The 452212-nt window shown below is 60.9% G+C and carries 422 protein-coding genes, 2 tRNA genes and 1 pseudogene (2 of these 425 cut by a window edge); 180 read left to right on the forward strand and 245 right to left on the reverse strand.

The window, feature by feature from the left end:
* Positions 1-189: the end of a TonB-dependent receptor gene (locus AC1Q9F_RS06670; RefSeq protein ID WP_492619712.1), read on the forward strand. 2370 nt of this gene lie to the left of the window's left edge; 189 of the gene's 2559 nt are visible here — the last part of the coding sequence; its start codon lies off the left edge, out of view; its stop codon occupies positions 187-189.
* A gap of 48 nt (positions 190-237) precedes the next feature.
* Here AC1Q9F_RS06670 and AC1Q9F_RS06675 read toward each other — a convergent pair whose 3' ends face one another.
* Complete coding sequence (locus AC1Q9F_RS06675) at positions 238-819, reverse strand: DJ-1/PfpI family protein (RefSeq protein WP_492619711.1); 582 nt, start codon at positions 817-819, stop codon at positions 238-240.
* Positions 820-988: 169 nt separating this feature from the next.
* Here AC1Q9F_RS06675 and AC1Q9F_RS06680 point away from each other — a divergent pair, with 169 nt between their 5' ends.
* Positions 989-1903 (forward strand): DMT family transporter, encoded by a 915-nt coding sequence (locus AC1Q9F_RS06680; RefSeq protein ID WP_221535289.1) that lies wholly within the window; start codon positions 989-991, stop codon positions 1901-1903.
* On the opposite strand, the gene AC1Q9F_RS06685 is transcribed toward AC1Q9F_RS06680, so the two are convergent.
* From AC1Q9F_RS06685 to AC1Q9F_RS06700, 4 genes are all read right to left on the reverse strand, one after another.
* Positions 1893-3125 (reverse strand): class I SAM-dependent methyltransferase, encoded by a 1233-nt coding sequence (locus AC1Q9F_RS06685; protein WP_207985273.1) that lies wholly within the window; start codon positions 3123-3125, stop codon positions 1893-1895. The genes AC1Q9F_RS06680 and AC1Q9F_RS06685 overlap by 11 nt on opposite strands.
* A gap of 90 nt (positions 3126-3215) precedes the next feature.
* Positions 3216-3833: a TPM domain-containing protein gene (locus AC1Q9F_RS06690; protein ID WP_492619710.1), complete on the reverse strand. Its 618-nt coding sequence runs from the start codon at positions 3831-3833 to the stop codon at positions 3216-3218.
* Positions 3834-3861: 28 nt separating this feature from the next.
* Entirely contained in the window at positions 3862-4614 is a 753-nt protein-coding gene (locus tag AC1Q9F_RS06695; RefSeq protein ID WP_492619709.1) for a TPM domain-containing protein, read from the reverse strand.
* Positions 4615-4627: 13 nt separating this feature from the next.
* Entirely contained in the window at positions 4628-5236 is a 609-nt protein-coding gene (locus AC1Q9F_RS06700; RefSeq protein WP_007957897.1) for a LemA family protein, read from the reverse strand.
* Positions 5237-5496: 260 nt separating this feature from the next.
* Here AC1Q9F_RS06700 and bglX point away from each other — a divergent pair, with 260 nt between their 5' ends.
* Complete coding sequence (gene bglX, locus AC1Q9F_RS06705; RefSeq protein WP_492619708.1) at positions 5497-7788, forward strand: beta-glucosidase BglX; 2292 nt, start codon at positions 5497-5499, stop codon at positions 7786-7788.
* A gap of 163 nt (positions 7789-7951) precedes the next feature.
* Here bglX and AC1Q9F_RS06710 read toward each other — a convergent pair whose 3' ends face one another.
* The 9 genes from AC1Q9F_RS06710 to AC1Q9F_RS06750 form a co-directional block, all read right to left on the reverse strand.
* Positions 7952-9109 (reverse strand): phospholipase D-like domain-containing protein, encoded by a 1158-nt coding sequence (locus AC1Q9F_RS06710; protein WP_007957893.1) that lies wholly within the window; start codon positions 9107-9109, stop codon positions 7952-7954.
* Position 9110: 1 nt separating this feature from the next.
* A complete protein-coding gene (locus AC1Q9F_RS06715; RefSeq protein WP_085605441.1) occupies positions 9111-9701 on the reverse strand; it encodes a YceI family protein in 591 nt (196 codons plus the stop codon).
* A gap of 81 nt (positions 9702-9782) precedes the next feature.
* Positions 9783-10553: an IclR family transcriptional regulator gene (locus AC1Q9F_RS06720; RefSeq protein WP_207985270.1), complete on the reverse strand. Its 771-nt coding sequence runs from the start codon at positions 10551-10553 to the stop codon at positions 9783-9785.
* A gap of 59 nt (positions 10554-10612) precedes the next feature.
* Positions 10613-12070: an amidase gene (locus AC1Q9F_RS06725; RefSeq protein WP_492619707.1), complete on the reverse strand. Its 1458-nt coding sequence runs from the start codon at positions 12068-12070 to the stop codon at positions 10613-10615.
* On the reverse strand, positions 12067-13377 hold the full coding sequence (locus AC1Q9F_RS06730) for a citrate-proton symporter (RefSeq protein ID WP_492619706.1): 1311 nt from the start codon (positions 13375-13377) through the stop codon (positions 12067-12069). The genes AC1Q9F_RS06725 and AC1Q9F_RS06730 overlap by 4 nt, the downstream gene beginning before the upstream one ends.
* Positions 13378-13456: 79 nt before the next feature.
* The gene (locus AC1Q9F_RS06735) at positions 13457-14632 is read right to left on the reverse strand and encodes a M20 aminoacylase family protein (RefSeq protein ID WP_492619705.1); all 1176 of its coding nucleotides are present in this window, start codon (positions 14630-14632) and stop codon (positions 13457-13459) included.
* A 143-nt stretch (positions 14633-14775) separates the two neighbouring features.
* Entirely contained in the window at positions 14776-15078 is a 303-nt protein-coding gene (locus tag AC1Q9F_RS06740; protein ID WP_492619704.1) for an amidase, read from the reverse strand.
* Positions 15075-16154, reverse strand: coding sequence for a serine hydrolase domain-containing protein (locus AC1Q9F_RS06745; RefSeq protein WP_492619703.1), 1080 nt, complete (start codon positions 16152-16154; stop codon positions 15075-15077). The genes AC1Q9F_RS06740 and AC1Q9F_RS06745 overlap by 4 nt, the downstream gene beginning before the upstream one ends.
* A gap of 31 nt (positions 16155-16185) precedes the next feature.
* Complete coding sequence (locus tag AC1Q9F_RS06750) at positions 16186-17091, reverse strand: acyl-CoA dehydrogenase middle domain-containing protein (protein WP_492619702.1); 906 nt, start codon at positions 17089-17091, stop codon at positions 16186-16188.
* Between the two features lie 153 nt (positions 17092-17244).
* Here AC1Q9F_RS06750 and olsB point away from each other — a divergent pair, with 153 nt between their 5' ends.
* Positions 17245-18000: an L-ornithine N(alpha)-acyltransferase gene (gene olsB, locus AC1Q9F_RS06755; RefSeq protein WP_007957877.1), complete on the forward strand. Its 756-nt coding sequence runs from the start codon at positions 17245-17247 to the stop codon at positions 17998-18000.
* Positions 18000-18794, forward strand: coding sequence for a lysophospholipid acyltransferase family protein (locus AC1Q9F_RS06760; RefSeq protein ID WP_492619701.1), 795 nt, complete (start codon positions 18000-18002; stop codon positions 18792-18794). The genes olsB and AC1Q9F_RS06760 overlap by 1 nt, the downstream gene beginning before the upstream one ends.
* A gap of 14 nt (positions 18795-18808) precedes the next feature.
* On the opposite strand, the gene AC1Q9F_RS06765 is transcribed toward AC1Q9F_RS06760, so the two are convergent.
* Complete coding sequence (locus AC1Q9F_RS06765) at positions 18809-19381, reverse strand: acyl carrier protein phosphodiesterase (RefSeq protein ID WP_486965429.1); 573 nt, start codon at positions 19379-19381, stop codon at positions 18809-18811.
* 171 nt (positions 19382-19552) lie between these two features.
* Here AC1Q9F_RS06765 and AC1Q9F_RS06770 point away from each other — a divergent pair, with 171 nt between their 5' ends.
* From AC1Q9F_RS06770 to AC1Q9F_RS06780, 3 genes are read left to right on the forward strand one after another with little or no spacing between them, the layout of a single operon-like run.
* Entirely contained in the window at positions 19553-19855 is a 303-nt protein-coding gene (locus tag AC1Q9F_RS06770) for an ArsR/SmtB family transcription factor (protein ID WP_007957866.1), read from the forward strand.
* Positions 19856-19888: 33 nt separating this feature from the next.
* The gene (locus tag AC1Q9F_RS06775; protein WP_007957864.1) at positions 19889-21052 is read left to right on the forward strand and encodes an MFS transporter; all 1164 of its coding nucleotides are present in this window, start codon (positions 19889-19891) and stop codon (positions 21050-21052) included.
* Between the two features lie 32 nt (positions 21053-21084).
* The gene (locus tag AC1Q9F_RS06780) at positions 21085-22134 is read left to right on the forward strand and encodes an alkene reductase (protein ID WP_492619700.1); all 1050 of its coding nucleotides are present in this window, start codon (positions 21085-21087) and stop codon (positions 22132-22134) included.
* 250 nt (positions 22135-22384) lie between these two features.
* Here the strand turns inward: AC1Q9F_RS06780 and emhR are convergent, their stop codons facing one another.
* Positions 22385-23017, reverse strand: coding sequence for an efflux system transcriptional repressor EmhR (emhR, locus tag AC1Q9F_RS06785; RefSeq protein WP_007957850.1), 633 nt, complete (start codon positions 23015-23017; stop codon positions 22385-22387).
* A gap of 266 nt (positions 23018-23283) precedes the next feature.
* Here emhR and emhA point away from each other — a divergent pair, with 266 nt between their 5' ends.
* From emhA to AC1Q9F_RS06810, 5 genes are all read left to right on the forward strand, one after another.
* Positions 23284-24441 carry an efflux RND transporter periplasmic adaptor subunit EmhA gene (emhA, locus tag AC1Q9F_RS06790; RefSeq protein WP_492619699.1) on the forward strand — a complete coding sequence of 386 codons (1158 nt, stop codon included), beginning with the start codon at positions 23284-23286 and terminating at the stop codon, positions 24439-24441.
* A 3-nt stretch (positions 24442-24444) separates the two neighbouring features.
* On the forward strand, positions 24445-27609 hold the full coding sequence (emhB, locus tag AC1Q9F_RS06795; RefSeq protein WP_207985259.1) for an efflux RND transporter permease subunit EmhB: 3165 nt from the start codon (positions 24445-24447) through the stop codon (positions 27607-27609).
* A complete protein-coding gene (gene emhC, locus AC1Q9F_RS06800) occupies positions 27606-29066 on the forward strand; it encodes an efflux RND transporter outer membrane subunit EmhC (protein WP_207985258.1) in 1461 nt (486 codons plus the stop codon). Before emhB ends, emhC begins: the two co-directional genes overlap by 4 nt.
* A 288-nt stretch (positions 29067-29354) precedes the next feature.
* The gene (locus AC1Q9F_RS06805) at positions 29355-30614 is read left to right on the forward strand and encodes an OprD family porin (RefSeq protein WP_492619698.1); all 1260 of its coding nucleotides are present in this window, start codon (positions 29355-29357) and stop codon (positions 30612-30614) included.
* A 175-nt stretch (positions 30615-30789) separates the two neighbouring features.
* Positions 30790-31605, forward strand: coding sequence for a methyltransferase domain-containing protein (locus tag AC1Q9F_RS06810; RefSeq protein ID WP_492619697.1), 816 nt, complete (start codon positions 30790-30792; stop codon positions 31603-31605).
* Between the two features lie 51 nt (positions 31606-31656).
* On the opposite strand, the gene pcaC is transcribed toward AC1Q9F_RS06810, so the two are convergent.
* The 11 genes from pcaC to pcaR all read right to left on the reverse strand — a co-directional run bounded on the left by pcaC (position 31657) and on the right by pcaR (position 42596).
* The gene (pcaC, locus tag AC1Q9F_RS06815) at positions 31657-32049 is read right to left on the reverse strand and encodes a 4-carboxymuconolactone decarboxylase (protein ID WP_011332825.1); all 393 of its coding nucleotides are present in this window, start codon (positions 32047-32049) and stop codon (positions 31657-31659) included.
* 10 nt (positions 32050-32059) lie between these two features.
* A complete protein-coding gene (pcaD, locus tag AC1Q9F_RS06820; RefSeq protein WP_492619696.1) occupies positions 32060-32851 on the reverse strand; it encodes a 3-oxoadipate enol-lactonase in 792 nt (263 codons plus the stop codon).
* Positions 32852-32863: 12 nt separating this feature from the next.
* A complete protein-coding gene (locus AC1Q9F_RS06825; protein ID WP_492619695.1) occupies positions 32864-34228 on the reverse strand; it encodes a 3-carboxy-cis,cis-muconate cycloisomerase in 1365 nt (454 codons plus the stop codon).
* Positions 34229-34275: 47 nt separating this feature from the next.
* Positions 34276-35571, reverse strand: coding sequence for an MFS family transporter (locus AC1Q9F_RS06830; protein ID WP_492619694.1), 1296 nt, complete (start codon positions 35569-35571; stop codon positions 34276-34278).
* A gap of 198 nt (positions 35572-35769) precedes the next feature.
* Positions 35770-36336 (reverse strand): protocatechuate 3,4-dioxygenase subunit alpha, encoded by a 567-nt coding sequence (gene pcaG, locus AC1Q9F_RS06835; RefSeq protein WP_492619693.1) that lies wholly within the window; start codon positions 36334-36336, stop codon positions 35770-35772.
* Position 36337: 1 nt separating this feature from the next.
* The gene (pcaH, locus tag AC1Q9F_RS06840; protein WP_007957831.1) at positions 36338-37042 is read right to left on the reverse strand and encodes a protocatechuate 3,4-dioxygenase subunit beta; all 705 of its coding nucleotides are present in this window, start codon (positions 37040-37042) and stop codon (positions 36338-36340) included.
* 36 nt (positions 37043-37078) lie between these two features.
* Positions 37079-38284, reverse strand: a complete 1206-nt coding sequence (gene pcaF / locus AC1Q9F_RS06845; protein ID WP_178082629.1) for a 3-oxoadipyl-CoA thiolase — start codon at positions 38282-38284, stop codon at positions 37079-37081.
* A complete protein-coding gene (locus tag AC1Q9F_RS06850) occupies positions 38281-39060 on the reverse strand; it encodes a CoA-transferase subunit beta (protein ID WP_007957829.1) in 780 nt (259 codons plus the stop codon). The genes pcaF and AC1Q9F_RS06850 overlap by 4 nt, the downstream gene beginning before the upstream one ends.
* Positions 39060-39917: a CoA transferase subunit A gene (locus tag AC1Q9F_RS06855; RefSeq protein ID WP_003222404.1), complete on the reverse strand. Its 858-nt coding sequence runs from the start codon at positions 39915-39917 to the stop codon at positions 39060-39062. Before AC1Q9F_RS06855 ends, AC1Q9F_RS06850 begins: the two co-directional genes overlap by 1 nt.
* Positions 39918-40111: 194 nt before the next feature.
* On the reverse strand, positions 40112-41458 hold the full coding sequence (gene pcaK, locus AC1Q9F_RS06860) for a 4-hydroxybenzoate transporter PcaK (protein ID WP_007957828.1): 1347 nt from the start codon (positions 41456-41458) through the stop codon (positions 40112-40114).
* 295 nt (positions 41459-41753) lie between these two features.
* Entirely contained in the window at positions 41754-42596 is an 843-nt protein-coding gene (pcaR, locus tag AC1Q9F_RS06865) for a pca regulon transcriptional regulator PcaR (RefSeq protein ID WP_007917109.1), read from the reverse strand.
* A gap of 643 nt (positions 42597-43239) precedes the next feature.
* On the opposite strand from pcaR, the gene AC1Q9F_RS06870 reads away from it, so the two are divergent.
* Positions 43240-43440 carry a hypothetical protein gene (locus AC1Q9F_RS06870; protein WP_007957826.1) on the forward strand — a complete coding sequence of 67 codons (201 nt, stop codon included), beginning with the start codon at positions 43240-43242 and terminating at the stop codon, positions 43438-43440.
* Positions 43441-43815: 375 nt separating this feature from the next.
* Positions 43816-45291 (forward strand): inorganic phosphate transporter, encoded by a 1476-nt coding sequence (locus AC1Q9F_RS06875; protein ID WP_007957824.1) that lies wholly within the window; start codon positions 43816-43818, stop codon positions 45289-45291.
* A gap of 564 nt (positions 45292-45855) precedes the next feature.
* On the opposite strand, the gene ccoM is transcribed toward AC1Q9F_RS06875, so the two are convergent.
* Both ccoM and AC1Q9F_RS06885 read right to left on the reverse strand, forming a co-directional pair.
* Positions 45856-45972, reverse strand: coding sequence for a cytochrome c oxidase subunit CcoM (gene ccoM, locus AC1Q9F_RS06880; protein ID WP_007959205.1), 117 nt, complete (start codon positions 45970-45972; stop codon positions 45856-45858).
* Positions 45973-46117: 145 nt separating this feature from the next.
* On the reverse strand, positions 46118-46279 hold the full coding sequence (locus tag AC1Q9F_RS06885) for a hypothetical protein (protein ID WP_007959203.1): 162 nt from the start codon (positions 46277-46279) through the stop codon (positions 46118-46120).
* A gap of 185 nt (positions 46280-46464) precedes the next feature.
* Here AC1Q9F_RS06885 and AC1Q9F_RS06890 point away from each other — a divergent pair, with 185 nt between their 5' ends.
* The 3 genes from AC1Q9F_RS06890 to AC1Q9F_RS06900 all read left to right on the forward strand — a co-directional run bounded on the left by AC1Q9F_RS06890 (position 46465) and on the right by AC1Q9F_RS06900 (position 49098).
* Complete coding sequence (locus tag AC1Q9F_RS06890; RefSeq protein WP_492619692.1) at positions 46465-47331, forward strand: LysR substrate-binding domain-containing protein; 867 nt, start codon at positions 46465-46467, stop codon at positions 47329-47331.
* Positions 47332-47419: 88 nt separating this feature from the next.
* Entirely contained in the window at positions 47420-47890 is a 471-nt protein-coding gene (locus tag AC1Q9F_RS06895; RefSeq protein WP_492619691.1) for a RidA family protein, read from the forward strand.
* The gene (locus tag AC1Q9F_RS06900) at positions 47887-49098 is read left to right on the forward strand and encodes an aminotransferase class V-fold PLP-dependent enzyme (RefSeq protein WP_492619690.1); all 1212 of its coding nucleotides are present in this window, start codon (positions 47887-47889) and stop codon (positions 49096-49098) included. The genes AC1Q9F_RS06895 and AC1Q9F_RS06900 overlap by 4 nt, the downstream gene beginning before the upstream one ends.
* Here the strand turns inward: AC1Q9F_RS06900 and AC1Q9F_RS06905 are convergent.
* On the reverse strand, positions 49068-49409 hold the full coding sequence (locus AC1Q9F_RS06905; protein ID WP_007959194.1) for a hypothetical protein: 342 nt from the start codon (positions 49407-49409) through the stop codon (positions 49068-49070). The genes AC1Q9F_RS06900 and AC1Q9F_RS06905 overlap by 31 nt on opposite strands.
* 243 nt (positions 49410-49652) lie before the next feature.
* Between AC1Q9F_RS06905 and rapA the strand changes: the two genes are divergently transcribed.
* The gene (rapA, locus tag AC1Q9F_RS06910) at positions 49653-52499 is read left to right on the forward strand and encodes an RNA polymerase-associated protein RapA (protein WP_492619689.1); all 2847 of its coding nucleotides are present in this window, start codon (positions 49653-49655) and stop codon (positions 52497-52499) included.
* A gap of 69 nt (positions 52500-52568) precedes the next feature.
* Here the strand turns inward: rapA and AC1Q9F_RS06915 are convergent, their stop codons facing one another.
* Positions 52569-53918, reverse strand: a complete 1350-nt coding sequence (locus AC1Q9F_RS06915; RefSeq protein WP_492619688.1) for a spinster family MFS transporter — start codon at positions 53916-53918, stop codon at positions 52569-52571.
* 303 nt (positions 53919-54221) lie between these two features.
* Here AC1Q9F_RS06915 and AC1Q9F_RS06920 point away from each other — a divergent pair, with 303 nt between their 5' ends.
* Both AC1Q9F_RS06920 and AC1Q9F_RS06925 read left to right on the forward strand, forming a co-directional pair.
* Positions 54222-54575, forward strand: a complete 354-nt coding sequence (locus tag AC1Q9F_RS06920) for a YkgJ family cysteine cluster protein (RefSeq protein ID WP_007959180.1) — start codon at positions 54222-54224, stop codon at positions 54573-54575.
* A gap of 163 nt (positions 54576-54738) precedes the next feature.
* Positions 54739-57021 carry a putative bifunctional diguanylate cyclase/phosphodiesterase gene (locus tag AC1Q9F_RS06925; protein ID WP_492619687.1) on the forward strand — a complete coding sequence of 761 codons (2283 nt, stop codon included), beginning with the start codon at positions 54739-54741 and terminating at the stop codon, positions 57019-57021.
* On the opposite strand, the gene AC1Q9F_RS06930 is transcribed toward AC1Q9F_RS06925, so the two are convergent.
* Positions 56912-57808, reverse strand: a complete 897-nt coding sequence (locus AC1Q9F_RS06930) for an NAD(P)-dependent oxidoreductase (RefSeq protein WP_492619686.1) — start codon at positions 57806-57808, stop codon at positions 56912-56914. The two genes, AC1Q9F_RS06925 and AC1Q9F_RS06930, sit on opposite strands and share 110 nt — an antisense overlap.
* Before the next feature lie 196 nt (positions 57809-58004).
* Between AC1Q9F_RS06930 and AC1Q9F_RS06935 the strand changes: the two genes are divergently transcribed.
* Positions 58005-60206, forward strand: coding sequence for a hypothetical protein (locus AC1Q9F_RS06935; RefSeq protein WP_207985242.1), 2202 nt, complete (start codon positions 58005-58007; stop codon positions 60204-60206).
* Between the two features lie 301 nt (positions 60207-60507).
* Here AC1Q9F_RS06935 and AC1Q9F_RS06940 read toward each other — a convergent pair whose 3' ends face one another.
* Positions 60508-60813 (reverse strand): DUF2288 domain-containing protein, encoded by a 306-nt coding sequence (locus AC1Q9F_RS06940; RefSeq protein ID WP_007959169.1) that lies wholly within the window; start codon positions 60811-60813, stop codon positions 60508-60510.
* Between the two features lie 352 nt (positions 60814-61165).
* On the opposite strand from AC1Q9F_RS06940, the gene AC1Q9F_RS06945 reads away from it, so the two are divergent.
* From AC1Q9F_RS06945 to AC1Q9F_RS06985, 9 genes are all read left to right on the forward strand, one after another.
* Complete coding sequence (locus tag AC1Q9F_RS06945) at positions 61166-62293, forward strand: branched-chain amino acid ABC transporter substrate-binding protein (RefSeq protein WP_007959167.1); 1128 nt, start codon at positions 61166-61168, stop codon at positions 62291-62293.
* A gap of 231 nt (positions 62294-62524) precedes the next feature.
* Entirely contained in the window at positions 62525-63448 is a 924-nt protein-coding gene (gene livH, locus AC1Q9F_RS06950; protein ID WP_007959165.1) for a high-affinity branched-chain amino acid ABC transporter permease LivH, read from the forward strand.
* Positions 63445-64701, forward strand: a complete 1257-nt coding sequence (locus tag AC1Q9F_RS06955) for a high-affinity branched-chain amino acid ABC transporter permease LivM (protein ID WP_007959162.1) — start codon at positions 63445-63447, stop codon at positions 64699-64701. Before livH ends, AC1Q9F_RS06955 begins: the two co-directional genes overlap by 4 nt.
* Positions 64698-65465, forward strand: coding sequence for a high-affinity branched-chain amino acid ABC transporter ATP-binding protein LivG (gene livG, locus AC1Q9F_RS06960; RefSeq protein WP_007959160.1), 768 nt, complete (start codon positions 64698-64700; stop codon positions 65463-65465). Before AC1Q9F_RS06955 ends, livG begins: the two co-directional genes overlap by 4 nt.
* Complete coding sequence (locus tag AC1Q9F_RS06965; protein ID WP_003222380.1) at positions 65466-66167, forward strand: ABC transporter ATP-binding protein; 702 nt, start codon at positions 65466-65468, stop codon at positions 66165-66167. It begins immediately after the preceding gene.
* 158 nt (positions 66168-66325) lie between these two features.
* Positions 66326-66631 carry a BufA1 family periplasmic bufferin-type metallophore gene (locus tag AC1Q9F_RS06970; protein WP_007959157.1) on the forward strand — a complete coding sequence of 102 codons (306 nt, stop codon included), beginning with the start codon at positions 66326-66328 and terminating at the stop codon, positions 66629-66631.
* A gap of 25 nt (positions 66632-66656) precedes the next feature.
* On the forward strand, positions 66657-67544 hold the full coding sequence (gene bufB / locus AC1Q9F_RS06975; protein ID WP_492619685.1) for an MNIO family bufferin maturase: 888 nt from the start codon (positions 66657-66659) through the stop codon (positions 67542-67544).
* Positions 67541-68299, forward strand: a complete 759-nt coding sequence (locus AC1Q9F_RS06980; protein ID WP_492619684.1) for an HvfC/BufC N-terminal domain-containing protein — start codon at positions 67541-67543, stop codon at positions 68297-68299. The genes bufB and AC1Q9F_RS06980 overlap by 4 nt, the downstream gene beginning before the upstream one ends.
* On the forward strand, positions 68296-68811 hold the full coding sequence (locus AC1Q9F_RS06985; protein WP_492619683.1) for a DoxX family protein: 516 nt from the start codon (positions 68296-68298) through the stop codon (positions 68809-68811). Before AC1Q9F_RS06980 ends, AC1Q9F_RS06985 begins: the two co-directional genes overlap by 4 nt.
* Here the strand turns inward: AC1Q9F_RS06985 and AC1Q9F_RS06990 are convergent.
* Positions 68760-69668 (reverse strand): LysR family transcriptional regulator, encoded by a 909-nt coding sequence (locus tag AC1Q9F_RS06990; RefSeq protein ID WP_492619682.1) that lies wholly within the window; start codon positions 69666-69668, stop codon positions 68760-68762. The genes AC1Q9F_RS06985 and AC1Q9F_RS06990 overlap by 52 nt on opposite strands.
* A 103-nt stretch (positions 69669-69771) precedes the next feature.
* Here AC1Q9F_RS06990 and AC1Q9F_RS06995 point away from each other — a divergent pair, with 103 nt between their 5' ends.
* From AC1Q9F_RS06995 to AC1Q9F_RS07005, 3 genes are all read left to right on the forward strand, one after another.
* Positions 69772-70371: a short chain dehydrogenase gene (locus tag AC1Q9F_RS06995; protein ID WP_230735864.1), complete on the forward strand. Its 600-nt coding sequence runs from the start codon at positions 69772-69774 to the stop codon at positions 70369-70371.
* Positions 70372-70430: 59 nt separating this feature from the next.
* The gene (locus tag AC1Q9F_RS07000; RefSeq protein WP_179692436.1) at positions 70431-71084 is read left to right on the forward strand and encodes a COG3650 family protein; all 654 of its coding nucleotides are present in this window, start codon (positions 70431-70433) and stop codon (positions 71082-71084) included.
* Between the two features lie 95 nt (positions 71085-71179).
* On the forward strand, positions 71180-72793 hold the full coding sequence (locus AC1Q9F_RS07005) for an NAD(P)/FAD-dependent oxidoreductase (protein WP_179692437.1): 1614 nt from the start codon (positions 71180-71182) through the stop codon (positions 72791-72793).
* A 66-nt stretch (positions 72794-72859) separates the two neighbouring features.
* On the opposite strand, the gene AC1Q9F_RS07010 is transcribed toward AC1Q9F_RS07005, so the two are convergent.
* The gene (locus tag AC1Q9F_RS07010) at positions 72860-73954 is read right to left on the reverse strand and encodes a PLP-dependent cysteine synthase family protein (RefSeq protein WP_207985234.1); all 1095 of its coding nucleotides are present in this window, start codon (positions 73952-73954) and stop codon (positions 72860-72862) included.
* A gap of 246 nt (positions 73955-74200) precedes the next feature.
* On the opposite strand from AC1Q9F_RS07010, the gene nhaA reads away from it, so the two are divergent.
* Positions 74201-75388 carry a Na+/H+ antiporter NhaA gene (gene nhaA / locus AC1Q9F_RS07015; protein ID WP_492619681.1) on the forward strand — a complete coding sequence of 396 codons (1188 nt, stop codon included), beginning with the start codon at positions 74201-74203 and terminating at the stop codon, positions 75386-75388.
* Positions 75389-75537: 149 nt separating this feature from the next.
* Here nhaA and AC1Q9F_RS07020 read toward each other — a convergent pair whose 3' ends face one another.
* The gene (locus tag AC1Q9F_RS07020; protein ID WP_007918566.1) at positions 75538-76002 is read right to left on the reverse strand and encodes an outer membrane lipoprotein; all 465 of its coding nucleotides are present in this window, start codon (positions 76000-76002) and stop codon (positions 75538-75540) included.
* 166 nt (positions 76003-76168) lie between these two features.
* Between AC1Q9F_RS07020 and AC1Q9F_RS07025 the strand changes: the two genes are divergently transcribed.
* A complete protein-coding gene (locus AC1Q9F_RS07025; RefSeq protein ID WP_007959143.1) occupies positions 76169-76405 on the forward strand; it encodes a hypothetical protein in 237 nt (78 codons plus the stop codon).
* 5 nt (positions 76406-76410) lie between these two features.
* On the opposite strand, the gene pdxH is transcribed toward AC1Q9F_RS07025, so the two are convergent.
* The 5 genes from pdxH to dinG form a co-directional block, all read right to left on the reverse strand.
* Entirely contained in the window at positions 76411-77058 is a 648-nt protein-coding gene (gene pdxH, locus AC1Q9F_RS07030; RefSeq protein WP_007959142.1) for a pyridoxamine 5'-phosphate oxidase, read from the reverse strand.
* Positions 77059-77082: 24 nt separating this feature from the next.
* The gene (locus AC1Q9F_RS07035; protein ID WP_492619680.1) at positions 77083-78174 is read right to left on the reverse strand and encodes an OmpA family protein; all 1092 of its coding nucleotides are present in this window, start codon (positions 78172-78174) and stop codon (positions 77083-77085) included.
* A gap of 113 nt (positions 78175-78287) precedes the next feature.
* Complete coding sequence (locus AC1Q9F_RS07040; RefSeq protein WP_492619679.1) at positions 78288-79433, reverse strand: serine hydrolase domain-containing protein; 1146 nt, start codon at positions 79431-79433, stop codon at positions 78288-78290.
* A 106-nt stretch (positions 79434-79539) separates the two neighbouring features.
* A complete protein-coding gene (locus AC1Q9F_RS07045) occupies positions 79540-82020 on the reverse strand; it encodes a beta-agarase (RefSeq protein WP_492619678.1) in 2481 nt (826 codons plus the stop codon).
* Positions 82021-82115: 95 nt separating this feature from the next.
* Positions 82116-84260 carry an ATP-dependent DNA helicase DinG gene (gene dinG / locus AC1Q9F_RS07050; protein WP_007952008.1) on the reverse strand — a complete coding sequence of 715 codons (2145 nt, stop codon included), beginning with the start codon at positions 84258-84260 and terminating at the stop codon, positions 82116-82118.
* Positions 84261-84359: 99 nt separating this feature from the next.
* Between dinG and AC1Q9F_RS07055 the strand changes: the two genes are divergently transcribed.
* Positions 84360-84824 (forward strand): CopD family protein, encoded by a 465-nt coding sequence (locus AC1Q9F_RS07055; RefSeq protein WP_064382929.1) that lies wholly within the window; start codon positions 84360-84362, stop codon positions 84822-84824.
* Positions 84825-84956: 132 nt separating this feature from the next.
* Here the strand turns inward: AC1Q9F_RS07055 and AC1Q9F_RS07060 are convergent, their stop codons facing one another.
* The 4 genes from AC1Q9F_RS07060 to AC1Q9F_RS07075 form a co-directional block, all read right to left on the reverse strand.
* On the reverse strand, positions 84957-85715 hold the full coding sequence (locus AC1Q9F_RS07060) for a collagen-like protein (protein WP_492619677.1): 759 nt from the start codon (positions 85713-85715) through the stop codon (positions 84957-84959).
* Positions 85708-85986, reverse strand: a complete 279-nt coding sequence (locus AC1Q9F_RS07065) for a DUF1145 domain-containing protein (protein WP_085612355.1) — start codon at positions 85984-85986, stop codon at positions 85708-85710. The genes AC1Q9F_RS07060 and AC1Q9F_RS07065 overlap by 8 nt, the downstream gene beginning before the upstream one ends.
* A gap of 162 nt (positions 85987-86148) precedes the next feature.
* On the reverse strand, positions 86149-86871 hold the full coding sequence (locus AC1Q9F_RS07070) for a PA1041 family peptidoglycan-binding anchor lipoprotein (protein ID WP_492619676.1): 723 nt from the start codon (positions 86869-86871) through the stop codon (positions 86149-86151).
* Between the two features lie 89 nt (positions 86872-86960).
* The gene (locus AC1Q9F_RS07075) at positions 86961-87656 is read right to left on the reverse strand and encodes a PA1041 family peptidoglycan-binding anchor lipoprotein (RefSeq protein ID WP_007951999.1); all 696 of its coding nucleotides are present in this window, start codon (positions 87654-87656) and stop codon (positions 86961-86963) included.
* 199 nt (positions 87657-87855) lie between these two features.
* Here AC1Q9F_RS07075 and AC1Q9F_RS07080 point away from each other — a divergent pair, with 199 nt between their 5' ends.
* From AC1Q9F_RS07080 to AC1Q9F_RS07090, 3 genes are read left to right on the forward strand one after another with little or no spacing between them, the layout of a single operon-like run.
* On the forward strand, positions 87856-88353 hold the full coding sequence (locus tag AC1Q9F_RS07080; RefSeq protein WP_492619675.1) for a DUF6231 family protein: 498 nt from the start codon (positions 87856-87858) through the stop codon (positions 88351-88353).
* 4 nt (positions 88354-88357) lie between these two features.
* Positions 88358-88834, forward strand: coding sequence for a YchJ family protein (locus tag AC1Q9F_RS07085; protein ID WP_007955017.1), 477 nt, complete (start codon positions 88358-88360; stop codon positions 88832-88834).
* A gap of 31 nt (positions 88835-88865) precedes the next feature.
* Entirely contained in the window at positions 88866-89348 is a 483-nt protein-coding gene (locus AC1Q9F_RS07090) for an LEA/WHy family protein (RefSeq protein ID WP_207985226.1), read from the forward strand.
* A gap of 33 nt (positions 89349-89381) precedes the next feature.
* Here AC1Q9F_RS07090 and AC1Q9F_RS07095 read toward each other — a convergent pair whose 3' ends face one another.
* A complete protein-coding gene (locus AC1Q9F_RS07095) occupies positions 89382-92126 on the reverse strand; it encodes an NACHT domain-containing protein (RefSeq protein WP_492619674.1) in 2745 nt (914 codons plus the stop codon).
* A gap of 233 nt (positions 92127-92359) precedes the next feature.
* On the opposite strand from AC1Q9F_RS07095, the gene AC1Q9F_RS07100 reads away from it, so the two are divergent.
* Entirely contained in the window at positions 92360-92566 is a 207-nt protein-coding gene (locus AC1Q9F_RS07100; protein WP_007955014.1) for an SEC-C metal-binding domain-containing protein, read from the forward strand.
* Between the two features lie 146 nt (positions 92567-92712).
* On the opposite strand, the gene AC1Q9F_RS07105 is transcribed toward AC1Q9F_RS07100, so the two are convergent.
* Entirely contained in the window at positions 92713-93270 is a 558-nt protein-coding gene (locus AC1Q9F_RS07105) for a cysteine hydrolase family protein (RefSeq protein WP_492619792.1), read from the reverse strand.
* 147 nt (positions 93271-93417) lie between these two features.
* Here AC1Q9F_RS07105 and AC1Q9F_RS07110 point away from each other — a divergent pair, with 147 nt between their 5' ends.
* The 11 genes from AC1Q9F_RS07110 (at position 93418) to pdeM (ending at position 107286) form a co-directional block, all read left to right on the forward strand.
* Positions 93418-94062: a glutathione binding-like protein gene (locus AC1Q9F_RS07110; RefSeq protein WP_039771345.1), complete on the forward strand. Its 645-nt coding sequence runs from the start codon at positions 93418-93420 to the stop codon at positions 94060-94062.
* A gap of 247 nt (positions 94063-94309) precedes the next feature.
* A complete protein-coding gene (locus AC1Q9F_RS07115; protein WP_492619673.1) occupies positions 94310-96760 on the forward strand; it encodes a penicillin acylase family protein in 2451 nt (816 codons plus the stop codon).
* A 192-nt stretch (positions 96761-96952) separates the two neighbouring features.
* Entirely contained in the window at positions 96953-97987 is a 1035-nt protein-coding gene (locus tag AC1Q9F_RS07120) for a ligase-associated DNA damage response exonuclease (protein WP_492619672.1), read from the forward strand.
* Positions 97984-99672 carry an ATP-dependent DNA ligase gene (locus AC1Q9F_RS07125; protein ID WP_492619671.1) on the forward strand — a complete coding sequence of 563 codons (1689 nt, stop codon included), beginning with the start codon at positions 97984-97986 and terminating at the stop codon, positions 99670-99672. The genes AC1Q9F_RS07120 and AC1Q9F_RS07125 overlap by 4 nt, the downstream gene beginning before the upstream one ends.
* 228 nt (positions 99673-99900) lie before the next feature.
* Entirely contained in the window at positions 99901-100683 is a 783-nt protein-coding gene (locus AC1Q9F_RS07130) for a transporter substrate-binding domain-containing protein (RefSeq protein ID WP_007955002.1), read from the forward strand.
* Between the two features lie 56 nt (positions 100684-100739).
* Complete coding sequence (locus AC1Q9F_RS07135; protein ID WP_492619670.1) at positions 100740-101468, forward strand: ABC transporter permease; 729 nt, start codon at positions 100740-100742, stop codon at positions 101466-101468.
* Entirely contained in the window at positions 101465-102175 is a 711-nt protein-coding gene (locus AC1Q9F_RS07140; protein WP_007954996.1) for an ABC transporter permease, read from the forward strand. The genes AC1Q9F_RS07135 and AC1Q9F_RS07140 overlap by 4 nt, the downstream gene beginning before the upstream one ends.
* Positions 102176-102187: 12 nt before the next feature.
* The gene (locus tag AC1Q9F_RS07145) at positions 102188-103306 is read left to right on the forward strand and encodes a succinylglutamate desuccinylase/aspartoacylase family protein (protein WP_085605335.1); all 1119 of its coding nucleotides are present in this window, start codon (positions 102188-102190) and stop codon (positions 103304-103306) included.
* A gap of 13 nt (positions 103307-103319) precedes the next feature.
* Positions 103320-104084 (forward strand): ABC transporter ATP-binding protein, encoded by a 765-nt coding sequence (locus AC1Q9F_RS07150; protein WP_007954993.1) that lies wholly within the window; start codon positions 103320-103322, stop codon positions 104082-104084.
* Positions 104085-104143: 59 nt separating this feature from the next.
* On the forward strand, positions 104144-106630 hold the full coding sequence (locus AC1Q9F_RS07155) for a ligase-associated DNA damage response DEXH box helicase (protein ID WP_492619669.1): 2487 nt from the start codon (positions 104144-104146) through the stop codon (positions 106628-106630).
* The gene (gene pdeM, locus AC1Q9F_RS07160; RefSeq protein ID WP_492619668.1) at positions 106630-107286 is read left to right on the forward strand and encodes a ligase-associated DNA damage response endonuclease PdeM; all 657 of its coding nucleotides are present in this window, start codon (positions 106630-106632) and stop codon (positions 107284-107286) included. The genes AC1Q9F_RS07155 and pdeM overlap by 1 nt, the downstream gene beginning before the upstream one ends.
* A gap of 39 nt (positions 107287-107325) precedes the next feature.
* Here pdeM and AC1Q9F_RS07165 read toward each other — a convergent pair whose 3' ends face one another.
* A complete protein-coding gene (locus tag AC1Q9F_RS07165; RefSeq protein ID WP_085605329.1) occupies positions 107326-107535 on the reverse strand; it encodes a hypothetical protein in 210 nt (69 codons plus the stop codon).
* Between the two features lie 106 nt (positions 107536-107641).
* Positions 107642-108208, reverse strand: a complete 567-nt coding sequence (dcd, locus tag AC1Q9F_RS07170) for a dCTP deaminase (protein WP_007954988.1) — start codon at positions 108206-108208, stop codon at positions 107642-107644.
* 353 nt (positions 108209-108561) lie between these two features.
* Between dcd and AC1Q9F_RS07175 the strand changes: the two genes are divergently transcribed.
* The gene (locus tag AC1Q9F_RS07175; protein WP_002554837.1) at positions 108562-108771 is read left to right on the forward strand and encodes a cold-shock protein; all 210 of its coding nucleotides are present in this window, start codon (positions 108562-108564) and stop codon (positions 108769-108771) included.
* Positions 108772-108890: 119 nt separating this feature from the next.
* Here AC1Q9F_RS07175 and AC1Q9F_RS07180 read toward each other — a convergent pair whose 3' ends face one another.
* Positions 108891-109898, reverse strand: coding sequence for a DUF481 domain-containing protein (locus AC1Q9F_RS07180; protein ID WP_492619667.1), 1008 nt, complete (start codon positions 109896-109898; stop codon positions 108891-108893).
* Between the two features lie 177 nt (positions 109899-110075).
* On the opposite strand from AC1Q9F_RS07180, the gene AC1Q9F_RS07185 reads away from it, so the two are divergent.
* The 4 genes from AC1Q9F_RS07185 (at position 110076) to AC1Q9F_RS07200 (ending at position 114822) form a co-directional block, all read left to right on the forward strand.
* Complete coding sequence (locus tag AC1Q9F_RS07185; protein ID WP_492619791.1) at positions 110076-110417, forward strand: MGMT family protein; 342 nt, start codon at positions 110076-110078, stop codon at positions 110415-110417.
* A 43-nt stretch (positions 110418-110460) separates the two neighbouring features.
* Complete coding sequence (locus AC1Q9F_RS07190) at positions 110461-112020, forward strand: AmpG family muropeptide MFS transporter (RefSeq protein WP_492619666.1); 1560 nt, start codon at positions 110461-110463, stop codon at positions 112018-112020.
* 115 nt (positions 112021-112135) lie between these two features.
* On the forward strand, positions 112136-113851 hold the full coding sequence (locus AC1Q9F_RS07195) for a proline--tRNA ligase (RefSeq protein ID WP_207985215.1): 1716 nt from the start codon (positions 112136-112138) through the stop codon (positions 113849-113851).
* A 17-nt stretch (positions 113852-113868) separates the two neighbouring features.
* On the forward strand, positions 113869-114822 hold the full coding sequence (locus AC1Q9F_RS07200) for a hypothetical protein (RefSeq protein ID WP_492619665.1): 954 nt from the start codon (positions 113869-113871) through the stop codon (positions 114820-114822).
* Between the two features lie 48 nt (positions 114823-114870).
* On the opposite strand, the gene dinB is transcribed toward AC1Q9F_RS07200, so the two are convergent.
* Positions 114871-115932 carry a DNA polymerase IV gene (dinB, locus tag AC1Q9F_RS07205; RefSeq protein WP_207985213.1) on the reverse strand — a complete coding sequence of 354 codons (1062 nt, stop codon included), beginning with the start codon at positions 115930-115932 and terminating at the stop codon, positions 114871-114873.
* Between the two features lie 280 nt (positions 115933-116212).
* Between dinB and AC1Q9F_RS07210 the strand changes: the two genes are divergently transcribed.
* The 4 genes from AC1Q9F_RS07210 to AC1Q9F_RS07225 all read left to right on the forward strand — a co-directional run bounded on the left by AC1Q9F_RS07210 (position 116213) and on the right by AC1Q9F_RS07225 (position 120796).
* A tRNA-Met gene (locus tag AC1Q9F_RS07210) sits at positions 116213-116292 on the forward strand.
* A gap of 212 nt (positions 116293-116504) precedes the next feature.
* Positions 116505-116581 (forward strand) — tRNA-Met (locus AC1Q9F_RS07215).
* A gap of 280 nt (positions 116582-116861) precedes the next feature.
* Positions 116862-119501 carry a bifunctional lysylphosphatidylglycerol flippase/synthetase MprF gene (gene mprF, locus AC1Q9F_RS07220; protein WP_492619664.1) on the forward strand — a complete coding sequence of 880 codons (2640 nt, stop codon included), beginning with the start codon at positions 116862-116864 and terminating at the stop codon, positions 119499-119501.
* Positions 119501-120796: a virulence factor family protein gene (locus AC1Q9F_RS07225; protein WP_492619663.1), complete on the forward strand. Its 1296-nt coding sequence runs from the start codon at positions 119501-119503 to the stop codon at positions 120794-120796. Before mprF ends, AC1Q9F_RS07225 begins: the two co-directional genes overlap by 1 nt.
* Positions 120797-121191: 395 nt before the next feature.
* Here AC1Q9F_RS07225 and AC1Q9F_RS07230 read toward each other — a convergent pair whose 3' ends face one another.
* Positions 121192-123033 (reverse strand): potassium transporter Kup, encoded by a 1842-nt coding sequence (locus AC1Q9F_RS07230; RefSeq protein WP_430736788.1) that lies wholly within the window; start codon positions 123031-123033, stop codon positions 121192-121194.
* 348 nt (positions 123034-123381) lie between these two features.
* On the opposite strand from AC1Q9F_RS07230, the gene rimO reads away from it, so the two are divergent.
* The 6 genes from rimO to tsaA all read left to right on the forward strand — a co-directional run bounded on the left by rimO (position 123382) and on the right by tsaA (position 128393).
* Positions 123382-124719, forward strand: coding sequence for a 30S ribosomal protein S12 methylthiotransferase RimO (gene rimO, locus AC1Q9F_RS07235; RefSeq protein ID WP_007954955.1), 1338 nt, complete (start codon positions 123382-123384; stop codon positions 124717-124719).
* A gap of 111 nt (positions 124720-124830) precedes the next feature.
* The gene (locus AC1Q9F_RS07240; protein WP_041475157.1) at positions 124831-125304 is read left to right on the forward strand and encodes a GNAT family N-acetyltransferase; all 474 of its coding nucleotides are present in this window, start codon (positions 124831-124833) and stop codon (positions 125302-125304) included.
* 83 nt (positions 125305-125387) lie between these two features.
* Positions 125388-126098 carry an rRNA pseudouridine synthase gene (locus tag AC1Q9F_RS07245; protein WP_011332751.1) on the forward strand — a complete coding sequence of 237 codons (711 nt, stop codon included), beginning with the start codon at positions 125388-125390 and terminating at the stop codon, positions 126096-126098.
* 73 nt (positions 126099-126171) lie between these two features.
* On the forward strand, positions 126172-126639 hold the full coding sequence (locus AC1Q9F_RS07250; RefSeq protein ID WP_007954948.1) for a YehS family protein: 468 nt from the start codon (positions 126172-126174) through the stop codon (positions 126637-126639).
* 127 nt (positions 126640-126766) lie between these two features.
* Positions 126767-127537, forward strand: a complete 771-nt coding sequence (locus AC1Q9F_RS07255; RefSeq protein WP_007954945.1) for an SDR family oxidoreductase — start codon at positions 126767-126769, stop codon at positions 127535-127537.
* Positions 127538-127694: 157 nt separating this feature from the next.
* Positions 127695-128393, forward strand: a complete 699-nt coding sequence (tsaA, locus tag AC1Q9F_RS07260) for a tRNA (N6-threonylcarbamoyladenosine(37)-N6)-methyltransferase TrmO (protein ID WP_492619662.1) — start codon at positions 127695-127697, stop codon at positions 128391-128393.
* A 157-nt stretch (positions 128394-128550) separates the two neighbouring features.
* Here tsaA and fpr read toward each other — a convergent pair whose 3' ends face one another.
* Positions 128551-129330, reverse strand: a complete 780-nt coding sequence (fpr, locus tag AC1Q9F_RS07265) for a ferredoxin-NADP reductase (RefSeq protein ID WP_007908723.1) — start codon at positions 129328-129330, stop codon at positions 128551-128553.
* Positions 129331-129474: 144 nt separating this feature from the next.
* On the opposite strand from fpr, the gene AC1Q9F_RS07270 reads away from it, so the two are divergent.
* A complete protein-coding gene (locus AC1Q9F_RS07270) occupies positions 129475-130401 on the forward strand; it encodes a LysR family transcriptional regulator (protein ID WP_007954941.1) in 927 nt (308 codons plus the stop codon).
* Here the strand turns inward: AC1Q9F_RS07270 and AC1Q9F_RS07275 are convergent.
* The 3 genes from AC1Q9F_RS07275 to AC1Q9F_RS07285 all read right to left on the reverse strand — a co-directional run bounded on the left by AC1Q9F_RS07275 (position 130398) and on the right by AC1Q9F_RS07285 (position 132454).
* Positions 130398-130760: a diacylglycerol kinase gene (locus AC1Q9F_RS07275; protein WP_003222276.1), complete on the reverse strand. Its 363-nt coding sequence runs from the start codon at positions 130758-130760 to the stop codon at positions 130398-130400. The two genes, AC1Q9F_RS07270 and AC1Q9F_RS07275, sit on opposite strands and share 4 nt — an antisense overlap.
* A gap of 75 nt (positions 130761-130835) precedes the next feature.
* On the reverse strand, positions 130836-131486 hold the full coding sequence (erdR, locus tag AC1Q9F_RS07280) for a response regulator transcription factor ErdR (RefSeq protein ID WP_007954938.1): 651 nt from the start codon (positions 131484-131486) through the stop codon (positions 130836-130838).
* Between the two features lie 224 nt (positions 131487-131710).
* Positions 131711-132454 carry a tRNA-uridine aminocarboxypropyltransferase gene (locus AC1Q9F_RS07285; protein WP_492619661.1) on the reverse strand — a complete coding sequence of 248 codons (744 nt, stop codon included), beginning with the start codon at positions 132452-132454 and terminating at the stop codon, positions 131711-131713.
* Between the two features lie 189 nt (positions 132455-132643).
* Here AC1Q9F_RS07285 and AC1Q9F_RS07290 point away from each other — a divergent pair, with 189 nt between their 5' ends.
* Positions 132644-133069: a PA3611 family quorum-sensing-regulated virulence factor gene (locus AC1Q9F_RS07290; RefSeq protein ID WP_492619660.1), complete on the forward strand. Its 426-nt coding sequence runs from the start codon at positions 132644-132646 to the stop codon at positions 133067-133069.
* Here AC1Q9F_RS07290 and AC1Q9F_RS07295 read toward each other — a convergent pair whose 3' ends face one another.
* On the reverse strand, positions 133070-133264 hold the full coding sequence (locus tag AC1Q9F_RS07295; RefSeq protein ID WP_007954932.1) for a hypothetical protein: 195 nt from the start codon (positions 133262-133264) through the stop codon (positions 133070-133072).
* Between the two features lie 353 nt (positions 133265-133617).
* On the opposite strand from AC1Q9F_RS07295, the gene AC1Q9F_RS07300 reads away from it, so the two are divergent.
* Complete coding sequence (locus AC1Q9F_RS07300) at positions 133618-134736, forward strand: LOG family protein (protein ID WP_115076770.1); 1119 nt, start codon at positions 133618-133620, stop codon at positions 134734-134736.
* Positions 134737-134800: 64 nt separating this feature from the next.
* Here the strand turns inward: AC1Q9F_RS07300 and recX are convergent, their stop codons facing one another.
* From recX to AC1Q9F_RS07495, 39 genes are all read right to left on the reverse strand, one after another.
* Complete coding sequence (recX, locus tag AC1Q9F_RS07305; protein WP_039771298.1) at positions 134801-135271, reverse strand: recombination regulator RecX; 471 nt, start codon at positions 135269-135271, stop codon at positions 134801-134803.
* Between the two features lie 8 nt (positions 135272-135279).
* Complete coding sequence (gene recA / locus AC1Q9F_RS07310; protein ID WP_003222269.1) at positions 135280-136338, reverse strand: recombinase RecA; 1059 nt, start codon at positions 136336-136338, stop codon at positions 135280-135282.
* Between the two features lie 83 nt (positions 136339-136421).
* The gene (locus tag AC1Q9F_RS07315) at positions 136422-136922 is read right to left on the reverse strand and encodes a CinA family protein (RefSeq protein WP_273896429.1); all 501 of its coding nucleotides are present in this window, start codon (positions 136920-136922) and stop codon (positions 136422-136424) included.
* 68 nt (positions 136923-136990) lie between these two features.
* A complete protein-coding gene (locus AC1Q9F_RS07320) occupies positions 136991-137521 on the reverse strand; it encodes a lysis system i-spanin subunit Rz (protein WP_492619659.1) in 531 nt (176 codons plus the stop codon).
* The gene (locus AC1Q9F_RS07325) at positions 137503-138066 is read right to left on the reverse strand and encodes a glycoside hydrolase family 19 protein (RefSeq protein WP_492619658.1); all 564 of its coding nucleotides are present in this window, start codon (positions 138064-138066) and stop codon (positions 137503-137505) included. Before AC1Q9F_RS07325 ends, AC1Q9F_RS07320 begins: the two co-directional genes overlap by 19 nt.
* A 137-nt stretch (positions 138067-138203) precedes the next feature.
* Positions 138204-139364, reverse strand: a complete 1161-nt coding sequence (locus AC1Q9F_RS07330) for a phage tail protein (protein ID WP_207985200.1) — start codon at positions 139362-139364, stop codon at positions 138204-138206.
* A gap of 10 nt (positions 139365-139374) precedes the next feature.
* A complete protein-coding gene (locus tag AC1Q9F_RS07335; RefSeq protein ID WP_207985199.1) occupies positions 139375-139974 on the reverse strand; it encodes a YmfQ family protein in 600 nt (199 codons plus the stop codon).
* Entirely contained in the window at positions 139962-141005 is a 1044-nt protein-coding gene (locus AC1Q9F_RS07340) for a baseplate J/gp47 family protein (RefSeq protein WP_492619657.1), read from the reverse strand. Before AC1Q9F_RS07340 ends, AC1Q9F_RS07335 begins: the two co-directional genes overlap by 13 nt.
* Positions 140995-141393 carry a phage GP46 family protein gene (locus AC1Q9F_RS07345; RefSeq protein WP_179692472.1) on the reverse strand — a complete coding sequence of 133 codons (399 nt, stop codon included), beginning with the start codon at positions 141391-141393 and terminating at the stop codon, positions 140995-140997. Before AC1Q9F_RS07345 ends, AC1Q9F_RS07340 begins: the two co-directional genes overlap by 11 nt.
* Complete coding sequence (locus tag AC1Q9F_RS07350; RefSeq protein WP_492619656.1) at positions 141393-141902, reverse strand: phage baseplate assembly protein V; 510 nt, start codon at positions 141900-141902, stop codon at positions 141393-141395. The genes AC1Q9F_RS07345 and AC1Q9F_RS07350 overlap by 1 nt, the downstream gene beginning before the upstream one ends.
* A 28-nt stretch (positions 141903-141930) precedes the next feature.
* Positions 141931-142974 (reverse strand): phage baseplate assembly protein, encoded by a 1044-nt coding sequence (locus AC1Q9F_RS07355; protein ID WP_492619655.1) that lies wholly within the window; start codon positions 142972-142974, stop codon positions 141931-141933.
* 3 nt (positions 142975-142977) lie between these two features.
* On the reverse strand, positions 142978-144213 hold the full coding sequence (locus tag AC1Q9F_RS07360; RefSeq protein ID WP_207985195.1) for a DNA circularization protein: 1236 nt from the start codon (positions 144211-144213) through the stop codon (positions 142978-142980).
* Positions 144200-146071 (reverse strand): hypothetical protein, encoded by a 1872-nt coding sequence (locus AC1Q9F_RS07365; protein ID WP_492619654.1) that lies wholly within the window; start codon positions 146069-146071, stop codon positions 144200-144202. The genes AC1Q9F_RS07360 and AC1Q9F_RS07365 overlap by 14 nt, the downstream gene beginning before the upstream one ends.
* Positions 146072-146201: 130 nt before the next feature.
* On the reverse strand, positions 146202-146498 hold the full coding sequence (locus AC1Q9F_RS07370) for a phage tail assembly protein (protein WP_085748142.1): 297 nt from the start codon (positions 146496-146498) through the stop codon (positions 146202-146204).
* On the reverse strand, positions 146495-146842 hold the full coding sequence (locus AC1Q9F_RS07375; protein ID WP_085697365.1) for a phage tail tube protein: 348 nt from the start codon (positions 146840-146842) through the stop codon (positions 146495-146497). Before AC1Q9F_RS07375 ends, AC1Q9F_RS07370 begins: the two co-directional genes overlap by 4 nt.
* Positions 146843-146909: 67 nt before the next feature.
* Positions 146910-148406 (reverse strand): phage tail sheath subtilisin-like domain-containing protein, encoded by a 1497-nt coding sequence (locus tag AC1Q9F_RS07380; protein WP_085748141.1) that lies wholly within the window; start codon positions 148404-148406, stop codon positions 146910-146912.
* Positions 148406-148585: a DUF2635 domain-containing protein gene (locus AC1Q9F_RS07385; RefSeq protein ID WP_492619653.1), complete on the reverse strand. Its 180-nt coding sequence runs from the start codon at positions 148583-148585 to the stop codon at positions 148406-148408. Before AC1Q9F_RS07385 ends, AC1Q9F_RS07380 begins: the two co-directional genes overlap by 1 nt.
* Positions 148582-149166, reverse strand: a complete 585-nt coding sequence (locus AC1Q9F_RS07390; RefSeq protein WP_492619652.1) for a phage tail terminator protein — start codon at positions 149164-149166, stop codon at positions 148582-148584. Before AC1Q9F_RS07390 ends, AC1Q9F_RS07385 begins: the two co-directional genes overlap by 4 nt.
* 62 nt (positions 149167-149228) lie before the next feature.
* Positions 149229-150257 carry a phage late control D family protein gene (locus AC1Q9F_RS07395; protein ID WP_492619651.1) on the reverse strand — a complete coding sequence of 343 codons (1029 nt, stop codon included), beginning with the start codon at positions 150255-150257 and terminating at the stop codon, positions 149229-149231.
* Between the two features lie 9 nt (positions 150258-150266).
* Complete coding sequence (locus AC1Q9F_RS07400) at positions 150267-150479, reverse strand: tail protein X (protein ID WP_085605268.1); 213 nt, start codon at positions 150477-150479, stop codon at positions 150267-150269.
* Positions 150472-150855 carry a phage tail protein gene (locus tag AC1Q9F_RS07405; protein ID WP_179692481.1) on the reverse strand — a complete coding sequence of 128 codons (384 nt, stop codon included), beginning with the start codon at positions 150853-150855 and terminating at the stop codon, positions 150472-150474. Before AC1Q9F_RS07405 ends, AC1Q9F_RS07400 begins: the two co-directional genes overlap by 8 nt.
* Complete coding sequence (locus AC1Q9F_RS07410; protein ID WP_492619650.1) at positions 150852-152855, reverse strand: phage tail tape measure protein; 2004 nt, start codon at positions 152853-152855, stop codon at positions 150852-150854. The genes AC1Q9F_RS07405 and AC1Q9F_RS07410 overlap by 4 nt, the downstream gene beginning before the upstream one ends.
* Positions 152856-153178: 323 nt before the next feature.
* The gene (locus AC1Q9F_RS07415) at positions 153179-153760 is read right to left on the reverse strand and encodes a phage tail assembly protein (protein WP_492619649.1); all 582 of its coding nucleotides are present in this window, start codon (positions 153758-153760) and stop codon (positions 153179-153181) included.
* A gap of 80 nt (positions 153761-153840) precedes the next feature.
* Positions 153841-154347 (reverse strand): phage major tail tube protein, encoded by a 507-nt coding sequence (locus AC1Q9F_RS07420; RefSeq protein WP_492619648.1) that lies wholly within the window; start codon positions 154345-154347, stop codon positions 153841-153843.
* The gene (locus AC1Q9F_RS07425; protein WP_207985187.1) at positions 154347-155513 is read right to left on the reverse strand and encodes a phage tail sheath protein; all 1167 of its coding nucleotides are present in this window, start codon (positions 155511-155513) and stop codon (positions 154347-154349) included. Before AC1Q9F_RS07425 ends, AC1Q9F_RS07420 begins: the two co-directional genes overlap by 1 nt.
* 2 nt (positions 155514-155515) lie before the next feature.
* A complete protein-coding gene (locus AC1Q9F_RS07430; RefSeq protein WP_207985186.1) occupies positions 155516-155701 on the reverse strand; it encodes a hypothetical protein in 186 nt (61 codons plus the stop codon).
* A 98-nt stretch (positions 155702-155799) separates the two neighbouring features.
* Positions 155800-156222, reverse strand: a complete 423-nt coding sequence (locus tag AC1Q9F_RS07435; protein WP_207985185.1) for a phage tail protein — start codon at positions 156220-156222, stop codon at positions 155800-155802.
* A gap of 86 nt (positions 156223-156308) precedes the next feature.
* A complete protein-coding gene (locus AC1Q9F_RS07440; RefSeq protein WP_207985184.1) occupies positions 156309-156857 on the reverse strand; it encodes a DUF4376 domain-containing protein in 549 nt (182 codons plus the stop codon).
* A gap of 24 nt (positions 156858-156881) precedes the next feature.
* On the reverse strand, positions 156882-159806 hold the full coding sequence (locus AC1Q9F_RS07445) for a tail fiber protein (protein WP_492619647.1): 2925 nt from the start codon (positions 159804-159806) through the stop codon (positions 156882-156884).
* A complete protein-coding gene (locus AC1Q9F_RS07450; RefSeq protein ID WP_492619646.1) occupies positions 159807-160442 on the reverse strand; it encodes a phage tail protein I in 636 nt (211 codons plus the stop codon).
* Positions 160439-161434, reverse strand: coding sequence for a baseplate J/gp47 family protein (locus AC1Q9F_RS07455; protein ID WP_492619645.1), 996 nt, complete (start codon positions 161432-161434; stop codon positions 160439-160441). Before AC1Q9F_RS07455 ends, AC1Q9F_RS07450 begins: the two co-directional genes overlap by 4 nt.
* On the reverse strand, positions 161431-161763 hold the full coding sequence (locus tag AC1Q9F_RS07460; RefSeq protein WP_179692488.1) for a phage baseplate protein: 333 nt from the start codon (positions 161761-161763) through the stop codon (positions 161431-161433). The genes AC1Q9F_RS07455 and AC1Q9F_RS07460 overlap by 4 nt, the downstream gene beginning before the upstream one ends.
* 14 nt (positions 161764-161777) lie before the next feature.
* Positions 161778-162386: a phage baseplate assembly protein V gene (locus tag AC1Q9F_RS07465; protein ID WP_492619644.1), complete on the reverse strand. Its 609-nt coding sequence runs from the start codon at positions 162384-162386 to the stop codon at positions 161778-161780.
* A gap of 3 nt (positions 162387-162389) precedes the next feature.
* Positions 162390-162911: a hypothetical protein gene (locus tag AC1Q9F_RS07470; RefSeq protein ID WP_492619643.1), complete on the reverse strand. Its 522-nt coding sequence runs from the start codon at positions 162909-162911 to the stop codon at positions 162390-162392.
* Between the two features lie 73 nt (positions 162912-162984).
* The gene (locus tag AC1Q9F_RS07475; RefSeq protein ID WP_007954843.1) at positions 162985-163323 is read right to left on the reverse strand and encodes a phage holin family protein; all 339 of its coding nucleotides are present in this window, start codon (positions 163321-163323) and stop codon (positions 162985-162987) included.
* A 111-nt stretch (positions 163324-163434) separates the two neighbouring features.
* The gene (locus tag AC1Q9F_RS07480) at positions 163435-164013 is read right to left on the reverse strand and encodes a DUF642 domain-containing protein (RefSeq protein ID WP_207985179.1); all 579 of its coding nucleotides are present in this window, start codon (positions 164011-164013) and stop codon (positions 163435-163437) included.
* Between the two features lie 4 nt (positions 164014-164017).
* Positions 164018-164209, reverse strand: coding sequence for a Com family DNA-binding transcriptional regulator (locus tag AC1Q9F_RS07485; RefSeq protein ID WP_081493567.1), 192 nt, complete (start codon positions 164207-164209; stop codon positions 164018-164020).
* Positions 164210-164353: 144 nt separating this feature from the next.
* Entirely contained in the window at positions 164354-164782 is a 429-nt protein-coding gene (locus AC1Q9F_RS07490) for a tail fiber assembly protein (RefSeq protein WP_007954841.1), read from the reverse strand.
* A 512-nt stretch (positions 164783-165294) separates the two neighbouring features.
* A complete protein-coding gene (locus tag AC1Q9F_RS07495) occupies positions 165295-166029 on the reverse strand; it encodes a LexA family transcriptional regulator (protein ID WP_207986179.1) in 735 nt (244 codons plus the stop codon).
* Between the two features lie 406 nt (positions 166030-166435).
* Here AC1Q9F_RS07495 and AC1Q9F_RS07500 point away from each other — a divergent pair, with 406 nt between their 5' ends.
* From AC1Q9F_RS07500 to fdxA, 5 genes are all read left to right on the forward strand, one after another.
* Positions 166436-167641: a hypothetical protein gene (locus AC1Q9F_RS07500; RefSeq protein ID WP_492619642.1), complete on the forward strand. Its 1206-nt coding sequence runs from the start codon at positions 166436-166438 to the stop codon at positions 167639-167641.
* A 41-nt stretch (positions 167642-167682) separates the two neighbouring features.
* Complete coding sequence (locus AC1Q9F_RS07505; protein ID WP_207985176.1) at positions 167683-168693, forward strand: glycosyltransferase family 2 protein; 1011 nt, start codon at positions 167683-167685, stop codon at positions 168691-168693.
* Between the two features lie 9 nt (positions 168694-168702).
* Positions 168703-169098 (forward strand): GtrA family protein, encoded by a 396-nt coding sequence (locus AC1Q9F_RS07510; protein WP_492619641.1) that lies wholly within the window; start codon positions 168703-168705, stop codon positions 169096-169098.
* A gap of 278 nt (positions 169099-169376) precedes the next feature.
* On the forward strand, positions 169377-171947 hold the full coding sequence (gene mutS, locus AC1Q9F_RS07515; RefSeq protein WP_207986178.1) for a DNA mismatch repair protein MutS: 2571 nt from the start codon (positions 169377-169379) through the stop codon (positions 171945-171947).
* Positions 171948-172110: 163 nt separating this feature from the next.
* Positions 172111-172434, forward strand: coding sequence for a ferredoxin FdxA (gene fdxA / locus AC1Q9F_RS07520; RefSeq protein WP_007908827.1), 324 nt, complete (start codon positions 172111-172113; stop codon positions 172432-172434).
* A 488-nt stretch (positions 172435-172922) separates the two neighbouring features.
* Here the strand turns inward: fdxA and rpoS are convergent, their stop codons facing one another.
* The 8 genes from rpoS to AC1Q9F_RS07560 all read right to left on the reverse strand — a co-directional run bounded on the left by rpoS (position 172923) and on the right by AC1Q9F_RS07560 (position 180129).
* The gene (rpoS, locus tag AC1Q9F_RS07525) at positions 172923-173930 is read right to left on the reverse strand and encodes an RNA polymerase sigma factor RpoS (protein ID WP_007954831.1); all 1008 of its coding nucleotides are present in this window, start codon (positions 173928-173930) and stop codon (positions 172923-172925) included.
* 106 nt (positions 173931-174036) lie between these two features.
* Positions 174037-174918 (reverse strand): peptidoglycan DD-metalloendopeptidase family protein, encoded by an 882-nt coding sequence (locus AC1Q9F_RS07530; protein WP_011332705.1) that lies wholly within the window; start codon positions 174916-174918, stop codon positions 174037-174039.
* A 211-nt stretch (positions 174919-175129) separates the two neighbouring features.
* The gene (locus AC1Q9F_RS07535) at positions 175130-175765 is read right to left on the reverse strand and encodes a protein-L-isoaspartate(D-aspartate) O-methyltransferase (RefSeq protein ID WP_170844894.1); all 636 of its coding nucleotides are present in this window, start codon (positions 175763-175765) and stop codon (positions 175130-175132) included.
* Positions 175766-175806: 41 nt separating this feature from the next.
* Entirely contained in the window at positions 175807-176556 is a 750-nt protein-coding gene (surE, locus tag AC1Q9F_RS07540; RefSeq protein WP_492619640.1) for a 5'/3'-nucleotidase SurE, read from the reverse strand.
* Complete coding sequence (gene truD / locus AC1Q9F_RS07545; RefSeq protein WP_492619639.1) at positions 176544-177602, reverse strand: tRNA pseudouridine(13) synthase TruD; 1059 nt, start codon at positions 177600-177602, stop codon at positions 176544-176546. Before truD ends, surE begins: the two co-directional genes overlap by 13 nt.
* Positions 177599-178072 carry a 2-C-methyl-D-erythritol 2,4-cyclodiphosphate synthase gene (gene ispF, locus AC1Q9F_RS07550; RefSeq protein WP_492619638.1) on the reverse strand — a complete coding sequence of 158 codons (474 nt, stop codon included), beginning with the start codon at positions 178070-178072 and terminating at the stop codon, positions 177599-177601. The genes truD and ispF overlap by 4 nt, the downstream gene beginning before the upstream one ends.
* A 43-nt stretch (positions 178073-178115) precedes the next feature.
* Complete coding sequence (gene fghA / locus AC1Q9F_RS07555) at positions 178116-178961, reverse strand: S-formylglutathione hydrolase (protein ID WP_085605227.1); 846 nt, start codon at positions 178959-178961, stop codon at positions 178116-178118.
* A 55-nt stretch (positions 178962-179016) separates the two neighbouring features.
* Positions 179017-180129: an S-(hydroxymethyl)glutathione dehydrogenase/class III alcohol dehydrogenase gene (locus AC1Q9F_RS07560; RefSeq protein ID WP_007954819.1), complete on the reverse strand. Its 1113-nt coding sequence runs from the start codon at positions 180127-180129 to the stop codon at positions 179017-179019.
* Between the two features lie 116 nt (positions 180130-180245).
* Here AC1Q9F_RS07560 and AC1Q9F_RS07565 point away from each other — a divergent pair, with 116 nt between their 5' ends.
* The gene (locus AC1Q9F_RS07565) at positions 180246-181142 is read left to right on the forward strand and encodes a LysR substrate-binding domain-containing protein (RefSeq protein WP_492619637.1); all 897 of its coding nucleotides are present in this window, start codon (positions 180246-180248) and stop codon (positions 181140-181142) included.
* Here the strand turns inward: AC1Q9F_RS07565 and ispD are convergent.
* The 23 genes from ispD to rpsB form a co-directional block, all read right to left on the reverse strand.
* Positions 181139-181846, reverse strand: coding sequence for a 2-C-methyl-D-erythritol 4-phosphate cytidylyltransferase (ispD, locus tag AC1Q9F_RS07570; RefSeq protein ID WP_492619636.1), 708 nt, complete (start codon positions 181844-181846; stop codon positions 181139-181141). The genes AC1Q9F_RS07565 and ispD overlap by 4 nt on opposite strands.
* Entirely contained in the window at positions 181843-182121 is a 279-nt protein-coding gene (gene ftsB / locus AC1Q9F_RS07575; protein WP_003222158.1) for a cell division protein FtsB, read from the reverse strand. Before ftsB ends, ispD begins: the two co-directional genes overlap by 4 nt.
* A 171-nt stretch (positions 182122-182292) precedes the next feature.
* Complete coding sequence (gene eno, locus AC1Q9F_RS07580) at positions 182293-183582, reverse strand: phosphopyruvate hydratase (RefSeq protein ID WP_025110873.1); 1290 nt, start codon at positions 183580-183582, stop codon at positions 182293-182295.
* A 156-nt stretch (positions 183583-183738) separates the two neighbouring features.
* Complete coding sequence (gene kdsA, locus AC1Q9F_RS07585; RefSeq protein WP_007954807.1) at positions 183739-184584, reverse strand: 3-deoxy-8-phosphooctulonate synthase; 846 nt, start codon at positions 184582-184584, stop codon at positions 183739-183741.
* Between the two features lie 5 nt (positions 184585-184589).
* Positions 184590-186221, reverse strand: coding sequence for a CTP synthase (gene pyrG / locus AC1Q9F_RS07590; RefSeq protein ID WP_007954805.1), 1632 nt, complete (start codon positions 186219-186221; stop codon positions 184590-184592).
* Between the two features lie 274 nt (positions 186222-186495).
* Positions 186496-187824 (reverse strand): tRNA lysidine(34) synthetase TilS, encoded by a 1329-nt coding sequence (gene tilS, locus AC1Q9F_RS07595; RefSeq protein ID WP_492619635.1) that lies wholly within the window; start codon positions 187822-187824, stop codon positions 186496-186498.
* A gap of 147 nt (positions 187825-187971) precedes the next feature.
* Positions 187972-188919, reverse strand: a complete 948-nt coding sequence (locus AC1Q9F_RS07600; RefSeq protein ID WP_007954801.1) for an acetyl-CoA carboxylase carboxyltransferase subunit alpha — start codon at positions 188917-188919, stop codon at positions 187972-187974.
* A 139-nt stretch (positions 188920-189058) separates the two neighbouring features.
* The gene (gene dnaE, locus AC1Q9F_RS07605; protein ID WP_207985170.1) at positions 189059-192580 is read right to left on the reverse strand and encodes a DNA polymerase III subunit alpha; all 3522 of its coding nucleotides are present in this window, start codon (positions 192578-192580) and stop codon (positions 189059-189061) included.
* A gap of 76 nt (positions 192581-192656) precedes the next feature.
* On the reverse strand, positions 192657-193283 hold the full coding sequence (gene rnhB / locus AC1Q9F_RS07610) for a ribonuclease HII (protein WP_179695695.1): 627 nt from the start codon (positions 193281-193283) through the stop codon (positions 192657-192659).
* Between the two features lie 11 nt (positions 193284-193294).
* A complete protein-coding gene (gene lpxB, locus AC1Q9F_RS07615; RefSeq protein WP_492619634.1) occupies positions 193295-194425 on the reverse strand; it encodes a lipid-A-disaccharide synthase in 1131 nt (376 codons plus the stop codon).
* Positions 194426-194427: 2 nt separating this feature from the next.
* Positions 194428-195204: an acyl-ACP--UDP-N-acetylglucosamine O-acyltransferase gene (gene lpxA / locus AC1Q9F_RS07620; protein ID WP_179692499.1), complete on the reverse strand. Its 777-nt coding sequence runs from the start codon at positions 195202-195204 to the stop codon at positions 194428-194430.
* On the reverse strand, positions 195201-195641 hold the full coding sequence (gene fabZ / locus AC1Q9F_RS07625) for a 3-hydroxyacyl-ACP dehydratase FabZ (protein ID WP_003222142.1): 441 nt from the start codon (positions 195639-195641) through the stop codon (positions 195201-195203). The genes lpxA and fabZ overlap by 4 nt, the downstream gene beginning before the upstream one ends.
* A 106-nt stretch (positions 195642-195747) precedes the next feature.
* Positions 195748-196803, reverse strand: a complete 1056-nt coding sequence (gene lpxD, locus AC1Q9F_RS07630) for a UDP-3-O-(3-hydroxymyristoyl)glucosamine N-acyltransferase (protein ID WP_492619633.1) — start codon at positions 196801-196803, stop codon at positions 195748-195750.
* Between the two features lie 3 nt (positions 196804-196806).
* Complete coding sequence (locus AC1Q9F_RS07635) at positions 196807-197310, reverse strand: OmpH/Skp family outer membrane protein (RefSeq protein ID WP_003222140.1); 504 nt, start codon at positions 197308-197310, stop codon at positions 196807-196809.
* A gap of 45 nt (positions 197311-197355) precedes the next feature.
* Positions 197356-199731 (reverse strand): outer membrane protein assembly factor BamA, encoded by a 2376-nt coding sequence (bamA, locus tag AC1Q9F_RS07640; RefSeq protein ID WP_207985167.1) that lies wholly within the window; start codon positions 199729-199731, stop codon positions 197356-197358.
* Between the two features lie 74 nt (positions 199732-199805).
* Positions 199806-201158: a sigma E protease regulator RseP gene (gene rseP / locus AC1Q9F_RS07645; RefSeq protein WP_207985166.1), complete on the reverse strand. Its 1353-nt coding sequence runs from the start codon at positions 201156-201158 to the stop codon at positions 199806-199808.
* A 53-nt stretch (positions 201159-201211) separates the two neighbouring features.
* Positions 201212-202402: a 1-deoxy-D-xylulose-5-phosphate reductoisomerase gene (gene ispC / locus AC1Q9F_RS07650; protein ID WP_492619632.1), complete on the reverse strand. Its 1191-nt coding sequence runs from the start codon at positions 202400-202402 to the stop codon at positions 201212-201214.
* Entirely contained in the window at positions 202399-203205 is an 807-nt protein-coding gene (locus tag AC1Q9F_RS07655) for a phosphatidate cytidylyltransferase (RefSeq protein ID WP_492619631.1), read from the reverse strand. The genes ispC and AC1Q9F_RS07655 overlap by 4 nt, the downstream gene beginning before the upstream one ends.
* On the reverse strand, positions 203205-203960 hold the full coding sequence (uppS, locus tag AC1Q9F_RS07660; protein WP_085697328.1) for a polyprenyl diphosphate synthase: 756 nt from the start codon (positions 203958-203960) through the stop codon (positions 203205-203207). The genes AC1Q9F_RS07655 and uppS overlap by 1 nt, the downstream gene beginning before the upstream one ends.
* Positions 203961-203974: 14 nt before the next feature.
* Positions 203975-204532 carry a ribosome recycling factor gene (gene frr, locus AC1Q9F_RS07665; RefSeq protein WP_007954771.1) on the reverse strand — a complete coding sequence of 186 codons (558 nt, stop codon included), beginning with the start codon at positions 204530-204532 and terminating at the stop codon, positions 203975-203977.
* Positions 204529-205272, reverse strand: a complete 744-nt coding sequence (gene pyrH / locus AC1Q9F_RS07670; RefSeq protein ID WP_003222124.1) for a UMP kinase — start codon at positions 205270-205272, stop codon at positions 204529-204531. Before pyrH ends, frr begins: the two co-directional genes overlap by 4 nt.
* Positions 205273-205484: 212 nt before the next feature.
* A complete protein-coding gene (gene tsf / locus AC1Q9F_RS07675) occupies positions 205485-206348 on the reverse strand; it encodes a translation elongation factor Ts (RefSeq protein ID WP_011332682.1) in 864 nt (287 codons plus the stop codon).
* Between the two features lie 190 nt (positions 206349-206538).
* The gene (rpsB, locus tag AC1Q9F_RS07680; protein ID WP_008052780.1) at positions 206539-207276 is read right to left on the reverse strand and encodes a 30S ribosomal protein S2; all 738 of its coding nucleotides are present in this window, start codon (positions 207274-207276) and stop codon (positions 206539-206541) included.
* A gap of 374 nt (positions 207277-207650) precedes the next feature.
* On the opposite strand from rpsB, the gene map reads away from it, so the two are divergent.
* The 4 genes from map to AC1Q9F_RS07700 all read left to right on the forward strand — a co-directional run bounded on the left by map (position 207651) and on the right by AC1Q9F_RS07700 (position 213315).
* Complete coding sequence (gene map / locus AC1Q9F_RS07685) at positions 207651-208433, forward strand: type I methionyl aminopeptidase (protein ID WP_039769663.1); 783 nt, start codon at positions 207651-207653, stop codon at positions 208431-208433.
* 40 nt (positions 208434-208473) lie between these two features.
* Entirely contained in the window at positions 208474-211176 is a 2703-nt protein-coding gene (locus AC1Q9F_RS07690; protein ID WP_007954768.1) for a [protein-PII] uridylyltransferase, read from the forward strand.
* 43 nt (positions 211177-211219) lie between these two features.
* Positions 211220-212419, forward strand: a complete 1200-nt coding sequence (gene dapC, locus AC1Q9F_RS07695) for a succinyldiaminopimelate transaminase (protein ID WP_492619630.1) — start codon at positions 211220-211222, stop codon at positions 212417-212419.
* A 167-nt stretch (positions 212420-212586) separates the two neighbouring features.
* Positions 212587-213315: a M12 family metallopeptidase gene (locus AC1Q9F_RS07700; protein WP_492619629.1), complete on the forward strand. Its 729-nt coding sequence runs from the start codon at positions 212587-212589 to the stop codon at positions 213313-213315.
* An 8-nt stretch (positions 213316-213323) separates the two neighbouring features.
* On the opposite strand, the gene AC1Q9F_RS07705 is transcribed toward AC1Q9F_RS07700, so the two are convergent.
* On the reverse strand, positions 213324-214955 hold the full coding sequence (locus tag AC1Q9F_RS07705; RefSeq protein WP_007954765.1) for a Na+/H+ antiporter: 1632 nt from the start codon (positions 214953-214955) through the stop codon (positions 213324-213326).
* 182 nt (positions 214956-215137) lie between these two features.
* Between AC1Q9F_RS07705 and AC1Q9F_RS07710 the strand changes: the two genes are divergently transcribed.
* The 4 genes from AC1Q9F_RS07710 (at position 215138) to AC1Q9F_RS07725 (ending at position 218319) form a co-directional block, all read left to right on the forward strand.
* A complete protein-coding gene (locus AC1Q9F_RS07710; protein ID WP_003222107.1) occupies positions 215138-215500 on the forward strand; it encodes an ArsC family reductase in 363 nt (120 codons plus the stop codon).
* A 31-nt stretch (positions 215501-215531) separates the two neighbouring features.
* Positions 215532-216566: a 2,3,4,5-tetrahydropyridine-2,6-dicarboxylate N-succinyltransferase gene (gene dapD, locus AC1Q9F_RS07715; RefSeq protein WP_047601307.1), complete on the forward strand. Its 1035-nt coding sequence runs from the start codon at positions 215532-215534 to the stop codon at positions 216564-216566.
* A gap of 146 nt (positions 216567-216712) precedes the next feature.
* Positions 216713-217918, forward strand: coding sequence for an aminotransferase class V-fold PLP-dependent enzyme (locus tag AC1Q9F_RS07720; RefSeq protein ID WP_207985162.1), 1206 nt, complete (start codon positions 216713-216715; stop codon positions 217916-217918).
* The gene (locus AC1Q9F_RS07725) at positions 217915-218319 is read left to right on the forward strand and encodes a SufE family protein (protein WP_207985161.1); all 405 of its coding nucleotides are present in this window, start codon (positions 217915-217917) and stop codon (positions 218317-218319) included. Before AC1Q9F_RS07720 ends, AC1Q9F_RS07725 begins: the two co-directional genes overlap by 4 nt.
* 25 nt (positions 218320-218344) lie before the next feature.
* On the opposite strand, the gene tcdA is transcribed toward AC1Q9F_RS07725, so the two are convergent.
* Entirely contained in the window at positions 218345-219163 is an 819-nt protein-coding gene (gene tcdA, locus AC1Q9F_RS07730) for a tRNA cyclic N6-threonylcarbamoyladenosine(37) synthase TcdA (protein ID WP_492619628.1), read from the reverse strand.
* Between the two features lie 274 nt (positions 219164-219437).
* On the opposite strand from tcdA, the gene AC1Q9F_RS07735 reads away from it, so the two are divergent.
* From AC1Q9F_RS07735 to AC1Q9F_RS07750, 4 genes are all read left to right on the forward strand, one after another.
* Positions 219438-222029 (forward strand): glycosyltransferase, encoded by a 2592-nt coding sequence (locus AC1Q9F_RS07735; RefSeq protein WP_492619627.1) that lies wholly within the window; start codon positions 219438-219440, stop codon positions 222027-222029.
* Between the two features lie 98 nt (positions 222030-222127).
* Positions 222128-223279, forward strand: a complete 1152-nt coding sequence (gene dapE, locus AC1Q9F_RS07740; RefSeq protein ID WP_007954755.1) for a succinyl-diaminopimelate desuccinylase — start codon at positions 222128-222130, stop codon at positions 223277-223279.
* A complete protein-coding gene (locus AC1Q9F_RS07745) occupies positions 223279-224088 on the forward strand; it encodes a putative RNA methyltransferase (protein ID WP_492619626.1) in 810 nt (269 codons plus the stop codon). Before dapE ends, AC1Q9F_RS07745 begins: the two co-directional genes overlap by 1 nt.
* A gap of 75 nt (positions 224089-224163) precedes the next feature.
* The gene (locus tag AC1Q9F_RS07750; protein WP_085605197.1) at positions 224164-224541 is read left to right on the forward strand and encodes a hypothetical protein; all 378 of its coding nucleotides are present in this window, start codon (positions 224164-224166) and stop codon (positions 224539-224541) included.
* Between the two features lie 135 nt (positions 224542-224676).
* Here AC1Q9F_RS07750 and AC1Q9F_RS07755 read toward each other — a convergent pair whose 3' ends face one another.
* Positions 224677-224886 carry a cold shock domain-containing protein gene (locus tag AC1Q9F_RS07755; protein WP_007954750.1) on the reverse strand — a complete coding sequence of 70 codons (210 nt, stop codon included), beginning with the start codon at positions 224884-224886 and terminating at the stop codon, positions 224677-224679.
* Between the two features lie 504 nt (positions 224887-225390).
* On the opposite strand from AC1Q9F_RS07755, the gene plsB reads away from it, so the two are divergent.
* From plsB to AC1Q9F_RS07770, 3 genes are read left to right on the forward strand one after another with little or no spacing between them, the layout of a single operon-like run.
* Complete coding sequence (gene plsB / locus AC1Q9F_RS07760) at positions 225391-227895, forward strand: glycerol-3-phosphate 1-O-acyltransferase PlsB (protein ID WP_492619625.1); 2505 nt, start codon at positions 225391-225393, stop codon at positions 227893-227895.
* Between the two features lie 51 nt (positions 227896-227946).
* Positions 227947-228345, forward strand: coding sequence for a YbaY family lipoprotein (locus tag AC1Q9F_RS07765; protein WP_085605193.1), 399 nt, complete (start codon positions 227947-227949; stop codon positions 228343-228345).
* A gap of 24 nt (positions 228346-228369) precedes the next feature.
* Positions 228370-229059 carry a DUF4197 domain-containing protein gene (locus tag AC1Q9F_RS07770; RefSeq protein ID WP_492619624.1) on the forward strand — a complete coding sequence of 230 codons (690 nt, stop codon included), beginning with the start codon at positions 228370-228372 and terminating at the stop codon, positions 229057-229059.
* On the opposite strand, the gene AC1Q9F_RS07775 is transcribed toward AC1Q9F_RS07770, so the two are convergent.
* The 3 genes from AC1Q9F_RS07775 to AC1Q9F_RS07785 form a co-directional block, all read right to left on the reverse strand.
* Positions 229056-230450: a Fic family protein gene (locus AC1Q9F_RS07775; RefSeq protein WP_492619623.1), complete on the reverse strand. Its 1395-nt coding sequence runs from the start codon at positions 230448-230450 to the stop codon at positions 229056-229058. The two genes, AC1Q9F_RS07770 and AC1Q9F_RS07775, sit on opposite strands and share 4 nt — an antisense overlap.
* 639 nt (positions 230451-231089) lie before the next feature.
* Positions 231090-234158 carry an efflux RND transporter permease subunit gene (locus tag AC1Q9F_RS07780; protein WP_192563684.1) on the reverse strand — a complete coding sequence of 1023 codons (3069 nt, stop codon included), beginning with the start codon at positions 234156-234158 and terminating at the stop codon, positions 231090-231092.
* A gap of 6 nt (positions 234159-234164) precedes the next feature.
* Positions 234165-235265, reverse strand: a complete 1101-nt coding sequence (locus tag AC1Q9F_RS07785; RefSeq protein ID WP_492619622.1) for an efflux RND transporter periplasmic adaptor subunit — start codon at positions 235263-235265, stop codon at positions 234165-234167.
* A gap of 94 nt (positions 235266-235359) precedes the next feature.
* On the opposite strand from AC1Q9F_RS07785, the gene AC1Q9F_RS07790 reads away from it, so the two are divergent.
* A complete protein-coding gene (locus AC1Q9F_RS07790) occupies positions 235360-235995 on the forward strand; it encodes a TetR/AcrR family transcriptional regulator (protein ID WP_492619621.1) in 636 nt (211 codons plus the stop codon).
* A 45-nt stretch (positions 235996-236040) separates the two neighbouring features.
* Here the strand turns inward: AC1Q9F_RS07790 and AC1Q9F_RS07795 are convergent, their stop codons facing one another.
* A complete protein-coding gene (locus AC1Q9F_RS07795; RefSeq protein ID WP_007954738.1) occupies positions 236041-236823 on the reverse strand; it encodes a class I SAM-dependent methyltransferase in 783 nt (260 codons plus the stop codon).
* A gap of 93 nt (positions 236824-236916) precedes the next feature.
* Here AC1Q9F_RS07795 and AC1Q9F_RS07800 point away from each other — a divergent pair, with 93 nt between their 5' ends.
* Positions 236917-237531 (forward strand): hypothetical protein, encoded by a 615-nt coding sequence (locus tag AC1Q9F_RS07800; protein ID WP_007954734.1) that lies wholly within the window; start codon positions 236917-236919, stop codon positions 237529-237531.
* A 4-nt stretch (positions 237532-237535) separates the two neighbouring features.
* Here AC1Q9F_RS07800 and AC1Q9F_RS07805 read toward each other — a convergent pair whose 3' ends face one another.
* The 7 genes from AC1Q9F_RS07805 to ppc form a co-directional block, all read right to left on the reverse strand.
* Positions 237536-238216 carry an extensin-like domain-containing protein gene (locus tag AC1Q9F_RS07805; protein ID WP_492619790.1) on the reverse strand — a complete coding sequence of 227 codons (681 nt, stop codon included), beginning with the start codon at positions 238214-238216 and terminating at the stop codon, positions 237536-237538.
* Positions 238217-238230: 14 nt separating this feature from the next.
* On the reverse strand, positions 238231-239067 hold the full coding sequence (locus AC1Q9F_RS07810) for an isocitrate lyase/PEP mutase family protein (RefSeq protein WP_492619620.1): 837 nt from the start codon (positions 239065-239067) through the stop codon (positions 238231-238233).
* A 32-nt stretch (positions 239068-239099) separates the two neighbouring features.
* A complete protein-coding gene (locus AC1Q9F_RS07815) occupies positions 239100-239960 on the reverse strand; it encodes a DUF72 domain-containing protein (protein WP_492619619.1) in 861 nt (286 codons plus the stop codon).
* Positions 239960-240268: a hypothetical protein gene (locus AC1Q9F_RS07820; RefSeq protein ID WP_007954720.1), complete on the reverse strand. Its 309-nt coding sequence runs from the start codon at positions 240266-240268 to the stop codon at positions 239960-239962. Before AC1Q9F_RS07820 ends, AC1Q9F_RS07815 begins: the two co-directional genes overlap by 1 nt.
* 172 nt (positions 240269-240440) lie before the next feature.
* Positions 240441-241115, reverse strand: coding sequence for a tRNA (adenosine(37)-N6)-threonylcarbamoyltransferase complex dimerization subunit type 1 TsaB (gene tsaB / locus AC1Q9F_RS07825; protein WP_492619618.1), 675 nt, complete (start codon positions 241113-241115; stop codon positions 240441-240443).
* A gap of 94 nt (positions 241116-241209) precedes the next feature.
* A complete protein-coding gene (adk, locus tag AC1Q9F_RS07830; RefSeq protein ID WP_492619617.1) occupies positions 241210-241860 on the reverse strand; it encodes an adenylate kinase in 651 nt (216 codons plus the stop codon).
* A 288-nt stretch (positions 241861-242148) separates the two neighbouring features.
* The gene (ppc, locus tag AC1Q9F_RS07835) at positions 242149-244779 is read right to left on the reverse strand and encodes a phosphoenolpyruvate carboxylase (RefSeq protein ID WP_492619616.1); all 2631 of its coding nucleotides are present in this window, start codon (positions 244777-244779) and stop codon (positions 242149-242151) included.
* Between the two features lie 214 nt (positions 244780-244993).
* Between ppc and AC1Q9F_RS07840 the strand changes: the two genes are divergently transcribed.
* The 3 genes from AC1Q9F_RS07840 (at position 244994) to lptF (AC1Q9F_RS07850) (ending at position 246959) form a co-directional block, all read left to right on the forward strand.
* Positions 244994-245338 carry a pilin assembly protein gene (locus AC1Q9F_RS07840; RefSeq protein WP_492619615.1) on the forward strand — a complete coding sequence of 115 codons (345 nt, stop codon included), beginning with the start codon at positions 244994-244996 and terminating at the stop codon, positions 245336-245338.
* A 366-nt stretch (positions 245339-245704) separates the two neighbouring features.
* Positions 245705-246109: a DUF4398 domain-containing protein gene (locus tag AC1Q9F_RS07845; protein ID WP_007954708.1), complete on the forward strand. Its 405-nt coding sequence runs from the start codon at positions 245705-245707 to the stop codon at positions 246107-246109.
* Between the two features lie 55 nt (positions 246110-246164).
* Complete coding sequence (gene lptF / locus AC1Q9F_RS07850; RefSeq protein ID WP_007954705.1) at positions 246165-246959, forward strand: lipotoxin F family OmpA-related lipoprotein LptF; 795 nt, start codon at positions 246165-246167, stop codon at positions 246957-246959.
* A gap of 66 nt (positions 246960-247025) precedes the next feature.
* Here lptF (AC1Q9F_RS07850) and AC1Q9F_RS07855 read toward each other — a convergent pair whose 3' ends face one another.
* The 15 genes from AC1Q9F_RS07855 to AC1Q9F_RS07925 all read right to left on the reverse strand — a co-directional run bounded on the left by AC1Q9F_RS07855 (position 247026) and on the right by AC1Q9F_RS07925 (position 263425).
* Positions 247026-247355 (reverse strand): PA3694 family proteiin, encoded by a 330-nt coding sequence (locus AC1Q9F_RS07855; protein WP_085609172.1) that lies wholly within the window; start codon positions 247353-247355, stop codon positions 247026-247028.
* Entirely contained in the window at positions 247352-248266 is a 915-nt protein-coding gene (locus AC1Q9F_RS07860) for an alpha/beta hydrolase (RefSeq protein ID WP_492619614.1), read from the reverse strand. Before AC1Q9F_RS07860 ends, AC1Q9F_RS07855 begins: the two co-directional genes overlap by 4 nt.
* 161 nt (positions 248267-248427) lie before the next feature.
* Positions 248428-249705: a flavohemoglobin expression-modulating QEGLA motif protein gene (locus AC1Q9F_RS07865; protein WP_007954701.1), complete on the reverse strand. Its 1278-nt coding sequence runs from the start codon at positions 249703-249705 to the stop codon at positions 248428-248430.
* Positions 249706-249738: 33 nt separating this feature from the next.
* Positions 249739-250293 (reverse strand): hypothetical protein, encoded by a 555-nt coding sequence (locus AC1Q9F_RS07870; RefSeq protein ID WP_492619613.1) that lies wholly within the window; start codon positions 250291-250293, stop codon positions 249739-249741.
* Positions 250294-250338: 45 nt separating this feature from the next.
* Positions 250339-251043: a TetR/AcrR family transcriptional regulator gene (locus AC1Q9F_RS07875; RefSeq protein WP_011332647.1), complete on the reverse strand. Its 705-nt coding sequence runs from the start codon at positions 251041-251043 to the stop codon at positions 250339-250341.
* Positions 251044-251161: 118 nt separating this feature from the next.
* Entirely contained in the window at positions 251162-252664 is a 1503-nt protein-coding gene (gene lysS, locus AC1Q9F_RS07880; RefSeq protein WP_492619612.1) for a lysine--tRNA ligase, read from the reverse strand.
* Between the two features lie 69 nt (positions 252665-252733).
* A protein-coding gene (gene prfB / locus AC1Q9F_RS07885) for a peptide chain release factor 2 (RefSeq protein WP_102621447.1) occupies positions 252734-253829 on the reverse strand; the annotation gives its coding sequence in 2 pieces (ribosomal slippage) (positions 252734-253756 and positions 253758-253829; 1095 coding nt in all).
* Positions 253830-253935: 106 nt separating this feature from the next.
* Positions 253936-254937 (reverse strand): response regulator, encoded by a 1002-nt coding sequence (locus AC1Q9F_RS07890; protein WP_039769610.1) that lies wholly within the window; start codon positions 254935-254937, stop codon positions 253936-253938.
* Positions 254938-254985: 48 nt separating this feature from the next.
* Positions 254986-255996: a chemotaxis response regulator protein-glutamate methylesterase gene (locus tag AC1Q9F_RS07895; protein ID WP_007954689.1), complete on the reverse strand. Its 1011-nt coding sequence runs from the start codon at positions 255994-255996 to the stop codon at positions 254986-254988.
* Positions 255993-258287: a hybrid sensor histidine kinase/response regulator gene (locus AC1Q9F_RS07900; RefSeq protein ID WP_492634780.1), complete on the reverse strand. Its 2295-nt coding sequence runs from the start codon at positions 258285-258287 to the stop codon at positions 255993-255995. The genes AC1Q9F_RS07895 and AC1Q9F_RS07900 overlap by 4 nt, the downstream gene beginning before the upstream one ends.
* Positions 258284-258967, reverse strand: coding sequence for a chemotaxis protein CheW (locus AC1Q9F_RS07905; RefSeq protein ID WP_007954679.1), 684 nt, complete (start codon positions 258965-258967; stop codon positions 258284-258286). The genes AC1Q9F_RS07900 and AC1Q9F_RS07905 overlap by 4 nt, the downstream gene beginning before the upstream one ends.
* Entirely contained in the window at positions 258964-260241 is a 1278-nt protein-coding gene (locus AC1Q9F_RS07910) for a CheR family methyltransferase (protein WP_007954677.1), read from the reverse strand. The genes AC1Q9F_RS07905 and AC1Q9F_RS07910 overlap by 4 nt, the downstream gene beginning before the upstream one ends.
* A complete protein-coding gene (locus AC1Q9F_RS07915; RefSeq protein WP_273896352.1) occupies positions 260238-260774 on the reverse strand; it encodes a chemotaxis protein CheW in 537 nt (178 codons plus the stop codon). The genes AC1Q9F_RS07910 and AC1Q9F_RS07915 overlap by 4 nt, the downstream gene beginning before the upstream one ends.
* Positions 260774-262396 (reverse strand): methyl-accepting chemotaxis protein, encoded by a 1623-nt coding sequence (locus tag AC1Q9F_RS07920; protein ID WP_492619610.1) that lies wholly within the window; start codon positions 262394-262396, stop codon positions 260774-260776. Before AC1Q9F_RS07920 ends, AC1Q9F_RS07915 begins: the two co-directional genes overlap by 1 nt.
* A gap of 306 nt (positions 262397-262702) precedes the next feature.
* Positions 262703-263425, reverse strand: coding sequence for a tellurite resistance TerB family protein (locus AC1Q9F_RS07925; RefSeq protein WP_492619609.1), 723 nt, complete (start codon positions 263423-263425; stop codon positions 262703-262705).
* A gap of 176 nt (positions 263426-263601) precedes the next feature.
* On the opposite strand from AC1Q9F_RS07925, the gene AC1Q9F_RS07930 reads away from it, so the two are divergent.
* The 8 genes from AC1Q9F_RS07930 to AC1Q9F_RS07965 all read left to right on the forward strand — a co-directional run bounded on the left by AC1Q9F_RS07930 (position 263602) and on the right by AC1Q9F_RS07965 (position 273433).
* Complete coding sequence (locus tag AC1Q9F_RS07930) at positions 263602-264516, forward strand: LysR family transcriptional regulator (protein WP_007954670.1); 915 nt, start codon at positions 263602-263604, stop codon at positions 264514-264516.
* 99 nt (positions 264517-264615) lie between these two features.
* A complete protein-coding gene (locus AC1Q9F_RS07935) occupies positions 264616-266103 on the forward strand; it encodes a gamma-aminobutyraldehyde dehydrogenase (protein ID WP_492619608.1) in 1488 nt (495 codons plus the stop codon).
* A gap of 82 nt (positions 266104-266185) precedes the next feature.
* Complete coding sequence (gene ydcS, locus AC1Q9F_RS07940) at positions 266186-267337, forward strand: putative ABC transporter substrate-binding protein YdcS (RefSeq protein WP_085609162.1); 1152 nt, start codon at positions 266186-266188, stop codon at positions 267335-267337.
* Between the two features lie 216 nt (positions 267338-267553).
* The gene (locus tag AC1Q9F_RS07945) at positions 267554-268591 is read left to right on the forward strand and encodes an ABC transporter ATP-binding protein (RefSeq protein ID WP_492619607.1); all 1038 of its coding nucleotides are present in this window, start codon (positions 267554-267556) and stop codon (positions 268589-268591) included.
* Between the two features lies 1 nt (position 268592).
* Positions 268593-269528 carry an ABC transporter permease gene (locus tag AC1Q9F_RS07950; RefSeq protein WP_007954664.1) on the forward strand — a complete coding sequence of 312 codons (936 nt, stop codon included), beginning with the start codon at positions 268593-268595 and terminating at the stop codon, positions 269526-269528.
* Positions 269518-270327: an ABC transporter permease gene (locus tag AC1Q9F_RS07955; RefSeq protein ID WP_134825601.1), complete on the forward strand. Its 810-nt coding sequence runs from the start codon at positions 269518-269520 to the stop codon at positions 270325-270327. Before AC1Q9F_RS07950 ends, AC1Q9F_RS07955 begins: the two co-directional genes overlap by 11 nt.
* A gap of 50 nt (positions 270328-270377) precedes the next feature.
* Positions 270378-271802 carry a gamma-aminobutyraldehyde dehydrogenase gene (locus AC1Q9F_RS07960; protein ID WP_492619606.1) on the forward strand — a complete coding sequence of 475 codons (1425 nt, stop codon included), beginning with the start codon at positions 270378-270380 and terminating at the stop codon, positions 271800-271802.
* A 146-nt stretch (positions 271803-271948) separates the two neighbouring features.
* Complete coding sequence (locus AC1Q9F_RS07965; RefSeq protein WP_492619605.1) at positions 271949-273433, forward strand: APC family permease; 1485 nt, start codon at positions 271949-271951, stop codon at positions 273431-273433.
* A 44-nt stretch (positions 273434-273477) separates the two neighbouring features.
* On the opposite strand, the gene AC1Q9F_RS07970 is transcribed toward AC1Q9F_RS07965, so the two are convergent.
* The 3 genes from AC1Q9F_RS07970 to AC1Q9F_RS07980 all read right to left on the reverse strand — a co-directional run bounded on the left by AC1Q9F_RS07970 (position 273478) and on the right by AC1Q9F_RS07980 (position 276025).
* Positions 273478-274104, reverse strand: a complete 627-nt coding sequence (locus AC1Q9F_RS07970; RefSeq protein WP_492619604.1) for an RloB family protein — start codon at positions 274102-274104, stop codon at positions 273478-273480.
* 2 nt (positions 274105-274106) lie between these two features.
* On the reverse strand, positions 274107-275360 hold the full coding sequence (locus tag AC1Q9F_RS07975) for an AAA family ATPase (RefSeq protein ID WP_492619603.1): 1254 nt from the start codon (positions 275358-275360) through the stop codon (positions 274107-274109).
* Between the two features lie 479 nt (positions 275361-275839).
* On the reverse strand, positions 275840-276025 hold the full coding sequence (locus AC1Q9F_RS07980; protein WP_007954656.1) for a hypothetical protein: 186 nt from the start codon (positions 276023-276025) through the stop codon (positions 275840-275842).
* A 403-nt stretch (positions 276026-276428) separates the two neighbouring features.
* Here AC1Q9F_RS07980 and AC1Q9F_RS07985 point away from each other — a divergent pair, with 403 nt between their 5' ends.
* Complete coding sequence (locus AC1Q9F_RS07985) at positions 276429-278057, forward strand: glucan biosynthesis protein D (RefSeq protein WP_007954654.1); 1629 nt, start codon at positions 276429-276431, stop codon at positions 278055-278057.
* Positions 278058-278069: 12 nt separating this feature from the next.
* On the opposite strand, the gene AC1Q9F_RS07990 is transcribed toward AC1Q9F_RS07985, so the two are convergent.
* From AC1Q9F_RS07990 to AC1Q9F_RS08005, 4 genes are all read right to left on the reverse strand, one after another.
* On the reverse strand, positions 278070-278603 hold the full coding sequence (locus tag AC1Q9F_RS07990) for a GNAT family N-acetyltransferase (RefSeq protein ID WP_492619602.1): 534 nt from the start codon (positions 278601-278603) through the stop codon (positions 278070-278072).
* Between the two features lie 91 nt (positions 278604-278694).
* Complete coding sequence (locus AC1Q9F_RS07995; RefSeq protein WP_085609151.1) at positions 278695-279801, reverse strand: NADH:flavin oxidoreductase/NADH oxidase; 1107 nt, start codon at positions 279799-279801, stop codon at positions 278695-278697.
* Between the two features lie 232 nt (positions 279802-280033).
* The gene (gene recJ, locus AC1Q9F_RS08000) at positions 280034-281743 is read right to left on the reverse strand and encodes a single-stranded-DNA-specific exonuclease RecJ (RefSeq protein ID WP_492619601.1); all 1710 of its coding nucleotides are present in this window, start codon (positions 281741-281743) and stop codon (positions 280034-280036) included.
* Positions 281744-281797: 54 nt separating this feature from the next.
* Positions 281798-282340, reverse strand: coding sequence for a YaeQ family protein (locus AC1Q9F_RS08005; RefSeq protein WP_007954646.1), 543 nt, complete (start codon positions 282338-282340; stop codon positions 281798-281800).
* Between the two features lie 146 nt (positions 282341-282486).
* On the opposite strand from AC1Q9F_RS08005, the gene AC1Q9F_RS08010 reads away from it, so the two are divergent.
* Positions 282487-283686, forward strand: a complete 1200-nt coding sequence (locus AC1Q9F_RS08010) for a CaiB/BaiF CoA transferase family protein (RefSeq protein WP_207985137.1) — start codon at positions 282487-282489, stop codon at positions 283684-283686.
* 13 nt (positions 283687-283699) lie between these two features.
* Positions 283700-284593, forward strand: coding sequence for a TIGR02285 family protein (locus AC1Q9F_RS08015; RefSeq protein WP_240321673.1), 894 nt, complete (start codon positions 283700-283702; stop codon positions 284591-284593).
* Positions 284594-284767: 174 nt separating this feature from the next.
* Here the strand turns inward: AC1Q9F_RS08015 and AC1Q9F_RS08020 are convergent, their stop codons facing one another.
* The 7 genes from AC1Q9F_RS08020 to xerD all read right to left on the reverse strand — a co-directional run bounded on the left by AC1Q9F_RS08020 (position 284768) and on the right by xerD (position 291915).
* Positions 284768-285049 carry a DUF3509 domain-containing protein gene (locus AC1Q9F_RS08020; protein WP_207985136.1) on the reverse strand — a complete coding sequence of 94 codons (282 nt, stop codon included), beginning with the start codon at positions 285047-285049 and terminating at the stop codon, positions 284768-284770.
* Between the two features lie 164 nt (positions 285050-285213).
* Positions 285214-285621, reverse strand: a complete 408-nt coding sequence (locus tag AC1Q9F_RS08025; protein WP_207985135.1) for a response regulator — start codon at positions 285619-285621, stop codon at positions 285214-285216.
* A 118-nt stretch (positions 285622-285739) separates the two neighbouring features.
* Positions 285740-287110: a transporter substrate-binding domain-containing protein gene (locus AC1Q9F_RS08030; RefSeq protein ID WP_492619789.1), complete on the reverse strand. Its 1371-nt coding sequence runs from the start codon at positions 287108-287110 to the stop codon at positions 285740-285742.
* A 119-nt stretch (positions 287111-287229) separates the two neighbouring features.
* Positions 287230-288639 carry a threonine synthase gene (thrC, locus tag AC1Q9F_RS08035; protein ID WP_007954636.1) on the reverse strand — a complete coding sequence of 470 codons (1410 nt, stop codon included), beginning with the start codon at positions 288637-288639 and terminating at the stop codon, positions 287230-287232.
* Between the two features lie 67 nt (positions 288640-288706).
* The gene (locus AC1Q9F_RS08040; protein WP_492619600.1) at positions 288707-290011 is read right to left on the reverse strand and encodes a homoserine dehydrogenase; all 1305 of its coding nucleotides are present in this window, start codon (positions 290009-290011) and stop codon (positions 288707-288709) included.
* 132 nt (positions 290012-290143) lie between these two features.
* Positions 290144-290875 (reverse strand): bifunctional protein-disulfide isomerase/oxidoreductase DsbC, encoded by a 732-nt coding sequence (gene dsbC, locus AC1Q9F_RS08045; protein ID WP_007954633.1) that lies wholly within the window; start codon positions 290873-290875, stop codon positions 290144-290146.
* Between the two features lie 143 nt (positions 290876-291018).
* A complete protein-coding gene (gene xerD / locus AC1Q9F_RS08050) occupies positions 291019-291915 on the reverse strand; it encodes a site-specific tyrosine recombinase XerD (protein ID WP_085609146.1) in 897 nt (298 codons plus the stop codon).
* A gap of 107 nt (positions 291916-292022) precedes the next feature.
* Here xerD and AC1Q9F_RS08055 point away from each other — a divergent pair, with 107 nt between their 5' ends.
* On the forward strand, positions 292023-293831 hold the full coding sequence (locus tag AC1Q9F_RS08055; RefSeq protein ID WP_492619599.1) for a cation:proton antiporter: 1809 nt from the start codon (positions 292023-292025) through the stop codon (positions 293829-293831).
* Between the two features lie 117 nt (positions 293832-293948).
* Here AC1Q9F_RS08055 and AC1Q9F_RS08060 read toward each other — a convergent pair whose 3' ends face one another.
* From AC1Q9F_RS08060 to ffh, 6 genes are all read right to left on the reverse strand, one after another.
* Positions 293949-294362, reverse strand: a complete 414-nt coding sequence (locus AC1Q9F_RS08060; RefSeq protein ID WP_492619598.1) for an acyl-CoA thioesterase — start codon at positions 294360-294362, stop codon at positions 293949-293951.
* Between the two features lie 90 nt (positions 294363-294452).
* Positions 294453-294803, reverse strand: a complete 351-nt coding sequence (rplS, locus tag AC1Q9F_RS08065) for a 50S ribosomal protein L19 (protein ID WP_003175895.1) — start codon at positions 294801-294803, stop codon at positions 294453-294455.
* Positions 294804-294848: 45 nt separating this feature from the next.
* Positions 294849-295601, reverse strand: a complete 753-nt coding sequence (trmD, locus tag AC1Q9F_RS08070; RefSeq protein ID WP_007954629.1) for a tRNA (guanosine(37)-N1)-methyltransferase TrmD — start codon at positions 295599-295601, stop codon at positions 294849-294851.
* Between the two features lie 3 nt (positions 295602-295604).
* Positions 295605-296141, reverse strand: a complete 537-nt coding sequence (gene rimM, locus AC1Q9F_RS08075; RefSeq protein WP_007954628.1) for a ribosome maturation factor RimM — start codon at positions 296139-296141, stop codon at positions 295605-295607.
* Positions 296142-296146: 5 nt separating this feature from the next.
* Complete coding sequence (rpsP, locus tag AC1Q9F_RS08080; RefSeq protein WP_003198088.1) at positions 296147-296398, reverse strand: 30S ribosomal protein S16; 252 nt, start codon at positions 296396-296398, stop codon at positions 296147-296149.
* Between the two features lie 251 nt (positions 296399-296649).
* Positions 296650-298026 (reverse strand): signal recognition particle protein, encoded by a 1377-nt coding sequence (gene ffh, locus AC1Q9F_RS08085; protein ID WP_007954627.1) that lies wholly within the window; start codon positions 298024-298026, stop codon positions 296650-296652.
* 209 nt (positions 298027-298235) lie between these two features.
* On the opposite strand from ffh, the gene AC1Q9F_RS08090 reads away from it, so the two are divergent.
* From AC1Q9F_RS08090 to AC1Q9F_RS08100, 3 genes are all read left to right on the forward strand, one after another.
* The gene (locus tag AC1Q9F_RS08090) at positions 298236-299048 is read left to right on the forward strand and encodes a cytochrome C assembly family protein (protein ID WP_492619597.1); all 813 of its coding nucleotides are present in this window, start codon (positions 298236-298238) and stop codon (positions 299046-299048) included.
* A gap of 12 nt (positions 299049-299060) precedes the next feature.
* Positions 299061-300302, forward strand: a complete 1242-nt coding sequence (locus tag AC1Q9F_RS08095) for a transporter associated domain-containing protein (RefSeq protein ID WP_492619596.1) — start codon at positions 299061-299063, stop codon at positions 300300-300302.
* A gap of 236 nt (positions 300303-300538) precedes the next feature.
* Positions 300539-301855, forward strand: coding sequence for an MFS transporter (locus AC1Q9F_RS08100; protein WP_127797013.1), 1317 nt, complete (start codon positions 300539-300541; stop codon positions 301853-301855).
* Between the two features lie 47 nt (positions 301856-301902).
* On the opposite strand, the gene purT is transcribed toward AC1Q9F_RS08100, so the two are convergent.
* The 5 genes from purT to AC1Q9F_RS08125 form a co-directional block, all read right to left on the reverse strand.
* Positions 301903-303084: a formate-dependent phosphoribosylglycinamide formyltransferase gene (gene purT / locus AC1Q9F_RS08105; RefSeq protein WP_039769540.1), complete on the reverse strand. Its 1182-nt coding sequence runs from the start codon at positions 303082-303084 to the stop codon at positions 301903-301905.
* A gap of 100 nt (positions 303085-303184) precedes the next feature.
* Positions 303185-303652: a preQ0 transporter gene (locus tag AC1Q9F_RS08110; RefSeq protein WP_207985128.1), complete on the reverse strand. Its 468-nt coding sequence runs from the start codon at positions 303650-303652 to the stop codon at positions 303185-303187.
* A gap of 64 nt (positions 303653-303716) precedes the next feature.
* On the reverse strand, positions 303717-303932 hold the full coding sequence (locus AC1Q9F_RS08115) for a DUF1289 domain-containing protein (protein WP_064382419.1): 216 nt from the start codon (positions 303930-303932) through the stop codon (positions 303717-303719).
* On the reverse strand, positions 303929-304453 hold the full coding sequence (locus tag AC1Q9F_RS08120; protein WP_007944857.1) for a gamma carbonic anhydrase family protein: 525 nt from the start codon (positions 304451-304453) through the stop codon (positions 303929-303931). Before AC1Q9F_RS08120 ends, AC1Q9F_RS08115 begins: the two co-directional genes overlap by 4 nt.
* 47 nt (positions 304454-304500) lie before the next feature.
* Positions 304501-305100, reverse strand: coding sequence for a CoA pyrophosphatase (locus AC1Q9F_RS08125; protein WP_064382420.1), 600 nt, complete (start codon positions 305098-305100; stop codon positions 304501-304503).
* A 147-nt stretch (positions 305101-305247) separates the two neighbouring features.
* On the opposite strand from AC1Q9F_RS08125, the gene AC1Q9F_RS08130 reads away from it, so the two are divergent.
* From AC1Q9F_RS08130 to nagE, 7 genes are all read left to right on the forward strand, one after another.
* Positions 305248-305799 carry an NUDIX hydrolase gene (locus tag AC1Q9F_RS08130; protein WP_207985126.1) on the forward strand — a complete coding sequence of 184 codons (552 nt, stop codon included), beginning with the start codon at positions 305248-305250 and terminating at the stop codon, positions 305797-305799.
* Between the two features lie 102 nt (positions 305800-305901).
* Positions 305902-306417 carry a L,D-transpeptidase family protein gene (locus tag AC1Q9F_RS08135; RefSeq protein WP_007954614.1) on the forward strand — a complete coding sequence of 172 codons (516 nt, stop codon included), beginning with the start codon at positions 305902-305904 and terminating at the stop codon, positions 306415-306417.
* Between the two features lie 331 nt (positions 306418-306748).
* Complete coding sequence (locus AC1Q9F_RS08140) at positions 306749-307480, forward strand: GntR family transcriptional regulator (RefSeq protein WP_007954613.1); 732 nt, start codon at positions 306749-306751, stop codon at positions 307478-307480.
* A gap of 30 nt (positions 307481-307510) precedes the next feature.
* Positions 307511-308617: an N-acetylglucosamine-6-phosphate deacetylase gene (gene nagA, locus AC1Q9F_RS08145; RefSeq protein ID WP_492619595.1), complete on the forward strand. Its 1107-nt coding sequence runs from the start codon at positions 307511-307513 to the stop codon at positions 308615-308617.
* Entirely contained in the window at positions 308598-309620 is a 1023-nt protein-coding gene (locus AC1Q9F_RS08150) for an SIS domain-containing protein (protein WP_492619594.1), read from the forward strand. The genes nagA and AC1Q9F_RS08150 overlap by 20 nt, the downstream gene beginning before the upstream one ends.
* 35 nt (positions 309621-309655) lie before the next feature.
* Positions 309656-312169 carry a phosphoenolpyruvate--protein phosphotransferase gene (ptsP, locus tag AC1Q9F_RS08155; protein ID WP_492619593.1) on the forward strand — a complete coding sequence of 838 codons (2514 nt, stop codon included), beginning with the start codon at positions 309656-309658 and terminating at the stop codon, positions 312167-312169.
* A gap of 23 nt (positions 312170-312192) precedes the next feature.
* Positions 312193-313908: an N-acetylglucosamine-specific PTS transporter subunit IIBC gene (gene nagE / locus AC1Q9F_RS08160; protein WP_492619592.1), complete on the forward strand. Its 1716-nt coding sequence runs from the start codon at positions 312193-312195 to the stop codon at positions 313906-313908.
* A gap of 723 nt (positions 313909-314631) precedes the next feature.
* On the opposite strand, the gene AC1Q9F_RS08165 is transcribed toward nagE, so the two are convergent.
* Together AC1Q9F_RS08165 and purL are read right to left on the reverse strand one after the other, a co-directional pair.
* Positions 314632-314943 carry an NGG1p interacting factor NIF3 gene (locus AC1Q9F_RS08165; protein WP_492619591.1) on the reverse strand — a complete coding sequence of 104 codons (312 nt, stop codon included), beginning with the start codon at positions 314941-314943 and terminating at the stop codon, positions 314632-314634.
* Positions 314944-314948: 5 nt separating this feature from the next.
* Positions 314949-318845, reverse strand: coding sequence for a phosphoribosylformylglycinamidine synthase (purL, locus tag AC1Q9F_RS08170; RefSeq protein ID WP_492619590.1), 3897 nt, complete (start codon positions 318843-318845; stop codon positions 314949-314951).
* Between the two features lie 285 nt (positions 318846-319130).
* On the opposite strand from purL, the gene mltF reads away from it, so the two are divergent.
* The gene (gene mltF, locus AC1Q9F_RS08175; protein ID WP_011332593.1) at positions 319131-320591 is read left to right on the forward strand and encodes a membrane-bound lytic murein transglycosylase MltF; all 1461 of its coding nucleotides are present in this window, start codon (positions 319131-319133) and stop codon (positions 320589-320591) included.
* A gap of 53 nt (positions 320592-320644) precedes the next feature.
* Here the strand turns inward: mltF and pdxJ are convergent, their stop codons facing one another.
* From pdxJ to lptF (AC1Q9F_RS08215), 8 genes are all read right to left on the reverse strand, one after another.
* Positions 320645-321388: a pyridoxine 5'-phosphate synthase gene (pdxJ, locus tag AC1Q9F_RS08180; RefSeq protein ID WP_492619589.1), complete on the reverse strand. Its 744-nt coding sequence runs from the start codon at positions 321386-321388 to the stop codon at positions 320645-320647.
* Between the two features lie 46 nt (positions 321389-321434).
* On the reverse strand, positions 321435-322121 hold the full coding sequence (recO, locus tag AC1Q9F_RS08185; protein ID WP_492619588.1) for a DNA repair protein RecO: 687 nt from the start codon (positions 322119-322121) through the stop codon (positions 321435-321437).
* 155 nt (positions 322122-322276) lie between these two features.
* The gene (era, locus tag AC1Q9F_RS08190; protein WP_039769512.1) at positions 322277-323179 is read right to left on the reverse strand and encodes a GTPase Era; all 903 of its coding nucleotides are present in this window, start codon (positions 323177-323179) and stop codon (positions 322277-322279) included.
* Complete coding sequence (gene rnc / locus AC1Q9F_RS08195; RefSeq protein ID WP_011332589.1) at positions 323172-323861, reverse strand: ribonuclease III; 690 nt, start codon at positions 323859-323861, stop codon at positions 323172-323174. The genes era and rnc overlap by 8 nt, the downstream gene beginning before the upstream one ends.
* 182 nt (positions 323862-324043) lie before the next feature.
* The gene (lepB, locus tag AC1Q9F_RS08200) at positions 324044-324898 is read right to left on the reverse strand and encodes a signal peptidase I (RefSeq protein WP_007957367.1); all 855 of its coding nucleotides are present in this window, start codon (positions 324896-324898) and stop codon (positions 324044-324046) included.
* Between the two features lie 9 nt (positions 324899-324907).
* Positions 324908-326704 (reverse strand): translation elongation factor 4, encoded by a 1797-nt coding sequence (gene lepA / locus AC1Q9F_RS08205; RefSeq protein ID WP_085608162.1) that lies wholly within the window; start codon positions 326702-326704, stop codon positions 324908-324910.
* 172 nt (positions 326705-326876) lie between these two features.
* Positions 326877-327938 (reverse strand): LPS export ABC transporter permease LptG, encoded by a 1062-nt coding sequence (lptG, locus tag AC1Q9F_RS08210; protein WP_492619587.1) that lies wholly within the window; start codon positions 327936-327938, stop codon positions 326877-326879.
* The gene (gene lptF, locus AC1Q9F_RS08215; protein ID WP_207985119.1) at positions 327931-329052 is read right to left on the reverse strand and encodes an LPS export ABC transporter permease LptF; all 1122 of its coding nucleotides are present in this window, start codon (positions 329050-329052) and stop codon (positions 327931-327933) included. Before lptF (AC1Q9F_RS08215) ends, lptG begins: the two co-directional genes overlap by 8 nt.
* 307 nt (positions 329053-329359) lie before the next feature.
* On the opposite strand from lptF (AC1Q9F_RS08215), the gene AC1Q9F_RS08220 reads away from it, so the two are divergent.
* The 5 genes from AC1Q9F_RS08220 to rlmF all read left to right on the forward strand — a co-directional run bounded on the left by AC1Q9F_RS08220 (position 329360) and on the right by rlmF (position 335877).
* Positions 329360-330850: a leucyl aminopeptidase gene (locus AC1Q9F_RS08220; protein WP_492619586.1), complete on the forward strand. Its 1491-nt coding sequence runs from the start codon at positions 329360-329362 to the stop codon at positions 330848-330850.
* A gap of 60 nt (positions 330851-330910) precedes the next feature.
* Complete coding sequence (locus tag AC1Q9F_RS08225; RefSeq protein WP_207985117.1) at positions 330911-331339, forward strand: DNA polymerase III subunit chi; 429 nt, start codon at positions 330911-330913, stop codon at positions 331337-331339.
* An 8-nt stretch (positions 331340-331347) separates the two neighbouring features.
* Positions 331348-331740: a DNA polymerase III subunit chi gene (locus tag AC1Q9F_RS08230; RefSeq protein WP_492619585.1), complete on the forward strand. Its 393-nt coding sequence runs from the start codon at positions 331348-331350 to the stop codon at positions 331738-331740.
* Positions 331741-331874: 134 nt separating this feature from the next.
* Positions 331875-334721 carry a valine--tRNA ligase gene (locus tag AC1Q9F_RS08235; RefSeq protein WP_492619584.1) on the forward strand — a complete coding sequence of 949 codons (2847 nt, stop codon included), beginning with the start codon at positions 331875-331877 and terminating at the stop codon, positions 334719-334721.
* A 133-nt stretch (positions 334722-334854) separates the two neighbouring features.
* The gene (rlmF, locus tag AC1Q9F_RS08240) at positions 334855-335877 is read left to right on the forward strand and encodes a 23S rRNA (adenine(1618)-N(6))-methyltransferase RlmF (protein WP_007957358.1); all 1023 of its coding nucleotides are present in this window, start codon (positions 334855-334857) and stop codon (positions 335875-335877) included.
* Positions 335878-335999: 122 nt separating this feature from the next.
* Here the strand turns inward: rlmF and AC1Q9F_RS08245 are convergent, their stop codons facing one another.
* On the reverse strand, positions 336000-336281 hold the full coding sequence (locus tag AC1Q9F_RS08245) for an HU family DNA-binding protein (RefSeq protein ID WP_007957357.1): 282 nt from the start codon (positions 336279-336281) through the stop codon (positions 336000-336002).
* 396 nt (positions 336282-336677) lie between these two features.
* Between AC1Q9F_RS08245 and yejK the strand changes: the two genes are divergently transcribed.
* Both yejK and AC1Q9F_RS08255 read left to right on the forward strand, forming a co-directional pair.
* Positions 336678-337682: a nucleoid-associated protein YejK gene (gene yejK / locus AC1Q9F_RS08250; protein WP_007957356.1), complete on the forward strand. Its 1005-nt coding sequence runs from the start codon at positions 336678-336680 to the stop codon at positions 337680-337682.
* Positions 337682-338032 (forward strand): glutaredoxin family protein, encoded by a 351-nt coding sequence (locus AC1Q9F_RS08255; RefSeq protein ID WP_262158474.1) that lies wholly within the window; start codon positions 337682-337684, stop codon positions 338030-338032. Before yejK ends, AC1Q9F_RS08255 begins: the two co-directional genes overlap by 1 nt.
* A 37-nt stretch (positions 338033-338069) precedes the next feature.
* On the opposite strand, the gene AC1Q9F_RS08260 is transcribed toward AC1Q9F_RS08255, so the two are convergent.
* The 5 genes from AC1Q9F_RS08260 to AC1Q9F_RS08280 form a co-directional block, all read right to left on the reverse strand.
* The gene (locus tag AC1Q9F_RS08260) at positions 338070-338999 is read right to left on the reverse strand and encodes a glutathione S-transferase family protein (protein ID WP_492619583.1); all 930 of its coding nucleotides are present in this window, start codon (positions 338997-338999) and stop codon (positions 338070-338072) included.
* Between the two features lie 725 nt (positions 339000-339724).
* Positions 339725-340027, reverse strand: a complete 303-nt coding sequence (locus tag AC1Q9F_RS08265) for a GIY-YIG nuclease family protein (RefSeq protein WP_207985111.1) — start codon at positions 340025-340027, stop codon at positions 339725-339727.
* 39 nt (positions 340028-340066) lie between these two features.
* Complete coding sequence (locus AC1Q9F_RS08270) at positions 340067-340540, reverse strand: nuclear transport factor 2 family protein (RefSeq protein ID WP_207985110.1); 474 nt, start codon at positions 340538-340540, stop codon at positions 340067-340069.
* A 100-nt stretch (positions 340541-340640) separates the two neighbouring features.
* Positions 340641-341945 carry a CynX/NimT family MFS transporter gene (locus AC1Q9F_RS08275; RefSeq protein ID WP_492619582.1) on the reverse strand — a complete coding sequence of 435 codons (1305 nt, stop codon included), beginning with the start codon at positions 341943-341945 and terminating at the stop codon, positions 340641-340643.
* Positions 341935-342594: a FadR/GntR family transcriptional regulator gene (locus tag AC1Q9F_RS08280; RefSeq protein WP_007957343.1), complete on the reverse strand. Its 660-nt coding sequence runs from the start codon at positions 342592-342594 to the stop codon at positions 341935-341937. Before AC1Q9F_RS08280 ends, AC1Q9F_RS08275 begins: the two co-directional genes overlap by 11 nt.
* Before the next feature lie 166 nt (positions 342595-342760).
* Here AC1Q9F_RS08280 and AC1Q9F_RS08285 point away from each other — a divergent pair, with 166 nt between their 5' ends.
* Together AC1Q9F_RS08285 and AC1Q9F_RS08290 are read left to right on the forward strand one after the other, a co-directional pair.
* Positions 342761-343072 (forward strand): type II toxin-antitoxin system MqsR family toxin, encoded by a 312-nt coding sequence (locus AC1Q9F_RS08285; protein WP_207985108.1) that lies wholly within the window; start codon positions 342761-342763, stop codon positions 343070-343072.
* A complete protein-coding gene (locus AC1Q9F_RS08290; RefSeq protein WP_085608151.1) occupies positions 343069-343560 on the forward strand; it encodes a type II TA system antitoxin MqsA family protein in 492 nt (163 codons plus the stop codon). The genes AC1Q9F_RS08285 and AC1Q9F_RS08290 overlap by 4 nt, the downstream gene beginning before the upstream one ends.
* A gap of 52 nt (positions 343561-343612) precedes the next feature.
* Here AC1Q9F_RS08290 and AC1Q9F_RS08295 read toward each other — a convergent pair whose 3' ends face one another.
* The 4 genes from AC1Q9F_RS08295 to AC1Q9F_RS08310 all read right to left on the reverse strand — a co-directional run bounded on the left by AC1Q9F_RS08295 (position 343613) and on the right by AC1Q9F_RS08310 (position 347775).
* Entirely contained in the window at positions 343613-344377 is a 765-nt protein-coding gene (locus AC1Q9F_RS08295; protein ID WP_007957337.1) for an amino acid ABC transporter ATP-binding protein, read from the reverse strand.
* 11 nt (positions 344378-344388) lie between these two features.
* On the reverse strand, positions 344389-345486 hold the full coding sequence (locus AC1Q9F_RS08300; RefSeq protein ID WP_007957335.1) for an amino acid ABC transporter permease: 1098 nt from the start codon (positions 345484-345486) through the stop codon (positions 344389-344391).
* 10 nt (positions 345487-345496) lie between these two features.
* Positions 345497-346678, reverse strand: a complete 1182-nt coding sequence (locus AC1Q9F_RS08305; RefSeq protein WP_207985106.1) for an amino acid ABC transporter permease — start codon at positions 346676-346678, stop codon at positions 345497-345499.
* A 65-nt stretch (positions 346679-346743) separates the two neighbouring features.
* Positions 346744-347775 (reverse strand): amino acid ABC transporter substrate-binding protein, encoded by a 1032-nt coding sequence (locus AC1Q9F_RS08310; RefSeq protein WP_007957332.1) that lies wholly within the window; start codon positions 347773-347775, stop codon positions 346744-346746.
* Between the two features lie 467 nt (positions 347776-348242).
* Between AC1Q9F_RS08310 and AC1Q9F_RS08315 the strand changes: the two genes are divergently transcribed.
* The 5 genes from AC1Q9F_RS08315 (at position 348243) to AC1Q9F_RS08335 (ending at position 353420) form a co-directional block, all read left to right on the forward strand.
* A complete protein-coding gene (locus AC1Q9F_RS08315) occupies positions 348243-348899 on the forward strand; it encodes an alpha/beta hydrolase (protein WP_492619581.1) in 657 nt (218 codons plus the stop codon).
* 96 nt (positions 348900-348995) lie between these two features.
* The gene (rhlB, locus tag AC1Q9F_RS08320) at positions 348996-350474 is read left to right on the forward strand and encodes an ATP-dependent RNA helicase RhlB (RefSeq protein WP_492619580.1); all 1479 of its coding nucleotides are present in this window, start codon (positions 348996-348998) and stop codon (positions 350472-350474) included.
* Between the two features lie 124 nt (positions 350475-350598).
* Positions 350599-351543, forward strand: coding sequence for an ornithine cyclodeaminase family protein (locus AC1Q9F_RS08325; RefSeq protein ID WP_492619579.1), 945 nt, complete (start codon positions 350599-350601; stop codon positions 351541-351543).
* 14 nt (positions 351544-351557) lie between these two features.
* Complete coding sequence (locus AC1Q9F_RS08330; RefSeq protein ID WP_492619578.1) at positions 351558-352685, forward strand: NAD(P)/FAD-dependent oxidoreductase; 1128 nt, start codon at positions 351558-351560, stop codon at positions 352683-352685.
* Between the two features lie 93 nt (positions 352686-352778).
* A complete protein-coding gene (locus AC1Q9F_RS08335) occupies positions 352779-353420 on the forward strand; it encodes a helix-turn-helix transcriptional regulator (RefSeq protein ID WP_207985100.1) in 642 nt (213 codons plus the stop codon).
* Positions 353421-353529: 109 nt separating this feature from the next.
* On the opposite strand, the gene AC1Q9F_RS08340 is transcribed toward AC1Q9F_RS08335, so the two are convergent.
* From AC1Q9F_RS08340 to AC1Q9F_RS08365, 6 genes are all read right to left on the reverse strand, one after another.
* Positions 353530-354306: an ABC transporter substrate-binding protein gene (locus AC1Q9F_RS08340; RefSeq protein ID WP_492619577.1), complete on the reverse strand. Its 777-nt coding sequence runs from the start codon at positions 354304-354306 to the stop codon at positions 353530-353532.
* 278 nt (positions 354307-354584) lie between these two features.
* The gene (gene moaE / locus AC1Q9F_RS08345; protein WP_085608144.1) at positions 354585-355037 is read right to left on the reverse strand and encodes a molybdopterin synthase catalytic subunit MoaE; all 453 of its coding nucleotides are present in this window, start codon (positions 355035-355037) and stop codon (positions 354585-354587) included.
* Between the two features lie 3 nt (positions 355038-355040).
* Positions 355041-355283, reverse strand: coding sequence for a MoaD/ThiS family protein (locus tag AC1Q9F_RS08350; protein ID WP_207985099.1), 243 nt, complete (start codon positions 355281-355283; stop codon positions 355041-355043).
* Positions 355280-355753 carry a cyclic pyranopterin monophosphate synthase MoaC gene (gene moaC / locus AC1Q9F_RS08355; RefSeq protein WP_007957321.1) on the reverse strand — a complete coding sequence of 158 codons (474 nt, stop codon included), beginning with the start codon at positions 355751-355753 and terminating at the stop codon, positions 355280-355282. The genes AC1Q9F_RS08350 and moaC overlap by 4 nt, the downstream gene beginning before the upstream one ends.
* 101 nt (positions 355754-355854) lie before the next feature.
* Positions 355855-357249: a PhoH family protein gene (locus AC1Q9F_RS08360; protein ID WP_007957320.1), complete on the reverse strand. Its 1395-nt coding sequence runs from the start codon at positions 357247-357249 to the stop codon at positions 355855-355857.
* Positions 357250-357598: 349 nt separating this feature from the next.
* A complete protein-coding gene (locus AC1Q9F_RS08365) occupies positions 357599-358723 on the reverse strand; it encodes a polysaccharide deacetylase family protein (protein WP_492619576.1) in 1125 nt (374 codons plus the stop codon).
* A gap of 138 nt (positions 358724-358861) precedes the next feature.
* Between AC1Q9F_RS08365 and yaaA the strand changes: the two genes are divergently transcribed.
* From yaaA to AC1Q9F_RS08440, 15 genes are all read left to right on the forward strand, one after another.
* Positions 358862-359641: a peroxide stress protein YaaA gene (gene yaaA / locus AC1Q9F_RS08370; protein ID WP_492619575.1), complete on the forward strand. Its 780-nt coding sequence runs from the start codon at positions 358862-358864 to the stop codon at positions 359639-359641.
* Between the two features lie 811 nt (positions 359642-360452).
* Positions 360453-361769, forward strand: a complete 1317-nt coding sequence (locus AC1Q9F_RS08375) for a nucleotide sugar dehydrogenase (protein ID WP_007957313.1) — start codon at positions 360453-360455, stop codon at positions 361767-361769.
* An 82-nt stretch (positions 361770-361851) separates the two neighbouring features.
* Entirely contained in the window at positions 361852-363333 is a 1482-nt protein-coding gene (gene alg8 / locus AC1Q9F_RS08380) for a mannuronan synthase (protein ID WP_007957312.1), read from the forward strand.
* 36 nt (positions 363334-363369) lie between these two features.
* Positions 363370-364539 (forward strand): alginate biosynthesis protein Alg44, encoded by a 1170-nt coding sequence (locus tag AC1Q9F_RS08385; RefSeq protein WP_007957311.1) that lies wholly within the window; start codon positions 363370-363372, stop codon positions 364537-364539.
* Between the two features lie 9 nt (positions 364540-364548).
* The gene (algK, locus tag AC1Q9F_RS08390) at positions 364549-365955 is read left to right on the forward strand and encodes an alginate biosynthesis TPR repeat lipoprotein AlgK (RefSeq protein WP_207985095.1); all 1407 of its coding nucleotides are present in this window, start codon (positions 364549-364551) and stop codon (positions 365953-365955) included.
* Positions 365952-367439, forward strand: a complete 1488-nt coding sequence (locus AC1Q9F_RS08395) for an alginate export family protein (RefSeq protein WP_085608137.1) — start codon at positions 365952-365954, stop codon at positions 367437-367439. Before algK ends, AC1Q9F_RS08395 begins: the two co-directional genes overlap by 4 nt.
* 26 nt (positions 367440-367465) lie before the next feature.
* Positions 367466-369037, forward strand: a complete 1572-nt coding sequence (gene algG, locus AC1Q9F_RS08400; RefSeq protein WP_085608181.1) for a mannuronan 5-epimerase AlgG — start codon at positions 367466-367468, stop codon at positions 369035-369037.
* Between the two features lie 10 nt (positions 369038-369047).
* On the forward strand, positions 369048-370499 hold the full coding sequence (locus AC1Q9F_RS08405) for an alginate O-acetyltransferase (RefSeq protein ID WP_492619574.1): 1452 nt from the start codon (positions 369048-369050) through the stop codon (positions 370497-370499).
* A gap of 8 nt (positions 370500-370507) precedes the next feature.
* A complete protein-coding gene (locus tag AC1Q9F_RS08410) occupies positions 370508-371632 on the forward strand; it encodes a mannuronate-specific alginate lyase (protein WP_492619573.1) in 1125 nt (374 codons plus the stop codon).
* A gap of 145 nt (positions 371633-371777) precedes the next feature.
* Positions 371778-373343, forward strand: a complete 1566-nt coding sequence (locus AC1Q9F_RS08415; RefSeq protein WP_492619572.1) for an MBOAT family O-acyltransferase — start codon at positions 371778-371780, stop codon at positions 373341-373343.
* Positions 373344-373353: 10 nt separating this feature from the next.
* Complete coding sequence (locus AC1Q9F_RS08420; RefSeq protein ID WP_492619571.1) at positions 373354-374529, forward strand: alginate O-acetyltransferase; 1176 nt, start codon at positions 373354-373356, stop codon at positions 374527-374529.
* 14 nt (positions 374530-374543) lie between these two features.
* On the forward strand, positions 374544-375200 hold the full coding sequence (locus AC1Q9F_RS08425) for an alginate O-acetyltransferase AlgF (RefSeq protein ID WP_127796978.1): 657 nt from the start codon (positions 374544-374546) through the stop codon (positions 375198-375200).
* Between the two features lie 156 nt (positions 375201-375356).
* Positions 375357-376808: a mannose-1-phosphate guanylyltransferase/mannose-6-phosphate isomerase gene (locus AC1Q9F_RS08430; protein WP_492619570.1), complete on the forward strand. Its 1452-nt coding sequence runs from the start codon at positions 375357-375359 to the stop codon at positions 376806-376808.
* A gap of 136 nt (positions 376809-376944) precedes the next feature.
* Positions 376945-377409: a hypothetical protein gene (locus tag AC1Q9F_RS08435; protein WP_007957299.1), complete on the forward strand. Its 465-nt coding sequence runs from the start codon at positions 376945-376947 to the stop codon at positions 377407-377409.
* A gap of 35 nt (positions 377410-377444) precedes the next feature.
* Complete coding sequence (locus AC1Q9F_RS08440; protein WP_492619569.1) at positions 377445-378269, forward strand: SDR family oxidoreductase; 825 nt, start codon at positions 377445-377447, stop codon at positions 378267-378269.
* A 7-nt stretch (positions 378270-378276) separates the two neighbouring features.
* On the opposite strand, the gene AC1Q9F_RS08445 is transcribed toward AC1Q9F_RS08440, so the two are convergent.
* On the reverse strand, positions 378277-379158 hold the full coding sequence (locus AC1Q9F_RS08445) for a LysR family transcriptional regulator (RefSeq protein WP_492619568.1): 882 nt from the start codon (positions 379156-379158) through the stop codon (positions 378277-378279).
* Between the two features lie 109 nt (positions 379159-379267).
* On the opposite strand from AC1Q9F_RS08445, the gene AC1Q9F_RS08450 reads away from it, so the two are divergent.
* Both AC1Q9F_RS08450 and AC1Q9F_RS08455 read left to right on the forward strand, forming a co-directional pair.
* A complete protein-coding gene (locus tag AC1Q9F_RS08450) occupies positions 379268-380638 on the forward strand; it encodes an MFS transporter (protein ID WP_492619567.1) in 1371 nt (456 codons plus the stop codon).
* Positions 380635-381033: a DUF4440 domain-containing protein gene (locus AC1Q9F_RS08455; protein ID WP_492619566.1), complete on the forward strand. Its 399-nt coding sequence runs from the start codon at positions 380635-380637 to the stop codon at positions 381031-381033. Before AC1Q9F_RS08450 ends, AC1Q9F_RS08455 begins: the two co-directional genes overlap by 4 nt.
* Before the next feature lie 130 nt (positions 381034-381163).
* Here the strand turns inward: AC1Q9F_RS08455 and AC1Q9F_RS08460 are convergent, their stop codons facing one another.
* Genes AC1Q9F_RS08460 through AC1Q9F_RS08475 form a run of 4 tightly spaced genes read right to left on the reverse strand, consistent with a single transcriptional unit; the run spans position 381164 to position 385945 of the window.
* Positions 381164-382030 carry an efflux RND transporter periplasmic adaptor subunit gene (locus AC1Q9F_RS08460; protein ID WP_085608130.1) on the reverse strand — a complete coding sequence of 289 codons (867 nt, stop codon included), beginning with the start codon at positions 382028-382030 and terminating at the stop codon, positions 381164-381166.
* A 10-nt stretch (positions 382031-382040) separates the two neighbouring features.
* Positions 382041-382241: a DUF1656 domain-containing protein gene (locus AC1Q9F_RS08465; protein ID WP_003221811.1), complete on the reverse strand. Its 201-nt coding sequence runs from the start codon at positions 382239-382241 to the stop codon at positions 382041-382043.
* Positions 382231-384423 carry an FUSC family protein gene (locus AC1Q9F_RS08470; protein ID WP_492619565.1) on the reverse strand — a complete coding sequence of 731 codons (2193 nt, stop codon included), beginning with the start codon at positions 384421-384423 and terminating at the stop codon, positions 382231-382233. Before AC1Q9F_RS08470 ends, AC1Q9F_RS08465 begins: the two co-directional genes overlap by 11 nt.
* Positions 384424-384433: 10 nt before the next feature.
* Complete coding sequence (locus AC1Q9F_RS08475; protein ID WP_492619564.1) at positions 384434-385945, reverse strand: efflux transporter outer membrane subunit; 1512 nt, start codon at positions 385943-385945, stop codon at positions 384434-384436.
* A 182-nt stretch (positions 385946-386127) separates the two neighbouring features.
* Between AC1Q9F_RS08475 and AC1Q9F_RS08480 the strand changes: the two genes are divergently transcribed.
* The 3 genes from AC1Q9F_RS08480 (at position 386128) to AC1Q9F_RS08490 (ending at position 389340) form a co-directional block, all read left to right on the forward strand.
* Complete coding sequence (locus AC1Q9F_RS08480) at positions 386128-387096, forward strand: LysR family transcriptional regulator (RefSeq protein ID WP_085729683.1); 969 nt, start codon at positions 386128-386130, stop codon at positions 387094-387096.
* Positions 387097-387717: 621 nt separating this feature from the next.
* Entirely contained in the window at positions 387718-388692 is a 975-nt protein-coding gene (locus tag AC1Q9F_RS08485) for a 2-hydroxyacid dehydrogenase (RefSeq protein WP_492619563.1), read from the forward strand.
* Positions 388693-388830: 138 nt separating this feature from the next.
* Positions 388831-389340 carry a DUF2165 family protein gene (locus tag AC1Q9F_RS08490; protein WP_492619562.1) on the forward strand — a complete coding sequence of 170 codons (510 nt, stop codon included), beginning with the start codon at positions 388831-388833 and terminating at the stop codon, positions 389338-389340.
* 20 nt (positions 389341-389360) lie between these two features.
* Here the strand turns inward: AC1Q9F_RS08490 and AC1Q9F_RS08495 are convergent, their stop codons facing one another.
* Positions 389361-390263 (reverse strand): DMT family transporter, encoded by a 903-nt coding sequence (locus AC1Q9F_RS08495; protein ID WP_179692586.1) that lies wholly within the window; start codon positions 390261-390263, stop codon positions 389361-389363.
* A 139-nt stretch (positions 390264-390402) separates the two neighbouring features.
* Here AC1Q9F_RS08495 and AC1Q9F_RS08500 point away from each other — a divergent pair, with 139 nt between their 5' ends.
* Positions 390403-391278 (forward strand): AraC family transcriptional regulator, encoded by an 876-nt coding sequence (locus tag AC1Q9F_RS08500; RefSeq protein ID WP_127796967.1) that lies wholly within the window; start codon positions 390403-390405, stop codon positions 391276-391278.
* Here the strand turns inward: AC1Q9F_RS08500 and AC1Q9F_RS08505 are convergent, their stop codons facing one another.
* From AC1Q9F_RS08505 to AC1Q9F_RS08530, 6 genes are all read right to left on the reverse strand, one after another.
* Positions 391279-393708, reverse strand: coding sequence for a TonB-dependent siderophore receptor (locus AC1Q9F_RS08505; protein WP_492619561.1), 2430 nt, complete (start codon positions 393706-393708; stop codon positions 391279-391281).
* A gap of 200 nt (positions 393709-393908) precedes the next feature.
* A complete protein-coding gene (locus AC1Q9F_RS08510) occupies positions 393909-394898 on the reverse strand; it encodes a FecR family protein (protein ID WP_492619560.1) in 990 nt (329 codons plus the stop codon).
* Positions 394895-395461 (reverse strand): RNA polymerase sigma factor, encoded by a 567-nt coding sequence (locus AC1Q9F_RS08515; RefSeq protein ID WP_085698518.1) that lies wholly within the window; start codon positions 395459-395461, stop codon positions 394895-394897. Before AC1Q9F_RS08515 ends, AC1Q9F_RS08510 begins: the two co-directional genes overlap by 4 nt.
* Before the next feature lies 1 nt (position 395462).
* A complete protein-coding gene (locus AC1Q9F_RS08520; RefSeq protein WP_492619559.1) occupies positions 395463-395789 on the reverse strand; it encodes a DUF3325 domain-containing protein in 327 nt (108 codons plus the stop codon).
* Positions 395790-397379 carry a PepSY-associated TM helix domain-containing protein gene (locus tag AC1Q9F_RS08525; RefSeq protein ID WP_492619558.1) on the reverse strand — a complete coding sequence of 530 codons (1590 nt, stop codon included), beginning with the start codon at positions 397377-397379 and terminating at the stop codon, positions 395790-395792.
* Complete coding sequence (locus tag AC1Q9F_RS08530; protein ID WP_007957267.1) at positions 397376-397681, reverse strand: DUF3649 domain-containing protein; 306 nt, start codon at positions 397679-397681, stop codon at positions 397376-397378. Before AC1Q9F_RS08530 ends, AC1Q9F_RS08525 begins: the two co-directional genes overlap by 4 nt.
* Before the next feature lie 175 nt (positions 397682-397856).
* Between AC1Q9F_RS08530 and AC1Q9F_RS08535 the strand changes: the two genes are divergently transcribed.
* The 3 genes from AC1Q9F_RS08535 (at position 397857) to fecA (ending at position 401739) form a co-directional block, all read left to right on the forward strand.
* A complete protein-coding gene (locus tag AC1Q9F_RS08535) occupies positions 397857-398345 on the forward strand; it encodes a sigma-70 family RNA polymerase sigma factor (protein ID WP_007957265.1) in 489 nt (162 codons plus the stop codon).
* Positions 398342-399271, forward strand: coding sequence for a DUF4880 domain-containing protein (locus tag AC1Q9F_RS08540; protein WP_492619557.1), 930 nt, complete (start codon positions 398342-398344; stop codon positions 399269-399271). The genes AC1Q9F_RS08535 and AC1Q9F_RS08540 overlap by 4 nt, the downstream gene beginning before the upstream one ends.
* Before the next feature lie 134 nt (positions 399272-399405).
* Entirely contained in the window at positions 399406-401739 is a 2334-nt protein-coding gene (gene fecA, locus AC1Q9F_RS08545) for a TonB-dependent Fe(3+) dicitrate receptor FecA (protein ID WP_492619556.1), read from the forward strand.
* A gap of 71 nt (positions 401740-401810) precedes the next feature.
* Here the strand turns inward: fecA and AC1Q9F_RS08550 are convergent, their stop codons facing one another.
* Both AC1Q9F_RS08550 and AC1Q9F_RS08555 read right to left on the reverse strand, forming a co-directional pair.
* Positions 401811-402218, reverse strand: a complete 408-nt coding sequence (locus AC1Q9F_RS08550) for an HPF/RaiA family ribosome-associated protein (protein ID WP_007957262.1) — start codon at positions 402216-402218, stop codon at positions 401811-401813.
* 200 nt (positions 402219-402418) lie between these two features.
* Complete coding sequence (locus AC1Q9F_RS08555) at positions 402419-403366, reverse strand: LysR substrate-binding domain-containing protein (protein WP_011332523.1); 948 nt, start codon at positions 403364-403366, stop codon at positions 402419-402421.
* 135 nt (positions 403367-403501) lie between these two features.
* Here AC1Q9F_RS08555 and AC1Q9F_RS08560 point away from each other — a divergent pair, with 135 nt between their 5' ends.
* From AC1Q9F_RS08560 to AC1Q9F_RS08570, 3 genes are all read left to right on the forward strand, one after another.
* Positions 403502-404878 (forward strand): L-serine ammonia-lyase, encoded by a 1377-nt coding sequence (locus tag AC1Q9F_RS08560; protein WP_492619555.1) that lies wholly within the window; start codon positions 403502-403504, stop codon positions 404876-404878.
* A gap of 63 nt (positions 404879-404941) precedes the next feature.
* Complete coding sequence (locus AC1Q9F_RS08565; protein ID WP_492619554.1) at positions 404942-406243, forward strand: HAAAP family serine/threonine permease; 1302 nt, start codon at positions 404942-404944, stop codon at positions 406241-406243.
* Between the two features lie 199 nt (positions 406244-406442).
* On the forward strand, positions 406443-406760 hold the full coding sequence (locus tag AC1Q9F_RS08570; protein ID WP_474733644.1) for a DUF3509 domain-containing protein: 318 nt from the start codon (positions 406443-406445) through the stop codon (positions 406758-406760).
* Here the strand turns inward: AC1Q9F_RS08570 and AC1Q9F_RS08575 are convergent.
* A complete protein-coding gene (locus AC1Q9F_RS08575; protein WP_007957255.1) occupies positions 406757-407257 on the reverse strand; it encodes a phosphate-starvation-inducible protein PsiE in 501 nt (166 codons plus the stop codon). The genes AC1Q9F_RS08570 and AC1Q9F_RS08575 overlap by 4 nt on opposite strands.
* 293 nt (positions 407258-407550) lie before the next feature.
* On the opposite strand from AC1Q9F_RS08575, the pseudogene AC1Q9F_RS08580 reads away from it, so the two are divergent.
* A pseudogene (locus tag AC1Q9F_RS08580) lies at positions 407551-407808 on the forward strand (YebG family protein); the annotation flags it as partial.
* 153 nt (positions 407809-407961) lie between these two features.
* Here AC1Q9F_RS08580 and AC1Q9F_RS08585 read toward each other — a convergent pair.
* The gene (locus AC1Q9F_RS08585) at positions 407962-408981 is read right to left on the reverse strand and encodes a Glu/Leu/Phe/Val dehydrogenase family protein (RefSeq protein WP_085608113.1); all 1020 of its coding nucleotides are present in this window, start codon (positions 408979-408981) and stop codon (positions 407962-407964) included.
* A gap of 183 nt (positions 408982-409164) precedes the next feature.
* Between AC1Q9F_RS08585 and AC1Q9F_RS08590 the strand changes: the two genes are divergently transcribed.
* The gene (locus AC1Q9F_RS08590; RefSeq protein ID WP_492619553.1) at positions 409165-409968 is read left to right on the forward strand and encodes a SirB1 family protein; all 804 of its coding nucleotides are present in this window, start codon (positions 409165-409167) and stop codon (positions 409966-409968) included.
* On the opposite strand, the gene AC1Q9F_RS08595 is transcribed toward AC1Q9F_RS08590, so the two are convergent.
* From AC1Q9F_RS08595 to hmgA, 4 genes are all read right to left on the reverse strand, one after another.
* Positions 409892-411289, reverse strand: coding sequence for an MFS transporter (locus AC1Q9F_RS08595; RefSeq protein ID WP_492619552.1), 1398 nt, complete (start codon positions 411287-411289; stop codon positions 409892-409894). The two genes, AC1Q9F_RS08590 and AC1Q9F_RS08595, sit on opposite strands and share 77 nt — an antisense overlap.
* Before the next feature lie 145 nt (positions 411290-411434).
* The gene (gene maiA / locus AC1Q9F_RS08600; protein WP_492619551.1) at positions 411435-412070 is read right to left on the reverse strand and encodes a maleylacetoacetate isomerase; all 636 of its coding nucleotides are present in this window, start codon (positions 412068-412070) and stop codon (positions 411435-411437) included.
* 12 nt (positions 412071-412082) lie between these two features.
* Positions 412083-413387, reverse strand: a complete 1305-nt coding sequence (gene fahA, locus AC1Q9F_RS08605) for a fumarylacetoacetase (protein WP_492619550.1) — start codon at positions 413385-413387, stop codon at positions 412083-412085.
* Between the two features lie 3 nt (positions 413388-413390).
* Complete coding sequence (gene hmgA, locus AC1Q9F_RS08610; protein WP_085746961.1) at positions 413391-414686, reverse strand: homogentisate 1,2-dioxygenase; 1296 nt, start codon at positions 414684-414686, stop codon at positions 413391-413393.
* A gap of 163 nt (positions 414687-414849) precedes the next feature.
* On the opposite strand from hmgA, the gene AC1Q9F_RS08615 reads away from it, so the two are divergent.
* Complete coding sequence (locus tag AC1Q9F_RS08615) at positions 414850-415632, forward strand: IclR family transcriptional regulator (protein WP_492619549.1); 783 nt, start codon at positions 414850-414852, stop codon at positions 415630-415632.
* 18 nt (positions 415633-415650) lie between these two features.
* Here the strand turns inward: AC1Q9F_RS08615 and AC1Q9F_RS08620 are convergent, their stop codons facing one another.
* The 4 genes from AC1Q9F_RS08620 to AC1Q9F_RS08635 all read right to left on the reverse strand — a co-directional run bounded on the left by AC1Q9F_RS08620 (position 415651) and on the right by AC1Q9F_RS08635 (position 424091).
* Positions 415651-418044, reverse strand: a complete 2394-nt coding sequence (locus AC1Q9F_RS08620; RefSeq protein WP_492619548.1) for a dermonecrotic toxin domain-containing protein — start codon at positions 418042-418044, stop codon at positions 415651-415653.
* A 179-nt stretch (positions 418045-418223) separates the two neighbouring features.
* Complete coding sequence (locus AC1Q9F_RS08625; protein WP_492619547.1) at positions 418224-420767, reverse strand: LuxR C-terminal-related transcriptional regulator; 2544 nt, start codon at positions 420765-420767, stop codon at positions 418224-418226.
* Positions 420768-420906: 139 nt separating this feature from the next.
* The gene (locus AC1Q9F_RS08630; protein ID WP_492619546.1) at positions 420907-422274 is read right to left on the reverse strand and encodes a DUF1329 domain-containing protein; all 1368 of its coding nucleotides are present in this window, start codon (positions 422272-422274) and stop codon (positions 420907-420909) included.
* Between the two features lie 23 nt (positions 422275-422297).
* A complete protein-coding gene (locus AC1Q9F_RS08635) occupies positions 422298-424091 on the reverse strand; it encodes a DUF1302 domain-containing protein (protein WP_207985062.1) in 1794 nt (597 codons plus the stop codon).
* A gap of 869 nt (positions 424092-424960) precedes the next feature.
* Here AC1Q9F_RS08635 and AC1Q9F_RS08640 point away from each other — a divergent pair.
* Positions 424961-426871, forward strand: a complete 1911-nt coding sequence (locus tag AC1Q9F_RS08640) for an S-type pyocin domain-containing protein (protein ID WP_492619545.1) — start codon at positions 424961-424963, stop codon at positions 426869-426871.
* Positions 426868-427128: a hypothetical protein gene (locus AC1Q9F_RS08645; RefSeq protein WP_179692609.1), complete on the forward strand. Its 261-nt coding sequence runs from the start codon at positions 426868-426870 to the stop codon at positions 427126-427128. The genes AC1Q9F_RS08640 and AC1Q9F_RS08645 overlap by 4 nt, the downstream gene beginning before the upstream one ends.
* A gap of 44 nt (positions 427129-427172) precedes the next feature.
* Here AC1Q9F_RS08645 and AC1Q9F_RS08650 read toward each other — a convergent pair whose 3' ends face one another.
* The 5 genes from AC1Q9F_RS08650 to AC1Q9F_RS08670 form a co-directional block, all read right to left on the reverse strand.
* Positions 427173-428084, reverse strand: coding sequence for an SDR family oxidoreductase (locus AC1Q9F_RS08650; RefSeq protein WP_492619544.1), 912 nt, complete (start codon positions 428082-428084; stop codon positions 427173-427175).
* A gap of 152 nt (positions 428085-428236) precedes the next feature.
* Positions 428237-429139, reverse strand: a complete 903-nt coding sequence (locus AC1Q9F_RS08655; RefSeq protein WP_273902577.1) for an alpha/beta fold hydrolase — start codon at positions 429137-429139, stop codon at positions 428237-428239.
* Positions 429139-429921 (reverse strand): class II aldolase/adducin family protein, encoded by a 783-nt coding sequence (locus tag AC1Q9F_RS08660; protein ID WP_007957227.1) that lies wholly within the window; start codon positions 429919-429921, stop codon positions 429139-429141. The genes AC1Q9F_RS08655 and AC1Q9F_RS08660 overlap by 1 nt, the downstream gene beginning before the upstream one ends.
* 132 nt (positions 429922-430053) lie before the next feature.
* Complete coding sequence (locus AC1Q9F_RS08665; RefSeq protein ID WP_375745500.1) at positions 430054-430740, reverse strand: LrgB family protein; 687 nt, start codon at positions 430738-430740, stop codon at positions 430054-430056.
* Positions 430730-431116: a CidA/LrgA family protein gene (locus AC1Q9F_RS08670; protein ID WP_492619543.1), complete on the reverse strand. Its 387-nt coding sequence runs from the start codon at positions 431114-431116 to the stop codon at positions 430730-430732. The genes AC1Q9F_RS08665 and AC1Q9F_RS08670 overlap by 11 nt, the downstream gene beginning before the upstream one ends.
* A gap of 95 nt (positions 431117-431211) precedes the next feature.
* Between AC1Q9F_RS08670 and AC1Q9F_RS08675 the strand changes: the two genes are divergently transcribed.
* Positions 431212-432099, forward strand: a complete 888-nt coding sequence (locus AC1Q9F_RS08675) for a LysR family transcriptional regulator (RefSeq protein ID WP_179692612.1) — start codon at positions 431212-431214, stop codon at positions 432097-432099.
* On the opposite strand, the gene AC1Q9F_RS08680 is transcribed toward AC1Q9F_RS08675, so the two are convergent.
* Positions 432089-432544 (reverse strand): flavodoxin, encoded by a 456-nt coding sequence (locus AC1Q9F_RS08680; protein WP_492619542.1) that lies wholly within the window; start codon positions 432542-432544, stop codon positions 432089-432091. The genes AC1Q9F_RS08675 and AC1Q9F_RS08680 overlap by 11 nt on opposite strands.
* 153 nt (positions 432545-432697) lie before the next feature.
* Here AC1Q9F_RS08680 and AC1Q9F_RS08685 point away from each other — a divergent pair, with 153 nt between their 5' ends.
* Complete coding sequence (locus tag AC1Q9F_RS08685; protein ID WP_207985057.1) at positions 432698-433174, forward strand: PAS domain-containing protein; 477 nt, start codon at positions 432698-432700, stop codon at positions 433172-433174.
* 54 nt (positions 433175-433228) lie between these two features.
* Entirely contained in the window at positions 433229-433834 is a 606-nt protein-coding gene (locus tag AC1Q9F_RS08690) for a hypothetical protein (protein WP_192563555.1), read from the forward strand.
* 3 nt (positions 433835-433837) lie between these two features.
* Here the strand turns inward: AC1Q9F_RS08690 and AC1Q9F_RS08695 are convergent, their stop codons facing one another.
* The gene (locus AC1Q9F_RS08695; protein WP_492619788.1) at positions 433838-434797 is read right to left on the reverse strand and encodes a MerR family transcriptional regulator; all 960 of its coding nucleotides are present in this window, start codon (positions 434795-434797) and stop codon (positions 433838-433840) included.
* Between the two features lie 212 nt (positions 434798-435009).
* Here AC1Q9F_RS08695 and AC1Q9F_RS08700 point away from each other — a divergent pair, with 212 nt between their 5' ends.
* From AC1Q9F_RS08700 to AC1Q9F_RS08725, 6 genes are all read left to right on the forward strand, one after another.
* On the forward strand, positions 435010-435579 hold the full coding sequence (locus tag AC1Q9F_RS08700; protein ID WP_007957213.1) for an antibiotic biosynthesis monooxygenase: 570 nt from the start codon (positions 435010-435012) through the stop codon (positions 435577-435579).
* 56 nt (positions 435580-435635) lie between these two features.
* A complete protein-coding gene (gene folM, locus AC1Q9F_RS08705; RefSeq protein ID WP_492619541.1) occupies positions 435636-436346 on the forward strand; it encodes a dihydromonapterin reductase in 711 nt (236 codons plus the stop codon).
* Positions 436347-436368: 22 nt separating this feature from the next.
* Positions 436369-436929 carry a GTP cyclohydrolase I FolE gene (gene folE / locus AC1Q9F_RS08710; RefSeq protein WP_007957209.1) on the forward strand — a complete coding sequence of 187 codons (561 nt, stop codon included), beginning with the start codon at positions 436369-436371 and terminating at the stop codon, positions 436927-436929.
* Entirely contained in the window at positions 436930-437301 is a 372-nt protein-coding gene (gene folX, locus AC1Q9F_RS08715; RefSeq protein ID WP_096819038.1) for a dihydroneopterin triphosphate 2'-epimerase, read from the forward strand.
* A 68-nt stretch (positions 437302-437369) separates the two neighbouring features.
* A complete protein-coding gene (locus AC1Q9F_RS08720; protein WP_492619540.1) occupies positions 437370-437666 on the forward strand; it encodes a DUF1244 domain-containing protein in 297 nt (98 codons plus the stop codon).
* On the forward strand, positions 437659-437997 hold the full coding sequence (locus AC1Q9F_RS08725) for a HopJ type III effector protein (protein WP_492619539.1): 339 nt from the start codon (positions 437659-437661) through the stop codon (positions 437995-437997). The genes AC1Q9F_RS08720 and AC1Q9F_RS08725 overlap by 8 nt, the downstream gene beginning before the upstream one ends.
* 63 nt (positions 437998-438060) lie before the next feature.
* On the opposite strand, the gene trxB is transcribed toward AC1Q9F_RS08725, so the two are convergent.
* Positions 438061-439023 carry a thioredoxin-disulfide reductase gene (gene trxB / locus AC1Q9F_RS08730; protein ID WP_007957204.1) on the reverse strand — a complete coding sequence of 321 codons (963 nt, stop codon included), beginning with the start codon at positions 439021-439023 and terminating at the stop codon, positions 438061-438063.
* A gap of 310 nt (positions 439024-439333) precedes the next feature.
* Between trxB and cysZ the strand changes: the two genes are divergently transcribed.
* Both cysZ and AC1Q9F_RS08740 read left to right on the forward strand, forming a co-directional pair.
* Complete coding sequence (cysZ, locus tag AC1Q9F_RS08735) at positions 439334-440086, forward strand: sulfate transporter CysZ (RefSeq protein WP_394598855.1); 753 nt, start codon at positions 439334-439336, stop codon at positions 440084-440086.
* Positions 440087-440128: 42 nt separating this feature from the next.
* Positions 440129-441349 carry a glycosyltransferase family 4 protein gene (locus AC1Q9F_RS08740; RefSeq protein WP_492619538.1) on the forward strand — a complete coding sequence of 407 codons (1221 nt, stop codon included), beginning with the start codon at positions 440129-440131 and terminating at the stop codon, positions 441347-441349.
* On the opposite strand, the gene AC1Q9F_RS08745 is transcribed toward AC1Q9F_RS08740, so the two are convergent.
* The 3 genes from AC1Q9F_RS08745 to AC1Q9F_RS08755 form a co-directional block, all read right to left on the reverse strand.
* On the reverse strand, positions 441318-442421 hold the full coding sequence (locus AC1Q9F_RS08745) for an NADH:flavin oxidoreductase (protein WP_492619537.1): 1104 nt from the start codon (positions 442419-442421) through the stop codon (positions 441318-441320). The genes AC1Q9F_RS08740 and AC1Q9F_RS08745 overlap by 32 nt on opposite strands.
* A gap of 157 nt (positions 442422-442578) precedes the next feature.
* On the reverse strand, positions 442579-443061 hold the full coding sequence (locus AC1Q9F_RS08750; RefSeq protein WP_007959082.1) for a glutathione peroxidase: 483 nt from the start codon (positions 443059-443061) through the stop codon (positions 442579-442581).
* 122 nt (positions 443062-443183) lie between these two features.
* Positions 443184-443669 carry an FKBP-type peptidyl-prolyl cis-trans isomerase gene (locus AC1Q9F_RS08755; protein WP_007959084.1) on the reverse strand — a complete coding sequence of 162 codons (486 nt, stop codon included), beginning with the start codon at positions 443667-443669 and terminating at the stop codon, positions 443184-443186.
* Between AC1Q9F_RS08755 and AC1Q9F_RS08760 the strand changes: the two genes are divergently transcribed.
* The 3 genes from AC1Q9F_RS08760 to yihG are packed head-to-tail and all read left to right on the forward strand — an operon-like array spanning position 443668 to position 447046.
* Entirely contained in the window at positions 443668-443976 is a 309-nt protein-coding gene (locus tag AC1Q9F_RS08760; protein WP_492619787.1) for a DUF3565 domain-containing protein, read from the forward strand. The genes AC1Q9F_RS08755 and AC1Q9F_RS08760 overlap by 2 nt on opposite strands.
* A 60-nt stretch (positions 443977-444036) precedes the next feature.
* Entirely contained in the window at positions 444037-446136 is a 2100-nt protein-coding gene (pta, locus tag AC1Q9F_RS08765; RefSeq protein WP_492619536.1) for a phosphate acetyltransferase, read from the forward strand.
* A 4-nt stretch (positions 446137-446140) separates the two neighbouring features.
* A complete protein-coding gene (gene yihG / locus AC1Q9F_RS08770) occupies positions 446141-447046 on the forward strand; it encodes a 1-acylglycerol-3-phosphate O-acyltransferase, YihG family (RefSeq protein WP_492619535.1) in 906 nt (301 codons plus the stop codon).
* A 484-nt stretch (positions 447047-447530) separates the two neighbouring features.
* On the opposite strand, the gene cysN is transcribed toward yihG, so the two are convergent.
* From cysN to AC1Q9F_RS08785, 3 genes are all read right to left on the reverse strand, one after another.
* Positions 447531-449429, reverse strand: a complete 1899-nt coding sequence (cysN, locus tag AC1Q9F_RS08775) for a sulfate adenylyltransferase subunit CysN (RefSeq protein ID WP_492619534.1) — start codon at positions 449427-449429, stop codon at positions 447531-447533.
* Between the two features lie 9 nt (positions 449430-449438).
* Entirely contained in the window at positions 449439-450356 is a 918-nt protein-coding gene (gene cysD, locus AC1Q9F_RS08780; protein ID WP_007953546.1) for a sulfate adenylyltransferase subunit CysD, read from the reverse strand.
* A gap of 148 nt (positions 450357-450504) precedes the next feature.
* Entirely contained in the window at positions 450505-451263 is a 759-nt protein-coding gene (locus AC1Q9F_RS08785) for a Nif3-like dinuclear metal center hexameric protein (protein WP_207985047.1), read from the reverse strand.
* A 103-nt stretch (positions 451264-451366) separates the two neighbouring features.
* On the opposite strand from AC1Q9F_RS08785, the gene algW reads away from it, so the two are divergent.
* Positions 451367-452212, forward strand: partial view of a Do family serine endopeptidase AlgW gene (gene algW, locus AC1Q9F_RS08790; protein WP_492619533.1) — the 5' portion only. 312 nt of this gene lie beyond the right edge of the window; only the first 846 of its 1158 coding nucleotides appear in the window; its start codon is at positions 451367-451369; its stop codon lies beyond the right edge, outside the window.

A 452212-nucleotide genomic window follows, 5' to 3' on the forward strand; every position in this document is an offset into this window, starting at 1 on the left:
GCCAACGACCGCTACAACGTGCAGGGTCTGTTCGCCAAATGGAAACCGCAGCAGCCGTACCTCAAGGGCACCGAGGTCAACCTCACCGTCGACAACCTGTTCAACGAGGATTATCGCCCGGCGCTGAGCGGTGATCGGGCTTACAGTCAGGGACGCAATGCCAAGGTCAGCGTGACACGGTTCTTCTGATCCGTCCGGGCTTGCCCATCGCGAACACGCTCGCGATGGGCCTCACGCTCACAGGGTGATTTTGGTTCCGAGCAACCCGAGGAAACCGGCCAGCCATTTCGGATGCGCCGGCCAGGCCGGGGCGGTGGCCAGATTGCCCTGGACGTGACCCTCGGTCACCGGAATATCAATGTAGGTGCCACCGGCCAGCCGCACTTCCGGGGCGCAGGCCGGATACGCGCTGCACTCGCGACCTTCGAGAATCCCCGCCGCCGCCAGCAGTTGCGCGCCGTGACAGACAGCGGCAATCGGCTTGCCGGCCTTGTCGAAAGCTCGCACCAGTTCCAGCACTTTTTCGTTCAGCCGCAGGTATTCCGGCGCACGGCCGCCGGGCACCAGCAGTGCGTCGTAATCCTTGGCATCGACCTTGGAAAAATCGAAGTTCAGGGCGAACTGGTGACCGGGTTTTTCGCTGTAGGTCTGGTCGCCTTCAAAGTCATGGATCGCGGTGCGCACGGTCTTGCCGGCAGCTTTATCCGGGCACACGGCATGCACGGTGTGACCGACCATTTGCAGGGCCTGGAACGGCACCATCACTTCGTAGTCTTCGACGTAATCGCCGACCAGCATCAGAATTTTTTTCGCGGCCATGGACAGGACTCCTCTGGTGAATGCGCAGGAATATTCACAGTAGCCCAAGGACCGCGATGGCGTTCGCAAACTGTATGGATAACTCTGCGCTCAGCTGTAACAGCCCGACTGCCGTGGTTTGTGGCTAGATGAAGGCACCTTCCTGTCACCTTCAAATCTGGTTGCCCTCATGTCTTCGCGCGAAAACACCGGCATGGCCCTCGGCCTGCTCGGCGTGGTGATTTTCAGCCTTACCCTGCCCTTCACTCGCATCGTGGTGCAGGAACTGCACCCGCTGCTCAACGGCCTGGGCCGTGCGTTGTTCGCGGCGATTCCGGCAGCGGCGCTGCTGTTGTGGCGACGGGAAAAGTGGCCGACCTGGAAGCAAGTCAAAGGCCTGAGCCTGGTGATCGCCGGGGTGATTCTCGGTTTCCCGGTGCTGTCGGCGTGGGCCATGCAGACCTTGCCGGCGTCCCACGGTGCGCTGGTCAACGGTTTGCAGCCGCTGTGCGTAGCGCTGTACGCCGCGTGGTTGTCCCATGAGCGTCCGTCGAAAGCCTTCTGGGCCTGCGCCGCGTTGGGCAGTGCGCTGGTGCTGGGTTATGCGTTGTACACCGGTGCCGGCAGCATTCAGGCCGGGGATTTGTTGATGCTGGGTGCGATTGCGGTAGGCGGTCTGGGTTACGCCGAGGGCGGGCGGCTGGCCCGGGAGATGGGCGGCTGGCAAGTGATCTGCTGGGCGCTGGTGTTGTCGACGCCGCTGCTGATCGGCCCGGTGCTGTATCTGGCGTTTCAGCATCAAGGCGCGGTGTCGGCGAAAACCTGGTGGGCGTTTGGTTACGTCGCGCTGTTTTCGCAGTTTCTGGGCTTCTTCGCCTGGTACGCCGGGCTGGCCATGGGTGGCATTGCCCGAGTCAGTCAGATCCAGTTGTTGCAGATCTTCTTCACCATCGCGTTTTCCGCGCTGTTCTTTGGGGAACACGTGGAGCCGATCACCTGGCTGTTCGCCTGCGGGGTGATCGCGACGGTGATGCTCGGGCGCAAGACCGCGGTGCGCCCGGCTCAACCGGGCACGTTACCGGCCGGGGTTCAGCTCAAGCCTTGAGCTTCAGCAGGCCGTCAGCGAGCAGCAGGGTTTCGAGGCAGTGCTCGCTGATCTGGTAGAACGCCTTCAATTCCTGAATCTTCACCAGCAGCTGAGTCGGGTCCACCGGCTCGGCGCGCTTCACGGCGAGGATCATCTTGTTCTTGTTGGTGTGGTCCAGGGAGATGAACTCGAACACCTTGGTCTCGTAACCGCAGGCTTCGAGGAACAGCGCACGCAGGCTGTCGGTGACCATTTCCGCCTGCTGGCCCAGGTGCAAACCGTATTGCAGCATCGGCTTGAGCAGCGCCGGGCTCTGGATCTGCAAGCGGATCTGTTTGTGGCAGCACGGCGAGCACATGATGATCGATGCGCCGGAGCGGATGCCGGTGTGGATCGCGTAGTCGGTGGCGATGTCGCAGGCATGCAGGGCGATCATCACGTCCAGCTCGCTCGGCGCCACGCTGCGCACATCACCACATTTGAACACCAGCCCCGGGTGTTCCAGCTTCGCGGCGGCGGTGTTGCACAGATTGACCATCTCTTCACGCAGCTCGACGCCGGTGACTTCGCCTTCGGCCTTGAGGGTGTTGCGCAGATAGTCATGAATGGCGAACGTCAGGTAACCCTTGCCCGAACCGAAATCCGCCACCCGAACCGGTTTGTCCAGGGCCAGCGGCGAAGAGGTCAGCGCGTGGCTGAACACTTCGATGAACTTGTTGATCTGCTTCCACTTGCGCGACATCGCCGGGATCAGCTCGTGCTGGACGTTGGTCACGCCCAGGTCCTTGAGGAACGGCCGGTTCAGATCGAGGAAGCGGTTTTTCTCGCGGTTATGCTCGGCGGATGGCACTTCGCGCAATTGCTGGGGTTTGCTCATGAACAGCGAACTCTTGCCCTTTTTGCTGTATTCGAGCTGGGCTTCGTCGGTCAGCGCCAGCAAATGCGCATTTTTGAACGCCGCCGGCAGCAATCCGGCAATCGTCGTGACCGCTTCGTCCAGCGGCAGGTTCTTGGTGATGTCGCGGGTCTTGTAGCGATAGACGAACGACAGGCACGGCTGCGCCTTGACCGTTACCGGTTTGATAATGATCCGCTGCAAGTCCGCTTCTTCGCCGACGTACTTGGCCAGCACCAGTTTGATGAAGCCGTTCTGTTCGAGGCTGGTTTGCAGCAGCTCGATGAACCGTGCGTGGTGATCGGGCGCCGGTTTGGCGGATGCGGAAGGAGCGGTAACGGACATGGGAAAAAGCGGCCTCGGACGGGCAAATCGGGAATGGCCGCTAGTTTAGGGGGGATGGCGTTCGAGGGCACGGCTAATTTCCCGAACGGCTTATCCCAACACCACCAACCGATTCGGCAACTCATTCCTCACCTGCGTCACCGGCACATGCACCTTGAGCAACTCCCCGCACGCCTCGATACAAGTGACAAACCCCTGCAACGTCTGCCCCTGCCTTACCTGCTCGGTAAACGCCGCAACAATCGAATCCCAGCTCTTGTTATCCAGTTTTCTGGAGATCCCTTCATCCACCAGGATCTCCACGTACCGCTCTGCTTCGCAGACAAAAATCAACATGCCGGTGCTGCCCACCGTGTGATGCAGGTTCTGTTCGAGAAACTGCCGCCGCGCCAGGTTCGAGGCGCGCCAGTGCCGGACGTGACGCGGAATCAGATGAGTGGTGACCCTGGGCAGGCGAAACACCAGGCACAGCACGACAAAACTGACCCACTGCACCAGCAACAGGCTGTGCATCGTCAGCCAGCCCGTCAGGTAATGCACGATCCCCGGCACGACCAGCGCCAGCAGGCTGGCCCACAGCAGCGGGATGTACGCGTAGTCGTCGGCGCGGGCCGCGAGCACCGTCACCAGTTCGGCGTCGGTGTCGCGCTCGACCCGGGCGATGGCCTCGGCGACCTTGCGTTGTTCGTGTTCAGTCAGTAATGCCATGTCGTGAAGTGCCTGCTCATTATTGTTATCACCAGCCGCCGGAGGACCCGCCCCCGCCGAAACTGCCACCGCCGCCGCTGAAGCCCCCGCCTCCACCGCCGCCGCCAAAACCTCCGCCGCCAAAGCCGCCCCCTCCTCCGGAGCCGCCCCGGCCGGCGGGAAGGATACCGAGCATCTGGCAGACAAAAACAGTCAGGATGAACAACATCACCAGAAATACGAACAACGCCGGGTGCCGCGAGACGAAATCATCAGACGGATCGCCGGCCGATTCGTACACGGTGGACGGTTCGTCCAGTGGATTACCGCCCAGCACCACCAGCATCGCCGCCACACCGTCGCTGATGCCCTTGCTGAAATTTCCGGCCTTGAACGACGGCGTGATCACCTGATGGATGATCACCGAACTCTGGGCATCGGTGAGGCGATCCTCCAGCCCGTAGCCGACTTCGATGCGCAATTTGCGCTCGTCCCGGGCGACGATCAACAGGGCGCCGTTGTTCTTGTCCTTCTGGCCGATGCCCCAGTGCCGGCCGAGTTCGACGCCGTAGTCCTCAATGGTAGAGCCTTGCAGATTCGGCAAGGTCACGACCACCAACTGCTCGCCGGTCGCCTGTTCGTGGGCCTGCAACTGCTGGCTCAGTTGCGCACGCACCGACGGCTCGACCATCTGCGCGTCGTCCACCACCCGTCCGGTCAGCGCCGGGAAGGTCAACTCGGCCCGGGCGCTGACGGCGAACAGCCACAACATCAGCACCAGGCCCATCTTCAACACACGCATGGGCATCCCCGGCTCAGAACTTCACTTCCGGGGCCTTGTCCGCGCCGGGGCTGGTGGCTTCGAAGGTCTCGCGGATCGGCAGATCGCTGTACATCACGCTGTGCCACAGGCGACCGGGAAAGGTGCGGATCTCGGTGTTGTACTTCTGCACTGCCAGAATGAAATCCCGTCGGGCCACGGCGATGCGGTTTTCCGTGCCCTCGAGTTGCGATTGCAGGGCGAGGAAGTTCTGGTTGGCCTTCAGGTCCGGATAACGCTCGGAGACCACCATCAAGCGGCTCAAGGCGCCGGTCAGTTGATCCTGGGCCTGCTGGAATTGCTTGAGTTTTTCCGGGTTGTCGAGGGTGCTGGCATCGACCTGGATCGACGTCGCCTTGGCCCGGGCCTCGATCACGGCGGTCAGGGTTTCTTCCTCGTGCTTGGCGTAACCTTTCACGGTTTCCACCAGATTGGGGATCAGGTCGGCGCGCCGTTGGTACTGGTTCTGCACCTGGCCCCAGGCGGCCTTGGCCTGTTCGTCGAGGGTCGGGATGTTGTTGATGCCACAGGCAGTCAACAACGTGGCCAGCACCAGCAGGGTGGCGACCTGCAAACGCGAGCGGTAGACAGGACTGACATTCATCGGACGGGTGCTCCCTTGCACATTTCATGAATAATGAATCGCGAAACATTCTCAGCCGGCGGTTGGGGCATAATCGCCCGCGCCACTGGATTGCAGCGGGCCGATGGGCTAAAAAGAGGCCCTGCGCGATCACGTCGCCGAAACTTTCGACGTACATTCGGCTGTCGTTTTCTGAATCAGCACCCGAACAACAATAGTCGCTCCCTAAATTTTGGCTGGCCGGCAATGCAACGCCGTTTAGGCCCTTGAGAAAACTATTCATGAAGAAGCTGTGTTTGCTGGGCCTGTTCGTCAGCCTGGCCAGTCATCAAGTACTGGCCGCCACGACCCCGGTACCCCTGGAAAACAAGGACGCGTTCATCAGTAACCTGATGAAGCAAATGACCCTCGACGAGAAGATCGGCCAGTTGCGCCTGATCAGCATCGGCCCGGAAATGCCCCGCGAGCTGATCCGCAAAGAGATCGCCGCCGGCAACATCGGCGGCACCTTCAACTCGATCACCCGCCCGGAAAACCGTCCGATGCAGGACGCTGCCATGCGCAGCCGCCTGAAGATCCCGATGTTTTTCGCGTACGACGTGATCCACGGTCACCGTACGATTTTCCCGATTCCGCTGGCTCTGGCATCGAGCTGGGACATGGACGCCATTGGCCAGTCCGGGCGCGTTGCCGCCAAAGAGGCCGCCGCCGACAGCCTCGACATCACTTTCGCGCCGATGGTCGACATCTCCCGCGACCCGCGCTGGGGCCGCAGCTCCGAAGGTTTCGGTGAAGACACCTACCTGACTTCGCGCATCGCCAAAGTCATGGTCAAGGCCTATCAGGGCGAGACCCCGAGCGCAGCCGACAGCATCATGGCCAGCGTCAAGCACTTCGCCCTGTACGGCGCTGTCGAGGGCGGTCGCGACTACAACACCGTCGACATGAGCCCGGTGAAGATGTACCAGGACTACCTGCCACCGTACCGCGCGGCCATCGACGCCGGCGCCGGCGGCGTGATGGTGGCGTTGAACTCGATCAACGGCATTCCGGCCACCGCCAATACCTGGCTGATGAACGACCTGCTGCGCAAGGACTGGGGCTTCAAGGGCCTGGCGGTCAGCGACCACGGCGCGATCTTCGAACTGATCAAGCACGGCGTGGCCCGCGACGGTCGTGAAGCGGCGAAGCTGGCGATCAAGGCCGGCATCGACATGAGCATGAACGACACCCTGTACGGCAAAGAGCTGCCGGGGCTGCTCAAGTCCGGCGAGATCGAACAGAAAGACATCGACAACGCGGTGCGTGAAGTCCTCGCCGCCAAGTACGACATGGGCCTGTTCAAGGACCCGTACCTGCGCATCGGCAAGGCTGAAGACGATCCGGCCGACACCTACGCCGACAGCCGCCTGCACCGCGCCGACGCCCGTGAAGTGGCACGTCGCAGCCTGGTGCTGCTGAAGAACCAGAACGAAACCCTGCCGCTGAAGAAAACCGCCAAAGTCGCACTGGTCGGCCCGCTGGCCAAGGCCCCGATCGACATGATGGGCAGTTGGGCTGCCGCCGGTCGTCCGGCGCAATCGGTGACCCTGTTCGACGGCATGAGCAATGTGATCGGCGACAAGGCGAACCTGATCTACGCCCGTGGCGCCAACATCACCAGCGACAAGAAGGTTCTCGACTACCTGAACTTCCTCAACTTCGACGCCCCGGAAGTGGTCGATGACCCGCGTCCGGCCAACGTGTTGATCGACGAAGCGGTGAAAGCCGCCAAGGATGCAGACGTAGTGGTTGCAGCCGTGGGTGAATCCCGTGGCATGTCCCACGAATCGTCGAGCCGCACCGACCTGAACATCCCGGAAAACCAGCGCGAGCTGATCCGTGCCCTGAAAGCCACCGGCAAGCCATTGGTGCTGGTGCTGATGAACGGTCGTCCGCTGACCATCCTCGAAGAGAAAGAACAGGCTGACGCGATTCTGGAAACCTGGTTCAGCGGCACCGAGGGCGGCAACGCCATCGCCGACGTGCTGTTCGGCGACTACAACCCGTCGGGCAAACTGCCGGTGACCTTCCCGCGCTCCGTGGGCCAGATCCCGACCTACTACAACCACCTGAGCATTGGCCGGCCGTTCACGCCGGGCAAACCGGGCAACTACACCTCGCAGTATTTCGATGACACCACCGGGCCTCTGTTCCCGTTCGGTTACGGCCTGAGCTACACCGACTTCAGCCTGAGCGACATGGCGCTGTCCTCGACCACCCTGAACGCCACCGGCAAGCTCGACGCCAGTGTCATGGTCAAGAACACCGGCAAGCGTGACGGCGAAACCGTGGTGCAGCTGTACATCCAGGACGTCACCGGTTCGATGATCCGTCCGGTCAAAGAGCTGAAGAACTTCCAGAAAATCATGCTCAAGGCCGGCGAGCAGAAGGTCGTGCACTTCACCATCACCGAAGATGACCTGAAGTTCTACAACGCCCAGCTCAAGTACGCGGCCGAGCCTGGCAAGTTCAACGTGCAGATCGGCCTGGATTCCCAGGATGTGACGCAGCAGAGCTTTGAGTTGCTGTAATCCCTGCACCCTGATCGTTCGGATCTGATCGTTCCCACGCTCTGCGTGGGAATGCAGCCCGGGACGCTCTGCGTCCCAAAGCGGACGCAGAGCGTCCATTGAGGCATTCCCACGCAGAGCGTGGGAACGATCAACGGTTTGAGGTGGGGACGATCAACTGCGACTAGCCGCGTCTATCCAGCAAGTTGACCACCACCCGATCCACCCAGCCCCAGATCCGTTGCTTCACCCGCCGCCACAACGGCCGGCGCTGCCATTCCTCCAGACTCACCTGCTGACTCAGGCCGAAGTCCTTCTCGAAACTTGCCGCCACCGCTGCCGTCAATGACGGGTCCAGCGCTTCCAGATTCGCTTCAAGATTGAAGCGCAGATTCCAGTGATCGAAATTGCACGAACCGATGCTCACCCAATCGTCCACCAGCACCATTTTCAGGTGCAGGAAACACGGCTGGTATTCGTAGATTTTCACCCCGGCCTTGAGCAGGCGCGGGTAGTAGCGATGCCCCGCGTAACGCACCGACGGATGATCGGTACGCGGCCCGGTCAGCAGCAGGCGCACGTCGAGGCCACGGGCGGCGGCCTTGCGCAGGGAGCGGCGGATTTTCCAGGTCGGCAGGAAGTACGGCGTCGCCAGCCAGATGCGTTTCTGGCCGCTGTTCAGCGCGCGAAACAGCGATTGCAGAATGTCCCGGTGCTGGCGGGCGTCGGCGTAGGCCACGCGGCCCATGCCCTCGCCCGTGTCCGGCACGCGGGGCAGCCTTGGCAGGCCGAAATGCGCGTTGGGCCGCCAGGCCCGGCGATGGCGGTTGGCGATCCATTGGCGGTCGAACAGCAATTGCCAGTCGAGCACCAGCGGGCCGGTGATCTCCACCATGACCTCGTGCCATTCGCTGGTGTCGTGGCCCGGCGTCCAGAATTCGTCGGTGACCCCGGTGCCGCCGACCACCGCCAGACGCTGGTCGACCAGCAACAGCTTGCGGTGATCGCGATAGAAATTGCCGACCCAGCGCCGCCAGTTCAGCCGGTTGTAAAAACGCAGCTCGACCCCGGCGCCGGTCAGCCGCCGACGTAGCGTGAGTGTGAAGGCGAGGCTGCCGTAATCGTCGAACAGGCAACGCACCCGCACGCCCCGCTCCGCCGCCAGCACCAGCGCCTGCACGATGGTTTCGGCACAGGCGCCGGCTTCCACCAGATACAGCTCCAGTTCGATCTGCTCGCGGGCGCGGGCAATCTCGTCGAGCATGCGCGGGAAGAATTGCGGGCCGTCGATCAACAGCTCGAAGCGGTTGCCATCACGCCACGGAAACACCGCGCCACGCATGTCAGCGCGCCGTGAAGATCAGCACCGCACCCACCGGCACCGACAGACTGATGGCCGACAGGCCGGCCATGTTGCGCAGGCTTTCCAGGCCCGGCAGCAGATCGAAATCCTCGGCGCTGATTACCAGCGGCTCCAGCGTCACCACTTGAAAGCGTCGGTCATCAAGGCGCGTGGCGAGCAGCTCGGCGGGGTACTCATGCTGTTTGCCGTGCAGGTTGACGGTCAGCGGCAGGCGCAATTCAAGCTGCGCGCCGGGGGCCAGATCGTTGATCGGGCGCAGGTCGATTTGCGTGGTGATGGTCGCCTCGGGGAATTGCTCGATCTGGAACAACTCCTTGCGCATGCGCTCGTCGCGCAGCGGGATGCCGCTGTTGATCGAGTCCAGCTCGACTTCGACCACGGCGCGGCCATCGGGATCGACCTTGCCGTGCAGCACCAGAAAGCGCTGCACTTCGGACACGTTGGCGTTTTTCGTGCTGACGAACGACAGCCGCGACGACTCGCCGTCCAGATACCAGTTGGCCTGGGCCGGCAGCGCAGCGGCGCCCAGCAGCAGGCCGGCGAAGGCGTTGCACAGAGAACGGTTGAACATTGAAGACTCGTGGGGCCGATAAACCTGCACGAACCTTAACTGGCCGTGGCGTTATTGCAAACTGTCAGTCTCTGCTAAGGCTCAGGCCAATGCCTGCTGCACTTCGCCAATGGTCGACGCGAGGCTGTTGAGGTGCAGGCTCAGCACCCGCTCCACCGGCGCCTGATCCATCGGCCAGTGCAGCGCCATGCTGCCGACCAGCCGCCCTTGGGCACGGATTGGCAAGGCTACCGCGCGGATCAGGAACGGCAGGCGCACCGGGTATTCCCAGTAACCTTCGGTACGCTGGCCGAAGCCCTGATGCAAGGCTTGCTCGGTGGCCTGCAATACACCGTCATCCGCCAGTTGTTCGCGCTCGGCCAGACGCATCACGTCCTGGCTGTCGAGCTCTCCCAGACAGGCCCGGCCCATCGCCGAATGAAACAGGCTCGCGTGATGGCCGACGATCTGGCAGTTGGTCGGATAGCGTTTGCGCAGCACTTGCGGGATCGCGCTTTCCATCACTTCGACCCGTTCGCCGTCAAAGCACGACAGATCCGCCACCAGCCCGGTGCGCTCGCTCAACTCCAACAACATCGGCGCAGCGCTTTCCACCAGATGGCGTTTGAAGCGTTGCTGGCGATCACCGAACAGGCGCTTGGCGCACAACCGGTAGCGGCGGTCGCTGAGGCCGCGATAGATCCAGCCCTGCTCCTGCAAGGTCGCGAGCATTCGCGACACCGTGGCTTTGGGCAGGGTCGTCAGGTAGTGCAATTCCTCCAGCCCCAACGCCTGATGCTCGCCGAGCAACTCGACGATGGCCAGCGCCCGTTCGACCGAGCGCACGCTGCCGGTGTCTGCCTTGCTGCCCATGTGTTCGACCTCCATGGATGTGGATGAAAGATCACTTCGTGCAGCAAGATGCGGGCCGCTCAGGCCGATTGCAGGCATGCCGGCGGTCGCCGTTCGACCCAGCGGGTCAGCTGTTCATGGGCGTAGGCCAGTTGCAGGACAGCCCGATCCGCCTGGGCCGGGCCGATGATTTGCAGGCCCATCGGCAGCCCGGCCGGGTTGAAACCCACAGGCACGCTGATGCTCGGCAACCCCGCCAGGGTCGGGCCGATCACCACTTCCATCCAGCGGTGATAGGTGTCCATGGTTTGCCCGCCGACGACTCGCGGCCACGGTTGCTGTGCATCAAAAGGGAACACCTGGGCGGTGGGCAGCAGCAGGAAATCGTAACGCTCGAACAACTCGCTCAACGCGCGATACCACTCGCTGCGCGCCACCGACGCCTGATAGACCTCGGCTGCCGTCAGACGCAGACCGCCCTCGATTTCCCATTGTGCTTCGGGCTTGAGCAGCGCCCGTTTTTGCGGATCGGCATAGGCGGCGCCGAGGCTGCCCTGCACCAGAAAATGCCGGTGCGTCAGCCAGGTCTGCCACAGGCGCTCCATGGAAAAGTCCGGCTGACAGGCCTCGACCTGACAACCCAAGGCACTGAAATCCGCCAGCGCCGATTCGCACAGGCTCAACACGCCGTCGTCCATCGGCAGATAGCCGTTGTAATCGCCGAGCCAGCCGAGACGCAGACCGCTGCAGTCCTGTTGCAGATCCAGCCCGAAATCCCGTGGCTCATCAGCCAGCGACAGCGGCACGCGCGGATCGTAGCCGGCCTGAGTCGAGAGCAACCGCGCGACGTCGGTGACCGTGCGGCCCATCGGCCCTTCGGTGGCCAGTTGCTGGACGAACACTTCCGGCATCGGGCCATGGGGCACGCGACCTTGAGACGGGCGGAAGCCGAACACGTTGTTGAACGCCGCCGGATTGCGCAGCGAGCCCATCATGTCGCTGCCGTCGGCCACCGGCAGCAGGCGCAGGGCCAGCGCCACCGCTGCCCCGCCGCTGCTGCCGCCGGCGATCAGGGCCGGATCGTAGGCGTTGGTGGTGGTGCCAAACACGCTGTTGTAGGTTTGCGAGCCGAGGCCGAATTCCGGGACGTTGCTCTTGCCGATGATGATCGCGCCGCAGTCGCGAACCCGCGCCACGCTGATCGCATCGTGCTGCGGCACTTGTTCGGCGAACAGTGGCGAGCCGAGGGTCGTGCGCAATCCGGCGGTAGCCGCCAGGTCTTTGATCGCCTGGGGCATACCGTGCATCCAGCCCCGGGATTCGCCGCGATCCAGTTGCCGATCACACTCATCGGCCTCGCTTAACAACACATTCTGCGGGCGCAGCGAGACCAGCGCGTTGACCGCCGGATTGAAGCGGTCGATGTGCGTCAGATACGCCTGCATCACCTCGCGGCACGACACCTTGCGCGCATGGATCGCCCGGGACAGCGCATCGGCGTCGAGGGCGACAATCGGATCAATGGCTAACGGACTCACGGTTTCACTCCCAGGTTGAGCGCAACGGATTTCTTTGCACGCGGGGCCTCCTGCAAACAGTAAGTACCGAGCAGGGTCAGCAGGCAAGCGAACAAGACATAGAACGACGGCGCCACCGGGGTGTTCAGAACTTTGCTCAGCCAGGTGACGATCAGCGGCGCGAAACCACCGAACACCATCACCGCCACGTTGTAGGCCACCGACACGCCAGTGGAGCGCACTTCAATCGGAAACTGTTCGGCCAGTGCGGTCGGGGCCGGGCCGAAGAACCCGCCAATCGCCGTGCACAGCAGCAGTTGCATCACCAGCAAACGCTCGATCGACGGCACCGCCGCGACCCAAACATAGAGCGGATAGACCATGACGAAAAACGCCAGAGTGAAGGCCATCAGCACCGGCCGCCGACCGAGGCGATCCGACAGTGCGCCGGAGAACGGAATCACCACGGTCATCAACCCCACCGCGAGCATCTGCACCAGCAACACCTGATCCAGCGGCAGGCCGAGGTTCTTGTGGGCGAAGGTCGGCATGTTCACCAGCACCACGTAAAACGACACCGTCGCCCCGCACGCCAGGCCCATCGACACCAGCAGGCTGCGGCGATGTTCGCGCAGCACCTGCAACAGGCCTGGCGCGGCGCCTTTGGCTTTCTTGCGCGCCTCGAGAAACTCTTCCGGCTCTTCCATGTGCTTGCGAATCCACAAGCCCACCGGGCCGATCAACAGGCCGATCACGAACGGAATCCGCCAGCCCCAACTGTCCAGTGCCTCGGGGGAAAACAGGTGCGTGACCAGCGCCACCATCGCCGCGCCGCTGAACACCGCCAGGCATTGCCCGACCAGTTGCCACGAACCGTACAAACCCTTGCGATGGGCCGGCGCGCTCTCCACCAGAAACGCCGTGGCGCTGGCGTATTCACCGCCCGTGGCAAAGCCCTGGAGCATCCGCGCCACCACGATCAGCAGCGGCGCGCCCATGCCGATGGCGGCGTAGTTCGGCGCGAACGCGATCAGGGCGATGGACACGGTCATCAGGCGGATGATCATCTGCATCGCGGCTTTGCGACCTTTGCGGTCGGAGTAGATGCCGAGCAGGATGCCGCCCACCGGGCGCATGAAAAAGCCGACGCCGAAGGTCGCCAGCGCCATCAGCAGCGAGGCGTAATCGTCGTCGGACGGGAAAAATTGCCGGGCGATGATGCTCGCCAGAAAGCCGTAAACGATGAAGTCGTACCATTCCAGGGCGTTGCCGATGACGGCGGCGACCACTTGCCGGGTGCGCGAAACGCCTGCGTTCGAACTCTGCATGGGGATTCTCCAGAAGCTGTTGGTTGACCACGCAGGCACGTGCGCACCTGCGTTCCAGCGGCAGCAAAAAGTGAAGAAATCAGGCCGGCTTGAGCCAACTCTCGGTGAGCGCGCCCCAATACGCCGCGCCGGTCAGCAGAATGTCATCGTTAAAATCGTAGGCCGGGTTATGCACCATCGGCCGCGCCACGCCGTTGCCGATGAACAGGTAGGCGCCGGGGCAGCGCTGGAGCACCCAGGCGAAGTCCTCGCTGCCCATCAGTTTGGGTGTGTTGCCATCGACGGCATCGGCGCCGACCAGTTCGACACCGACCTGACGGGCAAACTCGGTTTCGGCGGCGTGGTTGACCAGCACCGGATAGGCCGGGCGGTGCTCGATGGTCGAGGTGCAGCCGAAGCTTTCGGCCTGGGCTTCGATGATCGAGCGCACGCGGTTCAGGGTCTGTTCGCGGACCTCGGCGTTCAGCGCCCGCAGGCTCAGGCGCAGGATCGCCTGTTGCGGAATCACGTTAGCCGCCTCGCCGGCCTGCAATGCGCCGACCGTCACCACCGCCGCCTGCTGCGCATCGATGTTGCGCGCGACGACGGTTTGCAAAGCCATCACCACACTGGCTGCGGCGACCAGCGGATCCACCGCCAGATGCGGCATCGAGCCGTGGCCGCCGACGCCTTCAATCGTCACCGTGAGCAGATCTTGCGAAGCCATCATCGGCCCTTCGCGAAAGCCCAGATGCCCCGCCGGCAGACCCGGCATGTTGTGCATGCCGAACAGCGCATCGCACGGGAAACGCTCGAGCAGGCCATCGGCAAGCATCGCTTCCGCCCCGCCCTGCCCCTCTTCGGCGGGCTGGAAAATCAGCGTCAGGGTGCCGTCGAACTGGCGGGTTGCGGCCAGATAACGCGCCGCACCGAGGAGCATCGCGGTGTGCCCGTCATGCCCGCAGGCGTGCATGCAGCCTTGATGGCGGCTGCTGTAGGCGACGCCGGTGTTCTCGATGATCGGCAGCGCATCCATGTCGGCCCGCAGCCCGAGTTTGCGCGTGCTGCTGCCGTTGCGCAGCACGCCGACCACGCCGGTCTTGCCGACGCCGGTGTGGACTTCATAGCCCCAGTCTTCGAGCGACCGGGCGACCAGCGCCGAGGTGCGGCTTTCTTCGAAACCGAGTTCAGGGTGGGCGTGAATGTCCTGGCGGGTGGCGTGCAGGTCGCTGGCTACATCGTTGAGCCAGGCCAGAATGTGCTGATGTCGGGGCATGACGGTTCTCCTCGCGCGGGTGTTCCCGGTCTTGTTGTTCGGTGTTGTTTCACGACACGTGAACGGCAGGTCGTGCTCACCGTCAGATAACCGCGAGACACGCGAGAGGACAATCGAATGTGGTTCCACAGGGTGGAACCGGATCAGGGTTGCAGGCGACAGCCCTGGCGTTCGCCTTGCCACTGGGCGCTGTTTCTGCGTCCCAGGCCGCTGGCGGTGACGATTTTTTGCGTGCGGTCATCGGTCAGTTCGCTGGGCAGCCATTGCTTCACGTAGCCCCGGCAATATTCGGTGTCGTTATTCATGACGTAGCGGCACGAACAATATTCCTTGGCGGTGTAGGCGCTGATGATGTCCGGGAAGGCCCACAGGTTTTCGCGCTCGTGCCAGCCCCAGCCCAGCAGCACGACCAATAGCACCAGCAGGATTCGTCTGAACAGTTTCATGGCCGCACCGCCCCGAGCACGCGCTTGAGCAATTCGTTGTGGCGATAGCTGCCGTCGCGGTCATCGGCGTAGCGCACGATCACCAGTTTTTCGCTCGGGATCACGTACAGCGCCTGCCCCCAGTGGCCGAGGCCGGCGAAGGTGTCGGGCGGTGCGTCGGGCCATGGTGGGGGCGCGCCGTCTGCCGGGCGATTGAGCCACCACTGGCCGCCGGGCACGGCTTCGTCCTGATGAGCCTTGTAGCCGGCGAAGGGTTGGCGGTTGAAGGCGACCCAATCCTTGGGCAGCAATTGCCGGTCGTTCCAGCGTCCGTCCCGCTCCATCAACAGACCGATTCGCGCCAGATCCCGGGCAGTCAAATAGGCATATGAAGAGGCGACGAAGGTGCCCGTGGCGTCGGTTTCCCACGTGGCATGGCGGATGCCCAGGGGATCGAAAAGTGCTGTCCACGGATAGTCCGGATAACGCTGCGGGCCGACGATGGTTTTCAGCGCCGCCGCCAACAGATTGCTGTCACCGCTGGAATAACGGAACGCCTGGCCCGCTGGCGCGTAGCTGTCGTGATCGGCGGTGAAGGCGGCCATGTCGCGATGGCCACGGGTGTAGAGCATCGCCACCACCGAGGATTTCAGCGGAGCGTATTCGTAGTCTTCCTGCCAGTCGATGCCCGAGGCCCAGTGCAGCAGATCCTTGAGGGTGATGGCCGTATGTTTTTCCAGCGCCGGGTAGAACGTTGCTGCCGGGTCATCGAGCTTGAACAGGCCTTCGCCGTACGCCACACCGAACACCGTGGCCATCAGGCTTTTGCTGATCGACCAGGTCAGGTGCGGAGTGTCGGCGGTGGTCGCGGCGGCGTAGCGTTCGTAGATGACCTGACCGTCGCGGATCACCAGCAAGGCGTCGGTGCGGATGCCTTTTCGGGTGCTGTCATCGCGGGGCGGGAAGGCGTAGGCCTCCAAAACCTCGACGGCCGGGCCGGCAATCTTCGGGCCGATCGGCCATTGCTCGCCCGGCCATTGTTCGGCCTGAACCGTGAAGCTGATCAGCAGCAGAAACAGGGACAGGCCTTTGAACATGGTGAGGGCTCTGGGGATGAACCTGAGAAGACTAGCCGGCGTTCATGACAGATGTGTTTTGGTTTGCCGCCAACGCCTTGGCCAGTCGTTTGGCCCGCGCACCTGCGGCCAGTTGCATGACCGACTGATCGCGCTGCCACATCGTCGCCCACTCGGGATTGCCGTCGCGCAGTGCCTGATCGACTTCCGCTTTAAGCCCGTCGAACTGCGCGAACAAGCCACCAAGCAACACATGCCCCGCCGGATTGTTCGGCGGCTGCCGACTGACTTCCGCACATCCGGCCAACAGCGCCAGCAAACGCAATTGCAGCGTCTGCGGCCAGCCACTGTCCTGACCGACGCCGTACAGCCACGCGGTCATCGCGCTCAGCACGTAAACGTCCTCAAGGGTGCGGAACGGTTTGACGTAGGCATCCCAACCATCCCCGGCGAGCAGCTCGCACAACGCATCGTCGAGATGCAGCCGGCCATGGCTGATGTCCGGCATCAACGGCAGCGCCGGGAGTTTTTCCACCCGCACGCCGGGTTCGCCGGGATACACCACCGCCAGACTCAGGCGCGGTGATTCGCCGGGTTGTTCACTGCGCGCGGCGATCAGCAACCAGTCCGCCGCATCGCCGGCGGTGACGAAATCCTTTTGCCCGGTGAGGCGCAGATCCGTGAGCCGGGTCTGCATGTCCGCCGGGCGCAGGCTGCGCTGCTCGGTCGCACACAACGCGCCGAGGCTCGGCGGCGCACTCGGCCAGAGCATCCGCAACGCCGCCTGATACCCCACCAGAAACGCCAGCCCCGGCGTCGCCATTCGCCGCCCGCCTGCTACCGCCAGTTCGAACGGCGTCACGCTGCCCAGTTGATGCAGCAACGTGGCGAAGCCCTCCGCCAGGTCGGCAACAGCGGGCAGGCGTTCGCGGCATTCAAGCAGGGTCGACCAGGTCATCAGAGGCTCCTCGTGGGCTGTCATATAAGCATCACCAAACATTCATGGCGATGACACCGGGGCTACATAGCCTGACTTTGCACAACACGGCTGCATAAAGAAAGTCGATCGGCTGCAACCCATGACGGGTTCAAGGCCCGTACGGAGATTCACATGACTCAGATCGCCCGCATCAGCGACACCGGCAATGAACGCCGCCTGCAAGCCGAACGCCTGATCGGCGCCGAGGCCTTGCAGCAAGCCCAGGCCTTGCGCTTCAACGTGTTCAGCGGCGAGTTCAACGCCAAGCTGAACGGCGCGGAGCTGGGTCTGGACATGGATGACTATGATGTTCACTGCAGCCACATCGGCGTGCGTGACCTGAACACCGGTCGCCTGGTGGCGACCACCCGTTTGCTCGATCACACCGCCGCCAGCAGCCTGGGCAAGTTCTACAGCGAAGAAGAATTCAGCCTGCACGGCCTCGCCGGTCTGCAAGGCCCGATCCTGGAAATCGGCCGCACCTGCGTCGACCCGGCCTACCGCAACGGCGGCACCATCGCCGTACTTTGGGGCGAACTGGCCGAAGTCCTCAATCAGGGCGGATACAGCTATCTGATGGGTTGCGCGAGCATCCCGATGCAGGACGGCGGCGTGCAGGCCCACGCGATCATGCAGCGCCTGCGCGAACGCTATCTGTGCACCGAACACCTGCGCGCCGAGCCGAAAAATCCGCTGCCGAGCCTCGACATTCCGTCGAACGTGATCGCCGAAATGCCGCCGCTGCTCAAGGCCTACATGCGCCTGGGCGCGAAGATCTGCGGCGAGCCGTGCTGGGACGAAGATTTCCAGGTCGCCGACGTGTTCATCCTGCTCAAGCGCGACGAACTCTGCCCGCGCTACGCCAAGCACTTCAAGGCGGCCGTGTAATGAGCCGGCTGCGGGTGTACGCGCGGATCGCGCGAGTGCTGCTGGTGGTGACACTGGGCCTGAGCATGGCCAGTGTCTTCGGAGTATTCGAACGTCTGGGTCTGGCCCATTCGATGGAGCGTCGGCAGCGCTGGTCGCGGTTTTTCATGGCGCGTCTGAGCAATGCCCTGCCCTTTCGCGTGACCGTTCACGGCGAGCTGCCGAAGCAGCCGATGCTGTGGGTCAGCAACCATGTGTCGTGGACCGACATTCCCCTGCTCGGCATGCTCACGCCGCTTTCATTTCTGTCCAAGGCCGAAGTGCGCACCTGGCCGGTAGCCGGTTGGCTGGCAGCGAAGGCCGGCAGCCTGTTCATCCGTCGCGGCTCGGGCGACAGCCAGTTGATCCGCAAGCAGATGACCCGTCACCTGCAAACCGATCATCCGCTGCTGATGTTCCCGGAAGGCACCACCACCGACGGCCGTTCGCTGCGCACCTTTCACGGGCGCCTGCTGTCGGCGGCGATTGATTCCGAAGTGAAGCTGCAACCGGTGGCGATCCGTTACCTGCGCGATGGCAAGATCGATTCGCTGGCGCCGTTCATTGGTGACGATGATCTGCTGTCGCACCTGATGCGCCTGTTCAGCAACGACTGCGGCGATGTGGAAGTTCATCTGCTCAAGCCGATTGCCTGTCAGGGCCGGGAACGCGCGGCACTGGCGTTCGAGGCGCAGCAGGCGGTGCAGAAAGCCTTGTTCGGCGATGTGGTCAAACCGGTCGAAGCGCAACACGCCCGCGATCTGATCGCAGCCTGATCAGCGACATCTATCTACAGCTGCCGGCCGGCAAAGTCCTGCAGCTGTGGGTAGAACAAACGAAAGTCCTCGCTCAACGGTTCATACAACCGGCGCAATTCCTCCATCGCCCCCGCCAGTTCTTCAGGTCGGGTCAGGCGCCGGGAGATCCCGCGCAACACCTGCTCCAGCACTTCGAATTCCTGATACGAACCCAGCCAGTCATTGGCCACCATGTGCGGGGCGATCTTCGCCAGGCGCTCGGGCAATTGCTGCTCGCTGGACAGCACGCGGTAAACGTCGGTGGTGAATTGGCCGAGCGGCCGGTCGGCGTATTGTGTCCAGTCCCGCGCCAGACAATGGTCGAAAAACACGTCGAGAACGATGCCCGCGTAACGGCGGCGAGTCGTGGAAAACCGCGCCAGTGAAGCGTCCACCAATGGATGGCGATCAGTGAACACGTCGATCTGTCGATGCAGGGCAATCGCCGCTTCGATCTCCGGGTCGAACTGCCCTTGCAGCCGCCCTTTGACGAAATCGCCATACAGACTGCCGAGCAGTTGACCGGGGCGCTGGCCACCGAGGTGTAAATGTGCGAGATAGTTCATGGGCGCAGCTTAGCACCGCGCCCGCAATTGTTTACACCTCACATATCGTTATAACCCGATATACCGATTTATGCGGTCATCAGATCAAATTCATATTGGTATATCGCGAAGTACCGATTTAAAGTTCGCTTCATCGCGATATAGCGCTACACACATCACGAGCACCCAGCCATGAACATTGACCTCGACGAAATAATAAAAGCCCTGGCACACCCAGTACGGCGAGACATCCTCAACTGGCTGAAAGACCCGAAAGCCCAGTTTCCGGAACAGATCCACAACCACGAGTACGGCATCTGCGCCGGGCAGATCGATCAACGCTGCGGCCTGTCGCAATCGACCGTTTCCGCCCACCTGGCCACCCTGCAACGGGCCGGGCTGATCAGCAGCCAGAAAGCCGGCCAGTGGCACTTTTTCAAACGCAACGAGGACGTGATCCAGGCGTTCCTCAGCACCCTCAGCAAAGAGCTCTGACCCTTAACGTCAGCCAGCCAAAAGGATTAAACGATGCCCCTCTCGCTACTCATACTCGCCTTGAGCGCCTTCGCCATCGGCACCACCGAGTTCGTCATCATGGGCCTGCTGCCCAATGTCGCGGCCGACCTCGGTGTGTCGATCCCCGGCGCCGGCTGGCTGGTGACCGGTTACGCCCTGGGCGTGGCGATTGGTGCACCGTTCATGGCAATGGCCACTGCGAAACTGCCGCGCAAGGCTGCACTGGTAACGCTGATGGGCATCTTCATTATCGGCAACCTGCTTTGCGCCATCGCCACTGACTACGAGGTGCTGATGTTCGCCCGGGTCGTCACCGCCCTCTGCCACGGTGCGTTCTTCGGCATCGGTTCGGTGGTCGCGGCCAACCTGGTGGCGCCGAACAAACGCGCCTCGGCGGTGGCCCTGATGTTTACCGGCCTGACCCTGGCCAACGTGCTGGGCGTCCCGCTGGGCACCGCGCTTGGTCAGGAAGCCGGCTGGCGCTCGACCTTCTGGGCAGTGACCGTGATCGGTGTGATCGCGCTGATCGGCCTGATCCGCTTCCTGCCGGCCAAGCGTGACGAAGAAAAACTCGACATGCGCGCCGAACTGGCCGCGCTCAAGGGCGCCGGTATCTGGCTGTCGCTGAGCATGACTGCGCTGTTCGCTGCGTCGGTATTCACCCTGTTCACTTACGTCGCACCGCTGCTGGGCGATGTCACCGGTGTCTCGCCCCGTGGCGTGACCTGGACCCTGATGCTCATCGGCCTGGGCCTGACCGTCGGCAACATCATCGGCGGCAAACTGGCCGACAAGGGCCTGGCCGCGACGCTGATCGGCGTGTTCATCGCCATGGCCGTGACCTCCACCGTCCTGACCTGGACCAGCATCGCGCTGATCCCGACCGAAATCACCCTGTTCCTCTGGGCTACCGCGTGTTTCGCCGCCGTGCCGGCCCTGCAAGTGAACGTCGTGACCTACGGCCAGGCCGCACCGAACCTGGTGTCGACCCTGAACATCGGCGCCTTCAACGTCGGCAACGCCCTCGGCGCCTGGGTCGGCGGCAGCGTCATCGCCCACGGCTACGGCTTGACCAGCGTCCCTCTCGCCGCGGCAGCGCTGGCGGTCCTGGCACTGCTGGTGACCCTGATCACATTCCGCCAGAACGGCAATCCCGAGCTGGCCACCGCTAACTGATTCACTCACTTACCTCACGAGGGTTGTATCTCATGGCAACAATTTTCGATCCGATCAAACTGGGCGACCTCGAGCTGTCCAACCGCATCATCATGGCGCCGCTGACCCGCTGCCGCGCCGACGAAGGCCGCGTACCGAACGCGCTGATGGCCGAGTACTACGTACAACGCGCCTCGGCCGGCCTGATCCTCAGCGAAGCCACCTCGGTCACCCCGATGGGCGTCGGCTACCCGGACACCCCGGGCATCTGGTCCAATGATCAAGTGCGCGGCTGGACCAACGTGACCAAGGCCGTTCACGCGGCCGGCGGCAAGATCGTCCTGCAACTGTGGCACGTCGGCCGGGTTTCCCACCCGTCGTACCTGAACGGCGAAGCGCCGGTGGCACCGAGCGCCATCCAGCCTAAAGGCCACGTCAGCCTGGTTCGTCCACTGGCCGACTATCCAACCCCGCGCGCGCTGGAAACCGCTGAAATCGCCGACATCGTCGACGCCTACCGCGTCGGCGCGGAAAACGCCAAGGCGGCCGGTTTCGACGGCGTGGAAATCCACGGCGCCAACGGTTACCTGCTCGACCAGTTCCTGCAAAGCAGCACCAACCAGCGCACCGACCACTACGGCGGTTCCCTGGAAAACCGTGCCCGTCTGCTGCTGGAAGTGACCGACGCCGCGATCGAAGTCTGGGGTGCCGGCCGTGTCGGCGTGCACCTGGCTCCGCGCGCCGACTCCCATGACATGGGCGACGACAACCTGGCCGAGACCTTCACCTACGTCGCTCGCGAGCTGGGCAAGCGTGGCATTGCCTTCATCTGCTCCCGCGAGAAAGAAGGCGCCGACAGCCTCGGCCCACAACTGAAAGAAGCCTTCGGCGGCGCGTACATCGCCAACGAGCGCTTCACCAAGGACAGCGCCAACGCGTGGCTGGCCGAGGGCAAGGCTGACGCGGTGGCATTCGGCATTCCGTTCATTGCCAACCCGGACCTGCCGGCGCGTTTGAAGGCCGATGCGCCGCTGAACGAACCGCACCCGGAAACCTTCTACGGCAAAGGCGCAGTCGGCTACCTCGACTACCCGACGCTGTAAGCCACACCGCAGAAACACAAAAGCCCCCGACTCGTGAGAGTCGGGGGCTTTTTATTTGGTCGCCGGGTGGGTCAGGCGCTCACATTCGTTCACAGGCTCGACACAAAATCCCTACAAAATACGTAGCTCGCTACATATCAACCCGCGCCACAGAGGTATATAAAAGCATCCCATTGCAGCGGGGCGAGTGAACAGGGATCTTCACCTTCCTCCGTCATTGACACAAACTGATCCAATAACGAATTTTGTTTCATTTGCGCAGGCTGGGGCTCAGGCGCAGCATGTCCAGCCCCGTATCGACCCAGCGCTCGGCCTCGGCGTACAGTTCAAAGCTGTCCGGCGCCAGTAGCCATCCATAAAGGAGGCCGTCGATATAGGCGTGAATGCTGATGGCTGCCCGGGCAGTGTCGAGGTCTGCCGGCAACTGCCCACGATTGACTGCATTACTCAATGTCAGCGCGATCCGCACATTGCAATCGAGGCTGGCGGTCCGGCGCTGTTGGCGCAGATCGCACATTTCATCGGTGAACTCGCACTTATGAAACAGAATTTCGTTGATACGCCGGGTCTTCGGGTCCAGTGCAACTTGATGAAACAAATGAATCAGCAATTTGCGCATGCAGCCCAGCGGATCGGGTTCGTCCTCGCTTTCGCTGGCCTTGGCCAGTTCATCCAGCGGCTCATGCAGGGTATCGAGCATGGCTTGCAACAGATCGGCCTTGTTGCTGAAGTGCCAGTAGATGGCACCGCGCGTCACCCCGGCCAGGGTGGCGATATCCGACAAGGTCGTGCGGGCCACGCCCCGCTCATAGAAGGCCTTCTCGGCCGCTTCGAGAATCTGGCTGCGCGTTTCCTGAGCTTCCTCTTTGGTACGACGGACCATGGCAGTAAAACCTCAAACAGGATGTTTCAGGGATGGCTGAATATCCGCTGAATAAAAAAGGGTTGATCTCTCGCGGATCGGCTCCCCGGCCTACAATTTCAGACCTTGCGACGACTTTTGTAACAGGGTGGATACGACGCCAAGGTGTTTACAAACAACCATGAACGTAAGTATATTCCTTAGCAAGCTACTTATCCACCCGGTAACCCTTTTTTACCCTTCCACACTTCTTGTGCGCTTTTCGCGCGCCTGACCCGAGGATCTTCATGCAATTCAAGCCAGCTGTTACCGCTCTGGTCACTGCCGTCGCCCTGGCATCGCTGCTCAGCGGATGTAAAAAGGAAGAGGCGGCTCCCGCCGCACCACCTCCTCAGGTCGGCGTCGTCACCCTGCAACCACAAGCCTTTACTCTGACTTCCGAATTGCCGGGCCGCACCAGCGCCTTCCGCATCGCCGAAGTTCGTCCGCAGGTCAACGGCATCATTCTCAAGCGTCTGTTCAAGGAAGGCGGCGATGTCAAAGCCGGCCAGCAGCTGTATCAGATCGATCCGTCGGTCTATGAAGCGACCCTGAAAAGCGCTGAAGCCAACCTGCGTTCGACCAAGTCGATCTCCGACCGCTACAAGCAATTGGTCGACGAGCAGGCCGTCAGCCGTCAGGAATACGACACTGCCGTGGCCAACCGCCTGCAGTCGGAAGCGTCGTTGCAGACCGCACAGATCAACGTGCGCTACACCAAGGTCTACGCCCCGATCTCCGGTCGTATCGGCCGCTCTTCGGTGACCGAAGGCGCGCTGGTCAGCAGCGGCCAGACCGACGCGATGGCCGTGATCCAGCAACTGGACCCGATCTACGTCGACGTCACCCAGTCTTCGGTCGAGTTGCTGGAACTGCGCCGTGAACTGGAAAGCGGTCGTCTGCAAAAAGCCGGCGACAACGCCGCTGCGGTCAAGCTGACCCTGGAAGACGGCAGCCAGTACAAGCTCGACGGTAAGCTGGAATTCTCCGAAGTGTCGGTCGATCAGACCACCGGTTCCGTGACCCTGCGCGCCGTGTTCCCGAACCCGGATCACACCCTGCTGCCGGGCATGTTCGTCCACGCGCAGTTGCAGGCCGGTGTGAACAGCGCCGCGATCCTCGCACCGCAACAAGGCGTGACTCGCGACCTCAAAGGCACCCCGACCGCGCTGGTCGTCGGCCCGGACAACAAGGTCGAACTGCGTCAGCTCAAGGCCAGCCGCACCGTCGGCAGCCAGTGGCTGATCGAAGACGGCCTGAAGGCAGGCGATCGTCTGATCACCGAAGGGCTGCAATTCGTCAAGCCTGGCATCGAAGTCAAGCCAAGCGAAGCCACCAACGTCGGCAACAAGAACCCGGCCCCCGCTCAGGCAGCTGACAAAGCCGCCGGCGGCAAAGGGGAGTAATCCATGTCAAAATTTTTCATCGACCGTCCGATTTTCGCCTGGGTAATTGCCCTGGTGATCATGCTGGTCGGGGCACTTTCGATCCTGAAACTGCCGATCAACCAGTACCCGAGCATTGCGCCACCGGCCATTGCGATCTCCGTGACCTACCCGGGTGCTTCGGCACAGACGGTTCAGGACACCGTGGTGCAAGTGATCGAGCAGCAGCTCAACGGTATCGACAACCTGCGTTATGTGTCCTCGGAAAGTAACTCCGACGGCAGCATGACCATCACCGCAACCTTCGAGCAAGGCACCAACTCCGACACCGCGCAGGTCCAGGTCCAGAACAAGCTGAACCTGGCCACCCCGCTGCTGCCGCAGGAAGTGCAGCAACAGGGTATCCGCGTGACCAAGGCAGTGAAGAACTTCCTGCTGGTGATCGGCGTGGTGTCGCGTGACGGCAGCATGACCAAGGACGACCTGTCCAACTACATCGTGTCGAACATGCAGGACCCGATCTCGCGGACCGCCGGTGTCGGTGACTTCCAGGTCTTCGGTGCCCAGTACGCGATGCGTATCTGGCTCGACCCGGCCAAGTTGAACAACTTCAACCTGACCCCGGTCGACGTGAAAACCGCGATTGCGGCGCAGAACGTCCAAGTGTCGTCCGGTCAGCTCGGCGGCTTGCCTGCCGTGCAGGGCCAGCAACTGAACGCCACGATCATCGGCAAGACCCGTCTGCAGACCGCCGAGCAGTTCAAAGAGATTCTGCTCAAGGTCAACAAGGACGGCTCGCAGGTTCGCTTGAAAGACGTCGCCGACGTCGGCCTCGGTGGCGAGAACTATGCGATCAGCGCCCAGTTCAACGGCAGCCCGGCTTCCGGTCTGGCGGTGAAACTGGCCAACGGCGCCAACGCCCTCGACACTGCAAAAGCACTGCGCAACACCATCGACAGCCTCAAGCCGTTCTTCCCGCAAGGGATGGAAGTGGTGTTCCCGTACGACACCACTCCGGTGGTGACCGAGTCGATCAAAGGCGTGGTTCACACCTTGGTCGAAGCGATTGCGCTGGTGTTCCTGGTGATGTTCCTGTTCCTGCAGAACTTCCGCGCCACCGTCATCACCACGATGACCGTGCCGGTGGTACTGCTCGGTACGTTCGGCATCCTCGCGGCGGCCGGTTTCAGCATCAACACCCTGACCATGTTCGGCATGGTGCTGGCCATCGGCTTGCTGGTGGACGACGCCATCGTCGTGGTGGAAAACGTCGAGCGGGTGATGAGCGAAGAAGGCTTGTCACCGAAGGAAGCGACCAAGAAATCCATGGGCCAGATCCAGGGCGCCCTGGTCGGTATCGCCCTCGTTCTGTCGGCGGTATTGCTGCCGATGGCGTTCTTCAGCGGCTCCACCGGTGTGATCTACAAGCAGTTCTCGATCACCATCGTGTCGGCCATGGCCTTGTCGGTACTGGTCGCGCTGATCTTCACCCCGGCGCTGTGCGCCACCATGCTCAAGGCGATTCCGCACGGTGAGCACGGCGCGCCGAAAAAAGGTTTCTTCGGCTGGTTCAACCGCAACTTCGACCGGGGCGTCAACAGCTACGAGCGCGGTGTCGGCAACATGCTGTCGCGCAAAGCGCCGTATCTGTTGGCCTACCTGCTGATCGTGGTCGGCATGATCTGGCTGTTCACCCGCATTCCGACCGCGTTCCTGCCGGAAGAAGACCAGGGCGTTCTGTTCGCCCAGGTGCAGACGCCAGCCGGTTCCAGTGCCCAGCGCACTCAGGTGGTGGTGGATGAAATGCGTGAATTCCTGCTGCGTCCGACCAAGGACGGCGGTGAAGGCGACGCAGTAGCCTCGGTGTTCACCGTGACCGGCTTCAACTTCGCCGGCCGTGGCCAGAGCTCGGGTATGGCGTTCATCATGCTCAAGCCGTGGGACGAACGTAACGCCGACAACAGCGTGTTCAAACTCGCCGCCCGCGCCCAGCAGCACTTCTTCAGCTTCCGCGATGCGATGGTGTTCGCCTTCGCCCCGCCGGCCGTACTGGAGCTGGGTAACGCCACCGGTTTCGACGTGTTCCTGCAGGACCGCGCCGGTATCGGTCACGAGAAGTTGATGGCTGCACGCAACCAGTTCCTCGGCATGGCCGCGCAGAGCAAGGTGCTCACGCAGGTGCGTCCGAACGGTCTGAACGACGAGCCGCAATTCCAGCTGGAAATCGATGACGAGAAGGCCAGTGCCCTGGGCATTACCATCGCCGACATCAACAACACCCTGTCGATTGCGCTGGGCAGTAGTTACGTCAACGACTTCATCGACCGCGGTCGAGTGAAGAAGGTTTACGTGCAGGGCCGGCCAGACTCGCGCATGAGCCCGGAAGACCTGAAGAAGTGGTACGTGCGCAACGCAACCGGCACCATGGTTCCGTTCTCTGCGTTCGCCAAGGGCGAGTGGATCTACGGTTCGCCGAAGCTGGCGCGTTACAACGGCGTTGAAGCGGTCGAGATCCTCGGTGCCCCGGCGCCGGGTTATTCCACCGGTGAAGCGATGGCCGAAGTCGAGGCGATTGCCAAGAAACTGCCGGCTGGCGTGGGTATCTCGTGGACCGGTCTGTCGTACGAAGAACGACTGTCCGGCTCGCAGGCTCCGGCGCTGTACGCCCTGTCGCTGCTGATGGTGTTCCTGTGTCTGGCGGCGCTGTATGAAAGCTGGTCGATTCCGATCGCGGTCATGCTCGTGGTACCGCTGGGGATCATCGGTGCGCTGATGGCCACCAGCCTGCGCGGTCTGTCGAACGACGTGTACTTCCAGGTGGGTCTGTTGACGACCATCGGTCTGGCGGCTAAAAACGCCATTCTGATCGTCGAATTCGCCAAGGAATTGCACGAGCAGGGGCGCAGTCTGCGCGATGCGGCCATCGAAGCCTGCCGCATGCGTCTGCGACCGATCATCATGACGTCGCTGGCCTTCGTCCTCGGTGTTGTACCGTTGGCTATCTCCACCGGCGCAGGCTCGGGCAGTCAACACGCGATCGGTACCGGCGTGATTGGCGGTATGCTCACCGCAACGATCCTGGCGATTTTCTGGGTTCCACTGTTCTTCGTCACTGTGTCGTCCATGGGTCAGCGCAAAAACGCCGGCAAGGATGACACCATAGAAACTCCTAAAGAGGCTGGCCAATGAGCAAGTCGCTACTCTCCATCGCAGTCGCCGCCTTCGTGCTGAGCGGTTGCTCGCTGATACCGGATTATCAGCAGCCTGAAGCACCGGTGGCCGCGCAATTCCCGCAGGGCCCGGCGTACTCGCCGGCCCAGGCACCGGCGCAGGCTGCTGCCGAGCAGGGCTGGAAGCAGTTTTTCCACGACCCTGCCCTGCAACAGCTGATCCAGGTCGCCCTGGAAAACAACCGCGACCTGCGTGTCGCGGCGCTGAATATCGACGCCTATGCGGCTCAATACCGCATCCAGCGCGCCGACCTGTTCCCGGCCGTGTCGGCCAATGCCAGCGGCAGCCGTCAGCGGGTTCCGGCCCGGACATCGCAGACCGGTGAATCGAGCATCACCAGTTCCTACTCCGCCACCGTCGGCATCAGCGCCTACGAACTCGACCTGTTCGGTCGGGTTCGCAGCCTGAGCGAGCAAGCGCTGCAACAATACTTCGCCACCGAAGAAGCGCGCCGCAGCACCCAGATCAGTCTGGTGGCCAGCGTGGCCAATGCCTACCTGACCTGGCAGGCCGACAAGGAACTGCTGAAGCTGACTCAGGACACCCTCGGTGCCTTCGAGGAAAGCTACAAGCTGACCAGCCGCAGCAACGAAGTCGGTGTGGCCTCGGCGCTGGACCTGGCGCAGTCGCGTACTTCGGTTGAAAACGCCCGTGCACAACTGGCGCGCTACACCCGCCAGGTCGCTCAGGACGAAAACAGCCTGACCCTGCTGCTCGGCACCGGCGTGCCGGCCAACCTGCAAGCGGCCAAACCGCTGTCGGATGACCTGCTCAGCGATGTGCCGGCCGGTCTGCCGTCGGATCTGCTGCAACGTCGTCCGGACATCCTTCAGGCCGAGTACAACCTGAAGGCCGCCAACGCCAACATCGGCGCGGCCCGTGCAGCGTTCTTCCCGAGCATCAGCCTGACCGCCAACGCGGGCAGCCTGAGCCCGGACCTGTCCGGCCTGTTCAAGGGTGGTTCGGGGACGTGGCTGTTCCAGCCGCAGATCAACCTGCCGATCTTCAACGCCGGCAGCCTGCGCGCCAGCCTCGACTACGCCAAGATCCAGAAGGACATTGGCGTGGCGAACTACGAGAAGTCCATTCAAACGGCCTTCCAGGAAGTCGCCGATGGCCTGGCCGCCCGCCAGACCTACACCGAGCAGTTGCAGGCCCAGCGTGATTTCGTCGCCGCCAACCAGGATTACTACCGCCTGGCCGAGCGTCGCTATCGCATTGGCGTCGACAGCAACCTGACCTTCCTCGATGCCCAGCGTCAGCTGTTCAGCGCGCAACAATCGCTGATCACCGACCGCCTCGCGCAGCTGACCAGTGCGGTCAACCTGTACAAGGCACTGGGCGGTGGCTGGAATGCGCAGACCGCGCAGAACGAGCCGCTCAAAGAAGAAGCGCCGAAGATGAAGCTGTTCTGATCATCCGCTGAACACAAAAAGCCCGCCGATTGGCGGGCTTTTTGTTGCCTGCCAATCTTGCGTTCGATAATCGCCCGAATTCCACTTTCGCCGATTGAATCGCCTCGCCCGCGCCCCGCACCATTCGAGCCACAAAACCAATAACAACAGGTTCGACACCATGCTCCCGCGCCCTGCTCCATCCGGCTGATCGCCGCCGCTTCGCCCCCTGATTCCTTTGAATTCCTGCGCCTCAGAAACGGCCGCAGCGCCCCCGTTCGCCCAAAAAAACAAGAGAGACCCGAGCCCATGACAACGTCCCCTGCGCCCTACGCACTTCCCGGCCTGATCGCCCTCGCCCTGGCCGGCGTCGCGCTGCCCGCTGCGGCTGAAGAAGCCGGTTTCATCGAAGGGGCCAAGGTCAACCTGAACCTGCGCAACTTCTACATCAACCGCAACTTCACCAACCCGACCAAGGCTCAGGGCAAGGCTGAAGAGTGGACGCAGAACTTCATCCTCGACGCCAAGTCCGGTTTCACCCAGGGCACCGTCGGGTTCGGCATGGATGTGCTGGGGTTGTATTCGGTGAAACTCGATGGCGGCAAAGGCACCGGCGGCACCCAGGCGTTGCCGCTGGATCATGACGGGCGCCCGGCGGACACCTTCGGCCGCACCAACGTGGCGTTCAAGGCCAGGCTGTCGCAGACCGAAGTGAAGGTCGGCGAATGGATGCCGGTGCTGCCGATCCTGCGCTCGGACGACGGCCGCTCGCTGCCGCAGACCTTTCGCGGCGGCCAGATCACCTCGAAGGAAATCGACGGCCTGACCCTCTACGGCGGCCAGTTCCGCGCCAACAGCCCGCGTGACGACAGCAGCATGAGCGACATGTCGATGTTCGGCAAAGCCGCGTTCACCTCGGATCGCTTCAACTTCCAGGGCGGCGAATACGTGTTCAACGACAAGCGCACCCAGATCGGCCTGTGGAACGCCGAACTCAAGGACATCTACAGCCAGCAATACGTCAACCTGATCCACAGCCAGCCAATCGGCGACTGGACCTTGGGCGCCAACCTCGGTTTCTTCTACGGCAAGGACGACGGCAGTGCCCGCGCCGGCGACCTCGACAACAAGACCTGGTCGGGGATGTTCTCCGCCCGATACGGCGGCAACACCTTCTACGTCGGCCTGCAAAAACTCACCGGCGACAGCGCCTGGATGAGGGTCAACGGCACCAGCGGCGGCACGCTCGCCAACGACAGCTACAACTCAAGCTACGACAACGCGCAGGAACGTTCCTGGCAACTGCGCCACGACTACAACTTCGCTGCCCTCGGCGTTCCGGGCCTGACCCTGATGAACCGCTACATCAGCGGCGACAACGTACACACCGGCACCATCACCGACGGCAAGGAATGGGGCCGCGAATCGGAACTGGGCTACACCGTGCAAAGCGGTGCGCTCAAGGATCTGAACGTCAGGTGGCGCAACTCGACCATGCGTCGTGACTTCAGCAACAACGAGTTCGACGAGAACCGTCTGATCGTCAGCTATCCGATCAGCCTGCTCTAGGACTCTGCACCATCCGTCAGGATTAATGGCACGGCGCCAGCCGACGCGTAGAGTGGATTCACCTGAAGGACTCAGGTGCTCCACCCTCTTCGCTTCCGTTATCTGTTGATGTCGGTCCCCAAGACTTGGCCAGGTTGTCATCGGAAGACCCTGCTGATCACCGGAGGACCACCTCATGATCACCCGACTCAAACCGGCTCCCGTCGACAAAGACTGGGACGCCCGGGCGTACCAGCAGTTTTCCCGTCTCAGGCAACAACCGGTCGATGAACTGCTCCGTCGCGTCGACCTGCACAATCCTCAACGCATTTACGATTTGGGCTGCGGCACCGGCATCGCCACGAAGGTTCTGGCAGATCGCTGGCCGCTGGCAGATATCAAGGGCATCGACAGTTCAAAAGACATGCTCCAGGTCGCCCGTTGCCTGCCGATCAAGGCGCGCTGGCAACACGCCGAGCTGCAACACTGGAAACCCCGCAAGCCGGCCGACCTGTTGTTCGCCGCAGCCGTGCTGCACTTCATCGATGACCATCAAACGCTGTTGCCGGGATTGCTCCGCCACCTCAATCCTGGCGGTTGTCTGGCCGCGCATATGCCGGACTGGCGCGATGCGCTGTGGTATCGGCTGATGCTCGACACCCTCGACGATGCCGGACCCTGCGGTCGACCCATCGGCACTGCGCAATTGCGCCAGCGCATGGCGGCGCGGCGGTTGTTGTCGCTGGAGGATTACTACCGATTGCTCGCGCCGCTGACCCGGTCGCTGGATATCTGGGAAACCGAACAGTTACAGGTCGTGCGCGGAAGCTCACCGATTTATGACTGGGTGAAGGTGTCGGCGCTACGGCCGGTGATGCAGGGACTGACGCCAGAGGAACAGGCGCGCTTCATTTATCACTACCTGATGCGGGTGCACGCGCATTATCCGCAGGAGGAAAACGGCCATACGCTGTTTGCGTTCAAGCGGATTTTCATTGTTGCCAAGGTGTGAAGTTCCAAGGATCGCAGCCTTCAACTGGCTGCGATCCTTCGAATTCAACGATTACTCGCGTGATTCGGTACCCAGCTCATCCCACACCGATTCAGCCAGATGAAACGTCGCATTCGCCGCCGGAATCCCGCAATAGATCGCGCTCTGCATGATCACTTCCTTGATCTCGCCGCGGCTCACGCCATTGTTGGCCGCCGCCCGCAGGTGCAACTTGAGTTCACCTTCGCGGTTCATGCCGATCAGCATGGCGATGGTGATCAGGCTGCGGGTGTGACGTGGCAGGCCCGGACGGGTCCAGATATCGCCCCAGGCGTGACGGGTAATCATCTCCTGGAATTCCGAGTTGAACTCGGTCAGCGTGGTCAGGCTGCGATCGACGTGAGCATCACCGAGCACCGCGCGGCGCACTTGCATGCCGTCGTCGTAACGTTGTTTCTCGTCCACGGAAATCCCCTCAATCGGCCAGCAAAAAGGTCAGCACGCGGTCGCTGAATGCATCACCGGCCTGAACGTTGGAAAGGTGCGCCGCATAGAACTCGGCGTACTCGGCGCCGCGCACATGCTCCTGAATGAAATGCCCGCCGGACGGTGGCGTCACCGCATCTTCCGAACCGGCGATCACCAGCAGCGGCGCCTTGATCGACGACAACTGCTCACGGAAATCCGCATCACGCACCGCCGCGCAGTTGGCGGCGTAACCTTCAGGATTGGTCGCGGCCAGCATGTCGGTGATCTGCTTCGCGGCTGCCGGATTGGCCGCCGAAAAATCCGGGGTAAACCAGCGGGCAATCGACGCATCACGCAACGCGACCATCGCCGCCGGGCCGTCGCGCAGCACGGTTTCGATGCGCGGATTCCACACCGACGGATCGCCGATTTTTGCCGCCGTGTTGCAGACGATCAGTTTGTTCAGACGCTGACAGGCGTTGATCCCCAGCCACTGGCCGATCAGGCCGCCCATCGACAGACCGCAGAAATGCGCACGTTCGATGTGCAGCGCATCCAGCAGCGCCAGCACGTCGCGGCCCAGTTGCTCGATGCTGTAAGGGCCCAGTGTCACCAGCGACTGGCCGTGCCCGCGCGTATCAAAACGCAGCACGCGAAAGTGTTCGGTGAAGGCCGGCATCTGCACGTCCCACATGTGCAGGTCGGTGCCCAGCGAGTTCGACAGCACCAGCACCGGCGCATCGACCGGGCCTTCCAATGTGTAATGCAGTTCGCCATCGGCGAGTTGAACGAAAGCCACAGCCCTCTCCTTTCAGTCAGACAATGCGTTGTGTTCGGCCACCGCACGCTCGACCCAGACCTGTGCCTGACCGAGGTAATGGGCGGGATCGAGCAGATGATCCAGTTCGGTTGCGCTCAGTTCGGCGGTCACCTGCGGCTCGTCACCAAGTACCGCCCGCAGATGACGCTGTTCGGCTACCGCTCGTTTGCAGCATCGCTCGAGCAGATGATGCGCGGTGTCGCGGCCGACCCGTTGCGCAAGGACGATACTTACCGCTTCGGCCAGCACCAGGCCTTGAGTCAATTCGAGGTTGCGGGCCATGCGCGCGGCATCGACTTCCAGACCGTCGGCCAGCAGTCGTGCCTGTTGCAGCGCACCGGACACCAGGCAGCAGATCTCCGGCAGGGTTTCCCATTCGGCGTGCCACAAACCGAGGCTGCGTTCGTGTTCCTGGGGCATGGCGCTGAACAGCGTCGAGACCAGTCCCGGCACGCGGGTCGCCGCGCCGATCAGCACCGCCGCGCCCACCGGGTTGCGCTTGTGCGGCATGGTCGAGGAACCGCCCTTGCCCGGCGCCGACGGTTCGAACACTTCCGCCGCTTCGGTCTGCATCAACAGGCTGATGTCACGGCCGAATTTGCCGAGGCTACCGGCGATCAGGCCGAGCACCGCGCCGAATTCAACGATGCGATCACGCTGGGTGTGCCACGGTTGTTCCGGCAGGGTCAGATTCAGTTCTTCGGCCAGCGCCTGGGCAATCGGCAATGCCTGTTCACCGAGCGCCGCGAGGGTGCCGGACGCGCCGCCGAATTGCAGCACCAACAATCGAGGCTTGAGCTCGCGCAGACGCTGACGGCTGCGCGTCACGGCGCCTAGCCAACCGGCGATCTTCATGCCGAGCGTCACCGGCGTCGCGTGTTGCAACCAGGTGCGCCCGGCCAGCGGCGTCGCGGCGTGGCGCTGCGCCTGAATGGCGAGGGCGTCGGCCAGTTGCGCCAGCTCCCCTTCAATCAACGCCAGCGCCTGACGCAATTGCAGCACCAGCCCGGAATCCATCACGTCCTGACTGGTGGCGCCCAGATGCACGTAGCGCTCGGCTTCGGCATCGGTCGCAGCAATCTGTTTGCCCAACGCCTTGACCAGCGGAATCGCCGAATTGCCGGCCGTGGCAATCGCCTCGCCCAATGCTGCGAAATCAAACAGCCCGGCGCGACAGGCGTTTTCGATCGACGCGACAGCACCCGCCGGAATCAACCCGACCCGCGCTTCGGCCCGGGCCAGCGCCGCTTCGAAGTCGAGCATCGCCTGCACCCGGCCCTGATCGCAGAAAACGTCGCGCATATCGCGGGCAGTAAAGTAGGCATCGAACAATTGATTGCCCGGTCGCTGAGTCATAAACAGTCCTTGCCGGCGCGGGCCTGTGTGGCCCGCGCGCATCGGTTTTAAAGGTCGTGGTGCAAATACTTCGCTTCTTTGGGCAGGCGCAGGCTGAACAGGAACGCCACGGCCATCATGATCGTGACATACCAGTAGAACGCGTTTTCCATCCCGCCGGCCTTGAGGCTCAGGGCGACGTATTCGGCCGAACCACCGAAGATCGCGTTGGCCACCGCGTAGGCCAGACCAACGCCGAGGGCGCGGACTTCCGGCGGGAACATTTCGGCTTTCACCAGGCCGCTGATCGAGGTGTAGAAACTGACGATCGCCAGCGCCACGGTAATCAGCACAAAGGCCAGGAACGGGCTGCCGACACTTTTCAGGCTGAGCAGGATCGGCACCGTGAACAACGTGCCGAGGCCACCGAACCAGAGCATCGAGTTACGCCGGCCGATCTTGTCGGCGAGCATGCCGAACAGCGGCTGCATGCACATGTACAGGAACAGCGCGCCGGTCATGATGTAGCTGGCGGTCTTGGCGTGCATGCCGGCGGTGTTCACCAGGTACTTCTGCATATACGTGGTGAAGGTGTAGAAAATCAGCGAGCCGCCGGCGGTGTAGCCGAGCACGGTGATGAACGCGGCCTTGTGGTCGCGAAACAGCGCACTGATGCTGCCGGCGTCCTTGTGCTCACGCGTTTCCTTGTTGGTGGTTTCTTTCAGCGTACGCCGCAGGAACAGCGAAATCAGCGCCGCCACCGCCCCGACCACGAACGGAATCCGCCAGCCGTAGGCACGCAATTCTTCTTCGGTGAGGAACTGTTGCAGGATCACCACCAGCAGCACCGCCAGCAGTTGCCCGCCGATCAGCGTCACGTACTGGAACGAGGCGAAGAACCCGCGCTGGCCCTTGAGCGCGACTTCGCTCATGTAGGTCGCGGTGGTGCCGTATTCACCGCCCACCGACAGGCCTTGCAACAGACGCGCGAACAACAGCAGCAGCGGCGCCCAGACGCCGATGTCCTTGTAGGTCGGCAGACAGGCGATCAGCAACGAGCCGAAGCACATCATCAGGATCGAGATCAGCATCGAGTTCTTGCGCCCGTGCTTGTCCGCGACCCGGCCGAAAATCCAGCCGCCGATCGGTCGCATCAGGAACCCGGCGGCGAAGACGCCTGCCGTGTTGACCAGCTGCACCGTGGGATTGTCGGAGGGGAAAAACGCCGGGGCGAAATAGATCGCGCAGAAGGCGTAGACGTAGAAGTCGAACCATTCGACGAGGTTGCCGGACGACGCGCCGACAATGGCGAAGATGCGCTTGCTGCGCTCTTCACCGGTGTAATGGGAGGTGAGGGTTGTCATTGTTTTTCACTCGATAGGGACAGTGAGAGTCTAGACACACTTTGCAACAGTCCCGTTCCACATTGGATCAGCAACACGGACCTCAGATCGTTCCCACGCTCCGCGTGGGAATGCCGCCATGGACGCTCTGCGTCCACTGTGACGCGGAGCGTCACGGTATGCATTCCCACGCGGAGCGTGGGAACGATCGGTGTTCTTTCAATAATCGAAGAACACGGTTTCCGCATCAGTGCCCTGCAGGATCACATTCCACTGATAAACCCCCGCCGCATCCGGCTTCGCCAGCAACGTGGTGCGGCGCTCGGCCGGGACGCATTCGAGCAGCGGATCATTGACGTTCGCCGGATCGCCTTCGAAGTAGATCCGCGTCAGCAAGTGCTTCACCAGGCCGCGCGCGAACACCAGCACCACCAGGTGCGGCGCCTGGGTCGAGCCCTTCAGGCCTTCGACCGTGCCCGGCTTGATGGTGGTGAAACGGAAGCACCCTTCCGCGTCCACGGGCACCCGGCCGAAGCCTTCGAAATTCGGATCGAGCGGTTTGGCCTGCTCGTCTTCCGGGTGATCGTATTTGCCGGCGGCGTTGGCCTGCCAGACTTCGAGCATGGCGTCGTTGACGACATCGCCGTTGCCATCCACCACTTGCCCGCTGATCGCCACGCGCTGGCCGAGGGTCAGTTCATTGGCGAGGTTTTCGCGGTTCAGCCAGGTCAGGCCGATGTGGTAATACGGCCCGACGGTGTGGGACGTGGTCGCAGTCAGGGTCATCTCATTTCTCCATCGGCGTGGCTTCACGGCCGCGCAGCACGATGTCCCAGCGATAAGCGAGGGCGTAGGACGGAATGGTTTTTTCCAGATCGAAAGCGGCGATCAGGCGTTCCTTGGCCGAGGTGTCCGGCACGCAGTTGTAGATCGGGTCGTACGGCAGCAGCGGATCACCCGGGAAATACATCTGCGTAACCAGACGCGTCAGGATGCTCGGCCCGAACAGCGAGAAATGCACGTGCGCCGGGCGCCAGGCGTTGTGGTGGTTGCCCCACGGATAGGCACCGGGCTTGATGGTCTGGAACTGATACCAGCCGTCGGCGTCGGTCACGGTGCGGCCGGTGCCGGTGAAGTTCGGGTCCAGCGGTGCGTCGTGCAGGTCGCGGGCGTGGTTGTAGCGACCGGCGGCGTTGGCCTGCCAGATCTCCACCAGAATCCCCGGCACCGGCAGACCGTCCTCGTCGAGCACACGCCCGTGAATGATGATCCGCTCGCCGAGCGGTTCACCCTGATGCTGGGCGGTCAGATCGTTATCGGTGTCGGCCACACGCTCGGCGCCGATGGTCGGGCCGGTGATTTCCGACAGCGAGTGCGGCAGGAACACCAACGGCTTGGACGGCGAGCGCAGATTGGTGGATTGATAATTCGGGTGCAGGTACGGCGGCTGGGTGCCTTCCTGCGGGCGGCGGTAACCAGGCTTGTCAGTCATTTCGCTTTCCTCTGTTCTTGTTCGTCACGGCTTGCGTCAGACGCGTTCGATGGCCAGGGCCAGACCCTGGCCAACACCGACGCACATGGTCGCCAGACCTTTCTTGCCACCGGTCTTTTCCAGCTGATGCAGCGCGGTCAGCACCAGACGTGCGCCGCTCATGCCCAACGGGTGACCCAAGGCAATCGCACCGCCGTTCGGGTTGACCTGGGCCGCGTCGTCCGCCAGCCCCAGCTCACGCAGCACCGCCAGACCCTGGCTGGCAAACGCTTCGTTGAGTTCGATCACATCGAAATCGCTGACCGCTACACCGAGACGTTCGGTGAGTTTGCGTACTGCCGGCACCGGGCCGATGCCCATCACCCGTGGCGCGACCCCGGCACTGGCCATCCCGAGCACTTTGGCGCGGGCGGTCAGACCGTGTTTTTTCACCGCTTCCGCCGAGGCCAGAATCAGCGCGGCGGCACCGTCGTTGACGCCCGAAGCGTTGCCGGCGGTGACAGTCTTGTCCGGGCCGTTGACCGGTTTCAGTTTGGTCAGGGCTTCAAGCGTGGTGTCGGCGCGAGGGTGTTCGTCCTGGCTGACCACGGTTTCGCCCTTCTTGTGGGCGATCCGCACTTCGACGATTTCCTCGGCGAAGTAGCCGGCAGCCTGGGCAGCGGCAGTACGTTGCTGACTGCGCAGGGCGAAAGCGTCCTGATCCTCGCGGGAAATTTCGTAATCGTCGGCAACATTGTCGGCGGTCTGCGGCATCGCATCGACGCCGTACTGCGCCTTCATCAACGGGTTGATGAAACGCCAGCCGATGGTGGTGTCTTCCAGTTTCATGTTGCGCGAGAACGCCGCATCAGCCTTGCCCATCACGAACGGCGCGCGGGACATCGACTCGACGCCGCCGGCAATCGCCAGCTCCATTTCGCCGCTGGCAATGGCGCGGAACGCCGTGCCGATGGCGTCCATGCCCGACGCGCAAAGGCGATTGAGGGTGACGCCCGGAACGCTCTCCGGCAGACCTGCAAGCAACAGCGCCATGCGCGCGACGTTGCGGTTGTCTTCGCCGGCCTGGTTGGCGCAGCCGAGGAATACTTCGTCGATGGCGCTCCAGTCCACCGACGGATTGCGTTCCATCAGAGCCTTGATCGGTACGGCGGCCAGATCATCGGCGCGAACCGCCGCCAGACCGCCACCAAAACGACCGATGGGGGTACGGATCGCATCGCAGATATAAACGTCGCGCATCATGCTTCTCCCGGTGCCTGGCCGTGGGCCGCCGCGGTGCGGGCTTCAAGATCGCGCAGGGCGGTCAGCTCGACTTCGGTCGGTTCGGCGGTGGTGGCCACACTGTCGGCAAAACGGATCGCCCAACCGGTGGCGGCGACCACTTGCTCGCGGGTCACGCCCGGGTGCAACGCGGTGACCACGAATTCGTGGGTGCCCTCCTCCGGCTCCATGATGCACAGGTCGGTGATGATCCCGACCGGCCCGGCGCCCGGCAGGCCCAGACGTTTGCGCGAATCGCCGCCCTCGCCATGGCCGACCGAGGTGATGAAATCGAGCTTGTCGACAAACGAACGTGCCGACTGTTTAAGGATGATCAGCACGCTTTTCGCGGAGCCGGCGATCTCCGGCGCACCGCCGGCACCCGGCAAGCGCACTTTCGGCTGGTGATAATCGCCGACCACGGTGGTGTTGATGTTGCCGAAACGGTCGACCTGGGCTGCGCCGAGGAAACCGACGTCGATGCGTCCGCCCTGCAGCCAGTAGCGAAAAATCTCACCGGTCGGCACGACGGTGTCAGCGGTTTCCGCCAGTTCGCCGTCACCGATGGACAGTGGCAACACACTGGGTTTGGCGCCGATAGGGCCCGACTCGTAGATCAGCACCACGTCCGGCGACGAGGTCAGGCGCGCCAGGTTGGCGGCTTTCGACGGCAGGCCGATGCCGACGAAGCACACCGAGCCGTTCTTCAGGCGACGGGCCGCGGCGACGGTCATCATTTCATTGGTGGTGTAAGTCATTACTTGGCCTCCGAAGCAGCGGCCAACTTGGCCTGGAACTCGCTGAAGTCAGCGCAGCCATGGATGTATTCGTTGATCCACGCGGTAAACGTCTCACGGTCGCGTGCGATCGGATCCCACGCCTGATAGAAACGGTTGTCACGCTCGGTGTAACCGTGGGCGTAGGACGGATGCGCGCCACCGGGGACGTGGCAGACCGCACTCAAGGCCCAGGTCGGCAGTACGCAGGCGTTCATCGGGGCGTTGAGGTTGTCGACGATTTCTTCGACGGTAACGATGCAGCGCTTGGCGGCCAGTGCAGCTTCTTTCTGCACGCCGAGGATGCCCCACAGCAGCACATTGCCCTGACGGTCGGCCTTCTGGGCGTGGATCACCGTCACGTCCGGACGCACCGACGGCACCGCCGCCAGCACTTCACCGGTGAACGGGCAAGTCACGGATTTGATCAGCGGGTTGACCTTCGGCAGGTCAGAACCGGCGTAGGCCCGCAGCACCGCGAATGGCAGGCCGGAGGCGCCGGCGACGTAGGCATTGGCCAGGTCGGCATGGCTGTGTTCTTCGATTTCCAGCGCATGCGGCCATTGTTTCTCGACCGCGTCGCGCAGACGGTGCAGCGAACCTACGCCAGGGTTGCCGCCCCAGGAGAAGATCAGCTTGCGTGCACAGCCGGCGCCGATCAGTTGGTCGTAGATCAGGTCAGGCGTCATCCGCACCAGGGTCAGATCTTTCTTGCCCTGACGAATGATTTCATGACCCGCCGCCGTAGGGATCAGGTGAGTGAAGCCTTCGAGCGCGACGGTGTCGCCGTCGTTGACGAATTGCTTCACCGCGTCGTGCAGCGAAAGGATCTCAGCCATGGAGCGGGCTCCTGTTTTTGTAATGAATCGCCAGTGATAAAAAGGCGCGAGGTTCTGCGCCGGAGTCACTGAAGATTAAGCCGCTGATTTTCGCCAAACAATCCGATAATCGACTGAGTGTTCGTTTATCGAACAGATTGTTATCTGCCTAATGATCACTCCCGCACCGCGTGCGGGAGTGATGGACGTGGATATCAGGTCGCGTCCGCGTGACTGACCAGGCCCTTGATCACCACCGCTGCCGTCGCCAGCCCGGCCGGGATCACCAACGCTGTCAGTACCTGTTCGAAATTCCAGCCCAGGCCCAATAGGGTCGCGCCCATCCACGCCCCGAGAATCGCGCCGAACCGGCCGATCCCGAGCATCCACGACACACCGGTCGCCCGACCTTGAGTCGGATAAAACCGCGCTGCCAGCGACGGCATCGCCGATTGCGCGCCGTTGACGCACATGCCCGCCACCAGCACCAGCGTCGCCAGCAGCGTGATGTTGCCCAGGCTCTGCCCCACGGCGTAGGCAAACACCCCGGCCAGCAGGTAGAAAATGCCGATCACCTTGTGCGGATTGAAGCGGTCCATGGCCCAGCCTACGCCGACCGCGCTCAACACCCCGCCGAACTGGAACAGCGCGCCGATGAACGCCGCCTGCTCCATGCTCGCGCCACTGTCGCGCATCAGGGTCGGCAGCCAACTGGTCAGCAGGTAAACGATCACCAGGCCCATGAAGTACGTCAGCCACAGCAGCAACGTGCCGACGCTGTAGGTACCGGAGAAAATCACCGCGAAGACATTGCGCGCTTTTACGGTTTTCTGTTCCGGCACGCTGAAGCTCGCGGCCTGAGCGACGGTGGCCGGGTCAATGGGCGCGAGGGTCTTGCGCACTTTGTCGGTGCCGCGATTGCGCACCACCAGATAACGCGCCGATTCCGGCAGCCAGAGCAGCAACACCACGGTGAGGATCAGCGGCAGGATCCCGCCGATCAGCAACAGGCTGTGCCAGCCGAATGCCGGAATCAGCTTGGCCGAGATGAATCCGCCGCCGGCCATACCAAGGTTGAAACCGCAGAACATGCTGGTCACCAACAGGGACTTCTTGCGCTCCGGGGTGTATTCCGACAGCAGCGTGGTGGCGTTCGGCATGCCGGCGCCCAGCCCCAGACCGGTGAGGAAACGCAGCACCAGCAGTTGATCGACGTTGGTGGCGTAGGCCGAAGCCAGGCTGAAAGCACCGAACAGAAAAACCGCGCCGACCAGTACGACTTTTCGCCCGAAGCGGTCAGCCAGCGGACCGGAGCCCAGCGCACCGAAGACCATGCCGATCAGCGCGGCACTCATCACCGGTCCGAGGCTGGCGCGGTCGATGCCCCAGTCCTGGGAAAGCGCTGGAGCAATAAAACCCATGGCAGCAGTGTCGAGGCCATCGAGGAACACAATCAGGAAACACAGAATCACCACTCGCCACTGATAGCGCGAGATCGGTTGGGCGTTGATGAAGGACTGCACGTCGAGGCAGTGACCTACAGCGGACTGAGGCTGGTTCATTATTTTTATTCCACGCAAGAAAACGCAGTCGAACGGCGGCCGGCCAGAGAGCGGCACGGTCACAACTATATAAGGAAGGAATCAGGCGTTGCGCTAATACCGGCAACAGGAACGGGAGCGGCGACAGTCGGGGAACGTGCGCATGGGAAGTTGCCTCTTGTCATTATTATGGGAGTCGACAATCCGGCGGGCTCATTCACATTCGCGCCGGATGACGCTGCCGCGACATTAATGATCCGGGGGTTTTAGCGTCAATTCGATAAACGCAACTCTGTGCGTTTATCGAACAGCTTCATCAGGCAAACAATTGCGCACTGAGGTCGCGACTGGCGCTCAACAGTCCCGGCAGAAAGCGTTGCTCCAGCTCTGTGCGGCTGACGCGACCGGCGTGGGTGCTGACGTTGAGCGCGGCCACTACCTGGCCGGAAGCATCGTAGACCGGCACGGCAATCGAACGCAGGCCCTGCTCCAGTTCCTGATCGACGATGCACCAGCCCTGCTGCCGCACTTCTTGCAGACATTCGAGCAAGGCGTCGGGGGTGTGAATCGTGCGGCTGGTCTTGGCTACCAGTTCCGCATGGTCGAGGTATTCGCGCAGCGAGGTGTCGTCCAGCGCTGCCAGCAGGATCCGCCCCATGGACGTGCAGTACGCCGGCAAACGCCCGCCCACCGAGAGGTCCACCGAAATCAGACGCTGAGTGGTGGCCGATCGGGCGATGTAGAGAATGTCGTCGCCTTCCAGCGTGGCCATGTTGCAGGCCTCGTGCAGTTGCTCGCTCATGCGGTCGAGGTACGGCTGGGCGGAGACCGCCAGCGGCGTCGAAGACAGATAGGCGTGACCGAGGGTCAGCACTTTGGGCAGAAGCGAATAAGTGCGCCCGTCGGTGGTGGCGTAGCCGAGTTTGATCAGCGTGTGCAGGCAACGGCGCACGGCGGCGCGGGGAATTTCCGTGCGATGGCTGATCTGGGCGATGGTCAGGTGGCGCTTGCGCTCCTGAAACGCCTGCACCACTGCCAGGCCACGGGCCAGGGAGGTCATGAAATCCGGATCACCGGTCAGGGCCTGGATACGCTTGGCCGGCGAAGCGACGATCGGCGGCGCTACCGAGGTGAAGGAATTGCGCATTTGATCGTTCATGTCAGGTCCTTTTTTTCTTGTTCGGATCAACGGCTATACAAGCGGCTCGCCGGCGGATACACAAGCGACAGACCGCCAACACCGGGCGATTATCGAACCGTCGACCGATAATCGCAATCGCCCTCACCTCCTCGGCCGGGCTGTGCAGAGCGGATTTGAACTTGGAACGCCGGTGCGGTTTAAGCGCCTTAGTTGTTCGACTAAATGGCGCCAGAAACCAAACACTGCGCAACAACGATGCAACTATTGATGAAAGTTGCACGTCACAAAACAATCACACATCCGGAACCGTTTTTAACTTGGCAAAGATAGTCAATCCCGATTCGGCCGCTATAATGCACCTCAGTGACACCGCGCTTTTATTTGCCGACGGTGCCACCCGCTGGCGCGATGTCCATCGTTGCCGGCCCCGGCCAGCGCCTGATGCTCATTACTCATGCACCGCCAGCGCGCTCGCTGAAACAGGAAACTGATGCTGCGTCAGTTTTAATCTGGTGCCGTAGCCGCCTGCAACATGGAAGTCCTGACCGTCTTCCCGACAACACCGCTGCCTGTCCGGGCGAGCGCTTGTTGGTGAACCGGTTAAATGATTCGTTGCAGTGCGTTTCACCAGACATTTATCTCAACTCATACAGGTAGCACTGTGACGAAAGACGAACTGCGCGCGGAACTTGAGCGCCAGGAACAACGTTACAAGGAAGTTTACGGCGGGGAAGTCACCACCTACGCCGCCCAGCCCGAACCGGAACGCAAAGCCTGGCGTAAACGCCCTACCGTTCAGGATCAGGTCTTCCAGCAAGAACTGAAAAAAATGGAAGAGGAACTCAAAGCCGAAGAGCCTTGATGCCTTCCTTTGAGACTTTCGAGGGTAAGCGTACTCACCGGGTTACAAGCACGGTGGACTGACGATGCCTTGCGCGCCCGCTACCCGCGGGCAGCGGCCAACTCCCCTGTATTGCACAGGTCTGGAGCATGTCAGACGCGTTTCTCAGATATTTCATACAAGTTTCACCCCCCTCCCGACAACCGGCCAATCCGCCGGTGCATCGCATTTTTCCTAATTGAATCAACGCCTTGCAAAACCCTGTAAAAAGCTTGGGTAATGCACCTTGATACAAATTAATTTGGCGAAGACGCTTACCGATGAGCAGGTAGGGGATCGATTTCCAGTCTTTTCTGGCATAATCGCGCCCCCTTATGACCGGGTCAGAAAACCTTCATGATCGATTTATTCAGCGGACTGGATGCCTGGGTGCTTGTGAGCCTCCTGCTCGCCCTGACATTTGTCCTCGCCTTCGAGTTCATCAATGGATTTCATGACACCGCTAACGCGGTAGCCACTGTTATCTACACCAAAGCGATGCCGCCACACCTGGCGGTGTTCTTCTCGGGCGTGTTCAACTTCCTCGGCGTACTGCTGGGCGGCGTTGGCGTGGCGTATGCCATCGTGCACCTGCTGCCGGTAGAACTGTTGATCAACGTGAACACCGGCCATGGTCTGGCAATGGTGTTCTCGCTGCTCGCCGCCGCGATCGCCTGGAACCTGGGCACCTGGTACTTCGGTATCCCGGCCTCCAGTTCGCACACGCTGATCGGTTCGATCCTCGGCGTCGGCCTGGCCAACGCCCTGATCAACGAAATTCCACTGGCCGACGGCGTCAACTGGCAGAAAGCGATCGATATCGGCGCCTCGCTGGTGTTCTCGCCGATGGCCGGTTTCCTGATCGCCGCGCTGGTGCTGATCGGCCTGAAATGGTGGCGCCCGCTGTCGAAGATGCACAAGACGCCGGAACAGCGCCGCAAGATCGACGACAAGAAGCACCCACCGTTCTGGAACCGCCTGGTCCTGGTGATCTCGGCCATGGCCGTGAGCTTCGTGCACGGCTCCAACGACGGCCAGAAAGGTATCGGCCTGATCATGCTGGTACTGATCGGTATCGTGCCTGCGCAGTTCGTACTCGACCTGAACAGCACCACCTACCAGATCGAACGTACTCGCGACGCGACCCTGCACCTGAGCCAGTTCTACAAGCGCAACGCCGACACCCTGGGCGAATTCCTGGCCCTGGGCAAAAGCGTGGAAGGCGACCTGCCGGAGAAATTCCGTTGCAACCCGCAACAGACCGAACCGACCATCGCCGCCCTGCTCGACACCCTCAAGGGTGTAGCCGACTACCACTCGCTGTCCTCGGAAAGCCGCATCGAAGTGCGTCGCTACCTGCTCTGCCTGGACGACACCGCGAAGAAAGTCAGCAAACTGCCAGGCCTGGCCCCTCGTGAGAAGGCTGACCTGGACAAACTGCGCAAAGACCTGACCACCACCACCGAATACGCACCGTTCTGGGTGATTCTGGCGGTCGCACTGGCCTTGGGCCTGGGCACCATGGTCGGCTGGAAACGTGTGGTACTGACCATCGGCGAGAAGATTGGCAAGCAAGGCATGACCTACTCACAAGGCATGTCGGCCCAGATCACCACCGCCAGCCTGATCGGCATGGCCAACATCTTCAGCCTGCCGGTGTCCACCACCCACGTCCTCTCCTCGGGCGTGGCCGGCACCATGGTCGCCAACAAAAGCGGCCTGCAAGGCGGCACGGTGAAAACCATCCTGCTGGCCTGGGTCCTGACCCTGCCAGCCACCGTGGCCCTGTCGGCCGGCCTATTCTGGCTGGCGTCGAAGGCGCTGGGTAGCTGATAGATCGCTGAAATGAAAAAGGCGTGATTCGAAAGGATCACGCCTTTTTTGTTGCCTTCAGAAATGGGACGCGGAGCGTCCCGGGCTGCATTCCCACGCGGAGCGTGGGAACGATCAAAGCAAAAGCAGTCCGCCCTCCGCTCCTCACCACTCAACACGATGAGCGTTAGCTCGAGTAAAGCTTTTGACGTGCCGGCCCCATCGGCAGGCTGAGTGGAGGGATTTATCCGGGGGTGGGCGCGTAGCGCCGTTTGGCGGAGCCAAACACATCGAGAGGAGGTGCAGCGAAGCAAACCGTAGGCGATGCCCCCGGATGAATCCCGGAACGAAGGAACGCCGAGCCTCAGCGAGGCGCCGAACGCCGGGGCCCAGCCTTTTGGTTACTTTGGGGCGTTTGCCAAAGTGACCCGCCGTAAGGGCGGAACCATAAGCCGCAACACCCGCAAAAACGGATATACACCCAAAACCCCAAGAGCATGGTCGGCCCAAAGGCCGCCAATACACAAAAAAAAGGGCAACCGAAGTTGCCCAAAATGCCTTGCGTGCTCATCAAACCCGGAAGAATCAAGGCTTCTTGCGCTTGTTCGCATCCTTCCAGATAAAAAATCCAAACCCTGCAAAAAACAGAACCATCAGCCCCACAGTCAGGACCCCGGCAAACACCACGTTATCGAAAAACATGACTGGCCTCCTGGCCCCTGCTCTGCTGCGATGGAACTAAGTTAACCAATCAGGCAGGCACAGGAATTGACCGGGATCAATGCCGGTCACCATGGGGAGGAAAGGAAGGGAAATAACTGACCTGCATCAACGGATGCAGGGTAGATCAACGCTTTTTCGGTTTGTTTTTCGGCTTTTTCTTCGGTTTACCCAAAGGCATGGCCTGCTCGAAAGCCTGACGTACTTCATTCAGGCGCTTCTCGTTGAGGTCATGAACCCGCTTGGCGCGTTCGGTGTTGAGGTCAATCAGCTTGTCGTCTTGGCTCATGGCGTTCGGTGCATCGCTTGGACTGAATCACAACTGCCGGATCACCGACAGGGCTGCGCCAATAATGCGGCCTGACGCAAGCGCTGACCAGCCACTCACCTAAACGCTCTACAACAATTCATGTACTGCCCACCGGATTTGCCCGCACAATCGGCGCCTCGCCCTGAACCCGAAGGATCTGCGCCGTGCCCCTGCATCAGGATCTGCCACCGCTGATGGCCTTGCGCGCCTTTGAGGCCGTGGCCCGCCATTTGAGTTTCATCAAGGCTGCCGATGAGCTGTCGGTGACCCAAAGCGCGATCAGCCATCAGGTGCACAAACTCGAAGAATTCCTCGATCAGCGACTGTTCGTACGTCGCACCCGGGCGATCGATCTGACGCCCGCCGGCGAACATTACTACCGGCAAATCCAACCGGCCCTCGCCGCGATTGCCGCCGCCACCCACGACCTGCGCGGCGAGCGCCCCACCACCCTGCGCATCGGTCTGCTCGCCTCCTTCGCCACCTTGTGGCTGGCGCCGCGTCTGGCGGATTTCAACGCGAAATACCCGAACATCCATGTCGAGCTGCTGCCCGCCGTGCAACTGGCCGATGTCGACGCGGGCGAGGTGGATCTGGCGATCCGCTACGGCAAGGGCGGCTGGCCGAAAGTCGAGGCCCGTCGGTTCATGGCTGAAACCCTGACGCCGGTGTGCAGCCCCGCCTTCAAGGCCAAAGGCGTAACCAACGGACCGTTGCTGATGGCCAAGTCGCACCAGCCGTTTGAGTGGATCGACTGGCAGCAACACAGCGGCATCGATCTGGCTCATGTGCCCGGCGTCATGCTGCACGACTACAACATTGTCGTCGAAGCGGCCGTCGCCGGTCAGGGCATTGCCATGGGTCGCCAGCGAATGATCGAACGCCGAATCAAGGAAGGCGCGCTGGTGCCGGCCTTCGACACGCCGCCAATGCTCGGCGAGATTGGTTATTGGCTGGTCACCCCGCAACGCCCACAAACTCCGGCGGCGCAGAGTTTCTGCGAATGGCTGGAGGCAACCGCGAACGCATGAGTTTTTTGGATGCGTCGGATTAAATCTATCCGTTTGTCGCCCTTCGCTCTCACCAACATGCTGAAGCCCTCACTCAGGAGGACTTTCCATGACCGATTCCCTCAGCCAACGCGCTCAACAACTCGGCCTGCGCCTGCCCGAACCGAGCCAGCCGATCGCCAATTACGTCAACCATGTGGGCAGCCAGAACCATCTGTTCATCTCCGGGCAGATTCCATTGCTCGACGGCAAACCTGCGTTCATCGGGCGACTGGGCGAAGCGATCTCCGACGAAGAAGGAGTTAAAGCCGCCGAACTGGCCGCTCTGGGCCTGCTCGCCCAGTTGAGCCATGCACTGGGCGATGACCTGTCGAAACTGGTGCGCATCCTGCGCCTCGGGGTTTTCGTGGCCGCCACACCGGACTTCAAGGCTCAGGGCCTCGTCGCCAACGGCGCCTCGAACCTGCTGGTCAACGCCCTCGGCGACAAAGGCCGGCACGTACGCACCGCGGTGGGCGTGTCGAGCCTGCCGGCCGGCGTTGCGGTGGAAATCGACGCGATCTTCGAGCTCAAGCCGTGAACATCGACGACATCTTGCGCCTGCGCGCCGCCACACCCGGCTGCGCTCAGGTGATCCACTTCAACCACGCCGGCGCATCATTGCCGAGTCAGACGACCCTCGACGCGGTGATCGAACAGTTGCAACGCGAAGCACTCGGCGGGCCGATGGAAGCGGCGGACAACCGGGTACAGGAACGCGCGCGCAACGCGGCCTCCGCCCTGCTCAACGCCCAACCCGAAGACATCGCCTTTGCCAGCAGCGGCTCGGCGGCCTGGAACCAGGCGTTCAACGCGCTGGGGCCGTGGCAGCCCGGCGAGCGGATTCTGGTGGGACGCCATGAGTGGGCCGGCAACCTGGCGTGCATGGCCGAAGCGGTGAAGGCCGGCGCACGGCTCGAAGTGATTCCTTGTGACGCCCACGGCGCGGTCGACCCGCAAGCCCTGGCGCAGATGATCGACGGCCAGGTGCGGCTGATCGCCCTGACGTGGCTGCCGGCCAACGGCGGCCTGATCAACCCCGCCGCGCAGATCGGCAGTGTGGTGCGGCGCCACGGCATCCCCTATTTCATCGACGCCGGTCAGGCGCTGGGGCAGTTGCCTTGCGATGTTCAAGACTTGCAGTGCGACGTGCTCAAGGGTGCGGGTCGCAAGTTCCTGCGCGGACCGCGCGGCACCGCACTGATGTACATCCGACCGCAATTCCTGCAACGGCTGCTCCCCGTGCAACGCGATGTATTGTCGGCGCCGTGGGACGGCAAGCGCTTTACCCTGCGCGACGACGCGCGCCGCTTTGAAACCAGTGAAATGTCACTGGCACTGCTGGCCGGCCTGGCCAATGCGCTGGAGGAGTACAACCGCCTCGGCGCGATCCCCGTCCGCCGGCGCATCGAACAACTGAGCAGTGGATTGCGCCAACGCCTGAAGGCGATTCCCGGCCTGACGCTACGGGATCTCGGAGCGGTCAATCAACAATCCGGGCTGATCGCCTTCACGCTCGAAGGCTGGGACAGCGTGGCACTGAAGCAGACTTTGGCCGAGCGGCGAATCAACATCGGCGCCAATGGCGTGGCCTACACGCCGCTGGACATGCAGGCGCGCGGGCTGACGAATATTGCGCGGGTGGCAGTGAGCTACTTGAACACGGAAGAAGAGATCGACGTGCTGCTGGAAAACCTGATGGAACTGGCTACCCGGCCTCAGATTTCGATATCGACCCAAAGCCCCTGACGCGGCTGATCTTCCATCAACGGCGCCACCGGCACGGTGTTATCGGCGTTCAGTTCGGTGCCGGGCACGGCGAGGTGCGCTTCGGGGTCGTCGTCGGCTTCGCGGCGACGGCGATCGCGTTCCTGCTGGCGGCGCTGCTCTTCGCGCAGCAGATAGCCGTCCTCTTCCGGATCGCGTTTTTGCAGGTCGATGGTGCTTTCGTTGGAGCTTTCCTGCACCGGCACCACAGGGGGAATATCCGGTCGCTGGCGGATCGGATCCTGCTGGGAGGTGATCGGCACGGCGCTCAGGGGGAGCATCGGTGGCAGCATATGAAGGGTCTCCTGTCAGCAGGTTATCGGCGGCGCCAGGGGTGCCTTGAGCCATCGGTCGCAAACTTGTGACCGGTTTGGCACTCAAGGGTGCCGCAACATCCCGTAAAACCGATGCATGACCTAATCTTCCCTGCAATTGGCCGATTGCGGTTAAAAGCCGGGCCGAGGCTCCTTATCCTTTGGCCTCGGGCCCTCATTCCGTTAAGATAGCCCGCTTTTTCAAGGTGGGAGTCAGGCAGCATGGCGCAGCAGTATCAACCGGGGCAACGCTGGATCAGTGACAGCGAAGCAGAGCTTGGTTTAGGCACCGTTCTGGCACAGGACGGCCGCTTGTTGACCGTGCTTTACCCGGCCACTGGCGAGACTCGCCAGTACGCGCTACGGAATGCGCCCCTCACCCGCGTGCGGTTCTCGCCGGGCGATTCGATCACCCACTTCGAAGGCTGGAAGATGACTGTCCAGCAAGTCGACGACGTCGACGGCCTGATGGTCTATCACGGCCTCAACGCGCAGAACGAAGCGGTCACCCTGCCGGAAACCCAGCTGTCGAACTTCATTCAGTTCCGCCTGGCCAGCGACCGTCTGTTCGCCGGCCAGATCGACCCGCTGTCGTGGTTCTCCCTGCGTTATCACACCCTGGAACACACCAGCCGCCAGTTGCAGTCCGCGCTCTGGGGCCTGGGCGGCGTGCGCGCACAACCGATCGCCCACCAGTTGCACATTGCCCGCGAAGTCGCCGACCGCATCGCGCCGCGCGTATTGCTGGCGGACGAAGTGGGTCTGGGCAAGACCATCGAAGCCGGCCTGGTGATCCATCGCCAGCTGCTATCGGGCCGCGCCAACCGGGTGTTGATCCTGGTTCCGGAAAACCTCCAGCATCAATGGCTGGTGGAAATGCGCCGCCGTTTCAACCTGCAGGTCGCGCTGTTCGACGAAGAACGCTTCATCGAAAGCGATGCCACCAACCCGTTCGAAGACACCCAGCTGGCCCTCGTGGCGCTGGAGTGGCTGGTCGACGACGAAAAGGCGCAGGACGCGCTGTTCGCTGCCGGCTGGGACCTGATGGTGGTCGACGAAGCCCACCACCTGGTGTGGCACGAAGAGAAAGTCAGCCCGGAATACTCGCTGGTTGAACAGCTGGCCGAAGTCATTCCCGGCGTGCTGCTGCTCACCGCAACCCCGGAACAACTCGGTCAGGACAGCCACTTCGCCCGTCTGCGCCTGCTCGACCCGAACCGTTTCCATGACCTGGCCGCCTTCCGCGCCGAGAGCGAAAACTATCGCCCGGTGGCCGAAGCCGTTCAGGAGCTGCTGGACAAGGGTCGCCTGTCGCCGGCCGCGCACAAGACCATCCACGGTTTCCTCGGCAACGAAGGTGAAGCCCTGCTCACCGCCGTCAACGATGGCGACACCGAAGCCAGCGCCCGCCTCGTGCGTGAACTGCTCGACCGCCACGGCACCGGCCGCGTGCTGTTCCGTAACACCCGCGCCGCCGTGCAGGGGTTCCCGGAGCGCAAACTGCACCCGTACCCGCTGCCGTGCCCGGACGAATACCTCGAACTGCCGCTGGGCGAACACGCCGAGCTGTACCCGGAAGTCAGCTTCCAGGCCCAGCCGGACGCCAGCGAAGAAGAGCGCTGGTGGAAATTCGACCCGCGCGTCGAGTGGCTGATCGACCAGCTGAAAATGCTCAAGCGCACCAAAGTGCTGGTGATCTGCGCCCACGCCGAAACCGCGATGGACCTGGAAGACGCCCTGCGCGTGCGCTCCGGCATCCCGGCCACGGTGTTCCACGAAGGCATGAACATCCTCGAGCGTGACCGCGCCGCCGCCTACTTCGCCGACGAAGAGTTCGGCGCGCAGGTGCTGATCTGCTCGGAAATCGGCAGTGAAGGTCGCAACTTCCAGTTCGCCCACCACCTGGTGCTGTTCGATCTGCCGTCGCACCCGGACCTGCTGGAGCAGCGGATCGGTCGTCTGGACCGGATCGGCCAGAAGCACATCATCGAACTGCACGTACCGTATCTGGAAACCAGCCCGCAAGAGCGCCTGTTCCAGTGGTACCACGAAGCCCTGAACGCGTTCCTCAACACCTGCCCGACCGGCAACGCTTTGCAGCACCAGTTCGGCCCGCGCCTGCTGCCGCTGCTCGAAGAAGCCGACGACGGCGAGTGGCAAGCGCTGATCGACGAGGCGCGCACCGAGCGCGAGCGTCTGGAAGCCGAGCTGCACACCGGTCGCGACCGTCTGCTGGAGCTCAACTCCGGCGGCGCCGGCGAAGGTGAAGCACTGGTCGAGGACATCCTCGAACAGGACGATCAGTTCGCCCTGCCGATCTACATGGAAACCCTGTTCGACGCGTTCGGCATCGACAGCGAAGACCATTCGGAAAACGCCCTGATCCTCAAGCCGAGCGAGAAGATGCTCGACGCCAGCTTCCCGCTGGGCGACGACGAAGGCGTGACCATCACCTACGACCGCAACCAGGCGCTGTCGCGCGAAGACATGCAGTTCATCACCTGGGAACACCCGATGGTGCAGGGCGGCATGGATCTGGTGCTGTCCGGGTCGATGGGCAACACCGCCGTCGCGCTGATCAAGAACAAGGCGCTCAAGCCGGGCACGGTGCTGCTGGAATTGCTCTACGTCAGCGAAGTGGTTGCTCCGCGTTCGCTGCAACTGGGCCGTTACCTGCCGCCGGCCGCCCTGCGCTGCCTGCTCGATGCCAACGGCAACGACCTGTCGTCGCGCGTGGCGTTCGAAACCCTCAACGATCAACTGGAAAGCGTGCCGCGCGCCAGCGCCAACAAGTTCATCCAGGCCCAGCGCGATCAGCTGACGCCACGGATCAACGCCGGTGAAGACAAGGTCACCCCGCGCCACGCCGAGCGCGTCGCCGAGGCTCGCCGCCGTCTGGCCGCCGATACCGAAGAAGAACTGGCACGCCTGACCGCGTTGCAGGCGGTCAACCCGACCGTGCGCGACAGCGAACTGGACGCCCTGCGCAAGCAGCGTGAACAAGGTCTGGCGATGCTCGACAAGGCAGCGCTGCGACTGGAAGCGATCCGGGTGCTGGTGGCGGGCTAAACCGCCCTGCTCCATCGCCACAAATGAAAAGGCCCGCAGCGATGCGGGCCTTTTTGTTTGCCTGTCCGATCAAGCAGTAACGGCCTGACTCTGCGGCTCAACCACAGCCACCAGCCCCTCCTTCATCCGCTTCGCATCCCGCACAAAACAGCGCGAGGCGAGGAACAGGAACACCATGGTCAGGAACAGCGCCACCGGAATCAGGTACATCGCATCATGCAGCCCGACAGCCTTGAACGCTTCGGTCATCTGCTCGGCGCCCGCCGCGACCATCGCCGACTTGGCAAAGTGATCCGACAAACCGCCGACCACAACCGGCCCCAGACCGCCACCGAGCAAATACAACCCGGCAAAGAACAGCGCCATCGCCGTGGCCCGCAGGCGTGGCTCGACCACGTCCTGAATCGCCGTGTACACGCAGGTGTAGAAGTTATAAGCGAACAGCCAGCCAACGCTGAACACTGCGACAAACACCCCGATCTCGATGCGCCCGGCATGCAGCGCCCACGCCGTGCACAGGGTCGAGATGATCAGGCTGAACGCGGCAAACAGCAGTCGCCCGTTGGCCACTCGCTGGTGAATCTTGTCGGCGATCCAGCCGCCGAGAGTCAGGCCGATCAAACCGGTCACACCGACGATCACCCCGGTCGCCACCGCCGCTTCCTGCAACGGCATCAGGAAATAGCGCTGCAGCATCGGCACCAGAAACGAGTTGCAGGCATAGGTCGCAAAGTTGAAGCACAGCCCGGCCATCACCAGCCACAGGAAGGTCGGCACGGCGAGAACCCGGCGAATCGGCCTGTCGACTTTCTCTTGGGACACCTGCACGGTTTCAGCCGCGCCGCGCTTGGGTTCCTTGATGAAGAACATGAACACCGCCAGCACCAGCCCCGGCACGGCGGCGATGAAGAACGGCGCGCGCCAGCTGTCGAACGCCTTGACCATCCAGCCGATGGTGAAGAAGGCCAGCAACAGCCCCAACGGCAGGCCGAGCATGAAAATGCCCATGGCCCGGGCCCGGCGGTGAGCGGGGAACAGGTCGCCGATCAGCGAGTTGGCGGCGGGCGCGTAACTGGCTTCACCGATGCCGATGCCCATGCGCACCAGCAGGAAACTCCAGAAACTGCCGACCAGACCGTTCACGGCAGTGAGCGCGCTCCAGGTCGCCAGGCCCCAGCCCATCAGTTTGCTGCGCGAACCGGTGTCGGCCATACGGCCCAGTGGTAAGCCGGCAATCGCGTAGACCAGAGTGAACGCAGTGCCGACGATCCCCAACTGAAAGTCGCTGAGGTGCCATTCCATGCGGATCGGTTCGATGATGATCGCCGGGATGGTGCGGTCGAAGAAGTTGAACAGGTTGGCGAGGAACAGCAGGAACAGAATGCGCCAGGCATTCGCCGCTTGGGTCGAGTTCTGCATGGGTCCGTCTCTTTATTGTTATTGGGGCTTCACTGCCAACGCATCCGAGCCCGGAACCTGCAATCTAGTCACGCTCGTCGGGGCTGTCTGTGATCATTCGTCAGCCTGATGACGGGCCATGGCCGTGTAACGAAACGTAAGCCCTTGAAATGCTTCGAATCCCCCTAAAACCGGGGGGTTTGCGGAAAAATCCGGCAATGAAAAAATACTTTCTCGCCCCCCTTCCCAACGCCGTGGCAAAGCCTAGAATGGCCGCCGGATCCGTCCGGATCCTGCCGATCAATCCCTTTGATACCCCCGCCCATGTCCGAAGTCAGTCCGTGTCTGAATTGCGGTGCCTGCTGTTCCCATTTTCGTGTTTCTTTTTTCTGGGGTGAATGCGCATCCTCCGGCGGGACCGTGCCCGATGAACTGGTCACCCAGATCACGCCCAGCCGGGTCGCGATGATCGGCACCGACCGCAAGGCGCCGCGTTGCACTGCGCTGGAGGGCGAAGTCGGAAAGTCGGTGGCCTGCACTATCTACGACAAGCGTTCCAGCCCCTGCCGCGAGTTCGAAGCGTCGTGGGAAAACGGCGAACAGAACACCGACTGCGACAAGGCGCGAGCCCGTTTTGGCCTGCCGCCGCTGCAACCGCACTGGAACGAAGTCGCCTGAGTTCAGGCGTTTCAACGCTTAGCGCCAAACGCTATGACGCTCATGCCAAAATCATTAGCGCCAATGTGCCACTACCGCTTGCACGGCAAAAACCGCCTCTATACTGCAAACATTCGCCTGCGTTGATGACGCAGTAAGGACGCACTCAGAGACGGGGCATGCTATGGAGTGGCTTGGTTTGCAGTTTGTTGCCGAGCAGCCGGAGAGCGGGCAGGTCATCCTCAATTGCACACACAATCCCCTGTTGGTACTGGTGGCCTATCTGGTTGCCTGCGCCGCGAGTTTCGCTACCCTCGACATGGCCGAACGGGTCGCCCACGCTGAAGAGCCCGGTTCGCAGCGACTGTGGCGCTGGATCGGCGCAACATGCCTGGCCGGCGGTATCTGGGCCATGCATTTCATCAGCATGCTGGCATTCCAGGCGCCGATCGACATTCAGTACGACTTGCCCGTGACCCTGTTTTCCCTGGTGATCGCGTTACTGGCGTCCTGGCTGGCCATGCACACCCTCAGCCATCCGCAGCCGAGTCTGCTGCAATACCTCAAGACCGCCATCGTCATCGGTCTGGGCATCGCCGGCATGCATTACGTCGGCATGGCCGCCATCGAATCCGCCGCCACGGCTTACTACGAGCCCACCCTGTTCATCTCATCGATCATGATCGCCATCGGCGCCAGCTTTGCCGCACTGTGGGTGGCCGGTTATCTGCGCGAAGGCAGCGGTCTGCACATCCAGATGCTCAAATACGTGGCTGCGCTGATTCTCGGCGCCGGTATCCTCAGCATGCATTTCACCGGCATGGCGGCGCTGCAACTGGTGCTACCCGAAGGGCAACTGCCGACATTGGCGTCGCAAACCGGTCACTTGCAGTTGGGCCTGACCGTCGCGCTGATCACGCTGCTGATTCTCGGCAGCGCCATCAGCGCCGCATTGGCCGACAAGAAGCTGCAGAACAAGGAACACGATCTGCGCCGGGTCAACGCCCTGCTCAGCCAGCTCGATCAGGCGCGCATGTCACTGCAACACGTGGCCAACTACGACGCCCTGACCAACCTGATCAACCGGCGCGGCTTCAATCAGATCTTCGCCGAAAAGCTCAGCCAGAAATCCAGCGAAGGCGGGATGCTGGCGGTGATGTTTCTCGACATCGACCACTTCAAACGCATCAACGACAGCCTCGGCCATGACGCCGGCGACGAACTGCTCAAGGTCATCGCCCAGCACATCAAGGGTTCGGTGCGCAGCCATGAAGACGTGGTCGCGAGGTTCGGCGGCGACGAGTTCTGCATCCTCATCGGCCTGCGCGACCGCGAAGAAGCGCGCAATCTGGCCCAGCGCATCATGCTCAAGATGAAAGAGCCGATCGAACTGGCGGGACGGCGCATGGTGATGACCACCAGCATAGGCATCAGCCTGTTTCCCGAGGACGGCTCCACCTGCGATGAACTGCTCAAGCACGCGGATCTGGCGCTATACCAGTCCAAGGGCGCCGGGCGCAACGGCGTGCACTTTTTCGATTCCAACCTGAAGAACCGCGCCAGCCTCGAACTGCAGCTGGAGGAAGAGCTGCGCCACGCCCTGCGTGAAGAGAACGGCCTGTTGCTGTATTACCAGCCGATCTTCGAACTCAAGACCGGCAAGGTCACCAAGCTCGAAGCGCTGATCCGCTGGCAGCACCCGGTGCACGGTCTGCTTCCTCCGGATCGTTTTATCGCCATCGCCGAAAACAACGGCCTGATTGCCGAGCTCGACAACTGGGTCCTGCGCAAGGCCTGTGAAGACCTCGGCGAGCTGTCGCGCCATGGTTGCGAAGACTTGAAGATCGCCTGGAACTGCTCACCGCTGAATCTGGCCCGGGAAGAACTGGCCAATGAAATCGAGCACGCCTTGCGCAGCGCCGGGGTCGCCCCGGAACGGCTGGAACTGGAAGTCACCGAAAACGCCTTGATGGGCAACATCGCCAACACCCTGGTGTTGCTGCGGCAGATCCGCGCCCTCGGCGTGTCACTGTCGATCGATGACTTCGGCACCGGTTATTCGTCGCTGGCCTATCTCAAGCGCCTGCCGCTCAACACCCTGAAGGTCGATCGCTCGTTCATTCTTGATATTCCCAAGGCCACCGCCGACATGGAAATTGTCCAGGCGATCATCGTCATGGCGCACACCCTGCACTTGCAGGTGGTCACCGAAGGCGTCGAAAGCCTGGAGCAATACGAGTTTCTTGAGCGTTCAGGCTGCGACTTCATTCAGGGCTACCTGCTCAGCCGCCCGGTGCCACTGGCGGAACTGCGCCCGGTGCTGGAAGAAATCAACCAGCGCAAACACGCGCACACGGTCAATCCGCTGAGTCTGGCGCGCGGTACATTTGCACCAGTGTCGCTGGATCCTTCTGCAAAAAGCCCTGCGCCCCATGCAGGCGCATCAGTTGTGCGGCCAATCCGCTGATCGGCGTGGCCGAGCCGGTTTCCCGGGAAAACTTCACCGCGGTATCCAGATCCTTGAGCAGCGTGCGCACGTGCCACTTCACCGGCTCGAAACGGCTTTCGGCCATTTGCGGCGCGAGGATCTGCAACGGTTTCGAATCGGCAAAACCACCGGCCAGCGCCTCGGCGATCAGACTGGCATCGACCCCGGCCTGCTCGGCCAGCGCCACCACTTCGGCGATCACCAAGGCGTTGCAGGCAACGATCATCTGATTGCAGGCCTTGGTCACCTGACCGGCGCCGACGCCGCCCATGTGCGTGACGCGTTGCCCGAGTTCGAGCAATACCGGTCGCACGCGATCAAGATCCGCTGCATCACCACCGACCATGATCGCCAGACTGCCGGCTTCGGCCCCGACCACCCCGCCGGACACCGGCGAATCGAGCCAGGACATGCCTGTCTTGCCGGCCAGTTCGGCTGCCATCTCACGGGTAGCAGTCGGTTCGAGGCTGGAAAAATCCACCAGCAACTGACCGGGTTTCGCTCCTTCGGCCACGCCGGCCGGGCCGAACACCACCTCGCGCACCACCGCCGTGTCTGCCAGGCATAGCATCACCACGTCAGCCTGTGCACAGAGTTCAGCGGGGGTCGCCACCTGCCGGGCGCCGGCCTCGACCAGCGGCACGCACTTGGCCGGGTTGCGGTTCCACACGGTCAGCGGATAACCGGCGGCCAGCAGACGGCGGCACATCGGCAGGCCCATCAGGCCGATTCCGGCAAACCCCAACGAAGGTCGCGTTGACATCATTTAGCCTCCTTTTGATTAAAGATCGCCGAATAATGGCCGATCCATCATCAATCAGGAAAGGATTCCCCCGCGCGGCACTCAGGCAAAGTCCCTGACGCACGGGCAAGACACGCGCAGAAAAAAGACGCGAGATTCCCATTCCGTGAGGCTCGACGACAGCGGTCGCCGACCAACCAGTCCAGGTATATGGCGCACAATGACTTCTAAAAACAATCCGGCCACTGCGGTATCCGATCTGACTCTGAGCCCTGCGGCAAACAGCCCTGCCCCGATGAAGCCATTGCCTCCTTCGCGCCCGCTGGGCACCCAGCAATACCTGTACTTCACCGAAACCAATACCGACCGCATCCTCGACAACCTCGATGGCCTGCGTGACCTGGTGTTCCCGCGCCCGCCGCACCTGGAAGGCGACAACGAACAGCACAACGATCAGGAATTCCCGTCGGTGTGCCTGATCGGCCTCGGTCGCTGCGGCTCCAACATCGCCCTCGATGTGGCGGAACTGGTGTACAACGCGCGCAAGTTCTACCTCAACGAATTCAACAACGAAGACCGCGCGGCTGACCGCCGCCTGGCCTCCGACAAAGGCTACAGCCCGGCCCAGTGGATCAAGCAGAACCTGCGGATCGGCCCGAACAAGTCGACCAAACCGGTGTTCCTGGTGGAACCGCTGGTGATGCTCGGTGACCTCGACAAGGACATTGCCGGGCGCATCCGCTTCTCGCGCAAGGGCGAAAAAAGCGGTTTCCTGCGCGACTACAGCAAGATGAAGATCATGGACTTGTCCGAAGTCCACGCCGGTGGCGCCGGTAACGCGCCGATCCTCGGCCAGTACCTGGCGAAGATCATCCTCAACAAGGACACCCAGCGCTTCTCCAGCCCTGACTGGAAAATGATCCACTCGTACCTGATCGACAGCTGCGGCATCAAGGCCAACCAGTCGCGCCTGTATTTCTCGATCTTCAGTGCCGGCGGCGGTACCGGTTCGGGCATGGCCTCGGAATTCGGCCTGGCCCAGCAGCACTCGTACATGAACAAGACGTTCGACACCAAGCCGATGGACGAGCATGACGGCAAGAGCGGTCATTCGTTCGTGTTCGAGCCGATTTTCACCAGCGGCATCTGCGTGCTGCCGAACATTTCCGACCACCGCAGCGAAATGTCCGAGGCGCTGCACATCAACGCCGGTCGCCTGCTGTGCAAATACCTCTCGGAAGAATGGGATTTCTCGTACAACTTCGCCAACGAAGACAGCAGCGAAGCCAGCGTCATGGGCCGTATCCGCCCGTGGAACGCGATGATGCTGATCTCCAACGACATCATGCGTTACGCCGAAGAGAGCGATGACGGCAACATCCAGAACATTGATGTCAATGCGATGGAGAAGCACGCCAACCAGTACATCTCGCAGCAGATCTTCAACATTCTGACGGCCCAGGCGGTCACGACCGACTACGACCAGAACTATTTCCGTCGCGCCGGCATCGACATCGGCGAGACCATTCGCCTGGATGCCAACGACCTGTTCATGAGTCTGGCCGGCCCGGTGGCGATTGCCTACGCTGAGTCCGTGGTGCCGGAAACCCCGCCGCCGAGCAGCGACAAGTTCAAGGTGTTCGACAAAGAGCCGCAGCGCCTGAACATCGACGACCTGTTCTTCCGCTCGATCGATCTGCCGCACTTCAACAAGGTGACCCAGGCCATCGAAGGCATCAGCCTGCTGCCGATCGAGTCCAAGCGCTATCGCGCGTCGCTGGAGCAATACAAGAACTCTGGCTACGACGCCGCCGCGCTGCATGACCTGCACTTCTTCAAGAACTGCTCGTCGGTGGTCTCGATCGTTTCGCTGCCGAAAGACTACAAGCTGTCGTACATGGACCTGAACCGGTTGAAGACCCACCTCAACAGCCTGTTCCCGAACACTACGCTCAAGCGCTACGCGCTGGTGATCGGTGCCTCGGCCAACCTGTCGCTGACCACCCTGATCGCCAAGAGCCCGTGCCTGTCGGACGACTTCCTGACGCTGATCGTGGCATTCATCAAGCGTTGCTTCGCCAAGACCCCGTACCGTTTCGACGAGACTCTGGACAACTCGATCCTCGATTTCATCATCAACGAAGAATTCGACGAAGACCGCATCGACGACCTGCTCAACGAATTCGAGAACCCGGCGAAGATCCTCGATACCAACTGGTACGCGATCAAGCCGATGTACGAGAAGAAGTATCGCGAGCTGATCAACGACAAAGAGAAGTTTGTCTCGATCAACGACATTCGCCTGTCGCGCGATTGCGTGAAGAAGTCGATCAAGTACCTGCGCGAGATCTACCGTCACCGGATCGGCAAGACCAAGGTTATTTCCCTCAATAACCATACTGGCAAGTCTTACTCGGTCTGATCCAGGACCGGGTCGCCGCCCTTCGCGAGCAAGCTCGCTCCCACAGGTTTTGTGCTCGACACGGATACTGTGGGAGCGAGTTTGCTCGCGAAGAGGCCCGGCAAAGCACCCAACTCCCGAACTTTCCAACATCCCGAAACAATTAAGCAGCCGTTAGGCTGCTTACTAAACTGTGCCCGTTACGTTTACGTCACCGTTATGCCACCCACGCTTGTGGCATTTCTCTACGGCAATCGGCCATCACGCTACTACGCTACACACTTTTTACCGGCCAGCACCCGCACCAACAAGGTGCAACCCGTCAGGCCGCTGCCCTTTCCTGGACCAGGATCCACGGCCGGACCACCACCGCCCACATCTCGGGGTCGCGCTCGAAAATATCCAGCGCCCGCGTTTCAGACAGCTTGGCGACCTTGTCTTCGGCCAGCCAGGCAGCGACTTTCTCGCCCTGATCCGACGCCACGGCCTCGGCGACCGCGATCAGATCCAGGCTGGCGTCGACCCACAATAGGGCACCCTGGGCGTAGAAGCGCTCCAGCTCTTTCCAGGTAATAGATGCGGTTTCACCAAGCAGCTTGGCATAGAGGGTGCTAGGTTCTTGATTCATGGGACTGTCCGGAAAAGAAATCGGCGCGAATGATAACGTCGGTGGTCCGGCAGAAAAACCCGGTTGCAAAAGACCGTACCGAACGAAAAGAGCAGGAACGCCAAGGAATGCTGATGATTGGGGTATAAGCCCTCTGAACGTCCCGCCGCAATTCTGTCTTTTTCTTTCATTTAAGCGACACCCTCAGGTTTTGCCCCCTGGCGCCAGCTTCCCAGGCCAACAACCGGCGCTCTACACTGTACCGGTACAGTTGCCGGGGGCTTTTCCGGAGGGTATCGCCTAGATATCTGTCCCGGTTCTGCTGCTACGGCGTCAGGACTCTAAAAAAATACAACAGTAAGAGTGGAGCACTATGACTAAGGCTACTAAGCAGATTTCCAAACTGTTTGCCGCTATGGTTCTGGCCGGGGTTGCCAGCCATTCGTTCGCAGCTGACACCATCAAGATCGGTATCGCCGGCCCTAAAACCGGTCCAGTAGCCCAGTACGGCGACATGCAGTTCAGTGGCGCGAAAATGGCCATCGAACAGATCAACGCCAAAGGCGGCGTCGACGGCAAGAAGCTCGAAGCCGTTGAATACGATGACGCTTGCGATCCGAAACAAGCGGTAGCGGTTGCGAACAAGGTCGTCAACGACGGCGTCAAGTTTGTGGTCGGTCACCTGTGCTCCAGCTCCACCCAGCCTGCTTCGGACATCTACGAAGACGAAGGCGTGATCATGATCACCCCGGCTGCCACCAGCCCGGACATCACCAACCGTGGTTACAAAATGGTCTTCCGCACCATCGGTCTGGACAGCGCCCAGGGCCCTGCCGCCGGTAACTACATTGCCGATCACGTGAAACCGAAAATCGTCGGCGTGCTGCACGACAAGCAGCAGTACGGTGAAGGCATCGCCACCGCCGTCAAATCCACCCTCGAGAAGAAAGGCACCAAGGTTGCCGTGTTCGAAGGCATCAACGCCGGCGACAAGGACTTCTCCGCGATCATCGCCAAGCTCAAGCAAGCCAACGTCGACTTCGTCTACTACGGCGGCTACCACCCGGAGCTGGGTCTGATCCTGCGTCAAGCCCAGGAAAAAGGCCTCAAAGCCAAGTTCATGGGTCCGGAAGGCGTGGGTAACGACTCGATCACCCAGATCGCCAAGGACGCGTCCGAAGGCCTGCTGGTGACCCTGCCGAAATCCTTCGACCAGGATCCGGCCAACGTGGCCCTGGCCGATGCGTTCAAGGCCAAGAAAGAAGACCCGAGCGGTCCGTTTGTGTTCCCGGCCTACTCGGCGGTTGAACTGATTGCCCAAGGTATCACCGCAGCCAAGTCCGAAGATCCTGCCAAGGTGGCTGAAGCCATCCACGCCGGCACCTTCAAGACCCCGACCGGCGACCTGAGCTACGACGCCAAGGGCGACCTGAAGGACTTCAAATTCGTGGTTTACGAGTGGCACAACGGCAAACCTAAAACCGAAGTGTCGCCTCAGTAAGGCCCTGCCTGACTGACTGCCAATAAAGCCCACGGCGTGCCGTGGGCTTTGTTTTACGAATGTATTGGGCCGCGCTGGCGTGATCCGCCAGTCTCCCCACCTGAAAATCTCAAAACCGTCATCAGCGGTTCGCTGGCAAAACCCGGATTCGAAGTGGATAAAGATCCACGGGACCGGGCGGAAAAATGACTCCACCAGTGAAATGCGTATCAGGTTTTTAGGAGCGCTGTAATGCCTGACATCTATCACTTCTTCCAACAGCTGGTTAACGGCTTGAACGTTGGCAGCATGTATGCCCTGATCGCCATCGGCTACACGATGGTTTACGGCATCATTGGAATGATCAACTTCGCCCACGGCGAGGTGTACATGATCGGTTCCTACGTGGCGTTCATCGCCATCGCCGGGCTGACCATGATGGGACTCGAAAGCGTCCCGCTGTTGATGACCGTGGCGTTCATCGCCAGCATCGTCGTCACCAGTTCCTACGGATACAGCATCGAACGCATTGCCTACCGCCCGTTGCGCGGCAGCAACCGTCTGATCCCGCTGATTTCCGCGATCGGTATGTCGATCTTCCTGCAGAACACGGTTCTGCTGGCGCAAGACTCCAAGGACAAAGCAATCCCCAACCTGATTCCGGGCAACTTCGCTTTCGGCCCAGGTGGCGCACATGAAGTGCTGATTTCCTACATGCAAATCGTGGTGTTCGTGGTGACCCTGATCGCCATGCTCGGCCTCACGCTGTTCATCTCCCGCTCTCGCCTGGGCCGCGCCTGCCGCGCCTGCGCCGAAGACATCAAGATGGCCAACCTGCTGGGCATCAACACCAACAACATCATCGCCCTGACCTTCGTCATCGGTGCTGCGCTGGCGGCCGTCGCGGCCGTGCTGCTGAGCATGCAATACGGCGTGATCAACCCGAACGCCGGTTTCCTCGTCGGCCTCAAGGCCTTCACCGCCGCGGTACTGGGCGGGATCGGCAGCATCCCCGGCGCCATGCTCGGCGGGCTGGTGCTCGGGGTGGCGGAAGCCTTTGGCGCCGATATCTTCGGCGACCAGTACAAGGACGTCGTGGCTTTCGGCTTGTTGGTTCTGGTGCTGTTGTTCCGTCCGACCGGCATTCTGGGCCGTCCGGAGGTTGAGAAAGTATGACTAGGAATCTTAAACAGGCGCTGTTCAGTGCCTTGCTGGTCTGGGCCGTGGCCTATCCGGTACTGGGTCTGAAACTGACCATCGTGGGTGTCAACCTGGAAGTGCATAACACCAGCCCGGCCATTCTGGCGACCATCGCCATCTGCTCGGTGCTGATGTTCCTGCGGGTGCTGTTCAACCAGCAGATCAGCAAGGCGTGGCGCTCGTCGCCAGGCATGCCGCTGATTCCGGCCAAGGCCAGCAACTTCCTGACCCTGCCGACCACCCAACGCTACTTCATCATCGCGCTGATCATCGGTGCGCTGGTGTGGCCGTTCTTCGGCTCCCGTGGCGCGGTGGACATCGCGACGCTGATCCTGATCTACGTGATGCTCGGCCTCGGTCTGAACATCGTGGTCGGTCTGGCCGGTCTGCTCGACCTGGGTTACGTCGGCTTCTACGCCGTCGGCGCCTACAGCTACGCGCTGCTGTCGCACTACTACGGACTGAGCTTCTGGATCTGCCTGCCGATTGCCGGCCTGATGGCGGCGACGTTCGGCTTCCTGCTCGGCTTCCCGGTGTTGCGTCTGCGCGGCGACTACCTGGCGATCGTGACCCTCGGCTTCGGGGAAATCATCCGCCTGTTCCTGCGTAACCTGACCGACATCACGGGCGGCCCGAACGGCATCAGCAACATCGAGAAACCGACGTTCTTCGGCCTGACCTTCGAACGTAAAGCCGCAGAAGGGATGCAAACCTTCCACGAGTATTTCGGCCTGCAGTACAACTCGATCAACAAGGTGATCTTCCTGTACCTGGTTGCTCTGTTGCTGGCACTGGCGGCGCTGTTCGTGATCAACCGCCTGCTGCGCATGCCGATCGGCCGTGCGTGGGAAGCGCTGCGTGAGGACGAAATCGCCTGCCGTGCGTTGGGTCTCAACCCGACCGTGATCAAGCTCTCGGCGTTCACCCTCGGCGCGGCATTTGCCGGTTTCGCCGGCAGCTTCTTCGCCGCCCGTCAGGGTCTGGTGACGCCGGAATCGTTCACCTTCATCGAGTCGGCGATCATCCTCGCCATCGTGGTGCTGGGCGGCATGGGCTCGCAGCTGGGCGTGATTCTCGCGGCCGTGGTGATGATCCTGCTGCCGGAAATGATGCGTGAGTTCAGTGAGTACCGCATGTTGATGTTTGGCGCCCTGATGGTGCTGATGATGATCTGGCGACCTCAAGGTCTGCTGCCCATGCAACGTCCTCACATGGAGCTGCGCAAATGAGCCGCGAGATCCTGAAAGTCGAAAATCTGAGCATGCGCTTCGGCGGCTTGCTGGCGGTCAACGGCGTGGCCCTGACCGTGAAAGAGAAACAGGTGGTTGCGCTGATCGGGCCGAACGGCGCCGGCAAGACCACCGTGTTCAACTGCCTGACCGGTTTCTACCAGCCATCGGGCGGCAGCATCCTGCTGGACGGCGAGCCGATTCACGGCCTGCCGGGCCACAAGATCGCCCTCAAAGGCGTGGTGCGCACCTTCCAGAACGTGCGGTTGTTCAAGGACATGACGGCGGTCGAGAACCTGTTGATCGCCCAGCACCGTCACCTGAACACCAACTTCCTGTCCGGCCTGTTCAAGACCCCGGCGTTTCGCAAGAGCGAGCGCGAGGCCATGGAGTTCGCCGAATACTGGCTGGAAAAGGTCAACCTGAAAGAGTTCGCCAACCGCCCCGCCGGCACCCTGGCCTACGGTCAGCAGCGTCGTCTTGAAATCGCCCGCTGCATGATGACCCGTCCGCGGATCCTCATGCTCGACGAACCGGCCGCCGGCCTGAACCCGAAGGAAACCGAAGACCTCAAGGCGCTGATCAGCGTGCTGCGTGAAGAGCACAACGTGACCGTGCTGCTGATCGAACACGACATGAAACTGGTCATGAGCATTTCCGACCATATCGTCGTGATCAACCAGGGCACGCCTCTGGCCGACGGCACGCCGGAACAGATCCGCGACAATCCTGAAGTGATCAAAGCCTACCTGGGGGAAGCGTAAATGCTGCAGTTCGAAAACGTTTCCACCTTCTACGGCAAGATCCAGGCCCTGCACAGCGTCAACGTCGAAGTCCGCCAGGGCGAGATCGTGACTCTGATCGGCGCCAACGGTGCCGGCAAGTCCACGCTGCTGATGACGCTCTGCGGTTCGCCGCAGGCCCACAGCGGCAGCATCCGCTACATGGGTGAGGAACTGGTCGGCCAGGACTCGTCGCAGATCATGCGCAAGAGCATTGCCGTGGTGCCGGAAGGTCGTCGGGTGTTTGCCCGTCTGACCGTAGAAGAAAACCTGTCCATGGGCGGATTCTTCACCGACAAGGGCGACTATCAGGAACAGATGGACAAGGTTCTCGGACTTTTCCCACGCCTGAAAGAACGCTTCAACCAGCGCGGCGGCACCATGTCCGGCGGCGAACAGCAAATGCTCGCCATCGGCCGCGCGCTGATGAGCAAGCCGAAACTGCTGCTGCTCGACGAGCCGTCGCTGGGCCTGGCACCGATCATCATCCAGCAGATCTTCGACATCATCGAACAGCTGCGCAAGGACGGTGTGACGGTGTTCCTGGTCGAGCAGAACGCCAACCAGGCGCTGAAAATCGCTGACCGCGCGTACGTTCTGGAAAACGGCCGGGTAGTGATGCAAGGCACCGGCGAAGCGCTGCTGACCGACCCGAAAGTGCGCGAGGCGTACCTCGGCGGTTGATCGATCGCTTCAAACGGAAAACGGCCTTCGGGCCGTTTTTTTTGTGCCCGGCAAAAAAACTTTTACCGATCGCTGTAACGCATCGCCGAGTCGTTTCTCTAGTGGGGCAAGCAAGCGCAATCGCTTGTTCAAACCCAAGTTCAAACCGGAGAAACATCATGACTGCTACCACCCGCACCCTGTCCGCCACCGCCCTGGTTCTGGCTCTCGGTTCTGCTCTGAGCATCGCTGCCGTCTCCACCGCCCACGCCGCTGACGACAACATGGAAAAATGCTTCGGCGTGGCCATGAAAGGCAAGAACGACTGCGCCGCAGGTGCGGGCACCACCTGTGCCGGCACCGCGAAAATGGATCATCAGGCCAACGCCTGGAAACTGGTTCCAAAAGGCACCTGCGCCACCACCGAAAGCAAAACCTCGCCGACCGGTTTCGGTCAGCTCGAAGCGTTCAAAGCCAAGTCCTGATCCGGGAGCCGCCCGAGTGTCGATCATGATCACATCCTGCGACCATGCCTTGCGCCGCACTCGGGCAGCCCTCACCGGGCTCCCGTCCCGTGCCGGGCTGGGGCTCAAAAGCGAGCACTTCAGCGAAGTGCTCGATTCACGACCGGACATCGGTTTCTTCGAAGTCCACGCCGAAAACTACATGGTGGCCGGCGGCCCGTTTCATCATTTTCTGGGCTTGATCCGCGAGGCGTATCCGCTGTCGCTGCATGGCGTCGGGCTGTCCATCGGTGCCGAAGGCCCGCTGGATGTCCAGCACCTCAAACGCTTGGCGGCGCTGATCGAGCGCTATCAACCCCACTCCTTTTCCGAACACCTGGCCTGGTCGAGCCATGGCCCGGTGTTCCTTAATGATCTGCTGCCCCTGGCTTACGATACGTCGACGCTGAACCGCGTCTGCGAACACATCGATCAGGTGCAAAACACCCTCAAACGTCCGATGCTGCTGGAAAACCCGGCGACCTATCTGGCATTTGAGCGCTCGACGATCGACGAAGCGGACTTCATCCGCGAAGTCATCCGGCGCACTGGCTGCGGCCTTTTGCTGGACGTGAACAATGTCTTCGTCTCGTGCATCAACCATCAGCGCGATCCCCTGGCCTATCTCGATGCACTGCCGCTGCACGCGGTGGGCGAGATTCATCTGGCCGGATTTGCTGAAGATTCCGACAGCCTCGGTGATCGCTTGCTCATCGACGATCACGGCGCGCCAATCGATCAAGCGGTCTGGTCGTTGTACCGGCAAGCGCTGGAACGCGTCGGCCCGGTAGCAACGTTGATCGAACGGGACAATCAGGTGCCGGCCTTCAACGTTTTGTTGGCGGAAGCGCAGCAGGCCGATGAGCTGTTGCTGTGCGCGGGAGGTCGGCCGTGAGCACTCAAGCTGCGTTCAGCGCCGCGTTGCTCGATATCGACCTGCCCTGCCCCGACGGTTTGTGCAGCGCCAACGGCGCCGATCCGGCCAGCCGTTTCGCGGTGTACCGCAACAACGTGCAGGGTTCGCTGATCAACGCATTGGCCGACAGTTATCCCGTGGTGATGCAGTTGGTGGGTGACGAATTCTTTAGGGCCATGGCCGGAGTTTTCGTACAAAGCCATCCACCACACAGTCCGTTGATGAGCGACTACGGCAGTGAGCTGGCGGATTTCATCAGCGGCTTCGAACCTGTCGCGAGCGTCCCCTATCTGACCGATGTCGCGCGGCTGGAGCGCTTGCGCACGCAGGCTTATCACGCTGCCGATGCGTTGCCCCTGAGTCAGGAGCGGATCGCTGCTGTATTCGCCGATGCCGATGCGCTCTACGAACTGCGTATCGGCCTGCACCCTTCGCTGCATCTGCTCGATTCAAACTTCGCCGTAGTGGACATCTGGGCGGCGCATCAGCACGACGCGACGCTGGCCGGGATCGATCTGCGTCACGCCCAGCACGCGCTGATCCTGCGCAATGGACTGGAAGTCGAGGTGTTCGCCGTGGATCGCGGCGCCAGCCAGTTTATTCGCCAGCTCAAGGCGGGTCAGTCACTCACTCAAGCGCTGGAATCCGCCGAGGCCTTCGATCTTAGCCAGACCCTCGCCCTGCTGATCAGTCGTCAAGTCATCACTCATTTCCACCCAAAGGTGTCGTCATGAACAGTCTCATTGCCCGCGCCATCGCGCTGCTGGAAAAAATCCCACACAGCCTGATCGCCTTCATCGCGCGTTTTTCCATCGCGGCGGTGTTCTGGAAATCCGGGCAGACCAAGGTCGAAGGGCTGGCCGTCGACCTGATCGACGGAACATTCCAGATTGGCTGGCCACATTTGGCGGACTCGACGATTCCGCTGTTCCAGAGCGAATACCACGTGCCACTGCTGTCGCCGGAAATCGCCGCGCATCTGGCGGCGTTTGCCGAGCACTTCTTCCCGATTCTGATCCTCGTCGGCTTCGCCACACGTTTTTCGGCGCTGGCATTGCTCGGCATGACCCTGACCATTCAGCTGTTCGTGTACCCGGATGCCTACCCGACCCACGGCACTTGGATGGCGGTGTTGCTGTACTTGATGGCAACCGGGCCGGGCAAACTGTCGATCGATCACCTGATCGCCAAGCACTACAACCGGTCCAGCGCTTCGCCGCTGAGCTTGAACCAGCCGATCAGATAATCCGCCAGCACCTGGGTGCGTTTCGGTAACCCGCCCTGATACGGGTGCACCAGGTACATCGGCATGCGCCGGGTCTGAAAATCGCGAAGGAGCCAGCGCAATCGGCCGTCAGCCAATTCCGCCTGCAACAGGTAGGACGGCAGGCGAGCGATCCCGGCGCCGGCCAATGCGGCTTTCTTCAACAGGTTGTAGTGATTGCTGGCGAACGGCCCCGACACCCGCACCCGCAGCAGTTCGTGCTGCTGGTGATAGAGCCATTCCTCGCGACCGCTGTAATGGCTGTTGAGCAGGCAACGGTGTTCGGCCAGCGCCTGTGGCATCAGCGGCTCGCCAAAGCGCTCCAGATATTCAGGGCTGGCGCAGGTCATTTCCTGCCAGGCCAGCAGCGGTTTGGCCACCAGTCGCTCGTCATTGGCGACTTCGGTGCGGATCGCCAGATCGAAGCCGTCGCGGGACAGGTCGCGGTAGCTGTTATTCAGCTCCAGTTCGATCTGCACCTCGGGGTATTTCTGCGAGAAATCCAGCAGCAGACCGTCGAAAAACGTTTCCCCCAGCGAAACCGGAACCGTCATACGCACCGGGCCGGCCATGTCGTCCTTCAATCGCGCCAATGCCTGACGGGCTCGCTCCACCTGGACTACAAGCGCCTGAGCCTGCGGCAACAACGCCGCACCGGCCGCCGTCAGGCTCAGCCGACGCGTGGTGCGTTGCAGCAACACCACGGAAAACCGCGCTTCCAGCTGACTGATGCGCTTGGACAATTGCCCCTTGCTGCAGCCCAATTGCTGCGCCGCCAGGGTAAAGCTGCCGGCTTCGATCAACACCGCGAACGCCGCCAGATCATCCATCTCGCTCATAGATTGTTTCCATTTGAAAACCAAAGGTTGCCCATTAGTGCGCTTATCCGCAGAAAAAACCACTCTAGACTGAAACTTCGTTCAATCACTTGAGGCAATCACGATGAAAATTCTGTTGATCGGCGCGGGCGGCACCATCGGTTCGGCCGTGGACAAAGAGCTGTCGCAGCGTCATGAAGTCATTCGTATCGGCCGCAGCAGCGGCGATTTGCAGGTGGATATCAGCGACAGCGCATCGATCCGCAAGCTATTCGAACAGACCGGCAAGTTCGACGCACTGGTCTGCGCCGCCGGCAACGTGACCTTCGCCCCGCTGGGTGAAATGACCGAAGACAGTTTCGCCCTCGGCCTGAAAGACAAGTTGATGGGCCAGGTCAATCTGCTGCTGATCGGCCGTGAATTCGCCAACGACGGCGCATCGTTTACCTTCACCACCGGCGTGCTCAGCCACGATCCGATTCGCAGCGGTGCATCGGCTGCACTGGTCAACGGCGCGCTGGACAGCTTCGTCCGCGCCGCTGCCATCGAGCTGCCACGCGGTCTGCGCGTGAACTCGATCAGCCCGACCGTGCTGGTGGAAGCCATGGGCAGCTACGCCCCGTACTTCCGTGGCTACAAGCCGGTTCCTGCGGCGGATGTGGCATTGGCCTACGCCAAAAGTGTCGAAGGCTTGCAGACAGGTCAGACATTTCACGTGGGCTAAACCCTTGTGATGAACGGTCAGCCTGCGTAACGTGGCGGCACTTGTCTGGAGAGCCAAAGATGCGTGTTGCCCGTTCCCTGATCGTTGTTGCCCTGCTCCCGTTGTTTGCCGCGTGCCAGTTGTTCGAGGGTGCGCGGGAAAGCGCCTCCCACGTCGGCCAGACGCGGATGCAGGGGCAACTGACCGCTGCCGACGGCAAACTGGTGTTCCAGGCCTGCGGCGAGCAGCGCCAGTACGTGGTCAATGACATCGGCGGCACCAGCGTCCTGCAAGAGGCCGCCACACTGGCCGATCAACAGGGCAAGCTGTTCGCCGACGTGCGTGGAAAGATTGCCGGTGACCGTCTCGACCTGACCCAGCTCTATCGCGTCGAACGTTCCGGCACCGCTTGCGATGATCCGAACTTCAAACAGCTGATCCTGCGCGCCGCCGGCCATGGCCCGGAATGGAACGTAAAAGTCAGCGGCAAAGGCCTGGTCATCGATCGCGAAGGCCAGCCACCGCTCGCTGTGCCCTACGTCGAAGAGCAACTGGGCGACGGTCGTTTCAACCTCAGCAGCGAAGCCAACAACCAGCGCATCGAGCTGTGGGTGGCGCCGCAGCGCTGCGTCGACAGCAGCACCGGCAGCGTGCAGCACATGAGCGCCGAGCTGCGTATCGACGGCAAGGTGCAGCGTGGTTGCGGGTATTTCGGCGGTTCGCGTAACGACTGATCGTTTTACCCTCACGGGATCCGGCCGTTGCGGCTTATAATCGCCGCCTTCAAACGCCCTGGCGCAGTTGTGCGCCCCGCGAACCGGATCCTGTCATGTTACGAATCACTGAACTCAAGCTGCCGATCGACCATCCCGACGAAGACCTGCGCGCTGCCATCGTGCAACGCCTGGGCATTGCCAGCGATGACCTGCTCGATTTCACCTTGTTCAAGCGCAGCTACGATGCGCGCAAAAAGTCCTCCGAACTGTGCTTCATCTACACCATCGACCTCGAAGTGCGCGACGAGGCCAAAGTGCTGGGCAAGTTCGCCGACGACCGTAACGTCAACGTGGCGCCGGATGTCAGCTACAAATTCGTCGGCCAGGCGCCAAGCGACCTGAGCCAGCGCCCGATCGTGGTCGGTTTCGGCCCGTGCGGGATCTTCGCCGGCCTGTTGCTGGCGCAGATGGGCTTCAAGCCGATCATCCTCGAGCGCGGCACCGAAGTGCGCCAGCGCACCAAGGACACTTGGGGTCTGTGGCGCAAAAGCGTGCTCAACCCCGAGTCCAACGTGCAGTTCGGCGAAGGCGGCGCGGGCACGTTCTCCGACGGCAAGCTGTACAGCCAGATCAAGGATCCGAAATTCCTCGGCCGCAAGGTGCTGCACGAGTTCGTCAAGGCCGGCGCGCCGGAAGAAATCCTTTACGTCAGCAAGCCGCACATTGGTACGTTCCGTCTGACCGGCATGGTCGAGACCATGCGTGAAGAGATCCGCGCCCTCGGCGGCGAAGTACGCTTCCAGGAACGCGTCACCGACGTGCTGATCGAAGACGGCCAACTGGTCGGCGTCGAACTGGCCAGCGGCGAAACCCTGCATTCGAAACACGTGGTCCTGGCCCTCGGCCACAGTGCCCGCGACACCTTCCGCATGCTCCACAGCCGTGGCGTGTTCATGGAAGCCAAGCCTTTCTCGGTGGGTTTCCGCATCGAGCACCCGCAATCGCTGATCGACCGCGCGCGTCTGGGCAAGTACGCCGGCCACCCCAAGTTGGGCGCCGCCGACTACAAACTGGTGCACCACGCCAAGAACGGCCGTTCGGTCTACAGCTTCTGCATGTGCCCGGGCGGCACCGTGGTGGCGGCGACCTCCGAGCCGAACCGCGTGGTCACCAACGGCATGAGCCAGTACTCGCGTAACGAGCGCAACGCCAACTCCGGTATCGTCGTCGGCATCACCCCGGAAGTCGATTATCCGGGCGGTCCGCTGGCCGGGATCGAGTTGCAGGAACGTCTGGAGTCCCACGCCTTCATCCTCGGCGGCAGCGACTACAAGGCGCCGGCGCAACTGGTTGGCGACTTCATCAATGACATTCCTTCGACCGAACTGGGCGAAGTCGAGCCGTCGTACAAACCGGGCGTGGCACTGGGCGATCTGGCCCTGGCCTTGCCGGACTTCGCCATCGAAGCGATCCGCGAAGCCCTGCCGGCGTTCGAGAAGCAGATTCGCGGTTATTCGCTGCACGATGCGGTGCTGACCGGGATCGAGACCCGGACATCGTCGCCGCTGCGCATCACGCGTAACGAGACACTGCAGAGCATGAACGTCAAAGGTCTGTTCCCGGCCGGTGAAGGCGCGGGTTATGCGGGCGGGATTCTGTCGGCGGGTGTTGACGGGATTCGGATTGCGGAAGCGGTGGCGCGTGACATTCTCGGTCTGAAAGACTGATCTGCACGACCTGAAACACTGCAAAAAACTGTGGGAGCGAATTCGCTCCCACAGTCGTTTTCGGCGTCAGATATTGGCGCGCAGAACCGAGGCCGGCAGCGCCTCCCCCCGTTCGGCACTCGCCGCCACGGCCGCCATCAATCCATCCAGCTCATAGCCCTGCGCCTTGAGCCACGCCTGATCGTAATAGGTGTCCGCATAGCGCTCGCCGCCATCGCACAGGATCGCCACGATCGACCCCGACTCCCCCGCCGCTTTCATCTGCTGCGCCGCCATCAGCGCGCCGATCAGGTTGGTGCCGCTCGAACCGCCCACATGCCGGCCCAGACGCTGCGCCAGGTAATGCATGGCCGCCAGCGACAAGGCATCCGGCACCTTGACCATCGCATCGATCACCTTGGGCAGGAACGACGCCTCCACCCGTGGCCGGCCGATGCCTTCGATCCGAGAACCGTGGTCCAGACGCAAACTGGCGTCGCCGGTCTGGTAAAAGTCGAAGAACACCGAACGCTCGGCATCGGCGCACAGCACGCGGGTGCAGTGCTGGCGATAGCGCACGTAACGACCGAGGGTCGCGGTGGTGCCGCCAGTGCCGGGGCTGGAAATCAGCCAGGCCGGGCACGGGTGCTGCTCGTAGCGCATCTGCTGGAAGATCGACTCGGCGATGTTGTTGTTCGCCCGCCAGTCGGTGGCGCGTTCGGCATAGGTGAACTGGTCGATGAAATGACCGTCGTGCTCGCGGGCCAGGCGTTCGGACTCGGCATAGATCTGGGTCGGATCGTCGACCAGATGACTCTGGCCACCGTAGAACGCAATTTGCGCAATCTTCTCCTTGGATGTGGTCGCCGGCATCACCGCAATGAACGGCAGGCCGAGCATCCGCGCAAAATACGCTTCGGAAATCGCCGTCGAACCACTGGACGCCTCGATCACCGGCGCGCCGGGTTTGAGCCAGCCGTTACACAAGGCGTAGAGAAACAGCGAACGGGCCAGCCGATGCTTGAGGCTGCCGGTCGGGTGGCTGGACTCGTCCTTGAAATACAACTCGATGCCCGGGAACCCCGGCAGTGGCAAGGGGATCAGGTGGGTGTCGGCGCTGCGCTGGAAGTCCGCTTCGATGATCCGGATGGCTTCGCGGGCCCACTGTCGGTTGTCGCTCATGGCTGTCGTTCTCGTTGAATCGGGCAGAAGTGCCTTTACAGGCTCAGCCCCCAAGCTTAGGAAAAATCCCACGGCACCGACAGATACAGCTGAGCGTCAATCCCTCGGGCAACTGCTAGGCTCTGCTGCACGTCGACCTGGCGCTCTGTAACCGCATATAACAAAAAAGAATATAACTTTTGTTTTAACAACTAACGGTACGGGTTAGGGTGTGCCACCTTTTGACTTTATCGATGGAGAGCGACCTTGCCTCTGCGTAGCACTTTCACGCGTTTCTTTCAGTTGGAAGCTGCCAGCGGTCTGTTACTGATCGCCGCGGCCATCCTGGCTCTAATCATCAACAACTCGCCGCTGTCGTGGTTGTACAGCGGCCTGCTCGACACCCCGGTGGTGACGCAGATCGGCGCGTTGAAGATCGCCAAGCCCCTGCTGCTGTGGATCAACGACGGCCTGATGGCGCTGTTCTTCCTGCTGATCGGCCTGGAAGTGAAGCGCGAAGTCCTCGACGGTCAGCTGTCGAAACCGTCGCAGATCGTCCTGCCCGGCGCGGCGGCCATCGGCGGCATGCTGGTGCCGGCGCTGATCTACTGGTTCCTCAACCGCGACAATCCCGCCGCCCTCGACGGCTGGGCGATTCCGACCGCCACCGACATCGCCTTCGCCCTCGGCGTACTGGCCTTGCTCGGCAAGCGTGTGCCGGTGTCGCTGAAACTGTTCCTGATGACCCTGGCGATCATCGATGACCTTGGCGCCATCGTGATCATTGCGATCTTCTATTCCGGTGAACTGTCGACCCTGTCGTTGGGCCTGGCGGCCGCGTGCATCGCGGCGCTGGTGGCGATGAACCGGCTCGGGGTGGTCAAGCTCGGGCCGTACATGATCATCGGTCTGATCCTCTGGGTCTGCGTGCTCAAGAGCGGTGTCCACGCGACGCTGGCCGGCGTGACCCTGGCGTTCTGCATCCCGCTGCGCACCAAGAATGCCGAGCCTTCGCCACTGCTGACCCTGGAACATGCACTGCACCCGTGGGTGGCCTACGGCATCCTGCCGCTGTTCGCCTTCGCCAACGCCGGCCTGTCGCTGACCGGCGTAACCGCCGAAAGCTTCACCCACCACGTGCCGATGGGCATCGCCGTCGGCCTGCTGCTGGGCAAGACCATCGGCGTGTTCGGCCTGACCTGGCTCGCCGTGAAAACCGGCATCGCCGCCCTGCCCCAGGGCGCCAATTGGGGCCAGGTGCTGGGCGTGGCGATCCTCTGCGGGATCGGCTTCACCATGAGCCTGTTTGTCGGCTCGCTGGCCTTTGTGCCGGGCGCCAGTGAATACGCCGGGATGGACCGGATGGGCATTCTCACAGGTTCAGTGTTTGCGGCATTGATCGGTTATGCAGTGACGTTGGCGGCGAGCAGAAAGAACAGCGCGCTGCCTTCCTGATGCGCGATGGATCGCCGTAGCGAACAATCCCCACGTATTCAGAGACGCGTCCTGCAGCCACGATTTTCCTGCTTCGTTAATGCCGCAAGCCAACAAAAAAACCCCGACCAGTCACCTGATCGGGGTTTTCTTTTACCGCTCGTTTGCGCTTAGTGCGAAACGCGGCTGGTTCCGCCAACAGTCGAAATCCGCACCCGCTCACCCACGCGGAACACTTCATTCTCCTGCACTTGCTGCACATAGGCGCGCATGCTGCCGTCGTCTTCGCGCACGGTGATTTCAACGCCTTGGGTGCGGGTCAGGCCTTCTTCAGTGGCCGAACCGATCAGGCCGCCGGCCACGGCGCCGATAACGGCTGCAACGATGCTGCCTTTGCCGCCGCCGATGGCGCTGCCGCCGACACCGCCCACGGCTGCACCGGCGAGGCCGCCGATCGGGGTTTTGGTGCCTTCGATTTTCACCGGACGCAGGGATTCGATGGTGCCCATGCGAATCGTCTGCACGCGACGCGCTTCGTCACGGGAGTAGGAGTCACCGGTCAGGCTCGACTGGCAGCCGGTCAGCAACATCGCCATCGTGGAAAAGGAAGCAACCAGCAGAACAGACTTACGCATAGCATCAACTCCAAAGGACAGGTATTCATTAAACTCCGCAGCTTGACGCCTGTCACGGCGTCGCCCGGATAAAGTTGCTTTCATTCAGGCCCGGTACAGGCACCCGCGAACTCACCCAACAGTAGCGCCAAAATCCGTTTCCTGCGCCGCCGACCCAAGGATTTCCATGGATTACTTCATCATTGTCGTCACCACCGCCGCCGGTCTGTACTTCCACTGGTGGCTGTATGTGCGGATCAAACGCTGGATGGATCGCGACCTGGCCCTGTCACTGGCCGGCAAGGATGAAGGCAAACGCGCCTTCATGCTCGAACGGCTGAAGCAGGCTCAGGCGCAGAAGATCAAGCGCCGGGACCTGCCGAAGTGGCTCGAGGCCGCTGCGGCAGGCTATCCCGCTCGGTAGACTGCTTACGGTGCCAGACGTTCAAGAATCCAGTCGGCGCCCTGCACACGGTAGTTGAGGCGATCGTGCAGACGACTCGCGCGGCCCTGCCAGAACTCGATGCGCTCGGGGAGCAAACGGTAACCGCCCCAGTGTTCCGGGCAATCGGGCTGGGTGTCGGTGAAGCGCTGTTCGGTCGCCTTGAGCAAGTCTTCCAGTTCACCCCGGCCGTTGATCACCCGGCTCTGCGGTGAGGCCCAGGCGCCGAGTCGGCTGCCAAGCGGCCGCACCTGATAGTAAGCGTCGGACTCTTCAGGCGAGACCTTCACCACCCGCCCTTCGATCCGCACCTGGCGCTCCAGGGTCGGCCAGAAGAACGTCATGGCGGCGAACGGGTTCGCCGCCAGATGCTGGCCCTTGGCACTTTCGTAGTTGGTGAAGAAGGTGAAGCCCTGCTCGTCCAGCCCCTTGAGCAGCAGAATGCGGCAATGCGGACGGCCGTCCGCATCCACCGTGGCCAGGGTCATCGCGTTGGCTTCCACTGGCGCCTGTTCGGTTTTCACCGCTTCGGCAAACCACTGGTGAAACAACGCAAAGGGCTCGGCCGGGGCTTGTGCCTCGGTCAGGCCGTCCCGGGTGTAATCACGACGCATATCTGCCAGAGACTGGGTCACGGCGCATTCCTTTTCGTTAGCGGATCACTTTTTGGTGGTATCGGTCGCAGCGACTTTCTTGTCGGTTGCGGCAGCTTTGGCGGGCGCGGTCTTTTTCGCCGGAGCCTTGGCCGGGGCCTTCTTCGCTGGAGCCTTGGCAGCGGCTTTCTTGGCCGGAGCCTTTTTGGTGGCCGGTACAGCGGCTTTCTTCGCAGCCGGCGCCGGAGTTACCGGTTTGGCGGCAGGCTTGACGTCCTGGGCAGCAACCATGGTCACTGGCTTCGGTGCTGGCATGTTGTACTTGCTCAGCAGCGCGACCATGGTGTTTTGCGGCGTCACCAGCAGTTCGACACGACGGTTCAGTGCACGGCCTTCAACGCTGTCGTTGGCGGCACGCGGCGCTTCGGAACCCATGCCGCGCAGCATCAGACGATCACGCTGCAGACCGCTCAGACGGAAGATCGCCGCCACGGCCTGGGCGCGTTCCTGGCTCAACTTGACGTTGGCCGGAGCGGCGCCGGTGGTGTCACTGTGACCGAGCACCAGCACGGCGGTTTTCGGGTCGGCTTCGAGGATTTTCGCCACGCGGGTGAACGGGCCGAGTGTCACTGGCAGCAGCATCGCCGGGCGGTCCGGGTTGAACGAGCCTTCCACCGGCGCAGTCACGACCAGCACGTTTTCACGGCGCTCGAGTTGCAGGTTGCTGTCCTTGATCGCGGTGCGCAGGCGCGGTTCGTAATCATCCAGCCAGGCCTGAGTCACTTTTGGATCGGGCATCGGCACGACTTTGGCCGTGTCCTGCTCCTTACCGCCAAACGGCCACCACCATTTGCCGCCCTTGTCGGCCTCAACCTTGGCGGCTTCGACCGGTTTGGCTTCAGCCTTCGCTTCAGGCTTGGCCGCCGAGTCGTCCGAGCCAAACGGCCAGTACCACGGGCTGCTGCTCTCGGCCTTGGCCACGGGCGCGGTGGCGGCCGGTTTCAAAGGCGCAGGCGCCGGAGCCGGCTCCTTGGCTGCGACTTTGTCGGAAGAACCGAACGGCCACCAGCTGCCGCCATCGGCGTCGTTCTTCGGAGTCTGTGCACAACCGGTAATTGCGAAACACAGGGCCAGGGCGAGAGTTTGTTTGGACGACATTGGAAACCCACAAAAAGAAGTAGTGAACAATCAGAGGACTTTCGCCCGGATAAACAGACGCTTTGAAACGAAATTCGCCATGAGGTTCCGGCCCTGGAACCTCGGACGACGCTTTACAGACAAGTGGCTAGTACCCGCGCCAGCTTCTGCGCGCGCGGATCCATCAAGACGTACGGCCCCAGGGTATTTGTCACAAATCCGAAGGCCACATCGTGCTCCGGATCAGCAAAACCGATGGAACCGCCTGCGCCCGGATGGCCGAATGCCCGCGGGCCGAGGCCGTAAGTGGCGTTCGGCACCTCGGGTTGATCGAGCATGCAACCGAGACCGAAACGAGTGCGGGTCAGCAAGGTCTTGTCCTCGCCGAGGCTGTGTTCTCGGGTCAGTTCTTCGAGCATTTCGCTTTCCAGCAGGCTGCCGTCGAGCAGACCCGCGTAGAACCCGGCCAGGCTGCGCGCATTGCCGTGGCCGTTGGCTGCCGGTTGCTGCATACGGCGCCATTCCGGTTTGTTGGTGCTGGTGAGCACCGACGGCGGATTGGTGAAGGCACGGGTGGTCATGGCCGTCGGCTCGCGCATGGTCACTTGCAGCAGGCGCTGGGCAGCGGCGTCGCCGGTGTTGCCCTTGCCCCGGGCGATGTGCGCCACGCGATGGAATTCTTCGTCGGCCAGACCGACATGGAAATCCAGCCCCAGCGGTTTGGCGACCCGCGCGACGATCGATTCCCCCGGCCCGCGACCGTCGGCGCGCCGCAGCAATTCGCCGATCAGCCAGCCGTAGGTGATCGCGGCATAGCCGTGACCGGTGCCCGGCGTCCACCACGGTGCTTCGGCCGCGAGGGCGTCGACCATGGTTTGCCAGTCATACAGTGCTTCCGGCGCCAGCAACTCGCGCAGGGCCGGCAGACCGGCTTGATGGCAAAGCAGTTGGCGCAGGGTGACGGATTCCTTGCCGGCGGCGGCGAATTCCGGCCAGTAACGGGCGACCGGCGCATCGAGCTGCAACTTGCCTTCGGCAACCAGTTGCAGCGCGGTGACGGCGGTGAAGGTCTTGGTGCAGGAGAACAGGTTGGCGATGGTGTCGCTGTGCCAGGCCTCGGCTCCGTCCTTGTCGGCGGTGCCGGACCAGAGGTCAAGAACGGTTTCCCCGCCGACCCGGATGCACAACGCGGCGCCGCGTTCCTGGGGATCGTCGAACAGTGCGGCAAAGGCTTCTCGCACCGCTTCGAATTGAAGCTCGTAATGTCCCTGAATCTGCACCCGCAACTCCCCCGCGAAAACGCTCTACAAAGTGGCCCGCATTGTTCCAGCCCGTGAGGGTTTTGGGAACCGCTGCGGGCCGGGCGGTCTTCAGGTTTCGTAACGATCAGTGACCGTTGCCGGAATGCCCGCCTGTGTGGCCAGCCCCCTGCCCCGGGCCTTTGCCGGCGTCTGCCTTGCGGCCGCCTTCGGCTTCGTGGCCGGCCTTGTCCGCTGCGGCAGCCGCTTTCTGCGCCTCTTTGTTCAACTGATCGACGGTCGCCAGGTTGCTCTTGCGCACGGCTTCAACAAAACCCTGGAACGGCAGATCGGTGACACCAACCAGACCAAAGTGACCGTTCTCGCCATCGAGCAGGCGCCCGGTCACCGGTTGATCCAGATACTGGAACCAGTGCACGCCGACAATCGACGGCTCGCTCAGCGCCTGCTTGAGGAAGTTGGCGTAGGCCGGGCCACGGTCTTCTTCCTTGCTCAACGGCGTCACGCCGCCCCAGAACGGGCCACGGTCGGTGGAGCCGAAGTTGAATTCGGTGATCAGCACCGGTTTGTCGAGGCTGCGCAGCGCGGCGAAGTCATAACCGTCCTGCGGTTGCAGGGTGTACATGTTGAAACTCAGCACGTCGCAATACTGGGCGCAGGACGCCACGGCTTCCGGGGTGCTGGTGGCGAAACGGCCGCCGAGCAGCAACTGGTTCGGCGCGTGCCATTTCAGCGAGTCGGAAATGGTCTTGAAGTAGGTGTCGGCGAACACCTTCTGGAAGTATTTGAAGTCGGCCTCGATTTCCGGATGCTCCGGATTCGGCAGCGGCGCTTCGAAACCCGGGTCTTCCATCAATTCCCACGCCGGCAGATCAATCCCCCAGGCCTTCGACAGCCCCGCCTGATTGCGGTACTTGTCGCGCAACTGCTTGAGAAACGCACGTTTGGCCGGAACGTCGGTGGTCATTTTCAAGGTGCCGTAAGCCAGCGCGTAACGGGATTTCGGATCATCACCGGGGCCGGCCCAGGCCAGTTCGTTGTCGGCGAAGTAGCCGATCAGCCACGGATCATCGCGATGATCGCGGGCGGCAATCGCCACGGCGCGCTCGGTGGCCATGGCGAAGCGCGGATCGAACGGGTCAGGCATGCCGCCCCACCAGTCGGTGCCGGTGCTGATGCTGGTGTAATCACCAACGATCGACAGCGGCAAGGTGTACGGCATGCGCTCGGCGTCACCGAGGACGGGCGCGCTCCAGTTACCGACTGTGTTGAAGCCCCAGGCTTGCAGGCGATCGAGGGTGTGGCTGGCCCATTTTTGCTCGTCGACCGTATTTTTGCACGGCGCCGCAACGCTTTGCCCGCTGGTGGCTGCCGACTCGGCGACCCCGGCTTTCGGCTGTTCGGAAGCGGCGACCGGTGCACTGGCGTTGGTCGCGGCTTCTTCGGCAGCCCCGGCCTTGGCGGCTTCGGCCACTCCGGCCTTGTTGCCGCTGTCCGGGGTGCATGGCTCGCCATACAGACGCTGAAGGTTGGCGCCGTAGAAGTCGTACCAGCGACCGAAGTTGTAGCCACGGCCCTGATCGACACCGTTGCCGCCACGGTTGTCGCCTTCGCCGAAATGGCTGGCCAGCGGCTCATCCGTTTTTGGCAGGGATTCGAACATGTACTCGCGGCCCGCCACGTAGGTCTGGTTGACCTCCGGGCTGACGGTGTTCACGCCCAGGGAATAGAACGGATGGCCTTCGGGCGTCACCAGATACCAGCGGCCGTCACGTTTTTCGGTGCGGAAGAAACCGCTGGCCTTGAACGCCGGGCCTTTGCTCCAGCCACCGAACTTGTCCAGCGACGACTTTTCGCGCTCGGCCAGCCAGGTGTTCAGTTGTTGCTGTTCTTTGGCGGCGGCGGATTTCAGTTGTTCGTCATTGGCGACTTTTTCCGGCCATTTGCCGCGAGTCGACTGGCCATAGGCATCCACCAGATTGCCGTAGGCGGATTTGATCACTTCGCCCTCGTCCTGCACGCCAAAGCGCTCAAGCAGCAGACTTTGCGCGGCTTTCGGCTGATCCATCGACAGGCTGACCGACACCACCTGGCTGCGATCCAGCTCACCGCTGCTGCTCGCCAGCAGGATGCGCTGTCCATCAATCGTCATCGGCATCACCGGCCCGGCTTTCATGCCCTGGCTGAGTGGCGAGGTCGCGGTCAACGGCACCAGCAAGGTCTGCGCCGGGCCGGCCGGCAGATCGACGCGGCTGACCAGGGTCTTGCCGTCGTTGCTCTGGATTTGTACGTAGACGGTCACCGCCCAGTTCATCGCGCTCTGGATACGCAGGCTCATCATGCCGGACTGCGACCAGTCCCAGGCACCGGTCTGCGGGGACAGACGCAAGGTCGGGCGGGCCGTCGGATTGAACGTCACCCGGCGCAGCACTTCGCCTTCGGGGGTCTGCTCGGCGTTGGCTTGCGGCAAGTCGGCGTTTTCGGTCGCCACTTTCACCACATCGGCGGGGCGGACAAAGTTGAACAGGGTCTGCTGGCCGGCAGGTGCCGCCAGCAAGGGGCCAGCGAAAACCAGGGCAAAAAAGGCAGGCAACGAACGACGAATCATGAGAACGGATTTCTCCCTAACGACCCACGAGGGCCAATGGAAAAGCAGTAGCAGAGAGATAGACAGCGCGGCGGGCAAAACTGCCCACCGATGTCTCAGGATATTTCACGACGGAAAGGAGGCAACGCATTGAGGATCGCTTTGCCGTAGCGCTGGGTGACCAGCCGCCGATCCAGCAAGGTGATGGTGCCGCGGTCTTCTTCGGTACGCAGCAGACGGCCGCAGGCCTGGACCAGCTTCAGCGAGGCGTCGGGCACCGAGATTTCCATGAACGGATTGCCGCCCCGGGCTTCGATCCATTCCGACAGTGCGGCTTCGACCGGATCGTCCGGCACCGAGAACGGGATCTTGGCGATCACCACGTGCTCGCAATAGGCGCCCGGCAAGTCCACGCCTTCGGCAAAACTGGCGAGACCGAACAGCACGCTGGAATCACCGCCATCGACCCGCGCCTTGTGCTTGTTCAGGGTTTCCTGTTTCGACAGGTTGCCTTGAATGAACACTTGCTTGCGCCAATCGCGGTCGAGACCGTCAAACACGTCCTGCATCTGTTTGCGCGACGAGAACAGCACCAGACTGCCGCGCGAGCCTTCGACCAGTTCCGGCAGATCGCGGATGATCGCGGCGGTGTGGGCGGCGGCATCGCGCGGGTCGGCTTTCAGGTCCGGCACCCGCAACACACCGGCGTCGGCGTGATGGAACGGGCTCGGCACCACGGCGGTGACGGCTTTTTTCGGTAGACCGGCGCGCATGCGGAAGCGGTCGAACGTGCCGAGGGCGGTCAAGGTCGCGGAGGTCACCAGGCAGCCGTAGGCCACGTTCCACAGGCTGCGGCGCAGGGTTTCGGCGGCGAGGATCGGGCTGGCGTTGACCTCGATATCGAACAGCGAACCGCTTTCGGCCAGGGTCAGCCAACGGGCCATCGGCGGGTTGTCTTCCGGGTCTTCGGCGGTGAACGCGGTCCACAGCTCCCAGTTGCCGGAAGCACGGGACAACAGGCTGCCGAACAGTGGATACCATTCTTCGGCCTGATTGCTGGCGATGCCGATGTTGACCTCGCCATCCATGCCTTCCTTGAGCAGATCCGTCAGGCGGGTGAACAGGTCGTTGAGGCGGGCGAAGCCTTTTTTCAGCTCGATGCCCATCTCGCGCATGTGCTCGGGAATCACCCCGCCGATGAAGCGATGACGCGGGCGCTCGCGGCCTTCGACGTCTTCGCCGGGCTTGAAATCGGCGATCTGTTCGCAGGCGGTGAACATGAACTGCTGCTGGGTCTTGATCTCCCGCGCCAGCTCCGGCACCTGCTCGATCAGCTTGCCGAGGTCGCCCGGCAGCGGGTGCTGGGCCAGCAGCTTGGTGAGGTTCTTGGCGGTGGTTTCCAGCCAGTCGGCGGTGGAGCGCAGACGCGTGTAGTGGGCGAAGTGGCCGATGGCCTTGTCCGGCAGGTGGTGGCCTTCGTCGAACACATAAATGGTGTCGCGCGGGTCCGGCAGAACCGCCCCGCCGCCCAGCGCCAGGTCGGCCAGCACCATGTCGTGGTTGGTGACGATCACGTCGACCTTGCCCATGCCTTCGCGGGCCTTGTAGAAGGCGCACTGGCCGAAGTTCGGGCAATGACGGTTGGTGCACTGGCTGTGATCGGTGGTCAGGCGCGCCCAGTCGGCGTCTTCCAGCGCGTTGGGCCAGCTGTCGCGGTCGCCGTCCCATTTATTGCCGGCGAGTTTTTCGATCATGCTGGTGAACAGCTTCTGGCTGGCCTCATCGACCTCGATCTTGAAGCCTTCTTCTTCGAACAGCTGTGCGGTGGCGGTCTGCGCATGGCCTTCCTGCAACAGCATGTCGAGCTTGGACAGGCACATGTAGCGGCCACGGCCCTTGGCCAGGGCAAAGCTGAAGTTCAGCCCGCTGTTGCGCATCAGGTCGGGCAAATCCTTGTAGACGATCTGCTCTTGCAGGGCGACGGTCGCGGTGGCGATCACCAGGCGTTTGCCGGCCAGTTTGGCCGTCGGGATCGCCGCCAGGCTGTAGGCCACGGTCTTGCCGGTACCGGTGCCGGCTTCCACCGCGACAATCGCGGGGTCGCCACTGCGCCGGCCTTCGTCGTCGGTGTCGATATCCCCGAGGACCTTGGCGACTTCAGCGATCATCAGGCGCTGGCCGTAACGCGGCTTGAGGCTCTTGGCCTCTAGAAAACGCGAGTAGGCGCCCTGGATCGTGGTTTTGAGTTCAGTGCTGATCATTGAGTGTCGGGCGCAAAAAACGCTGGATAAATTTTCAGTGGTTCGGATCGGCCGCTATCATACCCCGCTAATCAATCCTGCGCAGATCGGAGTACCCCAATGACACCTTTTAGCCTCGTTTACCCCATCCATGTACTGGCCGCGCTGGTGTGGGTCGGCGGCATGTTTTTCGCCTGGATGGTGCTGCGCCCTGCGGCGATGAAGGCGCTGGACGGTCCCGGACGCCTGACGCTCTGGGTGGAAGTGTTTCAAGGTTTTTTTCGTTGGGTGTGGGGGGCGGTGATTCTGCTGCCGGTCACCGGGGTGGGCATGCTGCATCTGCAACACATCGCCTTCGACAACGCGCCGCGTTATGTGCAGGTGATGATGGGGCTGTATGTGGTGATGACCGCGCTGTTCATCCGGATTCAGGCATTGATGCTGCCGGAATTGCGCACGGCGGTGCAGGCGAAGGACTGGCCGGCGGGTGCGGCAGTGCTGGGGCGGATTCGCAAGGTGGTGGGGTTCAATCTGCTGGTCGGGGTGGTGCTGGTGGCGGTGGCTGCTGCGCGACCCTCGTTCTGACGAGCGCGTTTTGCCTGATCGTTCCCACGCTCTGCGTGAGAATGCAGCCCGTGACGCTCCGCGTCACTGGACGCGGAGCGTCCCTTGAGGCATTCCCACGCGGAGCGTGGGAACGATCAAAAAGGTGACAGGTTACAAGCGCTGTACGGTGACAGACCCCGCCGCACCCGCAGGCCCCGGCTGACCGTCAGCCCCCGGTTTGCCGCTCTTGCCGCCATCGGCGCGATAGACCAGGCAGCCCTTGGACTTGCCACCCGCCCCCGGCTTGCCGCCAGGACCGGCCGGGCCACCGGCACCGCCGGCGACTTCGACCTTGATCAGTTCGGCCGGAAACTCGCGCGGCACTTCAAGACGCACCAGAGCGCCCGGTGCACCCGGCTGACCGTCGCTGCCGTTGCTGCCATCAAAACCGTGTCCCGCCTGACCCCAGGTGCAGCCCGGCTCCTGACCGTTGGCGCCATCGAGCCCGACAAAACCCGGTGCACCGGTGCCGCCACGGGCATCGACCACCAGTTTCGGCGCATTCAACGCCTTGAATTGCAGGTTCAGATTGCGCCCGGCGCGGGCGGCTTTTTCGTAGGTGCCCGGGGCGCCGCGAGCGGTGATCTGGCTGCCCTCGGCAAGTTGAGCGCGGATGACTTTCATATCCAGCGCCTGTTCGCTCGGCACGATGGCGATGCGCGCTTCGTGGCCCAGCTGCAATTCGCCGACACTCAGCTCGGTCACGTTCGAAGGAATCAGCAAAGTGCCGTAGTCGGCGACCACCAGTTTTTCCAGCTGCAGAGTGCTGGCGGTGTTCGGCAGACGCATCAGGGAGTTGGTTTCGACGCTGACCACCTGGGCGCAGGCCAGGGGACTGATGAATACAGCGAGCAGGCAGAGTTTACGCATGGGAAGCCTCCGGAGCGGCCGGGGCCGGGATGGTTTGCAGGTGGAATACGCCGAACAACAGGATGCGGCCACGATCACGCCACGGGTGCGGACGGCCCTTGAGGCTGCGGTTGCACAGCAGCACTTCGAGCACGTGGATCGCCAGCAGCAGAGCGCCGGCCAGATTGACCAGCAGGTGCAGCGGATGAACAAACGGCACCAGCTGATTGGCCAGTACCACGCAGCAGAACAGCAGGGTCAACAATCGCCCCAGCCCACAGAACACCTTCATACGCTCCCCCGTGTTGCGAATTATTCTTTGGACGCACAGTAACGGCTTCTGCAGGGGATAAGCCAGAGGGGAAAATGAAAAAAACCGCACCGCCGCCGGACGGCTGCCGGTTCGATGACGTTCATCGACCGACAGCTCTAGCCTGCGGACTACAGACGCATCTCAACGATTGATGTGCAGTTCCACCCTACGGTTCTGCGCACGCCCTTCGTCCGTATTGTTATCGGCGACCGGTTCACTCTCGCCGCGCCCTTCACTGGTGAGTTTGTTCGGCGCCAGGCCCTGACTCAGCAAATACTCCGCCACGCTGCTGGCGCGACGTTCCGAAAGTGCCTGGTTGTAGGCATCCGAACCTTTACTGTCGGTGTGGCCAATGACCTTGATGCTCACCACATCGGCATTGCGCAGTTTGTCCATCAACGTGTCCAGCTGGCTTTTCGCGGCCGGTTTCAGATCGGACTTGTCGAAGTCGAACAGCACGTTGCCGGCGTCGTTAAGGGTGATGACTTCAGTTTGCGGGGCCGGTTCGGCGGGTTTCTCGGTGGCCGGGTATTGCGGCAGCGGACAGCCACGGTGGTCGACCGGGGTGTTGGCCGGGGTATCGGGGCAACGGTCGCGGCGGTCGAACACGCCGTCGTCGTCTTTATCGCCATCCTGGGCATAGCAGATCAATCCGCCGGTGAGGATCCCCAGCGCAGCGCCACCGCCGGCCCAGCCGCCACTTTCGAGCGCGCCGAGACCGCCGCCGACCAGTCCGCCAATAAGGCTGCAGATCGGCCAGGTACGTTGATTGAGGGGAGCGGTGCCATCGCTGTGGGTGGCGCAACCGGTCAACAGGCTGCCCAGCAGCAGAACCGGCAAGACGGACCTTGTAAGAACACTCATCGTTAAAGCTCCTGTGTCACCGGCCCATACCGGTTACACAGGAGTAAAGACCCGCATCCGCGACTGCACAAGCCGCGGATGCGAGGGTGCTAGCGGTTGATTTTGATTTCGGTACGACGGTTCAGCGCGCGACCGTCGGCAGTTTTGTTGTCTGCCACCGGCTGGCTTTCACCGGCACCGGTCACCGACACGAAGCTGCTTTGCGGTACACCGCTTTCGACCAGGTACTTGACCACCGAGTGCGCGCGGCGATCCGACAGTTTCTGGTTGTAGGCATCGCTGCCGACGCTGTCGGTGTGGCCGGTCACGGTCAGTTGAGCGGTGCTGGTTTCCTGTTTCAGGCGCGTGGCGACTTTATCCAGGACCAGTTTGTCGGCCGGGGTCAGCGTGGCCTTGTCGAACTGGAAGTGAACATCGCGGATGACAATGGTTTCTTCCTTGACCACTACAGCTTCTTCGACCACTGGCGCAGGGGCTGGTGGAGGGCAGCCGTCAGCATCGACCTGTACGCCTTTAGGCGTGCCCGGGCACTTGTCGCGACTGTCCGGCACACCATCGCCGTCTTCATCGCCATCACCGTGAACCCAGCAATAGGCTGCTGCCGTACCGCCGACGAGTAACGCGCCATACCCCGCCCATGCGGAGCTTTCGGTCGCACCGAGACCCGCACCGACGACACCACCGACTGCCGCACAGGTCGGCCAGTCGGTTTTCTGCAAACCTGCGCAACCAGTCAACACACTGGTTAGCAGAACCAAGGGTAATGCTGTCCGAACTATGCTCATCTAGTTTTCTCCTGAGGGATCGGCTTAGAACCGATTCAGGGAGTAAAGACCGGAGTTTTAATCTCCGCCAGCAATAGGCCATTGCTGTTTGTGCGCCTGTTCACGGGACTTCGACGAATTTGCCGCAAACCCGCAGAACAGAGATCTAGGCCTTGGCGTCCGGGCAGGCTAGTCTTGGCGCTCTGATTGAGGAGCTTCGATGAACGTCGCCATTTCTTCCCGCACGCCGCAGCAGGCATTGGCCGCCCTGCTCGACCGCTACGCTCCGGCACGTCTGCTGCTGATCGGCGCCAGCGAGTTCCCGGCGCTGGCTGCCTTTAAGGAAGCGCACCCGGACACCTGCGTCGCGCACGCCGCGCCCGGTGCGTTGCCAGCGGAACTGGCGGCCCGCCGTTTCGACCTGGCGCTGGTGGTCGATTGCCTGGAACATTTGCCCAAGCGCGACGGCCTGAACCTGTTGGGCGGGATCCGCAACCTCAACGCCAGCCGCATCGCGGTGCTGGCGGATCTGCCGGCCAGCGGCTGGCAGGAAACCGATTTTTATTCCCTGGCCCTGCAAGCCCGCGAACGCTTCGCCCGGGATGAACAGGTGCTGACCCTGTTCACCTACGATCTGCTTGACTACAAACAAGTCCCCGACTGGCTCAACTCGCGGTTCTGGGCCAATCCGGAAAACTTCGGGAAATACTGGTGGTAATGCAATGAGTACAGCCATTTGCCCTTGCGGCAGCGGCAACCTGCTGGATGCCTGCTGCGGTCACTATCACGCCGGCCACCCGGCCCCGTGCGCCGAAGCCCTGATGCGCTCGCGCTACAGCGCCTACGTACTGGGCCTGATCGATTATCTGGTGGCGACCACCCTGCCCGCCCAGCAAGCGGGGCTGGATCGCCAGTCGATCAGCGACTGGAGCGCCCAGAGCACCTGGCTCGGTCTGGACGTGGAAAGTTCGGAAGTGCTCGGCGGCCAGCCGGAACACGCGTTCGTCACGTTCACCGCGCGCTGGCATGACGGTCAGGGCGAGCACAGCCACCGCGAGCGCTCGTCGTTCGTACAGAACACCGGGCGCTGGTACTTCATCGACCCGACCGTGCAACTGAAGCTGGGCCGCAACGACGCCTGCCCGTGCGCCAGCGGCCAGAAGTTCAAGAAATGCTGCGCGGGGTATTTCGGCAGCTGAAGCTAGACTGGGCAGCAAAGGGAGTTAAACCATGCTCGGTCATTGGCGCACATTCCAGGTCTTTTCACTGCTCGTGTTTCTGGGGCTCGGCGGCTGTGCGTCGTGGTTCAGCGACGATTCCCTCGACCCCGCCGTGCACCTGGTGAAAGTCGAAGTGGTGCGCGCCAAGTTGCTGGAACAGAAATTCATCCTGCACTTTCGCATCGACAACCCCAACGACAGCGACCTGACCGTGCGCGGCCTGGAATACCGCATACACCTGGCCGACATGTTGCTGGCCGAAGGCGAGCACGAACACTGGATCACGGTGAACCCCAAAAGCAGTGCGTTTTACAACGTGCCGATCCGTACCAACCTGTGGCCGAAGGTGAAAGAGGTGGTGAAAATGCTGAAAAACCCGCATCAGCAGATTCCCTACCGACTGGAGGGCGAGATGGAAACCGGTTTATTCATCGCTCACTACGTGCACCTGGCGCGCAATGGCGTAATCGAACAACCGGTCAACCGTCAGTAATATTTTTACAATAAAAAGTACAACATAAAAACTTTAACTATCCGAAATCTGCGTCGGTATATTCAAGCCTAAACAATTTATCGGGAATACAGAGTACTGCCCACCCGCTTTGAGCACAATATCTTGCGCAGTAGACTTCCCAAAAATATTTATAATCTCTGTCAAGCCAGAAACTGAATGGGTAGAATTATCGGCAGATACAAGTACCGCAACCCACAGCCTAGACTTCTGCAAAATAATCGTAGAAGCATACATATAATACCAAAGAAAAATAAAACCTGTGGAACTCAAAATAAAACTTAGAGCCCCTTTCCAACTGAAGCCAACCTCATTCGTATTATCAATTTTTAGCGAAAGCCCTAGCAGCGAACGCCCAAATTCAGTTGAGGCGAGAAATGTCAACGCCACAGCTGCGCCCATAACCCCCAAGGAGCAACGCCTAAAGTACCGATTATGCAATAACGCAATTATAATTAATTTAAAGCGCCTGAAAAACAAAACTGGACGACGCACTCCAACTATTATATCAAATGCAGGAAGAGCCACGCCTGAAGCCCCATGAAGCTGACGGAGATGAAAAACTATAAACTCCGAGAGAAAGTTAAGCATTTCAGGTGTCTTTGTGCTTACTGACTCCACCTCCCCATCCATCGCATGCTTGATGGACCGATAGAACATGGGCTCTCTATCTAAAAGACTGTAAGCCTGGGCCTTTGCAGCAAGCATCTCATAAAATGATTTATGCGCAAACCTAAACGCCCCCCGCTGCCCTAGATCATTAACTAAAATGCCGTGAGTTCTTACATCTGCAAGTACAGCTTCAATTGTATTATCATCCTCTGGAAATCTTACCCGCAGAGGAGGACGATCCGTTTCCCCCATTATGAGCTCAGATATATGAGCCCTCTCTGGATAGGATTTATACAGCCGTTCAATTGCGGCCCTAAGATCTGGAGCTGTAACTTGATTGGTCGACCCTTTAGACGCCATATAAACTGCGACACCCTCATGAAAGTATCGCCGTTCTGTCTTCGTTAGCCTCATGAATCCAAGCTCGGATTCCTTCGCCTCTTGCCGTGCATAGCTATGCATGACAAACCTATCGATTACTTGTGCTGAGGCCACGCCATCTTGCTTTAGTAGGGCACGCATCTCCTCCCACAAGGACGCCACAATATAAAGAAGAGCAGGGCGGGAAACGATGTCAAAAATCTGCGGATTGGAATGTGCAGCTTCGACAATTTCCTCTGCATCAATTGAAGGCAACCAGCGTAAACTTAAATTTATTTTCTCACTATCAAATGGGCACAAATGCAAAATTTCGCACAGAGGACCTGACGCACGTTCTGCCGTTCCTCGAAAAACCACATGCAACTCAGAATCTTCGAAGAACAAATTTCTCCTACCCGTAAAAACAATCTTACTTTTTGGATAAGAAAATCGCCACAGAGATCTAAAATGGGCCATGCGTATCTCAGAACTGGCAATGTTAGCCATTTCATCAAAACCTTCAAATATAACTATCAACCGCCCCGCAATAAGCAGCTTCATTAGAGCAGATGCCTGCAATTGATACTGTTGCCCCCAAGCCCCTAATAGCTCCGCTGGTGATAAATTAGCAGGACTTTTTCCTCTTAGCTCGATCAATACAGGAATACGTCCACCGGAGCTTTCAAAGTTAGAATTAAACGCATCATAAACGTACATTAACGCACCAGTACTCTTCCCCTGGCCATACTCACCCATTACTGCGATCTGTTTACCGGCCGGACGCTTTGCCCACTCAGATAGATATCCTCCAAAGTCGGTGGAGACAACCTTAGACCCATTAGCCTCACAAGAAAGACTCGAGGGCGTATAGATATCCTTAATAACCCTATCACTATCAGCAAATGTATCTTTTTCAACCCGCCTAAATACATCTCTACAATAGTCTGAAAAATCTACAATTCGCTCAAACAAGAACTCTTCAGAAACCCATGTCACCTCTCCCTGAACCGCATAACCGTCCAATAGCTGCAAACCAATGGGATACTGCTTAACAATTACATAAAGCAGCGCACTCTCACTGGTAACACTGCGCACATAGGCCTTGAACGCATCAATTCTTTTTGAGTCAAAATGGACATCATCACACAATAGAAAAACTTCTTTTTTTGTAGCTCTATCCCTCCCATGCCAACATTTTTCACGTTGATTCCAAGCAACAGGAGAATCTCTATTGAAGATCGATGTTGGCATCCAAAGCTCAAACAGCTCTCTCGACTGATCATGCCAAACAAGATTGGGCTCATTCGGAATCGCGACGGGATCAACCCTTTTATCTACCACATAAACTTTTCTCTCGGGCTTTCGTTGAACCAACCGAGAAATCTCATCTGCTGCTTGGAAAAATAGCCCCGTAGACCGCTTCATTCTTCTACGTTCTTCTTCATCAACAGAAATTTTCCCCTCCCAACTTTCGTGAGAGGCCCAAACAAACACAACGACAACTAGAAAAACTATAAATAGCAGTATATGCTCACTAATCGGAACGGGGGGCGCATCGGGAATAGGGCTCCCTACTAGCCTAGCTCCAAGCGCCAGCATTTGATCCATAATGCTTTGCTTAGACGAAATAGTTGTAATACAAAGAGCAGCCAGAGTTACTATCGCCCCTAAACACTTGAACGCATACTGTTCTCGAGTATTCTCTTCTGACTTTGATGCAGAAAAATACAAATACCCTAATAAAGCCAATGATGCGAATAGCAAAACTGCAAGTATTGTTGCTAGCATAAGCGTCCTTGATTTATTTAATTCCTGAATTCAAATGCTAATCCAGACGACATCATTACGCCAGCATTCAGTTATGATTTTATGAGCGGATCGAGAACCCAAGCAGACTCTTTGCTCATCGCCCCATAGCTAACAGAACAAAGCAATGAACGCTCGAGTTTTGGGTTTTGGGGTTGGTTTACCTGAGGAAACTGCTTGATAATCCCCGCCGATTTGATTACGGAGTGACCCCGATGACCCAGCAACCTCATGTCCATGGCCCAGACTGCAACCACGATCATGACCATCACCACCATGATCACGACCATGGCCATGTCCACGGCCCGAACTGCGGCCACGCCCACCAGGAACCGGTGCGCAACGCCCTGAAAGACGTTGGCCGCAACGACCCTTGCCCATGCGGCAACGGCAAGAAATTCAAGAAGTGCCACGGCGCTTGATGTTTCGGGCGAAAACCTACTTCGCCTGACATACCGCTTTCGCGAGCAAGCTCGCTCCCACAGGGATCGCGCTCCATCAGGAGTAACTCGGTCGAATGTGGGAGCTGGCTTGCCAGCGATGAGGCCGGCGCATTCCCCGATCAGTATCAGGCTGCCCCGAGAATCTCGGCACTGCCGACCACCGTCGCATACTCCCCGTGCAAGTTCCCCAGCGACATGGCATGCACCTCTTCAGCCGAACGCAACGTGCCGAAATAGTCGGCCTTGTCGAAGGTAAAGCACGCATCCTCCGCCACCCACGCGTCAAACCCCAGATTGCCCGCCGTGCGTGCCGTGGACTCCACGGAGTTGTTCGTCGCCACGCCGACAATGATCAACTGCCCGATCCCCGCCTCACGCAACTTCGCCTCAAGCCCCGTCGCACAAAACGCGTCCGGCACTTGCTTCTGGATCAGCCACTCGCCGTCCTGCGGCAAAAACCTTTCCTGAAACTCCACGCCTGACTGCTCGGGCCAGAACACCGAATCCGGTGAGCGCGACAGGTGCTGCACATGGATCACCGGCCGACCGCTGCGCCGCCAGAAGCCCAGCAAATCAAGAATCCGCTCTTCGGCCGACGGATTGTTCCGCCGCCCCAGACGCGGTTCCAGAATGCCTTTTTGCTGATCGATGATGATCAGTGCAGCGTTGGCCTTGAGCTCCATGGCGATTTTTCTCACGCGGGGTCATTGAATTTCCCGTACTTGAGCATCACCTCCTGTGACTAAGCAAGCTATCGAACGCACACAGGACAACCTGAAGCCGGCGTTTGCTGTCCGCACGTAAGCCATTTTCCTGATTTGGAGCTTTCCATGATCGACCTGTATTACTGGACCACGCCCAACGGCCACAAGATTTCCCTGTTCCTCGAAGAAGCGGGCCTGCGCTACGACGTGCACCCGATCAATATCAGCCAGGGCGAGCAGTTCCAGCCGCACTTTCTGAAAATCGCCCCGAACAACCGCATCCCGGCGATCGTCGACCATGAGCCGGCCGATGGCGGCGAACCGTTGTCGCTGTTCGAGTCCGGGGCGATCCTGCTGTACCTCGCGGAAAAGACCGGCAAGTTCCTGCCTAAGGATCTGCGTGGCCGCCAAGTGGCGCTGCAATGGCTGTTCTGGCAAATGGGCGGGCTGGGGCCGATGGCCGGGCAGAATCATCATTTCAGCCAGTTCGCGCCGGAAAAAATCCCCTACGCGATCAAGCGCTACATCGATGAAACCGCGCGTCTGTACGGGGTGCTGGACAAGCAACTGGCCAACAACGAGTTCGTGGCCGGCAGCGAATACAGCATCGCCGACATGGCGATCTACCCGTGGATCGTCTCCCACAAGTGGCAGAGCCAGAACCTGGAAGACTTCCCGAACGTGCAACGCTGGTTCAACCACATCAAAGATCGCCCGGCGACCGTGAAGGCCTACGCGCTGGTGCAGAAGATCAATCCGCCGAAGTCCTGACCTGCCTTGATCGTTCCCATGTAGAGGCGTCGAACCGTCCGCGTGGGAATGCCTCGACGCGCGCTCCGCGTTCGGCTTTGAGAAGGGCCGCGGAGCGACCCGGGCTGCATTCCCACGCGGAGCGTGGGAACGATCTGCGTGAGCGGTAAGAAATAACCGCTCGCCCCGCTTGCGCGGCCCCCTCCTGCTCACTAACGTAGCGGCTTTATTGCGCCCCCAGCCTCTACACCCCCGCAGGAGCTTTGCCATGGCCTCGCCAGCCCTTTCACATTTTCTTCCCCGGTTCGGCGTTGCCGCAGCAGTGGCCGGTGTTCTGAGCCTGACCGGTTGTCAGACCTGGAACGCCCAGGACACCCTCCCGCCGACCTCCGGTGTGCAGCCGCTCAAGGGCCTGGCGCAGAACGTTTCGGTACGCCGCAATGCCATGGGCATGCCGCTGATCGAAAGCAACAGCTTCCACGACGCACTGTTCGCACTCGGTTACGTGCACGCCAGCGACCGGATCAATCAGATGGTCACTCTGCGCCTGCTGGCTCAGGGCCGCCTGGCGGAAATGTCCGGTTCTTCGATGCTCGACGCCGACCGCTACATGCGCGCCGTCAACCTGAAGAAAAGCGCCGGCGAGCTGTACAAGGCTTCGTCGCCACGGCTCAAGCGCTTCTTCGAAGTCTATGCCCGGGGCGTCAACGCCTACCTGTTCCGGTATGCCGACAAGTTGCCGGGGGATCTGGCTTCCAGCGGCTACAAACCTGAATACTGGAAACCGGAAGATTCGGCGCTGATCTTCTGCCTGCTGAACTTCAGCCAGTCGGCCAACCTGCCGGAAGAAATCGCTTCGCTGGTGCTGGCGCAGACTGTGACCAACGACAAACTGGCGTGGCTGACCCCGTCCGCTCCCGACGAAAACCTGCCGCTTGCCGAGGCCGACAAGCTGCAAGGCATCAAGCTCAACGGGCAGATTCCGGGGCTGACGGAGCTGAGCAACGCCAGCGAACAACTGGCCGCCATCAACCTGCTGGGCACTCAGTCGTCGAACAACTGGGCCATCGCCCCGCAACGCAGCCGCAGCGGCAAGAGCCTGCTGGCCAGCGACAGCCATGGCCCGCTGGCCGCGCCGTCGTTGTGGAGTTTCGTGCAGATCCGCGCTCCGAAATACCAGGCCGCTGGCGTGACCGTGGCCGGTCTGCCGATGGTGCTCGGCGGTTTCAACGGCAAGGTGGCGTGGAGCCTGACCAGCGTGCTCGGCGATAACCAGGACCTGTTCCTGGAAAAGATCCGTCGTCAGGGCAGCACGTTGTCCTACGAGGTCAACGGCAAGTGGCAACCGGTTGCGGTGCGCAACGAAACCTACTTCGTCAAAGGCCAGCGGCCGATTCGCGAAGCGGTGTACGAAACCCGCCATGGCGCGCTGCTCAACAGCACCCAGGCTGTCGCTCAGGGCGCAGGTTTTGGCCTGGCCTTGCAGACGCCGAACTTCACCGACGACAAATCCCTCGATGCATTTTTCGATCTGAGCCGCGCGCAGAACGTTGAACGCGCCTCGGACGCCAGCCGGGAAATCCGCGCCATCGCGCTGAATCTGGTGTTTGCCGACGCCAGCAATATCGGCTGGCAAGTCACCGGGCGTTTCCCGAACCGCCGTGAAGGCGAAGGCCTGCTGCCGTCGCCAGGCTGGGAAGGTCGCTACGACTGGGACGGTTACGCCGACCCGATGCTGCACCCCTACGATCAGGATCCGGCCCAGGGCTGGCTCGGCACCGCCAACCAGCGGGTCATTCCTCACGGCTATGGCATGCAACTGTCCAATTCCTGGGCGGCGCCGGAACGCGGCGAGCGCCTGGCCGAACTGGCCGGCAGCGGTAAACACGACGGTCGCAGCGTGATCGCCATGCAGTACGACCAGACCACCACCTTCGCCGCCAAACTGAAGAAAATGTTCGAGGCACCGGGCATGGCGCAGCCGCTGAAACAGGCGATCGACGGGCTGCCGGAAGCCGAGCGTAGCAAGGCCCGCGAAGCCTATACCCGCTTGATGGCCTTCGACGGCAAGCTCAGCCCGACTTCCGCCGACGCGGCGATCTACGAGCTGTTCCTGCAGGAGAGCATGAAGCAGATCTTCCTCGACGAGCTCGGCCCGCAAGGCAGCCCGGCGTGGAAAGCGTTTATCGCCAATGGCGATCTGTCCTACGCCGCCCAGGCCGATCATTTGCTGGGCCGCGAAGACAGTCCGTTCTGGGACGACGCCCGCACCCCGCAAAAAGAAGACAAACCGGCGATCCTCGCCCGCAGTCTGGCGGCAGCGATCAGCGCCGGCGACAGCCAGTTGGGCGGCGACCGCCGGGCCTGGCAGTGGGGCAAACTGCACCGTTACGAGTGGAAGAATGCCAGCGGCCAGACCGTTCGCGGCCCGATCGCGGCGGGCGGCGACCACACCACGCTCAATACGGCGGCCTTTGCCTGGGGTCAGGACTTCAACACCACGCGTGCGCCGTCGATGCGCTTTATCGTCGACTTCGGTCAGAGCGAGCCGTTGATGGGGCAGAACGGGACGGGGCAGTCCGGGAATCCGGTGAGCCCGAACTACCTGAACGGCATCGATCCGTGGCTCAAGGGCCAGTACATCGGCCTGCCGATGCAGCCGCAGAACTTTGACCGGGTGTATGGCAAGACGCGGTTGACGCTTACCCCCGGCAAGTAACCCCCCATGATCGTTCCCACGCTCTGCGTGGGAATGCAGCCCGTGACGCTCCGCGTCACTGGACGCAGAGCGTCCCTTGAGGCATTCCCACGCAGAGCGTGGGAACGATCATGCGACAGTTCAGAAAATCAATAGAACTTCTGACTTCGCGCCAACCTCATAGCTAACAAGTCCCTCCATTCCGGTAACGCCATGGACCTTGTTATCGCCCGCCCCGAAGGCCTCTACTGCCCCGCCGGGGATTTCTACATTGACCCGTGGCGGCCCGTCGAGCGCTCGGTGATCACCCATGCCCACGGCGATCATGCCCGTGGCGGCAACCAGCATTACCTGGCCGCCAGCGCCGGCGAAGGGATTTTGCGCGCGCGTCTGGGCCAGGACATCAACCTGCAAACCCTCGACTACGGCCAGCGCCTGACCCATCACGGTGTCACCCTGAGTTTTCATCCCGCCGGCCATGTGCTCGGCTCGGCCCAGGTGCGGCTGGAATACGGCGGCGAAGTCTGGGTCGCGTCCGGCGACTACAAGATCGAACCCGACGGCACCTGTGCGCCGTTCGAACCGGTGCGTTGCCACACCTTCATCACCGAATCGACCTTCGGCCTGCCGATCTACCGCTGGCAGCCGCAGGCGCAGGTGTTCGCCGAGATCAATCAGTGGTGGCAGGCCAACATCGAAGCCGGTAAGGCCAGCGTGCTGTTCTGTTATTCGTTCGGCAAGGCCCAGCGGATTTTGCACGGCATCGACGAAACCCTCGGGCCGATCCTCAGCCACGGAGCGGTCGAGCCACTGAACCGCGTGTACCGCGAAGCCGGCGTTTACCTGCCGCCAACCATCTACGCCAGCGACGTGAAAAAGAACGATCCGATGATGCGCCAGGCGCTGGTCATCGCCCCGCCGTCGGCCGGCGGCAGCAGCTGGATGCGCCGTTTCGGCGATTACAGCGACAGCTTCGCCAGTGGCTGGATGCGCCTGCGCGGCACCCGTCGGCGGCGCGGGGTCGATCGCGGTTTCGTGCTTTCGGATCACGCCGACTGGCCCGGCCTGTTGTGGGCCATCGAACAGACCGGCGCCGAGCGAGTGATGGTCACCCACGGCTCGATTGGCGTACTGGTGCGGCATTTGCGCGAGCAGGGACTGGACGCACAAGGTTTCAACACCGAATACGGTGACGATGAAGAAGAGCTTTCCACCGCCACGCCCGCCGTTGCCGAGGTGCAACCATGAAAGACTTTGCCGGGTTGTACGCCGAACTCGACGCCACCACCTCCAGCAACGCCAAACTGGCGGCCATGCAGACTTATTTCGCCCAGGCGCAACCGCAAGATGCCGCGTGGGCGGTGTACTTTTTGTCCGGTGGCCGGCCTCGGCAGCTGGTGCCGGTGCGGATCCTGCGAGAACTCGCGGTCGAGATGTCCGGGCTTTCGCCATGGCTGTTCGAGGAGAGCTATCAGGCGGTGGGCGATCTGGCGGAAACCATCTCGCTGGTGCTGCCGGAACACCCGCACACTTCCGAGGCCGGCCTAGCCGAGTGGATCGAAGACAAACTGCTGCCCCTGCGCGGTGAAACCCCGGAATACCTCGCTCACCAGTTACCCGCACTGTGGGCGCAAATGGATCGGCCGAGCCTGATGCTGTGCATCAAACTGATCACCGGCAGCTTCCGGGTCGGCGTGTCCAAACTGCTGGTGACCCGCGCCCTGGCTTCGATGGCCGGGCTCGACAGCAAACGCGTGGCGCAACGATTGGTGGGTTATACCGACCTGTCCAACCGGCCGAACGCCGCCAGTTACCTGAAACTGATCGCCCCCGAATCCAGCGACGAACACGCCCAGCGCGGCGGCCAGCCTTACCCGTTCTTCCTCGCCCACGCGTTGGCGCAACCGGTGGAAACCTTCGACGCACTGCTCGGGCCGGCCAGCAACTGGCAGGTGGAATGGAAGTGGGATGGCATCCGCGCGCAAGTGGTCAAGCGTGACGGAAAACTCTGGATCTGGTCCCGGGGCGAAGAACTGGTGACCGAGCGCTTTCCCGAACTCGACACGCTGGTGCACGGTTTGCCCGACGGTACGGTGATCGATGGCGAGATCGTGGTATGGAAAAACCAGCGCCCTGTCACCGAAGACGCCTTCGATCCGCGGTCGACAGAAGCCCCGGCGGTGCAACCGTTCGCGCTGTTGCAACAACGGATCGGCCGCAAGTCGCTGGACCGGAAAATCCTTGAAGACGCGCCGGTGGTGGTACTCGCCTACGACCTGCTCGAATGGCAGGGCGAAGACTGGCGCAACCAGCCCCAGGCCAGGCGTCGTGAGCAACTGGAACAGGTCATCGCCCGCTGCAACAACCCGGTGCTGCTGCCTTCGCCGATCCTGACGGGTGACGACTGGTTCGACCTCGCGCGCCAGCGCGAGGCCTCCAGGCGCCTGGGGGTCGAGGGCATGATGCTCAAGGCCCGGGACGCGATGTACGGCGTCGGCCGGACCAAGGACATGGGCGTGTGGTGGAAATGGAAGGTCGACCCGTTCAGCGTCGACGCGGTGCTGATCTACGCCCAGCGCGGGCATGGTCGTCGCGCCAGTCTCTACAGTGATTACACCTTTGCGGTGTGGGACGGCCCGCCCGGTTCCAGTGCGCGGGCGCTGGTGCCGTTCGCCAAGGCCTATTCCGGGCTGACGGACGCGGAAATGCGCGAAGTCGACAGCATCGTGCGCAAGACCACCGTCGAAAAGTTCGGCCCGGTCAGCAGCGTGAAACCGAGTCTGGTATTCGAACTGGGCTTCGAAGGCATCGCCCTCTCCCGCCGGCACAAGAGCGGCATCGCCGTGCGCTTCCCGCGCATGCTGCGCTGGCGCCAGGACAAGACCGTGGACGAGGCCGACAGCCTGGCGACCTTGCAAAACCTTTTGATCTGATTCCCTTCCCCTGACGCCCGGAAATCCCTGCACCGAACCAACCTGGTGCAGCATTTCCGGCGCGCCCGTTTTCGTGCACTGACCGGCCCCGGCATGCACTTCCTACACCTTTTAAAACACTTGTTCGGGACTCTGGTTCGGAAATTGCTACTTTCTATAAGTCGTAAGCGCTCCAGTAACAATCATTCCGCGCCACAAGCGCTCATATTGGTTTTTAGGGATTGAATAATGAAAAAAGCATTGCTGACCCTTTCTGCACTGGCGTTGTGCATGGCCGCCGGCTCCGCGCTGGCCAAGGAATACAAAGAACTGCGGTTTGGCGTTGACCCTTCCTACGCACCGTTCGAGTCGAAAGCGGCAGACGGCAGCCTGGTTGGCTTCGACATCGATCTGGGCAACGCGATCTGCGCCGAGCTGAAGGTCAAGTGCAAATGGGTCGAAAGTGACTTCGACGGTATGATTCCGGGCCTCAAGGCCAATAAATTCGACGGTGTGATCTCGTCGATGACCGTTACCGAAGCCCGCGAAAAAGTCATCGACTTCTCCAGCGAGCTGTTCTCCGGCCCGACTGCATACGTGTCGAAAAAAGGCTCGGGCATCACCGACGACGTCGCCTCCCTGAAAGGCAAAACCGTCGGTTACGAGCAAGGCACCATCCAGGAAGCCTATGCCAAAGCCGTGCTGGACAAGGCTGGCGTGAAAACCCAGGCCTATCAGAACCAGGACCAGGTGTATTCCGACCTGACTTCCGGCCGTCTCGATGCGGGCATTCAGGACATGTTGCAGGCCGAACTGGGCTTTCTGAAGTCGCCGCAGGGCGCCGACTATGCGGTCAGCGAGCCGGTCGACAACCACTTGCTGCCAGCCAAGACCGCTGTCGGTATTAAGAAAGGTAACACCGAGCTGAAAGCGCTTTTGGATAAAGGTATCAAAGCGTTACACGATGATGGCAAATACGCCGAGATTCAAAAGAAACACTTTGGCGATCTGAATCTGTACAGCGGCAAATAATGCCCCGGCGCCCATCCTCGATGGGCGCCTTTTTCATTCAGTCAGGTTGCTGATTTATGTTCGAAAACCTCTTACAAAATCTGGGGCTCTCCGCCTTCAGCCTCAAGGGTTTTGGCCCTTTGCTGTTGGAAGGCACCTGGATGACCATCAAATTGTCGGCGTTGTCGCTGCTGGTGGCCGTGTTGCTCGGCCTGCTCGGCGCCAGTGCCAAGCTGTCAAAAGTCAAACTGCTGCGCCTGCCCGCCCAGCTCTACACCACGCTGATTCGCGGGGTGCCGGACCTGGTGCTGATGCTGCTGATCTTCTACAGCCTGCAAACCTGGCTGACGACGCTCACCGATTACATGGAATGGGAATACATCGAGATCGACCCGTTCAGCGCCGGGGTCCTGACCCTGGGCTTCATTTATGGCGCGTATTTCACTGAAACCTTTCGCGGGGCGATTCTCGCCGTGCCGCGCGGTCAGGTCGAAGCCGCCACCGCCTATGGCCTCAAACGTGGCCAGCGCTTTCGTTTCGTGGTGTTCCCGCAAATGATGCGCTTCGCCCTGCCGGGCATCGGCAACAACTGGATGGTGATGCTCAAGGCCACCGCGCTGGTGTCGATCATCGGCCTGGCCGATCTGGTCAAGGCCGCGCAGGACGCCGGTAAAAGCACCTATCAACTGTTTTACTTCCTGGTCCTCGCCGCGTTGATCTACCTGCTGATCACCAGTGCTTCGAACATCATCCTGCGCTGGCTCGAACGTCGATACGCCGCCGGTACCCGGGAGGCCGTACGATGATCGAACTCCTGCAGGAATACTGGAAAGCCTTCCTTTATACCGACGGCCAAAACATCACTGGCCTTGCGATGACGATGTGGCTGCTCAGCGCCTCGATCTTCTTCGGTTTCCTCGTGTCGATTCCGCTGTCGATCGCCCGCGTCTCACCGCACTTCTACATTCGCTGGCCGGTGCAGTTCTACACCTACCTGTTCCGTGGCACGCCGCTCTATATCCAGTTGTTGATCTGCTACACCGGGATCTACAGCCTGGCCGCCGTGCGCGCACAACCGGTGCTCGACAGTTTCTTCCGCGATGCGATGAACTGCACGATCCTGGCCTTCGCCCTCAACACCTGCGCCTACACCACGGAGATTTTCGCCGGGGCGATCCGCAGCATGAACCACGGCGAAGTCGAAGCGGCCAAGGCCTACGGCCTGACCGGCTGGAAGCTGTATGCCTACGTGATCATGCCGTCGGCGCTGCGCCGTTCGTTGCCGTACTACAGCAACGAAGTGATCCTGATGCTGCACTCGACCACCGTGGCTTTCACCGCGACCATCCCCGATATCCTGAAAGTCGCGCGGGACGCCAACTCGGCGACCTTCCTGACCTTCCAGTCGTTCGGCATCGCCGCGCTGATCTACCTGACCATCACCTTTGCGCTGGTCGGCCTGTTCCGCCTTGCCGAACGCCGATGGCTGGCCTTCCTCGGCCCGACCCACTAGGACCCTTTTGAGATGCGCCACCAGATACACGACCTGCTGGCCCCGCTGCCGGGGACCGCACGACAGATCCACAGCTTTCACTTCGGCCCGGACAAGGCCCAGGGCAAGATTTACATCCAGTCCTCGCTGCACGCCGACGAACTGCCCGGCATGCTCGTGGCTTGGCACCTCAAACAGCGTCTGGCGGAGCTGGAAGCCGCCGGCCGCCTGCGCAGCGAAATCGTGCTGGTGCCGGTGGCCAACCCGGTCGGCCTCGAACAGGTGCTGATGGATGTGCCGCTGGGCCGCTACGAGCTGGAGAGCGGGCAGAATTTCAACCGCTGGTTCGTCGACCTCAGCGAAGAAATCGGCAACGAAATCGAAGCACAACTAAGCGATGACCCGCAGCGCAACCTCGAACTGATCCGGTCCAGCCTGCGCAACGCCCTCGCCCGCCACACCGCCACGACTCAGCTGCAATCCCAGCGCCTGACCCTGCAACGGCTGGCCTGCGATGCGGACATGGTGCTCGACCTGCATTGCGATTTCGAATCCGTGGTTCACCTGTACACCACGCCCGAGGCCTGGCCGCAGGTCGAGCCGCTGGCGCGTTATATCGAATCCCAGGCGAGCCTGTTGGCCACCGACTCCGGCGGCCAGTCGTTCGACGAGTGCTTCACCCTGCTTTGGTGGCAATTGAAGGAGCGCTTCGGCGAACACTTCGAGATTCCACTGGGCAGTTTCTCGGTCACCGTCGAGTTGCGCGGCCAGGGGGATGTCACCCATCCGCTGGCCAGTCGCGATTGCCAGGCGCTGATCGATTACCTGATCCATTTCGGCGCCATCGTCGGCGAACCCAAAGCCTTGCCGGCGCTGCCACATCCCGCCACACCGCTGGCCGGCGTGGAACCGGTGGCCACTCCCGTCGGCGGGCTGCTGGTGTACAGCGCCACGCCCGGCCAATGGCTGGAAGCCGGGCAGAAAATCGCCGAAATCATCGACCCGATCAGCGACCGGGTCACGCCAGTCCATTGCACCGCTTCCGGTCTGCTCTATGCCCGCTCGCTGCGGCGCATGGCCACGGCCGGGATGGTGATCGCCCACGTCGCGGGCGCCGAAGCCTATCGCAGCGGCTATCTACTTTCGCCTTGAGGATGCCTGTCCCATGTACAAATTGACCGTTGAAGGCCTGCACAAAAGCTATGGCGACCATCAGGTGCTCAAAGGCGTCTCGCTCAAGGCCAAGACCGGCGACGTGATCAGCCTGATCGGCGCCAGCGGCTCGGGCAAAAGCACCTTTTTGCGCTGCATCAACTTTCTCGAACAACCCAACGACGGCGCGATGAGCCTCGATGGCCAGGCGATCCGCATGGTCACCGACCGCCACGGCATGCACGTCGCCGACGCCGATGAACTGCAACGCTTGCGCACCCGGCTGGCGATGGTGTTCCAGCACTTCAACCTGTGGAGCCACATGACCGTGCTGGAAAACATCACCATGGCCCCGCGCCGGGTGCTCGGTTGCAGCAAACAGGAAGCCGACGACCGCGCCCGGCGCTATCTGGAAAAGGTCGGATTGCCGGCGCGGGTGGCGGATCAATACCCGGCGTTCCTCTCCGGCGGCCAGCAACAGCGGGTGGCGATTGCCCGGGCCCTGGCCATGGAGCCGGAAGTCATGCTGTTCGACGAACCGACTTCGGCACTCGACCCGGAACTGGTCGGCGAAGTGCTCAAAGTGATTCAGGGCCTGGCCGAAGAAGGCCGGACCATGATTATGGTCACCCACGAAATGAGCTTTGCGCGCAAGGTCTCGAGCCAGGTGCTGTTCCTGCATCAGGGGCTGGTAGAAGAAGAAGGCGCGCCCGAAGAAGTGCTGGGCAATCCGAAAAGCGAACGCCTGAAGCAATTCCTCAGCGGCAATCTCAAGTAAAACTATTGCCCGGCCGGCGCGGTCACTGAAGGAACACCTTCAGAGCAAACGTCGCCGGCATGGGCACTTCCACCGACTTCGCCAAACACTGGTTCAGCGCCCGCGACTGGAAGCCGTTCGCCTTTCAGAAACAAGTGTGGGCGGCGGTCAAACGGGGCGAATCCGGCCTACTGCACGCCAGCACCGGTGCCGGTAAAACCTACGCGGTGTGGTTTGCTGCGCTCAATCGTTTTGCCCGCTCCGGGCCCGTGGCTGCAACCACCCGCAAACGCCCACCACCCGCCGAACCGCTGACTGTCTTGTGGATCACACCGATGCGGGCGCTGGCCGCCGACACTGCGCGCGCCCTGCAAACGCCGCTGGACGATCTGCAGATTCCCTGGAGCGTCGGCCTGCGCACCGGCGACACCGGCAGCAGCGAGCGCGCCCGGCAGAACCGGCGCCTGCCGACCACGCTGATCACCACCCCGGAAAGCCTTACCCTGATGCTCGCCCGCGCCGACGCGCAAACGGCGCTGTCGACGTTGCGCATGGTTGTGGTGGACGAGTGGCACGAATTGCTCGGCAACAAGCGCGGCGTGCAATTGCAGCTGGCCCTCGCCCGGTTGCGCCGCTGGCACCCGGGGCTGATCGTCTGGGGCGTTTCCGCGACGCTCGGCAATCAGTCCCACGCCGAACAGGTGCTGATCCCACAGGGCAGTGGCGTCAGTATTCAGGGGCAAAGCGAAAAGTCGCTCAAGGTCGACACCCTGCTCCCACCAGCGATCGAACGTTTTCCCTGGGCCGGGCACATCGGTCTGAAAATGTTGCCGCAAGTGGTCGCCGAACTGGACGTCTGCGCCAGCAGCCTGGTGTTCACCAATACCCGGGCGCAATCGGAAATCTGGTATCAGGCCTTGCTGGAAGCGCGGCCGGACTGGGCCGGCTTGATCGCCCTGCACCACAGTTCGCTGTCCCGTGACACCCGCGACTGGGTCGAGCAAGCGCTGAAGAACGGCCAACTCAAAGCCGTGGTCTGCACTTCAAGTCTCGATCTGGGGGTGGATTTCCTGCCGGTGGAGCGAGTGCTGCAGATTGGCTCGGCCAAAGGCGTCGCGCGGCTGATGCAGCGTGCGGGGCGTTCGGGGCATGCGCCCGGCAGAACGTCGCGGGTGACCCTGGTGCCGACCCACAGTCTGGAACTGATCGAAGCCGCGGCCGCCCGCGATGCCGTGGCGCAGCGGCGGATCGAACCTCGATTGTCACCGCATAAACCGCTGGATGTACTGGTGCAGCATCTGGTCAGCATGGCCCTGGGCGGTGGCTTTATTCCCGATGAGCTGTACGAAGAAGTCCGTGGCGCCTGGGCCTATCGTGACCTGACGCTCGCGGACTGGGCCTGGGCGCTGGCGTTCGTACGCCACGGCGGGATGTCGCTGACGGCGTACCCGGATTACCGCCGGGTCGAGCCGGATGAGCACGGGATCTGGCGCGTCCCCGATGCCCGTTTGGCGCGCCGCCATCGCATGAGCATCGGCACCATCGTCAGCGATGCCGCGATCCATTTGAAGTTCTGGAGCAAGGGCGGGGGCGGCAAACAACTGGGCAGCGTTGAAGAAGGCTTCATCGCCCGCCTCAAACCGGGCGACGGCTTCCTGTTCGCCGGGCGCTTGCTGGAGTTGGTGCGGGTGGAAAACATGACCGCCTACGTCAAACGCAGCACCGCGAAAAAAGCCGCCGTACCGCGCTGGAATGGCGGGCGCATGCCGCTCTCCAATGAATTGGCCGAAGCAGTGGTCACCCGATTCAGCGTGGCGGCGCAAGGCGAGTTTGCCGGCCCGGAAATGCAGGCCTTGCGACCGTTGCTGGAAACGCAGATGCGCTGGTCGGGCCTGCCGACGGTCAATAATCTGCTGGCCGAAGTGCTGAAATCCCGCGAAGGCTGGCACCTTTTCCTATACCCGTTTGCGGGACGTCAGGTGCATCTGGGGCTGGCCAGCCTGCTGGCGTGGCGGGTCAGTCAGCGTCTGCCTGTGACCTTCTCGATTGCGGTCAACGATTACGGACTGGAATTGCTCAGCGCCACCCCCGTTGACTGGTCTGTGCAACTGGATGATGCCCTGCTCAGTCCCGAGGACTTATTGAGGGATGTGCTGGCCAGCCTCAACGCAGGGGAGCTGGCGCTGCGCAGGTTTCGGGAAATCGCGCGGATTGCCGGACTGGTGTTCGCCGGTTACCCCGGCGCGCCGAAAAGTACGCGTCAGGTGCAGGCCTCCAGCGGGCTGTTCTTCGAAGTGTTCAAACAATACGACGCCGACAACCTGCTATTGGCGCAGGCCGGGGAAGAAGTCCTGCGGGAAGAACTGGATATTCGTCGACTGGAACAGACACTGGAGCGAATCAACCAGATGAAACTGGACATGCATTTGATCAAACGTCCTACACCGCTCGGCTTTCCGTTGCTGGTGGAACGCATGCGCGAAAGCATGAGTTCGGAAAAACTCGCCGACCGCATCCGCCGAATGGTCGGCGATCTGGAGAAAACCGCCGACAAGGGCCAATCCTGATGAACGCGCCCTACCCGGTGCGTCTGGCAGGCGAAGACCTCTGGTTGCTGCCGGAAAAGGCGTTGTACTGGCCGGCGCAACAGGCGCTGCTGATTGCCGATGTGCATTTCGGCAAGGCTGCCGCTTACCGGCGCCTGGGGCAGCCGGTGCCGCAGGGCACGACGGCGAGCAACATCGCCGTGATCGAGCAGTTGCTGGCGAAACTGCCGTGTCGGCAACTGATCTTTCTTGGGGATTTTCTGCACGGACCCGGCTCCCATGCCTCGGGCACTTTGAGTGCATTGGCTGAGTGGCGCTCACGCCACGTCGATCTGCCGATAACACTGATTCGCGGCAATCACGATAAACGCGCCGGTGATCCGCCAGCGACGCTGAACATTCGGGTGGTGCCGGAGCCGTTGCTGCTCGGGCCCTTCGCGTTGCAGCACGAACCCGATCCGCACCCTGAGCGTCACGTCCTCGCAGGCCACGTTCATCCGGTTTATCGGTTGAACGGCAAGGGGCGTCAGCGTTTGCGGCTGGCGTGTTTCAGGCTGGGAGAACGCATCAGCCTGCTGCCGGCCTTCGGTGCGTTCACCGGCGGTTATCCGGTGGAGAAGGAAGACAGCTGTCGGATCTTTGTCATTGGCGACAACGAAATATGGCCCGTCGGCTGAAGTCCTGTTCAGGATTCAGCCGACGGGCCATGCATTCAATCAAGCGACGGGCGCAGGTGGTGGTTTGTCCGGCAACGTAGGCTCGCCGGGCTCGGTCGGTTCTTCGTTGGGGGTATCGGGATCGGGCTGGTGAGGAATTCCGCCAGCCATGGCGATGGGCGGGTGTGCCAACAAGGACCAGGCCAATACGCCAATCTGATTGGGCTCGAGCCTTGCCAGTTCGGCAGTGATTTGCGGATCGATCTTCATGGAGCACTCCTCGGCGAAGGCCCGTCCCGCTGTTCGCGAAACGGGCAGTACACCCCATAGAGTGTCTACCCGCCGAAGAATTCCCGGTAACTGCCGGATGGACGGATCAGGTGCGAGGCAGGGTCACGCCACGCTGGCCCTGGTACTTGCCCGCTCGGTCCTTATAGGAGACTTCGCATTCCTCGTCGGATTCGAGGAACAGCATCTGCGCCACGCCTTCGTTGGCGTAGATTTTCGCCGGCAGGTTGGTGGTGTTCGAGAACTCGAGGGTCACCTGGCCTTCCCACTCGGGCTCGAGCGGGGTGACGTTGACGATGATGCCGCAGCGAGCGTAGGTGCTTTTGCCCAGGCAGATGGTCAGGACGTTGCGTGGAATACGGAAGTATTCAACGGTCGTGGCCAGGGCGAAGGAGTTCGGCGGAATGATGCAGACGTCGCTGTGGACATCGACGAAGCTGCCGGCGTCGAAGTTTTTCGGATCGACGATGGCCGAATTGATGTTAGTGAACACCTTGAAATGATTGGTGCAACGCACATCGTAGCCATAGCTCGACACACCGTAGGAGATCACACGGCTGTCGTCGCTGCCGCGAACCTGGCGCTCGACGAACGGCTCGATCATGCCGTGTTCCTGCGCCATGCGGCGAATCCACTTGTCCGATTTGATGCTCATGGCGGGTGTCCTGAATAGCGAGGTGGAAAAAATCTGTCCGGCATCTTACCGGGCGCGCCGCCGGGTTCAAAGTCCGGGCTGCAATTCTCGCCGAACGTGCAGGAATTACGCGGCCTGGCGACGAACCGTCACACCGCCGATCCTTAAAACAGAGAAACCTTCGCAAGAAGCATTGGCACGTTCCGGAAAAAGGGTTAAGGTGGCGCCACTGTGCTGCTTGTGTCACTGAGAATCTCTACACGATATGTTGAATTTCGATCCAACCATCTACAAGAATTTTTCCTGCTCTTTGCACTCAGTCTCGGCCAGGGTTCTTCCTGAGTCGCAGTTATCTTTGTCCAAGGAGTTACACCATGTCTAATCGCCAAACCGGTACCGTTAAGTGGTTCAACGATGAAAAAGGCTTCGGCTTCATCACTCCACAATCCGGTGACGACCTGTTCGTTCACTTCAAAGCTATCCAATCCGACGGCTTCAAAAGCCTGAAAGAAGGCCAACAGGTTTCTTTCATCGCTACCCGCGGTCAGAAAGGCATGCAAGCTGAAGAAGTACAAGTTATCTAACTTGTAGCTTCTTTAGTAAAAGGCCCCGCCCTCAAAAGCGGGGCTTTTTTGTGGGCGTCTGTTTTTCCGGGCGCAAAAAAAAGATCGCAGCCTGCGAAGGCTGCGATCTTTTTTGTTGTTTACCAGGCGACGCCGAAACCGGCGGTGTAGCGGGTCTTGCTCAGATCCGCGTCCTCGGTGCCGCTGATGATGTCGCGTTCAGCCTTGAGGTTGAGCGACGCCCAGTCGGTGACCTTGTAGCGCAGACCCATTTCCGCATCCAGCGCATAATCGGCCACGCCGGACAGCGGCTTTCCGACTTCGCCACTGGTGAAGAACTCGACCTTCTTGCCGATCAGGTAGCGGTTGTAGTCCCACTTGACGGCGACCGAATAGAAATTGTCCTTGCTGCCATCGCGATACTGGTAGTCGGTACGGTTGAGCAGCGAGCCCAGGGAGAACGCCCCCAGCTCGTCATCCCAGAACTGGTAACCCGGACCGGTACCGACCACGCGCTGGCGCGCCAGCTCTTCGATGTGGTCGCGCTTATAGTTCAAGCGCCCCTGCCAGAACCACTTGTCCGTCAGGAAGCGGTCGAGTGCGTATTCGGCGCGCCAGTTGTCGGTGGTGGTTACGTCGTCCTGCACTTCGCGGTTGTACTCGCCCTCGGCGGTGTGCCGCCAACGGCCGTGGCGAGCGGACGTCTTGAAGCCGATGTCGTAATCGTCGGTGTCCTTTTCCGCACGCTGATAATCCAGTGCCAGGTCGACGTTGCCTTTCCACACCAGATCCTCGACCACCGGTTTGGGCTTGAGAATCTGCTGAATGCTCGCCAGCTCCACAGTTTTTGGCGCTTCGCCATTGGCCAGGGTGACCTTGCCGTCTTCGGCGGCGCTCAGCGACTTGGCCTTCTCGCCGTTGTAGGCATCCTGCTTGACCAGCAACTCCTGATCGCTCTCCAGGGTCTTGACCTGCTTCCAGTCGATGGTCACGGCACCCGCATACTGGGTCTGGACCAGCAACTTGCCACCGTCGAACAGCGTGATTTTGCCGCTCAGCTTGTCACCGTTCTTCAACCAGACGGTGTCGGCAAGCAGGGGGGTGGACGCACTGAAGACAGCAAGGCACAGCAGGGTTCTGGACAACATAAGCGAATCGGGGACTCAAGATTGCGAAAAAGGGGTCGGCATTATCCGTAGGAATAATTCCCTGACAAGGAGTGACCCGGCTATTTCTGTTGAGTTCATTTCTCAATTGCCCATCCACCGATTACGCTTAGAGACATAACGCGATCTAGTTCAGGAACCGCGCACGTGACAGACCCGATGCATGCCTGCGAAAACGATCCGCAAATCCGACGCACGGCACTCTATTCCACCCTCGCCCAAGTGCCTGAGGGCAAAGTCGTCAGCTATGGTCAGTTGGCCGAACTGGCGGGGTTGGGGCGCGCCGCCCGCTGGGTCGGCCGGACCCTGAGTCAATTGCCCGGCGACACCAAGCTGCCCTGGCACCGCGTACTCGGCGCCGGCGGTCGGATCAGCCTGCCGGCGGGCAGCTCGTCAGGGGACGAACAGCGGGCCCGATTGCGCATGGAAGGCATCACCGTCCTGAACAATCGTGTGGATATTCGGCGCCATGGCTGGCGTCCGGTAGAGCACAGCGGTTAGAGTGCGCGCTTTGTTTTCGCAATCTTGAGGCAGACTTCAGCCCATGCCCCGTAAAACCTGGCGCGCCGCGCTCGCCGCCTATGCCAGTCCTTCGACGCTCGTGCTGTTGTTGCTGGGTTTCGCCGCCGGCCTGCCGTACATGCTGGTGTTCTCGACACTTTCGGTCTGGCTGCGTGAAGCCGGTGTGGCCCGCGAGACGATCGGCTACGCCAGCCTGATCGGTCTGGCCTACGCCTTCAAATGGGTCTGGTCGCCCCTGCTCGACCAATGGCGCCTGCCGCTGCTGGGCAAGTTGGGGCGTCGCCGCTCGTGGCTGGTGCTTTCACAGACGCTGGTGATCCTTGGTCTGATCGGCATGGGCTTTTGCGACCCGCAGAAGCACCTGTCCTGGCTGATCGCTATCGCGGTGGTTGTCGCCTTCGCTTCCGCCACCCAGGATATCGCCGTCGACGCCTATCGCCTGGAAATCGCCGAGGACAACCGTCAGGCCGCATTGGCCGCCAGTTACATGTCCGGTTATCGGGTTGCCGCGCTTCTGGCGACCGCCGGTGCACTGTTCTTCGCCGAGGGCTTCGGCTCCACCGGCTTCAACTACCAGCACTCCGCCTGGACCGGCACCTACGTGCTGTTCGGCGCCCTGATGGTCCCCGCCCTGCTCACCACCCTGCTGATGCGCGAGCCGCCGGTGCCGTTGCGCACCCAGTTGCAGGCCGGGCGATATACCTTCATGCATCAGTTGATGTCGGTGTTTGTGCTGATCATTTTGCTGGTGTCTGTGCCGGCGATGTTCACCCAGCTCTACAACACCGATTTCGCCAGCGTACTGTTTGGTGACATGAGCCCGCTGGACCTGCTGCTGGAAGACCGGGCGTTCCTTCGCGCGATTCTCTACACCACCCTGACCTGCCTGTGCCTCTCGACCATGGGTCGTCGCGGTCTGGCGCCGGTGCTGACGCCGGTCAACGACTTCATCCTGCGTTACCGCTGGCAGGCACTGTTGCTGCTCGGTCTGATCGCCACCTATCGGATGTCCGACACGGTGATGGGCGTGATGGCCAACGTGTTCTACATCGATCAGGGCTTCACCAAGGATCAGATCGCCAGCGTCAGCAAGATCTTCGGCCTGATCATGACCCTCGTCGGCGCCGGCATGGGCGGCCTGCTGATCGTGCGTTTCGGCATCCTGCCGATTCTGCTCATCGGCGGCGCTGCATCGGCGGCCACCAACCTGCTGTTCCTGATGCTGGCCGACATGGGCCCGAACCTGCAGATGCTGGTGGTGACGATATCCCTCGACAACTTCAGTTCTGGCCTGGCCACCTCGGCGTTCGTCGCCTACCTGTCGAGCCTGACCAACCTGAAGTTCTCCGCCACCCAGTACGCCCTGCTCAGCTCGATCATGCTCCTGCTGCCACGTCTGATCGGCGGCTACTCCGGGGTGATGGTGGAGAAATTCGGTTACCACAACTTCTTCCTGATCACCGCGCTGCTCGGCGTTCCGACCCTGGTGCTGATCGCCCTGCACTGGTTCCAGGAAAGCCGCCGTGAAGGACCGACGCCGACGCCGGAACCTGCACCGACCTCCGTCGTGGAAGAATCGTAAGACATCTCGCACCCGGCGAGAGGGGTTGCGCCGGGGCTGCACTTCTGTACGTCGGCGGATCTCGCCGTTACACTGCTCCGTCATTTCCAGTCATAGCAACCGACAACGGCCAACCATGCGCACCAGTCAATTTTTGCTCGCCACACAGAAAGAAACGCCTTCCGACGCGGTCGTGATCAGCCACCAGCTGATGCTGCGCGCCGGCATGATCCGCAAACTCGCCTCGGGCCTGTACACCTGGCTGCCGATGGGCTTGCGAGTGATGCGCAAGGTGGAAGCCATCGTTCGCCAAGAAATGGACGCCGCCGGCTCTCTGGAAGTGTTGATGCCGAGCACCCAACCGGCCGAGCTGTGGCAGGAATCGGGGCGCTGGGAAGAATACGGCCCTGAGCTGCTGCGCATCAAAGACCGCCACGGTCGTGATTTCTGCGCGGGCCCGACTCACGAAGAAGTGATCACCGATCTGATGCGCAACGAGTTGAGCAGCTACAAACAGCTGCCGATCAACCTGTACCAGATTCAGACCAAATTCCGTGACGAAATCCGTCCACGCTTCGGCCTGATGCGCGGTCGCGAATTCATCATGAAGGACTCGTACTCCTTCCATGCGGATCAGGCGTCGCTGCAGATCACCTATGACCGCATGCACGAAGCGTACTGCAACATCTTCACCCGCCTGGGCCTGAAGTTCCGTCCGGTGGAAGCCGACAACGGTTCGATCGGCGGCGCCGGCTCCCATGAGTTCCACGTGCTGGCCGAGTCCGGCGAAGACGACATCGTCTTCAGCAACGGTTCCGACTACGCGGCGAACATCGAGAAGGCCGAAGCCGTGCCGCGTGAAACCTCGCGCGCCGCACCAAGCGAAGAGTTGCGCCTGGTCGACACGCCAGACACCAAGACCATCGCGGCCTTGGTGGAGAAATTCAATCTGCCGATTGAAAAGACCATCAAGACCCTGATCGTGCACGCCGAAGAAGAAGGCAAGCTGATTGCGCTGATCATCCGTGGCGACCACGAGCTGAACGAAATCAAGGCTGCCAACCAGCCAGGCGTTGCCAGCCCGCTGGTCATGGCCTCCGATGCCGAACTGCGTGACGCCATCGGCGCCGGCGCCGGTTCCCTCGGCCCGCTGAACCTGCCGCTGCCAATCATCATCGACCGTTCGGTCGAGCTGATGAGCGACTTCGGCATCGGTGCCAACATCGACGACAAGCACTACTTCGGCGTGAACTGGGAGCGTGATCTGCCGGTTCCGACCGTGGCCGACCTGCGCAACGTCGTGGCCGGCGACCCGAGCCCGGACGGCAAGGGCACCCTGGAAATCAAGCGCGGCATCGAAGTCGGGCACATCTTCCAGCTGGGGAACAAGTACAGCAAGGCGATGAAGTGCGAAGTGCTGGGCGAGAACGGCAAGCCGGTAACCCTGGAAATGGGTTGCTACGGCATCGGTGTTTCCCGCGTGGTGGCTGCCGCCATCGAGCAGAACAACGACGAGAACGGCATCATCTGGAGCGACACCCTGGCGCCGTTCCAGATCGCCCTGGTGCCGCTGCGCTATGAAACCGAGCTGGTGCGCGAAGCCACCGACAAGCTGTACGCGGAACTGACCGCGGCCGGCTTCGAAGTGCTGCTGGACGACCGCGACAAGAAAACCAGCCCGGGCATCAAGTTCGCGGACATGGAACTGATCGGCATTCCGCACCGGATCGTGGTCAGCGACCGCGGCCTCGCCGAAGGCAACCTGGAATACAAGAGCCGTACCGAAGGCCAGGCGCAAGCGCTGCCGGTTGCCGACGTGCTGTCCTTCCTTCAGGCCCGTATCCGCCGCTGAAACCAGATAGAGACGTCATGTTCAAGCGAAACACCTTAGGCCTCGGTGGTGCCGCCCTGTGCGGCACCCTGCTGGTCAGCGGCTGTGCCAATCACATGTCACAACGCAGCGAGCACGAGGAACGTGTCGAGCGCAAACTGTTCGATCACAGCCTGCAGATCGATGTCGGCGAGCCCAAGGTGCTTGAGCTGCCGCAACGGCGCGTGAAGATCAACGAACAGAAGACCTTCGAAGTCACCGAGTTCGAGGTCACGCGCCATTACGACCGTTACACGCCTTACCAGCCTTGGCGGGAGATCTACGAGATTCCGCTGGGCGCGGTGGCGGTGGTCGGCGGCGTCGGCGCAAACGTGGTCAACGTGTTTGCCCTCGGCAATCTGCCCGACAGCGTGACACGGGACTGGCTCAGCTACGGTTTCGCCGGGCTCAACCCGTTCATGAACGTGCAATCCAACGGTCGTGCGCAGCAGAACCTGGCCGGCATCGACGAAGTCCAGCGCGACAAGCGCACGGAATATTCGAGCCTGCCGTGGAGCGAGCGGCCGGTTCAGGTCAAGGCTGGCAAGCAGACCTTCGACATGACCACCGATCGCAACGGCGTGCTGCGTCTGAACCTGCTCGACAGCCCGTTCGCCGAAAACGACCTCAATCATGTAGGCAAACTGCAGATCAGCGTCGAAGACAGCAACGATGACGTGCATTCCGACTCGTCCCTGGCGATCAGCACTCACCTGCGCGGCAAGCTGCTGGAAGCTCACGGGCTGATCTACGACGATCTGGAAGACGACGAAGTGAGCCAGTGGGTGCACCGGGTCAAGCGCCTGTCGGAACTGGGTCTGGAAGAAGAAGCCAGTGAACTGGAACAAAGCCTGATCGAACTGACCCGCAACGATCCTGAGTTGCAGGCCGAATTCCTCAAGTCCCTGACCCGGGATGCGGGGCGTCTGGTGGCGGATCCGGGGCCGAACTGAAAACCCCTGAAAAATGCCCGAACCTGTTTCGGGCATTTTTTTGTCCGCTTATCGCTCGAACAACTCCATTTGTTCGAACCCGCCGCGTAAATCCTCCAACCGCACACCCACTCCTAATAGCCGCACCGGCTTGCCACCTCGGTTGAACGCCTGCGTCAGCATCAACTGGTAACTACCCAGATCCCGCCCTGCCCCGGCCTGCTCCAGTGTGGTCTGGGTGAAATCGTGAAACTTCACTTTGACGAACGGCTTGCCCGGCCGGTAGCTGCTGTCGATTCGCGCCATGCGGGTTTTCAGGGTTTCCAGCAGTTCTGGAAGCTTGTCGAGGCAACTGCGCAGATCCGGTAGATCGACGTCGTAGGTGTTTTCCACACTGATCGACTGACGGCGACTGTCGTTGTGCACTAATCGCTCATCGATCCCACGGGCCAGACTCCACAAGCGCTCGCCGAAACTGCCGAATTCCCGCACCAGCGCCAGCTTGTCCCACTCGCGCAATTGCAGACAGTCACTGATGCCGAGCTTGCTCAACTTGTCTGCCGTGACCTTGCCTACCCCGTGCAACTTGCTCACCGGCAGGCCACTGACAAAGTCTTCGACCTGATCCGGGGTGATCACGAACAAGCCGTTGGGCTTTTTCCAGTCGCTGGCGATCTTGGCCAGAAACTTGTTCGGCGCCACGCCGGCGGAGACGGTGATGTGCAACTGGTTGGAAACCCGGCGGCGAATGTCCTGGGCGATCCGCGTGGCGCTGCCGCCGAAATGCGCGCTGTCCGAGACATCGAGGTACGCCTCGTCCAGGGAAAGCGGCTCGATGAGGTCGGTGTAATCGCTGAAGATCGTGTGAATTTCCTTCGACGCCTCGCGATAGGCGTCCATTCGCGGCTTGACGATGGTCAGGTCCGGGCACAGTTTCAAGGCGTGTCCGGAGGACATCGCCGAGCGAACGCCGTAAGCCCGCGCCTCATAGTTGCAGGTGGCGATCACCCCGCGCCTGTCCGCCGAGCCACCCACCGCCAACGGCTTGCCGGCGAGGCTCGGGTCATCCCGCATCTCGATGGCGGCGTAGAAACAGTCACAGTCGACGTGGATGATTTTTCGCTGAGTCATGACAGAAAAGGAAACATGGCGAGCCGGACCGGCAGTATCTCACTGACACCTGTATATAGCACCAGTGGTATGAATGTTCTTTTCAGTTTGTAGGAAACGGACTTTGAATTTATTTTCTCAATCGAAAACCAGCCTCCAATAGAGCTGGAACCCTTGCTGCGCCTGACCTGCAGCCTCTGAAAAGACCGTCCGTCAGCGCTAACCGATTGAAGCTGAAGAGGTTTTATCCAAATTGAAGGTTGACACCCCGGCGTTCCTCTGTAGAATGCCGCCACACAGACGCGGGAGGATGGAGCAGTCTGGTAGCTCGTCGGGCTCATAACCCGAAGGTCGTCGGTTCAAATCCGGCTCCCGCAACCAAACATCAGAAAAGGCCAATCGAAAGATTGGCCTTTTTTGTGCGCGTCTGTTTTTCACGACGATGCACGGCGCTCTGCAAACAGGAATCCGTTTCAATTCCGAAACTTAAGCAGCCACCTGCGACCGTTTGCCGCGATTGCACACTTATTTGACCCTTCTCGGGATTATCGGTTGACACCCCGCCGTTCGCCTGTAGAATGCCGCCACACAGACGCGGGATGGAGCAGTCTGGTAGCTCGTCGGGCTCATAACCCGAAGGTCGTCGGTTCAAATCCGGCTCCCGCAACCAAACATCAAAAAAGGCTACTCGAAAGAGTGGCCTTTTTTGTATCTGTGGAAAAAGTCCTTTCGCAACAATGATCTGTCACTGTGCAGTGAACCGTTCAGGATCTTCAGACCCGCCGAGTTGCGACTATGCTTGAAGTCGCAGGCAAGGCGTCTGCAATCCAGGAGCTGCCCTCGCCGATACCCGGTGAGAGGCGTAGTATTTTGTGATTATTTTTTTCTACAGGGATTGGTAACTTGGCTGGATACCTCCATCCTGTCGCGCACAATCCAAGAGGTGATTGATGCGCGCCAACTCGTCTGATTCACAAGACACCGTCACAGCGAATCCACCGATCAAGCCTGAGCGCCTGCGCCTGCTGGATCGGATCAGCAAATACCGGCAACCGATCGGTCTGGCGGTCACTTTGCTGCTGTTCGCCATCGCGCTGATTGCCTGTCGCCATCTGCTCAGCGAACTCGATCTCGACGCACTGCACGACTCGATTCTCGACGTGCCGAAACCGGCCCTGCTCGGCGCCCTCGGTGCGACGGTCGTCGGCTTCATCATTCTGCTCGGCTACGAATGGTCAGCCAGTCGTTATGCCCGCGTGACGCTGACTCCGAAAACCCTGGCCCTCGGTGGTTTCACCGCGTTTGCCATCGGCAATGCCATTGGCCTGTCGATGCTGTCCGGTGGCTCCGTGCGTTACCGTCTATATGCACGGCATGGACTGGGCGCGTCCGAAGTCGCGCACATGACCCTGTTCGCCAGTTTGTCGCTGGGCTGCGCCCTGCCGCCGCTGGCTGCGCTTGCGACCCTGAGCAACCTGCCCGCTGCGTCGCAGGCACTGGGCTTGTCCGAGACCTTGTTAGGTACGATTGCCGGCGTGGTGCTGCTACTCGGCGCGATCCTGGCCATCGGTATCTATCGCCGTCGCCTGCCGGAACAACCTTATCCGGACAACCTGCTGGTCCGGGCCGGTCGTCGCACCCTGCGCCTGCCGGGTCGCCGTCTGACGTTCCTGCAACTGGTCATCACCGCCCTCGACGTCGCCGCCGCTGCAACCGTCCTTTATCTGTTGCTGCCGGAAGCGCCACCCTTCGGTGCCTTCCTGCTGGTGTATCTGCTGGCGCTGGCCGCCGGTGTACTCAGTCACGTTCCGGGTGGCGTGGGCGTCTTCGAAGCCATTCTGCTCGCGGCGTTCGCCGACAAGCTCGGCGCCGCTCCACTGGCGGCCGCCCTGCTCCTGTATCGCCTGATCTATGTGGTGCTGCCGTTGCTGGTGGCCTGCGTGCTGTTGCTGATCAACGAAGGCCAGCGCCTGTTTCAGTCGCAGACCATGCGTGCGGCTTCCGGTCTGGCAGCACCGATTCTTGCGGTGCTGGTGTTCCTGTCCGGCGTGGTGCTGCTGTTTTCCGGCGCGACGCCAGAGATCGACACCCGACTGGAACACATCGGTTTTCTGATTCCACATCGTCTGGTAGATGCTTCGCACTTTGGCGCCAGCCTGATCGGCGTGCTGTGCCTGATGCTCGCCCAGGGCCTGCGTCGCCGGTTGTCGGCGGCGTGGATGCTGACCACCATTCTGTTGCTGGTGGGCGCCCTGCTCTCGCTACTCAAGGGTTTCGACTGGGAAGAAGCGACCCTGATGACCCTTACCGCCGCGCTGCTGGGGGTGTTCCGTCGCTCGTTCTACCGCCCGAGCCGCCTGACCGAACTGCCGTTCTCGCCGCTGTATCTGGTGGCCAGCCTGTGCGTACTCGGCGCTTCGACCTGGCTTTTGCTGTTCGCTTATCAGGACGTTCCGTACAGCCATCAACTGTGGTGGCAGTTCACCCTCGACGCCGACGCCCCGCGCGGCCTGCGCTCGCTGCTCGGCGCCGCCGTGTTGCTGCTGGTGATCGCCCTGACCTGGCTGCTGCGCACCGCTCGCCCGGTGATCCATCTGCCGACACCCGATGAGCTGGAGCGCGCCTCGAAGATTCTGATGGCCTCCTCGCAACCGGACGGCGGCCTGGCCCTGACCGGCGACAAGGCGCTGCTGTTTCATCCCAACGACGAAGCCTTCCTGATGTACGCCCGTCGCGGCCGCAGTCTGGTGGCCCTGTACGACCCGATCGGCCCCGGCCAGCAACGCGCCGAGATGATCTGGCAGTTCCGCGACCTTTGCGACATCCATCACGCCCGCCCCGTGTTCTATCAGGTGCGCGCCGAGAACCTGCCGTACTACATGGACATCGGCCTGACTGCGATCAAGCTGGGCGAGGAAGCCCGGGTCGATCTGCATCGCTTTGACCTGGAAGCCAAGGGCAAGGAGATGAAGGACCTGCGCTACACCTGGAACCGTGGCACCCGCGACGGCCTGTCGCTGGAAATCCATGAGCCGGGCCAGGCGCCGATGGATGAGCTCAAGGTGATTTCCGATGCCTGGCTGACCGGCAAGAACGTGCGCGAGAAAGGCTTCTCCCTCGGCCGTTTCAGCGATGATTACCTGAAGCATTTCCGCATCGCGGTGATTCGCTTCGAAGGTCGCCCGGTGGCGTTCGCCAACCTGCTCGAGACCTACAGCCATGACCTGGCCAGTCTCGACCTGATGCGCGCGCACCCGGACGCCCCCAAGCTGACCATGGAATTCATGATGGTCGGTCTGATTCAACACTATAAGAGTCACGGATACGCGCGCTTCAGCCTGGGCATGGTGCCGCTGTCGGGGTTGCAACCCCGGCGCGGGGCACCGCTGACCCAACGTCTGGGCTCGATGGTTTTCCGCCGTGGTGAGCAGCTGTACAACTTCCAAGGCTTGCGCCGCTTCAAAGACAAGTTCCAGCCTGACTGGGAACCCCGTTATATGGCCGTGCCCGCCGGACTCGATCCGCTGGTGGCGCTGGCCGACACTGCTGCCCTGATCGCGGGCGGCTTGACTGGATTGGTGAAACGCTGATGATTCAACGCTCCCTGAAGTACATCCTGGTCGCACTGCTGGTGCTGGCCGCGATTGCCGGTGGCGGTTTCTGGTACCTCAAACGCCCGGCACCGGAACCGACCCTCGAACAGCTCACCCCGGCCGATGGCGCCGCCATGACCCGGGTCATCCCCGGTACCAAGCCCAAGGCGCAGGTGCTGGTGGCGGTCAACGACGACCAGAAACTCAGCGACAAGCAACTGAGCACCCTGAGCCGCAGCGCCTCGGCGCAGATCGTTCAGGTAATTCTGCCCAAGGACTGCCTGCTGCAAAGCCGTGCCCTGCAAGCCGGCCTGCGCGAACTGAACGGCCCGGCGACGCTGGTCAGCGGTATCGGCCCTGGCGCCGTGCTGGCGTGGCGCTGGTTGTCCGAGCAGAAGGACGACAAGGCTCAGGCCGTCTCGGTCGACCTGGCCCTGGAAAAACCCGGCTGCACTCACCTGCTGCCAAAATCCGCCGCCCACGGCCACTGGCTGGTGGCGTGGAACGACAACCCGGACGACACCAGCGCCGGTTTCGTGCGCGATCAACCGAACGCCGAAACCAGCATCAGCGACTACGACATCAACCTGCCGCAAGTGCTGAACAACGAACTGCGCAAGATCCTCGTCGGTGGCGACAAGGCCAACGGTGGTCTGCAGATTCCAGTGGTGGAAGTCCCGGCCGGCCAGGCCAAGGACACCGTGACCCTGTTCCTGTCCGGTGACGGCGGCTGGCGCGATCTGGACCGCGATGTGGCCGGTGAAATGGCCAAGATCGGCTACCCGGTCGTCGGCATCGACACCCTGCGCTACTACTGGCAGCACAAAAGCCCGGAACAGAGCGCCCTCGACTTGACCGAACTGATGCAGCACTACCGCCAGAAATGGGGCACCAAGCGCTTCATCCTGACCGGTTACTCGTTCGGCGCCGATGTCCTGCCGGCCATCTACAACCGCCTGCCGGACACCGAGCAGCAACGCGTTGACGCAATCATCCTTCTGGCTTTCGCCCGCACCGGCAGCTTCGAAATCGAAGTCGAAGGCTGGCTCGGCAACGCCGGCAAAGAAGCCGCCACCGGCCCGGAAATGGCCAAGCTGCCACCGGCCAAGGTCGTGTGCATCTACGGTGAAGAAGAAACCGACGAAAGCGGTTGCACCGACAAGACCGCGGTGGGCGAAGCAGTGAAACTGCCAGGCGGTCACCACTTCGACGAGAACTACCCGGCGCTGGCCAAGCGTCTTGTGGATCTGATCGAAAAGCGTCAGAACACGGCGCAGGTGGCGGAAGAGTGATCTGAAGCGCCATACCAAAAAGCCCCCGCAACCTTATGGTTGCGGGGGCTTTTTCATTCCGAGGACTCCCACGGTAAGCACAGGACTCAGTTAGATGTCAGCGCTTCCTGGCCATACCTCGCCCGCATGTCGTCGTGACTGATCGCTTGAGCCGGATCGAAATTACTCAATCGCGCCTCGACTGCCGCTTGAACCCGAAGACTCTCAAGTTCATCCAGCCTTTCTTGCTCCGGTAACTCCGTCATGCAAATCGTCCTCGCGCACCGTAATGACTCCATGAGAAGCAGCCTACCAGCTACCAGAGAGGATGGGCACCTGGAACACGTTTGGACACGGATACAAAAAAGCCCCCGCCAGTCGCAAAACTGACGGGGGCTTTTCAGTTGTTGCGGAACCTACATCTCCACCTGCGTCCCCAACTCAATCACCCTATTCAGCGGCAGATTGAAGAATCGCAGGTTCCCGTTGGCATTCTTCAACATGAACGCAAACAGCGCTTCACGCCAACGCGCCATGCCTTCGAGTTTCGAGGCGATCACCGTTTCGCGGCTGAGGAAGTAGGTGGTGCGCATCGGGCTGAAGTCGAGGTCGTCCAGATGGCACAGCTTCAGCGCCTGCGGCACGTCCGGCTCGTCAGTGAAGCCGAAGTGCAGGATCACCCGGAAGAAGCCTTCGCCATGGGCTTCGACTTCGAAGCGTCGGGATGGCGGAACGCGTGGGATGTCTTCGTAGACCACCGTCAGCAACACCACTTGCTCATGCAGAACCTGGTTGTGCAGCAGGTTGTGCAACAGCGCATGCGGCACCGCGTCGGAGCGGGCGGTGAGGAACACGGCGGTGCCCTGCACGCGGTGCGGCGGCTGGACGCGGATACTGCTGATGAAGATCGGCAGGGGCAGCGCGCCTTCGTCGAGGCGCTCGACCAGCAACTGCTTGCCGCGTTTCCAGGTAGTCATCAGCACGAACAGCGCGATACCGGCGATCACCGGGAAGGCACCGCCCTGCACGATCTTCGGCACGTTGGCGGCGAAGTACAGGCCGTCCACCAGCAGGAAGCCGAGCAGCACCGGCACCGCCAGAATCGGTGGCCATTTCCACAGCAGCAGCATGACCGCGGACACCAGAATCGTGGTCATCAGCATCGTGCCGGTCACCGCCACACCGTAGGCCGAAGCCAGCGCGCCGGAGGATTCGAAGCCGATCACCAGCAACACGACGCCGACCATCAGCGACCAGTTCACGGCCCCGATGTAGATCTGGCCCTGCTCGTCGCTGGAGGTGTGCTGGATGTACATGCGCGGGATGTAACCGAGCTGGATCGCCTGACGGGTCAGGGAGAACGCACCGGAAATCACCGCCTGGGAGGCGATCACCGTGGCCAGGGTCGACAGACCGACCAGCGGAATCAGCGCCCAGCTCGGGGCCAGCAGGTAGAACGGGTTGCGCGCCGCTTCCGGGTTGTCCAGCAGCAAGGCGCCCTGACCGAAGTAGTTGAGCACCAGCGCCGGCAGCACCAGCAGGAACCATGCACGGGCAATCGGCTTGCGTCCGAAGTGGCCCATGTCGGCGTACAGCGCTTCGGCACCGGTCAGCGCCAGCACCACGGCACCGAGGATCGCCACGCCCATGCCCGGATGAACGGTAAAGAACCGCACCGCCCACGCCGGATTCATCGCATGCAGCACTTCCGGGGTATGGCTGATGCCGTACACGCCGAGGGCGCCGAGGACCAGGAACCAGGTGACCATGATCGGCCCGAACAGGATGCCGATCCGCGCCGTACCGTGTTTCTGGATCAGAAACAGCCCGACCAGCACCACCAGCGACAGCGGCACCACCCAGTGGTCGATGCCGTCAAAGGCCAGGCCCAAACCTTCGATGGCCGAGAGCACCGAAATCGCCGGAGTGATCATGCTGTCGCCATAGAACAGCGCCGCACCGATCAGTCCGCAGACCACCAGCAACGTACGCAACCGCTTGCGCCCCGCCGCTGCCCGACGGGCCAGCGCGGTGAGCGCCATGATCCCGCCTTCGCCCTGGTTGTCGGCGCGCAGGACGAACATCATGTACTTGATTGAAACGACCCAGATCAGCGACCAGAAAATCAGCGACAGAATGCCGAGCACTCCGTCGTGATTGACGGGCACACCGTAAGCGCCGGAAAACACTTCTTTGAGGGTGTACAACGGGCTCGTGCCGATGTCGCCGTAAACTACCCCGACCGCCGCGACCAGCATGCTCAGCGGCTTGGTGGCCGAACCTTCGGCGCCCGCCGCGTGACTACTTGCCTGACCCATCCAACACTCCTGATTCCCAGACCGGCTTCTTATATGAAGCACTATGCTTTGTGTGCAGCATGCGCGTTTTTACGCCCTGTAACAGACGTTTTCTTGACTGTAAAAATTCAGTAAAGCGCAACGGCGCGAAGCATAGCGCAGCACTCGTCGTATTTCCCTGCATAAAGCTGGTCAAGTGCGCTGCTCGTCGCTAGAATTGCGCACTTTTTGATCAGAGGCGCACTTCAAGCGCCCGTCCGTCGGCTTCTGCCATCAGGCAAGCGACGTCACAAAACACCGAGGTTAGACATGTCCACCACTCCTGCGCCGGCCAATCCAAAGGTTGGCTTCGTTTCTCTGGGTTGCCCGAAAGCACTGGTCGACTCCGAGCGCATCCTGACCCAGCTGCGCATGGAAGGCTATGACGTGGTGTCCACCTATCAGGACGCCGACGTGGTCGTGGTCAACACCTGCGGCTTCATCGACTCGGCCAAGGCCGAATCGCTGGAAGTCATCGGCGAAGCGATCAAGGAAAACGGCAAGGTCATCGTGACCGGCTGCATGGGCGTGGAAGAAGGCAACATCCGTGACGTGCACCCGAGCGTGCTGGCCGTCACCGGTCCGCAGCAGTACGAGCAAGTGGTCAACGCCGTGCACGAAGTCGTGCCGCCGAAGCAGGATCACAACCCGCTGATCGACCTGGTGCCGCCGCAAGGCATCAAGCTGACCCCGCGCCACTACGCGTACCTGAAGATTTCCGAAGGCTGCAACCACAGCTGCAGCTTCTGCATCATCCCGTCGATGCGCGGCAAACTGGTCAGCCGTCCGGTTGGCGACGTGCTCGACGAAGCCCAGCGTCTGGTCAAGTCCGGCGTGAAGGAACTGCTGGTGATTTCCCAGGACACCAGCGCCTATGGCGTTGACGTCAAATACCGCACCGGTTTCTGGAACGGCGCGCCGGTGAAAACCCGTATGACCGAACTGTGCGAAGCGCTGAGCACCCTCGGCGTCTGGGTCCGTCTGCACTACGTTTACCCGTACCCGCACGTCGACGAGCTGATCCCGCTGATGGCCGCCGGCAAGATCCTGCCGTACCTGGACATCCCGTTCCAGCACGCCAGCCCGAAAGTCCTGAAGTCGATGAAACGCCCGGCATTCGAAGACAAGACCCTGGCGCGGATCAAGAACTGGCGCGAAATCTGCCCGGACCTGATCATCCGTTCGACCTTCATCGTCGGCTTCCCCGGCGAAACCGAAGAAGACTTCCAGTACCTGCTGGACTGGCTGACCGAAGCCCAGCTCGACCGCGTCGGCTGCTTCCAGTACTCGCCGGTCGAAGGTGCACCGGCCAATGACCTGAACCTCGACATCGTTCCGGACGACGTCAAGCAGGATCGCTGGGAGCGTTTCATGGCGCACCAGCAGGCCATCAGCTCGGCGCGCCTGCAAATGCGCATCGGCCGTGAAATCGAAGTGCTGGTGGACGAAGTCGACGAGCAAGGCGCGGTCGGCCGCTGCTTCTTCGATGCCCCGGAAATCGACGGCAACGTGTTCATCGACAACGGCAGCAACCTCAAGCCGGGCGATAAGGTCTGGTGCAAGGTGACCGACGCCGACGAATACGACCTCTGGGCCGAACAGATCTAAGCGCGAAAAATACAGAAAGCCCCGCTCTCTTTTACGAGATGCGGGGCTTTTTTACGGCTATCGTTTGGGGTGGGAAGGACTCCCTCATCCATGACAAAGAGGCTATCGGGCATGCGTCACCACTCGGTCATCCACACGCCGAAACTCAGCGATTATCAGGAACTGACCCGGGTCTGGGAGGCCTCGGTCCGCGCGACTCATGATTTCCTGCCGGAATCCTACATCGAGCTGTTGAAGAATCTGGTGCTGACCCGTTACCTCGATGCGGTGATGCTGATCTGTACCCGGGACAGCCATCAGCGCATCACCGGGTTTGCCGGGGTCGCGGCGGGCAAGATCGAAATGCTGTTCATCGACCCGGCCCATCGTGGCCAGGGCCTTGGCAAGAAACTGCTGAAGTACGCGATGGAACACCTGAACGCCGACGAACTGGACGTCAACGAACAGAACCCGCAGGCCCTGGGGTTTTACTTCAAGCAAGGGTTCGAGGTGATCGGCCGCTCGGAAGTCGATGGCATGGGCCAGCCGTATCCGCTGTTGCACATGCGTCTGAAACAACCGGAGCAGCGTGCGGTACGCGGCTAAAAGCCACACGGCGCAAATGCAATCGGGCTTAACCGGCCCCAGGCAGGTACAATGCCCACCCCTTTTTTGTTACGGCCCCTGTCATGACTGACCCGATTCGCCTCTCCAAACGCCTCATCGAGCTGGTCGGTTGCTCCCGCCGGGAGGCCGAGCTGTTCATCGAGGGCGGCTGGGTCACCGTGGACGGCGAAGTCATCGACGAGCCGCAATTCAAGGTCGGCGACCAGAAAGTCGAGCTCGACAAGGACGCCAAGGCCACCGCGCCGGAGCCGGTGACCATCCTGCTCAACGTGCCGGCGGGCATGGATGTCGACAGCGCCATGCAGTCGCTGAACGCCGAAACCCTCAGCGAAGAACACCGCTACGGCAAGCGTCCGCTGCGCGGGCACTTCCTGCGCCTGACCGCCAGCGCCGACCTGCAACCCAAGGCCAGCGGCCTGCTGGTGTTCACCCAGGACTGGAAGGTGTTGCGCAAGCTCACCGCCGACGCGGCCAAGATCGAGCAGGAATACGTGGTCGAAGTCGAAGGCGACATGGTTGCCCACGGCCTCAACCGTCTGCAGCACGGCCTCACCCACAAGGGCAAGGAGCTGCCGCCGGTCAAGGCCAGCTGGCAGAACGAGAACCGTCTGCGCTTCGCCATGAAAAACCCGCAGCCGGGGATCATCGCCCAGTTCTGCGAAGCGGTCGGCCTGAAGGTGATCGGCATTCGCCGCATCCGCATCGGCGGCGTGTCCATCGGCAAGGTGCCGGTCGGCCAGTGGCGCTACCTGTCCGGCAAAGAGAAATTCTAAGGCTCGCAAGCCACCCTACATTTCCGGCATCGCGCCCGCGCGATGCCCACAGCGAACAATCAGGATTGCACACATGGTTCACAACGACGTTCTGCGCAGCGTGCGCTACATGCTCGACATCAGCGACAAGAAAGTGGTCGAGATCATCAAACTCGGCGGCCTGGACGTCACGCTTGCTGATGTCGTGACGTACCTCGACAAGAAGGAAGAAGACGAAGAAGGTTTCGTGCGCTGCCCGGACGAAGTCATCGCGCACTTCCTCGACGGTCTGGTGATCTTCAAGCGCGGCAAAGACGAAAGCCGTCCGCCGCTGCCGATCGAACTCCCGGTGACCAACAACATCATCCTGAAAAAGCTGCGCGTGGCCTTCGAACTGAAGGAAGACGACATGCACGCGATCCTCAAGGCTGCCGAGTTCCCGGTCTCCAAGCCTGAGCTGAGCGCATTGTTCCGCAAGGTCGGCCACACCAACTACCGTCCGTGCGGTGATCAGTTGCTGCGCAATTTCCTCAAGGGCCTGACCCTTCGCGTTCGCGGTTGATCCACTTGAACACGGCGACTTCGGTCGCCGTTTTCATGCATGCCCCTCCATTCCTTCCAAAAATAGTGGCTCCGCTTTTCGCGGCCGGCGTCTAGGGTGTACTGAACCCTAGCCCTCAGGATTCGCCATGCACCCGTATTTCTCCCTGCAAGGCCGCACCGCCCTGGTGACCGGCGGCACCCGTGGTATCGGCAAAATGATCGCCAAGGCCTTTGTCGAGGCCGGCGCCCGCGTGTACGTCTGTTCCCGCGACGCTGAAGCCTGTCATCAAACCGCTGAAGAACTCAGTGCTCTGGGCACGTGTCATGGCGTGGCGGCGAATCTGGCGACGGAAGAAGGCGTAAAAGAGCTGGCCGCGCGACTGGGCGAGCAGATCACTCATCTGGACATTCTGGTGAACAACGCCGGCACCACCTGGGGCGCGCCGCTGGAGAGCTACCCGGTCAAGGGCTGGGAGAAAGTCATGCAGCTCAACGTGACTTCGGTGTTCAGTTGCATCCAGCAGTTTCTGCCGTTGCTGCGCCAATCCGGGTCAGCGGCCAATCCGGCGCGGATCATCAACATCGGCTCGGTGGCGGGGATTTCCTCCTTCGGTGAACAGGCCTACGCCTACGGGCCAAGCAAGGCGGCTCTGCATCAGCTGTCGCGGATTCTCGCCCGGGAACTGGTGAGCCAGCACATCAACGTCAATGTCATCGCGCCGGGGCGTTTCCCGAGCAAGATGACCCAGCACATCGGCAGCGACCAGCAGGCGCTGGCCGAAGACACTGCGCTGATCCCCATGAAACGCTGGGGCCGCGAGGAGGAGATGGCAGCGCTGGCGATCAGCCTGGCGAGTACCGCCGGGGCGTACATGACCGGGAATATCATTCCGCTGGATGGCGGGTTCAGTCTTTAGGTCGGCGACGTGGCCTTCGCGAGCAAGCTCGCTCCCACATTTGGAATGCGTTTCCCTGTGGGAGCGAGCTTGCTCGCGAAGAGGCCAGGCCTGACACCACCAGTCTTGAAGCCTGCCGGGTTATCATGCCCGCCCTGCTCCGCTTCGAATGCACACCATGACTTACAGCGTTTCCCCCATCGGCTTCGTCCGCTCCTGCTTCAAGGAGAAGTTCGCCATCCCGCGCCAGCCGCAACTGGCTCCCGCCGCCCGTGGTGTGCTGGAACTGGTGGCGCCGTTCGATCAGGGCGACGCGGTGCAAGGATTGGAGCAGGTCAGCCATGTCTGGCTGCTGTTCCTGTTCCATCAGGCGCTGGAAGACAAACCGCGCCTCAAAGTCCGACCTCCGCGCCTCGGAGGCAACAAGTCCATGGGCGTGTTCGCCACCCGCGCCACGCACCGGCCGAACGGCATCGGCCAGTCAGTGGTGAAGCTGGACAAGGTCGAGGGCAATCGCCTGTTCATCTCCGGCATCGACCTGCTGGACGGCACGCCGATTCTCGACATCAAACCCTACGTGCCGTACGCCGACATCATTGCTGACGCCTCCAACAGCATCGCCAGTGCCGCGCCACAACTGATCGACGTGCAATGGGCGGACGCGGCGTTGCAACAGGCGCACACGCACGCTCAGCGCCTGGCCGAGCCGCTGGTCGAGCTGATAGAGCAGTGCCTGGCTCAGGATCCGCGTCCGGCGTATCAGACGCCCGCGCCAGAGCGCGAATACGGCGCGCAGTTCTGGGATCTGGATGTGCGCTGGCATTACCCGACGCAAGAACAAATCCGCGTCCTGGAAGTCATCCCCGCCGCTGACTGAATCGCGAAAACGAAAAAGCCCGCGCTGCCTTCTCAGGCAACGCGGGCTTCTTTGTGTGGGAGCGAGCTTGCTCGCGAAGGCGGCGTGTCAGTCAACATAACTGCTGAATGTTCCACCTTATTCGCGAGCAAGCTCGCTCCCACAGATTTGAATGTGCTTATTTCTCGACGAATGCGCGCTCGATCAGGTAATCACCCGGCTCGCGCATCCGCGCCGAGATCTTCAGGCCGAAGCTGTCGAGCACTTCGCTGGTCTCGTCGAGCATGCTCGGGCTGCCGCAGATCATCGCGCGGTCGTCCTGCGGGTTGATCGGTGGCAGGCCGATGTCGCTGAACAGCTTGCCGCTGCGCATCAGGTCGGTCAGACGGCCCTGATTCTCGAACGGTTCGCGGGTCACGGTCGGGTAGTAGATCAGCTTGTCACGCAGCGCCTCGCCGAAGAATTCGTTCTGCGGCAGGTGCTCGGTGATGAATTCGCGGTAGGCGACTTCGTTGACGTAACGAACACCGTGAACCAGGATCACTTTCTCGAAGCGCTCGTAGGTTTCCGGGTCCTGGATCACGCTCATGAACGGCGCCAGACCGGTGCCGGTGCTCAGCAGGTACAGGTGCTTGCCCGGGTTCAGGTCGTCCAGCACCAGGGTGCCGGTCGGTTTTTTCGAGATGATGATCTCGTCGCCTTCCTTCAGGTGCTGCAGCTGGGAGGTCAGCGGACCGTCCTGCACCTTGATGCTGAAGAACTCGAGATGCTCTTCCCAGTTCGGGCTGGCGATCGAGTAAGCGCGCATAAGCGGGCGGCCGTTTGGCTGTTGCAGGCCGATCATCACGAACTGACCGTTCTCGAAGCGCAGGCCCGGATCGCGGGTGCACTTGAAGCTGAACAGAGTGTCGTTCCAGTGATGAACACTGAGGACACGCTCGTGGTTCATGTTGCTCATGTACGTGGGACTCCTGGAGATTGATCTGCGCCTGCCCGGCTCGTGTTGAAGAATGCCGACGGTGCGCAATTGCATCGCATTCTAATAGCGCCGACAATATCTGTTAACTGGATTATTAAGATAAGGGTTATCGGTTATATCGATATGCGATTTACTCTTCGTCAACTGCAAGTCTTCGTCGCTGTCGCCCAGCAGGAAAGCGTGTCCCGTGCTGCGGGTCTGCTCAACCTGTCGCAATCGGCCGCCAGCACTTCCATCACCGAACTGGAGCGCCAGTCCAGCTGCCAGCTGTTCGACCGCGCCGGCAAACGCCTGAGCCTCAACGCCCTCGGCAAACAGTTGTTGCCGCAAGCGGTGGCCATGCTCGATCAGGCCAAGGAAATCGAAGACCTGCTCAACGGCAAATCGGGTTTCGGCTCGCTGTCGGTGGGCGCGACCCTGACCATCGGCAATTACCTGGCGACGCTGCTGATCGGCGGTTTCATGCAGCGCCACCCCGAAAGCCAGGTGAAGCTGCATGTGCAGAACACTGCCAATATCGTGCAACAGGTTGCTCACTACGAAATTGATCTGGGTCTAATCGAAGGCGATTGCAGCCACCCGGACATCGAAGTACAGAGCTGGGTCGAGGATGAACTGGTGGTGTTCTGCGCCCCGCAGCATCCGTTGGCCAAGCGCGGCAGCGCGACCATGGAAGAATTGACGCACGAAGCGTGGATTTTGCGGGAACAGGGTTCGGGGACGCGTCTGACCTTCGATCAGGCGATGCGGCATCACCGTAGTGCGCTGAACATCCGGCTGGAGCTGGAACACACCGAAGCGATCAAACGCGCGGTGGAATCAGGTCTGGGGATCGGCTGCATTTCGCGTCTGGCGCTGCGTGACGCCTTCCGCCGCGGCAGCCTGGTGCCGGTGGAGACGCCGGATCTGGATCTGGCGCGGCAGTTCTACTTCATCTGGCACAAACAGAAGTACCAGACCTCCGCCATGCGCGAATTCCTCGATCTGTGCCGCGCCTTCACCGCCGGGGTGCAGCGCAGCGACGAGATCGTTCTGCCGAGCATCGCTTAAAGCAGAATCACCGCCCACACCAGGGCGATCATGCTCAGTGCCACGAATTGCGCGGCGCTGCCCATGTCCTTGGCGTTCTTGGACAGCGGGTGCAACTCCAGCGAGATGCGGTCAATGGCCGCCTCCACCGCCGAATTCAACAGCTCGACGATCAGCGCCAGCAGGCACACGGCGATCAGCAGCGCCTGCTCGACCCGGCTGACATTGAGGAAAAACGTCAGCGGAATCAGCACTACGTTGAGCAGCACCAGTTGGCGGAAAGCCGCTTCGCCGGTGAAGGCGGCGCGCAAGCCGTCCAGCGAGTAACCGGAAGCGTTGAGGATGCGTTTCAGGCCCGTCTGGCCCTTGAAAGGTGACATAAAGTAGATAACCGACCGAAAGGAAGTGGGGAAGCTAGATCAACCAAAGTCAAAAAAGCGTGAAGACGCCAGTGCTTACTGGCTCGGAATTGACTCAAGTTGTTGCAGCAGTAAAGCTGCCTGGGTCCGGGTCCGCACGTTCAGCTTGCGAAAAATCGCCGTGACGTGGGCCTTGATGGTCGCTTCGGACACGCTCAGCTCGTAGGCAATCTGCTTGTTCAGCAAACCTTCGCAGACCATGGTCAACACCCGGAACTGCTGCGGCGTCAGGCTCGCAAGACCATCGCTGGCGGCTTTGGCTTCATCCGAAACGCTGACCGCTTCGAACGCCTGGGGCGGCCAGAACACGTCGCCATCCAGCACTTTGCGCACCGCTTCCTGAATCACGCTCAGGTCGCTGGATTTGGGAATGAAGCCACTGGCGCCGAATTCCCGGGACTTGACCATCACCGAGGCTTCTTCCTGGGCCGAAACCATCACCACCGGAATCTGCGGGTACTGGCCGCGCAGCATCACCAGCCCGGAAAACCCGAAAGCGCCCGGCATGTTCAGGTCCAGCAGCACCAGATCCCAGTCAGCCTTTTCAGTCAGGCGGGTTTCCAGCTCGGCGATGCTCGCCACCTCCACCATGCGTACGTCCGGGCCAAGGCCCATCGTCACCGCTTGATGCAGTGCGCTACGAAAAAGAGGGTGATCATCGGCAATCAGGATGTCGTATGTGGCCATTTTTCAAATGATCCTGTTTTTGATGGCAGGCCCGCGCATTCGAGCCATGCCAAAGCAAATCCAGACACCGCCCGGCAGCGGCATCCACAGGGGCACGTTCAACGCCAATCACGAACAAAAACGGCGTTTCAAACCTTGGCCGCACCCCAATCGGCGCCAAGCATGACCAGCGAAGCCGGGGTGGTCAAGCCGCACGGCCACTGCTTTAGCAGTATGGGCCAGGATCAGGCCGGTACTGGCGCCGCGTTTCGGATATAGGGCAGCAATTCGGCGTGGGCCGGCGTCGACACATTGACGTCCAGTTGCTGCTTGGCCCCCAGGTAATGCTGGCTGAACACATCGAAATAGGCATCCAGCGCCGACGCCGCGTCCGAATCACCGGCCAGTTCCAGGCACAGCGCCGCCACTTCGGCGGTGCACAGGTGCTCGCTGCGGGTCGAGCGGCGCAGGCGATAGCGCGAGAGTTTGTCGGGCAACAGGCTGAGGATCGGCAAGCGGTCGAAATACGGGCTCTTGCGGAAAATCTTCCGGGCTTCGGTCCACGTCGCGTCCAGCAGGATGAACAGCGGACGCTTGCTGCTATCGAGATCCACGGTGTTGGTCACCCGCGAAGGTTCGACGTACTCGCCAGGGAACACCAGATACGGCTGCCATTGCGGGTCGTTCAGCAGTGTCAGCAATTGCTCGTCGGGCTCGGTCCGCGACCAGATGAAGGCATGGTTGTCGCGCACGATGTCGGCGATCAGCCAGCCGGTATTGCTGGGCTTGAACACTTCCTTGCCGGTCATGATCAGGCAAACACCCGAACGCGCATCGACGGTGGGCCGCCAGGCGCACAGGCAATGGCTGATGATCACCCGGCAATCACGGCAACGCGGGGAGCGAAAACCACGGGCCTGGATCGGCTTGATGCCTTCGTCCTCGCGCTGATCGCGCAGGCGGGCCACGGCGTTGGGGGCATGATTCATCGCAGGCGGCACCGGCAGACAGGGAAACTCGACACGAACGACACTCGGCAGGGCAATAAAGGGCGGCAGTTTACCAGAGCGACGGGCACAAGCCTGTACCCTCCCGACCGGCTCCCCTATAATTCGCCGCCACTGAACGCACAGTCACGTGGCTGGTCGAACCACCAGTCACTGAACCAGGAGAGTTTCATGCTGCGCCTTATCGTTCCCACCGCTGCCATTCTGCTGGCCTCGTCCTTCAGCGCTCAGGCTGCATCCCTGAGTGAGCAGAATCTGAACCGAGAGCTGCGCAATGTCGCCGCACAAAGCAGCGTCGGCACGCCACGGGCGATCAACGAAGACATTCTTGATCAGGGCTACACCGTCGAAGGCACCACGCTGGTCAATCACCTGAGCGTGCAAAAGAGCCACGCCGACAAAATGCGTGCTGACCCCAAAGCCGTGTATTTCCAGCTGGGCGCCTCGGTCTGCAACAACCCGTCGTACCGCAAGCTGATGGCCAAGGGCGCCGTGATGCGTTACGACTTCACCGAAGTGAAAAGCAACAAGGCGATCGGCTCCGCCAGCTACCAGGAATCGGATTGCCCGAAAGCGGCTCCTGCGAAGAAGAAGTAATCATCGCGACGTGGCGCGCCGCTGTTCATCCTCGGCGCGCAGTTCGGCCAGCAAGGCCTGCAAGTAACGCGAGCGGCGATCGCCTCCCGCCAGGCGTCGGCAGCACTCCTCTTCGAGACTCACATGGTTGGTCTCGGCCGATGCTTTCAACAACCGATACAGCTGCGTATCGATCTCCAGAATGACTCTCGTCATGTGTCCCGCCTCCTTGCCACCTGCAAATCCTTGAATAGCGTGCACCTTGCGTTCGGTCGTTGACGCAAAGTTGTCGTACGGCGCCTTTAACTTAGTAAATCAGAGCATTCAGCCCTCGACGTGGCATCGGACGAGCGGTGAAAACACTTCGCAAAGCAGCAATAAGCAGTTGCCAGGAAAGACTTTGCGGCGTAATGCTCAATGAGCGAAAAATGCATTGAGGGTCTAGATTCAACGTATTCCCGATCATTTCATTAACGGCAGGAAAGGAGCTGCCGGCTGTTTGTTTTCTTGCAGCGCGGCACTGACGCCGCACGTCAGGGCCGAAAGCTCTGTGCAGAAGGAGAAGTTGCATGCCTTACCAACCGAATGACCTGCTCAGCCGTCATTTTCAGGAAAGCGGCCACGACCTCATCAGCAAGGTCGAAGAACAGCTCAACCTGGTATCACCCAACAGCCCGAATTCCCCCATCTACCGCGACATGATCCTGACCGTGCTGCGCATGGCCCAGGAAGACCACAACCGCTGGAACGCCAAGATCACCCTGCAAGCCCTGCGCGAACTGGAGCAGGCCTTTCGCACCCTTGAACAGTTCAAGGGGCGACGCAAGGTCACAGTGTTCGGCTCGGCCCGCACACCTGTCGAACATCCCCTTTACGCCATGGCTCGCGAACTCGGAGCCTCGCTGGCCCGCTCGAACATGATGGTCATTACCGGTGCCGGCGGCGGAATCATGGCCGCCGCCCATGAAGGTGCCGGCCGCGATCACAGCCTGGGGTTCAACATCACCCTGCCCTTCGAACAACATGCCAACCCCACCGTGGACGGCACCAATAACCTGCTGCCGTTCCATTTCTTCTTCACCCGCAAGCTGTTCTTCGTCAAGGAAGCCGATGCGCTGGTACTGTGCCCCGGCGGGTTTGGCACGCTGGACGAAGCACTCGAAGTGCTGACATTGATCCAGACCGGCAAAAGCCCTCTGGTGCCGGTGGTGCTGTTGGACGCACCGGGCGGGACGTTCTGGCAAGGCGCGCTGGACTTCATCCGTCAGCAACTGGAGGAAAACCGCTACATCCTGCCGACCGACCTGAAGCTGATGCGCCTGGTCTACAACGTTGAAGAGGCAGTGGAGCAGATCAACCAGTTCTACGGCAACTTCCACTCCAGCCGCTGGCTCAAGCGCCAGTTTGTCATTCGCATGAACCACAAACTGAGCGATCAGGCCCTCGACCATATGCAGGAAGCGTTTGCCGATCTGTGCCTGAGCGACCAGTTCCATCAACACGCCTACGCTGGCGAAGAACATGACGAAGCTCAGTTCAGCCACCTCACGCGTCTGGCATTCGCCTTCAATGCCCGGGATCACGGGCGTTTGCGGGAGCTGGTGGACTACATCAACCTGCCGGAAAACTGGGCCCAGTCAAAACCCCAGACCGCGCAACGCACCCGCGAACCGTCGAAGGTAACGTGAAGGCAAAAAAAAACGGCCCGCTATCGAAATAGCGGGCCGTTTTTTTAGTTGAAGCTGAGGCGATTTAATCGTCCATTCCTCTGCCGCTGAACAAGCGGTTGATCATCTCCATCGAGAATCCCCTGTACGCCAGGAATCGACCTTGCCTGGCGCGTTCCTTGGCATCGCCGGGAAGCTGTCCGGAGAACTTCCGTTGCCACGTGTCCGTTAGCTGCTCCTGCCAGTTGATACCGCTCTCGCGCAAGGCGAGTTCGATATCGGCGCGTTGCAAACCGCGCTGGCTCAGTTCTTCGCGAATCCGCAGTGGGCCGTAACCGGAGCGGGCGCGATAGGAAACAAAGCTTTCAAGATAACGGGCTTCGGAAAGCAGCCCTTCTTCCGTCAAACGGTCGAGGGCTGTTTCGATCATCTCGGGGGGAGCGCCACGCTGACGCAGTTTGCGCGTCAGCTCAACTCGACCATGCTCGCGGCGTGCGAGCAGGTCCATGGCGGTTCGCCGCACCGCGACGAGGGTATCGAGTACGGCGGTTGTCATCGGTGCAATCAGATATCAGCGTCAGCCAGGTCGTCTTCGGTCTCTTTGACCGCAGAAGCCTTGGAGTCAGCGATCACTGCTGGCGACAGCAGTTTGTCACGCAGTTGCTTCTCGAGCTTGGCCGCGACTTCCGGGTTGTCCGCCAGGAACTTGGCCGAGTTGGCCTTGCCCTGACCGATCTTGGTGCCTTCGTAGGCATACCAGGCGCCGGACTTCTCGACGAAACCGTGCAGCACGCCCAGGTCGATCATCTCGCCGTTCAGGTAAATACCCTTGCCGTAGAGAATCTGGAACTCGGCCTGACGGAACGGCGAAGCCACCTTGTTCTTCACAACCTTGACGCGGGTTTCGCTACCCACCACTTCGTCGCCTTCCTTCACCGCGCCAGTACGGCGGATGTCGAGACGAACCGAGGCGTAGAACTTCAGCGCGTTACCACCGGTGGTGGTTTCCGGGCTGCCGAACATCACGCCGATCTTCATGCGGATCTGGTTGATGAAGATCACCAGGCAGTTGGCGTTCTTGATGTTACCGGTGATTTTACGCAGCGCCTGGGACATCAGACGGGCTTGCAGGCCCACGTGCATGTCACCCATTTCGCCTTCGATTTCAGCCTTCGGTACCAGAGCGGCCACGGAGTCGACGATGATCACGTCAACGGCGTTGGAGCGCACCAGCATGTCGGTGATTTCCAGGGCCTGCTCGCCGGTGTCCGGCTGGGAAACCAGCAGGTCGTCGACGTTGACGCCCAGTTTGCCGGCGTACTCAGGGTCGAGGGCGTGTTCGGCGTCGACGAAGGCGCAGGTCGCACCGGCTTTTTGAGCCTGGGCGATCACGGACAGCGTCAGTGTGGTTTTACCGGAAGATTCAGGACCGTAGATTTCAACGATACGGCCTTTTGGCAGGCCGCCGATGCCGAGTGCGATGTCCAGACCCAGAGAGCCGGTGGAAATGGCCGGGATCGCCTGACGGTCCTGATCGCCCATACGCATTACGGCACCCTTGCCGAATTGACGTTCGATCTGACCCAGGGCCGCAGCCAAGGCTTTCTTCTTGTTGTCGTCCATTAAAGTCCTCACGTAATCAATAAGGCCTGACGGCCAACACCTGTATAAGTAGCCAGTATTATTCCACAGCGTTCACGGATCGCCTACCCCTGATTTTCGATTTCTCGTGCCGCTAGTCGCAGCAAGCCCTCTAGCGCGGCCTTCACCGTTTGTCGGCGGACTTCGTCGCGGTTGCCGGGGAAGTGCTGGACCTCGCTGGAAACCTGGTCGCCCACGCCCCACGCCAGCCAGACAGTGCCCACCGGTTTGTTCGGCGAACCGCCGTCCGGCCCCGCCACGCCGCTGACCGCCACGGCGAACCGCGCCAGGCTTTTGTCCTGGGCGCCGCGCACCATGGCCTCGACCACTTCGCGACTGACCGCACCCACGGTGCCGAACAGCTCCGTCGGTACATTCAGCTGCTGGGTTTTCTGGCGGTTGGAGTAGGTCACGTAACCCGCCTCGAACCACGCCGAACTCCCCGGAATGCGGGTAATCGCTTCGGCAATCCCGCCGCCGGTGCAGGACTCGGCCGTCGTGACGTGGGCATTGAGCAATTGCAGACGTCGGCCAAGTTCGGCAGCCAATTGGGTGATTTCTTTCACGGCGCGCTCCGGATCGGATGGAATGGGTACCACCGTACACGAGCCGGTTGCGCTTTCAATACACAAGCTTATTCAAAATGTGCAGGCGCCAGCGCTCTGATATAGGCCTGACAGGCCTGCAAGGCGATCAGTCCGCGGTCGCCTTCGCCGGTGATGGCGACAATTCGTCGAGCATGCGCCGGGTCAAGTCGGGCGCGTACGGCTGCATGATCCACGCCGCTGGCGCCGGAGGCGGCTGGCACACCGCAGCCTTGGGCAGCGTCGCCTGCGTCGATGAGGACTGACAGGCGCAGATCAGCAGTGGCAAGGCGATCGCGCAGGCGATCCTGATCACGTTGGGCATCGTTCAGTGCTCGGTAATGGGTTTGTTCGCTGGCCGCGAGCCGTTGCTCCAGGGCCAGGCGTTTGTCCTGCTCGGCCTGCTGCGCGGTAGCGGCGGCCGAAGTCAGTTGATTGAGGGTTTCGGCGTGCAACCGCGCCTGTTCGGCCATTTGGCGGCCGTAGCGCCAGTCCTGAAACTGCCACGCCAGCGCCGCCGCCCCTGCGGCGAGCAGCATCAGACCGATCAGCCGCCAGACGCTCAGACCGAAGGCAGGCATAACACCGCCCTCGCCCGCCCCCAAAGCTCCAGTCGATCCTGCAAACCGTTCAACCCGCCGTTGATCCGCCGGGTGATGCTGTTGAACTGATCCTGATCCGCCAGTTCGTTCAAGCCATTCTTCTCCCAGAACCACGCCGCGGACTCTGCCGCCCATTGCGGCTGTTCGAGCAGCTCAGGCAAGGCCAGCAGGCGCTCGTCACCGAAAAGTCCGAGACTGCACTGGCGATAATTGCTGCGCCCGGTGATCTGGATCAGCCCGCGCCCGCGATACTTCTGCCCGTCGCCATCGGCTTCCGGGGTGTTGCCCAGACGCAAGGCCAGCGTACCGGTGTCGTATTTGCTCAGATACTGGTTGTTGCCCAGTTCACGCACGTACTGCAATTGCCCGGACTCGTGTCCGATCTGGGCGAGAAACGCAGCGATGCGTTTCGGTGTATCGATACGATGGCGGGCCATGGCCGTGTTGAGCGCCGAAACAAAAACGCCCGCTTGGGAGCGGGCGTTGGGCATGATGGTTAAAAGGTTGTTTTCAGTTATTTGCATAATGCGTGATCCTCCCTGGATGCTCCGATTGAACCATGGCTGCAGGCTGAAGCCTGCCAGCCATTTTTTGCCAGAATTTTCAGGGGTGCTGTCGGGGACTGTTCGCCGAAGCGATCAGTAGTCCCCGATGGTAGACATCAGAACTTGATGACATACAACAGAGCCGTGTTCATCGGACGCGCCTCGTTGCCACCCGACGCAGCGACAGACATCGTGTGCGTGTGTTGACCCGCGGCATCCACACCCACGTTGTGCGCATGGTTACCGTCCGCCACGATGCCGTGGGAGTGCGCCGGAGCGTTGGTAGTAAAGTTGCGGTTGACGAAGGGGGCCGAACTGGAGCCCATGATCGACCCCGCCGTGTTCCCGCCGTTGATGACACCCTGCCCGCCCATGACGACATCAATGTTGAACGCGCCACCGCCGACTACAGCACCACCGTGTGCGTGGACGCCGGCAGCATCCGTGCGCGCCGTGTGAGCGTGGTTGCCCGCAGCGGCCGCCGAAACATCGTGAATGTGCGAGGCGTTCTGTCCTGCCTGTTTGCTGCCCAGTACACGACCGGGATCGACGCCGCGACCATCGTCCAGACCTCGAACGAACTCGCCACGCAGATCCGGCACATTGAAGGTGTTGGTACCATCCCCGGCACCAAACCGGGTACCGATCGCGGCAAACAGATTGGCGTACTGAGTCCGCGATACAGGCTGTCCGCTGCACTTGAGCCAGCCGCTTGGAGCGTCGACGGTAGCGACCGTTTTCACGTCGCCGACGTCGGCTCCCAGTTGCCGCGCCACACCGGTACTCGCAATCAGAATCCAGGCTCCGCTTCCCACAGAACTGTTCCATTGCACCCATGCATCGCCCGTCGCGACGATTTCACCGGAGCGAAGCGGGGAATGATCGACGCCGACAATAGGTTTGGCGATTGATCCCGCCACGGAAAAGGTACTGGCGCCGGTGTTGGTATTAAGTGCCTTGAAACGCAGCACCATACCGTCGACCAGAGTAGTTGGTGCCGGCGAGTAGGTGGCGGCATAGGCATTGACCGCGCCGGTGTCGAGGGCGAAATCGATGAGACCCGCCTGATTGATCTTGCGGATGGCCACGAGCAATTGACCGACGTTGGCTTCGTCAGGAACCAGCGCACCGGCCTTGATGACGCCGAGCAACTCTTCGGTGACGGAATTGCCCCAAACCGCCGGGATCAGCGATCCAGGAGTACCGGCCACCGGGTTTTCATCGACAAACTTGCCATTGACCAGCCCAACGCTGGGCACACTCTTTGGATAATCCATTATTCATTCCTTAGTCATAGTTGATGTACACCTGGGTATGAGCCGGTGTGCTGCGGTGAATGAGGCATTCCAGAGCCGAGCCTGGATTCATGCCGAAACGCTCCCCCCAGTAACTGGCACCAAAACGGCGCCCGCTGGACAGGCGTCCGCCGGTATTGAGGATCCACATGAATTGCGCTCTCCAGGTGCCGAAATGCGCCTGGCCAAATCGCGAGCGCCCCATGCGCGGAACCCGGAGTTCGGAGACCGTTGCCTGTGGATACCCCTGGCTTCGTGCGACCTCGACGAAATAGGATGCCGTCTGGCTGCCTACCGCCAGCAGGCGCCGGCGTACGGCCAGTCGCCGATCGTCAAAGAGCGGTGTGGCGCCCAGGCACGGATCCGGCAGGTTCATCACTGCCTCCCAATCCGGCACCAACTCGCTGACAGTGACCGGATCCATCTCGTTGAGGACGTCGATCGCACGGGCGTCAAGCCGCGCCAGTTCCTGGGCGATGCCCTCAAGCACCTGGTCGAGCTCCGGAACTCGCCCCGGCTCCCAGGCCGGGCCACTGGGCAACAGGTTGCGCAACTGATCGCGGTATTGCGTGGCACTTCTCAAGACAGCCATTCGCACCCCCCAAAAGCCAGGAGCTGGTTACTGGCGGCCGTGACATTGGCCGAGGGTAATGAGAGGGAGTGATCCGTCTCACCCGTTGCACTGCTGATGGCTTCATTGATGTGACTGAGCAACAGCGTCTCGCCCAGACCCGCCTCACGGTTATGCAAATCGCGCAGCTGACTTTCGATAGCGGCACGCACGGCACTGGTGTCAGGCGTGATGCGCAGCTTGTAAGGCACTAACACTTTCACTGGCGCCATCACGCTCACATCCGCCGTCACCGGCCGCAACTGTTCGATATAGGCCTGTACTTCAGCGAGCTGCTCGTCATTGGGAATGGGCTGGGCATCGTCGTCCCGCATGACGAATACGCCGACCGTGCCCGGACCGAGGAAGTTGCCGCGACACCATGCCCGGGTAATCCCGGGGCACTCCAGCGCCCATGTCTCATAGTCCTGAGCGGAACCGCCGTGAGGAATGAGGCGGTAGGAGCGGATCACCCGCGAACGCAGGGACTCCAGACTTTCCCGGGCGATGCCGCCCGTCAGCCCGGGTGCCAGGACGGCAAAGCTGTTGCCGGTAATGCCCAGAATCGGTTGCACCGGCACCAGCGTCAGACCGGCGTCGGCATTGCCCTGGCTACCGGGGTCCAGGGCCGCAATGGTCGTGCTGTTGATGCCGTTGCTGGTGGTGCGTGCGGCAGTGACCCGGTAAGTCCGGCCGTCATTCGATTGCAGCAACGTATCGACATCCAGCACCGCCCCGGCGCTGGCACTGAAGCTGACGCTGCCGGTGGCAACCTGCGCGGATTTGCGCGGCTGGTTCAGGCGCAGGGCGGCGATCCGTTCGAGGGTCGACTCATCGGCCGTGTCGGGCAGGATCTGCTCGGCGATCCAATCGAGATAGCCATACAGTCCATAGACCGCACCACCGAGGGTGCGGGCCAGGACTTGCGCATCGGACTGGCGCAGCGAATCGCCGGCCAGGTCGCTTTGGGTGCGTTTGATCAGCACCGGCAGCGAAGGGGTTTCAAACGGCATAGATCACCTGCCAACTGTTTTCGGGATTGATGTCCAGGCGCTCGCCGTCGGCCAGGGTCAGGACCGTGCGCAGGTTCAGGCGCTGGGCGTCGAGGCGTTCGCTGATGATGTCGATGGCGCTGCAGTGACCGTCATCAATCAGCCATTGCAAGGCTTCACGGGCGTAGAACTCGGCGTCCATCTGGGTCTGGCGGGTCAGCTTGACCCGCCGCAGCAGCCACAGCCGTGAACCGATGCGGTCATTGGCCACGGTGGGAAAAGTGTCGCCCCACCAGCCGTAACGTTCCTCGTCGTCGAGGGCGTCGTCGTCGGCGGCGCGGCGCCAGGTGTATAAGCTGATCAACACCGCGCGAGTCAGCGCGGCGTGCAGGTTTTGACTGATAAACATCACTGGCCTCCCGCCGGCGCGCCGGTCTGGCCGCTGCCGGCCTGCACGCCGACGTGCACGTGCTTGATCTGGCTGATGCCGCCAGCCACCTGATCGCCGGTGGACACGATCTTGCCGGTCTGGTTGATCACCGGCGTGTCGAAGTTCACGGCACTGCTGGCGCGGATATTGAGCGTGGCGGTTTCGATGTCGATGATCCGCCCGCGCTTGAAGTGGATTTTGTCGCCCTCGTCGGTGTAGATCGCCACCTCGCCGGCCGCCAGCGACTGCAGGCGATAGCGACGGTCGGCGACCACCAGAGCGATGGCATGAGAGCGGTCACCGCCGAGAAACGTGACGACGCCTTCGGCACCGGCCAGCGGATGGCTGGTGAAGCCGTAGGGTTCGAAGTGCTCCATGTCGTCGTTTACTTCACCGGCGGTGAGGCGCATTTGCAGCGATTGCAGCTTGGAGGCCGAACTGGCGAGCACGACAGTGCCGCGCGCCAGCAGGCGTGTCAGTAGGCTCATAGGGTTTCCTTGGAGGGCGGTGTCGGGCTCAGGTTTGTTTCGGCGGCGAAGGATTGGCGTCGAAGGTATGCGGCGGCGCCACTTGCAGGGTGGTCACCGAGCCTTGCGCCGACAGCGAGTACGTCACCTTGGAGATCAGCATGTCTTCATCGAAGCCGAGCACCGGATCCTTGACCTTCACCAGCGTGTTGTGGCGCCACAGATCGCCGTTGGACTGGCGCCAGCCCTGCACCTGATAAGTGGTGGTCAGCGCACGGCCCATGCGCGTGGCGCTTTCCCACTGGGCCCGTTGCTGGGCCAATTCGAACGTCAGTTGCGAGCCTTCGTTGATGATCGTGGTGCGCCGACGCTTGAAGCTCAGGTCGGTCGCGCTGGATTCAACCTCGCTGACCGCCGCCCCGCTCTTCTTGTCGTTGCCCTTTTGCTGGCCGATCACCCGGTATTCGGAGAACACCTGGCTGTAATCCATCGGCGCATTGGCCGAGAGAATGTTCTTGCCCAGCTCCAGCGCATCGCTGGCGCGGCCACCGCTGCCTGGCCTTGCCAGCACCAACCGGCCTTCCGCGTCATCGGTGGAAAACACCCGGTACAGCGAGAGCAGACGGTCGATCGACTGAAACACCGTTTCACCCGGAACGATGGTGTGTTTGCTCAGGCGTGCGGTCTCCGGAATTTCGTTGACCACCATCAACGCGTACTCCATGGCCAGGGCCTGGACGATGTTCAACAGCGATTGATCCTGCCATTGGCCGGGGTTGTTTCGCGCCGCACAATCCACCAGATCCTGGGTCTTGGAACTACCTTCGATACTCAGGCTGATCTGCCGCCCGTCATAGCTGATCGGGGCTTTGAAGACGTACCCGGTGAGAACCAGATCCTTGCCGATCCTCACCTCGCACGGGTCCCCGGCATTGATCCTCTGATCGGCGGTCTGGCCCGGCCATTGCCAGGTGATATCGAGTTTGAAGGTACGGAACTGGCGCTCCAGATCGGCGCTGATTTCCACGCTTTTCCAGCCGCCATATTCCATGTTGCCGACCGTCAGCGTGACGTGGTTGTCCATCTCGTCCATGGCTCACTCCCTGGAGACTTTCACATCGTTGGGTGAGAACACCGGATGAGAGATGCCGTTGCGCTGGGTCACTTCCGTGACCCGGGTCGCATCGGCAAATTGCTTGTAGGCCACGACCAGCGCCGGCAGGCTCTCCTGAAACGACTTGCTGACCAGTCGCACACCGGACGACGCCACAGCCTTGAGGTGCGCGATCAGCGCTTCCTTCACATCGCTGATGGCTTGATAGTGCGCGGGATCGGCCTTGTTCTGCGCCAGCTGGAGCGCCTCGATCAGCTCTTTTTGCAGCAGTTGCAGATCGTCGGTGACCGGTACTTCCTGGCGGGTAACCGGCTGGATCGCCTGCTGGGCCACGGTGGGCGTCGACGTCAGTTTCACCGGTGTCGAAGCCACCGGCATCGAGGCAACCCACTGCGCCACTTTGACGATCAGCGTGTCCTGCACCAGGTCGGCCATGGCCTGCGCCGCTGCCGTGGTGTCCTTGCCGGTGGTGATTTTCGGCGCATCGGCCTTGCGGATGGCTTCGATCTGTCCGGACACGTCGGCAATCACGCCACGGTAACCTTCCTTCGCGAATTCCTTCAGTGACTTGATGTCGCCCAGCAAGCCCTTGAACTCCGCCGCCACTTCCTTGGGCAACTCCTTGACGGCCTTGACCAGCTCGGTGATCTCTTTGTACTGCTCGATCAATGGCTTGAGCTGTTCCTTGATCACGTCAAAGACCCCGGTCAGGCTGTTGCGAAGATTATTGATGCCGATTCGCGCAGCCTGAATACGGATCATGACTTCTTCGAAACGCCCGACCGCCGACCCCAGCAAGGTATCAGCCTTGGCCAGCAGCACCTTCTGCGTGCTGACGGTGGCGGTCGGAAACGGCAGGGGGCGGTCGGGATAGAACTTCAGTGCGAAAGTCACCAGCCCGCCATCCTGGCGGGTGTGGGTCATGTCGCACTCACCGACCTTGACCTGCAGGCGTCCCAGCCAAGGATGCACCAGTTCGCCGCTGCCCTGCTCCAGCGCCTTGAGCAGCTTGTCGCGCTGTTCAAGGCAATCGGGGCCGACGATGAAAGCCGTCAGGTCGTGGGTCTTGGCCTGTTGGCCGAGATCCTCGAAAAACGGCAGGTCGCGTTGCGGATATTCGTGCAACTGCCCGTTGCGGCCGACCGGGGTTTTCGCCTGGTCGACCCAAAAACCGACCCCACGAAAGGACGCCGGCACCAAACGGTCACGCCAGTTCATTGGAACCTCCCATGGACAGCGAGCGATAGCCGATGCGCGAAGACAGCGCCAGGCCCGGCTGATTGGTTTGCGGTTGATCGGTACGCAGCCCGGCCGGCGCATTTTCGAAGCGCACCGTCAGGCCGCCTTCGAGTTGCGTGCGGCTGTTGGCGGCACTTTGCTGGATCAGGGCGCTGGAGGACTGTGTCAACGGACTGTTCAACCCGGCCGCACCCGCAGGTGTCGTAGCGCTGCCGGTTACGGTTTCGAAGAATCCGGAGAAATGGCCACCCAACAGTTCCTTGACCTGTCCGAAGAGGCTCTGCAGCTTCGTCCACATATCACTTAACCAGACAATGACGGGCTCCCACTTCTGTTTGATCGAGTCCAGCGGAGACTGGCCGAAAAGGTCACCGAACACGCCCTTCACCGATTGCGCATCCGTGGTCAACGATGCCCACAAACCGGAAAAGTACCCTGTCACGCCACCCCATGCCGCCGTTGCGGACTCCACAGGCAAGACGTCGAACACGCGGCGCAAGCTGTCCTGCAACGAGGCCATGGAAGCCCCGACGACATCCCGCAGCGCCGAGAACACATCAGTGACCGGCTGCCAGGCTTCGTTGATCGTCTGGATCGGCGACCAACTGAACCGCGCCTTGAGCGATTCCACACCCGCCCCTGCGCTGGCTACCACGCCGTTGTAAAAATCACCGACCACGCCACTGGCAGTGGCCAGTGCCTGGCTCAACACTTCACGGGGTGAAAACGAGAACGTGGCCTTGAGTTTTTCGATGCCAGTCGTTGCATTGGCGACCGCACTGGCCCAGAAATCACTGACGACCGTACTGGCGGTTTTCAGCGCCTTGTCCATCACCTCGCGAGGCGAGAAAGAGAACTTCGCACTGAGTGCTTCGATACCCGCCTTCGCACTGGCGATCGTACTGTCAAAGAAATCGCTGATGACCGTACCGGTGGTTGCCAGCGCCTTGTCCATCACCTCACGCGGCGAGAAAGAGAACTTCGCACTGAGTGCTTCGATACCCGCCGTCGCACTCGCCACGGTCTCGTCGAAGAACTTCGTGACGCTGTCGACGCCCGCAGAGAACAGCTCACCTGTCTCATCCCACGTTTTGCCGATCGAGGCGCCCATCGAAGCCAGCCCCTCCGTCACGGATGTGACTCCGCTATCGAAGGCTTCACGGGTGAAAGCCCACACCTTGTTGAAGACCCCGGAAATCGAAGACCAGTGTTTGGTGATCAGGCGCGCGCCAATCACGATCAGCGCCACAGCCCCGGCGATGATCGCAGCAGCAATGCCGATCGGTGAAGCCAGGATACCCAGCACCGAGACGAGGCCCATTGCACCGACCGTCACCACCGTGAACGCCACCGCCGCGGCTGCCAGTCCCTCGACGAGGTACGGATTGTTCGCGAGGAACTGGCCAATCGAGGTGATCACCGGCGTGATAGCGGTGACGATACTGTTGACTGCCGGCAACAGCGCCTGACCGATCTTCAGCGAAACCTTGTCCAGTGCCTTGTTGAACTTCTCAAGGTTGGCCGAGGTTTCTCCGTGGACAACCTTGGGCACTTTCAGTCCCTTGTTCGCCCGGACTTTTTTCGCCAGTGCATCCTGCGCTTCAATGGCCTTCTTGATGCCGTCCTGAAACGGCTTGAGCAGGCCACCTTCGGAGATGAACCCGGCGACATCCAGCGGCTCGAGGCCGCTGTCTTCCATACTTTTCTTGAATGCTGCGACCTTGCCGCGCAGCCCCTTCATCCCGGTCTCCACTTTCTCGGTGCCCTTGAGCACCGCGAGCATGTCAGCCGAGACAGGAAGTTTCTGCGCGCTCTGGCTCGTATTTTTTTTAGCCATCACTGCACCTGCTGCATCGCATTGATCCGTTGCGCGTGCTCCAGCGATTCGCGAAGCACATCCAGTGGCCTGGCCATCATCTGTTCGGGGTCAACCTTCCAGAACCAGGCCAGGTCATAGGCGACCGAAATCAGGTCGGTGATGGTTCCGACGCCGCACTCATGAAAAAACCTGCAACGGCCCAGCTCAGCGCGTTGAGGTCAGCCAGATCCAGCTGGTTGACCGACGACGGCGGAATGCCGGCGCACACCGCGATGTATTTGGCCGCCACGTCCATGTCGAGGCTGACCTCTTCGCTCTTGTCGATCTTGTACGGCAGCGCCTTGATCGCTCGCACTTCCTGCACCGTAGGACGGCGCAGGACGAGTTCGGTCAGGGGCTCGCCGTGAGCTTCGATCGCAACTTGAAGCTTCACGGCGCCGCTCATTGCCAGGTCCCCTTGATGCCTTCGAATTTCAGTTCGATGGTGGCGTCATCGCCTTTGGAGACTGGCTCTTCGACCAGGTATGCACCGGCCAGTACGTAGACTTTGCCGTTGCTGAATTCGCAGGTGACGGTGATGTCGGTGCCTTCGATCAGCTTCTTCAGCGGGAAGTCGGCGGTGTGCAGCGCGGTCACCTTGAACGACGGCGCGACGTCGGTTTCCTTGTAGAAACCCGGCACGACGGTTTCGCGTTTGACGGCCATCAGCGGGGCTTCGCAGCCGCCGTTGATAGTCAGTTGTGCACCGTCGACCTTGACGTAGCAGGTGCCTGCAATCAGTTGACCCATGGTGTTACTCCCTTCAAATAAAAAGCCCACGCAAGGTGGGCTGAAATCACAGTGTCAAACGGGCCGATCAGGCGACGTCGTCGTACTGCAGACGGAACTGGTTGAGCAGTGCGAACACGCGCAGACCGTTGATGTAATCCGGCGGGAACAGCACGTTCACACGGCTCGGGTCCTGCACGTCGCGCTCGACGATCAGGTGCTCGGCGAACAGCTCGGCGTTTTCCACGTGGCCTTCGAGTTCGAGCTTGGCGTACTGGGCGATCAGCTCACCGCGAATGGTCGCCGGGGTGACGATCGGCTGGCCGGCGCCGAAGCGGGTGCCATCCGAGGCCAGTTTGTGGCGACCGTATTTGCTGGTGATCACGCTTTGCAGACGACGCACGATGAACGCCGACTGGTGCATGGTTTCGCTGTCCAGGTACGAGTTGTCGGCCTGGCCGTAGGCGTTCTTCTGGTAGGTGGTGATCGAGCGCTGGATGCGCACGTAACCGCCTTCGTAGTACGCGGTGGCGATGCCGTAGTTGAGCAGCGACTGACGCTCGGTCAGGGTGAAGCGCTCACTGGCCGGGGCCGGATCGACACCCGGCAGGCTGCCGCTCTGGGTCGGACGGCTGGCGTCGGCGGAAATGAACACGGCGGTGCGCGCAGTCAATGCGGCGGCTTGCACCCAGACCGGTTGCGGAACGCCCTGCTCCAGTGCCTGAATGGTCACGTGCTGGTCGTTGCGCGCCTGACCGGCTGCCACCAGAGTGCCGACGGTGCCGCGCTTGGCGCTGTACACATGACCGAACAGTTGCTTGGCCCACGACCAGCGACCGGTGCTGTCATCCATCACCGCTTGCCAGGTGTTGAGGGTGGCCAGGTCGGACCATGGTAGCGCGATGAATTCGAACGGCTCGTCACCCAGCGCAGCAACCGCTGCCACCTGATCCGGCACGCCGACACCACCGATCATCGGCGTGATCGCGGTGACCAGGCCGGCCGGCGTTTCTTCGCCGTTGCTCTTGCCCAGGCGATTGAATTGCAGACTGATGTCATTACCGCTGTCGCCAGTCCATTTGGCGTTGAGCGTTACGACACCCTCTGCGACGGTCGCGCTCACCGGCAGATCGGCGGTGGCATTGACTTTCTGCGCCAGCGAAGTGGCCGCTTGCGCAGCGGTGGCACCGTTGGCGATGGTGGCCTGTACGCGAACACCGCCGACATACAGGTTGAGCACGCCAGCCTGGGTCGCGGTGCCGGTCAGGGTCACTACGCCTTTGGCGATGGCGCCGGTAGCGTTGTGCAGCGGCAGGCACCAGATCTCGCCGATCGGGTCAGCCTTGCGGAAGGTTTCGTACATGGACGCGAGCATCGAGCCTTGGCCGCCAATGCTCTTGGCCAGCGCCACGCTGGAAACCAGCACCAGTTTGCCGACTTCGCCCGGAGCGATGTCGTCGTTGACCTGCGCCACGATCAGGCGACGCATGGACGAGGTCGCGCTATTGGCGGCCGAGTTGTCCATTTCGGCATAGAACAGCGGTACACGAATGTCCGCAGGGATGTTGCTGAATCCGATCGCCATTATTTGGCTCCCTTTTGTTTAGCTGTTGCGGTTTTGAGGGTGATATCGCCGTCGGCCAGACGCCGGCGCCACCAGGCGCTGTCCAGCACTTCACGGCCTTCCAGTGGCAGCAGGTCGCCTGCTTCCGGGTCCGGCACGGCACGGCCGGCGCCCGGCACTACGGTGATGCGGTTGCTCATGGGGTTACGTCTCCAGAGAAAGTCAGTTCCACGCGCCCGTCAGGGCCCGGGTGTTTCAGGTTGGGGTCGGCCGGGTCGATCGCATCGACCTGCACGGTGACCCCGGTAAAGGACGACAAACCGTCCAGTTCGCGTTCGTGCCAACTCTCCGCAGGCTGACTTGGCAGATTGCGGCCCAGCTGGAACTCGGCAAAAAAGCGCAGCCGGTAGAACGCGCGGCTGCTGTTGATCGAGACCATTTCGCCGCCGTCATAAACGATGGCGCTGTAGCTGGAATCGGGCTTGAACCCCACCAGTGCACGCCACAGTTCGGCGCGCAGGTCGTGCAACAGATCCAGCGCTTTTGTAGCGTCCGTGGCATCAAGCACCAGGACGATTTCGAAGCGGTCGCGGATCGGCTGGCGGGCGGCGTTCTGAGCGGTGCTGGCGCTGGCTTCATCAGCCAGCGGTAAAACATGGGCCGAGGGCATCGGCAGGTTCGGGTCGCCTTGCAGGAGCGCCAGGTCGACACCTGTCGCGATATGGCCGGCAAGGCTTGGGCATTGCGCACGCAGCTGCGTGAGGATCGGGGAGATCTTCATTGGGAGCGTTCCAGGATGTGTGAGTGGCCACAGTGATGCGTGTGGCGGTGAGATCGGGGGGATCAGTCCCTGGCTTTTGCCTCGGGATCCTGGCCGGTCGCTTCGATCAGGCAGCGATAGCTTTCTTCGCGCTTGCCACTGGCGGTGACTTTTTCAATCGACCAGCGACCGCGCATGAAGTCGGGCCAGGTGTCATCGAGCACCAGCAGACCTTCGGCCACCAACAGCGGGTCGCCCGGGCAGGTGACCTTCAGCTTGTATTTCTCGCGCAGCATCTTGCGCACTTCGGCTTCGCCGATGGTTTTGGCTTCTTCTTCGCTGGCCAGTCTCTGGCGAATGACCTTGTAGGGCTCGGAACCGGTAATCACCTCCCGCAGCTTGCCAAGAGCACTGTCCCAAAAGCTGGTCTTGCAACCCTGATTCTGGGTGCGGGCGGTCTCTTCCAGCGTGGCGCTGATGAAGGCGTGTTCGCCCGGCCGATTGTTGTGGGTCACCGACAGCCTGACGTCCGGTATCACCTGGCCCGACAGGTTTTTGAGTTGCGCCGGTTTCGCCAGTACGTAGAGGTCGTTGAACGGCTTGGCCACCGCGTCGTACTTTTTCGCCAGCCGCGTGATGAAGCTCATGTCGGTTTCGTTCGACTGGTCGACATGAGCGATCCTGATCAGCGCCAGTTCGGGATCGACCCGCGGCGAGAAACCGTGCGACTCAACCAGTTGGCTAAACAGCCCGCCAAGTGTTGTGGGGCCATGACTGGCCGTGCGCCGTTCCTTGAATCCGGTTTCGTCCTTGCCGCTGAAAGGGGCTGCGGTTGCGACCAGCGTCAGGCGCAGCGGGAACAGCGTGGGTGTCAGTCGAGTGACCTTGAACTGGCCCTTGTCGACCAGCCTGGATTCCAGATAACCGACCCGCAAACCAATTTTTCCGCCCAGGGTCGGCAAGCCTTCAAGGCCTTCCAGATCGAGCACCAACGTCAGTTGGTCGGATTCCATGCCGGCGGCATCGATGTGCTCCCAACTGATCAGGCGCTGGTTCAGCAAGTCTTTGTTGGCGCCGTAGATTTCGATCGCCGGCGTAAATCCCTGTGCCATGCAGCCTCCTTAATCCCAGGCCAGAACCGGTTTGATTGCAGCCGGTCTGCTGTCGAGCTCCGGCAGCGTCACCCAGACACCTGCCGGCAGGATCGGGCCGTGCTCGGCCAGGGTCGGGTTGAGTGTCCAGAGGGCTTCTTCGGCGCTGTCATCGCTGCGACCGGTTTCGCGGTACAGCAGAAGATTCACCGAATCACCGGCCACGCTTCGTACCTTACGCATTGTTGAACTCCGTCAATACGATCACCCACTTGATCACCATCGCGGTGCCGTCATCGATGACCTCGCTCTGGTTTTCGTCGATGCTGGTGATCCGCCACAAACCCCAGTTGCGGCCAATGCCGTCAATCAACGGCAGCGGCGCTCTCAACGCTTGCAGCGCCCGCAGCTCATCGAGCCGGTCCATCGCCACGGCGTACATCGAGGTGCCGCCGATGGTCAGGGTTTCGGGCTTCTGCCCTATCTGATGGGCTTTGGGCTTGCTGTTGAGGATCTGCAGCTCGGTCCAGCCGCCATCGGACTTTCGCGCCAGCGTGCTGTACGCAAAATTCCGGGACAGGCCAAAGATGAAACTGCCCAGTGCCATTTGTTGTTTCATGTACCGGCTCCGTCAGTCAGGGCTGCATCACGACGCGTCCCGAGTGGGTTAGCGCCCATCAGCAGCGGCATGAATTGGCCATGGAATTGACCGGAAATCTGTTGCTCGATGATCGACTGAATCTGTTGGGCAGTGTCGGGGGCAGGACAATTGACCTGGATCGTCGGAGAGAAGGAAACCTGCTGGTTTTGCGTCTGTGCGCCAGCCAGGTCTTTGGCGACTTCGGCCGGCGGGGCGAGTTTGTCCGGTGCGCTGGACATCAGTTTCTCACCTAAAAACTCCCCTCCTTCAGCGCCCAGCCATCCCCCGACCAGTCCACCAATCAGACCGCCAAGTGCAATGCCCGGCGCCAGCCCCACACTTCCTATGGAGGCGCCGATCGAGCTGCCGGCGACCGCACCGGCCCAGGCGCCACCAGCGGCACCGAGACCTTGCGCGATCTGCTGTTTGTCACCGCTGGCAATACCTGCGGCAACAGCCGAAGCCCCCATCGCCGCCTTCGCCTGCCAAGGCATCCAGCGCGAGGCCGGCTGTACCGATGCGAGCATAGGCTCCAGCCGCGGAGCAGCAACCCTTGCAGTCTGTTCGAGTATTTTCAGACCGTTGCCAGCGCTGGCACTGCGACTGGCCAGAGCCAGGCCCTGAGTTTCAGCCACGGCCGTCGCAGAGGTTGCTGCAGACAAGCCGAGCTTTGAACGACCGGGAAGGTAACTGGCAGCTTTATCAACGATCCATTTGCCTCCCCGGTCTTTCAGCTCACCGACCACCGCATCGGTCACGGCGTCGAACACCGGTTTGATCCAGGCCGTCGCCGTCAGAACAGCACCCGTGGTTTTCGGGTAGGTTTCGGCCAGATCGCTCAGCGTGTCTATCGAATGGCTCTCACCGGGTTTTTCGATATCCGGCGCCAGTGCATTGCCTTTGGCGACCGACAAACGCTCCTCGCGGGCATTCTTGATGTTCCACTGCCCCTGCTGAGTGTTGGCAAGTGCCAGTGCAGACTCTTTCACCGAGCTTTTATCACCCAGCTTCGATGTCGCGTATCGGCTTTTGTCGCTCACCAGGTAAAAGGCTTCGTTCACCTTGCCCAGGTCCTGGGACAGCGACAACGCGGCGTCTCCACTGTCAGCGAACAATGTCCGGGCCAATGTCGAACGCTGCTCCGCCGGTTTGGCATTCAGCGCTGCAAGTACCGATAGAACGGCGCCTTGGGCATTCTGTTTGTCAGGATCCCGCATGGCTTCGGCCACGGCCTTGGGATCCAGGCCCAATTGCTTCCATGCACCCTTCTCGGCAATGGATGCTTGATCGCCCTTGCCCAATGCATTGGAAATGTTCTTCAAAGCATTCCCGGCATCGTCTTTTTTCGCGCCGCTGTTCAGCAGCGCTGCCGACAACGCCGCTGCCTGTTCAGGCTGCAAGCCTGCGCTGACCGCCGCCTCGCCCGACTGTTGCAGAACAGAACCGATATCAGCGGCCTGGACATCTCCGGGCATTTTGCCGAGATGATTGGCCGCATCCGCCAGATCAAGGGCTTGATCGCGCGAGAGTTTCATCGAGGTGCGCCAGACCTTCAACATTTCACCGGCGTCCAGCCCGGTCACCTTGAATGCCGATGCAGTAATGGCAGCATCGCTGGCAAAAGTGAGCAATTCGCGCTTCTTGCCCTCGGCGTTTACCGCTTCGCTACCGATTCCCGCCTTGGCTGCCAGGGTTTCAATCCTGACCAGTTCGACCCCGGTAGTGCCCCCAGCAGCCACCAGCGTGGCACTGGCCATTTTCAGGCTGGTGAGGGCCATTTCTTTCCCGTCATCGCGGGAAAGCTGCGCCACGCTTGCAAGAGTGGCCGCTGCCGAATCCATGGCCATCGCGGCCTTGCGCACCTCGGGGAGGTCAGCGCCTCCCGACAATTTTTCCGGCGTTTTCTGTCCGCCGGAGGACTCACTCTTCGCTCCGGCACTCGCAGCCTGTGGCAACGCACGCAAGGCGGACAGGGTCACGCTCAATGCATCGATTGCCGAAGTCAGCAGCACGATTTTTCCGCTGGCCGTCAGCAGTGCCTGACGCAGGTCGCTGGTCTGATCAACAGCAAATTGCCCGGCACCTGCGAGTGCAGCAGTGCTCAGAGCGATACTGCCGAACCCTGCGCCGGCGCTGTCACCGGCATTCATGAGCGAAATCTTGCTCTCTGCCATGCCGCTCTACTCCTGTTTAACGCCAAGGCGAGTGATCGCTATGTCGTAGCGGCGCAACGCCTTTTCGGCGTCCCACTCCAGAATCTCCGCCTCACTTACCGGGTAAATGAGCGGCACGATATCGAGGATTACTTCGATGTCGCGTTCTGAAAGAAGGCCGCCGGCTGGTTTAAAAAATCGTCGATGCGCACCTGCAGTTGCGTCCAGTCCGGGACGGTCATCAGGGCCAGATCGGGGATCATCAGGCCGGTGCAATGGGCGGTGATGAACTCGGCGCGTTCCTTGGCCGTTTTCAGTTTCTTCATCACTTTGGTAGCACGCAGCGCCGGCATTTCCAGGCTCAGCGAGGTCACGGTGCGGCCGGTGACGGCGAGCGGTTGCAGCAGTTGCATCTGGTCGGGATCGTCGGACTGTTCCGCGTCTTCGACCTGGTCGAGAAAGTACGACGCCGGGCGGGTCGACATCTCGTGCACGTACTGCGCAATGGTCACGTAGTCCGGTCGCTTGAGCTGGTCGAGTTCCTTGACCGACAGCCCGGTGGCCAGCAGCGCCAGTTCGAAGAACTGATCGTCTTCATCGTCGCCGGCGCGTTCCAGCGCTTCTTTCTGGGCGGCGTAGAGCAGCGGCTTGAGCTGGATCGATTCGATCTGCGAGCCGTCGTCACCGGCAATCGGCGACAGCAGGTCATGCTTGGGTGGCATCCACGACATGAAAGGAATTCCTTGGGTGTTCTTGAAGATTCCTGTGGGCAGGAACGCCCACAGGTTTTGTGCCTGATCTGCCGATTGGCTTACGGCATCAGCACCGCACGACGGGCATCACCGAGGATGTCGACGCCGTTGAGCACGAACTTCTGGGTGCGCACGTCGATGTCGATCACCGGAATGCCGTTTTCCAGCCGGTTGTAGGTGCGGCAGGAGAAGTCCAGCGTCGTCACGGCTTTGCCACCCATCTTGATTGCGTCTTCACCCATGGTTTTGAGCTTGCCGCCGATGGTGTGATAGGTGAACCAGGTATTGCCGTCCTGATCCTGACCGGCTTCACGCACGTTCAGCAGAATGTCGTCGCCCAGTTTCACACCCATGGCGAGCAACACCTCTGCGCCCGTGCCCTGCAGTTTGATCTGAGCATTCAGCGGCTTGGCACTCTTGGCCATTTCCTCGACGATGAAGCGCCCGCCCGTCATGTTTTCCATGTCGAAATCGATCTTCGGCGGAGTGAACTCTTCCACGGTCGCCGACAGCGGCAAACCTTGCAGAGTGGCCGCGATGGCCTGTCTTACGCGGTTGGTAAACATTAGAGAACGTCCTCCAGGAACTGCTCGATGATTTCATCGCGGGCGTTGAGTTGATAAACCATATGTTCGTTCGGCGCGTAGCGGCCGTAGTCGATGACCACGTACCAAGTGCCGTTCTTGTACTTCTCGACGCTGTTGAGTTCCGGGTGCAGGTACACGCTGCCGCCGGGAATGGTTTCGTCGGCGACCAGGGTTTGCAGCCAGTCGTTGATGCGTTTGACTTCCTGATCCATGAACGACTTGGTCAGGTTTTTCGCCATGGCTTTCTGGCCGGCCTTCACCAGCTTGCGGCTGATGGCGTCCTCAAGACCGACGTAACTGATGAACTTGCCGGTGATCGAGCGGTTGCCCAGCAGCGAGAAGCCGCCAAGGATGGTGCGAGCGTAGTAGCTGACGCCGTAGCGGTTGAGCAGATCGCCTTCGGTGGAGGTGTCGAGGATGTTGTATTCAACGACGCGGGACACGTCCTCGGCGTAGGTGACCTGGTTGCCCGGGCTTTCCCATTGCTTGACCTTGGCCAGCGCGGCAATCGCCAGACTGGATGGCGCGAGGAACACGTTTTTCTTCGCGGCTTTCGAGTACACGGCCGGCATGTTGTGCACCACCAGGCAACGGTCGAAACCGAGGTCGGCACCGCCCAGTTCCTGGCTGTACAGCACCTGATCGGCGACCGAGACGTCCTTGCCGTCCAGCACCACCCGGGCCTTGATGCGCTTGCCGAACGAGGCGAACTCGCTGGCCACCGCTTTGGTGCCGGTGAAGCCCGGCGCGCCGATGATGGTCAGGTCTTCCGGGACGCTGCCCAGTGCCGCCAGACCGAGCTTGCGGCCGGTGGCTGGCTCGACGCCGCCGATCACTGCGTTGACGGTGTCGGTCGGGGTTGCGCCCGCTTCGACGATCACCACGTATACCGGCACCTTGACCACTTTGAGGATCTGGTAAACGGCGTGGTACAGGGTGCCCTCTTCCGAGCCGGTCGGATCGAGCAGCGCGTGGGTGGTGAAGCTGTTGATGCGAAACGGTGCGTTGCGCGGAATCAGCGGATCGGCCTTCGGCGCGGTGCCGACCAGACCGATGACGTTGTCGCCCAGGCCACCCATGGCCTCGGGGGATTCGGTGGCATTGACGGTAATGCCGTTGTGCTCGAAGTTCAGAACCTCAGCCATAGTCAGTCAGCCTTCTTGGCAGCGGCCTTCACGGCCTTGGTGGTAGGTGTTTTCAGCTCCAGTCGACCGGCGCTGTGCAGGGCACTGGCCTCGACATCGAGCAGATCGAGTTCCTGGCCGACGCTCGACCAGTGCCCACCGCCGGTGGGGAATGGAACGAGCACGGTGTAGGTTTGGCGGATTGCCATTTTTCGTTTCTCCATAAACGGGAAAGCCCCTCGGTTTAAGAGAGGGGCTCTATTGCTGATCGGCGGACAAGAAAACGCCCCGACGGTGCGGGGCGTTTTTATTGAGGCAGGCTGGCGAGCCACGACGGTGCTGGCGGCCGGTGTTCGCTCAGGGGCAACTCACCGCCCACTGGCCAGATACGCAGCGTGCGACGATAGGTTTGCAGCTCGAGGTATTGCGCCGGAGTCAGCAGAGTAGGCCAGCGCTCCACCTCGTCACGGTACTGGTCAACGACCCGATCAGTGACTGTAAGCTGCTGGGTGCGCCACACACGTTCATAATACTCGAGCTCCTCAGGGGTCGGTCCCGGCCGGTCAGCCAGCACCGGATAGCCTTGATCGTTCATGACAATAATCTTGCCCATGGACAGTCCATTCAAGAGCTCCGTCCGGTACTCACTTGAGATCTCAACGACATCGCCGGGCATTTCCGTGTTAATGGAAGGATCGTAAAAACCGCCAGTGGAGGGTGAATAAAACATAAGGTTCTTCCTTGTTTGATGGACAACGACTTTCAACCCACCCTCTTGGATGGGTTGATATGAAAACGCCCCGTTGAGCGGGGCGTTTATTGAAGGGTTGGGTCTGATGTGCCTGGCGGGGAATCCGGCCAGCCATCCTTGAGCATTTCATCGGTGTAGGTGCCGGCCTCAAGTGCTTCCAGCAGGATCAGTTCACGGTCGAAGCAAGCCTGCACATGAGCCCGGACAGCCTTGGCAATGGCGAGAATCTGTTCGGCGCCTACTTCGATAAAACCGTTAAGGGTTTTAAAGTTGCAACGGTACTGCGGGTCTAGAAGCGCGGAGAGACCTGTGCTTGCGATCAAGGCCTGACTCTCACGAGTGGTTTCGATGCGCAATCCTTCTACGGCAATACCTGATGCTTCCCGGGTGAAACGCTCAGCCGCAAACAGGGCCGCATAATCGGGTTCGATGTGAGGGAAAGGTAACTTGACCACGTCACCGTCAACCAACTTCCAGACACCGTCCCTCTCTGTTCTGGTCGCCAGAAACACCGCGTCACTGAGTTCAATTGCCTGCTCAGGAATAACGCTATGAATATCGGAGTCATACCGACCGGTCAGGTCTCCGTGCTCATCAAATGTTGCGAATTTCATATATAGCCTCGTCACTCCGTTGTATTAGCGACCCACTGCAAAGTAGTAAAACTGTGCAGATGCCTGACCCAGGTTACGAATGGTCACGTTCGCTTTACTGATCCCTTTGATTTGCCCGATGTAGGTCGATCCGACGGGAGCGTCTACGGCCGTATTGGGATAAGTGATGAAAACCGATGGGTTGACCAGCGGGTAGGCAACCGGAAAGGCTTGTAAGTAGTTGGCTCCGGATGCGATGGCGTTCGTCATGCCCCACTGGAGGATCAAGCCCCCGAGCCAGGTTGGGAATACGACATAGCTGCCGCTCATGTCGCCGGAAACACTGATGGAGAAACCCCATCGCATTTTTTTCGGGCTCACGAAGGTTTTGTCGTCAGCACCTGCATCGGCCTGTGCCTGGGTCGCCACCTTCGCGGTGCCTTGGTTGAGTTCGGTAGCCTGCTGCGCCAGGTCGGACAACGCGGCGACATCAATACTTCCCTGATTGACCGGGGCGTTCCAGGCTTTGATGCACCACATGACGGCGAGGTTGCGAGGACGAGTGACCCCTAAAGCACCAGCACTTACAGGACCCGCGCCCGTCGTGAAAACAGCGTTACTTACGGAATAGTCCGACGTCGAATGAACATCGAGACCATGGGCCTGAGCGATACCTGCGTTAGACGCCGTGTTATGCCACAAGCCGGAAACGGCGAGGCTATCGTTAGAAGGGTCAAAGGATTGCAAACTGCCTTTTTGCCAACTTCCCATCGCCCGTCCAGCATCTACCCCACGCCCATGGTCCCAGCCACGCAGAAACTCGCCGCGCGACTCAGGCAAGCGGAAATTACCCGCTCCCTCATCGCCTTTGTTATAGGTGGTCCCAAGATAAGCGGCCAGATCCGGATAGGTCGCAATGCTCTGCAGACTGCCGTCCAGCTCCAGATAACCGACAGGAACGACACCCGTTGGAAACGACAGAACAGCGCCGACCGGAACGGAGGATTTGAGCTGTGCGACTTCATTGGCAAGTGCGGCGACGTCGATGTTTCCCTGATTGATCGGCGCGTTCCAAGCCTTGATGCACCACATGACTGCAATGCTGCGCGGACGGGTTTCCGAACCGCCAGTGGCAGTCGTCTGTGGTGTTCCGTTGCTGTCGGAGCGGTTGCCACGAGCGACCTTGTCCTGGCCAAATCCGCTCGGATTGGCAGGCGCGTCAACTTGGTGAACGTGAGACTTCAGCTCATCAGGTGCCCAACTGCCAATCGCCCGACCCGGGTCTACACCACGACCATGATCCCAGCCCCGCAGGAACTCGCCGCGAGACTCCGGCAAGCGGAAATTGCCGGTGCCCTCATCACCCTTGTTGAATTTCGTACCGAGATACGCCGCCAGATCCGGGTAGGTCGACATGCTTTGCATGCTGCCATCCAGCTCAAGAAAGCCGGGAGGCACGATTCCCGTTGGAAACGCCATGACGGCACCCACCGGAACGGCAGATCCCAGTCGGGAAACCTCCTTGACCAGTGCCGCTACGTCGATGTTTCCCTGATTGATCGGAGCGTTCCAGGCTTTGATGCACCACATGACGGCGATGTTGCGGGGACGGGTTTCAGAGCCACCGACAAACCCGGTCACATTACCGCCATCGGTCACTGCATATTGCCCTGAACCCGCTACAGTCCCGACCGCAATATTCGAAATGCCCTTTGAGTTGTCGGGAATATGGGTATGGCTGTGGGAGCCGAAGAGGTCACTCTGCAAGGTGCCTATCGCCCGGCCCGGGTCAACTCCGCGGCCATGATCCCAACCCCGCAAGAATTCCCCACGCGCCTCCGGCAAACGGAAATTCCCGACGCCCTCATCCCCCTTGTTGAACTTGCCACCCAGATAGGCGCTCAAGTCCGGGTAGGTCGCGCTGCTCTTGACGCTGTTGTCCAGCTCCAGGAAACCCGGCGGTGGCGAGTCAACCGGGAACGCAACAATCGACCCCACCGGCAACGCCGATGCCTTGGCAATCAGCGCCTCGACTTCAGCCTTGGTGTACGAATCCTTGATGCCAAACCCGGACAACGTGTCGGGATTCGACCCGGCCGTCGCACGGCCATATTCGTCGACGCTCAGACTCTTGTAAGTACCGGCAGCAATCCCGGTACGCCCTGCCAGCATCTTGAATGTCAGCGCAGTGGTGCCGAGGGTGATCGGCGCATTGGTGGTCAGGTGCCACAGCGAATCACCGTTGAGCGTGCCCTCCTCCACCATCACCGTCAGGCCCGGTGTGACCTTGGCGCTGACGTTGGCATCGTTGGCCCGAACCCAGTCACCATTAGCGACGATCCAAAGACCGTTGTCCTTGGCCAGGGTCTGGTTCGGCAGCAGCACGCGATCACCGGAAATCACGGCAACGCCGTCAATCTGCTGCGCTCCGTTCAACACCAAGTTGGCGGTGGCGGCGACGCGAACCGATTGTTTGCCGTCGAGTTTGCCGAGTTCTTCGGCGAGGTAGCTCATGACCCAGGCGCGAGTGGCCTTGACCACCGTGTCATCGATCAGCAGCGTCACCAGCGAGGCATTGCTGGTCTCGAAAATCGAGCGGATGTAGAACTCTTTGCCCGAGCCGGACGTGGCCAGCACCGGCTTGAACGACTCCGGGTATTTGACGATGGCGTAGAGAATCCCGGTGTCGGTCCACAGTCCGGCTTCACGCACATACCAGCCGCCGACGTCCGGCGGGATGGTGACTTCGGCGAGCAGCCAGCTCGGGTTTTTCTCGTCCTGGAACAACGCGTTGAGCGGACCACGCCAGACTTCGCGCTTCAGCGCGGTAGCCGTCGCGGCCGGGTTGTAAACCGAGCCATTGCCATCGCCGACGGAAATCTGCGTCAGCTTGATCGGCACGCCCGCCGCCTTGCAGGCGGTTTCGTAGGCAATCCCTGCGTTGGTGAGCAGGGTGTAGTAGTCAGCCATTCAGGCCCCCTGAGGATAAATAATGGATGTTTCGACGGTGTACAGCGCCGCCGCCATGAAGGCCTCGCCGGATGTCTCGAGCCCTTCGAGGAACACCGGATAAACCGTGGTCAGCTCACCGCAAAAGGTCGCGGCGCCGATGACGTGACTGCCGAAGGCGCTGAGGCCGACCGACACCGACAGCACGTCCCGTTCGCTCTTGGCATCGGCCAGGCGTCGGTCGAGACGGGCGTCAATGGCTTCGCTGTAGGGTTGTTCGGTGAAGGCCCGCACGGAAAAACTGTAGGGCGCGCCGGGCGGTGTCTGTTCATACCAGGCGCGGATTTCCGGCCTGAGTTGCAAACCCTTGGCGGCGTTCTCCAGTGCCTTGCGAGTGCCGGCCTGGCGCGCGGTGGGCCAGGCCAGTTCGACGGTCAGGCGCTTTTCCGCTTCCGGTGCGTCGGTGCTCCATTCGGCCACCCCGCGATCCGCTGCGAGATACGGCAGGAACGCGACGGGTGTGGAGGCCGGATTCATCAGTTCGGGAAACGGCGGTGCGATGCGGTCAAGCAACGCGCCAAAGCCGATGTCGAGTGCCCGTTCCAGCGCCGAGCTGTTGGCCGGCAGCAGAGTCGGACGCGGTGTCTGATCCGTCATAGTGTCTGCACCTCGACTTTAACTTCGGTGCAGTACGGTGCTTGAAATGCGCTGCAGACGATCGGCGTCAGCGGTTCAAGAATCTGCAATTGCACGGCGCCGGCGCTGTGCAGCGTGTAGTCGATCCAGCTCGGGTCGACCCGGCCTTCCAGGCGATGGCAGCTGTCGGCGTAGGCCTGCAAATGCTGTTGCGCGGCGACTTTGGTCAGGCCCGAATCGGGGCCGGAATTGATCTTTGCCACGACGCGGATTCTGTAGCGCTGAATCTCGGCGCCTTTGACCGTGACCTTGTCGGTTTCCGGACAGACGTCGGGCCGGGAAAAGTGTTGGCGCACGCCTTCAAGCAAGGTCGGGGACGGCGTACCGTCGCCCTCGCGGGCAAGCACGGTGACTTGCACTTCGCCAGGCGCCGTGCGGCGACCGTTGCCGTCCTTGACCTGCGCGGCGAGACCGTCCCGGGCGAAGGAATAAGTGACGTTCACGACACCGGCATCGGTGGATTCGACTTTCACCACCGGCCGTTCGCCGAGGGTGAACACCTCGCGGCGATACTGCATCCGCGAACCCGCTGCCGGTGCATGGGGTGCCAGGTAATAGCGCAGCCGGGCGTCATCGTCGCTTTCGTAAATTGCTGACACCGGCGGGAATGCCGCCGGATCGCCCGGATCGAGCAACTGCCGCTCCAGGCCCATGTCCGCCAGCCGCGCATCAAGGTTGCTGCCCGTGGCCCACCACGCCAGCATCTGCTTGATCCGGGCGTTGTATTTGCGTTCATGGGTTTGCAACCGAACGCAGAAAGCCTCAAGCGCCAGGGTCAGCAGTTCGCTTTCGTTTTCCAGGCTGGCCTTGAGTTTGGCCGCACTCTGCGGCGAGCGCGCGCCAACGTACTCGACCACGAACGTCTTGAACTCGGCGAGCAAGTCTTCGAAAACGTCGACGGTGATCAGCGACGGTTCGGCCAACTGGTTCTGGCCAGGGATCAACATGCTCATGTCACGACCTCGAAAGTCTGTTGGCGGTTTTTCCAGGTGCCGGCAAATCGCAGCAGCAAACCCGCGCCCTGTCGGGTGGCGACGATCACGCCGGGCTGAAAATCGCTGATGCCGTTTTGCGGGTTGTAGAACGCCTGGGCTGCGTGACTCTGGGCAAGCAACAGGACGTCGTCGCCCAGGTTTTGCCCCAGCAGCGTGGGGATCAACGAACCATAAAGGGGCCTTTTTTGCCGGGTGCCCAGCGGCGTGGTCAGGGCCCGTGTCGCGCGCTGCACGAACTGCAGCCAGTCGTCGACCGTGGCCCCGCTGTCTCTATCGATTCCGATCATGGAAGGCTCTTGATTCAGGGGCTGATGACGCGACCCTGGTGATCCACCAACGGGCCGCTGAAGTGCACGCCCGAGGCGTCGATGGTCAGGCCGACGGCGCCCAGTTGCAGGTTGATCAACTGGGGCGTCATCGCCAGCCGCGCCGGGCCGATGCTCAGTTCAAGCGACTCGCGAGAACCGTTGAAGGCGGCCGGCCCGTTCTGCCAGTGCAGGGTGTGCGTGGCGTCGTCGTAGCCGCTTTCACTGCCGTCCTGATGAACCCGTCGCGTCAGCGTCGGCACGGTGGAGGTCGGAGGAAAACGGTCACTGTTCAGACCGAACAGCGCCACGCTTTGCGCGCCGCTTTCGCCACTGCCGTAGTTGAACAGCAGACACTGCTCGCCCACCGTCGGGATCCGCGATTCGCTCTGTGCACCGGCGCTGGGGTTGAAGAACTTGATGGCCGGCGTCAGCAGACCACCGTGGCTGACTCGGCAAGTATTGCTGCCCGCATCAACCTCCTGACAGATGCCGATGCGGCAATAACTCTCGCCGCGCCGATGCAAGTCTTCGATCTCCGCTTCCATCTCCGCCAGGCGTTCGATGATCGGGCCCAAGTGCATTCGCAGTAATGCGTCGAACATCGATCAGGCCTCCAGCGCGGTGTATTGGTCGGGATCGTCGATGTCGACGACTTCCCAGGTGCGGGCGAATTTCGGTGTACCGAGCGGGTCATCCAGCAGGGTCGGGCCCAGGTAGAGGGTCTGGTTGAACGACAGGGTCCAGGCTTTGCTCGGCTGATCGGCGCGGATGAGCACTGACGGCAATCCATCAATGTTCATCGGCAGATCGCATTGCTCGCCGGGCAAACCCCAGCGGTTGTCGGTGACCAGATTCTTCAGGGCGGCAATGAGATCGCACGCGGCAAACGCCGTAGCGGAAACCGCTGGAATGACCTGCAGCGACAACGTCAGTACATGAGCGATGCGCCCGTTGGCGGCACGCTCTCCCGGTGCATTGCGTTCGATGTCGATCAACACCCAGGCCTTGTCGCCGGGTGCAGTGAAGTCATCGTGTCTGCCAACCTGCACATTCAGGTCGGCGTTATTGCGCAAAGCGGTCGCCATTGCCGTGAACAGCTGCGACGGCTGCAAGACCAGTGCAGGCATGCATGACCTCCTTTTCGAATGTCCACGCGCAGTCCCGCCACACGGCGTGCAGCGAGACAGGAAAGTGAAAGGGTTATTGCGGGTCGCGCGGCGGAACTTCGCAGACGCCGATGCGCTTGGCAGCCCAGCGTTCGTAAAGGCCGATGGCGACGTCGGCACCGGCCATTGCAGTGAGGCAACCAAATGCCCCGGCGGCCCAGATCGACATGCCGGCGGCGTACAGCAGCATGATTGCCGACACGCCGCAGATCATGCAGGCACCGGAGCGCAAGGCAAGCCGCCGCAGCAGCGGCCAGCCGCGGGCGCCCTCCTTGTCGGCGCGCCACATTTCGCCGGACACCCCGCCCGCCACGGCAAGGAGGATGACCAGCCAGATTGGCATGTCCAGCAACGCTTGTTGCTCGTTTGTCATGTCACGCCTCCTGAAAGCGTTGATGAATGAAGAGAAAGTGAAGAGGCGACACCGGACGGGTATCGCCTCTGACGCGGGGAAGAACAGCGACAGATTCCGCGCATTCAGCAGTTACAGGCGCTCGACAATGACGTTGTCGATGAAGGCGTAGTTGGCGTATGGGTTCTGCTCGTTGGAAAACGCCAGAGTCGTCTGCGCGGTAATCGCGGTGAACTCGTAAGTGACGGTGCTCCACTCGACCGCGACGCCTTTGGCTGTCGGTGTGTTGAACGTAGCGGTCTGCCCGGCCACTTTCACCTGAATGACACCGTCGCCGGAGCGGCTGGCGTAACGCGAGTTGCCCGCGCTGAAGGTCAATCGGTATCGGGCGCCCGGGGTGGTGGCGAAATTTTGCTGAATCCCGCCACCATTGCCGTAAACGTAGTTGGCCAGGTCAACGATCATCACGCCATCTGCTGCTACCGAACCGCCGATGGCATTGGGCATGTTGAAGTATTCGGCACCGGACAGGAACGTCGTCCAGCCTGTAATGGCATTGGTTTTTGCCGGAGTGTCCAGAATGCAGCCACCACCGCATGTCGATTGTTCAAAGCTGCCGTTCACCAGGAGGTTGGCGGCAATTGCGCTGCCGCCATTGCCCAGCAGTGCAACAGCGAGAAACGGAGCTACGTATTTCTTGAGAATGTTCATGTCTTTACCTATGAGGAGATTGATCAGGTTGTGCTGACGATGCAGCACGCATGTCGCTCACAGGCGATCGCTCGGGGCTCGCGGCCTTCACGTGATTCAACGTTCCGCAGCGGGAACATTTGATCTGGAGTTCTGTGTACTCGCCCATCCGGGCGAGCAGTCGTTTGCAATGGCCGCAGCGGCACTCTTTCAACATCGACAAATCCTTTTGATTCTCTGCCTGGCCTTGCTCATGCCGCGAAACCTTGTTGAAGCGCCTGCCTGAGGCAGGCATTTCAGAACGCCCGGCGCGGAGGCCGGGCTTTTCGGTCATACAGACCAGAACAATCGGGTCGTCGAATCAAACCAGCGAAAAAGGCTCTGTCGGCCAAATCATGGTGTACGGGTAACCCGGTTGATTCTTGTAATCGCACACGGCGATGACGTATTGCTTGTAAGCCAGCAACACCGCTTCTTCCTCTGGCGTTGCAATGCCCAAATCCTGCTTGTAATCCAGCGGGTTGAACGTCAGCCAGCCTTTGGCATTCGATAGCTTCTCAGTTGCGAGGAACTTGACCTGACTTGCCACCTCTTCGAAAGTGGGTGCATGCAACTCCCACTGGTTGTTGACCAGTCTGGCATTCCATCCGACCACAACTTCCGTGTTTCCTGTGGCATCCACCCATTCCCCCCACAATCCGTCAGGAGGATTGAGCGGCTTCCCTTCCTCGGTATCAAGCACCCGATAAACCTTGGAACTGGGCATCGAGATAAAGACGTATCGATTCATGCTTATCATCCTTTTTTGATTGCCGGGATCCCGGCCTTCTGTTCCTGCCAAAAAGGCATTCCAAAAAGCCCGGCAGCTCGCCGGGCTTTTCAGCAATGCGCTCCTTCGCCTTCCTTCGATCCTGTGTACGTGAAGGAAGCTGACTTTTCGGCGCTACTGGCGCGGTACGAGTCTGTTCAGATTGTTTTTCCGACCGCGGTCCCTGCCCGCCGGATAACTGCTTCTGGTGCTTTACGCTGCACACCCGGGTCAGTTGCCAACCCTCTGAACCGTTAAGGCCGGTTCATCGCTGCCTGTTCTTGTGGAACTAAAGAGCCGTTGTTGCCAGCCGCTTTGTCGAGCGGCTTGGTGGCAAGAATATGCATGAATGCATATACAGTCAATGCATAAATGCATTTATTTATGCGCAAGAAATGCGCGGATGCATGAAAGCCCCGCCATTCAAGGGTCAGACGGTTTTGCGCAGGCGAAAAAAAACCCGCCGAAGCGGGTTTTGTCTGAAGGAGATCAGATTATCGAGCGTACATGCCCCACCAGAAAACGTGACCGAGGATGACGATCTGCTCTTCCTGCATATCCTGGAAGCTGTAGTCCTCGTCGGGATGCTCGTCGCGGTTGAAGCTGCGCAGACGGATGCCCGTCGGCAGGCGATAAAGCTGTTTCACCCGCAACTGGCCATTGTGATTGATCGCATAAAGGTCGCCGTCAATGATGTCGCCGATCCCGCACTTGCCCGCGTTGACGCCAACCGTGGCGCCGTCACGCAAGACCGGCAACATGCTGTTGCCCCGCACGGTCACGCATTTGGCCTGGTCGAACTGCACGCCATTATGGCGCAGGCTGCGCTTGCCGAAGCGCAGGCTGGAGCGTTCGCTCTCTTCAATGACGAATCTTCCTGATCCAGCAGCCAATTCAACCTCACGAAGAAAGGGCACCGACACCTCGTCATCATCGACGGGAGTGTCGTCGTCCCACAGGCTTATGTCCTTGAGTTCGGAATGCAACTCCTCGCGCCCGCCACCGACGAGCGGCGCAACGTCCGCGCGCCCGCGCAGTTGATCGGTACTCACGGCGAAGTACTCGGCAATCTTCGAGATGTGCTTATCCGAAGGATCGACGATCTTCCCGCTGAGAATCCGCGAGAGAGTGGATTGAGGCACGCCGGTGCGACGGTGAAGCTCCGTGGGGGAGATCCCGTGCTGATCGAGCAGTGCTCTTAAGACGGAGGATACGTTGCGTTTTTGCATAACGCGCATAGTGCTTGAAGTTTTTCGGGAAGACAAATGCTGTTTTGCATAAATCATGCATAAAGCATCCGCTCGATCAGCATCGCCCCCCACACGACCGACCACCGAACCCATACAATTCATCAAATGCCATTGTCCGCAGGGCGAGCGGGAATCGAGCGTAAAAACGGGTATACTCGCTCGCGCGAAATTGATAGTGCAGTAACTGGTTTAAAAGTCATGAAATTAAAACAAATGCCATTACCAAGCATATTCAGAACACTATGAAATTCACTGCCTTACAAGTACGCACGAAGCAAAATAAAATCGAACTCTATATTTCACGAAAAAAAAGACCATAAAAATTCCAACAACCACATCACTGTAGAAAATCAACTCAACCGCTCACGAGTACAGGCAGGAGCCCATGACCCAAAACAACCAAGGTACACTACTAGAACAGCCGAAAGTTTCATGGAACCTTGTTTCGTACGGCCTCCTGCTTGCCATAAGCATCGTCATCTTCGCCCCTATAATCCGTGAGCTGTCGGCTGTCGGAAACGATTATATCGCTCACTTGATGTGGGCACGCGAAATGGAAGAAACGCAGAAGCTGATGTTGCCGCATCCGCTGTATCATCTTCTTGTTATTCTCGCAAAAAACATTTTCTCTCTGAATTACATAGACTCTTCCACCGTGGTCATCGTGCTGTCCACTTTTCTTCTGGCTGTCCTTAACTACAGAATTCTGCTGAAACATACATCCAGAGCAGTCGCCATTCTGTTTTCGACGTGCCTGCTAATCGTCACGCCGTTGCAACTATTCTATTTTGTAGACCAGCATCTTTATTTTGGCTATGTTGGAATCAACGTTTATCACAGCCCTACAATGCTGCTGTTGAAACCTCTGTCGCTTATCGTATTTTGTTATGCATTGAAATCAGCTACCAGCCCATCAAAAAACGAGCTGCCCAGCGCGATCGCCTTTGCTGCCTCCTTATTCCTGTGCGGAATTGCAAAACCCAATTTCTTAATGATAGTACTACCCGCCTTTGTAGTATTTCTATTCCTGATCGGCAAGCTGAAGCCCATGCTCAGCCACACTTATATTTACCGTGCCTTCTTCCTCCCGATATTCATGCTGCTAAGCCTTCAGTTCTTTCAGACGTATTTCTTCCAGGAACTTTCGAAAGGAACAAGCAACGAAGAAAGCAACATTACGGTTTTGCCATTCGAAACAATGGCACACTACTCCGGCTATCTGATACCGAAGTTTCTGCTGTCCATAGCATTCCCGTTATTCGTTTTCATGTGCTATCCAAAAACCTTCATCAAAGACAAGGCAGTTGTTTTTTCCTCCTGCTGCTTCTTGATGGGAATTATCCTGATGTACTTCTTCGCAGAGACCGGATACAGAATGTATTCCGGAAACTTCTGGTGGAGCGGACAGATTGGTTTGTATCTGGTTTTCTTGTTTTCCGTAGCATTTCTGTTCGAGAACCATGCAAAGCTGACGAGCAATACAACTGGTAAAATAAAATACGCTATTTGCATTTTGTTGTTTTTCATGCATACCGCCGCTGGAATATTCTACTACCGGCAGGAACTTCTCTTTAACTCAAGATTCTGGTAACCCGTGATCCTCTCCATATTACCGACATGACATACAAGACTATGACAACCAAAGCATCGACTCCGCATATTTCAGTCATTGTCCCGGTCTACAAGGCCGAGAAGTCTCTTGACGAACTTTACTCCAGATTAAAAAAATCCCTGGAAGAGATCACTGTGAACTTCGAAATATTGCTGGTCGAGGACTGCGGCGGTGATAGTTCCTGGAAAATCATAGAACGTCTGGCGAACGATGATCCACGTGTATTGGGTATTCAGTTAAGTCGTAATTTTGGTCAACATTATGGTATTACCGCCGGCCTCGATGCCTGTCGCGGAGAATGGGTTGTAGTAATGGATTGCGATCTTCAGGATCGTCCGGAGGAAATTCCACGCTTGTACGCCAAAGCACAAGAGGGCTACGACATTGTTCTGGCATTGCGAGGCAAGCGTAGCCATCCTTTGCTCAAACGATTCACTTCATGGATGTTCTACAAGCTTTTCAGCTATCTGGCAGATTTTGAATACGATGGAGACAGCGGAAACTTCCGTATCATTTCAAGAAAAGTCGTCGACAACCTGTGTCAAATGAGAGAGCGTCTCCGCTTCTTCGGTGCATTGGTACACTGGACAGGCTTTAATACCACTGGAGTCGAGATTACACACGCTGAGCGATCAGAGGGGAAAAGTACTTACACGTATTCCAAGCTTTGGAACCTGGCCATGGAAACGATAATTGCGTATTCAGACAAACCGCTCCGACTTGCAGTGAAGCTTGGATTTACCATGGCATTGCTATCATTTCTATATGGTTCGTATCTCCTGTTTACCACAATGCTTCATGGAGCAGTTGTACAAGGCTGGACCAGTCTTATGGTGTCTATATTTTTCATTGGCGGGGTAGTAATCTCGATTCAGGGCATCGTAGGCATATACGTCGGAAAAACCTTCGACGAAACAAAAAAACGCCCCCTGTACATTGTAGGTCGTCAGACTTTCGAAACTCGCAGAAAAACGAAAGACACGCCGCAAAACAGAGAATCCGAAATATACGTTGATGAAGAAAGGTTTTAACTGATCCAGATGAAATCTCTCCGGAACCCTGCCTTTTACCAATTAATCCGCTATGGCATAGTCGGCATATTGAACAACATCTTCCTTTACATTGGATATTTGCTCATAACGTATGCCGGCGGCAACGAAAAAATTGCAATGACAACAATGTACGCAACAGGGGTCGTCATTGGTTATATCGCCAGCTACAGATGGACATTTTCCCAAGCCTCAAACCGAAGAGCTTTGTTTCGCTATGTGCAGATGCATGTCTCGGGCTACCTTATAAACCTGTTCATGCTTTACTCACTTGTCGACCTTCTTGGCTACCCCCATCAACTGGTGCAAGTCGCAGCCATAATTGTAGTTGCTCTTTTTGGGTTCTTTACCTGCAAATACTATGTCTTTCAGCAAACTTCCAGCTGAACCTCATTCAATTCATCATTTATAGAACTCGTAAATATCAATCGTATCCATGCCGGGCTAGCGCAGAACCACCAACTCGGCATGCGCGTAATCAGTCGCCTTGCCGTTGCCTGTCATCCAATGAGAGTGAGCGCGCCGGCTCCGTGTGTTAACCTCTGCCCCACATTTCCAACCGTGCCGGTGCATGTGACATTCATTGATTTCTCAAAAATGAATTGACCCATTTTGGCCCCCCGCACTTTTGAACAGATAGCACTAATCCACTGATGAATAAAGCAATTAGCGACCTATCCAGTCACACCCCGATGATGCAGCAGTACTGGCGCCTGAAAAATCAGCACCCGGACCAGCTGATGTTCTACCGCATGGGCGACTTCTACGAGATCTTCTACGAAGACGCGAAGAAGGCAGCCAAGTTGCTGGACATCACCCTGACCGCGCGCGGGCAGTCGGCGGGTCAGGCGATTCCGATGTGCGGGATTCCGTATCACGCGGCGGAAGGTTATCTGGCGAAGCTGGTCAAGCTAGGCGAGTCAGTCGTGATCTGCGAACAGGTCGGTGATCCAGCCACGAGCAAAGGCCCGGTGGAACGCCAGGTGGTGCGGATCATCACCCCCGGTACGGTCAGCGACGAGGCGTTGCTGGATGAACGTCGCGACAACCTGATCGCAGCGGTGCTGGGCGACGAGCGCCTGTTCGGTCTGGCCGTACTGGACATCACCAGCGGCAACTTCACCGTCCTTGAGATCAAGGGCTGGGAGAACCTGCTGGCGGAGCTTGAGCGGGTCAACCCGGTCGAGCTGTTGATCCCGGATGATTGGCCAAAAGACTTGCCGGCAGAAAAACGCCGGGGCGTACGTCGTCGTGCACCGTGGGATTTCGAGCGCGACTCGGCGCTGAAAAGTCTCTGTCAGCAATTCTCCACCCAGGACCTGAAAGGCTTCGGCTGCGAAACCCTGACCCTGGCGATCGGCGCCGCCGGTTGCCTGCTGGCATATGCCAAGGAAACCCAGCGCACCGCCCTGCCCCATCTGCGCAGCCTGCGCCATGAACGTCTGGACGACACCGTGGTGCTGGACGGCGCCAGCCGCCGTAACCTCGAACTCGATACCAACCTGGCCGGCGGCCGCGACAACACTCTGCAATCGGTGGTCGACCGTTGCCAGACCGCCATGGGCAGCCGCTTGCTGACCCGTTGGCTGAACCGCCCACTGCGCGATCTGACCGTGCTGCTGGCTCGCCAGACCTCGATCACTTGCCTGCTCGACCGCTATCGCTTTGAAAACCTGCAACCGCAGCTCAAGGAAATCGGCGACATCGAGCGGATCCTGGCGCGGATCGGCCTGCGCAACGCCCGCCCTCGCGACCTCGCCCGCCTGCGTGATGCACTCGGTGCCCTGCCTGAACTGCAAGTGGCGATGACCGATCTCGAGGCCCCGCACCTGCAACGCCTGGCGACCACCACCAGCACCTACCCGGAACTGGCGGCGCTGCTGGAAAAGGCCATCATCGACAACCCGCCGGCGGTCATCCGTGACGGCGGCGTGCTGAAAACCGGTTACGACAGTGAACTCGACGAACTGCAATCGCTGAGCGAGAACGCCGGCCAGTTCCTGATCGATCTGGAAGCACGGGAAAAGGCCCGTACCGGCCTCGCCAACCTGAAAGTCGGCTACAACCGCATTCATGGCTACTTCATCGAATTGCCGAGCAAGCAGGCTGAATCGGCGCCGGCAGATTACATCCGCCGCCAGACCCTCAAAGGCGCAGAACGCTTCATCACGCCTGAGCTGAAAGAGTTCGAGGACAAGGCGCTGTCGGCCAAGAGCCGCGCCCTGGCTCGCGAGAAGATGCTCTACGAGGCGTTGCTGGAGGATCTGATCAGCCAGTTGCCGCCGCTGCAGGACACCGCTGGCGCGCTGGCCGAACTGGACGTGCTGAGTAACCTCGCCGAACGCGCGCTGAATCTCGACCTGAATTGCCCGACGTTCGTCAGCGAACCGTGCATGCGCATCTCCCAGGGCCGTCACCCGGTGGTCGAGCAAGTGCTGACCACACCGTTCGTGGCCAACGACCTGAGCCTGGACGACAACACCCGCATGCTGGTGATCACCGGCCCGAACATGGGCGGTAAATCCACCTATATGCGCCAGACTGCACTGATCGTATTGCTGGCGCATATCGGCAGCTTCGTGCCGGCGGCCAGTTGCGAACTGTCGCTGGTGGACCGGATTTTCACCCGGATCGGTTCCAGCGATGACCTCGCTGGCGGGCGCTCGACCTTCATGGTGGAAATGAGCGAAACGGCCAACATTCTGCACAACGCCACCGAACGCAGCCTGGTGCTGATGGACGAAGTCGGTCGCGGCACCAGCACCTTCGACGGTCTGTCCCTGGCGTGGGCCGCAGCCGAGCGCCTCGCGCACCTGCGCGCCTATACTCTCTTTGCGACGCACTATTTCGAACTGACCGTGCTGCCGGAAGCCGAACCGCTGGTAGCCAACGTGCACCTCAACGCTACCGAGCACAACGAGCGCATCGTGTTCCTGCACCATGTGTTGCCGGGGCCGGCGAGCCAGAGTTATGGCCTTGCGGTTGCCCAGCTGGCCGGCGTGCCGAGCGAGGTGATCGTGCGTGCTCGTGAGCACCTGAGCCGCCTGGAAGATACCGCGCTGCCGCATGAGGCGCCAAAACCGGCCGCCAAGGGCAAACCGGCGACACCGCAGCAGAGCGACATGTTTGCCAGCCTCCCGCATCCGGTGCTCGATGAGTTGGCGAAACTGGATCTGGATGACGTGACACCGCGTCGTGCACTCGAAATGCTCTATGCACTAAAGAACCGGATCTAAGCACCGACGAACCGGATATAACGCAAACGGCTTCAAGCTGTTAGAATCTCGCGCGGTTTGGGATGCTGCTGGCTAATAGCCTGGCTGGCAGACATCGCTCCCGAACCTGGCGACCCCAACCGTGAAGGGGCAACGCTGCCGCCGCCTGAGGAGAAAATTAGAAATGACCTTCGTCGTCACCGACAACTGCATCAAGTGCAAGTACACCGACTGCGTAGAAGTCTGTCCGGTGGACTGCTTCTACGAAGGCCCGAACTTCCTGGTGATTCACCCGGATGAGTGCATCGACTGCGCCCTGTGCGAACCGGAATGCCCGGCCGTAGCCATTTTCTCCGAGGACGAAGTTCCGGAAGAGATGCAGGAGTTCATTCAGCTGAACGTCGAGCTGGCCGAGATCTGGCCGAACATCACCGAGAAGAAAGAATCGCTGCCGGATGCCGAAGAGTGGGATGGCGTCAAAGGCAAGATCAAAGACCTCGAACGCTGATCTGTCTCGCGTTTGAACAAAAGGCCCCTCGCGGGCCTTTTTTGTTTTTCCGGGTTGCCTTTTTTCAGGCAAAAAAAAGGGGCGGTTTGACCCGCCCACATTTTTTCCCTATTCCCTGTGTTCCTTTTCATCGTCCTGATGAATCGCTTCCTGCGATGTCCGTTCCCCTCTTCCTTGAAGGGCGTGTCTATCCGTCGACACAACCCAGATACTAGAGATTTCCCCGCCGGGGGCAACTGGCCTCCAGCGCACGAACCTGTTGTCATAAGCCCTTAACATTGAAAAATAACCATATAAATCATTACGTTACTAATATCCGATGAGCACAATCGCCTTGAGCGGCCGTGTAAAAATAACGAACACTTACGATACAGTCAGCAAAGGCTTACAACGCAAACCTACAAGGCGGGAATGCCTCCCGCTTTCAGTGCGCCAACAAAAAGCCCCGAACCAGTCGGGGCTTTCTGCATAGCGGTCATGCGGGTGGCTTATTGAAACAGCGACTCGCTCGACAGGCCGTTTTTCTCAAGAATTTCACGAAGGCGCTTGAGGCCTTCCACCTGGATCTGTCTCACCCGCTCCCGGGTCAGGCCGATCTCCAGGCCTACATCTTCCAGCGTACTGCTCTCATGGCCGCGCAGGCCGAAGCGGCGCACGACCACCTCGCGTTGCTTGTCGGTCAGTTCCGAGAGCCATTGATCGATGCTCTGCGACAGGTCGTCATCCTGCAGCAGTTCGCACGGATCGGTCGGACGGTCATCCGTCAGGGTGTCCAGCAGGGTTTTATCCGAATCCGGACCCAGCGAGACGTCGACCGAAGAAACCCGCTCGTTCAGGCCCAGCATGCGCTTGACCTCGCCCACCGGTTTTTCCAGCAGGTTGGCAATTTCTTCGGGTGAAGGTTCGTGGTCGAGCTTTTGCGTCAGCTCCCGTGCAGCCCGCAGGTACACGTTGAGCTCCTTGACCACATGGATCGGCAACCGGATGGTCCGGGTCTGATTCATGATCGCGCGCTCGATGGTCTGACGAATCCACCAGGTTGCGTAGGTCGAGAAGCGAAAGCCGCGCTCGGGATCGAACTTTTCCACCGCGCGGATCAGTCCGAGGTTGCCCTCTTCGATCAGATCCAGCAGCGACAGCCCCCGATTGACGTAACGCCGGGCGATTTTGACCACCAGCCGCAGGTTACTTTCGATCATGCGCTTGCGCCCGGCAGGATCGCCACTTTGCGACAAGCGCGCAAAATGAACTTCTTCTTCCGGGGAGAGCAGTGGGGAAAAGCCGATTTCGTTGAGGTACAGCTGCGTGGCATCGAGTGCCCGAGTGTAATCGATGTACTTGTGTTGTTTAAGTGAAGCGGAGTGTTTGGATTTGGCACGAACGGAAGGTGGAGCAGCCCCTTCATCATTCGACATCGAATCCGAATCGATGCCGGTCTCCATCAGGAGAACCTCATCGTCGATGTCAAACTCCGGCACTTCTTTACTGAGAGCCATTGTTATAGTCCTTTGGTGAGTTCGACCCCAAGCTCAAGCGGCGCCTTTATCCTTGGCAACGCTGGAGCCTGTCCCCTCTACGCGACGGAACAGGCTGGTCTGCAAATCAACGTCTTGGCAGGAACTGCAGCGGATCTACAGGTTTACCTTGTCGGCGAATCTCAAAATGCAGTTTCACCCGGTCTGTACCCGTTGACCCCATTTCGGCAATTGTCTGTCCGACCTTGACCTGCTGCCCCTCCCGTACCAACAGCCGACGGTTGTGTCCGTAAGCACTGACGTAGGTTTCGCTGTGTTTGATGATGACTAATTCGCCGTAGCCCCTTAAGCCACTCCCGGCGTAAACCACCGTCCCATCAGACGCAGCTAAAACAGGCTGTCCCAAATCTCCGGCGATATCAATTCCTTTATTCAAACTACCGTTTGAAGAGAATTTACCAATCAGAATGCCATTAGATGGCCATCCCCAGCCGGTCGGGGCCGGGCCCGGTGGAGGCAATGGTGCGGGTGTTTGCTTGTTGGCGACGGACGGTACAACCGTCGTCGAAGCCGCACCGGAACCCGTGGTTGTGGTGGTGGTTGTGCCATTTGCCTGGCGCCGGATAACCGTGGTTTTACTGGACGAAGACGCTGAAGAACCGGAGTTGCTCACGACCGCAGTCGACGTTGAACCGGTGCGCCCATCGAAGCGAATCGTCTGACCTGGATGGATCGTATATGGCGTAGGAATGTTGTTCCGGGCAGCGAGGGCTTTGTAGTCCCAGCCGTAGCGAAAAGCGATGGAAAACAAAGTATCGCCCGGACGGACTACATACTGCCCGGTCGTCACGACCGGACGCTGGGCCACCGCATTGTTGCGATCGACGACCCGAACGTTGCTCGATTTTGTGCTGGAGCAACCGACCAGCAAGGTGCTCAAGACAAGGCCAGTCACCAGGCGCTGAAAGCTCGTGTTACCCATACGCTGCGCAATGACTGTGAGACTCACCCGCCGCTCCCTTTGTGGTGGCTGAAAAATGTGGAATGCCGATTCCGGCATGAAACTTCGCAAGTATAACGGGCGCAACCGGCTTTACCTTTATAGAAGCGCTATCGCTTGGCGCACACGTTTGCTTGTAGACGATCCATCCTGTTTAAACATTCGCTGCCGCTGTAAGACAGGCGCACTCGACAGGAATTCAGCATCCTGAAACAAATGCTCAGGCCAGCGGACCGTTCAGCAATGGCACGAAACGCACCGCCCCCAGAACGTGTCGGGAGAAGCCGTTTTCTTCGCGCACGATCAACATCAATTGCTGCACTTCACCCGAACCGACCGGAATCACCATCCGCCCGCCCGGTGCCAGTTGATCAAGCAAAGCCTGAGGCACGTCGGTGGCGACTGCCGTGACGATAATGCCGTTGTAAGGCGCCAGCGCCGGCCAGCCTTCCCAGCCATCGCCCCAGCGAAACACCACGTTGCGCAGATTGAGCTCGACCAGGCGTTCCTTGGCCCGATCCTGCAGCACCTTGATGCGCTCCACCGAGAACACCCGCTCGACCAGTTGCGACAGCACTGCCGTCTGGTAACCTGAACCGGTGCCGATCTCCAGCACTTTATCCAGCGGCCCGGCCTCCAGCAGCAGCTCGCTCATGCGCGCCACCATATACGGCTGGGAAATGGTCTGGTTGTTGCCGATCGGCAGCGCGGTGTCTTCATAGGCACGGTGCGCCAGCGCTTCATCGACGAACAGGTGTCGCGGGGTGCGGCGGATCACTTCCAGCACGCTGGCGTTGGAAACGCCCTCTTCGTACAGACGCTGGATCAGCCGCTCACGGGTTCGTTGGGACGTCATCCCGATGCCGCTGCGCAGCCTGTCGTCTTGTTCACGAGCCATCAGTTGAGCCCCTCCAGCCAGCCGTCGAGACTTCTGAAGGCATCATTGAAGGTGCGATCGAGCTGCAACGGAGTGATGGATACGTAACCTTGCATCACGGCATGGAAATCGGTGCCCGGCCCGCCGTCTTCCGCGTCGCCTGCCGCCGCGATCCAGTAACCGGCCTTGCCGCGCGGGTCCACGACTTTCATCGGTGCCGCCGCACGGGCGCGATGGCCGAGACGGGTCAGTTGAATGCCGCGAATGTGATCGATCGGCAAGTTCGGAATGTTCACGTTCAACACCGTGCGCGGTGGCAGGTCGAGCCCGGCATGGGCTTCGATCAGTTTGCGCGCAAAGTAGGCGGCCGTGGGCAAGTTGTCGACCTGCCGCGAAACCAGCGAGAAGGCAAACGACGGGCGTTCGAGAAAGCGGCCCTCGAGAGCGGCTGCCACCGTCCCGGAATACAGCACGTCATCCCCCAGGTTGGCGCCCAGGTTGATACCCGAAACCACCATGTCCGGCTCGCGTTCGAGCAACCCGTTGAGCCCCAGATGGACGCAGTCGGTCGGTGTGCCATTGAGGCTGATAAAGCCGTTGGCCAGGTATTGCGGGTGCAGCGGACGGTCGAGTGTCAGCGAACTGCTGGCACCGCTCTTGTCCTGTTCCGGGGCGATAACCACGCACTCGGTGTAATCCGCCAGCGCAGCATAAAGCGCGGCAAGACCGGGCGCAGTCACCCCATCGTCGTTAGAAATCAGAATACGCATGGGCTGTCCGTCTGCCCCACCGGCACCAGATCAACGAGTTCGCGCACCAATACGGTGGCGAAGCATCCGGCCGGGAGGACGAATTCCAGTTGCAGAATGTCAGGCTCGGGATAATGCCACGTCAACCCGCCAATGGGCAGCCGCAGGATGCGACGTTCGTGGCTCATACCGGCATTAATCAACCAATCGCGCAGATCCGCCTCGCGTGCGGCAATCCCCTGCTCCAGATCATGGACAACCCCGGCCGCCGGCGAGTCACCTTCGCCCCACTGCGGACCGGTCGGATGCAGATCAAGGATGGCCAGTCGCGGGTCGCTGCACTCGGCTTCACCGGCCGGGAAAAAGCTGCGGCTGTCGGTGAAGGCCAGCAGATCGCCGACCTGGGCGCGCTGCCAGGAGCCATCGGCGACCCGCGCCGCGAGTACCTGATTGAAGAGAAAACTGCGCGCGGTCGACAGCAGGCGCGAGCGTACATTGCGCTGTTCCGGCAGTGCCTTGCGTGCAGCCCACGAGCGGGCATCGACCACGTTGCCGCCGTCATGGCCGAAACGCTGGGCGCCGAAGTAATTCGGGATACCTTGTTTGGCGATCAGTTGCAGACGCTCGTCGATGGCAGCCTTGTCGCCATTGAACTGAGTCAGGCGCAGGGTGAATCCGTTGGCCGAATGCGCACCGCGTTGCAGCTTGCGTTTGTGGCGGGTGGTCTTGAGGATCTTCAGCGTGTCGTTTTCCGCCGCCGACAGATCCGGATCAGCCTTGCCCGGCAATTGCACGCTGAACCACTGGCGGGTCAGCGCCTGACGATCCTTGAGCCCGGCGTAACTCACCGTACGCAACGGCACACCGGCCGCCTTGGCGATACGGCGCGCGGCTTCTTCAGTATTCAGGCCGCGCTTTTCCACCCAGATCCACAGGTGCTCGCCGTCACCGCTGAACGGAATGTCGAGGACTTCATCGACCTGGAAATCTTCGGCGATGGCTTTGAGTACCGCGGTGCCAAGGGCGTCGCCATAGACACGCGGGCCGAGCAGTTGCAGTTCGTTCATGCGCGCAGCAACAAGGCAACGGAATGCACGGCAATGCCTTCTTCGCGACCGACGAAGCCAAGCTTCTCGGTGGTGGTGGCTTTCACGTTCACTTGATCCAGTTCTACTTGCAGATCCGCGGCAATCAGCGCGCGCATCGATTCGATATGAGGTGCCATCTTCGGTGCCTGGGCAACGATGGTGTTGTCGACGTTGCCGATCTTCCAGCCTTTGGCGTGGATCAGACCGACCACGTGACGCAGCAGCACTCGGCTGTCGGCGCCCTTGAATTGCGGATCGGTGTCCGGGAAATGCTTGCCGATATCACCCAGCGCCGCCGCGCCGAGCAAGGCGTCGCTCAAGGCATGCAGCAGGACGTCACCGTCGGAGTGAGCGAGCAGCCCGAAGCCGTGTGCGATTCGCACGCCGCCCAGAGTAATGAAATCGCCTTCAGCGAAACGGTGCACATCATAGCCGTGGCCAATACGCATAAAAAAACGCCCCGAATTTTGTCAGGGCGTGATTCTACCTGCATTAGCCCTTGAGGGCGCGTGCGTGATGCTGCAAGTGGTCGTCAATGAAGCTCGCGATGAAGAAATAGCTGTGGTCGTAGCCCGGTTGCAAGCGCAGCGTCAGCGGGTGGCCCGCCTGTTTTGCCGCTTGTTGCAGGGCTTCGGGTTTGAGCTGGGTGGCGAGGAAATCGTCGCGATCACCCTGATCGACCAGCAGTGGCAGTTTCTCGTCCGCTTCGGCGATCAGTGCACAGGCATCCCACTCGCGCCACTTCGAACGGTCTTCGCCCAGATAGCGGGTGAATGCCTTCTGGCCCCACGGGCAGTCGATCGGATTGTTGATTGGTGAAAACGCCGATACCGACTGGTAACGACCCGGATTGCGCAACGCACAGACCAGCGCACCGTGACCGCCCATGGAATGGCCGCTGATGCTGCGCTTGTCCGACGCCGGGAAATGCGCTTCAACCAGTGAAGGCAATTCCTGCACGACGTAGTCATGCATCCGATAGTGCCGCGACCAGGGTTCCTGCGTGGCATTCAGATAAAACCCGGCACCGAGGCCGAAATCCCAGGCCCCATCAGGATCACCCGGCACATCCGGGCCGCGCGGACTGGTGTCCGGCGCCACGATGATCAGGCCGAGCTCTGCCGCCATGCGCATCGCGCCGGCCTTCTGCATGAAGTTCTCGTCCGTGCAGGTCAGGCCCGACAGCCAGTACAGCACCGGCAACTTGCCGCCCTGCTCTGCCTGCGGCGGCAGATACACGGCAAACACCATGTCGCAGCCCAGCACTTCGGAGCGATGGCGATAACGCTTGTGCCAACCGCCGAAACTTTTCTGACAGGAGATGTTTTCCAGACTCATGTAGAACTCCTACGCAACCACAGCTGCCCATTGGCAGCCGTGGCATCGCGATTGATCAGAAATGAATGACGGTGCGGATGCTCTTGCCTTCGTGCATCAGGTCGAAGGCTTTGTTGATGTCTTCCAGGCCCATGGTGTGGGTGATGAAAGTATCCAGCGGGATTTCGCCGCTTTGTGCCATATCGACATAGCTTGGCAGTTCGGTACGACCACGCACGCCACCGAACGCCGAACCACGCCAGACGCGACCGGTCACCAACTGGAATGGACGGGTGGCGATTTCCTGGCCGGCACCGGCCACGCCGATGATGACCGACTCGCCCCAACCCTTGTGGCAACACTCGAGGGCTGCGCGCATCAGTTGCACGTTGCCGATGCATTCGAAGGAGAAGTCGACGCCGCCATCGGTCATGTCGACGATCACTTCCTGAATCGGACGATCGAAATCTTTCGGGTTCACGCAATCGGTGGCACCCAGTTGCTTGGCGATTTCGAACTTGGCCGGGTTGATGTCGATGGCGATGATGCGCGAGGCCTTGGCCTTCACCGCGCCAATCACGGCCGACAGACCGATGCCGCCGAGACCGAAGATGGCCACGGTGTCACCCGGTTTGACCTTGGCGGTGTTGATTACTGCGCCGATACCGGTGGTCACGCCGCAGCCGAGCAGGCAGACCTTTTCCAGCGGGGCATCCTTGGAGATCTTGGCCACGGAGATTTCCGGCAGCACGGTGTACTCGGAGAACGTCGAAGTACCCATGTAGTGGAAAATCGTTTGGCCCTTGTAGGAAAAGCGCGAAGTACCGTCCGGCATCAGCCCTTTGCCCTGAGTGGCGCGAATGGCCTGACACAGGTTGGTCTTGCCCGACTTACAGAATTTGCACTGGCCGCATTCCGGGGTGTACAGCGGAATCACGTGGTCGCCGACGGCCACCGAGGTCACGCCTTCGCCAATTGCTTCAACGATGGCGCCACCTTCGTGGCCGAGGATCGACGGAAAGATGCCTTCCGGGTCAGCACCGGACAGGGTGTAGGCGTCAGTGTGGCAAACGCCGGAAGCCACCACGCGCAACAACACTTCACCGGCCTTGGGCATGGCGACATCGACTTCTACGATTTCCAGCGGCTTCTTGGCCTCGAAGGCAACGGCGGCGCGCGATTTGATCATGCTGACTCTCCAGTGAATCCATTGAATAAAAAACCAGACAAGGAGTGTAGTCCAGCGCTGCTTGATGAATAATCCGGGCAAAAGCAAAACATTATTGCCATACAGGGATAATCCCCATGTCCGAAAACCGCTGGGAAGGTATCGACGAGTTCGTCGCCGTTGCCGAATGCAGCCAGTTCACCGCCGCCGCCGAACGCCTGGGCGTTTCTTCCTCGCACATCAGTCGACAAATCGTACGACTGGAAGAGCGTTTGCAGACGCGATTGCTGTATCGCAGTACCCGACGCGTCACGCTGACCGAGGCCGGCCAGACCTTTCTGCAACATTGCCAGCGCTTGCAGGACGGTCGCGAAGAAGCGTTGCGTGCGGTCGGCGACCTGACCAGCGAACCCAAAGGCATGCTGCGCATGACCTGCGCCGTGGCTTACGGCGAGCGCTTCATCGTGCCGCTGGTGACCCGGTTCATGGGGCACTACCCGCAACTGCGCATCGACATTGAACTGACTAACCGGCAACTCGATCTGGTGCACGAAGGCCTGGACCTGGCGATCCGCCTCGGTCGTCTTCAGGACTCCCGGCTGGTGGCGACTCGCCTGGCACCGAGACGCATGTATCTGTGCGCATCGCCTTCCTACCTTGAACGGTACGGACGTCCACACAGTTTGTCGGAACTGGGTCGACACAATTGCCTGATCGGCAGCTCGGACATCTGGCAGCTTGAACAAAACGGGCGGGAATTTTCCCAGCGGGTACAGGGAAACTGGCGCTGCAACAGTGGGCAAGCAGTGCTGGATGCGGCACTACAAGGCGTCGGCTTGTGTCAGTTGCCGGACTATTACGTGCTGGAGCATCTGCACAGCGGTGCGTTGATTTCTTTGCTGGAGGCGCATCAACCGCCGAATACGGCGGTGTGGGCGTTGTATCCGCAGCAGCGGCACTTGTCGCCGAAGGTGCGCAAACTGGTAGATTTTCTCAGGGAAGGTTTGGCCGAGCGGCCGGAATATCGAGCTTAACGGCGGTTGGCCCAGCGCTGGCGCAACCATTCGAGGTCTTCGGGGCGGGTGACTTTCAGGTTATCCGCACGGCCTTCGATCAGGCGTGGCGCCATGCCGGCCCACTCCATCGCCGAGGCTTCATCGGTAATCACCGCATCGGCCACCAGACTGTCCGCCAGCGCGCGGTGCAGTGCACCGAGGCGGAACATCTGCGGCGTATAGGCTTGCCAGATCACACTGCGATCGACGGTTTCCACCACCCGACCGTGCTTGTCGACCCGTTTCAAGGTGTCCTTCGCTGGCACGGCCAACAGGCCGCCGACCGGATCGTTCGCCAGCTCAGCGAGCAATTTGTCGAGATCGTCACGGCTCAGATTGGGCCGCGCCGCATCGTGCACCAGCACCCAGTCCTCGTCGTCCGCACCTTGCGCATGCAGGTGCAACAAGGCGTTGAGCACCGAGCCGGAACGTTCGACACCACCGTCAACCCGTTGAATTCGCGGATCGCGGGCGCTGGCCAGGTTCGGCCAATAAGGATCATCAACGGCAAGACTGACCACCAGGCCCTTGAGGCTCGGGTGATCGAGGAAACAGCCGAGGCTGTGTTCGAGCATTGTGCGCCCGCCCAGTTGCAGGTATTGCTTGGGACGGTCCGCGGCCATACGGGCACCGACGCCCGCGGCAGGAATCACGGCCCAGAAGGCCGGCAGGGAATAGATCATTGGGCCAACTGGTAAAGGGTTTCGCCGTCCTTGACCATGCCCAGTTCGTGACGAGCCCGCTCTTCAACGGTCTCCATGCCTTTTTTCAACTCGCTGACTTCAGCGTCCATCACCCGGTTGCGCTCCAGCAGGGCTTCGTTCTCGGCGTGTTGATCAGCAATCTGCTGATTCAGTTCGGCGACTTGCGCCAGACTGCCATTGCCCACCCACAGGCGGTACTGCAGACCGGCCAGCAGCAAGAGCAAAACGAGAAACAACCAGTAAGGACTGCGCATCGAATATCAGGTATCCAGTGAAAAAAGACAGCCACGCCAAAACTTTGAAGCATCTGATAGCACGAAGCCTGGAATATCCAGGCTTGTGCATACAAGGCATCAGATTAGTGGCAAATCCATCGCTGTCACGACTTTTCCGACACAATCCGGTGTCTTTTTACCATGTAGCAATCAGCCGCGGAACTCGCTGCGACCGTTGTACTTGGCCTTGCCATTCAACTGCTCTTCGATACGCAGCAGTTGGTTGTACTTGGACACGCGGTCGGAACGGCACAGCGAACCGGTCTTGATCTGGCCAGCCGCAGTACCCACGGCCAGGTCGGCAATGGTCGAATCTTCGGTTTCGCCCGAACGGTGCGAGATCACAGCGGTGTAACCGGCAGCCTTGGCCATCTGGATGGCTTCCAGGGTTTCGGTCAGGGTGCCGATCTGGTTGAACTTGATCAGGATCGAGTTGGCGATCTTTTTATCGATGCCTTCTTTCAGGATCTTGGTGTTGGTCACGAACAGGTCGTCGCCTACCAGCTGGGTCTTCTCGCCGATCTTGTCGGTGAGGATCTTCCAGCCAGCCCAGTCGGACTCGTCCAGGCCGTCTTCGATCGAGATGATCGGGTAACGCTCGGTCAGACCTTTCAGGTAGTCGGCGAAACCTTCAGCGGTGAACACCTGGCCTTCGCCAGACAGGTTGTACTTGCCGTCTTCGAAGAATTCGCTGGCCGCGCAGTCCAGAGCCAGGGTCACGTCGGTGCCCAGCTTGTAACCGGCGTTGGCGACGGCTTCGGAGATCACTTTCAGTGCGTCTTCGTTGGAAGCCAGGTTCGGCGCGAAACCGCCTTCGTCACCGACAGCAGTGCTCAGGCCACGGGCCTTCAGAACGGCTTTCAGGTGATGGAAAATCTCGGTGCCCATGCGCAGACCTTCCGAGAAAGACTTGGCGCCAACCGGCTGAACCATGAATTCCTGGATGTCGACGTTGTTGTCGGCGTGTTCGCCACCGTTGATGATGTTCATCATCGGAACCGGCATCGAGTACACACCCGGGGTGCCGTTCAGGTTGGCGATGTGAGCGTACAGCGGCAGGTCCTGATCCTGTGCAGCTGCCTTGGCCGCAGCCAGGGACACGGCGAGGATGGCGTTGGCGCCCAGGGTCGCTTTGTTTTCAGTACCGTCCAGCTTGATCATCGCGTGATCCAGGGCTTTCTGGTCGCTTGGGTCGGTGCCCAGCAGCAGATCGCGGATCGGACCGTTGATGTTTGCTACCGCCTTGAGCACGCCCTTGCCCAGGTAACGGCTCTTGTCGCCATCACGCAGCTCGAGCGCTTCACGCGAGCCAGTGGATGCACCGGACGGCGCGCAAGCGCTGCCGATGATGCCGTTGTCGAGAAGCACGTCCGCTTCCACGGTGGGATTGCCACGGGAGTCGAGAACTTCACGACCTTTGATGTCGACGATTTTTGCCATTGTTGTAAACACTCCAAAGTTGACGAAAACGACGCAGCTAGAGGAAATCTTTTTACCGTCGGCAAGTGGTGTGCAGCGGGCAGCTTGCAGACGACAACGCTCATACCCGAGGGCATGAGCGACAAATCGTGCGGTACTTTACCGGAGAATTGAGGTTTACGCGGTTTCTACCGTCGGAAAACTCTTCACCAGTTCGTCCAGGGCTTTGAGCTGGGCCAGGAATGGCTCCAGTTTGTCCAGACGCAAGGCGCAAGGGCCGTCGCATTTGGCGTTGTCCGGATCCGGGTGCGCTTCGAGGAACAGCCCCGCCAGCGACTGGCTCATGCCAGCCTTAGCCAGGTCGGTGACCTGGGCGCGGCGACCGCCGGCGGAGTCGGAACGACCGCCAGGCATTTGCAGCGAATGGGTCACGTCGAAGAATACCGGGTACTCGAACTGCTTCATGATGCCGAAGCCGAGCATGTCGACCACGAGGTTGTTGTAGCCGAAGCTCGAACCGCGCTCGCAGAGGATCAACTGATCGTTACCCGCTTCCACGCACTTGTTCAGGATGTGTTTCATTTCCTGAGGCGCGAGGAACTGGGCTTTCTTGATGTTGATCACAGCGTTGGTCTTGGCCATCGCGACGACCAGATCGGTCTGGCGCGACAGGAAGGCCGGCAGCTGGATGATGTCGCAGACCTCGGCGACGACCGCGGCCTGGTCAGGCTCGTGGACGTCGGTGATGATCGGCACGCCGAAGGCTTGTTTGATGTCCTGGAAGATGCGCATGCCCTCTTCCAGGCCAGGACCGCGATAAGAGGTCACAGAAGAACGGTTGGCCTTGTCGAAGCTGGCCTTGAACACGTAAGGGATGCCGAGTTTTTCGGTGACCTTCACGTACTCTTCGCAAACCTGCATGGCCATGTCACGGCTTTCCAGCACGTTCATGCCGCCGAACAGCACCATGGGTTTGTCGTTGGCAATCTCGATGTCGCCGACGCGGATGATCTTCTGTGCCATCGGGGTTACGCCTTCTTCTGGTGTTGAGCCAATGCCGCTTTGACGAAGCCGCTGAACAGCGGATGGCCATCGCGTGGCGTCGAGGTGAACTCAGGGTGGAACTGGCAAGCGACGAACCATGGATGATCCGGAGCTTCAACCACTTCAACCAGCGCGGCATCGGAAGAACGACCGGAAATCTTCAGGCCGGCTTCGATGATTTGCGGCAGCAGGTTGTTGTTCACTTCGTAACGGTGACGGTGACGCTCGACAATCACATCCTTGCCGTAGCAGTCGTGCACCTTGGAGCCGGCTTCGAGCAGGCATTCCTGAGCACCGAGACGCATGGTGCCGCCCAGATCGGATGCTTCGGTACGGGTTTCGACTGCACCGGTAGCGTCTTCCCACTCGGTGATCAGACCGACAACCGGATGGCCGCTGGCACGATCGAACTCGGTGGAGTTGGCGTCTTTCCAGCCCAGCACGTTACGGGCGAACTCGATGACCGCCACTTGCATGCCCAGGCAGATACCCAGGTAAGGAACCTTGTTCTCGCGAGCGTATTGAACGGCAGTGATCTTGCCTTCCACGCCGCGCAGACCGAAGCCGCCCGGTACGAGGATCGCGTCGACGCCTTCCAGCAGCGCAGTGCCCTGGTTCTCGATGTCTTCGGAATCGATGTAGCGCAGGTTGACCTTGGTACGGTTGGTGATGCCGGCGTGACTCATCGCTTCGATCAGCGACTTGTAGGCGTCCAGCAGCTCCATGTATTTGCCGACCATCGCGATGGTGACTTCGTGCTCCGGGTTCAGCTTGGCATCGACGACCTTTTCCCATTCGGACAGGTCGGCGCCATTGCATTGCAGGCCGAAACGCTCGACGACGAAATCGTCCAGACCCTGGGCGTGCAGCACGGCCGGGATCTTGTAGATGGTGTCGACGTCTTCCAGGGAAATCACCGCACGCTCTTCAACGTTGGTGAACAGCGCGATCTTGCGACGCGACGATACATCCACTGGATGGTCGGAGCGGCAGATCAGCACGTCTGGCTGCAGGCCGATCGAACGCAGTTCCTTCACGGAGTGCTGGGTCGGCTTGGTCTTGGTCTCGCCTGCGGTGGCGATGTACGGAACCAGGGTCAGGTGCATCAGCATCGCGCGTTTGGAACCGACTTCCACACGCAGCTGGCGGATGGCTTCGAGGAACGGTTGCGACTCGATATCGCCAACGGTACCGCCGATTTCCACCAGGGCCACGTCGGCATCGCCGGCGCCCTTGATGATGCGACGCTTGATTTCGTCGGTGATGTGCGGAATCACCTGGATGGTTGCACCCAGGTAGTCACCACGGCGCTCTTTGCGCAGCACGTGCTCGTAGACACGGCCGGTGGTGAAGTTGTTGTTCTGGGTCATGGTCGTGCGGATGAACCGCTCGTAGTGGCCCAGGTCCAGGTCGGTCTCGGCGCCGTCGTGGGTGACGAACACTTCACCGTGCTGGAACGGGCTCATGGTGCCCGGGTCGACGTTGATGTACGGATCCAGCTTCAGCATGGTGACCTTAAGCCCCCGCGCCTCCAGGATGGCCGCCAATGAAGCCGATGCAATGCCTTTCCCCAAAGAAGAAACAACACCGCCCGTGACGAATATGTAGCGCGTCATGAAAAACCCTAGAAGTCTGCGTTAAAGCGGTCCGAGCCGCCGGGGAAAGCGAAGGAAGGCCGAAGCCCCCGATCACCTGCATTAATCACAGTGCACCTTTCAAAAAAACCGCCGCGTTGGGACAGACCGGAAGTGAAAACACCGGTACGTTGCTCGCTACACATTTTTTGGAATCGCCCAGCAAAGACTGCTTGGTAATCGGCAACTCCTGCAATTCAGGCGAATCCACAGAAGTTGTATCAAGAAGGGAGCGTAGTCTACCGGAATGCCCCCTTCATCTCAAACCTTGATCTTCGTCCAAAGGCTGCCAATGCAATCGCCAGCCTTCCAGCGCATTGCCGTCGAGCCCCGGCAGGTTCGCCACGGCGAGCAATTCTTCACCGCGAAACAGCAGCGGCAATCTGCCACGCACGAAGCCCGGCACCGCGCGCTCATTGAGCAGGCGCTTGAGATCGCGATGACCGCGATCTGCCAGATGCATCAGCTCGCCGCCCTGCCGATAGCGGATTTGCAGCGGCCCGGCGGGAGTCTGGCCGATGAACATGACACGTCCGTTATCGGGCAAGCGTAGCGCTGACGACAGGTCATGCCAGTCGCCGCTGACCACCGGTGCGCGTAGCCATTGCCCGCTGAGCCACCACAAACGACCGGCGCTTCGATGCAGCTCGCCATCCGCCAGACGCCAGATCGGCGAGGCACCGTCGCCGGCATCGCGCAGGTCCGCCCAACCCGACCAATGGTCGGTATCCGGCAGTCGGGTCAGCGGTTCGAGCCAGTGACCGAGCGCGTTTCGCTGACGGGCATCGGACAAGTTCGCGATGGCCGTAAACTCCAGTGATGGCAATCCTGACCATTCGAACTCGGCGGGCAAGCTTGCTTGAGCCAGATCGATTTGTGCCAGCTCATCGAGCAAACCTTGCGCCTCACGCAGATGCGCCGCACTGCGGGCCATGCTGGCGTGCGCCTGCGGCCAGCGACCGGTCAGCAGCGGCATCACCTGATGGCGCAGGTAGTTGCGCGAAAACTGTCGATCCTGATTCGACGGGTCCTCGACCCAATGCAGGCCATGGTCCCGCGCATAAGCTTCGAGCTCGGCACGCGTGACGTCGAGCAACGGCCGAACCAGACTGCCCTGCCCCAGTGCTCTTGTGGCCGGCATTCCGGACAGCCCACGCACACCGGCGCCACGCAGCAGGCGGAACAACAGCGTTTCAGCCTGATCGTCGCGGTGCTGCCCGGTCAGCAGCACATCATTGGACTGGGTCGCCGCACTGAACGCTGCATAGCGCGCATCCCGCGCAGCTCGCTCCAGACTCGCCCCCGGCTGCACCTGCACACGCACCACTTGCAATGGCACCGCCAGCTCATGGCAGACAGCCTGACAATGCGCCGGCCACGCGTCGGCCGCAGCCTGAAGGCCGTGATGGACATGGATGGCACTTAGCACCGGAATGGATTGGGTTTTGGCGAGATGTGCCAAGATGTGCAGCAGAACGGTGGAATCGAGACCACCGGAGAAGGCGATGCGCCAATGGGAAGCGCTGAACCAAGGCTTGAGATTGCGCAGAAGCCTGGAAGGCAAATCAATCGAGGGCTGACCCATTTTTCTACCTTTTCACAAACCAAAAGTGGGAGCGGGCTTGCTCGCGAATGCGGTGAAACAGCCAACACGGTTGTTGAATGTTACATCGCATTCGCGGGCAAGCCCGCTCCCACAGTGTTTTGCATTGTCAGCCAAAACGGCGTTCGATCAGAGGCCGTAGCTCATCAGACGATCGTAACGGCGCTTGAGCAGCGCTTCGTTGTCGAACTTCTTCAGCATCGCCAGTTGCGAGCTCAGCTCGGCGCGGATCGAGGCAGCGGCAGCAGCCGGATCGCGGTGGGCGCCACCCAGAGGCTCGCCGATCACCTTGTCGACGATGCCCAGGCCTTTCAGGCGCTCGGCGGTGATGCCCATCGCTTCAGCCGCATCCGGCGCCTTCTCTGCGGTTTTCCACAGAATCGAAGCGCAACCTTCCGGCGAGATCACCGCGTAGGTCGAGTACTGCAGCATGTTCAGCTGGTCGCACACGCCGATCGCCAGTGCACCGCCGGAACCACCTTCACCAATCACGGTGGCGATGATCGGGGTTTTCAGGCGAGCCATGACGCGCAGGTTCCAGGCGATCGCTTCGCTCTGGTTGCGCTCTTCGGCGTCGATGCCCGGGTAGGCACCCGGAGTGTCGATGAAGGTCAGGATCGGCATCTTGAAACGCTCGGCCATTTCCATCAGGCGGCAAGCCTTGCGGTAGCCTTCCGGACGCGGCATGCCGAAGTTGCGGCGTACCTTTTCACGCACTTCACGGCCCTTCTGGTGACCGATCACCATCACTGGCTGGTCTTCCAGACGTGCCACGCCGCCCACAATGGCCGCGTCGTCGGAGAAGTGACGGTCACCGTGCAGCTCGTCGAACTCGGTGAAGATGTGGTCGATGTAGTCCAGGGTGTAAGGACGTTTCGGGTGACGCGCCAGACGAGCGATCTGCCAGCTGGTCAGCTTGCCGAAAATGTCTTCGGTCAGCGTCTTGCTCTTGTCCTGCAGGCGGGAGATCTCATCGCCGATATTCAGCGAATTGTCATTACCGACCAAGCGCAACTCTTCGATCTTGGCTTGCAGGTCGGCGATCGGCTGTTCGAAATCTAGAAAATTCGGGTTCATAGGCGTCCGTCTTGGGTCGTGTCCCAAATGAGCTTGGGCCGGCCGGTTGTCTATTCGCGCCCTACCTTAAGGGAGAGGCGCGCTGAGGTCGAGATTAAAAATTCAGGTTGTGGGCAGGCGCTTTGATGGCACCTGCCGGTCAACGGTATTGGAGGAAGACGTTGTCTCGCCCGAACTGGTCACGCAGGGCTTGAATCAAGGCATCCGCCGGGTCGATCCGCCAGGTCTCGCCAAACTGCAGCAAGGTCTTCGCATCGGGACTGGTGTATTCCATGGTGATCGGGCACGCCCCGCGATGACGCTTGAGCAAATCACCCAACCAGCGTAGCTGATCGCCTTTCAGGTCCTGGGTCTGCAACTTCAGGCGCAGGCTCTCGGCCAGGTTGGTGCGCGCATCTTCCATGCTCATCACCCGCTTGACCCGCAGGCGCAGGCCGCCGGAGAAGTCATCGTTGCTGACCTCGCCTTCGACCACCACCATCGCATCGGTCTGAAGCAGCGACTGCGCGGAGTGGAACGCATCGGCGAACAGCGACGCCTCGATCCGCCCGGAGCGGTCGTCGAGGGTGATGAAGCCCATCTTGTCGCCCTTTTTGTTCTTCATCACCCGCAGGGCGATGATCATCCCCGCCACGGTCTGGGTATCCCGGGCCGGTTTCAGGTCGATGATACGCTGGCGGGCGAAACGGCGGATTTCACCTTCGTACTCGTCAATCGGGTGACCGGTCAGGTACAGACCCAAGGTGTCTTTTTCACCTTTGAGGCGTTCCTTGAGGGTCAGCTCTTTCGCCTTGCGGTGGATCGCATAAACGTCCGCATCTTCCTCGACGAACAGCCCGCCAAACAGGTCGGCGTGGCCACTGTCACGGGTGCGCGCGGTCTGCTCGGCCGACTTGATCGCCTCTTCCATCGCCGCCAGCAGCACCGCGCGGTTGCGGTCGATGTTGGCCTGATAAGCCTTTTGCTCGTCGTGGAAGTACGGGCCGAGGCGATCCAGCGCGCCGCTGCGGATCAGACCGTCCAGCGTGCGCTTGTTGATGCGCTTGAGGTCGACCCGGGCGCAGAAGTCGAACAGGTCCTTGAACGGGCCGGCCTGACGGGCCTCGGTGATCGCTTCCACCGGGCCTTCGCCGACGCCTTTGATCGCGCCCAGGCCGTACACGATGCGGCCTTCGTCGTTCACCGTGAACTTGAACTCCGAAGTGTTCACGTCCGGCGCGTCGAGGCGCAGCTTCATCGTGCGCACTTCCTCGATCAAGGTCACGACCTTGTCGGTGTTGTGCATGTCCGCCGACAGTACCGCGGCCATGAACGGCGCCGGGTAGTGAGCTTTCAGCCAGGCAGTCTGGTACGACACCAGACCATAGGCGGCAGAGTGGGATTTGTTGAAGCCGTAACCGGCGAATTTCTCTACCAGGTCGAATATGTTACCCGCCAGATCTGCGTCGATATTGTTCGACGCACAACCCTCAATGAAACCGCCGCGCTGCTTGGCCATTTCCTCGGGTTTCTTCTTGCCCATCGCCCGCCGCAGCATGTCCGCACCCCCGAGGGTGTAACCGGCCATGACCTGGGCGATCTGCATCACCTGTTCCTGATAAAGGATGATGCCGTACGTCGGTGCCAGTACCGGCTGCAGGCCTTCGTATTGGTAATCCGGGTGCGGATAAGCAAGTTCTGCGCGACCGTGCTTACGGTTGATGAAGTCATCCACCATGCCGGACTGCAGCGGGCCCGGACGGAACAGGGCTACCAGTGCGATCAAGTCTTCGAGGCAGTCAGGCTTGAGCTTTTTGATCAGCTCTTTCATGCCGCGGGATTCGAGCTGGAATACCGCGGTGGTTTCAGCTTTTTGCAGCAGCTGATAGGTCGGCTTGTCATCCAGCGGGATGAACGCGATGTCCAGCGGCGGTTCGTTGACCTTGGCGCGGTCGCGGTTGATGGTTTTCAGCGCCCAGTCGATGATCGTCAGGGTCCGCAGGCCGAGGAAGTCGAACTTCACCAGACCGGCCGCCTCGACGTCGTCCTTGTCGAACTGGGTTACCAGACCGTCGCCGGCCTCGTCGCAATAGATCGGCGAGAAGTCGGTCAGCTTGGTCGGCGCGATCACCACACCACCGGCGTGTTTACCGACGTTACGCACCACGCCTTCGAGCTTGCGCGCCATCTCCCAGATTTCCGCCGCTTCTTCATCGACCTTGATGAAGTCGCGCAGGATTTCTTCCTGCTCGTAGGCTTTTTCCAGGGTCATGCCGACTTCGAACGGAATCATCTTCGACAGGCGATCCGCCAGGCCGAACGACTTGCCCTGGGCCCGCGCCACGTCCCGCACCACAGCCTTCGCCGCCATGGAACCGAAAGTGATGATCTGGCTTACGGCGTTGCGGCCGTACTTTTCGGCCACGTAATCGATTACCCGGTCGCGACCGTCCATGCAGAAGTCGACGTCGAAGTCGGGCATCGATACCCGTTCCGGGTTAAGGAAACGTTCGAACAGCAGGTCATATTCCAGCGGATCGAGGTCGGTGATCTTCTGCACATAGGCCACCAGCGATCCGGCACCCGACCCCCGGCCAGGGCCTACCGGCACGCCGTTGTTCTTGGCCCACTGGATAAAGTCCATCACGATCAGGAAGTAACCGGGGAACCCCATCTGGATGATGATATCCAGCTCGAAATTCAACCGGTCGACGTAGACCTGACGCTTGGCCTCGTAGTCCTCGGTGGTGTCCTTGGGCAGCAGCACGCTGAGGCGATCATCCAGACCGTCGAACGACACCTTGCGGAAATATTCGTCGATGGTCATGCCATCGGGAATCGGGTAGTCGGGCAGGAAGTGCTTGCCCAGCTTCACGTCGATGTTGCAGCGCTTGGCGATCTCGACGGTGTTTTCCACCGCATCCGGCAAGTCGCTGAAAAGCTCGGCCATTTCCTCGGCGCTTTTCAGGTACTGCTGGTCGCTGTAGTTCTTCGAACGTCGCGGATCGTCGAGGGCCCGGCCCTCACCGATGCAGACGCGGGTTTCGTGAGCGGCGAAGTCTTCCTGCTTGATGAAACGCACATCGTTGGTCGCGACCAGCGGCGCACCGAGCTTGTCGGCCAGGGCCACAGCACCGTGCAATTGTTCTTCGTCGTTCGGACGGTTGGTGCGCTGGACTTCCAGATAGAAACGATCCGGGAACACCGCCATCCATTCGCGCGCCAGGGTTTCGGCTTCGGCGGGGTTACCGCCGATCATGGCCATGCCGATCTCGCCTTCTTTAGCGGCGGACAGCATGATCAGGCCTTCGTTGGCCTCGGCGACCCATTCGCGCTCGATTATGATCATGCCGTTGCGCTGACCTTCGATGAAGCCACGGGAAATCAGCTCGGTCAGGTTGCGATAGCCCTGGGCATTCATGACCAGCAGGCTGAGGCGGCTCAGCGGACCATCCGGGTCCTTGTTCGACAGCCACAGGTCGGCGCCGCAGATCGGCTTGATCCCGGCACCCATGGTGTTTTTATAGAATTTGACCAGCGAACACATGTTGTTCTGGTCGGTCACCGCAACAGCCGGCATGCCCATGCCGGTCAGGGCCTTGACCAGCGGTTTGATCCGCACCAGCCCGTCGACCAGGGAGTATTCAGTGTGCAGGCGTAGATGAACGAATGAAGCCGGCATAGTGATCCTGTCCAGTTACATAGAGACAACAAGGCCCGGATTGTACCGGGCCCCGAACAAAACATCAGCCTCGCCGCTAAACCGGCATCAGGCCTTCCAGCGCTTCGTAAGCCTGCCGCACCGGAGCGAACGAGCGCCGGTGAATCGGCGTCGGCCCGAGGCGCACCAGCGCTTCCAGATGAACGGGCGTCGGGTAGCCCTTGTGGCCACCGATGCCGTAACCCGGGTAGATCAATTCGAACGCCGCCATCTCGCGGTCGCGGCTGACCTTGGCCAGAATCGAGGCCGCGGCGATCGCCGGAACCTTGCTGTCGCCCTTGACCACCGCCTCGGAACGCATCGGCAGTTTCGGACAGCGGTTGCCATCGATCATCGCCAGTTTCGGCTGAATGTGCAGACCAGCAACCGCGCGCTGCATCGCCAGCATGGTGGCGTGAAGGATGTTCAGCTCGTCGATTTCTTCGACCTCGGCGCGGGCGATGCACCAGCTGAGCGCCTTCTCGCAGATTTCGTCGTAGAGCTTTTCGCGCTTGGCTTCGGTCAGCTTTTTCGAATCGTTGAGGCCGAGAATCGGCCGGTTCGGGTCGAGGATCACCGCTGCGGTGACGACCGCGCCGCACAACGGGCCGCGACCGACTTCATCGACGCCGGCCACCAGCTCTTCGACTTCGGCGACCAGGGTGAAATCCAGGCCCATCTGCATGCTTGTCTTGCTCATCGTGTTTGCCCGATCAGGCTCAGAACGGCATCAGCCGCCTGATTGGAAGCGTCCAGGCGCAAGGTGCGATGGATTTCGTCGAAGCCGCGGGTCTGCTCTTCCCCACCGTCGATCAACGGCGACAAGGTCTGGGCAAGCGCCTCGACCGTCGCATCATCCTGCAACAATTCCGGGACCAGCAATCGCTGGGCCAGCAGGTTTGGCAGGGACACGTACGGGCTCTTGACCATGCGCTTGAGAATCCAGAATGTCAGCGGCGCAAGACGATAGGCCACGACCATCGGACGCTTGTACAGCAGCGCTTCCAGAGTGGCAGTACCGGACGCAATCAGAACCGCGTTGCACGCTGCCAGCGCCAGATGGGATTTGCCATTGAGCAGGGTCACCGGCAGGTCGCGGCCGGCCAATAGTTCTTCGAGCTGGGCACGACGCTCGGGATTGGCGCAAGGGATGACGAAACGCACACCCGGGCGCATGGCACGCAGGCGCTGGGCGGTATCGAGGAACAATGCGCCCAGACGGCTGACTTCACCGCCCCGACTGCCGGGCATCAAAGCCACCAACGGACCGTCCGGAAGACCGAGTTCAGCACGCGCCGCGCTGCGGTCCGCCTCAAGTGGAATGGTGTCGGCCAGTGTATGGCCAACGAACCGCACCGGTACGCCCTTCTCTTCGTAGAATCTGGCTTCGAATGGCAACAGCGTGAGCATCAGGTCGCAGCCTTCGCGGATCTTCAGCACCCGCTTCTGCCGCCACGCCCATACCGAGGGGCTGACATAGTGCACGGTCTTGATTCCGGCCTGACGCAGCTTGAGTTCGATATTTAGGTTGAAATCCGGCGCATCGATGCCGATGAACACGTCCGGTTTTTCAGCTATAAGCGTGGCGATCAGGTCCTTGCGGCGCTTGAGCAATTCACGTAACCGCCCCAGGACCTCCACCAGCCCCATGACCGACAGACGCTCCATCGGAAAATAGGAGGTCAGGCCTTCGGCCTGCATCAGCGGACCGCCGACACCGATGAACTCCACCGCAGGATGCTGTGCCTTGAGAGCACGCATGAGACCAGCGCCCAGAATGTCACCGGAAGCCTCCCCCGCCACCAGTGCAATACGAAGATTGGCCATGATCAGCGGGTGATGCCGCGAGACGACGACTGAATGGAGTCACGGAACACCGCGACTTCCGGGAACTGGGCAGCAGGCTCGGCCAATTCGGCCAGCGCCTGCTCGACTGTCAGTCCCTGGCGATACACTGTCTTGTACGCACGGCGCAGGGCGTGAATGGCGTCTTCGCTGAAACCGCGACGGCGCATGCCTTCGAAGTTCATGCTGCGCGCTTCGGCCGGGTTGCCGAATACCGTGACGAACGCCGGAACATCCTTGCCGATGGCCGTGCCCATACCGGAAAAGCTGTGGGCGCCGATGTGGCAATACTGATGCACCAGGGTGAAACCGGACAGGATCGCCCAGTCATCTACGTGTACATGGCCGGCCAGCGCGGTGTTGTTGACCAGAATGCAATGATTGCCGATCACGCTGTCATGTCCGATATGGGCATAGGCCATGATCAGGTTGTGATCACCCAGGGTCGTTTCGGAACGATCCTGAACGGTGCCACGATGAATCGTCACGCCTTCGCGGATGACGTTGTGGTCACCGATCACCAGGCGGGTTTCCTCGCCCTTGTATTTCAAGTCCGGCGTGTCTTCGCCTACCGAGGAAAACTGGTAGATGCGGTTGTGCTTGCCGATTCGGGTCGGACCTTTGAGGATCACGTGTGGCCCGATGACCGTTCCCTCGCCGATTTCCACACCTGCACCGATGATCGACCACGGGCCGACCTCGACGCCATCAGCCAGAACGGCCGACGGATCGATGATTGCGCGAGGGTCAATCAAACTCATAGCTTGCGTTCCGCACAGATGATTTCAGCGGAGCAGACCGGTTTGCCATCGACCGACGCCTGGCATTCGAATTTCCAGATCTGACGCTTGCAGCTGATGAACTTGGCTTCAAGGATCAACTGATCACCCGGCAGTACCGGTTGACGGAAGCGCAGCTTGTCGGAACCGACGAAGTAGTAAAGGGTGCCGTCGGCCGGCTTGACGTCAAGCATCTTGAATCCAAGGATCCCGGCAGCCTGAGCCATGGCTTCGATGATCAATACGCCCGGCATGATCGGGTGCGCAGGGAAGTGACCATTGAAGAACGGTTCGTTGATGCTGACATTCTTGTAGGCGCGAATGCGCTTGCCTTCAGTATCCAGCTCCACTACCCGGTCCACCAGCAGGAACGGGTAACGGTGAGGCAGGTATTCGCGAATCTCGTTGATGTCCATCATTTCGGGGGGAAGCCTATGTAAAGATTGGGAGCGCGACTGACGCGCACTCCTCTAGCAAATCAAGGAGGCAGTCCAGAGGCTGTGCACACTTGATATGGAAATGGTATCAGCCTTCAGATGAAGCATTGCCGTCAGGGGTCACTTCCCCGGACCGCTTTTCCAGCTGTTTCAAACGTCGCGCGATGTCATCGAGCTGACGAATACGGGCCGCGCTTTTGCGCCATTCGGCCGCCGGTTGCATGGCTGTGCCGGAAGAATAGGCACCCGGCTCGGTAATCGAGTGGGTCACCATGGTCATCCCGGTCAGGAATACGTTGTCGCAAATATCGATATGCCCTACCAGGCCAACACCGCCGGCGAGCATGCAGTGCTTGCCGATTTTGGTGCTGCCGGAAATCCCCACGCACGCCGCCATGGCGGTGTGGTCACCGACCTGCACGTTATGGGCAATCTGAATCTGGTTGTCGAGCTTCACGCCATTGCCGATCACGGTATCGGCCAGCGCACCGCGGTCGATGGCGGTGTTCACGCCAATTTCCACATCGTCGCCGATGGTTACGCCACCGATCTGGGCGATTTTCTGCCAGATACCCTTCTCGTTGGCAAAGCCGAAGCCCTCACCGCCGAGCACGGCACCGGACTGGATCACCACACGCTTGCCGATCCGCACATCGTGATACAGCGTGACCCGCGGGGCCAGCCAGCCGCCCTCGCCGATTTCGCTGCGGGCACCGACGACACAATGCGCGCCAAGTGTCACGCCTGCACCGATTCGAGCACCGGCTTCGATCACCACGAAGGGACCGACACTGGCGCTCGGATCGACCACGGCATCCTCGGCAATCACTGCTGTTGGATGAACGCCGGCAGTTGCCTTGGGCTTCGGATCAAACAAATGGGAAATGCGCGCGTATGCCAGGTAAGGATCCGGTACCACCAGCGCATCACCGGCATAACTTTCGGCGTCGACAGCCTTGAGCAACAGGGCTGCGGCTTGCGAGTTAGCCAGGTATTTACGGTATTGGGGGTTTGCCAGAAAGCTCAACTGAGCTGGGCCAGCCTCCTGCAAGGTGGCTAGCCCAGTGATTTGCTTCTCGGGGTCGCCACTCAGGGTGGCGCCGAGGAACTCGGCCAACTGGCCGAGCTTGATAGTCACGGTCATGGGTTACTTCAGCTGATTCATGCGCTCGATAACCTGGCGCGTGATGTCGTACTGAGGTTTGACATCGATCACTGCGCCACGCTCGAACACCAGGTCAAAACCACCTTTCTTGATGACTTCTTCCACTGCGCTATCCAGTTTCGGCTTCAGTTGCTTGAGCATTTCGCGGTCGGCAACGGCCTTGGCTTCGTTCAGCTCCTTGGACTGGAACTGGAAGTCACGTGCCTTTTGCTTGAACTCAAGCTCCAGACGCTCGCGCTCGCCCTGCTGCATCTTGTCACCACCGGCCATCAGACGATCCTGAATGCCCTTGGCGCTGCTTTCGAGGGTCTTGAGCTTGGTCAGTTGCGGGCCGAATTTTTTCTCGGCATCCACGGCATACTTCTTGGCCGCGTCGGATTCCAGCAGAGCCATCTGATAGTTCAGAACGGCGATTTTCATGTCGGCAAATGCCGGGCCTGCCACCAGTACGGAGGCCAGGAGAACCAATTGAGTCAACTTACGCACGATGCACTCCTACAAAATCCATTGTCGTTATCTTGGGTCAGACGCTTAGAACGTCTGGCCGAGGGAGAATTGGAACACTTGAGTTTCAGCGTCATCCGGTTTCTTGATCGGCATCGCCAGTGCAAAACTCAGCGGGCCCAGTGCGGTGACCCAGGTCACGCCGACACCGACGGAGCTGGCCATGTTGCTGAGACTGATGTCGTTGCACTGAGTGTTCGACTTCGTACCGTTGGCGTTCGTAGTATCGGAACACTTGGAGTCGAACACGTTACCGACATCCCAGAATACCGAAGTTCGCAGAGAACGCTGATCCTTGACAAATGGCAGCGGGAACAGAACCTCGACACCGCCCTGGATCAGGACGTTACCACCGAACGGCAGCGGATCCTGGTCCGGGTCTCGCGCCGTACCAGGGTTGCTCCCCGTACTTGGCGTGCTTCGCGGGCCGAGGGTGCTGTCCTTGAAGCCACGCACCGAGTTGAAACCACCAGCATAGTAGTTTTCATAGAACGGCAAGCCGTCGGTCGAACCGTAACCGTCGCCATAACCCAGTTCCGTGTGCAGGCGCAGGGTGTAGTTATCGCTGATCGGCTGGAACAACTGACCGCGGTAATCAAGTTTGAAGAACGACAGATCGCTGCCTGGAACGGTAGTTTCCAGCGTCAGGCTCTGGGAGCGACCACGGGTCGGCAGTACACCTTTGTTCAAGGTGGACTCGGACCAGCCGGCCGAGGCCTTGAAGTTCAGGTACTTGTCGCCTTCCCTGTTAACGAAGTCGAAAATCTCGTCAACGGTGTAGGTACCGGTCTTGATCTCGTCCTGTTGAACGGACAGACCAAAGGTCAGACGCGAAGTCTCGCTGATCGGGTAGCCCACGTTCACGCCGGCGCCCAGGCTGTCTACCGCATAGCTCGCCACATCGACGTCGAGGTCTTTGTAGTCGGTGGTACGGTAGAACGCGTTGTAACCCAGGCTCACGCCATCGGCGGTCCAGTAGGGGTCAACGTAGCCAAAGTTGTAGCGGCTCTGGTATTCGCTGCGGGTCAGGCCGACGCTGACGCGGTTACCGGTACCGAGGAAGTTGTTCTGGGTGATCGAACCACCGAGGATCAGACCGGCGCTCTGGGCGAAACCGACGCTGGCGGTGATCGAACCGGAAGCTTGCTCTTCAACGCTGTAATTCACGTCAACCTGGTCATCGACACCTGGCACAGCCGGGGTCTCGACGTTGACTTCCTTGAAGAAGCCCAGACGTTCCAGACGGGTCTTGGACTGATCGATCAGGTAGGTCGAAGCCCAGCCACCTTCCATCTGACGCATCTCACGACGCAGCACTTCGTCCTCGGACTTGGTGTTGCCACGGAAATTGATGCGGTTGACGTAGGCACGCTTGCCTGGATCGACAGCAAAAAGAATATCGACGGTGTGATCTTCGTCGTGCGGTTGTGGCACGCCGTTGACGTTGGCGAAGGTGTAACCCTCGTTACCCAGACGGCGGGTGATCAGCTCGGAGGTGGTAGTCATCAGCTTGCGCGAGAACACCTGGCCTTTCTGCACCAGCAACAGCGACTTGACCTGATCCTCAGGAACCTTCAGGTCACCACTGAGTTTGACGTCACGAACGGTGTACTTCTCGCCTTCGTTGACGTTGACGGTGATGTAGACGTGCTTCTTGTCCGGAGTGATGGACACCTGGGTCGAAGCGATATCCATGTTGATATAGCCACGGTCCAGGTAGTAGGAGCGCAGACGCTCCAGGTCACCGGACAGCTTTTCACGGGCGTACTTGTCGTCGTTCTTGAAGAACGACAGCCAGTTGGTGGTCTTCAGCTCGAACAGGTCGGTCAGGTCTTCCTCGGGGAAAACCGTGTTGCCAACCACGTTGATGTGCTGAATGGCAGCAACGGTGCCTTCGTTGATCTTCACTTTCAGACCGACACGGTTGCGCGGCTGCGAGACCACTTCGGTATCGACGGTAGCCGAGTAACGACCTTGTGCAACGTATTGACGTTGCAGCTCGTTACGCACGCCTTCGAGGGTCGCGCGCTGGAAGATCTCGCCTTCGGCCAGACCGGATTGCTTGAGGCCTTTCATCAGGTCTTCGGTGGAGATCGCCTTGTTGCCTTCGATCTCGATGCTCGCGACCGATGGACGTTCGACGACCGTGATCACCAGGACGTTGCCTTCGCGGCCCAGCTGGATATCTTGAAAGAAACCGGTTTTGAACAACGCACGAGTGGATTCCACCAGGCGACGATCATCCGCCTGCTCGCCGACGTTCAACGGCAAGGCACCAAAGACGCTACCCGCGGAGACCCGCTGGAGGCCATTGACGCGAATATCAGAGATAGTGAAGGACTCGGCGTGAACTTCGGCGATCATCAATACGGTGAGAACCGCAGTTAGCAGCAGACGTTTCATGAAGTCCTTTCTTATTCCAACTGGCAATAAACAAACTGCCGCAAAATGCGGCAGATTCGCAATTCAGCGAAGCGTTACAGACGACCCAGATCGTTGACCAGAGCAAGCAACATCACCCCGACCACCAAACTGATACCGATCTGTATCCCCCAACCTTGCACCCGATCCGACAAGGGACGACCACGCGCCCACTCGATCAGATAAAACAACAAATGCCCCCCATCCAGTACAGGAATGGGCAGCAAATTCAGAACCCCCAGGCTAATACTCAGATAAGCAAGGAAATTCAGGAAATCAGCGACGCCCGACTGGGCAGAAGCGCCCGCCACTTTAGCAATGGTTATCGGTCCACTCAAGTTTTTTACCGAGAGCTCGCCGAAGAGCATTTTCTTCAGTGAATCCAGCGTCAGGACGCTCATGGTCCAGGTACGACGGGCACCCTCGCCAATCGCTGCCAAAGGCCCGTAGCTGACCTCGCGAATCATCTCCGGCGGCCAGTCGACAGCCTTCACACCCGCCCCCAGGTAACCGCTTGGAGACTTCTTCTCGCCACGTGCAGCCAGTGTGACAGGGACGTCGATTTGAACACCGTCGCGCTCGACGCGCAGCACGATTTTGGTATCAGGACGCGTACGAACGGTATCGACCACCTGCTGCCAATCATCCAGCGCCTTGCCATCCAGGGTCAGCAGACGATCGCCGGTTTTCAGCCCGGCTGCCTGGGCCGGACCTTTCGGATCGAGTTCGGCCAGCACCGGCGGCAATGCCGGGCGCCAAGGACGAATGCCAAGGGAGCGAATCGGATCCGGCTCGTCAGCCCCTTTAAGCCATTTATCAAGTGCCAGGACACGAGGCGAATCCACCGTGGAACCCTGATCGCGCACCAGCAATTGCAGAGAACCGCTCTCCCCCAGTCGGCGCACCAGCTGGAGGTTGACCGCAGCCCAGCCCGAGGTCGGCTCACCATCGATCGCGACGATTTCCTGACCGGCGCTCAGTCCGGCCGTTGCGGCGATGCTGCCGGATTCCACTGAACCGATGACCGGGCGAATCTGCTCGCTGCCGAGCATGGCCAGCACCCAGAAGAACACCAGCGCGAGCAGAAAGTTGGCCACAGGGCCGGCCGCGACGATGGCGATACGCTGACGAACGGACTTGCGATTGAATGACTGATGAAGCTGATCGGCCGGCACTTCGCCTTCGCGCTCATCGAGCATCTTGACGTAGCCACCCAGCGGAATGGCCGCTACCACAAACTCGGTGCCCTGCTTGTCATGCCAGCGCAGCAGCGGCATGCCGAAGCCCACGGAGAAACGCAGAACCTTGACGCCACAGCGACGCGCGACCCAGAAATGGCCGAATTCGTGAAAGGTGACCAGCACACCCAGAGCGATCAGGGTGCCGGCAATCATATAGAGCGCGCTCATCTACTTTCTCCGCAATCCTGTCCAGTGCCGCGTGAAGCCATGTATTGCAAGACCTATCGGCCGTGACGACTCAGCCACTGTCCGGCCAATGTCCGGGCTGTCGCGTCAGCGGTAAATACCGCTTCGAGATTATCCAGGGCCACCACAGGCTCGAGGCTCAAGACTTCCTCGATGATACTCGCGATTTCCAGGTAGCGAACCCGTCCGTCGAGAAACGCGGCGACCGCCACTTCATTCGCTGCATTGAGCATGGCCGGGGCACTGTTTCCCGCCTCGGCAGCCTGCCGCGCCAGACGCAGGCACGGAAAGCGCTCTTCGTCGGGAGCTTCGAAATCCAGGCGCGCGACAGCGAACAGATCCAGCGGCGCCACGCCCGAGTCAATGCGCTCAGGCCAGGCCAGGGCGTTGGCAATCGGGGTGCGCATATCGGGATTGCCCAACTGCGCCAGCACCGAACCGTCCACATAATCGACCAGCGAATGAATCACGCTCTGCGGATGAATCACCACTTCGACCTGCGATGGCTTGGCATCGAACAACCAGCAGGCCTCGATCAACTCGAGCCCCTTGTTCATCATGCTGGCCGAATCCACCGAGATCTTGCGACCCATGGACCAGTTCGGATGCGCACAGGCCTGATCGGGTGAAACATGCGCCAGCTCGACCATCGGCGTCTGCCGGAAAGGACCACCAGAGGCTGTCAGCAAAATCCGACGAACTCCAACGTTGCTCAACCCGCGAGCAAAGTCCTGCGGCATGCACTGGAAAATCGCATTGTGCTCGCTGTCGATCGGCAACAGGACCGAACCGCTCTTGCGCACGGCCTGCATGAACAAGGCGCCGGACATGACCAGCGCTTCCTTGTTGGCCAGTAGAATCTTCTTGCCCGCCTCGACAGCCGCGAGGGTCGGACGAAGGCCGGCGGCGCCGACGATGGCGGCCATGACAGCATCCACCTCGGGTGCAGCAGCGACCTGACACAAGCCTTCCTCGCCGACCAGCACCTGCGTCGACAGGCCTGCCGCACGCAAATCGTCCTGTAGGTTGCGGGCAGCGCCGGCTTCCGGCACTACCGCAAATTTCGGGTGATGACGAACGCACAGAGCAAAAAGCTCGCTCAGACGGGTAAAACCACTCAGGGCGAAAGCCTGATAACGCTCAGGATGCCGGGCGATGACATCCAGGGTGCTCAGACCGATCGAACCGGTCGCACCCAGGACGGTAATCTGCTGCGGGCGACTCACGATGCCGCCATCCACAGCAGCACCGCGAACACCGGGATTGCCGCCGTCAGGCTGTCGATGCGATCCAGTACACCACCATGACCGGGCAGCAGATTACTGCTGTCCTTGATGCCGGACTGACGCTTGAACATGCTTTCGGTCAGATCACCCACCACCGAGATGAAGACAATCACCGCGGCACCGATCAAGCCCTTGAACAATTGCGCCACCGTCCAGTCACGGAACAGCGCGACCAGGGTGGTGATGACCAGGCTCAGCGCCAGACCGCCATACACGCCTTCCCAGCTTTTGCCGGGACTGACTTGCGGCGCCAGCTTGCGCTTGCCGAACGCGCGACCGGAGAAATACGCCCCGATATCCGCGCCCCAGACCAGCACCATCACCGCCATGATCAGCCAGTTGCCGAGCGCGTACTGCTTGATCTGCACCAGCCCTTGCCAGGCAGGCAACAGAATCAGCAGACCGATCACCAGCTTGGCGGCCGCGCTGGACCAATGTTCGCTGGAGCGCGGGTAGGTCAGCACGAGCCAGGTCGCCAATGCCCACCAGATCACCGAAGCACCGAGCACCCACGGTGCCAGCCCCGGCAGGATGTACATGACGAACAGCATCAGCGCGACCACCGCCGCGTAGCCGACACGGAATGCCTGCGCGGTGAAGCCGGCCAGACGCGCCCATTCCCAGGCGCCCAGACTTACGACCAGCCCGATGAACAGGGCAAAACCGGAACCTTCGAGCAGGAAAAAACCGCCCAGGGCGATCGGCAGCAGAATCAGTGCAGTGATGATGCGTTGTTTGAGCATTAAACCCGGGCTCCAGCTTCGACCTGCTCGCTCGTTTTACCGAAACGACGCTGGCGTGAAGCGAAATCGGCCAGCGCATTGCGCATGGCTTCGTGTTTGAAGTCCGGCCAGAACAGGTCGGAGAAGTACAACTCGGCGTACGCCAACTGCCACAAGAGGAAATTGCTGATGCGATGCTCGCCACCGGTGCGGATGCACAAGTCGGGCAACGGCAGATCACCGGTGACCAGACAGGTCTGCAGCAGATCCGGTGTGATGTCTTCCGGTCGCAGATGACCGGCCTGAACCTCACGCGCCAGACGCTGCGCCGCTTGCGCAATATCCCACTGACCGCCGTAGTTGGCGGCGATCTGCAGAATGAAACGGTTGGCACCGGCGGTCATCGCTTCCGCTTCACGCATGGCGGCCTGAAGCTCCGGATGGAACCGCGTACGGTCACCGATGATGCGCAGACTGATGTTGTTGTCGTTCAGGCGCTTGGCCTCACGACGCAACGCCTTGAAGAACAGATCCATCAAGGCGCTGACCTCATCGGCCGGGCGCTGCCAGTTTTCACTGGAAAAAGCGAACAGGGTGAGCACTTCGACCTTGGCCTCGGCGCACACCTCGATCACCGCCCGCACAGCGTCCACGCCCGCTTTATGCCCGGCGACACCCGGCATGAAGCGCTTTTTCGCCCAGCGATTATTGCCATCCATGATGATCGCGACATGGCGCGGCACCGCGGACGGCGCAGTCTGCTTGGTCTTGTCCATTAAAAACTCGACCCTTATACGGCCATCAGGTCTTTTTCTTTCTCGTCCGTGGCCTTGGTGATCTGGGCCTCGGATTCTTTGGTCAGCTTATCGATATCAGCGATCGCACGACGCTCTTCGTCTTCGCTGATTTCCTTGTCCTTGACCAGCTTCTTGAGTTCGCCCAAGGCATCACGACGAATATTGCGTACGGCAACACGCGCGTCTTCAGCAGCGCTACGCGCCTGCTTGGTGAAGCCTTTACGCGTTTCCTCGGTGAGGGCCGGCATAGGGATCAACAGCAACTCACCCAGGTTGGTCGGGTTGAGGTTCAGACCGGCGCTTTGGATTGCCTTGTCGACGGCAGCGAGCATGTTGCGCTCGAACGCCACGACCTGCAGGGTGCGCGAGTCTTTCACGGTGACGTTGGCAACGCCGCTCAGCGGGGTGTCAGTGCCGTAGTAAGGCACCATGACACTGCCAAGGATGCTCGGGTGAGCCTTGCCGGTACGAATCTGGCCGAACGCGTGGTTCAGAGACTCCAGGGATTTCTGCATACGCGCTTGGGCGTCTTTCTTGATTTCGTTGATCATTGTTGGCCTTCCTCGATCAAAGTCCCTTCTGCGCCACCATGCACGATGTTCAGCAAGGCGCCGGGCTTGTTCATGTTAAATACGCGCAGCGGCATCTTGTGATCGCGGCACAGGCAGATGGCCGTCAGATCCATTACGCCCAGCTTGCGATCCAGTACTTCATCGTAAGTCAGATGATCGAACTTCTCGGCATGCGGGTCTTTGAACGGATCAGCGGTGTAGACGCCATCGACCTTGGTCGCCTTGAGCACGACATCGGCGTCGATTTCAATGGCACGCAGGCAGGCTGCCGAATCCGTGGTAAAGAACGGATTGCCGGTACCGGCCGCGAAAATCACCACATCCTTGGAGTTCAGGTGGCGCATGGCCTTGCGACGGTCATAGTGATCGGTCACACCAACCATGGAGATGGCCGACATCACGATCGCCGAGATATTGGCACGTTCCAGCGCGTCGCGCATGGCCAAGGCGTTCATCACAGTGGCCAGCATGCCCATGTGGTCGCCCGTGACCCGGTCCATGCCGGCCTTGCTCAGCGCCTCACCTCGGAACAGGTTGCCGCCACCGATCACCAGACCGACCTGAACGCCGATACCGACCAACTGGCCGACTTCCAGCGCCATGCGATCCAGAACTTTCGGATCGATCCCGAACTCTTCCGAGCCCATCAGGGCCTCGCCGCTAAGCTTGAGTAGAATGCGTTTATAGCGAGCCTGATAACCACTGCCCTGCTGAGCCATTGCGAATCTCTCCTGCGGCGTATTTTAAAAATTCTTTGCGAGCTGTTTTACAGCTGGCGTTCACTCTAGCTTGGCGCTGCTTCAGCGCCATCGGAACATGGCTTTGTAAGTCAGTTCCAAGGGGAAACCAATTAAAAATTGGTAACCCTATCTGAAAAGAGGCTGCGCGCGTGAGCGGGCAGCCTCTTTCGGGCGACAGTTGAAAAACCGTCTTATTGCTTGGCGGCAGCCAGCTGGGCAGCAACTTCTTCAGCGAAGTTGTCGACCGGCTTCTCGATGCCTTCGCCTACCTTGAAGTAGGTGAAGGAAACGATTTCAGCGCCGCCTTTCTTGGCCAGCTCGCCAACCTTGATTTCAGGGTTCTTGACGAACGCCTGCTCAACCAGGCTCGCTTCTGCCAGGAACTTGCTGATACGGCCTTTGACCATGTTCTCAACAATGTTTTCTGGCTTGCCTTTGATTTTTTCTTCGTTCAGCTGCAGGAACACAGCCTTTTCACGCTCGATCGCTTCGTCGGAGACTTGCGAAGGCAGCAGGAACTCAGGGTTGCTTGCAGCAACGTGCATCGCGATGTCTTTGGCCAGCTCGACGTCGCCGCCTTTCAGGACAACAGCAACACCGATCTTGTTGCCGTGCAGGTAGGTGCCGACTACGTCGCCCTCTACGCGCACCAGGCGACGGATGTTGACGTTCTCGCCTACTTTGGCAACCAGTGCTTCGCGAGCGGCTTCTTGAGCAGCGATCAGCGGAGCTGCGTCGGTCAGCTTGTCAGCGAATGCTTTGTCAACGCTGGCAGCAACGAAGTTTTTGAAGTCGTCCTGCAGAGCCAGGAAGTCGGTCTGCGAGTTGACTTCGATCAGAACGGCAGCCTTGCCGTCGTCCTTGATGGCGATAGCGCCTTCAGCGGCAACGTTGCCAGCTTTCTTGGCAGCCTTGATCGCGCCCGAAGCACGCATGTCATCAATGGCTTTTTCGATGTCGCCGCCAGCCTTTTCCAGGGCTTTCTTGCAATCCATCATGCCTTCGCCGGTACGCTCGCGCAGTTCTTTGACCAACGCTGCAGTAATTGCTGCCATTTTCAAATTCCTCTTGGATAGGTTTTCAACCATTCCACCCGATCGAACGGGCGTTCAATTCTTCCCGAGCCACCTTGTAGCCGCTGCACGTTACAGATGCTGTAGCTGCGCTGCCGACAAATGGTTTTCGAGGTGGCAAAAAGGGGGCCAAGCCCCCTTTTTGCTTACTGAGTCAACGCCAGGGCGTCAATTACTCAGCTGCAGCCTGAGTTTCTTCAGCTGCGAATTCTACAGTACCGCCAGCAACGTTGTTGCGACCGCGGATTACTGCGTCAGCCATCGAACCCATGTACAGCTGGATAGCGCGGATTGCGTCATCGTTGCCTGGGATGATGTAGTCAACGCCTTCCGGGCTGCTGTTGGTATCGACAACGCCGATAACCGGGATGCCCAGCTTGTTGGCTTCGGTGATCGCGATGCGCTCGTGGTCAACGTCGATCACGAACAGTGCGTCTGGCAGACCGCCCATGTCCTTGATGCCGCCCAGGGAGCGATCCAGCTTCTCAAGATCGCGAGTGCGCATCAGCGCTTCTTTCTTGGTCAGCTTGGCGAAAGTACCGTCTTCGGCTTGTACTTCAAGGTCACGCAGACGCTTGATGGAAGCACGAATGGTCTTGAAGTTGGTCAGCATGCCGCCCAACCAGCGGTGATCGACGTACGGCGAACCGCAACGTGCTGCTTCTTCAGCAACGATCTTGCCAGCGGAACGCTTGGTGCCGACGAACAGAATCTTGTTTTTGCCCTGGGCCAGACGCTCTACGAAAGTCAGAGCTTCGTTGAACATTGGCAGGGTTTTTTCAAGGTTGATGATGTGAATCTTGTTACGCGCGCCGAAAATGTATTTACCCATTTTCGGATTCCAGTAACGGGTTTGGTGACCGAAGTGCACACCGGCCTTCAGCATATCGCGCATGTTGACTTGGGACATGATAGTTCCTTGATAAGTCGGGTTGGGCCTCCACGCATCCCAATGACCAACCATTGATCCGAGGATCAAAGGCACCCAGGCCATCGTGTCGACACGTGTGTGGGTTAATGCTCTCGGGGCTATCCCCGGAAAGCGGCGCATTTTATACCACAGGGACGACGCAAACGGAACCCGGAATCTGCAATCGCGTCAGGGACATGCGCGCCAGCCCCTTGGAATCGGGACAATGCACCACATTGTATAGAGGGAAGCGATGCACGCAGGCGCGGATTTGCGCCTTTGGTCTGTTAGAATCGCGTTTTTCGGGGCCGCCAAATCAACAGCCGCGCCCCTGTTCGTATCAGCAAGCGCCGCCGAGCGCAGAGAGAGCCTGTATGACCGTCACCCTCAAAACCCCCGAGGACATCGCTGGCATGCGTGTCGCCGGCAAACTGGCCGCCGATGTGCTGGAAATGATTGCCGAGCACGTCAAGCCGGGCGTGACCACCGATGAGCTGAACCAGATCTGCCACGACTATATCGTCAACGTGCAGCAGGCCATCCCTGCCCCGCTCAACTACAAGGGCTACCCGAAGTCGATCTGCACCTCGATCAACCACGTGGTCTGTCACGGCATCCCGAACGACAAGCCGCTGAAAAACGGCGACACCCTGAACATCGACGTCACCGTGATCAAGGACGGCTACCACGGCGACACCAGCCGCATGTTCCACGTCGGCACCGTGCCGGTCTGGGCGGAGCGCCTGTCGCAGGTCACCCAGGAATGCATGTACAAGGCGATCGAGATCGTCAAACCCGGTTGCCGCCTCGGCGACATCGGTGAAATCATCCAGAAGCACGCGGAAAAGAACGGCTTCTCGGTGGTGCGCGAATTCTGCGGTCACGGCATCGGCAAGGTGTTCCACGAAGAGCCGCAGATACTTCACTACGGCCGCGCCGGCACGGGCATGGAACTGAAGGCCGGGATGACCTTCACCATCGAGCCGATGATCAACCAGGGCAAGGCCGACACCAAAGTACTGGGCGACGGCTGGACCGCGATCACCAAGGATCGCAAGCTGTCGGCACAGTGGGAACACACTTTGCTTGTCACCGACACCGGCTACGAGATCTTCACCCTGCGCAGCGACGACACCATCCCGCGCATCTCGGCCTGATCCAGACACCGTTCCCAGCCTATAGAAGGAAAGCCAATCGATGCCGCAGGTGGATCCCGAACTCTTCGACCGCGGTCAGTTCCAGGCTGAACTGGCCCTGAAAGCGAGTCCCATCGCGGCGTTCAAAAAGGCGATCCGCCAGGCCCGCGAAGTGCTCGATGCACGTTTTCGGGCCGGTCGCGATATCCGGCGGCTGATCGAAGACCGGGCCTGGTTCGTCGACAACATCCTGCAAAAGGCCTGGGACCAGTTCGACTGGAGCGAAGACGCCGACATCGCGCTGGTCGCGGTCGGCGGCTACGGTCGCGGCGAACTGCACCCTTACTCCGACATCGACCTGCTGATCCTGCTGGACAGCGCCGACCACGAAATCTTCCGCGATTCCATCGAGCGTTTTCTGACGCTGCTGTGGGACATCGGCCTGGAAGTCGGTCAGAGCGTTCGCTCCGTCGACGAATGCGCCGAAGAGGCCCGCGCCGACCTGACGGTGGTCACCAACCTGATGGAAAGCCGCACCATCTGCGGCCCCGAACGCCTGCGCCAGCGCATGCTCGACGTCACCAGCACCGCACACATGTGGCCGAGCAAGGATTTCTTCCTGGCAAAACGCGCCGAGCAGAAGGCTCGCCACCACAAATACAACGACACCGAATACAACCTGGAACCCAACGTCAAAGGCTCGCCCGGCGGACTACGGGATATTCAGACGATTCTGTGGGTAGCCCGTCGTCAGTACGGCACCCTGAACCTGCGCGCCCTGGCCGGAGAAGGATTCCTGGTCGAGAGTGAAAACGCCCTGCTGGCGTCCTCTCAGGAATTCCTCTGGAAAGTGCGTTACGCCCTGCACATGCTGGCCGGTCGCTCCGAAGACCGCCTGCTGTTCGATCACCAGCGCACCATCGCCGGGCTGCTGGGTTTTGAAGGTGACGACGCCAAACAGGCCGTCGAAAACTTCATGCAGCAGTACTTCCGCGTTGTGATGAGCATCGCCCAGCTCAGCGACCTGATCATCCAGCACTTCGAGGAAGTGATCCTAGCCCCGGAAGACGAAGCGCCACCGCAGCCGATCAACTCGCGCTTCCAGCTGCACGACGGCTACATCGAGGCACGCAACGACAACGTATTCCGCCGCACGCCGTTCGCCATGCTCGAGATCTTCGTGCTGATGGCCCAGCAGCCGGAAATCAAAGGTGTGCGCGCCGACACCATTCGTCTGCTGCGGGAAAACCGTCATCTGATCGACGACAACTTCCGCAACGACATCCGCAATACCAGCCTGTTCATCGAGCTGTTCAAGTGCAAGATCGGCATCCACCGCAACCTGCGGCGGATGAACCGTTACGGCATTCTCGGGCGCTATCTGCCGGAGTTCGGCTTCATCGTCGGGCAGATGCAACACGACCTGTTCCACATCTATACGGTCGATGCGCACACGCTGAACCTGATCAAACACCTGCGCAAATTGCAGTACACCCAGGTGTCGGAGAAATTCCCGCTAGCCGCCAAGCTCATGGCCAAACTGCCCAAGCCTGAACTCATTTATATGGCGGGCCTGTATCACGACATCGGCAAGGGCCGGCATGGCGACCACTCGGAGATCGGCGCGGTCGATGCCGAGGCGTTCTGCCAGCGTCACCAACTGCCGGTGTGGGACAGCCGCCTGATCGTCTGGCTGGTGCAGAACCACCTGGTAATGTCGACCACCGCCCAGCGCAAGGACTTGTCCGACCCGCAGGTAATCCATGACTTTGCGCTGGCGGTCGGTGACGAAACCCGTCTCGACTACCTGTACGTGCTGACCGTGGCCGACATCAACGCGACCAACCCGACCCTGTGGAACTCGTGGCGCGCCAGCCTCTTGCGCCAGCTCTATACCGAAACCAAGCGCGCCCTGCGCCGTGGTTTGGAAAATCCGGTGGATCGCGAAGAGCAGATCCGCCAGACCCAGAGTGCGGCGCTGGACATTCTGGTACGCGGCGGCACCGATCCGGATGACGTCGAGCAATTGTGGGCGCAACTGGGCGATGACTACTTCCTGCGCCACACCGCCGGCGACGTGGCCTGGCATACCGACGCGATCCTTCAGCAACCGGCCGACGGCGGTCCGCTGGTGCTGATCAAGGAAACCACCCAGCGCGAGTTCGAGGGCGGCACGCAGATCTTCATCTACGCGCCGGACCAGCACGACTTCTTCGCCGTGACCGTGGCAGCGATGGACCAGCTCAACCTGAACATTCACGACGCCCGGGTCATCACGTCCAGCAGCCAGTTCACCCTCGACACCTACATCGTGCTCGACACCGATGGCGATTCGATCGGCGACAATCCTGTCCGGGTCAAACAGATTCGCGACGGCCTGACCGAAGCCCTGCGCAACCCGGCCGACTACCCGACGATCATCCAGCGTCGGGTGCCGCGTCAGCTCAAGCATTTCGCGTTCGCCCCGCAGGTCACGATCCACAACGATGCCCAGCGCCCGGTAACGGTGCTGGAGCTCACGGCACCTGATCGCCCGGGCCTGCTGGCACGGGTCGGCGGGATTTTCCTCGAGTTCGACCTGTCGCTGCAGAACGCCAAGATCGCCACCCTGGGCGAGCGGGTGGAAGACGTGTTCTTCATCACCGACGCCCACAATCAACCGCTGTCCGACCCGCTGCTGTGCAGCCGTTTGCAGGATGCCATCGTCGAACAGCTGAGCGTCAATCAGGAACCCGATATCAAACTGTCGCGCATCAGCATTTGATTGCGCGCCCGGATTCAACCGCTTTGCACGAGATCCCGCACCGATGAACAACGCTCTGTCCCAGCTTCAGCCCTACCCGTTCGAAAAGCTCCGCGCCCTGCTCGGCAGCGTCACGCCAAACCCGGACAAGCGCCCGATCGCGCTGTCCATCGGCGAACCGAAGCACCGCTCGCCAAGCTTTGTCGCCGAGGCGCTGGCGAACAATCTGGATCAGATGGCGGTGTACCCGACCACCCTCGGCGTTCCGGCCCTGCGCGAAGCCATTGCCGCTTGGTGCGAGCGTCGCTTCAACGTGCCGGGCGACTGGATCGATCCGGCGCGCAACGTGCTGCCGGTCAACGGCACCCGTGAAGCGCTGTTCGCCTTCACCCAGACCGTGGTCAACCGTGGCGATGACGCGCTGGTCGTCAGCCCGAACCCGTTCTATCAGATCTACGAAGGCGCGGCGTTCCTCGCCGGGGCCAAGCCGCATTACCTGCCCTGCCTGGACGAGAACGGTTTCAACCCGGATTTCGACGCCGTATCGCCGGACATCTGGAAACGCTGCCAGATCCTGTTCCTGTGCTCGCCGGGCAACCCGACCGGCGCGCTGATTCCGGTCGACGTGCTGAAAAAGCTGATCGCCCTGGCCGACGAATACGACTTCGTAATCGCCGCCGACGAGTGCTACAGCGAACTGTACTTCGACGAACAGACTCCGCCGCCGGGCCTGCTCAGCGCCTGCGCCGAACTGGGTCGCAAGGACTTCAAGCGTTGCGTGGTGTTCCACAGTCTGTCCAAGCGCTCGAACCTGCCGGGCCTGCGCTCCGGTTTCGTCGCCGGCGATGCCGACATCCTCAAGGGCTTCCTGCTGTACCGCACTTACCACGGCTGCGCGATGCCGGTTCAGACCCAACTGGCCAGCGTCGCCGCGTGGAATGATGAAGTGCACGTACGCGCCAACCGTGCGCTGTACCGCGAGAAGTTCGATGCCGTGCTGGCGATCCTCAGCCCGGTGATGGACGTGCAGCGCCCCGATGGCAGCTTCTACCTGTGGCCGAATGTGCAAGGCGACGATGCCGCGTTCTGCCGCGATCTGTTTGCCGAAGAGCACGTGACCGTGGTGCCGGGTTCGTACCTGTCCCGTGACGTCGATGGCGTCAATCCGGGTGCCGGGCGCGTGCGCATGGCACTGGTTGCGCCGCTGGCGGAATGCGTCGAGGCTGCCGAACGCATCCGCGATTTCGTCCTGCGCCACAAGTAATGCCTGAACGCCCGTGCCGGGCAATCCGGCACGGGCGATCAAATATCACGTAACAGTTCCCCTCCTTTTCTACCCCACTCCCCTGCCCGCCAGACGTTAGTCTTGAGCGGCGCCGTTCGCTGCGCATCACTAAAAACCGACCTTTGACTTCATGGAAGAAGTGAAAAATGACAGAACTGCTCGATTGCCAACTCAATCAATGGCCCGACGATCAGGCGGCCTACACAGCCGCCATCAACGAAAACCCGGCCAATGCCGGCACCGCGACCGGCACTCGCCGCAAGCGCTCCGTCGTCAACTACTCAAAACTGTGGGCCAACGGCCGCACACTGAAAATCGCCTTCCTGGACGCGCCCGATACCGATCACAAGAAGAAGATCATCGACGCCGCCAGCCAGTGGCTGCCATACATCAACCTCACGTTCGAATTCGTCGATGACCTGATGGGCGACATCCGCATCGCCACTAAAAACAACGACAACAGTTCGATGCTCGGCACCGATGCGCTGCTGATTCATCCGGACTACCCGACCATGAACCTGGGCGTAAAGCCGGATCATCAGGACTTTGAAGTGATCGTGATGCACGAGTTCGGGCATGCGCTGGGCGCGCTGCATGAACACCAACACCCACAGGCCAGAATTCCGTGGGATAAACCGAAGGTGTACGAGTTCTACAAAAATCGCGAGATGAACCCGCTGACCGAGGAGCAGGTCGACAGAAACCTGTTCGCCTCCTTCGATACGCTGGACGCGATCTACACCGCCTACGACCGCAGGTCGATCATGCACCACCCCGTGGCCAACACTTTGACCGTGGGCAACTGGGAGGTGCCGATCAACCGCACGATCAGCAAGAAAGACAAACGCCTGATGAGACTGCTCTATCCTAGATAGCGCTTTGCCTATTTGACCTGCCCCAGATTCGCCTCACTCAAATCCAGCTCGCCCAACACTTCGCGCAGCACGTCATCGCCAATCTGGTGCTGACGGCTGAGGCTGTACAACTCAAGGCGTTGCGCACGCAGCGCCTTGAGTCGCAGACGGCGCTCCAGCAGATCCATCTGGAACGCCAGCGCCTGGGCTTCGGCCGAGTCGTTGAAGACCTCCAGTTGATGGCGATACTCGGACATGATCCGCGCCTTGAGCTCCGCTGCCAGCGCGGCTTGCGCGGCGTCCTGCGGGTTGACCTCTTCGGTTTCCAGCGCGTGAATCGCCGCTTCGGCGGTCTTGCGCCAGGCGTCGCGCACTTCCTGCCGGCGTTTGTCGTCAGGGCTCTTTTCGATGCCGCGCAACAGCAACGGCAGCGCGATACAGGCCGCTACCAGTGACAACAGGATCACCCCGGCGGCGATGAAGATCAGCAGATCACGCTCGGGGAAGGCCTCACTGCCCATCAGCATCGGCACCGACATCACGCCTGCCAAGGTCACCGCACCGCGTACGCCACCGACGGTCAGCAGCCAGCAGGAACGGGCGGTCGGCACTTGCGTCAGATCTCCCTTGCCGCGCAGGCGACGCAACAGCACCGACAGACGCCAGATGCTCTGCACCCAGATGAAACGCAACAGCACCAGCGCCAGGAAAATCGCCACTACATCGAGGCAGCGATAGAACAGCGTCGGCCATAACGAGGTCTCGTGGCTGACCACCGCTTTAATGATGTCCGGCAGTTGCAGGCCGAGCAGCAGGAAGATCAAACCGTTGAAGGCGAACTCAAGCAGCGACCAGACACTGCGGTTGAGCAACCGGGTGCTGGTCTGGCGTGGCAGCAGATCGAGCCAGCTCTGCATCATCCCCGCCGCCACTGCCGAGAGAATGCCCGACGCGCCGAGCCGTTCGGCCAGCACGTAAGCGGCGAATGGCAGCAGCAACATGAACACCACGTGAGTCGCCGGATCGTCCCAGCCCCGGGCGATCATCCAGGCGCGCAACCGGCCGACCAGCCAGCTCAGCGCCACACCCACCGCCAGCCCGCCGACCGCGACCAGTACGAAGGTCAGGCTGGCATTGGCCAGTGAAAATGCACCGGTGATCGCCGCGACCAGCGCGAACTTGAACGTCACCAGGCCTGACGCATCGTTCATCAACGCCTCGCCTTGCAACATATGCATCAGCGGCGTCGGTAAACGGTTTTGCGCGATGGCCGAAACCGCCACGGCGTCGGTCGGCGACAGCACCGCCGCCAGCGCAAAGGCCACCGGTAACGGAATCGTCGGCAGCAGCCAATGAATGAAGTAGCCGGCACCGACCACGGTAAACAGCACCAGCCCGACCGCGAGCGTCAGTACCGGCCCGCGCAGGCGCCACAATTCGCGCTTGGGCATGCGCCAGCCATCGGAAAACAGCAGCGGCGGCAGGAACAGAAACAGGAACAGTTCGGGATCGAGGGCCACGTGCAGGCCGAGGGTCGGCCAGGCCAGCAAGGCGCCAGCGGCGATCTGTACCAGCGGCAATGGCAGCGGAATCACCCGTCCCACCAGGCGCGAGACACTGACCAGCATCAGCAGGATCAGGACGGTATAAGCAGTTTGCATAAAGCGGAAATCCCGGACAATCGACAGCGTTGAACTGCCATATTAGCCGCTTAGGCTGTGGCTGACCGTTGCACCTATGTCGCAGGCGCCCACGGCAAAAGCAACCTCGGCGCCGCGAAACCGTCTGGTCATGGCATAATCTGACACCATTTTTTTCCAGCACCTGTAAAGGGGGCAATTCCTTGACCGTTTCAAGCAAAACGTTGCACCTTTTCGGCATCAAAGCCTGCGACACCATGAAAAAGGCGCGCACCTGGCTCGATGAACACGCTGTCAGCTATGACTTCCACGATTACAAGACCGCCGGCATTGACCGTGAGCACCTGACCCAATGGTGCGACGAGCATGGCTGGCAAACGGTGTTGAACCGCGCAGGCACGACCTTTCGCAAACTCGACGACGAACGCAAAGCCGATCTCGACCAGTCGAAAGCCATCGAACTGATGCTCGCTCAACCCTCGATGATCAAGCGCCCGGTGCTCGATCTCGGTGACCGAACCCTGATTGGCTTCAAGCCAGATATCTACGCGGCCGCCCTCAAGTAAGCAGCCCGTCACTTTTTGTAGAGGTATTCACATGTCCAACTCCCTGTTCAGTATTGCCTTCGGCGTCGGCACCCAGAACCGTCAAGGCGCGTGGCTGGAAGTGTTCTACGCTCAGCCGCTGCTCAACCCTTCGACCGAACTGGTTGCCGCTGTTGCACCGATCCTCGGCTACACCGAAGGCAATCAGGCGATCACCTTCACCACCGCACAAGCGGCCCAACTGGCTGAAGCCGTGAAAGGCATCGACGCGGTACAAGGCAAGTTGCTGACCCGTCTTGCCGAAAGCCACAAGCCGCTGGTCGCCACCCTGCTGGCCGAAGACGCTCAGTTGACCTCGACCCCTGAGGCTTACCTCAAGCTGCATCTGCTGTCCCATCGTCTGGTCAAGCCGCACGGCGTGAGCCTGGCCGGGATCTTCCCGCTGCTGCCAAACGTGGCCTGGACCAGCCAGGGCGCAATCGACCTGAGCGAACTGGCCGAGCTGCAACTCGAAGCCCGTCTGCGCGGCGAGCTGCTGGAAGTGTTCTCGGTGGACAAATTCCCGAAAATGACCGACTACGTGGTACCGGCCGGCGTGCGTATCGCTGACGCTGCGCGTCTGCGTCTGGGCGCCTACGTGGGCGAAGGCACCACCGTGATGCACGAAGGTTTCATCAACTTCAACGCCGGCACCGAAGGCCCGGGCATGATCGAAGGCCGCGTCTCCGCTGGCGTGTTCGTCGGCAAGGGTTCGGACCTGGGCGGCGGCTGCTCCACCATGGGTACCCTGTCGGGCGGCGGCAACATCGTGATCAAGGTCGGCGAAGGTTGCCTGATCGGCGCCAACGCCGGTATCGGTATCCCGTTGGGCGACCGCAACACCGTCGAGTCGGGCCTGTACGTGACCGCCGGCACCAAGGTGGCGCTACTGGACGAGCACAACAACCTGGTCAAAGTGGTGAAAGCCCGTGAACTGGCCGGTCAGACCGACCTGCTGTTCCGTCGCAATTCGGAAACCGGCGCCGTGGAATGCAAGACCCACAAGTCGGCGATCGAGCTGAACGAAGCGCTGCACGCTCACAACTAAGCAGCACATTGATAACCTGTGGGAGCGAGCTTGCTCGCGAAGCTTTTTGGCGTCCTCAAGGACGCCTTCGCGAGTAAGTCGAGTCGTCGAACCGTCGCTCCCACAGTGTTTTGTGTACACCCGCCCAAGTTCACAGGGCTGAACAGATGATGATTCCCTCCCCCTGGCGCGCCGATTTCCCGGCCATCGCCGCCCTGCAACGGCAAGACCAGACTTACCTGGACAACGCCGCCACCACGCAAAAACCCCAGGCCCTGCTCGACGCGCTGGCGCATTACTACGCCAATGGCGCGGCCAACGTGCATCGTGCCCAGCATCTGCCCGGCGCCCATGCTACGCAGGCGTTCGAGGACAGTCGCCTGAAGGTCGCCCAGTGGCTGAATGCCGGTGACAGCGGGCAGATCATCTTCACCCACGGCGCCACCAGCGCGCTGAATCTCCTGGCTTATGGCCTGGAACATCTTTTCCATCCGGGCGATGAAATTGTCATCAGCGCCCTGGAGCATCACGCCAACCTGCTGCCGTGGCAGCAACTGGCACAACGTCGCGACCTGAAGCTGGTGATCCTGCCGCTGGACGATGACGGCGTGATTGACCTCGCTGCTGCCGTTCACCTGATCGGCCCGCGCACCCGCTTGCTGGCGGTCAGCCAGTTGTCCAACGTGCTAGGTGCCTGGCAACCGTTGCCGGCGCTGCTGGCGATGGCCAAGGCGCACAACGCGCTGACCGTGGTCGATGGCGCTCAAGGCGTGGTCCATGGCCGGCATGACGTGCAGGCGCTCGGTTGCGACTTTTACGTGTTTTCCAGCCACAAGCTGTACGGACCGGACGGCCTCGGCGTGCTGTTCGGGCGCAACGAAGCGCTCGAACAACTGCGCCCGTGGCAGTTCGGCGGCGAGATGGTGCTGGAAGCCAACTATCACGAATCCCGTTTCCGTCCGGCGCCACTGGGCTTCGAGGCCGGAACGCCACCGATTGCCAGCGTGATCGGCCTCGGTGCGACCCTCGACTATCTGGCCGGTCTGGATCAGGACGCGGTGTCCGCCCACGAAGCTGCGCTGCACGATTACCTGTTACGTGGCCTCGCCGCCCGCAACGGCATCCGTCTGCTGGGCAAGCCGCAACTGGCGCTGGCCAGTTTTGTCGTGGAAGGTGTGCACAACGCCGATCTGGCGCACTTGCTGACCGAACAGGGCATCGCCGTGCGTGCCGGTCACCACTGCGCGATGCCGCTGCTCAAGCGTTTCGAACTGGCCGGGGCGATCCGCGTGTCGCTGGCGTTGTACAACGATTCCGAAGATCTGGAACGGTTCTTTGAAGCGCTGGATCAGGCGCTGGAGTTGTTGCGATGAGCCTGCCGGTCGAGGCCGCCGAGGCGCTGCAAACGTTTCAGAACGCTGCCGGCTGGGAACAGCGGGCGCGGCTGTTGATGCAGTTTGGTGATCGTCTGCTGCCGTTGAGCGATGCGGACAAGTGCGAGGCCAATCGGGTGCACGGCTGTGAAAGCCAGGTGTGGCTGGTCGGTGAATTGCGCGACGGCCACTGGCAGTTCGCGGCGAGCAGCGATGCGCGGATGATTCGCGGGTTGGTGGCGTTGCTGCTGTTGCGGGTCAACGGTTTGGCCACTGGCGAGTTGCAGTTGGTTGATCTGCCAGACTGGTTCAATCAGCTGGGACTGTCGCGGCAGTTGTCGCCTTCACGCAGCAATGGCTTGAATGCCGTGCTGCAGCGGATGAATGAATTGGCGCGATAAAAGGGCTGCTGCGCAGCCCTGGGCTTCAGGCCTGAGGTTTGACCCGATCCGCCGGGCGCCGAACGCCCGCCACAATCTTGTCCACGGCCTTGGTCGCCGCGACCATGCCGAACGTCGCCGTCACCATCATCACCGCGCCAAACCCGCCGGCGCAGTCCAGCTTCACGCCGTCGCCGACAAAACTCTTCTGCAGGCAAATGCTGCCGTCTGGTTTCGGATAGCGCAGTTGTTCGGTGGAGAACACGCACGGCACGCTGTAATGGCGGGTCACGGTGCGCGAGAAACCATAATCGCGGCGCAACGTCGAGCGCACTTTCGAGGCCAAAGGATCATTGAACGTACGGTTGAGGTCGCAGACCTGAATCAGCGTCGGATCGATCTGCCCGCCGGCGCCGCCGGTGGTGATGATCTGGATCTTGCGGCGCTTGCACCAGGCGATCAGCGCGGCCTTGGCGTTGACTGCGTCGATGCAGTCGATCACGCAGTCGATGTTCGGCGTGATGTATTCGGCCATGGTGTCGCGGGTGACGAAATCCGCCACGGCGTGCACCTTGCAGTCCGGGTTGATCCCGCGCAGACGCTCGGCCATCACCTCGACCTTGGGCTTGCCGACAGTGCTGTCCAGTGCGTGCAACTGACGGTTGGCGTTGCTGACGCAGACGTCGTCGAGGTCGAACAGCGAAATCTCGCCCACCCCGCAACGGGCCATGGCTTCCGCCGCCCAGGAACCGACGCCGCCAACGCCGACAATCGCCACATGGGCTGCGCGCAGACGCTTGAGGCCCTCGATGCCATACAAACGGGCGATGCCTGCAAACCGCGGATCTTCTGTACTCATGACCATTACCCTAAAAACCGGCGCGCATTATAGGGCCGTCGGCGGCCAAGAGCATCTTTGCGCTATGAACGGCGAACGCGCCTGCTTTAATTAAAGCTGCACGTAACAAAGATTTGTCTTACACGCTGAAACGAAAGAACTTAAGTCAGGTTGGATTGCCCAACGTCCGGCATTTCCCTGTCTCTTGTAGGACTCGGCGAACTGCCGGTGTAGGATGCGCGCCCTCTTGGCGTCAACCAGCCGACCCTTCGTTCCACAGCCTTTGGAACCCGACACAGCTATGTCATCGCGTAAATTTGGACTCAACCTGGTGGTGGTTCTGGCAATCGCCGCCCTGTTCACCGGTTTCTGGGCGCTGATCAACCGCCCCGTCTCCGCGCCGAACTGGCCGGAGCAGATCTCCGGTTTCTCCTATTCACCGTTCCAGCAGGGACAGTTCCCACAGAAGGATCAGTATCCGTCCGACGATGAAATGCGCCGCGATCTGGAGATCATGAGCAAGCTGACGGACAACATCCGCATCTACTCCGTCGACGGCTCCCTGCAGGACATCCCGAAACTGGCGGAAGAATTCGGCCTGCGCGTGACCCTCGGGATCTGGATCAGCCCCGACCAGGAGCGCAACGAGCGGGAAATTACCCGCGCCATCGAACTGGCCAACACTTCGCGCAGCGTGGTTCGCGTGGTCGTCGGCAACGAAGCGATCTTCCGCAAGGAAATCACCGCCGAACAACTCAGCGTGCTGCTCGACCGCGTGCGCGCGGCCGTGAAAGTGCCGGTGACCACCTCCGAACAGTGGCACGTCTGGGAAGAGCACCCGGAGCTGGCCAAGCACGTCGACCTGATCGCCGCGCACGTTCTGCCTTACTGGGAATTCATCCCGGTGGACAAGGCCGGGCAGTTCGTTTTCGACCGCGCCCGTGACCTGAAAAAGATGTTCCCGAAAAAGCCGCTGCTGCTGTCAGAAGTGGGCTGGCCGAGCAACGGCCGCATGCGCGGTGGCGCCGATGCGTCGCCGGCGGATCAGGCGATCTACCTGCGCACGCTGGTCAACAAACTCAACCGTCAGGGCTTCAACTACTTCGTGATCGAAGCGTTCGACCAGCCGTGGAAGGCGAGTGACGAAGGTTCGGTCGGCGCTTACTGGGGCGTGTTCAACGCCGCGCGTCAGCAGAAGTTCAACTTCGAAGGCCCGGTGGTGGCGATCCCGCAATGGCGCGTGCTGGCCATCGGTTCGGTGGTGCTGGCGCTGTTGTCGCTGACCCTGCTGATGATCGACGGCTCGGCCCTGCGTCAGCGCGGCCGTACCTTCCTGACCTTTATCGCGTTCCTCTGCGGTTCGGTGCTGGTGTGGATCGGTTACGACTACAGTCAGCAATACAGTACGTGGTTCAGCCTGACGGTGGGTTTCCTGCTGGCGCTCGGTGCGCTTGGGGTATTCATCGTGTTGCTGACCGAGGCCCACGAACTGGCCGAGGCGGTGTGGATTCACAAGCGTCGCCGTGAATTCCTGCCCGTGGTCGGCGATTCGGGCTACCGCCCGAAAGTCTCGATCCACGTGCCTTGCTACAACGAGCCGCCGGAGATGGTCAAACAGACCCTCAACGCCCTGGCCAACCTCGACTATCCGGACTTCGAAGTCCTGATCATCGACAACAACACCAAGGACCCGGCGGTCTGGGAACCGGTGCGCGACTACTGCGAAACCCTCGGCCCGCGCTTCAAGTTCTTCCACGTCTCGCCCCTGGCCGGTTTCAAGGGCGGCGCGCTGAACTACCTGATTCCGCACACCGCCAAGGATGCCGAAGTGATCGCGGTGATCGACTCCGACTACTGCGTGCACCCGAACTGGCTCAAGCACATGGTGCCGCACTTCGCCGACCCGAAAATCGCCGTGGTGCAGTCGCCACAGGACTACCGCGACCAGAACGAAAGCACCTTCAAGAAGCTCTGCTACGCCGAATACAAAGGCTTCTTCCATATCGGCATGGTCACCCGCAACGACCGCGACGCGATCATCCAGCACGGCACCATGACCATGACCCGTCGCTCGGTTCTGGAAGAACTGGGCTGGGCCGACTGGTGCATCTGTGAAGACGCCGAACTCGGTCTGCGGGTGTTCGAGAAAGGCCTGTCGGCGGCGTATTACCACGACAGTTACGGCAAGGGTCTGATGCCGGACACCTTCATCGACTTCAAGAAGCAGCGTTTCCGCTGGGCCTACGGTGCGATCCAGATCATCAAGCGCCACACCCGCAGCCTGCTGCGCGGCAAGGACACCGAACTGACTCGCGGCCAGCGTTACCACTTCCTCGCGGGCTGGCTGCCGTGGGTCGCGGACGGCATGAACATTTTCTTCACCGTCGGCGCGCTGTTGTGGTCGGCGGCGATGATCATCGTTCCGCAACGGGTCGATCCGCCGCTGCTGATCTTCGCGATCCCGCCGCTGGCGCTGTTCGTGTTCAAGGTCGGCAAGATCATCTTCCTGTACCGTCGCGCCGTGGGCGTGAACCTGAAGGATGCGTTCTGCGCGGCACTGGCCGGCCTGGCGTTGTCGCACACCATCGCCAAAGCGGTGCTGTACGGCTTCTTCACCAGCAGCATTCCGTTCTTCCGCACCCCGAAAAACGCCGACAACCATGGCTTCTGGGTGGCGATTTCCGAGGCCCGGGAAGAGCTGTTCATCATGCTGCTGTTGTGGGGCGCGGCGCTGGGGATCTTCCTGGTGCAGGGCATTCCGAGCAACGACATGCGCTTCTGGGTGGCCATGCTGCTGGTGCAGTCGCTGCCGTACGTGGCGGCGCTGATCATGGCGTTCCTGTCGTCGCTGCCAAAACCATCGGCGGCGCCTGAACCGGCACCGGTGGTCTAAATCCTTCCGGATGCACTAAACGGCGGCCAATGGTCGCCGTTTTGCTTTAAGATAACCGCCATTTTGCGCGCCTTGCCCCCCAGCTTTCGGAGTTTTCCATGACGGCCCACGCCGACCTTTCGCCGACCCTCCAACTCGCCATCGACCTGATCCGCCGTCCGTCCGTGACGCCGGTCGACGCCGATTGCCAGAAGCAGATGATGCAGCGCCTGGGCGATGCCGGTTTCCAGCTGGAACCGATGCGCATCGAAGATGTGGATAACTTCTGGGCGACTCACGGTAAAGGCGACGGCCCGGTGCTGTGCTTCGCCGGCCACACCGACGTGGTGCCGACCGGTCCGGTGACCGCCTGGCAGATCGACCCGTTCAACGCGGTGATCGACGAGCACGGCATGCTCTGCGGCCGTGGCGCGGCGGACATGAAAGGCAGCCTGGCTTCGATGACCGTCGCCGCCGAGCGCTTTGTCGCCGACTACCCGGATCACAAGGGCAAGGTCGCGTTCCTGATCACCAGCGACGAAGAAGGCCCGGCGCATCACGGCACCAAGGCTGTGGTCGAGCGTCTGGCAGCCCGTAACGAGCGTCTGGACTGGTGCATCGTCGGCGAACCGTCGAGCACCACGCTGGTGGGCGACGTGGTGAAGAACGGTCGTCGCGGCTCCCTCGGCGCCAAATTGACCGTGCGCGGTGTGCAGGGCCACGTGGCCTACCCGCACCTGGCGAAGAACCCGATCCACCTCGCTGCCCCGGCTCTGGCCGAGCTGGCCGCCGAGCACTGGGATCACGGCAACGACTTCTTCCCGCCGACCAGTTTCCAGATTTCCAACGTCAACTCCGGCACCGGCGCGACCAATGTGATTCCGGGCGATCTGGTGGCGTTGTTCAACTTCCGCTTCTCCACCGAATCGACGGTCGAAGGCCTGCAGAAACGCGTCGCCGACATCCTCGACAAGCACGGCCTGGACTGGCACATCGACTGGGCGCTGTCCGGTCTGCCGTTCCTCACCGAGCCGGGCGCGCTGCTCGACGCGGTGTCTTCGAGCATCAAGCAGATCACCGGCCGCGAGACCAAGGCGTCCACCAGCGGCGGCACCTCCGATGGCCGTTTCATCGCGACCATGGGTACGCAGGTTGTTGAGCTGGGCCCGGTCAACGCGACCATCCACCAGGTCAACGAGCGCGTGCTGGCGGCCGATCTCGACGTGTTGACCGAGATCTACTACCAGACCCTGATCAAGTTGCTCGCCTGATGCTCGCGTGCCCGATCTGCAGTGAACCGCTGAACGCGGTGGACAACGGCGTGGTCTGCCCTGCCGGCCACCGCTTTGACCGCGCGCGTCAGGGTTATCTGAACCTGCTTCCGGTACAGCACAAGAACAGCCGCGATCCCGGCGACAATCAGGCGATGGTCGAGGCCCGCCGCGACTTCCTGAACGCCGGCCACTATGCGCCGGTGGCCAAACGTCTCGCGGAGCTGGCGGCGAGTTATACGCCGGCGCGCTGGGTCGATATCGGTTGTGGCGAGGGTTACTACACCGCGCAGATCGCCGAGGCCTTGCCGGACGCTGACGGTTACGCACTGGACATCTCAAAGGAAGCGGTCAAACGCGCCTGCAAACGCAATCCGGCGCTGACCTGGTTGATTGCGAGCATGGCCCGGGTGCCACTGGCTTCCGGCAGTTGCCAGTTTCTGGCCAGCGTTTTCAGTCCATTGGACTGGGAAGAAGCCAAGCGTCTGCTCAGCGTTGGCGGTGGTCTGATGAAAGTCGGCCCGACCAGCGGCCACCTGATGGAACTGCGCGAACGCCTGTACGACGAAGTGCGCGAATACACCGACGACAAGCACCTGGCCCTGGTGCCGGAAGGCATGGCGTTGGCGCACAGTGAAACCCTGGAATTCAAACTGACGCTGGACAAGCCCGAGGATCGCGCCAATCTGCTGGCGATGACGCCCCACGGCTGGCGCGCCAGTGCCGAGCGCCGCGCGGCGGTCATCGAACAGCCCGAGCCGTTCGTGACCACTGTCTCGATGCGCTACGATTATTTCGTTCTTCAATAACTTTTGGTCTCGGGCAACGACCCGGGGCCGGCTAAATCCGCGAATGGATTTTTCAGACCCGCAGTGAGGACATCCATGCGCCAACCGGACATCGAGATTTACCTGAAAGACGCCGACGTCGACCACAAGGCCATTTCCGCCTGGCTGGGCGCCGCCCTCGGCCCGTGCAGCGACTGGGTACAGAAAGGCCAGACTTACAAGTGCAAGGCCGGCAACATCCCGGTGACCTGGCTGCCGAAAGCCGTGGGCAAGTGGAACAGCCTGTACCTTGAAAGCGATGCGACCCCATGGGACGACGACATCGCCTGCGCCCGCGCAGCCTTTGCCGCGCTGAACGTCGAAGTGCGTTGCGCGCCGGGGACGTGGGTCGAGGAAGAAGGTGAGGAAACGGCGGATCGCTGGATTCGCATCAGCGAAGATGGTGAAGAAGAAATCACCTGGAAAACTGCGTAACAGACAATGCACAAAACCTGTGGGAGCGAGCTTGCTCGCGATTGCGGTCGGACATTCAACATCAATGTTGACTGAAATGGTCCCATCGCGAGCAAGCTCGCTCCCACAGTGCTTTTGGTGTTCTGAAGATTTGCGTTACAGGCCTACAACGTCTTCAGCCTGCAACCCCTTCTGCCCTTCCACCACCGCGTATTCAACCTGCTGACCCTCGGTCAGCGAACGGTGGCCTTCGCCGCGGATCGCGCGGTAGTGCACGAACACGTCCACCCCGTCTTCGCGCTGAATGAAGCCATAGCCCTTGGCGTCGTTGAACCACTTCACGTTGCCGGTTTCACGTGTTGCCATCTGTTCATACTCCTTTTTTATTATTGAACAGGCTTTTCGCAGGAAAGCCTTTGAGGAACGTCAGCCTGCATCCGACGTCCATAAAAGGGCCCCGGCGACAGATCGCCGAGTATATGACAGGCGGCAAAACTCTCAACAGGAGATTACTTCGCCGCTTTTTTGCCGATTTTCGAGTAATCCGGCAAACTAAGGGGGCGTTCTTCATGAGTTTTCGCGCCGCGTTGTCGCCTTAAAGCGGACCAGGCAAGGCGCAAGCCGCTGGAAATGGTTGTTCCCTTTCCAAGGCCTGCAACGCAGCCTGGTCCGCTTTAAGGCACAACCCGAAGGGCCGAGCCTGCTGTTGTGCAGGGCTGCGTTGCTCGAAGCTTATTTGGAATGACCAAACCACGCTTCTCGCGCCTTGCCCTGCACAACAGCAGGCGCGGCGCGGCACGAAAACTCATGAAGAACGCCCCCCTGACCGCCCGAGCAAACGCTCGGTTTATCCACTCACGCAGAAGCCGTATGACCCGTTCCCCGTTCCGCCGTCTTGTGTTTGGCACCTTGCGCCGACTGTTGTATCTCTGGGTTCGCTCCGAGACGATCAACCAGTCGTCGTTCACCCTCAACCTCGACCGCAGTCGTCCGGTGTTCTACGTCCTGCAAAATCCATCGCTGACCGATCTGGCGGTGGTCGACACCGAGTGCACCAAGGCCGGCCTGCCGCGCCCGGTGCTGCCGGTGTCCGTGGGTTCGCTGATCGAACCGGCAGCGTTCTTCTACCTGACGCCGGACCCGGACTGGCTCGGCCGCCAGGACAAGCGCGGTGCGCCACCGACCCTGACCCGACTGGTCAGCGCCCTCAGCCAGAATGCCGCCGAAGACGCGCAGATCATTCCGGTCAGCGTGTTCTGGGGCCAGTCGCCGGACAGCGAAAACAGCCCGTGGAAACTACTGTTCGCCGACAGCTGGGCGGTCACCGGGCGCCTGCGTCGTCTGCTGAGCATCATGATTCTGGGCCGCAAGACCCGCGTGCAATTCTCCGCACCGATCCACCTGCGCGAACTGATCGAACACAACAAGGGCCACGAACGCACCGTGCGCATGGCCCAGCGGATCCTGCGGGTGCACTTCCGCAATCTGAAAGCTGCGGTGATCGGCCCGGACATTTCCCACCGCCGCAACCTGGTTAAAGGCCTGCTCAACCAGCCACTGGTCAAGCAAGCGATCCTCGACGAAGCCGAGCGCGAAAACATCTCCCCGGAAAAAGCCAAGGCCCAGGCCCTGCGCTACGGCAACGAGATCGCCTCGGACTACACCTACACCGCGATCCGTTTTCTGGAAGTGGTGCTGAGCTGGTTCTGGAACAAGATCTACGACGGGATCAAGGTCAACCACATCGAAGGCGTGCAGAAGGTCGCCCAGGGTCACGAAGTGATCTATGTGCCGTGCCACCGCAGCCACATCGACTACTTGCTGCTGTCGTACTTGCTGTTCCGCAACGGCCTGACCCCGCCGCACATCGCCGCCGGCATCAACCTGAACATGCCGGTGATCGGCAGCCTGCTGCGCCGGGGCGGCGCGTTCTTCATGCGCCGCACGTTCAAGGGCAACCCGCTGTACACCTCGGTGTTCAACGAATACCTGCACACCCTGTTTACCAAAGGCTTCCCGGTCGAATACTTCGTCGAGGGCGGGCGCTCGCGTACGGGGCGCATGCTGCAACCGAAAACCGGGATGCTGGCGATCACGATGCGCAGCTTCCTGCGTTCGTCGCGGATGCCAATCGTGTTCGTGCCGGTGTACATCGGTTACGAGCGCGTGCTCGAAGGCCGCACCTACCTCGGCGAACTGCGTGGCGCGAGCAAGAAGAAAGAATCGATCTTCGACATCTTCAAAGTCATCGGCGCGCTCAAGCAGCGCTTCGGCCAGGTGGCGGTGAACTTCGGCGAGCCGATCAAACTCGCGGAATTCCTCGACAGCGAGCAGCCGGACTGGCGCCAGCAGGAACTCGGCCCGCAGTACAAACCGGCCTGGCTCAACGAAACCACCAACCGCCTCGGCGAGAAAGTCGCGCAGCACCTGAACGAAGCAGCGGCGATCAACCCGGTCAACCTGGTGGCGCTGGCCCTTCTGTCGACCACCCGTCTGGCACTGGACGATCGAGCCATGGCGCGAGTGCTGGATCTGTATCTGGCGCTGCTGCGCAAGGTTCCGTACTCGCCGCACACCACGTTGCCGGAAGGCGATGGCCGGGCGCTGATCGAGCATGTGAAGGACATGGATCTGCTGTCCGAGCAGAACGATGCGCTGGGCAAGATTCTGTACCTGGACGAGCAAAACGCCGTCCTGATGACCTACTACCGCAACAACGTGCTGCACATCTTCGCGTTGCCGGCGCTGCTGGCGAGTTTCTTCCAGAGTGCATCGCGCATGAGCCGCGAACAGATCCTGCGCTACACCCGCGCACTGTATCCGTACCTGCAATCGGAACTGTTCATCCGTTGGACTCTGGACGAACTGGATGCAGTGATCGATCAGTGGCTGGAAGCGTTCGTCGAACAGGGCCTGCTGCGTTTCGAAAAAGACGTGTACCTGCGCCCGGCGCCAAGCTCGCGGCATTTCGTGCTGTTGACCCTGCTGTCGAAGAGCATCGCCCAGACCCTGCAACGCTTCTACATGACTGTGTCGTTGCTGCTCAACGCAGGCCAGAACACGATCAGCGCCGAAGAGCTGGAAGACCTGTGCACGGTCATGGCCCAGCGCCTGTCGATCCTGCACGGTCTGAACGCACCAGAGTTCTTCGACAAGAGCCTGTTCCGCCACTTCATCCAGACCCTGCTCGACCTCGACGTGTTGCGTCGCGATGAAGCTGGCAAGTTGAGCTACCACGAACTGCTCGGCGAACTGGCCGAAGGCGCAGCCAAACGGGTGCTGCCGGCGGAGATTCGCTTGTCGATCCGTCAGGTGGCACTGCATCGCAGTGAAGATGCGGCCGATCAGCCCGCCGCCCCTGTGCAAAACGACTAAATTCCTACAGGCGCCAGGCTTCTTCTGGCGCCGTCGATACGGAGATCTCCGATGAAAAAACTTTCCCTGCTTGCCGCCGCCACGCTGCTTAGCGCCTGCCAGTCGACCTCACCGGCCGGCAAAGTCAGCCTCGATGGCGAAGTGTTCTACCTGCAGCGCATCGCCCTGCCGCCAAGTGCGACCTTGAGCGTGAGCCTGCAGGACGTCTCGCTGGCCGACGCTCCAGCCGTGGTACTCGACGAACAGAAAGGCCCGGTCAAAGGCCAGGTGCCGCTGCCGTTCCACTTGAGCTACGATCCGGCCCAGGTCAAACCCGGCCACCGCTATTCGGTCAGCGCGCGCATCGAAGTCAACGGCGAGCTGATGTTCATCACCACCGAAAACCATGCCGTGCAACTCGATGGCAAGGATCCGCAGCCGCTGAAGATCCGCGTCGACGCTGCCCGCTAACTCTCTCCGAACAAGGAAGCCGCCATGCTCCGCCCTACCCTTCGCTTCGCCGGCCTGTGCGCGGGCCTGATGATCTCCGCCAACGCACTGGCCCTGTCCCTCAGCGACCTGTCGCAAGGCGACGCCACCGGCGGCCTCAAGGATGCCCTGACCCAAGGCGCGCAACTGGCCGTCAAACAACTCGGCACCCCGGGCGGCTTCAGCAATAACCCGGACGTGAAGATCGAACTGCCGGGCAAACTCGGCAAAGTCGCCGGCAAGATGAAAGCCTTCGGCATGGGCGCCCAGGTCGACGAGCTGGAAACCGCCATGAACAAGGCCGCGGAAACCGCCGTCACCCAGGCCCAGCCGATCCTCGTCGACGCCGTTAAGAAAATGAGCGTGGCCGACGCCAAAGGCATCCTCAGCGGCGGCAACGACTCCGCCACCCAATACTTGGACAAATCCAGCCGCGAACAGATCCGCACCAAATTCCTGCCCATCGTCAAACAGGCAACCGACAAAGTCGGCGTAGCCCAGAAATACAACGCCTTCGCCGGCCAGGCCGCGACCTTCGGCGTGGTGGACGCGAAGAGCGCCAACATCGAAAGCTACGTGACCGAACAAGCGCTCAACGGCCTGTTCGAAATGATCGGCAAACAGGAAGAAACCATCCGCAAGAACCCGGCCGCTGCGGCGACGAGTCTGGCGAAAAAAGTGTTTGGTACGCTCTAAGCCGACACGACACGGGAGTGAGCTGTCTCACTCCCGGCATTCAATCCGCCACCAGCAGATACACGTAAAAAGTACACCCACTCGCGCCCCATTTTCTTCTTCTCGAAAACCTGCAGCTCAACCAACCCGCTCAACGCCGACACCGCTGTGTTGTAGGCACAGCCAAGATGCTCCTTGACGTTCCCCGCCGTGAACTCCTTCGCCACCCCGCTTCTGGCCACCTGATAAATCGCTCGCTGCCGCTCTGTCAGCCGATCAAAAAAACCCGAACAGGTCAGCCAGTGCTCGAAGTCTTCGCTGTACGCCACACTCTTGCGATACACATCGGTAAACCCCTCCACCGCCCGCAGAATCACCGAACACTGAAACTCGATGAAATACGTCAGATCGAGCTCATCGGCCTCGCTGTGCAAATACGACCGCCCGTACTTCACCGGCGCGTTGCGCAGTAAAAGACTGATCGCGATATAGCGGAACGCCGAAAACTCATGCTTGAACATGAACCAGTAAAACAGCGCTCTGGCGACCCGCCCGTTACCGTCACGAAACGGATGTTCATAGCCCAGGGCAAAGTGCAGCGTGATCGCCTTGATCAGCGGATGCAGGTAGTTTTTTTGCCGAGGTGAACCCTGTGGTTGATTGATCCACTGCGAGAGCAAATCCAGTCGCCTCACCAATCCAGCGGCAGGCGGTGGCGTGTGCACGGTATTCCCTTCGCCGTCCTGCACCACGACTTCATCGTTGGTCCTGAAAAGCCCCGGGTCGTACTGCTCGTCATCAATACCTTCGACACCGACTCGATGGATCGACGCAATCAACTCCACGCTCAATGGCTCGTAACGTTTTTCCCAGGCGAAATTCATCATCCGGTAATTACCCATGACCATCCGCTCATCCGGCGTACGCGGCTGACGCCGTTGCTTGAGCATGTCCTTGGCAACACGGGTAGTGGTCGCGGCGCCCTCAAGCTGACTGCTGCTGATCGCCTCATCCTCGATCAGATCGTTAAGCAAATAACTGAAATGCGCCCGCTCGCCTATCTGGCTGGTCATGTACTCCAGCGACGCCGTCGTGGTTTGCCGATCAACCACTGAAAGGGCCTTCTGCGCGGTGGGCGTCGGCACAAACTTCCCCCACTGCGCCGGCTCCCCCAAAGGCAGAAGATGAATGTACTGAGCAACCCGCGCCTTCTTGACCAACGCCCAACACAAACGCGAATCCAGCCCGCTGGCCCAGCGATACCGCAAATCCTCAAAAGGCAGATACCGCCCCTGATCATCCAGCGGCTTGAGCAGCGCAAGATAATCCGCCAGACGCTGCTTGTGAGGTGCGCGCATCAACAACTCAAAGACCGGATCGGCCCGACCCTTCAATACCGGCGGTTTCTTCATCAACGCTGACTCAAACAAGGCTGAAAAACAGCCTCGAGTACAGCATCGCCAACACAGCGACTCAATATCGGAGGCGTCTGAAAAACATGTAGGAGGCGACGCAGGGTCCTACACCATTGTTTTGCTCAGCTGTCAGGCTGACATCACTAGCAGGCCAGCTCCGACAAGATTGAGTCCAACCGATAGAGCATGGTCGGCAGACAGGCCGCCTTCGCGAGCAAGCTCGCTCCCACAGAAAAGCGCAAACCTTACACTCCGATGCGCTTCGCCTCTCACCACTCAACACGATGAGCGTTAGCTCGAGCAAAGCTTTTGACGTGCCGGCCCCTTCGGCCGGCTGAGTGGAGGGATTTATCCGGGGGTAGGCGCGCAGCGCCGTTCGACGAAGTCGAACACATCGAGAGGAGGTGCAGCGAAGCAAACCGGAGGCGATGCCCCCGGATGAATCCCGGAACGAAGGAACCCCGAGCCCCAGCGAGGGGCCGAACGCCGGGGCCCAGCGTTTTGCTTACTTTTGGGCGCTTGCAAAAGTGAGCCGCTGTAAGAGCGGAACCGCCAGCCGCAACACCCAAAGAAACGGATATTCACCCAAAACCCCAAGAGCCTGGCCGGCCCAAAGGCCGCCACGCTCAAACAGCCTCAAGACTCCTTGCGAACCCTGAACCAAGCCGCATACAACGCCGGCAAAAACAAAAGCGTCAAAGCAGTAGCAACAATCAACCCCCCCATAATCGCCACCGCCATCGGCCCGAAAAACACACTGCGAGAAAGCGGAATCATCGCCAGCACCGCCGCCAGCGCCGTCAACACAATCGGCCGAAACCGCCGCACGGTCGCCTCGATAATCGCCTGCCAGGGCTTGAGCCCCGCCGCAATATCCTGCTCGATCTGGTCCACCAGAATCACCGAGTTACGCATGATCATCCCCGACAGCGCGATCGTCCCGAGCATCGCCACAAACCCGAACGGCTGACGGAACACCAGCAGAAACAGCGTCACCCCGATCAACCCCAGCGGCGCCGTCAGAAACACCATCGCCGTGCGTGAGAAACTGCGCAACTGCACCATCAGCAACGTCAGCACCACGACAATGAACATCGGCACCCCGGCGTTCACCGACTTCTGCCCACGCTCCGAATCCTCCACCGTACCGCCGACATCCAGCAGATAGCCGTCCGGCAATTCGGCACGGATCGGATCAAGCGTCGGCATGATCTGCTTCACCAGCGTCGCCGGTTGCTCCTTGCCATAGATGTCGGCGCGCACGGTCACGTTCGGCAGGCGATTGCGGTGCCAGATGATGCCTTCCTCGAAGCCATATTCCAGCGTGGCGATCTGCGACAGCGCGACGCTGCGACCGTTGTCGGTCGGCACCGCCAGACTCGGCAGCAACGACAGTTCGGTGCGCTCGTGCACGGTGCCGCGCAGGAGGATTTCGATCAACTCGTTGTCCTCGCGGTACTGGCTGACGCTGGAACCGGTCAGCGAACTCTGGAGGAATTTCGCCAGATTCGCCGTGCTCACACCCAACGCTCGGGCGCGATCCTGATCGATGTTCAGGTACACAACCTTGCTCGGCTCTTCCCAGTCCAGATGCACGTTCACCACATGCGGGTTCTCGCGCACTTTGGCTGCGACTTTCCGGGCCAGTGCACGGACTTCCTCGATGTGCTCGCCGGTGACGCGGAACTGCACCGGATAGCCAACCGGCGGCCCGTTTTCAAGGCGCGTGACCCGCGAGCGCAGGGACGGGAACTGCTCGTTCAACGTGTCGATCAGCCACGTGCGCAGCGCTTCACGTTCCTCAATGGTTTTCGCCAGCACGACAAACTGGGCGAAACTCGCCGCCGGCAGTTGTTGATCCAGCGGCAGGTAGAAACGCGGCGAACCGGTGCCGACGTAAGCGACATAGTTGTCGATGCCGGCGTGATCCTTGAGCATCGCTTCCAAGCGTTTGACCTCGCCCGTGGTATTGGCCAGCGATGCGCCCTCGGCAAGCTTCAGATCGACCATCAATTCCAGTCGCCCGGAGGCCGGGAAGAACTGCTGCGGCACGAACCGGAACAACGCTACCGACGCCACGAACAGCAGCACGGTGAGCACGATCACGGTTTTGCGCCGACGCACGCACCACTCCACCAGACGCCGCACCCGTTGATAGAACGGCGTGCCATAGGGATCAGTCTGACCGTCAGCCGTGCCGTGTTTGGCCGCGTGAATTTTCGCCAGATCCGGCAGGAGCTTTTCCCCCAGATATGGCACGAACACCACGGCTGCCACCCAGGATGCGAGCAAGGCGATGGTCACCACCTGGAAGATCGAGCGGGTGTATTCGCCGGTGCCGGACTGCGCCGTGGCAATCGGCAGAAAGCCTGCGGCGGTGATCAGCGTACCGGTGAGCATCGGGAACGCGGTGCTGGTCCAGGCATAACTGGCAGCCTTGATCCGGTCGAAACCCTGCTCCATTTTGATCGCCATCATTTCCACGGCGATGATCGCGTCGTCCACCAGCAAGCCCAGCGCCAGCACCAGCGCACCGAGGGAAATCTTGTGCAGGCCGATGCCGAGGTAATACATGCAGGCGAAGGTCATCGCCAGCACCAGCGGAATGGTCAGCGCCACCACCATGCCGGTGCGCACGCCGAGGGAGAAGAAGCTCACCAGCAACACGATGGCCAGCGCTTCGACCAGCACCTGGACGAACTCGCCTACGCCGGTTTTCACTGCGGCGGGCTGGTCGGAGACCTTGCGCAACTGCATGCCGGCCGGCAGGTTTTTCTGGATCCGGGCGAACTCGATTTCCAGGGCCTTGCCCAGCACCAGAATGTCGCCGCCGTCCTTCATCGCCACCGCGAGACCGATGGCGTCTTCGCCCATAAAGCGCATGCGCGGGGCCGGAGGATCGTTGAAACCGCGCCTCACGTCAGCGACATCGGAGATGCGGAACGTACGATCACCGACCCGGATCGGGAAGTTCTTGATCTCGTCGACTGTCTGAAAATTCCCCGAAACCCGTAGCTGCAATCGCTCACTGCCGGTTTCGAAGAAGCCGGCGGTGGACACCGCGTTCTGCTCTTCCAACGCCTGCTGCACGGCTGCCAGCGGCAAGCCGAGGGTGGCGAGTTTGACGTTGGACAGCTCGACCCAGATTTTCTCGTCCTGCAAACCAAGCAGATCGACCTTGCCCACATCCTTGACCCGTTGCAGCTGGATCTGGATGCGGTCGGCGTAATCCTTGAGCACCGCGTAGTCGAAACCGTCGCCGGTCAGCGCATAGATATTGCCGAAGGTGGTGCCGAACTCATCGTTGAAAAACGGTCCCTGAATCCCCGGCGGCAGGGTCTGGCGAATGTCGCTGACCTTCTTGCGCACCTGATACCAGAGGTCCGGAATCTCTACCGAATGCATGGAGTCGCGGGCAATGAACGTGACCTGGGATTCACCGGGGCGCGAGAACGAAACGATGCGTTCGTACTCGCCGGTTTCCATGAGTTTCTTTTCGATGCGCTCCGTGACCTGACGCGAGACTTCCTGGGCCGTTGCGCCGGGCCAGCGGGTCTGGATGACCATCGCCTTGAAGGTGAACGGCGGGTCTTCACTCTGGCCGAGCTTGGTGTAGGACAAGGCGCCGACGATCGCCAGCAAAAGCATCAGGAACAGTACGATCTGGCGATTGCGCAGCGCCCAGGCGGAAAGATTGAAACCCATCGGGGATTACTCCTTGTCCGCCAGATTGACCACGCGGTTGGAGCGATCCACCGGACGCACCTGCTGCCCTTCCAGCAGCACGTGGACGCCAGCGGCGACCACCCAGTCGCTGGCGTTCAGGCCTTCGAGCACCGGCACGGTTTTCTCACCGAACGGGCCGGTGCGCACCGGAGTCTTTCTCAGGGTGTTGTTGGCGCTGACGACCCAGACGTAAGTCGCGCCGTTTTCGGCCGTCAGCGCCGAGAGCGGCACCGACAGCGGGATGACATCGGCGGTCTGCACGAAAACCCGGGCGCTCTGGCCCAGTTCTGCCGGGACCTTGCCGGAGGTGAACGAAATGCGTGCGGCGAAGGTGCGGGATTTCGGGTCGGCGGCCGGCGACAGCTCGCGGATCTGCCCGGCGAAGCGCTGGTTCTGTTGCGTCCATAGCTCCACCGAGACCGGCTGGCCGACCTTGAAGCGACCGAAGCTCTGCTCCGGCAGGCTGATCAGCACTTCCCGTTCGCCATCAGTGGCGAGGGTGAAAACGGTTTGCCCGGCGGCGACCACTTGCCCGACTTCCACCGCACGCTTGGCCACCACGCCATCCTGGGGCGCACGCAACACGGCGTAACTGGCCTGATTGGTCGAGACGTTGAATTCGGCCTTGATCTGTTTGAGGCGGGCTTCGCCGGAGCGATAAAGGTTTTCGGCATTGTCGTAGGCCGAGCGGCTGACCATCTGCCGTTCCATCAAGGTCTTGTAGCGGTCACGCTCGGCGCGCACCAGATTCAGGTTGGCCTCGGCGGCCGCGACCTGGGCCCGGGTGGCTTCCAGTTGCAGGCGTACATCCTGCGGATCGAGTTCGGCGAGCGGCTGATCGGCCTTCACGCGCTGGCCTTCCTCGACCAGTCGTCGGCTGACTTTGCCGCCGATGCGGAACGCCAGATCGGGTTCGTAGCGGGCGCGAACCTCGCCCGGATAACTTTCCATCGCCTGCGCCGAAGGCTCTGGCTGCACCACCATGGCCGGTCGCACGCTGACTTGCGTCACCTCTTCCTTGCCACATGCCGACAATAAAAACGCCAGACTGACTGGCACCGCAAAGGACAACGCATGGCGGAACATGGTGAAGGACCTTTCGCTAAGGAGGCTTGGAATAATTATACTGGCCGGTATGTTATTAATAGCAAACTCACCAGTCCAGTATTAAAAGCGAAGAATGTCGAACAATCTTTCAGCTCCAAACGGCCCGGGCCGACCGAAGGATCCGGCCAAGCGCCAGGCGATTCTCGAGGCGGCGAAAATCCTGTTTCTGAGTCACGGCTATGCCAACACCAGCATGGACGCGGTGGCCGCCGAGGCTGGCGTGTCGAAGCTGACGGTCTACAGCCATTTCAACGACAAGGAGACGCTGTTCTCTGCCGCCGTGGTGGCCAAATGCGAGGAGCAACTACCGCCGCTGTTCTTCGAATTGCCGGACGGCATCGCGGTGGAAAATGTGTTGCTGAACATTGCGCGAGGCTTTCACCACCTGATCAATAGCGATGAATCGGTGAACCTGCATCGCCTGATCATGGCGCTGGGCAGTCAGGATCCGAAACTGTCGCTGATCTTCTTCGAGGCCGGCCCGCAGCGCATGGTGCAGGGGATGGAACGTTTGCTGCGGCGGATTCACGAAACCGGCGTGCTGAGCATCGACAACCCGCACAACGCCGCCGAGCACTTCTTTTGCCTGATCAAGGGCGCCGGGAATTTCCGCCTGTTGTACGGCTGCGGTGAACCGCTGACCGACGAGGCGGCGGAAAGCCATGTGCAGGAAGTGGTCGGGCTGTTCATGCGGGCCTATCGACCCTGAAAACAAAAATCCCACGCCATGCGTGGGATTTTCTTATGCGACGGCTCAGGCCTTGAGCGCTTTCTTCGGGTAGATGTCGTAACGGCTGGATTTGCCATCCAGCGCATGACTCGGTTTCGGCCCTTCGATGCAAGGTGCCTTGCGCGGGCGCTTGACCACCACCCGGTGCGTGGCCAGTGCCAACGCCGCTTCCAGCAACGCCGGTGCATCCGGATCATCGCCTACCAGCGGACGGAACAGGCGCATTTCCTTCTTCACCAGCGCGGTTTTCTCACGATGCGGGAACATCGGGTCGAGGTAGATCACCTGCGGCGGCTCGCCCTCCCAATTGCGCATCACCTCGATGGAGTTGCCCTTGAGCAGCTTCATCCGCGCCACGATCGGCGCCACGTCGAAGTCTTCCGCCGCACGGGCCAGACCATCCTCCAACAAGGCGCCGATCAATGGCTGACGTTCGATCAGGCTCATCTCGCAACCTAGACTGGCCAGTACGAACGCATCCTTCCCGAGCCCCGCCGTCGCATCCAGCACCCGAGGACGCACGCCCTGGGCGATGCCGACCGCCTTGGCGATCATCTGCCCGCTGCCACCGCCGTACAACCGGCGATGGGCCGCGCCACCCTCGACGAAGTCGACCCGCACCGGCCCCGGCGCATCCGGCCCCAGTTGTTGCAGCTGCAAACCCTGCTCTCCGACCTGCAAGGCGAACTCGCCGTCGGCCACCTGCAACGGCAGGTTCAGGCGCTGCGCCCACTGCTCGGCCTGCGCTTCGAACGTCGGGCCGAGGGCCTCGACATGGATGCGGCAGGCCGCGGGTTGCTCAATCATGGAAAACACGCTCAAAAAAGTTAAGGATCGGCAAAAACCGCCGATAACCCAATCAACGCGCATTTTGCCAGAGCTGAGCGTCAACCGAAAAAAATGTCAGGCATTCTTCCCACATCGATTGGCTACATTTCGCCCACAGGCGACTTCAGCCGTCATAACACTCAAGCATTGGGCGGCGTCAGCCACCTGTGGCAGGATTTCTTTGCCCAGGCACTGGCCGAACAATCGAGTGATGTGGTGCCGGCCTGCGGCACTTTCCCGCCGGTCGACCTGCAAAGCCCTGAAGAACCGACCGTCGGCAGCGAACTGCACGCGCACATCGTCAGCCAGCGTGAATGCGATGTGGTGGAAACCGAGGTGCGTCCGCCGGAGCCGCTGTTCCTGCCGATCGCCGAAATCGACATGACACTGGCCGAGCCGTACCCTCCGTTCCCGGCAGAAGAAATCAAGACTCAGCAAAAGCAGCAGGATTTCGACAGCAGCTGGGTTCGTCCGGTCGTGATCAACAACGGCCAGCCGATTCCGGAACCGGGCCCTGCCCCGCAGAAAAAGCCGCTGTACCTGCCGATTGCCGAGTTCGACCTGGACCTGCTGCAGCCTTACCCGCCGTTCCCGCCGGAAGAAATCGTCGAGCAGCAGAAAGCCCTGGACTTCGATAACGGCTGGGTGCGCCCAATCGTTCAGCAGAACCTGCGCATCGCCGCCTGATCCCTCAGCGACACACGCTCCAGCGCCCGACATCGACATGAAAGTGATTGCGATGAGCGGCGTTGTAATCCGGACTCAACACCACACTGAACACCTCGCAGGCACCGTCGCGCACCTGACGTAGAAACTGCGCGTCCTGGTTTTGCTTCGGCCAGTCTTTGAGCACGCTGATCGTACGACCATCCGCCAGACGGAAGCCGGCGATGTCCAGCGCATCGGCGCTGGCATGGCGACTGAGAGCGCCGTTCTCGCGGTTGTAGACGTTGCGGCAGGCGAAGCTGCCGAGGTGATCGACCCGAGCCACCGACTGTCCGTAGGTCTGCTGCGCCGCCGGTTGCAGCGTGTGGCGCTCGAACATCGCAAACGCCACGGCCAAGGGACAACTGGCGAGAAAGCTGCTGCTGAGCCCCACCCCGCCGCCCTGCACGCGCAAAGCGCCGATCAGCGGGCATTTGGCATCGGGGCTGTCGGCCTGTGGCGAAACCCGCAGACCGGAGCTGCCCAGCGCTTGCTCGCACAAGGCCGGATCGCTGCGCAGGCGCATCAACTTGTAGCCCGTGAGCCAGTTGGGCATCGCCTGCACGTCCAGCGGCGCCCACGGGTTCCACTGCGGTGGCACATCGAGCCAGCCGCGCCACACGCCGATCAGGCTGCCACCGAGGATCAGCAGCCCCGCCAAGAGCAGTCAGCGCCCCATGCTCATCCCTTGAAGAATTGATTGGCCTTGGCGTACGGCATCGAACGAGAGGTGAAGGTGAACGTGCCGGATTGCTGGATTTCTTCCGCCGCGCGGAAAAACTCGCCGAACGCCGCCAGTGCCAGCGCCGAACCGGTGCTGATCCGCTTCACGCCCATATCTTCCAGCTGCTGCACCGTCAGTTTCAAGCCGCCGGACATCAACACATTGACCGGTTTCGGCGCCACCGCGCGTACCACCGCCAGGACTTCTTCGGCGGTGCGCAGGCCCGGCGCGTACAGCACGTCGGCGCCGGCTTCGGCAAAGGCCTGCAAGCGGCGGATGGTGTCGTTGATATCGGGATTGCCGTGCAGGTAATTTTCCGCACGGGCGGTCAGGATGAAGGGAAACGGCAAGGTGCGAACGGCAGCGACGGCGGCTTCGATCCGCGCCACCGCGTGTTCGAAGCAGTAGATCGGCGAGTCTTCCCGGCCGGTGGCATCTTCGATCGAACCACCCACGGCGCCCGCCTCGGCTGCGCGGATCAGACTCTGCGTCGATTCGGCTGGGGCGTCGGCGAAGCCGTTTTCCAGATCCACCGCCACCGGCAGATCGGTGGCCGCGACAATCGCCCGGACATTGGCCAGCGTATCGTCGAGACTCAGGCCGCCATCGGGCTTGCCTTGGGAAAACGCATAACCGGCGCTGGTGGTCGCCAGCGCCTGATAGCCGAGACTGGCGAGCATCTTCGCGGAACCGGCATCCCATGGATTGGGAATCACGAAAATCCCGGGGCGTTCGTGCAGGGCTTTGAAGGTTTCGGCTTTACGGGCTTGTTGTTGACGGGCTTGAGCGTCCATCGGCAGGCTCCTGGGCAGGAAAGAAATCCGCCTCAGAGCAGGCCAAGTTGCTCGGCGGCGGGTTCTCTGTATAGCTCAGGCAAGGATCGCAGGCCAGGCAAACGTTGCCTCAGTTGTGCGTGAAAACGTTGTGCCAGCTTCGCGGCAAGAATGTTATCGGCGGTGTGCAGGAAGATGTACGGCGTGCGGCCCTCTTCGATCCACTCGGCGATCTTCGCCACCCACGGCACCAGGAACGGATCGTTGGCCTCAAGCTCCGGATGGCCGATGAAGCGCACCTGCGGGAATTGAGTGAACGCTGCCGGACGCGTCGGTACGCGGGGCTTTTTCGATTGGGCGTGGATCACCGACGACTCGGTGGACAGGCAACTGAACAACGCGCGGGGATCAAGACAGATGCGCTCCACGCCACGATCCAGCAACAGCCGGTTGAGCAGTCGCTCACTCTCACCCTTGGCGAAGAACTGTTCGTGGCGCACTTCCACCGCCAGCGGACAATCCAGCGCATCGATGAACGCGGCGAGCTCCGGCAAGCGGTGCGGTGTGAAGCTTTTCGACAGTTGCAGCCACATGGGCGAGACGCGCTCACCGAGCGGCTTGAGTAGCTGGAGGAAGGTTTCGGCGGCGGTCAGTTGATCGCGCAAGTCGCCGCTGTGGCTGATGTCACCGGGGAACTTGGCGGTGAAGCGAAAGTGCTCCGGCATCACCTCGGCCCAGCGCTGCACGGTGGCAGGCGACGGGCTGGCGTAGAAGGTCGTGTTGCCTTCAACAGCGTTGAACACTTGTGAATAGAGTCCGAGGAAATCGGAGGTCTTGGCGTCTACCGGATACAGGTACTCGCGCCAGGCGTTTTCGCTCCAGGACGGGCAACCGAGGTAGTAAGGCAGATCCATCAGATGTACAGGTCGAGGCCCAGCACGTCTGCATCCCAATCGACAAAACCGGCGGTGCTCAGGTAGCTGGCCAGGGCCATGGCCACGCTTTTCTTCATCGCGCGGTGATAAATCATGTCTTGTTGGCGGGCGGGCAGATTGCTCAGGCGTTGCGCGGTGGCTTTGGCGGCACGGGCAGCCAGTTGCTCTTCGGTCGGGAATTCCAGCTCGCCGTCGATATCGTCGACGGACTCATCCAGCGCCGGATTGCCTTTGCGAGGCTTGCGCTTGATGGGGTAGGAATGAGTGGAAACGCCGTCTATACGCATAAAGTCATGCTCGGTATCGATGATGGCAATTTAGCGGCACCTGACCGACTTAGCAAATCGCCGAGTGATAACTAGAACACATAAAAGACAAAAGGTTTAAAGCGCGGGGTTAGAAACGGACGATTGGCAGGAATGGGAGAACCCTGTGGCGAATGCCACAGGGTAAATGGCCTCATCGGGCTTTGGGGGTGGCCACTTTGTCGCGCAGATAAACCGGCTGGGCATCGTCTGCCGGAATCGCTTCACCGCGTTCCCAGGCAAATCGTGCCAGGGTCAGCAAGTCTTCGGCGTGTGGGAGCATGCCAGCGTCGGATCCGCTCAGGTTTACAGCGATGCGCTCGCCATAACCCCAGCCAGTGCCAGCACCGAACCAGTCACCCGAAGCATCGTCCGGCAACGCGGCGACTTCCGGCGGCAGCACCGCCTCAGCGCCGACCAGACGCATCTCCCCGGCCGTCTCGCGATAGCAGCCCCAATACACCTCATCCATCCGCGCATCGATGGCGGCCGCGACCTGGCTCACGCCGTGTTCGCGATAAGCCCGTTGCGCCAGCACGGCCAGGTTCGACACCGGCAACACCGGACGATCCAGCGCAAAGGCCAGGCCTTGCACCACGCCGATGGCAATCCGCACGCCGGTGAATGCGCCTGGGCCACGGCCGAAGGCGATGGCATCCACCGCTTGCAGGGTGATGCCGGCGTCGGCGAGCAGTTGCTGGATCATCGGCAGCAGTTTCTGCGCATGCAGGCGCGGGATCACCTCGTAATGGCTCGTGACCTTGCCGTCATGCAGCAAGGCAACGGAGCAAGCTTCAGTCGCGGTGTCCAGGGCCAGCAAGGTGCTCATCGATGTGTCCGTAAATCAGGTGGGGAAAAAGTGCGCCAGTATAAACAACTACGGCCCGCAAGCGGGCCGTGGATGATGCAGCGGATCAGGTTTTTCAGCTCAGGGCTTCAAGCACCTTGGCGGTGATCGCTTCAACCGAACCGACGCCAGGGATATGGCTGTACTTCGGCTTGCCACCGTTCTTGGTGGACAGGTTCTGGTAGAACTCCACCAGCGGCTTGGTCTGCGAGTGGTAGACCGACAGGCGATGACGCACGGTTTCTTCGGTGTCGTCCTTGCGCTGTACCAGCTCTTCGCCAGTGATGTCGTCTTTACCGGCAATTTTCGGCGGGTTGTAGACGATGTGGTAAACGCGGCCGCTGGCCTCGTGAACGCGACGACCGGCGATACGCTGAACGATTTCTTCGTCTTCAACGGCGATTTCGACCACGGCGTCCAGCTCGACACCGGCAGTCACCAGTGCTTCAGCCTGAGGAATGGTGCGCGGGAAGCCATCGAACAGGAAACCCTTGGCGCAATCGGCTTGAGCGATACGGTCCTTGACCAGCGCGATGATCAGGTCATCCGACACCAGGCCGCCGGCATCCATGATGCTCTTGGCCTTGATGCCCAGCTCGGTGCCGGCCTTGACCGCAGCACGCAGCATGTCGCCGGTGGAGATTTGCGGAATGCCGAATTTCTCGGTGATGAACTTAGCCTGAGTACCTTTACCGGCCCCGGGAGCTCCCAGCAGAATGACGCGCATCGATGTGCTCCTCAATTTTTTATATAAAAAACAACGGATTCGCCTCGTGGGGCCAATCTCATAAAACGGGTCGTGGCCGCCCAAACGGCCAAAGGCTGATCAAGATACACAGCAGGCTGCGCCCACACAAGACGCCAAAAGTCGGAGAAACCGGCGCCCGCCGCGACCTTGCGACGCGGTTCCCCAAGTCGCAACCCCATCATTAACTGTCGCCTGACCGCATTTTTCCCACGGCCAATAAACGGCACCCGAGGTTCGCCCCGGGTGCCCCGCCTTACGCAGAAAACCTTAGCCGGTATTTCGCAAACCGGCGGCAATCCCCGCCACAGACACCAGCAACGCCTGTTCCACCGGGCTGCCCTGCTCGACATTCTGTTGCCGAGAGCGCGCCAGCAACTCGGCCTGCAATAGATGCAGCGGGTCGAGGTAGGTGTTGCGCAGACGGATGAATTCCAGGGTGTCCGGGCTATGTGCCAGTAGCTGCGACTGACCGGTCAGGCCGAGGACTACGGAACACGCCTGCGACAATAGGTCGCGTAAGTGCGCACCCAAAGGCAGCAAGTCAGACTCCACCAGACGCTCGTCGTAGGACAGCGCAATGTCGGCGTCGGCCTTGGCCAGCACCATCTCCAGCATGTCGATGCGCGTGCGGAAAAATGGCCACTGCTCGCGCATCTGCCCCAGCAGTTCGCCTTCACCGCGCTCCAGCGCTTTGCTCAGCGCGGTTTCCCAGCCGAGCCAGGCCGGCAGCATCAGGCGGGTCTGGGTCCAGCCGAAGATCCACGGAATCGCCCGCAGGCTTTCGATCCCGCCGGCGCGGCGCTTGGCCGGACGGCTGCCCAATGGCAAGCGGCCCAACTCCTGCTCCGGTGTGGACTGGCGGAAATACTCGACGAATTGCGAGTTTTCACGCACCACGGCGCGGTAAGCAGCCACACCGTCGGCGGCCAGTTCATCCATCAGATGCCGCCATTCAGGCGTCGGTGGCGGCGGTGGCAACAGGGTCGCTTCGAGCACGGCGGCCAGATACAGATTGAGGTTTTGTTCAGCGATGTCCGGCAGGCCGAATTTGAATCGAATCATTTCCCCCTGCTCGGTGGTGCGGAAACGTCCGGCCACCGAACCCGGCGGTTGCGACAGAATCGCCGCGTGCGCCGGGCCGCCGCCACGCCCCACGGTGCCACCGCGACCGTGGAACAGCAGCAGTTCGACTTGCTGCTCACGGCAGATTTCCACCAGCCGTTCCTGCGCCCGGTATTGCGCCCAGGCCGCGGCGGTGGTGCCGGCGTCCTTGGCCGAGTCGGAATAGCCGATCATCACTTCCTGCGGGCCCTGCAGGCGCGCGCGGTAACCCGGCAGCAGCAACAGACGCTCGATCACAGGTCCGGCGTTATCGAGGTCGGCGAGGGTTTCGAACAGCGGCACCACGCGCATCGGCCGCAAAACGCCGGACTCTTTCAGCAGCAGTTGCACCGCCAGCACATCGGAAGCGGCGCCGGCCATGGAGATCACGTAGGAGCCCAGCGAAGCGCCCGGCGCGGCGGCGATTTCCTTGCAGGTGGCGAGCACTTCGGCGGTGTCGGCCGAGGGTTTGAAATGCGCCGGCAGCAATGGCCGACGGTTTTGCAGTTCGCGGGTCAGGAAACTGATGCGCTGTTCTTCGTCCCACTCCTCGTACTTGCCGAGGCCAAGGTAATCGGTGATTTCGGTCATGGCTGCACTGTGGCGGGACGAGTCCTGACGCACATCGAGGCGCACCAGGAACAGGCCGAAGGTCACGGCCCGACGCAGGCAATCGAGCAAGGGCCCGTCGGCGATCACACCCATGCCACATTCGTGCAGCGAGTTGAAACACAGCTCCAGCGGATCGAGCAGATCGCGATTGTTGTGCAGCACATCCGCCGGGGCCGGCGTGGTCGCAGTCAGCGAGGCATGGGCCCAGTTGCGCGTGGCGCGCAGCCGTTCACGCAATTGCTTGAGCACCGTACGATAGGGTTCAGCACTGTCACCGGCCCGGGCCTTGAGCGCTTCGCTGGCCTGCTGCATCGATAATTCGGCAGCCAAGTGATCGACGTCACGCAGGTATAGATCCGCCGCCATCCAGCGCGCCAGCAACAGCACTTCGCGGGTGACCGAAGCCGTCACGTTTGGGTTGCCGTCACGGTCGCCACCCATCCACGAAGCGAAGCGGATAGGCGCAGCTTCCAGCGGCAAACGCAGGCCAGTGGAGGCGAACAGCGCCTGATCGGCCTTGCGCATGTGGTTGGGAATCGCCTGCCACAGCGAGTGTTCGATCACCGCAAAACCCCACTTCGCTTCGTCCACCGGAGTCGGCCGGGTGCGACGGATTTCTTCGGTGTGCCAGGCTTCGGCGATCAGGCGTTGCAGAGTGTTATGGATCTGCTCGCGCTCGGCCGTGGTCAGGTCGCGATGATCCTGAGCCGCTAGTTGCGCGGCGATCGCGTCGTACTTCTGGATCAGTGTGCGGCGGGCCACTTCGGTCGGGTGCGCGGTGAGCACCAGTTCGATTTCCAGCCGCGCCAGTTGCCGGGCCAGGGATTCGGCGCTGTGCCCTTCGTTGCGCAGGCGGGCGAGCAATTCCGGCAGTACGCGGGATTCGAACGGCGCGGCCTGAGTCTCTTCGCGGCGATGGATGAGCTGGTACTGCTCGGCGATGTTCGCCAGGTTGAGAAACTGGTTGAAGGCCCGCGCTACGGGCAGCAGTTCGTCTTCGCTCAATTGATTGAGGCTGGCGCTGAGTTCGGCGTCCATCGAGCCACGCCGGTCGGCCTTGGCGCCCTTGCGGATCTGCTCGATCTTGTCGAGAAACGCCTCGCCGTACTGGTCACGAATGGTGTTGCCCAGCAGCTCACCGAGCAGGTGAACGTCTTCGCGCAAGCGTGCATCAATATCGGTCATCAGCATCTCTCCAGCAGTAATCGGTGACGGATCGCAAGTGAGTGGATGAACAGAGAGTGCCGCTCTGGGACGCTTCTTACAAGCAGACGACGAAGGGACTTTAAACCTTGAGGGTTGAAGCTAGTCTCAACAGTAAGCCCCACAACGGCTTGCCGCCGGCTGACGCCGGACACTCACCAAGACCTGCCATGAGCAGGTGCGACATGAGGTTTTTATGAAAATCCGTGAACTCGCCCAGCATTGGGAAGAAACCGCCAAGGGTCGCCTGACCGATACCGGCTACACGATTCATCTGGATGTGGAAGCTGCCGCACGGCTGGCGGCAATAACCGAGATGTACCCCAAACGCCACGCCGAAGAACTGCTCGGCGAGCTGATCGGCGCCGCCCTCGAAGAGTTCGAAGCGAGCCTGCCGTATGTGAAAGGTTCGACCGTGGTCGCCACCGACGAGGAAGGCGATCCGCTGTATGAAGACGTTGGCCCGACACCGCGTTTTCTCGCGTTGTCGCGGCGTCATCTGCACGATTTGTCGGCTGCTGCCGGCAAACAAAAACACTGATCCCTGACCCTTCAAAACTGTGGGAAACGGTTTGCCCTCGATGGCGTCAGTTCAGCCGCAAACAGGTTGAGTCTGATGGCCTCATCGCTGGCAAGCCAGCTCCCACAGGGACTGTATTTTCCCTCCGCCTTTACGCCATTTTTCACCCGCGCGTACCACTCTCCCCCGCCAAAGTTCCCGGTTTAGAGCCTTGTCCAATTGGTCAGAATATTTTTTGGCGATGAGCCATCTTTTCTGAACTTTTGAAAAATGCCTTCGGTCGGAACAGGTAACCACGCCTGGAACGAGCGTTTCAAAACGCACTTGCACATGACGGTTGCGGCTCCGCTACCAGGATGGATTTCGAAGCTTTCAAGGAGTTAACCAATGGAGTTGAAGACCATGAAGACCCAAACCTCGTTTTCCCACCTGCGCGGTCTGAAACTGGCCGCTCTCGCCATCGGCACCAGCTTCGTGCTGGCCGGTTGCGCCGGCAATCCACCGACCGAGCAATACGCCGTGACTCAATCGGCGGTCAACAGTGCGGTCAGCGCCGGCGGTACCGAATTCGCCGCCGTCGAGATGAAGCAAGCGCAAGACAAACTGAAACAAGCCGAAATCGCCATGCACGACAAGAAGTATGACGAGGCTCGCACATTGTCCGAACAGGCCGAGTGGGACGCCCGCGTCGCTGAACGCAAGGCTCAGGCGATGAAAGCCGAACAAGCTGTGAAGGATTCCCAGAAAGGTGTTCAGGAACTGCGTCAGGAAAGTCAGCGCACCGTGCAGTAAGCGCGCATCCCGACCGCAAGGCTGAAACTCTTATCGATAGAAAGGACGAACGATTATGCGTAAACAACTGATGATCCCCGCTCTCCTGGCCGCAAGCGTTGCCCTGGCTGCCTGCTCGACGCCGCCGAACCCGAACCTGGAACAGGCGCGCACCAACTACGCCGGCCTGCAGGCCAACCCGCAGGCGAGCAAAGTCGCGGCGCTGGAAACCAAGGATGCCAGTGATTACCTGGACAAGGCCGACAAGGCTTATCTGGACAAGGAAGACCAGCACAAGGTCGACCAACTGGCCTACCTGACCAACCAACGCGTGGAAGTGGCCAAGCAGACCATCGCCCTGCGTACCGCTGAAAACAACCTGAAGAACGCCGCCGCCCAACGTGCCCAGGCCCGTCTGGACGCTCGTGATCAGCAGATCAAGCAGCTGCAGGACAGCCTCAACGCCAAGCAGACCGATCGCGGTACTTTGGTGACCTTCGGTGACGTGCTGTTCGCCACCAACAAGGCCGACCTGAAATCCAGCGGTCTGGTGAACATCAACAAACTGGCGCAGTTCCTCCAGGAAAACCCTGATCGCAAAGTGATCGTCGAGGGCTACACCGACAGCACTGGCGCGGCGAACTACAACCAGTCGCTGTCCGAGCGTCGCGCGACTTCGGTGCAGGTTGCACTGATCAAAATGGGTGTCGACCCATCGCGCATCGTTGCCCAGGGTTACGGCAAGGAATACCCGGTAGCGGATAACACCTCCGTCTCGGGCCGTGCGATGAACCGTCGGGTGGAAGTGACCATTTCCAACGACAACCAGCCAGTGGTGCCGCGTTCGGCCGTGAGCTCGACCGCGCACTGATTCGCTGAGCGGTAAATGAAAAGCCCCGCCTGAGTGTTCAGGCGGGGCTTTTTGTCCGTCGCAGTTTTATTCTTCGAGCTTCTGCGGGGTCTCCTGGCCCATGCAGCGCACGGCCTTTTTCTGGCTGTTGACCAGCACCCCGGTCAGGCCTTTCTGTTCGGTGTCGAACAGCACCAGCACGCCATCGATGCACTGCGCCACTTGCGGCGCCGGGGTCAGGGAGACTTTGTAGTCTTCGCCGGGAATGGTCTTGAGCATGGTGAATTCGTTGAGCAGCAACGCATCCTCGGGTTTGGCGAAGTGCAGGTAGCCGTAGTACCACAGGGCGCCGACGGTGCCGAGGATGCTGCAGATGCCGGTGATGATCAGCGGGATGGCGTTACGTTCTTCACTCATTGCGGGCTCTCTGGTGGTTCGTCTTCAGAATTCGAGGGTGTTGGATAATTCGGGATCTCGCCGAGACGGCGCAGGCCGTTGAAGTGTTCGGGATCGTCGAGGTAGCGCAGCATCACCTGACGCCAGACCGGATCGCCGAAGGTCTGCACATGGCCGCCACGGGTCAGCTGCAGCACGCGCGGTGGCGGCGCAGCTTGATACAGACGGATGCCGTTGGAAAGGGGCACCAGCGGATCGTCGAGGCTGTGGAAGATCAGTTTCGGCACGCCGTTGAGCTGCGGCATCGCGTTGATCGCACTGTCGCCATCCGGCACCAGCCACGACAGCGGCACCTGAAATGGCCACGTCAGCCATGAGGTGCTGAGGGCGTATTGGCCGACGCTGCGGTAACTGGCGGGCACGCCGTCGAGCACCAGGGCCTTGAGCTGTTTTTGTCTTTCCGGATGTTGCACCAGCCAGTGCACGGCCATTGCACCACCCAAGCTCTGGCCCAACAGCACCAGCGGTTTGCCTTTGACCTCAGGCGCCGTGTCCAGCCAGGCGAAGGCAGCATCGATGTCCTGATAGATCGCCGGCAGGCTCGGCTCGCCCTCGGACAAGCCGTAACCGCGATAGTCCACCAACAGCACTTGATAGCCGTTTTTCGGGAGCCACCAGCTCCCGCCCAGGTGCATCGGCAGGTTGCCGCCGTTGCCGTGAAGGTGCAGCACCGTGCCCTTGACCTCGACCCCGGGCTTGGCCGGCAGCCACCAGGCGTTCAGTTTGAGGCCGTCGGCGGTAGTCAGGGTGACGGTGCGGTATTCGAGTTTGGCCTTTTCCGGGGTGAAGATCTGACCCGGCTCGGGGTAGAACAGCAACGAGCTGCAACCGCCGAGGGTCAGGAGCAGGCAAAGGATGCCGAGGATTCTCATCCGGTGAAACCTCGCAAAAACAGGGTGGGAATGCATTCCAATGTGGGAGCGAGCTTGCTCCGGGCAGCGATCCGACGAATGCTATCTAACATTCAGCTCACGCGTTACCTGACACACCGCCTTCGCGAGCAAGCTCGCTCCCACAAAGAACATCATCGAGTTCAAAGGATGTTGGAGTAATCCGCCTCGATCCGGTCCAGGCTCAAGTGATTGAGGAAGTTGGAGAAGCACATCCATGCCGACAACGCGTTCATGTCGCGGAACTGGTCCGGCAGGTACTTGGGCGGTACCACCAGGCCTTCGTCCACCAGCTGACGCAGGGTTCGCATGTCCTCAAGCGTAGTCTTGCCGCAGAACAACAGCGGGATCTGCTCAAGCTTGCCCTTGCGCACGGCCAACTGAATGTAGTTGTAAACCATGATGAAGCCCTTGAGGTAGGACAAGTCTTTGGTGAATGGCAGACCGGTCGGCGTGGATCCGCGGAAAACCCGACTGGCGTTGCCGTAGCTTTCCGCCATCTCAAAGCCCTGCTCGCGGAAGAACTCGAACACCTGCAGGAAGTCAGCGCCCTCCTCGACCATATGAATGGCGCGGGTGCGGTTGGTCAGTTTGCGCAAACGGCTCGGGTAGGAGGCGAAGGTGATGATTTCCATCAGGATCGCCAGGCCTTCCTGAGTCACCGTCGACGAGGGTGGGCCCTTGGACAGGAAGGTGCAGATCGGCTGATTCAAGCCGTTGAGCGTGGTGCCGACGTGCACCAGACCTTCGTGAACCTCCAGCGCGCGCACATCGCGATCGTTGAACATCGCGTCGGTGCGGATCTTGATGTAGTCAGCGCCCGCCGCCGCGTCGGCGACGATGCCGTCGGACTCGAACACGCGGATGGTTTCCTCGGCCTCACCGAACACCTTGTTCAGGCGGGTTTGCAGCAGGTGCACGGCGTCCTTGGCGGTGAGGATCTTCGGTTCGTCTTTCAGGTCGCCACGGCCGTCGATGTTGTTCAGGTAATCCGACATCATCAGACCGAGGTCGGCCAGCGTCGGGTCACCGGCATGAAACGCGTCGGACGCTGCGCCGTACAACTCTTGGGAAATCAGACCGAAATCCTCGGTGCCACGCGCTTCGAGCATGCGCACCACCATCCGGTATTCCTTGCACATGCGACGCATGATCTGGCCGACCGGGTTGAACTGGCCGAGCTGGCGGGTGATGTCCCGTTCGATGTTCTGGAACTCCAGCTTGACCTTGCTCGAATCGAAGGACAGCGGCCGGTTGAGGTAGTAGTCGCGATCCACCGCCGGCAATTCCTTGCCCTTGGCCTTGAGGAACCCCTTGCGGATGTTCTCGTCCCACTTGACCGCGTCGAGCACGCGGATCGGCGTCTGCGCCAGCACTATGCGATCGGACAGAATGCGTATCGTCTGCTGGTAATCGTCCACCCGAAACTCCTGTAGAAAACGTGACGAACTGAATTATTTGGCTTTGGCCTGATGCTGATAGCGCGCCGCTTCGACGAAAACGTCGGAATTGGCCGGGTCGTCGAGGTAAGCAAAGACCTTTTCAAGCGGACTGTCGACCTGCACGCCGTAGCCGTCATCGGTCTGGAAGCCCTGGCCGTCGAGGGTCTTCTGGGCGATGGCCTGGTTGATCTGTTCGAGGTCGAGGTTGTAGATCACCAGCTCGCGCTTGTCGGTGATTTCGAAACCGGCAATGGTGAAGTGCCCGCCGTATTGCGCCGGCACCTTCGCCGACAGGTACCAGCGGTTGCCGTGGCGCGACACCGTGAACGGATAGGCTTCACGCTCGCGGGGTTTGGCTTTGAAGTATGCAACCGCCTGATAGCGGTCGTTGCCCAGGCGCGTCAATTCCAGATTCATCGGCTCGCCCCAGGCATTGGTGCTCGACCATTGGCCGAGCAGGCCCTTGGGCGCCGGTTCACTGGCGGGCAGCGGCTCGCGGAAGGTCACCAGACAACCGCTGAGCAGCAGGAACGACAAGGCGATCAGCACGCCACGCCAGGCTTTCATTCGACACTCCCTAGACCCGAACTCACCAGCGAACTGGGGATTGCGTTACACCGACGCGAGTACCAGGTGCATATAGCGCGTCAGAATGCCGAGCATGTCCTCTTCGGCCAAAGGCTCGGCGTCGTTGAGCAGGCCCTGATATTCCATCCGTCCGATAATCGCCGTCAACACCTTGGCATCCTGCTGCGGCTCGCGCGAGCCCAATACCTGGAACAACTGGCAGGTGCCCTGCAACAGAATCTGCTGATGGGAACGCACCAGTTCCGCCAGACGCGGGTTGAGCAGCGCCTCCTGACGGAACGCCTGCTCGGCCATCAAATGCTCGCGACGGTTGACCAGTTGCCGATGCACATAATCGGCCATTAGCCGGGCGATATCGTCGGCCAGCTGCGAACGCGACTCCGGACTGCCGTCACCGCTGACCACCATCTCACGCAGCAGGCCTTCGTTGTTGATCCATAGCTTGGCCATGTAGGCCGCACTGCGTTCGACGTACTGGGCGAAGGTATCGGTGAGCAGGTCATCGATGTCCTTGAAGTAATACGTGGTGGCCGACAGCGGCACACCGGCCTCGGCCGCCACCGCCCGGTGACGCACGGCCCGCACGCCATCACGCACGACAATGCGCATCGCCGCATCGAGAATGTCCTGTCGACGCTGTTCACTGCCCTGCCGGCTGGCCTTGCGGCCCTGGTACTGAACACTTTCAGCGACCGCAGTGGCGATTCCCGCTGCACCCTCTTGAGCCATTGCACCGATCACGACAGGCATACCTCTGTTGTTTTCTTCAAAATTAACCATTTGATACGTTTGTACCAGACAGGCAATAAAAAGCCGCCCATTTCAGGCGGCTTTTTTATTGAAACACTTACGCTTGTGGCCGCATGTGCGGGAACAGGATCACGTCGCGGATCGACGGGGAGTTGGTCAGCAGCATCACCAGACGGTCGATGCCGATACCTTCGCCGGCCGTTGGCGGCATGCCGTACTCCAGCGCACGAACGAAGTCGGCGTCGTAGTGCATGGCTTCGTCGTCGCCGGCGTCCTTGTCGGCCACCTGCGCCATGAAGCGCTCGGCCTGGTCTTCCGCGTCGTTCAGCTCGGAGTAGGCGTTGGCGATTTCACGGCCGCCGATGAACAGCTCGAAGCGGTCGGTGACGTTCGGGTTGTCGTCGTTGCGACGGGCCAGCGGCGACACTTCGAACGGGTACTGGGTAATGAAGTGCGGCTGTTCCAGCTTGTGCTCGACCAGTTCTTCGAAAATCATCACCTGCAGCTTGCCCAGACCTTCGAAGCCCAGCACCTTGGCACCGGCCTTCTTGGCGATGGCGCGAGCCTTGTCGATGTCGTTCAGGTCATCGGCGGTCAGCTCAGGGTTGTACTTGAGGATCGAATCGAACACCGACAGGCGCACGAACGGCTCGCCGAAGTGGAACACCTTGTCGCCGTACGGCACGTCGGTGCTGCCCAGAACCAGCTGCGCCAGCTCGCGGAACAGTTCTTCAGTCAGGTCCATGTTGTCTTCGTAGTCGGCGTAAGCCTGGTAGAACTCCAACATGGTGAATTCAGGGTTGTGACGAGTCGAAACGCCTTCGTTACGGAAGTTGCGGTTGATCTCAAACACTTTTTCGAAGCCGCCAACCACCAGACGCTTGAGGTACAGCTCTGGGGCGATACGCAGGAACATTTCCATGTCCAGCGCGTTGTGGTGGGTTTCGAACGGCTTGGCCGCAGCGCCGCCAGGGATGGTCTGCAGCATCGGCGTTTCGACTTCGAGGAAGTCGCGCTTCATCAGGAAGCTGCGGATGTGCGCGATCACTTGCGAACGGACGCGGAAGGTTTGACGCACGTCTTCGTTGACGATCAGGTCAACGTAGCGCTGACGGTAGCGCTGTTCGGTGTCGGTCAGGCCGTGGTGCTTGTCCGGCAGCGGGCGCAGGGATTTGGTCAGCAGGCGCACGTTGGTCATCTCGACGTACAGGTCGCCCTTGCCGGAACGGGCCAGGGTGCCCTCGGCGGCGATGATGTCGCCCATGTCCCAGGTTTTCACCGCGGCCAGGGTTTCTTCGGACAGGGTCTTGCGGTTGACGTAGACCTGGATGCGACCGGTCATGTCCTGAATCACCATGAACGAGCCACGGTTGAGCATGATGCGACCTGCAACCTTGACCGGGATCGCAGCCTCTGCCAGCTCTTCCTTGGTCTTGTCCGCGTACTGTTTCTGCAGTGCTTCGCAGTAGTTTTCGCGGCGGAAGTCGTTCGGGAAGGCATTGCCCTTGGCGCGCTCGGCAGCAAGCTTTTCCTTGCGCAGGGCGATCAGGGAGTTTTCTTCCTGTTGCAGGGCTTGCGGGTCGAGTTGTTGGTCGCTCATGTCTTTAAATATTCCATCACAGGTTCGTTGCCCCCGCCGATGACGGGGGACTTGAGGTCGGGTGAAAGCTTACAGGCCCGATTTCAGGCTGGCTTCCAGGTATTCGTCGATGTCGCCGTCGAGCACCTTGTCGCAGTCACTGCGTTCGATGTTGGTACGCAGATCCTTGATCCGCGACGCATCGAGCACGTACGAACGGATCTGGTGACCCCAGCCGATATCCGACTTGGTGTCCTCCAGCGCCTGGGACGCCGCGTTGCGCTTCTGCATTTCCTGCTCGTACAACTTGGCCCGCAGCATTTTCATGGCGGTGTCCTTGTTGGCGTGCTGGGAACGTTCGTTCTGGCAGCTCACCACGGTGTTGGTCGGTACGTGGGTGATACGTACGGCCGAGTCGGTGGTGTTTACGTGCTGACCACCGGCACCGGAGGAACGATAGGTGTCGATCCGCAGGTCTGCCGGGTTGATTTCGATTTCCACCTTGTCGTCGATCTCTGGCGAGACGAAAACCGCGGAGAACGAAGTGTGGCGACGGTTGCCGGAGTCGAACGGGCTCTTGCGCACCAGACGGTGCACGCCGATCTCGGTACGCAGCCAGCCAAAGGCGTATTCGCCCTTGATGTGCACGGTCGCACCCTTGATCCCGGCGACTTCACCGGCCGACAGCTCCATGATGGTCGCGTCGAAACCGCGTTTGTCGGCCCAGCGCAGGTACATGCGCAGCAGGATGTTGGCCCAGTCCTGGGCTTCGGTGCCGCCGGAACCGGCCTGGATGTCCAGGTAGGCGTTGTTCGGGTCCATCTCGTGGCTGAACATACGGCGGAATTCGAGCTTGGACAGGGACTCTTCGAGACCTTGAAGGACTTCGACGACGTCGTTGACCGCGCCCTCGTCGTTCTCTTCAACGGCCATGTCCAGCAGCTCGCGGCAATCGGCCAGGCCACCGTTCAGTTCGTCGAGGGTATCGACGATCTGCGCCAGCGCAGCGCGCTCGCGGCCCAGTTCCTGGGCGTATTCAGGTTTGTTCCAGACTGCAGGATCTTCAAGCTCGCGATTGACTTCGATCAGACGCTCATGCTTTTGATCGTAGTCAAAGATACCCCCGAATAGTTTCGGAGCGCTCGGACAGGTCCTTGATGGTGTTCAGGATCGGGTTGATTTCCATGACGGGCAGCACTCGTTGGCGAACTTTTGAAAGCCGGCGAGTATAACGTAATCAAGCTGTCACGGCAGCCCGTCTGGCGGCTCTTGAGGCGAATGAACCCAATGGTTCATTCGATCCCCACCTGATTGCGCCCGTTGTTCTTGGCCAGGTACAGGCCACGGTCCGCCGCCGATATCAGCAACCGGCAGTCGCTGCCCGACTCCGGCACCATCGTCGCCAGGCCGATGCTGATGGTCAGGCTCGACCCTTCGGCCGGGGCATTGTGCGGAATCTTCAGCGCCGCGACCGTCTGGCGCAGCTTCTCCGCCACCAGCCGCGCCCCGCCCGGCGAGGTGTTGGGCAGCACCAGCGCAAACTCTTCGCCGCCATAACGCGCCGGCAGATCGGACGGCCGGGCACTGGCCTCGCGGATGGCCGTGGCGACCTTGCGCAACGCTTCGTCGCCTTCGACGTGGCCGAAGGTGTCGTTGTAGGACTTGAAGTAATCGACGTCGATCATCAGCAACGACAACTGGCTCTGGTCGCGCAGCGAGCGGCGCCATTCCAGCTCCAGGTATTCGTCGAAGTGCCGGCGGTTGGACAGCCCGGTCAGGCCATCGGAGTTCATCAGGCGTTGCAACACCAGGTTGGTATCGAGCAGCTGCTGCTGGCTGACCCGCAACGCGCGATAGGCTGCGTCCCGTTGCAGCAACGTCATGTACGAGCGTGAGTGATAACGGATCCGCGCCACCAGCTCGATGTTGTCCGGCAGTTTCACCAGGTAATCGTTGGCCCCGGCCGAGAACGCCGCGCTCTTGATCAGCGGGTCTTCCTTGGTCGACAGGACGATGATCGGAATGTCCTTGGTTGCCGGGTGATTGCGGTATTCGCGCACCAGGCTCAGGCCGTCGAGACCGGGCATCACCAGATCCTGCAGGATCACGGTCGGCTTGATCCGCACCGCGTGGGCCACGGCCTGATGCGGGTCGGAGCAGAAGTGGAAGTCGATGTTCTCTTCATTCGACAGCCCACGGCGCACGGCTTCGCCGATCATCGCCTGATCGTCCACCAACAACACCATGGCGGCGTTCTCGTCGGTTTTGATGTCATCGATCTGTAAGTCATTCATGGGCGGTCACCTGAGTGCTGCGGGGGCCAGGATTGCGGAGGTATGTGTTCATTTGGGGAAAATCTCCAGCAATCGTGGCGCTATCTTTTCCAGTGGACGGATTTCTACGGCCGCGTCGATGGCTGCGGCAGCCTTGGGCATGCCGTACACCGCACTGCTTTGCTGATCCTGCGCGATGGTCAGGTAACCCTGTTGGCGCATGAGCTTAAGCCCTTGAGCCCCGTCGCGTCCCATCCCTGTCAATAAAACCCCTACGGCGTCACCGTTCCAGTAGTTGGCGACGCTTTCGAAAAACACGTCGATCGAGGGGCGGTAGATCTCGTTGACCGGCTCGGCGGTGTAGGCCAGCGTGCCGTTCTTGAGCAAACGAATATGGTGGTTGGTACCGGCCAGCAGCACCGCGCCGGCCTGCGGTGGTTCGCCTTCGCGGGCCAGACGCACGTCCAGGCCGCTGGCGCTGGCCAGCCATTCGGCCATGCCGGCGGCGAACACCTGGTCGACATGCTGCACCAGCACGATGGCCGCCGAAAAGTGGCGTGGCAGGCCTTTGAGCAAGACCTCCAGCGCCGCCGGGCCACCGGCCGAAGAGCCGATCGCCACCAGTCGCTGGCGCGAGGCGGTACTGCGCGGTGTCGCAGGCGCCGGGCGCGAGCGGGCGGTTTTCTCGCCGATCAGCCAGCCGATGTTGAGGATCTTGCGCAGCAGCGGCGCCGCCGCTTCCTGGGGATTGCCACCGCCGATGGCCGGGGTGTCGACCACATCCAGCGCGCCGTGGCCCATGGCTTCGAACACCCGGTGCACGTTCTGCTGGCGGTCCACGGTGACGATGACGATCGCGCACGGGCTCTCGGCCATGATCCGGCGGGTGGCCTCGACGCCATCCATCACCGGCATGATCAGGTCCATCAGGATCAGGTCCGGGGTGTTTTCCGCGCACAGGCGCACCGCTTCGGCGCCGTTGCTGGCGACCCACACCACCTGATGCGCCGGCTCGAAGGCCAGCGCACGGCGCAGGGCCTCCACCGCCAGAGGCATGTCGTTGACGATTGCGATCTTCATGCCCGCGCTCCTCCGATGAGCTCAACCACCGCGTCGAGCAGGGCGTCGTCATGAAAACTGGCCTTGGCTAGATAATAGTCGGCGCCGGCGTCCAGTCCACGGCGGCGGTCTTCCTCGCGATCCTTGTAGGACACCACCATCACCGGCAGCGATTGCAGACGGTTGTCGCGGCGCAGCAGCGAGACCAGCTCGATGCCGTCCATGCGCGGCATGTCGATGTCGGTGATCAGCAGATCGAAGTCCTCGGAGCGCAGGGCGTTCCAGCCGTCCATGCCGTCTACCGCGACGGCGACGTCGTAGCCGCGATTGAGCAGCAACTTGCGTTGCAGCTCACGCACGGTCAGCGAATCGTCGACCACCAGAATCCGCTTGCGTGCCGCTTCTGCGGCCTGATGGCCGTGACGCGCAATGCGTTCCAGACGCCCGGTGTTGAGCAGTTTGTCCACCGAACGCAGCATGTCTTCGACGTCGACGATCAGCACCACCGAGCCATCGTCGAGCAAGGCCCCGGCGGAAATGTCCTGCACCTTGCCCAGCCGCTCGTCCAGCGGCAGCACCACCAGCGTGCGCTCGCCGATGAAGCGCTCGACTGCCACGCCGTAGATTGCATCGCGCTCGCGAATCACCACGACTTTCAGGGTGTCACCGCTGTTCTGGCTGGCCGGACGCTGCAACAACTGACTGGCCGCGACGAGCCCGACGTGCTGGCCTTCGTGCCAGAAATGCTGGCGCCCTTCGACCTGCACGATGTCGTCCGGGGCCAGATCGCACATGCGCTCGATGTGCGCCAGCGGGAAGGCGTAAGCCTCGTCGCCGACTTCCACCACCAGGCTGCGCACCACCGACAGGGTCAGCGGCACTTCCAGATGAAAGCGACTGCCCTCGCCCGCCGTCTGCTCCAGCACCACCGCACCGCGCAACTGGCGAACCATGTGCTGAACGGCGTCGAGGCCGACGCCACGGCCGGACACTTCGGTGACCTTGTCGCGCAGGCTGAAGCCCGGCAGGAACAGGAAGGTCAGCAGTTCTTCTTCGCTCAACTGAGCGGCGGTTTCGGCGGGCGACAACTGGCGTTCGACGATGCTGCGGCGGACCTTTTCCAGATCCACACCATTGCCGTCGTCGCTCAACTCCAGCACCAGCAGACCGGCCTGATGCGAGGCGCGCAGACGGATCAGACCTTCTTCGGACTTGCCTTTGAGCAGGCGTTCTTCCGGGGTTTCGATGCCGTGATCGACTGCGTTGCGCAGCAGGTGCGTCAGCGGAGCTTCGAGTTTTTCCAGTACATCGCGGTCGACCTGAGTCTTCTCGCCCTCGATCTCCAGTCGCACCTGCTTGCCGAGACTGCGACCGAGGTCGCGCACCATCCGCACCTGCCCGGACAGCACATCGGCGAACGGCCGCATGCGGCAGGCCAGCGCGGTGTCGTAGAGCACTTGTGCGCGCTGACTCGCTTGCCAGGCAAACTCGTCGAGTTCGGCGTTTTTCTCTGCCAGCAACTGCTGGGATTCGGCGAGCAAACGGCGCGCATCTTCCAGCGCCTCTTGAGCTTCAAGGCTCAAGGCGTGTTCCTTGAGATGAACGTTGAGACTTTCCAGCGCCCGCAGGCCGTTGTTCTGCATGCGTTTGAGGCGCTGCATGGTGGCCAGGTGCGGCTTGAGGCGCTGGGTTTCCACCAGGGATTTGCTCGACAGATCGAGCAGGCTGTTCAGGCGCTCGGCGGTGACCCGCAGCACCCGCTCGCCCCCTTCGGTTGTGCGTTTGCTCTTGCGCGGTGCGGGTTCTGGCTCGGCGACCTCGACCGGGATTTCAACCGGCGCGGGTTCAACCACCGGCGGTGGCTGAAGCTGCAACTCCGCCATCACTGGGGCACTCGGAGCGGCGGGCACCACGGCCGGTGCCGTCGGGTCGAGCAAACCGCCCATCAACGCCACATAGGCCTCAATGTCCGCCGGTTGCGGGCCGTTGGCCGGGGTGGCGATGCGCATCAGCAGATCGGTGCCCTGCAACAGCGCGTCGATGTGTTCCGGGCGCAGGAACAGCCGCCCTTCCTGCGCACTGACCAGACAATCTTCCATCACGTGGGCGACGCTGACGCCGCTGTCGATGCCGACGATCCGCGCCGCGCCTTTCAGCGAGTGCGCCGCGCGCATGCACGATTCGAGTTGATCGGCCTGGGTCGGGTTGCGCTCCAGCGCCAGCAACCCGGCGCTGAGCACCTGGGTCTGGGCTTCGGCTTCGAGGCTGAACAGCTCGAGCAAGGAGGCGTCGCGCATTTGCTCGGGGGTCATGTGAGGCTCCGGGACACGGCGGACAACAGCTGTTCTTCATCCAGCCAACGCAAGCTGCGACCTTTGAAAGGCAGCACGCCTCGGGTGTATTTGGCGCTGGCCTGTGCGCCGGAACGTGAGGCGGCATCGAGGATTCGCTCGTCGATGGCGTGAATTCCGTCGACTTCGTCCACCGGCACCACCACTGGCCCGCCCTGGGCCGAGATGATCAGCATGCGCGGCATGATCCGCGCGCCGGTCGCCGGGGCCGCGTTGCTGTCGAGGTCGAGCAGTTCGACCAGCGACAGGCACGCCACCAGCGCCCCGCGCACATTCGCCACGCCGAGCAACGCCCGGGAGCGCTGGTGCGGCAGCGAGTGAATCGCCTGCAACGGCGCGACCTCCACCAGACTGCGCGTGGCCAGACCGAGCCATTCTTCGCCGAGGCGGAACATCAGCAGCGAACGGGTCTTCAGCTCGGTTTCGACCTGGGTCGCCACCGGGTCGCGCTCGTCCTGCTGCAACGCATAGCGGTCGAGCAGGCGCGTGGCGGCGGCGGAATACACCGAGCAATTGCGGCAATGGATGTGCTCGTCCAGCAGCGGACAAGACTTGTCGCCGTGGATGCCGATGCGATTCCAGCAATCGTCGATGGCCCGGGCGTCTTCGTGGGTGACGTTCAAGGTGTCGGACGGGATCATCGTTTACGCTCACTGTCGGCGGTGCGGTCGCTGCGAGCGGCGCGCTCCTGCAATCGTCTGGCGCCGGCCGTGTCGCCCTGGGCCTGCAGCAGCGCGGCCAGGTGCATCAAGGCTTCGGGGTGTTGCGGTTCGAGGTACAGCGCCTTGCGGTAAAAGCCCTGGGCTTCGAGGGCGCTGCCGGCGACATCGCTCAGCAGGCCGAGCCAGTAGAACACCTGGGCCACCGGCTCATGACTGCGCAAATACTGTTCGCACGCGGCACGGGCCTCGGCACTTTTGCCTTCGTTGGCCAGGGCGGCGATGTTGGCCAGCAAGGTCGCGGCGTCGGGGTTGGTGCTTTTAGCCGTCGCGGGCAACGGCGTCACGCCAGCAAACGGACGATTGCGAACCGGCGGCGGTGGCGTGCTACGCACCGGTTGGCGCACAGGCAACGGCACCGGAATCGCGGTCGGCATCGGCAACGGTTCGGGCTGCGGTTCGCTGTGGCGGCTGAAGGCGAAAGACTGCGGAATCCCGATCGAACGCATGCCGAGCCGCCCGAGCAGGCTGCCCTCGGCCGGGCCGATAAACAGCACGCCATCGACATGGGTCAGGCGCTTCAACACGGCGAACACCTGCTGCTGGGTCGGCTGATCGAAATAGATCAGCAGGTTGCGGCAGAACACGAAATCGAACGGCGGCTCGTTGACCAGTAATGACGGATCGAGCACGTTGCCGACATGCAGGCGCACCTGCTCGCGGACGATTTCATTCACCCGATACCCTTCGTTTTCGGCGAAAAAATGTCGCTCGCGAAAGTCCAGCTCCTGGCCGCGAAACGAGTTCTTGCCGTACAGCGCCCGCCGCGCCTTGTCCACCGACAAGGGGCTGACGTCCATGCCATCGACCTTGAACTGATGGGGCTTGAGGCCCGCATCGAGCAACGCCATGGCAATCGAATAGGGCTCTTCACCGGTGGAGCACGGCAGGCTGAGGATGCGCAACGCACGCATGTTGTTCAGCTCGCCCAAGCGTTTGCGCGCCAGTTTGCCCAAGGTGGCGAAGGATTCCGGGTAACGGAAAAACCAGGTTTCGGGGACGATCACCGCTTCGATGAGCGCCTGCTGTTCATCCCGCGAGCCTTGCAGCGTCTGCCAGTACTCATCGGCATTCACCGTTTGCGACAGGGTAATGCGCTGGCGAACGGCCCGCTCGATGATTGCCGGCCCGACCGAGGCGACGTCGAGGCCGATGCGTTCCTTGAGGAAGTCGAAAAAGCGCTGGTCGCTGCTCATGGCTGCTCCTCAAGCCGCGCCGGATCCAGCGGTGGCGACGGGAACAGCAGCGTGCGTACCGACTCGTCCAGCAAGTCGTTGACCCGCACCCACTGCACCAGCCCTTGCGCATCTTCACGCACCGGGCCGAGGTACGGCGCCTGACGATTGTCGAGGCCGTACGGCCGGAAATCCTCCGGGTTGCAGCGCAGGGTATCGGTGGCCTGTTCAAGGATCAGACCCAGCCATTGCGAGGGTTGCGAGTCGTCCGCGCGGTAATGCACCAGCACCAGCCGCGTGCTGGTGCGCGCTTCGGCAGGATGGCCGAACGTCAGGGCACTGAGGTCGATCACCGGCACCACCGTGCCGCGATAGGCAAACACCCCCGCCACCCAGTGCGGCGCCCGGGCAATCGGCTTCAACGGCAGGCGCGGCAGCACTTCGGCCACTTCCGTGGCGCGCAGTGCGTAGCGTTCGCTGCCGATGCGAAACAGCAGGAACAACGCCTGCTTCGCCACCGGTGCAGCGCTGCGTTTGGCGGTGATTTCGCTCATCAGACTTTGAATCGCGAAACGCCGCTGCGCAGGCCCACGGCCACCTGGCTCAGTTCGTCGATGGCGAAACTGGCCTGACGCAACGACTCGACCGTCTGGCTGCTGGCATCACCCAACTGCACCAGCGCATGGTTGATCTGTTCGGCACCGGTGGCCTGGGCCTGCATGCCTTCGTTGACCATCAACACCCGCGGCGCCAGAGCCTGCACTTGATGGATGATCTGCGACAGCTGCTCGCCGACCTGCTGCACTTCGGCCATGCCGCGACGCACTTCCTCGGAGAACTTGTCCATGCCCATCACCCCGGCGGACACCGCCGACTGGATCTCGCGGACCATCTGTTCAATGTCATAGGTGGCGACAGCGGTCTGATCCGCCAGACGCCGCACTTCGGTGGCGACCACGGCGAAACCGCGACCGTATTCGCCGGCCTTCTCCGCTTCGATCGCGGCGTTCAGGGACAGCAGGTTGGTCTGGTCGGCGACCTTGACGATGGTCACCACCACCTGATTGATGTTGCCGGCCTTCTCGTTGAGGATCGCCAGTTTGGCGTTCACCAGATCCGCCGCGCCCATCACCGAGTGCATGGTGTCTTCCATGCGCGCCAGGCCTTGCTGCCCGGAGCCGGCCAGCACCGAGGCCTGATCGGCAGCGGTGGAGACTTCAGTCATGGTGCGCACCAAGTCACGGGAAGTCGCCGCGATTTCTCGGGATGTCGCGCCGATTTCAGTCGTGGTCGCGGCGGTTTCGGTGGCGGTGGCCTGCTGTTGCTTGGAGGTAGCGGCGATCTCGGTCACCGACGTGGTGACCTGCACCGACGAGCGCTGGGCCTGGGACACCAGCGAGGTGAGCTCGGTCATCATGTCGTTGAAGCCGGTTTCCACCGCGCCGAACTCGTCCTTGCGGTCGAGGTTCAAGCGGCTGCTCAGATCGCCGGTGCGCATGATGTCGAGGATCTGCACGATGCGGTTCATCGGCGCCATGATCGCGCGCATCAGCAGCAGACCGCAGAAACCGGCGGCCAGCACGGCCACCAGCAGCGAGACGAACATGCTGACTTTGGCCGCCGCCACGGCCTCGTCGATGTTGGCCATGGCCTGGTCGGCGACTTTCTTGTTTTCGCCGATGATGTCGTTGAGCTTCATCCGGCCCGAGTACCAGGTCGGCGTCAGTTGTTCGTGGAACAGCTTGACGGCTTCGGCTTCGAGATTGCGCTTGTGCAGATCCAGCACGGTGTCCTGAATCTTCATGTAAGTGTCGTGATACTTCTCGAAAGACGCGAATTCGAGTTTGTCCTCGTCCGTCACGACCGTGTTGCGGTAATTGGTCATCTGCTCCTGAAGACGGGATTCGAAAGCTTTGTAATCCGCCGCATCTTCACTGCTGATGCCCTGCCCTTCCTTGAGCCCCAGCAATTCCTGGGTCTGCAGGTAGCTGTCGACCCACGCGCCACGAATCATCGAGCTGTAATAGACACCTGGAATCGCGTCGTCACGGACGCTGTTTTCACTGGCTTCGATCTTCAGCAGCCGCGAATACGAGACGACCACCATCAGCAGCATGATGGCGATAATCACCGCAAAGCTCGCCAAAATGCGTTGGCGCAACGTCCAGTTCTTCACAGTCAGTCCTCGGGGCGGGTCGAAATGCGGGGGAGTATAGCTGAGGGCGGTGTTTCATTTATAAGACGGTTTGCCGCGCTCAGGCCTTTCGGTCATGAAACGCGATGGGCTCTGGACTGGGACTTTCCGGCAATCAGCGGTCGGCGTGCCAGTGGCGCAATGGCGAAAAGGGGCGATGGATCGGCCATTTCAGCTGCAGATGATCTGGCGACACAGTAACGCGTGCTCGCTGGCGCTTTTTTCAGCCGCAACGAAAGAGCCCGCCATCCTGTGCGGGATCGCGGGTTCTTATGACGCTGAGTGGATTTACTGAATAGCTACACGGACCTGCTTCTCCAGCTCCACCTTCAACCCCGGCTCCAGCTTCAACTGCCGCGCCAGTTCATCCAGATAGCTCTTCTCCATGAAGTTCTCCTCATCCACCATCATCACGCTCGCCACGTACATCTCGGCGGCCATTTCCGGCGTGCTTGCCGCGCGGGCGACGTCGGTGGGGTCGAGGGGTTTGTTGAGTTCGGCGTGGAGCCAGTGCTTGAGTTCCTGATCGCTGTCGAGCTTGGTGAATTCGCCTTCGATCAGTTGGCGTTCGCGGTCGTCGATGTGGCCGTCGGCCTTGGCGGCGGCGACCAGGGCTTTGAGGATGGCCTGGCTGTGTTGTTCGACTTGCGCCGGTGGCAGGCGATCGACCGTTTGCGGTTCGCTTTGCGGGGCGGTGCCTTTTTGGGCGTTCCAGTTGCCGTAGGCTTTGTAGGCGATCACGCCCAGTGCGGCGAGGCCGCCGTATATGGCGACTTTACCGCCGACCTTGCGGGCCTTTTTACTGCCCAGCAGCAGGCCCATGGCGCCGGCCGCCAGGGCACCGCCGCCTGCGCCTGACAGCAAGCCGCCGAGTGCGCCATTACTGGAAGATCCGCCCAGCAAGCCGCCCAAACCACCGGCAGCCGGTTTGTTCTGCGCCCCGCCCGCCTTGTTCTGCAGCAGTTCCTGGCCGGATTTGAGGAGTTGATCGAGCAATCCACGGGTGTTCATGTTCCGTCTCCAAACAAGGGTTATCCGGATCAATAAGGCCCTCAGCCTAGTTCGAAAGTGCCCGGCATTTGGGTGCGAGTGTGCTTCCAGATGTTGCCTGGCCCACCGCAGCCCTTCGTGAAAATAGATATACACTCGAGGCAATCTATAAAAACCGCCCACCGGGTAAACCTTCCATGATGACCTTGCGTCAGATCCGCCATTTCATCGCCGTGGCCGAGACCGGCTCGATCTCCGCCGCCGCGCAAACCGCGTTCATTTCCCAATCGACCCTGACCCTGGCCATCCAGCAGCTGGAGGAAGAAATCGGCGTCAGCCTGTTCAATCGCCACGCCAAGGGCATGACGCTTACCCATCAGGGACACCAATTCCTACGCCAGGCGCACCTGATTCTGGCGACCGTGGACAACGCCAAACGCAGCCTGCAACAAAGCACCGATCAGGTTGCCGGGCAGTTGATCGTCGGGGTGACCAGTCTGGTGGCCGGTTATTACCTGGCGGATTTGCTCACCCGTTTTCAGCGCGCGTATCCCAATGTCGAGATCCGGGTGATGGAGGATGAGCGGCCGTACATCGAGCATTTGCTGGTCAGCGGCGAGATCGATGTCGGTGTACTGATCCTCTCCAACCTCGAAGACCGCCACGCCTTGCAGACCGAAGTGCTCACCCACTCGCCGCACCGTCTGTGGCTGCCGGCCCAGCATCCGTTGCTGGAACACGACAGCATCAACCTCGCCGATGTCGCCCGGGAGCCGTTGATTCAACTGAACGTCGACGAGATGGATCGCAACGCCCAACGTCTATGGCGCGGCGCCGGACTGCAACCGAAGATCACCCTCAGAACTGCGTCCACCGAGGCCGTGCGAAGTCTGGTGGCGGCGGGTCTCGGCGTCTCGATCCAACCCGACATGACCTACCGTCCATGGTCGCTGGAAGGCGACATCATCGAGGCCCGGCCAATCGCCGACCTCAACCAGACCCTCGACGTCGGTCTGGCATGGCGTCGCGGCACTGCGCGTCCCGCGCTGGTCGATCCTTTCCTGACCGTCGCCCGCGAACAGCCTCACGGTGGACGCAAGCCATCTATTTAATCGAATGCCACCTTCAGTATTTAGAATTTGTCGACCCCGGAGCCGCGCACTAGTCTTGCTGCATCTATAAGACGGTCGGCTCCCGGAACAGGGAGCAACATGGCCATACAAGAAAAGAGATCACGGAAAATGGCTGGCGCGCAGACCCACATGCACACCGCGTTGCTGATCGACGGCGAACTGGTCGCCGGCCAGGGTTTTGTCGAACCGATCCTCAACCCGGCCACCGGCGAAGTCCTGACCCAGATTGCCGAAGCCAGCACCGAACAAGTCGAAGTCGCCATCCTCGCCGCCCACCGCGCCTTTGCCGAATGGTCGCGCACCACCCCGCAACAACGCTCGAATTTCCTGCTGGAAATCGCCAACGCCGTTGAAAAACACGCTGACCACCTCGCCCGCCTCGAAGCCCTGAACTGCGGCAAGCCGCTGCATCTGGCGCGGCAGGACGATCTGACCGCCACCGTCGATGTGTTTCGCTTCTTCGCCGGCGCCGTGCGCTGCCAGACCGGCCAGCTCAGCGGCGAATACGTGCCGGGCTACACCAGCATGGTGCGCCGCGATCCGATTGGCGTCGTCGCCTCGATTGCACCGTGGAACTACCCGATCATGATGGCCGCGTGGAAGATCGCCCCGGCCCTCGCCGCCGGCAATACGCTGGTGTTCAAGCCATCCGAACACACGCCGTTGTCGATTCTGGCGCTGGCGCCAGCGCTGGCCGAGATCCTGCCACGCGGGGTGATCAACATCGTCTGCGGTGGCGGTGAAGGCGTCGGCAGTCACTTGGTCGGCCATCCGAAAGTACGCATGGTGTCGCTGACCGGCGATATCGTCACCGGCCAGAAAATCCTCCAGGCCGCTGCCAAAACCCTGAAACGCACCCACCTCGAACTCGGCGGCAAGGCTCCGGTGATCGTGTGTAACGATGCCGATCTCAAAGCCGTGGTCGAAGGCGTACGCACTTATGGCTATTACAACGCCGGGCAGGACTGCACGGCGGCTTGCCGGATCTACGCTCAGGCCGGGATTCACGACAAGTTGGTGGCCGAACTCGGCGCGGCGGTCAGCAGCCTGCGCTTCGCTGGCAAGCGTGACGCCGACAACGAAATCGGGCCGCTGATCAGCACTCGTCAGCGCGACCGCGTAGCCAGCTTCGTCGAGCGCGCCCTCGGTCAGCCGCACATCGAACGAGTGACCGGCGCAGCGGTACATTCCGGCGCCGGGTTCTTCTATCAGCCGACGCTGCTGGCCGGTTGCAAACAGAGCGATGAAATCGTCCAGCGCGAAGTGTTTGGCCCGGTGGTGACCGTGACCCGCTTCGACGAGCTGGCGCAAGCGGTGGACTGGGCCAACGACTCGGAATACGGCCTCGCCTCGTCGGTCTGGACCCAGAACCTGGACAAGGCGATGCAGGTCGCCGCGCGCCTGCAATACGGCTGCACCTGGATCAACAGCCATTTCATGCTGGTCAGCGAAATGCCCCACGGCGGCCTGAAACGCTCCGGCTACGGCAAAGACTTATCCAGCGATTCGCTACAGGACTACAGCGTGGTGCGGCACATCATGGCCCGCCACGGCCAGCATCTCTGACTACGCTAATAACAAGCCGACCACGGCATGCTTCACCGCGTTCACAACTGCCCCGACCATAATTTAAAGAAGAGGGTTCACCATGTTCGTGCACAAGACCGCACTGCTCAGTGCAATCACCACAGCCCTGCTGGCCAGCGCCAGTCTGCAGGCCGCCGAGCCGCTGAAAGCCGTCGGCGCCGGCGAAGGCCAGCTCGACATCGTCGCCTGGCCCGGCTACATCGAACGCGGTGAAAGCGACAAGGCCTACGACTGGGTGACCGGTTTCGAGAAGGAAACCGGCTGCAAGGTCAATGTGAAAACCGCCGCCACCTCTGACGAAATGGTCAGCCTGATGGCCAAGGGCGGTTACGACCTGGTGACCGCGTCGGGCGATGCCTCGCTGCGGTTGATCGTCGGCAAGCGTGTGCAGCCGATCAACACCGCGTTGATCCCGAACTGGAAGTCCCTCGACCCACGCCTGAAAGACGCGCCGTGGTACGTGGTCAACAACCAGACTTACGGCACCCCGTACCAGTGGGGCCCGAACGTGCTGATGTACAACACCAACGTGTTCAAGACCGCGCCGACCAGCTGGAACGTGGTGTTCGACGCGCAGAATCTGCCTGACGGCAAGCCGAACAAGGGCCGCGTGCAGGCTTATGACGGCCCGATCTACATCGCCGACGCGGCGCTCTACCTGAAATCCACCAAGCCTGAGCTGGGGATCAAGGATCCGTATCAGCTCACTGAAGATCAGTACAAGGCTGTGCTGGAACTGTTACGCGCGCAGCAGAAGCTGATCCACCGCTACTGGCACGACACCACCGTGCAGATGAGCGACTTCAAGAACGAAGGTGTGGTTGCGTCCAGCGCGTGGCCGTATCAGGTCAACGGCCTGATCAACGAGAAACAGCCAATCGCTTCGACCGTGCCGAAAGAAGGCGCCACCGGCTGGGCCGACACCACCATGCTGCACGCCGAAGCCAAGCACCCGAACTGCGCCTACAAGTGGATGGACTGGTCGCTGCAACCGAAAGTCCAGGGTGATGTGGCGGCGTGGTTCGGTTCGTTGCCGGCGGTTCCGGCGGCGTGTCAGGGCAGTGAGTTGCTCGGCGCTGAAGGCTGCAAGACCAACGGGTTCGATCAGTTCGACAAGATCGCTTTCTGGAAAACACCGCAGGCTGAGGGTGGGAAGTTTGTGCCGTATAGCCGGTGGACGCAGGACTACATTGCGATTATGGGCGGTCGCTGACACGCCGCTCTAGCCCGATCGTTCCCACGTCGAGGCGTCGAACCGTCTGCGTGGGAATGCAGCTCGTGACGCTCTGCGTCATCTCATGCGAATGGACGCGGAGCGTCCGGTGATGCATTCCCACGCAGAGCGTGGGAACGATCAACTCGAACACTGTTTTTCAGAAGTCCAGGCAGGGCCGCTGCGACGGCCCTCGCCTTTTTGGAGCACCGCATCATGACGCTTGCAGTCCAGTTCACCAACGTTTCCCGGCAGTTCGGCGAGGTGAAGGCCGTTGACCGGGTTTCCATCGACATCCAGGACGGCGAGTTCTTTTCCATGCTCGGCCCTTCCGGTTCGGGCAAGACCACGTGTCTGCGCCTGATCGCCGGGTTCGAGCAACCGAGCGCCGGCTCGATCCGCATTCACGGCGCCGAAGCCGCCGGTTTGCCGCCCTATCAACGCGACGTCAACACGGTGTTTCAGGATTACGCGCTGTTCCCGCACATGAACGTGCTGGACAACGTCGCCTACGGTTTGAAAGTCAAAGGCGTGAACAAGAACGAGCGCCACAAGCGCGCCGAAGAAGCATTGGAGATGGTCGCCCTCGGCGGCTACGGCGCGCGTAAACCGGTGCAGTTGTCCGGCGGTCAGCGCCAGCGAGTCGCCCTCGCCCGCGCGCTGGTGAATCGCCCGCGAGTGCTGTTGCTCGACGAACCGTTGGGCGCCCTCGACCTGAAGCTGCGTGAACAGATGCAGAGCGAACTGAAGAAGCTGCAACGCCAGCTCGGCATCACGTTCATCTTCGTCACCCACGACCAGACTGAAGCGCTGTCGATGTCCGACCGCGTGGCCGTGTTCAACAAGGGTCGCATCGAGCAAGTCGACACCCCGCGCAATCTGTACATGAAGCCCACCACCACTTTCGTCGCCGAATTCGTTGGCACTTCGAACGTGATTCGCGGCGATCTGGCGCGCCAGCTCAGCGGCCATCCACAGCCGTTCTCGATCCGCCCGGAGCACGTGCGTTTCGCCGAAGGCCCGTTGGCCAGCCATGAAATCGAAGTCAGCGGCCTGCTCCACGACATCCAGTATCAGGGCAGTGCCACGCGCTATGAACTGACCCTGGAAAACGGCCAGACCCTGAGCATCAGCCAGGCCAACAATCAGTGGATCGACAGCAGCGCGCAACACCAGACCGGTCAGCGCATCAGCGCTCGCTGGGCACGGGAAGCGATGATTCCGTTGCACGACACCGTTGCGAGCGGGGTGTGACATGACCGCCCTCGCCCTCCCTCAATCGGCGCCGTTGCGCAGGTTTTCCAACCTGCTCTATCGCAAGCCGAATTTGTATCTGTCGATGCTGCTGGTACCGCCGCTGCTGTGGTTCGGCGCGATCTATCTGGGCTCGCTGCTGGTGCTGTTGTGGCAAGGTTTCTACACCTTCGACGACTTCACCATGGCGGTCACGCCGGACCTGACCCTGGCCAACTTCGCCGCGCTATTCCAGCCGTCGAACTTCGACATCATCCTGCGCACCCTGAGCATGGCCGTCGTGGTGTCGATTGCCAGCGCCATCGTCGCGTTCCCGATTGCCTACTACATGGCGCGCTACACCACCGGCAAGACCAAGGCGTTTTTCTACATCGCGGTGATGATGCCGATGTGGGCCAGTTACATCGTCAAGGCCTACGCCTGGACGCTGCTGCTGGCCAAGGGCGGCGTGGCGCAGTGGTTCGTTCAGCACCTGGGGCTGGAACCGGTTCTGCAGTTCATTCTGGGGATTCCCGGGGTCGGCGGCAGCACCTTGTCGACCTCGCATCTGGGGCGGTTCATGGTGTTCGTCTACATCTGGCTGCCGTTCATGATCCTGCCGATCCAGGCCTCGCTGGAACGCCTGCCGCCGTCGTTGCTGCAAGCCTCCGCCGACCTTGGAGCCAAGCCACGCCAGACCTTCATGCAGGTGATTCTGCCGCTGTCGGTGCCGGGGATTGCCGCCGGTTCGATCTTCACCTTTTCACTGACCTTGGGCGACTTCATCGTGCCGCAACTGGTGGGGCCGCCGGGCTACTTCGTCGGCAGCATGGTCTACGCGCAGCAAGGCGCGATCGGCAACATGCCCATGGCTGCGGCGTTCACGCTGGTGCCGATCGTGCTGATCGCTATCTACCTGTCCATCGTCAAACGACTGGGGGCCTTCGATGCACTCTGAGAAAGCCTCTTTAGGCCTGAAAATCGCAGCCTGGGGCGGGTTGGTGTTTCTGCACTTCCCGATCCTGATCATCTTCCTCTACGCCTTCAACACCGAAGACGCGGCATTCAGCTTTCCACCAAAAGGCTTCACGCTGCACTGGTTCAGCGTGGCGTTTTCCCGGCCGGACGTGCTGGAAGCAATCAAGCTGTCGTTGCAGATCGCGGCCATCGCCACGCTGATCGCCATGGTGCTCGGCACGCTGGCTTCGGCAGCGTTGTACCGCCGGGATTTCTTCGGCAAACAGGGCATTTCGCTGATGCTGATCCTGCCGATTGCACTGCCGGGGATCATCACCGGGATCGCGCTGCTGGCGACCTTCAAGACGCTGGGGATCGAGCCGGGGATGTTCACCATCATCGTCGGCCACGCGACCTTCTGCGTGGTGATCGTCTACAACAACGTCATCGCCCGTTTGCGCCGTACCTCCCACAGCCTGATCGAGGCGTCGATGGATCTCGGCGCCGACGGCTGGCAGACCTTCCGCTACATCATCCTGCCGAACCTCGGCTCGGCGTTGCTCGCTGGCGGCATGCTCGCGTTTGCGCTGTCGTTTGACGAAATCATCGTCACCACCTTCACCGCCGGGCACGAGCGCACCTTGCCGCTGTGGTTGCTCAACCAGTTGAGCCGCCCGCGGGACGTGCCGGTGACCAACGTCGTGGCGATGCTCGTGATGCTCGTCACCATGCTGCCGATCCTCGGCGCCTACTACCTGACCCGGGGTGGCGAGAGCGTGGCCGGCAGCGGCGGTAAATGATTTCCCTGACCTTTCCCACCCTGAATTTGCAGTAGAAAGAGGACAACAACATGCAAACCAAACTCTTGATCAATGGCCAACTGGTCAACGGCGAAGGCCCGGCGCAACCGGTGCTCAACCCCGCACGCGGCGAAGTGCTGGTGGAAATCAACGAGGCCACCGAAGCCCAGGTCGATGCCGCCGTGCGCGCCGCCGACAGTGCTTTCGCCGAATGGTCGCAGACCACACCGAAAGACCGTTCGCTGTTGCTGCTCAAACTCGCCGACGCCATCGAAGCCCACGGCGAAGAGCTGGCCAAACTGGAATCGGACAACTGCGGTAAACCCTACAGCGCCGCGCTGAACGACGAGATCCCGGCGATTGCCGACGTGTTCCGTTTCTTCGCCGGCGCCAGCCGTTGCATGAGCGGTTCGGCGGGCGGCGAATACCTGCCCGGCCACACCTCGATGATCCGCCGCGACCCGGTCGGCGTAATCGCCTCTATCGCGCCGTGGAACTACCCGCTGATGATGGTCGCCTGGAAAATCGCCCCGGCCCTCGCCGCCGGTAATACCGTGGTGCTCAAGCCGTCGGAACAAACCCCGCTGACCGCGTTGCGTCTGGCCCAACTGGCGTCGGAAATTTTCCCGGCCGGTGTACTCAATCTGGTGTTCGGGCGTGGGCCGAGCGTAGGCAGCCCGCTGGTGACCCATCCGAAAGTGCGCATGGTGTCGCTGACCGGCTCCATCGCCACCGGTTCGAACATCATTTCCAGCACCGCCGACAGCGTCAAACGCATGCACATGGAACTGGGCGGCAAGGCCCCGGTGATCATCTTCGACGACGCCGACATCGACGCTGCGGTCGAAGGCATTCGCACCTTCGGCTTCTACAACGCCGGCCAGGACTGCACCGCTGCGTGTCGGATCTACGCCCAGCAAGGCATCTACGACAAGTTCGTCGAGAAGCTCGGCGCGGCGGTCAGCAGTATCAAGTACGGCTTGCAGGATGATCCGTCGACCGAGCTCGGGCCGCTGATCACCGCCCAGCATCGCGACCGCGTGGCCGGGTTTGTCGAACGCGCCGTGGCGCAACCGCACATTCGCTTGATCACTGGCGGCAAGGCTGTGGACGGCAATGGCTTCTTCTTCGAACCAACCGTGCTGGCCGATGCGCAGCAGGACGACGAAATCGTCCGCCGCGAAGTGTTCGGGCCGGTAGTGTCGGTGACCAAATTCACCGATGAAGCCCAGGCGCTGGAGTGGGCCAACGATTCGGACTACGGCCTGGCGTCCTCGGTATGGACGGCGGATGTAGGACGCGCCCATCGACTGTCCGCGCGGTTGCAGTACGGCTGCACCTGGGTAAATACGCACTTCATGCTTGTCAGCGAAATGCCGCATGGCGGTCAGAAACTGTCCGGCTACGGCAAGGACATGTCCATGTACGGGCTGGAGGACTACACCACGGTTCGGCATGTGATGTTCAAACACTAAAAGCATTCCCCCCGGCTTCAAGGCAGAAACCGGTCATCCGCATCACCAGGCATTCAAAACAATAACTACCGATCCGGGCGGCGCTCACCAAGCCCCGCCACGGTTTCGGCCATCCGAAATCTGCCGATTTCACGGAGCAAACACACATGAGTGCATCACCCGATCTCTCAGCCGCCGTTGCCGACAGCGATGCCGAACAACTGCGCCAACTGGGCTACACCTCCAACTTCAACCGCAGCATGAGCCTGTGGGAAAACTTCGCGTTGGGCTTCACTTACCTGTCACCGGTCGTAGGGGTTTATACCCTGTTCGGCCTGTGCCTGGCCGCTGGCGGTCCACCGATGTTCTGGGCCTATTTGCTGGTCGGTTGCGGGCAATTGCTGGTGTGCCTGATCTTCGGCGAAGTGGTTTCGCAGTTCCCGATTTCCGGCGGCGTTTATCCTTGGGCACGTCGCCTGGTGGGCAAGAAATGGGCATGGATGGTCGGCTGGATCTACTCCATCGCGCTGTGCGTGACCATCGCCGCCGTTGCGGTCGGCGCCGGCCCGTACCTCGCGGCCATGCTCGGTTTTGAGCCGAGCAACAACACCAACATCGTCATCGCTCTGGTGCTGACGCTGTTCGCCACACTGGTCAACCTCAGCGGCACCAAAGTTCTGGCGCGGATCGCCATGTTCGGCTTCCTCTGCGAACTGGTGGGCGCGGTGATCGTCGGCGTTTACCTGCTGATCTTCGAGCGCCACCAGCCGATCAGCGCGCTGTTCAACACTTTCGACATCAGCGTCGACGGTTCCTACCTGCCGGCGTTCCTCACCGCTTCGCTGGCGGGGATGTTCCTCTACTACGGCTTCGAGGCCTGCGGCGACGTCGCCGAAGAAACCCCGAACCCAAGCAAGAAAATCCCGGTGGCCATGCGCATGACCATCTACATCGGCGGCATCGCGGCGATGTTCGCTTGCCTGGCGCTGATCCTCGCCGTGCCGGACATGCAAGCGGTGATCAACGGCACCGACAAGGACCCGGTCACCACCATCCTCAACAACGCTTTCGGCCCGGTCGGCTCGAAAGTGGTGATGGGCGTGGTAATGATTTCCTTCATCTCTTGCGTCATCAGCCTGCAAGCGGCGGCGAGTCGTCTGCTGTACTCCTACGCTCGCGATGAAATGGTCATCGGCAGCCGACTGCTGAAAAAGATTTCTCCTACAACCCAAGTGCCGGTTGCTGCGCTGTTCGTGTCCGGCGTCCTGCCTGGCCTGATCATCGCCCTCGGCTTCTTCCTGCAAGACGCCGTGGCCACCATCGTCAGCTTCGCCGCCATCGGCATCTACCTCGCATTCCAGATGATCGTCCTCGCCGCCCTGTACGCCCGCAGCAAAGGCTGGAAACCCAGCGGCAAATTCACCCTCGGCGCCTGGGGCTGGCCGGTGAACATCGGCGCGCTGGTGTACGGCGTCGGCGCAATCATCAACATGGCCTGGCCACGCACGCCGGATGCGGCGTGGTACATCAACTATGCGATGGTGCTGAGCACGGCGATCGTGATTGGGTTGGGGTTGATTTACATGTGGATTGGCAAGCCGTATGACCATGGGAAGGCGCCGGCTGGGGATGCGTGGAAAGTGGGTCGGTAACAGAGCACAACCTGCCCGCAGGGATGCGGGCATGGTTCGTATGACTAGATCAATTGTGGTCTGGAGAGGGATTCAAACTCATCCATCAGTAAATGGATTTCTGTACTTGGGTTGGGCTCACCACTGACAGAAACATCCTCAAGAATTTTCGGTGCCAGCGTTCTCGCCACATTGAATGGTTCTCCAAGCAGTTGAGTGAAATAGCTGATGTCCTTTCCCTTTTCATATCCAAACATGCCGGGCTTCGCTCTCAGGCTTTTGGTAACCAGATCACCCGGAGAGTTTTTCCCGACCGACCTGAAAGGCTTTCGATTGAAACCAAAGTGCAGCAGAAGCCAAAACTCAAAACATGGATACGAGGCGATAACTGTGATCCTGGGATGAGACCTCGCAACATTCAGTGCCCGCTCGAAGCACAAGTGGGTATCACGATCCAACACACAGAACACTTTGTCGAACTGCTTTTGTCGCACAACCGCGCGCTCGACTATCCCGCTCGGATGCGTAATGCCGCAATGGACGATTTCAACTTGTGCCTTGGCCCGAAAATAAAACGCGGCCTCCTCCAGATAACGCTTCCCTGACTTACTGTCCTCACACAAGATCAACACTTTCGGCTGCGCCTTGAAACGTGAACCCTTTCGATCAAACGACCTGTTCGAGCCCACCATTCTCAATCCCGCCTTATCAGCGGCAATCCGCGATAGCGGCCTTCGAGATAGCGTTTCTCGACATCCTCACTTTCCCGTCCCTCAAAATCGTGCACGGAAAACAGGCAGGTAGCGCCGTGGGCATCGCGTTCGGTGATCCAGAACTGATCCCGCCTGAGAATCTTTTCATTCATCAGATGCGTGTCGTGAGTGGTAAAGATCAACTGAGTGTCCAGACCACTGCTCAAGTGCTTGCCAATCAAGTCCGCCACGATTTCAGGATGAAGGCTGCTGTCCAGTTCATCGACACACAAAACCCCGCTGCCCCCGGCCTGATTCATCATGAACCAGGGTAACCAGAAGCCGATAAGATTCTTTGTGCCACACGACTCTTCAGAAAAATCGAATTCGGCGTCACCTGAGACACCGGAATGCGTAAGGGTCAGCTTGTCCTTTTGCGCCGCCGCGAAGAACTCTTTCAAAGTCAGTTTTCCATTGCCCGAGGTCGCTATGTCTTCGTCCGCGTTTAGTTGAATGGCCGATACAGGAATATCCAGAGCCTTGAGAAAGTCGCGAAGATCACTCGTATGATTCTTGACCATTTTCAGAAACCGAATCGACGCTGTGGACAAACCAATCATGTTGTTCTGTTCCACTACCAGCAACCCGGTTTGAAACCAACTGAACGGTAAGCGCAACTGGCTCAACTCTTCGCTGCTATTAGCAACGGCTTGCGCGATAAACAACATCTTCGGACTGGTTAATCGACGCCAGGCATTGTGTACCTCCTTGCCACCTTCAAGGGTTTTACCAAACACATAGTGCTCACCCGCCGCATCAAGCTGACGGCGATAGAGCAGGGTTTCCTTTCCTTTGGGATAGACGAGCAATTGCTCCTGAACAACCCTCTGGGCAGTCAGTCCGAGCACGAACCGATAACGCAGCCCGGCTTGTATAAAGTCGTACTCAAAGAGGCTGGGGGCATCATTCAAAGCCCGGTCAAACCGGAAAGGTGAAACCGGCAGTGCATCGTCATTTGATCCCGAAGGAACCGCCATCAAGCGTCCCACGATTCCCATTGCGCGGATCAATGAAGATTTCCCGGCAGCGTTCGGGCCGTAGATTGCCGCGACCTTCAATAAATCAGGGAGTCTTTCAGCAGTGATGGGAGGCTTGAAGGTATTACGCGATTTGCTCAGACGAGGATTGGCCGCCATGGACAGGGTTTGCCTGTCCCGAAACGAGCGGTAATTGGAAACCGAAAATTCGATCAGCATGTAGAAAACCTGCAGTTCATTCCTGGAATTCGAATAAATAAAGGAAAAACTGCGGCGCAGGGGCTGCCTCTCTGCAGCACATGCAAAAACAGGAAATTCCTACAGACGTTGCTTACGAGAACGATCTTCAATTCCTACAACCAGCGTCGTCAGAGTAGACCTGGCACCGCTAGCGCCTGACCGATAGGCTTTGTCCCGTTGCAGCCCAATTAGTAGCTGAGGTCGAAGCCGGAAATCTGTCAACACGGTGTTTGCCCTTCATTGAACTGTGGTTTTTCCGAACCTCACTTCTGCGTTATGGCGGGCCGCGTGGCGCGGGCCTTCCGGTTTTGCCGTGTTGACGGGAAGTATCCCGACTTCGAACGCCACTCGGTTCGCCACCCGACTTGTCGAAGGGGTTGATGCAACCGCAGCATCCCGATAAGTCTCAATAACGAAAAAGGGGCGAACTTCACAGTCCGCCCCTTTGGTTTTTCACTTCAAAACCGCGAAACACTCCTCATCGCATCCACCAGATACCGCATCGCAATCCGGTCGCTTTCCGACAACTCGCGGTAACGCTCCACCAGTTTCAGTTCGTCAGGACTGAGCCGGCGTCTTCGCCGGACGTTGGTGAGGCAGGGAAAGATGCCCAACATTTCGGTGATGCCTTGTCCTTTTGTCATGGACGATGTCCTTTTCCAGTACGTCAGAAATTTTCGAAAACCGCATCGCCCTGCTCCTTTAAGCAGCGATTTGAGCCCTGCCGGTCGGATGGGGCGTGACCGGCGATGCCCATAGAATAGAAATTAAATCGGCGCTGAAAAGCTGTTTTTAGAGTAATTAGTCGAAAAAAGCAGATATGCCCTATAAATCAGAAAAGGCTGTGGGATAAGTAACCGTAACGTCTTGTTTCATTGAGACGCTGTCGCCGTGCTATCAATGAATTTTGCAAAATCAGCGAACGGATTAAGCTAGCGGGCATCTGTTACTAGTCCGTAGCGTTTGGCCGAAGGCTTGTCCGAACCGTAATTTCTGATCCAGTACGTGCCAGGAACGGCGCGGGATTGTCCACGACAGGTTGTATCTATGCACCGCAGGAATTTGCTCAAAGCGTCCATGGCCATTGCGGCTTACACCGGCCTTTCCGCCTCGGGCCTGCTCGCCGCACGTGCCTGGGCCGCCTCTGGCGGTGCCGCCGACGGTGAAGCCCAGGCCTTCGACTTCGAAACGCTGAAGCGCCAGGCCAAGCAACTGGCCGGCAGCGCGTATCAGGACACCAAACAGGTGCTGCCGCCGACCCTGGCGACCATGACCCCGCAGAACTTCAACGCGATCCGCTACGACGGCGAGCATTCGCTGTGGAAGGAGAACAAGGGTCAGTTGGATGTGCAGTTCTTCCACGTCGGCATGGGTTTCCGTCAGCCGGTGCGCATGTACAGCGTCGATCCGAAGACCCGCACGGCCCGCGAGGTGCATTTCCGCCCTCAGCTGTTCAACTATGAAAACACTTCGGTCGACACCCAGCAGCTCAAGGGCGACCTGGGTTTTGCCGGCTTCAAGCTGTTCAAGGCACCGGAACTGGATCGCCATGACGTGGTGTCGTTCCTCGGCGCCAGCTACTTCCGCGCGGTGGATGCCACTGGCCAATATGGCCTATCCGCCCGTGGCCTGGCCGTCGACACCTACGCCAAGAAACGCGAAGAATTCCCTGACTTCACCAAGTTCTGGTTCGAGACTCCGGATCAGAACGCGACCCGCTTTGTGGTCTACGCCCTGCTCGACTCGCCGAGCGCGACCGGCGCCTACCGCTTCGACATCGACTGCCAGGCCGAGCGCGTGGTGATGGAAGTCGACGCCCACATCAATGCCCGCACAGCTATCGAACAACTGGGCATCGCGCCGATGACCAGCATGTTCAGCTGCGGCACCCACGAGCGCCGGATGTGCGACACCATCCACCCGCAGATCCATGACTCGGATCGTCTGGCCATGTGGCGCGGCAACGGCGAGTGGATCTGCCGTCCGCTGAACAACCCGGCGACCCTGCAATTCAACGCCTTCGCCGACACCGATCCGAAAGGTTTCGGCCTGGTGCAGACCGACCACGAATTCGCCAACTATCAGGACACCGTCGACTGGTACAGCAAGCGTCCGAGTCTGTGGGTAGAACCTACAACCGCATGGGGCGAAGGCTCCATCGATCTGCTGGAAATTCCTACAACCGGCGAAACCCTCGACAACATCGTCGCGTTCTGGACGCCGAAGAAACCGGTAGCGGCCGGCGATTCGCTGAACTACGGCTACAAGCTCTACTGGAGCGCCCTGCCGCCGGTCGGTACGCCGCTGGCGCGGGTGCATGCGACCCGTTCGGGCATGGGTGGATTCGTCGAAGGCTGGGCACCGGGCGAACATTACCCGCCGGTCTGGGCCCGTCGTTTTGCCGTGGACTTCACGGGTGGCGGCCTCGATCGCCTGCCGCAGGGCACCGGGATCGAACCGGTGGTGACCTGCTCCAACGGCAAGGTGCAGGATTTCAGCGTGCTGGTGCTGGATGACATCAAGGGCTACCGGATCCTGTTCGACTGGTACCCGACCAATGACAGCGTTGAGCCGGTTGAACTGCGTCTGTTCATCCGCACCAACGACCGCACGCTGAGCGAGACCTGGTTGTACCAGTACTTCCCGCCGGCGCCGGACAAGCGCAAGTACCCTTGATGCGTTGAGCCGTCAGGCCAACGGGCAGTACAAGTGGATATCGTGGGGTTCAAGATCAAACAGCTCGGGATCCGGTTGCGTCAGCAACCGGCAACCCTGGCGCTGATAGAACTCCACGGTATTGCGCGACTCGGTCGCCGACACGTACAACGCCTCGGCGCCGACTTCCCGACCATGCTCGCAAGCCAATGCAAACAACCTCCCGCCCAATCCCTGCCCGCGCCAGGCACGGCTGATGTGCAAAAACTTCAACTGCCGCATTTTCAGGCCCTGATTGTGAATAACCCGGTTATCCACAACCACCGCTGCCACCAGTGTCTCGCCATCGAAAAGCCCGTGTAGCCATCCGCCGCTGCGCCAGCATTTTTCCAATACCCGCGCATTCTCCTCCGCCTCCCCTTCGGGCCAGCCGCGCATGTCGAAACGCGTCGGATACAGAATCAGCTCACCGTTTTCCATGCGATAACACTCTTCGACCAACTCACTGCGGTCGATCAGCGCCAACAGTGGCAAGTCCGATTCAGTCAGCTCTCGTTCGATCAACATTACGATCCATTCCTTTGCGATTCCAAACAACAGGCAAGAAAAAACCCGCCGGTTCAATGGCGGGTTTTATAGGCTTTGCGACCGGTCGGAATCAATCCCGCAGGTCAGACTCGTGAATCGGCTGATCCCGATGGGTCGCGCGTTGATATTGCGCCGGCCACACCGCTTTGCGTCCGCCCAGGTCATCGTCGGCATGCAGCGGCCAGTACGGATCACGCAGCAACTCACGGGCGAGGAAGATGATGTCGGCCTGACAGGTTCTCAGGATGTGCTCGGCCTGCGCAGGCTCGGTAATCATTCCCACGGTGCCGGTGGCGATGCCTGACTCCTTGCGCACCCGCTCGGCGAAGCGCGTCTGATAACCCGGCCCCACGGGGATTTCGGCGTTGACCGCCGTACCACCCGATGACACATCGATCAGGTCAGCCCCCAAGGCTTTCAGGCGTCGCGCCAGCTCCACGGTTTCATCAGGGTTCCAGCCGTCTTCCACCCAATCGGTGGCCGACAGGCGCACAAACACCGGCAGTTCTTCCGGCCACACCGCGCGTACCGCCTCGGTCACTTGCAGTACCAGACGAATGCGGTTTTCGAACGAACCGCCGTATTGATCGCGGCGCTGATTACTCAGCGGCGACAGAAACTGGTGCAACAGATAACCGTGCGCCGCATGCACTTCGACCACACTGAAACCGGCGGTCAGTGCACGTTTGGCTGCGGCCACAAAATCCTGAATGACCTGCGCGATCTGACTCTCATCAAGTTGTTTCGGTTGGGTGTGTTGCGGGTCAAAGGCAATCGGCGAAGGCCCCACCGGCGTCCAGCCGCCGTCATCCGGTTTGACGCTGCCATGCTTGCCGATCCACGGCCGATGGGTGCTGGCCTTGCGCCCGGCGTGGGCCAGTTGAATGCCGGCCACTGCGCCCTGCGCGTTGATGAAACGGGTGATGCGTTGCAGCGGTGCGATCTGTTCGTCGTTCCACAGGCCCAGGTCTTCGGCGGTGATCCGCCCGTCGGCCGTGATCGCCGTGGCTTCGGTAAATACCAGGCCAGCGCCCCCCACGGCACGACTGCCGAGGTGCACCAGATGCCAGTCGTTGGCCAGGCCATCGACGCTGGAGTACTGGCACATGGGCGACACGGCGATGCGGTTGGACAGGGTCAGTTGGCGAAGGGTAAAGGGTTCAAGCAGCAGACTCATGGGGCACCTCTCAAATCAGTGGGCAGGCTCCAGGGTTCTGTTTGAAAAGTCGACGAGTGACAGGAAAAAGGTGCAGCACCCGCCCCCGCGGGCAAAAAATTCGACAAGACGTCACAAGGCCAATCAAGCAGTGCTTAGAGCCTAGTCGACATCCGGGGATGAGGGAGGGTTCAGAAATGAAACAGCACAATTGAAGGTGCCTGCGCCCCTTCAGCAAGGGGCGCAACGACCTTTAGCGCGGTTCGATGTGGGCGATCATCAACTGCACGGTCTCATTGCCGCGAAACTCGTTGAGATCGAGTTTGTAGGCCAGTTCGACCCATTTGATCGTCGGGTTCGGCCAGATATCGCGATCAATCCCGAAGGCGATACCGTCGAGTTTCACCGAACCGCATTCGGTTTTCAGCACCACTTTCAGGTGTCGTTCCCCGACCACCCGCTGCTCGACCAACTGGAACACCCCGTGAAACAGCGGCTCCGGGAAATGCTGACCCCATGGCCCGGCGTGACGCAGGGCGCGGGCCAGTTCCAGATGAAATTCCTCGACTGCCAGCGTGCCGTCCGACAGCAGGCGCCCGGTCAGATCCTCTTCGCGAAGCTGCCTACGCACTTCGGCGTCAAATGCCTCGGCGAACAACGGAAAATTCTCCTGCGGCAAGGTCAGACCGGCCGCCATGGCGTGACCGCCATACTTGGCGATCAGATCCGGATGCTGCGCCGCGACCACGCTCAACGCATCGCGGATATGGAAACCCTGCACCGAACGCCCCGAGCCCTTGAGCAAACCGTCGCCAGCATCGGCGAAGGCGATGGTCGGGCGGAAATACCGCTCCTTCATCCGCGACGCCAGAATACCGATGACACCCTGGTGCCACTCCGGATCGAACAGGCAAAGACCGAACGGCATCGACTCGATCGGCAAGTCCTTGAGCTGCGCCAGCGCTTCACGCTGCATGCCTTGCTCGATGGATTTGCGATCCTGGTTCATGCCGTCCAGTTGCGCGGCCATTTCTCGGGCCAGCGCAGCGTCGTGGGTCAGCAGGCATTCGATGCCCAGGCTCATGTCATCCAGACGCCCCGCCGCGTTCAGGCGCGGGCCGACGATGAAACCGAGATCGGTAGAGGTAATGCGCGAAGCTTCACGCTTGGCCACTTCAAGGATCGCCTTGATCCCCGGACGCGCACGTCCGGCGCGAATTCGTTCCAGGCCCTGGTGCACCAGAATCCGGTTGTTGGCATCCAGCGGCACCACGTCGGCAACGCTGCCCAGCGCCACCAGATCCAGCAGTTCGCCGATGTTCGGCTGAGGCTTACTCTCGTACCAGCCGAGGCTGCGCAGACGTGCACGCAACGCCATCAACACGTAGAAAATCACCCCGACGCCGGCCAGTGCCTTGCTCGGGAACTCGCAGCCGGGCTGGTTCGGATTGACCAGTGCATCAGCCTGCGGCAGTTCATCGCCGGGCAAGTGGTGGTCGGTGATCAACACCTTCAAGCCGTGGCGTTTCGCGGCCGCAACACCTTCAACACTGGAGATACCGTTGTCGACGGTGATCAACAGTTGCGGCTCGCGGGTCATCGCGACTTCGACGATTTCCGGGGTCAGGCCGTAGCCGTATTCGAAGCGGTTCGGCACCAGATAATCGACGTGCGCCGCGCCCAGCAGGCGCAAACCGAGCACGCCGACGGTGCTGGCCGTCGCGCCGTCGGCGTCGAAGTCGCCGACGATCAGGATCCGCTGACGCTGCTCCAGCGCCGTCACCAGCAGGTCTACCGCCGCATCGATCCCTTTGAGCTGCTGGAACGGAATCAGCCGCGCCAGGCTCTTGTCCAGCTCCGCCTCGGACTGCACGCCCCGCGCCGCGTACAGGCGGGTCAGTAGCGGTGGCAGTTCACCGAGAAACGGCAGAGTGGCGGGCAACGGGCGAGGATCGATACGCATGGGGTGACAGGAGCTTCTCTTGAATACGTGGGATTTTTCGGGAGTAACGCGGACTTAGCCGCGCTCGCCTTGCAGCCAGGTGAGCTGGACTTCGTGCTGACCGCGATCGTCGGTGACGAAGATCGTGCCTTCACTGATCATCACGTCCCACTTGATGACGCGGGGCATGTCCTGGGCCAGGGTTTCCAGCACTTCCTGCGGCACGGCGGCAATGTTGACGTTCTTCAGGTTCTTGATCGCCGGGATCACCTTGCCTTCCCAGACACGCAGGCTGCCGTAGGCCAGCAGGCTGGTGCGCTCGGTGCGACGGGAGCACCAAGTCAGGCGATCCGCATCTGGCTGGCCGACTTCGATCCAGTGCAGGACACGATCATCCAGGCTCTTTTCCCACAGCGCAGGTTCATCCACGTCCGACAGACCACGACCGAACGACAGTTGCTCGTTGTACCAGAGCGCGTAGGCCAACAGGCGTACGGTCATGCGTTCTTCGGTTTCCGAAGGGTGACGGGCGATGGTCTGCTTCACGTTCTCGTAGACGCTGCGGTCGAGATCGGTGAGGTTCAGTTCGAATTTGTAGGTAGTGGACGGCTGGGCCATGAACGGGCTTCTTGATACGAGGAAAGTCGGCAAGTCTAACCGATGCTGTAGGCAATCCACGAATTGATGGCAATCAACGTTGCGCGACTGACAGCCGGCTATGTTAAAACGCTGTATCTGCTCAGCCTTGTCCTACAGGATCTCGCATGCCGTTCGCCAACAAACCGCTCAGCGGTCTGAAAGTCATTGAATTGGGTACTTTGATTGCCGGGCCGTTTGCTTCGCGCATCTGCGGCGAATTCGGCGCCGAAGTGATCAAGATCGAGTCGCCGGATGGCGGTGATCCACTGCGCAAGTGGCGCAAGTTGTACGAAGGCACCTCGCTGTGGTGGTTCGTCCAGGCGCGCAACAAAAAGTCCCTGACGCTGAACCTGAAACACCCCGACGGCCTGGCGATCCTGAAAAAACTGCTGGGCGAAGCCGATATCCTGATCGAGAACTTTCGCCCCGGTGTGCTGGAAAAACTCGGCCTGAGCTGGGAAACCCTGCATGCGCTGAACCCGAAACTGGTGATGGTGCGATTGTCCGGTTTCGGCCAGACCGGGCCGATGAAGGATCAACCAGGTTTCGGTGCGGTCGGCGAATCCATGGGCGGCCTGCGCTACATCACCGGTTTCGAAGACCGCCCGCCGGTACGCACCGGGATTTCCATCGGCGACTCGATTGCCGCCCTGTGGGGCGTGATCGGTGCGTTGATGGCCCTGCGTCATCGCGAGGTCAACGGCGGTCTCGGCCAGGTGGTCGATGTGGCGCTGTACGAAGCGATCTTCGCCATGATGGAAAGCATGGTGCCGGAGTTCGATGTGTTCGGCTTCATTCGTGAACGCACCGGCAACATCATGCCGGGAATCACGCCCTCCTCGATCCACACCAGCGCCGATGGCAAACACGTGCAGATCGGCGCCAACGGCGATGCGATCTTCAAGCGCTTCATGCTTATCATCGGCCGTGAAGATCTGGCCAATGACCCGGCGCTGGCCAGCAACGACGGGCGCGACACCCGCCGCGACGAGTTGTACGGCGTGATCGACCGCTGGGTCAATTCGCTGCCGCTGCAAACCGTGCTGGATCTGCTGAATCAGGCCGAAGTGCCAGCCAGCCGGATCTTCAGCGCCGAAGACATGTTCAACGATCCGCAGTACCTGGCCCGGGAAATGTTCCTGCACGCCAAGCTGCCGGACGGCAAACCCTTCAAGATGCCGGGCATCGTGCCGAAACTCTCTGATACACCCGGCACGTCCGAATGGGTCGGACCGCAGCTCGGTGAACACAATGCGCAGGTACTCCACGATCTTGGCTACGACGAGAAGCAGATCGCCCGGCTGCGCGAAGACGGAGCCATCTGAGCTGAAGCGCCTGATGCCCTCGGCCTCGAACCGCGCTCACCATTGGTGGACATGGCGGTTGTTCGGCCTGCTATTTCTGCTGGTGCTGCCGGCGTGGGCACAGGCCAAACCGACGTTGATCTGGCTGCTGCGCGACCTGCCGCCGCTGACGATCTTCGAAGGCCCGAAAAAGGGCCAGGGCGTTATCGATCAATTGATGCCGATGCTGATTGCCGGCATGCCGCAATACGAACACACCTTGATGCGTGTCAATCGCGCCCGCGGCATTCAAATGCTTCATGAGCATCCCTTCGCCTGCGATCCGTCGCTGATCTGGAACAAGGAACGCGCCCAGTGGATCGCCTTCTCCATTCCCGCGTTTCGCGCGGTCAGCAATGGCCTGGTGGTTCGCCAGAGAGATCGCGAAGTGCTGGAGCCGTTTCTGGTCGAGGGTGAAGTCGATCTGTCGGCGTTTCTGGCCAACGGCGAGCGAAAAGTCGGAGTGGTCGCGGAACGCAGTTATGGCGAGTACATCGATACATTGCTGCATCAGGCACCGAGCGGCGCGCTGACGCCGCACTACGGCAACGATGCGCTCAGCAGCCTGCTGTCGATGCAACGTCTGGGGCGTTTGCAGGTGGTGCTGGGTTACTGGCCGGAAATCCGTTACCAGGCGCGCCAGGCCGAGATCGCCGAGGACGAACTGCTGTTCTTCCCGATTCGCGGCACGGGCAAATACCTGTCGGGCCATGTCGGCTGCACCGACACCACAGCGGGTCGACAGGCGATCACTGAGATCAATCAGCTGTTGCGCACCCTGCCCCACGAACATCTCGACCAGCTCTACGCCGACTGGCTCGACCCCGAGAGACGCCAGGACTATCTGGAACAGGCGCGAATTTTCTTCGAGCAGCAAGCCGCTCAGTGAAATCCGGGCAAAAAGAAACCCCGAGAAGTGGGGAGACGACTCGGGGTTAAACGTGGTCTGTATCAAAGACCCGTAGCAGCAAGCGACAAGCACCGGAGCACAATGCTTGATCCTGCTGTTACGGGGTCTGACTGATCCGGGTGCAGGAAGGTTCCCACAAAAGAAAAATCAGTTTCAGAGAGTCGGGTGCTTGTCGAGGGCTGCGTTTCGCAACGCCGCGATCACACAGGGTTCCAGCCGGCCTTCGGCAATCAGGATGTCACGGTGCAGGCCGTCGACCACATCCGTCAGCTGGCGCTTGTCGCTTAATTGCGCCTGATTGAATTCGCGCTCCACCACGATCGCGCCGCTGCCGTTCTTCAAGGTCACCAGGCATTCGCCAAGGCGACCGCGAGGGGTCAACGTTACCTGATACGGGCTCAGAGCCTCACCGAGCAATAGACTGATACTTTCCATCTCGATCTCCACTCAATAGTCCGAAAACACAGTGTCTGGGGCGTGTTCACAGTAAATGACCACCGGCCCGAGAGGAAAGTTCTGCCTGCCGCCGGCCTCTCCCGGAGCGTCACCGGCCTATCGGAGCATGCATGGGGAAGATGACAGAAAAATAACCATGGGGCTCAAGCGTCGACGGAATCCCTGGGGATGGACATGTAGGTGTCCAGCAGACTCCTCATCAACACCGCCGAGACCGGCGTGTGCAGGCGGCCCAGCAAGGTGATCCGGTGCTCGCCCAGCAAGGTTTCCAGATCCTCCAGCAGGCTGGGTGCCACGGCACCCAGCAGAATCATCGCCCGCGCGTCCTGCCGGTCGGCCAGATGCCGGATCAGCGCCAGCCCGTCGCCGTTCTGCAATTGTGGATTGCACAGGGTGATGTCAACCGCTCCGCGACGTTCCAGTGAGCGCTTGGCCGAGCCCAGCGAGGGCGCGGTCAGTACATCGTAGATACCGATGGCGTTGAGCATCTGGTGCAACGCCATCAGCTGGAACGGATTGGGTTCTAGAATCAGGATCTTGAGCGAGCGCATGGGACGACCTCTGGAGCGACAATCGCGGATTCACGCCGCAGTGGCCTGTCACTCTAGGGCAGTCGTCCTAAGCCTCCCATCAGAAAAGGAATCGCGGCTTATAGGACTTTTCCCATCTTTAATGCAGACATCGACACCCGCTCTCCTTCCGCCGCTCGGTGATGTCCGTCCAGCCTCCGAGCAGGCCACGCAGCTTTCCGTCGGCACTGTAAAACGGCACCGTCCACTGATAGATCTGACGGGGGCCGCTCTTGAACATCAGCTGTCGTTTGCTGAAGCGCGTTTTACGTGTGCCCAGCTGCGCCATGAATTCGTCGTGCAGCATCAATGCCGTGGCCTGTGGCAGTGCATCGAATTCGAACAGCATCCGGCCCCTTACCTGTTCGAGCCGGACCGACAGTGCATCTTCATAACTGCGGTTGCACATGATCAACCGGCCCTGCAGATCGCGAACGAACACCGGGTCGGGCATTGCATTGATCAATGCATGTTGAAAGGCCAGTTGATCACCCAGATCCTTTTCGGCCGCCCGTCGCTGTTTTACTTCGGCCGCCAGTCGACGGTTCCACAGCAACGGCAATAGCCCGAACAAGCCGAGCCCGCCCATCGCCCAGCATCCCCACTTGATCAGGAGCGAGCTGATCGAGGGTGCAGATGTGTGAGAAATGCCATCCAGCCATTTCAGGCGCATGGCACGCAGCTCGGCCGCCGAGAAAGCGCCCAATGCCTTGTTCAGGATGCTCACAAGCTCAGGCAGCCCTTTGCGTACCGCCAGATGATCCGCCTCCCACTTGCCCTCCACCAGACCACCGACCTTGAGCAGGCCCGAGGGAAACAGCTGAGCGCCGATCTCGTTTTCGATGGTGGCGTAGGCCTCTCCACTCTCGACCAGCGCCCGCGCCTCGGCATAGGTTTTGACCGAACGGATCTCGATCGACGGGAAGTCGCGTCGAATGTTGTTCTCAAGCGCGTGTCTGGCCGGCAGCACCAGTACCCGCTTGGCCAACGCCGCCAGCGACTGTATCGCGGGTTCATCAGCATGCCCGACGAACACCCAGCCGGCACCGCCGAACGCGTGACTGAAGTCCAGAAATGCCTTGCGCTCGTCATTCATTGCCAACGTCGTGCTGATGTCGGCCTCACCACTCTGGAGCCGTTCCAGCATGTGGTCGGTGGAAAACGACTCCTGATGGACGAACTGCAATCCGGTCATGGCGCTGATGTGCTTGAGCACATCGTTGTTCAAGCCGCACCACTGGCCATGTTCGTCCTGAAACAGATACAACGGGTATTGCACCGAAGCAACGGTCACCCGGGGGTTATCTCGAATCCACTGACGCTCATGCTCATCCAGCTCGATGGGCTGAACAGCTTCCACCGTGTCGGAGTGCCTCGTCAGATGGGCGGCTTCGGTCCACTGAGACAACCCGAAGTACCCCAATAAAAACAACCAGCACAGCGCTGGTTTCAATCCTGAAAAAAACCGCATTGCCACATCCTTCGTCAACGACTCGCCCGTCCTTCCTGGGCGAAACGCGCGCAGTGTGGCATGCAAAAACAAGAAAGCCCGTCAGGAGACGGGCTTCAAAATGTGACAGCTTTACGGGCTTAAAGAGGCTTGCCGCGGTTGCCATGCTGACTGACAAAGGCTTGCACGGCTTTGAGCTCGTTCGCCAGCACAGTGCAGCGCTCTTCTCTCTCAAACAAATCAGAAAGATGTGCAGGTAGTTCGAGAGCTTTTCCTACACCGGCTTTCTCCACCGCGTCCGGGAACTTGACCGGATGCGCCGTGCCCAGAATCACCATCGGGATGTCCAGACTGCGGCGGCATTCGCGAGCGGCTTTCACACCGATGGCGGTGTGCGGATCCAGCACTTCACCGGTCTGCTCGTAGACTTCGGCGATGGTTTCGCAGGTTTGCGCATCGTCCACGGCCAGCGAATCGAAGAGCTTGCGGGCTTCGGTCCAGCGTTCCTGTTCGACGCTGAAACCGCCGCCCTGTTTGAATGAATCCATCAGCCCGGCAATCGCCGCGCCGTTGCGACCGTGCAGGTCGAACAGCAGCCGTTCGAAGTTCGACGAGACCATGATGTCCATCGACGGCGACAGCGTGGCGTGCAGGGTTTCCTTGACGTACTGGTTGCCGCTCATGAAGCGGTGCAGGATGTCGTTACGGTTGGTGGCGACGATCAACTGGTTGATCGGCAGGCCCATATTGCGCGCCAGGTAACCGGCGAAGATGTCGCCGAAGTTGCCGGTCGGCACCGAGAACGACACCGAGCGCGCCGGGCCGCCCAGTTGCAGGGCTGCGTGGAAGTAGTAAACGATCTGGGCCATGATCCGCGCCCAGTTGATCGAGTTCACTGCCACCAGACGGGTGCCCTTGAGGAAGCTCTGGTCGGCGAAGCTCGCCTTGACCATTTCCTGGCAGTCATCGAAGTTGCCTTCGATGGCGATGTTGTGGATGTTCTCACCGAGGATGGTGGTCATCTGCCGACGCTGAACTTCGGACACACGGTTGTGCGGGTGCAGGATGAAGATGTCGACGTTTTCGCAGTGCTTGCAGCCCTCGATGGCGGCCGAACCGGTGTCACCGGAGGTGGCGCCGACGATGACCACGCGCTCGCCGCGCTTTTCCAGCACGTAGTCGAGCAAACGACCGAGCAGTTGCAGGGCGAAATCCTTGAACGCCAGGGTCGGGCCGTGGAACAGCTCCAGCACCCATTCGTTGCCGTTCAGCTGACGCAGCGGCGCCACGGCGTTGTGGGCGAACACACCGTAGGTTTCTTCAAGAATTTTTTTGAAATCGGCGTCCGGAATGCTGCCGGTGACGAACGGGCGCATGACGCGGAAAGCCAGCTCGTGGTACGGCAGGCCGGCCCAGGAGGCGATTTCTTCCTGGGTGAAACGTGGCAGGTTTTCCGGGACGTACAGACCGCCGTCGGTGGCGAGACCGGCCAGCAGGACGTCTTCGAAATTCAGGGCCGGTGCCTGGCCGCGGGTACTGATGTAACGCATGACTGACTCCAAATGGACAGTGTTCACGACACCGGCCCCGCTGACGGAACCGGTGAAGGAGATCGGCTTAGTTCAAGTGCTCGACGCGGATCCGCACAACCGGACCGACCACGCCCGCCAGCGCTTCGAGGGCGGCGATCGCGTCGTTGATGTGCTGCTCCAGCACGCGGTGGGTCAGCAGGATCATCGGCACCAGGCCGTCGTGTTCCTCGACTTCCTTCTGCATGATCGACTCGATGTTGATGCCGCGCTCCGAGAGGATGCTCGCCACCTGAGCGAGTACGCCCGGATGGTCCTTGGCCTGGATGCGCAGGTAGTAGGCGCTTTCGCAGGCTTCGATCGGCAGGATCGGATGGGCCGACAGCGAGTCCGGCTGGAAGGCCAGGTGCGGCACGCGGTTTTCCGGGTCGGAGGTCATGGCGCGAACCACGTCCACCAGATCCGCGATCACCGACGAAGCAGTCGGCTCCATGCCGGCGCCGGCGCCGTAGAACAGGGTCGAACCGGCAGCGTCACCGTTGACCATCACCGCGTTCATCACGCCGTTGACGTTGGCGATCAGACGATCGGCCGGGATCAGCGTCGGGTGTACGCGCAGCTCGATACCGGCGGCGGTGCTGCGTGCCACGCCCAGGTGCTTGATGCGGTAGCCCAGCGCTTCGGCGTAGTTCACGTCGGCGGTGGTCAGCCTGGTGATGCCTTCGGTGTAAGCCTTGTCGAATTGCAGCGGAATACCGAATGCGATCGATGCCAGGATCGTCAGCTTGTGCGCGGCGTCGATGCCTTCGACGTCGAACGTCGGATCGGCTTCGGCGTAGCCCAAGGCTTGCGCTTCGGCCAGCACGTCTTCGAAGGTGCGACCCTTCTCGCGCATTTCGGTGAGGATGAAGTTGCCGGTGCCATTGATGATCCCGGCGACCCAGTTGATACGGTTGGCGGACAGGCCTTCACGGATCGCCTTGATCACCGGAATGCCGCCGGCTACCGCCGCTTCGAATGCCACGATCACGCCTTTCTCGCGTGCCTTGGCGAAAATTTCATTACCGTGAACGGCAATCAGAGCCTTGTTCGCGGTGACCACATGCTTGCCATTCTCGATGGCCTTGAGTACCAGCTCGCGGGCAACGGTGTAGCCGCCCATCAGCTCTATGACGATGTCGATCTCAGGGTTCGTGGCCACTTCGAAGACATCGTTGGTAATCGCAATACCGGTCGTCTGGAACTGAGGCTTTGGCGTGCGCATGGCAATTTGTGCCACTTCGATTCCACGCCCGGCACGACGAGCAATTTCCTCGGCGTTGCGCTGAAGTACGTTGAAGGTTCCGCCACCGACGGTCCCTAACCCACAGATGCCTACTTTGACCGGTTTCACTGTGAACTCCCCATAAAACGGCCGACACGAGGCCGGCCGTGAAAACAACCGCAGGTTCGCGGCTCTCTGTTGATGGCCCGGCAATCCTGCCGCCGGACCACGCTCGTCAACGCCTGAGCGTGACGATGCGAATTACTTCGCGCCCAGCGCCAGTTTGGCGACTTGTGGCGCAGGCTGGTAGCCCGGAATGACTTGTCCGTCGGCCAAAACGATGGCCGGCGTGCCGTTCACGCCGATCGACTGACCGAGGGCGAACTGCTTGGAAACCGGGTTCTCGCACTTGGCGGCCTTGATTTCCTTGCCATCGACCATTTTGTCCATGGCGGCTTTCTTGTCTTTCGAGCACCACACGGCTTGCAGCTGTTCGTCACCCGGCGAGCCCAAGCCCTGGCGCGGGAACGCCACGTAACGCACTTCGATGCCGCGCTTGTTCAGCTCGGGCACTTCGGCGTGCAGCTTGTGGCAGTACGGGCAGGTGGTGTCTGTGAAAACGGTGATGTGCGACTTGGTTTCGCCCACGGCCGGGTAAACCACGGTCTCGGCCACCGGGATCGCATTGATCAGTTTGGAAATGCCCAGGCGCTCGGTCTTCTCGGTCAGGTTGACCGGTTTGCCGTCCTTGAGCTGGAACATGTAGCCCTGAACGATGTACTGGCCGTCGGCGCTGGCGTAAAGCACGCGGCTGCCCTTGAGCTTGACTTCGTACAGGCCCGGCAGCGGACTGGCGGTGATGGTGTCCACCGGCACATCGAGCTGGAGGTTTTCCAGGCTTTGGCGAATCGCTTTGTCGGCCGCGTCATCGGCGACGGCAAAGGTGCTGACCAACGCAATGGCTGCGGCGGCGAAAATCTGGGTCAGACGCATGAGAACTCCTGAAGGCGGACAAATGGAACGATCAGAACGCCCGTGCCGGAACACCGGGTCATAACCGCCCATCGTGCAAACCGGCAAAGCCTACCACATAAGGCTCCCGTGGCCGAATGCGCCTGTCGCAAGACAAATGGCGCTCAGCCGCGCGGGTGATGTTTGGCATGCAGATCCTGCAAACGCGCCCGGGCGACGTGAGTGTAGATCTGCGTGGTCGACAGATCGCTGTGGCCCAACAGCATCTGCACCACCCGCAAGTCGGCGCCATGGTTGAGCAGGTGTGTGGCAAACGCGTGACGCAAGGTGTGTGGCGACAGCGACTTGCCGATCCCGGCGACTTTGGCCTGATGCTTGATGCGGTGCCAGAAGGTCTGCCGAGTCATCTGTTCGCCGCGCTGACTGGGGAACAGCACATCGCTGGGGCGCCCGCCCAACAATTCGCCGCGACCGTCGCGCAGGTAGCGCTCGACCCAGACAATCGCTTCCTCGCCCATCGGCACCAGCCGCTCCTTGCTGCCCTTGCCCATCACCCGCAACACGCCCTGACGCAGGTTGACCTGTTCCAGGGTCAGGCTGATCAGCTCGGTCACCCGCAGGCCGCAGGCGTACAGCACTTCGAGCATGGCGCGGTCGCGCTGGCCGATGGCTTCGCTCAGATCCGGCGCCTTGAGCAGCGCTTCAACATCGGCTTCCGACAGGGATTTGGGCAGCGGCCGACCGAGTTGCGGCATATCAACGCGCAAGGTCGGATCAACCGAAATCAGTTTTTCCCGCAGCAGATAGCGATAAAAACCACGCACACCGGAGAGGAATCGCGCAGTGGAGCGAGGTTTGTAGTTCTGTTCCAGACGCCAGGCCAGGTGATCGAGGATCAACTCGCGACCGGCATTGATCAGCTCGAGACCTTTGTCCTGCAACCAGCCGTTGAACAGCGCGAGATCACTGCGGTAGGCGTCCCGAGTGTTGTCGGAGAGACCTTTTTCCAGCCAGAGGGCGTCGAGAAACTGGTCGATCAGTGGGTGGTCGATGGCAGGCATGGGCGCTCAAGACACGCAGGTTTGGCACTGCGCGCAAATAAAGAGTGAACGGTTGAAATGGCCGCTAGTCTTTCATAGCCCGCTATTTCAAGGAACAGGGAGCTTCAATGAACGAGCAGCAAATTCTGTTGGCTTTCGGTGGTATCGGTGCCGCCGCACTGGGCTGCCAATGGCTCGCCTGGCGCCTGAAACTACCGGCGATTCTGTTTCTGCTGCTGACCGGCATTCTGGCGGGCCCCGTGCTGGGCTGGCTCGACCCGCAGGAAATGTTCGGCCCGTTGCTGATGCCGCTGGTGTCGCTGGCGGTGGCGCTGATTCTGTTTGAAGGCAGCCTGACCCTGCATTTGTCGGAATGGCGCGAGATCGGCAGCGTCGTGCATCGGCTGGTCACAATCGGAGCGCTCTCGACCTGGGTAGTGATTGCGGTCGCGACCCACTGGCTGCTGGGCTTCGACTGGCTGCTCGCCATCCTGTTCGGCAGCCTGACCCTGGTTACTGGCCCGACCGTGATCGTGCCAATGCTGCGCGTGGTGCGGCCGAAGGCTTCGATCGCCAATATCCTGCGCTGGGAAGGGATTGTGATCGACCCGATCGGCGCGCTGCTCGCGGTGGTGGTCTACAGCTTCATCATCGCCCGCGCCGAAGGCCATGGGCTGGAACAGAGCCTGCTGACGTTTGGCGGAGTGATTGTCTGCGGCAGCGCATTCGGCGTCGCCGGTGGCTGGTTGCTCGGCACGATCATCCGGCGCCAATGGCTGCCGGAGTATCTGCACAATCTGGCATCGCTCGCCGCGGTGCTGGGGATATTCATCGCCGCCAACCAGGTCATGCACGAATCCGGACTGCTGGCGGTGACGCTGATGGGCATGTGGCTGGCGAACATGAAGGGCGTGGACGTGCGGCACATCCTGCACTTCAAGGAAAACCTCAGCGTGCTGCTGATTTCCGGGCTGTTCATTTTGCTGGCGGCGCGACTGGATCTGAACGCGTTGATCGGTCTCGGGCCGCTGGTGCTGATTCTGTTGCTGGTAATCCAGTTGATCGCCCGGCCGTTGAACGTGGTGCTGAGTACCGCCGGTTCGAGTCTGAGTTGGCGTGAGCGTGCATTGTTGTGCTGGATTGCCCCGCGCGGGATCGTCGCGGCGGCGGTCTCGGCGATCTTTGCGATTCGCCTGGATGAAGCGGGCCATGAAGGCGCGCTGTTGCTGGTGCCACTGACTTTCGCCGTGATCATCGGCACCGTCGTGCTGCAAAGCGCGACTGCCCGGCCACTGGCGCGTCTGTTGAAAGTTGCTGAGCCCGCGCCGAGCGGCTTCCTGATCGTCGGAGCTAACGGACCTGCACGCCTGCTCGGCAAGTCACTGCAACAGTTGGGCAGCCGGGTGCTGCTGACAGATTCAAGTTGGGAAAATATCCGCGCGGCGCGCATGGATGGCTTGCCGACCTACTTCGGCAATCCGGCTTCGCAGCACGCCGATGCGCATCTGGACCTGGTCGGCCTGGGGCATTTGCTGGCGCTGTCACCGTCGGGCGAACTCAATACGCTGGCGGCCATGCGCTTTCGTCATGACTTTGGCCATCAACGCCTGTTCGGGCTGGCCAGTGGTCAGGAAAGCCGGCGCAGCGACAAGCACCGTGCCAGCCTCGAACATCGCGGCAATCAACTGGGGAGCGAGGCGCTGACTTACGCCCGACTCGCCAGCCAACTGGGCCAGGGCGCCGACCTGTACAGCACGACGCTGACGGACGGGTTTGGCTGGGACGATTACCGGGCGCTGCATGGTAATCGCGCGACCCTGCTGTTCATGCGCGATGACAGCGGCTGGGTGCATGTCGTGTCGCCGGAAACAGTGCTGAAGCCGGGGCCGGGGTGGACGTTGCTGGCGCTGATTCAGCCGGAGAGTGTCAGCGCCTGATAGAACAAATCGCGGGCAAGCCCGCTCCCACAGTGTCCGTGTCGAACACAACATCAGCGGACAACACAAAATCTGTGGGAGCGGGCTTGCCCGCGAATGCCGCGGCTCGGTGCTGGATCAGGCCGCGAAACCCGGCAGCACTGGCACCGGACGCTTGTCATCATCGATGGCAACAAAGCTGAACTGCCCGTGAATGGCTTTCTCACGGCCGTCGCAGCTCATGCTTTCCACGAACACTTCCACCTCGACCTTGAGGCTGGTGTTGCCGACCTTGATCACCCGCCCGACCAGCTCGACGATGGAACCTGCCGGGATCGCGTGATTGAAGTCGATGCGATCGGTGGACACGGTCACCAGCGGCAAACGGCAGAAGCGCGTGGCGGTGATGAACGACACTTCGTCCATCCAGGCCAGCGCAGTGCCGCCGAACAGGGTGTTGTGGTGGTTGGTGGTCGGCGGGAAAACCGCCTTGGTCACACGGGTCACCGAGAGTTCGGCGCGACGTTCGATTTCTTGCTCGCGAGGGGTCATGGGTCAGGCCTGAAACGGAATGCTGTGGATAAATTGCGGGCAACAAAAAAGCAGCCCGTAGGCTGCTTTTTTCTGCATCGGAAGCTGGACTTAAGCCAGTTTTTCCTTGATGCGAGCTGCTTTACCCGACAGGTCGCGCAGGTAGTACAGCTTGGCTTTACGTACGTCACCGCGACGTTTAACAGCCATGCTGTCGATCTGCGGGGAGTAGGTCTGGAAAGTACGTTCTACGCCAACACCGTTGGAGATTTTACGAACGGTGAACGCACTGTTCACGCCGCGGTTACGCTTGGCGATTACAACGCCTTCGAACGCTTGCAGACGGGAACGATCGCCTTCCTTCACTTTCACCTGAACGACGATGGTGTCGCCCGGGGCAAAGGTAGGGATTTCTTTGGTCATCTGCTCTGCTTCGAGTGCAAGGATGATTTTGTTGGTCATGCTGTGCTCCTAAGGTAAATCGTCTGATCTACCATCGATACGTTGTTAACTATCGTCCCGCTCGCGGATGTATTCCTCGAGCAGCTTCTTCTCTTCTCCAGAAAGCGAGCGGCTTTCCAGAAGATCGGCGCGTCGTTCATAGGTCCTACCAAGGGACTGCTGTAAACGCCAACGCCGGATATGCGCGTGATTGCCACTCAGCAACACGTCGGGAACACGCTGATCCGCATACACCTCAGGTCGGGTGTAGTGCGGGCAATCCAGCAGACCATCCGTAAAGGAATCTTCCTCAGCGGAATCCGCATGCCCTAAAGCTCCGGGCAGCAGTCGTGTAACCGCATCGATCATGACCATGGCCGGCAGCTCACCGCCAGACAACACATAGTCACCAATCGACCACTCTTCATCGACATGAGCATCAATAAAACGCTCGTCAATGCCTTCATAGCGACCGGCAATCAGGATCAATGCATCCGATTTCGCCAGTTCGCGTACCGCCGACTGAGTCAGTTGACGGCCTTGGGGGGACAGGTAAATCACCTTCGCCGCCTCCCCGGCTGCTGCCTTGGCCTGAACCAGAGCATCTTCCAGGGGCTTGATCTTCATCACCATGCCCGGACCACCGCCAAACGGGCGATCGTCCACAGTGTGATGCCGATCCGTCGTGTAATCCCGCGGATTCCAACAGGTCAGCTGCAAGAGCCCCTGTTTGACCGCACGACTGGTAATGCCGTACTCACTGATGGCCGAGAACATCTCGGGGAACAGCGTAATGACGTCTACGCGCAGGCTGGCCATTGCTTAGAAGTCCGCGTCCCATTCCACCCTCATCACGCCTGCTTCCAGGTCGATTGCCAGCACGCATTGCTCCGTATAGGGCAACAACCGCTCGCGATCATCCAGGCTGCCGACGCAGGGCTTGACCACCAATACATCGTTCGCGCCGGTCTCCAACAGGTGATCAACCTTGCCGAAGAATTCTTCGTTCTGGTTGATGACACTCAGACCCTGCAACTGGTACCAGTAGTACTCGTCGCCAGTCAGGTTGGGCAAAAGGCTTCGCGAGATGCAAATCTCGTAACCGCTCAGAAGACGCGCTTCATCGCGATCGTCGAGGCCTTTGAGCTTGGCAACCAGATCCTTTTGAGTGGATCGGCCGCTGACCAGCTCGACCTGCTTTACCACGCCTTCGCGCCGAAGCGTCCAGTTGCGGTAGTTCAACAGGTTTTCAATCGGATCGGTAAAGGAAAAGACCTTCACCTCGCCGCGAACGCCGTGAACCGAAAAAATCTTGCCGACAACGATCAGGTCATCAGCTTTTTCTGGCGTCGCGCTCATACTGCTCAGGCTGCAGCCTTGGCAGATTCCTTCAGCAACTGAGCAACACGCTCAGAAGGCTGTGCACCAACGCTCAGCCAGTAGGCAACGCGCTCTTGGTTCACGGACAGACGAACTTCCTGACCACGTGCAACAGGGTTGAAGAAACCAACCTGTTCTTTGTGGGAACCGTCACGCGGGTTGCGGGAGTCGGTTACGGTCAGGTGGTAAAACGGGCGCTTTTTGGAGCCGCCAAGGGCAAGACGGATTGTTAGCATGTGAACATCGTTCCTGTAGTCGGTGCTGCAAATCTAAATGCACAGCGGGCATGGGTGCCCGAAAGGCCGCATATTCTAAGGAATATCCGGACTTTTGCAAATGACTTTTTCCGGCGCCTGTGGCATGCCGTGCAGATTTGCATATGGGGCCGTCGTTCAAAACGGCCGGTCAGCTCCCGCCGAGTGCGGGTTTGCTGTTGATCCCGCCTCCTTGCGGGGTCTGCGCCGGTACGACGACCGGCGCGGATTCTTTACATTTTTGGCATGCCGCCGCCGGGCAACATACCGCCCATGCCGCGCATCATTTTCGCCATTCCGCCCTTGGCGGAGAATTTCTTCATCATCTTCTGCATCTGCTTGTGCTGCTTGATCAAGCGACCGATGTCCTGCACCTGGGTGCCGGAACCCATGGCGATCCGGCGCTTGCGCGAACCGCTGATCAGCTCAGGGTCGCGGCGCTCGGCCGGGGTCATGGAGTTGATGATGGCTTCCATCTGTTTGAACTGCTTCTCCGCGGCGTTCTGGGCATTGCCCATTTGCGAGAGATTGACACCGCCGATGTTCGGCAGCTTGTCCATGAGCCCGCCGAGGCCGCCCATGTTCTTCATCTGTTGCAGCTGATCGCGGAAGTCTTCGAGGTCGAAACCCTTGCCCTTCTTCAGCTTCTTGGCCAGTTTATCGGCCTTGTCCTTGTCGAGGGTCGCTTCAGCCTGTTCGATCAGGCTGAGCACGTCGCCCATGCCGAGGATCCGCGAAGCGATACGCTCAGGGTGGAACGGATCAAGCGCTTCGCTCTTCTCGCCCATACCGATGAACTTGATCGGCTTGCCGGTGATCGCGCGGACGGACAGCGCAGCACCGCCACGGGCATCACCGTCGACCTTGGTCAGGATCACACCGGTCAGTGGCAGCGCATCACCGAAGGCCTTGGCCGTGTTGGCCGCGTCCTGACCGGTCATGGCGTCGACCACGAACAGGGTTTCGACCGGGTTGATCGCGGCGTGCAGCGCCTTGATCTCGCCCATCATCTCTTCATCGATGTGCAGACGACCGGCGGTGTCGACGATGACCACGTCGATGAATTTCAGTTTTGCTTCTTTAATAGCCGCGTTGGCGATGTCGACCGGTTTCTGGCTCAGGTCGGACGGGAAAAACGTCACGCCGATGTCGTTGGCCAGGGTTTCCAGCTGTTTAATAGCAGCAGGACGGTAGATGTCCGCCGACACGACCATGACCGACTTCTTCTTGCGCTCTTTAAGGAAGCGCGCCAGTTTGCCGGCGGTGGTGGTTTTACCAGCGCCCTGCAGACCGGCCATCAGAATGACGGCAGGCGGCACGGCGCTCAGGTTCAAGTCTTCGTTGGCCGCGCCCATCAGGCTTTCGAGTTCGGCCTGGACGATCTTCACGAACGCCTGGCCCGGCGTCAGGCTGCGCGACACCTCGGTGCCGACAGCGCGTTCCTTGACCGAATTGACGAAGTCCTTGACCACCGGCAGGGCGACGTCGGCTTCGAGCAACGCCATGCGCACTTCGCGCAGGGTGTCTTTGATATTGTCCTCGGTCAGCTTCGCCTTGCCGGTGACATGGCGCAGCGTCTGCGAGAGACGGTCGGTTAAGTTTTCAAACATTGCGCGATCCTTTCAGGCCCTGTGTAGACCGGGATAATGGCGGCCCAGACCGGAATCAACATGTGCTCGGCGAGCCTGCGGCGTGGGCAGGTCGCGGATTATAGCGAAGACTGCGTCTGGCGGACACCTCGCTGTCAGCTTGTCGGTCTTTCGTGCAATGGCGGTTCTATGCCAAACTCAGCCCCTTTCGGGCTTGCCTAACAGGATTTATGCTCCCCTTGTCACCGAGTTTGCTGACCACCCTCGCCGCCGCTCTTCTCTATGCCGCTGCGACCCTCTATCAGGGCACTCGCCTGGCCACTGGCGCCAAGGCCAACAAGCGCCTGCTGGTCTGGCTCGGCGTCCTCGCCGTGCTGGCCCACAGTGCCAGCCTGCTCACCCATTTATTGACGCCGATCGGCCTGGGCCTGGACTTCTTCAGCGCCTCGAGCCTGATTGCTGCGGCCGTCATCGCCCTGACCCTGCTGGCCTGCTCGCGGATCCCGGTGGAAAACCTGCTGGTGCTTCTGTTCCCGCTCGGCGCGATCACCGTACTGCTGGCGCAATTTGCGCCGACCGGCACGGTGCAGGTCATCGATGAAGAACCGGGCATCCTCGCGCACATCCTGCTGTCGATCCTCGCCTACGGCATGTTCACCATCGCGGTGTTCCAGGCCTTGTTGCTGTTGGTGCAGGATCATCAGCTCAAGCACAAGCACCCGTCCGGGCTGATCAAGAACTTCCCGCCCCTGCAAACCATGGAAAGCCTGTTGTTCGGTTTCCTCTGGGCCGGCTGGACTTTGCTGTCGCTGTCGCTGATTTCCGGCTGGCTGTTCGTCGAGAACCTGTTTGCCCAGCACCTGGTGCATAAAACCCTGCTGGCCTGCCTGGCCTGGATCGTGTTCAGCGTCCTGCTGTGGGGCCGTAACCGGCTCGGCTGGCGCGGGCACAAGGCAATCCGCTGGACCCTCGCCGGTTTCTGCCTTCTGATGCTCGCGTATTTCGGCAGCAAACTGGTTCGTGAATACATCCTGCACATCTGACGGGCGGCATAAATGGACGGTTTGCCCATAGGGCCGATGCTCGCGGTATTTGTCCTGCTGATTCTCTGGTCGGGGCTGTTTACCGCCGTCGAAGCGGCGCAACAGCACCTGCTCGCGCAACGCACCGCCTCCCGCGCCAGCGACAAGCCCCTGGCCAAGCTCAGCTTCCCGCTCGACAGTCTGATCCTCTGCAATACCCTGTGCCGCGCCCTGGCCGTCATCCTGGCCACCCTGCTGGCAATCTTTCTCTGTGAAGAAAACGGCCCCTGGGCGGCTTGCCTCGGTGCCGGCGCCCTGCTGCTGGTTTTTGCCGATTATTTCCCGCGCACCCTCGCCCAGCGATATCCGGATGCGGTGCTGGCGTTCGGCAATACGCTGCTGGCAGTACCGCTGAAAGTGGTTTACCCGCTTGCCTGGCTGCTCAGCCGCATCAGTGATTTGCTGATGCGCCCGTTCATCCGCAAGGCCCAGGTGGTGCAACAGAGCGAAGACGATGTGCCGGCGGAGCGTCATGACGATCCGGATCATCCGGTGCGTCCGCACCCGGTTTCAGGCATCCATGCGCTGGACAACATCACGGTCAACGACATTCTGGTGCCGCGCAGCGATGTCGACGGCATCAACCTAGACGATCCGATCGAAGAAATCATCGAGCAATTGCGCAAGAACCGGCGCACTCGCCTGCCGGTCTTCCACAGCGATATCAATCAGGTCGAGGCGGTGCTCAACACCCGGCAGATCCGTCACCTGCTGGAAAATGGCAGTCTGACCCGCGAAGCGTTGCTGGCGGCCAGTTACGAGCCGTATTTCGTCCCTGAAAGCACCCCGCTGCAACTGCAACTGCTGAACTTCCACAAGCAGCAGCGGCGTCTGGGCATGGTGGTGGATGAATACGGCGAAGTGCTCGGCATCGTCACCCTGGAAGACATTCTCGAAGAGATCGTCGGCGAATTCGAAAGCGAGCACAGCCTCGACAACCCACATATCCACCCGCAGGCCGATGGCCGCATGGTCATCGATGGCGCGGCGTCGATCCGCGAGCTGAACAAATGCTTGGGCTGGCACCTTCCCAGCGACGGCCCCCGGACCCTCAATGGTCTGGTGACCGAGGCGCTGGAAACCATCCCGGAAAGCGCGGTCTGCCTGAAGATCGGGCGCTACCGCCTGGAGATTCTCGAAACCGAGGAGAACCGGGTGAGCAAGGTCCTGATCTGGCACACCACTTCGGCCCCGGCGCTGGCCACGGCCCGCTAGCCAGCCCCCTTGTTCAATCGTTAGCCACCTTCCTATAATCGCGGTGCTTACCCAAGCCCCGCCGAACCGCGTGCTTACCCCGCACCCGACAAATTCCGGCCGGTTCATCGGCAATATCCGCATCACACCGACGACTGTTCCTACCTGAAGCAGCGATCGCGCCTCATCCCACATCCCTGGGTGTTCGACCATAATAATTCGCTCCAACGGAGCTCATGACTGTCAGGGATCACCGCATGACGACCAGTACCGCTTACAGCGACACCACGCCTGCCCAACCGACCAACTCCGCCACCCGCGTGGCCACGGCGAGTTTCATCGGCACGGCCATCGAGTTCTACGATTTCTACGTCTACGCCACCGCCGCTGCGCTGGTCATCGGGCCGGTGTTCTTCCCGCAGACCTCCGGCACCGCGCAGATGCTCTCGGCATTTCTGACCTTCGGCATCGCCTTCCTCGCCCGACCATTGGGTTCGGCGCTGTTCGGCCACTTTGGTGACCGGATCGGGCGCAAATCGACTTTGGTCGCTTCGCTGCTGCTGATGGGTGTCTGCACCACGCTGATCGGCGTGCTGCCGGGTTACGACAGCATCGGGGCCTGGGCGCCGATCCTGCTATGCGTGCTGCGCTTCGGCCAGGGCCTGGGATTGGGTGGCGAATGGGGCGGCGCAGCGCTGCTGGCCACCGAAAACGCCCCGAAAGGCAAACGGGCGTGGTTCGGCATGTTCCCGCAACTCGGCCCTTCGATTGGTTTTCTGGCTGCCAATGGTCTGTTCCTGACGCTGGCCATGACGCTCAATGATGAACAATTCCGTAGCTGGGGCTGGCGGATTCCGTTTCTGCTCAGTGCGGCGCTGGTGATGGTCGGCTTGTACGTGCGCCTCAAGCTCCACGAAACCCCGGTGTTCGCCAATGCCATTGCCCGTCAGGAGCGAGTGAAAGTGCCGCTGGTCGAGCTGTTCAGTCAGTACTGGGCACCGACGTTGCTGGGTGCCGCCGCCATGGTGGTGTGCTATGCGCTGTTTTACATCTCGACCGTGTTCTCCCTGAGCTACGGCGTATCCACATTGGGATATAGCCGCGAGACCTTCCTCGGCCTCCTGTGCTTCGCGGTGCTGTTCATGGCGGCTGCCACTCCTTTGTCGGCGTGGGCAAGTGACCGTTACGGGCGCAAGCCGGTGCTGATCGTCGGCGGTGTGCTGGCGATTCTTTCCGGATTTCTGATGGAGCCGCTGCTGACTCAGGGATCGACCTGGGGCGTGGCGCTATTCCTGTGCATCGAGCTGTTTCTGATGGGCGTGACATTCGCCCCGATGGGTGCGCTGCTGCCGGAACTGTTTCCGACGCATGTCCGGTATACCGGTGCATCGGCGGCCTACAACCTCGGCGGCATTGTCGGAGCCTCGGCGGCGCCGTTCTTTGCGCAGAAACTGGTGGCGATGGGTGGTTTGAGTTACGTCGGCGGGTATGTGTCGGCGGCGGCGGTGCTCAGCCTGATCGCTGTGCTGTGCCTGAAGGAAACGCGCAATAACGATTTGAATCAGGTGTCGTAAGTGCCCTGATCGCTCCCGCTCGATGCGGGAGCGATCAGGTTGCGAGATTACAGCTCTACAACGACAGCCTGGGAAGCACGGGTCGCCTTGGCGCGAGCGGCCTCGATCGACTCGTCACGGGCCAGTGCAACACCCATGCGACGCTGACCATTGACTTCAGGCTTGCCGAACAGACGCAGCGCGGTATCCGGTTCGCTCAGTGCAGCGCCGAGGTTGGCGAATGCGGTCTGGGTCGACTGGCCTTCCACCAGAATCACCGCCGAGGCCGATGGACCGAACTGACGGATCAGTGGCACCGGCAGACCGAGGATTGCCCGGGCGTGCAGGGCGAACTGCGACAGGTCCTGGGAAATCAGGGTCACCAGACCGGTGTCGTGCGGACGCGGCGACACTTCGCTGAACCACACCTGATCGCCTTTGATGAACAGCTCGACACCGAACAAGCCACGGCCGCCCAACGCTTCGGTCACGGCTTTGGCAACGCGCTCGGATTCAGCCAGCGCCACCGGACTCATGGCCTGTGGCTGCCAGGATTCCTGATAATCGCCCTTCTCCTGACGGTGGCCGACCGGCGCACAGAAAGTCGTGCCGCCAACATGACGTACAGTCAGCAGAGTGATTTCGTAGTCGAAATCGATAAAGCCTTCGATGATCACGCGGCCTTTGCCGGCGCGACCGCCCTCTTGTGCGTAGTCCCAGGCTTTCTGCACGTCATCGGCGCTGCGCAGCAGGCTCTGACCCTTGCCCGACGAACTCATCACCGGTTTCACGACGCACGGGAAGCCCAGGTCCTGAACGGCCTTGCTGTAGTCCTCGAAGGTGTCGGCGAAGTGGTACGGCGAAGTCGGCAGGTCCAGCTCTTCGGCGGCCAGGCGACGGATGCCTTCGCGGTTCATGGTCAGCTGCGCGGCGCGAGCGGTCGGGATCACGGTGAAGCCTTCAGCTTCCAGTTCCACCAGAGTGGCGGTGGCGATGGCTTCGATTTCCGGCACGATGAAGTGCGGCTTCTCGGCTTCGATCACTGCACGCAGGGCGGCGCCGTCGAGCATGTTGATCACGTGGCTGCGATGGGCAACCTGCATGGCCGGCGCATTGGCGTAACGGTCAACGGCGATCACTTCAACGCCCAGGCGTTGCAGCTCGATCACCACTTCCTTGCCCAACTCACCACAGCCACACAGCAATACGCGGGTCGCGGTCGGCGACAATGGAGTTCCGATACGGGTCATCTCAGGTCCTCAAAGAAGCGGATCATCGAGGAAAGCAACGCCAGACGCGCTTTCCATGGGGAGAAAGCGCGGCATTTTACATGAACCTGAGGGTTTGGCTTCAGCCGGCGACAGCCTGTTTGCGTTCGCGCCAGGCCATGATCAGCCAGACCGCAGTCACACCGGCGAACTTCGAGGCCAGCGCGGTGATGAGCACCGGCGGCGTCAGCAGGTCGATCATGCCGAAGAAGATGAAGGTATCGAGGGGAATGCTCAGCGCCGAGCTGATCCACAAGCGGTCGCGCAACGGGCGCTTGGTGATGGTGAACACCAGCCAGTCGATGCACTCCGAGACCGCGAATGCCGTGGCGCTGGCCAGCGCAATCGACGGATCGGACGTGACATAGGACAGCACCAGCGCCGCCAGCATCGCTGCAATAGCGCCGTGGCCGAAACGGATCTGCACCATGTCGCGCAGCACGAACACCAACCCGCCCCAGGCCGACCAGATGATGTCCAGGTGCGGCGCGGTGGAGAAGGCGAAGTTGATCAGCACGACGCTGCTGATGTAAGCGATGAGGAAAATCATGGGCGTGACCTGTCAATTTGGCGCACAGGTTACTTCAGCCCTTCGATGACGCCAATCAAATCGGTTATCGCCCTGGCGTTTTCCCGATCATCCAGACCAGACCACTGGCCTTCGCCCGCTCATGACACAGGCCGAGCACCACGCGCCGCTCGTCGTTGGTCATCCGGCTCCAGCGAGTAATTTCCTCGACCGTGCGCTGGCAACCGGTGCAAATATCGTCTTCGTCCAGCGCACAAATGCTCACGCACGGCGAGGCGACGGGTCTTTCCGGGGTTGTCATTCTTCCTGCTCGACCAGATCGCGCGCATAGCGCTGGGAGTTATGCACATAGTGCGCGGCACTGGCTTCGAGCATTTTCTTCTGCTGCTCGGTGAGTTCGCGCACCACCTTGCCCGGCGAGCCCATCACCAGCGAACCGTCCGGGATTTCCTTGCCTTCGCCGATCAGCGAATTGGCGCCGATGATGCAGTTCTTGCCGATCTTCGCGCCGTTGAGGATGACGGCGTTGATGCCGATCAGGCTATAGTCGCCGACCGTGCAGCCGTGGAGCATGGCGTTGTGGCCGATGGTCACGCCGGTGCCGATGGTCAGCGGATAGCCCATGTCGGTGTGCATCACGGTGCCGTCCTGGACGTTGCTGTTCTTGCCGATCAGGATCAGTTCGTTGTCGCCGCGCAACACGGCGTTAAACCAGACGTTGGCGCCCTCTTCCAGTTTGACCTTGCCCACGAGCACGGCATTGGGGGCGACCCAGCTCTGTGGATGGGTTTCGACACGGGCGTCGCCCAGGCGGTATTTCATCTTGTTTTCCTCAGGGCTCACGATGGCTGGCCATTCGAGCGATGGCTTCAGGTATTGATAAAGCTTTTGGGCGGCTGATGCAGGCTGATTTTGGCGTCATAGAGCAGGTTGATCAACTCGACGATCATGATCGCCGTCAGACCCCAGATCTTGTATTCGCCGTAGCGATAGCTCGGCACGTACCAACTGCGACCCTGATAGTCGATGCGATGGGTGTGTTCGCGCGGATCCTTGCGGAAGAATTCCAACGGCACACTGAACACCGCAGCGATCTCGGCATCATTGGCCTGGTATTCGACAAAATCGGGAATCACCCCGACATACGGCGTGACCTTGATGCCATGCAGGGAAATCAGCGGACTGAGCGGACCGATCACTTCGACCAGTCCCGGCGGCAGGCCGATTTCCTCTTCGGCTTCACGCAGGGCGGTAAACACCAAGTCCGGGTCTTCCGGATCCCGTCGCCCACCGGGGAAGGCGACTTCGCCGCCGTGGGTCGATAGCCCGCTGGCGCGCAGGGTGAGGACAAGTTCGGGTTCGTCACTGCGAGTAATCGGCACCAGGACAGCGGCCTCGGGGAAACGCGTGTCGGTCTCCAGCGTGCGCGGCGTGTGATTGCTTACCCGGTGCAGTAGCTCGTCCAGCATAAGTGTTCTCGATCGGTGCCTTACCCTGCATCATGCACCAATCATTGCGACCGCCCAAGCCCCGAACAGGCGTCATGTCGCGAAACGACAACTTGCCGACTGACACCGCTGCACGCCAAGATAGGCGCAGCATTCAGGAACCCCAGCATGAAATTTTGCAGCCAGTGCGGCAACCCGGTGACCCAGCGCATTCCCGAAGGCGACTCGCGGCTGCGATTCGTCTGCGACAGCTGTCAGACGATTCACTACCAGAACCCCAATATCGTGGCCGGTTGCGTGCCGACCTGGGGCAGCAAAGTCCTGCTGTGTCGCCGCGCCATCGAGCCACGCCTCGGTTACTGGACGCTGCCCGCCGGGTTCATGGAGAACGGCGAGACCATCGAACAGGCCGCCATCCGCGAAACCGCCGAGGAAGCCTGCGCCCGGGTGCGCAACCTGAGCATCTACACCCTGATCGACGTGCCACATATCAGTCAGGTGCATGTGTTTTTCCGCGCCGAGCTGGCGGATCTGGACTTCGCCGCCGGCCCCGAAAGCCTGGAAGTACAACTGTTCGACGAGGAAGACATTCCCTGGGACGAACTGGCTTTCCGCACGGTGGGCCGTACTCTGGAATGCTTCTTCGCTGACCGGCGCGTCGAGGTCTATCCGGTTCGATCCGAATCGATCCCGCCGCTCGCTCAACCGGCCATCACTTGATTTCGACGGCGGCCGGCCGATAACCGGCTAACGCAGCCCGCGACAGCGCCTGCACACTATCTATAAATAAAGTATCTGCTTCATTTCTGGGGAATCGTTTCAATGCGCTGGTTGCTTGCCCTGTTCTGCCTGTCGTTCGTCACCGTCTCCCAAGCGTCATTCGTGACCACCGTGACGCCTTCGAACACCCCGCTCATCGAAAAAGTACTGGTGCTCAAATCGGCCCATCAACTGCAGTTGATCGCCGACGGCAAGCCACTCAAGAGCTATCGCATCTCCTTGGGCAAAGGCGCGAAAAAAGGCCCGAAGCTGATTGAGGGCGACAAGCGCACACCGGAAGGTTTCTATTGGATCGACTGGCGCAAGACCAGCGACAAATTCAACCTGTCGATGCACATCTCCTACCCGAACATCAGCGACTCCGCCCGCGCCCGCCGCGAAGGCGTCGAGCCTGGCGGCATGATCATGATCCACGGCACGCCGGACTCCGAGGACAACCCGGAACAACTGTTCCACACTCTGGACTGGACCGATGGCTGCATCGCCATGCGCAACGTCGACATGCGCGAAGTCTGGAACCTGGTGCCGGACGGCACGATGATCGAAATCCGCCCCTGATTCTGTCACCCAGGGATCACGCTCCCGAGGGGCCGAAAAGCGGCCCTTTCCCCCGACCATTGGTCGCCCGCAAAAAATAAATCAAAAAGATCGCAGCCTGCGGCAACGTCTGAACGGTGATACCACTTTCACCCGCCAGAACTGCCGCAGACTGCGATCTTTTGCTTTCCAGCGCTCAGCGCTAATACCACTTGAAACCACAGCTCCTGAAACACCCGATTCCAAAGGACTACAGGCCTTCCCACTGCGTTGACATGGTATGCAAGTGGTATTAGTTTTCGCCGAAATAGCGAGCGACAACAAACCAATATCAGCTCCGGAAGTGCCTTGAATGAACGATCTCCACGCCCTGCGTCCTGACGACTCCCAGCCGACGCCGCTGTACCTGCAACTGGCGCGCAATCTGGAAGCGGCGATCCATGCCGGCCAGTGGAAAGCCGAACAGGCGATGCCGTCGGAGCGCAATCTCAGCGAAATGCTGGGGATTTCCCGGGTCACCGCCCGCAAGGCGCTGGAAGTTCTGCTCGATCAAGGTTTGATCCGCCGCCTGCAAGGTTCCGGCACCTTCATCACCCCGCGCCTTGAACAACCGCTGTCGCGCCTGTCGGGTTTCAGCGAGATGCTGCGCCTCAAGGGCTTCGTGCCCAGTTCGCAATGGCTCGAGCGGGAAATCACCCTGCCGACCCACGAAGAACTGATCCGCCTCGGCCTGTCACCGAACGACAAGGTCGCGCGCATGAAACGCCTGCGCAAAGCCGACGACACCGTGATGGCCATCGAGATGAGCACCCTGCCCGCCTCGATCATGCCCAAGCCACAGGTGGTGGGCGATTCCCTCTACGAACACCTCGACAGCATTGGCAAACCGATCGTGCGCGCCTTGCAGCACATCCAGGCGATCAACGCCTCGGACGAGTTCGCCGCACTCGTCGGCATCGCCCCCGGCACCGCGATGCTGCTGATGACCCGGGTCGGCTACCTGGAAGACAACACGCCGATCGAAGTCACCGACACCTATTGCCGCAACGACTACTACGACTTTGTTGCAGAGCTTCGCCGCTGATCAGCAGCCAGGCCAAACGAGAGAAGCGAAATGTCTGAAGACAATATCCTCACCGCTGCCGGCTGGATTCGCGGCCGGCTGATCCACGAACACGGCAGAGTCGTGTCGATCGAAGGCGCGCCTTGCGATCCGGCGACCAATGACCTGCCGTATCTGCTGCCAGGTTTCATCGACCTGCACGTCCACGGCGGTGGCGGCAAGGACATCATGGAAGGCGCCAGCGCTTTCGAGACCATCACCCGAACCCACGTGCGCTTCGGCACCACCTCGCTGCTGGCCACCACCATGACCGCGCCGAGTGCCGAGATTGCCAGCGTGCTCAAGGAGGTCGGCGAGTTCTGCGAGCAGCGTCCGAAAGGCGCCGCCCGGGTCCTCGGCGTTCACCTCGAAGGCCCGTACATCAATCCCGGCAAACTGGGCGCCCAACCGAACTTCGCCCACACCGCGTTGATGGCCGAAGTCGAAGACTATCTGGCACTGGCGCCGATTCGGGTGATCACCATCGCCCCGGAAATCGCCGGCCATGACGGCTTGATTCGTGAGTTGAGCAGCCGTGGCATCCGCATGCAGATCGGCCACACCCTCGGCAGTTACGAGGAAGGCGTCGCCGCCCTTGAGGCCGGCGCCACCAGCTTCACGCACTTGTACAACGCCATGAGCCCGCTGCATCACCGCGAGCCGGGCATCGTCGGCGCGGCGCTGGCCCACGCCAAATTCGCCGAGCTGATTCCGGACTTGCTACACGTGCACCCCGGCGCGATCCGCGTGGCCCTGCGCTCGATTCCGTGCCTGTATTGTGTGACCGACTCGACCGCCGCCGCCGGCATGCCCGATGGCGAGTACAAGCTTGGCAGCCACACCGTCACCAAATGCCTGGGCGGCGTGCGCCTGCCGGACGGCACCCTGGCCGGCAGCACTCTGACCATGGATCAGGCCCTGCGCAACCTGGTGAAGATCGGTCTGCCGATCGCCGAAGCCTCGCAACGTCTTTCGCAATTCCCCGCCGACTACCTCGGCATCACCGAACGCGGGCGCCTTGCACCTGGCGCCTGGGCCGACTGCGTGCGGCTGGATCGCTCACTCACACTGACCGCCGTCATGGTCGAAGGAGAAGACATTGACTTCAAAAATGCTTGAGGAGGCGCTGTCCTCGTTCGAGGCTGTGCAAGCCCAACTGCAGCAGCTCGACCCGCAAATGATCGAGATCGCCGGGCGCCTGCGCCGTCAGCCGCCGCAAGTGGCGATGACCGTTGCCCGTGGCAGCTCCGACCATGCGGCGAGCTACTTCGCTTACCTGACCATGCAGCAACTTGGCGTACCGGTGGCATCGTTGCCGATGTCGGTGGTGACCATGCAACAGGCGCCGTTGAAGGTCAGCGGTCAGGTTGCGTTCGCATTTTCCCAATCGGGGCAGAGCCCGGATCTGGTCAACAGCCTGCGTCTGCTGCGCAAGCGTGGCGCCTTGAGCGTGTCGATGGTCAACGCCGCCGATTCGCCCCTGGAAGCTGCCTGTGAATTCAGCCTGCCGTTGCTGGCCGGCACCGAAAGCAGCGTCGCCGCGACCAAGAGTTTCATCGCCACCCTCAGCGCCAGTGCCCGTCTGATCGCCCACTGGAAAGAAGACAGCGAATTGCTGGAAGCGCACAACGCCCTGCCCGAGGGCCTGCGCGAAGCCGCGCAGCAGGACTGGAACCCGGCCATCGACGCCCTGCGCGATTGCGAGCGGTTGATGGTGATCGGCCGTGGCGCGGGTTTCGCCATTGCCCAGGAAGCCGCGCTGAAATTCAAGGAAACCTCGGCGATCCAGGCCGAAGCCTTCAGCAGCGCAGAAGTCCGCCACGGCCCGATGGCCCTGATCGACGAACACTACCCATTGCTGGTGTTCGCCCCGCGCGGTGCCGAACAGGCCGGCCTGCTGAGCCTGGCAGCCGAGATGCGTCAGCGCGGTGCCCGCGTGCTGCTGGCTGCGCCGGATGACGTCAGCGAACGCGACCTGACCCTGAGCCGTGCCGAGCACCCGGCCCTCGATCCGATCCTGGCGATCCAGAGTTTCTACGTGATGGCGGCCGGTCTGGCCGTGGCCCGTGGCATGGACCCGGATCAGCCGCGACACCTGAGCAAAGTCACCCGTACGCACTGAGTCCGAACCGAACGTTTTCCTGATGAGACCGAGCCATGCACAACAACAATAAAGAGCTGACTTTAAGCGCCCCGCTCAGCGGCCCGGTGCTCACGCTCGCCAAAGTCCCGGACGCGGTGTTCGCCAGCGGCGCGATGGGCGACGGCATTGCCATCGATCCGCTGAACGACACCCTGTATTCGCCCTGCGCCGGCGTGGTGATCCACGTCGCCCGCACCGGCCATGCACTGACCGTGCGCGCCGACAACGGCGCCGAGCTGTTGCTGCACCTCGGCCTGGACACGGTGGAGTTGCAGGGCGAAGGGTTCTCGATGCTGGTCAAGGAAGGCGCGCGGGTCAGCAATGGCCAGCCGCTGCTGCGCTATGACCTGGACAAGGTCGGCCGCCAGTGCAAAAGCCTGGTCAGCCTGCTGATCCTGACCAACAGCCAGGATTTCCAGGTGCGTCCGATCACGCTGAAAACGGTGAAGGTGGGTGAACCGCTGCTGCACATCGTCGCTCGTCACAGCGCAGCGGCGAGCACAGAAGAACTCGGCGGCCCGGAAGTTCACGGTCACGTGCAGGTCGCCCATCGCGGCGGTCTGCATGCACGCCCGGCGGCTTTGATCCGCCAGACGGCGCAAGGTTTCAAGAGCCAGTCGCAGCTGCATTTCGCCGGCAAGTCGGCGCCGTGCAACAGCCTCATCGGTTTGATGGGCCTGGCGATTGGCGAACAGGACGAAGTGCAGGTCAGCTGCCAGGGACCGGATGCACAGGCTGCGTTGCAAGCCTTGCTCACCGCACTGGCCACCGCACTACCCGAAGATCATCACGCCGCCGTACCGGTTGCCACCGCACCACGCAATCGCCCGGCCGAGGCTGGCGTGTTGCACGGAGTTTGCGCCGCACCGGGTCTGGTCGGCGGGCCGCTGTTTCGCTTGAACGCGATCAGCCTGCCAGCCGACAGCGGCAATCATCAGCCCGAGCACCAATTGCAGATCCTCGACACCGCGCTGAATCAGGTTCGCAGCGAAATCGACGGCACCCTCGCCCAAGCGAAAAAACACCGGAATGCCGACGAAGAAGCCATCTTCGCCGCGCATCTGGCCTTGCTGGAAGACCCGGCCCTGCTCGACGCCGCCCAGCAATCGATTGAAACCGGCACCGCGGCGACCCACGCCTGGAGCCAGTCCATCGACGCGCAATGCGAAGTGCTGCAAAACACCGGCAGCCCGCTGCTGGCCGAGCGCGCCAACGATCTGCGCGACCTCAAGCAACGGGTGCTGCGCGCCCTGCTCGGCGAAGCCTGGCATTACGACGTGCCGGCCGGCGCCATCGTCGCCGCCCACGAACTGACGCCGTCGGACCTGCTGCAACTGAGCGCACAAGGTGTCGCCGGTTTGTGCATGGCCGAAGGTGGCGCAACTTCCCACGTGGCAATTCTGGCCCGAGGCAAAGGCCTGCCCTGCATGGTCGCACTGGGCTCGGCGCTGCTCGATCAGACGCAAGGCCAATCGGTGGTCCTCGACGCCGACGGCGGGCGCCTCGAACTGACGCCGAATGCCGAGCGCCTGGCCGAAGTCCGCCAGACGCAAATCGACCGCCAACAACGTCGTGACGCCCAGCAGGCCCAGGCCCATCTGCCAGCCGAAACCCGCAACGGCGTGGCCATCGAAGTGGTCGCCAACGTCGCCTCCAGCCACGAAGCGGCGGATGCATTTGCCAACGGCGCCGACGGCGTCGGCCTGCTGCGCACCGAGTTTCTGTTCGTCGATCGCCATACTGCGCCGGACGTCGAAGAGCAGCGCATTGCCTATCAAGCCGTGATCGATGCCATGGGCGACAAGTCGGTGATCATCCGCACCATCGACGTCGGCGGCGACAAACAACTCGACTACCTGCCGCTGCCGGTCGAAGCCAACCCGGTGCTCGGCCTGCGCGGCATTCGCCTGGCCCAGGCCCGCCCGGAAATCCTCGATCAGCAACTGCGCGCCCTGCTGCAAGTCAGCCCGCTGCAGCGCTGCCGGATCCTGCTGCCGATGGTCACCGAAGTCGACGAGCTGCTGCACATTCGCCAACGGGTCGATGCGTTGTGCCTGGAACTGGGCATCAATCAACGTCCGGAAATCGGCGTGATGATCGAAGTACCGGCCGCCGCCCTGCAAGCCGAACAACTGGCCGAACACGCGGACTTCCTGTCCATCGGCACCAACGACCTGTCGCAATACACCCTGGCCATGGACCGCGACCACGCCGGCCTCGCCGCGCGGGTCGATGCCTTGCACCCGGCGCTGCTGCGACTGATCGCCATGACCTGCGAAGGCGCGGCGGTGCACAAACGCTGGGTCGGCGTGTGCGGCGCCCTGGCTTCCGATCCGCTGGCGACGCCAGTGTTGATCGGCCTGGGCGTGACCGAACTGTCGGTGAGCCCGGTACAGATCGGCGAAATCAAGGACCGCGTGCGCCAGCTGCACGAAGCCGAATGCCAACGCCTCGCCCGGGACTTGCTCAAGCTGAGCAGCGCCGCCGCGGTGCGTCATGCCTGTCATCAACATTGGCCTCTGCGCTAACAAAAACAACAAGGACAAACGCCATGTACCAACTCTTCATCGAAGGCCTGCAACGCCTCGGCCGCGCGCTGATGCTGCCGATCGCGATCCTGCCGATCGCCGGCCTGCTGCTGCGCCTGGGCGACACCGACCTGCTGAACATCGCGATCATCCACGACGCCGGCCAGGTGATCTTCGCCAATCTGGCAATGATCTTCGCCATCGGCATCGCGGTCGGCTTCGCCCGTGACAACAACGGCACCGCCGGCCTCGCCGGGGTGATCGGTTACCTGGTGATGATCTCCACCCTCAAGGTGCTCGACGCCAGCATCAACATGGGCATGCTCGCCGGGATCGTCAGCGGCCTGATGGCCGGCGCGCTGTACAACCGCTTCAAGGACATCAAGCTGCCGGAGTACCTGGCATTCTTCGGCGGCCGGCGCTTCGTGCCCATCGTCACCGGTTTCAGCGCGGTCGGCCTGGGCGTGCTGTTCGGCTACATCTGGCCGCCGATCCAGCACGGCATCAACAGCTTCGGCACCCTGCTGATGGAAAGCGGCAGCTTCGGCGCCTTCGTCTTCGGCGTGTTCAACCGCCTGCTGATCGTCACCGGCCTGCACCACATCCTCAACAACATGGCGTGGTTCGTGTTCGGCAACTTCACCGACCCGACCACCGGCGCGCTGGTCACCGGTGACCTGTCCCGCTACTTCGCCGGCGACCCGAAAGGCGGCCAGTTCATGACCGGCATGTTCCCGGTGATGATCTTCGGCCTCCCCGCCGCCTGCCTGGCGATGTACCGCAACGCCCTGCCGGAGCGGCGCAAAGTCATGGGCGGGATATTCCTGTCGATGGCCCTGACCGCCTTCCTCACCGGTGTCACCGAACCCATCGAATTCGCCTTCATGTTCCTCGCACCGCTGCTGTTTCTGCTGCACGCGCTGCTGACCGGCCTGTCGATGGCAATCACCAACGCACTGAACATCCACCTGGGCTTCACCTTCTCCGGCGGCTTCATCGACATGGTGCTGGGCTGGGGACGCTCCACCAACGGCTGGCTGGTGGTGCCGGTTGGCCTGGCATATGCGGTCATCTACTACGCGGTGTTTGATTTCTGCATCCGCCGCTTCAACCTGAAAACCCCGGGCCGCGAAGACGCCGCCACCGCCGACAAAGCGGTTCTGACCGAAAACGAACGTGCCGGCGCTTACATCAAGGCACTCGGCGGCGCGGAAAATCTGGTCACTGTCGGCGCGTGCACCACACGGCTGCGACTGGAAATGGTCGATCGCAACAAAGCCTCCGATGCTGACCTGAAAGCACTGGGCGCAATGGCCGTGGTACGTCCGGGCAAGGGCGGGAGCTTGCAGGTGGTTGTCGGGCCGATGGCCGACAGCATTGCCGACGAAATCCGCCTGGCGATGCCCGCATTGGGCCGAGCCGTAGTGGCTGCTCCTGTCGCCGTCGTCGAAACCAGTGAGCCCATCGCAGTCGCCACTCCGCTGGCACAGCAATGGCTGACTGCAGTGGGCGGCAGCGACAATGTGCTGCAACTGGACTGCATCGCGATGAGCCGGATCCGCCTGCAACTGGCCGATGGCAAAGCGCTGTCGGAAAGCCGGTTGAAAGAGCTCGGATGTTTGGGTGTGAGCGCGCTGGAAGATGGCGTGTGGCACTTGCTGGTGGGGGATCGGGCGCAGAGTCTGAGTGAGGCGTTGGAGGGGTTGGTTAATCGGAGTGAGGTGAGTGCAAAAGTCTGATGGTTGCCATCAAGTTTTGACTTGAAGTGGTTACAACCAGGAAACCCGGCCTAGGCCGGGTTTCCTGTTCCATTTCAAGCAACCACCGAAGGACCGGAGCTTCCGAGGGGCAAGCTGAAACCAAATGGGAAGATTCAGTAAATCCCACACATCTTTAAACATTCGAAAATGGAACGCGGAGCGTCCCGGGCGGCATTCCCACGCGGAGCGTGGGAACGATCAAGCAGTACGCAGTTGCCTTCTGCTTCTCGCTTTCTGCTTTCTGCTTTCTGCTTTCTGCTTTCTGCTTCTCGCTTCTCGCTTCTCGCTTCTCGCTTCCCACCACTCAACACAATGAGCGTTAGCTCGAGTACCGCTTTTGACGTGCCGGCCCCATCGGCAGGCTGAGTGGAGGGATTTATCCGGGGGTGGGAGCGCAGCGACCGTTCGACGAAGTCGAACACATCGAGAGGAGGTGCAGCGAAGCAAACCGTAGGCGATGCCCCCCGGATGAATCCCGGAACGAAGGAACACCGAGCCACAGCGAGGTGCCGAACGCCGGGGCCCAGCGTTTTTGGTTACTTTTTTGGCGTTTGAAAAAAGTGACTCGCCGTAAGGGCGAAACCATAAGAAGCCGTTACCGCAGCAACGGATATTCACTCAATCCCAACCCCAAACCCCAGAAACCAAAAAACCCGCTGAAATCACTCTCAGCGGGTTTTCCATTTCAGCAGCCAAGGAAGATCAAAAATCCTCCAACCGCCAAACCTCATAAGCAGGCGTCTCGTAGGGATGGCTCAACTTAAGAGCCGCCACTACCGCGCGAATCAACTCATCGCAAACGACAAGCTCAACCTTCCACTCCTCGACCCGCTCAACCCGCCCCGCCTCACCCATGAACGGCTGACTCCCGTCCAAAGGCCGAAACTGACCAGATCCAAGCACCTGCCAAGCACAGTGGTCATAGTCACCAATCCGCCCACCACCGGCAGCGAATACAGCCTCCTTGACCACCTCGACATGACTGTCGGGAACAAAAAAAGCGAGCTTGTACACAGCGCTTAGTTCACCCACACACGAGCATTACGGAACATACGCATCCAAGGCGCGTCTTCGTTCCAGTCCTCCGAACGCCACGAGTTCTGCACGGCACGGAACACACGCTCCGGGTGCGGCATCATGATCGTCACACGGCCATCACGACTGGTGAGACCGGTGATCCCGCGCGGCGAACCGTTCGGGTTGGCCGGGTAGGCTTCGGTGACCTTGCCGTGGTTGTCGACGAAACGCATCGCCACGCAACCCGACAGATCGGCTTCCAGCAGTGCCTCTTCGCTTTCGAATTCGGCATGACCTTCACCGTGAGCAATGGCGATCGGCATGCGCGAACCGGCCATGCCCTGCAGGAAGATCGAGTTCGATTCCTGAACCTGAACCATCGCCACGCGCGCCTCGAACTGCTCGGAGCGGTTGCGTACGAAGTGCGGCCAGAACTCGCTGCCCGGGATCAGCTCGTGCAGGTTGGACATCATCTGGCAACCGTTGCACACGCCGAGGGTGAAGCTGTCGTTACGCTCGAAGAAGCCCTGGAACGCATCGCGGGCACGGCTGTTGAACAGCGCGGACTTGGCCCAGCCTTCACCGGCGCCGAGTACGTCGCCGTAGGAGAAACCACCGCAGGCCACCAGACCTTTGAACTCGTTCAGGTCGACACGGCCGGCCAGAATGTCGCTCATGTGCACGTCGATCGCGTTGAAACCGGCGCGGTCGAACGCCGCCGCCATTTCCACCTGACCGTTGACGCCCTGCTCACGCAGTACGGCAACCTGTGGGCGGATGCCTTTCTTGATGTAAGGCGCGGCGATGTCCTGGTTGACGTCGTAGCTCAGCTTGACGCTCAGGCCCGGGTTGTCTTCTTCCAGCAGTGCATCGAACTCTTGCTCGGCGCAGTCGGCGTTGTCGCGCAGACGCTGGATCTGGTAGCTGGTTTCGGCCCACTGACGTTGCAGCAGACGACGCTGGCCTTCGAACACGGTGTCACCGTTGAAGGTGATGTTGATCTGGCCGTTGTTGATCGGCTGACCGATCACCGAAACGCAGTCGCCCAGACCGGCAGCGCTGAATTGGGCGAGGATGTCCGGGGTCGCGTCCTGACGAACCTGGATCACGGCACCCAGTTCTTCGTTGAACAGGATGGCGGCGATTTCCGCCGAGGACTCAGCAACGCTGTCCAGGTTCAGGCTCAGACCGCAGTGGCCGGCGAAGGCCATTTCCACCACGGAGGTCAGCAGACCACCGTCGGAACGGTCGTGGTAAGCCAGCAGGTGACCGTCGGCGTTGAGGCCCTGGATCACTGCGAAAAACGCTTTCAGGTCTTCGGCGTCGTCGACGTCCGGAGCCTGCTTGCCGAGCTTGCCGTGAACCTGCGCCAGGATCGAGGCGCCCATACGGTTCTGACCGCGACCGAGGTCGATCAGGATCAGGTCGGTGGTGCCCTTGTCCATGCGCAGTTCCGGGGTCAGGGTCTGACGGATGTCAGCCACTGGCGCGAAACCGGTCACGATCAGGGACATCGGCGAAGTGACAGTCTTGTCTTCGCCGTTGTCGTTCCAGCGGGTGGCCATGGACATCGAGTCCTTGCCGACCGGGATGGTGATGCCAAGCTCAGGGCACAGTTCCATGCCGACCGCTTTCACGGTGTCGTACAGACGCGCGTCTTCGCCCGGGTGGCCGGCAGCGGACATCCAGTTCGCCGACAGTTTGATGTCGGAGAGCTTGTTGATGCGCGAGGCGGCGATGTTGGTCAAGGTTTCGCCGATGGCCATGCGGCCCGACGCCGGAGCGTCCAGCAGCGCCAGCGGAGTACGCTCGCCCATCGCCATCGCTTCACCGGTGTAGACGTCGAAACTGGTGGCGGTGACCGCAACGTCGGCCACCGGAACCTGCCATGGGCCGACCATCTGGTCACGGGCCACGAGACCGGTGATGGTGCGGTCGCCGATGGTGATCAGGAAGCTTTTGCTCGCCACGGCCGGGTGGTGCAGGACGCGTTCGATGCTTTCGCCGATGTCGAGGTTCGACGGATCGAAGTCATCGCCCAGCTCGGCTTCGCGAACCACCGAACGGTGCATGCGCGGTGCCTTGCCCAGCAACACTTCCAGTGGCATGTCCACCGGGTTGTTGCCGAAGTGGCTGTCGGTCACGGTCAGTTGCGGCTCGGCGGTGGCTTCGCCGACAACGGCAAACGGGCAACGCTCACGTTCGCAGATCGCCTTGAAGCGCTCGAAGTCGGCCGGGCCGACCGCCAGAACGTAACGTTCCTGGGATTCGTTGGACCAGATTTCGTGCGGGGCCATGCCCGGCTCGTCGTTTGGAATGTTGCGCAGTTCGAAACGGCCACCGCGGTCGCCGTCGTTGACCAGTTCCGGGAAGGCGTTGGACAGACCACCCGCACCCACGTCGTGGATGAAGCTGATCGGGTTCTTGTCGCCCAGCTGCCAGCAACGGTCGATGACTTCCTGGCAGCGACGTTCCATTTCAGGGTTTTCACGCTGAACGGAAGCGAAGTCCAGATCCGCCGAGCTGGTGCCGGTGGCCATGGAGGAAGCAGCGCCGCCGCCCAGACCGATCAGCATCGCCGGGCCGCCGAGGACGATCAGCTTGGAGCCGACCAGAATCTCGCCTTTCTTGACGTGCTCTTCACGGATGTTGCCCATGCCGCCAGCCAGCATGATCGGCTTGTGGTAACCGCGAACTTCATCACCGTGCGGGGTGGTGATCGACTGTTCGAAGGTACGGAAGTAACCGGTCAGGGCCGGGCGGCCGAATTCGTTGTTGAACGCAGCGCCGCCCAGCGGGCCTTCGATCATGATGTCCAGCGCGTTGACGATGCGCTCAGGCTTGCCGTACGGCACTTCCCACGGCTGTTCGAAGCCCGGGATCTGCAGGTTCGACACGGTGAAACCGGTCAGGCCGGCTTTCGGCTTGGCGCCACGACCGGTTGCACCTTCGTCGCGGATCTCGCCACCGGAACCGGTGGACGCGCCCGGGAACGGAGCGATCGCGGTCGGGTGGTTGTGGGTTTCAACCTTCATCAGGATGTGCACCGGCTCCTGCACCGCGCCGTACTGGCGGGTTTCCGGATCCGGGAAGAAGCGGCCGGCGACGTTGCCGACGATCACCGAAGCGTTGTCCTTGTAAGCGGACAGCACGCCTTCGCTGTGCATCTGATAGGTGTTCTTGATCATGCCGAACAGGCTTTTTTCCTGGCTCTCGCCGTCAATATCCCAACTGGCGTTGAAGATCTTGTGGCGGCAGTGCTCGGAGTTGGCCTGGGCGAACATCATCAGTTCGATGTCGTGCGGGTTGCGCTTGAGACCGTTGAAGGCGTTGACCAGATAATCAATCTCGTCTTCGGCCAGGGCCAGGCCCAGCTCGACGTTGGCCTTTTCCAGCGCGGCGCGACCACCGCCGAGGATGTCGATGGCGGTCAGCGGCTTCGGTTCGGCGTGACTGAACAGACCGGCGGCCTGCTCGAGGTTGGCCAGAACGATCTGAGTCATGCGGTCATGCAGTACGTCTGCAATCTGCTGCGCTTCGGCTTCGCTGAACTGACCGGCCACGTAGAACGCGATGCCGCGCTCCAGGCGCTGGATCTTGCTCAGGCCGCAGTTGCGGGCGATGTCGCTGGCCTTGCTCGACCAGGGCGAGATGGTGCCGAAACGCGGCAACACCAGGAACAGACGACCGTTCGGCTCTTGAACCGGAACGCTTGGACCGTACTTCAGAAGGCGCGCAAGCACCTGCTGTTCGTCGCCGGTCAGGACGCCGGTGACTTCGGCGAAGTGAGCGAATTCAGCATACAAGCCACTGACAGCCGGAACCTTCTGGCTCAGTTGCTCAAGGAGTTTGCTGTGGCGAAAGGCAGAAAGGGCAGGAGCGCCGCGCAGGATCAACATCTTCGGGACAGCCTCGGGAAGGGGTGTGCTTTGAGGCCGTGCATTCTAGCCTAAACCGCCCTCAACATCACCCGAAACGCTACGCACGGTTGCACCCGGATGTCGAGTGGTGTTCCTGCCTTGAGGGTCAAATTTATGGGGTGTTGGAACGCGGGTTATTTTTTCTGTCACAAAATGCCTTTCGGGCCCATTCCTGCGGGGTTTCGAGCGGTTTTGTGATCCCTAGCAGACAACCCCGCAACTGTCGAGATATGGCGCCCGTTGTCCTTTGCGTATACTGCGCACATGTTTTCCCCAACGGCTTTGCGTCCGCGGTACGCCAAATGGCTGATCGCTACCGGACTCTTCCTGATGCTCAGTGGCTGTGTTGATAAACCCAACACACTCGAGCGCGTAAAGGAGGATGGCGTGCTGCGGGTGGTCACCCGAAACAGCCCCGCCACCTACTTTCAGGATCGCAGCGGTGAAACCGGCTTCGAATACGAGCTGGTGAAGCGCTTCGCCGACGATTTGGGGGTTGAGCTGAAGATTGAAACCGCCGACAACCTCGACGATCTGTTCAACCAGGTCGGCAAGCCGAACGGCCCGGTACTGGCGGCCGCCGGTCTGGTCAGCAGCGAACAGCGCAAGAAACAGGTGCGTTTCTCCCGCTCCTACCTCGAAGTCACCCCGCAGATCATTTATCGCAACGGTCAGTCACGCCCTACCGACGCCGGCGATCTGGTGGGCAAGAAGATCATGGTGCTCAAGGGCAGTACCCACGCCGAACAGCTGGCGGAGCTGAAACAGAAATATCCTGGCATCCAGTACGAAGAATCCGACGCCGTTGAAGTGGTCGACCTGCTGCGCATGGTCGATGAAGGTCAGATCGACCTGACCCTGGTCGATTCCAACGAAGTCGCGATGAACCAGGTGTACTTCACCAACATCCGCGTCGCCTTCGACCTCGGCGACGCACGCAGCCAGAGCTGGGCCGTGGCAGCCGGCGAAGACAACAGCCTGCTCAACGAGATCAACAGTTATCTGGACAAGGTGCAGAAGAACGGCACCCTGCAACGTCTGAAAGACCGTTATTACGGCCACGTCGACGTCCTCGGCTACATGGGCGCAACCACCTTCGCCCAGCACTTGCAGCAGCGGCTGCCCAAATACGAACAGCACTTCAAGGCCTACGCCAAGAAAGAGAAAGTCGACTGGCGCCTGCTGGCGGCGATCGGTTATCAGGAATCGCTGTGGCAACCGGCGGTCACGTCGAAGACCGGCGTGCGCGGGTTGATGATGCTGACCCAGAACACCGCCCAGGCCATGGGCGTGTCCAACCGCCTAGATCCGAAGCAGAGCATCATGGGTGGCGCCAAGTACCTGGCCTACATGAAGGATCAACTCGACGAGTCGATCCAGGAACCGGATCGCACATGGTTTGCTCTGGCGGCCTACAACGTCGGCAGCGGTCATCTGGATGACGCGCGCAAACTGGCAGCCAAGGAAGGGTTGAACCCGGACAAGTGGCTGGATGTGAAAAAGATCCTGCCGCGCCTGTCGCAGAAGCAGTGGTACAGCAAGACCCGCTACGGCTACGCCCGGGGCGGCGAACCGGTGCATTTCGTGGCGAACATCCGTCGCTACTACGACATCCTCACTTGGGTGACCCAGCCGCAGCTCGAAGGCGATCAGGTGGCCGAGGGCAACCTGCATGTGCCGGGGATCGACAAGTCGAAACCGGCTCAAGAGCCCGCCCCGCTTTAACCCATCCCCAAAACAAATGTGGGAGCAAACTTGCTCCCACAGGATGTTGAAACTTAGTGTTTGGCAGCCGCCAGAATCAACGCCTTCATCTCCGACACCGCCGACTTGAAGCCAACGAACAACGCGTGCGCCACCAGCGCATGGCCGATGTTCAGCTCGTTGATGCCCTTGATCGCGGCAACCGCCTCGACGTTGTGATAGTGCAGGCCATGGCCGGCATTGACGATCAGGCCCTGGGCCAGACCGAAGGCCACGCCGTCCGCCACACGCTTGAGCTCTTCAGCCACTTCGGTAGGGGTTTCGGCATCGGCGTAACGCCCGGTGTGCAGTTCGATGGCCGGTGCGCCGACGCGCTTCGACGCAGCGATCTGCCGCTCGTCGGCGTCGATGAACAGCGATACCTCGCTGCCGATCTTCGACAGACGCTGGACCGCAGCCCTGATTCGCTCTTCCTGCCCCGCCACATCCAGACCGCCTTCGGTGGTCAGCTCCTGACGGGTTTCCGGCACCAGGCAGATGTGCGCCGGACGAATGCGCTCGGCGAACGCCATCATTTCTTCGGTGACGCCCATTTCGAAGTTCATGCGGGTTTGCAGCACATCCTTGAGCAGCAGCACGTCGCGCTCCTGGATGTGCCGGCGGTCTTCGCGCAGGTGCACGGTAATGCCGTCGGCGCCCGCCTCTTCCGCGTCCAGCGCTGCCTTGACCGGATCCGGATAGCGCGTGCCACGGGCCTGACGCAGGGTGGCGACGTGGTCGATGTTCACGCCAAGAAGAATGCGATTGCTGGTGGTCACGGATGCGCTCCTGAATGGAAAGATTCGGCGCACAGCATACACGGGGCTACGGTTTGCGAAACAGTTCGCGACTCACGAGAGGACGACCGCCAAGATGGACTGCAAGTGCCTGACGCATCAGGCGCTTGGCGGCGGACAGAGCGCCCGGTGCCGTCCAGTCGGCTTCGGCCATGGCCAGCAATTCGGTGCCGTTGAACAGACCGGGTTGCAGCAGGTAGACCCGTTCGAGTCCGGCATCCACCTGCAAGCGATAGAGACCGTCCGCAGCGATAGGCTCGTCGTTGATGTCGGTGCTCAGGGAAAAACCGTAACCAAGATCATCCAGCAGCCGCCATTCGAAGGAGCGCAGCAACGGTTCCAGCGGCCGGCCTTCGGCCAATGCGAGCAAGGTCGCGGCGTAATGATCGAAAACCGCAGGATGCGGGTCTTCGGCGGGCAACAGGCGAATCAGCAGTTCATTGAGATACAGGCCACTGAACAGCGCCTCGCCGACCATCCACGTTACGTTGCCGACGCTTTCCATGCGCCCGACATTCTTCAACTCTCCCTTGCCGCGAAACTCGACTTCCAGCGGCACGAATGGCCGCGCCAGCGTCCCGGCCTTGCCCCGCGCACTGCGCAACACCGCCCGCAGCCGACCTTGCGGCGTGAGGAAGTCCACCAATGCGCTGGTTTCGCGGTAGGCGCGGGAGTGGAGGACATAGGCGGGTTGGGCGGGAGGCGCTTGAGACATGGACTTCTCGTTGAGGGAAACGCGGTTTACTCATTACCCAAAACCAATGTGGGAGCGAGCTTGCTCGCGAAAGCGGTGCAACAGTCAACATCAATGCCGAATGTTACATCGTCTTCGCGAGCAAGCTCGCTCCCACAATGGATCGATGTATTACTTTACAGGTCGCCGTAACCCAGCGAACGCAGAGCGCGCTCGTCGTCGGACCAGCCGCCCTTCACCTTGACCCACAGGTTGAGCATGATCTTGGAGTCGAACAGCAGCTCCATGTCCTTGCGCGCCTCGGTGCCAATGCGCTTGATGCGCTCGCCCTTGTCGCCAATGATGATTTTCTTCTGGCCGTCACGTTCGACGAGGATCAGCGCATGGATGTGCAGCGTCGCACCCTGCTGCTTGAACTCTTCGATTTCCACGGTGATCTGGTACGGCAGCTCGGCGCCGAGCTGGCGCATGATCTTCTCGCGCACCAGTTCGGCGGCGAGGAAACGGCTGCTGCGGTCGGTGATCTGGTCTTCCGGAAAGAAGTGATCGTTCTCCGGCAGATGGTCGGCGATGACCTTTTCCAGCGCGTCGAGGTTGTGCCCGTGTTGCGCCGAGATCGGAATGATCTGCGCATTCGGCAGCTGTTCCTGTAACCAGGACAGGTGCGGCATCAGCTCGGCCTTGTCTTCGATGCGGTCGGTCTTGTTCAGCGCAACGATCAGCGGGCCGGTCACGTACTGCACGCGCTCAAGAACCATCTGGTCCTCTTCGGTCCACTTGGTGCGGTCGACCACGAAGATCACCACGTCGACGTCTTTCAACGCAGCCGAAGCGGTCTTGTTCATGTAGCGGTTCAGGGCCTTTTCGCCACCCTTGTGCATGCCAGGGGTGTCGACGTAGATCGCCTGCACGTCGCCCTCGGTCTTGATCCCGAGCATGTTGTGGCGAGTGGTCTGCGGCTTGCGCGAGGTGATCGCCAGCTTCTGGCCGAGGATGTGGTTCAGCAGCGTGGACTTGCCCACGTTGGGACGGCCGACGATGGCAACATAGCCACAGCGCGTTGCGTTTGTATCAGTCATTGCCATTCTCCACACCCAGGGCAATCAGTGCTGCGGCGGCCGCTACCTGTTCGGCAATACGACGGCTCACACCCTGACCCCGGCTTTTTTCATTCAATAGGACAACTTCGCACTCGACGAAGAAGGTACGGCAGTGCGGCTCGCCCTGGATATCCACCACTTCATAGCGCGGCAGTTCGCAGCCGCGCGACTGCAGGAATTCCTGCAGGCGGGTCTTCGGATCCTTGTTGGTATCGACCAGCGTCAGGCCTTCGAATTCGCCGGCCAGCCAGGCCAATACGCGCTCGCGGGCGACTTCCATGCCGGCGTCGAGGTAGATCGCACCGATCAGTGCTTCAAGGGCGTCGGCCAGAATCGACTCGCGACGGAAACCGCCACTCTTCAACTCGCCGGAACCCAGACGCAGGTAATCGCCCAGATCGAAACCGCGGGCCAGCACCGCCAGCGTCTCACCTTTTACCAGCCGTGCGCGCAAACGCGACAACTGGCCTTCGCGCGCCAGCGGGAAACGGTCGAACAGGGCTTCGCCGGCAACAAAGTTGAGGATCGCATCGCCGAGGAATTCCAGACGCTCGTTGTTGCGTCCGGCAAAGCTGCGGTGCGTAAGGGCCAGGACCATCAGTTCCTGGTCCTTGAAGGTATAACCGAGCTGACGCTCGAGACGGCTTAGAGAAACGCTCACGGTTTACCCACGCTGAGTTCGTGGCTGGATTCCACTGCCATCGCCGGGATACGGCGCAGGCCTGGGACAATTAACGCTGTGTTCAAAAATGACGTCCTGAATATCGTGGCTTCATGCCCCGGAGCCGGTTGTGCCGACGCCAGAAATGCATTCGGCGCTGTGGTCAACAGCGCCGTGTTTGTTTACTTGATCAGGCCGACCCGCGAGAAGTTCGGCAGGTGGCTGAGTTTCGGTTCCGGCCAGCTCATCCAGACCGCGAAGGCCTTGCCGACGATGTTCTGGTCGGGAACCATGCCCAGCAGATCCTTGGGAATGTTCGGATCATCCCAGTAGCGACTGTCGTTCGAGTTGTCGCGGTTGTCGCCCATCATGAAGTAGTGCCCGGCCGGCACGGTCCAGGTATGGTCCGGCGTGGCGCGGTAGCGGCTCATTTCCTTGCGGATCAGGTGCTCGGCGACGCCGAGTTTTTCCTTGTAGAGTTCCGCGCTGCCCAACGTGCCCGGCTCGGAGCCGACCAGTTGCTCGGCAATCGACTCGCCATTGACGAACAGGCGCTTGTCGGCGGTGTACCGCACGGTGTCACCCGGCAGGCCGACCACTCGCTTGATGTAGTTGACGTTCGGGTCGCTCGGGTAGCGGAACACCATCACATCGCCGCGCTGCGGGTCACCGACTTCGATGATCTTCTTGTCGATCACCGGCAAACGGATCCCGTAGGAAAACTTGTTCACCAGAATGAAGTCGCCAACGTCCAGGGTCGGTTTCATCGAGCCGGACGGAATCTGGAACGGTTCCACCAGGAACGAACGCAGCACCAGCACAATGAACAGCACCGGGAAGAACGACTTGCCGTACTCGACCAGCAGCGGTTCCTTGTTCAGCTTCTCGACCACCACCCCATCAGGCTGGCTGACGCTGCCCTGATAGGAGGCGATGGCGGCACGCCGACGCGGTGCCAGGATCAACAGATCGAGCAACGCCAACAGACCGCAGACGAACACGGCAATGACCAGCAACAGCGGGAAATTTAGTGACATAGGACCTGACTATTCCAACCTGAGCACGGCGAGGAAGGCTTCTTGTGGAATTTCCACGTTGCCGACCTGTTTCATGCGTTTCTTACCGGCCTTCTGCTTCTCAAGCAGTTTTTTCTTACGGCTGACGTCGCCGCCGTAGCACTTGGCCAATACGTTCTTTCTGAGTGCCTTGACGGTTGTCCGGGCGACAATCTGACCGCCAATGGCAGCCTGGATGGCCACGTCGAACATCTGACGAGGAATCAGCTCTTTCATCTTCTCGGTCAACTGGCGACCTTTGAAGTGCGAATTGTCACGGTGCACGATCAGCGCCAGAGCGTCGACCTTGTCGCCGTTGATCAGCACGTCCAGTTTCACCAGATTAGCCGATTGGTAACGATCGAAATGGTAGTCCAGCGAAGCATAGCCGCGGCTGGTGGATTTCAGACGATCGAAGAAGTCCAGGACCACTTCGTTCATCGGCAGGTCGTAGGTCACCTGCACCTGATTGCCGAGGAACAGCATGTCGACCTGCACACCGCGTTTCTCGATGCACAGGGTGATGACGTTGCCCAGGTGCTCCTGCGGTACCAGGATGTTGGCACGCACGATCGGCTCGCGCATGTCTTCGATTGCAGACACGTCCGGCAGCTTCGACGGGTTGTCGACGTAAATCGTTTCACCGGTTTTCAGCACCAGCTCGAAGATTACCGTCGGCGCCGTGGTGATCAGGTCCAGGTCGTATTCGCGCTCCAGGCGCTCCTGGATGATCTCCATGTGCAGCATGCCGAGGAAGCCGCAACGGAAGCCGAAGCCCAGTGCGTCGGAGCTTTCCGGCGTGTACTGCAGCGACGAGTCGTTCAGGGTCAGTTTCTGCAGCGCTTCGCGGAAGTCCTCGAAGTCGTCGGAGCTGACCGGGAACAGACCGGCGTAAACCTGCGGCTGGATGCGCTTGAAGCCTGGCAGCACCGGAACGTCCGGGGTGGAGCTCAGGGTCAGGGTGTCACCGACCGGCGCACCATGAATGTCCTTGATGCTGGCAATGATGAAGCCCACTTCGCCGGCCTTCAGGTCAGCGGTGGCGGTGTGTTTCGGGTTGAACACGCCAACGCTGTCGACCAGATGCACCTTGCCGGTGGACTTGACAAGGATCTTGTCGCCCTTCTTCACGCGGCCGTGACGCACACGCACCAGGGAGACAACGCCCAGGTAGTTGTCGAACCAGGAGTCGATGATCAACGCTTGCAGCGGATCTTCGATGTTGCCGGTCGGCGCAGGAATGGTGGCGACCAAGCGCTCGAGCACTTCGTCGACACCCAGGCCGGTCTTGGCGCTGCAAGTGACGGCGTCGGTGGCGTCGATGCCGATGATCTTTTCGATCTCGTCCTTCACGCGGTCAGGCTCGGCCTGTGGCAGGTCGATCTTGTTCAGGACCGGCATGACCTCGAGGCCCTGCTCGATGGCGGTGTAGCAGTTGGCCACGGACTGGGCTTCAACGCCCTGCCCCGCATCGACCACCAGCAACGCACCTTCACAGGCCGCCAGGGAACGGCTGACTTCGTAGGTGAAGTCGACGTGGCCCGGGGTGTCAATGAAGTTCAGCTGGTAGGTGACGCCGTCTTTGGCCTTGTAATAGAGGGTAACGCTATGGGCCTTGATGGTGATCCCGCGTTCGCGCTCCAGATCCATGGAATCCAGTACCTGGGCTTCCATTTCACGCTCGGCCAGGCCACCGCACATCTGGATGAAACGGTCAGCCAGCGTCGACTTGCCATGGTCAATGTGGGCGATGATGGAGAAATTGCGGATATGACTCAAATCACTCACGGATCAACACTCAAAAAGGCTGCAGGCTTGGCCCGCCGAAAAATAGCCGGGAATTGTACCTGATACACGGCGCAAGCGTCACGTTCGCCTGTCACCCGGATTGCATGCAAAAACGCCCCGGTCTGGTGACCGAGGCGTTTTCAAGGCTAAAGCGTGGGTGAAACCTTGTTCATCAACCGGCTCGACGCAACAGCCAGACACCCGCCAGCGCACACACGCCAGCCGGCACCAGCACCGCGAACAGTGGCGAGAAGCCGAACACCAGACTGGATGGACCCAGCAGATCCTGAACGATGCGGAAGGTGAAGCCCACCAGCACACCGGTGAACACCCGCTGACCGAGGGTCACCGAACGCAACGGACCGAAGATGAAGGAAATCGCCATCAGCACCAGCGCAGCAGTCACCAGCGGCTGCAACACCTTGACCCAAAATGCCAACCAGTAACGGCCGTTACTCAGGCCCTGGTCGGCCAGATAGTGGATGTAACCCCACAGACCGGTGATCGACAGCGATTCCGGCGCCATCACTACGGTGCTCAGCAATTGCGGACTCAGGGAAACATCCCAGCGCTCCTCTGGCGTATTGACCACTTCGGTACTGCGCTCGTGGAATTTGGTGGTGGTCACGTCGGTCAGCTGCCAGTGATCAGTGTCGAACTCGGCGCGCTTGGCGAAGCTCGAGCTCAGCAGATGACGCTCTTTGTCGAAGTGATAGCGGGTCACGCCATACAGACGACCGTTGGGCTGCACGGAGTTGATGTGAATGAACTCCTCCCCCTGACGGTGCCACATGCCATGTTTGGCGCTCTGTGCGTCGCCGCTGCCTTGCGCCAGCGAACGATTGGCCTGGGCCATGCTTTCGGTGGCCGGCGCCACGTACTCGCCGATCAGCACGCCGGCCAGCATCAGCACCAGCATCGGCTTCATCACCGCCCAGACGATGCGCCCGATGGACACACCGGCAGCGCGCATGACGGTCAGCTCACTGCTGCTCGCCAGACTGCCGAGGCCGATCAGGCAACCGATCAGCGCCGCCATCGGCAGCATGTCGTACATGCGGCGCGGTGCGGTCAGGAGCACGAAACTCAGGACATCGACCAGGGTGTATGTGTCACTGACATCGCCCATCTCGTCGATGAACGCAAACAAGGTTGCCAGGCCGAGAATGATCGCCAGCACTGCGATGATCGCCATGAACACGCTGCTGCCGATGTAGCGGTCGAGTTTAACCACGGGCCACCTCCAGCGCTGCGCTGCGACGGCTGGCCAGTTTCAGGCGCAGAGGTTCCCAGTACAGCAGGCCGAGACCGATGACCAGGAAGATCGCGTGCACCCACCACAAGCCGAGCGCCGGTGGAATCTTGCCTTTCTCAAGGGCGCCGCGTGCGGCAATCAGGATGGTCAGGTAAGCCATATAAAGAAGAATCGCCGGCAGCAGCTTGAGGAAACGCCCCTGACGCGGATTGACCCGCGACAGCGGCACCGCCATCAGGGTCACGATGAACACCAGCAGCGGCAGCGACAGGCGCCATTGCAGTTCGGTTTTCGAGCGAATGTCGTCGCTGCCCACCAGAGACGAGGTCGGCATGGCGTCACGGTCGGTGACTTCCTCGCTGACATCCGGCTTGGGCAGCAGCACGCCGTAGGTTTCGTAGTGGATGGCGCGGTAGTTGGCCTGACCCGGGCTGCCGTCGTAGCGGAAGCCGTTGTCGAGGATCAGGTAGCGGTTGCCGTCGGGACGCACTTCCTGACGACCCTTTTCCGCCACCAGCACGGAAATCCCGCGATCCTTCTGGTTGGCGCCGAGGTTCTTCTGCGAGATGAACACGCTGCCGAGGTTGACCCGATCGTCACTCAGGGTTTCGGTGTAGGTCACCCGCGTACCGTCGCGCAGGGCCTGGAAGCGGCCGGGCTCGAGGGTGTCGAATTCGGTCAGGGCGTCCTGCTTGTTCAGCAACAGCTGGAACTGGTTGGCGCCTTGCGGGGCCAGGCTCAGGCTCAGCCACGCAACCACCAGTGCCACCAGGGTGGCCGGGAACAGGGTCATGCGAAACAGACGCTGCTGGCTCATGCCGGTGGCCGAGAGCACGGTCATCTCGCTTTCCAGGTACAACCGGCCGTACGCCAGCAGGATCCCGAGAAACAGGCCCAGCGGCAGGATCAGTTGCAGGAAGCCCGGCAGACGGAAGCCCATGATCAGGAACAGCGATCCCGGATCGAGCTGGCCCGCGGCGGCCTGGGCAAGGTATTTGATGAAGCGACCGCTCATGATGATGACCAGCAGCACAGCGCTCACCGCACTCAGGGTCAACAGGACTTCGCGGGACAGATAACGGAAGACGATCAAACCAGACACTCCAGGGTTGTCAGGCTAAGGCGGCCAAACAAGCAAACGTATCGACGGGCCCGCAAGGCAGAGCCGTCGAAAAAAGATGCGGCATTATCCTGTGATTGAGGTCGCCTGTCACTGCGCACACTCACGCAAGCGTGCAATCCGTTGAAGATCGTACAACCGAGGGTTGTCAGGCGCGGTGAGCGAGGTTCAAACTGCCGCCTCTGTCGCAGGCACTGGCCTGCGCCTCTTCTCTCTATAAGCAGGCGACGGCGGACACGTCGAACGCCTGCGTGTTGACCATTCATTCAGGGATCCGGACATGGAACTGGTTGTAAAAAGCGTTAGCCCAGAAACGTTGAAAACCGCCACCCTGGTGGTTGCCGTCGGCGAAGGCCGCAAACTCGGTGTTGCCGCCAAACAGGTCGACGAACTGAGCGGCGGCGCCATCAGCGCCGTGCTCAAGCGTGGCGACCTGGCCGGCAAGGTCGGCCAGAGCCTGTTGCTGCACAGCCTGCCGAACCTGAAAGCCGAACGCGTGCTGCTGGTCGGAGTGGGCAAGGATGAAGAACTGGGCGACCGTCCGTTCCGCAAGATCGTCGCCGGCATCCTCAACACCCTTAAAGGCCTGAACGGCAGCGACGCCGTACTGGCACTCGATGAAATCATCGTCAAGAACCGCGACAGCTACGGCAAGACCCGTCTGCTGGCCGAAACCCTGGTCGACGGCGAATACACCTTCGACCAGTTCAAGAGCCAGAAAGCCGAACCGCGCGCCCTGAAGAAAATCACCCTGCTGACCATCAAGGCCGCTCAGGCCGAAGTGCAACGCGCCGTGAACCACGCCACCGCGATCGCCAACGGCATGGCCTTCACCCGCAACCTGGGCAACCTGCCGCCGAACATCTGCCACCCGACTTTCCTCGGCGAGCAAGCCAAGAACCTCGGCAAAGAGTTCAAGGATCTGAAAGTCGAAGTCCTCGACGAGAAGAAGATCAAATCCCTGGGCATGGGTTCGTTCTACGCCGTCGGCCAAGGCAGCGCCCAACCACCGCGCCTGATCGTCATGCAATACAACGGCGGCAAGAAATCCGAAAAGCCGTACGCACTGGTTGGTAAAGGCATCACTTTCGACACCGGCGGCATCAGCCTGAAACCGGGCGCCGGCATGGACGAAATGAAGTACGACATGGGTGGCGCCGCCAGCGTGTTCGGTACTCTGCGCGCCGTGCTGGAACTGAAACTGCCGATCAACCTGGTGTGCATCCTGGCTTGCGCCGAGAACATGCCGAGCGGCAACGCTTCGCGTCCGGGCGACATCGTCACCACCATGAGCGGCCAGACCGTGGAAATCCTCAACACCGACGCCGAAGGCCGTCTGGTGCTGTGCGATGCCCTGACCTACTCCGAGCGCTTCAAGCCGCAAGCGGTGATCGACATCGCCACCCTGACCGGTGCCTGCGTCGTTGCTCTGGGCGCCCACACTTCGGGCCTGCTGGGCAACAACGACGAGCTGATCGAGCAACTGCTGAGCGCCGGCAAGGCTGCCGACGACCGCGCCTGGCAACTGCCGCTGTTCGATGAATACCAGGAGCAGTTGGACAGTCCTTTCGCCGACATCGCCAACATCGGCGGGCCGAAAGCCGGCACCATCACCGCCGCCTGCTTCCTGTCGCGCTTCACCAAAAACCTGAACTGGGCGCACCTGGACATCGCGGGCACCGCCTGGACCAGTGGCGGCAAGGACAAGGGCGCCACTGGCCGTCCGGTTCCGCTGCTGACCCAATACCTGCTGGACCGCGCCAAAGCCTGAAACCGATGACTGCGAGCGGCGTCTCTCTTGAGGGGCGCCGCTTTCAGCTCAGGAACCGCAATGACCAAAGTCGACTTTTATATTCTGCCCAGCGCCGATCCTTCGGCTCGCCTGGACTTTGCCTGCAAGCTCACCGATAAAGCCTGGCGCATGGGCCATCGCATCTACCTGCATTGCAGCGATGCCGCCCAGCGTGATGATCTCGATGCGCGACTGTGGGCGTTCAAGGGCGAAACCTTCGTGCCTCACGGCCCGGCTGAAAGCGAACCGGAAGGTTTGATCGTATTGGGATTGGGCGCTGACTGCGGCCAGCACGCGGATCTGCTGGTCAACCTCGACCTGAAAGTCCCGGTTTTCGCCAACAAATTCGCCCGAGTGGCGGAGGTGGTGGTGGAAGATCCGGCGATTCGCACTGCGGCGCGGGAGAGTTTCCGTTTCTACCGCGAACAGGGCTATCCTCTGCAAGACCACCGTTTACAGCGACTCTGAGTACGCCGATGGACACTCCAAAACCGCTGCAAAAGCCCGCGCACCTGCTGGATGACCTCGAGTCGATCCGCCAGCTGCTCGGCGATGACAACCTGCAACCGCCACTGCTGACCGACACGGTCGATGATGGCGAACAGGAACAGATTCCGATGTTGTTCGATTCGGTCGACAACACACCGCAAGTCGTCGAGGCTGCACCCGCGCCGACGCCTGCCCCGCAACCTGCCGCTGCTGTTGTGGATAAGGGCCCCGACGCCCTCCTGCACCTGGACAGCGAACTGCGCGCCGCCGCACAACTGATCATGCAGGACGTGATCGACGATTTCGCGCCGCACATCGAAACCGAAATCAAACGCCGCCTCGAGGCGCGGATGGAACGGCTTCTCGGCCAGTACGAATAACCCCCCGTGGGAGCCGCCGCTCGGTCGCTCCCACTTTTAGATCTCCACCCGGCCCGCCCCGCTCGCCCTGCGCCCCATGCCCCGCTATACTTCCCGGCTTTTCCTGAATAAATGCCAATAGGGTCCCGCCGCGCATGGATAAGACCTACCAGCCGCACGCCATTGAAACTTCCTGGTACAACACCTGGGAGTCCGAGAACTACTTCGCCCCGCAAGGCGCGGGCGACTCCTACACCATCATGATCCCGCCGCCGAACGTCACCGGTAGCCTGCACATGGGTCACGGTTTCAACAACGCGATCATGGACGCCCTGATCCGTTTCCGCCGCATGCAGGGTCGCAACACCCTGTGGCAGCCGGGCACCGACCACGCCGGTATCGCCACGCAGATGCTGGTGGAGCGTCAACTCGAAGCCCAGGGCCAGAACCGCCATGATCTGGGCCGCGAAAAATTCCTCGAGAAAGTCTGGGAGTGGAAGGATCAGTCCGGCGGCAACATCAGCCGTCAGATCCGTCGCCTCGGCTCGTCCGTGGACTGGAGCCGCGAGCGCTTCACCATGGATGACGGCCTCTCGGAAGCCGTTAAAGAAGCGTTCGTGCGCCTGCACGAAGACGGCCTGATCTATCGCGGCAAGCGTCTGGTCAACTGGGACACCAAGCTGCACACGGCGATTTCCGACCTCGAAGTGGAAAACCACGATGAGAAAGGTTTCCTGTGGAACCTGAAGTACCCGCTGGCCGACGGCGCGAAAACCGCTGAAGGCAACGATTTCCTGATCGTCGCGACCACCCGTCCGGAAACCATGCTCGGCGACTCCGCCGTCGCGGTGAACCCGAACGACGAACGCTACAAAGCCCTGATCGGCAAATTTGTCGAGCTGCCGCTGGTCGGTCGCCGCATCCCGATCATCGCCGACGATTACTGCGATCCTGAATTCGGCACCGGTTGCGTGAAAATCACCCCGGCCCACGATTTCAACGACTACGAAGTCGGCAAGCGCCACAACCTGCCGCTGCTGAACATTTTCGACAAGAACGCCAACGTGCTGCCGGCAGCGCAGGTGTTCAACCTCGACGGCACACTGAACGACAGCATCGACGGCAAGATTCCGGCCGAATACGCCGGTCTCGAGCGTTTCGAAGCGCGCAAGCAGATCGTTGCCGCGTTCGACGCCGCCGGCCTGCTGGTCAGCGTCGACGACCACAACCTGAAAGTGCCGAAAGGCGACCGCTCCGGCACCGTCATCGAGCCGTGGCTGACCGACCAGTGGTACGTGTCCACCAAACCGCTGGCCGAGCCTGCGATTGCTGCCGTTGAAGACGGCCGTATCCAGTTCGTGCCGAAGCAGTACGAAAACATGTACTTCTCGTGGATGCGCGACATCCAGGACTGGTGCATCAGCCGTCAGCTGTGGTGGGGCCACCGGATTCCGGCCTGGTACGACGAGTCGGGCAAGGTCTACGTCGGTCGCGACGAAGCCGAAGTGCGCGCCAAGCACAACCTCGGCCCGGACGTTGCACTGCAACAGGACAACGACGTACTCGACACCTGGTTCAGTTCGGGCCTGTGGACCTTCTCCACCCTGGGCTGGCCGGAAAAGACCGAGTTCCTGAAGAAATTCCACTCCACCGATGTACTGGTGACGGGCTTCGACATCATTTTCTTCTGGGTTGCCCGGATGATCATGCTGACGATGCACCTGATCAAGAACGAGGACGGCACGCCGCAGGTTCCGTTCAAGACCGTTTACGTGCACGGTCTGGTACGTGATGGCCAGGGTCAGAAGATGTCCAAGTCCAAGGGCAACGTCCTGGACCCGCTGGACATCATCGACGGTATCGAGCTCGAAACCCTGGTGCAGAAACGCACTTCCGGTCTGATGCAGCCGAAACTGGCGAAGAAGATCGAGAAGCAGACCCGCGACGAGTTCGCCGACGGCATCGCCAGCTACGGCACCGACGCCCTGCGCTTCACCTTCTGCTCGCTGGCATCCACCGGTCGTGACATCAAGTTCGACATGGGCCGCGTCGAAGGCTATCGCAACTTCTGCAACAAGATCTGGAACGCCGCGCGCTATGTTCTGGACAAGGGCGAAGATTGCGGCCAGAACGGCGAAGCCTACGAGCTGTCGCTGGCGGATCGCTGGATCATCTCGCAACTGCAACGCACCGAAGCCGAAGTGACCCGTCAACTGGATCAGTTCCGTTTCGACCTGGCGGCGCAAGCGCTGTACGAGTTCATCTGGAACCAGTACTGCGACTGGTACCTGGAACTGTCCAAGCCAGTGCTGTGGGACGAAAACGCGCCGGTCGAGCGCCAGCGCGGCACTCGCCGCACGCTGGTTCGCGTACTGGAAGTGGCGCTGCGTCTGGCGCATCCGTTCATGCCGTTCATCACTGAAGAAATCTGGCAGCGCATCGCGCCGCTGGCCGGCATTCAGGGCAAGACGATCATGCTGCAAGCGTGGCCGGTGGCCAACGAAGAGCGCATCGATCCGGCGGCCGAAGACGACATCGAATGGCTCAAGGGCCTGATGCTCGGCACGCGCAACATCCGTGGCGAAATGAACATCGGCCCGGGCAAACCGCTGCCGATCTACCTGAAAAACGTCACCGCTGAAGACCAGCGCCGCCTGACCGAGAACGAAGCGCTGCTGAAGAAACTGGCGCGTCTGGAATCGATCACCGTACTGGCGGCCGGCGAAGAAGCGCCGCTGTCCGCCACCGCACTGGTTGGCGAGATGGAAGTGCTGGTGCCGATGGCTGGTCTGATCGACAAGAACGCCGAACTGGCGCGTCTGGACAAGGAAATCCTGCGTCTGCAGGGCGAAGTCCAGCGGGTTGGCGGCAAGCTGTCCAATGCCGGTTTCGTTGACAAGGCCCCGGCCGAAGTCATCGAGAAGGAACGCGACAAACTGGCCGAAGCCGAACAGGCTCTGGCCAAGCTGGCCGAGCAGCACGCGCGGATTGCCAGCCTGTAACGGCAAATCGCACTGAAAAAGGGAGGCCCGCAACGGCCTCCCTTTTTTGTGCCCGGCACTTTTCCGGCCAACAACACGGCTCCCTGTGGGACAATAGCCGCCACTTTCAGCCCTACCCGAATCGACCACGCCCATGAACGCCCCACGTACACCGAAACCTGCGCGCAAGAAGCCTGACTCCGCCACCCCGGCCAAACCCGTGGAGCCGCGTAAAGAAGCCAGCCTGCACCCGCGCAATCGCCATCAGGGTCGTTACGACTTCCCGGCGCTGATCAAGACCACGCCCGAACTGGCGAAGTTCGTGATCACCAACCCGTACGGCAAGGAAAGCATCGACTTCGCCAGTCCCGATGCGGTGCGTGTGTTCAACCGGGCGCTGCTCAAATCGTTCTACGGGATCCAGCATTGGGACATCCCGGCCGATTATCTGTGCCCGCCGGTGCCGGGCCGTGCCGACTACATCCACTTTTTGGCTGACCTGCTGGCCAGCAACAACGACGGCGTGGTTCCGCGCGGCGCCATCGTCAACGTGCTGGATATCGGCATGGGCGCCAACTGCGTGTACCCGCTGATCGGTAACAGCGAATATCGCTGGCACTTCCTCGGCTCGGAGATCGATCCGACCGCCGTGGCCGCGGCCAAGGCCATCGTCCAGTCCAACGACCTGAACAAAGTCATCCAGCTGCGCCAGCAGGAGAACCGCAAGCACATCCTGATCGGCCTGCTGGAGCCTGGCGAGCGCTTTGACCTGACCATGTGCAACCCGCCGTTCCACGCGTCGATGGAAGAGGCCACCAAGGGCAGCGAGCGTAAATGGCGCGCCCTGGGCAAGGCCGACCCGAAGCGCAAACTGCCGGTGCTGAACTTCGGCGGGCAGTCGGCCGAACTGTGGTGTGAAGGCGGCGAAGCGCGTTTCGTGACGCAACTGATCGCCGAAAGTGCGAACTTTGCGCACAAGGTGCTGTGGTTCAGCACCCTGGTCTCGAAAGCCTCGAACCTGCCTGCCATCGAAACCGCGCTGAAAAAGGCCGGCGCGCTGGAGAGCCAGGTGGTGGAAATGTCCCAGGGGCAGAAACAGAGTCGCTTCGTCGCCTGGACCTTCCAGACCAAATCCGAGCAGCAGATCTGGCGGCGCGAACGCTGGGTTCGCAAGTAATACGTTTCCACCGGGGCGGCGCTTGAGCGAAAAGCAGCCGCCGCTACTGTTGAAACACAAACAGCAGACACAAAAAAACCGTGCCCGGATCGCTCCGGTGCACGGTTTTTTATCGCTGCGTCTTACTTGTTCACAGCGTCGGTCAGGCCTTTGGCCACAACCAGCTTGATCACTTTCTTGGCAGGGATTTCGATGGCAGCGCCAGTCGATGGGTTACGGCCAGTGCGGGCAGGACGCTCGGTCACTTTCAGCTTGCCGATACCTGGCAAAGTGATTTCGGCACCGTTTTCCAGCTGATCGGCGACGATTTGGCCCAGTTGGTCCAGAGCGGCACGCGCGGTGGTTTTCGGCGCGTCGATAGCTTCAGCGATGTCGGCGATCAGTTGGTCTTTAGTAAGAGCCATGTAGTGTTCCTTCCCTATCAAATTCATATGGATTGCAGAGTGCAGTGTCAGCCATCGAGCCCGATCTTCTGGATCTGGCACCCTCGGCGATAACCACGACGAGTCGGGGTTATAGATGCCGAAATCAAGGTTTGGTTCGACCTGACAAAAGCTGAATGCATGCTTGTCGCGGTGACTTCGCACAAGACCGGGCAAAACTAGCACAGAGACAAGGAAATATCCGCCTCTAGCTAGCCAAATGGTCAGGTTTATTGCGCTAAATCGGTAAATAAATGCATAAGGGCCGTCGGGTGACCCGGATTTGCCCTTCACCCCGCGCCAAATCCAGTGGTTGCGGTACACTGAGCGCTTTTTCGGGGGAGCCCGCCCTCCTCCCTTCCACCAGCCGAGAAGCCTATGCCGATCCGTCATTGCATCGTCCATTTGATCGACAAAAAACCCGACGGCACACCCGCAGTCCTGCACGCCCGTGACTCCGAATTGGCTGAGTCCGCCGCCATCGAGAACATGCTCGCCGATCTCAACGAGAGCTATAACGCCAAACAGGGCAAAGCCTGGGGCTTGTTCCATCCGGAGTCCGGTGCGTTCCCGTTCAGCGGCTGGCTGAAGGAATACATGGAAGGCGGCAAGGACTTCACCGCGTTCAGCAAAGTGGCGGTCGAGCACCTGCAAAAGCTGATGGAAGAGTCGAACCTGTCGGTCGGCGGCCACGTGCTGTTCGCCCACTATCAGCAAGGCATGACCGATTACCTGGCCATCGCCCTGCTGCACCACAGCGAAGGCGTGGCGGTGACCGATCAACTGGACGTGACCCCGTCGCGCCACCTCGACCTCGGTCAACTGCACCTGGCGGCGCGGATCAACGTTTCCGAGTGGCAGAACAACAAGCAGTCCAAGCAGTACATCTCGTTCATCAAGGGCAAGAACGGCAAGAAGGTCTCGGAATACTTCCGTGACTTCATCGGCTGTCAGGAAGGGGTCGACGGCCCGGGCGAAACCCGCACCCTGCTCAAGGCCTTCAGCGACTTCGTCGAGAGCGAAGACCTGCCGGAAGACTCCGCCCGCGAGAAGACCAAGACCCTGGTCGACTACGCCAGCAGCCAGGCCAAGCTCGGCGAACCGATGGGCCTGGAAGAACTCTCGGAGCTGATCGACGAAGAACGCCCGAAGGCCTTTTACGATCACATCCGCAACAAGGACTACGGCCTGTCGCCGGAGATCCCGGCGGATAAACGCACGCTCAATCAGTTCCGTCGCTTCACCGGCCGCGCCGAAGGCCTGTCGATCAGCTTCGAAGCGCACCTGCTGGGCTCGAAGATCGAATACGACGAAGAGGCCGGGACGCTGGTCATCAAAGGCCTGCCGACCTCGCTCACCGATCAGCTGAAGCGTCGCAACTGATGCTCGGCAATGTGCTGAAAAAGGTTCTGCTGGTTCTGCTGGTGGTCGTGGTCTATCAGAACTGGGGCAAGATCGAGCGGGTGTTCAACCCGTCGCAGATGGCTTCCGAGCAGGTCCGCGCCAACGCCAAAGTCGTGCTGTACGCCACGGACTGGTGCGGCTACTGCAAGCAGACCAAGCGTTTTCTTGATCAGAAAGGCATTCCGTTCAAGGAATTCGATATCGAGAAGGACGCCGAGGCACGCAAGGCATACGAAGCGCTGGGCGGGCGCGGGATTCCGCTGATCGACGTCAATGGCACGTTGATTCGCGGGTTTGATCCGGACGAGATTCTCGCTGCACTGAAATGAACGAGGGAGCCCAAGGGCTCCCTCATTTGTTTCAGCGTTACTCGATTCGGAATCCGAAACGCGGAAAGTGAACATGCACCAACCCGCCTCGTTCGTCTTCACGGCGCAGGATCAGCTCTTCACGACCGGCAAATACCAGCTCGCCGGCAACGGGATCAACGCCGTAGTCTGTCGCTGCGATCAACACCTGCTGACCGGCCACGAACCCGTTTGGATCAGTGAACTCTTCGTCCGGCAACGCCGCTGGCTTCGAACCGCGAGCGATATCCAGTGCTTCTTCGGAGCTCATCTCGCTGGCCGCGCCATGGCCAAAACCGAGCACACGCCCCAGCCACGCCGACACCGCCGGATAAGCATCCACCAACGGCGCCGTCACGTGCGTGGCCTTGAGGAACCACAGCGGATGTGCCATGGCGAAGTCGGCAACCGACGGCTCGCCGAACAGGAAGTCACCGTCTTCACGCTGCAACTGCTGCTCCAGACGCGCCATGAGGGTCGGCCAATTGTGCTTGGCCTGCTCCGCTGAAAGCTTGGTCGCGCTGCCACCACTGAACAGCCCGGCCCGATCGGCGAGGAACGCCTTGATCGCTTCCGGCGGCAACTTGCCGAAACGCACCGCCACCGATTCTGGCTGGAACACCAAGCTCACCGCATGCTGGAACACCACCGAATCGGCCCAGGCGGCGAAACTCGCGGCGATCATTTCCTGACCTTCCGGGAAGAACGAAGGCTGGGCCTTTTCCTGCTCGAGGCGACGGGCGATCAGCGCGGTATCGCAGTAGATGTCGGCACCAATCTGGAGCACCGGGGTCTTGCGATAGCCACCGGTCAGGGCGGTCAGATCCGGTTTCGGCATCACCGGCGAGATGTGCACCGAACGCCAGGACAAGCCCTTGAAACCCAACAGCAGCCGGGCCTTTTCGGCAAATGGAGAGGTCGGGTAATGATGCAGAATCAACTCGGACATGCTCGGCTCCGCCGCACAGAAAGTGAGCCAGCAGCTTAGCGCGCAATTCGTTCGCAGCCTACGGATCCGGCTGATGGGAACTGATCAGTCAGGGTTGATAAGGCACTAAAAAGCCGCCTCAGCCAAGGCTGAGGCGGCTTGCCACATCAATGACCCTACATCAGGTCATCGAAGTGATCTCGCAGGAACTCGTAAAAGCGTAACGCTTTGAACGATCTCCATACGAGGCTCAGAGTACGTAGCAAAAGCTTCATACATTTTGGCCTCCGGTTGGGGGCCAAACCTCCAGCGTGCTTACCGGACCACGTACGCCTTCGGAAGACACGTCAATATCCCCTGTGAGGCGGCCAGTTGTGATACCCCCTGAAAAATCATTCCGGCACGGGAGCAACTCCGTGTCAGAGGGCATGAAACCGTTACGCCGATCGGCCAGACCTCAATGGGTGCACTGCCATGTGAGCGGACGGATCGTAATCGGGTTTCTGAACCTTCGCTTAAACAAATAAACTCAAAATTGAGTTTTTTGGGTAGGCGTGTCTTCAGGCTTGCTCAGTGACGCGAAGAGGAATACTCTCCGCCTACGTCAATGTCTCCTGTGAGATCAGTAAACCCGGCCGCAAACCGGCGTTTACAGAAAAAACCGCCCCGCAAAGGCGGTTTTTTTTTCGCCTGTCGTTTGCTGGAGGGCACCGCGTCGACGTGAGACGTCTACCGTCGCCCCCCGATCAATCAGGCCGATAAGACGTCACCAGACACTCCTTCGCACTCTTCCTGAGCTTCTTGATCAACCGTTCCTGGCGCAACGCATCACCCTTGTCGCGACAACGTTCGGTGTAGACCAGCGCCATCGCCGGGCTTGAGAGAAAGAAGCGTGCGCCTTTGCCGCTCTGGTGCTTGGCGAAACGGCGCACGGGATCATCGCTGATCCCGCAGTACAGCGAACCGTTGGCGGCGCGTACGAGGTAGACGAACCAGGACTTGCTCACTGGAACGTCAGCATCGAGAGGATTTTCGCTGAGGCTGGTCACGGGACAATTCAGGCGTAGGGAAAACAGGCCGCGATCTTATCAGCGACTCGCCTGAAATGCCTTCAGCCCTTTCAGCGCCTGGGCGCGGACGGCGTTGCGCACCAGCGGCGTCCAGCCCAGTAGCAGACCTTTGAAACCCAGTGCCTGGCGCGACCAGCGCCACAGGTCGAAGTGGTCGTGGTGTTCGCAGATCTTGCCGTCGCGGAAGACGAAGCGTGCCTGGATGTCGTTGATCACGATGTTGTCGGTCTGGCTGAACAGGTAGGTCGCCACCCAGTGGGCGCCGCCGCTGCGCTCGTCGGCGCGGACGTTGTCGAAGGTGAGGGAGAAGTCCTTGGCCCGGGTGGTGAGCATGCGCCACATGTCGCCGGCATCGCGCCCGCGCAGCTCGCCGAAGGCCGGGTCGCTGAATACCACGTCATCGGTGTAGCAGGCGGCCATGGCCTCGGCGTCGAGGCGCTGGAAAGCCTGGTAGAAACGGGTGATCAGGGCGCTGTGGGCTTCTTCACTCATGGGCAATCTCCAGGAAAGGTACAGATTGCCAGCACGATAATCCGCAAACGCCCGAAACACTATCGGCATTCGTATTCCGAATACCGACAGTGTGTGCGCATCAGACCTTTTCGCTGACCACCTGCACGTACAGCGCGCGCCCGGCACCGAGGCCGGCAAGGATCGCACCCGCACCGACGATGCCGAAGATCCAGCCCACGGCGTTCCAGCCGCCGGTCCAGTCGTGCACCACGCCGACCGCGAACGGCCCCATGGACGCGAGGGTGTAGCCGAAGCCCTGGGACATGCTCGACAGATTCGCCGCGACATGGGAATCCCGCGAGCGCAGCACGATCAGGGTCAGCGCCAGGCTGAACGTGCCGCCCTGCCCCAGGCCCAGCAGGATCGCCCAGCCCCACAGGCCTTCGATCGGCGCGTAGAGGCAACCGAACAGGCCGCCGAGGGTCAGGGCCATCACCACCACGATCGCCAGCCGCTGATCCTTGCCGCGCGTGGCCAGCCACGGTGCCGCCAGTGAGCTGGCGAGCTGGATGATCACCGAACCGGACAGCACCAGGCCGGCCTGGGTCGGCGTCAGCCCGCGACCGATAAGGATCGACGGCAACCAGCCGAACACGATGTAGGCCAGCGACGATTGCAGGCCCATATACAAGGTGACCTGCCAGGCCAGCGGATCGCGCAGCAGACCGCGCACTCGATACGCGACATTGTGCGCGCCGTGCTTCTGGCCGATTTGCGGCAGCCAGAACACTGCCGCCACCAGCGCCGGAATCACCCAGAAACCCAGGCCCATGGCCCAGCTGTGATCGAAGTGTTCACTCAGCGGCACGCTGGAGCCCGCCGCCATCGCCGCGCCCAGACACAGGGCCATGGTGTAGACACCGGTCATGGTGCCGGCATGCTTGGCGAAGTCACGCTTGACTATGCCCGGCAGCAACACGCCGATGATGCCGATGCTCGCGCCGCCCAGCACGCTGCCGGCGAACAGACCGATTTGACCGAAATTGCTGCGCAGGATGATGCCGCCGGCCAGTGTCAGAAGAATCCCCAAGACCACCCGCTCGGCACCGAAACGTCGCGCGAGCACCGGAGCCAGCGGGGCGAACAGACCGAGGCAGAGCACCGGCAACGTCGTCAGCAATCCTGCCTGAGCGGCGGACAAGCCAAGGCTTTTCGACACGTCACTGAGCAGCGGCGCCATGCTCGACAGCGCCGGTCGCAGGTTCAACGCCACCAGAATCAGCCCCAGCAGCAACAGCCACGGACGCCGTACCAGCGGATGGCTTTGCTGCACCTGCTCGTCATCGGCTTCGGCATCGATCAACAACTCTTCGAGCTCGGCCTTGCGAACGGGTGCTGTGGAGACTTCTGGGCGGGACATGGTTTTCTCGGTTTCAAGGTTCATTGATCAACTGCCTCGACAGGGCTTTGGCCCGCTCCGGATCGCGCTGCTCGACGGCCTCAAGCAAGGCGACGTGCAAATCGAAGACTTCCTGTCGACGGGGGACGATGTTCAGGGTCTGGCGCAATTGCGCACCGACGATGCTGGAAAAATAGCGATACAGCTCGCTGAGGGTCGGGTTGTGCGCGGCGTCGACCAGACGGCGGTGAAACACCAGATCGCAGCGGATGTAACTGTCGAGGTCGCCGTGATAGTGGCTGCCGGCGACACCCAGCGCCTCGCGCAACGCGACGAGGTCTTCATCGGTCCGGCGCAAGGCCGCCAGGCCGATAGCCTCGACTTCAAGGATGTGCCGGGTTTCCCGGGCCTGATCCAGCGAGCACTTGGACAGCGCCTTGAGCGTGTCCATCGGATCGACCACCGCCCGCAGGTAACTGCCGTCACCCTGACGGATCTCGATCAACCCGGAAAACGCCAGCACCCGCATCGCCTCGCGCACGGTGTTGCGGCTGATGCCGAGTTCGGCACACAGCTCGGGCTCGGTCGGCAAACGCTGACCGACCTGCCACGTGCCGTCGGTGATGCGCTGGCGCAATTGATCCAGAGCCTGATCGACCAGGGACCGCTTAATAAGTGGAGAAATGTCTGACATAGGATTCGCCCTTTCATCCAATCATGGGATGAATTTTCTGACATGTTAGTCAGCTCCGTGTAGGACGGCAACCACCTAGGGTCAGAGAGAGGCAAACGGAGCGGGATTTTCGATTAGTCAAAATTACCCTTTAAGGGTAATTTCAGGGACAGGGCTTTGGTTTCTTATGGAAAAGAACACACCCCATTACGACTTGGTGGTGATCAAGGCAGAGGTCAGGCGACGGGGAAGACAGGCATTCACCAAGAGCGCAGAAAAAACCGGACTGGATCTCGGCTTCAGCGTCATAGAGATGCAAGAAATCGTTTTCGAACTGCAGAACAGGATGTTGTACAAGTCGATGACCACCTATGACGATCATCGAGTCTGGCAAGACGTTTATCACACGCACTCACACGATCTGGAGATTTACATCAAGGTGACATACCGCCCCGAAGGTGGCCCACCGGTAATCTCCTTCAAGGAGAAAAACCAATGAAGACCCGGCAATGTTTCAGCTGCGGTGCACGTGAGGGAATGACACATTTCGAAGGCCGTGGTGAAACCATCAGTGTCAAAGGCATGGAACGTCGTATCGATGACCTTGCTGGCTGGGAATGTCGCAAATGCGGTGAGGTCGAGTGGGACGCCGATACCGATAGTGCAGAACGCTACACGCAAGCCGGTGATGACCTGGTGATTGCTGCCCGACAAATGATCGGTAACGAGATGAAGCGCATCCGGCGCAAATTGCACCTGACGCAAAAAGAAACGGTGCAACTGCTGTCTGGTGGCGGACACAACGCATTTTCCCGCTATGAGCGCGGCGAAGTGCTTCCGCCGAAGGCGTTGATGCTGCTGATGCGCCTGCTCGATCGCTATCCGCACTTGCTCGCCGATGCGAAAGCCTTGGGTGAAGGGGCGGATCTGAGGAGCGCCTTCAAGTATACCGAGCACAAAGAACACGAAACCCTCACCGTGTCCTGATCCCCAAAAAACAAACCCGGCACAAGGCCGGGTTTGTTTTATTCATCAGATCTCAATGCAGGATCTGACTCAGGAACAGCTTCGTCCGATCGTTCTGTGGATTGTCGAAGAAGTCGTTCGGCGCCGCCTGCTCGACGATTTCGCCCTTGTCCATGAAGATCACGCGGTTGGCCACGGTGCGGGCGAAGCCCATTTCGTGGGTCACGCAGAGCATGGTCATGCCGTCTTCGGCCAGGCCGATCATGGTGTCGAGTACCTCTTTCACCATCTCCGGGTCGAGTGCCGAGGTCGGTTCGTCGAACAGCATGATTTTCGGTTTCATGCACAGTGCGCGGGCAATCGCCACACGCTGTTGCTGACCGCCGGACAGTTGCCCCGGGTACTTGTGCGCCTGCTCCGGAATGCGTACGCGTTCCAGGTAATGCATGGCGATTTCCTCGGCCTTGCGCTTGGGCATCTTGCGCACCCACATCGGCGCCAGGGTGCAGTTCTGCAGGATGGTCAGGTGCGGGAACAGGTTGAAGTGCTGGAACACCATGCCGACTTCACGGCGGATCGCTTCGATCTGCTTGAGGTCGTTGGTCAGCTCGACGCCATCGACCACGATACGGCCCTGCTGGTGCTCTTCCAGACGGTTGAGGCAGCGGATGGTGGTGGACTTGCCGGAACCCGACGGACCGCACAGCACGATACGCTCGCCCTGACGCACGTTGAGGTTGATGTCTTTCAGCACGTGGAACTGGCCGTACCACTTGTTCACGCCCTGCATCTGAATGATGCCTTCAGGGCCCACTGGCTTTTTGATTGCTTCGCTCATCGAAAAAACTCCTAACGCTTGTGGCCAGTGTCGAGCTTGCGTTCCAGGTGCATGGAATAGCGCGACATACCAAAACAGAAAATCCAGAACACCAGGGCGGCGAACACGTAGCCTTCGGTGGCCATGCCCAGCCATTTCGGATCGGCAGCGGCTTGCTTGACGCTGTTGAGCAGGTCAAAGAGGCCGATGATGATCACCAGGCTGGTGTCCTTGAACAGCGCGATGAAGGTGTTGACGATGCCGGGAATCACCAGCTTCAGGGCTTGCGGCAGAATCACCAGGCCCATGGCGCGCCAGTAACCGAGACCCATCGCGGCCGCGGCTTCGTACTGGCCCTTGGGGATCGCTTGCAGACCGCCGCGCACCACTTCGGCGACGTACGCCGACTGGAACAGGATCACGCCGATCAGCGCCCGCAGCAGCTTGTCGAAGTTCATGCCTTCAGGCAGGAACAGCGGCAGCATCACCGAGGACATGAACAGCACCGTGATCAACGGCACGCCGCGCCAGAACTCGATGAAGGTCACGCAGACCACACGGATCGCCGGCATGTTCGAGCGCCGGCCCAGCGCCAGGACAATCCCCAGCGGCAACGCACCGGCGATGCCGACAGTCGCGATCACCAGGGTCAGCATCAGACCGCCCCACTGGCTGGTCGCCACGGTGTCGAGGCCGAAGACGCCGCCATGCAGCAGGCACCAGGCAACAATCGGGTAGACCACCAGGAAACTCAGGCCGTACACCGCCTTGTGCGCCACGCGCTTGATGAACAGTGGCGCCACGCCGATGACTGCCAGCCACACGGTCAGGTCCACGCGCCAGCGCAGTTCCGGCGGATAGTAGCCGTACATGAACTGGCCGAAGCGCTGCTGGATGAAGACCCAGCAGGCGCCGTCCTTGGTGCAGTCGGCGCGGGTGGTTCCGACCCAGTTGGCATCGATGATCGCCCAACTGAGGATCGGCGGAATCACCAGGTAGATCAGGTAGAACGCGAACAGGGTCAGCAGGGTGTTGAGCCAGCTGGAGAACATGTTCGCGCGGATCCACGCCATCGGGCCGAAGACCTTGGCCGGCGGTGGCATGTCGGGTTTGAAAGTATGAGTACTCATGCGCGATTCCTTACCGCTCGATCAGCGCGATGCGCTTGTTGTACCAGTTCATCAGCAGGGAAATGCTGATACTGATCGCCAGGTACACGCTCATGGTGATGGCAATGACTTCGATCGCCTGACCGGTCTGGTTCAGCACAGTGCCGGCGAACAGCGAAACCATTTCCGGATAACCGATACCGGCCGCCAGCGAGGAGTTCTTCGCCAGGTTCAGGTATTGGCTGGTCAGCGGCGGGATGATGACCCGCAGCGCTTGCGGAATGATCACCTTGCGCAGGGTCGGGCCGTTGCGCAGGCCGAGCGAATGCGCCGCCTCGGTCTGGCCGTGGCTGACCGACTTGATGCCCGAACGCACGATCTCGGCGATGAACGCTGCGGTGTACACCGTCAGCGCCAGGGTCAAGGCCAGCAGTTCCGGAATCAGCACCCAGCCACCGACGAAGTTGAAGCCTTGCAGCTTCGGCATTTCCCAGTGCACGGGAGCACCGAAGATCAGCGCGCACACCGCCGGGATCACCAGGAACAGCGCGAGGCCAACCCAGAACTTGTGGAACGGCTCGCCAGTGGCTTCAAAGCGCTTGTTGGCCCAACGGCTCATCAGCACGATGGCGACGATGGCCACCACGATGCTGACCACGAACGCCCAGAAACCGTCGGCCATTTGCGCGGCCGGCATGTTCAGTCCCCGGCTGCTGACGAAGAAGGTATCGCCGAAGTTGTGGCTGTTGCGCGGCCCCGGCATGGTCAGGAACACCGCGAAGTACCAGAACAGGATCTGCAGCAGTGGCGGGATGTTACGGAAAACCTCCACGTACACCGTTGCCAGTTTGGAAATGATCCAGTTCTTCGACAGGCGCGCCACGCCGACGATGAAGCCGAGGATCGTGGCCAGGATCACGCCGATGAAAGTCACCAGCAGCGTGTTGAGCAGGCCGATGACAAACACCCGGGCATAGCTGTCCGCTTCGGTGTAGGAGATCAGGTGTTGAGCGATGCCGAACCCGGCACTGCGCTCCAGAAAGTCGAACCCCGAAGTGATACCCCGGTGTTGCAGGTTGGTCTGGGTGTTATCGAACAGATACCAGCCCAGGGAGACCACCGCCACGATGGTGATGATCTGAAATACCCACGCACGCACTCGTGGATCGCTGAGGCTGAGCCTCTGCTTTGGTGCGCCGATTGAATTTTGCATGAAGTGCCCCGGAAATAATGGAACAGAACGTCACCCGGCAGTTGGCCTGCCGGGTGACAGAACCATCAGCGCACTGGTGGTGCGTATTGAATGCCGCCGTTGTTCCACAGCGCGTTCAGGCCGCGGTCGATTTCCAGCGGAGTGCTCTTGCCGAGGTTTTTCTCGAAGATTTCGCCGTAGTTGCCGACTTGCTTGACGATCTGTACGACCCAGTCCTTCGGCAGTTTCAGGTCTTTGCCGTATTCGCCGTCTGCACCGAGCATACGAGCGACATCCGGGTTCTTGGTCGCTTTGGCTTCAGCTTCGACGTTCTTCGAAGAGATGCCCGCTTCTTCGGTGTTCAGCAGCGCGTAGCCAACCCAGCGCACGATGGCCAGCCACTCGTCGTCGCCGTTACGCACGACCGGGCCCAGAGGTTCCTTGGAAATGGTTTCCGGCAGAACTACATAGTCCTTCGGCGAAGCCAGCTTGCTGCGCTGGGCGAACAGCTGGGACTTGTCGGAGGTCAGCACGTCGCAACGACCGGATTCCAGCGACTTGGCGCTTTCATCGGAGGTGTCGAAAGTGATCGGGGTGTATTTCAGACCGTTACCGCGGAAGTAGTCGGAAACGTTCAGCTCCGTGGTGGTACCGGCCTGGATGCAGATGGTTGCACCGTCCAGCTCTTTGGCACTCTTCACGCCCAGCTTGTTGTTTACCAGGAAGCCGATGCCGTCGTAGTAGGTAATGAAGCCCGGGAATTTCAGGCCCATGCCCGCGTCACGGGAGCTGGTCATGGTGGTGTTGCGCGACAGGATGTCGATCTCGCCCGACTGCAGAGCGGTGAAACGCTCCTTGGCGTTCAACTGACTGAACTTGACCTTGGTCGCATCGCCGAACACGGCAGCGGCCACGGCGCGGCAGACGTCAGCATCGATACCCACGATCTTGCCGGTGGAATCCGGAACCGAGAAGCCTGGCAAGCCATCGCTCACGCCGCACTGCACGAATCCTTTCTTCTTCACTGCATCCAGGGTTGCACCCGCCTGAGCGAACCCGCTGACACCCAGTACTGCAGCAGCAGTCACGATCGCCAGAGTGGATTTCAACATCTTCATTCAAACCTCCAGTTTTGCTCTTGTTGTGTCGGAGCTTGAGTCCAGTCGCACCCTTTTGAGGCGTTGTTGACCCGTGTTGGCTTTTTTTGGGGTCAACCGACGCAGGACCTTCGCTATGAGTCTAGTAGGAGAAAATCCACATCATGGACAACTCACTTCTCACCAGTCGGCCGAACGGGCGGTAGCCCTTTCACGTTCGCTAAGCCCGTTGCGGCCATTGGCGAACATCCATCACCGGATTCTTTGCTATCCCGTCGCCAGGCGTTCACTGATAGTGTTACCGCCAGGCGCGAGATCGATTGCACGACTACCTCATAGCAAAGCCCGTACCACACCGGTAGCTGAAGCGATTGAGTGACAGGTCAATAGCAAAACTTGCACCCTTGCGACATCTTCTTAACGGATCAACCGGGCGCGCACGCAAATCACGCACTCAATGAGAGCGCCCGCACACAATTGGAGCAGCCATGACCGAGCCCTTGATTCTTCAGCCTGTTAAGCCCGCAGACGCCTGCGTGATCTGGCTGCACGGCCTCGGCGCCGACCGCTACGACTTCCTGCCGGTGGCCGAAGCGCTTCAGGAAAGCCTGCTGAGCACGCGTTTCGTCCTGCCCCAGGCGCCGACCCGTCCGGTGACGATAAATGGCGGATATGCCATGCCGAGCTGGTACGACATCAAAGCCATGAGCCCGGCCCGGGCGATCGACCGCGATGAGCTGGAAGCGTCCGCCGACCGCATCATCGAATTGATCGAAGAACAGCGAAGCAGCGGAATAGACGCTTCGCGGATTTTCCTCGCCGGTTTTTCCCAAGGCGGCGCCGTGGTCTATCACACCGCGTTTCTGAAATGGCAGGGGCCGTTGGGCGGGGTGCTGGCATTATCGACATACGCGCCGACCTTCAGCGATGAACTGGAGTTGTCCGCCAGCCAGCAGCGGATTCCGGTGCTGTCGCTGCACGGCCAGTTCGACAACGTGGTGCAGAACTCGATGGGACGCACGGCTTATGAGTATCTCAAGGCCCATGGTGTCACCGTGACATGGCAGGAATACCCAATGGAGCACGAAGTGTTACCCGAAGAAATTCGCGACATCGGCGTGTGGTTGAGCGAACGCCTGCGCTGACAATTCCGCCAAGGGTCGCCCTTTGATCATCCCACTACGCCGCGCCCGTTTCTTGCATTACACTGGCCGGCGTACATTCCTTAACCAATTGATGAGATGACCGTGCTCAAAGCACTCAAGAAAATGTTCGGTAAAAGCGAGGCTGAGCAGCTCGCGCCAGTCCCCACTGCGCCGTCGCACGCCCCCGGTCATCGCAGCGATGCCAGCCAGGCCGACCGCCAGACGCCCGCCACGACGCCCAAACGCGAACCGACACCCGCTCCAGCTGCCGCGCCCGCCACTGAGCCGGCCCGCAGCGAAGCACCGAAACCGGCCAGACCACGTCGCGAACCCAAGCCCAAGGCGCCGGTGATTCCCTGGAAACTCGAAGACTTCGTCGTCGAGCCGCAGGAAGGAAAGACCCGTTTCCACGATTTCAAGCTCGCCCCGGAACTGATGCACGCCATCCACGACCTGGGTTTCCCGTATTGCACGCCGATCCAGGCTCAGGTGCTGGGTTATACCCTCGCCGGCAAAGACGCCATCGGCCGAGCCCAGACCGGCACCGGCAAGACCGCCGCGTTCCTGATCTCGATCATCACCCAGCTGTTGCAGACCCCGCCGCCGAAAGAGCGCTACATGGGCGAGCCACGGGCACTGATCATCGCGCCGACCCGCGAGCTGGTAGTGCAGATCGCCAAGGACGCCGCCGACCTGACCAAGTACACCGGCCTCAACGTCATGACGTTCGTCGGCGGCATGGACTTCGACAAGCAGCTCAAACACCTTGAAGCGCGCCATTGCGACATCCTCGTCGCGACCCCGGGCCGCCTGCTCGACTTCAACCAGCGCGGCGACGTGCACCTGGACATGGTCGAAGTGATGGTGCTGGATGAAGCCGACCGCATGCTCGACATGGGTTTCATCCCGCAAGTCCGGCAGATCATTCGCCAGACCCCGCCGAAAAGCGAACGCCAGACCCTGCTGTTCTCCGCGACCTTCACCGATGACGTGATGAACCTCGCCAAGCAGTGGACCACCGATCCTGCGATCGTCGAAATCGAAGTCACCAACGTGGCCAACGAAAACGTCGAGCAGCACATCTACGCGGTGGCCGGTGCCGACAAATACAAACTGCTCTTCAACCTGGTCAACGACAACGGCTGGGAGCGAGTGATCGTGTTCGCCAACCGCAAGGACGAAGTGCGCCGCATCGAAGAGCGCCTGGTGCGCGACGGCATCAACGCCGCGCAGCTGTCCGGCGACGTGCCGCAGCACAAGCGGATCAAAACGCTCGAAGGCTTCCGCGAAGGCAAGATCCGGGTGCTGGTCGCCACCGACGTGGCCGGTCGCGGTATCCACATCGACGGCATCAGCCACGTGATCAACTTCACCCTGCCGGAAGTCCCGGACGACTACGTGCACCGCATCGGCCGTACCGGTCGCGCTGGCGCCGACGGCGTGTCGATCAGCTTCGCCGGTGAAGACGATTCCTATCAGTTGCCGTCCATCGAAGAAAAACTCGGTCGCAAGATCAGCTGTGAAACGCCGCCGACCCATCTATTGCGGGCGGTTGAGCGCAAGCGTCCACAGTAAGCGACGCCATAAAGAGAGGCGCAGCCGGCAACGGACTGCGCTTTTTTTTCGCCCGGATATTGTTCGACAACACTAAAAGTCCATAATGGACAAATAAGTTTAATAACAGTCTCCGGAGTTCGACATGTCCATTACACCTTTCGTGATCGACCAAACCCAGGCCCGCGAGCTGCTGGCCCGGATCGATGTGCCGCAGATCCTGCGCAAGCTGTTCCGCGATCTGGCAGCCGGGCATGCAGTGCAACCGGCGCAGCAACTGGTCGAATTCCCTCAGGGTGCCGGAGACTTCATCAACTATCTGGGCGTGCTGGCGGAAGACGGCGTGTACGGGGTCAAGACTTCGCCCTACATCGTTCGCGAACAAGGCCCACTGGTGACGGCCTGGACATTGCTGATGTCGATGCAGACCGGCCAGCCGCTGTTGCTCTGCGATGCCGGCGAACTGACCACCGCCCGCACCGCTGCGACCACCGCCGTGGCGGTCGATGCCCTCGCCCCGTTGAAAGCCACGCGTCTGGCAATCATCGGCAGTGGCAAGGTCGCGCAGGCGCACCTGCATTACGTCAAAACGTTGCGCGACTGGAAGAGCATCAGTGTGTACTCGCCGACCTTGAGCGAAGACCCGGCAACCGCCCGCCAACTGCAAGCCCTCGACCCGCGCGTGAACATTGCCGACAGCCGCGAAACCGCCATCGCCGAGGCCGACGTGATCTTGCTCTGCACTTCGTCCGCCGGCCCCGTGATCGACCCGGCAACTTTAAGCAAACCAGCACTGATCACCTCGATCAGCACCAACGCACCGCGCGCCCACGAAGTGCCGCCGCAAAGCCTCAACGACATGCAGGTGTTCTGCGACTATCGTCTGACCACCCCGGGCTCGGCCGGCGAGATGCTGATCGCCAGCGAACGACATGGCTGGGACAACAGCGCGATCCTCGGTGACCTGGCGGATCTGCTCAGCGAAAAAGTGCAGCGTCCCGATTACAACCGTCACGTGTTTTTCCGCTCCATCGGTCTGGGCCTGGAAGACATCGCCCTGGCCAACGCCGTCTATCAATTGCAGCGCTGACACCGGAGATTTTCATGAGTCATGCAGATTTCATCATCATCGGCGGCGGGATTGCCGGCGCGTCCACCGGTTTCTGGCTGTCGCAGCACGGCAAGGTCGTGGTGCTGGAGCGCGAGTCGCACCCGGCCTATCACTCCACCGGGCGCTCGGCTGCGCTGTTCACCGCTGCTTACGGCACTCCGCAGGTCCGGGCGCTGACTCAGGCCAGCCGCGAATTCTTCGACCATCCGCCCAGCGGCTTCTGCGAACACCCGCTGCTGACCCCGCGCGGCGAAATGACCGTGGATTTCACCGGCGACGCCGCCGAGCTGAACAATCAATACCTCAGCGCCAAGGCCACGGTGCCGGAGATGCAGCTCCTCAGCGCGGATGAAGCCTGCGCGCGGCTGCCGATCCTGCGTCGGGAGAAAGTCCATGGCGCGATCTACGATCCCACCGCCAGTGACATCGACACCGACGCCCTGCACCAGGGTTATCTGCGCGGTATCCGCCGCAACAACGGCCAGGTGCAGACCGATTGCGAAGTGCTCGGACTGAGTCGCGACGACGACGGCATCTGGCACGTGCAGACCAACGGCCAGACCTTCAGCGCGCCCATCGTGATCAACGCCGCAGGCGCCTGGGCCGACAAGATCGGCGCCCTGGCCGGCGCCAAGCCCCTGGGCCTGCAACCGAAACGCCGTGCCGCGTTCATCTTCGCCGGCCCCGAAGGCGTGGACATTCATCACTGGCCGATGCTGGTCAGCCTCGACGAATCCTTCTACATGAAGCCCGACGCCGGCATGTTCCTCGGTTCCCCGGCCAACGCCGACCCGGTCGAACCCCACGACGTGCAGCCGGAAGAACTGGACATCGCCATGGGCATCTACCAGATCGAGGAAGCGACGACCCTGACCATCCGCCGCCCGACCCGCACCTGGGCCGGCCTGCGCAGTTTCGTCGCTGATGGAGATTTGCTGTCCGGGTTCGATCCTCAGGTGCCGGGGCTGTTCTGGGTCGCGGCCCAGGGCGGTTACGGCATCCAGACTTCGCCGGCGATGGGCATGGCCAGCGCGGCGCTGGTACGTGGCGAATCGCTGCCCGACCATCTCAAGCAGTTCGGCCTGACCGCCGCCATGCTCGCCCCTGCCCGCCTGGCCTGACCGTCCGCCCGGATGACGCGCCCGACGGATTGCGGCACACTCGCAACGCCCCCGGATCACGGGGGCGTTGACGTTGCCTGGAGCTCCACAGTTATGACCGCCCCCGAACACACGCCCGAGCTGCATGACGCCGCGCTGGACAACTACCACGCCATCGCCGACGCCATCGCCACGCTGTTCTTCCCCCACGCCGAAGTGGTGCTGCATGACCTGCGCACGCAGAAGGTCGACTACATCGCCAACAACCTGTCGAAACGGGTGATCGGTGATGAATCGTCGCTGGAAGACATGCTCAGCGACGACGTCAGCGAACGGAACATCGGCCCGTACGAAAAGCTCAATTGGGACGGCCAGAAGATTCGCAGCCTGAGCACCGTGCTGCGCGACCGCGAAGGTCATCCGCTGGCGGTGCTGTGCATCAATTTGAATATTTCGCTGTTCGAGAACGCCAAGGCTGCGCTGGACCTGTTCCTGTCGCCGAGCAAACTGATCCCGCAACCGGACTCGCTGTTTCGCGATGACTGGCAGGAGCGCATCAACACTTTCCTGCACGCCTGGCTCCGCGAGCGGCAACTGAGCCTGAACCTGCTGACCCGCGATCACAAACGCGAACTGGTGCTGGCGCTGCACGCCGAAGGGGCGTTCAAGGGCAAGAGCGCCTCGAACTATGTGGCCAATGTGCTGAACATGGGGCGGGCCACGGTGTACAAGCATTTGAAGGAATTGAAGGGCTGAAAATCTACATTGACTGTTCCGGCCTCATCGCGAGCAAGCTCGCTCCCACAATGGATCTGTTGCGTTCACACATCACTGTGGGAGCGAGCTTGCTCGCGAAAGCGGTAGATCAGTCGCCGTAGATGTCCGACTTGAAGTACTTCTCGGAAATCTTCTGATACTCGCCACTGGCGCGAATGCCGTCGATGGCAGTGTTCAACTGGCTGACCAGTTCGGCGTTGCCCTTGCGCACCGCAATCCCCGCGCCCTCGCCCACGTACTTCGGATCCTTCAGCTCAGGCCCGACAAACGCGTAACCCTTGCCGCGCGGCATCGACAGGAAGTCGGTCAGCGGAATGGTGTCGGCGAAGATCGCATCGAGACGCCCGGCCGCCAGATCCATGTAGATCTCTTCGTTGTTGCCGTAGCGCTTGACGTTGATGCCCTTGGGCTCGAACACCTCGGTGGCGTAACGATCAGTGGTGGTCGCACGCTGCACGCCGACGGTCTTGCCCTTGAGGCTGGCGTACTGGTCATCGACGCTCGCGCCTTCCTTCATTACCAGCCGCGACGAGGTGAAATAGTACTTGTGAGTGAAGTCCACCGACTTCTTGCGGTCTTCGTTGATGGTCATGGACGACAGCGCCATGTCGATTTTCTTCACTTTCAGGGAAGGAATCAGACCGTCGAACTCGCCCTCGACCCACACGCACTTGACCTGCATCTGCGCGCACAGGGCATTGCCGATGTCGTAGTCGAAACCGACGATTTCACCCTTGTCGGTTTTCGAGGCGAAGGGCGGATACGCTGCTTCGATACCGATGCGCAGGGTTTTCTCGGCGGCGAACACGCTGCTGCACGCCAACAGGCTCAGTGCCAGACCGGTGATGAGGGGGAATTTCTTCATGTTCGTTCTCTCGCGGGTTGTTGTTGGTTTGGCAAGACAGAAGAAAAAGCTGAAACGGGGAAATACCTTTTTTGTACTTGTAAATCCATACTGGACTTTTACGTACAAACCGTCAATTGGGCGAGCCCGATCATTCTGGCCGATGGTCGGGGAGATGAACTCGAGGGAGTGGGTAATTCGGATGGCCTCTTCGCGAGCAAGCTCGCTCCCACAAGGATCATCGAAAACCTGTGGGAGCGAGCTTGCTCGCGAAGACTGACTCTAAGACGGGAGAGGAATTACTGCTTCCAGCGATCCGCCGCCGCATGATCGCTGTCACGGCCTTCGACCCAGCGCGGGCCGTCGCTGGTGTTCTCTTTCTTCCAAAACGGCGCACGGGTTTTCAGGTAATCCATGACGAAGGCGCAGGCGTCGAATGCCGCCTGGCGGTGGGCGCTGGCGGCGGCGACAAACACGATCGGTTCGCCCGGTTCCAGCGCGCCGATGCGGTGCAGCACTTCCAGCTTCAACAGCGGCCAACGCTGCTCGGCCTCCACGGCAATCTTGCCGAGGGCCTTCTCGGTCATGCCCGGATAGTGTTCGAGGAACATCCCGGCGACATCCAAGCCGTCGTTGAAGTCGCGCACATAGCCGACAAAACTCACCACCGCGCCGACGCCGACATTGGCCGCGTGCATCGCGTTGACTTCAGCGCCCGGATCGAACGGTTCGGACTGCACCCGAATGCGCATGGCTCAGCCTCCGGTCACGGTAGGGAAAAACGCCACTTCGTCGCCATCGACCACCGGTTCGTCGAGCTGGCAGAGGTCTTCGTTGCGCGCGCACATCAGGTTCTGTTCGCTCAGCACCTCGGCGCCCTCACGCTGCGCCAGCAACGCGCGAACGTCATCGACGGTGGAGAAATCACCCTCGACCTTCACCGAGTCCACGCCCAGCGCCTCGCGGTAACGGGCAAAAAACTTCACGGTCAGGTTCATGGCTGCTCCGCCTGGAAGTGCCCGCTCTTGCCGCCGACCTTTTCCAGCAGACGCACGCTTTCGATGGTCATGCCGCGATCCACGGCCTTGCACATGTCGTAGATGGTCAGGGCGGCGACGCTGGCGGCGGTCAGTGCTTCCATCTCGACGCCGGTCTGCCCGGACAATTTGCAGCGAGCCACGATGCGCACCGCGTCGTCGCCTTCGGCACTGAGCTCGACCTTGACGCCGGTCAGCATCAGCGGATGGCACAGGGGAATCAGGTCACTGGTTTTCTTCGCCGCCTGAATGCCGGCAATGCGCGCGACGGCGAACACGTCGCCCTTGGGATGGCCGCCACTGACAATCATCTGCAGGGTGTCGGGCAGCATGCGCACCAGCGCTTGGGCCGTCGCTTCACGGAATGTCACGGCTTTTTCGGTGACGTCGACCATGTTGGCGCGACCTTGGGAATCGAGATGAGTCAGCACGGGATTACTCCTGATCAGGAGCGTCGATTGTAAACCTGGGGGTCAGAATTACGCACATAAAAAACCGGGCGACTTTGCAGTCGCCCGGTTCGATTTGACGGTTACAGATGCGATTCGGCGTATTCGGCCAGGATCGAGCGAGGCACCCCTTGCAGGGTGATATGCACACCGTTGGGGAAATCCTTGAAGCGTTCGGTCAGGTAAGTCAGCCCGGAGCTGGTCGCGGACAGGTAAGGGGTGTCGATCTGTGCCAGGTTGCCCAGGCACACCACTTTGGAACCGGCGCCGGCCCGGGTGATGATGGTTTTCATCTGGTGCGGCGTGAGGTTCTGGCATTCGTCGATCAGGATCAGGCTCTGCTGGAAGCTGCGACCGCGAATGTAGTTGAGCGATTTGAACTGCAACGGCACTTTGCTGAGGATGTAGTCGACGCTGCCATGGGTATTTTCGTCATCCATGTGCAAGGCTTCGAGGTTGTCGGTGATGGCGCCCAGCCAAGGCTCCATTTTTTCCGCTTCGGTGCCGGGCAGGAAGCCGATTTCCTGGTCCAGACCCTGCACGCTGCGGGTGGCGATGATACGTCGATAGCGCTTGCTGACCATGGTCTGCTCGATCGCCGCGGCCAGCGCCAGAATGGTTTTACCCGAACCGGCGGCGCCGGACAGGTTGACCAGGTGAATGTCCGGGTCCAGCAGCGCATACAGCGCCAGGCTCTGATAGATGTCCCGTGGCTTGAGGCCCCAGGCTTCCTGGTGCAGCAGTGGTTCCTGGTGCAGGTCGAGGATCAGCAGCTTGTCCTCTTCAATCTCCTTGATCCAGCCGACGAAGCCCTGCTCATCAATGATGAATTCGTTGATGTGCACGGCAGGCAGGTTGTCGATCAGTTGTACCTGATGCCAGGTGCGGCCGTGGTCCTGACGGGTTTCGACCTTGCTCACGCGGTCCCAGAAGGAGCCGGTCATGTTGTGATAGCCGTTGGGCAGCAGTGACACGTCGTCGACCAACTGGTCGGTGCTGTAGTCCTCGGCGTCGATCCCGCAGGCGCGCGCCTTGAGGCGCATGTTGATGTCTTTGGTGACGAGCACCACCGGCTTTTTCGGGTCGCGGGTGTGCAGGTCGATCAACTGGTTGATGATTTTGTTGTCGTTCAGATGCTCGGGCAGAATCAGGTTCGATTCGGCCTGCTTGCTCATCAGAATCGACAGCAAGCCCTTCGGGCCGCCCTTGCCGCGCTGGATCGGCACGCCCTGTTCGACATCATCGGGTGAAGCATCGCCCAGGGTCTTGTCGATCAGCCGGATAGCCTGACGGCATTCGGCGGCCACGCTGTGATGCCCGCTCTTGAGCTTGTCCAGCTCTTCAAGCACGGTCATCGGGATCGCGACGTGGTGTTCTTCGAAATTCAGCAGGGCGTTCGGATCGTGAATCAGTACGTTGGTATCGAGTACATAAAGGATTGGCTGGTTGGAGGAAGGGCTACGTCCGTGATCATCCATACTCGGTCACCTTTGTGGGAGCCATTCGACGCAATACCTCGGCGGTGCTGCGCCTCGAAGTGACTGCCGAATCCACCTGCACAGCTTTTGTCGGGATAGCAGGTGAACCGCACACAAAATGGGTCTTGGAAGACGCCACCTGTGTTGCAGGTTTCGGCGGTCTGACTTCGTAATACTCCAAAACCCGTGACAGAAAAAAGCACTTTGACGCTTTTTTGAAGTTTATTTTGCAAAGTGACGAAAAGCCCTTGGCGGACCGCCCGGCCCCCGTTAGAGTCGGAAGTCCGCCTGCATCGAATTTTGCAAAAAATTCACCCCAAGCCCAATGTTTACGGGCTCTTGCCGTTTTTCAGCGAAACGCGTCCTGACAGTCTTCCCAGCCGATGCCGCTTTGCGCGGTTTGCGTGATCAGCCACGGCAACGCGGTCTTCACCGCATCCTGTTTCATGTTGAAATTGATCACCCCGTGCCGCCACAACAGCATCAGGGTCAGCACCCGCTGCGCGCTCGGATTGCCCTTGAGCTTGCCGGCGCCGTCCTGGGCATCGATGTCCCACAGCGCCACTTGCAGGCCCTGACTGTTGAAGAAACCCCGGGCATCGCTGCGACGTTGGCCTTCCGGCGGACGGAACAGCGGCACGTAGTTTTCCGGCAGCTTGTTGCGGACCAGATCGGCACTGCGCCGCACCGAACCCTGCCAGTCCTGCCAGTGGCTGTGGGAACGGAACTCCCAACCCTGCACGCCGACGCACTGTTGCGAAAACGTCGCTTGCAGGCTGCTGACGGAACGGTCGGCCAGCCGCGCCTGAACATCCTTGCCCAACATGAAGAAGGTGCCGCTCAGGTTTGACTTGCGCAGGTACTCGGTGAGCCAGTCGGTGTTGTCCGGTTGCAGGTTGGCGGCGCTGTCGAAACTCAGCAGAAACAAGCGGTCGTGCATGTCGTCGCCGTTGCGCTCGTAGTCTCCGAAATGATCGAGTTCGCTACTGGTCTGCGGCGACAGCGCAGCCTTGCGCATCAGTTCATCAAGGTATTGCAGGTGGAAGATCCGGCTCGGTTCGGCCCACTTGGTGTAATAGCTTTCGTCGCTGACCACGAATTTGACCGCCTGCTCGCGCAAGGTCGGCAGGTCTTCGACGAGGAAGCAGAACGAGGCGTCCTGATCGCAGCTTTGCTGGGCGAAGTTGTAATTGGCGAGCAGACGCTGCCACAGGCGCTCGCGCAGGCTGTTGATAGCGTCCAGATTGACCGTGCGCAGTCCCAGACGCTGGGCCAGCGCCGCTTCGTCCAGCGCTTCGGTGCCGAGCAGGCCTCGGGCGAACATCAGGATTTCCGCCCGCGAGGCGACATCGAACAGGGTCGGATTGTCGAGTTTTTCCGGCCAGGTGCTGCGATCCAGCGTCGCGATATCGCCCGGCGCCGCAACGGCACCGACGCTCAACAGCCACGCGGTGAAAAAAAGAACAATGCGCAAAGGGTGTCTCCATAACAAAACCCGCGCCGCACTATAGCCGATCCGGCTGGTAAACCGCCGATCACCTATGGACGCGATAGCTGGAGTCATCCGCCCCAACCCCCTAGAATCGCCCCCACGATTAAAGGAGACGACTTCATGCTGATGGTGATTTCCCCCGCCAAGACCCTCGATTACGAAACACCGCCGGCGATCCAGCGCTTCACCCAGCCGCAATACCTCGACCATTCCCAGGAACTGATCCAGCAACTGCGCGAGCTGAGCCCGGCGCAGATCAGCGAACTGATGCACGTGTCCGACAAGATCGGCGGCCTCAACGCCGCGCGCTTCGGCAGCTGGACACCGGCGTTCACCCCGGAAAACGCCAAACAGGCACTGCTGGCCTTCAAGGGCGACGTCTACACCGGACTCGACGCCCAGAGCTTCAGCGAAGCCGATTTCGATTACGCGCAACAGCACCTGCGCATGCTTTCCGGCCTCTACGGCCTGCTGCGTCCGCTCGACCTGATGCAGGCGTATCGCCTGGAAATGGGCACCAAACTGGCCAACGCCCGAGGCAAAGACCTGTACGCATTCTGGGGCACGCGCATCAGCGAATGGCTGAACGAAGCGCTGGCCGACCAGGGCGACGACGTGCTGTTGAACCTGGCGTCCAACGAATACTTCTCGGCGGTCAAACGCACAGCCCTGAACGCGCGGATCATCAATACCGAGTTCAAGGATATGAAGAACGGCCAGTACAAGATCATCAGCTTCTACGCCAAGAAAGCCCGGGGCCTGATGAGCCGCTTCGTGATCCAGGAACGCATCAACGATCCGGCGGCCCTCAAGCAGTTCGACGTACAGGGTTATCGCTACAGCGCCGAGCAATCGAAACCGGACAATCTGGTGTTCCTGCGCGACCACGCACCGGAATAAAGCATGCACTTCTGCACGACTCTTTATAGAGAGAGTCGTGCAGCTCGCACGACGTCAAAAATCCCCCGCCTGTTTACGCCGAATTATTGGCGCCATAAAAACATCACCATCTTTTCTATCTTTAGTTTCACTCGACAGTTGTCATTTTTTTCAGTAGTGGCACCTAAATTTTTTCACGGTAGTGGCACAAAACCATCTAAGGCGATTATCTGCCTATTAACAAAGGGCGAAATCGAAAGTGCTATCAATATGAAAGCAGTGCCATCTTTCTCAATATTTCAAAAAATTTCAGATTTCGCGATGAGCGGACAGGAACTATGTCCAAATGCATAGCTCATACCACCGGTAACGATTCTCGCCGAGTTTGTACGAGATAACTTACGCAGAGAACAAACCCATGTAACCAAGTTGTCACAGCAACTTGCCCCAATGGATAACAACTCTGGACAACTAGCGAAGGACAGGAGATACGCACCATTAATATCCCCTACAAGGCCAAGGCCGCGCCCTTATAAACGTGCTCGCCAGAGCACCCAACCGCCCGATCTACAGGCTTCTCGCCTGACATCGAGCGCGCAATACGATTGCACAAGAGCCCTCTGACAAGAGGATCAGCTGCATAACAGGGCACGTCATAACAACAAGGCCTGGTTGCGCACATCTTGAGTGCACTTATTTAGACACTCGGAACTTAAGTATGCCTGCACACGGCATTGTGACGCCTGCAAGTCACACTTTCGAGTGCACTAAGACCGCTGAACACCATTAACTCCGGCCTTCTAATGGCCTGATATATACAGAGGTAATTGCGATGCGCATCAGCATATTTGGTTTGGGTTACGTCGGCGCTGTTTGTGCCGGTTGCCTGTCTGCACGGGGCCATGACGTGGTTGGCGTCGATGTTGCCAAAGACAAGATCGACATGATCAACGCTGGCAAATCTCCCATTGTCGAACCGGGCCTGGGCGAGTTGCTGGCACAAGGTATCCAGACCGGTCGTCTGCGCGGCACGACCAACTTCGCCGAGGCGATTCGCGACACCGACCTGTCGATGATCTGCGTCGGCACACCGAGCAAGAAGAATGGCGACCTGGAACTGAACTACATCGAAGCGGTGTGCCGCGAGATCGGTTTTGTCCTGCGTGAAAAAACCACCCGTCACACCATCGTCGTGCGCAGCACCGTTCTGCCGGGCACCGTGGCAAACGTTGTCATCCCGATCCTCGAAGACTGCTCCGGCAAGAAAGCCGGTGTTGATTTCGGTGTCGCCGTGAACCCTGAGTTCCTGCGTGAATCCACCGCGATCGCCGACTACGACCTGCCACCGATGACCGTCATCGGCGAATTCGACAAGGCATCGGGCGACGTTCTGCAATCGCTGTACGAAGAACTCGACGCACCGATCATCCGCAAGGACATCGCCGTTGCCGAGATGATCAAGTACACCTGCAATGTCTGGCACGCCACCAAAGTGACCTTCGCCAACGAGATCGGCAACATCGCCAAAGCAGTGGGCGTCGATGGTCGCGAAGTGATGGACGTGGTCTGCCAGGACAAGACCCTCAACCTGTCCCAGTACTACATGCGCCCGGGCTTCGCCTTCGGCGGTTCGTGCCTGCCGAAAGACGTGCGCGCCCTGACCTACCGCGCCGGATCCCTGGACGTCGAAGCGCCGCTGCTCAACTCGCTGATGCGCAGCAACGAATCGCAAGTGCAGAACGCCTTCGACATCGTTGAAAGCCACGACAAACGCAAAGTCGCCCTGCTCGGCCTGAGCTTCAAGGCCGGCACCGACGACCTGCGCGAAAGCCCGCTGGTGGAACTGGCCGAGATGCTGATCGGCAAGGGTTACGACCTGAGCATCTACGACAGCAACGTCCAGTACGCCCGTGTCCACGGCGCGAACAAGGACTACATCGAGTCGAAGATCCCGCACGTGTCGTCCCTGCTCAACGCGGACTTCGATTCGGTGATCGACAACTCCGACGTGATCATCCTCGGCAACCGCGACGAGAAGTTCCGCGCGCTGGCCCAACAGGCCCCGCACGGCAAGCAGGTCATCGACCTGGTCGGCTTCATGGCCAAGGCCACCGATGCTGGCACCCGCACCGAAGGCATCTGCTGGTAACGCAGCAGCAAGCCCCGAGTTTCAAGCCGCCCGCCGTGAATCGGCGGCGGCTTGAAGCCCCCATCACCTTCGGATGACGGTCATGTCCAAGCTCAAACATTTTTTTCTGCAATCCGCCGGCTGGCTTTTGTTTCTGAGCCTGCTGATGGGCCTGGCCCTGATGCTGCCCACGTCCACGTTCGACTCCGAGTCGAAGGACTTCATTTTCCTGATTGGCGCCGTGGGTATCTGGCGCTACTCGATGGGTGCAACGCACTTTGTGCGCGGCATGATTTTTCTCTACATCGTTTACCCGCACCTGCGCCGCAAGGTTCGCAAGCTGGGTAAAGCGGCGGACCCGTCGCATGTGTTTCTGATGGTCACCAGTTTTCGCATCGACGCGTTGACCACCGCGCAGGTCTACAGCTCGGTGATCCGCGAAGCCATCGACTGCGAGTTGCCGACAACCGTGGTCTGCTCCATCGTGGAAATGTCCGATGAGCTGCTGGTCAAGGCGCTGTGGGCGCGGATGAATCCGCCAGAACGCGTGAAGCTCGACTTCGTGCGCATCCCCGGCACCGGCAAGCGTGATGGCCTGGCGTTTGGTTTCCGCGCGATCTCCCGCCACCTGCCGGACGACCGCGCCGTGGTCGCCGTGATCGACGGCGACACCGTGCTCGGCGAAGGCACCGTGCGCAAGACCGTGCCGTGGTTCCAGCTGTTCGGCAACGTCGGCGGCCTGACCACCAACGAGTTCTGCGAAGTGCGCGGCGGCTACATCATGAGCGAGTGGCACAAGCTGCGTTTCGCCCAGCGCCACATCAACATGTGCTCGATGGCCCTGTCCAAGCGCGTACTGACCATGACCGGGCGCATGTCGGTGTTCCGCGCCACCGTGGTCACCAACCCGGAATTCATCGCCGACGTCGAAAGCGACTCGCTGCAACACTGGCGTCTGGGCCGTTTCAAGTTCCTCACCGGCGACGACAAGTCGAGCTGGTTCAGCCTGATGCGCCTGGGCTACGACACCTTCTACGTGCCGGATGCGGCGATCAACACCGTTGAACATCCGCCGGAAAAGAGCTTCATCAAGGCCAGCCGCAAACTGATGTTCCGCTGGTACGGCAACAACCTGCGGCAGAACTCCCGGGCTCTGGGCCTGGGTGTGAAACGCCTTGGCGCCTTCACCTCGGTGGTGCTGTTCGACCAGCGCGTTTCGATGTGGACATCCTTGCTCGGCCTGACCGTGGCAATCATCGCCAGCTTCAAGTACGGCACCGCGTTCATCCTGGTGTACCTGCTGTGGATCGGCATCACCCGGCTGATTCTGACGCTGCTGCTGTCGTGCTCCGGCCACCGGATCGGACCGGCTTACCCGGCAATTCTCTATTACAACCAGATCGTCGGCGCGCTGGTGAAGATCTACGTGTTTTTCCGCCTCGACCAACAATCCTGGACCCGACAACCCACTTCCCTGACCCGTGATCTCGCCAGCTTTCAACGTTGGTTCAACACCTGGTCGTCTCGGACCATGACCTTCTCCGCCGGCAGCATTTTCGTCGCCGTGCTGCTGATGATGGTCTGACCCGCCCCCTCTTGAATTAACAAGGAAATCGCCCCTATGAATACCGCCGTCAACGTCAACGTAGTGCATGAATCCGAAGCCCAGCGCCAGCACGCCCGGGTCAAAATCCCGGCCAAGCTGCGGTTCTTCGGCCCTGACCGGACGCCCGTCGAGGCGCGGGTCATCGACCTGTCTGCCGGAGGCCTGGCGTTCAATGCCGGTCAACTGCCGCTGACCGTCGGCGAGGTGTACAAGGCGCGTCTGCAATTCGTCATCGACAACCTCGGCCTGGCCATGGACGTGGAGCTGCAGGTGCGCTCCTTCGACCGCCAGACCGGCCGTGCCGGTTGCCAGTTCCAGAACCTCGAACCGCAGGACATTTCGACCCTGCGCCACCTGATCACTTCGCACCTGGCCGGCGACATCGTCAGCATCGGCGAAGTGCTGGCGACCCTGCAGCGCGACAACTTCACCAAGGCGCGCAAGGTCAAGGACGGCGGCCACGGCATGACCCCGTTCGGTCGCCTGAAAGCCGTGACCTTCAGCGCCGGTGTGTTCGCGGTCGGCCTGGTGGCAGCGGGGTTCATTTTCAAATCGGTGTACAGCATGTACTTCGTCAGCCATGCACAGGCCGGTCTGGTCAGCGTGCCGGGCATGAACATCACCATGCCGCGCGACGGCACCGTGCAGAGCCTGGTGAAGTCCGACGGCGTCGCCGCCAAGGGCGCACCGCTGGCGACGTTCAGCACCAGCATGCTCGACGTACTCAAGGGCCATCTGGAAGAAGATCAACTGTCTCCGGCCAAGGTTGAAGAACTGTTCGGCAAGCAGATGACCGGCACCCTGACCTCGCCGTGCGATTGCACCGTGGCCCAGCAACTGGTGGCCGACGGTCAGTACGCGAGCAAGGGCGACGTGATCTTCTCGCTGGTACCGCGCAACACCCAGGCCACCGTCGATGCACGCTTCTCCTATCGCCAGTTCGGCGACGTGCGTCCGGGCACCCCGGTGAGCTTCCAGATTGCCGGCGAAGACAAGACCCGCACCGGCAAGATCGTCAGCAGCACCAGCCTGAAAAGCGCTGACCTGTCCTCCGACATCCGCGTGCAGATCCAGCCTGACGAGCCGCTGGACAGCCGCTTCGCCGGCCGCCCGGTGGAAGTGAACAGCGACCGTGGTCCGAACCTGAACTGGCTGATCGACAAAGCCATGGCTGCCGGTCTTTAAGTCGAGGACATGCCCGTGACGAGCCCTATCAGAATCCTGCCGGTCCCGCTGACGCTGGCCATGGCAATCGCCCTGGCCGGTTGCGCCGGCCTGCCCGATCAGCGTCTGGCCAACGAAGCGCTCAAGCGCGGTGACACCGCGACCGCCGCGCAGAACTACCGTGCGCTGGCCGATCTGGGTTATAGCGAAGCCCAGGTGGGCCTCGCCGATATTCAGGTCGACAGCCGCGACCCGGAACAGATGAAACAGGCCGAAGCCACCTACCGCGCCGCCGCCAGTGTTTCGCCGCGTGCCCAGGCCCGACTCGGCCGCTTGCTGGTTGCCAAGCCCGGCTCCACCGAAGCCGAGCATCAGGAAGCCGAAAGCCTGCTGAAGAAAGCCGCCGCCAGTGGCGAAGGCAACACGCTGATCCCGCTCGCGATGCTGTACCTGCAATACCCGCACAGCTTCCCGAACATCAACGCTCAGCAGCAGATCGATCAATGGCGCAAATCCGGTTACCCGGAAGCCGGTCTCGCTCAGGTACTGCTGTATCGCACCCAGGGCACTTACGACCAGCACCTGGATGACGTGGAAAAGATCTGCAAAGCCGCGCTCAACACCACCGACATCTGCTACGTCGAGCTGGCCACGGTCTATCAGAAACGTGGCGCGCCGGAGCAACAGGCCGAGCTGATCAAGCAGCTGCAGGCCGGTTACAGCCGCGGCACCGTCAGCGCCCAGCGGGTGGATTCGGTGGCCCGTGTGCTGGCCGATTCGACCCTGGGCAAGACCGACGAAAAAACCGCGCAGTCGCTGCTCGAACCGATCGCTCCGGGCTACCCGGCGTCGTGGGTCACCCTCGCGCAACTGCTGTATGACTTCCCGGAACTGGGCGACACCGACCAGATGATGAAGTACCTGGACAACGGCCGCGCCGCTGACCAGCCGCGCGCCGAACTGTTGCTGGGCAAGCTCTACTACGAAGGCAAACTGGTCCCGGCCGATGCGAAAGTCGCCGAGGAACATTTCCAGAAAGCCGTCGGCCGCGAAGTCGCCGCCGACTACTACCTCGGCCAGATCTACCGCCGTGGCTACCTAGGCAAGGTCTATCCGCAGAAGGCCCTCGACCATCTGCTGACCGCTGCGCGCAACGGCCAGAACAGCGCCGACTTCGCCATCGCCCAGCTGTTTTCCCAAGGCAAGGGCACCAAGCCCGACCCGCTCAATGCCTACGTGTTCAGCCAATTGGCAAAAGCCCAAAACACTCCGCAAGCCGATGAGCTGGCGACCACCCTCGCCGCGCAACTGCCGCCCGAGCGTCTGGCCGAAGCCCAGCGCCTGCTGCAACAGGAACAGGCGACCCGTGGTGCCCTGAGCCAGAACACGCTGCAACTGCACGCCCTGCAAGAAGAAGACGGCGAGGAAAAATTATGAAATTGAATCCCTTTGTGAAGGCCGGCATTGGCCTCACGTTCGCGCTGATCTGGTCTTGCCCGACCCTGGCCGCGATGACTGAATCGAAGAACTTCGGCCTCGAGGTGAAAATCACCGGCCAGTCCGAAGACGACCGCGACCTCGGCACCGCCAGCGGCGGCGACGTCAACGGCGTCGGCCTCGACCTGCGTCCGTGGGTCTACGGCGAAAGCGGCGCGTGGAGCGCCTACGCCATGGGCCAGGCCGTGACCTCGACCGACATCATCGAGACCGACACCCTGCAGCAGTCCGACAGCGAAGGCACCCAGACCACCGACAACGGCGACCGCAAGACCAAGAAAAACTACCTGGCGATGCGCGAATTCTGGGTCGGCTACAGCGGCCTGACGCCCTACCCCGGCGAGATCCTCAAGTTCGGTCGCCAGCGCCTGCGCAACGACGACGGCCAGTGGCGCGACACCAACATCGAAGCCCTGAACTGGACCTTCGACACCACTCTGCTGCGGGCCAACGCCGGTGTCGCCGAACGCTTCAGCGAATACCGCACCGACCTCAAGGAGCTGGCGCCAAAAGACAAGGATCGCCTGCACGCCTACGCCGATGCTGCGTATCAGTGGACGCCGGGCAACTGGGTCGGCATTCGCGGCCACCACACCCACGACGACGGCAAGCTCGACTATCCGGAGCCGGGCGTGGCTGGCGACTCGCTGGACAAGAAAGAAAACGGCGACATCAGCTGGCTCGGCCTGACCGCCGACAGCGACGCCTACAACTGGCGCAACACCAACACCGTCAACTACTGGGGCAGCATCACCGGCATGAGCGGCGACCGCGACACGGTCAACGCCCTCAACGCCGATGGCACTCGCCCGGCCCAGGCCAAGCGCAGCGACAACGTCGACGGCTGGGCCACCGACATCGGTGTGCGTCTGCGCCTCGATCCGCAATGGCAGGTCGGTGCGGCATATGCCCGTGCCAGCGCCGATTACGAACAGAACGGCCTGGAAAGCAACCGCTCGAACTACACCGGTACTCGCTCGCGGGTTCACCGTTTCGGCGAGGCCTTCCGTGGCGAAATGAACAACATGCAGACCGCCACCCTGTTCGGTTCCTGGATGCTCAACGACCAGTACGACGCCAGCCTGATCTACCACAAGTTCTGGCGTGTGGACGGCAACAAGCCGGTGGGCAGCAACGGCATCAACGCCGTGGAAAACAACACCGACGACGTGACCGGCGCGATCCTCTCCAGCACCTCGCTGCCACTGCAGGACGGCAACAAGGATCTGGGCCAGGAAATGGATCTGGTGGTCACCAAGTACTTCAAGCAAGGCTTGCTGCCGGCGGCGTTGAGCCAGTCGATCGACGAGCCTTCGGCGCTGGTGCGTTTCCGTGGCGGCGTGTTCAAGCCGGGTGATGCCTATGGCAGCCAGGTCGATTCGTACATGCACCGCGCGTTCATCGACGTGATCTGGCGCTTCTGATGCTGACCGCCAAGGGAGTGCCCGACATGAACAGTGCCCGCAAAGGCTCACTCAGCCTGCTGGCCGGCGCAATGCTGCTGGCCTCGGCTGGCGCCTTCGCCAACGTGGAGCCAGCCAAGCCTGTGACCACCGCGAAGGAACTGCAACAGGCCAAGACCTACACCGTCAGCAGCGCGCCGACCGAAGCGCTGGAACTGGCCAAGCCGAAATTGCCCGACCTCTCCGGCTACACCGCCGAAGCCGCCGCCGCGAAAATCGTGCGCAGCAAACCGGGCAAGATCAGCGTGCGCCGGATGATGCAGGAAGACGCCCTGAAGGACTTCATCGGCGGCGACAACAAGATGGCCGAATGGGTGGTGCGTCAGCACGGCATCCCGCAGGCGATCTTCGTCGACGACGGCTACATGAACCTGAAAGAGCTGGCGCAGAAACTGCCCAAGCAGTACTTCAGCGAAACCTCACCGGGCGTGTATCTGGCCAAGCTGCCGATCGTGGTCGGCCGCAAAGGCATCCTCGAAATCGACGGCCAGACCCAGGAGTTGCGCCTGTCCCAGGAGGCCGGTTCGTTCCTGGTCAACGACGGCCAGTTGTTCGTGCGTGACACCAAGGTCACCGGCTGGCGCGAGAAGGAAAACGGCCCGGCAACCTTCCGTTCGCCGAAGGAGTTCCGCCCGTTCCTGCTGGCCTGGGGCGGCACCGAGACCTACATCGTCAACAGCAAGATGGCCAGCTTCGGCTACGCCAACAGTAAGTCCTACGGCGTGAGTATTTCCCAGTACACGCCGAACATGGCCAAGGTGCTCAAGCGTCCCGAGCCGACCGGCTGGATCGTCGGTTCCGAGTTCTCGGACATGTGGTACGGCTTCTACTGCTACGAGACCCGCGACTTCGTGGTCAAGGGCAACACCTACAAGGACAACATCGTCTACGGCATCGACCCCCACGACCGTTCCCACGGTCTGATCATTGCCGAGAACACGGTGTACGGCACGAAGAAGAAGCACGGGATCATCATTTCCCGTGAGGTGAACGACAGCTTCATCTTCAACAACAAAAGCTACGACAACCACCTCTCGGGCCTGGTGATCGACCGTAACAGCGTCAACAACATCATTGCCTACAACGAGATCTACAAGAACCACACCGACGGCATCACCCTCTACGAGTCCGCCGACAACCTGCTGTGGGGCAACAAGGTCATCAGCAACAAGCGCCACGGCATCCGCATTCGTAACAGCGTGAACATCCGCCTCTACGAAAACGTCGCCATGGCCAACGGCCTGACCGGCGTCTACGGGCACATCAAGGACCTGACCGACACCGACCGTGACATCAAGCTCGACCCGTTCGACGCCCAGGTCTCGCTGATCGTGGTCGGCGGTGAACTGGCGGCCAACGGCAGCGGCCCGCTGTCGATCGATTCGCCCCTGAGTGTCGAGCTGTATCGCGTGTCGATGCTGGCGCCGACCAAATCCAGCGGCATCAGCTTCAACGGCATCCTCGGCGAGCGCCAGGATGAAATTCTCGACCTGCTGGTGCGCCAGCAGAAAGCCGTGCTGATCGACCCTGTCGAACGCCAGACCGAAATGCGGGACTGAGGACAATTTTATGCACCCACACCTGATCAAATTACTCAGCCTGTCGGCCCTGACCGTGGGCATTCTGGCGGCCAGCAACGGCGCCCGCGCGGACGAAGTGAAAGCGCCGCAGTTCACCGCCGAACCGTGCTGCAGCCTGTGCCCGGCCGCCCACGACGCGAAGAACTACACCACTCGCTACCAGCAGAACTTCACCACCCTGGTACAAGCGCAGGGCGACTGGCTGTTCCGGACCCAGGAAGATTTGCGCACCGAGTTCAACACCACCCCGGCCGGCTACAAACGCCTGCAACAGCTGCACGATGCGTTCAAGGCCAAAGGCGTCGAACTGGTGATCGTCTACCAGCCGACCCGAGGCCTGGTGAACCGCAACAAGCTCAACCCGGCAGAAAAAGCCGCGTTCGATTACGAGAAAGCACTGGGCAATTACAAGACCATGCTCGGCCGTTTCGCGAAGATGGGTTACGTGGTGCCGGACCTGTCGCCGCTGACCAACGAATCGCTACCGGACACCCTGCCCGCCCACGATTTCTACTTCCGTGGCGACCAGCACTGGACGCCTTACGGTGCCCAGCGCACGGCGAAAATCGTCGCCGAGCAGGTCAAGCAGATCCCGGCCTTCGCCGACATTCCCAAGCGTGAGTTCGAAACCAAACGCTCCGGACGCATGGGCAAGACCGGCACCCTGCACAACATGGCCGGGCAACTGTGCGGCACCAGTTACGCGATCCAGTACATGGATCAGTTCACCACCGAGCCGAAAGGTGAAGCGGGTGACGGCGACCTGTTCGGCGATTCCGGCAACCCACAGATCACCCTCGTGGGTACTTCGCACAGCGGCAAGAACTACAACTTCGCCGGGTTCCTCGAAGAAGCCATCGGCGCCGACATTCTCAACGTCGCGTTCCCCGGCGGCGGTCTGGAAGGTTCGATGTTGCAGTACCTGGGCAGCGACGAATTCCAGAAGACGCCACCGAAGATTCTCATCTGGGAATTCTCGCCGCTGTACCGCCTCGACCAGGAAACCATCTATCGCCAGATGATGTCCCTGCTCGACAACGGTTGCGAAGGCAAAGACGCGCAAATGTCCGCAAGCACCACGCTCAAGCCGGGCAGCAAACAAGAACTGCTGGTCAACAGCAAGAACCTGAATCTGCAGAACAGCAGCCATCAGGTCGACATCCGCTTCGCCGACACCTCGGTGAAAACCCTGCAAGCCACCCTCTGGTACATGAACGGTCGCCACGAGGACATCAAGATCGAGAAACCGGAAACCTCCGACACCGACGGTCGTTTCGCCTTTGAACTGCGCACGGACGAAGACTGGGCCTCGCAAAACCTGCTGGCAGTCGAAGTCCAGGGCCCGGAAGCGGGCACCGCGCCACAGAAAGTCGAAGCGAAAATCTGCAAACGCAACGTATTCCCGGGCGCTGGGCAACAAACCGCTCAGGTCGGGCAATGAGGTCTGCTATGCGAAATCCGAAATTGAAATCCTTACTGGCACCGACGCTCCTGAGCCTGGCGATGTTCGCCGGGGCCACTCAGGCCGCCGCGCCACTGCGTCCTCCTCAGGGCTACTTTGCGCCTGTGGATAAATTCAAGACCGGCGACAAGAGCGAAGGCTGCGATGCGATGCCGGCGCCCTACACCGGGCCGCTGCAATTTCGCAGCAAATACGAAGGCTCGGACAAGGCCCGCGCGACGCTGAACGTGCAGTCGGAAAAGGCCTTTCGCGACACCACCAAAGACATCACCACCCTGGAGCGCGGCACCGCCAAACGGGTGATGCAGTTCATGCGCGACGGTCGTCCGGAACAGCTCGATTGCACGCTCAATTGGTTGACCGCATGGGCCAAGGCCGATGCATTGATGTCGAAAGACTTCAACCACACCGGCAAGTCGATGCGCAAATGGGCGCTGGGCAGCATGGCCTCTTCGTACATTCGCCTGAAGTTCTCCGACTCCCATCCGCTGGCCCAGCACCAGCAGGAAGCGCAGTTGATCGAGGCCTGGTTCAGCAAGATGGCCGATCAGGTGGTCAGCGACTGGGACAACCTGCCGCTGGAAAAAACCAACAACCACTCGTACTGGGCGGCATGGTCGGTGATGGCGACCTCCGTCGCGACCAACCGCCGCGACCTGTTCGATTGGGCGGTCAAGGAATACAAGGTCGGGGTCAATCAGGTCGATGCCGACGGTTATCTGCCGAACGAACTCAAGCGTCAGCAACGCGCCCTCGCCTATCACAACTACGCCCTGCCGCCGCTGGCGATGATCGCCAGTTTCGCCCAGGTCAACGGCGTGGATCTGCGTCAGGAAAACAACGGCGCGCTGAAACGTCTGGGTGATCGGGTGCTGGCCGGGGTGAAAGATCCCGAGGACTTCGAGAAGAAGAACGGCAAGGAACAGGACATGACCGATCTGAAAGAGGACATGAAATTCGCCTGGCTCGAACCGTTCTGCACCCTCTACACCTGTTCGCCGGATGTGATCGAGAAGAAGCACGGGATGCAGCCGTTCAAGACCTTTCGCCTCGGCGGCGACCTGACCAAGGTCTATGACCCTTCGCACGAGAAAGGTAACAAAGGCAGTTAATCGCTGATCGGCTGATCGTTCCCACGTCGAGGCGTCGAACCGTCTGCGTGGGAACGATCGCAGGACTGTTTCACCCCTCCAACACCACGGGGGGTTTGGGGGGGCTTTGGCCCTTGACTGTTGGTTCAAACATGGAGAGATCGGGATGGTATTTTCATCCAACGTGTTCCTGTTTCTGTTCTTGCCGATCTTTCTCGGCTTGTACTACCTGAGCGGGCAACGCTATCGCAACCTGCTGCTGCTGATCGCCAGCTACGTGTTCTACGCGTGGTGGCGGGTGGACTTCCTGGCGCTGTTCGCCGGCGTCACCCTGTGGAACTACTGGATCGGCCTGAAAGTCGGCGCCGCCGGCGTGCGCACCAAACCGGCCCAGCGCTGGCTGTTGCTCGGCGTGGCGGTGGACCTGTGCATCCTCGGCTACTTCAAGTACGCCAACTTCGGCGTCGACAGCATCAACGCGATGATGACGTCGGTCGGTCTGGAGCCGTTCATCCTGACCCATGTGCTGTTGCCGATCGGTATCTCGTTCTACATCTTCGAGTCGATCAGCTACATCATCGACGTCTACCGTGGTGATACCCCGGCGACCCGCAACCTGATCGACTTCGCGGCATTCGTGGCGATCTTCCCGCACCTGATCGCCGGTCCCGTGCTGCGTTTCCGTGACCTGGCCGACCAGTTCAACAACCGCACCCACACCCTCGACAAGTTCTCCGAGGGCTGCACGCGGTTCATGCAGGGTTTCATCAAGAAGGTGTTCATCGCCGACACCCTCGCCGTGGTGGCCGACCATTGCTTCGCCCTGCAAAACCCGACCACGGGCGATGCCTGGCTCGGCGCGCTGGCCTACACCGCGCAGCTGTATTTCGACTTCTCCGGTTACAGCGACATGGCCATCGGCCTGGGCCTGATGATGGGTTTCCGCTTCATGGAAAACTTCAAACAGCCGTACATCAGCCAGTCGATCACCGAGTTCTGGCGCCGCTGGCACATCAGCCTGTCGACCTGGCTGCGTGACTACCTCTACATCACCCTCGGCGGCAACCGCAAAGGCACGCTGATGACCTATCGCAACCTGTTCCTGACCATGCTGCTCGGCGGTCTGTGGCACGGCGCGAACATCACCTACATCGTCTGGGGTGCATGGCACGGCATGTGGCTGGCGATTGAAAAAGCGCTGGGCCTGAATACCTCGCCGCGCAGCCTCAACCCGATCCGCTGGGCGCTGACGTTCCTGCTGGTGGTCATGGGCTGGGTGATCTTCCGCGCCGAAAACCTGCACGTTGCCGGCCGTATGTACGGCGCAATGTTCAGCTTCGGCGACTGGTCGCTGTCGGAACTCAATCAGGCCAGCCTCACCGGCCTGCAAGTCGCGACCCTCGTTGTGGCTTACGTGACCCTGGCGTTCTTTGGCCTGCGTGATCTGTACACCAATCAGCCGCCTGCCAAGACCAAGCCTGAAGTCAACGTTGAGGCCAACGGCCCTGCCACCGCGACCCCGGGAATGATCAAAGCTGCGCCTGGCGAAAACCCGGCGAGCATCCACGAGCCTGGCTACACCGTCGGCGTCGACGCCCAGGTGCAACCGGCCTACTGGACGGCGGACTGGTCGCGCTACGCAATGCGCGCCGTGATCCTGCTGCTGTTCATCGCCTCGATTCTCAAACTCTCGGCGCAAAGCTTCTCGCCGTTCCTTTACTTCCAGTTCTGAGGGATCTGACATGACCCGCTCATTACGCATCTTCTACATCGCGCTGTTTCTGGTGACCCTGCTGGTGCTCGGTCTGTGGTCGGTGCGCAGCTTCTTCGGCTTCAGCACCAACGCCGATGCGACGGTGCTCAACGGCCGCTGGACCAAAGCCGTGGAAACCCACTACGACGATGAATTCCCGATCAAGCGCCTGGGCACCAACCTCTGGGCCGCACTGGATTTCAAACTGTTCAACGAAGGTCGTCCGGGGGTGGTGCTCGGTCGCGATCAGTGGTTGTACAGCGATGAGGAATTCAACCCGATCGTCAACGAAGAGCTGAACCTGCAAGGCAACTACGCGCTGGTCGAAGGCGTGCGCCAGACCCTGAAAGAGAAAGGCGTGAAACTGGTGATGGCGATCGTGCCGGCCAAGGTTCGTCTGTACCCGGAACACCTGGGTGAAGTAAAACCGGCGAGCATCCACGCCAACCTTTATCAGGACTTCCACGCCCGTGTCGCGGCGGACAAGATCCTTGCCCCCGACCTGCTCGGCCCGCTGCAAGCCGCCAAGCAGAACGGTCAGCAAGTGTTCCTGCGCACCGACACCCACTGGACCCCGGAAGGCGCGGAAATCGCCGCCAACACCCTGGCCAAGACCATCGCTGACAAGTTCCCGCTCAGCGGCGAGCCGCAGCGTTTCGTTACCACGCCTGCCGAGAAGGTCACGCACAAGGGCGACCTGCGTCTGTTCCTGCCGCTGGATCCGCTGTTCGAAAACCTGATGCCGGCACAAGAGCCGCTGCAAAAGCGCAACACCATGGCCGCCGCCGAGCAGCCTGCCGGTGACGATGCGCTGTTCGCCAACAGCGAAGTGCCGGTCGCGCTGATCGGCACCAGCTACAGCGCCAACCCCAACTGGAACTTCGTCGGTGCGCTCAAGCAGGCGCTGCACAGTGACGTCGTCAACTACGCCGAAGACGGCCACGGCCCGATCCTGCCGATGCTCAGCTACCTGAAAAGCGATGACTTCAAGAACAGCCCGCCACAGGTGCTGATCTGGGAGTTTCCTGAACGATATCTGCCTGTGAACAACGAAATCGGCGACGCCGACCCGCAGTGGGTCGCAGAGCTTAAACAAGCCGGCGCGCGCCAACAAAACGTAGCAATCAACACTAAATCCGAGACGCCCGATCGGGCGCAAAACTGAAAGAGAGGTACACCATGACTTTCACTACTACTCCTCGTCGTCTCGCAAAACGCATCGCTCTGGTGGCTGGTCTGAGCGTGCTGTCGGTCCAGGCCTTCGCCGGTGGCGACGCGGCGCTGTACGGCCCGACTGCACCGAAAGGCTCGACCTTTGTGCGCGTCTACAACGCCAGCAACGCTGAAGTCAGCGCCACCGTCGGCAGCACCAATCTCGCCGATGTCGCGCCGCTGGCAAGCAGTGACTTCAGCTTCATGCCGGGCGGTGACTACAGCGCCAAGGTCGGCAGCCAGACCCTGCCGGTGAAACTCGCCGGTGACCACTACTACACCTTGGTCAACAACGCTTCCGGCGCGCCGCAACTGATCGAAGAACCACCGTTCAAGAACAAGCAGAAATCCCTGGTGCGCGTGCAGAACCTCAGCGACAAGCCGCTGACCCTGAAGACCGCCGACGGCAAGACCGACGTGGTGCCGAACGTGGCCGCCAAGGGCCGTGGCGAGCGTGAAATCAACCCGGTGAAAGTCAGCCTCGCGCTGTACGAAGGCGACAAGAAAGTCGGCGACGTGAAGCCGGTTGCGCTGGAGCGCGGTGAAGCAGCGGTGCTGTACGTCACCGGCAACGGCAGCAACCTGTCGCCGGTCTGGGTGAAACGCCCGGTGTCGACCCGCTAATCAACTTTTGAACTGACGCAATTCCCCTTTGTGGGAGCGAGCTTGCTCGCGAACGCGGTCCGACATTCACAAGATGTGTCGACTGATACGCCGCCTTCGCGAGCAAGCTCGCTCCCACAGGGGCTCTGACCCAATCGATTTTATGGAGTAAACAATATGATTCCGGTGATCTTGTCAGGTGGTAGCGGCTCACGTCTTTGGCCGCTTTCGCGCAAGCAGTTTCCCAAGCAGTTCCTCGCCCTGACCGGCGAACACACGCTGTTCCAGCAAACCCTCGAGCGTCTGGTGTTCGAAGGCATGGACACCCCGATCGTGGTCTGCAACAAGGATCACCGCTTCATCGTCAACGAGCAGCTGAGCAACCGGAACCTGGAATGCCAGCGCATCCTGATGGAACCGTTTGGCCGCAACACCGCCCCGGCGGTGGCGCTGACCGCGATGATGCTGGTCAATGAAGGTCGCGACGAACTGATGCTGGTGCTGCCGGCCGACCATGTTCTCGAAGACCAGAAAGCCCTGCAACGCGCCCTCGCCCTGGCCACCGTTGCCGCCGAAAACGGCGAGATGGTGCTGTTCGGCGTGCCGGCCACCAAACCGGAAACCGGTTACGGCTACATCAAGTCCACCGGCGATTCACTGCTGCCGGAAGGCGTCAGCCGTGTCTCGCACTTCGTGGAAAAACCCGACGTCAAACGCGCCACCGAGTACGTCGAATCCGGCGGTTACTACTGGAACAGCGGCATGTTCCTGTTCCGCGCCAGCCGCTTCCTCGAAGAGCTGAAAAAGCACGATCCGGACATCTACGACACCTGCCTGCTGACCCTCGAACGCAGCCAGCAAGACGCCGACACCATCACCTTCGACGAAGCCACCTTCGCCTGCTGCCCGGACAACTCCATCGACTACTCGGTGATGGAAAAAACCCAGCGCGCCTGCGTGGTACCGCTGACAGCAGGCTGGAGCGATGTCGGCTGCTGGTCGTCGCTGTGGGAAGTCAACGAGAAGGACGCCAACGGCAACGTCAGCAAGGGCGATGTGGTGATCCAGGACAGCAAGAACTGCATGATCCACGGCAACGGCAAACTGGTGTCAGTGATCGGTCTGGAAAACATCGTGGTGGTCGAAACCAAGGACGCCATGATGATCGCCCACAAGGACAAGGTTCAGGGCGTCAAGCAGATGGTCAACACCCTCAACGAGCAGGGTCGCAGCGAAACCCAGAACCACTGCGAGGTCTACCGTCCGTGGGGCTCCTACGACTCGGTGGACATGGGCGGTCGCTTCCAGGTCAAGCACATCTCGGTCAAACCGGGCGCGTGCCTGTCGCTGCAGATGCACCACCACCGCGCCGAACACTGGATCGTGGTCAGCGGCACCGCCGAAGTGACCTGCGACGAGAACGTGTTCCTGCTCTGCGAGAACCAGTCGACCTACATCCCGATCGCCTCTGTGCATCGCCTGCGCAACCCGGGCAAGATCCCGCTGGAAATCATCGAAGTGCAGTCGGGCTCGTACCTGGGTGAAGACGATATCGAGCGCTTTGAAGATATCTACGGTCGCTCCACCCCGATCGAACGCGGCGTGTCGGTGAAAACCATCGCGCAGTAAGCGTTCCGCAATAAGAAGCCCCCGTCCAGCCCGCTGCGTCCCCTATCCGCAGCGGGTTGGGCGGGGGCTTTTTTTTTCGCCAACCTCATCCAGGCTTAGGTAGGATGAACCTTCCCTGCCCACGAGGTTTCGCGACATGTTCATCGGCGTCTTGCTGGTCATCACCTGGCTGATCCTGCTGTTGCGCTACCCGGCCAAGGCCTTGCCGGTATCCATGGCTGCCGCCGTCGGCCTCGGGCTCGTGGCGATGTGGGTGGTGTGGCTGGACAACCGCGAGGTCAAGCAACTGGCGCGCCTGGAATTGCGCATCGTCTATGCCCCCGAACACTGCCCCGCCGACCGCCCGCTGCTGCTCAAGATGAACAACGGCAACGACGTGCCACTGACCGAACTGCGCTGGCGCATCGCGGCGTACGCGCCGGGCGACACCGTGAATCTGGCCGACAATCAATACGCCGCCCCACGCTATCGCGGCCCCGGCGAATTGCAGCCCGGCGGCAACTGGGAAGACTGCCTGCCGATGCCGCCGTTGCGTCCCGGTTATCGCCCGCAAACCCTGGAGTTTCGCGCCGAGCGATTGCAGGGTAGTTTCTCCGACTGATCCCCTCTCCCACTCTTTTGCACAAGGAATGCGCCATGCCCGTTGCGTTGATTACCGGTTGTTCCAGCGGCATCGGCCGCGCCCTCGCCGATGCCTTCAAAAGCGCCGGCTACGAGGTCTGGGCCAGTGCGCGCAAGGCTGAAGATGTCGCGGCACTCGGTGCGGCCGGGTTCACCGCGGTGCAGCTCGACGTCAATAACAATGTAGCGCTGGAACACCTCGCCGAGCGGATCAACCAGCAACACGGCGGCCTCGACGTGCTGATCAACAACGCCGGTTACGGCGCCATGGGGCCGCTGCTCGACGGCGGCGTTCCAGCCATGCAGCGCCAGTTCGAAACCAACGTGTTTTCGATTGTCGGCGTGACCCGTGCGCTGTTCCCGGTGTTGCGCCGGGCCAAGGGCCTGGTGGTGAATGTCGGCAGTGTTTCCGGGGTGCTGGTCACGCCATTCGCTGGCGCCTATTGCGCGTCGAAAGCGGCGGTGCACGCGTTGAGCGATGCGTTGCGCATGGAGCTGGCGCCGTTCGGGATTCGCGTGCTGGAAGTGCAGCCGGGGGCGATTCAATCGAGCTTCGCCAAGAATGCCGGGCATGAGGCCGAACAACTGATCAACGAACAATCGCCGTGGTTTCCGTTGCGCGAAGGTATTCGGGCGCGGGCCAAGGCTTCGCAGGACAAACCGACCCCGGCCAGCGAATTTGCCGCCGAGTTGCTCAAGGCTGTGCAGCAGAACAAGCCGCCACGGCTGATCCGCATCGGCAATGGCAGCCGGGCGTTGCCGTTGCTGGCGACGTTGTTGCCGAAAGGGCTGCTGGAATCGACGCTGATGAAGCGCTTCGGGTTGCGCGGGCAACTCTGAAACCCCGTCAGCCCCAGCCTTTCATGAAATCAATGAACGCCCGCACCTTCAGTGGCAGGTGCCGGGTGTCCGGGTACAACGCGTAAACCCCTTGCTGGGCGAAGCGGTAATCCGGCAGCAAACGCTGTAACCGCCCGGCGTCGAGGTCTTCCTGAATCAGCCATTGCGGTAAAATCGCGACGCCTTGCCCGGTCAGTGCAAAGGCACGCAGGGTCGCGGAGTTGTCGGCGACGATGGCGGTGGTTCCCGGTTTTGGCTGGTAGATATGCTCGGTGCCGGCCGGGTCGGTGACCGTCATTTCCGGCACTCGCCCATGCCCCAGCGTCGGCATCGACTCCAGCACCGCCAAGGTGTTTACCGGAGTAAAACCCTCGACCAGCCCCGGCGACGCCACGGCAAACACCTCGAACGTCGACAACTGCACCGCCCGCAGATTGGAGTCGTGCATGCGGCCCAGGCGGATCGCCATGTCGAAGCGTTCGGAGATCAGATCGGCATGGGTCGAGGACGTGGACAAGTGAATGTTCAGTTGCGGCTGCTGTTGTCGAAACACCTCCAGCGCCGGCACCACCTGCGCCAGCGCGAACTCTACGGTCGTGGTGATCCGCAGCGTGCCCTTGAGCTGCGAGTGTTCCGAGCGCGCTTCCTCGATGGCCAGCCGTGCTTCGTCCAGCGTGCGCAGGCAGCGCCGATAAAAACGCTCGCCGGCATCGGTCAGGGCCAGTTGCCGGGTGTTGCGGGTCAGCAAGGTGACGCCTAACTCTTCTTCCAGCCGCTTGAGGTTGAAGCTCACCACCGCCCGCGTTTGCCCCAGCGTGTCAGCGGCGGCGGTCAGCGAGCCGGCCTCGACTACGGCTTTGAAGGTATCGAATCGATCCAGGCTGACCATGTTCGCAACGCTCCCCGTCAAAATAATTTTGACAAACTAGCAGCCAAACCAGCGTATTTCTATCGCCACCAGCGCCCTACCCTGCACGCCTCATCACAGGGAAGCTGCCATGGTCTATCGCTCGAAAGTCGCGCTGGTGTATCTGTTTGGGTTCGCCCTCGATCTGCTGAACATGTTCGCCGCGAGCATTGCCTACCCGGACATTGCCGCGCAGTTGCACGCCTCGGTGACGCAACTGGCGTGGATCACCAACGCCTACATGCTCGGGCTCACGCTGATCATTCCAATGAGCGTGTGGCTGGCTGCGCGAGTGGGCGAGCGGCGGCTGATCCTCGGTTCGCTGCTGGTGTTTGGAATCGCCTCCGGGCTTATCGCTCAGGCGACTTCGATTGAGTGCCTGATCAGCTGGCGGCTGCTGCAAGGGTTGGGTGGCGGGTTGCTGCTTCCGGTTGGTCAGGCCTTGGCCTATCGAGAGTTTCCGGCGACACAACGCGCGCACTTCACCGGTGTGGTTTTGCTGGTGGCGCTGATGGTGCCGGCCTTGTCACCGGCGGCTGGCGGTCTGATCGTCGAGGCGCTGTCGTGGCGCTGGATTTTCTACCTGAACCTGCCGGTGGCGCTTTTCGCTTTCGGTCTGGGTCTGCTCTGGTTGAAAGCGGATCAGTCAGCGAGTGAACGCCCGACACTGGACGCCCGCGGCTTGCTGCTGGCGGTGGCAGCGCTGAGTCTGTTGCTGATGGCCGTCAGTCTGGCGAGCGCCCCCGCAACCCGACATCTCGCGGGCGGTGTCCTGCTGCTCAGCGTCATCACCTTGTGCATCTACCTGCGCGATGGCTGGAACAAACCGGGTGCAGTCCTTGATCTGCAACTGATCAGGAACCCGTCATTGCGACTGGCGATGCTGATCTACCTGTTTGTGCCCGGCATCTTCACCGGCACCAACATGATTGCCGTGTTGTATCTGCACGACCTCGATTTCGGTGCAGCGCAAACCGGGGCGCTGATGCTGTCCTGGGCGGCGGCTTCGGGCGTGGCGATCATGCTGGGTAAACGCAGCTTCAACCGGGTCGGACCCAAGCCATTGCTGATCGCCGGCATGCTGCTGCAGTGCCTTGGCATCGTCGTGCTGATGCAGATTGATCGACCCGTCAGCGGTCCGTTGATCCTCGCCTATGCCCTGATGGGGCTGGGCGGCAGTCTGTGCAGCGTCACCGCGCAGACCCTGGCGTTTGTCGGCATCACGCCGGAAAAAATGGGTCACTCCAGCGCTCTGTGGAATATCAATCGCCAACTCGGCTTCTGCCTCGGCGCGGCTCTGCTCAGTTCATTGTTGGGTGCCTTGGGCGCCAACGGATTCAAATACTGCTTTCTCGCCGCCGCGTTGCTGACGCTGCTGCCGATGGTCGCCGTGCTGCGTTTCGACTCCACGAAAATACTCGCCCTGCTGCACTCACCTCACCTTCAGGAAAAATCCACATGACTGACTACACCGACTATTTTGACGAAGTGATCCGGGCCCATGAGGCCATTGAACGATGGTTTGCCGTGGAGGAAGACGAGGCGGCATTGGAGCGATTGATGACGCGGTTTTCGCCACGGTTTTCCATGGTGACGCCGCTGGGGCGTGTGCTGGATTTCGAGGCCTTGCGTGCGCTGTTTCAAATGGCGGGCGGGAAGAAGAAGGGATTCAGGATCGAGCTCGGCGAGCTTCAAGGGATTGCCTTGCATGAACACGGCGCGACAGTGAGTTATCGCGAACAGCAGACCGATGCGAGCGGGTTGCACACGGATCGACGCTCAACCGTTGTGTTTGAAAAAACCGAATCCGGGCGGGTGATCTGGCGGCATCTGCACGAGACGTTTTGCAGCGAGTAACTATTGGGCATCTTCCAAACAGACCGAGTTGCCTTCTTCGCGAGCAAGCTCGCTCCCACAAGGGTTCTTCCGTGCGGCACAGATCCAGTGTGGGAGCGAGCTTGCTCGCGAATGGCTACGACTCGGTCTGTCAGTTATCCACTGCGTCCTGCTTCACCACCACGGTGCAGGTAATCCCCGCTGCCAGCAGCACACCTTCCGGCACTTCATCGATGTGTATCCGCACCGGCACCCGTTGTGCCAGACGCACCCAGTTGAAGGTCGGGTTCACATCGGCGATCAGCTCGCGGCTTTCCGGGTTGTCGCGGTCGTAGATGCCGCGGGAAATGCTCTCCACGTGCCCCTTCAGGACTTCGCCGCTCATCAGTTGCATGTCGGCTTTGTCGCCGACGCGCACGTGGGGCAGTTTGGTTTCTTCGAAAAAGCCGTAGACCCAGAACGAGTTCATGTCGACCACGGCCATTTTCGCTTCGCCGATGCGGGCGTAGTCGCCGCGATGGACGTTGAGGTTGGTCACGTAGCCGTCCACCGCCGCCCGCACTTCGGTGCGTTTGAGGTTGAGTTCGGCGGCTTCCAGTTGCGCCTGGGCCTGTTGGTAATCGGCGAGTGCGGAGTCGGCGATGTTGCTGGCGTCGTCGCGGTTTTCCTTGGAGATCACCAATGCATCCATGTCGGCGCGGCGGTGGGCGTTGACCCTGCGCATCTCCCAGGTAGCCTTGCGCGAAGCGACCAGCGACTGCGCCTGTTTCACCGCGAGGCGGTAGTGCTCGGGGTCGATCTGCATCAGCAGATCACCCTTCTTCACCAACTGGTTGTCGCGCACCGGCACGTCGACCACTTCACCGGTAACGTCGGCCGCGACGTTGATGATGTCGGCGCGCACCCGGCCGTCGCGGGTCCACGGGGTATTCATGTAGTGCTCCCACAACGTGCGGCCGATCCACAACGCCAGGGCCAGCACCAGCAGGGTCGCGAGCAGGCTGAAAAACTTTTTCATCAGAACGTTCTCAACGGTAGACAGTCAGCGCCATCGCGCCGAACAGACAGGTAAACAGACTCAGGCGCAGCAGCGCCGGGTGCCAGAAGAAGCGGTACAGATCGAACCCCGACAGAAACCGGTCCAGCGCCCAGGCCAGTGCCGCAGCGACGAAAAACATCAGGGTCATGGTCGGCATGTACACACCGTGGAAGGCGATTTCACGAGGCATGGGCAAGTCCTTCGGGCTTGGCGATGGCGTAGGCAGCAAGGGGCGATTGCGGGTCGAGCAACGAGGTGCGGATGAAGTGCAGGTAGCTTTTCACCCGCCGCAGGGCCGAGGTATCGAAGTGCGGTGCGAACGGCTCATCGGTGGCGGCGACCCGGCTGATCGCGTGATCGACGGCGACCAGTGCGCGCTCCAGATTGCTCGAATTTGGTTGCAGGAACAGTCGCACCAGCGAACGCCCCATGACCCGGATTGCCTGGCGCCATGGCTGCGATTCGGCATACGCCGGATGCACTGGCAGGATCGCCTGTTCCTTGCGCAACTCGATGATCGCGTGGCCGACTTCCAGCACCACGAACATCCAGCGCAGCAGGTTTTTCTGCACCAGCGGCTGACCCGCCGCCAGACCATAAGCCTGATGCATCAAATCGCGGCTGCGGCTTTCAAAACTCGACGCCAGGCCCTTGAGCTTGCCGCTGATCGCGTACACCACTTGCCCGCGCAAATCCTGCTCCAGCCGCTGCCACAACCAGCGGCTGTTCGGCGGCAGAATGATCGCACCCGCCGCCGCGCAGACCAGCATGCCCATGACCATGGCGATGTAGTCGTTGATGAAGGTGTAGGGGTTGTAGATCGTCAGGTTGTCCGGCACGGAACCGGTGCTGAAAAAGATCAACAGACCGAGGCCGACGCCGGCGTATTGCGGTCGCGATGCGAGGAACGATCCGAGCACGATCACCGGCGCGAGCATCACGCACAGCAACGGGAAACCGTCGATCCACGGGAAGATGAAAAACATCTCGACGAAGCCGATCAACGCCCCGAGGAACGTACCGCACGCCATCTGGAACGCCATGCGTTTCGGGTTCGGCGTCGCCGCCGACAGGCCCACGGTAGCGGCGGCGATCAGGGTCATGGTCGCGCCGCTCGGCCACGCGGTGGCGACCCAGTAACTGCCGAGCACGACCAGAATGAACGCGGCGCGAATCCCCGAAGCGGCCGCCGCCCACCAACTGGTTTGCGGAGTGAACGGCTCGTCCCAGCGCTCGCGTTCGTGGCTGTGATCGGCCAGCGAGGCGTGGGTCTGTGCGTAACTGTGCAAGTCATCGACGAAGCGATAGAGCAGTTCATACGCGGTGTGGAAATCGAGCTGCTCGGCGTCGCTCGGTTCGCTCTCCTGGAAGATCGCCCGCAGGCTGCGCACCCGCGCCGGCAAGCCTTCCTTGTACGCCGCGAGCGCCAGCACCAGACGCGCAGCATCCGGGCTGGTCAGGGCGCGGCCGCTGAAGCCATCGAGCACTTCGGCCAGATCCTGCAGGCCCGGTTTGATCGCCGCTTCCACATGATCGGCACCGTTGCGACGCAGGCGTTCGAGCAACTGGTGCAAGGCGTTGAAACGGGTGGTGATGCCCATGAATTCGCTGTTGAGGCGACTGAGCCGGCCGTTGCGCCGACGCATGTGCGGGTCTTCGAACACGGTCACGCTGCGCAGCCCTTCCAGCCCTACCGCTTCGGCGATGAAGCGCACGTTGCTGGCCTCGAACGACTCCGGTTTGCTGCGTCCGCGCAGGCCATCGGTGACGAACAAGGCGAACACACCGAAGCGCTGATACAAGGCGTTGCGCATCGCTGCGCTGGCGGTCTGCGGCAGGATCGCGGCGCTGACCAGGGTCGAGCAAAGAATCCCCAGCGAGATCTCCAGCACCCGCCACACCGCCGCCATGAACGCACCGTCAGGATGAGCGAGCGCCGGCAGGCCGACCATCGCCGCCGTGTAACCGGCCAGCACAAAACCGTAGGCGCGGAAGTTGCGGCAGCGGGCGGCGCCGGCGGAGCAGATGCCGACCCAGATCGCCAGCGAACCGAGGAACAGTTCGGTGTTCTGGGCGAACAGCGAAATCAGCGTGACCATCATCGCCGACCCGGCCAGGGTGCCGAGGAAGCGATAGAAACTCTTGGCGAACACCTGACCGCTCTGCGGCTGCATGACGATGAACACGGTGATCATCGCCGTGCGCGGTTGCGGCAATTCCAGGCGCATCGCCAGCCACAGGGTCAGGAATGCGGCAATCAACACCTTGAAGATGTAGACCCAGGTCACGCCGTCGCTGCGTGCCCAGTCAAAGAAACCCCGGCGCCATTCCAGGGAGTAGAGCCAGCGCAAAGGTGCGGGCAAGGGAGTCATTGAATCTTGCTCAGTGGTCGAGGACTTGAAGAAGGGCCGGGATTTTCGGGGCAGCGGTCTGTTCGGTAGTCGGCACGTCTTTACCGGCGCCAAGGCCACCGCCCAATGCTGTCACCAGTTCCGCGTGGGCACTTAACCGCGCCGCCTGCACTTGCTGCTGAACCTGTTGCTGTTTGAACAACAAAGTCTGGGCGTTGAGCACGTTGAGGTAATCGGTGAGCCCGCGCTGATAGGCGATCATCGCGATGTCGTAGGTCTTCTGCGCCGTGGCCACCGATTCGGCGGCGAACGTCTGCTGCTTGTCCATCGACTCGCGGCGGATCAACTGGTCGGAGATGTTCTTCAGCGCATTGACCAGGGTCTGGTTGTAATGAGCGACGGCGATGTCATAACCCGCCGAGGCTTCACCCAGTTCAGCGCGCAGTCGCCCGCCGTCGAAGATCGGCAGCGAAATCGCCGGCCCAACGTTGTAGTTGAGTTTCTTGCCGGTCAGGAACTCCAGCGCCCCGCCGCCGGTGGCCATGTAGCCGAGGCTGCCGACCAGATCGACGTTCGGATAAAACCCGGCATGCGCAACCTCGATCCCGCGCGCCTGCGCCGCCACTTGCCAGCGACTGGCGACCACGTCCGGACGCTGGCCGAGCAGTTCAGCGGGCAATGCCGACGGCAGTTTCAGCGCCGCGCCGAGGGACAGGGTCGGTCGCTGCAATTGCGCACCGGCGCCTGGGCCTTTGCCGGCCAATGCCGCGATCTGGTTACGGCTCAGAGCGATCTCTTCGTCCAGCGCATCCAGTTGCCGATGGGTTTCCGGCAGCGGGGTTTCGGCCTGGCTGACCTCGAAGTGCGTGCCGATCCCGCCGTTCAGGCGTTTCTGCGCCAGCTCGAGAATCTGTTGTTGCTGCTTGAGCGTCGCCGCGACGATGTCGCGCTGGGCGTAGTGCAGCGACAATTCGATGTAGGCGCGCACGATGTTGTTCTGCAACTCAAGCTGCGCCTGACGCGCCTCGGCAGCGCTCATGTGCGCCAGATCGACGGCCCGTTCGGTGCTGTTGCTTTCACGGCCCCAGAGGTCGAGGGCGTAACTGAAACCCAGCGCGGCGTTGTTGTCCCAGGTGGTGCTGTTGGCCAGCTCACCGGGACCGTAGAACTGATCGGTCGGCCAGTTGTGACGCTTGAGGGTCGACTCGCCATTGATCTGCAACGACTCGGCGGCTTCGGCGACACCGGCCATGGACCGGGCCTGACGCACTCGCGCAGCGGCCATCGCCAAGGTCGGGCTGCCTTGCACGGCAAGGTCGATCCAATGATTGAGTTGCGGGTCGCCATAGGCTTGCCACCATTGGGCGGCGGGCCAGTTTGCGTCACGGGCGGCGTGGGCGATGGCCTCGTCGGTGGCCAGTTCATTGGCCTCCAGAGCCTTGCCCTGCGGGGCAATCCCTCCGGTTCCGATGCAGCCGCCAAGACCTAACGAAAAAGCCAGAACACTGAGCGGCAAAAGCGCTCTGTTGATGCGACGCGGCACTGCTGCGAATTCCTGAGGTGGGAGATGTTTCGAGGTGGGCGCAATTCTAGGGGGGCGCCATTACGGCGATAAGCTGGGAATCCTGTGAATCTTTGTTACCGTTAACGAGATAATCCCTTGGTCGGGGGTCTCAGCCCCTGAAACTTCGTGTCACAATTTGCCATCTCCCTTGAGAGCACCCCATGGACACTTTGCAAAACATGCGCGCCTTCAGTTGTGTGGCCGAAGCCGGCAGCTTCACCGCCGCCGCCGTGCAACTCGACACCACCACCGCCAACGTCTCGCGCGCGGTCTCCAACCTTGAGGCCCACCTGCAAACCCGCCTGCTCAACCGCACGACCCGGCGCATCGCGCTCACCGAAGCCGGCAAGCGCTACCTGCTGCGCTGCGAGCAGATCCTCGCCTACGTCGAAGAGGCCGAAGCCGAAGCCAGCGAAGCCCACGCCCGCCCGGCCGGACAGTTGAAAGTGCACACCATGACCGGCATCGGCCAGCACTTCGTGATCGACGCCATCGCCCGCTACCGCAAGACCCACCCGGACGTGACCTTCGACCTGACCATGGCCAACCGCGTGCCGGACCTGCTCGACGAAGGCTACGACGTGTCCATCGTCCTCGCCCGCGAACTGCCGGACTCGGGCTTCGTCTCGCAACGCCTGGGCATCACCTACAGCATCGTCTGCGCCTCCCCGGCCTACGTAAAAGCCAACGGCTGCGCGCAAAAACCCAGCGACCTGCTGAACCACGCCTGCCTGCGCCTGGTCAGCCCGGTAATCCCCCTGGAAAAATGGGCCTTCGACGGCCCTGACGGCCAGGAAATGGTCACCATCAACAGCTCACCCTTCCTGGTGAACTCCGCCGACGCGATGAAAACCGCGATCACCAGTGGGATGGGCGTCGGCGTGTTGCCGGTGTACGCCGCGATTGAAGGCTTGCGCAACGGCTCGCTGGTACGGGTCATGCCGAACTACCGCTCGCAGGAACTGAACCTGTACGCGATCTACCCGTCGCGGCAGTATCTGGATGCGAAGATCAAGACCTGGGTTGAATATCTGCGTGGATCGCTGCCGGAGATATTGGCGGGGCATCAGGCGGAGTTGGCGGCTTATGAGATGAGTGGGAGTCTGGCGGGGGTGCGGGTGGCGAATTGAGTTTGGCGTGAAGCGAGTGCTGGATAGCGTCGAAGTACAACCTCATCCAACACACAGCCAAGCCGCTCTGACTGAACGGACTTGCCAGCGAATGCCATCGTCACTGGCAGCTCGAATTGGGACGCAGAGCGTCCCGGGCTGCATTCCCACGCAGAGCGTGGGAACGATCAAGAAAAAGCAGTCTGCTGTTCGCTTCCCACCACTCAAAACAATGAGCGTTAGCTCGAGTACCGCTCTTGACGTGCCGGCCCCTTCGGCAGGCTGAGTGGAGGGATTTATCCGGGGGTGGGAGCGCAGCGACCGTGCGGCGCAGCCGCATGCATCGAGAGGAGGTGCAGCGAAGCAAACCGTAGGCGATGCCCCCGGATGAATCCCGGAACGAAGGAACACCGAGCCAAAGCGAGGTGCCGAACGCCGGGGCCCAGACCTTTGCTTCCTTTGGGGCGTTTGCCAAAGGGAGTCGCTGTAAGAGCGAAACCGCCAGCGGCAGCACCCGAAGCAACGGATATTCACCCAAAACCTCAAAAGCCTGGTCGGCCCAGAGGCCGCCAAGACAACCCCAAACAGAAAATGTTAGCTTGCTTGGCATCACACCAGCCGCCAAGCCCGAGCCAAATGCCAATGAAAAAAACAGTCCTGGCCTTCAGCCGCATCACCCCCCCCATGATCGAACGCCTGCAACAGGACTTCGACGTCATCGTCCCCAACCCAAAGAACGGCGACATCAACGCCCAGTTCAACGAAGCCCTGCCCCACGCCCACGGCCTGATCGGCGTCGGTCGCAAACTCGGCAAGGCCCAACTGGAAAACGCCGCAAAACTCGAAGTGGTCTCCAGCGTCTCCGTCGGCTACGACAACTACGACCTCGCCTACCTCAACGAACGCGGGATCATGCTCACCAACACCCCGGACGTCCTGACCGAAAGCACCGCCGACCTGGCCTTCGCCCTCATCATGAGCAGCGCCCGCCGCGTTGCCGAACTGGACGCCTGGACCAAGGCCGGCCAATGGCAGGCCAGCGTCGGCGCACCGCTGTTCGGTTGCGACGTACACGGCAAGACCCTGGGCATCGTCGGCATGGGCAACATCGGCGCCGCCGTCGCCCGTCGTGGACGCTTCGGCTTCAACATGCCGATTATCTACAGCGGCAACAGCCGCAAGACCGAACTGGAACAGGAACTCGGCGCGCAATTTCGCAGCCTTGACCAACTGCTGGCCGAAGCCGATTTCGTCTGCCTGGTGGTACCGCTCAGCGAAAAGACTCGCCACCTGATCAGCCACCGCGAACTGGCACTGATGAAGCCGGACGCGATTCTGGTGAACATCTCCCGTGGCCCGGTGGTCGACGAGCCAGCACTGATCGAAGCGTTGCAGAACAACCGCATTCGCGGCGCCGGCCTCGACGTCTACGAAAAAGAACCACTGGCCGAGTCGCCGCTGTTCCAGCTGAAAAACGCAGTGACCTTGCCGCACATCGGCTCGGCGACGAATGAAACCCGCGAAGCCATGGCCAACCGTGCGCTGGCCAACCTGCGCAGCGCCCTGCTAGGCGAACGGCCACAAGACTTGGTCAATCCACAAGTCTGGCGCGGATAAAAAAAGGTCGGGCAAGTGCGAAACTGCACTTGCCCGACCTTCTATCCGGCGCACATAACTTGCAATTCAACCAAACAACAAAACAGCCCCTGCCGCTATAGACTCTCCAGAAATTAAAACTTATGGAGAGCACCCATCTTGAATAGCCTTACCACCGATCAACTTGTCCGCTACAACAAAGTCTTACTCATGGCTTACATCAGCTTCTTCGGCCTACTTGTGATGTACAGCAATTTCACCGACTACCCGTCGAACTATGAATATGTCGGGCATATCCTCAGCATGGACACCACTCAGATCAACGAAAACATACGATACCGGGCAATCACTTCGCCCATGCTGCACCACCGTATTTACTGGCTGATCATTACCCTTGAAGTGATTTACACCGTTTGCTGCCTGCTGGGCACTTATCATCTCTATCGGAAAATCAACGCACCAGCGGAAGCCTTTCACGACGCAAAAAAACTTTCGATCATTGGTTTATTGATCGCCATGTTCGTTTATTACGTCGGCCTGCAAACTATTGGTGTGGAATGGTTCGACATGGACACTTCGCAAACATGGAATGCCAAGGACTGGGCCCGGCACATTGTCGATTTCATATTTCCGTTATTGATTTACATCGTCATAAAAGTTGAGCGCTGAACATCCAGCGCCCAATTGCCTCAGGCCAGCTTGCCATGAGTCGGTAGTACAGGGACGCGGGGTTTACGAAACACCAGCACATTGCCCAGCATCACCAGCACCAGTCCCGCCAACGCCGGCGCGGTCCATTGATAGCCTTCGGCAAAGGCCGATACGTTCAGCGCCACTACCGGGAACAGCACCGTGCAATAAGCCGCGCGCTCCGGTCCCATGCGACCGACCAGCGTCAGGTACGCGGTAAAGCCGATCACCGATCCCGGAATCACCAGATACAACAACGCGCCGATGTAGCGCGACGTCCATTCCATCTCGAACGGAATGCCTTTCACCAGACACCACACCGACAGCATCGCTGCACCGTAAGCCATGCCCCACGCATTGGTCGTCAGCGGCTTGAGGCCGGCCTTCTGTTGCAGGCTCGAGAGCATGTTGCCCGCCGAGAAACACAAGGTGCCGCAGAGTGCCAGGCCAAGACCGAGCAGGGTTTGCGGACTGGCGTGATGCCCGGCCAGCTCCGGCCAGAACAACAGACCCAGACCGCCCAGCCCCAGCGCCCCGCCCATCAGCACATTGCGCGCGATACGCTGGCCGAAGAACACCCGCGCATTCAGCGCGTTCCACAACGTCGCCGTGGAAAACACCACCGCCACCAGACCGCTGGGAATCCATTGGCTGGCGGTCAGGAAACACATGAAGTTGACGCAGAACAGGCACAAGCCCTGCGCCACGCAGATCAGATGCCCGCGCCGGTTCATCGGTTGCAGGCGACGGCTGAGCAGCAACAACGCAAACAGCACCAGCGCCGCGAGGCCAAAGCGATAAACGATCGACACCGGAATCGCCACCACGCCCAATTGCCACTTCAGGGCAATCCAGGTGGTGCCCCAGATCAGCACGGTCAACAAATACAACGACAGGTTCATGGCAGACACTCCTCGATTGGGTTTCAGTGTCTGCCTGCGCCCTCGATCCTCGCTTGCATAAACTTGCGCTTTTGTCGGCGCGCAGGCTGGCAGCGCGAAATCTACGGAGTAGGATGCAAGGCGTTGAAGAGAACCGATCATGGCCGCCATCGATACCCTGCAAGTCTTCCAAGCCCTCAACAATTCGCCCAACGCACGCCTTGTGCACAGCGCCGAGTTGGGTGACGGCTTGTCTGCAGCTTTGTGGACCAATCACCACGACGCCCAGGAATACGAAGCGCCGAGCCACCACACCCTCTCCTGCTACATCGCCGGCGGTACCGGCACTTTCCGCCGTGGCGAACCCGGCCACAAGGGTGGCCCGGACAAGCTGTGTATCCTGCCGGCCGACCACGAATCGGGTTGGGTCATCAATGGTGATATTCGTCTGGCCCACCTGTATTTCAGCGCCGAACAATTTGCCTTGGGATGCGTCACGCTGCTGGATCGCGAGCCCCGGGAGATGCAGCTGCGCGAACAGACTTTTCTGGAAGATCCGCAACAGGCCCGACGGTTTCGCCAGTTACTGACCCTGAACTGGGACGAGCCCGGCGAGCGTCTGCTGACCAGCAGCCTGGCCCACGAACTGATCAGCCATACCTTGCTGAGCCAGGTCGGCGTACGTCAGGGCTTGCGTCTCAAGGGTGGACTGGCGCCGCATCAGCGCCGGCAACTGGTGGAATTCATCGACAGCCAACTGGCCGAGCCGATCAGTCTCGGGCAACTGGCGGGGTTGTGTGCGTTGTCGGAATACCACTTTGCGCGGATGTTCCGGGTGAGCTTCGGCTTGCCGCCGCATCAATATGTGCTGGCACGGCGTTTGAGCCGCGCGCGGGAGTTGTTGCGCGGGACGGCGTTGCCGTTAGGGGAAATTGCCCTGGCGTGCGGTTTTGCCAGTGCCAGCCACTTCACCAACCGCTTTCGCCAGGTGCTGGGTGGAACGCCCGGCGAGTATCGCCAGGCGTTTTTGCGCTGATCAGAATTCCAGCGTGCTCGACAACGAAATCTGCCGCGAGTCGCCCATCGATACGAAGAACCGGCTCGCCGCCGAGGTGTAGTAAGTGCGGTCGAACAGGTTCTTCACGTTGAGCTGGAACTTGACCTTCTGCCCTTCAACCTTGGTGTCGTAGGTGGCGAACGCATCGGCCACGGTGTAGCTCGGCAGATCGAAATCATTCACTGCGTTACCCGCTCGTTCACCGACATACCGGGCGCCCGCGCCGACCCGAAGTTGATCGCCGCCGATCACGCTGCCGAAGTCGTAGACCGCCGACAGCGAGCCGGTATTTTTCGCCACGTTCTGCAGCTTGTTGCCTTTGTAGTCCGGATCTTCCGTGACCTCGGCGTCGGTGTAGGCGTAGCTGCCGATCATGCTCCAGCGGTCGCTGAGCTGGCCGGTCAGATCCATTTCCAGACCACGGGAACGCACTTCACCGGCAGCACTGTAAATCGTGGTCGGGCCTTCGGCGTTGGCCACCAGCACGTTGCGTTTCTTGATGTCGAACAGCGCGATGTTGCCGGTGACACGCCCCGGAATGTCGAGGCGTGCGCCCAGCTCCCAAGACTTGGCTTCTTCCGGTGCGATGCTGCCGTCGAGCACGGTGCTGCTGCCGCTCAACGGAGCGATGGTCGAGTTGGGTTTGAACGACTCGGTGTAGCTGCCGTAGAACGACAACGCGTCGGTGTAGCGATACACCAGGCCTGCACGCGGCACCCACTTCTGGCCATTGCTGTCGGTGTTGGCCTTGAACGGCACGCCTTTGCCGGCGTACTGGTCGTACTCCTGGAAGCGCCCGCCGGCCACCAGAATCCACTGGTCGTTGAGGTGGATCGAGTCCTGCAGGAACACCGAATCGCTGCGCAGCAGATCGGTCTGCGCACTGTCCGCCGGGCTGACGGTGGTTCCTTCGACTTCGCGGCCGTAGACCGGGTTGACGTAGCTGAAGGTGCTCAGGCTTTTCTGGCGGATCAGGTCGGCGCGGTAGATCTTGCGGTACTCGTCGTCGACGCCGAACACCAGGTCATGCTGCATGCCCAGCACGTTGACCTTGCCTTCGAGGCTGGCGGTGGTGAAGCGGTCGGTGCTGATCGCGCCTTGAGTGCCGTCCATGCTGCGGGTCAGGGTGCCTTTTTTGGTGTCGATCGCGGTTACGCGGACCTGGCTGGCGTCGTAGGTTTCGCGGTTCCAGCTGTAGCCGAAATGGGCTTTCCAGTCGTCGTTGAGTTCGTGGTCGGCCTCGAAGTGATAGAGATCCGAACGCCCTTCCATGTCGTTGAATTTCTCGTCGAGACGCTCGTTGCGCGAGATGTCCAGCGGGTGGTTGGTGCGTGGATCGATCAGGGTTCCACGATCGAATGGGGTCAGGAATTCGCGGTGCTCATAAGCGAACAGCAACTTGGTGCGCTCGCCATACCAGGCCAGCGACGGCGCGATCAGGGTTTCACGATGCGTGCCGAAGTTGCGCCAGTAATCTTCGTCTTCGTGGTCCAGCACCATGCGATACGCGAGGCCGGAATCCCCCAGCGCACCGGTGCTGTCGAACGAGCCGCCGCTGCCATTCTTCCCGTCGCCGTAGGTCGAGCCGCGCAGGGTCAGCGCGTTGTACTGAGTCAGCTCAGGCTTCTTGCTGACCATGTTGACCACGCCGCCCGGGTCCTGAATCCCGTAGAGCAGAGAGGCCGGGCCTTTGAGTACTTCGACGCGATCCACGGTCGCGTTCATGCCACGGCCCTGCACCACCGGCATGCCGTCGCGCATGATCGAGCCGTTGCGGTTGTCGCCGAAGCCGCGAGTCATCACCGAATCCTGGGTGCTGCCCAAGGTGTTGCCCTGGGTGATGCCGCTGACATTGGCCAGCGCGTCATCAAGATTGCGCGGTGCCTGATCGCGAATGACCTGGGCCGGAATCACGTTGACGGTCTGGGGGATTTCCTGAAGCGAAGCGGAAGAGCGCATCACCGAACTGGTTTCCGGTGGCTGGTAGCTCATCGGCTGGTTGACCACCGAGGTGATGGTGGTCGCGCCGATGTTCAGAGCGCCTGCGGTCGGTTGCGGTTCGAGCGCCAGGGTATGGCTGTCGGTGCGGCGGAAGGTCAGGCCGGAGCCGGTGAGCAGACGTTGCAGCGCCTGCTCGGCACTCATCTGGCCGTTGATCGCTGGGGCAGTCAGGCCGTAAGGCGCTTCATCGGTGTAGACCACGCTCTGCCCGGTGACGCGGCTGAAGTCGCTCAGGGCCTGAGGCAACGGCTTGGCGCCCAGGGAAAAACTGAATTGCTTTTGTGGCTGACTGCTGACGGATTCAGCGGCAAACGCCACGCTCATCGGCAACAGGGCCAACGCCGAAAAACTCAAGGCCGAAACGCCTAACCACTGTTTGACCGAACCCGATTTTGCCCTGGACTTCATTGCTCATGACCTGTGTAGAACCGCAACGGATGCGAATGACTCGCAGTTTCAGTCACTACACGGATGGCGTCCGGGTTTACCTCACCACAAAGTTGAAAATATTTTCGTTGTCGCTGCCGACCCCTTCGCGAGCAAGCTCGCTCCCACCTTGGAATGCACTACCTGTGGGAGCGAGCTTGCTCGCGAAAGGGCCAGTGAGGTCAGCGAAGAATTATCAGATGTCCTAGCACTTGATGCTGCTCGAATCCCAACACCCCTTGCAGGGAATTCAGCACCGCTTGCGGATCCTTGCTCGGAAAGCTGCCGCTGACCTTGCGCGCGCCCAGTTCGTCGTTGAGCAACACGATCCGTCCGGGGTAATAACGCCGCAGATCCTGCAACACATCGGCCAGTGTCGACTTGTAGTAAGTCAGCCAGCCCTGGCGCCACGCCAGTTGCGCTTCGCTGTCCACGGCGTGGAGTTTTTCTGCGGTTCCGGCGCCGTACGCCACTTGCTGGCCGGCGGTGAGAATCTGCTGCTCGGCATCACTCGCCGCCGTCACGCCGACGCGTCCGGACAGCACAGTGACTTGTGCGCCATGGGGTTGCAGGCGCACTTCGAACTGCGTGCCGAGCACCCGCGCCTGACCCTTCTCGGCCTCGACCACAAAAGGATCGCCCGTGTGAGTCACGCTGAAAAATCCGGCGCCACGGCGCAATTGCACATGCCGCTCGCCGTGACTGAAATCCACGGCGATGGCGCTGTCGGCGTCCAGTGTCACCTGGGATTGATCGGCGAGGGTCACGGTGCGGATCTCGCCCGGGGTCGACACGTAATCGGCACCCAGATCATCGATCCAGCGCTGCGGCTGCCAACCAGTACCGACGCTGATCATCAACAACAGACAGGCCGCCATCGCCAGCGCGCCGGCCCAGCGTCGAATCGGAGCATGCCGCGGTCGATCCATCGCATTGAGCAAACCGTGCAAAGCCAGCGCGTCTTCTTCGGCCAGAGTGCGCGCAGGCCCTTCGCTCAACTCCCACACCACTTGCGCCTGGGCGTAGGCCTCGGCGTGGGCCGGGTCAGCGTGCAGCCACTGACTGAAGGTCAGTTGATCACCGGTGCTCGGGCGGTCGTGCAGCAGGCTCAGCCAGGCGAACGCGGCCTGTTCCTGAGCGGGCGTCGGGACGACGCGGTAGGTGTTGTTCACGGTGCTTTCCCTGGCAGGCGTGGCGCGGGTTCGCGCAGGCTGGCCTTGCAGGCCTCGAGGGCGCGCATCATATGTTTTTCCACGGCGCTTTGGGACAGGCCCATGGCTTTGGCGATCTCGGCGTACTTGCGCCCGTGGATGCGATTGAGCAAAAAGATCTGCCGTGTTCGCTCGGGCAGCGCGCGCAACGCCGCTTCGACATGGCGCAGATCGTTGCCCGCTTCGAGCGCCGCCTGCGGTTCGCTGGCGCTGCTGTCCGGCTCGTCCGGTTGCCAGCCTTCGTTGACCCGCACCCGCGCGCCTTCGCTGCGCAAATGATCGATGGCGATATTGCCGGCGCAGCGCAAAAGATAAGTGCTGAGTTCTTCGACCTGCACCAGCGGCCGACGCCAGAAACGCAGGAACAGATCCTGCACCAGATCCGCCGCCGTCGCCCGGCAACCGACGCGCCGGTTCACCAGCGCTTCCATCTGCGAACGCTGGGACAGGAACACCTGAAGAAAATGCGCACGGGCGCCATGGGGTTCGTCGTCGCGGTGCTCGGGAGGATGGCCGATCAGCATGTCAGTTCAAGGCCCACGCAGCGACCGGGCTGGCGAGCAGGCTCAGTCCGGCCATCGCGAGCGCCAGGCGTGGGCGATAGGGCAACAACAGCACCAGAGTCAACGCGCTGAGCATCAACACCGCGCACCAGTCGACCAGGCCGAAGCTCCAACCCTTCATGGAAACCGTCGCCCAGAGCGACAGTCCCAGCAGCAGCCAGCCTGCGAGTTTCAGACCCTGCCGACGGCGGGCCGAAGGTTTGTGGCCCAGCAGCTCTTCGTGATGCCGAGGCATCGCCAGGCACAGCGCGGTGAAAGCGGAATAACAGAGCAATAGCGCCAGCAGCATTCAGTTCGCCCCTTGCTCGAGGGTGATCGGCCGGGCCTTTTCGCGGGCTGGTTTTTTCACGCTGACGGCGTTCCCGGCGCGCTGCATTTTTCGGGCGGCCCAGGCGAGGAAGAGACCGCTGCCCAGACACGTCAGGTCGAAACCGGCCAAGGCCCAGTCACCTTCGGGCACTGTCACGCCGAGGTGATATGGGGTGGTCAGGCCATTGAGAATCGGCACCGCGACAAACAGTGCAGCCCCCAGCGACAGCTGTTCGACCCAGGCCTTGCGTCCCGGCCGCAACATCGCGTGCATCACACTCAAACTCCAGGCGATGAAGAACGCATTCACTTCCCAGTCGGCACGCCCGGGCAGGCTCACCGGCAGCAGACGATTAGTCCAGAAGAACACGGCGACCGCCGCCACCAGTCCGGCCATGCTGGCGATGTTCAGCACTTCCACCAGCCGTAGTTCGAAAGGCATCACTCCCGTCTTGGCGTGTTTGAGCTGACGCTTGCCGAGCCAGATCACCAGTCCGGTGCCGATCATCGCCGTGCCCGCCAGACCGCAGATGAAATACAACCAACGCAGCACCGGCCCGGCAAAGTGGCCCATGTGCAAACCGTAGAAACTGCCGGCAACCGCCATCGCCATCGGCTGATCAGGCGTCGTGCCGATGACTTCTCCGCTGACACCGCTGAAGGTCACGGCGCTGCCGGAATCATTCACCACACGGTCGGAGCCCGCGCGGGACATCACCACCGCGGCGTTGGCATCGCCCGGATTGTTCACGCTGATACGCCCGACGCGCCCGCCCGACCATTGCTCGCTGGCCGCCAGCAACAGGGGCGCCAGCGGTGCCAGTGTCACCGGTTGATTGGCCCGTTCAGGAATGCTGGTTTCAGGAAATACCTCGTCGTAAAACGCTCCAACGTTGTTGCCGTACGAAGCCAGAATGCTCGCCGGCATCACCATCGACATGAAAATCACCAGGCTGCTGTAGGTGATCATCAGGTGAAACGGCAGCACCAGCACACCCACCGCGTTGTGCCCGTCGAGCCACGAGCGCTGGCCCTTGCGCGGGCGGAAGGTGAAGAAGTCCTTGAAGATTTTCTTGTGGGTGATGATCCCGGTGATCAGCGCGACGAACATCACCATGGCGGCGAGGGTCGAGAGCCAGCGGCCCCACGGGTAAGGCATCTGCAGCTGGAAATGGAAGCGGTAGAAAAACTCGCCGCCCATGCTCTCACGGGCCTGAACCTCGGCACCGGTCTGCGCGTCGAGGGTCTTGCGAGTGAATGCGCCACGTTCGCCGGGTTTGGCTGGCGTCTGCTGCCAGCCCACACTCAGACCGGGATCGCGGGCGTCGGGCAGGCCAATGATCCAGCGTGAAGCGTCGGGGGCGTTTTGTTGCAGATAGTGCTGGGCCAGCGTCAGGCTTTTTTCGGCATCCAATGGGTGCGCGTGGATTTCCGGCTGCATCCAGTGAGTGGTTTCATCCTTGAAATAGGCCAGGGTTCCGGTCAGAAAAATCGCGAACAACAGCCAGCCGAAGACCAGGCCGGTCCAGGTGTGCAGCCAGGCCATCGCCTGACGGAAGCCCTCTTTCATGCCAGACCCAGACCGCGCGCAGCCCCGGAAACGGTCGCCAGGATCACGCTCGGCACCAGCAGACCGACCCACGCCGACCACGCTGTGCGACAGGCGAAACACCAGAGCACCGCCACGAGATAGACCAAAAACGAAACGGTCATGCCGGTCACCACCGCTTCGGCGCGGTTCAGCGGCAGCCACAGCGTCAGCGTGACACTGGCCAAAGCCGCGACCAGATAGCCGCCAAACACCGCCGCGAGCACTCGCGACGTGACGGCCAGACGATAGGACATGGGAAGAGCGGCGAGTTTGGCTTTCATGTTTCGACCCTGAAACGGTTAACGCCCGGCCAACACGCCGAACGACAGGCGAGCAATATTAATGATAAATATTCTCATACGCAAAAGAGTCTGATTGCCGGGCATCCCTGACAGCCCTACAATGCGAACCATTCTTGTTCTCTAACGCATCCTGCATGCGCCCGGAGTGATGCCGTTGTCGTCCGCCCATCCTGTCGAATCGCTCTATCAGGCCCACCACAGCTGGCTCACCGGCTGGCTGCGGCGCAAACTCGGCTGCCCCGACAGCGCCGCCGATCTGGCTCAGGACACCTTCATCCGGGTGCTGACCGCCCGCGAGCCGCCGGTGATCATCGAGCCGCGCGCATTCCTCACGACCTTGGCCAAGCGCGTGCTGTTCAATCATTACCGCCGCCAGGATCTGGAGCGCGCCTACCTCGACACCCTCGCGCAGATGCCGGAAATGGTTGCGCCTTCGGAAGAAGAGAAAGCCATCATCCTGCAAACCCTGATGGAGCTGGATCAGTTGCTCGACGGTCTGCCGCGCGCGGTCAAACGCGCATTTCTGCTGGCGCAGGTCGATGGCCTGACCTATCCGCAGATCGCCGCTGAACTGGGTATTTCCGTGGCGACGGTCAAACGTCATCTGAATAAAGCGGCAATGCGCTGCTACTTCGCCCTGTGAACCCGCCGATGGATTTTTCCGCGCAGGTCGCCGAACAGGCGGTGCACTGGCTGCTGGAAATGCAGCAGGGCCAATTGAGCCCGCGTCAGCAACAAGCCTGGCAACAATGGATCGACGCTCACAGCGAACACCGCCGCGCGTGGGAACATATTCAGCGGGTCAATTCGCGGTTGCGCGGGTTGTCGTCGCCACTGGCCCACGCCGCACTGAATGCGCCGAAGTCCGGCAGCCGTCGTCAGGCGCTGAAGTTGTTGCTGATTCTAGGCGCGGGATCAGCGGTCACTTGGGGCATGCGCGAACACAATCCGCTGCCATCGCTGCTGGCCGATTACCGCAGCCCGATTGGTCAGCGCCGCAAGATCTCGCTCGGCGCCGGCGGCCAGTTGCAGCTCAACACCGCGAGTGCGGCGGATGTCCGGGGCGATGGCTTGATCCGTCTGCTCGAAGGCGAAATGTTGCTGAACGCCACTCAATCCTTCGAAGTGCAAACCGCCCAAGGCGTGCTGAAAACCCAGGGCGCACGGATCAACGTGCGTCAGTTTGCCGACCGCACGCAGATCGCACTGTTTGAAGGTCGGGTCGAATTGAACGCACAAGGTAGCGCGCCGATGTTGCTGCCGGTCGCCCGACAACTGAGTTTCAGCACCACCGGCGTCAGTGAGGCAAAACCGCTGGACGCCAACAGCGGCGCCTGGGCCGACGGCATGCTGGTCGCCGCGCACATGCGCTTGGGCGATTTCCTCGACGAACTCGGTCGCTACCGGCGCGGGCAGCTCAACTGCGATGCGAAAGTCGCTGACTTGCTGATCTCCGGGACTTATCCACTGGACGACAGCGAGCGGATTCTCGACCTGCTGGAAATCAGCCTGCCGGTGAAAGTGAAGCGTTTTACTCGCTACTGGGTGACGGTTGAAGCCAGAGCCTGATCGCTCCCACGCTCTGCGTGGGAACTCAACCCGGTAGCTCCGCGCCCCTGTAAAAAATAAATGAGCCGTTTTTCAGATCTGGCGTGACAGAGAAGGAAAGCCCCCTTGATTCAACCTTCTCAGGACCGTCCTCCATGCACCCCACCCGCCTCACGCCGCTGGCCCGAACCCTGCGCAATCTCGTCCTCGGCGCCAGCCTGAGCTTCAGTGCCCTGCCCCTTGCGCTGGCTGCCGACACCAAGGCTTATCACATCGCCCCGTCGTCGCTGGAAAATGCCCTCAACCAGTTCGGCCGTGAAGCCGGTGTGCTGATTTCGTTCGGCTCGCAAGTCACGAGTGGCGTGCAAAGCCGTGGCCTCGAAGGTAACTACACAGCCGAGCAAGGTCTGAACGCGCTGCTCGAAGGAACCGGTCTGCAAGCCCGCGCCGAGGGCGGCAACGCTTTCAGCCTGCAACCGTCGAACGACAACGCACTGGAGCTGGACACCTCGAAAGTGGTCGGCGACTGGTTGGGTGAGGCCGCACAGGTCAACGTCTTCGAACATCCCGGTGCCCGTGACGTGATCCGCCGCGAAGAGTTCGAGCGCCAGGGCGCGACCCAGGCCCGTGATGTGCTCAACCGCATTCCCGGCGTCAACGCTCCGGAAAACAACGGCACCGGTAGCCACGACATGGCGCTGAACTTCGGCATTCGCGGCCTCAACCCGCGTCTGGCCGCACGTTCGACGGTGTTGATGGACGGCATTCCGGTGCCGTTCGCGCCTTACGGTCAGCCGCAGTTGTCGTTCGCGCCGATCAGCATGGGCAACATGGACGCCGTGGACGTGGTGCGTGGCGGCGGTGCCGTGCGTTACGGCCCGCAGAACGTCGGCGGCGTGGTCAACTTCGTGACCCGGGCGATTCCGGACGAGCCGACCGTCAAGGGCGGATTCCAGACCGAAACCAGTCCATCGTCCAGCCATGACGGCTTCAAGACCAGCGCCAACCTGCTGGCCGGCGGCACCAATGCCAACGGTCTGGGCGGCGCGTTGCTGTACTCCGGCACTCGCGGTGGCGACTGGCGCGAACACAGCGACACGGAAATCGACGACCTGATCCTCAAGGGCAAATACCAGCTCGACGAAGCCAACAGCTTCAACGCCATGGCCCAATATTACGAAGGTAAGGCCGACATGCCCGGCGGTCTGAATGTCGCCGACTACGATGCCGACCCGTATCAGTCGACCCGGCCGAAGGACCAGTTCTGGGGTCGTCGCACGATGTTCAATTTCGGCTATCGCTATCAGGAAGACCGCCGCGAGTTCACCGCCAACACCTTCTTCACCAAGACCCTGCGCAGCGGCTATCTGGATCAGGGCACTTTCCTCTCGCTGTCGCCGCGCGAATACTGGGTTCGCGGTCTGGAAACCCGCTTTGCCCAAGGCTTCGATCTCGGCGCCACCAGCCATGAAGTCGGCGTCGGCTATCGCTACATCAACGAAGCCGGCCACGAACTGCGCTATCGCACGCCGATCGCCAGCAACGAATACCCGACCACCAGCAGCCGCAATGACCGCGACACGCGCGGCGGCACCGAAGCCAATGCGTTCTTCGTCGATGACCGGATCGACATCGGCAAGTGGACCATTACACCGGGCGTGCGCTACGAGATGATCGAGTCACAGCAGACCAACAACCTGACCAACGTCAAATACAAGGGCGACTACAACACCGCACTGCCAGCGCTGAACGTGTTGTATCACCTGACCGATAGCTGGAATCTGTACGCCAACACCGAAGGCTCCTTCGGCAGCGTGCAATACAGCCAGATGCCCAACCGCGTCAGCAGCGGCGAAGTGAAACCGGAGAAGGCCCGCACCTGGGAAGTCGGCACCCGCTACGACAACGGTGCACTGCGAGCGGAGATCGGCGCGTTCCTGATCAACTTTGACAACCAGTACGAAAGCAACCAGACCAACGACTCGGTGATCGCCCGTGGCGAAACCCGCCATCAGGGCATCGAGACCAGCGTCAACTATGCACTCGATGACTTGAGCCCGGCGCTGGCCGGCTTCGACGTCTACGCCACTTACGCCTATGTTGACGCGACCATCCGCGAAGACGGGCCGAACAAGGGCAATCGTGTGCCGTTCTCGTCGAAACACAAAGGCACGATTGGCGTCGGTTACACCGAAGGGCCGTGGAAACTCAACCTGGACAGCAGCTTCCAGAGCGACCAGTTCGCCGACAACGCCAACACCTCGAAAGAAAGCGCCGACGGCAGCACCGGCAAGATCCCCGGCTACATGCTGTTCAGCAGCCGTGCCGGTTATGACTTCGGCCCGCAGCTGTCGGACCTGAACGTGGCAGTAGGAGTGAAGAACATCTTCAACACTCAGTACTTCACCCGTTCTTTCGATGACAACAATAAGGGCAAGTATGTGGGTGAGCCGCGCACGGTATACGTGCAGACTTCCGTCGCTTTCTGATCCCTGCTGAAAACAGAAAGGGCCTGCAATTGCAGGCCCTTTCTCATTGGGTGGCTTGGAAAATCAGCGCATCAACTGTTGATCGCTGCCTGTTCGTTCTCGTCAAACTCTTCCGCCAATAGCTTGTCATTGGCTTTACTTGTGAATGGCACCACAGCGGCTCGCGGTTTGCCGCGCAGTTTGCCAAACAGGTGCTCCAGCGCGTGCTCCAGTTTTTCGGCTGCACCATCGATCGCCTGTTCCAGCGAATCGGCTTTGTGGGTGACGGAAATCGGTTGATGGCCTTTCGGCCGCGCTTCCAGTTGGCAGCGCAAGTCATGGGGACCCGGCTTTTCACCGTTCTCGTCGCTCAGATGGACTTCGACACGGGTCAGGTCTTCCTCATAACGGTCGAGCGTGCTCTCAATTGTGGTGCGTACCCACTCCTCCAGTCGTTTGCTGCTTTGAATATGGTTGTCGCTGTTGACTTGGATTTGCATAGTTCATCCCTTATTTCAGCTAGCTCGCAAGAGGCCTGGAACAGGATTTCGTGACCTCTTGATTACAACAATCGGCCCGCCGGACGAACATTTCAACCCCTTAAAAAAGATAAATATTCATACGCAAAAAAAGCCGGACAACCGAGTAAAGCGCTGGTAAGGTCGGGAGTTGGGTCGCCCCGCCGCCCCGAAAAATCTGCTCACAATTGGCCATCACCCAACGGGTGCAGGCTGCGGAAAATCCCCGCCTCTTCCACCAGCCAGTCATGCACCGCCCGCACGCCCGGATGGCTCAACGCCCCCGGCGCATAAAGCAGGACATAGCGCTTGTGATTGGGCACCGAAATCCCGAACGGCACAATCAACGTCCCCCGCTCCAGCTCATCGTTGAGCAGCGTGCGCCGGGCAATCGCCACGCCCATGCCGGCAATCGCCGCCTCGATGGTCAGGTGGTTGCGATTGAACGTGTGCCCGCGTCGCACATCGGCGCCCTCGAAACCGATGGCATTCAGATAAAACTCCCACTCCGCGTATTCATAGCTGCCGCGCCAGGCGGTGATATCGTGCAACAGCGGGAAATGCACCAGATCCGCCGGCCCGTGCAGCGGTGGCCGCCCACGCAGCAGGCCCGGCGCGCACACCGGAAATATCTGCTCGTCGAGCAAGGCTGTGGATAACAGTCCCGGATAACTGCCGTCGTTCAGATCGATGGCCAGATCGAAATCCCCTTCATGCAACGGCACGCTGCTGTCCTCGGCCACCAGTCGCAATTGGATGTCCGGGTAACGCTGTTGCAGGCGTGGCAGGCGCGGGGTCAGCCATTTGCTGAGGAACGATGGAATCGAACGCACCCGCAGAATCCCGCTGATCATCCCCGCATCCAGGCGACGCAATTCCGCATCGATGCTGCCGTAAGCCTCGTTGACCGTGATCGCCAGTCGCTGCCCTTCCGCACTCAGCTCCACGCCCCGCGCACGACGGTGAAACAGACGAAAGCCCAGACGCTCTTCCAGCTGTCGGATTTGCTGACTCACCGCCCCCGGCGTGATGTGCAGTTCTTCGGCACAACGGGTGAATGACAGGTGCCGCGCGGCACAGGAAAACACCTGCAGCCAGACGTAAGTCTGGGCATGCAATTGACGACTCATGGTTTAGTCCTGCTAAAGGCTTACTTAGGAAGTTTCGTTAGTCACGTTGAAGCGAGGTAGGCAGTATCGCCGACATTGCGCTTGTCCTACAAAAAATGGCAGCGATTCCTACTCCATTGCTTGTAAGGGTTTAGCATGGCTATCAGTGTTTTCGATCTATTCAAAGTCGGCATCGGCCCGTCCAGTTCTCACACCGTCGGCCCGATGCGCGCCGCCGCGACCTTCGCCCAGGCCCTGATCGACCAGCATTTGCTGAACGATGTGCAACGGGTGGAAATCCGTTTGTACGGCTCGCTTTCAGCCACTGGCGTCGGCCATGCCACTGACCGCGCGACGGTCATGGGCCTGATGGGCGAATGGCCGGACAGCATCGATCCGTCGACCATCGAGCCACGCATCCAGCAACTGCGCGAGTCGGGCCAACTGTCCCTCGCCGGTGAGCGCTCGATTGCCTTCAACTGGCAGCACGATCTCCTGTTGCTGGACGAGAGCCTGCCCTACCACCCGAACGCCATGTCGCTGACAGCCTTCGGTGCATCCGGGCAACTGTTCGAGCAAAAGTACTACTCGGTCGGCGGCGGTTTCATCATCGAAGCGGCCGAAGCGGAATCGGGTGTAGCGCCGGCCGGCGACGTCGAGTTGCCTTACGAATTCTCCAGCGCCGTCGAACTGCTAGCGCTGTGCAAGCAGCACAACCTGCGGGTTTCCGAACTGATGATGGCCAACGAACGGGCCTGGCGCAGCGACGCCGAGATTCGCAAGGGTCTGCTGCACATCTGGTCGGTGATGCGCGAATGCGTCGAGCAGGGCCTGCGTCACGAAGGCATCCTGCCCGGCGGTCTGAATGTTCCCCGTCGTGCGGCGAAATTGCACCGCAGCCTGTTGGAAATCGGTAAGCCGAACGTCATCAGTTCGACCCTGTCGGCGATGGAGTGGGTCAACCTGTTCGCCCTCGCCGTCAACGAAGAAAACGCCGCCGGCGGGCGCATGGTGACCGCGCCGACCAACGGTGCCGCCGGGATCATCCCGGCCGTCCTGCACTACTACATGAAATTCAATCCGGACGCGTCCGACGATGATGTGGTCGCGTTCTTCCTCGGCGCTGCCGCCGTCGGCATCCTGTGCAAGAAAAATGCTTCGATCTCCGGCGCCGAAGTCGGCTGCCAGGGCGAAGTGGGTTCGGCCTGTGCGATGGCTGCTGCGGGTCTGGCCGATGTGCTGGGTGCCACCCCGGAGCAACTGGAAAACGCCGCCGAAATCGGCCTGGAACACAACCTCGGCCTGACCTGCGACCCGGTCGGCGGACTCGTGCAGGTGCCGTGCATCGAGCGCAACGCCATCGCTGCGGTGAAGGCGATCAACGCCACGCAAATGGCCCTGCGCGGTGACGGCAAACACTTCATTTCCCTCGACCGGGTGATCCGCACCATGCGCGATACCGGCGCCGACATGCATGACAAATACAAAGAGACTTCACGGGGCGGCCTGGCCGTGAGCTGGGTGGAGTGCTGAGGAGCACTCCCTGACCGCCCGTAACACGTGAGCCCGAGCAAGAATAATAACGAGGCAAAAACGATGACCGATGTACGCACACCTGCTGCCGAAAATCCCGCTGTAGACCGCACACGCAACAACGAAATCGCCCACAAGGGTTGGAGCAAATTCGACACCACCTGGATGCTCGGCCTGTACGGCACGGCCATCGGTGCCGGCACCTTGTTCCTGCCGATCAACGCCGGTGTCGGCGGCTTCTGGCCGTTGCTGATCCTGGCGTTGCTGGCGTTCCCGATGACCTTCTTCGCGCACCGTGGCCTGACCCGCTTCGTACTGTCGGGCCGCTCCGGAGACATCACCGAAGTGGTGGAAGAACACTTCGGCATCGGCGCCGGCAAACTGATCACGCTGCTGTATTTCTTCGCGATCTTCCCGATCCTGCTGGTGTACAGCGTGGCGCTGACCAATACCCTCAGCAGCTTCCTCGAACACCAGTTGCACATCGCCCCGCCGCCGCGCGCGGTGCTGTCGCTGGCGTTGATCCTCGGTCTGATGGCCATCGTCCGCTGCGGTCAGAGCGTGATCGTCAAAGCCATGAGCGTGCTGGTGTATCCGTTCGTCGCCGCGCTGCTGTTGCTCGGCATCAGCGTGATTCCGAACTGGAACGGCGCATTCTTCGCCAGTGCTCAAGAACCGATGGAAATGTCGGTATTCCTCAAGACCCTGTGGCTGGCGATCCCGGTGATGGTGTTCTCGTTCAACCATTCGCCGATCATTTCCGCCTTCGCGGTTGAGCAGAAACAGCGCTATGGCGAACAGGCCGAACGCAAGAGCAGCGGCATCCTCGCCATGGCTCACGGCATGATGGTGGTGACGGTGATGTTCTTCTGCTTCAGCTGCGTGCTGGCGCTGTCGCCGGCAGACCTGGCAGCGGCCAAGGCGCAAAACATTTCGATCCTGTCGTACCTGGCCAACCACTTCCAGACCCCGGTCATCGCTTACGCCGCGCCGCTGATTGCGCTGGTGGCGATCACCAAATCCTTCCTCGGCCACTACATCGGCGCCAGCGAAGGCTTCCAGGGCATGATCGTCAAAAGCCTGCGCAGCCGTGGCCGAGTAATGTCGGCGAGCTGGCTGAACCGTGCGACCGCGCTGTTCATGATCCTCAGCTGCTGGGCCGTGGCGACCTTCAACCCGAGCATCCTCGGCATGATCGAAACCCTTGGTGGGCCGGTGATTGCCTGCCTGTTGTTCCTGATGCCGATGTACGCGATCCGCCGCGTGCCGGCCTTGCGCCAGTATTCGGGCCAGGTGTCCAACGTGTTCGTGGTGCTGATCGGCCTGATTGCACTGTCAGCGATCATCTATTCGGTTCTGCCCTGAAACGGGCCGCAAACGAAGAAGGCGAGCCATGGGCTCGCCTTCTTTTTGGCCGGTTTCATTGTTCGACAATATTCCCGGCATGTCCCTTGCTACATCGCTGAAGGAGACAGGACCACGGAAGGGCCGATGGTCAGGTTTGGCGAACCAACCCGATCAAGGCCGGTCAACAACTGCACGTTCAATCAGGCGGTGACGCATCATGGACAATCCTTTTCAGATCATTACCGATGCCTTCGCGCCGGACTATCAGATCAACCTGAGCATTCAGGGGCTCGACGGCAGCATCATGCTGACCCTCTCCAATGGCGGGCGGATCGTCGCCAAACGGATGATCAGCGCCGAACAGCGCAACGACCCCAAACGCCTCAAACGGCTAGTGCAAAGCATTCAGTTCGGCATTGCCATCGAACAGGGCCACAGCGCCATGGCGATCCTCGACGCCATGACTCGCGGCGACGGAATCACTCCACCACCGCGTCAGGCCAAACATCAGCCCCGGCCAACTGCCGGCCTTTAAAGTTCGCCCTTCTCCACTTCAGGATGTTCACTGGAACCCGTGCCGATCTTGCGGTGCGGGTTCTCGATTTTCACCGAAGGGAATTGCGACGAGGCGTAACGCACCACCAGGATCGAAAACGCCAGCAGCAGAATCCCGCCGCACAGGTAGATGATGCCCATGTCCGGCGGGTTGTGGTGCGAGACGTTGGAGATCAGCAGGCGCGTCAGTGCGGTAATCGCCACGTAGATCAGGAAGCGCACCGGCATGTGGTTGGTCTTGAAGTAAATCCCGACCATCGCCCCCAGTTCCAGATAGATGAACAGCAACAGAATGTCATCGATCTTGATGTGCCCTTCCTCGAGCATCCCGAGAAACTCCATCACCGCCGCCCACGCGGTCACCGCACCAATGGCGAACAGCGCCAGATAGTGGAAGGTCTCGACGAACAAGTTGCCCAGGGACTCGGCCAGTTGGTGCACGTTTTGCCGCAGTTTCTCGGCCCAGTTGATTTTCACGATGAAGGTTCCTTAGCCCGGTTCGAGCGGATGTTGCATGCTGGACGTGACGGTTATTGCGCACGTACGCAGATGCATGCAGAAAAGAGGCCACGCCATCATGGCGAGCCGCCGCGAAACCCGCGCCGTGGCGTTTGGTCGCACCTGTGCGCAGGCGTCGGGCTGACAAAATCCGAATCCGGTCTACATTGAAAAGCCACTACCCAAAGCGCAGGGATTCGCTTATCCTTTTCGCTGTATATAGATACAGTAGTCGCAAAGACAACTTAATGTGAAGGCATGTGAGGTGGTGAATGGCCGTCGAAGTGGTATACCGCAGCAGCCGAGATCTGGAGCGCTTGTTCATGGATAAAGCCGAAGCTGACCGTCATGACAAAATGCTCGAACTGGCCGAACTGTTGGCCGAAGTGCTGGAAAAAGCCGTTCCTTCGTTGAGCGAGCAGCAAGTGGAAGAAGTCGGGATCTTCATGGCGAAGAACCGCGATGTGTTCGCCCGGGCGTTCAAGAGCCAGCCTGACGCACTGTCGGAGCTGATCAATGCACCAGCGGCACCGGTTGTGGCAAGCGAGCCAGCAGACGTGGCTGAACCGGCAGAAGCGCCAGCCAAACCTGCAAAAGCGGCGAAGGCTGCGAAGTAATCGACGACTGAATTGAATAGCCCCTGAGTTGAAAGACTCAGGGGCTTTTTCATGCCCGGACAAACCTCAGCGGTATAACACCTTCTCCGCCAGCTCGTCCGCCACCCGCGCGGGTGAACGTTTTTCCGCCTGGGCGTGGGCGAAGACTTCGGTAAGGCGCGAACTGATTTTCGACAGGTGCGCAGTGATGGTCGTCAGCTCTTCGCCGCGATGCTTGAGGGAAACGTAGATCAGTCCGCCGGCATTAATCACGTAATCCGGCGCATACAGGATGCCGCGCCGTTCCAGTTGATCGGCGACGTCCAGATGGGTCAGCTGATTGTTGGCCGAACCCGCCACCGCCGAGCAGCGCAACTGGGTGACCGTGTGGCTGTTGAGCACGCCGCCCAAACCGCACGGCGCGAGGATGTCGCACGGCGTGCTTAGCAGCGCGTCGTTGGCAATCGGATGGGCGTTGAGCTGTTCCATCGCCAGTTGCACCTTGCCGTGGTCGATGTCGCTGACCAGCAGTTCGGCACCGGCAGCGTGCAGCTGTTCAGCGAGGGCATAACCAACATTGCCCAGCCCCTGAATCGCCACGCGCAAGCCTTCGAGATTGTCGCTGCCCAGCCGCGCCATGGCCGTGGCGCGAATCCCGGTGAACACGCCCATCGCCGCATGCGGCGCCGGGTCGCCGGCCGAAGTGGTACTGGTGACATGCTGGGTCTGCTGGGCGATGCAATCCATGTCGGCCACCGAGGTGCCGCTGTCGATGGCGGTGATGTAGCGCCCGTCGAGTTGGTCGATGCAACGGCCGAAGGCTTCGAACAAGGCGCCGCGGTTTTCCACATGGGCCGGCCGCACGATCACGGCCACCCCACCGCCCTGGGCGAGACCAGCCAATGCGGCCTTGTAGCTCATGCCCTGTGCCAGGCGTATGGCGTCCTCGACCGCAGATTCGTCGTTCGGGTAGGCAAGATAACGACACCCGCCCAGGGCTGGCCCCAGGCGACTGTTGTGGATGGCAATGACCGCCTTCAATCCGGACACCGGATCAACGCTAAGGTGCAGCGATTCCAGGCGAGTGCTTTGCATGAGAGCGAACATCGGCAGGCTCCCGAATCACTTCTGGTAGACGCCAGTATAGGCTTGCGCCTGAAAATTGCTGAAGCGCGCCGGAATAAGCGCCGCCACCGATCGCAGGGTTGTGGCATAACCTGATGGCAGAGCGGCCGGTACTGGACGAATGGCAAAGACGGGGCTAAAACGAGGCATGCCCCGGAGATTTAGATGAGTCCGCGCCAACGCTTCTTCGAGTGTCTGCACCGTTCACCGCCCGCGCTGTTCGAAGCGGCGTTGTGGATGGCCGCCGAACACGACAAACAAGCCGATCCCGAAGCGCTGCTGCAGGAGTTCAAGGAACTGCAACAGCGGGTCAGCTATGGCTTGCCGTTGCTGCCGGTCAGCGAGCTGGCGCAGCCGTTGTTGCGGCGGATGACCGATCTGGGGTTTGCCCAGGATGATTTCGTACCGCTGCGCCCGCAGGCGGCGATGGTGCACAAGGTCATGCAGACCAAACGCGGCCAGCCGCTGGCGCTGGCACTGATCGCTCTGGAACTGGCCCGTGGCCTGGAGATTCCGCTGGTGGGCGTGAACTTCCCCGGGCATTTCCTGCTGAAGGTTCCCGGGGCCGATCACCTGCTCGATCCGTGCGGCGGACGGCGTCTGTATCCGAACGATTGCCGCGAACTGCTGCATCGCCAGTACGGCCATCAGATGAAACTCAACGCCGACCACCTGCTGACTGCCGAACCGGTGCAGATGCTTCAGCGTCTTTCACGCAATCTGCGCCAGTTGCACCTGACCCACGACGACTTCATCGCGGCGCTGATCGATGCCGAGCGCGTGCTCGAACTGGGCAATGCCAGCGCCGCCGACTATCTGGCCCGGGCCAGTCTGTACCAGCGCCTCGATTGCCCGAACGCCGAGCGTTTCGATCTGGAGCACGCGCTGTTGCTCAGTGACGACCCGATTCAGCGACTTCGCCTGACGGAACGGCTGGGGCATCTGCCACCGAACGCGGTTGTCCACTGAACGGCGCAGTGGCTGGCGAACGCACCTGAATAATCAGCAAAGCCGCAATCACCGCCGGAATCGCGCAGAAGAAGAAAATCTGCTCCACCGGAATGTGCATCGCCAACAACAGGCTGCCGAACAGCGGCCCGAGAATCGAGCCGAACCGCCCTACTCCCAATGCCCAGCCAGTACCGGTGGCGCGCACGTGCGCCGGATAGAAATTGCTGGCGAACGCGTTGAGCGTCAGTTGCCCGCCGATGATGCAAAACCCCGCTGCAAATACACAGGCCACCAGATAGCGCGGATTGTCGTGATTCAGGCCTAACAAAATCGTGCACACCGCCGCGCCAGCCAGCACGCCGGACAACAGTCGCACCTTGCTTTTCAAACGGTCGGCGAACCACGCCATGCAGATCGCCCCCAACGTGCCGGCGAACAGGAACATCGACGTCACCAGATTCGCTTCGTTGAGTTTCAGGCCACTTTCCAGCAGCAGCGACGGCAGCCAGCTGATCATGAAATACAGCAGGATCAGGCTGACGAAAAACGTCGCCCAGATCAGCAAGGTCGGGCGGGCGTAACCATTACGGAACAACTCCACCACAGTCAGTTTGCTGCCCTGCTCGCGTTCGTTCTGTTCGACCGATGCGGCCGGTGGCTGCCAGTCCGGCAGCATCCGCGCGGTGACTTTGCGCAGGCGTGCATAGGGCGGCGCGTCACGCAGCAGTCGTGGCAAGGATTCCGGCAGCATCCACCAGAGGAACGGGAACAGCAGCAACGGCGTGACGCCGCCAGCGAGGAACACCGCTTGCCAACCGAAACGGTCGATGAAACCGGCCGCGACGAAACCACCCGCCGCCCCGCCGAAGGAAAAACCACACGCCGCCAGCGTCACCATCAACGTGCGCAGGCGTGGCGGTGAATATTCCGACATCAACGCCATGGCGCTGGGCATCGCGCCACCCATACCGATACCGCAGATGAAGCGCGCGATCATCAGGGTATTCAGGGAATCGGCGAACACCATCAGCACGGTGAGGCTGGCGTAGATCAGTACACAGGCGAGCAAAATCCGTCGAACGCCGAAACGGTCGGCCAGCGGCGTCACAGCGAGCGAGCCAAGCGTCAGACCCAGCAGGTTGGCACTGAACACCGGGCCGAATGCGGACTTTTCCAGGCCCCAGTCCTGCGCCAGCGCCGGCACCACGTAACCGAGCACCTGGGCGTCGTAGCCGTCGGTGACCAGCAGCAAGGCGAGAAGAATCAGGAGCAACCACTGAAAGCGGGACACAGGACGGGCGTCGAGTGCCGCCCGAAAGCTGGCAATCTGGTTGTGCATCGCAAGGTACCTGTTTAGTTTTTATGTTTTTTTGGTCACAGCGCAGATCTTTTGTGGGAGCGAGCTTGCTCGCGAAAGCGGTCAGTCAGGCGACATTGCTGGCGCTGACCCTCCCTCTTCGCGAGCAAGCTCGCTCCCACAGGGGTTACGGGGTGTCCGGCTGATTCGCCGGATGCGCCGCAATGAACGCCGGATGTTCAGCAGCCAACGCGGCCACCCGACGAATCCGTGGATACGCCTCGAGCGATACGTTGAAACGCTCGGCCGCGTACAACTGCGGAATCAGGTACACGTCCGCCACGCACGGCCACTCGCCGAAACAGAAACCGCTGTCGCCGATCAACTGCTCCACCGTCGCCAGACCCTGACTGATCCAGTGGCCGATCCACTCGTTCACCTGCGGCTCGTCATGCCCCAGACCGCGCAGGCGATTGAGCACGCTGACGTTGTGCAACGGATGCACATCGCAGCCGATCACCGCCGCGACGCCGCGCACCTGGGCGCGGGCAACAAGGTCTTCGGGCAGCAACGGCACCTGTGGATAACGTTCTTCCAGATACTCGATGATCGCCGGCGACTGAATCAGCAACTTGCCGTCATCGGTGCGCAGCGCCGGCACCCGGCCCTGGGGATTGATCGCCAGGTACGCCGGTTGCCGATGCTCGCCGCCGGGCGGTGCGATCAGGTTGACGGGCAGCGCCTGATAGTCGAGACCCTTGAGTGCCAGCGCGATCCGCACCCGGTACGACGAGGTGGAACGGTAATAGGTGTAGAGATCCATAAGCCGCTCCTGTCAGCGTGCCGCCAGCACGGTGCCACGGCATTCGCCGAAACCGATCGAGGCAAAACCTTCGCGGGCGCAGCGGGCGCGCAGGATGATTTCGTCGCCGTCTTCAAGAAATTTGCGCACTTCACCGGACGCCAGCTCGATTGGCTTTTTGCCACCCTCGGTGATTTCCAGCAGGCTGCCGAACTGGCCGTTTTCCGGACCGGACAAGGTGCCCGAACCGAACAGGTCACCGGCCTGCAACTGGCAGCCGTTGACGCTGTGGTGCGCAACCATTTGCGCGACGGTCCAATACATGTAGCGGGTGTTGCTCAGGGTCAGGCGATGGGCCGGCAGGTTCTGCTCGCGCATTTTCTCGGTGAGCAGCAGCACTTCCAGCTCGATGTCGAAACCACCGCCATCTTGATCGCGCTTGTCGAGCAGGTACGGCAGCGGCTGTGGATCGCCTTGCGGACGCGCCGGTTGCGCAGTGCGGAATGGCGCCAGCGCTTCGGCGGTCACCACCCACGGCGAGACGCTGGTGATGAAGCTCTTGGACAGGAACGGGCCGAGCGGCTGGTATTCCCAAGCCTGGATGTCCCGGGCCGACCAGTCGTTGAGCAGGCAGAAACCGGCGATGTGTTCAGCGGCGTCACCAATGGCGATCGGCTCGCCCATCTCGTTGCCCTGACCGATCCAGATCCCCAGTTCCAGCTCATAGTCCAGACGCGCGCACGGGCCGAAGGTCGGTTCGGTCGCGCCAGCTGGCAGGGTCTGGCCTTTCGGACGGCGCACGTCAGCACCGGAGGCGCGCACGGTGGAGGCACGACCGTGGTAGCCGATCGGCACGTGTTTGTAGTTCGGCAGCAGGGGGTTGTCCGGACGGAACAGTTTGCCGACGTTCTGCGCGTGCTCGATGCCGACGTAGAAGTCGGTGTAGTCGCTGATGCGCGCCGGCAGGTGCAGCTGGCAATCGGCGGCCAGTGGCAGCAGTTTCGCGCCCTGGGCTTCAATGTTGCCGCGATGAGTGCTGCCTTCGCTGAACAGTTCCAGCAGGCGTTCGCGCAAGGCAACGCGAGCATCACGGCCGAGCTCGAAGAAGGCGTTCAACTGACCGCCGCGCATGGCTTCGACTGCACTGCGCGCGACGCCGTCGAACAGACCGGCTTCCAGCGCCACTTGCAGATCGAAGATGTGCTCGCCAATCGCCACGCCCGCGCGTGGTGCCGAGCCTTCGATGCTGAACACGCCCAGTGGCAGGTTCTGCAGCGGGAATTCGGTGTGGCCGTTGGCCGAAGCGACCCAACTGCGGGTGATGGAATTCTGAGTCATGGGTTATCTCCGGGTCGGGTCGAACGTGGCGGGCAGCGTGGCCCAGCAGGCGTCGTAAGTGGATTGCAGTTGCGGGCAGTCGAGGGCAAAGCGGCTTGGGCGCAGCACCTGGCTGGTCTCGAACATGAAGGCCATGGTGTTGTCGATCTTCGCCGGTTTGAGGTCCGCGTTGATGGCTTTGGTGCAGGTCTCGCCGTCCGGGCCGTGGGCGCTCATGCAGCTGTGCAGGGACGCGCCGCCGGGCAGGAAGCCTTCGGCCTTGGCGTCGTATTCGCCCTGGATCAGGCCCATGAATTCGTTCATCAGGTTGCGGTGGAACCACGGCGGACGGAAGGTGTTCTCGGCCACCATCCAGCGCGGCGGGAAGATCACGAAGTCAAGGTTGGCCAGACCGTGCACGCTGGTCGGCGAGGTCAGCACGGTGAAGATCGACGGATCCGGGTGATCGAAACTGACGGTGCCGATGGTGTTGAAGCGGCGCAGGTCATATTTGTACGGCACGTTGTTGCCGTGCCAGGCGACCACGTTCAGTGGCGAGTGATTCAGTTCGGTGCCCCACAACTGGCCGAGGAATTTCTGCACCAGGGTCGTCGGCTGTTGCAGGTTTTCGTAGGCGGCGACCGGAGTCAGGAAGTCCCGTGGATTGGCCAGACCGTTGCTGCCGATCGGCCCCAGATCCGGCAGGCGCAGCGGCGCGCCGTGGTTCTCGGCGACGTAGCCGCGCGCTTGCGGGTCGAGCAATTCGACGCGGAATTTCAGGCCCCGTGGCAGCACGGCGATTTCCAGCGGCGCCACTTCCAGCACACCCAGTTCGGTGGCGATGCGCAGGCGCCCCAGTTGCGGCACCAGCAGCAGCTCGCCGTCGGCATTGAAGAAAACACGCTCCATCGAACGGTTGGCGCAGTAGTGATAGATGCTGATGCCGGCCGGTTTTTCGGCGGCGGAGTTGGCCGCCATGCTCACCAGACCGTCGATGAAATCGGTCGGTTCGGCCGGGATCTCCAGCGGGTTCCAGCGCAGGCGATTGGGGGTCACTTCGCCCAACGGACCACCGGCCAGTTGCCGCTCCAGTTTGACGAATGCCGGGTGATTGGCCGATGGCTGGATCCGGTACATCCAGGTGCGCCGCGCTTCGCTGCGAGTCATGGTGAACGCGGTGCCGGAGAACAGTTCGGTGTACAGACCGTAAGGGGCTTTCTGCGGGGAGTTCTGGCCGACGGGCAGTGCGCCGGGCAACGCTTCAGAGCTGAATTCGTTGCCGAAACCGGACTGGTAAGCCAGGGCTGAATCAAGGTTCATGGAGCCTCCTGAACAGGGAGTCGGCATGGCCGGACGCTCTGGATCGGAGGTCTTGGCACGCCGGGGTTATTTTTATCGTAATTCAATTACGCATAACGTAATTTGCTCGCTATCCAGCGTCAAGCTATAAAGACGCCCATTCGTTCCGGGACACGGCAGCACCATGGAAAAAACCAGCGACAGCAACGGCAAACAGAAAGTCCGCTCCGCCGAAGTCGGCACCGACATCCTCAAGGCCCTGGCCGAGTTGTCGCCCTCCACTTCGCTGTCGCGTCTGGCCGAACATGTGCAGATGCCGGCGAGCAAGGTTCACCGTTATCTGCAAGCGTTGATCGCCTCGGGCTTTGCCGAACAGAACACCGCCACCAACCACTACGGCCTCGGTCGTGAAGCGCTGCGTGTGGGCCTGGCCGCTCTCAACAGTATGGACGTGCTGAAAGTCGCCGCCCTGCCGCTGGCCGAGTTGCGCGACGAACTCAACGAAACCTGTTTCCTCGCGGTATGGGGTAATCAGGGCGCGACCGTGGTGCACATCGAACCGGCAGTGCGCGCGGTGACGGTGGTGACGCAACTGGGCTCGGTATTACCGTTGCTCAGTTCCTCCACCGGTCTGGTGTTCGGTGCTTACCTGCCGCAACGGGAAACCGATGAATTGCGCGAGCAGGAAATCGCCAGCGGCGGCCATCCGCTGGCAGACGAAAAAGCCTATGCGGCGTTGTGCGAACAGATCCGCGAACGCGGTCTGCATCATGTCCACGGTTTGCTGATGCCCGGCGTCGATGCCTTGTCGGCACCGGTGTTCAACGCCCTCGGGCAGGTCGCGGCGGTGTTGACCATAGTCGGCCCGACCTCGCTGTTCCACGCCGACGAAAACGGCCCGGCGGCGCAGCGGTTATTGGCTGCGACGCGGGCCGTGAGTTGGCGGATGGGGTTTGACGCCCGCTAGTCAGATCACTTCAATCGCTTACACCAACAGAGTCTGGCTATCACTGGCCGACTCTTCCTTCAGGATCTCTTCGAGCAGCTCCTGAAAACGCTCGTAGCCAAGGGTCTGGCCCGTAGCCGAAGCGACCAGGCCGACGACGGTGTTGGCGTCGCCCAGAAGCTGGATCAGGGTTTTCTGAGCCTTGGTCGCTTCTTTCCCGCCAGGAACCAGAGAGACCAGATCCAGCAACGCATCCTTGAAATGATTGAACGCTGTTGCCCGATCTCCGTATTTGTAAGCCTGGGCACCCTCAAGAACATTCCTGGTGATCTGCACGGTCGAGAGTGCAAGCCCCACTGGTGGAATAACCATGCTGACCACCGTTGCCGCCAGGACAGCCGTGTCATAAACCAGCTTGCCGATGATTTCGCCGAGGCTGGTCGTTTGGGCGTCCACATCGGAAACAATCCGTTCTATGCGGGCGTTGTAACTTGCCCGCAACGACTGCACTCGGCTGTTCATCTCAAGCACGGGCGGGCTTTCAGAGATGTTCTTGAACTCGATGTTGTTGACGAAAGTCCCGATGATCGGCTGCTCGATGTATTTGACCCGTTCATAGAAATACTGGCCGAGAGCGTTTTCCTTGATCGACGCAAAGAGCTGATTCATCGGACGATAATGGACACCGTCAGGTGCGTTGGGCGTGTAGAGAATCTCCGTGATTTTTCCGCCCTCTACCAACCTGAAAACGTACACGCCTTCAATCAGGCAACGCTTTAAATGCAGTTTGAATACTGCGCTGTATTGCACGTTGGTTACGGTTTCTCCATAAGGAGGAAACGATGGGTCCGAGGCCTTGTCCAGCCCTGCAATCAAACGATTCAACTGTTCAGCCAACCCAATGGACATCTCACCGGAAAAATGGCTGGACAATACCGCCCGGTACATTTCGGCTTGCTGCGTTCGGAAATGTATTTCCCGCTTCAGCTCATACTCCGGATGTTTATTGCTGAGATAAACCGATCGCAACATGGCAATGTACTTTTCTCCCGGTCGCAATGTTCGGGACCAGCTTGCCAAATGACGGATATCAAGATTACGCAGTGCTGGATGGCCCGTATTTACACGAAAGCGCGGAAAAACGCCTACCAGTTCGCCATCCCTTTCATGCGCATAGAATGGCGTCTCCTTGATAATGATCCGGGACAAAGTAACTTCTTCACCCTGCTCCAGCTCGACAATGATTTCATCCGGATTGACTGTGACGATTTCCCCGGATGCTTTTAGCAAGTCCTCAATGTTCTGTTTTATGAGATCACGGCAAAAAGTCTCATAAGGAATGATGCCGGCTTCGCGAGCGTTGACGGTATAGAAGGCTTTCAACTCCGTGTTCAATCGAGCATAACGCTGACGAAGATCGGCAGGCGCTTTTCGGTAACCTGCCGGTTGTACAAGACTCTCCTGGGCCAGGTCCCAGGAAACCTGATAGAAAACCGCCTCCGCAAGAATACCTTCCGGTGCCTCGGGCCATTCGTCGAAGGTTGCGCCTTTCCATGCGCTCGGAAGTTGCTGAAGCTGTTTCACGTACTTCGACAATGCCCCCCTCTCCTGAGGATGCGCCTGGGACGTCAGATAGCTCACTCCCTCATCAGTCCTGACCCAGCCGGCCACCTGAAACTCGAGCTCGCGAATATTGGGGAACGAGTACCAATCCCTGCCACCCGGCGAGCCGGGAGCGTACAAGGCACAGGGGCCATAGGAATTGCTCTTTTGCTGGAAAACCATCAGATCCCTGAAACCGTATCGGTATCCCTTCAACACGAACGCCGATGCCGAAATGCTGCGATCACCCTGCAGAAAGCGCTCGACCATCTGCATGTTCGGCTGATTGAGGTGTCCCTGCAAAGTCGCCGAGAATGCGCTGAAAGCGATGCGGGTTGCCAAGGCCCCCAACAATGCGATTTGCACACCGTAATCATCAAAGGATTTTCGAAGCGCTTCGAAGTAATCCGAACGGATGTCGACCCCGGACAACCAGTTTTCCAGGCGAGCTTGAGTCAAGCCTGAAGGAATCTGACCTTCGAACTTCATTTCAGACCGGTTGTTCTGATCATGCAGACCGAACAACGCCAGCTCCAGTAACGAACGTTTATCCTCTTGAACCAGCGTGCGACCGGCCATTTGAATGCTGAAGCGGGAAACGACGCTGATACTTTCCGGATCAATTCGAGCACCCAATGCACTGTTCGTCCATTCCTGAACACGTGCAGATGCATAGGTCTTCAAGGATGCCGACTTGCCCAGCAGTCGCCTGAGTTCCGCCTCCTGATCAGTCATTTGCTGCATAAGGTATTCATACTTCTGTTGATTGTTCGAGCTGGTGCCTGCGAGCCATTGCGGGCGAAAGCCGAGGGTATTGTTTAAATCGTTCATTGCGAGTTCCTTGCAGCATCAACAACTAAATGACACAGCGCCATTTATTCAATGCAACAAAGCTAACGCCCAACAACCACGACTAAAACAAGCGACCCGTTACTTCACATTTTGAATATTTAATAATTATCTCCGAGAAGAAACCGAACAAATAAACAAACCCTCTGCTGTAACGCACGCTACACATCCAGACCCAGCATCTTTGCACTGGCCACTGCTTGTGTTCTGCGCTCGACACCCAACTTTCCATGTATACGCCTGGCATGAGTCTTTACGGTATGTAAGGAAATAAACAAGTGATCTGCAATCTGTTGATTGGAATACCCTTTGGCAATCAGTCTCAAAACTTCCAGTTCTCGTTGACTGAGCAATGCGCCACCGCTCGAACTGACTGCACAAGGTGTCTCGGCAACCCCGTCAATCAGCTCGGGACGGCGCATTTTCAGTTCATGCAGTGCCTGATGCAGTCCATGCAGGCTGGCCATTTCACAACCCGCCCGCAAATGAGATCTGGCCAACAATTCGTCACCCAGCGCGAACGCCACCTCGGCCAATGCCAGGTGCAAATCGGTTTCCAGAGAAAGCATTCTGCAATGCCGGGCGGTTTCCAGAAGCTGCTGGAGGCGCACCACGGGATCGTGAGCCTTGTGCAATCCAACCTCGGCGAGGATCAGCAGGTACTCGACACGCGGAATCAGCTCCAGCGTCGCAGGTGGAGCCTGCAATGCACCGGGTCCCTGATAGTGTCGGCGCAAGCGGGTCATGGCCTCGCAAACCAGTTCGTGACGTCCTTGCTGCAGCCAGAAAAGACTGCTGGCGTGCAACAACGCACCGCGATAGACAGTGTCCGGAATCTGCCGCAGTTGCATCAGCCGCTCGGCATCGCGCAGGCACACGAAAGCCTGTTCGTAGTCCGCCTGGTTGGCGGCCAATTGCGCCAGTCCGATGAAGCCATACAGCACGCGCTTGTCATGATTGCGTTTGCAGTCCTCCAGGCCGGCCTGGAAAAACCCTGCGGCGCGGGAGTCCAACCCCTGACTCAAAGCCAGTCGCCCTCGGCGTAACGCGATTCTTCCCATCAACGGTGTCGGCCGGTTCGATTGCTTGCCAAGCAAATCGTGGACATTGGCCAGTAGACTTTCAGCCCGGGACGCTGTGCCGCGCTGCTCCAGCAATTGCGCATGATCGAGCTCAAGCAGTGCCTCGAAAACCAGCGAACCTTGCGCTCGTGCCAGACACAGCGCCTGTCGATTACAGGCGTGTGCAACGTCGAGTTCGCCCCTTAAAAGTGCTTGCTGGGTCAAACCGGACAAACACATTGCCCGAGCGATCCAGCTGTCCGCATCCAGTACTTCCAATGCTTGGGAGAAATGCTCCTGGGCAGCCTCCATCCGCCCCTCCAGATGCGCGAGCCAACCGCTCAACGCCTGCCAGCGTGCAATCAGCTGGCACTCACCCTGCGCAGAGGATTGCGGCAGGAAACACGAAAGACGCGCAATACATTGCGCTGCCTGTTCAAAGCGACCGGCAAACAGCAACGCCGCCGTCATCAGTCCGACCAGTTGTGGCGAACTCATTGTCAGCTCACCGCCGCGGATTTCATGCAGCCGCAACAACAGCACCACCGTTTGCTCTTCGAACAGATGCTCGAAGCTGAAGTGCTGCAACAGGCTGATGGCCGCTTCATGTTCTTCAGCCAGAAGCGCCTGTTCAAAAGCCGAGCGCCAGTCATTCGCGGCAGCGAACCACTGGCAAGCCCGACGATGCCAGGAACGCCCCGATGGCCAGTGTTCTTCGCGAATGACGTGCGACAGTGACGGGCAAACCTGCAGCCAATCGGCCGAATCGTTCCAGGGCTCGATAAAGCAGCCGAGCACTTGCAGCGTGCGCAAGTACTGGGCGCCCTCTCCAGCACCAAACAGGTGTTCACACAGCTCGGCATTGAACCGCGGCAGATGCGCCAGCACTCTCCAGGCCTCGGCGAGTTCCGGACTCAAACCGCTGAACATTTCGTGTTGCAGGTAATCCAGCAAGGTGTCCATGCGTTGCTGCGGCAAAGTCTTTTGCGACCAGTCGCATTTTTGCATCAACAGCATCCGCACGCCGGCGCACCAGCCGCCGCTGCGCTGGAAGATGCGTCCGGCCACACTGTCGGCCTGGGCAGGCGGCAAGTGACGCAACGCTTGTGCGATTTCGTCCCGGGTCAGCGCCAACGCCGCCCCTTCACATTCGTACAAGGCATCATCGAGCAGCAGGCGCGGCCAGTTGCAGGACGGACGACGCCGCGTGCCGATCCACCACGTCAGGGCCGGACTGCTGACCGCCAGCATCCGGTCGAGAAAGGCATCCAGTGCAGGCTCGGGGTATCGGCAGTAATCATCGATCAGCACCCAGGTTGCCGAGGAATGCCGCGCCAGTTCATAAAGCACTGACGTCTCGTCCGAGGCTGTCAGCCCCATTGCGTGCGCGAGCCGTTCGCAAAATTCGCCAACACTCAAGGACACACCTGCCAACGGCAACCAGCACACCGTGCAACCGACAGGCGCCTGCAGCAGGCATTCGGTGAGCAGTGCGGTCTTGCCGCTGCCGGCCGGCGCGCAGATCAGTCTGACCCGCGCCGCAGACTCGAGCAGAGCCCCGCAAAGACGCGGGCGCGCAAGGTGATGGGAAGACAGTCTCGGGAGAAAAGCCGCTCGATCCGGAGCGTGGGTCATGGCGGTCATCGGGTGCGCCTTTTTATCGTTGTACGCTCACCCTAGCCCTCTCCCCGGCGCTTGTTGACGAGTATTCAGTACGCTGATTGGCGCCCATAAAAAAGGCGACCGTACGGTCGCCTTTTGTCCTCCCAATGTATCGAAACCCTTACCGTACGCCCTCGGCGCGCAGGGCCGACGGGGTGTAGTCGGCGGCCTTGGCTTCGAAGCCGAATTCGAAGCTGTGCTTCTCTTCGTTCTTCATCCCCAGGGCAATGTAGCGGCCGGCGATGATGTCGTAGAGCGCTTCGAGTGTGTACGCCTGGGCCTGGTGATCGTAGTAGTACTGAGCGTGCCCCTCGGCCACTCGCCACAGCTGCCCGCGACCGTCGTAGTGGTCGGCCAGCGCCACTTGCCAGCTGTCCTCGTCGATGTACATGTGGCGCTTGGCGTAGATGTGCCGCTCGTTCGGTTTCACCGTGCCGACCACTTCCCAGACCCGGTGCAGTTCGTAGCGGGTCAGGTCCTGGTTGATGTGCCCGGCCTTGACGATATCGTCGTATTTGAGGCTCGGCGAGTCGAGCTTGTAGCTGTTGTACGGAATGTACATTTCCTTCTTGCCGATCAGTTTCCAGTCATAGCGGTCCGGCGCGCCGGAGAACATGTCGAAGTTGTCCGAGGTGCGCAGACCGTCGGCTGCGGTGCCCGGCCCGTCATAGGCAACCTGCGGCGCACGGCGTACGCGGCGCTGGCCGGCGTTATAGATCCATGCCAGCCGCGGTTCCTTCACCTGGTCGAGGGTCTCGTGTACCAGCAGCACGTTACCGGCGAGACGCGCCGGCGCAGTCACCGACTGTTTGAAGAAGGTCAGCACGTTGGCGGCTTTTTCCGGATCGAGATCCTTCATCAGTTGCGGCACGGCGATCTCTTCTTCGAAGCGGATCGGCGTGTAGCTGCCGTTGGTCTGCGGGGTCACCTGAGTGATGATGCGTTTGACGTTGCCGCCGTGATAACGGGTGATGTGGTTCCACAACACCTCGACCCCGTTCTTGGGGATCGGGAAGGCGTAGTAGCGATTGCCGGTGAAATTGGCCAGACCGTTACCGTCGTTGATCGTGGTGACGTTGAGCGCACTGCGCTTGGCCGACTCGTAGATTTCCGGCGGCACGGCCACGGTGCGGTGGGTCGTGTAGACCGGGATCTTGTAGGTCTCGGGGTAGCGCTTGAACATCGCCACCTGGCCGTCGGACAGCTTGTCCTTGTACTTGTCGACGTTGGCGGCGGTGATGGTGAACAGCGGTTTTTCGCTGGCGAACGGGTCAGCCAGAAAGCCCTTGCTGTCGACCGCACCGGCGTTTTTCGGGATACCGCCGGTCCAGGCCGGAATCGAGCCGTCGGCGTTGCCGGCCTTCTCGGCGCCCAGCGGCGTCAGGCTGGTGCCGAGCTTGTTGGCTTCGTCCGGCGACACCGCCGCGATCACGTTGGCGGCCAACAGGCTCAGGGCCAGGACACCGCATTGCAGAATCATCTTGCGCATTGCATTCATCCTTCTCGGGCAGATCAGAAGTTCACACCGAAGCTCAGGGCCACGAAGTCACGGTCTTCGAGGGTGTTGTAGTCACCGCCGAAAAAGTCGGTGTAACTCAGGCTCGCGGTATAGGTGTTGCGGTAGTCGGCATCAACCCCGACGCTGACGGCTTTGGCACCCTCGTTGAACAGACCGTTGGGGCCATAACCGGCGACGTCGTGGGACCAGGACAGGTTGGGTTTGAGGTTGATCCCGCCGATCACGTTGGCGTAATCGAGGATCGCCCGGGCGCGATAACCCCAGGATGTGGAGGTGACGAAACCGTCGGTGTCACCGCCGAAACCGTACTGGCCGTAGACCGAGTCACGGCCGTAACGCAATTTGCTGCGTGACTCCAGGCCGCCGACCCGCACCACCGCCGCTTCGCCGACCAGGGTAAGACGCTGTGCGCCCCAGACCTGATCGAAAAAGTGCGTCAGCGTGCTCTGGATCTGCGTCACTTCCTTGCGCCGGTAGCCCTTGTTGTCGGCACCCGGCGAGGTGGCCAGCGGCGACGCGGCACCGCCGGCAATCGGATTGAGCAGCGCAAGAGTCAGGTCGTTGGTGTTGACCTGCACCGGCGCATTAGGGCGATAGCTGATCTCGCCGGTCCAGGCGGTGCCGGTCGGCAGTGTGGTGGAGAAGCTCGCGCCATACAGGCGGATGTCTTCCGGGTATTCGAGGTAGTACTGACCGCGCCCGAGCATCACGCTTTGCGCCAGCCCCGAACCGCTGCCGGGCGCCAGCCGGTTGGCGATCCCGACCATGCCCGGCAGGGCCGCGAGGGTCGACAGGCCGGCGGTGCTGGTGCCGACGGTCGGCGTGCGGCTGTGGTAATTCATGAAGTAGAGGCCGTACTCGGTGTCGTCGCCGAGCCAGCGCAGTGCCGTGCCCCATTGACCGGAGTCCCGCGCATCGCGGTCGCCGCCACGAGGCACGATCACGCCTTCGCGGGTCACCTGGATCGGCTGGCCGAAGGCTGCCGTCAGCGGCGCCAACGGGGCGATCGCCGGGCTGCCGACGGTGTAGCCGTTGTTGCAGCCGTCAGCCGCCACGTCGACACCGAAGAAGGTGCCGCAGTTGTCGAGGACGGTCTGATCCCATTCCAGTTGATAGAAGCCCTCGACCGTCAGTTGGTCGGTGAGCCCCTGGGAGGCGAACAGCATGTTCACCGGAATCAGTCCTTCCTTGATCTCCGCACCTGGCCGGCGGAACGCCGAGACGTCGATCGGGTTGATGCTGTTGATCGAGTTACCGATGAAGGTACTTTCGCCCCAGCTCACCACCTGCTTGCCGGCGCGCACGGTGCCCGGCAGATCAGCGATGGAATAGTTGTGATAGACGAACGCATCGAGAATCTGCGCACCGGACGACTTGGCGCCCTCCTTGCGGCCCTTGTCACTGATCGGTTTGAACTCGCGGTCTTCGTCCTTGAGTTCGAAGTCGTACCAGTATTTGCCGCGCACGAACACACCGGTGTCGCCGTACTTCAGTTCGAGGTCGTGGATGCCCTTGAAGATCTTGGAAAAGGTCTCGCCTTTCTTGAAGTTCAAACGCCCGTCATCACCGGTGGAAGACTGACCGGTTCCGCCGTTGACCGTACCCACCAGCGACTTGTCGGCATCGCGCATGCCCCAGCTCGCACCGACCGACAGCGACGAATCGAAGGTGCCTTCGATTTCCCCGATATTGAAAGCGACCGCGTGCGCCTGGGCACAGCAACCCAAGGCCACCGCAGCGGCGAGCGCCTGCGGTGTGAAGATGGCGCGCATTGTTGTTTTTGTCATGCGTCTTCCCCGGTGAGTGACAGAAGGCCTCACCCTACTGCCGCCACACGGGGACGATAAGCGCACCAAGGAGGTATTCACGTTGTCGCCCGAAAGGATGAATCCCCGCCTGCGACAAGGCTTTGCGCCTGCCATGAACAGGCTGGATGCACCACTATCAACGCAACGGATAATGACCACCCCGGTGCGCGCCACTGTTACATGCCCCGTAACAGTGCATGTCCGGAATCGCTATTTTTCCCTGAGGCGCCAGCCCTTATTCTAAGCGGGCTTTCACGGCAGACCGCCAGCAAGCACAAAGTCCGCGACCGAGTCGTCGGCAATCGATTTCTGATGGACCGAAGCGTTTTTCGATCCATCGCCCCGGTGTTCACTGACGTTGATTTGTAGCTCCTTGATCCAACGTCTTACCTTGGCCGCTGCGTTTGCAGCGGCCTTTTTTATGGGCGCTTTTTGACCCCGATAAATGATTGCGTGGCGCTCGCGCTGCTCTGAAGTGCCGTTTCCCTTTTCAGCGCAGGAAACCTCTTTTAATACGTAAGAAGTTTCCTGAGTCTTTGTATAAGCAATGAAAGTTCACTCTTAAACGCAAGTTACAACCTACACCCTTCTCAGATATCTCTGCGCAAACTCTCCTGTAACTTCAATGGGCAAATACCCATTAGTGATTCGTACGTTTATGTTCTGAAAAACCAACGCACATTCAAAAGGATATGAATATGCAAAGACCACCTCCATTTGAATTGACGGAGCCTGTGTGGACAACCGCTGAAGCACCGCCGCATTTCAACCCCGGTATTTCCACTGTTGATCACAATCGTTATAACGGTCCGTTCGGCACGCCGCGCAGCCCTGCCCGTTATCAGCAGGTGTTGCAGAACTTCATTACCCCGCTGACTCAGGAATACCAGGCGAAGGCTGCACAAATCCCGCAAGCCATTGAAGTCGATCTGGCCGCGACCCGCCTGGAAGAGTCGACCCAGCCGCTGCCGCCCGCTGCCGCGATCAGCCGAGAGCTGGGCGTGCGCAACCGGCTGATCCAGCGCAAGAACGCGCAACTGCAACAGCAGGCACAACTGTCCCACGGCTTCTACGGCAGCGATCCCACCGACAAGACGGTCTACCAGTTCCTGTCCCGGGCCTACGCCGTGGACAAGGTGCTGAGTCCCAACGGACCGGGGATGAACCTGTGGAAGCAATCCTATCGCGCGGCAATGGAAGTCAGATTGCTGACACAAACGCTGGCGACGCTGCATCAACAACACGTCAACGTGCACAACTGGCTGGCGGCGGTACAGGCCAACGACGCCGCGCAGGCCCAGGCCGCAGAAACCGCACGCCGTGCCGCGGAACAGGCGCGGATCGCCGCAGAACAGCAACGCCAGAAAGCCTTGGCGGAGACGGCGCGGCGCCAACAGGAACAGCAAGAAGTCCAGGCCCGCGAGCAAGCGCGGTTGGCGGCGCTGGCCGAGGCGCAACGCAAGGCTGCGGAGCAGGCGCGGATTGCCGCCGAAGCCGCTGCGCGCCAGCTTGCGGCTGAACAGGCGCGCCTGAAGGCCCTTGCCGATTTGCAGCGCCAGACAGAGGCTGCACGCCAGGCCCGTGACCAGGCACGAGCGGATGCAGGCCAGCGGGTTTATCCGGCTTTTGGCGCTGCGGCCAGCACCGGGCCGGTGATCGCATTCGCCTCGAACGCAGCGCGCCTGAACCCGTCGACAGCCACAGCGATCCTCACGGTCCTGCGCTCGGCGGTCGTCGGCATCAACGCCTTGGGCGCCTCGCTGCTGGCACCGGTTGCGGTCGGTTTCGCGGCTTTGCTGGCGCCTTCACGTCTGGGCAACGGTGAGCGTTTCAGCGTCAGCGTGCCGCTGGTCGAGTTGTCTTCTGCCACGCCGCAGGCATTACGCGAGATCGCGCAGCGCCAGGGCACATTGCAGATACCGGTCGGCCTGGGGACAAGAAGGATGAACGACGGCGCCGAAGTCTTCGTGGTCAGCGCTGACGACTTTCAGGTACGCAGCGATGTTTCGGTGCTGCGCGCGACCTTCGATTCGCTCAACGGGGTTTACGAGACCGTCCTGCCCGACTTGCCCAACGACATTCTGACCTGGACTCCGGCCATCAGCCCGGGCGACAGCTCCACGCTACTCCCGAGTGCCGATACCGATCCGCCGACATACAGCGGCGCGCCGATCATGCCGATCGAGGGAAGGCTCGACCTCCACCCGAGCCTGGAGGAGGAATGGGAGCGCTTCATCATTGTCTTTCCGGAGGACTCGGGGGTTGCGCCGCTGTATGTGGTGATCAGCAGTCCGTATGCCGGAGGTAGTGCAGACGGCGAACACAGCGGCCGAGCATTCAATCCGAATGAAACGGGTGGCCCGATTCAGGAACTGGGTTGGGCGACAGCAACGGCTTCATCAGAAGGGGAAAATATCGTGAAACTGCATATTTCCAGGTTCTCGGCATCAGCCGCCAATAAAGTAATGCTTGATCGCCTGGAGAGAATTGTTCGTGGCGAGCTTGAAGCAACGGATACAGACAAGCGCTTCTACACTCATGAGCTAAGAGAGTTCGAAAGATTCAGAGCCTTGGGCTACGGCGATACCGAGCGACCTGATCCGGAGTCACCGGTGTGGAACAATGTGCACACGGCAACATTGGAAGACTTTCAACTGGCGGATGATGTTTCACTGCTTTACACACCGGAAGCACTGGCCGCAGACGCAGAACAGGATGAGCGCGATTACCAGCGGCTGTTAAAGGAGATGTGGAAATGAGCGTGGTTGAACAGATTGTCAAAAACGAATCGCTGGATGACATCGTTACTGTGTTCGCATTGACCAGGCCAAATCCGCTTCTGGACATGATGATCAGGCGTTACAACCCGGAGATTCTCAAAGGGTACGGTGCGTTGGAAAACGCTTACTCTCGACTCTTCGCCGCCGGTGTACTGGCTATTGATGAGAGTGGTCTGGCGATTAAAGGCCCCAACTGGTCCCCTCCAAAATTCATGATCGAAAACAGATACACCTGACCCGCCAATCGGCCACCTGACTCTCGCCAGGTGGCCACTTCAAGCTACAACGAATACTTCTGCAGATTCCCCATCATTTCCTTCAGCGCCTCGATGTTGTCCTTCGGATGCGCCGCGCCTTCGAAATCACAGATCTGCTGCCAGTGCGCCGCGACGTCTTCCGGGGAAAAACCGACGCGAGGATCGAACCCGGCACCGAGGCTGCGCTCCCAGCGCACCTTGCCCATCCAGCCGCCGCCGACTTCGAACAGGCCCGAAGTTTCCTGGCATTGTTCGCTGGCCAGGTACACCACCAGCGGGCTGACCAGTTCCGGTTTGAGTTGTTCGAACACTTGCGGCGGGATCAGGCCTTCGGTCATGCGGGTGCCGCCGGTGGGGGCGATGGCGTTGACCAGGATGTTGTTCTTGCGACCTTCGATGGCCAGGGTGCGGGTCAGACCGTAGAGACCGAGTTTGGCCATGCCGTAGTTGGACTGGCCGAAATTGCCGTAGATGCCCGAGGTCGATGCGGTGAAGATCACTCGCCCGTAGTTTTGCTCACGCAGGTGCGGCCATGCGGCGCGGGTCACCTTGTAGGCGCCTTCGACGTGGACGCGATAGACCAGATCCCAGTCGGCGTCTTCCATCTTGTGAAAGGTCTTGTCGCGCAGGATCCCGGCGTTGTTGACCACCACATCGACGCGGCCGAACACATCGAGTGCGTTCTGCACCAGTTTGTCGCCGTCGGTGACCGAGTCATGGTTGGCTTCGGCGATGCCGCCGGCCTCGCGGATTTCCGTTACCACACGATCAGCGGCCGAAGCGTTGGCGCCTTCGCCCTGGGTCGAGCCGCCGAGGTCGTTGACCAGCACTTTGGCACCCTGTTTGGCGAACAGCAAAGCGTGAGCGCGCCCCAGGCCACCACCGGCTCCGGTGACGATCACGACTTTATCTTCGAAACGCACAGACTCATTCATCGGGGCAACTCCAGCAGGCCTGAGGGACAGTGTCCACGAGTGTCAGGCACGACGCGTCTGGTCACAACGAACACGGCTGGGGCTGAATGGTGCGCGATAAGGCTGGGGGATGATGAAAACGTGCCGAGGCGCCAGGCGCCTGCGGCACGAATTCAGGAGCACGCCACCTTGCGCGGCGGCAACACGAAGTGATCGCGAAATTCGAGGTAGTGCTTGAGCACCTGCACCGGCGCTTCGGTTTGCGGGTAGTGACCGATGCCCGGCAACAGCACGGTATCCGCGTCGGGAATCAGCTCGCGATAACGCTCGACCATGTGCGCGCCGGAAATCGGATCGACTTCGCCATCGATCACCCGCAGCGGCACCTCGCCGCGCTGCATCGCCGCGACCCAGCGATCACGCTGAACCCGGCGCTCGGGAATGTAGTGAATCAGCTTGTGCATGACTCGCGGCCCGCGATTGCATTCGATCAGGCTCCAGAAATCATCCATTTCGCTTTCGCTGGGCCGGGTGTCCGGGCCGAAAATCTGATGGAAACTTTTCACCAGCGCATCACGGGTGAACGCTCGGCCGATCATCCAGCCCAAGGGACTGAGCAGCAGTTTTTGCGTCAGCAATGGCCGGTGGGTTTCCGGGAACAGACCACCGTTGAGGAACACGCAACTGGCGACCTCGATCAGGTCTTCGTAATGCCGGGCCAGCAGTTCCTGGGCAACACTGTCGCCGTAGTCGTGGGCAAGGATGTGCACCGGTTGCTCGACCTGCAGATGCGCCAGCAAGGCCTGTTGCAGATCGGCCTGCTCCAGCAGGCTGTAGGTGTGATTCAGGGGTTTGGCCGAGTCGCCGAAGCCGAGCATGTCGCAGGCAATCACCCGGTAGCGCTGGGACAGCGGCTGCCACAGGTAATGCCAGTCCCAGCTGGCCGTCGGAAAGCCATGGATCAGCAGCAGCGGTTCGCCCTGCCCGGCCGTCCAGTAGCGGATCGGCTGACCACGGAAGACAAACGTCTGGCTGCGTTTGCGCCAGGCACTCAGAGGGATCTCGGCGAGAGGCATTAGAGTTTATACCCGGGGTCTTGTTTATCGAGTTTGCGCAGCAGCGCTGGCCAGGCCAGCGCGCCACCCATGCCTTGAGCACTTTTGGTGACGCCGGCAATCATCGCCTTGGCGCCCGCCAGAATCTGCGGTTCGATGGCGATCAGTTCGGCACCGCCGGTCTGCGCCATGACCTGGATGTCGCAGGCGCGCTGGAAGGTGAACATCATCAGGAACGTGTCGGCGATGGTGCCGCCACAGGTCAGCAGACCGTGGTTGTGCAGCATCAGGAAATTGCTGTCACCGAGATCCGCCTGCAACCGCGCTTTCTCTTCATGGTTCAGGGCCACACCTTCATAGGCATGAAAGGCCAGGCTCGACAGCACGAACAGCGATTGCTGACTGATCGGCAACACGCCCTGCTTCTGCGCCGATACCGCGACACCAGAGGCGGTGTGGGTGTGCAGCACGCAGGCCACGTCGTGCCGCACTTCGTGCACGGCGCTGTGGATGGTGTAGCCGGCGGGATTGATTTCGTATGGGCTGTCCATGAGTTTGTTGCCGGCCTGGTCGACCTTCACCAGACTCGAGGCGGTGATCTCATGGAACATCAGGCCGAACGGGTTGATCAGGAAATCTTCGGTGCCGGGCACCTTGGCGGAAATGTGGGTGAAGATCAGATCGTCCCAGCCATGCAGCGCGACCAGACGATAACAGGCGGCCAGATCGACCCGGGTCTGCCATTCCGCGGCACTGACCTGGTCTTTGACGTTCACGGACGAAGGGACGGGGGCTACGCTCACTGTATGCACCTCTGCGTTCTTATTGTTTTTGCGTGTGTCAGCAGTCTAGTCAGCCCCGGACGGTCGCGTAGTTGCATTGGCAGCCAGCTTGATGACTGAACGAGTCAGCTACGCAAACAGCTTGGATCCATGTCAAAGCAACGACGCCAACAAAGGCGCGGCGAACAGATTGAGCAGCCCGGTCAGCACCATCACCAGCCCCGCCACCGAGCCTTCTTCGCCACCCACTTCATGGGCCCGACTGACCCCTGCACCGTGCGCACCGACGCCGAACAATGCACCGCGCGCCAGGGCGCTGCGCAACGGCAGCCACTTGAGCAGCACACCGCCGAGCATCGCTCCGAACACACCGGTGAACATCACGAACACCGCAGTCAGCTCCGGCACGCCACCCAGATCCTGCGCCAGCGGCATGGCGAACGGTGTGGTGATCGAGCGCGGCACCAGCGACAGCGTCACCGAACTGTCCAGCGCCAGCGCTTTCGCGAGGCCGAACGAGGTGGCGATCGACGCCGCACTGCCGGCCAACATGCCCAGCAACAACGCCGACCAATGCCGCGCCAGCAGACGCCGCTGCTGCCAGATCGGCACCGCAAACGCCACGGTGACCGGACCGAGCACCAGCATCAGCCAATGGGTGTTGCTGGAATATTCGGCGTAAGCGGTGTGCAGCGGCACGGCAAGCGCCAGCAGCAATGCGGGGACCAGAATCAGTGGTGACAGCACGTAGCGCCCGGTCCGGCGATACAGCCAGCGACTGAACAGATAAGCCAGCAACGTAAACGCCAGCCAGAACATCGGCATCAGCTCAAGCTTCATGGGACCGCCTCAGGCGCACGGCCAGTTCCACGGTGAACGCGGTCACCAGCATCACCATCAATGTGCTGGCCGCGATCACCAACAAGATCCGCCAGCCGTCATCGCGCAACAATGCGCCGTAATCCAGCAGACTCATCAGCGCTGGAATGAAGAACAGCAGCATCTCGGCCATCAACAATCCTGCGCCCATTTGCAGCGCCGCCGGTTTGACCCAGCCGAGGGCGAACCCCAGCAGCAACAGCGCCATGCCGATCACGCCGCCGGGAATCGGCCAGGCCAGCCACGCTGAGATCTGGCATCCGAGCAGGTAGAGAGCGAGCAGCACGGCCAGTTCGGCCAGCAGGCGGGAGAAGTATTTAACGGTCGAGGCTTTCATCGGAGGGCTCCTTTCAGGTGCCTATTTTACGAACCCGACTGCCATCTCCGAAGCGAATTGTTAGACTCAAAGCCATTCCAATCTGGAATCAGGCCATGGAATTCAAACAGCTCAAAAGCTTCGTCGAAGTCATGCATCAGGGCGGCTTCACCCAAGCCGCGAAGACCCTGCACATCAGTCAGTCCGCCGTGAGCAAGCAGATCGCCCAGCTCGAACAGAGTCTCGGCACGCCTCTGCTCGAACGGCTGGGTTCGCAGATACGCCTGACCGCCGCCGGCAGCGTGGTGCTGCAACGGGCCGAAGGCATGCTGCGGTTGCGCAATGAATTGCTCAGCGAACTGGATGACCTCAGCCATCTGGCACGCGGCGAGTTACGTCTCGGGCTGCCATTGCTCGGCAGCGATGCGTTGTTTGCCGGGTTGTTCGCTGAATACCGACGGCGTTACCCGAACATCAGCGTGCAGTTGCTTGAGGGCGGCAGCCGCAATATTGAACAGGCGGTGCTAAGTGGGGAGCTGGAGTTGGGCGGCAGTCTTCTGCCGAAAGATCCGCAGTTCGACTTTCAGCCGTTCTGCGATGAACCGCTGGATGCGTTGCTGCCGGTGGATCACCCACTGGCGGCAAGAGGCGAAATCGGCCTGGAGGAACTGGCCGATACGCCGTTTCTTTTATATCAGCGCAGTTTTGTGCTCAACGATCGGTTGCTTCAGGCGTGCCAGCAAATGGGCTTTACCCCCAAGGAAGGCGGGCGCAGCGGGCAGGCGGATTTTCTCGCGGCGCTGGTGGCCGCCGGGCAAGGCGTGGTGTTGCTGCCGAGCGTAGTGGCGCGCGGTCTGGTGCGGCCAGGCGTGGTTCGCCTGACCCTGAACGCGCCGGATTACTTGCGTTGGGATATCGCGTTCATCTGGCGTCGGGGCGCCTATCTGTCGAAGGCTGCGCAGGCCTGGCTGGCGCTGTTGCGTGAACGCGGGATCAGCCCTTGAGCGTGGCGATCAACTGTTCCAGCCAAGGCTCGGCGTCGGTTTCCGGGGTAACGCTTTCGCTGGCGTCGATACGCAGCATGTCCTGCACTTCGCGCACGCCCAGTTCACCGAACAACTCGCGCAGTTGCTCGCCGCCACCGCAGAACGTGTCGCCGTAGCTGGCGTCACCCAAGGCGATCACCGCGCCAGGCAAACCACGCCAGGCCGCCGGCAATTGGTCGCGAATCGCCGAATACAACGGTTGCAGGTTGTCCGGCAGCTCGCCCATGCCGGTGGTCGAGGTCACGCCGAGCAAGGCTTCAGGACCAAAGACCTGAAGATCCGCAAGGCTTGCGCGTGAGTTGTAGAAGGTTTCAAAACCGGCGGCGTTCAACAGGCTCTGAGCGTGGCGAGCGACTTCTTCGGCGGTGCCGTACACCGAGCCGGAGAGGATGGCGACTTTCATCAATCTGATCCTGAAACTGAAAAAAAGAGCGGCGATAGTAACAGCCAGCGGCGCCCTGTTGCGATTGGCTCTCGATAAGTGCTGATGGCCAGTAGACAGCGCTGGGCGATCTTCTAGAATGCCTGCGGTCGATAACACTGAAAGGATTCATAGATGATCAATGCCAGTCTGCTGCAGATGGTGATCAACGCGTCGAACGACGGGATTGTGGTAGCAGAGAAAGAAGGCGATCAGGACAACATCCTGATCTACGTGAATCCGGCTTTCGAAAAACTGACTGGGTACACCAGTGAAGAGATTCTCTATCAGGACTGCCGTTTCCTGCAGGCCGGGGACCGCGACCAGGCCAGTCTGGATGTGATTCGCGACGTTTTGAGAGAAGGCGGCTCATGCCGGGAAATTCTGCGTAACTACCGCAAGGACGGCACGCCGTTCTGGAACGAGCTGTCCCTGTCGACGGTAAAAAATGCCGACGACGGACTGACCTATTTCGTCGGCGTGCAAAAAGACGTCACGGTTCAGGTCAAGGCCCAGCAGCGGGTTGTGCAACTGGAAGCTCAGGTTGCGGCACTGGAAGCAGAAATTGCTGCCTTGAAAGCGACGAACGGCGCAAACAAAACAGCGAACTAATTGTCATTAACTACAATCACCAATGACTTTGTAATTATTCATTTCGAGTTAACCATGCAGCGTGACGCCCTCCTGACCCAGGATGAGCTGGATTTCATCCAGACCATGCAACACAACCCGCAACTCAATGTGCGGGATGCGACGTCGAGCCTGCTGGTCAATGGTGGTTCGCAAATCCGTGATCTGCTCACGCGTCTGGCGGCCCATGAGCAAGTCACCATCCAGGCCAACTTCGAAAATCAGCAGATGACCTTCCCGCTGCATCTGGTGGAAGACGAGTTCCACGCCCTGCACCTGCGCCTTGGCGTACCGAGCATCTACGAAGACGGGCCGATGGTGCGTCCATGGCGCCTGACCCTGGAAGAACCGGTGGCACTGGAAAATGCCAAGGGTCAGCCAGGTACGCTTTGGGTTCACGAGGTTTCGCACAAGGGTGTGCTGCTGGAAGTGCGCAACAAGACCAAACCGCCGAAGCATTTTGCCTTGTGGTTCAGCCCTTCGGGCTACGAGCGAATTTCCCTGCGCGGGACGTTCGAGCGGGAAACCGAAAGCGGCTTTTATGCTTACGATTTAAGCCAGAGCGATGCCGACGAAACCGAACGTCTGCGCCAGTTCATCCTGCAACAGCATCGTCTGACCCACCCTGCCCTGCACACCTGATTCTCAGGTATCCAGCGTTCCTGCGAGGAACTGATTCATGCGCTGGCGCATGGTCGATCCTTCATTGCCCAGACAGCCAACCGATGATCCGGCCAGGCTGTCCTGCGCCAGATCGGCAGCATCGCCTGCGAGCATCAACTGACAATCAAGACTCAAGGCCAGACGATTCAGACGTCGTGGCAGCTCTGCGGTCGGCGCGTGATTGGAAAACAGCACCAACGCCTGTGGCCTGGTCTTTTCGCACACCAGCGTCAGCTCGTCGAACGGCTGACCGGTGGTGAGCACACGAACGCCCGCGTCATTGCCGCTGAGAAACAGCGCCGCCACCAGCAATTCCAGCTCACGACATTGACCGGCCAGCGCGCTGACGATCACTTTGCGCGGTTGCGAGCCGCGCAGCACGACAATGCGCTGCAGTACCTTGGCGCGCAGAAAACCATCGAAGAACAGCCACTCGCTGGTTTGCCCGAACGCGTCCTGACGCTGGAGCATTTGCAGCCACAGCGGCATCAGGATGTCCTGAAAAACCACGGGCAAGGCGTAGGAGGAGAAAATCTGGCCGTAGACCCGGTCGAGCCACTGATCGTCGAACGAGCTGACGGCCTGCCGGACCTGCTCCTGCCACTGGAGATAGTCCGCCTGTACCAGATCATCGGGAATGAAGTCGGCCAGCACCTTCATTGGCTCGGTCTTGGCGAGGATCCTGCCGATCTTGCTCACGGCGACACCGCGATCGATCCAGTCGACGATGCTGCGAACGCGCTCGATATCGGTCATCGAATACAGCCGATGCCCACTTTCGGTGCGTGTCGGCTGGATCAAACCATAGCGCCGCTCCCATGCGCGCAATGTGACAGGGTTGACCCCGGTCAGGCGCGACACTTCTCGTATCGGGAAAAGCTCTTCGCGCTCCAGCGCAACAGATGCCTGCGAAGCAGGGCGAACGTCTGTAATGACAGGCATTTGGGCGGACACGTCCTTGTTGGCGTAGTTGGATCCCATTCTACTCCGTATGCCCCTTATCGGTTCAAGCAACGAAATGGGACGAAAGTCTCTGGTTCGTCACGAAAATGAGGAATAATCCTTGCTTATCGAAAAACGCAGCCCTCTACCCCGGCGCTGCGTCAGGCGAAACTCCTACCCGGAGCGACGCAAATGCAATACGGAGATACACAATGTCTACTTCCCCCGTCACGCTGATGGTCGCGCGTCGTGTCGCCAATGGTCGTTATCAGGATCTGATCGCCTGGTTGCGAGAAGGCGAACAACTGGCCACCGACTTCCCCGGTTACCTCGGCTCCGGCGTATTGGCCCCGCCTCCCGGCGACGATGAATTCCAGATCATTTTCCGCTTCGTCGACGAACAGACCCTGCACGCCTGGGAACACTCGGCATCGCGTACTGCATGGCTGGCTCGTGGCAGCGATCTGTTTGCTCACCCGACCGAACATCGGGTCAGCGGCATCGAAGGCTGGTTCGGTGCAGCCGGCGCGCGTCCTCCGCGCTGGAAACAGGCCGTGGCGATCTGGCTGGCGTTCTTCCCGGTGTCGCTGCTGTTCAATTTCGTGCTGGGCCCGCTGCTCGCTGAAATGAGCCTGTTGCCGAGGGTCTTCATCAGCACGCTGTGCCTGACCCCGTTGATGGTCTATTTCTTCATTCCGCTGTCGACCCGCCTGCTGGCAGGCTGGCTCAACCCGGCGCCTGCACGCCCGCTGCCTGCCGCACCCTCCACGCAAAATCGCTGAAGCCGTCGCTCGCGTCGCTGTTATAGTTTTTGCTCTGACTTCGACGCGAGCCGTACATGACTTCTCCCACAGCTCCCATCCTCATCACCGGCGCCGGCCAGCGGGTCGGCCTGCATTGTGCGCAGCGTCTGCTGGAAGACGGTCATCGGGTGATCTTCACCTATCGCAGCGAACGACCGGGTGTGAAGACGTTGCGGGATCTGGGCGCCCTCGGGTTGCACGCGGACTTTTCCAGCGAAGCCTCGATCCTCGCGTTCATCACCGAACTGAAGGCCCACACCGACAGCCTGCGCGCCATCGTGCACAACGCCTCGGAGTGGCTGGCGGAAAACGGTGACGGTGAAGCCGAAGCCTTCAGCCGCATGTTCAACGTTCACATGCTGGCGCCGTACCTGATCAACCTGCATTGCGCCGAATTGCTGCAGCGTTCGAGTCCTGCCGACATCATCCACATCAGCGATGACGTCACCCGCAAGGGCAGCAGCAAACACATCGGCTATTGCGCCAGCAAGGCCGGGCTCGACAGTCTCACGCTGTCCTTCGCCGCGCGCTACGCGCCGTCAATCAAGGTCAACGGCATCGCGCCAGCCCTGCTATTGTTCAATCCCGACGACGACGCGGCGTACCGCGCCAAGGCGCTGGCCAAGTCCGCGCTGGGTATCGAACCCGGCAGCGAAGTGATCTATCAGAGCCTGCGTTATCTGCTCGACAACCCGTATGTCACCGGCACGACCCTGACCGTCAACGGCGGGCGGCACATCAAGTAATACGCCCCCGCGAGGATGCTCCATGACCCGTTCCCTGCCCGAGAATTACCGCGAGATCCTGATCGGTCTCGGTGAAAACCCTGACCGCGAAGGACTGCTCGACACGCCGGTGCGCGCGGCCAAGGCCATGCAGTATCTGTGTCACGGCTACGAACAGAGCGTCGACGAAATCGTCAATGGCGCGCTGTTTGCGTCCGACACCGACGAGATGATCATCGTCGCCGACATCGAGCTCTATTCGTTGTGCGAACATCACCTGCTGCCCTTCATCGGCAAGGCCCATGTGGCTTATATTCCGACGGGCAAGGTGCTGGGGCTATCGAAGATCGCGCGGCTGGTGGACATGTTCGCCCGCCGCCTGCAGATTCAGGAAAACCTCACCCGCCAGATCGCGGAGGCGGTCCAGCAAGTCACCGATGCCGCCGGTGTCGCGGTGGTCATCGAAGCCCGGCACATGTGCATGATGATGCGCGGTGTCGAGAAACAGAATTCGACTATGAACACCTCGGTCATGCTCGGCGCCTTCCGCGAGTCGAGCAACACCCGCCAGGAGTTCCTGCAATTGATTGGACGGAGCAAGTAAATGCCACAACTTCAACCGGGAATGGCGCGCATCCGGGTCAAGGATCTGCGCCTGCGCACCTTTATCGGGATCAACGAGGACGAAATCCTCAACAAGCAGGATGTGCTGATCAACCTGACCATCCTGTACGCCGCGCAGGAAGCGGTGCGTGACAACGACATCGACCATGCGCTGAACTACCGCACCATCACCAAGGCGATCATCGCCCATGTGGAAGGCAACCGTTTTGCGCTGCTCGAACGCCTGACCCAGGAGCTGCTGGATCTGGTGATGGTCAACGAATCGGTACTGTACGCCGAAGTCGAAGTCGACAAACCGCATGCCTTGCGTTTTGCCGAGTCGGTGTCGATCACCCTCGCCGCCAGCCGCTGAACGTGTCTGGCGCTCCGGGCGTCAGACTTTTATCATCCGCGCCACGATTTGACTGCACAGAGCCCATCATGACCGAGCAACAACGCCTCGAACTCGAAGCCGCCGCCTTCCGCCGGCTGGTCGCCCACCTGGACAGCCGCAAGGATGTGCAGAACATCGACCTGATGAACCTCGCCGGGTTCTGCCGCAACTGCCTGTCCAAGTGGTACAAGGCAGAGGCCGACGAGCGCCAGATCGAGGTCAGCCTCGACGATGCCCGTGAAATGGTTTACGGCATGCCATACGCCGACTGGAAAGCCCAATATCAGCAAGAAGCCAGCGCCGAACAACAAGCGGCGTTCGCCAAAGGAAAACCCAATGAGTGATCTGAACACCCTGCGCGCCAGCCTCAAGAGCGGCGAACACGTTTTTGCCGACACCCTGTCCTTCATCGCCGCCGGTTACGACTACCAGCCTCAGGCGTTCAACAACGGCGGCGTGGAAAACGCGGCCGGGCAGAACGAAGGTTCGTGCAAGACCCTGGGTCTGGCGCTGATGGAAGGCTTGAGCGACGAAGAAGCGCTGCTGGCGTTCGGCGAACACTACCGCTCGGTCGTGGCAACCCCTGAAGGCAGCGATCACGGCAATATCCGTGCGCTGATCCAGCACGGTCTGGCGGGCGTGAAATTCGAAGCGCAACCGCTGACCCGCCGCTGATTCCGAGCGAATCGCAGGCATGAAAAAACCGGCCAATTGGCCGGTTTTTTTGTACCTGCAATCTTAGAACGAAACGTTCTGCAGATCGTCCAGATAGCGCTCGGTGTCCAGTGCCGCCATGCAGCCGGCGCCGGCCGAGGTGATGGCCTGACGGTAAACGTGGTCGGCCACGTCGCCGGCAGCGAAGATGCCTTCGACGCTGGTCGCGGTGGCGTTGCCTTCACGGCCGCCCTGAACCACGAGGTAGCCGTCCTTCAGCTCCAGCTGACCTTCGAACAACGAGGTGTTCGGGGTGTGGCCGATCGCGATGAACACGCCGTCGACCTTGATTTCGTCGAAGCTGCCGTCGTTGTTCTTCAGACGCGCACCGGTCACGCCCATGTTGTCGCCCAGCACTTCGTCCAGGGTCGCGTTCAGTTTCAGCTCGATCTTGCCTTCGGCCACACGGGCGTTCAGCTTGTCGATCAGGATCTTCTCGGCGCGGAAGGTTTCGCGACGGTGGATCAGGGTGACCTTGCTGGCGATGTTGGCCAGGTACAGGGCTTCTTCGACAGCGGTGTTGCCGCCACCGACCACAGCTACCGGCTTGTTGCGATAGAAGAAACCGTCGCAGGTCGCGCAGGCCGAAACGCCTTTGCCCATGAACGCTTCTTCCGACGGCAGGCCCAGGTAACGAGCGCTGGCGCCGGTGGCGATGATCAGCGCGTCGCAGGTGTAAGTGCCGCTGTCGCCGGTCAGGCTGTACGGCTTGGAAGCGAAGTCCACAGCGTTGATGTGATCGAAGACGATCTCGGTTTCAAAACGCTCGGCGTGCTCGCGCATGCGCTCCATCAGCACCGGGCCGGTCAGACCGTGGACGTCGCCCGGCCAGTTGTCGACTTCGGTGGTGGTGGTCAGTTGACCGCCGGCCTGCATGCCGGTGATCAGCAGCGGCTTGAGGTTGGCACGGGCAGCGTAGACGGCAGCGCTGTAACCGGCAGGGCCGGAACCGAGGATGATCACTCGCGAATGACGGACTTCAGACATGAACCTGCTCCTGTTGACCGGCCAAGACACCTGGCCGGACGCCGGACTGCCGGCGGGAATAAAAAAGGACTGTGGATAACCTTGGGGAAGGCGTGAGCTCGACAGTCCTGTAAAAAGTTGGGTGCAGCGTATCGAGGGGGGCAAGATTAAGGAAATACGGTTTAACAATCCAGCTCATAGGTGGTCTCTATGCCGACACACTGATGAGATGGACGTCTTTGTTACAGTGAATGTCGATCCCGCTGCCGCGCTTTCACAGGTTCTGCAAAGTCGGTAAGGTCGGCGCGTTTTCCCTTGCTCGGAGCACCTTATGCCCGCCCCTGTTCTGTCCGGCCCGCAATACCTGCGCGAAGGCCTCAAATTGGTTCTCAGCCCGAGCCTGCGCCTGTTCGTGCTGCTGCCGCTGGCCATCAACCTGGTGCTGTTCGTCGGATTGATCTACCTGGCCGGCCACCAGTTCAGCCTGTGGGTCGACACGCTGATGCCGTCGCTGCCCGAATGGCTGAGTTTCCTCAGTTACATCCTGTGGCCGCTGTTTGTGGTGCTGGTGGCGTTGATGGTGTTCTTCACCTTCACCATGCTGGCCAACGTGATCGCCGCACCGTTCAACGGTTTCCTCGCGGAAAAAGTTGAAGTGGTGGTGCGCGGCACCGACGACTTCCCGGCCTTCAGTTGGGGCGAACTGATCGCCATGATCCCGCGCACTTTCGCGCGGGAAATGCGCAAGCTCGGTTATTTCCTGCCCCGGGCGATCGGCCTGTTCATTCTCTCGTTCATCCCGGTGGTGAACATCGTCGCCGCGCCGCTGTGGCTGCTGTTCGGGGTGTGGATGATGGCGATCCAGTACATCGACTACCCGGCGGACAACCACAAACTGGGCTGGAACGAAATGCTCGCCTGGCTGCGGCAGAAGCGCTGGCAGAGCATGAGCTTTGGCGGGATCGTCTATCTGGTGCTGCTGATTCCGGTGGTCAACATCCTGATGATGCCGGCCGCAGTGGCTGGCGCGACACTGTTCTGGGTGCGTGAGCGCGGAGCCGAGAATCTGGTGACGCAACGCTGAGGCCGCGTCACAAATCCATCATCCGAACGTCACAACCACGACATGGCCTCAGCCGACACTGAGGTCATGACGACAGCTCTACATATCACCCTCATCAGCGAAACTTTCCCACCGGAAATCAACGGCGTGGCCAATACCCTTGGCCGCTTGTGCGACGGTTTGCGCGCACGCGGGCATCGGGTGGAACTGGTGCGACCGCGTCAGGTTGACGATCCGCAGCGCACTGAAGACGACTCGCTGCTGCTGTGCCGGGGCTGGCCGTTGCCGGGTTATCCGGGGTTGCAATGGGGGCAGTCGTCGATGCACAAACTGTTGCGACGCTGGACGCGCCAGCGCCCGGACGTGCTCTATATCGCCACCGAAGGGCCGCTCGGGTTGTCGGCTTTGCGCGCGGCACGGCGTCTGGGGATTGCTGTGGTCAGCGGCTTTCATACCAATTTTCAGCAATACACCCACCAGTACGGGCTGGGATTGCTGACGCGTTTGCTCACCCACTATCTGCGTTGGTTTCACAATCGCTCGGCCCTGACGCTGGTGCCGAGCGTCAGCCAGCGCCTGGAGCTGGAGCGTCGGCATTTCGAACGCCTGGCGCTGCTGTCGCGGGGTGTCGACAGTCAGTTGTTTCACCCGGCCAAACGCCTGAATGCCTTGCGTGAGCAATGGGGTCTTGGCGAGCAGGACATTGCTGTCATTCACGTAGGACGTCTGGCGCCGGAGAAAAACCTCGGCCTGCTCAAGCGCAGTTTCGAGAAACTCGCCGGGACTTATCCACAACGTAACCTGAAGCTGATCGTGGTCGGCGATGGGCCACAACGAATGGCACTGGAAAAGGAACTGCCCGAGGCGATTTTCTGCGGCTCGCAACGTGGCGAAGCGCTGGCGGCGCACTATGCGTCGGGGGATGTGTTTCTGTTTCCGAGCCTGACCGAAACTTTTGGCAACGTCGTGCTGGAAGCGCTGGCCTCAGGCCTTGGGGTGGTGGCTTACGATCAGGCCGCGGCAGCCCAGCATATTCGCCATGGCTACAACGGCGTGCTGGCGATGCCCGGGGATGAAGAGGCGTTCTGCGAGGCAGCGGCGTGGCTGCTGGAAGAAGACGAAAGGTTGCGCTGCGTACGCCTGAACGCACGCCAACACGCCAGCCGCCAAGGTTGGGCGGCCATCGTCGAACAGTTTGAAAACCATTTGCTGGGGGCTTGCCGCGACCTGCGCGACAAGCCGCCCACGGCGATCAAACCAGCGTCATCAACGCCTCACGGCTGAACGGCAGAATGTCCTGCTCGCGGCCTTCGCGCACTTTCTGCGCCCAGTCCGGATCGACCAGCAGCGCACGCCCCACCGCCACCAGATCGAACTCGTCGTTGTTCAGACGCTCCAGCAGCTTTTCCAGACTGGCCGGTTGCGCGACCTTGTCGGTGTTGACCATGAACTGTAGGAACTCGCCATCGAGGCCGACGCTGCCGACGGTGATGGTCGGTTTGCCGGTCAACTTGCGTGTCCAGCCGGCCAGGTTCAGGTCGGAACCGTCGAATTCCGGCTCCCAGAAACGGCGCGTCGAGCAATGGAAAATGTCCACGCCAGCGTCGGACAACGGCTTGAGGAATTCGCCCAGCGCTTCGGCGGTTTGCACCAGACGCGCAGCGTAGTCCTGCTGTTTCCACTGCGAGAAGCGGAAGATGATCGGGAAGCCTTCGCCAACAGCTGCGCGTACGGCCTGAATCAGCTCGATGGCGAAACGCGAACGGTTGGCCAGGCTGCCACCGTATTCGTCAGTGCGCTGGTTGCTGCCTTCCCAGAAGAACTGGTCGATCAGGTAACCGTGAGCGCCATGGATTTCCACGCCGTCCATGCCGATGCTCTGGGCATCTTTGGCGGCTTGGGCAAACGCAGCGATCACGTCCTGGATGTCCTGTTTGGTCATGCCGTGTATGACGACCTGACCGTCCTTGAGTTTTTCCGACGGGCCGTAACCCGGCACGCTCGCGTCCGGCTCGGTGCCCAGACGGCGCACATTGCCAACGTGCCACAGTTGCGGAACGATCTTGCCGCCTTCGGCGTGCACCGCATCCACGACTTTCTTCCAGCCGGCCAACGCCGCCTCACCATAGAAGTGCGGCACGTTCGGGTAACCGTTGGAAGCCTGGTGGCCGACGGTGGTGCCTTCGGTGATGATCAGGCCGACCCCGGCCGCTGCGCGACGACGGTAGTACTCAATCACTTTGGAATTGGGTACGCCACCCGGGGAAAACGAACGGGTCATCGGCGCCATGACCACGCGGGTCGGCAGTTCGAGGGCACCGAGCTGGAACGGTTTGAACAGGGCTTGCACGGGCATGGGAGGCTCCACGAAAAATTGATCGACGGGCATGCGATTCATATGACGGCGATAATATGCGGAGTTGCAAACGTGCGATAGCACTATTGATCTGAATGATTAAGGGTCAAAAGGCAGGCGAAAAAAATCGCAGCTCGAGGGCTGCGATTTTTGCGTTTCAGCTCAGGGCTTTTTCAATCGCCGTAATCACCGAAGGATCATCCGGCGCCGTGCGCGGCGAGAACCGGGCCAGTACCCGACCGTCCTTGCCGAGCAGGAATTTCTCGAAATTCCAGGTGATGTCACCGGGAAACTCCGCGCCCTCGCCCGCCAGCAGGCGGTAGAGCTGATGACGGTCGTGACCGTTGACTTCGAGCTTTTTCGACAACGGAAAACTCACGCCATAGTTGAGGCTGCAGAATTCCTGGATCTCCTGCTCACTGCCCGGTTCCTGACCGGCAAACTGGTTGCACGGCAGGCCCAGCACACTGAAGCCTTTGCCTTTGTATTGCTGATAAAGGTTTTCCAGCGCCGCGTACTGTGGGGTCAAGCCGCATTTGGAGGCGACGTTGACCACCAGCACGACTTGGCCCTTGAAGGGTGCCAGCGGTAGCTCCTGACCATCCAGGGCTGTCAACTTAAGGTCGTGAAAAGCACTCATGACGAACTCCAGATTCCCGTTTTCTACTCGAAACAGCCACTTGGCGAGGCCACCAAGGACAGCCGCGGACTAAAAAGGCGCCCTCGGGCGCCTCTCCAGTACTCGAAGCTTAGCGCAGAAAATCAGTGGTGATGGCCACCTTCGCCATGGACGTGACCATGAGCGATTTCTTCCTGGCTGGCGTCACGGATGGCAACGACCTTCACTTTGAAGTTCAGGCGCTGACCGGCCAGCGGGTGGTTGCCGTCGACAGTGACGTCGTCGCCGTCCAGGTCACGGATGGTGACGATCTGCATCTGGCCGTCCGGCGCCGAAGCGTGGAACTGCATGCCGACTTCCAGCTCGTCAACGCCTTCGAACATGCTGCGGCTCAGGGTGCTGACCAGTTCAGCGGCGTATTCGCCGTAGGCATCTTCCGGCTCGACGGAAACGTCCAGCTCGTTGCCGACTTCTTTACCTTCCAGGGCTTTTTCCAGGCCCGGGATGATGTTGCCTGCGCCATGCAGGTAGACCAGCGGAGCGCCGCCGGCGGAGCTGTCGATGACCTCACCAGCGTCGTTGGTCAGGGTATAGTCGATGGAGACAGCCTTATTGGCGGCGATCAGCATGGGGCGAGACCTTTTGCATAAGAATGAAGAACGGACAAGTCTAAACAAGGATTTGCCCGAAAGCGAACAGAACCCGGACAGACGGGATCGATTGGAGCCCGTGACCGTCACCGGATTCCATCAGGACGAGGACGGCCACTGGGTCGCCGAGCTGTCCTGCGGCCACACCCAGCACCTGCGCCACCAGCCGCCGTGGCAGTCGAGGGCATGGGTGCTGGACGCAACGCAACGTATTGAAAAAATAGGCCAACCCTTTGCTTGCGGTTGGTGCGCTCAAGGCTCGGTTAGCGATAACCTTGGCGACTGAAATTCGGCAGATCGGCACACAGAGACGATCGCCATTGCCATGCACCCTTAGAGAATCCGCATGCAAACTTTTTTTATCGCGCCCACCGACTTTGGTGTGGGTCTGACCTCCATCAGCCTCGGGCTGGTGCGTACGCTGGAGCGGGCCGGGCTGAAAGTCGGCTTCTTCAAACCGATTGCCCAGCCGCATCCGGGCGACACCGGCCCTGAGCGTTCCACCGAACTGGTGGCGCGCACCCACGGCCTGAAACCGCCGCAACCCTTGGGTCTGGCCCACGTCGAGCGGATGCTCGGCGACGGCCAGCTCGACGAGTTGCTCGAAGAAATCATCACTCTCTACCAGCAGGCCGCCATCGGCAAAGACGTGCTGGTCGTCGAAGGCATGGTGCCGACCCGCAGCGCCAGCTACGCCGCGCGGGTCAACCTGCACCTGGCCAAGAGCCTGGATGCCGAGGTGATTCTGGTCTCGGCCCCGGAAAACGAAGTGCTGACCGAACTGTCCGGCCGCGTCGAGTTGCAGGCGCAACTGTTCGGTGGGCCGAAAGACCCGAAAGTCCTCGGCGTGATCCTCAACAAGGTCAAGACCGACGAAAGCATGGACGCCTTCGCCGCGCGTCTGAAAGAGCATTCGCCGTTGCTGCGCACTGGTGATTTCCGTCTGCTCGGCTGCATTCCGTTCCAGCCCGAACTCAACGCCCCGCGCACCCGCGACGTCGCCGACCTGATGGGCGCCCAGGTGCTCAACGCCGGCGACTACGAAACCCGGCGCATGACCAAGACCATCATTTGCGCACGCACGATGCGCAACACCGTGGACCTGCTCAAGCCCGGCGTGCTGGTGGTGACCCCCGGCGATCGCGACGACATCATCCTCGCCGTCAGCCTTGCCGCCATCAACGGCGTACCACTGGCCGGCCTGCTGCTGACCAGCGACACCCTGCCCGATCCGCGCATCATGGATCTGTGCCGCGGCGCATTGCAGGCTGGCTTGCCGGTGCTGTCGGTGAGCACCGGCTCCTACGACACCGCCAACCTGCTCAATGGCCTGAACAAGGAAATCCCCGTCGATGACCGCGAACGCGCGGAGATCATCACCGACTTCGTCGCCAGCCATCTGGATGCCAACTGGCTGCACCAGCGCTGCGGCACGCCGCGGGAAATGCGCCTGTCGCCGGCGGTATTCCGTTATCAATTGATTCAGCGTGCACAATCGGCGAACAAGCGCATCGTCCTGCCTGAAGGCAGCGAGCCGTTCACCGTGCAGGCGGCGGCGATCTGCCAGGAGCGCGGGATCGCCCGTTGTGTGTTGTTGGCCAAACCGGCGGACGTCGAAGCCGTCGCCCGGGCACAGGGCATCGTGTTGCCGCCGGGGCTGGAAATCCTCGATCCGGATCTGATCCGCGAGCGCTACGTCGAACCGATGGTCGCCCTGCGCAAGAGCAAAAGCCTCAATGCGCCGATGGCCGAGCAACAACTGGAAGACACCGTGGTGATCGGCACCATGATGCTGGCGTTGGATGAAGTCGACGGCCTGGTCTCCGGCATCATCAACACCACCGCCAACACCATCCGCCCGGCCTTGCAGCTGATCAAGACCGCGCCGGGCTGCACGCTGGTATCGTCGGTGTTCTTCATGCTCTTCCCCGAAGAAGTGCTGGTCTACGGCGACTGCGTGATGAACCCGCACCCGAGCGCCAGCGAACTGGCCGAAATCGCCCTGCAAAGCGCCGACTCGGCCGCCGCCTTCGGCATCACCCCGCGCGTGGCGATGATCAGCTACTCCAGCGGCGAATCGGCTACCGGCGAGGAAGTCGAAAAAGTCCGCGAAGCCACCCTGCTCGCCCACGAACAACAGCACTCGCTGCTGATCGACGGGCCATTGCAATACGACGCCGCCGCCAACGAAACCGTCGCCCGACAACTGGCGCCGAACAGCCAGGTGGCCGGTCGCGCCACGGTATTCGTGTTCCCCGACCTGAACACCGGCAACACCACCCACAAAGCCGTGCAGCGCAGCGCCGATTGCGTCAGCCTCGGCCCGATGCTGCAAGGCCTGCGCAAACCGGTGAACGACCTGCCGCGCGGCGCGCAGGTCGACGACATCGTCTACACCATCGCCCTGACCGCGATTCAGGCTGCCAACCGACCTCTGGATATCTGACCCGATGCTGGCTTTTCTCCCTGCCCCCCTGCGCGGCGTGATCGCCGCGCTGCTGCTGGCGCTGAACACGATCCTGCTGTGCTCGTTCCTGTTTCTCGTGGCACTGATCAAAGTGCTGCCGTTCGACCTCGCCCGCCGCGCCTCGCGCTGGCTGATGAGCCACACCCACGAAGCCTGGATCAGCAACAACAAAGGCTGGATGAACCTGGTCCGCCGCACCCGCTGGCACCTCAGCGGCCTGCAAGGCCTGGACTATCAACACTCGTACCTGATCACCAGCAACCACCAGAGCTGGGTCGACATTCTGGTGCTGCAATACGTGCTAAACCGACGCATCCAGCCACTGAAGTTCTTCCTCAAGCAGGAACTGATCTGGGTCCCGGTCATCGGTCTGGCGTGGTGGACACTGGGCTTCCCGTTCATGAAACGCTATTCAAAAGCCTATCTGGAAAAACACCCGGAAAAGAAAGGCAAAGACCTCGAAACCACCCGCAAGACCTGCGCGAAATTCCGCGACAACCCGGTAGGCATCTTCAACTTCGTCGAAGGCACACGCTTCACCGAAGGCAAACACACGCAGCAGCAATCACCGTTCAAATACCTGCTCAAACCCAAGGCCGGCGGCATCGCGTTCGTACTGGATGCGATGGGCGAACAACTGGAATCGATCGTCAACGTCACCATCCACTACCCCGGCGGACGCCCGGGCTTCTGGGATCTGCTGTGCGGCAATGTACGAGACGTAGTAGTGCACTTCGAAGAACTGAAAATCCCACCCCAGTTCATCGGCAAAAACTACGACCAGGACGGCGAATACCGCCTGCAATTCCAAGGCTGGATCAACCAACTGTGGCAAGACAAGGATGCATTGCTGGAACAGATGCACCGCGAATATCCCAACCGACGCTGATACCCCCTGTGGGAACACCTGACAGAAATTGGTCATCTGTCAGGCCGCCATCGCCAGCAGGCTGGCTCCCACAGGAAACAGTTCGCTTTTAGCTTCCCACCACTCAACACAATGAGCGTTAGCTCGAGTACCGCTCTTGACGTGCCGGCCCCTTCGGCCGGCTGAGTGGAGGGATTCATCAGGGGGTGGGAGCGCAGCGACCGTGCGGCGCAGCCGCATGCATCGAGAGGAGGTGCAGCGAAGCAAACCGTAGGCGATGCCCCCGGATGAATCCCGTAACGAAGGAACACCGAGCCAAAGCGAGGTGCCGAACGCCGGGGCCCAGCGTTTTTGGTTACTTTTTTGGCGTTTGAAAAAAGTGACTCGCCGTAAGGGCGAAACCATAAGAAGCCGTTACCGCAGCAACGGATATTCACCCCAAACACCCAAAAAAAAACCCACCGATAATCACTCATCAGCGGGCTTTTTCATTCGCAGCTAACGCTTAAATCGCGCCACGCTTACGCAACAGATCCAACACCTGCTTCACACTTTCATCCAGCGACAACGACTGGGTGTCGATCACAAGATCAGCATCCAGCGGCACGTCATACGGGAACGACTCACCCGGAATGTTATCGCCACCCGCAGCATACAAACCTTGCGGATCACGCTCAGCACACACAGTCGGCGAAGCCTGAACATAAACCGTCAGCAAACGCTCCTTGCCAATCAGATCCTTCGCCTGCTCACGACCTTCAGCACTCGGCGCCACAAACGCAGCCAGCGTCAGCAGACCCGCTTCGTTGAACTGACGCGCCACATGCGCGGCACGACGCCAGTTCTCGGTGCGACCCGCGCGATCCTGCGGCAGCCCCTTATTGAGGTCATGACGCAAATTCTGACCATCCAGCACAAACACCGCACGACCCAGATCGAACAGCTTGCGCTCGACCGCGTACGCCAACGTGCTCTTGCCGGCGCCTGACAGGCCGCTGAACAGCACGGTGGCCGGTTGCTGACCGAAACGCTGGGCACGCTCTTCGGTTGCTACATGGGCCAGTTTGCCGTGATGCGTAGCCGTGCCATGGGTCACCGGCTGAGCGACGATCATGCCGGCGCCGACGGTGCCGTTGGTCAAACGGTCAATGATGATGAACGCGCCGGTGGTGCGGTTGCTGTCGTAACCGTCGAGGGCGATCGGCGCGTCGAGCGCGATCTTCACCTTGCCGATTTCGTTGAGCTGCAACGCGCTCGCCGGGCCTTCTTCGAGGGTGTTGACGTCGACCTTGTTGACGATGCTGGCGATGGAGCCCGGCACGTAACTGGTGGCGCGCTTGATGTCGTATTTCTTGCCCGGCAGCATCGGCTCTTCAGCCATCCACACCAGCATCGCTTCAAAGCTGTCGGTCACCGGCGGAACGTTGTCGGCGTGTACCAGCAGGTCGCCACGGGAGATGTCGATTTCGTCTTCCATGGTCAGCGTTACCGCCTGGCCAGGACCTGCGTGTTCCAGTTCACCTTCGAAGGTGACGATGGATTTCACGCGGCTGCTCTTGCCCGACGGCAGGACCACGACTTCGTCGCCCTTCTTGACGATGCCGCTGGCCAGAGTGCCGGCGAAACCGCGGAAGTTCAGGTTCGGACGGTTGACGTACTGCACCGGGAAACGCAGATCGGTGAAATTGCGGTCGCCCGCCACTTCCACGGTCTCGAGGATTTCCATCAGCGACTGGCCGGTGTACCACGGCGAGCGCTCGGACTTGTTCACCACGTTGTCGCCCTTCAGAGCGGACATCGGCACGAAGTGCATGCTCGTCGGCTTCATCTTCAAGCCTTCGGCGAACTTCAGGTAGTCGGCCTTGATCGACTCGAACACGCCCTGATCGAAGCCCTTGAGGTCCATCTTGTTGATGGCGACGACGATGTGCTTGATGCCCAGCAGGGATGCGATAAAGCTGTGGCGACGGGTCTGGGTCTGCACGCCGTAACGGGCGTCGACCAGGATGATCGCCAGGTCACAGGTGGACGCACCGGTGGCCATGTTGCGGGTGTACTGCTCATGGCCGGGGGTGTCGGCGATGATGAATTTGCGCTTGGCGGTGGAGAAATAGCGATAGGCGACATCGATGGTGATGCCCTGCTCGCGCTCGGCCTGCAGGCCGTCGACCAGCAATGCCAGGTCGATGTCGTCACCGGTGGTGCCGACTTTCTTCGAATCGCGGGTAATGGCTTCGAGGTGATCTTCGTAGATCATCTTCGAGTCGTGCAGCAGGCGCCCGATCAGAGTGCTCTTGCCGTCATCGACGTTACCGCAGGTCAAAAAGCGCAGCAGTTCTTTACGTTCGTGCTGGCCCAGGTAGGCGAGGATGTCCTCGCTGATCAAATCAGATGCGTGCGACATGACAACCCCTTAGAAATAACCCTGACGTTTCTTGTCTTCCATCGAGCCTGCGCCATCGTGGTCGATGACCCGGCCCTGGCGCTCGGAAGTTCGCGTCAGGAGCATTTCCTGAATGATGTCCGTCAGGCTTTCGGCCTCGGACTCCACCGCGCCCGTCAACGGGTAGCAGCCAAGGGTACGGAAACGCACTTTCTTTTTGACGATGCGCGCTTTGTCTTCATCAGACAGGTGCTCGAGGATGCGCTCGTCGTCGATCATGATCAGCGTGCCGTTCTTCTCGATCACTTCGCGTTCGGCCGCGAAGTACAGCGGTACGATCGGGATGCCTTCGAGGTAGATGTACTGCCAGATGTCCAGCTCGGTCCAGTTCGACAACGGGAATACGCGGATGGATTCGCCCTTGTTGACCTTGCCGTTGTAGACGTTCCACAGCTCCGGACGCTGGTTCTTCGGGTCCCAGCGGTGTTTGCTGTCGCGGAACGAGTAGACGCGCTCCTTGGCGCGGGACTTCTCTTCATCGCGACGGGCACCGCCGAAAGCGGCGTCGAAACCATGCTTGTCGAGCGCCTGCTTCAGGCCCTCGGTCTTCATGATGTCGGTGTGCTTGGCGCTGCCGTGGGTGAACGGGTTGATGCCCTGCGCAACGCCATCCGGGTTGACGTGGGTGATCAGGTCCAGGCCAAGTTCTTCGACCATCTTGTCGCGGAACTTGTACATCTCCTGGAATTTCCAGCGGGTGTCGACGTGCATCACCGGAAACGGCAGTTTGCCCGGGAAGAACGCCTTGCGTGCCAGATGCAGCATCACGGCGGAGTCTTTACCGATGGAGTACAGCATCACCGGGTTGTCGAACTCGGCGGCCACCTCGCGGATGATGTGGATGCTTTCCGCCTCCAGCTGTTTCAGATGCGTCAGTTTGTCGACCATGGCTACTCACGAAAGCTTTCTTATGAACGGCCAGCGGGCCGTGTTCGAGCGAGGAATCCTAGCACAGCGACCTCTTCTAATCAGGAAGCCAACTAGATCGAAAGGGTATATGAATATGCCCGCCCGTTCGGGTGCTTTCAGGGAAAAGTCAGATCGGATTCGGGCAGTCGATGAAGATGTGCTCGAGGGCAAAACGCTTCGCCAGATAGTCACCCAGCGCCTGCACGCCATAGCGTTCGGTGGCGTGGTGGCCGGCGGCAATGAAGCTGATGTCGTTTTCCCGGGCGCTATGGAACGTCTGCTCAGAGGCTTCACCGCTGAGGAACAGATCGACGCCGGCCGCGATGGCGTTGTCGATGTAGCCCTGCCCGCCGCCGGTACACCAGCCGACCCGGCGGATCATCGCGCTGCCTTCGACCAGCAGCGGCTCGCGGCCCATGACTTCCTGTACTTTGCGGGCGAAATCACGCGGGGTCATCGGCTCGTTCAGCGAACCGACCAGACCGACGATCTTCAGATTGTCCGGGTCCAGCGGACCTTCGACGGTGATGTCCAGCTGACGGGCCAGCTGCACGTTGTTGCCGACGTCCGGGTGCAGATCCAGCGGCAGGTGATAACCGAGCAGACTGATGTCGTGCTTGAGCAGCGTCTTCAGACGACGCTGCTTCATGCCGGTGATGCACGGGTTCTCGCCCTTCCAGAAATAACCGTGATGCACCAGCACCAGATCGGCTTCGGCCTCGACGGCGGCATCAAGCAACGCCTGGCTGGCGGTGACGCCGCTGACGATGCGCATCACCTGCGGACGGCCTTCGACCTGCAGGCCGTTGGGGCAATAATCGGCAATTTTCGCACTGCCGAGGTAGCGGTCGGCTTCTTCGACCAGGGTACTGAGGGCGACGGCCATGAAAGACTCCTGAAAATCCCGTTCAGAGGCACGCGCGGCCTCGTATAATGCGCGACATTATGGGCGGTCTGACCCCGCCTGCAACTTTTCCAGGACGTGCTTAATGCTCAAGGCGCTGCGTTTTTTCGGCTGGCCGCTGTTGGCCGGCGTGCTTATCGCTCTGTTGATTATTCAGCGTTACCCGCAGTGGGTCGGGCTTCCGAGCCTCGACGTCAACCTGCAACAGGCCCCGCAGACCACCAGCACGCAGCAGGGGCCGGTGTCCTATGCCGACGCGGTGACCATCGCCGCGCCGTCAGTGGTGAACCTCTACACCACCAAAGTCATCAACAAGCCGAGCCATCCGCTGTTCGAAGACCCGCAGTTCCGCCGCTTCTTCGGTGACAACTCGCCGAAGCAGAAGCGCATGGAATCGAGCCTCGGCTCCGGCGTGATCATGAGTCCGGAAGGCTACATTCTGACCAACAACCACGTCACCAGCGGCGCCGACCAGATCGTCGTGGCGCTCAAGGACGGTCGCGAAACCCTGGCCCGAGTGATCGGCAGCGACCCGGAAACCGACCTCGCGGTCCTGAAGATCGACCTGAAAACCCTGCCGGCGATTACCGTCGGCCGTTCCGACAACATCCGCATCGGCGACGTCGCGCTGGCCATCGGCAACCCGTTCGGCGTCGGCCAGACCGTGACCATGGGCATCATCAGCGCCACCGGCCGCAACCAGTTGGGCCTGAACAACTACGAAGACTTCATCCAGACCGACGCGGCGATCAACCCGGGCAACTCCGGTGGTGCGCTGGTCGATGCCAACGGCAACCTCACCGGCATCAACACCGCGATCTTCTCCAAGTCCGGCGGCTCGCAAGGCATCGGTTTCGCGATCCCGGTGAAACTGGCGATGGAAGTGATGAAGTCGATCATTGAGCACGGTCAGGTGATTCGCGGCTGGCTG

The organism is Pseudomonas sp. GW823-FHT04A03, from assembly GCF_058796615.1.

What these genes read in the sequence shown, in the direction of transcription:
- AC1Q9F_RS06945 (WP_007959167.1), top strand. Translation starts at nt 61,166, where the DNA reads ATGACTAAGGCTACTAAGCAGATTTCCAAACTGTTTGCCGCTATGGTT.
- AC1Q9F_RS08695 (WP_492619788.1), bottom strand. Translation starts at nt 434,797, where the DNA reads ATGCCTGTCATTACAGACGTTCGCCCTGCTTCGCAGGCATCTGTTGCG.
- thrC (WP_007954636.1), bottom strand. Translation starts at nt 288,639, where the DNA reads ATGCGTTACATCAGTACCCGCGGCCAGGCACCGGCCCTGAATTTCGAA.
- AC1Q9F_RS08350 (WP_207985099.1), bottom strand. Translation starts at nt 355,283, where the DNA reads ATGAACCTGACCGTGAAGTTTTTTGCCCGTTACCGCGAGGCGCTGGGC.
- AC1Q9F_RS07935 (WP_492619608.1), top strand. Translation starts at nt 264,616, where the DNA reads ATGGCCATACAAGAAAAGAGATCACGGAAAATGGCTGGCGCGCAGACC.
- AC1Q9F_RS08010 (WP_207985137.1), top strand. Translation starts at nt 282,487, where the DNA reads ATGCCGTTCGCCAACAAACCGCTCAGCGGTCTGAAAGTCATTGAATTG.
- emhR (WP_007957850.1), bottom strand. Translation starts at nt 23,017, where the DNA reads ATGGTCCGTCGTACCAAAGAGGAAGCTCAGGAAACGCGCAGCCAGATT.
- AC1Q9F_RS07155 (WP_492619669.1), top strand. Translation starts at nt 104,144, where the DNA reads ATGGGCACTTCCACCGACTTCGCCAAACACTGGTTCAGCGCCCGCGAC.
- xerD (WP_085609146.1), bottom strand. Translation starts at nt 291,915, where the DNA reads ATGCCTGCCATCGACCACCCACTGATCGACCAGTTTCTCGACGCCCTC.
- AC1Q9F_RS08495 (WP_179692586.1), bottom strand. Translation starts at nt 390,263, where the DNA reads ATGAACCTGTCGTTGTATTTGTTGACCGTGCTGATCTGGGGCACCACC.
- fahA (WP_492619550.1), bottom strand. Translation starts at nt 413,387, where the DNA reads ATGACTCAGAATTCCATCACCCGCAGTTGGGTCGCTTCGGCCAACGGC.
- olsB (WP_007957877.1), top strand. Translation starts at nt 17,245, where the DNA reads ATGACTCAGATCGCCCGCATCAGCGACACCGGCAATGAACGCCGCCTG.
- pyrG (WP_007954805.1), bottom strand. Translation starts at nt 186,221, where the DNA reads ATGACGCGCTACATATTCGTCACGGGCGGTGTTGTTTCTTCTTTGGGG.
- AC1Q9F_RS08280 (WP_007957343.1), bottom strand. Translation starts at nt 342,594, where the DNA reads ATGTCAGACATTTCTCCACTTATTAAGCGGTCCCTGGTCGATCAGGCT.
- AC1Q9F_RS07320 (WP_492619659.1), bottom strand. Translation starts at nt 137,521, where the DNA reads ATGCCTGCCTTCGGTCTGAGCGTCTGGCGGCTGATCGGTCTGATGCTG.
- AC1Q9F_RS07900 (WP_492634780.1), bottom strand. Translation starts at nt 258,287, where the DNA reads ATGACCCCCGAGCAAATGCGCGACGCCTCCTTGCTCGAGCTGTTCAGC.
- rpsP (WP_003198088.1), bottom strand. Translation starts at nt 296,398, where the DNA reads ATGCTAACAATCCGTCTTGCCCTTGGCGGCTCCAAAAAGCGCCCGTTT.
- AC1Q9F_RS08675 (WP_179692612.1), top strand. Translation starts at nt 431,212, where the DNA reads ATGGAATTCAAACAGCTCAAAAGCTTCGTCGAAGTCATGCATCAGGGC.
- AC1Q9F_RS07925 (WP_492619609.1), bottom strand. Translation starts at nt 263,425, where the DNA reads ATGAACACCCGTGGATTGCTCGATCAACTCCTCAAATCCGGCCAGGAA.
- ccoM (WP_007959205.1), bottom strand. Translation starts at nt 45,972, where the DNA reads ATGTTTTTCGATAACGTGGTGTTTGCCGGGGTCCTGACTGTGGGGCTG.
- AC1Q9F_RS08395 (WP_085608137.1), top strand. Translation starts at nt 365,952, where the DNA reads ATGAAATTGAATCCCTTTGTGAAGGCCGGCATTGGCCTCACGTTCGCG.
- recJ (WP_492619601.1), bottom strand. Translation starts at nt 281,743, where the DNA reads ATGCGTATCGATCCTCGCCCGTTGCCCGCCACTCTGCCGTTTCTCGGT.
- AC1Q9F_RS07135 (WP_492619670.1), top strand. Translation starts at nt 100,740, where the DNA reads ATGTTCGAAAACCTCTTACAAAATCTGGGGCTCTCCGCCTTCAGCCTC.
- AC1Q9F_RS07475 (WP_007954843.1), bottom strand. Translation starts at nt 163,323, where the DNA reads ATGACAAACGAGCAACAAGCGTTGCTGGACATGCCAATCTGGCTGGTC.
- AC1Q9F_RS06770 (WP_007957866.1), top strand. Translation starts at nt 19,553, where the DNA reads ATGAACATTGACCTCGACGAAATAATAAAAGCCCTGGCACACCCAGTA.
- AC1Q9F_RS06885 (WP_007959203.1), bottom strand. Translation starts at nt 46,279, where the DNA reads ATGAGCCAAGACGACAAGCTGATTGACCTCAACACCGAACGCGCCAAG.
- AC1Q9F_RS08625 (WP_492619547.1), bottom strand. Translation starts at nt 420,767, where the DNA reads ATGACCGCCATGACCCACGCTCCGGATCGAGCGGCTTTTCTCCCGAGA.
- AC1Q9F_RS08585 (WP_085608113.1), bottom strand. Translation starts at nt 408,981, where the DNA reads ATGTTCGCTCTCATGCAAAGCACTCGCCTGGAATCGCTGCACCTTAGC.
- AC1Q9F_RS06935 (WP_207985242.1), top strand. Translation starts at nt 58,005, where the DNA reads ATGACTTCTAAAAACAATCCGGCCACTGCGGTATCCGATCTGACTCTG.
- AC1Q9F_RS07915 (WP_273896352.1), bottom strand. Translation starts at nt 260,774, where the DNA reads ATGAGCGAAATCACCGCCAAACGCAGCGCTGCACCGGTGGCGAAGCAG.
- AC1Q9F_RS08565 (WP_492619554.1), top strand. Translation starts at nt 404,942, where the DNA reads ATGACCGATGTACGCACACCTGCTGCCGAAAATCCCGCTGTAGACCGC.
- AC1Q9F_RS07765 (WP_085605193.1), top strand. Translation starts at nt 227,947, where the DNA reads ATGAAAAAACTTTCCCTGCTTGCCGCCGCCACGCTGCTTAGCGCCTGC.
- AC1Q9F_RS07465 (WP_492619644.1), bottom strand. Translation starts at nt 162,386, where the DNA reads ATGTTCGACGCATTACTGCGAATGCACTTGGGCCCGATCATCGAACGC.
- dapD (WP_047601307.1), top strand. Translation starts at nt 215,532, where the DNA reads ATGTCCAACTCCCTGTTCAGTATTGCCTTCGGCGTCGGCACCCAGAAC.
- livH (WP_007959165.1), top strand. Translation starts at nt 62,525, where the DNA reads ATGCCTGACATCTATCACTTCTTCCAACAGCTGGTTAACGGCTTGAAC.
- AC1Q9F_RS07535 (WP_170844894.1), bottom strand. Translation starts at nt 175,765, where the DNA reads ATGACGTCCCAACGAACCCGTGAGCGGCTGATCCAGCGTCTGTACGAA.
- AC1Q9F_RS07245 (WP_011332751.1), top strand. Translation starts at nt 125,388, where the DNA reads ATGACTGACCCGATTCGCCTCTCCAAACGCCTCATCGAGCTGGTCGGT.
- AC1Q9F_RS08750 (WP_007959082.1), bottom strand. Translation starts at nt 443,061, where the DNA reads ATGAGTGCTTTTCACGACCTTAAGTTGACAGCCCTGGATGGTCAGGAG.
- AC1Q9F_RS07785 (WP_492619622.1), bottom strand. Translation starts at nt 235,265, where the DNA reads ATGTTCCGCCATGCGTTGTCCTTTGCGGTGCCAGTCAGTCTGGCGTTT.
- emhC (WP_207985258.1), top strand. Translation starts at nt 27,606, where the DNA reads ATGAGCAAGTCGCTACTCTCCATCGCAGTCGCCGCCTTCGTGCTGAGC.
- AC1Q9F_RS08525 (WP_492619558.1), bottom strand. Translation starts at nt 397,379, where the DNA reads ATGAAAGAGGGCTTCCGTCAGGCGATGGCCTGGCTGCACACCTGGACC.
- AC1Q9F_RS06760 (WP_492619701.1), top strand. Translation starts at nt 18,000, where the DNA reads ATGAGCCGGCTGCGGGTGTACGCGCGGATCGCGCGAGTGCTGCTGGTG.
- AC1Q9F_RS08500 (WP_127796967.1), top strand. Translation starts at nt 390,403, where the DNA reads ATGGCCGCCATCGATACCCTGCAAGTCTTCCAAGCCCTCAACAATTCG.
- AC1Q9F_RS07095 (WP_492619674.1), bottom strand. Translation starts at nt 92,126, where the DNA reads ATGCTAGCAACAATACTTGCAGTTTTGCTATTCGCATCATTGGCTTTA.
- AC1Q9F_RS08095 (WP_492619596.1), top strand. Translation starts at nt 299,061, where the DNA reads ATGGACGGTTTGCCCATAGGGCCGATGCTCGCGGTATTTGTCCTGCTG.
- AC1Q9F_RS07150 (WP_007954993.1), top strand. Translation starts at nt 103,320, where the DNA reads ATGTACAAATTGACCGTTGAAGGCCTGCACAAAAGCTATGGCGACCAT.
- tilS (WP_492619635.1), bottom strand. Translation starts at nt 187,824, where the DNA reads ATGGGTCAGCCCTCGATTGATTTGCCTTCCAGGCTTCTGCGCAATCTC.
- AC1Q9F_RS07950 (WP_007954664.1), top strand. Translation starts at nt 268,593, where the DNA reads ATGACCGCCCTCGCCCTCCCTCAATCGGCGCCGTTGCGCAGGTTTTCC.
- AC1Q9F_RS07735 (WP_492619627.1), top strand. Translation starts at nt 219,438, where the DNA reads ATGTCATCGCGTAAATTTGGACTCAACCTGGTGGTGGTTCTGGCAATC.
- bglX (WP_492619708.1), top strand. Translation starts at nt 5,497, where the DNA reads ATGAAGAAGCTGTGTTTGCTGGGCCTGTTCGTCAGCCTGGCCAGTCAT.
- truD (WP_492619639.1), bottom strand. Translation starts at nt 177,602, where the DNA reads ATGAACGAACTGCAACTGCTCGGCCCGCGTGTCTATGGCGACGCCCTT.
- AC1Q9F_RS07415 (WP_492619649.1), bottom strand. Translation starts at nt 153,760, where the DNA reads ATGTCGTGGATGCCACCCAAGCATGACCTGCTGTCGCCGATTGCCGGT.
- lptF (WP_007954705.1), top strand. Translation starts at nt 246,165, where the DNA reads ATGCGTAAACAACTGATGATCCCCGCTCTCCTGGCCGCAAGCGTTGCC.
- AC1Q9F_RS07450 (WP_492619646.1), bottom strand. Translation starts at nt 160,442, where the DNA reads ATGACGGATCAGACACCGCGTCCGACTCTGCTGCCGGCCAACAGCTCG.
- AC1Q9F_RS06825 (WP_492619695.1), bottom strand. Translation starts at nt 34,228, where the DNA reads ATGACTCAGCGACCGGGCAATCAATTGTTCGATGCCTACTTTACTGCC.
- AC1Q9F_RS08530 (WP_007957267.1), bottom strand. Translation starts at nt 397,681, where the DNA reads ATGAAAGCCAAACTCGCCGCTCTTCCCATGTCCTATCGTCTGGCCGTC.
- fghA (WP_085605227.1), bottom strand. Translation starts at nt 178,961, where the DNA reads ATGAGTCTGGAAAACATCTCCTGTCAGAAAAGTTTCGGCGGTTGGCAC.
- AC1Q9F_RS08635 (WP_207985062.1), bottom strand. Translation starts at nt 424,091, where the DNA reads ATGACAAAAACAACAATGCGCGCCATCTTCACACCGCAGGCGCTCGCC.
- AC1Q9F_RS06965 (WP_003222380.1), top strand. Translation starts at nt 65,466, where the DNA reads ATGCTGCAGTTCGAAAACGTTTCCACCTTCTACGGCAAGATCCAGGCC.
- AC1Q9F_RS08415 (WP_492619572.1), top strand. Translation starts at nt 371,778, where the DNA reads ATGGTATTTTCATCCAACGTGTTCCTGTTTCTGTTCTTGCCGATCTTT.
- AC1Q9F_RS08520 (WP_492619559.1), bottom strand. Translation starts at nt 395,789, where the DNA reads ATGCTGCTGGCGCTATTGCTCTGTTATTCCGCTTTCACCGCGCTGTGC.
- AC1Q9F_RS07120 (WP_492619672.1), top strand. Translation starts at nt 96,953, where the DNA reads ATGGACCTTGTTATCGCCCGCCCCGAAGGCCTCTACTGCCCCGCCGGG.
- AC1Q9F_RS08120 (WP_007944857.1), bottom strand. Translation starts at nt 304,453, where the DNA reads ATGAAATACCGCCTGGGCGACGCCCGTGTCGAAACCCATCCACAGAGC.
- AC1Q9F_RS07960 (WP_492619606.1), top strand. Translation starts at nt 270,378, where the DNA reads ATGCAAACCAAACTCTTGATCAATGGCCAACTGGTCAACGGCGAAGGC.
- folE (WP_007957209.1), top strand. Translation starts at nt 436,369, where the DNA reads ATGACCCGTTCCCTGCCCGAGAATTACCGCGAGATCCTGATCGGTCTC.
- AC1Q9F_RS08470 (WP_492619565.1), bottom strand. Translation starts at nt 384,423, where the DNA reads ATGACTCCCTTGCCCGCACCTTTGCGCTGGCTCTACTCCCTGGAATGG.
- AC1Q9F_RS08055 (WP_492619599.1), top strand. Translation starts at nt 292,023, where the DNA reads ATGAACGAGCAGCAAATTCTGTTGGCTTTCGGTGGTATCGGTGCCGCC.
- AC1Q9F_RS07995 (WP_085609151.1), bottom strand. Translation starts at nt 279,801, where the DNA reads ATGAGTCTGCTGCTTGAACCCTTTACCCTTCGCCAACTGACCCTGTCC.
- AC1Q9F_RS07360 (WP_207985195.1), bottom strand. Translation starts at nt 144,213, where the DNA reads ATGAACTGGCGTGACCGTTTGGTGCCGGCGTCCTTTCGTGGGGTCGGT.
- AC1Q9F_RS08110 (WP_207985128.1), bottom strand. Translation starts at nt 303,652, where the DNA reads ATGATTTTCCTCATCGCTTACATCAGCAGCGTCGTGCTGATCAACTTC.
- AC1Q9F_RS07775 (WP_492619623.1), bottom strand. Translation starts at nt 230,450, where the DNA reads ATGAAGAAACCGCCGGTATTGAAGGGTCGGGCCGATCCGGTCTTTGAG.
- AC1Q9F_RS07860 (WP_492619614.1), bottom strand. Translation starts at nt 248,266, where the DNA reads ATGAGAATCCTCGGCATCCTTTGCCTGCTCCTGACCCTCGGCGGTTGC.
- AC1Q9F_RS08090 (WP_492619597.1), top strand. Translation starts at nt 298,236, where the DNA reads ATGCTCCCCTTGTCACCGAGTTTGCTGACCACCCTCGCCGCCGCTCTT.
- AC1Q9F_RS07385 (WP_492619653.1), bottom strand. Translation starts at nt 148,585, where the DNA reads ATGAGCAACCGCATCACCGTAGTGCCGGGCGCCGGCCGTGCCGTGCCG.
- AC1Q9F_RS08745 (WP_492619537.1), bottom strand. Translation starts at nt 442,421, where the DNA reads ATGCCCGTGCAAGCCCTGTTCAAACCGTTCCAGCTCGGTGCCCTCGAA.
- rseP (WP_207985166.1), bottom strand. Translation starts at nt 201,158, where the DNA reads ATGAGCGCGCTCTATATGATTGCCGGCACCCTGATCGCTCTGGGTGTG.
- AC1Q9F_RS07145 (WP_085605335.1), top strand. Translation starts at nt 102,188, where the DNA reads ATGCGCCACCAGATACACGACCTGCTGGCCCCGCTGCCGGGGACCGCA.
- maiA (WP_492619551.1), bottom strand. Translation starts at nt 412,070, where the DNA reads ATGGATCTCTACACCTATTACCGTTCCACCTCGTCGTACCGGGTGCGG.
- AC1Q9F_RS08245 (WP_007957357.1), bottom strand. Translation starts at nt 336,281, where the DNA reads ATGGCTCTTACTAAAGACCAACTGATCGCCGACATCGCTGAAGCTATC.
- ppc (WP_492619616.1), bottom strand. Translation starts at nt 244,779, where the DNA reads ATGACCGATATTGATGCACGCTTGCGCGAAGACGTTCACCTGCTCGGT.
- AC1Q9F_RS08260 (WP_492619583.1), bottom strand. Translation starts at nt 338,999, where the DNA reads ATGTCCGAGTTGATTCTGCATCATTACCCGACCTCTCCATTTGCCGAA.
- AC1Q9F_RS07500 (WP_492619642.1), top strand. Translation starts at nt 166,436, where the DNA reads ATGACCCAAAACAACCAAGGTACACTACTAGAACAGCCGAAAGTTTCA.
- AC1Q9F_RS07455 (WP_492619645.1), bottom strand. Translation starts at nt 161,434, where the DNA reads ATGAGCATGTTGATCCCTGGCCAGAACCAGTTGGCCGAACCGTCGCTG.
- fabZ (WP_003222142.1), bottom strand. Translation starts at nt 195,641, where the DNA reads ATGATGGACATCAACGAGATTCGCGAATACCTGCCTCACCGTTACCCG.
- AC1Q9F_RS07345 (WP_179692472.1), bottom strand. Translation starts at nt 141,393, where the DNA reads ATGTTTATCAGTCAAAACCTGCACGCCGCGCTGACTCGCGCGGTGTTG.
- rimM (WP_007954628.1), bottom strand. Translation starts at nt 296,141, where the DNA reads ATGAGCGCGACGCCAGAAAAAGCTGATGACCTGATCGTTGTCGGCAAG.
- era (WP_039769512.1), bottom strand. Translation starts at nt 323,179, where the DNA reads ATGACTGATACAAACGCAACGCGCTGTGGCTATGTTGCCATCGTCGGC.
- ydcS (WP_085609162.1), top strand. Translation starts at nt 266,186, where the DNA reads ATGTTCGTGCACAAGACCGCACTGCTCAGTGCAATCACCACAGCCCTG.
- ispD (WP_492619636.1), bottom strand. Translation starts at nt 181,846, where the DNA reads ATGATCTATTCCCTGCCGGCCTTCTGGGCCGTGATTCCTGCCGCGGGC.
- AC1Q9F_RS06955 (WP_007959162.1), top strand. Translation starts at nt 63,445, where the DNA reads ATGACTAGGAATCTTAAACAGGCGCTGTTCAGTGCCTTGCTGGTCTGG.
- AC1Q9F_RS08760 (WP_492619787.1), top strand. Translation starts at nt 443,668, where the DNA reads ATGGGGCGAGACCTTTTGCATAAGAATGAAGAACGGACAAGTCTAAAC.
- AC1Q9F_RS08300 (WP_007957335.1), bottom strand. Translation starts at nt 345,486, where the DNA reads ATGAGTACTCATACTTTCAAACCCGACATGCCACCGCCGGCCAAGGTC.
- lpxD (WP_492619633.1), bottom strand. Translation starts at nt 196,803, where the DNA reads ATGACCGTGACTATCAAGCTCGGCCAGTTGGCCGAGTTCCTCGGCGCC.
- AC1Q9F_RS08060 (WP_492619598.1), bottom strand. Translation starts at nt 294,362, where the DNA reads ATGACCCCTCGCGAGCAAGAAATCGAACGTCGCGCCGAACTCTCGGTG.
- pcaK (WP_007957828.1), bottom strand. Translation starts at nt 41,458, where the DNA reads ATGAACCAGCCTCAGTCCGCTGTAGGTCACTGCCTCGACGTGCAGTCC.
- AC1Q9F_RS08550 (WP_007957262.1), bottom strand. Translation starts at nt 402,218, where the DNA reads ATGCAAATCCAAGTCAACAGCGACAACCATATTCAAAGCAGCAAACGA.
- AC1Q9F_RS06985 (WP_492619683.1), top strand. Translation starts at nt 68,296, where the DNA reads ATGAACAGTCTCATTGCCCGCGCCATCGCGCTGCTGGAAAAAATCCCA.
- purL (WP_492619590.1), bottom strand. Translation starts at nt 318,845, where the DNA reads ATGTTGATCCTGCGCGGCGCTCCTGCCCTTTCTGCCTTTCGCCACAGC.
- AC1Q9F_RS07365 (WP_492619654.1), bottom strand. Translation starts at nt 146,071, where the DNA reads ATGGCTAAAAAAAATACGAGCCAGAGCGCGCAGAAACTTCCTGTCTCG.
- AC1Q9F_RS08570 (WP_474733644.1), top strand. Translation starts at nt 406,443, where the DNA reads ATGGACAATCCTTTTCAGATCATTACCGATGCCTTCGCGCCGGACTAT.
- AC1Q9F_RS08650 (WP_492619544.1), bottom strand. Translation starts at nt 428,084, where the DNA reads ATGAATGAGTCTGTGCGTTTCGAAGATAAAGTCGTGATCGTCACCGGA.
- AC1Q9F_RS07275 (WP_003222276.1), bottom strand. Translation starts at nt 130,760, where the DNA reads ATGTCACCTTTCAAGGGCCAGACGGGCCTGAAACGCATCCTCAACGCT.
- AC1Q9F_RS08740 (WP_492619538.1), top strand. Translation starts at nt 440,129, where the DNA reads ATGGCCTCAGCCGACACTGAGGTCATGACGACAGCTCTACATATCACC.
- AC1Q9F_RS08375 (WP_007957313.1), top strand. Translation starts at nt 360,453, where the DNA reads ATGCGCATCAGCATATTTGGTTTGGGTTACGTCGGCGCTGTTTGTGCC.
- AC1Q9F_RS07745 (WP_492619626.1), top strand. Translation starts at nt 223,279, where the DNA reads ATGCTCGCGTGCCCGATCTGCAGTGAACCGCTGAACGCGGTGGACAAC.
- bufB (WP_492619685.1), top strand. Translation starts at nt 66,657, where the DNA reads ATGATCACATCCTGCGACCATGCCTTGCGCCGCACTCGGGCAGCCCTC.
- AC1Q9F_RS06805 (WP_492619698.1), top strand. Translation starts at nt 29,355, where the DNA reads ATGACAACGTCCCCTGCGCCCTACGCACTTCCCGGCCTGATCGCCCTC.
- AC1Q9F_RS06735 (WP_492619705.1), bottom strand. Translation starts at nt 14,632, where the DNA reads ATGCCCCGACATCAGCACATTCTGGCCTGGCTCAACGATGTAGCCAGC.
- AC1Q9F_RS07705 (WP_007954765.1), bottom strand. Translation starts at nt 214,955, where the DNA reads ATGCAAACTGCTTATACCGTCCTGATCCTGCTGATGCTGGTCAGTGTC.
- AC1Q9F_RS08450 (WP_492619567.1), top strand. Translation starts at nt 379,268, where the DNA reads ATGGTCTATCGCTCGAAAGTCGCGCTGGTGTATCTGTTTGGGTTCGCC.
- AC1Q9F_RS06905 (WP_007959194.1), bottom strand. Translation starts at nt 49,409, where the DNA reads ATGCTGCCACCGATGCTCCCCCTGAGCGCCGTGCCGATCACCTCCCAG.
- AC1Q9F_RS07875 (WP_011332647.1), bottom strand. Translation starts at nt 251,043, where the DNA reads ATGGCTCAAGAGGGTGCAGCGGGAATCGCCACTGCGGTCGCTGAAAGT.
- dnaE (WP_207985170.1), bottom strand. Translation starts at nt 192,580, where the DNA reads ATGCCGGCTTCATTCGTTCATCTACGCCTGCACACTGAATACTCCCTG.
- AC1Q9F_RS07510 (WP_492619641.1), top strand. Translation starts at nt 168,703, where the DNA reads ATGAAATCTCTCCGGAACCCTGCCTTTTACCAATTAATCCGCTATGGC.
- dsbC (WP_007954633.1), bottom strand. Translation starts at nt 290,875, where the DNA reads ATGCGTCTGACCCAGATTTTCGCCGCCGCAGCCATTGCGTTGGTCAGC.
- mltF (WP_011332593.1), top strand. Translation starts at nt 319,131, where the DNA reads ATGTTTTCCCCAACGGCTTTGCGTCCGCGGTACGCCAAATGGCTGATC.
- AC1Q9F_RS08445 (WP_492619568.1), bottom strand. Translation starts at nt 379,158, where the DNA reads ATGGTCAGCCTGGATCGATTCGATACCTTCAAAGCCGTAGTCGAGGCC.
- AC1Q9F_RS08255 (WP_262158474.1), top strand. Translation starts at nt 337,682, where the DNA reads ATGCTCGGCAATGTGCTGAAAAAGGTTCTGCTGGTTCTGCTGGTGGTC.
- AC1Q9F_RS08555 (WP_011332523.1), bottom strand. Translation starts at nt 403,366, where the DNA reads ATGAGTCGTCAATTGCATGCCCAGACTTACGTCTGGCTGCAGGTGTTT.
- hmgA (WP_085746961.1), bottom strand. Translation starts at nt 414,686, where the DNA reads ATGAACCTTGATTCAGCCCTGGCTTACCAGTCCGGTTTCGGCAACGAA.
- livG (WP_007959160.1), top strand. Translation starts at nt 64,698, where the DNA reads ATGAGCCGCGAGATCCTGAAAGTCGAAAATCTGAGCATGCGCTTCGGC.
- ffh (WP_007954627.1), bottom strand. Translation starts at nt 298,026, where the DNA reads ATGTTTGAAAACTTAACCGACCGTCTCTCGCAGACGCTGCGCCATGTC.
- AC1Q9F_RS08005 (WP_007954646.1), bottom strand. Translation starts at nt 282,340, where the DNA reads ATGGCCCAGCCGTCCACTACCTACAAATTCGAACTGAACCTCACCGAT.
- rnhB (WP_179695695.1), bottom strand. Translation starts at nt 193,283, where the DNA reads ATGCAGATGGGCCTGGATTTCACCCTGGTCGCCGAAGTCGAAGAGCTG.
- AC1Q9F_RS08130 (WP_207985126.1), top strand. Translation starts at nt 305,248, where the DNA reads ATGAAATTTTGCAGCCAGTGCGGCAACCCGGTGACCCAGCGCATTCCC.
- AC1Q9F_RS08235 (WP_492619584.1), top strand. Translation starts at nt 331,875, where the DNA reads ATGGATAAGACCTACCAGCCGCACGCCATTGAAACTTCCTGGTACAAC.
- AC1Q9F_RS07470 (WP_492619643.1), bottom strand. Translation starts at nt 162,911, where the DNA reads ATGCCTGCACTGGTCTTGCAGCCGTCGCAGCTGTTCACGGCAATGGCG.
- AC1Q9F_RS07375 (WP_085697365.1), bottom strand. Translation starts at nt 146,842, where the DNA reads ATGGGTCAACTGATTGCAGGCACCTGCTACGTCAAGGTCGACGGTGCA.
- dinB (WP_207985213.1), bottom strand. Translation starts at nt 115,932, where the DNA reads ATGACTCAGCGAAAAATCATCCACGTCGACTGTGACTGTTTCTACGCC.
- AC1Q9F_RS07955 (WP_134825601.1), top strand. Translation starts at nt 269,518, where the DNA reads ATGCACTCTGAGAAAGCCTCTTTAGGCCTGAAAATCGCAGCCTGGGGC.
- AC1Q9F_RS07425 (WP_207985187.1), bottom strand. Translation starts at nt 155,513, where the DNA reads ATGGCTGAGGTTCTGAACTTCGAGCACAACGGCATTACCGTCAATGCC.
- lpxB (WP_492619634.1), bottom strand. Translation starts at nt 194,425, where the DNA reads ATGGCCAATCTTCGTATTGCACTGGTGGCGGGGGAGGCTTCCGGTGAC.
- yejK (WP_007957356.1), top strand. Translation starts at nt 336,678, where the DNA reads ATGCCGATCCGTCATTGCATCGTCCATTTGATCGACAAAAAACCCGAC.
- AC1Q9F_RS07025 (WP_007959143.1), top strand. Translation starts at nt 76,169, where the DNA reads ATGGATTACTTCATCATTGTCGTCACCACCGCCGCCGGTCTGTACTTC.
- AC1Q9F_RS07330 (WP_207985200.1), bottom strand. Translation starts at nt 139,364, where the DNA reads ATGGATTATCCAAAGAGTGTGCCCAGCGTTGGGCTGGTCAATGGCAAG.
- AC1Q9F_RS08340 (WP_492619577.1), bottom strand. Translation starts at nt 354,306, where the DNA reads ATGAAGAAATTCCCCCTCATCACCGGTCTGGCACTGAGCCTGTTGGCG.
- AC1Q9F_RS07400 (WP_085605268.1), bottom strand. Translation starts at nt 150,479, where the DNA reads ATGCGTAAGGTACGAAGCGTGGCCGGTGATTCGGTGAATCTTCTGCTG.
- AC1Q9F_RS08505 (WP_492619561.1), bottom strand. Translation starts at nt 393,708, where the DNA reads ATGAAGTCCAGGGCAAAATCGGGTTCGGTCAAACAGTGGTTAGGCGTT.
- AC1Q9F_RS07505 (WP_207985176.1), top strand. Translation starts at nt 167,683, where the DNA reads ATGACAACCAAAGCATCGACTCCGCATATTTCAGTCATTGTCCCGGTC.
- purT (WP_039769540.1), bottom strand. Translation starts at nt 303,084, where the DNA reads ATGACCCGTATCGGAACTCCATTGTCGCCGACCGCGACCCGCGTATTG.
- AC1Q9F_RS08725 (WP_492619539.1), top strand. Translation starts at nt 437,659, where the DNA reads ATGAGTGATCTGAACACCCTGCGCGCCAGCCTCAAGAGCGGCGAACAC.
- AC1Q9F_RS07700 (WP_492619629.1), top strand. Translation starts at nt 212,587, where the DNA reads ATGACAGAACTGCTCGATTGCCAACTCAATCAATGGCCCGACGATCAG.
- AC1Q9F_RS06745 (WP_492619703.1), bottom strand. Translation starts at nt 16,154, where the DNA reads ATGTTCAAAGGCCTGTCCCTGTTTCTGCTGCTGATCAGCTTCACGGTT.
- AC1Q9F_RS08670 (WP_492619543.1), bottom strand. Translation starts at nt 431,116, where the DNA reads ATGAAAGCCTCGACCGTTAAATACTTCTCCCGCCTGCTGGCCGAACTG.
- dapE (WP_007954755.1), top strand. Translation starts at nt 222,128, where the DNA reads ATGACGGCCCACGCCGACCTTTCGCCGACCCTCCAACTCGCCATCGAC.
- AC1Q9F_RS06920 (WP_007959180.1), top strand. Translation starts at nt 54,222, where the DNA reads ATGTCCGAAGTCAGTCCGTGTCTGAATTGCGGTGCCTGCTGTTCCCAT.
- AC1Q9F_RS07655 (WP_492619631.1), bottom strand. Translation starts at nt 203,205, where the DNA reads ATGCTCAAACAACGCATCATCACTGCACTGATTCTGCTGCCGATCGCC.
- nagA (WP_492619595.1), top strand. Translation starts at nt 307,511, where the DNA reads ATGTCTGAAGACAATATCCTCACCGCTGCCGGCTGGATTCGCGGCCGG.
- AC1Q9F_RS07130 (WP_007955002.1), top strand. Translation starts at nt 99,901, where the DNA reads ATGAAAAAAGCATTGCTGACCCTTTCTGCACTGGCGTTGTGCATGGCC.
- AC1Q9F_RS08410 (WP_492619573.1), top strand. Translation starts at nt 370,508, where the DNA reads ATGCGAAATCCGAAATTGAAATCCTTACTGGCACCGACGCTCCTGAGC.
- AC1Q9F_RS07070 (WP_492619676.1), bottom strand. Translation starts at nt 86,871, where the DNA reads ATGAGTGTTCTTACAAGGTCCGTCTTGCCGGTTCTGCTGCTGGGCAGC.
- pcaH (WP_007957831.1), bottom strand. Translation starts at nt 37,042, where the DNA reads ATGACTGACAAGCCTGGTTACCGCCGCCCGCAGGAAGGCACCCAGCCG.
- AC1Q9F_RS07840 (WP_492619615.1), top strand. Translation starts at nt 244,994, where the DNA reads ATGAAAATCCGTGAACTCGCCCAGCATTGGGAAGAAACCGCCAAGGGT.
- pcaR (WP_007917109.1), bottom strand. Translation starts at nt 42,596, where the DNA reads ATGAACGATCAAATGCGCAATTCCTTCACCTCGGTAGCGCCGCCGATC.
- eno (WP_025110873.1), bottom strand. Translation starts at nt 183,582, where the DNA reads ATGGCAAAAATCGTCGACATCAAAGGTCGTGAAGTTCTCGACTCCCGT.
- AC1Q9F_RS06750 (WP_492619702.1), bottom strand. Translation starts at nt 17,091, where the DNA reads ATGACCTGGTCGACCCTGCTTGAATGCCGCGAACGCCTGCCCGCTGTT.
- AC1Q9F_RS08225 (WP_207985117.1), top strand. Translation starts at nt 330,911, where the DNA reads ATGACCAAAGTCGACTTTTATATTCTGCCCAGCGCCGATCCTTCGGCT.
- tcdA (WP_492619628.1), bottom strand. Translation starts at nt 219,163, where the DNA reads ATGGTCATGAGTACAGAAGATCCGCGGTTTGCAGGCATCGCCCGTTTG.
- AC1Q9F_RS06700 (WP_007957897.1), bottom strand. Translation starts at nt 5,236, where the DNA reads ATGAATGTCAGTCCTGTCTACCGCTCGCGTTTGCAGGTCGCCACCCTG.
- AC1Q9F_RS06895 (WP_492619691.1), top strand. Translation starts at nt 47,420, where the DNA reads ATGACCGATTCCCTCAGCCAACGCGCTCAACAACTCGGCCTGCGCCTG.
- AC1Q9F_RS07485 (WP_081493567.1), bottom strand. Translation starts at nt 164,209, where the DNA reads ATGTTGAAAGAGTGCCGCTGCGGCCATTGCAAACGACTGCTCGCCCGG.
- AC1Q9F_RS08025 (WP_207985135.1), bottom strand. Translation starts at nt 285,621, where the DNA reads ATGCGCTCGCTCAAGATCCTGATTCTAGAACCCAATCCGTTCCAGCTG.
- AC1Q9F_RS06830 (WP_492619694.1), bottom strand. Translation starts at nt 35,571, where the DNA reads ATGACAACCCTCACCTCCCATTACACCGGTGAAGAGCGCAGCAAGCGC.
- AC1Q9F_RS07980 (WP_007954656.1), bottom strand. Translation starts at nt 276,025, where the DNA reads ATGACAAAAGGACAAGGCATCACCGAAATGTTGGGCATCTTTCCCTGC.
- AC1Q9F_RS08680 (WP_492619542.1), bottom strand. Translation starts at nt 432,544, where the DNA reads ATGAAAGTCGCCATCCTCTCCGGCTCGGTGTACGGCACCGCCGAAGAA.
- AC1Q9F_RS07035 (WP_492619680.1), bottom strand. Translation starts at nt 78,174, where the DNA reads ATGTCGTCCAAACAAACTCTCGCCCTGGCCCTGTGTTTCGCAATTACC.
- AC1Q9F_RS08435 (WP_007957299.1), top strand. Translation starts at nt 376,945, where the DNA reads ATGTTCATCGGCGTCTTGCTGGTCATCACCTGGCTGATCCTGCTGTTG.
- AC1Q9F_RS07250 (WP_007954948.1), top strand. Translation starts at nt 126,172, where the DNA reads ATGGTTCACAACGACGTTCTGCGCAGCGTGCGCTACATGCTCGACATC.
- AC1Q9F_RS07380 (WP_085748141.1), bottom strand. Translation starts at nt 148,406, where the DNA reads ATGGCGATCGGATTCAGCAACATCCCTGCGGACATTCGTGTACCGCTG.
- AC1Q9F_RS08220 (WP_492619586.1), top strand. Translation starts at nt 329,360, where the DNA reads ATGGAACTGGTTGTAAAAAGCGTTAGCCCAGAAACGTTGAAAACCGCC.
- dcd (WP_007954988.1), bottom strand. Translation starts at nt 108,208, where the DNA reads ATGAGCATCAAATCGGACAAGTGGATTCGCCGCATGGCGCAGGAACAC.
- AC1Q9F_RS07435 (WP_207985185.1), bottom strand. Translation starts at nt 156,222, where the DNA reads ATGTTTTATTCACCCTCCACTGGCGGTTTTTACGATCCTTCCATTAAC.
- AC1Q9F_RS07800 (WP_007954734.1), top strand. Translation starts at nt 236,917, where the DNA reads ATGTCAGGCATTCTTCCCACATCGATTGGCTACATTTCGCCCACAGGC.
- AC1Q9F_RS07290 (WP_492619660.1), top strand. Translation starts at nt 132,644, where the DNA reads ATGCTGCGCCTTATCGTTCCCACCGCTGCCATTCTGCTGGCCTCGTCC.
- AC1Q9F_RS07190 (WP_492619666.1), top strand. Translation starts at nt 110,461, where the DNA reads ATGCCCCGTAAAACCTGGCGCGCCGCGCTCGCCGCCTATGCCAGTCCT.
- AC1Q9F_RS07565 (WP_492619637.1), top strand. Translation starts at nt 180,246, where the DNA reads ATGTCCGAAAACCGCTGGGAAGGTATCGACGAGTTCGTCGCCGTTGCC.
- pcaG (WP_492619693.1), bottom strand. Translation starts at nt 36,336, where the DNA reads ATGACCCTGACTGCGACCACGTCCCACACCGTCGGGCCGTATTACCAC.
- AC1Q9F_RS08230 (WP_492619585.1), top strand. Translation starts at nt 331,348, where the DNA reads ATGGACACTCCAAAACCGCTGCAAAAGCCCGCGCACCTGCTGGATGAC.
- AC1Q9F_RS07445 (WP_492619647.1), bottom strand. Translation starts at nt 159,806, where the DNA reads ATGGCTGACTACTACACCCTGCTCACCAACGCAGGGATTGCCTACGAA.
- AC1Q9F_RS08140 (WP_007954613.1), top strand. Translation starts at nt 306,749, where the DNA reads ATGAACGATCTCCACGCCCTGCGTCCTGACGACTCCCAGCCGACGCCG.
- AC1Q9F_RS07895 (WP_007954689.1), bottom strand. Translation starts at nt 255,996, where the DNA reads ATGAAGATCGCAATCGTCAACGACATGCCTCTGGCGGTGGAGGCCCTG.
- AC1Q9F_RS07350 (WP_492619656.1), bottom strand. Translation starts at nt 141,902, where the DNA reads ATGAGCCTACTGACACGCCTGCTGGCGCGCGGCACTGTCGTGCTCGCC.
- AC1Q9F_RS08615 (WP_492619549.1), top strand. Translation starts at nt 414,850, where the DNA reads ATGGAAAAAACCAGCGACAGCAACGGCAAACAGAAAGTCCGCTCCGCC.
- AC1Q9F_RS07060 (WP_492619677.1), bottom strand. Translation starts at nt 85,715, where the DNA reads ATGCGTAAACTCTGCCTGCTCGCTGTATTCATCAGTCCCCTGGCCTGC.
- rapA (WP_492619689.1), top strand. Translation starts at nt 49,653, where the DNA reads ATGGCGCAGCAGTATCAACCGGGGCAACGCTGGATCAGTGACAGCGAA.
- AC1Q9F_RS07020 (WP_007918566.1), bottom strand. Translation starts at nt 76,002, where the DNA reads ATGCGTAAGTCTGTTCTGCTGGTTGCTTCCTTTTCCACGATGGCGATG.
- AC1Q9F_RS06680 (WP_221535289.1), top strand. Translation starts at nt 989, where the DNA reads ATGTCTTCGCGCGAAAACACCGGCATGGCCCTCGGCCTGCTCGGCGTG.
- pyrH (WP_003222124.1), bottom strand. Translation starts at nt 205,272, where the DNA reads ATGGCTCAGCAGGGCAGTGGTTATCAGGCTCGCTATAAACGCATTCTA.
- AC1Q9F_RS08290 (WP_085608151.1), top strand. Translation starts at nt 343,069, where the DNA reads ATGAAGACCCGGCAATGTTTCAGCTGCGGTGCACGTGAGGGAATGACA.
- lpxA (WP_179692499.1), bottom strand. Translation starts at nt 195,204, where the DNA reads ATGAGTTTGATTGACCCTCGCGCAATCATCGATCCGTCGGCCGTTCTG.
- AC1Q9F_RS08460 (WP_085608130.1), bottom strand. Translation starts at nt 382,030, where the DNA reads ATGAAAAAGTTTTTCAGCCTGCTCGCGACCCTGCTGGTGCTGGCCCTG.
- algK (WP_207985095.1), top strand. Translation starts at nt 364,549, where the DNA reads ATGCCCGTGACGAGCCCTATCAGAATCCTGCCGGTCCCGCTGACGCTG.
- AC1Q9F_RS08295 (WP_007957337.1), bottom strand. Translation starts at nt 344,377, where the DNA reads ATGAGCGAAGCAATCAAAAAGCCAGTGGGCCCTGAAGGCATCATTCAG.
- cysN (WP_492619534.1), bottom strand. Translation starts at nt 449,429, where the DNA reads ATGTCGCACGCATCTGATTTGATCAGCGAGGACATCCTCGCCTACCTG.
- lepB (WP_007957367.1), bottom strand. Translation starts at nt 324,898, where the DNA reads ATGTCACTAAATTTCCCGCTGTTGCTGGTCATTGCCGTGTTCGTCTGC.
- AC1Q9F_RS07975 (WP_492619603.1), bottom strand. Translation starts at nt 275,360, where the DNA reads ATGCTGATCGAATTTTCGGTTTCCAATTACCGCTCGTTTCGGGACAGG.
- AC1Q9F_RS06765 (WP_486965429.1), bottom strand. Translation starts at nt 19,381, where the DNA reads ATGAACTATCTCGCACATTTACACCTCGGTGGCCAGCGCCCCGGTCAA.
- emhA (WP_492619699.1), top strand. Translation starts at nt 23,284, where the DNA reads ATGCAATTCAAGCCAGCTGTTACCGCTCTGGTCACTGCCGTCGCCCTG.
- dinG (WP_007952008.1), bottom strand. Translation starts at nt 84,260, where the DNA reads ATGATCAGCACTGAACTCAAAACCACGATCCAGGGCGCCTACTCGCGT.
- AC1Q9F_RS07075 (WP_007951999.1), bottom strand. Translation starts at nt 87,656, where the DNA reads ATGAGCATAGTTCGGACAGCATTACCCTTGGTTCTGCTAACCAGTGTG.
- rhlB (WP_492619580.1), top strand. Translation starts at nt 348,996, where the DNA reads ATGACCGTGCTCAAAGCACTCAAGAAAATGTTCGGTAAAAGCGAGGCT.
- AC1Q9F_RS07195 (WP_207985215.1), top strand. Translation starts at nt 112,136, where the DNA reads ATGCGCACCAGTCAATTTTTGCTCGCCACACAGAAAGAAACGCCTTCC.
- pta (WP_492619536.1), top strand. Translation starts at nt 444,037, where the DNA reads ATGCAAACTTTTTTTATCGCGCCCACCGACTTTGGTGTGGGTCTGACC.
- AC1Q9F_RS08485 (WP_492619563.1), top strand. Translation starts at nt 387,718, where the DNA reads ATGAAAAAAACAGTCCTGGCCTTCAGCCGCATCACCCCCCCCATGATC.
- AC1Q9F_RS07325 (WP_492619658.1), bottom strand. Translation starts at nt 138,066, where the DNA reads ATGCAAATAACTGAAAACAACCTTTTAACCATCATGCCCAACGCCCGC.
- cysZ (WP_394598855.1), top strand. Translation starts at nt 439,334, where the DNA reads ATGCCCGCCCCTGTTCTGTCCGGCCCGCAATACCTGCGCGAAGGCCTC.
- AC1Q9F_RS07600 (WP_007954801.1), bottom strand. Translation starts at nt 188,919, where the DNA reads ATGAACCCGAATTTTCTAGATTTCGAACAGCCGATCGCCGACCTGCAA.
- AC1Q9F_RS07430 (WP_207985186.1), bottom strand. Translation starts at nt 155,701, where the DNA reads ATGGCAATCCGCCAAACCTACACCGTGCTCGTTCCATTCCCCACCGGC.
- AC1Q9F_RS07080 (WP_492619675.1), top strand. Translation starts at nt 87,856, where the DNA reads ATGAACGTCGCCATTTCTTCCCGCACGCCGCAGCAGGCATTGGCCGCC.
- AC1Q9F_RS06740 (WP_492619704.1), bottom strand. Translation starts at nt 15,078, where the DNA reads ATGAAACTGTTCAGACGAATCCTGCTGGTGCTATTGGTCGTGCTGCTG.
- AC1Q9F_RS08335 (WP_207985100.1), top strand. Translation starts at nt 352,779, where the DNA reads ATGACCGCCCCCGAACACACGCCCGAGCTGCATGACGCCGCGCTGGAC.
- rpsB (WP_008052780.1), bottom strand. Translation starts at nt 207,276, where the DNA reads ATGTCCCAAGTCAACATGCGCGATATGCTGAAGGCCGGTGTGCACTTC.
- AC1Q9F_RS07815 (WP_492619619.1), bottom strand. Translation starts at nt 239,960, where the DNA reads ATGGATCTGCCTTACTACCTCGGTTGCCCGTCCTGGAGCGAAAACGCC.
- kdsA (WP_007954807.1), bottom strand. Translation starts at nt 184,584, where the DNA reads ATGGCACAGAAGATCATCCGCGTCGGCGACATCGAGATTGCCAACGAC.
- mprF (WP_492619664.1), top strand. Translation starts at nt 116,862, where the DNA reads ATGCGCGCCAACTCGTCTGATTCACAAGACACCGTCACAGCGAATCCA.
- AC1Q9F_RS06850 (WP_007957829.1), bottom strand. Translation starts at nt 39,060, where the DNA reads ATGACTTACACCACCAATGAAATGATGACCGTCGCCGCGGCCCGTCGC.
- AC1Q9F_RS07725 (WP_207985161.1), top strand. Translation starts at nt 217,915, where the DNA reads ATGAGCCTGCCGGTCGAGGCCGCCGAGGCGCTGCAAACGTTTCAGAAC.
- AC1Q9F_RS07295 (WP_007954932.1), bottom strand. Translation starts at nt 133,264, where the DNA reads ATGACGAGAGTCATTCTGGAGATCGATACGCAGCTGTATCGGTTGTTG.
- AC1Q9F_RS06990 (WP_492619682.1), bottom strand. Translation starts at nt 69,668, where the DNA reads ATGAGCGAGATGGATGATCTGGCGGCGTTCGCGGTGTTGATCGAAGCC.
- dapC (WP_492619630.1), top strand. Translation starts at nt 211,220, where the DNA reads ATGAACAACGCTCTGTCCCAGCTTCAGCCCTACCCGTTCGAAAAGCTC.
- AC1Q9F_RS07970 (WP_492619604.1), bottom strand. Translation starts at nt 274,104, where the DNA reads ATGGTGGGCTCGAACAGGTCGTTTGATCGAAAGGGTTCACGTTTCAAG.
- AC1Q9F_RS07000 (WP_179692436.1), top strand. Translation starts at nt 70,431, where the DNA reads ATGCGTGTTGCCCGTTCCCTGATCGTTGTTGCCCTGCTCCCGTTGTTT.
- map (WP_039769663.1), top strand. Translation starts at nt 207,651, where the DNA reads ATGACCGTCACCCTCAAAACCCCCGAGGACATCGCTGGCATGCGTGTC.
- AC1Q9F_RS08755 (WP_007959084.1), bottom strand. Translation starts at nt 443,669, where the DNA reads ATGCTGATCGCCGCCAATAAGGCTGTCTCCATCGACTATACCCTGACC.
- AC1Q9F_RS07985 (WP_007954654.1), top strand. Translation starts at nt 276,429, where the DNA reads ATGCACCGCAGGAATTTGCTCAAAGCGTCCATGGCCATTGCGGCTTAC.
- AC1Q9F_RS06720 (WP_207985270.1), bottom strand. Translation starts at nt 10,553, where the DNA reads ATGGGCAGCAAGGCAGACACCGGCAGCGTGCGCTCGGTCGAACGGGCG.
- AC1Q9F_RS07780 (WP_192563684.1), bottom strand. Translation starts at nt 234,158, where the DNA reads ATGGGTTTCAATCTTTCCGCCTGGGCGCTGCGCAATCGCCAGATCGTA.
- AC1Q9F_RS08465 (WP_003221811.1), bottom strand. Translation starts at nt 382,241, where the DNA reads ATGCCTCGTGAAATCGCCTTCCACGGTGTGTACATGCCGACCATGACC.
- AC1Q9F_RS06970 (WP_007959157.1), top strand. Translation starts at nt 66,326, where the DNA reads ATGACTGCTACCACCCGCACCCTGTCCGCCACCGCCCTGGTTCTGGCT.
- AC1Q9F_RS06715 (WP_085605441.1), bottom strand. Translation starts at nt 9,701, where the DNA reads ATGTTCAACCGTTCTCTGTGCAACGCCTTCGCCGGCCTGCTGCTGGGC.
- AC1Q9F_RS07270 (WP_007954941.1), top strand. Translation starts at nt 129,475, where the DNA reads ATGCGATTTACTCTTCGTCAACTGCAAGTCTTCGTCGCTGTCGCCCAG.
- AC1Q9F_RS06675 (WP_492619711.1), bottom strand. Translation starts at nt 819, where the DNA reads ATGGCCGCGAAAAAAATTCTGATGCTGGTCGGCGATTACGTCGAAGAC.
- AC1Q9F_RS08480 (WP_085729683.1), top strand. Translation starts at nt 386,128, where the DNA reads ATGGACACTTTGCAAAACATGCGCGCCTTCAGTTGTGTGGCCGAAGCC.
- rimO (WP_007954955.1), top strand. Translation starts at nt 123,382, where the DNA reads ATGTCCACCACTCCTGCGCCGGCCAATCCAAAGGTTGGCTTCGTTTCT.
- AC1Q9F_RS07770 (WP_492619624.1), top strand. Translation starts at nt 228,370, where the DNA reads ATGCTCCGCCCTACCCTTCGCTTCGCCGGCCTGTGCGCGGGCCTGATG.
- rpoS (WP_007954831.1), bottom strand. Translation starts at nt 173,930, where the DNA reads ATGGCTCTCAGTAAAGAAGTGCCGGAGTTTGACATCGACGATGAGGTT.
- AC1Q9F_RS06775 (WP_007957864.1), top strand. Translation starts at nt 19,889, where the DNA reads ATGCCCCTCTCGCTACTCATACTCGCCTTGAGCGCCTTCGCCATCGGC.
- AC1Q9F_RS07340 (WP_492619657.1), bottom strand. Translation starts at nt 141,005, where the DNA reads ATGCCGTTTGAAACCCCTTCGCTGCCGGTGCTGATCAAACGCACCCAA.
- AC1Q9F_RS08310 (WP_007957332.1), bottom strand. Translation starts at nt 347,775, where the DNA reads ATGAAGATGTTGAAATCCACTCTGGCGATCGTGACTGCTGCTGCAGTA.
- AC1Q9F_RS07300 (WP_115076770.1), top strand. Translation starts at nt 133,618, where the DNA reads ATGCCTTACCAACCGAATGACCTGCTCAGCCGTCATTTTCAGGAAAGC.
- AC1Q9F_RS08515 (WP_085698518.1), bottom strand. Translation starts at nt 395,461, where the DNA reads ATGCTGATCGGCCATCCTCCCGAGCACCGCGACGACGAACCCCATGGC.
- AC1Q9F_RS07055 (WP_064382929.1), top strand. Translation starts at nt 84,360, where the DNA reads ATGACACCTTTTAGCCTCGTTTACCCCATCCATGTACTGGCCGCGCTG.
- adk (WP_492619617.1), bottom strand. Translation starts at nt 241,860, where the DNA reads ATGCGCGTCATTCTGCTGGGAGCTCCCGGGGCCGGTAAAGGTACTCAG.
- AC1Q9F_RS07180 (WP_492619667.1), bottom strand. Translation starts at nt 109,898, where the DNA reads ATGTTGTCCAGAACCCTGCTGTGCCTTGCTGTCTTCAGTGCGTCCACC.
- AC1Q9F_RS07285 (WP_492619661.1), bottom strand. Translation starts at nt 132,454, where the DNA reads ATGAATCATGCCCCCAACGCCGTGGCCCGCCTGCGCGATCAGCGCGAG.
- AC1Q9F_RS06925 (WP_492619687.1), top strand. Translation starts at nt 54,739, where the DNA reads ATGGAGTGGCTTGGTTTGCAGTTTGTTGCCGAGCAGCCGGAGAGCGGG.
- AC1Q9F_RS07690 (WP_007954768.1), top strand. Translation starts at nt 208,474, where the DNA reads ATGCCGCAGGTGGATCCCGAACTCTTCGACCGCGGTCAGTTCCAGGCT.
- AC1Q9F_RS07230 (WP_430736788.1), bottom strand. Translation starts at nt 123,033, where the DNA reads ATGCTGGTCGCGGCGGTCGGGGTAGTTTACGGCGACATCGGCACGAGC.
- AC1Q9F_RS07845 (WP_007954708.1), top strand. Translation starts at nt 245,705, where the DNA reads ATGGAGTTGAAGACCATGAAGACCCAAACCTCGTTTTCCCACCTGCGC.
- AC1Q9F_RS07405 (WP_179692481.1), bottom strand. Translation starts at nt 150,855, where the DNA reads ATGAAACAACAAATGGCACTGGGCAGTTTCATCTTTGGCCTGTCCCGG.
- AC1Q9F_RS07945 (WP_492619607.1), top strand. Translation starts at nt 267,554, where the DNA reads ATGACGCTTGCAGTCCAGTTCACCAACGTTTCCCGGCAGTTCGGCGAG.
- lysS (WP_492619612.1), bottom strand. Translation starts at nt 252,664, where the DNA reads ATGAGCGACCAACAACTCGACCCGCAAGCCCTGCAACAGGAAGAAAAC.
- recO (WP_492619588.1), bottom strand. Translation starts at nt 322,121, where the DNA reads ATGTCTCAAGCGCCTCCCGCCCAACCCGCCTATGTCCTCCACTCCCGC.
- AC1Q9F_RS08285 (WP_207985108.1), top strand. Translation starts at nt 342,761, where the DNA reads ATGGAAAAGAACACACCCCATTACGACTTGGTGGTGATCAAGGCAGAG.
- frr (WP_007954771.1), bottom strand. Translation starts at nt 204,532, where the DNA reads ATGATCAACGAAATCAAGAAAGACGCCCAAGCGCGTATGCAGAAATCC.
- AC1Q9F_RS08560 (WP_492619555.1), top strand. Translation starts at nt 403,502, where the DNA reads ATGGCTATCAGTGTTTTCGATCTATTCAAAGTCGGCATCGGCCCGTCC.
- AC1Q9F_RS07140 (WP_007954996.1), top strand. Translation starts at nt 101,465, where the DNA reads ATGATCGAACTCCTGCAGGAATACTGGAAAGCCTTCCTTTATACCGAC.
- AC1Q9F_RS08655 (WP_273902577.1), bottom strand. Translation starts at nt 429,139, where the DNA reads ATGCCTCTCGCCGAGATCCCTCTGAGTGCCTGGCGCAAACGCAGCCAG.
- AC1Q9F_RS08325 (WP_492619579.1), top strand. Translation starts at nt 350,599, where the DNA reads ATGTCCATTACACCTTTCGTGATCGACCAAACCCAGGCCCGCGAGCTG.
- fecA (WP_492619556.1), top strand. Translation starts at nt 399,406, where the DNA reads ATGCACCCCACCCGCCTCACGCCGCTGGCCCGAACCCTGCGCAATCTC.
- AC1Q9F_RS07255 (WP_007954945.1), top strand. Translation starts at nt 126,767, where the DNA reads ATGCACCCGTATTTCTCCCTGCAAGGCCGCACCGCCCTGGTGACCGGC.
- AC1Q9F_RS06875 (WP_007957824.1), top strand. Translation starts at nt 43,816, where the DNA reads ATGATCGATTTATTCAGCGGACTGGATGCCTGGGTGCTTGTGAGCCTC.
- bamA (WP_207985167.1), bottom strand. Translation starts at nt 199,731, where the DNA reads ATGAAACGTCTGCTGCTAACTGCGGTTCTCACCGTATTGATGATCGCC.
- AC1Q9F_RS06810 (WP_492619697.1), top strand. Translation starts at nt 30,790, where the DNA reads ATGATCACCCGACTCAAACCGGCTCCCGTCGACAAAGACTGGGACGCC.
- AC1Q9F_RS07225 (WP_492619663.1), top strand. Translation starts at nt 119,501, where the DNA reads ATGATTCAACGCTCCCTGAAGTACATCCTGGTCGCACTGCTGGTGCTG.
- AC1Q9F_RS08700 (WP_007957213.1), top strand. Translation starts at nt 435,010, where the DNA reads ATGTCTACTTCCCCCGTCACGCTGATGGTCGCGCGTCGTGTCGCCAAT.
- AC1Q9F_RS07100 (WP_007955014.1), top strand. Translation starts at nt 92,360, where the DNA reads ATGACCCAGCAACCTCATGTCCATGGCCCAGACTGCAACCACGATCAT.
- AC1Q9F_RS07240 (WP_041475157.1), top strand. Translation starts at nt 124,831, where the DNA reads ATGCGTCACCACTCGGTCATCCACACGCCGAAACTCAGCGATTATCAG.
- AC1Q9F_RS08275 (WP_492619582.1), bottom strand. Translation starts at nt 341,945, where the DNA reads ATGAACCTTGAAACCGAGAAAACCATGTCCCGCCCAGAAGTCTCCACA.
- AC1Q9F_RS08125 (WP_064382420.1), bottom strand. Translation starts at nt 305,100, where the DNA reads ATGCTGGACGAGCTACTGCACCGGGTAAGCAATCACACGCCGCGCACG.
- recX (WP_039771298.1), bottom strand. Translation starts at nt 135,271, where the DNA reads ATGACAACCGCCGTACTCGATACCCTCGTCGCGGTGCGGCGAACCGCC.
- AC1Q9F_RS06710 (WP_007957893.1), bottom strand. Translation starts at nt 9,109, where the DNA reads ATGCGTGGCGCGGTGTTTCCGTGGCGTGATGGCAACCGCTTCGAGCTG.
- AC1Q9F_RS08420 (WP_492619571.1), top strand. Translation starts at nt 373,354, where the DNA reads ATGACCCGCTCATTACGCATCTTCTACATCGCGCTGTTTCTGGTGACC.
- yihG (WP_492619535.1), top strand. Translation starts at nt 446,141, where the DNA reads ATGCTGGCTTTTCTCCCTGCCCCCCTGCGCGGCGTGATCGCCGCGCTG.
- AC1Q9F_RS08785 (WP_207985047.1), bottom strand. Translation starts at nt 451,263, where the DNA reads ATGGCCGTCGCCCTCAGTACCCTGGTCGAAGAAGCCGACCGCTACCTC.
- AC1Q9F_RS08330 (WP_492619578.1), top strand. Translation starts at nt 351,558, where the DNA reads ATGAGTCATGCAGATTTCATCATCATCGGCGGCGGGATTGCCGGCGCG.
- ftsB (WP_003222158.1), bottom strand. Translation starts at nt 182,121, where the DNA reads ATGCGCAGTCCTTACTGGTTGTTTCTCGTTTTGCTCTTGCTGCTGGCC.
- AC1Q9F_RS07855 (WP_085609172.1), bottom strand. Translation starts at nt 247,355, where the DNA reads ATGAGTGAAGAACGTAACGCCATCCCGCTGATCATCACCGGCATCTGC.
- AC1Q9F_RS08385 (WP_007957311.1), top strand. Translation starts at nt 363,370, where the DNA reads ATGAATACCGCCGTCAACGTCAACGTAGTGCATGAATCCGAAGCCCAG.
- ptsP (WP_492619593.1), top strand. Translation starts at nt 309,656, where the DNA reads ATGCACAACAACAATAAAGAGCTGACTTTAAGCGCCCCGCTCAGCGGC.
- AC1Q9F_RS07175 (WP_002554837.1), top strand. Translation starts at nt 108,562, where the DNA reads ATGTCTAATCGCCAAACCGGTACCGTTAAGTGGTTCAACGATGAAAAA.
- AC1Q9F_RS07930 (WP_007954670.1), top strand. Translation starts at nt 263,602, where the DNA reads ATGATGACCTTGCGTCAGATCCGCCATTTCATCGCCGTGGCCGAGACC.
- AC1Q9F_RS07110 (WP_039771345.1), top strand. Translation starts at nt 93,418, where the DNA reads ATGATCGACCTGTATTACTGGACCACGCCCAACGGCCACAAGATTTCC.
- AC1Q9F_RS08440 (WP_492619569.1), top strand. Translation starts at nt 377,445, where the DNA reads ATGCCCGTTGCGTTGATTACCGGTTGTTCCAGCGGCATCGGCCGCGCC.
- AC1Q9F_RS07870 (WP_492619613.1), bottom strand. Translation starts at nt 250,293, where the DNA reads ATGAAAGCCTGGCGTGGCGTGCTGATCGCCTTGTCGTTCCTGCTGCTC.
- pcaF (WP_178082629.1), bottom strand. Translation starts at nt 38,284, where the DNA reads ATGATGCGCGACGTTTATATCTGCGATGCGATCCGTACCCCCATCGGT.
- AC1Q9F_RS08720 (WP_492619540.1), top strand. Translation starts at nt 437,370, where the DNA reads ATGACCGAGCAACAACGCCTCGAACTCGAAGCCGCCGCCTTCCGCCGG.
- AC1Q9F_RS07085 (WP_007955017.1), top strand. Translation starts at nt 88,358, where the DNA reads ATGAGTACAGCCATTTGCCCTTGCGGCAGCGGCAACCTGCTGGATGCC.
- AC1Q9F_RS07905 (WP_007954679.1), bottom strand. Translation starts at nt 258,967, where the DNA reads ATGATCCCGTCCGACACCTTGAACGTCACCCACGAAGACGCCCGGGCC.
- AC1Q9F_RS08665 (WP_375745500.1), bottom strand. Translation starts at nt 430,740, where the DNA reads ATGAAGCTTGAGCTGATGCCGATGTTCTGGCTGGCGTTTACGTTGCTG.
- nagE (WP_492619592.1), top strand. Translation starts at nt 312,193, where the DNA reads ATGTACCAACTCTTCATCGAAGGCCTGCAACGCCTCGGCCGCGCGCTG.
- AC1Q9F_RS06730 (WP_492619706.1), bottom strand. Translation starts at nt 13,377, where the DNA reads ATGCAGAGTTCGAACGCAGGCGTTTCGCGCACCCGGCAAGTGGTCGCC.
- yaaA (WP_492619575.1), top strand. Translation starts at nt 358,862, where the DNA reads ATGCTGATGGTGATTTCCCCCGCCAAGACCCTCGATTACGAAACACCG.
- tsf (WP_011332682.1), bottom strand. Translation starts at nt 206,348, where the DNA reads ATGGCAGCAATTACTGCAGCGTTGGTCAAAGAACTGCGCGAGCGTACC.
- AC1Q9F_RS07090 (WP_207985226.1), top strand. Translation starts at nt 88,866, where the DNA reads ATGCTCGGTCATTGGCGCACATTCCAGGTCTTTTCACTGCTCGTGTTT.
- AC1Q9F_RS07965 (WP_492619605.1), top strand. Translation starts at nt 271,949, where the DNA reads ATGAGTGCATCACCCGATCTCTCAGCCGCCGTTGCCGACAGCGATGCC.
- AC1Q9F_RS07420 (WP_492619648.1), bottom strand. Translation starts at nt 154,347, where the DNA reads ATGTTTACCAACCGCGTAAGACAGGCCATCGCGGCCACTCTGCAAGGT.
- algG (WP_085608181.1), top strand. Translation starts at nt 367,466, where the DNA reads ATGAACAGTGCCCGCAAAGGCTCACTCAGCCTGCTGGCCGGCGCAATG.
- AC1Q9F_RS07790 (WP_492619621.1), top strand. Translation starts at nt 235,360, where the DNA reads ATGTCGAACAATCTTTCAGCTCCAAACGGCCCGGGCCGACCGAAGGAT.
- AC1Q9F_RS08645 (WP_179692609.1), top strand. Translation starts at nt 426,868, where the DNA reads ATGAGCGTGGTTGAACAGATTGTCAAAAACGAATCGCTGGATGACATC.
- AC1Q9F_RS06995 (WP_230735864.1), top strand. Translation starts at nt 69,772, where the DNA reads ATGAAAATTCTGTTGATCGGCGCGGGCGGCACCATCGGTTCGGCCGTG.
- surE (WP_492619640.1), bottom strand. Translation starts at nt 176,556, where the DNA reads ATGCGTATTCTGATTTCTAACGACGATGGGGTGACTGCGCCCGGTCTT.
- AC1Q9F_RS07460 (WP_179692488.1), bottom strand. Translation starts at nt 161,763, where the DNA reads ATGATCGGAATCGATAGAGACAGCGGGGCCACGGTCGACGACTGGCTG.
- AC1Q9F_RS06855 (WP_003222404.1), bottom strand. Translation starts at nt 39,917, where the DNA reads ATGGCTGAGATCCTTTCGCTGCACGACGCGGTGAAGCAATTCGTCAAC.
- rplS (WP_003175895.1), bottom strand. Translation starts at nt 294,803, where the DNA reads ATGACCAACAAAATCATCCTTGCACTCGAAGCAGAGCAGATGACCAAA.
- AC1Q9F_RS08630 (WP_492619546.1), bottom strand. Translation starts at nt 422,274, where the DNA reads ATGCGCAAGATGATTCTGCAATGCGGTGTCCTGGCCCTGAGCCTGTTG.
- folM (WP_492619541.1), top strand. Translation starts at nt 435,636, where the DNA reads ATGACTTCTCCCACAGCTCCCATCCTCATCACCGGCGCCGGCCAGCGG.
- cysD (WP_007953546.1), bottom strand. Translation starts at nt 450,356, where the DNA reads ATGGTCGACAAACTGACGCATCTGAAACAGCTGGAGGCGGAAAGCATC.
- AC1Q9F_RS06915 (WP_492619688.1), bottom strand. Translation starts at nt 53,918, where the DNA reads ATGCAGAACTCGACCCAAGCGGCGAATGCCTGGCGCATTCTGTTCCTG.
- folX (WP_096819038.1), top strand. Translation starts at nt 436,930, where the DNA reads ATGCCACAACTTCAACCGGGAATGGCGCGCATCCGGGTCAAGGATCTG.
- tsaA (WP_492619662.1), top strand. Translation starts at nt 127,695, where the DNA reads ATGACTTACAGCGTTTCCCCCATCGGCTTCGTCCGCTCCTGCTTCAAG.
- AC1Q9F_RS07720 (WP_207985162.1), top strand. Translation starts at nt 216,713, where the DNA reads ATGATGATTCCCTCCCCCTGGCGCGCCGATTTCCCGGCCATCGCCGCC.
- AC1Q9F_RS08020 (WP_207985136.1), bottom strand. Translation starts at nt 285,049, where the DNA reads ATGGAAAGTATCAGTCTATTGCTCGGTGAGGCTCTGAGCCCGTATCAG.
- AC1Q9F_RS08590 (WP_492619553.1), top strand. Translation starts at nt 409,165, where the DNA reads ATGAGTCCGCGCCAACGCTTCTTCGAGTGTCTGCACCGTTCACCGCCC.
- AC1Q9F_RS07750 (WP_085605197.1), top strand. Translation starts at nt 224,164, where the DNA reads ATGCGCCAACCGGACATCGAGATTTACCTGAAAGACGCCGACGTCGAC.
- AC1Q9F_RS08135 (WP_007954614.1), top strand. Translation starts at nt 305,902, where the DNA reads ATGCGCTGGTTGCTTGCCCTGTTCTGCCTGTCGTTCGTCACCGTCTCC.
- AC1Q9F_RS08690 (WP_192563555.1), top strand. Translation starts at nt 433,229, where the DNA reads ATGCAGCGTGACGCCCTCCTGACCCAGGATGAGCTGGATTTCATCCAG.
- erdR (WP_007954938.1), bottom strand. Translation starts at nt 131,486, where the DNA reads ATGGCCACATACGACATCCTGATTGCCGATGATCACCCTCTTTTTCGT.
- AC1Q9F_RS07890 (WP_039769610.1), bottom strand. Translation starts at nt 254,937, where the DNA reads ATGAATGACTTACAGATCGATGACATCAAAACCGACGAGAACGCCGCC.
- AC1Q9F_RS08305 (WP_207985106.1), bottom strand. Translation starts at nt 346,678, where the DNA reads ATGCAAAATTCAATCGGCGCACCAAAGCAGAGGCTCAGCCTCAGCGAT.
- AC1Q9F_RS07990 (WP_492619602.1), bottom strand. Translation starts at nt 278,603, where the DNA reads ATGTTGATCGAACGAGAGCTGACTGAATCGGACTTGCCACTGTTGGCG.
- fdxA (WP_007908827.1), top strand. Translation starts at nt 172,111, where the DNA reads ATGACCTTCGTCGTCACCGACAACTGCATCAAGTGCAAGTACACCGAC.
- AC1Q9F_RS08315 (WP_492619581.1), top strand. Translation starts at nt 348,243, where the DNA reads ATGACCGAGCCCTTGATTCTTCAGCCTGTTAAGCCCGCAGACGCCTGC.
- AC1Q9F_RS07165 (WP_085605329.1), bottom strand. Translation starts at nt 107,535, where the DNA reads ATGAAGATCGATCCGCAAATCACTGCCGAACTGGCAAGGCTCGAGCCC.
- AC1Q9F_RS07440 (WP_207985184.1), bottom strand. Translation starts at nt 156,857, where the DNA reads ATGAAATTCGCAACATTTGATGAGCACGGAGACCTGACCGGTCGGTAT.
- AC1Q9F_RS06940 (WP_007959169.1), bottom strand. Translation starts at nt 60,813, where the DNA reads ATGAATCAAGAACCTAGCACCCTCTATGCCAAGCTGCTTGGTGAAACC.
- AC1Q9F_RS08100 (WP_127797013.1), top strand. Translation starts at nt 300,539, where the DNA reads ATGACGACCAGTACCGCTTACAGCGACACCACGCCTGCCCAACCGACC.
- fpr (WP_007908723.1), bottom strand. Translation starts at nt 129,330, where the DNA reads ATGAGCAACATGAACCACGAGCGTGTCCTCAGTGTTCATCACTGGAAC.
- AC1Q9F_RS06695 (WP_492619709.1), bottom strand. Translation starts at nt 4,614, where the DNA reads ATGCGTGTGTTGAAGATGGGCCTGGTGCTGATGTTGTGGCTGTTCGCC.
- AC1Q9F_RS08030 (WP_492619789.1), bottom strand. Translation starts at nt 287,110, where the DNA reads ATGCGGTTTTTTTCAGGATTGAAACCAGCGCTGTGCTGGTTGTTTTTA.
- AC1Q9F_RS07125 (WP_492619671.1), top strand. Translation starts at nt 97,984, where the DNA reads ATGAAAGACTTTGCCGGGTTGTACGCCGAACTCGACGCCACCACCTCC.
- AC1Q9F_RS07045 (WP_492619678.1), bottom strand. Translation starts at nt 82,020, where the DNA reads ATGATTCGTCGTTCGTTGCCTGCCTTTTTTGCCCTGGTTTTCGCTGGC.
- plsB (WP_492619625.1), top strand. Translation starts at nt 225,391, where the DNA reads ATGACCCGTTCCCCGTTCCGCCGTCTTGTGTTTGGCACCTTGCGCCGA.
- AC1Q9F_RS07005 (WP_179692437.1), top strand. Translation starts at nt 71,180, where the DNA reads ATGTTACGAATCACTGAACTCAAGCTGCCGATCGACCATCCCGACGAA.
- AC1Q9F_RS06685 (WP_207985273.1), bottom strand. Translation starts at nt 3,125, where the DNA reads ATGTCCGTTACCGCTCCTTCCGCATCCGCCAAACCGGCGCCCGATCAC.
- AC1Q9F_RS07810 (WP_492619620.1), bottom strand. Translation starts at nt 239,067, where the DNA reads ATGGACGCTCAAGCCCGTCAACAACAAGCCCGTAAAGCCGAAACCTTC.
- AC1Q9F_RS08620 (WP_492619548.1), bottom strand. Translation starts at nt 418,044, where the DNA reads ATGAACGATTTAAACAATACCCTCGGCTTTCGCCCGCAATGGCTCGCA.
- AC1Q9F_RS07820 (WP_007954720.1), bottom strand. Translation starts at nt 240,268, where the DNA reads ATGCGTATAGACGGCGTTTCCACTCATTCCTACCCCATCAAGCGCAAG.
- moaE (WP_085608144.1), bottom strand. Translation starts at nt 355,037, where the DNA reads ATGCGCATTCGGGTGCAGTCCGAACCGTTCGATCCGGGCGCTGAAGTC.
- pdeM (WP_492619668.1), top strand. Translation starts at nt 106,630, where the DNA reads ATGAACGCGCCCTACCCGGTGCGTCTGGCAGGCGAAGACCTCTGGTTG.
- AC1Q9F_RS07105 (WP_492619792.1), bottom strand. Translation starts at nt 93,270, where the DNA reads ATGGAGCTCAAGGCCAACGCTGCACTGATCATCATCGATCAGCAAAAA.
- AC1Q9F_RS07010 (WP_207985234.1), bottom strand. Translation starts at nt 73,954, where the DNA reads ATGAGCGACAACCGACAGTGGGCCCGCGAAGCCATCCGGATCATCGAA.
- tsaB (WP_492619618.1), bottom strand. Translation starts at nt 241,115, where the DNA reads ATGAGCACCTTGCTGGCCCTGGACACCGCGACTGAAGCTTGCTCCGTT.
- uppS (WP_085697328.1), bottom strand. Translation starts at nt 203,960, where the DNA reads ATGGACAAGACCAAGCAGACTGCGCCGTCCGCGGTGCCGCGCCATGTC.
- AC1Q9F_RS07560 (WP_007954819.1), bottom strand. Translation starts at nt 180,129, where the DNA reads ATGATCAAATCGCGCGCCGCCGTTGCCTTCGAGGCCAAGAAGCCGCTG.
- AC1Q9F_RS07390 (WP_492619652.1), bottom strand. Translation starts at nt 149,166, where the DNA reads ATGAAGATCTCCCCGATCCTCACGCAGCTGCGTGCGCAATGCCCAAGC.
- AC1Q9F_RS07795 (WP_007954738.1), bottom strand. Translation starts at nt 236,823, where the DNA reads ATGATTGAGCAACCCGCGGCCTGCCGCATCCATGTCGAGGCCCTCGGC.
- AC1Q9F_RS07115 (WP_492619673.1), top strand. Translation starts at nt 94,310, where the DNA reads ATGGCCTCGCCAGCCCTTTCACATTTTCTTCCCCGGTTCGGCGTTGCC.
- AC1Q9F_RS08405 (WP_492619574.1), top strand. Translation starts at nt 369,048, where the DNA reads ATGCACCCACACCTGATCAAATTACTCAGCCTGTCGGCCCTGACCGTG.
- trmD (WP_007954629.1), bottom strand. Translation starts at nt 295,601, where the DNA reads ATGGCCAGCCTGCGCGTAGACGTCATTACGCTGTTCCCCGAGATGTTC.
- AC1Q9F_RS07395 (WP_492619651.1), bottom strand. Translation starts at nt 150,257, where the DNA reads ATGGCACAGGGATTTACGCCGGCGATCGAAATCTACGGCGCCAACAAA.
- AC1Q9F_RS08430 (WP_492619570.1), top strand. Translation starts at nt 375,357, where the DNA reads ATGATTCCGGTGATCTTGTCAGGTGGTAGCGGCTCACGTCTTTGGCCG.
- AC1Q9F_RS07370 (WP_085748142.1), bottom strand. Translation starts at nt 146,498, where the DNA reads ATGAGCGGCGCCGTGAAGCTTCAAGTTGCGATCGAAGCTCACGGCGAG.
- AC1Q9F_RS08360 (WP_007957320.1), bottom strand. Translation starts at nt 357,249, where the DNA reads ATGGATGATCACGGACGTAGCCCTTCCTCCAACCAGCCAATCCTTTAT.
- rlmF (WP_007957358.1), top strand. Translation starts at nt 334,855, where the DNA reads ATGAACGCCCCACGTACACCGAAACCTGCGCGCAAGAAGCCTGACTCC.
- alg8 (WP_007957312.1), top strand. Translation starts at nt 361,852, where the DNA reads ATGTCCAAGCTCAAACATTTTTTTCTGCAATCCGCCGGCTGGCTTTTG.
- AC1Q9F_RS07200 (WP_492619665.1), top strand. Translation starts at nt 113,869, where the DNA reads ATGTTCAAGCGAAACACCTTAGGCCTCGGTGGTGCCGCCCTGTGCGGC.
- AC1Q9F_RS08685 (WP_207985057.1), top strand. Translation starts at nt 432,698, where the DNA reads ATGATCAATGCCAGTCTGCTGCAGATGGTGATCAACGCGTCGAACGAC.
- AC1Q9F_RS06780 (WP_492619700.1), top strand. Translation starts at nt 21,085, where the DNA reads ATGGCAACAATTTTCGATCCGATCAAACTGGGCGACCTCGAGCTGTCC.
- AC1Q9F_RS07910 (WP_007954677.1), bottom strand. Translation starts at nt 260,241, where the DNA reads ATGAGCAGCGACCAGCGCTTTTTCGACTTCCTCAAGGAACGCATCGGC.
- AC1Q9F_RS08595 (WP_492619552.1), bottom strand. Translation starts at nt 411,289, where the DNA reads ATGCACAACCAGATTGCCAGCTTTCGGGCGGCACTCGACGCCCGTCCT.
- AC1Q9F_RS08115 (WP_064382419.1), bottom strand. Translation starts at nt 303,932, where the DNA reads ATGACAACCCCGGAAAGACCCGTCGCCTCGCCGTGCGTGAGCATTTGT.
- AC1Q9F_RS07065 (WP_085612355.1), bottom strand. Translation starts at nt 85,986, where the DNA reads ATGAAGGTGTTCTGTGGGCTGGGGCGATTGTTGACCCTGCTGTTCTGC.
- AC1Q9F_RS08425 (WP_127796978.1), top strand. Translation starts at nt 374,544, where the DNA reads ATGACTTTCACTACTACTCCTCGTCGTCTCGCAAAACGCATCGCTCTG.
- AC1Q9F_RS07355 (WP_492619655.1), bottom strand. Translation starts at nt 142,974, where the DNA reads ATGGACGAGATGGACAACCACGTCACGCTGACGGTCGGCAACATGGAA.
- trxB (WP_007957204.1), bottom strand. Translation starts at nt 439,023, where the DNA reads ATGTCTGAAGTCCGTCATTCGCGAGTGATCATCCTCGGTTCCGGCCCT.
- ispF (WP_492619638.1), bottom strand. Translation starts at nt 178,072, where the DNA reads ATGCGTATTGGCCACGGCTATGATGTGCACCGTTTCGCTGAAGGCGAT.
- AC1Q9F_RS08455 (WP_492619566.1), top strand. Translation starts at nt 380,635, where the DNA reads ATGACTGACTACACCGACTATTTTGACGAAGTGATCCGGGCCCATGAG.
- AC1Q9F_RS07495 (WP_207986179.1), bottom strand. Translation starts at nt 166,029, where the DNA reads ATGCAAAAACGCAACGTATCCTCCGTCTTAAGAGCACTGCTCGATCAG.
- emhB (WP_207985259.1), top strand. Translation starts at nt 24,445, where the DNA reads ATGTCAAAATTTTTCATCGACCGTCCGATTTTCGCCTGGGTAATTGCC.
- recA (WP_003222269.1), bottom strand. Translation starts at nt 136,338, where the DNA reads ATGGACGACAACAAGAAGAAAGCCTTGGCTGCGGCCCTGGGTCAGATC.
- AC1Q9F_RS08015 (WP_240321673.1), top strand. Translation starts at nt 283,700, where the DNA reads ATGCCCTCGGCCTCGAACCGCGCTCACCATTGGTGGACATGGCGGTTG.
- AC1Q9F_RS07185 (WP_492619791.1), top strand. Translation starts at nt 110,076, where the DNA reads ATGCATGCCTGCGAAAACGATCCGCAAATCCGACGCACGGCACTCTAT.
- AC1Q9F_RS06690 (WP_492619710.1), bottom strand. Translation starts at nt 3,833, where the DNA reads ATGGCATTACTGACTGAACACGAACAACGCAAGGTCGCCGAGGCCATC.
- AC1Q9F_RS07755 (WP_007954750.1), bottom strand. Translation starts at nt 224,886, where the DNA reads ATGGCAACACGTGAAACCGGCAACGTGAAGTGGTTCAACGACGCCAAG.
- AC1Q9F_RS07490 (WP_007954841.1), bottom strand. Translation starts at nt 164,782, where the DNA reads ATGAATCGATACGTCTTTATCTCGATGCCCAGTTCCAAGGTTTATCGG.
- AC1Q9F_RS07335 (WP_207985199.1), bottom strand. Translation starts at nt 139,974, where the DNA reads ATGGCTGTCTTGAGAAGTGCCACGCAATACCGCGATCAGTTGCGCAAC.
- AC1Q9F_RS06930 (WP_492619686.1), bottom strand. Translation starts at nt 57,808, where the DNA reads ATGATGTCAACGCGACCTTCGTTGGGGTTTGCCGGAATCGGCCTGATG.
- AC1Q9F_RS07480 (WP_207985179.1), bottom strand. Translation starts at nt 164,013, where the DNA reads ATGAACATTCTCAAGAAATACGTAGCTCCGTTTCTCGCTGTTGCACTG.
- AC1Q9F_RS08270 (WP_207985110.1), bottom strand. Translation starts at nt 340,540, where the DNA reads ATGAGTGAAGAAGCCCACAGCGCCCTGATCACCCGTTTCTACCAGGCT.